Origin of the sequence: Nocardioides agri (assembly GCF_013778305.1) — a bacterium.
Taxonomy (GTDB): Bacteria; Actinomycetota; Actinomycetes; order Propionibacteriales; family Nocardioidaceae; genus Nocardioides; species Nocardioides agri.
On the sequence record NZ_JACEIC010000001.1, the window covers coordinates 160063 to 611453 of the forward strand.

At 72.5% G+C, this 451391-nt stretch carries 432 protein-coding genes, 1 tRNA gene, 3 pseudogenes and 2 riboswitches (1 of these 438 running past the window's edge); of the genes and pseudogenes, 274 read left to right on the forward strand and 162 right to left on the reverse strand.

Annotated features, from left to right (window positions below):
* The 3 genes in view from HZF07_RS00955 to HZF07_RS00965 are tightly spaced (at most 22 nt apart) and all read left to right on the forward strand, a layout consistent with a single transcriptional unit that may run on beyond the window.
* Nucleotides 1-1111: the 3' portion of a M48 family metallopeptidase gene (locus tag HZF07_RS00955; protein ID WP_309504196.1), read on the forward strand. It extends 116 nt beyond the left edge of the window; 1111 of the gene's 1227 nt are visible here — the last part of the coding sequence; its start codon lies beyond the left edge, outside the window; its stop codon occupies nucleotides 1109-1111.
* A gap of 9 nt (nucleotides 1112-1120) precedes the next feature.
* On the forward strand, nucleotides 1121-1678 hold the full coding sequence (locus HZF07_RS00960) for an LOG family protein (protein WP_309504198.1): 558 nt from the start codon (nucleotides 1121-1123) through the stop codon (nucleotides 1676-1678).
* A 22-nt stretch (nucleotides 1679-1700) separates the two neighbouring features.
* Nucleotides 1701-2165 carry a TspO/MBR family protein gene (locus HZF07_RS00965; protein WP_181644600.1) on the forward strand — a complete coding sequence of 155 codons (465 nt, stop codon included), beginning with the start codon at nucleotides 1701-1703 and terminating at the stop codon, nucleotides 2163-2165.
* On the opposite strand, the gene HZF07_RS00970 is transcribed toward HZF07_RS00965, so the two are convergent.
* Entirely contained in the window at nucleotides 2156-3949 is a 1794-nt protein-coding gene (locus HZF07_RS00970) for an AMP-dependent synthetase/ligase (protein WP_181644601.1), read from the reverse strand. The two genes, HZF07_RS00965 and HZF07_RS00970, sit on opposite strands and share 10 nt — an antisense overlap.
* A gap of 123 nt (nucleotides 3950-4072) precedes the next feature.
* Here HZF07_RS00970 and HZF07_RS00975 point away from each other — a divergent pair, with 123 nt between their 5' ends.
* From HZF07_RS00975 to HZF07_RS00995, 5 genes are read left to right on the forward strand one after another with little or no spacing between them, the layout of a single operon-like run.
* Nucleotides 4073-4513: an SRPBCC family protein gene (locus HZF07_RS00975; protein WP_157346300.1), complete on the forward strand. Its 441-nt coding sequence runs from the start codon at nucleotides 4073-4075 to the stop codon at nucleotides 4511-4513.
* A 5-nt stretch (nucleotides 4514-4518) separates the two neighbouring features.
* Nucleotides 4519-5712, forward strand: coding sequence for an ArsA family ATPase (locus tag HZF07_RS00980; RefSeq protein ID WP_181644602.1), 1194 nt, complete (start codon nucleotides 4519-4521; stop codon nucleotides 5710-5712).
* Between the two features lies 1 nt (nucleotide 5713).
* Entirely contained in the window at nucleotides 5714-6157 is a 444-nt protein-coding gene (locus HZF07_RS00985; RefSeq protein WP_157346302.1) for a hypothetical protein, read from the forward strand.
* Complete coding sequence (locus HZF07_RS00990) at nucleotides 6154-7095, forward strand: ROK family glucokinase (RefSeq protein WP_157346304.1); 942 nt, start codon at nucleotides 6154-6156, stop codon at nucleotides 7093-7095. The genes HZF07_RS00985 and HZF07_RS00990 overlap by 4 nt, the downstream gene beginning before the upstream one ends.
* A 13-nt stretch (nucleotides 7096-7108) precedes the next feature.
* Complete coding sequence (locus tag HZF07_RS00995) at nucleotides 7109-8077, forward strand: ROK family protein (protein WP_157346306.1); 969 nt, start codon at nucleotides 7109-7111, stop codon at nucleotides 8075-8077.
* On the opposite strand, the gene HZF07_RS01000 is transcribed toward HZF07_RS00995, so the two are convergent.
* The 3 genes from HZF07_RS01000 to HZF07_RS01010 are packed head-to-tail and all read right to left on the reverse strand — an operon-like array spanning nucleotide 8010 to nucleotide 10604.
* Nucleotides 8010-9254, reverse strand: coding sequence for an ornithine cyclodeaminase, nickel-pincer nucleotide-dependent (locus HZF07_RS01000; RefSeq protein ID WP_181644603.1), 1245 nt, complete (start codon nucleotides 9252-9254; stop codon nucleotides 8010-8012). The two genes, HZF07_RS00995 and HZF07_RS01000, sit on opposite strands and share 68 nt — an antisense overlap.
* A 16-nt stretch (nucleotides 9255-9270) precedes the next feature.
* Nucleotides 9271-9795 (reverse strand): hypothetical protein, encoded by a 525-nt coding sequence (locus tag HZF07_RS24270; RefSeq protein ID WP_157346308.1) that lies wholly within the window; start codon nucleotides 9793-9795, stop codon nucleotides 9271-9273.
* A gap of 35 nt (nucleotides 9796-9830) precedes the next feature.
* A complete protein-coding gene (locus HZF07_RS01010; protein WP_157346310.1) occupies nucleotides 9831-10604 on the reverse strand; it encodes an alpha/beta hydrolase in 774 nt (257 codons plus the stop codon).
* Between the two features lie 107 nt (nucleotides 10605-10711).
* Here HZF07_RS01010 and HZF07_RS01015 point away from each other — a divergent pair, with 107 nt between their 5' ends.
* The 3 genes from HZF07_RS01015 to HZF07_RS01025 are packed head-to-tail and all read left to right on the forward strand — an operon-like array spanning nucleotide 10712 to nucleotide 12818.
* Entirely contained in the window at nucleotides 10712-11437 is a 726-nt protein-coding gene (locus HZF07_RS01015; RefSeq protein ID WP_181644604.1) for a lysophospholipid acyltransferase family protein, read from the forward strand.
* Entirely contained in the window at nucleotides 11434-11937 is a 504-nt protein-coding gene (locus HZF07_RS01020; protein WP_181644605.1) for a flavin reductase family protein, read from the forward strand. Before HZF07_RS01015 ends, HZF07_RS01020 begins: the two co-directional genes overlap by 4 nt.
* Nucleotides 11934-12818, forward strand: coding sequence for a hypothetical protein (locus tag HZF07_RS01025; RefSeq protein ID WP_181644606.1), 885 nt, complete (start codon nucleotides 11934-11936; stop codon nucleotides 12816-12818). Before HZF07_RS01020 ends, HZF07_RS01025 begins: the two co-directional genes overlap by 4 nt.
* Before the next feature lie 66 nt (nucleotides 12819-12884).
* On the opposite strand, the gene HZF07_RS01030 is transcribed toward HZF07_RS01025, so the two are convergent.
* Nucleotides 12885-14360, reverse strand: coding sequence for an FGGY family carbohydrate kinase (locus tag HZF07_RS01030; protein WP_181644607.1), 1476 nt, complete (start codon nucleotides 14358-14360; stop codon nucleotides 12885-12887).
* On the reverse strand, nucleotides 14357-15184 hold the full coding sequence (locus tag HZF07_RS01035) for a DUF1028 domain-containing protein (protein WP_157346312.1): 828 nt from the start codon (nucleotides 15182-15184) through the stop codon (nucleotides 14357-14359). The genes HZF07_RS01030 and HZF07_RS01035 overlap by 4 nt, the downstream gene beginning before the upstream one ends.
* 70 nt (nucleotides 15185-15254) lie before the next feature.
* Between HZF07_RS01035 and HZF07_RS01040 the strand changes: the two genes are divergently transcribed.
* From HZF07_RS01040 to HZF07_RS01060, 5 genes are all read left to right on the forward strand, one after another.
* The gene (locus tag HZF07_RS01040; protein WP_309504202.1) at nucleotides 15255-16508 is read left to right on the forward strand and encodes an MFS transporter; all 1254 of its coding nucleotides are present in this window, start codon (nucleotides 15255-15257) and stop codon (nucleotides 16506-16508) included.
* A gap of 116 nt (nucleotides 16509-16624) precedes the next feature.
* Nucleotides 16625-17851 (forward strand): pyrophosphate--fructose-6-phosphate 1-phosphotransferase, encoded by a 1227-nt coding sequence (locus HZF07_RS01045; RefSeq protein WP_157346316.1) that lies wholly within the window; start codon nucleotides 16625-16627, stop codon nucleotides 17849-17851.
* Between the two features lie 68 nt (nucleotides 17852-17919).
* Nucleotides 17920-18948 (forward strand): 6-phosphofructokinase, encoded by a 1029-nt coding sequence (locus HZF07_RS01050; protein ID WP_157346318.1) that lies wholly within the window; start codon nucleotides 17920-17922, stop codon nucleotides 18946-18948.
* Nucleotides 18949-19011: 63 nt separating this feature from the next.
* Nucleotides 19012-19539, forward strand: coding sequence for a SigE family RNA polymerase sigma factor (locus HZF07_RS01055; RefSeq protein ID WP_181644608.1), 528 nt, complete (start codon nucleotides 19012-19014; stop codon nucleotides 19537-19539).
* Nucleotides 19536-20495: a hypothetical protein gene (locus tag HZF07_RS01060; RefSeq protein WP_157346320.1), complete on the forward strand. Its 960-nt coding sequence runs from the start codon at nucleotides 19536-19538 to the stop codon at nucleotides 20493-20495. The genes HZF07_RS01055 and HZF07_RS01060 overlap by 4 nt, the downstream gene beginning before the upstream one ends.
* 4 nt (nucleotides 20496-20499) lie before the next feature.
* Here HZF07_RS01060 and HZF07_RS01065 read toward each other — a convergent pair whose 3' ends face one another.
* Nucleotides 20500-21270, reverse strand: a complete 771-nt coding sequence (locus tag HZF07_RS01065) for an endonuclease/exonuclease/phosphatase family protein (RefSeq protein WP_157346322.1) — start codon at nucleotides 21268-21270, stop codon at nucleotides 20500-20502.
* Nucleotides 21271-21324: 54 nt separating this feature from the next.
* On the opposite strand from HZF07_RS01065, the gene HZF07_RS01070 reads away from it, so the two are divergent.
* The 4 genes from HZF07_RS01070 (at nucleotide 21325) to HZF07_RS01085 (ending at nucleotide 25910) form a co-directional block, all read left to right on the forward strand.
* Nucleotides 21325-21888, forward strand: a complete 564-nt coding sequence (locus tag HZF07_RS01070) for a nucleotidyltransferase family protein (RefSeq protein WP_309504204.1) — start codon at nucleotides 21325-21327, stop codon at nucleotides 21886-21888.
* A gap of 30 nt (nucleotides 21889-21918) precedes the next feature.
* Entirely contained in the window at nucleotides 21919-23373 is a 1455-nt protein-coding gene (locus tag HZF07_RS01075) for an APC family permease (protein WP_157346327.1), read from the forward strand.
* A 62-nt stretch (nucleotides 23374-23435) separates the two neighbouring features.
* A complete protein-coding gene (locus HZF07_RS01080) occupies nucleotides 23436-24776 on the forward strand; it encodes a class II 3-deoxy-7-phosphoheptulonate synthase (RefSeq protein ID WP_181644609.1) in 1341 nt (446 codons plus the stop codon).
* Between the two features lie 135 nt (nucleotides 24777-24911).
* Nucleotides 24912-25910 (forward strand): threonine aldolase family protein, encoded by a 999-nt coding sequence (locus tag HZF07_RS01085; protein WP_181644610.1) that lies wholly within the window; start codon nucleotides 24912-24914, stop codon nucleotides 25908-25910.
* On the opposite strand, the gene HZF07_RS01090 is transcribed toward HZF07_RS01085, so the two are convergent.
* From HZF07_RS01090 to pknB, 7 genes and pseudogenes are all read right to left on the reverse strand, one after another.
* Nucleotides 25890-26636, reverse strand: coding sequence for an alpha/beta fold hydrolase (locus HZF07_RS01090; protein WP_157346329.1), 747 nt, complete (start codon nucleotides 26634-26636; stop codon nucleotides 25890-25892). The genes HZF07_RS01085 and HZF07_RS01090 overlap by 21 nt on opposite strands.
* Before the next feature lie 5 nt (nucleotides 26637-26641).
* Nucleotides 26642-27571, reverse strand: coding sequence for an NADase-type glycan-binding domain-containing protein (locus HZF07_RS01095; RefSeq protein WP_157346331.1), 930 nt, complete (start codon nucleotides 27569-27571; stop codon nucleotides 26642-26644).
* A gap of 11 nt (nucleotides 27572-27582) precedes the next feature.
* The gene (gene aroF, locus HZF07_RS01100) at nucleotides 27583-28626 is read right to left on the reverse strand and encodes a 3-deoxy-7-phosphoheptulonate synthase (protein ID WP_157346333.1); all 1044 of its coding nucleotides are present in this window, start codon (nucleotides 28624-28626) and stop codon (nucleotides 27583-27585) included.
* 105 nt (nucleotides 28627-28731) lie between these two features.
* Nucleotides 28732-29316: a DMT family transporter gene (locus tag HZF07_RS23595; RefSeq protein WP_232523705.1), complete on the reverse strand. Its 585-nt coding sequence runs from the start codon at nucleotides 29314-29316 to the stop codon at nucleotides 28732-28734.
* A gap of 76 nt (nucleotides 29317-29392) precedes the next feature.
* A pseudogene (locus tag HZF07_RS24670) lies at nucleotides 29393-29632 on the reverse strand (EamA/RhaT family transporter); the annotation flags it as partial.
* Entirely contained in the window at nucleotides 29613-30479 is an 867-nt protein-coding gene (locus HZF07_RS01110; protein ID WP_181644611.1) for a deoxyribonuclease IV, read from the reverse strand. The gene HZF07_RS01110 and the pseudogene HZF07_RS24670, both read right to left, overlap by 20 nt.
* A gap of 26 nt (nucleotides 30480-30505) precedes the next feature.
* Nucleotides 30506-32533, reverse strand: a complete 2028-nt coding sequence (gene pknB, locus HZF07_RS01115; RefSeq protein WP_181644612.1) for a Stk1 family PASTA domain-containing Ser/Thr kinase — start codon at nucleotides 32531-32533, stop codon at nucleotides 30506-30508.
* Between the two features lie 151 nt (nucleotides 32534-32684).
* Here pknB and HZF07_RS01120 point away from each other — a divergent pair, with 151 nt between their 5' ends.
* Entirely contained in the window at nucleotides 32685-33059 is a 375-nt protein-coding gene (locus HZF07_RS01120) for an Rv2175c family DNA-binding protein (RefSeq protein ID WP_157346335.1), read from the forward strand.
* 7 nt (nucleotides 33060-33066) lie between these two features.
* Here HZF07_RS01120 and HZF07_RS01125 read toward each other — a convergent pair whose 3' ends face one another.
* Nucleotides 33067-34143 (reverse strand): polyprenyl synthetase family protein, encoded by a 1077-nt coding sequence (locus HZF07_RS01125; RefSeq protein WP_181644613.1) that lies wholly within the window; start codon nucleotides 34141-34143, stop codon nucleotides 33067-33069.
* Between the two features lie 65 nt (nucleotides 34144-34208).
* Between HZF07_RS01125 and metF the strand changes: the two genes are divergently transcribed.
* The gene (metF, locus tag HZF07_RS01130) at nucleotides 34209-35099 is read left to right on the forward strand and encodes a methylenetetrahydrofolate reductase [NAD(P)H] (RefSeq protein WP_157346337.1); all 891 of its coding nucleotides are present in this window, start codon (nucleotides 34209-34211) and stop codon (nucleotides 35097-35099) included.
* Nucleotide 35100: 1 nt separating this feature from the next.
* Here metF and HZF07_RS01135 read toward each other — a convergent pair whose 3' ends face one another.
* Genes HZF07_RS01135 through HZF07_RS01145 form a run of 3 tightly spaced genes read right to left on the reverse strand, consistent with a single transcriptional unit; the run spans nucleotide 35101 to nucleotide 37236 of the window.
* Nucleotides 35101-36399: a phytoene desaturase family protein gene (locus tag HZF07_RS01135; protein ID WP_181644614.1), complete on the reverse strand. Its 1299-nt coding sequence runs from the start codon at nucleotides 36397-36399 to the stop codon at nucleotides 35101-35103.
* A 7-nt stretch (nucleotides 36400-36406) separates the two neighbouring features.
* On the reverse strand, nucleotides 36407-36763 hold the full coding sequence (locus HZF07_RS01140) for an ArsC/Spx/MgsR family protein (protein WP_157346339.1): 357 nt from the start codon (nucleotides 36761-36763) through the stop codon (nucleotides 36407-36409).
* A complete protein-coding gene (locus HZF07_RS01145) occupies nucleotides 36763-37236 on the reverse strand; it encodes a YbaK/EbsC family protein (protein ID WP_157346341.1) in 474 nt (157 codons plus the stop codon). Before HZF07_RS01145 ends, HZF07_RS01140 begins: the two co-directional genes overlap by 1 nt.
* Nucleotides 37237-37284: 48 nt before the next feature.
* Between HZF07_RS01145 and HZF07_RS01150 the strand changes: the two genes are divergently transcribed.
* From HZF07_RS01150 to HZF07_RS01165, 4 genes are all read left to right on the forward strand, one after another.
* Nucleotides 37285-37740 (forward strand): hypothetical protein, encoded by a 456-nt coding sequence (locus HZF07_RS01150; protein ID WP_157346343.1) that lies wholly within the window; start codon nucleotides 37285-37287, stop codon nucleotides 37738-37740.
* Between the two features lie 175 nt (nucleotides 37741-37915).
* A complete protein-coding gene (locus HZF07_RS01155) occupies nucleotides 37916-38347 on the forward strand; it encodes an SAV_6107 family HEPN domain-containing protein (protein WP_157346345.1) in 432 nt (143 codons plus the stop codon).
* Nucleotides 38348-38371: 24 nt separating this feature from the next.
* On the forward strand, nucleotides 38372-39100 hold the full coding sequence (locus HZF07_RS01160) for a methyltransferase domain-containing protein (RefSeq protein WP_157346347.1): 729 nt from the start codon (nucleotides 38372-38374) through the stop codon (nucleotides 39098-39100).
* Between the two features lie 176 nt (nucleotides 39101-39276).
* Complete coding sequence (locus tag HZF07_RS01165) at nucleotides 39277-39711, forward strand: DUF3040 domain-containing protein (RefSeq protein ID WP_181644615.1); 435 nt, start codon at nucleotides 39277-39279, stop codon at nucleotides 39709-39711.
* 183 nt (nucleotides 39712-39894) lie between these two features.
* Here HZF07_RS01165 and HZF07_RS01170 read toward each other — a convergent pair whose 3' ends face one another.
* From HZF07_RS01170 to HZF07_RS01180, 3 genes are read right to left on the reverse strand one after another with little or no spacing between them, the layout of a single operon-like run.
* The gene (locus tag HZF07_RS01170; RefSeq protein ID WP_157346349.1) at nucleotides 39895-42279 is read right to left on the reverse strand and encodes a transglutaminase family protein; all 2385 of its coding nucleotides are present in this window, start codon (nucleotides 42277-42279) and stop codon (nucleotides 39895-39897) included.
* A complete protein-coding gene (locus tag HZF07_RS01175; RefSeq protein WP_157346351.1) occupies nucleotides 42276-43562 on the reverse strand; it encodes a DUF58 domain-containing protein in 1287 nt (428 codons plus the stop codon). The genes HZF07_RS01170 and HZF07_RS01175 overlap by 4 nt, the downstream gene beginning before the upstream one ends.
* A 19-nt stretch (nucleotides 43563-43581) precedes the next feature.
* Nucleotides 43582-44550, reverse strand: coding sequence for an AAA family ATPase (locus HZF07_RS01180; protein WP_157346353.1), 969 nt, complete (start codon nucleotides 44548-44550; stop codon nucleotides 43582-43584).
* A gap of 452 nt (nucleotides 44551-45002) precedes the next feature.
* Here HZF07_RS01180 and mraZ point away from each other — a divergent pair, with 452 nt between their 5' ends.
* From mraZ to HZF07_RS23450, 27 genes are all read left to right on the forward strand, one after another.
* A complete protein-coding gene (gene mraZ / locus HZF07_RS01185) occupies nucleotides 45003-45431 on the forward strand; it encodes a division/cell wall cluster transcriptional repressor MraZ (protein ID WP_157346356.1) in 429 nt (142 codons plus the stop codon).
* A gap of 232 nt (nucleotides 45432-45663) precedes the next feature.
* Complete coding sequence (locus tag HZF07_RS01190; RefSeq protein WP_157346358.1) at nucleotides 45664-45867, forward strand: hypothetical protein; 204 nt, start codon at nucleotides 45664-45666, stop codon at nucleotides 45865-45867.
* A gap of 1 nt (nucleotide 45868) precedes the next feature.
* Nucleotides 45869-46840 carry a 16S rRNA (cytosine(1402)-N(4))-methyltransferase RsmH gene (rsmH, locus tag HZF07_RS01195; protein ID WP_157346360.1) on the forward strand — a complete coding sequence of 324 codons (972 nt, stop codon included), beginning with the start codon at nucleotides 45869-45871 and terminating at the stop codon, nucleotides 46838-46840.
* A complete protein-coding gene (locus HZF07_RS01200; RefSeq protein ID WP_157346362.1) occupies nucleotides 46837-47418 on the forward strand; it encodes a hypothetical protein in 582 nt (193 codons plus the stop codon). The genes rsmH and HZF07_RS01200 overlap by 4 nt, the downstream gene beginning before the upstream one ends.
* 44 nt (nucleotides 47419-47462) lie before the next feature.
* Entirely contained in the window at nucleotides 47463-49247 is a 1785-nt protein-coding gene (locus HZF07_RS01205) for a peptidoglycan D,D-transpeptidase FtsI family protein (RefSeq protein ID WP_232523706.1), read from the forward strand.
* A gap of 26 nt (nucleotides 49248-49273) precedes the next feature.
* The gene (locus HZF07_RS01210; protein WP_458329474.1) at nucleotides 49274-50764 is read left to right on the forward strand and encodes a UDP-N-acetylmuramoyl-L-alanyl-D-glutamate--2,6-diaminopimelate ligase; all 1491 of its coding nucleotides are present in this window, start codon (nucleotides 49274-49276) and stop codon (nucleotides 50762-50764) included.
* A gap of 5 nt (nucleotides 50765-50769) precedes the next feature.
* Nucleotides 50770-52131, forward strand: coding sequence for a UDP-N-acetylmuramoyl-tripeptide--D-alanyl-D-alanine ligase (locus HZF07_RS01215; RefSeq protein WP_157347348.1), 1362 nt, complete (start codon nucleotides 50770-50772; stop codon nucleotides 52129-52131).
* Nucleotides 52128-53198 carry a phospho-N-acetylmuramoyl-pentapeptide-transferase gene (gene mraY, locus HZF07_RS01220; protein WP_157346364.1) on the forward strand — a complete coding sequence of 357 codons (1071 nt, stop codon included), beginning with the start codon at nucleotides 52128-52130 and terminating at the stop codon, nucleotides 53196-53198. The genes HZF07_RS01215 and mraY overlap by 4 nt, the downstream gene beginning before the upstream one ends.
* Nucleotides 53195-54655: a UDP-N-acetylmuramoyl-L-alanine--D-glutamate ligase gene (gene murD, locus HZF07_RS01225; RefSeq protein WP_181644618.1), complete on the forward strand. Its 1461-nt coding sequence runs from the start codon at nucleotides 53195-53197 to the stop codon at nucleotides 54653-54655. The genes mraY and murD overlap by 4 nt, the downstream gene beginning before the upstream one ends.
* A 32-nt stretch (nucleotides 54656-54687) precedes the next feature.
* Complete coding sequence (gene ftsW, locus HZF07_RS01230) at nucleotides 54688-55941, forward strand: putative lipid II flippase FtsW (RefSeq protein WP_157346366.1); 1254 nt, start codon at nucleotides 54688-54690, stop codon at nucleotides 55939-55941.
* An 11-nt stretch (nucleotides 55942-55952) separates the two neighbouring features.
* The gene (murG, locus tag HZF07_RS01235) at nucleotides 55953-57038 is read left to right on the forward strand and encodes an undecaprenyldiphospho-muramoylpentapeptide beta-N-acetylglucosaminyltransferase (RefSeq protein WP_157346368.1); all 1086 of its coding nucleotides are present in this window, start codon (nucleotides 55953-55955) and stop codon (nucleotides 57036-57038) included.
* Nucleotides 57035-58384 (forward strand): UDP-N-acetylmuramate--L-alanine ligase, encoded by a 1350-nt coding sequence (murC, locus tag HZF07_RS01240; RefSeq protein ID WP_181644619.1) that lies wholly within the window; start codon nucleotides 57035-57037, stop codon nucleotides 58382-58384. The genes murG and murC overlap by 4 nt, the downstream gene beginning before the upstream one ends.
* Nucleotides 58377-59183 (forward strand): cell division protein FtsQ/DivIB, encoded by an 807-nt coding sequence (locus tag HZF07_RS01245; protein ID WP_157346370.1) that lies wholly within the window; start codon nucleotides 58377-58379, stop codon nucleotides 59181-59183. The genes murC and HZF07_RS01245 overlap by 8 nt, the downstream gene beginning before the upstream one ends.
* 172 nt (nucleotides 59184-59355) lie before the next feature.
* A complete protein-coding gene (gene ftsZ, locus HZF07_RS01250; protein ID WP_181644620.1) occupies nucleotides 59356-60519 on the forward strand; it encodes a cell division protein FtsZ in 1164 nt (387 codons plus the stop codon).
* Entirely contained in the window at nucleotides 60516-61193 is a 678-nt protein-coding gene (locus tag HZF07_RS01255; RefSeq protein WP_181644621.1) for a polyphenol oxidase family protein, read from the forward strand. Before ftsZ ends, HZF07_RS01255 begins: the two co-directional genes overlap by 4 nt.
* Nucleotides 61190-61888 carry a YggS family pyridoxal phosphate-dependent enzyme gene (locus tag HZF07_RS01260; RefSeq protein ID WP_181644622.1) on the forward strand — a complete coding sequence of 233 codons (699 nt, stop codon included), beginning with the start codon at nucleotides 61190-61192 and terminating at the stop codon, nucleotides 61886-61888. Before HZF07_RS01255 ends, HZF07_RS01260 begins: the two co-directional genes overlap by 4 nt.
* A gap of 61 nt (nucleotides 61889-61949) precedes the next feature.
* Nucleotides 61950-62453, forward strand: a complete 504-nt coding sequence (locus tag HZF07_RS01265) for a cell division protein SepF (protein ID WP_157346372.1) — start codon at nucleotides 61950-61952, stop codon at nucleotides 62451-62453.
* A gap of 21 nt (nucleotides 62454-62474) precedes the next feature.
* Complete coding sequence (locus tag HZF07_RS01270) at nucleotides 62475-62759, forward strand: YggT family protein (RefSeq protein WP_309504211.1); 285 nt, start codon at nucleotides 62475-62477, stop codon at nucleotides 62757-62759.
* 91 nt (nucleotides 62760-62850) lie between these two features.
* Nucleotides 62851-63603: a DivIVA domain-containing protein gene (locus tag HZF07_RS01275; protein WP_157346374.1), complete on the forward strand. Its 753-nt coding sequence runs from the start codon at nucleotides 62851-62853 to the stop codon at nucleotides 63601-63603.
* 173 nt (nucleotides 63604-63776) lie between these two features.
* A complete protein-coding gene (locus HZF07_RS01280; RefSeq protein WP_181644624.1) occupies nucleotides 63777-64709 on the forward strand; it encodes a TraR/DksA family transcriptional regulator in 933 nt (310 codons plus the stop codon).
* On the forward strand, nucleotides 64682-65248 hold the full coding sequence (lspA, locus tag HZF07_RS01285) for a signal peptidase II (RefSeq protein WP_157346377.1): 567 nt from the start codon (nucleotides 64682-64684) through the stop codon (nucleotides 65246-65248). Before HZF07_RS01280 ends, lspA begins: the two co-directional genes overlap by 28 nt.
* The gene (locus tag HZF07_RS01290; RefSeq protein ID WP_181644625.1) at nucleotides 65245-66180 is read left to right on the forward strand and encodes an RluA family pseudouridine synthase; all 936 of its coding nucleotides are present in this window, start codon (nucleotides 65245-65247) and stop codon (nucleotides 66178-66180) included. Before lspA ends, HZF07_RS01290 begins: the two co-directional genes overlap by 4 nt.
* The gene (locus HZF07_RS01295; RefSeq protein ID WP_157346380.1) at nucleotides 66170-66892 is read left to right on the forward strand and encodes a GNAT family N-acetyltransferase; all 723 of its coding nucleotides are present in this window, start codon (nucleotides 66170-66172) and stop codon (nucleotides 66890-66892) included. Before HZF07_RS01290 ends, HZF07_RS01295 begins: the two co-directional genes overlap by 11 nt.
* Nucleotides 66893-67125: 233 nt before the next feature.
* Nucleotides 67126-70668, forward strand: coding sequence for a DNA polymerase III subunit alpha (gene dnaE, locus HZF07_RS01300; protein WP_157346382.1), 3543 nt, complete (start codon nucleotides 67126-67128; stop codon nucleotides 70666-70668).
* Nucleotides 70665-71204: a hypothetical protein gene (locus tag HZF07_RS01305; protein ID WP_157346384.1), complete on the forward strand. Its 540-nt coding sequence runs from the start codon at nucleotides 70665-70667 to the stop codon at nucleotides 71202-71204. Before dnaE ends, HZF07_RS01305 begins: the two co-directional genes overlap by 4 nt.
* 9 nt (nucleotides 71205-71213) lie before the next feature.
* Nucleotides 71214-72866, forward strand: coding sequence for a DUF3352 domain-containing protein (locus HZF07_RS01310; protein WP_157346386.1), 1653 nt, complete (start codon nucleotides 71214-71216; stop codon nucleotides 72864-72866).
* A gap of 205 nt (nucleotides 72867-73071) precedes the next feature.
* Nucleotides 73072-73956, forward strand: a complete 885-nt coding sequence (locus tag HZF07_RS23450; protein ID WP_198346515.1) for a DUF2510 domain-containing protein — start codon at nucleotides 73072-73074, stop codon at nucleotides 73954-73956.
* Between the two features lie 15 nt (nucleotides 73957-73971).
* Here the strand turns inward: HZF07_RS23450 and ybaK are convergent, their stop codons facing one another.
* Both ybaK and HZF07_RS01325 read right to left on the reverse strand, forming a co-directional pair.
* On the reverse strand, nucleotides 73972-74463 hold the full coding sequence (ybaK, locus tag HZF07_RS01320) for a Cys-tRNA(Pro) deacylase (RefSeq protein WP_157346388.1): 492 nt from the start codon (nucleotides 74461-74463) through the stop codon (nucleotides 73972-73974).
* A 12-nt stretch (nucleotides 74464-74475) separates the two neighbouring features.
* Complete coding sequence (locus HZF07_RS01325) at nucleotides 74476-75141, reverse strand: LON peptidase substrate-binding domain-containing protein (RefSeq protein WP_181644626.1); 666 nt, start codon at nucleotides 75139-75141, stop codon at nucleotides 74476-74478.
* Between the two features lie 68 nt (nucleotides 75142-75209).
* Here HZF07_RS01325 and hisD point away from each other — a divergent pair, with 68 nt between their 5' ends.
* Genes hisD through hisF form a run of 7 tightly spaced genes read left to right on the forward strand, consistent with a single transcriptional unit; the run spans nucleotide 75210 to nucleotide 80675 of the window.
* On the forward strand, nucleotides 75210-76511 hold the full coding sequence (gene hisD, locus HZF07_RS01330) for a histidinol dehydrogenase (protein WP_157346391.1): 1302 nt from the start codon (nucleotides 75210-75212) through the stop codon (nucleotides 76509-76511).
* Complete coding sequence (locus HZF07_RS01335; RefSeq protein ID WP_157346393.1) at nucleotides 76508-77602, forward strand: histidinol-phosphate transaminase; 1095 nt, start codon at nucleotides 76508-76510, stop codon at nucleotides 77600-77602. The genes hisD and HZF07_RS01335 overlap by 4 nt, the downstream gene beginning before the upstream one ends.
* Nucleotides 77599-78207, forward strand: coding sequence for an imidazoleglycerol-phosphate dehydratase HisB (gene hisB / locus HZF07_RS01340; protein WP_157346395.1), 609 nt, complete (start codon nucleotides 77599-77601; stop codon nucleotides 78205-78207). Before HZF07_RS01335 ends, hisB begins: the two co-directional genes overlap by 4 nt.
* Nucleotides 78204-78842 carry an imidazole glycerol phosphate synthase subunit HisH gene (gene hisH, locus HZF07_RS01345; RefSeq protein ID WP_181644627.1) on the forward strand — a complete coding sequence of 213 codons (639 nt, stop codon included), beginning with the start codon at nucleotides 78204-78206 and terminating at the stop codon, nucleotides 78840-78842. The genes hisB and hisH overlap by 4 nt, the downstream gene beginning before the upstream one ends.
* A 7-nt stretch (nucleotides 78843-78849) precedes the next feature.
* Nucleotides 78850-79176: a hypothetical protein gene (locus HZF07_RS01350; RefSeq protein ID WP_157346397.1), complete on the forward strand. Its 327-nt coding sequence runs from the start codon at nucleotides 78850-78852 to the stop codon at nucleotides 79174-79176.
* A gap of 6 nt (nucleotides 79177-79182) precedes the next feature.
* On the forward strand, nucleotides 79183-79917 hold the full coding sequence (gene priA, locus HZF07_RS01355; RefSeq protein WP_157346399.1) for a bifunctional 1-(5-phosphoribosyl)-5-((5-phosphoribosylamino)methylideneamino)imidazole-4-carboxamide isomerase/phosphoribosylanthranilate isomerase PriA: 735 nt from the start codon (nucleotides 79183-79185) through the stop codon (nucleotides 79915-79917).
* Complete coding sequence (gene hisF / locus HZF07_RS01360) at nucleotides 79914-80675, forward strand: imidazole glycerol phosphate synthase subunit HisF (protein WP_157346401.1); 762 nt, start codon at nucleotides 79914-79916, stop codon at nucleotides 80673-80675. Before priA ends, hisF begins: the two co-directional genes overlap by 4 nt.
* Before the next feature lie 6 nt (nucleotides 80676-80681).
* Here the strand turns inward: hisF and HZF07_RS01365 are convergent, their stop codons facing one another.
* The 3 genes from HZF07_RS01365 to HZF07_RS01375 are packed head-to-tail and all read right to left on the reverse strand — an operon-like array spanning nucleotide 80682 to nucleotide 82470.
* The gene (locus tag HZF07_RS01365) at nucleotides 80682-80852 is read right to left on the reverse strand and encodes a hypothetical protein (protein ID WP_157346402.1); all 171 of its coding nucleotides are present in this window, start codon (nucleotides 80850-80852) and stop codon (nucleotides 80682-80684) included.
* 42 nt (nucleotides 80853-80894) lie between these two features.
* Nucleotides 80895-81818 (reverse strand): NHL repeat-containing protein, encoded by a 924-nt coding sequence (locus tag HZF07_RS01370; RefSeq protein WP_157346404.1) that lies wholly within the window; start codon nucleotides 81816-81818, stop codon nucleotides 80895-80897.
* A 19-nt stretch (nucleotides 81819-81837) separates the two neighbouring features.
* Nucleotides 81838-82470: a TIGR03085 family metal-binding protein gene (locus tag HZF07_RS01375; RefSeq protein WP_157346406.1), complete on the reverse strand. Its 633-nt coding sequence runs from the start codon at nucleotides 82468-82470 to the stop codon at nucleotides 81838-81840.
* Nucleotides 82471-82590: 120 nt separating this feature from the next.
* On the opposite strand from HZF07_RS01375, the gene HZF07_RS01380 reads away from it, so the two are divergent.
* The 3 genes from HZF07_RS01380 (at nucleotide 82591) to HZF07_RS01390 (ending at nucleotide 87654) form a co-directional block, all read left to right on the forward strand.
* Nucleotides 82591-84381, forward strand: coding sequence for an ABC transporter ATP-binding protein (locus HZF07_RS01380; RefSeq protein WP_309504217.1), 1791 nt, complete (start codon nucleotides 82591-82593; stop codon nucleotides 84379-84381).
* Complete coding sequence (locus HZF07_RS01385) at nucleotides 84378-86171, forward strand: ABC transporter ATP-binding protein (RefSeq protein WP_157346408.1); 1794 nt, start codon at nucleotides 84378-84380, stop codon at nucleotides 86169-86171. Before HZF07_RS01380 ends, HZF07_RS01385 begins: the two co-directional genes overlap by 4 nt.
* A gap of 253 nt (nucleotides 86172-86424) precedes the next feature.
* Nucleotides 86425-87654, forward strand: coding sequence for an HNH endonuclease signature motif containing protein (locus HZF07_RS01390; protein ID WP_157346410.1), 1230 nt, complete (start codon nucleotides 86425-86427; stop codon nucleotides 87652-87654).
* 175 nt (nucleotides 87655-87829) lie between these two features.
* Here HZF07_RS01390 and HZF07_RS01395 read toward each other — a convergent pair whose 3' ends face one another.
* Entirely contained in the window at nucleotides 87830-88726 is an 897-nt protein-coding gene (locus HZF07_RS01395; protein WP_157346412.1) for an arginase family protein, read from the reverse strand.
* 37 nt (nucleotides 88727-88763) lie between these two features.
* On the opposite strand from HZF07_RS01395, the gene hisI reads away from it, so the two are divergent.
* From hisI to HZF07_RS01415, 4 genes are read left to right on the forward strand one after another with little or no spacing between them, the layout of a single operon-like run.
* Nucleotides 88764-89114 carry a phosphoribosyl-AMP cyclohydrolase gene (hisI, locus tag HZF07_RS01400; RefSeq protein ID WP_309504219.1) on the forward strand — a complete coding sequence of 117 codons (351 nt, stop codon included), beginning with the start codon at nucleotides 88764-88766 and terminating at the stop codon, nucleotides 89112-89114.
* Nucleotides 89107-89694 (forward strand): Trp biosynthesis-associated membrane protein, encoded by a 588-nt coding sequence (locus tag HZF07_RS01405; protein ID WP_157346416.1) that lies wholly within the window; start codon nucleotides 89107-89109, stop codon nucleotides 89692-89694. Before hisI ends, HZF07_RS01405 begins: the two co-directional genes overlap by 8 nt.
* 44 nt (nucleotides 89695-89738) lie before the next feature.
* Nucleotides 89739-89930: an HGxxPAAW family protein gene (locus tag HZF07_RS01410; protein ID WP_157346417.1), complete on the forward strand. Its 192-nt coding sequence runs from the start codon at nucleotides 89739-89741 to the stop codon at nucleotides 89928-89930.
* A 46-nt stretch (nucleotides 89931-89976) separates the two neighbouring features.
* Entirely contained in the window at nucleotides 89977-90360 is a 384-nt protein-coding gene (locus HZF07_RS01415; RefSeq protein ID WP_181644628.1) for a DUF2752 domain-containing protein, read from the forward strand.
* Nucleotides 90361-90364: 4 nt separating this feature from the next.
* Here HZF07_RS01415 and HZF07_RS01420 read toward each other — a convergent pair whose 3' ends face one another.
* Complete coding sequence (locus tag HZF07_RS01420) at nucleotides 90365-90679, reverse strand: DUF4190 domain-containing protein (protein ID WP_309504221.1); 315 nt, start codon at nucleotides 90677-90679, stop codon at nucleotides 90365-90367.
* A gap of 93 nt (nucleotides 90680-90772) precedes the next feature.
* Between HZF07_RS01420 and trpC the strand changes: the two genes are divergently transcribed.
* The 8 genes from trpC to pyk all read left to right on the forward strand — a co-directional run bounded on the left by trpC (nucleotide 90773) and on the right by pyk (nucleotide 102723).
* Nucleotides 90773-91555: an indole-3-glycerol phosphate synthase TrpC gene (gene trpC, locus HZF07_RS01425; RefSeq protein ID WP_157346421.1), complete on the forward strand. Its 783-nt coding sequence runs from the start codon at nucleotides 90773-90775 to the stop codon at nucleotides 91553-91555.
* Nucleotides 91552-92775 (forward strand): tryptophan synthase subunit beta, encoded by a 1224-nt coding sequence (trpB, locus tag HZF07_RS01430; RefSeq protein WP_157346423.1) that lies wholly within the window; start codon nucleotides 91552-91554, stop codon nucleotides 92773-92775. The genes trpC and trpB overlap by 4 nt, the downstream gene beginning before the upstream one ends.
* Nucleotides 92772-93551: a tryptophan synthase subunit alpha gene (gene trpA / locus HZF07_RS01435; protein WP_181644629.1), complete on the forward strand. Its 780-nt coding sequence runs from the start codon at nucleotides 92772-92774 to the stop codon at nucleotides 93549-93551. Before trpB ends, trpA begins: the two co-directional genes overlap by 4 nt.
* Nucleotides 93544-94140 carry an SCO family protein gene (locus HZF07_RS01440; protein WP_309504223.1) on the forward strand — a complete coding sequence of 199 codons (597 nt, stop codon included), beginning with the start codon at nucleotides 93544-93546 and terminating at the stop codon, nucleotides 94138-94140. Before trpA ends, HZF07_RS01440 begins: the two co-directional genes overlap by 8 nt.
* 18 nt (nucleotides 94141-94158) lie before the next feature.
* Complete coding sequence (gene lgt / locus HZF07_RS01445; protein WP_157346425.1) at nucleotides 94159-95046, forward strand: prolipoprotein diacylglyceryl transferase; 888 nt, start codon at nucleotides 94159-94161, stop codon at nucleotides 95044-95046.
* Nucleotides 95047-95166: 120 nt separating this feature from the next.
* A complete protein-coding gene (gltB, locus tag HZF07_RS01450) occupies nucleotides 95167-99726 on the forward strand; it encodes a glutamate synthase large subunit (RefSeq protein WP_181644631.1) in 4560 nt (1519 codons plus the stop codon).
* Entirely contained in the window at nucleotides 99719-101188 is a 1470-nt protein-coding gene (locus HZF07_RS01455; RefSeq protein WP_157346427.1) for a glutamate synthase subunit beta, read from the forward strand. The genes gltB and HZF07_RS01455 overlap by 8 nt, the downstream gene beginning before the upstream one ends.
* A gap of 68 nt (nucleotides 101189-101256) precedes the next feature.
* Nucleotides 101257-102723 (forward strand): pyruvate kinase, encoded by a 1467-nt coding sequence (pyk, locus tag HZF07_RS01460; protein WP_181644632.1) that lies wholly within the window; start codon nucleotides 101257-101259, stop codon nucleotides 102721-102723.
* Nucleotide 102724: 1 nt separating this feature from the next.
* Here pyk and HZF07_RS01465 read toward each other — a convergent pair.
* Nucleotides 102725-102800 (reverse strand) — tRNA-Leu (locus tag HZF07_RS01465).
* A gap of 119 nt (nucleotides 102801-102919) precedes the next feature.
* Here HZF07_RS01465 and HZF07_RS01470 point away from each other — a divergent pair.
* From HZF07_RS01470 to HZF07_RS01495, 6 genes are all read left to right on the forward strand, one after another.
* Nucleotides 102920-103099, forward strand: coding sequence for a hypothetical protein (locus HZF07_RS01470; protein ID WP_157346429.1), 180 nt, complete (start codon nucleotides 102920-102922; stop codon nucleotides 103097-103099).
* A 46-nt stretch (nucleotides 103100-103145) separates the two neighbouring features.
* On the forward strand, nucleotides 103146-103763 hold the full coding sequence (locus HZF07_RS01475; RefSeq protein WP_181644633.1) for an ANTAR domain-containing response regulator: 618 nt from the start codon (nucleotides 103146-103148) through the stop codon (nucleotides 103761-103763).
* 190 nt (nucleotides 103764-103953) lie between these two features.
* Nucleotides 103954-105246 (forward strand): branched-chain amino acid ABC transporter permease, encoded by a 1293-nt coding sequence (locus HZF07_RS01480; protein WP_198346516.1) that lies wholly within the window; start codon nucleotides 103954-103956, stop codon nucleotides 105244-105246.
* 17 nt (nucleotides 105247-105263) lie between these two features.
* Nucleotides 105264-106439 carry a branched-chain amino acid ABC transporter permease gene (locus HZF07_RS01485; RefSeq protein ID WP_157346431.1) on the forward strand — a complete coding sequence of 392 codons (1176 nt, stop codon included), beginning with the start codon at nucleotides 105264-105266 and terminating at the stop codon, nucleotides 106437-106439.
* Entirely contained in the window at nucleotides 106432-107400 is a 969-nt protein-coding gene (locus HZF07_RS01490; protein WP_157346433.1) for an ABC transporter ATP-binding protein, read from the forward strand. Before HZF07_RS01485 ends, HZF07_RS01490 begins: the two co-directional genes overlap by 8 nt.
* On the forward strand, nucleotides 107397-108194 hold the full coding sequence (locus tag HZF07_RS01495) for an ABC transporter ATP-binding protein (RefSeq protein ID WP_309504226.1): 798 nt from the start codon (nucleotides 107397-107399) through the stop codon (nucleotides 108192-108194). The genes HZF07_RS01490 and HZF07_RS01495 overlap by 4 nt, the downstream gene beginning before the upstream one ends.
* A 148-nt stretch (nucleotides 108195-108342) precedes the next feature.
* Here HZF07_RS01495 and HZF07_RS01500 read toward each other — a convergent pair whose 3' ends face one another.
* Nucleotides 108343-109689 (reverse strand): ABC transporter substrate-binding protein, encoded by a 1347-nt coding sequence (locus HZF07_RS01500; RefSeq protein ID WP_198346517.1) that lies wholly within the window; start codon nucleotides 109687-109689, stop codon nucleotides 108343-108345.
* 134 nt (nucleotides 109690-109823) lie between these two features.
* The gene (locus HZF07_RS01505; protein ID WP_309504228.1) at nucleotides 109824-110546 is read right to left on the reverse strand and encodes a DUF554 domain-containing protein; all 723 of its coding nucleotides are present in this window, start codon (nucleotides 110544-110546) and stop codon (nucleotides 109824-109826) included.
* A 160-nt stretch (nucleotides 110547-110706) separates the two neighbouring features.
* Between HZF07_RS01505 and HZF07_RS01510 the strand changes: the two genes are divergently transcribed.
* Complete coding sequence (locus HZF07_RS01510; protein ID WP_157346437.1) at nucleotides 110707-111270, forward strand: GNAT family N-acetyltransferase; 564 nt, start codon at nucleotides 110707-110709, stop codon at nucleotides 111268-111270.
* Here the strand turns inward: HZF07_RS01510 and HZF07_RS01515 are convergent.
* Nucleotides 111267-111713, reverse strand: coding sequence for a PaaI family thioesterase (locus tag HZF07_RS01515; RefSeq protein ID WP_157346439.1), 447 nt, complete (start codon nucleotides 111711-111713; stop codon nucleotides 111267-111269). The genes HZF07_RS01510 and HZF07_RS01515 overlap by 4 nt on opposite strands.
* A 42-nt stretch (nucleotides 111714-111755) precedes the next feature.
* Here HZF07_RS01515 and polA point away from each other — a divergent pair, with 42 nt between their 5' ends.
* Nucleotides 111756-114425: a DNA polymerase I gene (gene polA / locus HZF07_RS01520; RefSeq protein WP_181644634.1), complete on the forward strand. Its 2670-nt coding sequence runs from the start codon at nucleotides 111756-111758 to the stop codon at nucleotides 114423-114425.
* A gap of 11 nt (nucleotides 114426-114436) precedes the next feature.
* Here polA and HZF07_RS01525 read toward each other — a convergent pair whose 3' ends face one another.
* Nucleotides 114437-115687, reverse strand: a complete 1251-nt coding sequence (locus tag HZF07_RS01525) for a lipopolysaccharide biosynthesis protein (protein ID WP_157346440.1) — start codon at nucleotides 115685-115687, stop codon at nucleotides 114437-114439.
* Between the two features lie 113 nt (nucleotides 115688-115800).
* Here HZF07_RS01525 and HZF07_RS01530 point away from each other — a divergent pair, with 113 nt between their 5' ends.
* Nucleotides 115801-117528 (forward strand): hypothetical protein, encoded by a 1728-nt coding sequence (locus HZF07_RS01530; protein ID WP_157346442.1) that lies wholly within the window; start codon nucleotides 115801-115803, stop codon nucleotides 117526-117528.
* Between the two features lie 74 nt (nucleotides 117529-117602).
* Entirely contained in the window at nucleotides 117603-117755 is a 153-nt protein-coding gene (locus HZF07_RS01535) for a hypothetical protein (protein WP_157346444.1), read from the forward strand.
* Nucleotides 117756-117830: 75 nt separating this feature from the next.
* Here the strand turns inward: HZF07_RS01535 and HZF07_RS01540 are convergent, their stop codons facing one another.
* Complete coding sequence (locus HZF07_RS01540) at nucleotides 117831-118994, reverse strand: glycosyltransferase family 4 protein (protein ID WP_157346446.1); 1164 nt, start codon at nucleotides 118992-118994, stop codon at nucleotides 117831-117833.
* 121 nt (nucleotides 118995-119115) lie between these two features.
* Here HZF07_RS01540 and HZF07_RS01545 point away from each other — a divergent pair, with 121 nt between their 5' ends.
* The 3 genes from HZF07_RS01545 (at nucleotide 119116) to HZF07_RS01555 (ending at nucleotide 127747) form a co-directional block, all read left to right on the forward strand.
* Entirely contained in the window at nucleotides 119116-119934 is an 819-nt protein-coding gene (locus tag HZF07_RS01545; protein WP_157346448.1) for a class I SAM-dependent methyltransferase, read from the forward strand.
* Between the two features lie 83 nt (nucleotides 119935-120017).
* On the forward strand, nucleotides 120018-124034 hold the full coding sequence (locus HZF07_RS01550) for an alpha-(1->3)-arabinofuranosyltransferase domain-containing protein (RefSeq protein WP_181644635.1): 4017 nt from the start codon (nucleotides 120018-120020) through the stop codon (nucleotides 124032-124034).
* Nucleotides 124031-127747: an alpha-(1->3)-arabinofuranosyltransferase domain-containing protein gene (locus HZF07_RS01555; RefSeq protein ID WP_157346452.1), complete on the forward strand. Its 3717-nt coding sequence runs from the start codon at nucleotides 124031-124033 to the stop codon at nucleotides 127745-127747. The genes HZF07_RS01550 and HZF07_RS01555 overlap by 4 nt, the downstream gene beginning before the upstream one ends.
* An 80-nt stretch (nucleotides 127748-127827) precedes the next feature.
* On the opposite strand, the pseudogene HZF07_RS23600 reads toward HZF07_RS01555, so the two are convergent.
* Nucleotides 127828-128943: pseudogene (locus HZF07_RS23600) on the reverse strand (acyltransferase family protein); the annotation flags it as partial.
* 22 nt (nucleotides 128944-128965) lie between these two features.
* Between HZF07_RS23600 and HZF07_RS01560 the strand changes: the two are divergent.
* A complete protein-coding gene (locus HZF07_RS01560; RefSeq protein ID WP_309504234.1) occupies nucleotides 128966-129718 on the forward strand; it encodes a class I SAM-dependent methyltransferase in 753 nt (250 codons plus the stop codon).
* A complete protein-coding gene (locus tag HZF07_RS01565) occupies nucleotides 129715-133842 on the forward strand; it encodes an alpha-(1->3)-arabinofuranosyltransferase (protein WP_157346456.1) in 4128 nt (1375 codons plus the stop codon). The genes HZF07_RS01560 and HZF07_RS01565 overlap by 4 nt, the downstream gene beginning before the upstream one ends.
* Here HZF07_RS01565 and HZF07_RS01570 read toward each other — a convergent pair.
* Nucleotides 133734-135023 carry an acyltransferase family protein gene (locus HZF07_RS01570; protein WP_157346458.1) on the reverse strand — a complete coding sequence of 430 codons (1290 nt, stop codon included), beginning with the start codon at nucleotides 135021-135023 and terminating at the stop codon, nucleotides 133734-133736. The genes HZF07_RS01565 and HZF07_RS01570 overlap by 109 nt on opposite strands.
* 205 nt (nucleotides 135024-135228) lie before the next feature.
* On the opposite strand from HZF07_RS01570, the gene HZF07_RS01575 reads away from it, so the two are divergent.
* On the forward strand, nucleotides 135229-136158 hold the full coding sequence (locus tag HZF07_RS01575; RefSeq protein WP_157346460.1) for a DUF3068 domain-containing protein: 930 nt from the start codon (nucleotides 135229-135231) through the stop codon (nucleotides 136156-136158).
* Between the two features lie 37 nt (nucleotides 136159-136195).
* Here HZF07_RS01575 and HZF07_RS01580 read toward each other — a convergent pair whose 3' ends face one another.
* Nucleotides 136196-137005, reverse strand: coding sequence for a class I SAM-dependent methyltransferase (locus HZF07_RS01580; RefSeq protein ID WP_181644636.1), 810 nt, complete (start codon nucleotides 137003-137005; stop codon nucleotides 136196-136198).
* A gap of 193 nt (nucleotides 137006-137198) precedes the next feature.
* On the opposite strand from HZF07_RS01580, the gene rpsA reads away from it, so the two are divergent.
* Entirely contained in the window at nucleotides 137199-138671 is a 1473-nt protein-coding gene (gene rpsA / locus HZF07_RS01585; protein ID WP_157346462.1) for a 30S ribosomal protein S1, read from the forward strand.
* A 72-nt stretch (nucleotides 138672-138743) separates the two neighbouring features.
* On the opposite strand, the gene HZF07_RS01590 is transcribed toward rpsA, so the two are convergent.
* Complete coding sequence (locus HZF07_RS01590; protein ID WP_157346464.1) at nucleotides 138744-138890, reverse strand: hypothetical protein; 147 nt, start codon at nucleotides 138888-138890, stop codon at nucleotides 138744-138746.
* Between the two features lie 94 nt (nucleotides 138891-138984).
* On the opposite strand from HZF07_RS01590, the gene HZF07_RS01595 reads away from it, so the two are divergent.
* Nucleotides 138985-139929: a GlxA family transcriptional regulator gene (locus tag HZF07_RS01595; RefSeq protein WP_181644637.1), complete on the forward strand. Its 945-nt coding sequence runs from the start codon at nucleotides 138985-138987 to the stop codon at nucleotides 139927-139929.
* Between the two features lie 2 nt (nucleotides 139930-139931).
* Here HZF07_RS01595 and HZF07_RS01600 read toward each other — a convergent pair whose 3' ends face one another.
* On the reverse strand, nucleotides 139932-140612 hold the full coding sequence (locus tag HZF07_RS01600) for a TetR/AcrR family transcriptional regulator (RefSeq protein WP_232523710.1): 681 nt from the start codon (nucleotides 140610-140612) through the stop codon (nucleotides 139932-139934).
* A 111-nt stretch (nucleotides 140613-140723) separates the two neighbouring features.
* Between HZF07_RS01600 and HZF07_RS01605 the strand changes: the two genes are divergently transcribed.
* Nucleotides 140724-141674 carry an NAD-dependent epimerase/dehydratase family protein gene (locus tag HZF07_RS01605; RefSeq protein ID WP_157346468.1) on the forward strand — a complete coding sequence of 317 codons (951 nt, stop codon included), beginning with the start codon at nucleotides 140724-140726 and terminating at the stop codon, nucleotides 141672-141674.
* Here the strand turns inward: HZF07_RS01605 and HZF07_RS01610 are convergent.
* Complete coding sequence (locus tag HZF07_RS01610) at nucleotides 141671-141922, reverse strand: hypothetical protein (protein ID WP_157346470.1); 252 nt, start codon at nucleotides 141920-141922, stop codon at nucleotides 141671-141673. The genes HZF07_RS01605 and HZF07_RS01610 overlap by 4 nt on opposite strands.
* A gap of 83 nt (nucleotides 141923-142005) precedes the next feature.
* On the opposite strand from HZF07_RS01610, the gene coaE reads away from it, so the two are divergent.
* A complete protein-coding gene (coaE, locus tag HZF07_RS01615; protein WP_157346472.1) occupies nucleotides 142006-142605 on the forward strand; it encodes a dephospho-CoA kinase in 600 nt (199 codons plus the stop codon).
* A 51-nt stretch (nucleotides 142606-142656) separates the two neighbouring features.
* Here coaE and HZF07_RS01620 read toward each other — a convergent pair whose 3' ends face one another.
* The 3 genes from HZF07_RS01620 to HZF07_RS01630 all read right to left on the reverse strand — a co-directional run bounded on the left by HZF07_RS01620 (nucleotide 142657) and on the right by HZF07_RS01630 (nucleotide 147080).
* Nucleotides 142657-143610 carry a sigma-70 family RNA polymerase sigma factor gene (locus HZF07_RS01620; RefSeq protein WP_157346474.1) on the reverse strand — a complete coding sequence of 318 codons (954 nt, stop codon included), beginning with the start codon at nucleotides 143608-143610 and terminating at the stop codon, nucleotides 142657-142659.
* 187 nt (nucleotides 143611-143797) lie between these two features.
* On the reverse strand, nucleotides 143798-145936 hold the full coding sequence (locus tag HZF07_RS01625) for a S9 family peptidase (protein ID WP_157346476.1): 2139 nt from the start codon (nucleotides 145934-145936) through the stop codon (nucleotides 143798-143800).
* 25 nt (nucleotides 145937-145961) lie between these two features.
* Entirely contained in the window at nucleotides 145962-147080 is a 1119-nt protein-coding gene (locus HZF07_RS01630; RefSeq protein WP_157346478.1) for an FAD-dependent oxidoreductase, read from the reverse strand.
* A 24-nt stretch (nucleotides 147081-147104) separates the two neighbouring features.
* On the opposite strand from HZF07_RS01630, the gene HZF07_RS01635 reads away from it, so the two are divergent.
* The 3 genes from HZF07_RS01635 (at nucleotide 147105) to HZF07_RS01640 (ending at nucleotide 149664) form a co-directional block, all read left to right on the forward strand.
* The gene (locus HZF07_RS01635) at nucleotides 147105-147803 is read left to right on the forward strand and encodes a 5-oxoprolinase subunit PxpA (RefSeq protein WP_157346480.1); all 699 of its coding nucleotides are present in this window, start codon (nucleotides 147105-147107) and stop codon (nucleotides 147801-147803) included.
* 419 nt (nucleotides 147804-148222) lie between these two features.
* Nucleotides 148223-148828 carry a 5-oxoprolinase subunit B family protein gene (locus HZF07_RS23455; RefSeq protein ID WP_309504238.1) on the forward strand — a complete coding sequence of 202 codons (606 nt, stop codon included), beginning with the start codon at nucleotides 148223-148225 and terminating at the stop codon, nucleotides 148826-148828.
* Complete coding sequence (locus tag HZF07_RS01640) at nucleotides 148825-149664, forward strand: 5-oxoprolinase subunit C family protein (protein ID WP_309504239.1); 840 nt, start codon at nucleotides 148825-148827, stop codon at nucleotides 149662-149664. The genes HZF07_RS23455 and HZF07_RS01640 overlap by 4 nt, the downstream gene beginning before the upstream one ends.
* Here HZF07_RS01640 and HZF07_RS01645 read toward each other — a convergent pair.
* Nucleotides 149621-150958: a DNA polymerase IV gene (locus HZF07_RS01645; RefSeq protein WP_181644638.1), complete on the reverse strand. Its 1338-nt coding sequence runs from the start codon at nucleotides 150956-150958 to the stop codon at nucleotides 149621-149623. The genes HZF07_RS01640 and HZF07_RS01645 overlap by 44 nt on opposite strands.
* A gap of 136 nt (nucleotides 150959-151094) precedes the next feature.
* Here HZF07_RS01645 and HZF07_RS01650 point away from each other — a divergent pair, with 136 nt between their 5' ends.
* The 3 genes from HZF07_RS01650 to HZF07_RS01660 are packed head-to-tail and all read left to right on the forward strand — an operon-like array spanning nucleotide 151095 to nucleotide 154697.
* Nucleotides 151095-152078, forward strand: a complete 984-nt coding sequence (locus HZF07_RS01650) for a DUF4192 domain-containing protein (protein WP_157346482.1) — start codon at nucleotides 151095-151097, stop codon at nucleotides 152076-152078.
* Nucleotides 152079-152087: 9 nt separating this feature from the next.
* Nucleotides 152088-153224 (forward strand): carboxylate-amine ligase, encoded by a 1137-nt coding sequence (locus HZF07_RS01655; protein ID WP_157346484.1) that lies wholly within the window; start codon nucleotides 152088-152090, stop codon nucleotides 153222-153224.
* Nucleotides 153225-153233: 9 nt separating this feature from the next.
* Entirely contained in the window at nucleotides 153234-154697 is a 1464-nt protein-coding gene (locus HZF07_RS01660; RefSeq protein WP_157346486.1) for a glutamate-cysteine ligase family protein, read from the forward strand.
* Nucleotides 154698-154707: 10 nt separating this feature from the next.
* Here the strand turns inward: HZF07_RS01660 and HZF07_RS01665 are convergent, their stop codons facing one another.
* The gene (locus HZF07_RS01665; protein WP_157346489.1) at nucleotides 154708-155142 is read right to left on the reverse strand and encodes a hypothetical protein; all 435 of its coding nucleotides are present in this window, start codon (nucleotides 155140-155142) and stop codon (nucleotides 154708-154710) included.
* 158 nt (nucleotides 155143-155300) lie between these two features.
* Between HZF07_RS01665 and HZF07_RS01670 the strand changes: the two genes are divergently transcribed.
* From HZF07_RS01670 to HZF07_RS01685, 4 genes are all read left to right on the forward strand, one after another.
* Nucleotides 155301-155687 (forward strand): universal stress protein, encoded by a 387-nt coding sequence (locus HZF07_RS01670; RefSeq protein WP_157346491.1) that lies wholly within the window; start codon nucleotides 155301-155303, stop codon nucleotides 155685-155687.
* Nucleotides 155688-155790: 103 nt separating this feature from the next.
* Nucleotides 155791-156414, forward strand: coding sequence for a hypothetical protein (locus HZF07_RS01675; RefSeq protein ID WP_157346493.1), 624 nt, complete (start codon nucleotides 155791-155793; stop codon nucleotides 156412-156414).
* Nucleotides 156411-156854, forward strand: a complete 444-nt coding sequence (locus tag HZF07_RS01680; protein ID WP_198346518.1) for a phage holin family protein — start codon at nucleotides 156411-156413, stop codon at nucleotides 156852-156854. Before HZF07_RS01675 ends, HZF07_RS01680 begins: the two co-directional genes overlap by 4 nt.
* Nucleotides 156830-157405 carry a DUF3618 domain-containing protein gene (locus HZF07_RS01685; protein WP_157346495.1) on the forward strand — a complete coding sequence of 192 codons (576 nt, stop codon included), beginning with the start codon at nucleotides 156830-156832 and terminating at the stop codon, nucleotides 157403-157405. Before HZF07_RS01680 ends, HZF07_RS01685 begins: the two co-directional genes overlap by 25 nt.
* 42 nt (nucleotides 157406-157447) lie before the next feature.
* On the opposite strand, the gene HZF07_RS01690 is transcribed toward HZF07_RS01685, so the two are convergent.
* Both HZF07_RS01690 and HZF07_RS01695 read right to left on the reverse strand, forming a co-directional pair.
* Nucleotides 157448-157666: a hypothetical protein gene (locus tag HZF07_RS01690; protein WP_157346498.1), complete on the reverse strand. Its 219-nt coding sequence runs from the start codon at nucleotides 157664-157666 to the stop codon at nucleotides 157448-157450.
* On the reverse strand, nucleotides 157663-157869 hold the full coding sequence (locus tag HZF07_RS01695) for a hypothetical protein (RefSeq protein WP_157346499.1): 207 nt from the start codon (nucleotides 157867-157869) through the stop codon (nucleotides 157663-157665). The genes HZF07_RS01690 and HZF07_RS01695 overlap by 4 nt, the downstream gene beginning before the upstream one ends.
* A 284-nt stretch (nucleotides 157870-158153) precedes the next feature.
* Between HZF07_RS01695 and HZF07_RS01700 the strand changes: the two genes are divergently transcribed.
* The 5 genes from HZF07_RS01700 to HZF07_RS24275 all read left to right on the forward strand — a co-directional run bounded on the left by HZF07_RS01700 (nucleotide 158154) and on the right by HZF07_RS24275 (nucleotide 163135).
* Nucleotides 158154-158372 (forward strand): hypothetical protein, encoded by a 219-nt coding sequence (locus HZF07_RS01700; protein ID WP_181644639.1) that lies wholly within the window; start codon nucleotides 158154-158156, stop codon nucleotides 158370-158372.
* Between the two features lie 34 nt (nucleotides 158373-158406).
* Nucleotides 158407-158976 (forward strand): HhH-GPD-type base excision DNA repair protein, encoded by a 570-nt coding sequence (locus HZF07_RS01705; RefSeq protein WP_157346503.1) that lies wholly within the window; start codon nucleotides 158407-158409, stop codon nucleotides 158974-158976.
* 131 nt (nucleotides 158977-159107) lie between these two features.
* Nucleotides 159108-160598, forward strand: coding sequence for an RNA polymerase sigma factor (locus HZF07_RS01710; protein ID WP_181644640.1), 1491 nt, complete (start codon nucleotides 159108-159110; stop codon nucleotides 160596-160598).
* A gap of 10 nt (nucleotides 160599-160608) precedes the next feature.
* Complete coding sequence (locus HZF07_RS01715; RefSeq protein ID WP_157346505.1) at nucleotides 160609-161859, forward strand: cytochrome P450; 1251 nt, start codon at nucleotides 160609-160611, stop codon at nucleotides 161857-161859.
* 19 nt (nucleotides 161860-161878) lie between these two features.
* Nucleotides 161879-163135 carry a cytochrome P450 gene (locus HZF07_RS24275; RefSeq protein WP_198346519.1) on the forward strand — a complete coding sequence of 419 codons (1257 nt, stop codon included), beginning with the start codon at nucleotides 161879-161881 and terminating at the stop codon, nucleotides 163133-163135.
* 4 nt (nucleotides 163136-163139) lie between these two features.
* Here HZF07_RS24275 and HZF07_RS01725 read toward each other — a convergent pair whose 3' ends face one another.
* The 3 genes from HZF07_RS01725 to HZF07_RS01735 all read right to left on the reverse strand — a co-directional run bounded on the left by HZF07_RS01725 (nucleotide 163140) and on the right by HZF07_RS01735 (nucleotide 164787).
* Nucleotides 163140-163973, reverse strand: coding sequence for a DMT family transporter (locus HZF07_RS01725; protein WP_181644641.1), 834 nt, complete (start codon nucleotides 163971-163973; stop codon nucleotides 163140-163142).
* Nucleotides 163970-164449 (reverse strand): DUF456 domain-containing protein, encoded by a 480-nt coding sequence (locus tag HZF07_RS01730; protein ID WP_157346507.1) that lies wholly within the window; start codon nucleotides 164447-164449, stop codon nucleotides 163970-163972. The genes HZF07_RS01725 and HZF07_RS01730 overlap by 4 nt, the downstream gene beginning before the upstream one ends.
* 104 nt (nucleotides 164450-164553) lie before the next feature.
* Nucleotides 164554-164787: a DUF7455 domain-containing protein gene (locus tag HZF07_RS01735; RefSeq protein ID WP_181644642.1), complete on the reverse strand. Its 234-nt coding sequence runs from the start codon at nucleotides 164785-164787 to the stop codon at nucleotides 164554-164556.
* A gap of 510 nt (nucleotides 164788-165297) precedes the next feature.
* Here HZF07_RS01735 and HZF07_RS01740 point away from each other — a divergent pair.
* Nucleotides 165298-167286, forward strand: coding sequence for a DNA gyrase/topoisomerase IV subunit B (locus HZF07_RS01740; protein ID WP_232523711.1), 1989 nt, complete (start codon nucleotides 165298-165300; stop codon nucleotides 167284-167286).
* A 19-nt stretch (nucleotides 167287-167305) separates the two neighbouring features.
* On the opposite strand, the gene HZF07_RS01745 is transcribed toward HZF07_RS01740, so the two are convergent.
* The 5 genes from HZF07_RS01745 to HZF07_RS01765 all read right to left on the reverse strand — a co-directional run bounded on the left by HZF07_RS01745 (nucleotide 167306) and on the right by HZF07_RS01765 (nucleotide 173059).
* Nucleotides 167306-167551, reverse strand: a complete 246-nt coding sequence (locus HZF07_RS01745; protein ID WP_157346514.1) for a hypothetical protein — start codon at nucleotides 167549-167551, stop codon at nucleotides 167306-167308.
* Nucleotides 167552-167639: 88 nt separating this feature from the next.
* A complete protein-coding gene (locus HZF07_RS01750; RefSeq protein ID WP_309504244.1) occupies nucleotides 167640-168131 on the reverse strand; it encodes a beta-class carbonic anhydrase in 492 nt (163 codons plus the stop codon).
* Nucleotides 168132-168151: 20 nt separating this feature from the next.
* Nucleotides 168152-169882, reverse strand: a complete 1731-nt coding sequence (locus HZF07_RS01755; RefSeq protein WP_157346516.1) for an MFS transporter — start codon at nucleotides 169880-169882, stop codon at nucleotides 168152-168154.
* 7 nt (nucleotides 169883-169889) lie between these two features.
* Nucleotides 169890-170585 carry an LppX_LprAFG lipoprotein gene (locus HZF07_RS01760; protein ID WP_157346518.1) on the reverse strand — a complete coding sequence of 232 codons (696 nt, stop codon included), beginning with the start codon at nucleotides 170583-170585 and terminating at the stop codon, nucleotides 169890-169892.
* A gap of 5 nt (nucleotides 170586-170590) precedes the next feature.
* Nucleotides 170591-173059 carry a DNA gyrase/topoisomerase IV subunit A gene (locus HZF07_RS01765; protein WP_157346520.1) on the reverse strand — a complete coding sequence of 823 codons (2469 nt, stop codon included), beginning with the start codon at nucleotides 173057-173059 and terminating at the stop codon, nucleotides 170591-170593.
* 78 nt (nucleotides 173060-173137) lie between these two features.
* Between HZF07_RS01765 and HZF07_RS01770 the strand changes: the two genes are divergently transcribed.
* The 4 genes from HZF07_RS01770 to arr are packed head-to-tail and all read left to right on the forward strand — an operon-like array spanning nucleotide 173138 to nucleotide 178021.
* Nucleotides 173138-175825 carry a bifunctional acetate--CoA ligase family protein/GNAT family N-acetyltransferase gene (locus HZF07_RS01770; RefSeq protein WP_309504246.1) on the forward strand — a complete coding sequence of 896 codons (2688 nt, stop codon included), beginning with the start codon at nucleotides 173138-173140 and terminating at the stop codon, nucleotides 175823-175825.
* Nucleotides 175826-175851: 26 nt separating this feature from the next.
* Nucleotides 175852-176442: a DUF5998 family protein gene (locus HZF07_RS01775; RefSeq protein WP_157346522.1), complete on the forward strand. Its 591-nt coding sequence runs from the start codon at nucleotides 175852-175854 to the stop codon at nucleotides 176440-176442.
* Nucleotides 176443-176449: 7 nt separating this feature from the next.
* Nucleotides 176450-177583 (forward strand): alkaline phosphatase family protein, encoded by a 1134-nt coding sequence (locus HZF07_RS01780; protein ID WP_181644643.1) that lies wholly within the window; start codon nucleotides 176450-176452, stop codon nucleotides 177581-177583.
* A 27-nt stretch (nucleotides 177584-177610) separates the two neighbouring features.
* Complete coding sequence (arr, locus tag HZF07_RS01785) at nucleotides 177611-178021, forward strand: NAD(+)--rifampin ADP-ribosyltransferase (protein WP_181644644.1); 411 nt, start codon at nucleotides 177611-177613, stop codon at nucleotides 178019-178021.
* Here the strand turns inward: arr and HZF07_RS01790 are convergent.
* Entirely contained in the window at nucleotides 178014-178382 is a 369-nt protein-coding gene (locus HZF07_RS01790) for a YciI family protein (RefSeq protein WP_157346524.1), read from the reverse strand. The genes arr and HZF07_RS01790 overlap by 8 nt on opposite strands.
* Nucleotides 178383-178481: 99 nt before the next feature.
* Here HZF07_RS01790 and HZF07_RS01795 point away from each other — a divergent pair, with 99 nt between their 5' ends.
* Both HZF07_RS01795 and HZF07_RS01800 read left to right on the forward strand, forming a co-directional pair.
* The gene (locus HZF07_RS01795) at nucleotides 178482-178922 is read left to right on the forward strand and encodes a hypothetical protein (RefSeq protein ID WP_181644645.1); all 441 of its coding nucleotides are present in this window, start codon (nucleotides 178482-178484) and stop codon (nucleotides 178920-178922) included.
* Nucleotides 178923-179022: 100 nt separating this feature from the next.
* Nucleotides 179023-179715, forward strand: coding sequence for a DUF3060 domain-containing protein (locus HZF07_RS01800; RefSeq protein WP_157346528.1), 693 nt, complete (start codon nucleotides 179023-179025; stop codon nucleotides 179713-179715).
* Between the two features lie 19 nt (nucleotides 179716-179734).
* On the opposite strand, the gene HZF07_RS01805 is transcribed toward HZF07_RS01800, so the two are convergent.
* Nucleotides 179735-180388, reverse strand: a complete 654-nt coding sequence (locus HZF07_RS01805) for a thymidine kinase (RefSeq protein ID WP_181644646.1) — start codon at nucleotides 180386-180388, stop codon at nucleotides 179735-179737.
* 37 nt (nucleotides 180389-180425) lie between these two features.
* Here HZF07_RS01805 and HZF07_RS01810 point away from each other — a divergent pair, with 37 nt between their 5' ends.
* A complete protein-coding gene (locus tag HZF07_RS01810; RefSeq protein WP_157346532.1) occupies nucleotides 180426-181250 on the forward strand; it encodes a sulfurtransferase in 825 nt (274 codons plus the stop codon).
* Here the strand turns inward: HZF07_RS01810 and sepH are convergent.
* Entirely contained in the window at nucleotides 181247-182245 is a 999-nt protein-coding gene (sepH, locus tag HZF07_RS01815) for a septation protein SepH (protein WP_157346534.1), read from the reverse strand. The two genes, HZF07_RS01810 and sepH, sit on opposite strands and share 4 nt — an antisense overlap.
* 80 nt (nucleotides 182246-182325) lie before the next feature.
* Between sepH and HZF07_RS01820 the strand changes: the two genes are divergently transcribed.
* On the forward strand, nucleotides 182326-182958 hold the full coding sequence (locus tag HZF07_RS01820; protein WP_181644647.1) for a trimeric intracellular cation channel family protein: 633 nt from the start codon (nucleotides 182326-182328) through the stop codon (nucleotides 182956-182958).
* A 148-nt stretch (nucleotides 182959-183106) separates the two neighbouring features.
* Nucleotides 183107-183949 carry a hypothetical protein gene (locus HZF07_RS01825; protein WP_157346536.1) on the forward strand — a complete coding sequence of 281 codons (843 nt, stop codon included), beginning with the start codon at nucleotides 183107-183109 and terminating at the stop codon, nucleotides 183947-183949.
* A 14-nt stretch (nucleotides 183950-183963) separates the two neighbouring features.
* On the opposite strand, the gene HZF07_RS01830 is transcribed toward HZF07_RS01825, so the two are convergent.
* Together HZF07_RS01830 and HZF07_RS23610 are read right to left on the reverse strand one after the other, a co-directional pair.
* The gene (locus HZF07_RS01830) at nucleotides 183964-185280 is read right to left on the reverse strand and encodes a D-arabinono-1,4-lactone oxidase (RefSeq protein ID WP_309504251.1); all 1317 of its coding nucleotides are present in this window, start codon (nucleotides 185278-185280) and stop codon (nucleotides 183964-183966) included.
* On the reverse strand, nucleotides 185277-186494 hold the full coding sequence (locus HZF07_RS23610) for an MFS transporter (RefSeq protein ID WP_157346538.1): 1218 nt from the start codon (nucleotides 186492-186494) through the stop codon (nucleotides 185277-185279). Before HZF07_RS23610 ends, HZF07_RS01830 begins: the two co-directional genes overlap by 4 nt.
* 68 nt (nucleotides 186495-186562) lie before the next feature.
* Here HZF07_RS23610 and HZF07_RS01840 point away from each other — a divergent pair, with 68 nt between their 5' ends.
* The 3 genes from HZF07_RS01840 (at nucleotide 186563) to HZF07_RS01850 (ending at nucleotide 188938) form a co-directional block, all read left to right on the forward strand.
* Nucleotides 186563-187651, forward strand: a complete 1089-nt coding sequence (locus HZF07_RS01840) for a ferrochelatase (RefSeq protein ID WP_157346540.1) — start codon at nucleotides 186563-186565, stop codon at nucleotides 187649-187651.
* Nucleotides 187648-188469, forward strand: a complete 822-nt coding sequence (locus tag HZF07_RS01845) for an inositol monophosphatase family protein (protein ID WP_181644648.1) — start codon at nucleotides 187648-187650, stop codon at nucleotides 188467-188469. The genes HZF07_RS01840 and HZF07_RS01845 overlap by 4 nt, the downstream gene beginning before the upstream one ends.
* Before the next feature lie 178 nt (nucleotides 188470-188647).
* A complete protein-coding gene (locus HZF07_RS01850) occupies nucleotides 188648-188938 on the forward strand; it encodes a DUF4193 domain-containing protein (RefSeq protein WP_157346542.1) in 291 nt (96 codons plus the stop codon).
* A 73-nt stretch (nucleotides 188939-189011) separates the two neighbouring features.
* Here the strand turns inward: HZF07_RS01850 and HZF07_RS01855 are convergent, their stop codons facing one another.
* The gene (locus HZF07_RS01855) at nucleotides 189012-189308 is read right to left on the reverse strand and encodes a DUF4235 domain-containing protein (RefSeq protein ID WP_157346544.1); all 297 of its coding nucleotides are present in this window, start codon (nucleotides 189306-189308) and stop codon (nucleotides 189012-189014) included.
* 34 nt (nucleotides 189309-189342) lie between these two features.
* A complete protein-coding gene (locus tag HZF07_RS01860) occupies nucleotides 189343-189810 on the reverse strand; it encodes a DUF3093 domain-containing protein (protein WP_181644649.1) in 468 nt (155 codons plus the stop codon).
* A gap of 53 nt (nucleotides 189811-189863) precedes the next feature.
* Between HZF07_RS01860 and dut the strand changes: the two genes are divergently transcribed.
* Genes dut through HZF07_RS01885 form a run of 5 tightly spaced genes read left to right on the forward strand, consistent with a single transcriptional unit; the run spans nucleotide 189864 to nucleotide 192929 of the window.
* On the forward strand, nucleotides 189864-190343 hold the full coding sequence (gene dut, locus HZF07_RS01865; RefSeq protein WP_181644650.1) for a dUTP diphosphatase: 480 nt from the start codon (nucleotides 189864-189866) through the stop codon (nucleotides 190341-190343).
* Nucleotides 190344-190350: 7 nt separating this feature from the next.
* Nucleotides 190351-191013, forward strand: coding sequence for a DUF3710 domain-containing protein (locus HZF07_RS01870; RefSeq protein ID WP_181644651.1), 663 nt, complete (start codon nucleotides 190351-190353; stop codon nucleotides 191011-191013).
* Between the two features lie 3 nt (nucleotides 191014-191016).
* Complete coding sequence (locus HZF07_RS01875) at nucleotides 191017-191379, forward strand: OB-fold nucleic acid binding domain-containing protein (protein WP_157346546.1); 363 nt, start codon at nucleotides 191017-191019, stop codon at nucleotides 191377-191379.
* On the forward strand, nucleotides 191376-192113 hold the full coding sequence (locus tag HZF07_RS01880) for a DUF3159 domain-containing protein (protein WP_309504254.1): 738 nt from the start codon (nucleotides 191376-191378) through the stop codon (nucleotides 192111-192113). The genes HZF07_RS01875 and HZF07_RS01880 overlap by 4 nt, the downstream gene beginning before the upstream one ends.
* Nucleotides 192114-192164: 51 nt before the next feature.
* A complete protein-coding gene (locus HZF07_RS01885; RefSeq protein ID WP_220131818.1) occupies nucleotides 192165-192929 on the forward strand; it encodes a collagen-like protein in 765 nt (254 codons plus the stop codon).
* A gap of 1 nt (nucleotide 192930) precedes the next feature.
* Here the strand turns inward: HZF07_RS01885 and HZF07_RS01890 are convergent, their stop codons facing one another.
* Nucleotides 192931-193602: a potassium channel family protein gene (locus HZF07_RS01890; protein WP_157346548.1), complete on the reverse strand. Its 672-nt coding sequence runs from the start codon at nucleotides 193600-193602 to the stop codon at nucleotides 192931-192933.
* 6 nt (nucleotides 193603-193608) lie between these two features.
* Nucleotides 193609-194271 (reverse strand): potassium channel family protein, encoded by a 663-nt coding sequence (locus HZF07_RS01895; protein WP_181644652.1) that lies wholly within the window; start codon nucleotides 194269-194271, stop codon nucleotides 193609-193611.
* A gap of 80 nt (nucleotides 194272-194351) precedes the next feature.
* Between HZF07_RS01895 and HZF07_RS01900 the strand changes: the two genes are divergently transcribed.
* The 5 genes from HZF07_RS01900 to HZF07_RS01920 all read left to right on the forward strand — a co-directional run bounded on the left by HZF07_RS01900 (nucleotide 194352) and on the right by HZF07_RS01920 (nucleotide 201571).
* On the forward strand, nucleotides 194352-196403 hold the full coding sequence (locus HZF07_RS01900; protein WP_181644653.1) for an APC family permease: 2052 nt from the start codon (nucleotides 194352-194354) through the stop codon (nucleotides 196401-196403).
* Complete coding sequence (locus HZF07_RS01905; RefSeq protein ID WP_157346550.1) at nucleotides 196400-197518, forward strand: class I SAM-dependent RNA methyltransferase; 1119 nt, start codon at nucleotides 196400-196402, stop codon at nucleotides 197516-197518. Before HZF07_RS01900 ends, HZF07_RS01905 begins: the two co-directional genes overlap by 4 nt.
* 213 nt (nucleotides 197519-197731) lie before the next feature.
* Nucleotides 197732-200551 (forward strand): aconitate hydratase, encoded by a 2820-nt coding sequence (locus HZF07_RS01910; RefSeq protein WP_157346552.1) that lies wholly within the window; start codon nucleotides 197732-197734, stop codon nucleotides 200549-200551.
* A gap of 82 nt (nucleotides 200552-200633) precedes the next feature.
* Nucleotides 200634-200933 (forward strand): MTH1187 family thiamine-binding protein, encoded by a 300-nt coding sequence (locus tag HZF07_RS01915; RefSeq protein ID WP_157346554.1) that lies wholly within the window; start codon nucleotides 200634-200636, stop codon nucleotides 200931-200933.
* The gene (locus HZF07_RS01920; protein ID WP_157346556.1) at nucleotides 200930-201571 is read left to right on the forward strand and encodes a DUF3105 domain-containing protein; all 642 of its coding nucleotides are present in this window, start codon (nucleotides 200930-200932) and stop codon (nucleotides 201569-201571) included. Before HZF07_RS01915 ends, HZF07_RS01920 begins: the two co-directional genes overlap by 4 nt.
* A gap of 2 nt (nucleotides 201572-201573) precedes the next feature.
* Here the strand turns inward: HZF07_RS01920 and HZF07_RS01925 are convergent, their stop codons facing one another.
* Entirely contained in the window at nucleotides 201574-202353 is a 780-nt protein-coding gene (locus tag HZF07_RS01925) for a GNAT family N-acetyltransferase (RefSeq protein WP_181644654.1), read from the reverse strand.
* A 36-nt stretch (nucleotides 202354-202389) separates the two neighbouring features.
* Here HZF07_RS01925 and HZF07_RS01930 point away from each other — a divergent pair, with 36 nt between their 5' ends.
* From HZF07_RS01930 to HZF07_RS01950, 5 genes are all read left to right on the forward strand, one after another.
* Nucleotides 202390-202794, forward strand: a complete 405-nt coding sequence (locus HZF07_RS01930) for a YjbQ family protein (RefSeq protein WP_181644655.1) — start codon at nucleotides 202390-202392, stop codon at nucleotides 202792-202794.
* A gap of 1 nt (nucleotide 202795) precedes the next feature.
* On the forward strand, nucleotides 202796-203362 hold the full coding sequence (locus HZF07_RS01935; RefSeq protein WP_198346520.1) for a GNAT family N-acetyltransferase: 567 nt from the start codon (nucleotides 202796-202798) through the stop codon (nucleotides 203360-203362).
* 73 nt (nucleotides 203363-203435) lie between these two features.
* Nucleotides 203436-205046 (forward strand): peroxidase family protein, encoded by a 1611-nt coding sequence (locus HZF07_RS01940; protein ID WP_157346558.1) that lies wholly within the window; start codon nucleotides 203436-203438, stop codon nucleotides 205044-205046.
* Nucleotides 205047-205137: 91 nt separating this feature from the next.
* The gene (locus HZF07_RS01945; RefSeq protein ID WP_181644656.1) at nucleotides 205138-207291 is read left to right on the forward strand and encodes an MMPL family transporter; all 2154 of its coding nucleotides are present in this window, start codon (nucleotides 205138-205140) and stop codon (nucleotides 207289-207291) included.
* 2 nt (nucleotides 207292-207293) lie between these two features.
* Nucleotides 207294-208016 carry a hemerythrin domain-containing protein gene (locus HZF07_RS01950; protein ID WP_157346560.1) on the forward strand — a complete coding sequence of 241 codons (723 nt, stop codon included), beginning with the start codon at nucleotides 207294-207296 and terminating at the stop codon, nucleotides 208014-208016.
* Nucleotides 208017-208026: 10 nt separating this feature from the next.
* Here HZF07_RS01950 and HZF07_RS01955 read toward each other — a convergent pair whose 3' ends face one another.
* Nucleotides 208027-211437 carry a BTAD domain-containing putative transcriptional regulator gene (locus tag HZF07_RS01955; RefSeq protein WP_157346562.1) on the reverse strand — a complete coding sequence of 1137 codons (3411 nt, stop codon included), beginning with the start codon at nucleotides 211435-211437 and terminating at the stop codon, nucleotides 208027-208029.
* An 84-nt stretch (nucleotides 211438-211521) separates the two neighbouring features.
* Between HZF07_RS01955 and HZF07_RS01960 the strand changes: the two genes are divergently transcribed.
* The 10 genes from HZF07_RS01960 (at nucleotide 211522) to HZF07_RS02005 (ending at nucleotide 224694) form a co-directional block, all read left to right on the forward strand.
* Nucleotides 211522-212286 carry a hypothetical protein gene (locus HZF07_RS01960; RefSeq protein WP_157346564.1) on the forward strand — a complete coding sequence of 255 codons (765 nt, stop codon included), beginning with the start codon at nucleotides 211522-211524 and terminating at the stop codon, nucleotides 212284-212286.
* Between the two features lie 16 nt (nucleotides 212287-212302).
* Entirely contained in the window at nucleotides 212303-214129 is a 1827-nt protein-coding gene (locus HZF07_RS01965; protein WP_157346566.1) for a sensor histidine kinase, read from the forward strand.
* Nucleotides 214126-214767, forward strand: a complete 642-nt coding sequence (locus HZF07_RS01970) for a response regulator (RefSeq protein ID WP_157346569.1) — start codon at nucleotides 214126-214128, stop codon at nucleotides 214765-214767. Before HZF07_RS01965 ends, HZF07_RS01970 begins: the two co-directional genes overlap by 4 nt.
* 56 nt (nucleotides 214768-214823) lie before the next feature.
* Nucleotides 214824-217895 carry an FtsX-like permease family protein gene (locus HZF07_RS01975; RefSeq protein ID WP_157346571.1) on the forward strand — a complete coding sequence of 1024 codons (3072 nt, stop codon included), beginning with the start codon at nucleotides 214824-214826 and terminating at the stop codon, nucleotides 217893-217895.
* Nucleotides 217896-217900: 5 nt separating this feature from the next.
* Entirely contained in the window at nucleotides 217901-218788 is an 888-nt protein-coding gene (locus HZF07_RS01980) for an ABC transporter ATP-binding protein (protein ID WP_157346573.1), read from the forward strand.
* Nucleotides 218781-219449, forward strand: a complete 669-nt coding sequence (locus HZF07_RS01985) for an ABC transporter ATP-binding protein (protein ID WP_157346575.1) — start codon at nucleotides 218781-218783, stop codon at nucleotides 219447-219449. Before HZF07_RS01980 ends, HZF07_RS01985 begins: the two co-directional genes overlap by 8 nt.
* Nucleotides 219450-219484: 35 nt before the next feature.
* A complete protein-coding gene (locus HZF07_RS01990) occupies nucleotides 219485-219922 on the forward strand; it encodes an NUDIX domain-containing protein (RefSeq protein WP_157346577.1) in 438 nt (145 codons plus the stop codon).
* Nucleotides 219923-220029: 107 nt separating this feature from the next.
* On the forward strand, nucleotides 220030-221952 hold the full coding sequence (dxs, locus tag HZF07_RS01995; RefSeq protein WP_157346579.1) for a 1-deoxy-D-xylulose-5-phosphate synthase: 1923 nt from the start codon (nucleotides 220030-220032) through the stop codon (nucleotides 221950-221952).
* The gene (locus tag HZF07_RS02000) at nucleotides 221933-223198 is read left to right on the forward strand and encodes a hypothetical protein (protein ID WP_157346581.1); all 1266 of its coding nucleotides are present in this window, start codon (nucleotides 221933-221935) and stop codon (nucleotides 223196-223198) included. Before dxs ends, HZF07_RS02000 begins: the two co-directional genes overlap by 20 nt.
* 14 nt (nucleotides 223199-223212) lie before the next feature.
* Entirely contained in the window at nucleotides 223213-224694 is a 1482-nt protein-coding gene (locus HZF07_RS02005; RefSeq protein ID WP_157346583.1) for an amino acid permease, read from the forward strand.
* Nucleotides 224695-224784: 90 nt separating this feature from the next.
* Here the strand turns inward: HZF07_RS02005 and HZF07_RS02010 are convergent, their stop codons facing one another.
* Nucleotides 224785-225411, reverse strand: coding sequence for a hypothetical protein (locus HZF07_RS02010; protein ID WP_157346585.1), 627 nt, complete (start codon nucleotides 225409-225411; stop codon nucleotides 224785-224787).
* A 175-nt stretch (nucleotides 225412-225586) separates the two neighbouring features.
* Between HZF07_RS02010 and HZF07_RS24280 the strand changes: the two genes are divergently transcribed.
* The 3 genes from HZF07_RS24280 to HZF07_RS02025 all read left to right on the forward strand — a co-directional run bounded on the left by HZF07_RS24280 (nucleotide 225587) and on the right by HZF07_RS02025 (nucleotide 229669).
* On the forward strand, nucleotides 225587-227641 hold the full coding sequence (locus tag HZF07_RS24280) for a sensor histidine kinase (RefSeq protein WP_181644657.1): 2055 nt from the start codon (nucleotides 225587-225589) through the stop codon (nucleotides 227639-227641).
* Nucleotides 227638-228288, forward strand: a complete 651-nt coding sequence (locus HZF07_RS02020) for a response regulator (RefSeq protein ID WP_181644658.1) — start codon at nucleotides 227638-227640, stop codon at nucleotides 228286-228288. Before HZF07_RS24280 ends, HZF07_RS02020 begins: the two co-directional genes overlap by 4 nt.
* Before the next feature lie 64 nt (nucleotides 228289-228352).
* Nucleotides 228353-229669, forward strand: coding sequence for a SpoIIE family protein phosphatase (locus tag HZF07_RS02025; protein ID WP_157346587.1), 1317 nt, complete (start codon nucleotides 228353-228355; stop codon nucleotides 229667-229669).
* Nucleotides 229670-229681: 12 nt separating this feature from the next.
* On the opposite strand, the gene HZF07_RS02030 is transcribed toward HZF07_RS02025, so the two are convergent.
* From HZF07_RS02030 to HZF07_RS02050, 5 genes are all read right to left on the reverse strand, one after another.
* On the reverse strand, nucleotides 229682-231862 hold the full coding sequence (locus HZF07_RS02030; RefSeq protein ID WP_157346589.1) for a CocE/NonD family hydrolase: 2181 nt from the start codon (nucleotides 231860-231862) through the stop codon (nucleotides 229682-229684).
* 19 nt (nucleotides 231863-231881) lie between these two features.
* Nucleotides 231882-232433 carry a YdeI/OmpD-associated family protein gene (locus HZF07_RS02035; RefSeq protein ID WP_157346591.1) on the reverse strand — a complete coding sequence of 184 codons (552 nt, stop codon included), beginning with the start codon at nucleotides 232431-232433 and terminating at the stop codon, nucleotides 231882-231884.
* Between the two features lie 78 nt (nucleotides 232434-232511).
* Complete coding sequence (locus tag HZF07_RS02040; protein ID WP_157346593.1) at nucleotides 232512-234620, reverse strand: GAF domain-containing SpoIIE family protein phosphatase; 2109 nt, start codon at nucleotides 234618-234620, stop codon at nucleotides 232512-232514.
* 110 nt (nucleotides 234621-234730) lie between these two features.
* Nucleotides 234731-235426 carry a L,D-transpeptidase family protein gene (locus HZF07_RS02045; RefSeq protein ID WP_157346595.1) on the reverse strand — a complete coding sequence of 232 codons (696 nt, stop codon included), beginning with the start codon at nucleotides 235424-235426 and terminating at the stop codon, nucleotides 234731-234733.
* Nucleotides 235427-235436: 10 nt separating this feature from the next.
* Nucleotides 235437-235877, reverse strand: coding sequence for a MarR family winged helix-turn-helix transcriptional regulator (locus HZF07_RS02050; protein WP_157346598.1), 441 nt, complete (start codon nucleotides 235875-235877; stop codon nucleotides 235437-235439).
* Between the two features lie 90 nt (nucleotides 235878-235967).
* Here HZF07_RS02050 and HZF07_RS02055 point away from each other — a divergent pair, with 90 nt between their 5' ends.
* Nucleotides 235968-236627 (forward strand): FMN-dependent NADH-azoreductase, encoded by a 660-nt coding sequence (locus HZF07_RS02055; protein ID WP_157346600.1) that lies wholly within the window; start codon nucleotides 235968-235970, stop codon nucleotides 236625-236627.
* Nucleotides 236628-236747: 120 nt separating this feature from the next.
* Here HZF07_RS02055 and HZF07_RS02060 read toward each other — a convergent pair whose 3' ends face one another.
* The 6 genes from HZF07_RS02060 to HZF07_RS02085 form a co-directional block, all read right to left on the reverse strand.
* Nucleotides 236748-238001: a hypothetical protein gene (locus HZF07_RS02060; protein WP_181644659.1), complete on the reverse strand. Its 1254-nt coding sequence runs from the start codon at nucleotides 237999-238001 to the stop codon at nucleotides 236748-236750.
* 62 nt (nucleotides 238002-238063) lie between these two features.
* On the reverse strand, nucleotides 238064-239629 hold the full coding sequence (locus tag HZF07_RS02065; protein ID WP_181644660.1) for a peptide chain release factor 3: 1566 nt from the start codon (nucleotides 239627-239629) through the stop codon (nucleotides 238064-238066).
* Nucleotides 239630-239899: 270 nt separating this feature from the next.
* The gene (locus tag HZF07_RS02070) at nucleotides 239900-240379 is read right to left on the reverse strand and encodes a response regulator (RefSeq protein WP_157346602.1); all 480 of its coding nucleotides are present in this window, start codon (nucleotides 240377-240379) and stop codon (nucleotides 239900-239902) included.
* Nucleotides 240380-240540: 161 nt separating this feature from the next.
* Nucleotides 240541-242370 (reverse strand): tetratricopeptide repeat protein, encoded by a 1830-nt coding sequence (locus tag HZF07_RS02075; RefSeq protein ID WP_157346604.1) that lies wholly within the window; start codon nucleotides 242368-242370, stop codon nucleotides 240541-240543.
* Between the two features lie 160 nt (nucleotides 242371-242530).
* Nucleotides 242531-242782, reverse strand: a complete 252-nt coding sequence (locus HZF07_RS02080; RefSeq protein ID WP_157346606.1) for a DUF4242 domain-containing protein — start codon at nucleotides 242780-242782, stop codon at nucleotides 242531-242533.
* Nucleotides 242783-242873: 91 nt separating this feature from the next.
* Entirely contained in the window at nucleotides 242874-245039 is a 2166-nt protein-coding gene (locus HZF07_RS02085) for an amylo-alpha-1,6-glucosidase (RefSeq protein ID WP_181644661.1), read from the reverse strand.
* Between the two features lie 322 nt (nucleotides 245040-245361).
* Here HZF07_RS02085 and HZF07_RS02090 point away from each other — a divergent pair, with 322 nt between their 5' ends.
* Entirely contained in the window at nucleotides 245362-246414 is a 1053-nt protein-coding gene (locus tag HZF07_RS02090; RefSeq protein WP_157346610.1) for a glycosyltransferase family 4 protein, read from the forward strand.
* Nucleotides 246415-246467: 53 nt separating this feature from the next.
* Complete coding sequence (locus HZF07_RS02095; RefSeq protein WP_157346612.1) at nucleotides 246468-247793, forward strand: DUF2252 domain-containing protein; 1326 nt, start codon at nucleotides 246468-246470, stop codon at nucleotides 247791-247793.
* Nucleotides 247794-247806: 13 nt separating this feature from the next.
* On the opposite strand, the gene HZF07_RS02100 is transcribed toward HZF07_RS02095, so the two are convergent.
* Together HZF07_RS02100 and HZF07_RS02105 are read right to left on the reverse strand one after the other, a co-directional pair.
* Nucleotides 247807-250926 (reverse strand): M14 family metallopeptidase, encoded by a 3120-nt coding sequence (locus HZF07_RS02100; RefSeq protein ID WP_157346614.1) that lies wholly within the window; start codon nucleotides 250924-250926, stop codon nucleotides 247807-247809.
* Between the two features lie 115 nt (nucleotides 250927-251041).
* Nucleotides 251042-251992: an endonuclease/exonuclease/phosphatase family protein gene (locus HZF07_RS02105; RefSeq protein WP_181644662.1), complete on the reverse strand. Its 951-nt coding sequence runs from the start codon at nucleotides 251990-251992 to the stop codon at nucleotides 251042-251044.
* A 124-nt stretch (nucleotides 251993-252116) separates the two neighbouring features.
* Here HZF07_RS02105 and ligD point away from each other — a divergent pair, with 124 nt between their 5' ends.
* Together ligD and HZF07_RS02115 are read left to right on the forward strand one after the other, a co-directional pair.
* On the forward strand, nucleotides 252117-253694 hold the full coding sequence (ligD, locus tag HZF07_RS02110; protein ID WP_157346618.1) for a non-homologous end-joining DNA ligase LigD: 1578 nt from the start codon (nucleotides 252117-252119) through the stop codon (nucleotides 253692-253694).
* A 19-nt stretch (nucleotides 253695-253713) separates the two neighbouring features.
* Nucleotides 253714-254637 carry an arginase family protein gene (locus HZF07_RS02115; protein ID WP_157346620.1) on the forward strand — a complete coding sequence of 308 codons (924 nt, stop codon included), beginning with the start codon at nucleotides 253714-253716 and terminating at the stop codon, nucleotides 254635-254637.
* Here HZF07_RS02115 and HZF07_RS02120 read toward each other — a convergent pair.
* Complete coding sequence (locus HZF07_RS02120) at nucleotides 254612-255265, reverse strand: NAD(P)-dependent oxidoreductase (protein ID WP_157346622.1); 654 nt, start codon at nucleotides 255263-255265, stop codon at nucleotides 254612-254614. The genes HZF07_RS02115 and HZF07_RS02120 overlap by 26 nt on opposite strands.
* Before the next feature lie 131 nt (nucleotides 255266-255396).
* Between HZF07_RS02120 and HZF07_RS02125 the strand changes: the two genes are divergently transcribed.
* Nucleotides 255397-256356, forward strand: coding sequence for an AraC family transcriptional regulator (locus HZF07_RS02125; protein WP_181644663.1), 960 nt, complete (start codon nucleotides 255397-255399; stop codon nucleotides 256354-256356).
* A gap of 34 nt (nucleotides 256357-256390) precedes the next feature.
* Here the strand turns inward: HZF07_RS02125 and HZF07_RS02130 are convergent, their stop codons facing one another.
* Nucleotides 256391-258457 carry a 3-hydroxyacyl-CoA dehydrogenase NAD-binding domain-containing protein gene (locus HZF07_RS02130; protein WP_157346625.1) on the reverse strand — a complete coding sequence of 689 codons (2067 nt, stop codon included), beginning with the start codon at nucleotides 258455-258457 and terminating at the stop codon, nucleotides 256391-256393.
* Nucleotides 258457-259662, reverse strand: coding sequence for a thiolase family protein (locus HZF07_RS02135; RefSeq protein ID WP_157346627.1), 1206 nt, complete (start codon nucleotides 259660-259662; stop codon nucleotides 258457-258459). Before HZF07_RS02135 ends, HZF07_RS02130 begins: the two co-directional genes overlap by 1 nt.
* A gap of 174 nt (nucleotides 259663-259836) precedes the next feature.
* On the opposite strand from HZF07_RS02135, the gene HZF07_RS02140 reads away from it, so the two are divergent.
* The 5 genes from HZF07_RS02140 to HZF07_RS02160 all read left to right on the forward strand — a co-directional run bounded on the left by HZF07_RS02140 (nucleotide 259837) and on the right by HZF07_RS02160 (nucleotide 264389).
* A complete protein-coding gene (locus tag HZF07_RS02140) occupies nucleotides 259837-260772 on the forward strand; it encodes a proteasome assembly chaperone family protein (RefSeq protein ID WP_181644664.1) in 936 nt (311 codons plus the stop codon).
* Nucleotides 260772-261626 carry an acyl-CoA thioesterase gene (locus HZF07_RS02145; protein WP_157346629.1) on the forward strand — a complete coding sequence of 285 codons (855 nt, stop codon included), beginning with the start codon at nucleotides 260772-260774 and terminating at the stop codon, nucleotides 261624-261626. The genes HZF07_RS02140 and HZF07_RS02145 overlap by 1 nt, the downstream gene beginning before the upstream one ends.
* Nucleotides 261623-262513 (forward strand): acyl-CoA thioesterase, encoded by an 891-nt coding sequence (locus HZF07_RS02150; protein ID WP_157346631.1) that lies wholly within the window; start codon nucleotides 261623-261625, stop codon nucleotides 262511-262513. Before HZF07_RS02145 ends, HZF07_RS02150 begins: the two co-directional genes overlap by 4 nt.
* Nucleotides 262514-262520: 7 nt before the next feature.
* A complete protein-coding gene (locus HZF07_RS02155; RefSeq protein ID WP_181644665.1) occupies nucleotides 262521-263636 on the forward strand; it encodes a DNA glycosylase AlkZ-like family protein in 1116 nt (371 codons plus the stop codon).
* A gap of 138 nt (nucleotides 263637-263774) precedes the next feature.
* Complete coding sequence (locus HZF07_RS02160; RefSeq protein WP_157346633.1) at nucleotides 263775-264389, forward strand: sigma-70 family RNA polymerase sigma factor; 615 nt, start codon at nucleotides 263775-263777, stop codon at nucleotides 264387-264389.
* A gap of 6 nt (nucleotides 264390-264395) precedes the next feature.
* Here HZF07_RS02160 and HZF07_RS02165 read toward each other — a convergent pair whose 3' ends face one another.
* Entirely contained in the window at nucleotides 264396-265205 is an 810-nt protein-coding gene (locus HZF07_RS02165) for a MaoC family dehydratase (RefSeq protein WP_157346635.1), read from the reverse strand.
* On the reverse strand, nucleotides 265205-266539 hold the full coding sequence (locus HZF07_RS02170) for a 3-oxoacyl-ACP reductase (RefSeq protein ID WP_157346637.1): 1335 nt from the start codon (nucleotides 266537-266539) through the stop codon (nucleotides 265205-265207). Before HZF07_RS02170 ends, HZF07_RS02165 begins: the two co-directional genes overlap by 1 nt.
* Before the next feature lie 97 nt (nucleotides 266540-266636).
* On the opposite strand from HZF07_RS02170, the gene HZF07_RS02175 reads away from it, so the two are divergent.
* Complete coding sequence (locus tag HZF07_RS02175; RefSeq protein ID WP_157346639.1) at nucleotides 266637-267914, forward strand: acetyl-CoA C-acetyltransferase; 1278 nt, start codon at nucleotides 266637-266639, stop codon at nucleotides 267912-267914.
* 73 nt (nucleotides 267915-267987) lie between these two features.
* Here HZF07_RS02175 and HZF07_RS02180 read toward each other — a convergent pair whose 3' ends face one another.
* Together HZF07_RS02180 and HZF07_RS02185 are read right to left on the reverse strand one after the other, a co-directional pair.
* On the reverse strand, nucleotides 267988-268668 hold the full coding sequence (locus tag HZF07_RS02180) for a TetR/AcrR family transcriptional regulator (protein ID WP_157346641.1): 681 nt from the start codon (nucleotides 268666-268668) through the stop codon (nucleotides 267988-267990).
* A 54-nt stretch (nucleotides 268669-268722) separates the two neighbouring features.
* On the reverse strand, nucleotides 268723-270240 hold the full coding sequence (locus HZF07_RS02185) for an ATP-dependent DNA ligase (RefSeq protein ID WP_157346643.1): 1518 nt from the start codon (nucleotides 270238-270240) through the stop codon (nucleotides 268723-268725).
* A 41-nt stretch (nucleotides 270241-270281) separates the two neighbouring features.
* Here HZF07_RS02185 and HZF07_RS24285 point away from each other — a divergent pair, with 41 nt between their 5' ends.
* Entirely contained in the window at nucleotides 270282-271298 is a 1017-nt protein-coding gene (locus HZF07_RS24285; protein WP_157346645.1) for an App1 family protein, read from the forward strand.
* A gap of 1 nt (nucleotide 271299) precedes the next feature.
* On the opposite strand, the gene HZF07_RS02195 is transcribed toward HZF07_RS24285, so the two are convergent.
* Nucleotides 271300-272247, reverse strand: a complete 948-nt coding sequence (locus HZF07_RS02195; protein WP_181644666.1) for a helix-turn-helix transcriptional regulator — start codon at nucleotides 272245-272247, stop codon at nucleotides 271300-271302.
* A 54-nt stretch (nucleotides 272248-272301) separates the two neighbouring features.
* Between HZF07_RS02195 and HZF07_RS02200 the strand changes: the two genes are divergently transcribed.
* A complete protein-coding gene (locus HZF07_RS02200) occupies nucleotides 272302-272853 on the forward strand; it encodes a cysteine hydrolase family protein (protein ID WP_157346647.1) in 552 nt (183 codons plus the stop codon).
* Between the two features lie 8 nt (nucleotides 272854-272861).
* On the opposite strand, the pseudogene HZF07_RS02205 reads toward HZF07_RS02200, so the two are convergent.
* Both HZF07_RS02205 and HZF07_RS02210 read right to left on the reverse strand, forming a co-directional pair.
* Nucleotides 272862-273038 (reverse strand): annotated as a pseudogene (locus HZF07_RS02205) (Rieske (2Fe-2S) protein); the annotation flags it as partial.
* A 308-nt stretch (nucleotides 273039-273346) separates the two neighbouring features.
* Nucleotides 273347-274132 carry an enoyl-CoA hydratase/isomerase family protein gene (locus HZF07_RS02210; protein ID WP_157346651.1) on the reverse strand — a complete coding sequence of 262 codons (786 nt, stop codon included), beginning with the start codon at nucleotides 274130-274132 and terminating at the stop codon, nucleotides 273347-273349.
* Between the two features lie 53 nt (nucleotides 274133-274185).
* Between HZF07_RS02210 and HZF07_RS02215 the strand changes: the two genes are divergently transcribed.
* The 4 genes from HZF07_RS02215 to HZF07_RS02230 are packed head-to-tail and all read left to right on the forward strand — an operon-like array spanning nucleotide 274186 to nucleotide 276032.
* Nucleotides 274186-275124, forward strand: coding sequence for a DNA-3-methyladenine glycosylase family protein (locus HZF07_RS02215; protein ID WP_181644667.1), 939 nt, complete (start codon nucleotides 274186-274188; stop codon nucleotides 275122-275124).
* A 31-nt stretch (nucleotides 275125-275155) separates the two neighbouring features.
* On the forward strand, nucleotides 275156-275635 hold the full coding sequence (locus HZF07_RS02220) for a DUF2975 domain-containing protein (protein WP_157346654.1): 480 nt from the start codon (nucleotides 275156-275158) through the stop codon (nucleotides 275633-275635).
* Entirely contained in the window at nucleotides 275635-275841 is a 207-nt protein-coding gene (locus tag HZF07_RS02225) for a helix-turn-helix domain-containing protein (RefSeq protein ID WP_157346656.1), read from the forward strand. The genes HZF07_RS02220 and HZF07_RS02225 overlap by 1 nt, the downstream gene beginning before the upstream one ends.
* A gap of 5 nt (nucleotides 275842-275846) precedes the next feature.
* Entirely contained in the window at nucleotides 275847-276032 is a 186-nt protein-coding gene (locus HZF07_RS02230; RefSeq protein WP_157346658.1) for a hypothetical protein, read from the forward strand.
* Here HZF07_RS02230 and HZF07_RS02235 read toward each other — a convergent pair.
* Both HZF07_RS02235 and HZF07_RS02240 read right to left on the reverse strand, forming a co-directional pair.
* On the reverse strand, nucleotides 275992-277251 hold the full coding sequence (locus HZF07_RS02235) for a phospholipase D-like domain-containing protein (RefSeq protein ID WP_309504276.1): 1260 nt from the start codon (nucleotides 277249-277251) through the stop codon (nucleotides 275992-275994). The two genes, HZF07_RS02230 and HZF07_RS02235, sit on opposite strands and share 41 nt — an antisense overlap.
* Nucleotides 277252-277267: 16 nt before the next feature.
* Nucleotides 277268-278881: a hypothetical protein gene (locus HZF07_RS02240; protein ID WP_157346660.1), complete on the reverse strand. Its 1614-nt coding sequence runs from the start codon at nucleotides 278879-278881 to the stop codon at nucleotides 277268-277270.
* Between the two features lie 104 nt (nucleotides 278882-278985).
* Between HZF07_RS02240 and uvrB the strand changes: the two genes are divergently transcribed.
* The 6 genes from uvrB to HZF07_RS02270 all read left to right on the forward strand — a co-directional run bounded on the left by uvrB (nucleotide 278986) and on the right by HZF07_RS02270 (nucleotide 284758).
* On the forward strand, nucleotides 278986-281106 hold the full coding sequence (gene uvrB, locus HZF07_RS02245) for an excinuclease ABC subunit UvrB (protein WP_157346662.1): 2121 nt from the start codon (nucleotides 278986-278988) through the stop codon (nucleotides 281104-281106).
* Nucleotides 281103-281540, forward strand: coding sequence for a VOC family protein (locus tag HZF07_RS02250; protein ID WP_181644668.1), 438 nt, complete (start codon nucleotides 281103-281105; stop codon nucleotides 281538-281540). The genes uvrB and HZF07_RS02250 overlap by 4 nt, the downstream gene beginning before the upstream one ends.
* Before the next feature lie 19 nt (nucleotides 281541-281559).
* Nucleotides 281560-282855 carry an MFS transporter gene (locus HZF07_RS02255; RefSeq protein WP_309504279.1) on the forward strand — a complete coding sequence of 432 codons (1296 nt, stop codon included), beginning with the start codon at nucleotides 281560-281562 and terminating at the stop codon, nucleotides 282853-282855.
* 89 nt (nucleotides 282856-282944) lie between these two features.
* Nucleotides 282945-283763, forward strand: a complete 819-nt coding sequence (locus tag HZF07_RS02260) for a hypothetical protein (RefSeq protein ID WP_157346664.1) — start codon at nucleotides 282945-282947, stop codon at nucleotides 283761-283763.
* A gap of 63 nt (nucleotides 283764-283826) precedes the next feature.
* The gene (locus HZF07_RS02265; RefSeq protein WP_157346666.1) at nucleotides 283827-284387 is read left to right on the forward strand and encodes a hemerythrin domain-containing protein; all 561 of its coding nucleotides are present in this window, start codon (nucleotides 283827-283829) and stop codon (nucleotides 284385-284387) included.
* A gap of 5 nt (nucleotides 284388-284392) precedes the next feature.
* Entirely contained in the window at nucleotides 284393-284758 is a 366-nt protein-coding gene (locus HZF07_RS02270; RefSeq protein ID WP_181644669.1) for an MmcQ/YjbR family DNA-binding protein, read from the forward strand.
* Here the strand turns inward: HZF07_RS02270 and HZF07_RS02275 are convergent.
* The 6 genes from HZF07_RS02275 to HZF07_RS02300 are packed head-to-tail and all read right to left on the reverse strand — an operon-like array spanning nucleotide 284698 to nucleotide 290833.
* Nucleotides 284698-286905: a hypothetical protein gene (locus HZF07_RS02275; protein ID WP_157346668.1), complete on the reverse strand. Its 2208-nt coding sequence runs from the start codon at nucleotides 286903-286905 to the stop codon at nucleotides 284698-284700. The two genes, HZF07_RS02270 and HZF07_RS02275, sit on opposite strands and share 61 nt — an antisense overlap.
* The gene (locus HZF07_RS02280) at nucleotides 286905-287825 is read right to left on the reverse strand and encodes an NAD-dependent epimerase/dehydratase family protein (RefSeq protein ID WP_157346670.1); all 921 of its coding nucleotides are present in this window, start codon (nucleotides 287823-287825) and stop codon (nucleotides 286905-286907) included. Before HZF07_RS02280 ends, HZF07_RS02275 begins: the two co-directional genes overlap by 1 nt.
* Entirely contained in the window at nucleotides 287822-288829 is a 1008-nt protein-coding gene (locus HZF07_RS02285; protein ID WP_157346672.1) for a glycosyltransferase, read from the reverse strand. Before HZF07_RS02285 ends, HZF07_RS02280 begins: the two co-directional genes overlap by 4 nt.
* Nucleotides 288829-289551 carry a class I SAM-dependent methyltransferase gene (locus HZF07_RS02290; RefSeq protein WP_157346674.1) on the reverse strand — a complete coding sequence of 241 codons (723 nt, stop codon included), beginning with the start codon at nucleotides 289549-289551 and terminating at the stop codon, nucleotides 288829-288831. The genes HZF07_RS02285 and HZF07_RS02290 overlap by 1 nt, the downstream gene beginning before the upstream one ends.
* A gap of 47 nt (nucleotides 289552-289598) precedes the next feature.
* Nucleotides 289599-290267, reverse strand: coding sequence for a potassium channel family protein (locus HZF07_RS02295; protein ID WP_309504282.1), 669 nt, complete (start codon nucleotides 290265-290267; stop codon nucleotides 289599-289601).
* Nucleotides 290264-290833 carry a DUF1707 SHOCT-like domain-containing protein gene (locus HZF07_RS02300; protein WP_232523774.1) on the reverse strand — a complete coding sequence of 190 codons (570 nt, stop codon included), beginning with the start codon at nucleotides 290831-290833 and terminating at the stop codon, nucleotides 290264-290266. Before HZF07_RS02300 ends, HZF07_RS02295 begins: the two co-directional genes overlap by 4 nt.
* 186 nt (nucleotides 290834-291019) lie before the next feature.
* On the opposite strand from HZF07_RS02300, the gene HZF07_RS02305 reads away from it, so the two are divergent.
* The 16 genes from HZF07_RS02305 to HZF07_RS02380 all read left to right on the forward strand — a co-directional run bounded on the left by HZF07_RS02305 (nucleotide 291020) and on the right by HZF07_RS02380 (nucleotide 305053).
* Nucleotides 291020-291793 carry an MlaE family ABC transporter permease gene (locus HZF07_RS02305; RefSeq protein ID WP_157346678.1) on the forward strand — a complete coding sequence of 258 codons (774 nt, stop codon included), beginning with the start codon at nucleotides 291020-291022 and terminating at the stop codon, nucleotides 291791-291793.
* Nucleotides 291794-291797: 4 nt separating this feature from the next.
* The gene (locus tag HZF07_RS02310; RefSeq protein ID WP_181644670.1) at nucleotides 291798-292637 is read left to right on the forward strand and encodes an MlaE family ABC transporter permease; all 840 of its coding nucleotides are present in this window, start codon (nucleotides 291798-291800) and stop codon (nucleotides 292635-292637) included.
* A 2-nt stretch (nucleotides 292638-292639) separates the two neighbouring features.
* Nucleotides 292640-293947, forward strand: coding sequence for an MCE family protein (locus HZF07_RS02315; RefSeq protein ID WP_232523712.1), 1308 nt, complete (start codon nucleotides 292640-292642; stop codon nucleotides 293945-293947).
* Complete coding sequence (locus tag HZF07_RS02320) at nucleotides 293944-295032, forward strand: MCE family protein (RefSeq protein ID WP_157346680.1); 1089 nt, start codon at nucleotides 293944-293946, stop codon at nucleotides 295030-295032. The genes HZF07_RS02315 and HZF07_RS02320 overlap by 4 nt, the downstream gene beginning before the upstream one ends.
* Nucleotides 295029-296024 carry an MlaD family protein gene (locus HZF07_RS02325; RefSeq protein ID WP_309504284.1) on the forward strand — a complete coding sequence of 332 codons (996 nt, stop codon included), beginning with the start codon at nucleotides 295029-295031 and terminating at the stop codon, nucleotides 296022-296024. Before HZF07_RS02320 ends, HZF07_RS02325 begins: the two co-directional genes overlap by 4 nt.
* A 1-nt stretch (nucleotide 296025) precedes the next feature.
* Nucleotides 296026-297219, forward strand: a complete 1194-nt coding sequence (locus tag HZF07_RS02330) for an MCE family protein (RefSeq protein ID WP_157346682.1) — start codon at nucleotides 296026-296028, stop codon at nucleotides 297217-297219.
* Nucleotides 297216-298649: an MCE family protein gene (locus tag HZF07_RS02335; protein WP_181644671.1), complete on the forward strand. Its 1434-nt coding sequence runs from the start codon at nucleotides 297216-297218 to the stop codon at nucleotides 298647-298649. Before HZF07_RS02330 ends, HZF07_RS02335 begins: the two co-directional genes overlap by 4 nt.
* Complete coding sequence (locus HZF07_RS02340) at nucleotides 298646-299914, forward strand: MlaD family protein (RefSeq protein WP_157346684.1); 1269 nt, start codon at nucleotides 298646-298648, stop codon at nucleotides 299912-299914. Before HZF07_RS02335 ends, HZF07_RS02340 begins: the two co-directional genes overlap by 4 nt.
* A complete protein-coding gene (locus tag HZF07_RS02345; protein WP_157346686.1) occupies nucleotides 299911-300426 on the forward strand; it encodes a nuclear transport factor 2 family protein in 516 nt (171 codons plus the stop codon). Before HZF07_RS02340 ends, HZF07_RS02345 begins: the two co-directional genes overlap by 4 nt.
* Nucleotides 300423-301148: a hypothetical protein gene (locus HZF07_RS02350; protein WP_157346688.1), complete on the forward strand. Its 726-nt coding sequence runs from the start codon at nucleotides 300423-300425 to the stop codon at nucleotides 301146-301148. Before HZF07_RS02345 ends, HZF07_RS02350 begins: the two co-directional genes overlap by 4 nt.
* Before the next feature lie 63 nt (nucleotides 301149-301211).
* Nucleotides 301212-302198, forward strand: coding sequence for an NAD(P)/FAD-dependent oxidoreductase (locus HZF07_RS02355; protein ID WP_181644672.1), 987 nt, complete (start codon nucleotides 301212-301214; stop codon nucleotides 302196-302198).
* Nucleotides 302199-302201: 3 nt separating this feature from the next.
* The gene (locus HZF07_RS02360; RefSeq protein ID WP_157346690.1) at nucleotides 302202-302393 is read left to right on the forward strand and encodes a ferredoxin; all 192 of its coding nucleotides are present in this window, start codon (nucleotides 302202-302204) and stop codon (nucleotides 302391-302393) included.
* Between the two features lies 1 nt (nucleotide 302394).
* Nucleotides 302395-303291, forward strand: coding sequence for a 3-oxoacyl-ACP reductase (locus HZF07_RS02365; protein ID WP_181644673.1), 897 nt, complete (start codon nucleotides 302395-302397; stop codon nucleotides 303289-303291).
* Complete coding sequence (locus HZF07_RS02370; RefSeq protein ID WP_157346692.1) at nucleotides 303291-304046, forward strand: SDR family NAD(P)-dependent oxidoreductase; 756 nt, start codon at nucleotides 303291-303293, stop codon at nucleotides 304044-304046. The genes HZF07_RS02365 and HZF07_RS02370 overlap by 1 nt, the downstream gene beginning before the upstream one ends.
* A gap of 1 nt (nucleotide 304047) precedes the next feature.
* Nucleotides 304048-304545, forward strand: coding sequence for a pyridoxamine 5'-phosphate oxidase family protein (locus tag HZF07_RS02375; RefSeq protein WP_157346694.1), 498 nt, complete (start codon nucleotides 304048-304050; stop codon nucleotides 304543-304545).
* A 49-nt stretch (nucleotides 304546-304594) separates the two neighbouring features.
* Nucleotides 304595-305053, forward strand: a complete 459-nt coding sequence (locus tag HZF07_RS02380) for an SRPBCC family protein (protein ID WP_157346696.1) — start codon at nucleotides 304595-304597, stop codon at nucleotides 305051-305053.
* 14 nt (nucleotides 305054-305067) lie between these two features.
* Here HZF07_RS02380 and HZF07_RS02385 read toward each other — a convergent pair whose 3' ends face one another.
* The 3 genes from HZF07_RS02385 to HZF07_RS02395 are packed head-to-tail and all read right to left on the reverse strand — an operon-like array spanning nucleotide 305068 to nucleotide 306529.
* Complete coding sequence (locus HZF07_RS02385) at nucleotides 305068-305535, reverse strand: SRPBCC domain-containing protein (RefSeq protein ID WP_157346698.1); 468 nt, start codon at nucleotides 305533-305535, stop codon at nucleotides 305068-305070.
* A 9-nt stretch (nucleotides 305536-305544) separates the two neighbouring features.
* Nucleotides 305545-306189: a dihydrofolate reductase family protein gene (locus tag HZF07_RS02390; RefSeq protein ID WP_157346700.1), complete on the reverse strand. Its 645-nt coding sequence runs from the start codon at nucleotides 306187-306189 to the stop codon at nucleotides 305545-305547.
* A 1-nt stretch (nucleotide 306190) separates the two neighbouring features.
* Nucleotides 306191-306529, reverse strand: coding sequence for an ArsR/SmtB family transcription factor (locus tag HZF07_RS02395; RefSeq protein ID WP_157346702.1), 339 nt, complete (start codon nucleotides 306527-306529; stop codon nucleotides 306191-306193).
* A 120-nt stretch (nucleotides 306530-306649) separates the two neighbouring features.
* On the opposite strand from HZF07_RS02395, the gene HZF07_RS02400 reads away from it, so the two are divergent.
* Nucleotides 306650-307099 (forward strand): carboxymuconolactone decarboxylase family protein, encoded by a 450-nt coding sequence (locus tag HZF07_RS02400; RefSeq protein ID WP_198346521.1) that lies wholly within the window; start codon nucleotides 306650-306652, stop codon nucleotides 307097-307099.
* A gap of 24 nt (nucleotides 307100-307123) precedes the next feature.
* Here HZF07_RS02400 and HZF07_RS02405 read toward each other — a convergent pair whose 3' ends face one another.
* Nucleotides 307124-307483, reverse strand: a complete 360-nt coding sequence (locus HZF07_RS02405; RefSeq protein WP_309504289.1) for a winged helix-turn-helix transcriptional regulator — start codon at nucleotides 307481-307483, stop codon at nucleotides 307124-307126.
* A gap of 54 nt (nucleotides 307484-307537) precedes the next feature.
* Here HZF07_RS02405 and HZF07_RS02410 point away from each other — a divergent pair, with 54 nt between their 5' ends.
* Nucleotides 307538-308206, forward strand: coding sequence for an SDR family oxidoreductase (locus tag HZF07_RS02410; RefSeq protein ID WP_157346706.1), 669 nt, complete (start codon nucleotides 307538-307540; stop codon nucleotides 308204-308206).
* Nucleotide 308207: 1 nt separating this feature from the next.
* On the opposite strand, the gene HZF07_RS02415 is transcribed toward HZF07_RS02410, so the two are convergent.
* Complete coding sequence (locus HZF07_RS02415; protein ID WP_181644674.1) at nucleotides 308208-308813, reverse strand: TetR family transcriptional regulator; 606 nt, start codon at nucleotides 308811-308813, stop codon at nucleotides 308208-308210.
* A gap of 206 nt (nucleotides 308814-309019) precedes the next feature.
* On the opposite strand from HZF07_RS02415, the gene HZF07_RS02420 reads away from it, so the two are divergent.
* Genes HZF07_RS02420 through HZF07_RS02430 form a run of 3 tightly spaced genes read left to right on the forward strand, consistent with a single transcriptional unit; the run spans nucleotide 309020 to nucleotide 312133 of the window.
* A complete protein-coding gene (locus HZF07_RS02420; RefSeq protein WP_157346708.1) occupies nucleotides 309020-310273 on the forward strand; it encodes a glycosyltransferase family 4 protein in 1254 nt (417 codons plus the stop codon).
* Nucleotides 310260-311012 (forward strand): class I SAM-dependent methyltransferase, encoded by a 753-nt coding sequence (locus HZF07_RS02425; RefSeq protein WP_157346710.1) that lies wholly within the window; start codon nucleotides 310260-310262, stop codon nucleotides 311010-311012. The genes HZF07_RS02420 and HZF07_RS02425 overlap by 14 nt, the downstream gene beginning before the upstream one ends.
* Nucleotides 311009-312133, forward strand: coding sequence for a prenyltransferase (locus tag HZF07_RS02430; protein ID WP_157346712.1), 1125 nt, complete (start codon nucleotides 311009-311011; stop codon nucleotides 312131-312133). Before HZF07_RS02425 ends, HZF07_RS02430 begins: the two co-directional genes overlap by 4 nt.
* On the opposite strand, the gene HZF07_RS02435 is transcribed toward HZF07_RS02430, so the two are convergent.
* The 3 genes from HZF07_RS02435 to HZF07_RS02445 are packed head-to-tail and all read right to left on the reverse strand — an operon-like array spanning nucleotide 312092 to nucleotide 313789.
* Complete coding sequence (locus HZF07_RS02435; protein ID WP_309504291.1) at nucleotides 312092-312745, reverse strand: class I SAM-dependent methyltransferase; 654 nt, start codon at nucleotides 312743-312745, stop codon at nucleotides 312092-312094. The two genes, HZF07_RS02430 and HZF07_RS02435, sit on opposite strands and share 42 nt — an antisense overlap.
* Before the next feature lie 10 nt (nucleotides 312746-312755).
* Nucleotides 312756-312911, reverse strand: coding sequence for a hypothetical protein (locus HZF07_RS02440; protein WP_157346714.1), 156 nt, complete (start codon nucleotides 312909-312911; stop codon nucleotides 312756-312758).
* Nucleotides 312881-313789, reverse strand: coding sequence for a hypothetical protein (locus tag HZF07_RS02445; RefSeq protein WP_157346716.1), 909 nt, complete (start codon nucleotides 313787-313789; stop codon nucleotides 312881-312883). The genes HZF07_RS02440 and HZF07_RS02445 overlap by 31 nt, the downstream gene beginning before the upstream one ends.
* A 119-nt stretch (nucleotides 313790-313908) precedes the next feature.
* Between HZF07_RS02445 and HZF07_RS02450 the strand changes: the two genes are divergently transcribed.
* Nucleotides 313909-315969 carry an acyl-CoA dehydrogenase family protein gene (locus HZF07_RS02450; protein WP_157346718.1) on the forward strand — a complete coding sequence of 687 codons (2061 nt, stop codon included), beginning with the start codon at nucleotides 313909-313911 and terminating at the stop codon, nucleotides 315967-315969.
* On the opposite strand, the gene HZF07_RS02455 is transcribed toward HZF07_RS02450, so the two are convergent.
* Together HZF07_RS02455 and HZF07_RS02460 are read right to left on the reverse strand one after the other, a co-directional pair.
* The gene (locus HZF07_RS02455; protein ID WP_157346720.1) at nucleotides 315966-316253 is read right to left on the reverse strand and encodes a DUF1905 domain-containing protein; all 288 of its coding nucleotides are present in this window, start codon (nucleotides 316251-316253) and stop codon (nucleotides 315966-315968) included. The genes HZF07_RS02450 and HZF07_RS02455 overlap by 4 nt on opposite strands.
* 9 nt (nucleotides 316254-316262) lie before the next feature.
* On the reverse strand, nucleotides 316263-316598 hold the full coding sequence (locus tag HZF07_RS02460; protein WP_157346722.1) for a VOC family protein: 336 nt from the start codon (nucleotides 316596-316598) through the stop codon (nucleotides 316263-316265).
* Nucleotides 316599-316706: 108 nt separating this feature from the next.
* Here HZF07_RS02460 and HZF07_RS02465 point away from each other — a divergent pair, with 108 nt between their 5' ends.
* The 3 genes from HZF07_RS02465 (at nucleotide 316707) to HZF07_RS02475 (ending at nucleotide 319607) form a co-directional block, all read left to right on the forward strand.
* Nucleotides 316707-318170, forward strand: a complete 1464-nt coding sequence (locus tag HZF07_RS02465) for an MFS transporter (protein WP_157346724.1) — start codon at nucleotides 316707-316709, stop codon at nucleotides 318168-318170.
* 109 nt (nucleotides 318171-318279) lie between these two features.
* A complete protein-coding gene (locus HZF07_RS02470) occupies nucleotides 318280-319113 on the forward strand; it encodes an SCO6745 family protein (RefSeq protein ID WP_157346726.1) in 834 nt (277 codons plus the stop codon).
* 29 nt (nucleotides 319114-319142) lie between these two features.
* Nucleotides 319143-319607 carry an SRPBCC family protein gene (locus HZF07_RS02475; protein WP_181644675.1) on the forward strand — a complete coding sequence of 155 codons (465 nt, stop codon included), beginning with the start codon at nucleotides 319143-319145 and terminating at the stop codon, nucleotides 319605-319607.
* Here HZF07_RS02475 and HZF07_RS02480 read toward each other — a convergent pair.
* Together HZF07_RS02480 and HZF07_RS02485 are read right to left on the reverse strand one after the other, a co-directional pair.
* Nucleotides 319579-320685 carry a threonine aldolase family protein gene (locus tag HZF07_RS02480; RefSeq protein WP_157346728.1) on the reverse strand — a complete coding sequence of 369 codons (1107 nt, stop codon included), beginning with the start codon at nucleotides 320683-320685 and terminating at the stop codon, nucleotides 319579-319581. The genes HZF07_RS02475 and HZF07_RS02480 overlap by 29 nt on opposite strands.
* On the reverse strand, nucleotides 320678-321925 hold the full coding sequence (locus HZF07_RS02485) for an alpha/beta hydrolase (protein WP_157346730.1): 1248 nt from the start codon (nucleotides 321923-321925) through the stop codon (nucleotides 320678-320680). Before HZF07_RS02485 ends, HZF07_RS02480 begins: the two co-directional genes overlap by 8 nt.
* A gap of 144 nt (nucleotides 321926-322069) precedes the next feature.
* Here HZF07_RS02485 and HZF07_RS02490 point away from each other — a divergent pair, with 144 nt between their 5' ends.
* Nucleotides 322070-323524, forward strand: coding sequence for a WS/DGAT/MGAT family O-acyltransferase (locus HZF07_RS02490; protein WP_157346732.1), 1455 nt, complete (start codon nucleotides 322070-322072; stop codon nucleotides 323522-323524).
* Here the strand turns inward: HZF07_RS02490 and HZF07_RS02495 are convergent.
* Complete coding sequence (locus tag HZF07_RS02495) at nucleotides 323466-324398, reverse strand: alpha/beta fold hydrolase (protein WP_309504294.1); 933 nt, start codon at nucleotides 324396-324398, stop codon at nucleotides 323466-323468. The genes HZF07_RS02490 and HZF07_RS02495 overlap by 59 nt on opposite strands.
* A 98-nt stretch (nucleotides 324399-324496) precedes the next feature.
* Between HZF07_RS02495 and HZF07_RS02500 the strand changes: the two genes are divergently transcribed.
* Genes HZF07_RS02500 through HZF07_RS02515 form a run of 5 tightly spaced genes read left to right on the forward strand, consistent with a single transcriptional unit; the run spans nucleotide 324497 to nucleotide 329118 of the window.
* Nucleotides 324497-326659: an acyl-CoA dehydrogenase gene (locus HZF07_RS02500; RefSeq protein WP_309504296.1), complete on the forward strand. Its 2163-nt coding sequence runs from the start codon at nucleotides 324497-324499 to the stop codon at nucleotides 326657-326659.
* On the forward strand, nucleotides 326656-327153 hold the full coding sequence (locus HZF07_RS23460; protein ID WP_198346522.1) for an FAS1-like dehydratase domain-containing protein: 498 nt from the start codon (nucleotides 326656-326658) through the stop codon (nucleotides 327151-327153). The genes HZF07_RS02500 and HZF07_RS23460 overlap by 4 nt, the downstream gene beginning before the upstream one ends.
* On the forward strand, nucleotides 327150-327560 hold the full coding sequence (locus HZF07_RS23465) for a Zn-ribbon domain-containing OB-fold protein (protein WP_309504299.1): 411 nt from the start codon (nucleotides 327150-327152) through the stop codon (nucleotides 327558-327560). The genes HZF07_RS23460 and HZF07_RS23465 overlap by 4 nt, the downstream gene beginning before the upstream one ends.
* Nucleotides 327557-327958 (forward strand): MaoC family dehydratase, encoded by a 402-nt coding sequence (locus HZF07_RS02510; RefSeq protein ID WP_157346736.1) that lies wholly within the window; start codon nucleotides 327557-327559, stop codon nucleotides 327956-327958. The genes HZF07_RS23465 and HZF07_RS02510 overlap by 4 nt, the downstream gene beginning before the upstream one ends.
* Nucleotides 327955-329118: a lipid-transfer protein gene (locus tag HZF07_RS02515; RefSeq protein ID WP_181644676.1), complete on the forward strand. Its 1164-nt coding sequence runs from the start codon at nucleotides 327955-327957 to the stop codon at nucleotides 329116-329118. The genes HZF07_RS02510 and HZF07_RS02515 overlap by 4 nt, the downstream gene beginning before the upstream one ends.
* A 95-nt stretch (nucleotides 329119-329213) precedes the next feature.
* Here the strand turns inward: HZF07_RS02515 and HZF07_RS02520 are convergent, their stop codons facing one another.
* Entirely contained in the window at nucleotides 329214-329951 is a 738-nt protein-coding gene (locus HZF07_RS02520) for a dienelactone hydrolase family protein (protein ID WP_157346738.1), read from the reverse strand.
* Nucleotides 329952-329979: 28 nt separating this feature from the next.
* Between HZF07_RS02520 and HZF07_RS02525 the strand changes: the two genes are divergently transcribed.
* From HZF07_RS02525 to HZF07_RS02540, 4 genes are all read left to right on the forward strand, one after another.
* Nucleotides 329980-330870: an aminoglycoside phosphotransferase family protein gene (locus HZF07_RS02525; RefSeq protein WP_157346740.1), complete on the forward strand. Its 891-nt coding sequence runs from the start codon at nucleotides 329980-329982 to the stop codon at nucleotides 330868-330870.
* A 91-nt stretch (nucleotides 330871-330961) separates the two neighbouring features.
* Nucleotides 330962-332362 (forward strand): MFS transporter, encoded by a 1401-nt coding sequence (locus HZF07_RS02530; protein WP_157346742.1) that lies wholly within the window; start codon nucleotides 330962-330964, stop codon nucleotides 332360-332362.
* The gene (locus HZF07_RS02535) at nucleotides 332359-332655 is read left to right on the forward strand and encodes a hypothetical protein (RefSeq protein WP_181644677.1); all 297 of its coding nucleotides are present in this window, start codon (nucleotides 332359-332361) and stop codon (nucleotides 332653-332655) included. Before HZF07_RS02530 ends, HZF07_RS02535 begins: the two co-directional genes overlap by 4 nt.
* Nucleotides 332652-333638: an RNA polymerase subunit sigma-70 gene (locus tag HZF07_RS02540; protein ID WP_157346744.1), complete on the forward strand. Its 987-nt coding sequence runs from the start codon at nucleotides 332652-332654 to the stop codon at nucleotides 333636-333638. The genes HZF07_RS02535 and HZF07_RS02540 overlap by 4 nt, the downstream gene beginning before the upstream one ends.
* Here the strand turns inward: HZF07_RS02540 and ppk2 are convergent.
* Nucleotides 333635-334441, reverse strand: a complete 807-nt coding sequence (gene ppk2 / locus HZF07_RS02545; RefSeq protein WP_157346746.1) for a polyphosphate kinase 2 — start codon at nucleotides 334439-334441, stop codon at nucleotides 333635-333637. The two genes, HZF07_RS02540 and ppk2, sit on opposite strands and share 4 nt — an antisense overlap.
* A gap of 16 nt (nucleotides 334442-334457) precedes the next feature.
* Here ppk2 and HZF07_RS02550 point away from each other — a divergent pair, with 16 nt between their 5' ends.
* Genes HZF07_RS02550 through HZF07_RS02560 form a run of 3 tightly spaced genes read left to right on the forward strand, consistent with a single transcriptional unit; the run spans nucleotide 334458 to nucleotide 336972 of the window.
* Nucleotides 334458-334967 (forward strand): 2'-5' RNA ligase family protein, encoded by a 510-nt coding sequence (locus tag HZF07_RS02550; RefSeq protein ID WP_157346748.1) that lies wholly within the window; start codon nucleotides 334458-334460, stop codon nucleotides 334965-334967.
* Between the two features lie 51 nt (nucleotides 334968-335018).
* The gene (locus HZF07_RS02555) at nucleotides 335019-336209 is read left to right on the forward strand and encodes a DUF480 domain-containing protein (protein ID WP_157346750.1); all 1191 of its coding nucleotides are present in this window, start codon (nucleotides 335019-335021) and stop codon (nucleotides 336207-336209) included.
* A gap of 13 nt (nucleotides 336210-336222) precedes the next feature.
* A complete protein-coding gene (locus HZF07_RS02560) occupies nucleotides 336223-336972 on the forward strand; it encodes a nucleotidyltransferase domain-containing protein (RefSeq protein ID WP_157346752.1) in 750 nt (249 codons plus the stop codon).
* 1 nt (nucleotide 336973) lies between these two features.
* Here HZF07_RS02560 and HZF07_RS02565 read toward each other — a convergent pair whose 3' ends face one another.
* The 3 genes from HZF07_RS02565 to kstD are packed head-to-tail and all read right to left on the reverse strand — an operon-like array spanning nucleotide 336974 to nucleotide 340622.
* Nucleotides 336974-338029: a PP2C family protein-serine/threonine phosphatase gene (locus HZF07_RS02565; protein WP_157346754.1), complete on the reverse strand. Its 1056-nt coding sequence runs from the start codon at nucleotides 338027-338029 to the stop codon at nucleotides 336974-336976.
* Nucleotides 338030-338085: 56 nt separating this feature from the next.
* Nucleotides 338086-338934, reverse strand: coding sequence for a MaoC/PaaZ C-terminal domain-containing protein (locus HZF07_RS02570; RefSeq protein ID WP_157346756.1), 849 nt, complete (start codon nucleotides 338932-338934; stop codon nucleotides 338086-338088).
* Nucleotides 338934-340622: a 3-oxosteroid 1-dehydrogenase gene (kstD, locus tag HZF07_RS02575; protein ID WP_157346759.1), complete on the reverse strand. Its 1689-nt coding sequence runs from the start codon at nucleotides 340620-340622 to the stop codon at nucleotides 338934-338936. Before kstD ends, HZF07_RS02570 begins: the two co-directional genes overlap by 1 nt.
* Before the next feature lie 35 nt (nucleotides 340623-340657).
* Between kstD and HZF07_RS02580 the strand changes: the two genes are divergently transcribed.
* The 5 genes from HZF07_RS02580 to HZF07_RS02600 all read left to right on the forward strand — a co-directional run bounded on the left by HZF07_RS02580 (nucleotide 340658) and on the right by HZF07_RS02600 (nucleotide 346255).
* Entirely contained in the window at nucleotides 340658-341446 is a 789-nt protein-coding gene (locus HZF07_RS02580; protein ID WP_181644678.1) for a 2-keto-4-pentenoate hydratase, read from the forward strand.
* Nucleotides 341447-341450: 4 nt separating this feature from the next.
* Nucleotides 341451-342368 carry an acetaldehyde dehydrogenase (acetylating) gene (locus HZF07_RS02585; RefSeq protein WP_157346761.1) on the forward strand — a complete coding sequence of 306 codons (918 nt, stop codon included), beginning with the start codon at nucleotides 341451-341453 and terminating at the stop codon, nucleotides 342366-342368.
* Nucleotides 342365-343456 carry a 4-hydroxy-2-oxovalerate aldolase gene (gene dmpG, locus HZF07_RS02590; RefSeq protein WP_157346763.1) on the forward strand — a complete coding sequence of 364 codons (1092 nt, stop codon included), beginning with the start codon at nucleotides 342365-342367 and terminating at the stop codon, nucleotides 343454-343456. Before HZF07_RS02585 ends, dmpG begins: the two co-directional genes overlap by 4 nt.
* Nucleotides 343457-343549: 93 nt before the next feature.
* The gene (locus HZF07_RS02595; protein WP_157346765.1) at nucleotides 343550-345844 is read left to right on the forward strand and encodes a 5'-nucleotidase C-terminal domain-containing protein; all 2295 of its coding nucleotides are present in this window, start codon (nucleotides 343550-343552) and stop codon (nucleotides 345842-345844) included.
* 45 nt (nucleotides 345845-345889) lie between these two features.
* Nucleotides 345890-346255, forward strand: coding sequence for a hypothetical protein (locus HZF07_RS02600; RefSeq protein ID WP_157346767.1), 366 nt, complete (start codon nucleotides 345890-345892; stop codon nucleotides 346253-346255).
* A gap of 4 nt (nucleotides 346256-346259) precedes the next feature.
* On the opposite strand, the gene HZF07_RS02605 is transcribed toward HZF07_RS02600, so the two are convergent.
* From HZF07_RS02605 to HZF07_RS02625, 5 genes are all read right to left on the reverse strand, one after another.
* Nucleotides 346260-347144 (reverse strand): DMT family transporter, encoded by an 885-nt coding sequence (locus tag HZF07_RS02605; protein ID WP_157346769.1) that lies wholly within the window; start codon nucleotides 347142-347144, stop codon nucleotides 346260-346262.
* A gap of 79 nt (nucleotides 347145-347223) precedes the next feature.
* Complete coding sequence (locus tag HZF07_RS02610) at nucleotides 347224-348294, reverse strand: NADH:flavin oxidoreductase/NADH oxidase (protein WP_181644679.1); 1071 nt, start codon at nucleotides 348292-348294, stop codon at nucleotides 347224-347226.
* Nucleotides 348291-348809 carry a mismatch-specific DNA-glycosylase gene (locus HZF07_RS02615; protein ID WP_181644680.1) on the reverse strand — a complete coding sequence of 173 codons (519 nt, stop codon included), beginning with the start codon at nucleotides 348807-348809 and terminating at the stop codon, nucleotides 348291-348293. The genes HZF07_RS02610 and HZF07_RS02615 overlap by 4 nt, the downstream gene beginning before the upstream one ends.
* 84 nt (nucleotides 348810-348893) lie before the next feature.
* Nucleotides 348894-351773 (reverse strand): hypothetical protein, encoded by a 2880-nt coding sequence (locus HZF07_RS02620; RefSeq protein ID WP_157346771.1) that lies wholly within the window; start codon nucleotides 351771-351773, stop codon nucleotides 348894-348896.
* Between the two features lie 81 nt (nucleotides 351774-351854).
* Nucleotides 351855-352883, reverse strand: coding sequence for a lysylphosphatidylglycerol synthase transmembrane domain-containing protein (locus tag HZF07_RS02625; protein ID WP_157346773.1), 1029 nt, complete (start codon nucleotides 352881-352883; stop codon nucleotides 351855-351857).
* 133 nt (nucleotides 352884-353016) lie between these two features.
* On the opposite strand from HZF07_RS02625, the gene hsaA reads away from it, so the two are divergent.
* The 4 genes from hsaA to HZF07_RS02645 are packed head-to-tail and all read left to right on the forward strand — an operon-like array spanning nucleotide 353017 to nucleotide 356631.
* Nucleotides 353017-354183: a 3-hydroxy-9,10-secoandrosta-1,3,5(10)-triene-9,17-dione monooxygenase oxygenase subunit gene (gene hsaA / locus HZF07_RS02630; RefSeq protein WP_157346775.1), complete on the forward strand. Its 1167-nt coding sequence runs from the start codon at nucleotides 353017-353019 to the stop codon at nucleotides 354181-354183.
* A complete protein-coding gene (hsaD, locus tag HZF07_RS02635) occupies nucleotides 354184-355068 on the forward strand; it encodes a 4,5:9,10-diseco-3-hydroxy-5,9,17-trioxoandrosta-1(10),2-diene-4-oate hydrolase (protein ID WP_181644681.1) in 885 nt (294 codons plus the stop codon).
* Nucleotides 355065-355967, forward strand: coding sequence for an iron-dependent extradiol dioxygenase HsaC (hsaC, locus tag HZF07_RS02640; RefSeq protein WP_309504309.1), 903 nt, complete (start codon nucleotides 355065-355067; stop codon nucleotides 355965-355967). Before hsaD ends, hsaC begins: the two co-directional genes overlap by 4 nt.
* A 13-nt stretch (nucleotides 355968-355980) precedes the next feature.
* The gene (locus HZF07_RS02645) at nucleotides 355981-356631 is read left to right on the forward strand and encodes a flavin reductase family protein (RefSeq protein ID WP_232523713.1); all 651 of its coding nucleotides are present in this window, start codon (nucleotides 355981-355983) and stop codon (nucleotides 356629-356631) included.
* Nucleotides 356632-357042: 411 nt separating this feature from the next.
* On the opposite strand, the gene HZF07_RS02650 is transcribed toward HZF07_RS02645, so the two are convergent.
* From HZF07_RS02650 to HZF07_RS02665, 4 genes are all read right to left on the reverse strand, one after another.
* Entirely contained in the window at nucleotides 357043-358239 is a 1197-nt protein-coding gene (locus tag HZF07_RS02650; protein ID WP_309504312.1) for an HNH endonuclease signature motif containing protein, read from the reverse strand.
* A gap of 241 nt (nucleotides 358240-358480) precedes the next feature.
* A complete protein-coding gene (locus HZF07_RS02655; RefSeq protein ID WP_181644682.1) occupies nucleotides 358481-359086 on the reverse strand; it encodes a hypothetical protein in 606 nt (201 codons plus the stop codon).
* Entirely contained in the window at nucleotides 359083-360438 is a 1356-nt protein-coding gene (locus HZF07_RS02660) for an MFS transporter (protein WP_181644683.1), read from the reverse strand. Before HZF07_RS02660 ends, HZF07_RS02655 begins: the two co-directional genes overlap by 4 nt.
* Before the next feature lie 27 nt (nucleotides 360439-360465).
* The gene (locus HZF07_RS02665) at nucleotides 360466-361599 is read right to left on the reverse strand and encodes an NAD(P)/FAD-dependent oxidoreductase (RefSeq protein WP_181644684.1); all 1134 of its coding nucleotides are present in this window, start codon (nucleotides 361597-361599) and stop codon (nucleotides 360466-360468) included.
* A 137-nt stretch (nucleotides 361600-361736) separates the two neighbouring features.
* Between HZF07_RS02665 and HZF07_RS02670 the strand changes: the two genes are divergently transcribed.
* Complete coding sequence (locus tag HZF07_RS02670) at nucleotides 361737-362213, forward strand: hypothetical protein (RefSeq protein WP_157346779.1); 477 nt, start codon at nucleotides 361737-361739, stop codon at nucleotides 362211-362213.
* On the opposite strand, the gene HZF07_RS02675 is transcribed toward HZF07_RS02670, so the two are convergent.
* From HZF07_RS02675 to HZF07_RS02695, 5 genes are read right to left on the reverse strand one after another with little or no spacing between them, the layout of a single operon-like run.
* Complete coding sequence (locus HZF07_RS02675; protein WP_157346781.1) at nucleotides 362210-362590, reverse strand: cupin domain-containing protein; 381 nt, start codon at nucleotides 362588-362590, stop codon at nucleotides 362210-362212. The genes HZF07_RS02670 and HZF07_RS02675 overlap by 4 nt on opposite strands.
* 4 nt (nucleotides 362591-362594) lie before the next feature.
* A complete protein-coding gene (locus HZF07_RS02680) occupies nucleotides 362595-363548 on the reverse strand; it encodes an acyl-CoA dehydrogenase family protein (RefSeq protein WP_157346783.1) in 954 nt (317 codons plus the stop codon).
* On the reverse strand, nucleotides 363548-364420 hold the full coding sequence (locus tag HZF07_RS02685) for an acyl-CoA dehydrogenase family protein (RefSeq protein WP_181644685.1): 873 nt from the start codon (nucleotides 364418-364420) through the stop codon (nucleotides 363548-363550). Before HZF07_RS02685 ends, HZF07_RS02680 begins: the two co-directional genes overlap by 1 nt.
* Nucleotides 364417-365571 carry an acyl-CoA dehydrogenase family protein gene (locus HZF07_RS02690; protein WP_157346785.1) on the reverse strand — a complete coding sequence of 385 codons (1155 nt, stop codon included), beginning with the start codon at nucleotides 365569-365571 and terminating at the stop codon, nucleotides 364417-364419. Before HZF07_RS02690 ends, HZF07_RS02685 begins: the two co-directional genes overlap by 4 nt.
* Nucleotides 365572-367023 carry a FadD3 family acyl-CoA ligase gene (locus tag HZF07_RS02695; protein ID WP_157346787.1) on the reverse strand — a complete coding sequence of 484 codons (1452 nt, stop codon included), beginning with the start codon at nucleotides 367021-367023 and terminating at the stop codon, nucleotides 365572-365574.
* 21 nt (nucleotides 367024-367044) lie between these two features.
* On the opposite strand from HZF07_RS02695, the gene HZF07_RS02700 reads away from it, so the two are divergent.
* From HZF07_RS02700 to HZF07_RS02725, 6 genes are read left to right on the forward strand one after another with little or no spacing between them, the layout of a single operon-like run.
* Nucleotides 367045-368217, forward strand: coding sequence for an acyl-CoA dehydrogenase family protein (locus tag HZF07_RS02700; RefSeq protein ID WP_181644686.1), 1173 nt, complete (start codon nucleotides 367045-367047; stop codon nucleotides 368215-368217).
* Entirely contained in the window at nucleotides 368214-368996 is a 783-nt protein-coding gene (locus HZF07_RS02705) for an SDR family oxidoreductase (protein ID WP_157346791.1), read from the forward strand. Before HZF07_RS02700 ends, HZF07_RS02705 begins: the two co-directional genes overlap by 4 nt.
* Nucleotides 368989-369585 carry a TetR/AcrR family transcriptional regulator gene (locus HZF07_RS02710; RefSeq protein ID WP_157346793.1) on the forward strand — a complete coding sequence of 199 codons (597 nt, stop codon included), beginning with the start codon at nucleotides 368989-368991 and terminating at the stop codon, nucleotides 369583-369585. Before HZF07_RS02705 ends, HZF07_RS02710 begins: the two co-directional genes overlap by 8 nt.
* Nucleotides 369578-370726, forward strand: a complete 1149-nt coding sequence (locus tag HZF07_RS02715) for an acetyl-CoA C-acetyltransferase (RefSeq protein WP_157346795.1) — start codon at nucleotides 369578-369580, stop codon at nucleotides 370724-370726. Before HZF07_RS02710 ends, HZF07_RS02715 begins: the two co-directional genes overlap by 8 nt.
* A gap of 58 nt (nucleotides 370727-370784) precedes the next feature.
* Nucleotides 370785-371447 carry a response regulator transcription factor gene (locus tag HZF07_RS02720; protein ID WP_181644687.1) on the forward strand — a complete coding sequence of 221 codons (663 nt, stop codon included), beginning with the start codon at nucleotides 370785-370787 and terminating at the stop codon, nucleotides 371445-371447.
* 25 nt (nucleotides 371448-371472) lie between these two features.
* Entirely contained in the window at nucleotides 371473-372192 is a 720-nt protein-coding gene (locus HZF07_RS02725) for a DinB family protein (RefSeq protein ID WP_157346797.1), read from the forward strand.
* Here the strand turns inward: HZF07_RS02725 and HZF07_RS02730 are convergent.
* Both HZF07_RS02730 and HZF07_RS02735 read right to left on the reverse strand, forming a co-directional pair.
* Complete coding sequence (locus tag HZF07_RS02730) at nucleotides 372185-372967, reverse strand: isocitrate lyase/PEP mutase family protein (protein ID WP_157346799.1); 783 nt, start codon at nucleotides 372965-372967, stop codon at nucleotides 372185-372187. The two genes, HZF07_RS02725 and HZF07_RS02730, sit on opposite strands and share 8 nt — an antisense overlap.
* A gap of 5 nt (nucleotides 372968-372972) precedes the next feature.
* The gene (locus tag HZF07_RS02735; protein ID WP_309504319.1) at nucleotides 372973-373332 is read right to left on the reverse strand and encodes a hypothetical protein; all 360 of its coding nucleotides are present in this window, start codon (nucleotides 373330-373332) and stop codon (nucleotides 372973-372975) included.
* Nucleotides 373333-373440: 108 nt separating this feature from the next.
* Here HZF07_RS02735 and HZF07_RS02740 point away from each other — a divergent pair, with 108 nt between their 5' ends.
* Nucleotides 373441-374460, forward strand: a complete 1020-nt coding sequence (locus HZF07_RS02740) for a GNAT family N-acetyltransferase (protein ID WP_157346801.1) — start codon at nucleotides 373441-373443, stop codon at nucleotides 374458-374460.
* Here HZF07_RS02740 and HZF07_RS02745 read toward each other — a convergent pair.
* Nucleotides 374385-374792 (reverse strand): VOC family protein, encoded by a 408-nt coding sequence (locus HZF07_RS02745; RefSeq protein ID WP_181644688.1) that lies wholly within the window; start codon nucleotides 374790-374792, stop codon nucleotides 374385-374387. The genes HZF07_RS02740 and HZF07_RS02745 overlap by 76 nt on opposite strands.
* Before the next feature lie 58 nt (nucleotides 374793-374850).
* Between HZF07_RS02745 and HZF07_RS02750 the strand changes: the two genes are divergently transcribed.
* The gene (locus HZF07_RS02750) at nucleotides 374851-376629 is read left to right on the forward strand and encodes a thiamine pyrophosphate-requiring protein (protein WP_157346805.1); all 1779 of its coding nucleotides are present in this window, start codon (nucleotides 374851-374853) and stop codon (nucleotides 376627-376629) included.
* Nucleotides 376630-376667: 38 nt separating this feature from the next.
* Nucleotides 376668-377918 (forward strand): MFS transporter, encoded by a 1251-nt coding sequence (locus HZF07_RS02755; protein ID WP_309504321.1) that lies wholly within the window; start codon nucleotides 376668-376670, stop codon nucleotides 377916-377918.
* On the opposite strand, the gene HZF07_RS02760 is transcribed toward HZF07_RS02755, so the two are convergent.
* Both HZF07_RS02760 and HZF07_RS02765 read right to left on the reverse strand, forming a co-directional pair.
* On the reverse strand, nucleotides 377887-379308 hold the full coding sequence (locus HZF07_RS02760; protein WP_157346807.1) for a sensor histidine kinase: 1422 nt from the start codon (nucleotides 379306-379308) through the stop codon (nucleotides 377887-377889). The two genes, HZF07_RS02755 and HZF07_RS02760, sit on opposite strands and share 32 nt — an antisense overlap.
* The gene (locus HZF07_RS02765; RefSeq protein WP_181644689.1) at nucleotides 379305-379991 is read right to left on the reverse strand and encodes a response regulator transcription factor; all 687 of its coding nucleotides are present in this window, start codon (nucleotides 379989-379991) and stop codon (nucleotides 379305-379307) included. The genes HZF07_RS02760 and HZF07_RS02765 overlap by 4 nt, the downstream gene beginning before the upstream one ends.
* 93 nt (nucleotides 379992-380084) lie before the next feature.
* Here HZF07_RS02765 and HZF07_RS02770 point away from each other — a divergent pair, with 93 nt between their 5' ends.
* From HZF07_RS02770 to HZF07_RS02780, 3 genes are read left to right on the forward strand one after another with little or no spacing between them, the layout of a single operon-like run.
* Entirely contained in the window at nucleotides 380085-381020 is a 936-nt protein-coding gene (locus tag HZF07_RS02770; RefSeq protein ID WP_157346810.1) for an ABC transporter ATP-binding protein, read from the forward strand.
* Complete coding sequence (locus HZF07_RS02775; protein ID WP_157346812.1) at nucleotides 381020-381895, forward strand: ABC transporter permease; 876 nt, start codon at nucleotides 381020-381022, stop codon at nucleotides 381893-381895. Before HZF07_RS02770 ends, HZF07_RS02775 begins: the two co-directional genes overlap by 1 nt.
* Nucleotides 381896-381897: 2 nt before the next feature.
* Complete coding sequence (locus HZF07_RS02780; protein ID WP_157346814.1) at nucleotides 381898-382686, forward strand: hypothetical protein; 789 nt, start codon at nucleotides 381898-381900, stop codon at nucleotides 382684-382686.
* A 3-nt stretch (nucleotides 382687-382689) separates the two neighbouring features.
* Here HZF07_RS02780 and HZF07_RS02785 read toward each other — a convergent pair whose 3' ends face one another.
* From HZF07_RS02785 to HZF07_RS02800, 4 genes are read right to left on the reverse strand one after another with little or no spacing between them, the layout of a single operon-like run.
* Entirely contained in the window at nucleotides 382690-383757 is a 1068-nt protein-coding gene (locus tag HZF07_RS02785) for an NAD(P)H-dependent flavin oxidoreductase (protein ID WP_181644690.1), read from the reverse strand.
* Nucleotides 383754-384503: a CoA-transferase subunit beta gene (locus HZF07_RS02790; RefSeq protein ID WP_157346816.1), complete on the reverse strand. Its 750-nt coding sequence runs from the start codon at nucleotides 384501-384503 to the stop codon at nucleotides 383754-383756. The genes HZF07_RS02785 and HZF07_RS02790 overlap by 4 nt, the downstream gene beginning before the upstream one ends.
* A complete protein-coding gene (locus tag HZF07_RS02795; protein ID WP_309504324.1) occupies nucleotides 384500-385381 on the reverse strand; it encodes a CoA transferase subunit A in 882 nt (293 codons plus the stop codon). Before HZF07_RS02795 ends, HZF07_RS02790 begins: the two co-directional genes overlap by 4 nt.
* Entirely contained in the window at nucleotides 385378-386139 is a 762-nt protein-coding gene (locus HZF07_RS02800; protein WP_181644691.1) for an enoyl-CoA hydratase family protein, read from the reverse strand. The genes HZF07_RS02795 and HZF07_RS02800 overlap by 4 nt, the downstream gene beginning before the upstream one ends.
* A gap of 40 nt (nucleotides 386140-386179) precedes the next feature.
* Between HZF07_RS02800 and HZF07_RS02805 the strand changes: the two genes are divergently transcribed.
* From HZF07_RS02805 to HZF07_RS02815, 3 genes are all read left to right on the forward strand, one after another.
* A complete protein-coding gene (locus HZF07_RS02805) occupies nucleotides 386180-386929 on the forward strand; it encodes an SDR family oxidoreductase (protein WP_157346820.1) in 750 nt (249 codons plus the stop codon).
* Complete coding sequence (locus HZF07_RS02810; protein WP_157346822.1) at nucleotides 386926-387807, forward strand: SDR family oxidoreductase; 882 nt, start codon at nucleotides 386926-386928, stop codon at nucleotides 387805-387807. The genes HZF07_RS02805 and HZF07_RS02810 overlap by 4 nt, the downstream gene beginning before the upstream one ends.
* Nucleotides 387808-388034: 227 nt before the next feature.
* Entirely contained in the window at nucleotides 388035-388976 is a 942-nt protein-coding gene (locus HZF07_RS02815) for a type IV toxin-antitoxin system AbiEi family antitoxin domain-containing protein (protein ID WP_157346825.1), read from the forward strand.
* 154 nt (nucleotides 388977-389130) lie between these two features.
* Here the strand turns inward: HZF07_RS02815 and HZF07_RS02820 are convergent, their stop codons facing one another.
* Complete coding sequence (locus HZF07_RS02820) at nucleotides 389131-390294, reverse strand: steroid 3-ketoacyl-CoA thiolase (RefSeq protein ID WP_157346827.1); 1164 nt, start codon at nucleotides 390292-390294, stop codon at nucleotides 389131-389133.
* 120 nt (nucleotides 390295-390414) lie between these two features.
* Here HZF07_RS02820 and HZF07_RS02825 point away from each other — a divergent pair, with 120 nt between their 5' ends.
* Complete coding sequence (locus HZF07_RS02825; protein WP_309504326.1) at nucleotides 390415-391659, forward strand: cytochrome P450; 1245 nt, start codon at nucleotides 390415-390417, stop codon at nucleotides 391657-391659.
* On the opposite strand, the gene map is transcribed toward HZF07_RS02825, so the two are convergent.
* Nucleotides 391643-392410, reverse strand: a complete 768-nt coding sequence (map, locus tag HZF07_RS02830) for a type I methionyl aminopeptidase (RefSeq protein ID WP_157346831.1) — start codon at nucleotides 392408-392410, stop codon at nucleotides 391643-391645. The genes HZF07_RS02825 and map overlap by 17 nt on opposite strands.
* A gap of 26 nt (nucleotides 392411-392436) precedes the next feature.
* Between map and HZF07_RS02835 the strand changes: the two genes are divergently transcribed.
* From HZF07_RS02835 to HZF07_RS02850, 4 genes are all read left to right on the forward strand, one after another.
* On the forward strand, nucleotides 392437-393318 hold the full coding sequence (locus HZF07_RS02835) for an aldo/keto reductase (protein WP_309504328.1): 882 nt from the start codon (nucleotides 392437-392439) through the stop codon (nucleotides 393316-393318).
* Nucleotides 393319-393380: 62 nt separating this feature from the next.
* The gene (locus HZF07_RS02840) at nucleotides 393381-393986 is read left to right on the forward strand and encodes a ClpP family protease (RefSeq protein ID WP_157346833.1); all 606 of its coding nucleotides are present in this window, start codon (nucleotides 393381-393383) and stop codon (nucleotides 393984-393986) included.
* Nucleotides 393983-394588 carry a ClpP family protease gene (locus HZF07_RS02845; protein ID WP_157346835.1) on the forward strand — a complete coding sequence of 202 codons (606 nt, stop codon included), beginning with the start codon at nucleotides 393983-393985 and terminating at the stop codon, nucleotides 394586-394588. Before HZF07_RS02840 ends, HZF07_RS02845 begins: the two co-directional genes overlap by 4 nt.
* Before the next feature lie 15 nt (nucleotides 394589-394603).
* Nucleotides 394604-395380 (forward strand): maleylpyruvate isomerase family mycothiol-dependent enzyme, encoded by a 777-nt coding sequence (locus tag HZF07_RS02850; protein WP_157346838.1) that lies wholly within the window; start codon nucleotides 394604-394606, stop codon nucleotides 395378-395380.
* A gap of 1 nt (nucleotide 395381) precedes the next feature.
* Here HZF07_RS02850 and HZF07_RS02855 read toward each other — a convergent pair whose 3' ends face one another.
* From HZF07_RS02855 to HZF07_RS02870, 4 genes are read right to left on the reverse strand one after another with little or no spacing between them, the layout of a single operon-like run.
* Nucleotides 395382-395699, reverse strand: a complete 318-nt coding sequence (locus tag HZF07_RS02855) for a helix-turn-helix domain-containing protein (RefSeq protein ID WP_157346840.1) — start codon at nucleotides 395697-395699, stop codon at nucleotides 395382-395384.
* Nucleotides 395700-395723: 24 nt separating this feature from the next.
* The gene (locus tag HZF07_RS02860; protein ID WP_157346842.1) at nucleotides 395724-396887 is read right to left on the reverse strand and encodes a thiolase domain-containing protein; all 1164 of its coding nucleotides are present in this window, start codon (nucleotides 396885-396887) and stop codon (nucleotides 395724-395726) included.
* Complete coding sequence (locus HZF07_RS02865; RefSeq protein ID WP_157346843.1) at nucleotides 396887-397939, reverse strand: thiolase domain-containing protein; 1053 nt, start codon at nucleotides 397937-397939, stop codon at nucleotides 396887-396889. The genes HZF07_RS02860 and HZF07_RS02865 overlap by 1 nt, the downstream gene beginning before the upstream one ends.
* 10 nt (nucleotides 397940-397949) lie before the next feature.
* Nucleotides 397950-398903, reverse strand: a complete 954-nt coding sequence (locus tag HZF07_RS02870; protein WP_157346844.1) for a Zn-ribbon domain-containing OB-fold protein — start codon at nucleotides 398901-398903, stop codon at nucleotides 397950-397952.
* Between the two features lie 60 nt (nucleotides 398904-398963).
* Between HZF07_RS02870 and HZF07_RS02875 the strand changes: the two genes are divergently transcribed.
* The 3 genes from HZF07_RS02875 (at nucleotide 398964) to HZF07_RS02885 (ending at nucleotide 401327) form a co-directional block, all read left to right on the forward strand.
* Nucleotides 398964-400007 carry an LLM class F420-dependent oxidoreductase gene (locus HZF07_RS02875; RefSeq protein ID WP_157346845.1) on the forward strand — a complete coding sequence of 348 codons (1044 nt, stop codon included), beginning with the start codon at nucleotides 398964-398966 and terminating at the stop codon, nucleotides 400005-400007.
* A gap of 116 nt (nucleotides 400008-400123) precedes the next feature.
* A riboswitch (cyclic di-AMP (ydaO/yuaA leader) is annotated at nucleotides 400124-400284 on the forward strand.
* Nucleotides 400284-400622 (forward strand): transglycosylase family protein, encoded by a 339-nt coding sequence (locus HZF07_RS02880; RefSeq protein WP_157346846.1) that lies wholly within the window; start codon nucleotides 400284-400286, stop codon nucleotides 400620-400622. It overlaps the preceding riboswitch by 1 nt.
* 42 nt (nucleotides 400623-400664) lie before the next feature.
* A complete protein-coding gene (locus HZF07_RS02885) occupies nucleotides 400665-401327 on the forward strand; it encodes a sortase domain-containing protein (RefSeq protein WP_157346847.1) in 663 nt (220 codons plus the stop codon).
* 10 nt (nucleotides 401328-401337) lie between these two features.
* Here HZF07_RS02885 and HZF07_RS02890 read toward each other — a convergent pair whose 3' ends face one another.
* On the reverse strand, nucleotides 401338-402708 hold the full coding sequence (locus HZF07_RS02890; RefSeq protein WP_157346848.1) for an FAD-binding oxidoreductase: 1371 nt from the start codon (nucleotides 402706-402708) through the stop codon (nucleotides 401338-401340).
* A 184-nt stretch (nucleotides 402709-402892) separates the two neighbouring features.
* On the opposite strand from HZF07_RS02890, the gene HZF07_RS02895 reads away from it, so the two are divergent.
* Nucleotides 402893-403663: an NAD(P)-binding domain-containing protein gene (locus HZF07_RS02895; RefSeq protein ID WP_157346849.1), complete on the forward strand. Its 771-nt coding sequence runs from the start codon at nucleotides 402893-402895 to the stop codon at nucleotides 403661-403663.
* 22 nt (nucleotides 403664-403685) lie between these two features.
* Entirely contained in the window at nucleotides 403686-405290 is a 1605-nt protein-coding gene (fadD8, locus tag HZF07_RS02900; protein ID WP_157346850.1) for a fatty-acid--CoA ligase FadD8, read from the forward strand.
* A 3-nt stretch (nucleotides 405291-405293) separates the two neighbouring features.
* Here fadD8 and HZF07_RS02905 read toward each other — a convergent pair whose 3' ends face one another.
* Nucleotides 405294-406421, reverse strand: coding sequence for an SGNH/GDSL hydrolase family protein (locus HZF07_RS02905; protein ID WP_157347505.1), 1128 nt, complete (start codon nucleotides 406419-406421; stop codon nucleotides 405294-405296).
* A 21-nt stretch (nucleotides 406422-406442) separates the two neighbouring features.
* On the opposite strand from HZF07_RS02905, the gene HZF07_RS02910 reads away from it, so the two are divergent.
* From HZF07_RS02910 to HZF07_RS02940, 7 genes are all read left to right on the forward strand, one after another.
* Complete coding sequence (locus HZF07_RS02910; RefSeq protein WP_157346851.1) at nucleotides 406443-406979, forward strand: cytochrome b/b6 domain-containing protein; 537 nt, start codon at nucleotides 406443-406445, stop codon at nucleotides 406977-406979.
* 179 nt (nucleotides 406980-407158) lie between these two features.
* On the forward strand, nucleotides 407159-408451 hold the full coding sequence (locus tag HZF07_RS02915; protein WP_157346852.1) for an ABC transporter substrate-binding protein: 1293 nt from the start codon (nucleotides 407159-407161) through the stop codon (nucleotides 408449-408451).
* A 73-nt stretch (nucleotides 408452-408524) separates the two neighbouring features.
* The gene (locus HZF07_RS02920; RefSeq protein WP_157347507.1) at nucleotides 408525-409439 is read left to right on the forward strand and encodes a carbohydrate ABC transporter permease; all 915 of its coding nucleotides are present in this window, start codon (nucleotides 408525-408527) and stop codon (nucleotides 409437-409439) included.
* Nucleotides 409436-410272: a carbohydrate ABC transporter permease gene (locus HZF07_RS02925; RefSeq protein ID WP_157346853.1), complete on the forward strand. Its 837-nt coding sequence runs from the start codon at nucleotides 409436-409438 to the stop codon at nucleotides 410270-410272. Before HZF07_RS02920 ends, HZF07_RS02925 begins: the two co-directional genes overlap by 4 nt.
* A complete protein-coding gene (locus HZF07_RS02930) occupies nucleotides 410269-411306 on the forward strand; it encodes a LacI family DNA-binding transcriptional regulator (protein WP_157346854.1) in 1038 nt (345 codons plus the stop codon). The genes HZF07_RS02925 and HZF07_RS02930 overlap by 4 nt, the downstream gene beginning before the upstream one ends.
* Nucleotides 411303-413588: a glycoside hydrolase family 3 N-terminal domain-containing protein gene (locus HZF07_RS02935; protein ID WP_198346523.1), complete on the forward strand. Its 2286-nt coding sequence runs from the start codon at nucleotides 411303-411305 to the stop codon at nucleotides 413586-413588. Before HZF07_RS02930 ends, HZF07_RS02935 begins: the two co-directional genes overlap by 4 nt.
* On the forward strand, nucleotides 413588-414553 hold the full coding sequence (locus HZF07_RS02940; protein WP_232523715.1) for an acetylxylan esterase: 966 nt from the start codon (nucleotides 413588-413590) through the stop codon (nucleotides 414551-414553). Before HZF07_RS02935 ends, HZF07_RS02940 begins: the two co-directional genes overlap by 1 nt.
* Before the next feature lies 1 nt (nucleotide 414554).
* Here the strand turns inward: HZF07_RS02940 and HZF07_RS02945 are convergent, their stop codons facing one another.
* Nucleotides 414555-414767, reverse strand: coding sequence for a hypothetical protein (locus tag HZF07_RS02945; protein WP_157346855.1), 213 nt, complete (start codon nucleotides 414765-414767; stop codon nucleotides 414555-414557).
* 103 nt (nucleotides 414768-414870) lie between these two features.
* On the reverse strand, nucleotides 414871-415671 hold the full coding sequence (locus tag HZF07_RS02950; RefSeq protein WP_157346856.1) for a crotonase/enoyl-CoA hydratase family protein: 801 nt from the start codon (nucleotides 415669-415671) through the stop codon (nucleotides 414871-414873).
* Nucleotides 415672-415717: 46 nt separating this feature from the next.
* Between HZF07_RS02950 and HZF07_RS02955 the strand changes: the two genes are divergently transcribed.
* The 3 genes from HZF07_RS02955 to HZF07_RS23625 all read left to right on the forward strand — a co-directional run bounded on the left by HZF07_RS02955 (nucleotide 415718) and on the right by HZF07_RS23625 (nucleotide 418749).
* Nucleotides 415718-417379 (forward strand): acyl-CoA synthetase, encoded by a 1662-nt coding sequence (locus HZF07_RS02955; RefSeq protein ID WP_181644692.1) that lies wholly within the window; start codon nucleotides 415718-415720, stop codon nucleotides 417377-417379.
* A gap of 17 nt (nucleotides 417380-417396) precedes the next feature.
* Nucleotides 417397-418500, forward strand: a complete 1104-nt coding sequence (locus HZF07_RS02960; protein WP_157346857.1) for an NAD(P)H-dependent flavin oxidoreductase — start codon at nucleotides 417397-417399, stop codon at nucleotides 418498-418500.
* 114 nt (nucleotides 418501-418614) lie between these two features.
* Nucleotides 418615-418749 (forward strand): hypothetical protein, encoded by a 135-nt coding sequence (locus tag HZF07_RS23625; protein WP_258562473.1) that lies wholly within the window; start codon nucleotides 418615-418617, stop codon nucleotides 418747-418749.
* Between the two features lie 28 nt (nucleotides 418750-418777).
* Here HZF07_RS23625 and HZF07_RS02965 read toward each other — a convergent pair whose 3' ends face one another.
* From HZF07_RS02965 to HZF07_RS02980, 4 genes are all read right to left on the reverse strand, one after another.
* Nucleotides 418778-418999 carry a hypothetical protein gene (locus HZF07_RS02965; protein ID WP_157346858.1) on the reverse strand — a complete coding sequence of 74 codons (222 nt, stop codon included), beginning with the start codon at nucleotides 418997-418999 and terminating at the stop codon, nucleotides 418778-418780.
* A 103-nt stretch (nucleotides 419000-419102) separates the two neighbouring features.
* Nucleotides 419103-420152 (reverse strand): NAD(P)H-dependent amine dehydrogenase family protein, encoded by a 1050-nt coding sequence (locus tag HZF07_RS24290; RefSeq protein WP_220131820.1) that lies wholly within the window; start codon nucleotides 420150-420152, stop codon nucleotides 419103-419105.
* A 40-nt stretch (nucleotides 420153-420192) separates the two neighbouring features.
* The gene (locus tag HZF07_RS02975) at nucleotides 420193-421449 is read right to left on the reverse strand and encodes a DUF1501 domain-containing protein (RefSeq protein ID WP_198346524.1); all 1257 of its coding nucleotides are present in this window, start codon (nucleotides 421447-421449) and stop codon (nucleotides 420193-420195) included.
* Nucleotides 421450-421454: 5 nt separating this feature from the next.
* Nucleotides 421455-422996 (reverse strand): DUF1800 domain-containing protein, encoded by a 1542-nt coding sequence (locus HZF07_RS02980; RefSeq protein ID WP_157346860.1) that lies wholly within the window; start codon nucleotides 422994-422996, stop codon nucleotides 421455-421457.
* A 272-nt stretch (nucleotides 422997-423268) separates the two neighbouring features.
* Between HZF07_RS02980 and HZF07_RS02985 the strand changes: the two genes are divergently transcribed.
* From HZF07_RS02985 to HZF07_RS03045, 13 genes are all read left to right on the forward strand, one after another.
* Nucleotides 423269-424633: a hemolysin family protein gene (locus HZF07_RS02985; protein ID WP_157346861.1), complete on the forward strand. Its 1365-nt coding sequence runs from the start codon at nucleotides 423269-423271 to the stop codon at nucleotides 424631-424633.
* Nucleotides 424630-425715 carry a hemolysin family protein gene (locus HZF07_RS02990; protein ID WP_157346862.1) on the forward strand — a complete coding sequence of 362 codons (1086 nt, stop codon included), beginning with the start codon at nucleotides 424630-424632 and terminating at the stop codon, nucleotides 425713-425715. Before HZF07_RS02985 ends, HZF07_RS02990 begins: the two co-directional genes overlap by 4 nt.
* 43 nt (nucleotides 425716-425758) lie before the next feature.
* Nucleotides 425759-426358, forward strand: a complete 600-nt coding sequence (locus HZF07_RS02995) for a CDP-alcohol phosphatidyltransferase family protein (RefSeq protein ID WP_309504335.1) — start codon at nucleotides 425759-425761, stop codon at nucleotides 426356-426358.
* Nucleotides 426351-427235, forward strand: coding sequence for a DUF881 domain-containing protein (locus HZF07_RS03000; protein ID WP_157346864.1), 885 nt, complete (start codon nucleotides 426351-426353; stop codon nucleotides 427233-427235). Before HZF07_RS02995 ends, HZF07_RS03000 begins: the two co-directional genes overlap by 8 nt.
* Nucleotides 427232-427564 carry a small basic family protein gene (locus HZF07_RS03005; RefSeq protein WP_181644693.1) on the forward strand — a complete coding sequence of 111 codons (333 nt, stop codon included), beginning with the start codon at nucleotides 427232-427234 and terminating at the stop codon, nucleotides 427562-427564. The genes HZF07_RS03000 and HZF07_RS03005 overlap by 4 nt, the downstream gene beginning before the upstream one ends.
* Before the next feature lie 3 nt (nucleotides 427565-427567).
* Nucleotides 427568-428332 (forward strand): DUF881 domain-containing protein, encoded by a 765-nt coding sequence (locus tag HZF07_RS03010; protein WP_157346865.1) that lies wholly within the window; start codon nucleotides 427568-427570, stop codon nucleotides 428330-428332.
* A gap of 54 nt (nucleotides 428333-428386) precedes the next feature.
* The gene (gene gcvH, locus HZF07_RS03015; protein ID WP_181644694.1) at nucleotides 428387-428773 is read left to right on the forward strand and encodes a glycine cleavage system protein GcvH; all 387 of its coding nucleotides are present in this window, start codon (nucleotides 428387-428389) and stop codon (nucleotides 428771-428773) included.
* Between the two features lie 106 nt (nucleotides 428774-428879).
* Nucleotides 428880-429404, forward strand: coding sequence for an FHA domain-containing protein (locus tag HZF07_RS03020; RefSeq protein WP_157346866.1), 525 nt, complete (start codon nucleotides 428880-428882; stop codon nucleotides 429402-429404).
* Nucleotides 429405-429452: 48 nt separating this feature from the next.
* Entirely contained in the window at nucleotides 429453-430148 is a 696-nt protein-coding gene (gene ftsR, locus HZF07_RS03025) for a transcriptional regulator FtsR (protein ID WP_198346525.1), read from the forward strand.
* A gap of 146 nt (nucleotides 430149-430294) precedes the next feature.
* Nucleotides 430295-430762: a bifunctional nuclease family protein gene (locus tag HZF07_RS03030; protein WP_181644695.1), complete on the forward strand. Its 468-nt coding sequence runs from the start codon at nucleotides 430295-430297 to the stop codon at nucleotides 430760-430762.
* Nucleotides 430763-430994: 232 nt separating this feature from the next.
* On the forward strand, nucleotides 430995-431591 hold the full coding sequence (locus tag HZF07_RS03035) for a MerR family transcriptional regulator (RefSeq protein ID WP_181644696.1): 597 nt from the start codon (nucleotides 430995-430997) through the stop codon (nucleotides 431589-431591).
* A gap of 101 nt (nucleotides 431592-431692) precedes the next feature.
* A riboswitch (glycine riboswitch) is annotated at nucleotides 431693-431802 on the forward strand.
* Nucleotides 431803-431884: 82 nt separating this feature from the next.
* A complete protein-coding gene (gcvP, locus tag HZF07_RS03040) occupies nucleotides 431885-434755 on the forward strand; it encodes an aminomethyl-transferring glycine dehydrogenase (protein WP_181644697.1) in 2871 nt (956 codons plus the stop codon).
* Complete coding sequence (locus HZF07_RS03045; protein WP_157346868.1) at nucleotides 434752-436086, forward strand: serine hydrolase domain-containing protein; 1335 nt, start codon at nucleotides 434752-434754, stop codon at nucleotides 436084-436086. The genes gcvP and HZF07_RS03045 overlap by 4 nt, the downstream gene beginning before the upstream one ends.
* Before the next feature lie 4 nt (nucleotides 436087-436090).
* Here the strand turns inward: HZF07_RS03045 and HZF07_RS03050 are convergent, their stop codons facing one another.
* The 3 genes from HZF07_RS03050 to HZF07_RS03060 form a co-directional block, all read right to left on the reverse strand.
* Nucleotides 436091-436633, reverse strand: coding sequence for a hypothetical protein (locus HZF07_RS03050; protein WP_157346869.1), 543 nt, complete (start codon nucleotides 436631-436633; stop codon nucleotides 436091-436093).
* 88 nt (nucleotides 436634-436721) lie between these two features.
* A complete protein-coding gene (locus HZF07_RS03055) occupies nucleotides 436722-438110 on the reverse strand; it encodes a metallopeptidase TldD-related protein (protein ID WP_157346871.1) in 1389 nt (462 codons plus the stop codon).
* Nucleotides 438110-439630: a TldD/PmbA family protein gene (locus HZF07_RS03060; RefSeq protein WP_157346873.1), complete on the reverse strand. Its 1521-nt coding sequence runs from the start codon at nucleotides 439628-439630 to the stop codon at nucleotides 438110-438112. The genes HZF07_RS03055 and HZF07_RS03060 overlap by 1 nt, the downstream gene beginning before the upstream one ends.
* Nucleotides 439631-439692: 62 nt before the next feature.
* On the opposite strand from HZF07_RS03060, the gene HZF07_RS03065 reads away from it, so the two are divergent.
* Nucleotides 439693-440166 carry a pyridoxamine 5'-phosphate oxidase family protein gene (locus HZF07_RS03065; protein WP_157346874.1) on the forward strand — a complete coding sequence of 158 codons (474 nt, stop codon included), beginning with the start codon at nucleotides 439693-439695 and terminating at the stop codon, nucleotides 440164-440166.
* A 6-nt stretch (nucleotides 440167-440172) separates the two neighbouring features.
* Here HZF07_RS03065 and HZF07_RS03070 read toward each other — a convergent pair whose 3' ends face one another.
* From HZF07_RS03070 to HZF07_RS03080, 3 genes are read right to left on the reverse strand one after another with little or no spacing between them, the layout of a single operon-like run.
* Nucleotides 440173-440934, reverse strand: a complete 762-nt coding sequence (locus HZF07_RS03070) for a class I SAM-dependent methyltransferase (protein WP_157346875.1) — start codon at nucleotides 440932-440934, stop codon at nucleotides 440173-440175.
* 32 nt (nucleotides 440935-440966) lie between these two features.
* Nucleotides 440967-443606 (reverse strand): AAA family ATPase, encoded by a 2640-nt coding sequence (locus tag HZF07_RS03075; protein WP_181644698.1) that lies wholly within the window; start codon nucleotides 443604-443606, stop codon nucleotides 440967-440969.
* Complete coding sequence (locus HZF07_RS03080) at nucleotides 443603-444787, reverse strand: exonuclease SbcCD subunit D (RefSeq protein WP_181644699.1); 1185 nt, start codon at nucleotides 444785-444787, stop codon at nucleotides 443603-443605. The genes HZF07_RS03075 and HZF07_RS03080 overlap by 4 nt, the downstream gene beginning before the upstream one ends.
* A 138-nt stretch (nucleotides 444788-444925) precedes the next feature.
* Here HZF07_RS03080 and HZF07_RS03085 point away from each other — a divergent pair, with 138 nt between their 5' ends.
* On the forward strand, nucleotides 444926-445363 hold the full coding sequence (locus HZF07_RS03085; RefSeq protein ID WP_157346876.1) for an SRPBCC family protein: 438 nt from the start codon (nucleotides 444926-444928) through the stop codon (nucleotides 445361-445363).
* Between the two features lie 21 nt (nucleotides 445364-445384).
* On the opposite strand, the gene HZF07_RS03090 is transcribed toward HZF07_RS03085, so the two are convergent.
* From HZF07_RS03090 to pepN, 3 genes are all read right to left on the reverse strand, one after another.
* Nucleotides 445385-446038: a hypothetical protein gene (locus HZF07_RS03090; protein WP_198346526.1), complete on the reverse strand. Its 654-nt coding sequence runs from the start codon at nucleotides 446036-446038 to the stop codon at nucleotides 445385-445387.
* 66 nt (nucleotides 446039-446104) lie between these two features.
* Nucleotides 446105-446938 carry a formate dehydrogenase accessory sulfurtransferase FdhD gene (locus HZF07_RS03095; protein WP_309504341.1) on the reverse strand — a complete coding sequence of 278 codons (834 nt, stop codon included), beginning with the start codon at nucleotides 446936-446938 and terminating at the stop codon, nucleotides 446105-446107.
* Between the two features lie 29 nt (nucleotides 446939-446967).
* Nucleotides 446968-449409, reverse strand: a complete 2442-nt coding sequence (gene pepN / locus HZF07_RS03100; protein WP_181644700.1) for an aminopeptidase N — start codon at nucleotides 449407-449409, stop codon at nucleotides 446968-446970.
* A gap of 33 nt (nucleotides 449410-449442) precedes the next feature.
* Here pepN and HZF07_RS03105 point away from each other — a divergent pair, with 33 nt between their 5' ends.
* Nucleotides 449443-451140: an aminotransferase class V-fold PLP-dependent enzyme gene (locus tag HZF07_RS03105; RefSeq protein ID WP_309504343.1), complete on the forward strand. Its 1698-nt coding sequence runs from the start codon at nucleotides 449443-449445 to the stop codon at nucleotides 451138-451140.
* Nucleotides 451141-451391: the final 251 nt, after the last annotated feature.

A 451391-nucleotide genomic window follows, 5' to 3' on the forward strand; every position in this document is an offset into this window, starting at 1 on the left:
GCCGGCCACCTCGGTCTTCACGGCCGAGCAGGTCCGCGCGGGCGAGCACTTCGCCAACTGGTCGCGGCTGTGGAGCTGGAGCTCGCTGGCGGTCTCGCTGGCGTTCTCCTGCTGGCTGGGCTTCAGCCGGTGGGGTCCGCGGCTGGTCGGCCGGATGCCCGGCTGGTGGTGGGTGCGGGTGGTGCTCGCGGTGGCCGCGGTCGAGCTGGCCGGCCGCGTCGTGACGCTGCCGTTCGGGATCGCGCTGCGCAAGCACGCGCTCGACCACGGGCTGAGCACCCAGGGCTGGGGCGGCTTCGCCGCCGACGTCCTGCGCGGCCAGGCCGTCGCCATCGTCGCCACCTCCCTGCTGGCGCTGGTGCTCGTCGGCTGCGCCCGGCGCTGGCCCCGCGCCTGGCCGGCGGTCGCGGGCGCGCTGCTGGGCGTCCTGGTGCTGGTCGGCTCGTTCGTCTACCCGATCGTCGTCGAGCCGATCTTCAACGACTTCACGCCGCTCCCGGAGGGCTCGCTGCGCGCCGAGATCCTGGACCTCGCCGACCGGGAGGGCGTGCCCGTCGACGACGTGCTCGTGGCGGACGCGTCACGGCGCACGACGACGCTCAACGCCTACGTCTCCGGCTTCGGCAGCACCCGACGGGTGGTGCTCTACGACAACCTCGTCGACGACGTGCCGCGCGCCCAGGTCCTGTCGGTCGTCGCCCACGAGCTCGGGCACGCCAAGCACGACGACGTGCTGGTCGGGTCGCTCCTCGGCGCGGCCGGGGCCGTGTTCGGCGTCGGCCTGCTCGCCCTGGTGCTCGGCGCCCTGGCAGCTCGCGGCCGGCCCCCGCTGCGGGAGCCCGAGGTCGTGCCGCTGCTGCTCGCGCTGCTGGCGGTCGGCACCCTGCTCGCCTCGCCGGTCCAGAACACCATCAGCCGGCAGATCGAGACCCGCGCGGACGTCGACGCCCTGCTCGCGACCCGCGACAGCGACGCGTTCATCGCCGTGCAGCGCCAGCTCGCGCTGCGCTCGCTCGCCGACCCCGAGCCGCCGCGACTGTCCCAGCTCTGGTTCGGCTCCCACCCGACGGCGCTGACCCGGATCGCGATCGCCGAGCAGCTGCGTCCCTAGACTCGGCCCGTGCCTGGAGCCATCCGACGCGTCGCGGTCTTCTGCGGTTCGAGCCCCGGCGTCGACCCCGCGTGGTCGCGCGCGGCGTACGACGTGGGCCGCGGCCTGGCGGAGCGCGGCATCGGGCTGGTCTACGGCGCGGGCGGGTTCGGGCTGATGCGCGAGGTCTCGCAGGGCGCGCTGGACGCCGGCGGCGAGGTCATCGGCGTGATCCCGCGCTCGATGGTCGAGCGGGAGTGGGGCCGCGACGACCTGACCGAGACCCACGTGGTCGAGACCATGCACCAGCGCAAGGCGCTGATGGCCGAGCTCGCCGACGCGTTCCTCTGCCTGCCCGGCGGCCTCGGCACCCTCGAGGAGATCATCGAGGTCTGGAGCTGGCGGCACATCGGCTTCAACGACGACCCGGTCGGCTTCCTCGACCAGGGCGGGTTCTGGACGCCGTTCCTCGACGCCCTCGGCGGTCTCGTCGACGCGGGCTTCATCCGGCGCGAGGTGCTCGACGATGTCGTGGTCGCCGACGACCTGGACGCCGCTCTCACCGGTCTCGCGGCCCGGATCGCTTGACCCGGCCAGGTAGGCAGGAGTGGTGAACACCCGACGTCTCGCCTTCGCGGTCCTGCCCGTGGTCGCCGCAGCCGGCCTCGGCGGCCTGGGCTCCCGCAACGCGCCGAGCACCTACGCCCGCCTGGACAAGCCGGGCTGGGCGCCGCCCGCCGCGGCCTTCGGGCCGGTGTGGACCGCGCTCTACGCCGCCATCGCGGTCGCGGGCTGGCGCGTGCACGCCGCGTCACCGCGGGCCAGACGCCTGCACCTGGCGCAGCTCGCGCTCAACGCGGCCTGGCCCGGGGTGTTCTTCGGCGCCCGGGAGAAGAGGGCGTCGGTCGCCGTGATCGCCACCCTCGACGCCGTGCTGGCCGCCGAGATCGCGACCCTGCGTCGTGAGGATCCGGTCGCGGCCGCGCTGCTCACGCCGTACCTCGCGTGGACGGGCTTCGCGACCGCCCTCAACGCCTCGGTGAGCGAGCCCGCCGACAGCCCTGCTCAGCGGTAGAGCGCCGCGACCTCGTCGCGGAACTCGCGCATCACGACGTTGCGCTTGAGCTTGAGGCTCGGGGTCAGCTGCCCGCCCTCCTCGGTCCACTCGTCCGGGAGCACGGCGAACTTGCGGATCGACTCCGCGCGCGAGACGGCCTTGTTGGCCTCGTCGACCGCCGCCTGGATCTCCGCCTGCAGGTCGGCGTCGTCGACCAGGCGCGCCAGGTCGGTGCTCTTGCCGTGCTGCTCGGCCCACAGCGGGAGCGCCTCGCGGTCGAGGGTGACCAGCGCGCCGATGAACGGCTCGCCGTCGCCGACGACGATGCACTGGTCGACCAGCAGGTGGCTGCGCAGCCGGTCCTCGAGCACGGCCGGGGCGACGTTCTTGCCGCCGGCGGTCACGAGGATCTCCTTCTTGCGCCCGGTGATCCGCACGAAGCCCTCGTCGTCGACCTCGCCGAGGTCGCCGGTGTGGAACCAGCCGTCCGCCTCCAGCACCTCGGCGGTCGCCTGCTCGTTGCGCCAGTAGCCGGCCATGACCTGGCCGCCCTTGAACATCAGCTCGCCGTCGTCGGCGACGCGGACGGCGGTGCCGGGCAGCGGCCGGCCGACCGTGCCGATCTTCGTGGCGTCGGGGAGGTTGGCGGTCAGGGCCGCGGTGGTCTCGGTGAGCCCGTAGCCCTCGAGCACCACGAGCCCGATGCCGCGGTAGAAGTGGCCGAGCCGCTCGCCGAGGGGGGCGCCGCCGGACACGGCGTAGAGGCACTTGCCGCCCAGCGCCGTGCGCAGCTTGCCGTATACGAGCTTGTCGAAGACCGCGTGCTTGGCGCGGATCGCGAGCGGCACCTTGCCCCTCTCGAGGCCGCGGGAGTAGGCGATCGCGGCCTCGGCGGCGGCGTCGAAGATCTTGCCGCGACCGTCGGCCGTGGCGCGCTGCGAGGCGGTGTTGAAGACCTTCTCGAAGACGCGCGGGACCGCGAGGATGAACGTCGGCCGGAACTCCGCGAGGTCGGGCAGCAGCTGCTTGATGTCGGCGGTGTGGCCCATCCGGGTCCGCGACTTCACGCAGCCGACCTGGATGATCCGCGCGAACACGTGGGCCAGCGGCAGGAACAGCAGCGTGGAGCCGCTGTCGTCGTGGAAGAGCCGCTCGAGCTCGTCGACGGCCACGCCGAGCTCGAACATGAAGTTGCCGTGGGTGAGCACGCAGCCCTTGGGTCGGCCGGTCGTGCCCGAGGTGTAGATCAGCGTGGCGGGGTCCGCGGGCCCGGCCGTCGTACGGCGCTTCTCGAGCTCCTCGTCGCTGATGTCGCCGCCGAGCCTGGTGAGCGTGTCGACGGCGTTGTCGGCGATCGACCAGACGTGGTTGAGCTGGTCGAGGTCGGCGCGCGACTCGGCCACCCGGGCGAGGTGCTCCGCGCTCTCGGCGACGACCGCGCGCGCGCCGGAGTCCGACAGGATCCAGTGCACCTGCTCGGACGAGGAGGTCTCGTAGATCGGCACCGTGACCGCGCCGGCGAACCAGATCGCGTAGTCGAACAGCGTCCACTCGTAGCGGGTCTTCGAGATGAGCGCGACCCGGTCGCCGGGCTCGATGCCGGCCGCGATCAGGCCCTTGGCGACGCCGCTCACCTCGGCGAGGAACTGCGCCATCGTGACGTCCTCCCACGCGCCCGTCGCGACGGAGCGTCGGCTGAACTGCACGGACGACGCGCGGTCCCGGGCGTTCGTGACGACGTCGTCGGTGAGGTTCCCCGTGGCGGGGATGTCGGTCGTCATGGGGGTGGAGAACTCACGCACGGGCCGAGGCTATCGCTAGAGCCGGGCGGCAGCCCATCCGGTACGCTCGCTGCCCGACCGCCACCACGAGCCCGACGACGAGCTCGACGACGAGACCACGACGACCGAGTGCAGGGGTGCCAGATGGCTGAGCAGACGACCTCGTCGATCGTGATCGACGCGCCTCCCGCCGACATCATGAACGTCATCGGCGACTTCGCGGCCTACCCCGAGTGGGCCAAGGGCGTGATCCGCGCCGACGTCGTCGCCGCCGACGAGGACGGCTGGGCCGACCAGGTGTTCTTCGCGCTCGACGTCAGCCCGATCAAGGACGAGTACACGCTCGCCTACGAGTGGGACGGCTACGACGAGGTCACCTGGACCCTCGTCGAGGGCAAGATGCTGCGCGCGCTCGACGGTGCCTACACGCTCAAGGACCTCGGCAACGGCTCGACCGAGGTGACCTACCGGCTGGCGCTCGACGTGTCGATCCCGCTGATCGGGATGCTCAAGCGCAAGGGCGAGAAGATCCTCATCGACACCGCGCTCAAGGGCCTCAAGAAGCGCGTCGAGTCGCTCGCGTAGCCCGCGTGCGCATCATCCTCTTCACCGGCAAGGGCGGCGTCGGCAAGTCGACCGTCGCGGCCGGGACCGCCGCCCTGGCGGCTGCCGGCGGGCAGCGCACGCTGGTGCTCTCCACCGATGCCGCCCACTCGCTGGCCGACGCCTACGGCTGCGCGCCCGGCTCCATCGGCGCCGAGCCGACCGAGGTGGCCGACCGGCTCTTCGTCCAGCAGGTCGACGCGCAGCTGCGCTTCGAGCAGTCCTGGCAGGAGATCCAGCGCTACCTGCTCTCGGTCCTCGACGTCGCCGGCCTCGACCCGGTCGCCGCCGAGGAGCTCACGGTCATCCCCGGCGCCGAGGAGGTGCTGGCGCTGCTCGAGCTGCGCATCCAGGCGCTCTCCGGCGGCTGGGACGTGATCGTCGTCGACTGCGCACCCACCGCCGAGACGCTGCGGCTGCTGGCGCTGCCCGAGGCCCTGGGCTGGTACATGCACCGGGTGCTGCCGGTCGAGCGGCGGGTGGTCAAGGCGCTGCGGCCCGTGCTCAGCCGCGCGGCCGGGGTGCCGATGCCCGGCGACACGGTCTTCGACGCACTCGAGCGGCTGCACGCGGAGCTGGAGGAGGTGCGGGCGCTGCTCAGCGGCCCCGAGGCCAGCGTCCGGATCGTGCTGACGCCCGAGAACGTCGTGCTCGCCGAGGCCCGGCGCTCCTACACGATGCTCTCGCTCTTCGGCTACCGCGTCGACGGCGTCGTCGCCAACCGGGTCTTCCCGGCCGACGGCGCCGACGACTGGCGCGCCGGCTGGGTGCTCGCGCAGGACGAGGTGCTCGAGCGGGTCGCGGAGTCCTTCGCCGGGCTGCCGATCTGGCGCTCGCCGTACCAGCCGGGCGAGCCGGTCGGTGTGGACGCGCTCGCCGCCCTGGCCGCAGACCTGTACGACGGCGCCGACCCGCTCGCGAGCACGAAGGCCCGGGGGCCGTTCAGCGTGACGACCGGCGAGCACGGGGCCGTGCTGCGGCTCTCGCTGCCGCTGGTCTCGCGCGCGGAGGTCCACCTGGCGCGCAACGGCGACGACCTGGTCGTGACCGTGGGATCGTATCGTCGGCTGCTCACGCTTCCGTCCGGACTGGCTCGCCATCGCATCGCCGGAGCGCGGGTGGAGCAGGGGGAACTGCAGGTGCGGTTCGTCGAGGACCCCGTTGACGAGTCAGGGAGGTGACGTGAGCGGGGACGAGCACGACGAGCACGACGAGCAGGTCGGGACGGTCGCGGAGGAGGCGGCGAAGCTCCTGGGCGCGCTGTCGGACTGGGCCAAGGACCAGGGCGCGGACCTCGGGCACACGGTGGCCGGGTTCGCCGACCACGCGGCGCGCACCGCCCGCGACGTCGACCAGCACCTGGCGACCGGAGCGGCGGAGTGCCGCTGGTGCCCGGTCTGCCGTACGGTGCATGCGCTGCGGCAGACCAGCCCGGAGGTCCGGGCCCAGCTGACGAGCGCGGCGGCCTCGCTGTTGCAGGCCGCATCCGCCATGCTGGCCACGACGGTGCCCGGTCAGGCCGGGCAGCAGGGCCACCGCAGCGGGGTCGAGCACATCGACCTCGACGACGGGCCGGCGGACTGGCCCGACGACACGAACGAGAACTCCGAGGAGGGAGACCGATGAGCCTGGCGTGTGGGATCGACGTCGGTGGGACGAAGATCGCCGGGGGCGTGGTCGACCTGGACGGGGTGATCATCGAGGAGCTGCGGGTCGAGTCGCCCGCGACCGACGCGGAGGCGATCGAGGAGGCCATCGCCGGCCTGGTGACCCAGCTGCGTGAGCGGCACCCGATCGAGACCGTCGGGGTAGGCGCGGCCGGCTACGTCGACAAGTCGCGCGCCGTCGTGCTCTTCGCGCCCAACGTCGCCTGGCGCAACGAGGACCTCAAGGGCGAGCTCGAGAAGCGCGTGCAGCTGCCGGTCGTCATCGAGAACGACGCCAACGCGGCGGCGTGGGGCGAGTTCGCCTTCGGCGCCGGCCGCGACGCCGAGGACCTGCTGCTCGTCACGGTCGGCACCGGCGTCGGTGGCGGCCTGGTGCTCGACGGCGAGGTCTACCGCGGCGCCAACGGCGTCGGTGCCGAGATCGGCCACATGCGCGTCGTGCCCAACGGCATCCTCTGCGGCTGCGGCAAGCACGGCTGCTTCGAGCAGTACGCCAGCGGCTCGGCCCTGGTCCGCGAGGCCCGCTCGCTCGCGATGAGCGGCGCGCAGATCGCCCAGGGGATGCTGCGCCGGGCCGGCGGCGACCTGCAGAAGATCACCGGGCCGCTCATCACGGAGGCGGCGCGCGACGGCGACGCGGGCGCGCGGCAGCAGCTCGCCGAGCTCGGCCGCTGGCTGGGTGAGGGCGTCGCGTCGCTGACCGAGATCCTGGACCCCGAGGTCGTCGTGGTCGGCGGTGGCGTCAGCGAGGCCGACGACCTGCTGCTCGACCCGATGCGGGAGGCCTTCGCCGGCCAGCTCGTCGGGCGCGGCTTCCGGCCGATCCCCGGGATCCGCAAGGCCGAGCTGGGCAACCGGGCCGGCTTGATCGGCGCGGCCGACCTCTCCCGGCGATAGCAGCGGCACCGCGATGGCTCTCTTCATCGGCGTCGACATCGGCGGCACCAAGGTGCTGGCCGCCGCGGTGTCGTCGACCGGCCGGGTGCTGCGCACGGCGCGCCGGAGCACGCCCGGCCGCCAGGTCGAGGCGCAGCTGATCGAGGACGCGCTGACCGAGGCGGTCGAGGAGATCGCCGGCGTACGCCGCCCCTCGGCGATCGGCATCGCCGCCGCGGGCTTCGTCGACGCCCAGGGGGAGCGGGTCCGCTTCGCCCCGCACCTGCCGTGGCGCGACGAGGGCGTGCGGGCCCGGCTGGCCGAGCGCTGGAGCGCGCCCGTGGTGCTCGACAACGACGCCAACTGCGCGGCGCGGGCCGAGATCGCGTACGGCGCGGTGGGCGACGCACAGCACGCGCTGATCGTCACCCTCGGCACCGGGATCGGTGGCGCGGTCGTGCTCGACGGCGCGGTGCACCGCGGCTACAACGGCATGGCGGGGGAGTTCGGGCACATGCAGGTCGTGCCCAACGGCCAGGCCTGTGAGTGCGGCGGGATCGGATGCTGGGAGCGCTACTGCTCCGGCAACGCGCTGGTGCGCCACGTGCGGGCCAACAACGGCGCCGACGACGTCACCGGTCCGGAGATCACCGAGGCCGCGCGCGCCGGCGACCCGGTCGCGCTGGCGGCCTTCGCGTCCGTGGGTGAGTGGCTCGGCATCGGCGTCTCCAACCTGGTCGAGGCCTTCGACCCCGAGATCGTCGTGGTCGGCGGCGGCCTGTCGGCCGCCGACGACCTGCTGCTCGGGCCGGCCCGGGTGGCGATGCGCGAGTCGCTCGTGGGCGCCGACCACCGGGTGGTGCCGCCGATCGTGCGGGCCGGACTCGGCCCCGAGGCCGGCGCCGTGGGCGCGGCCTACCTGGCCCGGGAGAGGTTCAGGAGCGCCGGTACTCGGGCACGAGCTCGACGGCAAGCTGCTCGAGGAACAGCCCCACGTCGGTGACGATGCCGCGGGCCTGCGAGGAGCCGCGGTCCGCGAGCTTGGTGACCGTCGCCGGGTTGATGTCCACGCACACCAGCGGGATCGACGCCGGCAGGATGTTGCCGGTCGCCACCGAGTGCAGCATGGTCGCGACCATCAGGCAGAAGCCGACCCCCTCGAGCTGGCCGCGCATGGCGCGCTGGCCGTCGATCACGTCGGTGTGCACGTCGGGCAGCGGACCGTCGTCACGGACCGAGCCGACGAGCACGAACTCCTTGCCCTGGGTGACCAGCGCGTGCATGATGCCGCCGGTCAGCACGCCCGCCTCGACGGCCTCGCGGATCGAGCCGGCCTTGCGGATCGTGTTGATCGCGCGGATGTGGTGCTCGTGACCGTGCTCGACGCCGCGGCCCATCGCCAGGTCGACGCCGAGGCTGGTGCCGTAGAGCGCCGACTCGATGTCGTGGGTGGCGAGCGCGTTGCCGGCGAAGAGCACGTCGACGTACCCGGCGTTGACCATCGCGACCATCGCCGGCGCGGCGCCGGTGTGGACGACGCCCGGACCACCGACCCACAGGACCTTCAGGCCCTGGGCCTTCGCCTCGCGCATGCCGTCGGCGACCTGGCGCACGAGGACGGCCTGCGGCTTCTCCGAGGACACCTCGGACTCCATGAAGCCGAACGCGCCCGCGCTCGCGTCGGGGGTCGGCACGGTGACGTGCACGCCGTCGGCGCCGGTGATCACCAGCATGCCCGCGCGTACGTCGGACATCGGCAGCGTGTAGACGCGGGTGGCCTTGCCGTCGGCGTCGCGCTCGAGCACGAGCCCGCAGTCCATCTCGGGGTTGCCGACGCGCAGCCAGGCACCGTCGACGCGGACCCGGGTCTCGAGGTTGGTGGTCGAGTAGAAGTGGTCGGGGAAGACGCCGTCCCGCTCCGCCACGGCGGTGGTCGCCTCACCCGGGTCGACCTGGTTGACCCCGCGGGTCTGGAGCCGCATCAGCAGCCGCTGCAGACTCTCCTCGTCCTCGGCGATCACGTTGATCACCGCGTGCGAGGTGTCGTCGGTCTCGCGGCCGACGTCGAACTTGTCGATCGTGTAGTCACCGCCGTACTCGCGGATGTCGTCGAGGACCCGGGAGAGGATCCCGTGGTCCATCAGGTGCCCGGTGATCTCGACGGTCTCAGAGGCGCTCACAGACGCACAGTAGTGCTCACACTTGGGCGCCGTCGTCCCAGGGGTCGCGCGGCTCGCGGGGCATCTTGACGACGAGGTAGACGAACCCGCCGACGAAGCCGCAGACCAGCAGGTAGCCGAGCCAGGTCGGGATCGAGACCGACAGCAGCAGCGCGAGCAGCAGCACGAGCGGGGACCCGAAGACACCGGCCCAGGCGATGGCGCGGTCGGGGGCCAGGCGGGGGAGCGGCGGCGGCTCCGGAGGGGTGAAGCCCTCGACCTCGTCGTCCACCGCGTCGTCGATCGGGTCGGGCCCGAGCTCCTCCGGACGGTCGCTGGCGGCGAACCCGCTGGCGTCGGGGAACCGGCCCCCGAACGGCCCGGCCGGAGGCTCCTGCGCCGGTCGGTCGGCGGTCGGCTGGTCGGGCGTCGGCTCGTCGAGGGTCGGCTCGTCGAGCTCCGCGCGCGCGCCGTAGTTGTCGACGATCGCCTGCCAGGCGAGCTCGTCGGCTGTCTTGTCGCGGTCGTCGCGCTCGTCGCGCGGGTCGCGGGGGTCCGGCACATGCACGAGCGTATGCCCCGTCCGTGAACTCCTGGCTACGAGCCCGCGGTGATCCGGGCGACGAAGGCCGCGGACTCGTCGAAGATCCGGTCGGCGTCGTTGTCGACCGTGGCGACGTGGTAGCTGTTCTCCAGGCGGACGATGGTCACGTCGGTCGAGGAGACCTTGCCCGTGATGATCGGCTCCGACGCCTCGTCGACCACGTGGTCCTCGGTGGAGCGGAAGTAGAGGATCGGCGCCGTGACCCTGGGCAGGTCGGCGACCAGCGACGGCCAGGCCCGGAAGAGCGTGTGGATGGCCTTGAGCGGCGTGCGGTCGTAGCCGTGCTCCTGGCCGCCCTCCTTCTTGATGTCGTTGGCCAGGCCCGGGAACGACTTCACCACGTGCTTGAGCACCGGCAGGAGCTTCACGTCGAGCCGCTTGGTCGCGACCGCCGGGTTCACCAGCACCAGGCCGGCGACGTCGGCGGGGCGGTCGGCCGCGAGCCGCAGCGCCAGCGCGCCACCCATCGACAGGCCGCCCACCACGACCGCGTCGTTGTCGGCCACGAGCCGGTCGAAGGCGGAGGTGAGCTCGGCGTACCAGTCGGCCCAGGTCAGCGTGTTGAGCTCCTCCCAGGTGGTGCCGTGCCCCGGCAGCCGCGGCACCTCCACGGCGTACCCGCGCTCGGCGAGCGCCTCGCCCCACGGCTTCATCGACGCGGGCTGGCCGGTGAACCCGTGGCTGAGCAGGACGCCGACGCGGCGGCCGCCCGTGAGCTCGGGCCGGGCCGGCGCGGAGAGGGGCGACGCGAGGGGGTGGATCGTCATGCGCGAAGTGTGCACCACGGCGACCGCTGGGCGGAGAGGTCTGGGGAACTCCCGGGGTACGGTCTAGGCTTCGCCCGACGGAGTGTTGGGCTGGCGCGGAGGTTTCGGTGTTCTACTGGTTCCTGAAGTGGATCGCGCTGGGGCCCTGGCTGCGCCTGGTCTTCCGGCCGCGGGTCTCGGGTGCCGAGAACGTCCCGCTCGAGGGTCCCGCGATCCTGGCCAGCAACCACCTCTCGTACGCCGACTGGCTCTTCATGCCGCTCACGCTGCCGCGGCGCGTGACGTTCGTGGCGAAGGCGGAGTACTTCACCGGCAAGGGCCTCAAGGGCTGGCTGCAGAAGACGTTCTTCGCCGGCTCCGGGCAGGTGCCGATCGACCGCGCGGGCGGCAACGCGTCCGAGGGCGCGATCATCTCCGCGAAGCGGCTGCTGGCCGAGGGCGAGCTGTTCGGCATCTACCCCGAGGGCACCCGCTCCCACGACGGCCGCCTCTACCGCGGCAAGGTCGGCGTGGCGCGGCTCGCGCTCGAGTCCAAGGTGCCGGTGATCCCCGTCGCCGTCGTCGGCACCGACGTGGTGGCGCCTCCCGGCAAGACCTTCGGCCGGTTCACGCGCCCGATGGTGCGCTTCGGTGCGCCGCTCGACTTCTCGCGCTACGAGGGCATGGAGAACGACCGCTACATCCTGCGCTCGATCACCGACGAGATCATGTACGAGATCATGCGGCTCTCCGGGCAGGAGTACGTCGACATGTACGCCACCCGCGCCAAGGAGCTCTCGAAGAAGGAGTCGGACGCCGAGCGCGGCGAGGGCGAGTCCAAGCTCGCCTCGTGACCATCCACGACACGCACCCCTTCGCGGATCCCGAGCCGGACCCGGTCCGCCGCTTCCGCGGGCGACTGGGCGGCCCGGTCTCGCTGGTCACGACCGGGGCGGCGGCCGACCGCGCGGGGCTGACGGTCTCGTCGTTGATGGTCGCCAACGGCTCGCCCGCGCGGGTGCTCCTGCTCGTCGATCCCGACAGCGACCTCGCCGACGCCGTGGCGTCGTCGGGGACGGCGGTCGTGCAGCTGCTCTCGTGGGGCGACCGCGACCTGGCCGAGGCGTTCGCCGGCACCGCACCGGCGCCGGGCGGTCCGTGGCGGCTGGGCACCTTCGAGGACACGGAGTGGGGGCCGCGGCTGTCCTCCGCCGCGACGTGGGCCGGGGTGCGCGTCGAGTCGACCTCGACCGCCGGCTGGTCCTCGCTGCTGACCTGCGTCGTCGAGTCGATCGAGGTGGGTGCGGACGACGAGCCGCTGATCTCGCGGCGGGGCCGGTGGGTGCGGCCGTGAGCGAGCTGCTGGAGATCGCCGAGGAGCTCTACGGGCTGCCGCTCGCGGAGTTCACCCCGGCCCGCGACGCGAAGGCCAAGGAGCTCAAGGGCACGCCGCTCGCGGCCCAGGTCAAGGCGCTGAAGAAGCCGTCGGTGGCGGCGTGGGTGGCGAACCTGCTCGTCCGCCACGACACCGAGCAGGTCGACCAGGTGCTCGCCGTCGGTGCCGCGCTGCGCGAGGCGCAAGCGTCGATGTCGGGCGACGAGCTCCGGGCGTTGACCAAGCAGCGCCGCCAGCTCACCTCCGCGGTGACGACCGGCGCCCGGCGGATCGCTCGGGAGGCCGGCACCCGGGTCACCGAGTCGGTCGCCGAGCAGGTCGAGGCGACCCTCACCGCCGCGATGGTCGACGAGCGCTGCGCGCAGGCGCTGCGCAGCGGGCTCCTCGTCTCCGCGCTCGCGGCCACCGGGGTCGACGCGGCCGACGTCGCCGCAGCGGTCGCCGCGCCCGAGGCGCTGGGCTTCGCCGCCAGCCCCGTGGAGACCGCCGCCCCCGCCCGCCCGGAGCTGCACGTCGTACCCGACCCGGAGGCGGACGCGAAGGCCGTCGCGGCCGCGGAGTCGGCGCTCGCGGCCGCCGAGGAGGCGCTCACCGAGGCGTCGGAGGCGCACGAGGGGGCCGCGGACGCCGTGGCCCGGCTCGAGGCCCGCGGCCTCCAGCTGCAGGCCGAGATCGCCGAGCTGCGCGCGAAGATCGACGAGCTCGAGACCGCGGCCGAGGAGACCGACGACGAGCTGTCCGAGGCCGAGGACGCCCGCGCGGAGGCCGAGGCCGAGCTCACCGCCGCCACCCGGGCCCGCGACGCTGCCGCTGCCGACCTGGCCCGTGTGAAGCGATAGCCACAGACGTTGTGGCTGTTCCCGGAGGCCAGGAACGACCAGAACGTCGCTGGCTATCGCAGCGGGTCAGCCCTCCCAGCCCTTGGCGAGCTCGACGGCGCGGGTCCAGCGGGCGTGGGCGGCGTCGGCCGAGTCGCGGTCGGTGGCCGGCTCGAAGCGGCGGTCGAGGGTCCAGGTGGCGCGGAGGTCGTCGGTGGAGGCCCACACGCCGACCGCCAGGCCCGCGAGGAACGCGGCACCGAGGCCGGTCGTCTCGACCGCGGTCGGCCGCTCGACCGGCACGCCGACCAGGTCGGCCTGGAGCTGGCAGAGCAGGTCGTTGGCGGCGGCACCCCCGTCGACCCGCAGCGCGGAGAGCTGCGGCATCACGTCGAGGACGTCGCGCACCTCGTGGGTGATCGCCTCGAGCGTCGCGCGTACGACGTGCGCGCGGGTGGTCCCGCGCGTGATGCCGACGAGCAGGCCCCGGGCGTCGGGGTCCCAGTGCGGGGCGCCGAGGCCGGTCAGGGCGGGCACGAACACCACGCCGCCGCTGTCTTGCACGGTGGCCGCGATCGCCTCGCTCTCGGCAGCGGACCCGACGATCTGGATCCCGTCGCGCAGCCACTGGACCGCGGCGCCGGTCACGAAGATCGAGCCCTCGGAGCAGTAGGTCATCTCGCCGTCGGGGGAGCGCCACGCGGCCGAGGCGAGCAGCGCGTCGGAGCGCTGCACCGTCGAGCCGGTGTTGGTGAGGATGAAGGAGCCCGTGCCGTAGGTGCACTTGGAGTCGCCCTCGTCGAAGCAGGTCTGCCCGAAGAGCGCCGACTGCTGGTCGCCGGCGATGCCGGACACCGGCAGCGACAGCCCGAGGAAGGACTTCGGGTCGGTCGTTGCGATCTCGCCCCAGCTCGGCACCAGCTCGGGGAGCGCGTCGCGCGGCACGCCGAAGAGCTCGCACAGCTCGTCGGACCAGTCGCCCGCCTCGAGGTCGAAGAGCAGCGTGCGGCACGCGTTCGAGACGTCGGTGACGTGGTACGTACCGCGGGTCATCCGCGCGACCAGGTAGGAGTCGACGGTGCCGATCGCGTAGCGGCCCGACTCGACCAGCGCCCACGTGTGCGGCTCGTTCTCGCGCAGCCACATCAGCTTGGTGCCCGAGAAGTAGGGGTCGAGTCGCAGCCCGGTCAGCTCCGCGACCCGATCCTCGTGGCCGTCGTCGCGCAGCCGCGCGCACAGGTCGGCGGTACGGCGGTCCTGCCACACGATGGCCCGCCGGGGCGAGCCGAGGGTCTCGCGGTCCCACAGCAGCACGGTCTCGCGCTGGTTGGTGATGCCGACCGCACGCAGCCGGTCGGCGTCGTACCCCTTGAGCGCGTCGCGGGTCGCCTCCAGCGTCGCCTGCCAGATCTCCTCCGGCGTGTGCTCGACCCAGCCGGGCCGGGGGAAGTGCTGGGCGAACTCCTGGTAGCCGCGTGCCGCGATCCGTCCGTCCTGCTCGACGACGAGCGCGGTGACGCCGGTGGTGCCGGCATCGATCGCCAGCACCGCGTCGGAGCTCACCGGTCGGCCTCGGTGTCGCGGATGATCTCGAGGATGCGCACGTCGATCCAGGAGCCGTCGGGAGCGACCCGCATCTCGTAGTTCTCGGTGCCGACCCAGGCCAGGAAGTCGCGGGCGCCGGCGGCCCGCGCCAGCTCCTCGAGCTCCTCCGCCAGGTCGGGGGTGACCGGCACCTTCTCCTCCTCGGTGGAGGCGGTCAGGTAGAGGTCGTTGAGCGCGAGCAGCCGGGCGAGCTCGGTGATCGGTTCCGGGTGGTCGTCGACCCGGAGGTCGACCGCGATGTCGTCGAGGCCGCCGTACCCCGCCTCCTCGCGCACCACGAGCAGCGCCGCCGACTGCCGCCCGCGCGAGTCGCCGCCGGCGGCGTCCCCGGCGATGAGCGCCTCGAGGAGGCGCGCGCCGAGCGGCGCCTCCGGCGAGGAGTCCAGCCACGCCGCCTCCATCGCCTCGACGACCTCGGAGCCGGCCAGGATGTTGCCCTGGATGGCGTAGCCGTCGCCGGTGACACCGCCGGCCCAGTCGAGGCAGGCGGACCCCGTGTGGCTGGCCGCGCCGCCGTCGACGTCGACGATGCCGACCTGGCGGTGCTCGCGGCCCTCGTCGTCCTCGAGCAGTCGCTGCAGCGCCACCGAGGCGGTAGCGCCGTCGTCCAGATGGGCGAGCGCCTGCCCCTTGTAGGCGACGTTGGCGTCGGCCTGGGTCGCGATGGCGCCGACGCCGGCGACGGCGGCAGGGACCGCCGCGCCGACGGCCAGGAACTTGGAGGCGACGGCGACGCCCCACGACTCGCCGTCAGCGGAACGGGCCACGATCGAGAACGTCATGGCCCGACAGTATCGACTTCGGCCGATAACAATTTGCCTCCGACCACGGTCGTGCCCGGAGGATGTGCCGGTGCTCGATCGCCTCGCCGCCAAGCTCGGCTTCCCGTCCCTCGGCCACCACCGGCGCTTCGTCACGGCGATCGCCATCGACGCGGTCGGCAGCGGGGTCTTCATGCCGGTGTCGATGCTCTACTTCCTCGTCACCACCGACCTGAGCCTGGTGCAGATCGGTGCGGCGATCTCGATCGCCTCGGCAGCCTCGATCCCCGCGGGTCCGCTGCTCGGCGGCCTGGTCGACCGGCTCGGCGCCAAGCAGGTGCTGCTCGCCGGCAACGCCCTGCAGGCCGTGGGCTTCCTCGCCTACCTGGTCACCGAGTCGTTCGTCGGGCTGATCCTGTGGACGGTCGTGGTCTCCGTCGGGCGCACGGCGTTCTGGGGCTCCTACGGCAACATCGTCGCGGTCATCTCGCGGCCGGGGGAGCGCGAGAAGTGGTTCGGCTTCCTGGGCGCGCTGCGCAACGTCGGCTTCGCGATCGGCGGGCTGCTCTCCGGCGTGGCCATCACCGTCGGCACGCACGCGGCGTACCTCTCCGTCGTCCTCGTCAACGCGCTCTCGTACGTCGTCGCGTTCGTGCTGCTGCTCGCGGTGCCGTCGACCCCCGCGACCGGGCACCGGTCGCCGGAGGGCGCCTGGCGCACCGTCCTGAGCGACCGGCCCTACCGCGTGCTCTGGCTGGTCCAGCTCGCCTACTCGACCGCGATGATGGTCCTCAACTTCGCCATGCCGGTGTACGCCGTCGCCGTGCTGGGCCTGCCGGGCTGGGTCACGGGCGCGGTCTTCACGATCAACACCGTCATGGTCGGGTTCGGCCAGGGGCTGGTCGTGCGCGGCATGACGGGGAGCCGGCGTTGGCGGGTGCTGGTGCTGACGAACCTGGTGTTCGCCGCCTCGTTCCTCGTCATGCTCGGGGCGAGCGAGCTGTCGGTGGTCGCCGCGACGGTGGTGGTGCTGGTCGGCTCGGTCGTCTACACCGGCGGTGAGCTGCTCGGGGGGCCGGTGCTCGGCGCGCTCGGGGCCGAGGCCGCGCCCGACCACCTGCGCGGGCGCTACCTCTCGCTCATCCAGCTCGCCTGGACGATCTCTAGTGCGGTCACGCCGGTCGCCTTCGCGTGGCTGCTGGACCGCGGGGAGTCGCCGATCTGGCTCGCGCTCACCGCGGTCAGCCTCACCGGTGCGCTGCTCGCCGTCCACCTGGGCCGGGCGCTCCCGGAGGCCGCGGCGCCGGTGACCAACGAGGCCGCCGAGGAGGAGGTCGCGGTCTGAGGCGGGGCGGGACCTTCGGCCTCTGGCCCAGGGGCGGTCGAGGCTTTAGTCTTGTAGGGACCTAAGACCGATCGTTTCGCGCCCGAAGTGCGGAACCGCCCACCCGAAGAGAACCCATGACCGTCCGTCGCGTTGCCCTCCTCACCGCCGGTGGCCTGGCCCCCTGCCTGTCCTCGGCGGTCGGCGCCCTGATCGAGCGCTACACCGAGCTCGACCCGGGGATCGAGATCATCACCTACCGCGACGGGTACGCCGGCCTCCTCGGCGGCGACCACCTGACGGTCACGCCGGAGGACCGCGAGCGGGCACACCTGCTCCACGGGTTCGGCGGCAGCCCGATCGGCAACAGCCGCGTGAAGCTCACCAACGTCAAGGACTGCGTCAAGCGCGGCCTGGTCGCCGAGGGCCAGGATCCGCTGCACGTCGCCGCCGAGCAGCTCACCAAGGACGGCGTGGACGTGCTGCACACCATCGGTGGCGACGACACGAACACCACGGCTGCCGACCTCGCGGCGTACCTGCACGACAACGGCTACGAGCTGACCGTCGTCGGCCTGCCCAAGACGATCGACAACGACGTGGTGCCGATCCGGCAGTCGCTGGGCGCCGCGACCGCCGCCGAGCAGGGTGCGCTGTTCGCCCGCAACATCGTCGCCGAGCACTCGTCCAACCCGCGGATGCTGATCGTCCACGAGGTCATGGGCCGCCACTGCGGCTGGCTGACCGCCGCCACCGCGGCGAAGTACCGCGAGTGGCTGGCCACCCGGGAGTTCTCGGGATTCGGCGACAACAACGAGCGCTCGTGGGACGTCCACGGCGTCTACGTGCCCGAGCTCAGCTTCGACATCGCGTCCGAGGCCGAGCGGCTCCGGGCGATCATGGACGAGACCGGCTGCGTCAACGTGTTCCTCTCCGAGGGCGCCGGCGTCTCCACGATCGTCGAGGAGATGCTCGCCCGGGGCGAGGAGCCCAAGCGCGACGCCTTCGGCCACGTCAAGCTCGACACCATCAACCCGGGCTCGTGGTTCGCCAAGCAGTTCGCCGGCATGGTGGGCGCCGAGAAGACCATGGTGCAGAAGAGCGGCTACTTCTCGCGCTCCGCGGCCGCGAACGACGAGGACCTGGCGCTGATCCGCGCCTGCGCCGACCTCGCGGCCGAGGCCGCGCTGCGCGGCGAGAGCGGCGTCGTCGGTCACGACGAGGAGGCCGGCGACGTGCTGAGGGTCTGCGAGTTCCCCCGGATCAAGGGCGGCAAGGCGTTCGACCCGACCGTCCCGTGGTTCCGCGAGCTGCTGCAGGACATCGGTCAGCCCGAGGGCGCCCTGGTGCCGTCGGCGCACTGACCTGGCGGGCCGCTCCCCACTAGAGTCTGTCGGGCTGGGACCGACCACGACTCGATCGAGGAGCAGCCATGCGCGTCGGAGTACTCACCGGAGGTGGGGACTGCCCCGGCCTCAACGCCGTCATCCGCGCGGTCGTCCGCAAGGGCGTCAAGACGCACGGGTTCGAGTTCGTCGGCTACCGCGACGGCTGGCGCGGCCCGCTCGAGGGCGTGACGATGGAGCTCGGGATCGAGCAGTGCCGCGGCATCCTGCCGCGCGGCGGCACGATCCTGGGCTCCTCGCGGACCAACCCCTTCAAGCTCGACAACGGCGTGGGGCGGATCAAGGACAACCTCGCCAAGGACGGCGTCGACGCGCTGGTCGCGATCGGTGGTGAGGACACGCTCGGCGTGGCCACCAAGCTCGCCGACCTCGGCGTCGACGTCGTCGGCGTCCCGAAGACCATCGACAACGACCTCTCGGGCACCGACTTCACGTTCGGCTTCGACACCGCCGTCAACATCGCGACCGAGGCGATCGACCGGCTGCACACCACCGCCGAGTCCCACCACCGGGTGCTCGTCGTCGAGGTCATGGGCCGGCACGCGGGCTGGATCGCGCTGCACTCCGGGATCGCGGGCGGCGCCAACATCGTGCTGATCCCCGAGCAGCCCTTCGACATCGGAGAGGTCTGCGCCCTCGTCGAGAGCCGCTTCGAGTCGCACTACGCCCCGATCCTGGTCGTCTCCGAGGGCGCGGTGCCGCGTGAGGGCGGCGACATGACGCTGGTCTCCGGGGACGTCGACGAGTTCGGGCACGTCCGGCTCGGCGGCATCGGCGACCGGCTGGCCAAGGAGATCGAGGCCCGCACCGGCAAGGAGGCGCGCGCCGTCGTGCTCGGCCACATCCAGCGCGGCGGCACGCCCACGGCGTTCGACCGCTGGCTGGCGACCCGCTTCGGCCTGCAGGCCATCGACGCGGTCGCCGAGGGCGACTTCGGCACGATGATGGCGCTGCGCGGCACCCGCATCGACCGGGTGCCGCTCGCCGAGGGCACCGGCGAGCTCAAGCTGGTCAGCCCGGAGGAGTACGCCGAGGCGCAGGTCTTCTTCGGCTGACGGAACCGGCCCGCCGGGGGCTGCGTACTAGACGGTGAGACCACCCTGGTGCGAGGAGGGCCCGTGACGGCCGAGCAGGAGTTCGACGAGTTCGCGATCGCCGCGTGGCCACGGCTACGGCGGTCGGCGTACCTGCTCACCGGTGACCACCACCTGGCCGAGGACCTCGCGCAGACCGCGCTGGCCCGGACCTACGCGAGCTGGCAGCGGGTCCGTCGCGCCGACGCGCTCGCCTATGCCCGCAAGGTCATGGTCAACGCCAACATCGACCGGCTGCGGCGCCGGCGCGCCACCGAGGTCGGGGGTGCCGCGGCCGAGTCACGGCTCGCGCGGGAGCCGGTGGCCGACGTGGGCAGCGAGGAGCTGGCGTCCGACCGCGACGCGATCGTGCGGCTGCTGGGCCGGCTGACCGACCGCGAACGGCGCGTGGTGGTGCTGCGGCACTACTTCGACCTGTCCGAGGCGCAGGTGGCGCGCGAGCTCGGCATCGCGCCCGGCACGGTGAAGAGCGCGCTGTCCCGGGCGCTGGGGAAGCTCCGGGTCACCGCGGCAGAGGACGAGACGACCTTCGTGAGGGAGGGACTTCGATGAGCACACGCACGATCGAGCAGCTCGAGCGGGAGCTGCAGCACGACGAGGGGGAGCCCCTCGACCACGCCGCCCTCGTCGCGATCCGGGCGGCCGGCCTGCGGCGCCGGCACCTCAACGTCGCCGGCATCGCGGTCGGGGTGCTCGCCGCCACCGTCGCCACCGGCCTCGTCCTGAGCGCCGTGCTCGGCGGCGGCCCCGGTCGCGCGTCCGACCCGCAGCCGGCCGGACCGCCCCACGACCGGCTCTCGCCGCTCGCCGAGCGCACCCTGGCCGTCATCCCCGGCGCCCAGCAGGTCTCCGACTGGCAGGTGGTGATCACCCCGCCCGACGACGCCGTCCGTGACTGGGTCGACGAGGCCGAGGTCGTCGGCGCGCCGGTCGACACCGGCGCCCACTACTACGCCGGCGTCACCAGCTTCCGGCCCCGGGGCTTCCCCTCGTGGCTCCACCGGGGCGTCGCGCACGTCGAGCAGACCGAGCTCGCCGATCCCGACGGCAGCTACCCCGTCGGCTCGACGGACATGGGCATCCTCGTCGACAGCGGCGCGGCGTACCTCGGCTGCGTCGGCAGCCAGGACTCGTGCGGCCCGGCGCTGCTGACGCGGACCGACCACGGGTGGGGCTACGAGTGGGGGATGGGCACCGACGACTTCCTCACGCCCGGGTCCGACATGGAGGTCTTCCTGAGCAAGGACTACTCCACCGGGGCGCCGGGGGAGCTCGTGCTGGCGGGGCTGCCCGGCACCGACGTCGCGCGGGTCGACCTGGTCCAGGCCGACGGCACCGTCGTGGCGGGTCATGTCGCACCGGGCACGATCGTCCGGGGTGCGTCGATGATGTGGGGGACCACGGTCGGCGAGCCGGCCGCGGTCGTGGCCTACGACGCGGACGGCCGGGTGATCGAGCACCACCGGCTCCGGGCCTGCTCGGACCCGGTCGACTGCGAGGTGCGCTGAGCGGTCAGCCGAGCTCGAGGTCCACGACCAGCGCCAGGTGGTCGGAGATCGCCAGCCGGCACGCCTCCGCGCGCACCGCGCGCACCCGCCCGTCGGCGAGGACGTGGTCGATCTGGACGGCGGGACGGTGGGCCGGGAACGTCGGCCGCGCGGCCAGCGAGCGCAACCTGCTGACCCGCGTCGCCGGGCCCGACCCCATGTTGAGGTCCCCGGTGAGCAGCAGCGGCCGACGCGCATCGGCCAGCGCCGTGCGCAGCTGCGCCAGCTGGCGCCGGTTCCAGTAGGTCAGGAAGGACAGGTGGGTGGTGGCGACCGTGACGCACCCGCCGGCCGGCAGCTCGACCTGGGCCGCGACCGCGACCCGGGGCTCGTCCCGCACCAGACGGGGGAGCCGTTGACCGTGGAAGACCCACGGCGCCGGCACCGGGGCGCCCGGCAGCCGGACGACCTCCCAGGCCGCGACCGGGTGGCGGCTCAGCAGCGCGACGCCGTACCCGGCGCTCTCGGGGTGCTCGGCACCGGTGGCGGCCGTCCAGGTGGCGCCCGGGCTGCCCGCCAGCGCAGCGACGAAGCGATGGTCGACGGCGCCCATCGCCTCGGCGGCCACGGCGGTCAGGTCGGCGTGCGCCGACCGCGACTGGTTCCGGTCCACCTCCTGGAGCGCGAGGACGTCGGCGTCGAGCTCGCGGACGGCGTCGGCGAGCAGCCGCGGGTCGACGTGCTCGTCGCCGTGGTGGCGGCTTCCGTGCAGGATGTTGAACGTCGCAAGGCGCATCGAGGGGGCGGTACCCCGAGCATGCGGCGGCGTACACGCGGTTACCCATCACGCGTGGAGAACGTGCAGGGCGGCCTGCGGGAGGCGCTCAAGCTCGTCGCCGTCGCGCTCAAGGACGGCGACGCGCCGTTCGCGCTGACCGGCGGCTACGCGCTCTGGGCCCGCGGGGCGCCGGAGCCCGTCCACGACGTCGACTTCATGGTCGCCGAGGAGGACGCGGCGCGGACGGCCGAGCTGCTCGCCGACCAGGGCCTCGAGGTGGTCCAGCCCCCGGAGGACTGGCTGTTCAAGGTGTACGTCGACGGCGCGATGGTCGACATCCTCTTCCGGGCGGGCGGCGACCCCGTCACGCGCGAGCGGCTCCACGACGTCGACCAGATCGAGGTGGAGTCGGTGCGGATGCCGGTGCTGTCGGCCACCGAGCTGCTGGTCGACAAGCTCAACGCGCTCGAGGAGCACGCCTGCGACCTCGGCTCGATCGTGCCCGCGGCCCGGGCGGTGCGCGAGCAGGTCGACTGGGCCGCGGTCGCCGAGGGCACGGCCGGCAACGACTTCGCGGCGGCGGCGCTCTTCCTGCTCGACCGGCTCGGCGTCGCGAGCGGCGCCGCGCCTGATTAGACGCCCCGCCAAGGGGGGAGAGTGGCGACCATGACCACTCAGAGCTCCGACGACGTGGACGTCAACGGACCGACGCCTGACCTCAAGCGCGTCCTCGGTCCCCGGCTGCTGCTGCTGTTCATCGTCGGCGACATCCTCGGCGCCGGCATCTACGCCGTCACCGGCGAGATGGCCCTGGAGGTCGGGGGGCTGGTGTGGCTCCCGTTCATCGTGGCGTTCGTGGTCGCCACGCTCACGGCGTTCTCCTACCTCGAGCTCGTCACGAAGTACCCGCAGGCCGCCGGCGCCGCGCTCTACACGCACAAGGCGTTCGGGATCCACTTCGTCACGTTCCTCGTCGCCTTCGCGGTGATCTGCTCGGGCATCACCAGCGCGTCGACGTCGTCGAACCTGCTCGCCACCAACCTGCTCGCCGGGTTCGACGGGCTGGGCTGGGACGTGCCCCAGGGTGACACCGCGATCACCGTGGTGGCGATGCTCTTCATGGTGTTTCTCGCCGGGGTCAACCTGCGCGGCGTCGGGGAGAGCGTGAAGTTCAACGTCGTGCTGACGCTGATCGAGATGACCGCGCTGGTCATCGTGATCGCGATCGGCTTCTGGGTCATGGTCAAGGGCGACGCCGACATGGGCCGGATCGTGGTCTTCCACACCGAGTCCGACCGCGGGCTCTTCCTCGCGGTCACCGTCGCGACCGCGATCGCGTTCTTCGCGATGGTCGGCTTCGAGGACTCCGTCAACATGGTCGAGGAGACCCACGAGCCCGAGCGGATCTTCCCGCGGGTCATGCTCACCGGGCTCGGCATCGCGGTCATCTTCTACGTGCTGGTCGCGATCTCGGTGATCGCGGTCATCCCCGAGGGCCAGATCGAGGCGGTGGTCTCCGACGAGGGCAAGGTCCTGCTCGCGGTGGTCGAGAAGGGCGCCCCGGGCCTGCCGATCGACAAGATCTTCCCGTTCCTGACGGTCGTCGCGGTCGCCAACACCGCGTTGCTCAACATGCTGATGGCCAGCCGGCTGCTCTACGGCCTCGCCCACCAGGACGTGCTGCCGCGCACGCTTGGCAAGGTGCTGCCCGGCCGGCGCACGCCGTACGCCGGGATCGCGTTCTCGACGGTGCTCGCGCTGGGCCTGATCGTCGTGGTGACGTTCCTCGCGGACACCTCGGTCATCTCGGCGCTGTCCGGCACCACCGCGCTGCTGCTGCTCTGCGTCTTCACGGTCGTCAACATCGCCTGCATCGTGCTGCGCCGCGATCCCGTCGAAGGTCGGTTCCGGGCGCCCGGGTGGGTGCCCTTCGCCGGCGCCGCGGCCTGCGCCTACCTGGCCGGTCCGTGGGCCCGCGACCGGGAGGACTGGGTGCAGTACGAGGTCGCCGGCGGCCTGCTGCTGCTCGGCATCGTGCTCTGGGCGTGCACCTGGTTCACCAACCGGGCGGTGCGCGCGCAGAAGACCGGCTTCCGCGACATCGAGCACCTGGAGGAGTAGGCGACGTCTCGCCGTCGGCCGCCGAATCCGGCGCCCGGCGTCGACCGCCGTACGCTTGACGGGTGAGCAGCACCGTTCCGGACCTCGCGACCCTGCACGCCCTGGGGGCCGCCCAGCAGCCGACCTACCCCGACCAGGCCGCCGTCGACGCCAACGTCGCGCGGCTGCGCACCATGCCGCCGCTGGTCTTCGCGGGTGAGTGCGACGACCTCAAGGCCAAGATGGCCGCGGTCGCGCGGGGCGAGGCGTTCCTGCTGCAAGGTGGGGACTGCGCCGAGACCTTCGCCGAGGTCACGGCCGACAACGTCCGCAACAAGCTGCGGGTGCTGCTCCAGATGGCGGTGATCCTCACGTACGCCGGCTCCGTGCCGGTCGTGAAGCTAGGGCGGCTGGCCGGCCAGTACGCGAAGCCCCGCTCCTCGGACATGGAGACGCGCGGCGGCGTCACGCTCCCGGCCTACCGCGGCGACGCCGTCAACGGCTTCGACTTCACCCCGGAGTCGCGCATCCCCAACCCGACGCGGCTGCTCGACGTCTACAACGCGTCGGCGGCGACGCTCAACCTGGTGCGCGCCTTCGTCACCGGTGGCTACGCCGACCTCCGGCAGGTGCACACCTGGAACACCGACTTCGTGCGCACCTCGGCCGCCGGCCAGCGCTACGAGACGCTCGCGGGCGAGATCGACAAGGCCCTCTCCTTCATGAAGGCGATCGGCGCCGACCCCGAGGAGCTCAAGCGGGTCGACTTCCACTCCAGCCACGAGGCGCTGCTGCTCGAGTACGAGCACGCGATGACCCGCATCGACTCGCGCACCGAGCTGCCCTACAACGTCTCCGGCCACTTCGTCTGGATCGGTGAGCGGACCCGGCAGCTCGACGGCGCGCACGTCGAGTACTTCCGCCACATCCAGAACCCGATCGGCTGCAAGCTCGGCCCCTCCGCGACCGCCGACGACGCGCTCGCGCTCGCCGAGCGGCTCAACCCCGACAACGAGCCGGGCCGGCTGACCTTCATCACCCGCTTCGGCGCCGGCAAGATCCGCGACGGGCTGCCGAACCTGGTCGAGAAGGTCACCGCCGCCGGCGTGCAGGTCGCCTGGGTCTGCGACCCGATGCACGGCAACACCTTCGAGTCGAGCACCGGCTACAAGACCCGCCGCTTCGACGACGTCATCGACGAGGTGCAGGGCTTCTTCGACGTGCACCGCGCGCTGGGCACCTGGCCCGGCGGCGTGCTGGTCGAGATGACCGGCGACGACGTCACCGAGTGCATCGGCGGCGGCGAGGAGATCGACGAGGCCGGGCTCGCGCACCGCTACGAGTCCGTCGTCGACCCGCGCCTCAACCGCGTGCAGTCGCTCGAGCTGGCGTTCCTCGTCGCGGAGATGTTGCGCAACGCGTGAGCTGCGGCCGGTCGCTGTTTCATCAAGGGATGAGGTCGAAGCTGCGCCTCCGTGGGCGAACTCGCCCGGGGAAGCGCCGCTCCGCCTGCATCCCTTGATGAAACGCCGACGCCGCCACCCTGACAGGATGACGCCGTGATCGACCTGCGCTCCGACACCCTCACCACGCCGACCGACAAGATGCGGGCCGCGATGGCGCGGGCCGAGGTCGGGGACGACGTGTACGGCGAGGACCCGACCGTCGCCCGGCTCGAGGAGCGGGTGGCTGGGCTGTTCGGGCACGAGGCTGCCCTGTTCACCCCGACCGGGTCGATGGCCAACGTGCTGGCGGTGCGCAGCCTGGTGCAGGCCGGCCAGGAGGTGCTCTGCGAGGCCAGCGCGCACATCGCCCGCGCCGAGCTCGGCGCGCACGGCGCCTACACCGGCCTCACCATGCGCACCTGGATCCACCGGCGCGGGCAGGTGGACCTGCCGACGATCCAGACGCTGTTCGCGCCCGACATGGGCCCCTTCTTCGTGCCGACCGCGGCGATCTCGGTCGAGAACACCCACAACTTCGCCGGGGGAGCGGTGCTCCCGCTCCAGGACCTGCGCGACCTGCGCGAGTTCGCCACCGGCGCCGGCGCGCGCGTGCACATGGACGGCGCACGGATCTGGAACGCGCACGTCGCCACGGGCACGCCGCTCGCGGAGTACGGCGCGGTCGCGGACGTCTTGGCGGTCTGCCTGTCCAAGGGCCTGGGTGCCCCCGTCGGTTCGCTGATGGTCGGCAGCCGGGACGCGATCGCCGAGGCCCGCATCTGGCGCAAGCGGATGGGCGGCGGGATGCGGCAGGTCGGCATCCTCGCCGCAGCCGGGCTGCACGCGCTGGACCACCACGTCGAGCGGCTGGCCGACGACCACGCGCACGCCCGGCTGCTGGCCGAGGCGTGCGGCGTCGACCCGGCGACCGTCGACACCAACATCGTGGTCGTGCAGCGCTCCGACGCCGCCGACTTCGTCGCGGCCGCCCGCGCGGAGGGTGTGCTGGTCGCCACCGTCGGCCCGACCGCCGTGCGCCTGGTGACCCATCTCGACGTCAGCGACGCCGACGCCGAGCGGGCGGCGGCGGTGCTAGCCCGCGTCGCAGGCTGACGCGTCCGGCACGACGGCCTCCTCGCCGTCGAGCACGGCGGCGACCAGGTCCGGCACCGGGTGACCGAGCAGGTCGAGGTGCCGCAGCTCCAGGTCGCCGCAGACGGCCTGCACGTTCACGTCGAGCGCGCCGTCGAGCCGTGCCGACTCGGCCGGGTCGACCACCCCGTCCGAGTCGCTCCAGATGCTGACCCAGTCCGCGTCCGCCGGGACGCCCGTGGCGTCGAGCTCCTCCAGCAGGTCGCTGCCCGCGAGCAGTTGGGCGCACGCGTCCGTGCAGTCGGCCGGGTCGCTCACCTCGAGGGCCTCCAGCGTGGTGCCGTGGTGGGGCGCGCCGATCGTCACGAGACGGCGTACGGCGTCGGCGCCGTCGCCCGTCGCCCACAGCCGGGCGACGATGCCGCCGGCGGAGAACCCCACGACGTCGACCTCCTCGGCACCGGTGCCCCGGACGGCCTCGTCGACGAGCGCTGCCTGCTCGCGGAGGTCGGCGGTGCCGCCCTGGTTGTCCACGGTCACGGTCGTCCGGCCGTCGTCCTCCAGGGCGTTGGCGATCAGCGCCATGTCGGTCGGTGAGCCGCCGAGGCCCGGCACGAGCACCACCGGCGGCTGCGCCGCGGAGGTGTCCTGCTCGGTGGGCGTGGGTTCGGTGGGTGCCGGGTCGTCGTCGCCGCACGCGGCGAGCACCCCGAGCAGGGTCACGACGACGAGGAGGCGCAGCGGCATGGCGGTCACGCTCCCGCGACGAGCAGCAGGTCGCTGATCGCCGTGAAGTCCCGCGAGTCGGGGCCGGTGCCCGGCGCCGAGACGGTCACCAGGCGGAGCGTGATGGTGGTGGTCGTGGCGTCCACGTCGATCGACTGGACGCCGGTCGTGTCGCCCAGCGCCTGAGGCACGGTCGTGCCGTCGTCGAAGACCCACTCGACCTGCTCGACGCGCCGGTTGCCGTGGTACCAGTCGCGCCCGGCCTCCTGCTTGGCATAACCGTTGATCAGGCCGACCGAGCGCAGCCGGGTCTCCTCGGCGAGCGTGATGGCGATCTCCGACCCGCTGCCGTCCCCGGCCATCCGCCAGGCCGTCTCCGGCACGCCGTCGAGCATGTTCTGGGCCTCGTAGTCGACCGGCGCACCGGTCACGGTGCGGCCGGGCGCGGCGGTCGCCGGCACCGTCACGGCGGCGTCGGCCGTCACGCTGCCCTTCGGGATGTCGGGCGCCTGCGACGAGGACCCTGGGCTGCCCGGGCCGCTCGGCTCGCTGGTCGACTCGGCGTCGGGCCCCTCCGAAGGCCCCGGGTCGTCGCCGCTGGTCAGCAGCGCGATCCCGAGGATCACCACCAGGGCCAGTGCGACGCCGATCGCGGCCCACATCCCCCAGGGCCGCGGCCGGCGGTGGCGGTTGGGCACGACGTTCTCATCGGCTGCCGGCGTGGGGTCCTCGTCCGCGAAGAGCGGGTAGCGGGCCGGCGGGGCGGGCGTCCAGGTCGGCGGCGGCGGGATGTCTGCGGGCGGTGCCACTCGCGGACGCTCCGCGGTGTCGCCGGGCCCGAGGTCGCCGAGGTCACCGAGGTCGCCGAGGTCGGTGGGGGAGCCGACCGCGTGGCCGCAGTTGGTGCAGTAGCGGCCGACGCCGAGCTCGTGGCCGCAGTTGACGCAATAGTTCATCGGGCGTCAGGTTAGACGACCGGCGCGAGGGCCGGCTCCTTGCCGACGAGCGCCGGGAGCCGGCGCACGGCCTGGGCGAGCTCGCGCAGGTCGGCCCCCTCCAGCGCCTGCGGTCCGTCGCAGAGCGCCACCTCGGGCTGCGGGTGCACGTCGACGATGACGCCGTCGGCCCCCACCGCGATCGCGGCCCGGGACAGCGGCAGCACCAGGTCGCGACGGCCCGCCGCGTGCGAGGGGTCGACGATCACCGGCAGGTGGCTGGCGGCCTGCACGACCGGCACTGCCGAGATGTCGAGGGTGTTGCGGGTCGCCGGCTCGAAGGTCCGGATGCCGCGCTCGCAGAGCACGACGTCGAGGTTGCCGCGCTGGGCGATGTACTCGGCCGCCATCAGCCACTCCTCGATGGTCGCGGTCATGCCGCGCTTGAGCAGCACGGGCTTGCCGGACTCGCCGGCCGCCTGCAGCAGCCCGAAGTTCGCCATGTTGCGGGTGCCGATCTGCAGCATGTCGGCGTACTCCGCGACCACCGGCACGTCGCGCGCGTCCACGACCTCGGTCACGATGGGCAGCCCGGTCGCGACCCGCACGTCGGCGAGGATCTCGAGGCCCTTCACGCCCAGGCCCTGGAACGCGTACGGCGAGGTGCGCGGCTTGAACGCACCGCCCCGCAGGATCGCGGCCCCTGCCGAGCGCGCCATCTGCGCCGCCTCCAGCGTCTGCTGGGCGGACTCGACCGCGCACGGACCGGCGATGAACGTCAGCGTCTCCGGCCCGATCGGCACCTGCCGGCCCGGCTCGCCGATCCACACCGTCGACCGGTCCGGGCGGTGCTGGCGGCTCACGAGCTTGTAGGGGTCGGAGATCCGGTGCACGTCGGCGACGCCGCGCAGCGTGCGCAGGTTCAGGTGGTGGAAGGAGTCGATGTCGCCGACCAGGCCGATGATCGTGCGCTCCAGGCCCTTGGAGACGAACGCCTCACCGCCGACGCCCTCCACCTTCTCGACGACGCGCGCGACGTCCTCGTCGGTGGCATCGGGGGACATGACGACGACCATGGCTGCTCCTTCGCGAGGCAGGCCACGTCGTCGGGGCCACTGCTGGGAGCGTAGGGGAGCGCGAGTCGGTGCCCGCCCCGCGCCCGGCATCCGGGACTCGTCGCCTCAGACGGCGATGTGCGGGACCTCGGCCTCGAGCTTGCGCCCGGGCGCGAGCTCGACGAGCAGCATCGCGGTGAGCACGAGCGCGCCACCGACGAGCATCCGCCCGGTCACGGACTCGCCGCCGAGCAGCACCGCGAAGAACGCCGCGAACACCGGCTCCATGCTCATCACGATCGCCGTGCGCGTCGCGGAGAGGTGGGCCTGCGCCCAGGTCTGGCCGAGCAGTGCCAGTGCGGCCGGGAACACCGCCATGTAGACGACGGACAGCCAGTCGCGGCCGTCGTCGGGCAGCACGATGCCGCCGGGGGCGCTGGCGACCAGGCAGATCACCGCGACCATCACGACCTGCAGGATCGACATGCCGAGCGCGTCCCGGGCGTTCGACCAGGCGCTGAGCCCGACGATGTGCAGGGCGTAGATCATCGCGGCGACGAACGTCAGCGCCTCGCCGTACCCGATCGAGAGGCCGTCGAGGGTGAGCACGGCGAGGCCGCCGAAGGCGAGCGCGACGGCGGCCCAGGTCATGCCGGTGATCCGGTTGTGCAGCAGCACGGCGGCGAAGAGCGGGGTGGCCACGACGTACATGCCGGTGATGAAGCCCCACGCTCGCCGGGGTGTGCGCGAGCCCCGCGGTCTGCAGGATCTGCGCGACGCCGTAGAGGCAGCCGAGCACGGCCGCCTGGCGGCGGGTCGCGGGGCAGAGCCGCAGGACCGCGCGGGGTGCGACGACCAGCAGCAGCACCGCGGCGATCGAGAACCGCACGGCCAGGAAGTCGACGGCCGGCACCCGGTCGAGCAGGTCGTGGATCAGGAAGAACGTGCTGCCCCAGCACGCGGTGATGCCGAGCAGGACCGCGGTGGCGAGCAGCGACGTACGACGCTCATCCACGGGCGTCACCATCGCGCAGCCGCTTCAGCAGCGGGATGTCGCGCGTGTCGGCGTCCCGCGAGTCGGGCGTCTCGAGGATGAACGGCACCCCGTCGGTCGCCGGGTGCGCGAAGAGCTCCGCGAACGCCGCCTCGCCGATGTGGCCCTCGCCGATGCGCTGGTGGCGGTCCTTGAACGCGCCGCGCACGTCCATCGAGTCGTTGGCGTGGATCAGCCGGAGCCGGCCGGGCCCGCCGATCTCGACGATCCGGTCGACGGTCGCGGTCGCGCCGCCGGGCTCGTCGAGCGGGGCGCCGGCCGCGAAGACGTGGCAGGTGTCGAGGCAGATGCCCGCCTTCGGGTGGTGGTCGAGCGCCTCGAGGTACGGCGCCAGGTCCTCGACGCCGGCGCACAGGGAGCGCCCCTGACCGGCGGTCGGCTCGAGCAGGAGCCACGGCGCGGCGTCGTCCGCGATCGTGTCGAGCACCGGCAGCAGCGCCTCGCGGACCTGCCTCATCGCCTGGGTGTCGTCGGCGTCCCCGACGTAGGAGCCGGTGTGCACGACGACGCCCTCGGCGCCGATCTGGGCGGCCCGCTTGAGGTTGTGCGCGACCGACGCCACCGAGTTGGCGTACGTCGCGGGCGTGGGGCTGCCGAGGTTGACGAGGTAGGGCGCGTGGATGAACGTGCGGGTGCCGCGCTCGGCCATCAGGTCGCGGAACCGGGCGTCCTCGGCCGGCCTCCCCTCGGTGAGCGCCCACCCGCGTGGGTTGCCGACGAAGACCTGGAAGGTCTCGCAGCCCAGCAGGTCCGCCTGCGCGACCGCGCCGTCGACGAGACCCCTGCCGACCAGGACGTGGGTTCCGATCGGGTTGCGCACCGCGCAACCCTAGACCGCGACCCCGGTCAGATCAGGCTCAGGGTGATCGTCGCGCCGACCGGAGCCATCGAGCCACCTTCGGGGTCCTGGGAGAACACGAAGCCCAGGCCCAGCGACCCGGCGGCCGACTCGGTCACGACGTGGAAGCCGAGGTCCTCGAGCGTCTCGGTGGCGGCGTCGACGCCCTGACCGCGCACCGACGGCACCTCGATCAGCTCCGGGCCCTTGGAGACCACGAAGGACACCTCGTCGCCGCGGTGCACGGTGGTGCCGCCGGGCGGGTTCATCGAGATGATGTCGCCCTCGGCGACGTCGTCGCTGAACTCCTCCTTGGCGACCTTGCCGGTCAGGCCCTTGGAGTCCAGCCACTGCATCGCGTCGTCGACGTCCTTGCCGACCCAGTCCTTGAGCTCGACCGGCCTCGGGCCCTTGCTGACGGCCAGGTCGACCGGGGTGTCCGGCTTGAGCGTCGTGCCGGCCTTGGGCGTGCTGGAGATGACCTGGCCGAACGGCACGGTGTCGGACCACTTCTCGGTGGTGCCGCCGTAGGCGAGGTGGGTCGCCTCCAGTGCGTCGCGGGCCTCCTCCTCGGTCATCGTGGCGAGCTTGGGCACGTCGTAGCGCTCCTTGCCCAGCGACATCGTGATCTCGACGGTGCCGCCGTCGATCACCCGCGAGCCCGGCTCCGGGTCGCTCGCGACGACCCGCCCCGCGGGGACGGTCTCGGAGTACGCCGGGTCGCCGACCTCGGCCTCGAGCCCGGCCGCCGCGAGCGCCTTCACCGCCGCCTGCTCGGTCTTGCCGAGCACGCCGGGCGTCGTGGTGTAGCGCCCGTCGAGGAACCACCACGCCGCGGCTCCGCCGCCGACGACGAGCAGCAGCGTGGCCAGCAGCAGTACGAGTCCCTTGCGGGAGCGGCGCCCCCGCGGTCCGTCGGCCGGAGGCTCGCTCGGCGGAGGTCCGGCCGGCGGGCGGGCCACGGTGCGGAGGAGCGTGGTCGGCTCGGCGGCCGCGGCCGCGGGGACCGCCATCGTGGCCAGCGCGCCCCGGTCGAACGGCTCCGGCGCGGTGTCGTCGGCCGAGGGTGCCTCGGCGGCCTCGCTGCGCAGCCTCGTCGGCAGCAGGTCGGCGGTGAGCTCGGGGTCGTCCACCACGCCCTCGGCCAGCGCGTGGCTGACCCGGTGCACCTGGTGCAGCAGCACCGCGGCGTCGGCCGGCCGGAGCTCGCGGTCGCGAGCGGTCGCGCGGGCGACCAGCGCGTCGACGTACGCCGGGAGCCCCGGCACCAGCGTCGACGGGGCCGGGACGTCGGTGTGGACGTGCTGGTAGGCGACCTGGATCGGGCTCTCGCCCTCGTGCGGCTTGGTGCCGGTCAGCAGCTCGAAGAGCACGACGCCCGCGGCGTAGACGTCGGCGCGCGCGTCGGCGCGGCCGCTCACCACGAGCTCGGGCGCGAGGTAGGAGACCGTGCCGATCAGCACGCCGCCGGTCGCGGTGTGGTGGGTGTCGGCGCTGACGGCCTTGGCCAGCCCGAAGTCGGCGACCTTGACCCGGCCGTCGTCGGCGATCAGGACGTTCTCGGGCTTGACGTCGCGGTGGATCAGGCCGGACCGATGAGCGGCGGCGAGCGCGGACAGCACCGGCTCGAGCAGCGCGAGCGCCCGGGCCGGCTGCATCGGGCTCTCCTTGCGGATCACGTCGCGCAGGGTGTGTCCGGAGATCAGCTCCATGGCGAGGAAGACGGTGCCGTCGTCGTCGCCCTGGTCGTAGACCGCGACGACGTTGGGGTGCGAGAGGCGCGCGGCGGAGCGGGCCTCGCGCACGAACCGCTCGGCGAACTCGTTGTCGTCGCCGAGGCCGGGGTGCATCACCTTGACCGCCACCGTGCGGTCGAGACGGAGGTCGGTGGCCTCGTAGACACCGGCCATCCCGCCGCGCGCGATGCGGACGCCGATCTCGTAGCGACGGTCGAGCACCCGACCGGTCAAGGGGTCGCTGACGCCGTCGGCGCCGCCCTTGCGGGCAGGCCGATCGTCGCGCCGTTCTGGCTGCACAGCGACCCTCCTGTGCCGGACGGGGAAGGATCCGGTGGCTCAATCGTACGGACGGCCCTCGCTCGGGGCCGGTTGGCGGGGGCGGCGGCGTGGCGCGGATCTCCCCAGCGGCCGTTGCGGCGCCCCGGCTCCGCGGTGCCAGACTGGGCGCATGGAACAGCCCCGCCTCGCCGACGCCGACCTCGCCGCCCTCGTCCCGGCCTGGCTCGACTGGGCGGCCGCCGCCGAGCAGCTCGGCGTGACGGTCGCCAAGGTCCGCACGATGATCCGCGAGCACGAGCTCGCCGCCGCCGTGCCCGCGCCGCGCGCCGGCCAGCAGGTGCCGGCCGACTTCATCCAGGACGGGCTGCCGGTCAAGGGGCTGTCCGGGTTGCTCACCATGCTGCACGACAACGGCTTCGACGACCGCGAGTGCATCGCCTGGATCTTCACCGACGACGACCTCCCTGGCCGTCCCATCGACGCGCTCCGCGAGAACCGCGGGACCGAGGTCAAGCGGCGCGCACAGGTGCTCGCCAACTTCTGACGCCGGCTCAGACGACCCGCTGGGTCGCGGCGTCGGCGAGACCGTGCAGCACCCCGCGGGCGTGGTCGTCGATGTCGGCTCCGGCCAGGGCCTCGAGCGCCCGGGACACGAGCGCGTCGATGACCTCCTCGACCTGCGCGTGGGCGCCGGAGCGGTCGATGATCTCGCGCAGGTCGGCGACGTCAGTGGGGGAGAGCGGGGTGCCCAGCGCGGCGTCGAGCCGGGTGGCCTCGGCAGCGTCGGCCGCGTCCAGGGCGAGCGCGACCAGCACCGTGCGCTTGCCCTCGACCAGGTCGTCCCCGGCGGGCTTGCCGGTGGTGGCCGGGTCCCCGAAGACGCCCAGCAGGTCGTCGCGCAGCTGGAAGGCCTCACCGAGGGGGAGGCCGAACCCGGAGAGCTGGTGCAGGGTCTGCGCCGACGCGCCGGCGAGCGCGGCGCCGATGTGCAGGGGCCGCTCGATGGAGTACTTCGCCGACTTGTAGCGCAGCACGGTCATCGCCGCGTCCACGTCCGCGCGGCCGCGGGCCTGCACCGACACGTCGAGGAACTGGCCGGCGATCACCTCCGAGCGGCACCGGTCGAAGACATCCAGTGCGGGCAGCACCCGCTCGATCGGCAGGCCGCAGCGGCGCAGCAGCTCGTCGGCCCAGCTGAGGAGCAGGTCGCCGAGCAGGATGGCCGCGGCGGCGCCGTACTGCTCCGCGTCACCGCGCCAGCCGTCGGCGCGGTGCTCGTCGGCGAACCCGCGGTGGGTCGCCGGCCGGCCCCGCCGGGTGTCGGACGCGTCCATCAGGTCGTCGTGCACGAGGGCGCTGGCGTGCAGCAGCTCGAGCGAGGCGCACGCGCGGACCAGGGCGTCCTCGTCGGCCGGCACCGGCTCGACGGCCCGGTGCCCCCAGTAGCAGAAGGCGGCGCGGAAGCGCTTGCCGCCGGCCACCGAGGCTCGCGCCTCCCGCACGAGCCGCTCGGCGTCCGGGCCCAGCACGGCGAGCCGCGCGGCCTGCTCGTCGATGAAGTCGTCGAGGGCCGCCTGCACCCGGCCGCGGAACGCGGCGCCGTCCCACCCGTTCCCGCTGTCCGCCACGACAGGGAGACTAGCCAGTGGTCAGGAAGCGCGACCCGACGGGCCCGGTCCATACACTGCTCCGCATGGTGGACTCTCAGGCGCGCAGGATCGGCGACCTCGTCCGGTCCGGCGAGCGGTCGTTCTCGTTCGAGTTCTTCCCGCCCCGCGACGCGGCCGGCGAGGAGCAGCTGTGGCAGGCGATCCGCGAGCTCGAGCCCTACCGGCCGACGTTCGTCTCGGTGACGTACGGCGCCGGCGGCTCGACCCGCGACACGACCGTCCGGGTGACCGGCCGGATCTCCCGCGAGACCTCGATGACCGCGATGGCCCACCTGACCTGCGTCGGCCACACCCAGGCCGAGCTCGACGGCGTCCTCGACGCCTACGCCGAGGCCGGCATCGCCAACGTCATGGTGCTGCGCGGTGACCCGAAGGAGGGTCCGCGGGCCGAGTGGACGCCGACCGAGGGCGGCTTCACCTATGCGGAGGAGCTGGTCACGCGGGCCCGCCAGCGGGGCGGGTTCAGCATCGGCGTGGCGGCGTTCCCCGAGGGCCACCCGTCGGCGGAGTCGCTCGACCACGACGCCGACGTGCTGGTGGCCAAGGCTCGCGCCGGCGCCGAGTTCGCGGTCACCCAGATGTTCTTCCGGGCCGAGGACTACTTCGGGCTCGTCGAGCGGGTCCGCGCCCGCGGCTGCGACCTGCCGATCCTCCCGGGCATCATGCCGATCCTGAACCTCGCCAACATCCGCCGCCAGGGCGAGCTGATCGGCACCGACGTGCCCGCCTCCGTGGTCGACCGGATCCTGGCCCACGACGGCGACGCGGTCGCGATGCGCGCCGCCGGCATCGACCTCGCCGCCGAGCTGTGCGAGGAGCTCCTCGAGGGCGGCGCGCCCGGCCTGCACTTCTACACGCTCAACCGCTCCAAGGCGACCCGCGAGATCTTTGCCCGCCTGAACATCGCGGCCTGACTCAGGCCGGGCCGACCTCGGCGGCGACCAGCGCGGCGGACAGCCCGACGTAGGGGAGCCCGGCACCGGGGGTGGCGTGGGCGCCCGCCGCGTACACACCGCTGATCGGCGTGCGGGGTCCGAGTCGCTGACGCGCCGTGGCCCGGCCCTGCCAGAGCACCCCCATCGGCGACCCGCCCCAGCGCGACACCTGGTCGCGCGGGCTGCGGTCCACGCGCGCGACCACCTGGGCCCGCACGTCGATCCGGTGCCGGGCGAGCGCGCGCAGGACGTCCTCGGAGAGCCGGCCGCGCCCGTGCACGGTCAGCGTCCAGTGCCCGTCCGGGGCCGTGCCTCCGGTGCGCAGCACGAGCATCGGGTCGCCGTGCAGCACGAGCTCGTGCGGCAGGTCCAGCGGCTCGCCCGCCAGGCCGACGTGCACCACGACCGGCGGGATGGCGGGCATCGTGCGCGCGACGTACGACGCGAGCGCCGGCAGGCGGCGGGGGTCGACGGCGCAGACGACCACGTCGGCGTCGAGCTCGCCGGTCGAGGTCGCGACGGCGACGGCGCGGCCCTCGCGCACCACGACGTCGGCCACCTCGGTGCCGGTCAGCACCGTCACCCGCCGGGTCGCGAGCCGGGCGACCAGCGCCTCCCCGAGGCGCACCATGCCCCCCTCGACCGTCCACGCCCCGAACCGCTGCTCGACGTAGGCGGTCATGCCCGCCCACGCCGGCACGTTGCGCAGGTCGTGGCCCTCGGCGACGAAGGGGTGCCCGGCCACCAGCCGCAGCCGCTCGTCCTTGAAGGTCTTCCGGAGCCGCTTGAAGAGCATCTCGCGGCTGTCCAGCCGCGCCGCGACGTCACGCGGGAGGTCCGTGGGGTCCCACGGGCTCTCGAGGTAGCCGCGGCGCAGCACCTCCCAGTCCTCGGCGTACGACGCGACGTGGTCGACCCAGCGCCGCCCGAGCCCCGCGCCGAGCTCGTCGAGCGCCGCGAGCTGGGCCGCGCGGCCACTCGGCAGCGCCAGCCGCGAGCCGTCCTCGAAGCGGTGCTCGCGCAGCACCGGCAGCGGCACGAGGTCGAGCTCGCGCTCGACCGGCCGGCCGGACTTGCGGAAGAGGTCGCGGACGACCGCCGGGAGCAGGGTGTACGTCGGCCCGGCGTCCCAGGTGAAGCCGTCCTCGGCCACGCCCTCCAGCGCGCCGCCGAGCGAGTCCGACCGCTCGACCAGGGTCACCTCGTGGCCGAGCTTCGCCAGCCGGGCCGCCGCGGCCATCCCACCGAACCCGCCCCCGACGACGACGATGCGCGCCACCGCTCGCTCAGCCCTCAGCGGCGATGACGCGGCCGAGCGACTCCCCGTCGCGCGCCACGACGGTGGTGCCGTCGGCGGCCGTGATGATCGGGCGCTGGATCGCGCGCGGGTGTGCGGCCAGGGCCGCCAGCCAGTCGGCGCGGTGCGCGGCGTCCTCGGGCAGGTCGATGCCCTCCTCGCGGGCCTCCTTGGCCCGCGCCACGTCCCACGGCTCGAGGCCGAGGCGCTCGACCACGTCGCCCAGCTCGGCGGGCGTCGGCGGGTCGTCGAGGTAGCGGCGCACGGTGTAGTCGACGCCCGCGGCGTCGAGCTCGGCGACCGCGGTGCGGCACGTGGAGCAGGCCGGGTTCAGCCAGATCTCCATCAGGCGACCTCGACCTCGGACGCGCCGGTCATCGCCGCGAGCTCGTCGTAGGTCGTCGAGAAGACGGCCGCGGGGTGGCCGGCCGCGGCCCAGACGACGTCGTACCTGCGCAGCCAGGGGTCCAGGTAGGTCGGGATCGGCGCCGGGTGCCCGATGGGGGACACCCCGCCGATGACCTGGCCGGTGTGCTCGCGGACGAACTCCGGGGTCGCCCGGCGCAGCTTGCCGACGCTGAGGTCCGCGGCGACCTTGGCGGTGTCGACGCGGTGCGCTCCCGACGTCAGAATGAGCACCGGTGCGCCGTCGGCGTCGAAGAGCAGACTGTTCGCGATGGCGCCGACCTCGCACCCGAGCGCCTCGGCCGCGAGTGCGGCGGTGTGCACCGAGTCGGGCAGGATGACCACCTCACCGGTGCCGCCCCGGCTCGCGTGGTCGGCGCGGAACCGGGTGATGGTCGGGTGTTCGGAGTTCATGGTCGAGACCCTAGGGCAGCGGGTGCCCGGGGATGGAGGAGGAGACGGATGAGTCAGGAGCGGCCCGCAGCGGTGGCGGCGGTCTGGTTGACCCGGGCGCAGCTGGTGCTGCTCCTGGTGGCGGCGCTGCTGGCGGTCGTCCTTGACGACGAGCTCGCCGACGCCTGGCAGTCCGGCCGACCCGACGCCGACTCGGTGGAGCCGCCGTCGATCGTCCCCGTGGTGGTCGTGATGCTCGCCGTGATCGGGCTGCTGCTCTTCGTGCTGCTGGAGTTCTTCCGCTCCCGGCACGGGTGGGCGCGGGTCGCGATCACCGTGACGCTGGTGCTGCTCGCGCTGGGCACGCTGGCGACGCTGCGCATCGGTCCGCCCGCGCTCTTCGTGGTCGTCTCGGTCCTCAGCCTGGCGCTCGACGTCGCGATCATCGGCGCGCTCTGGCGCCGGGACACCACCGGCTACCTGCGCGAGGCGGACCGCTCGCACGACGTACGGGCCGGGTCCTGACCCCACCTCGACGCGCCTCGACGCGGCCTTGACGGGCTGTCGGCGGGCAGGTGTACGGTGGGGACCTGATCGAACACCTGTTCGATCAGGTCCGGTGGGGGCGACCTCGACCCCCGTCCCCGCCGGGCGTCCCACGGCAGGGGTCGCCGGTCCGGGGTCGAGGAAGAGGTGTTCGATGAACCCGCACGCGCTGCCTGCCACGACCCACTCCTACCTCGCCCGCGCGGCGGAGTCGCTGAGCGAGGCGGTGGCGGCCACCGAGGTGCCGACGCGCTACGCGTGCGCCCACGTCGCGGCCCTGCGCTCGGCCGCCGCGCTGCTCTCGGCGCGGGCCCGTCCGGCCGCCCGGACGCGCCGGCGGCAGCACAACGCCTGGGTGCTGCTCGCCGAGGTGGCTCCGGAGATGGAGGAGTGGGCCCGCTTCTTCGCCGCCGGCGCCGCCAAGCGCGCGGCCGCCGAGGCCGGGTCGACGCGCGCGGTCGCCGAGCGCGAGGCCGACGACCTGGTCCGGGAGGCCGACCGGTTCCTCGCGGTCGTCGAGCGCAGCCTGGGCCTGGTGCCGCACGTGCCGGTCGACGAGCGGCTGGTGGCGGTCCGCGCCGGCTGAGCCCGCGCACCCTAGGCTGGAGGCATGACCGACAGCCTCAGGACCGGCCGGCCCAGCGAGCGCCGGGCCGCCGCCCGCGACGCTGTGGTGTGGGACGGCCTGCTGCCCGCCGTCGTCCCCGACAGCGACGTGGTCGACGTCGGTGGCGGGACCGGCGGCTTCGCCGTACGGGTCGCCGAGCTCGGTGCCCGGGTGACGGTCGTCGACCCCAGCCCCGACGCGCTGGCCGCGCTCGGCCGCCGGGCACGCGAGCTGGAGGTCGCGGTCTCCGGCTTGCAGGGCGACCTGTCGACGCTCCTCGACGTCGTCGGGCCCGACAGCGCCGACCTGGTGCTCTGCCACGGCGTGCTCGAGGTCGTCGACGACCCGGCTGCCGCGCTCGCGGCGCTGCGGTCGGTGCTGCGTCCCGGGGGCGTGCTGAGCCTGCTCGTCGCCCAGCGGCACGCGGCGGTGGTCGCCCGCGCGATGGCCGGTCACTTCCCCCAGGCGCTGGCGATGCTCGAGTCGGGCTCCGACCGCGACGGTCGCACCGGCCACCGGTTCACCGCGCCGGAGCTGACCGAGCTGGTGGCCGACGCCGGCTTCGGCGTCCGTTCGGTGCACGGCATCCGGGTCTTCGCCGACCTAGTGCCGGGCTCGCTCCTCGACCTGGAGCCGGGGGCGACCGCGGCGCTGCTCGAGCTCGAGCGGGCGGTCGCGGAGCGGGCGGAGTACCTCCCGCTGGCGACCCAGCTGCACGTGCTGGCGCGCTGACCCGGCGGGTCGCGGAGGCGTCCGCGAGGGATTGGGCGACCGGCCACGGGGAACGGTCCAGCCGTAGCGGCACGGTTCGGTCACGAAAATGTCGATCCCGGCTACCGGGATGCCGAGCCGCTGCCTAGACTGGACTCGCCGGGGGACAAGTCCGGCGACGACCTGTGGGAGGTACGGTGCCACTCTCGGAAGAGGAGCTCCGACTGCTTGAGCAGATGGAGCGGGCCCTCGTCGAGGAGGACCCGAAGCTGGCCTCGACGCTGCGCGGCACGGCGTTCCGCCGGTCCGCCCGCCGACGAGCCATCCTCGCCGGGGTCTGCTTCGTCGCCGGCGTCGCGGTCCTGATGACCGGAGCCGTCGCGAGCATCACCGTGCTCGGGATCGTCGGGTTCGTCATCATGCTCGGTTCCGCGACGATTGCGCTCACCGCGATCCGCGGGCACCACGGCCACGTGGCCTCCGACCCCCGTGCCGCCCACCCCAGCCGCGGTGGCTTCACGGTCATCGACGGCGGCCGGGCCAGCAAGCGCTCCCGCCGTACCAGCCACGGCTCCTTCATGGAGCGCATGGAGGAGCGCTGGCGTCGTCGCCGCGAGACCGGCGGGTTCTGACACAGGCTTGATCGACACAGCTTGATCGACACCGGGCGGTGACCGCAGGGTCACCGCCCGTCGTCCTTCCATCGGCCTTGACCCCCACCACCCAGGCAAAGCTGTCACTTCTCAGGCGTTGCAACGCCTGAGAAGTGCCGGAATCACCGGTTCACCGGTGATTCCGACACCGGCCCGACCCCCTCAGGTCACCTGGTCGACGACCCCGCCGTACCGGGTCTCGACGGGACCGCCGCCGGCCCGCCGGGAGCGATCGAGGCGCAGCACCGACCGCGGCCACCAGGCGGCCCGGCGCCGGGCGTTGCGGGCGGCGCCGCCGGCCAGCGCGTCGAGGCAGGCCTCGGCGTCGGCACGGAGCCGGACCGGGTCCACCGGCACGCCGGCGCGGGAGTACCGCTGCAGTTCCAGGGTCCGCACGATCCGGTCGAGCGCGCCGACTGCCTCGGGGGCGACCTGTGGGCCGCGCGGCGGCCGCTCGGGAGTGTGCGGGCCGACCGGGGCGCCGAACAGGTCGACCATCCACTCGCCGGTCGCCCGCGGCGAGCGGCCGTGGGGCCAGGCGCTGCCGAGGTCGACGGCGCTGTCGCGCAGCTCGGTCCACACCAGCTCGGGGGCTCCGGAGGCCAGTCGACGCTCGCGGCGGCGACGCCGCACCAGCCGCGGCAGCAGCAGGCCGGCGAGGAGGACGACGGCGAGGGCGAGGCCGCCGACGATCGGGCCCCACGACCTGCCCGAGCCGGCGGCGGCTGCGGCGTCGGGGTCGAAGCCGGAGTCCTCGATGGGGCGCGGCTGCGCGGTCGCGGAGTTGGAGGCGCTCTCACTCGGCGCCGCCGACTCGCTCGGGTCGTCGCCCGCCCCGGACCCGGGGACCGTGTAGGCCGGCACGTCCTCCGCGCGATCGGCCGGAGTGGGCTCGAAGCGCACCCAGCCGGCACCGTCGAAGTAGAGCTCGGGCCAGGCGTGCATGTCGAGCGAGCTGTAGGACCAGCCGTTCGGGCCGTCGGGGGTGGGGCGCAGGAAGCCGATCGCGACGCGGGCCGGGATGCCGAGCTCGCGCGCCATCACCGCCATCGCTGACGCGAACTGCTCGCAGTAGCCGATGCGACCGCCCGGACCCTCGGACAGGAACTGCACCAGCGCCTCGTTGCCGCTGCCCTCCGCGCCGTCGAGGCTGTAGGTGAAGCCGCCGTCCTCGCGGAACCAGTTCTGGAGCGCGACCGCCTTCTCGTACTCGGTCGTGGCGCCCTGGGTCGCCGCCGCGGCCAGGTCGCCGACGATGGCCGGCATGTTGTCGGGCAGGTCGGTGAACATGTCGTCGACCTTGCCGCCGGGCGGGGCGGCGTCGGCCAGCGTCTCGGAGTCGATCGCGGGCCGGATCGCGGTCAGGGAGTACTCGAGGCCGGCCGCGCTGAGGCCGTCGTCGCCGGCCAGGAAGTCCATGGTCTTGTCGTCGTAGCGCCAGTCGCCGGACGCGGTGACCCGGCTGACCGGCGGCTGGGTGGGCAGCCAGCGCGAGTCGAAGAGCGGCGACACGGTGATGTCGTAGGGGTACTGCTCGCGCTCGATGTCGACCGACAGACCGACCGGCGGCGGCATCGAGCCGTCGGCGAGGTTTCCGACCGGCACGTCCCGGTCGCCGGGGCTCCACTCGGCCTCGTTGTAGCGGGTCAGCGCCAGGATCCGGAGGTACGACGGGTCGGGGTCGGTCGTCGTGAGGTGGACGAGCGGGACGTCCTCGCGGCGCTTGAGGTCGCGGACCAGGTCGGCCGTCGGGTTGTCGACGCGGATCTGCTCCCCGTCGCCGTTGCCCGGTCCGAAGTCGAAGAGGTGCCACCCGGTCGCCGGGACCAGCACGGGGACCAGTACGGCGAGCGCGGTGGCCGCACCGCCGATCAGTCCGGCGGTGCCCCGCACGGTGTGGCTCCCCGCCCCGAAGGCGATCGGGTCACCGGTCTCGCGGTCCTCGGCGATCGGCCGGCCCCAGCGGGCCACCTGCTCGGACTCCTGGAGGTAGAGCATCGTGAGGAAGCCGCCGGCCGTCCCCGCGAACACCCAGGGGGAGATCGTGGTGTCGACCATCCCCAGCGGGACGCTGAACACCGCGAGCAGCGGCAGGCCGGCGAGGGGTACGCGCCGGGCGGTGCAGGCTAGCGCGTCCACGAGCAGCAGGCAGGCGAGGCCGCCGAAGATCAGCAGCGCGTCGACGGGCGGCAGCTCGGGCCGGATCGGCGCGGCGTACCGGTTGGCCGTGTCGAGGGCGTCGGAGATCGTCGTGGTCAGCTCGGTCCAGCCGCCCCGGACGGGGATCGGCGTCCCGACCAGGAGCAGGCAGGCGAGCGCGGTCGAGATCGCGAGCTGGAAGCCGACGACGGCGATGCCCGGCCACCGCCACCACCGGGCGAGGGCACCGGTGACGGCGATCACCGCGCCGATGAGCAGCAGCGGGTTGAGGAAGTCGCCGGGCGACATCGTGAGCTCGCGCCAGGCGTTCATCGCGAACCAGGTCGTGGCCGCGGCCAGTCCGGAGAGCAGCAGGCCCGGGCCGAGTCGGGTGTGGCGGCGGGTCATCCGACGACCTCGGGCTCCGCCTCGGGGTGCGCGGCCCGGGCCACGCCGCGGGCGCTCTGGGCGCTGGTGTGGGCGAGCTCCTGCCAGACGGCGTCGAGCCGGTCGCGCGGCCCCAGCGGCGCCGCGCGCCAGCCCTGCTGGCCGAGCAGCTGGGTGGCCGTGCCGGGCGCGCCGCCGATCCACGCGTCGACGTCGACGGCGACGGCGAGCGCGGACGCCGCGTGGTGCTGCATCCGCCGCAGCACCGGCAGGTCGTGGGACACGATGCCGCCGAAGACCGCGACCGTGAGGCCGCCGTGGGCGCCCTCGCCGAGCCAGCTCGTCTCCAGGCGGGCCTGGGGGACCGGCGTCACGACGGCGAGCGACTCCAGGAGCGGGCCGGCGTTGAGCTCCGCGCCGCGCACGTGCCAGGCGCTGCCAGGCTCCTCGCCGGTGGCGGTCACCAGCCGGACCGCGAAGCCTCGGCGGGTGAGGTGGACGGCGATCGACGCGGCCGCCGAGACCGCCGCCTCCAGCGAGGAGGCGATGCCCTGGCCACGGTGGGCGCTGGCCCGGTTGTCGAGGAAGAGCGTCGCCCGGGACTGCCAGGGCTGCTCCTCACGGCGGACCATGAGCTCGCCCACGCGGGCCGAGCTGCGCCAGTGCACCCGGCGGAGGTCGTCGCCGCGACGGTACTCGCGCACGGTCACGTCCTCGGCGCTGCCGGTGGCGAAGGCGCGCGGCCGGTTGTCGCCGGACCCGGTCCACGCCCCACCGAGTGGGATCTGGGGGAGCGGCACCGTGCGGGGGGTGACGATGAGCGGCACCGTCGTGCGGAACGTGCGGCCGAGCTCGACCAGGCCGAACGGGTCGCTCACCCGGACCGACATCGGCCCGATCTCGAAGCGGCCGCGGACGTCGGAGCGGACCTGGTAGGTCACGGAGTGGCGCCAGCCGTGGCCGATGCCCTCGACGACGAACCGCGGCCGGGTGCCGAGCACGTAGGGCACCTGGTCCTCTAGGCGGAGCGCGCCGTTGGGGGCGAGGCCCTCGTTGGCCAGCGTCAGCGTCACGCGGGCCGGCTGGCCGGCGGCGACCAGCTGCGGGGTGACCGTGCGCACCAGCGTCAGCCGGTAGCGGTTGCGGGCGAGCACGGCGACGGTGAGCAGCGCGACCGCGAGCAGCAGGATGCCGACCCGCGCGAGCGTGGGCTGGTCGAGCAGGATCGCGCACACGATGGCGGTCACGCCGGCGGCGAGGAACGCGCGTCCGCGGACGGTGAGGCCGGCCAGTGCTTCTCTCATCGGCTCAGTGCTTCGCGCGTCAGCCCGCGTCGGGGACGGCGACGGTCGCGACGATCGCGTCGAGGATCGCCGTCGTCGAGCGCCCGCTCATCGCTGCCTCCACGCTCGGCAGCAGCCGGTGGGCGAGGACCGGGCGGGTCAGCCGGTGCACGTCGTCGGGGAGCACGTAGTCGCGGCGGTCCATGGCGGCCACGGCCTTGGCGGCCCGGACCAGGTGGAGGGTCGCCCGCGGCGACGCGCCCAGCGAGAGCTCGTCGGAGCGCCGGGTGGCGGAGGTGATCGCGACGGCGTAGCGCTGCACGGCCGTCGAGACGTGGACCTGGTTGACGATCGCGATCAGCTTGCGGACCTCGGCCGCGTCGGTGACGGGCTCGAGGTCGTCGAGCGGGTTCGCTCCGGTGTGGCTGTTGAGCATCGCGATCTCGGCGGCCTCGACCGGGTAGCCGACGGAGACCCGGGCCATGAAGCGGTCGCGCTGCGCCTCCGGGAGGGCGTAGGTGCCCTCCATCTCGATCGGGTTCTGGGTCGCGATGACCATGAACGGCGCCTCGAGCTGGTACGTCGTGTTGTCGACGGTGACCTGCCGCTCCTCCATGCACTCCAGCAGGGCGGACTGCGTCTTCGGCGAGGCGCGGTTGATCTCGTCGCCGACCACGACGTTGGCGAACACGCCTCCTGGCCGGAACTCGAACTCGCGGGTGTTCTGGTTGAACACCGACACGCCGGTCACGTCCGAGGGGAGCAGGTCGGGGGTGAACTGGATCCGGCGCACCGTGCAGTCGATGCTGCGCGCGAGCGACTTGCTCAGCATCGTCTTGCCGACTCCGGGCACGTCCTCGATGAGGAGGTGGCCCTCGGCGAGCAGCACGACCAGCGCCGAGTGGACGACGTCGGGCTTGCCCTCGATGACGCGCTCGATGTTGGTCCGCACGCGGCTCACCACCCGCGACAGCGTCTCGAGGTCCGCCCCGCCCGCTTCCGCGGTCAACCCAGTCTCCACATCGTTCCTTCCCTCGCCCTGTCCGGTGCGCTGCCGCCCTGCTGTGAGCAACGCCACCCGCTAGACCCAACCGTAAGCGGTGGGGGAAACCTACGTGGCGCGCTCTCGCTACGCATCTGACTCCCTGGATCACGGATTGGTTGCGTCGGCGGTTCACCCCCCGACCCGCCTCGGGCGGCGTCCGTCCTCCACCACGCTCCACCGGCGGTCGCGCTTCCCCACCCGCGCCCCACTTCGACGTCCTGGCGCTCGGCGTACCCGCGCTGACCTGCGCAGATGCGCCCTCCGCAGCCGCCCGGGCCGAGGCCGGATCCGGCCCACCACACGCCGCCGCCGGCCGGAACGACGGCAGAAGACACGCGCAATGTGGTTGACGGTGGGGGATTGTGGAGTAAGGTGGAGCGCAGTGGAGGAAGGGTCCAGGGGAGTGGAGGTGCCCGATGTTCTTCATGGGCACGTACACCCCCAAGCTCGACGAGAAGGGGCGGCTCTTCCTCCCGGCCAAGTTCAGGGATCGGCTCGCGGAGGGGCTCGTGGTGACGCAGGGACAGGAGAACTGCCTGGTCGTGTGGCCCACGGACGTCTTCATGGAGGAGGCGCGGCGGGCACAGGCCACGCCGATGACCGTGCGTGGGGCCCGTGACTACGCGCGCATCCTCTTCGCCGGCGCCGACGAGGCGTCCCTGGACAAGCAGGGCCGGGTCGGCATCTCGGCCCACCTGCGCGAGTACGCCGGCCTCGACCGCGACGTGGTCGTCATCGGCGTGATGGACCGCGTCGAGATCTGGGACCCGGCCCGCTGGCGGGAGTACTCCAGCGGCGCCCAGGCCAAGTTCGCCGAGCTCGACGAGCAGCCCAACCCGAACTAGCTCCACCCCGCACCACCGCAGGACCAGCAAGAACTACAGAGCGATCCGCAGGACGAGGTCTCGAGCCCGCTCCCGCGCCATCTGGGGCACCTTCCCCGGTTCCAGATGGCACCTCCATCTGGGGCACCTTCCCCGGTTCCAGATGGCCCTTCCCGCAACACCGGGAGCGGGCAGGGACCTGGTCCGGCGGATCGCTACTTCCCCAGCAGCACGACATCGAGGGTCGAGACAGATGAGCATCGCGCCAGTGGCACCGCGCCGGACGGCTCCGGCCGCCGCGCCGGACGTCCGCGACGTCCAGGACGCACCGGCGGCCGCGCCGCGGGTGCGCCACCAGGCGCGCGAAGCGGCCACCGTGATGGTGTTCTCGGCGGCCACCTCGGCCGGCATCGCGGTCTTCTTCCTGCTCCTCGCAGTCGCGGCGCGACAGGCCTGACATGGCCGGCCCCGCCCACGTCCCGGTCCTGCTGGACCGGGTCGTCTCCCTCCTCGCGCCCGCGCTCGACCGCGCCGACCGCGACCGCACCGTGCTCGTCGACTGCACGCTCGGCCTCGGCGGTCACACCGAGGCTGTGCTCTCCCGCATCGACCGGGCCCACGTCGTCGGCATCGACCGCGACCCGCAGGCCCTCGAGCTGGCGACCAGCCGCCTCGCGCCGTACGGCGAGCGCTTCACCGGCGTGCACGCCGTCTACGACGAGATCGCCGAGGTGCTCGAGGAGCTCGGCCTGCCGCACGTCGACGGCGTGCTCTTCGACCTCGGCGTCTCCTCGATGCAGCTCGACGTGCGCGAGCGCGGGTTCGCCTACGCCGAGGACGCGCCGCTCGACATGCGCATGGACGGCAGCCAGGGCATCACCGCGGCCGAGGTGCTCAACACCTACGACGCCGGCGACCTGACCCGGATCCTCCGCGAGTACGGCGAGGAGAAGTTCGCCCGCAAGATCGCCGCTGCCGTCGTGCGCGAGCGGGCCAAGGAGCCGTTCACGACCTCGGCCCGCCTCGTCGAGCTTCTGTACGCCGAGATCCCCGCGCCGGCGCGGCGGACCGGCGGCCACCCGGCGAAGCGCACCTTCCAGGCGCTGCGCATGGAGGTCAACGACGAGCTGGCCGTCCTGCGCCGCGCGCTGCCGGCCGCCGTGGACGCGATCGGCGTCGGCGGCCGCGTCGTGGTGGAGAGCTACCACTCGCTGGAGGACCGGATGGTCAAGCAGGCCTTCACGGCCGCGACCCGGTCCGACGTGCCCGAGGACCTGCCGTTCGTGCCGGAGGGGCACGAGCCGGCGCTCCGCCTGGTGACTCGCGGGAGCGAGAAGGCCACGCCGGAGGAGATCGAGGAGAACCCGCGCGCCGCCTCGGTGCGACTGCGGGCCGTGGAGCGTGTGCGCGAAGGGGGAGTGGCGGCATGAGCAGTCCTGCGATGCAGGTCCGGACGAGGATCCCGCGGTTTGCGGAGAGCGCGGTCGAGAGGGCGCGGCTGACCGTCGTCCCGCGCCGCCGCAGGGCGGCCGGCCGCGCGCCGTTCCTCGCCCTGGTGTCGATGGTGCTGCTCGCCGGCGTCATCGGCCTGCTCCTCTTCAACACCTCGATGCAGCAGGCGTCGTTCACCAACACAGCGCTCGAGCAGCAGGCCGACCGCCTCGCGGCGCGCCAGCAGTCGCTGGAGATGGAGCTCGAGCAGCTCCGCGACCCGCAGCGGATCGCCGGCGCGGCGCAGCGGCTCGGCATGGTGCAGGCGTGCAGCCCGGCGTTCCTGCGCCTCGGCTCCGGGCGCGTGATGGGCGAGCCGTGCGCGTCGACCGCCGCCAACTCGCTGCAGATCCGTCCGCGGCCGCCGGTCAAGCCCGCGGCGCTCAACCCGCCCGCCAACGTCGTCACCGTCGAGGCGCCCGCCGCCCAGACCGACGCGGCGAACTCCTCGGCCCAGCCCGAGCGTGGCACCCGGGAGCGGGCCGCGCGGGACGGTAAGAAGAAGAACAACCGGTAGTCGGCACCCGACTGCCCCCGACCCGTCCCCTGCAGGAGCCCACGTTGTCCTCGCCCCCGTCGCACGCGCCGACCCCCGGCGTACGGCGCGGCTCTCCGCAGCTGCGGCTGCGGATCGGGTTCCTCGTGATCGCGATCGCGCTGTCGGTGCTGGGCGCGCGGCTCGTGCAGCTCCAGGGCCTCGACCCCAACTCCTACGCCCAGATGGCGGCCGCCGAAGGGACGACCGAGGTCGAGCTGCCCGCGGAGCGCGGCGACATCCTGGACCGCAACGGCCGGCCGCTCGCCGACTCCGTCGCCGGGATGATGGTGTGGGCGGACCCGGAGCTCACCGACGAGCACGCGGCCGACATCGCGGCCTTCCTCTACAAGAAGCTCGACGTGGACTACGTCTCCACGCTCGCCAAGCTCCGTGAGCACCAGGTCGACGGCTCGGACGTCCGGTTCGAGTACATCGCCCGCCGGGTCCCCGCCACGCTCGCGACCGAGGTGGTCGAGGAGGCGGAGCGCCTGGACTACGAGGGTCTCGGCACCCGCCGCGACCCGCTGCGCTCCTACCCCGCGGGCGACGTCGCCGCGAACCTCGTCGGCTTCATCGGCACCGACGAGCCGCTGGCCGGCATGGAGCGGACGTTCGACACGCTGCTGTCGGGCACCGACGGCTCGGAGCGCTACGAGGTCGGCGGCGGCAACCGCATCCCGCTCGGCGAGAGCACGATCACCGAGCCGGTCAACGGCGCCGACCTGCACACCACGATCGACCAGGACCTCCAGTGGTTCGCCCAGCGCGCCGTGCGCCAGGCGGTCGAGGCGGCCCGCGCCGACTCCGGCTTCGCGGTCGTCATGGACAGCCGCACCGGCGAGCTGCTGGCGGTCGCCGACGACCCGACGTACGACGCCAACGACCCGGCCGGCGCGGACAAGCCCGACCTCGGGTCGCGCGCGCTGCAGGGTGTCTACGAGCCCGGCTCGGTCCAGAAGGTGCTCACCGTCAGCTCGCTCATCGACCAGGGCCTGGTCACGCCGCGCACCCAGATCGTGGTGCCGCCGGCGCTCAACCGCGACGGCCGCGTGATCCACGACTGGTTCGGCCACGGCACGATCCACATGACGCTCACCGGTGCGATCGCGCAGTCGTCCAACATCGGCACCGTGCTCGCGGCGGACCGGTTCAAGCAGGGCCAGCTCTACGACTACCTGCGGGCGTTCGGGCTCGGCCAGCGCACCGACATCGGCGTGCGCGGCGAGACGAAGGGCCTGCTGCCGCCGTTGAACAGCTGGACCTCCCAGCTCGAGGACCGCATCGACTTCGGCCAGTCCCTCTCGGTCAACGGCGTGCAGATGGCCGCCGCGATCAACACGATCGCCAACGGCGGCGTCCGGGTCTCGCCGAGCCTGATCGACGGCACGGCCACCACCGACAGCGGCCAGCAGGTCGGCACCGACCACACCACCCGCAAGCGCGTGGTCAGCGCCAAGGCCGCGCGCGACACGGCCCTGATGATGGAGCGCGTCGTCGACCCCGAGGTCGGCGTCGCGCCCGGCGCGGCGGTGCCCGGCTACCGCGTCGCCGGCAAGACCGGTACGGCGCAGCGCGTCGGCGAGGAGTGCGGCTGCTACGACGGCTCGTTCACGGTCTCGTTCGCGGGCTTCGCGCCCGCCGACGACCCGAGGTTCACGATCTACGTCGTCGTGCAGAACCCGAGGAACGGCGGCGGTGGCGGCTCGGTCGCCGGCCCGGTGTTCTCGAAGATCATGAGCTACACGCTGCGCCGCTACGGCGTACCACCCACCGGCACCAGGCCCTCACGACTCCCTGTGGAGTGGTGAGGGAGGCTCGGCGGTAGGTTCGCGTGGTGAGCGACTCCACCCGCCCCCAGGACCCACCGCGGACGCCGCTCTCGACCCTCGCCGACTGGCTGGGCGTGGGCCGCCCCGATGGCGCCGAGGACGTGCTGGTGACCGGGATCTCGCTGTCCTCCCAGCGCGTCCGGCCGGGGGACCTGTACGCCGCGCTGCCGGGCAGCCGGGCGCACGGCGTCGACTTCGCCGGCCCGGCGATCGGGTCCGGCGCCGTCGCCGTGCTGACCGACCCCGACGGCGCCGCGCGCGCGGACCTCCCGGTCCCCGTGCTGGCCGTCGACCGCCCCCGAGCGGTGCTCGGCCGACTCGCCGCCCACCTGTACGGCGACCCCGCGGCGTCGATGCGGATGGTCGGCGTGACCGGCACGCAGGGCAAGACCACGACCACCCGCCTGCTCGAGAGCGGTCTCACCGAACGGGGCGAGACCGCCGCGGTGATCGGCACGGTCGGCACCCGGGTGGCCGGTGAGGACGTGAAGACGGCGCTCACCACCCCCGAGGCGCCCGACCTGCACGCCCTGTTCGCGATGATGCGCGAGCGCGGCGTGACGACCTGCGCGATGGAGGTCTCCAGCCACGCGCTGGTGATGGGCCGCGTGGACGGCGTCGTCTTCGACGTCGCGGTCTTCTTGAACCTCGGCCGCGACCACTTGGACTTCCACGCCGACGTCGAGGACTACTTCCGCGCGAAGGCCTCGCTGTTCACGCCCGAGCGGGCGCGGCGAGCGCTGGTCAACGTCGACGACGAGCACGGCCGTCGGCTGGCCGCGGAGTGCGCGATCCCGGTGCGGACCTTCTCCGTGGCCGGTGCGGCCGACTGGCGGGCGAGCGACGTCGTGCTGCGCCCGGACGGCTCGTCGTTCGTGGTCACTGGGCCCGACGGCGTACGCGTGGAGGCGGGCTGTCCGCTGCCGGGGGAGTACAACGTCTCCAACACCCTGGCCGCCATCGCCGCGGCCGCCGAGGCGGGGGTCGACGCGGCCGCGGTCGCCTCGGGCATCGCCAGCGGCGCCGGCGTGCCGGGGCGCCTCGAGCGGGTCGAGGCCGGCCAGGACTTCCTGGTCGTCGTCGACTACGCCCACAAGCCCGACGCGGTCGAGGCGGCGATCGGCGCGCTGCGGCCGCTGACCGAGGGTCGCGTGATCGTCGTGCTCGGCGCCGGCGGTGACCGCGACCCCGGCAAGCGCCCGATCATGGCGGCCCTTGCGGCCGAGCTGGCCGACGTGCTCGTCGTCACCGACGACAACCCGCGCACCGAGGACCCGGCCGCGATCCGGGCCGCGATGCTGGCCGGCGCCGCCGGCGGTAGGGCGGAGGTCCTGGAGATCGGCGACCGGCGGGCCGCGATCCGCGCGGCGCTCGACCGTGCGGCACCCGGCGACGTCGTGCTGATCGCCGGGAAGGGACACGAGACCGGACAGGAGATCGACGGCGTGGTGCACCCCTTCGACGACCGCGAGGTGGCCCGGGAGGAGTTCGCGTGATCGCGATGACCCTGGCCGAGATCGCGACCGTGGTCGGCGGCACCGTCCACGGCGACGCCCGCGCCCGTGACGTGGTCGTCGACGGGGCGGCGTACGTCGACAGCCGGCAGGCCGTCCCCGGCGGGCTGTTCGTCGCGGTCGTCGGCGAGCAGGTCGACGGTCACGAGTACGCCGCCGGCGCGCACGCGGTCCTGGGCAGCCGCGCCACGGCGGCCCCGACCGTCGTCGTCGCCGACCCCGTCGTCGCGCTGGGCCGGCTGGCCCGGCACGTCGTGGACCGGGTCGACGCGATCGTCCTCGCGCTCACCGGCTCCCAGGGCAAGACCGGCACCAAGGACTACCTGGCGCAGGTGCTCGCCACGGTCGGGCCGACGGTCGCGACGCTCGGCAACCACAACAACGAGCTCGGCGTCCCCCTGACCGTGCTCACCGCCGACGCCGGCACCCGCTACCTGGTCGTCGAGATGGGCGCCCGGGGGATCGGCCACATCGGCTACCTCTGCGAGCTCGCGCCGCCGCGGGTCGCCGCCGTGCTCAACGTCGGCACCGCCCACCTCGGCGAGTTCGGCTCGCGCGAGGCGATCGCGCAGGCCAAGGGCGAGATCGTCGAGGCACTGCCCGCCGAGGGCACCGCGGTGCTCAACGCCGACGACGCGCTGGTCGCCGCGATGGCGACCCGCACCTCCGCCGCCGTGACGACTTTCGGCGCCGACGGCGACGTCGCCTGGCGCGGCCTCGAGCTCGACGAGCTGGGCCGCGCGTCCTTCGACCTCGGGCACGCGGGGGAGTGGCGGCCGGTCCGGCTGCAGCAGAGCGGCGCCCACCAGGTGCTCAACGCCGCCGCCGCGGCTGCGATGGCGCTCGCGGTCGGCGTCCCGCTGGCGCGGGTGGCCGCCGCGCTCAGCGCCGCCGCCGACGCCTCCCCGATGCGGATGGAGCTGCACGAGCGCGCCGACGGCCTGGTCGTCGTCAACGACGCCTACAACGCCAACCCAGCCTCGATGCAGGCGGCGCTCGAGGCGCTGGTCGCGATCGGCGCCCGGCGCGGGCGTCGTACGGTCGCGGTCCTGGGCGAGATGCGCGAGCTCGGCCCCACGGCGTACGACGAGCACGTCGGCGTCGGCCGGGCGGCGGCTGCGCTCGGCGTCGACGTCGTCGTGGCCGTCGGTCCTGAGGCTGCGGGCATCGCCGCGGGAGCCGGGGATGAGGCGATCGTCACGGCGGGGCGTGCCGAGGCACTGGCCTGGGTGCGCGAGAATGTCGCGGGCGCCGACGTCGTGCTGGTCAAGGCCTCGCGCGGCGCCGCCCTGGAAGTGATCGCCGACGGGCTGCTGGCCCACGACGTGGAGGGAGGGAGCGCACGATGAGAGCCATCCTGTTCGGCGGTGGCCTGGCGCTGCTGTTCTCGCTCCTCGGCACCCGGGTCGCGATCAACCTCTTCACCAAGTGGGGCTACGGCCAGGAGATCCGCGACGACGGCCCCACCAGCCACCACACCAAGCGCGGCACGCCCACGATGGGCGGCGTCGTCATCATCCTGGCGACGGTCGTCGGCTACTTCGGCGCGCTGCTGATCACCCAGACCGTGCCGTCGGCGTCCGCGCTGCTGCTCCTCTTCCTCTTCGTCGGGATGGGCCTGGTCGGGTTCCTCGACGACTACATCAAGATCTCCAAGCAGCGCAGCCTCGGGCTGCGCAGCAAGGCCAAGATGATCGGCCAGACGCTCATCGCGGTGGTCTTCGGCGTGCTGGCGCTCTCGCACTGGCTCGAGGACGGGGACGGCGTGACACCGGCCTCGCAGAAGATCTCGTTCCTGCGCGACATCGGCTGGCTGGCGCTGCCGATGGTCGTCGCCGTGCTGCTGATCTGGTTCATCATCGTTGCGACCAGCAACGGCGTGAACCTCACCGACGGCCTCGACGGCCTGGCCACCGGCGCGTGCACCATGGTCTTCGGCGCCTACATGCTGGTGAACATCTGGCAGAACAACCAGTCCTGCGCGGTCGAGAACACCGCGCTCTGCTACGACGTGCGCGACCCGCTCGACCTGGCGATCGTGGCCGCCGCGCTGACCGGCGCGTGCTTCGGCTTCCTGTGGTGGAACGCCCCGCCGGCCGCGATCTTCATGGGCGACACCGGCTCGCTCTCGCTCGGTGGCGCCCTCGCCGGCCTCGCGATCCTCACCCGCACCGAGCTGCTGCTGATCGTCCTCGGCGGCCTCTTCCTCATCGAGACCCTGTCGGTGATGCTCCAGGTCGGCTACTTCAAGCTCACCCGGGGCAAGCGGATCTTCCGGATGGCCCCGCTGCACCACCACTTCGAGATGCTCGGCTGGGAGCAGGTCACGGTCGTGATCCGCTTCTGGATCATCACCGGGCTCTGCGTCGCCGCGGGTCTGGGCATCTTCTACGCCGAGTGGGTCGCTCGGCTGTGAACGTCGACGGTCTCGGCCGGCACGACTCCTGGGAGGGCGTGCGCGCGGTCGTCGCAGGGTTCGGCGTGTCCGGCTTCGCCGCCGCCGACAACCTCAACCACCTCGGCGCGACCGTCGTCGCGCTCGACGAGTCCGACGCCGGCGACCGGGCCGACAAGGCGCAGCTGCTCGAGGTGCTCGGCGCCGACGTACGCCTCGGCCCCGGCAGCACCGCGGTGCTGCCGGACGACGTCGACCTGCTCGTCACCTCGCCTGGCTGGAGGCCCGACGCGCCGCTGCTCGCGCAGGCCGCCGCGCGCGGCATCCCGGTGTGGGGGGAGGTGGAGCTGGCCTGGCGGCTGCGCGACCCCGACCACCACACGCCCTGGCTGGCCGTCACCGGCACCAACGGCAAGACCACGACCGTGCAGATGCTCGACTCGATCCTGCGCGCCGCCGGCCTGCGCAGCATCGCCGTCGGCAACGTCGGGCTGCCGATCGTCGAGGCGGTGATGGACTCCGAGCCCTACGACGTCCTCGCGGTCGAGCTCTCCAGCTTCCAGCTGCACTACACCCACTCGATGAGCGCCGAGTCGGCCGCCGTGCTCAACCTCGCCGAGGACCACCTCGACTGGTACGCCGGGCCGACCGGCATGGCCGACTACGCCGCCGACAAGGGCCGGATCTACGAGCGCGTCCAGCGCGCCTGCGTCTACAACGTCGCCGACCCCGAGACCGAGCGGCTGGTCCGCGAGGCCGACGTGATGGAGGGCGCGCGGGCGATCGGCTTCACGCTGGGCATGCCGTCGGTCGGCATGGTCGGCGTGGTCGAGGACATCCTGGCCGACCGCGCCTTCATCGAGCAGCGCGACACCAGCGCCGCCGAGCTGTGCACGATCGCCGACCTGGCCTCGCCCGCTCCGCACTTCGTGGCCAACGCGCTCGCAGCGGCCGCGCTGGCCCGCTCGCACGGCGTCTCCCAGGCCGCCGTGCGCGACGGGCTGCGGTCCTTCCGCCCCGACGGCCACCGGATCGCGGTCGTGGCGGAGCGCGACGGCGTCACCTGGGTCGACGACTCCAAGGCCACCAACCCGCACGCCGCGCAGTCCTCGCTGCAGGCCTACGACCCGGTCGTCTGGGTCGCCGGCGGGCTGGCGAAGGGCGCGAGCTTCGACGACCTCGTGGTGGCGGTCCGGGACCGGCTGCGCGGCGTCGTGCTGCTCGGTCACGACCGCGACGTGATCGCCGCCGCGCTTTCGCGACACGCCCCGGATGTTCCGGTGATCGTGGTCGGCGACGGCGAGACTGGCCCCGTAGATGGTGGACATGCCATGGAGCGCGTCGTCACCGCGGCGGCCGAGTTGTCTCGACCCGGCGACACGGTCCTGCTCGCTCCCGGCTGCGCGTCCATGGACATGTTCGCCAACTACGCCGAGCGCGGCGACGCGTTCGCGGACGCCGTACGACGCAGGGCCTAGCACGACAGCTGGCACGGACAGGGAGGGACGCGATGACCACCGTCAGCCCTCCGCTCCCGGCACCGGAGGCCCAGGCGCGCCGCACCTCGTGGGGACACTGGTACGCCGCCGTCCGGCACGCGCTCGACCGCCCGCTGACGGCCTATTACTTGCTGCTCGGTGCCTCGGGGCTGCTGCTCACCATCGGCCTGATCATGGTGCTGAGCGCGTCGAGCGTCTACTCCTACGAGCAGAACGGCAGCTCCTACGCCGTCGTCACCCGCCAGCTCATGTGGGTGGCGATCGGTCTGCCCTGCGCCTGGGTGGCCTCCCGGCTGCCCACGTCGTTCGTACGTCGCTTCGCCTGGCTCGGCCTGATCCTGGCCGTCGTGCTGCTCGCGCTGGTGCGGGTGCCGGGACTCGGTCGCGAGGTCAACGGCAACACCAACTGGCTCGGTCTCGGCCCGTTCGTGGTCCAGCCGGCCGAGGTCGCCAAGCTCGCGATCGTGCTGTGGGCGGCCCACATCTACGCCCGCAAGGACAAGCGGCTCGGCAGCTTCCACGAGGTGCTGATGCCGGTCGTGCCCGGCGTGCTGCTCGTGGTCGGCCTCGTGGTGCTCGGCAAGGACCTCGGCACCGCCCTGGTGCTCGCCGCGATCCTGATGGCGATGCTGTGGGTGGTCGGCGCACCCGGCCGGCTCTTCGCGGCGATGCTCAGCGGCGTCGCGGTGCTGGCGTTCTACCTCGCCTCCACCAGCTCCGAGCGCCTGGCGCGGCTCTCGAACTTCGCCGACCCGTTCAAGGACTACCTCGACACCGGGTGGCAGCCGGCGCACGGCCTCTACGCGCTGTCGTCGGGCGGCATCTTCGGCGAGGGCATCGGCTCGAGCCGCCAGAAGTGGGGCGACCTGCCCGAGGCGCACACCGACTTCATCTTCGCCGTGCTCGGCGAGGAGCTCGGCCTGATCGGCACGCTGCTCGTCGTGGGCCTCTTCCTCACGATCGCCTACGCCGCGGTCCGGATCGCGACCCACACGACCGAGCCGTTCGTCCGCTACATGAGCTTCGGCATCGTCGTCTGGCTGCTCGGGCAGATGATCATCAACGTCGGCATGGTGCTCGCCCTCGTCCCGGTCATCGGCATCCCGCTGCCGCTGGTCTCCTACGGCGGCTCCGCACTCGTCCCGTCCCTGGTCGCCCTCGGCCTCCTCATCGGCTTCGCCCGCCGCGACCCGGAGGCCGCGCAGGCGTTGGCGCAGCGCAAGAAGGCCCGCTCCGCCGGTCTCGCCGCCGGCCGCGTTTCCTAGGATTGCCCGCGATGCGCATCCTGCTCGCCGGCGGTGGAACCGCCGGCCACACCTCCCCCCTGCTCGCCACCGCCGACGCCCTCCGACGGCTCCGTCCCGACGTCGAGATCACCTGCCTCGGCACCCCGCGCGGCCTCGAGACCACGGTGGTCCCCGCCGCCGGCTACCCGCTGGAGCTGACCCCGCCGGTGCCGCTCCCGCGCCGGCCCAGCGCCGACCTCCTCAAGGTCCCGACGCGGCTCCGGGCCGCGGTCAGGGAGACCCGCGCGGTGCTCGACCGGGTGCGGCCCGACGTGGTCGTGGGCTACGGCGGCTACGTCTCGATGCCGCTCTACCTCGCCGTCCGCAAGGGCCAGGTGCCGCTGGTGATCCACGAGCAGAACGCCGTGCCTGGCCTGGCCAACAGGGCCGGCGCGCGGTTCGCGAGCCGGGTGGCCGTGAGCTTCCCGGACACCCCGTTGCGGCGGGCCGAGCTCGTCGGGCTGCCGATCCGCCCGATGATCTCGGGCCTCGACCGGGAGGCGATGCGCGCCGAGGCCCGCGCGTTCTTCGGCCTCGACCTCGACCGGCCCACACTGCTGGTCACCGGCGGCTCCCAGGGCGCCCGGCGGCTCAACCAGCAGGTGTCGGCCGCCGCCGCGGCGATGGCCTCGGCCGGCGTCCAGGTGCTGCACGTCCAGGGCAAGCACGGGGGAGCGGAGCCGGCGCCCACCGACGTCCCCTACGTCGTGGTCGACTTCGTCGAACGGATGGACCTCGCCTACGCCGCCGCCGACCTGGCCCTGTGCCGCGCGGGCGCCAACAGCGTCACCGAGGCCGCCGCGGTCGGGCTGCCGGCCGTCTACGTGCCGCTGCCGATCGGCAACGGCGAGCAGGTGCTCAACGCACGCCCCGTCGTCGCCGCGGGCGGCGGCCTGATCGTCGACGACCTCGAGCTCACCACCGACTGGATCGTCGAGCACGTGCCGGCCCTCGCTGTCGACGCCGAGCGGCTCGCCCAGATGGGCGCGGCGGCCGCCGCGGTGGTCCCGCGCGACGCCGACGAGAAGCTCGCCCGCATCGTCCTCGAGGTCGCCCGAGCAGGGGCGGAGCGGTGAAGGTCCCGGTCCCGGACGAGATCCTGCCCGCCGACCGGCTGGGACACGTCCACTTCGTCGGCATCGGCGGCGCCGGCCTGTCCGGCATCGCCCGCATCATGCTGGCGCGCGGCATCGCGGTCAGCGGCAGCGACGGCACCGACTCGCCGACGCTCCAGGCGCTGCGCGACCTCGGTGCCACGGTGCACCTCGGGCACGCCGCCGACCAGCTCGGCGACGCCGACACCGTGGTCGTCTCGACCGCGGTCCGCGAGGACAACCCCGAGTACGCCGAGGCGGTGCGCCGCGGCCTGCGGGTGCTCCCGCGCTCGGCCGCCCTGGCCGCGGTGATGGCCGGCCGCCGGGTGGTCGCCGTCGCGGGCACCCACGGCAAGACGACCACGACGTCGCTGCTCACGGTCGCGCTGCAGGCGGCCGGCGCGGATCCGGCGTACGCCATCGGTGGCGACCTGTCCGCGACCGGCGTCAACGCGGCCGACGGGACGGGCGAGGTCTTCGTCGCCGAGGCCGACGAGAGCGACGGCGCCTTCCTGCACTACGCGCCGTACGCCGCGGTCGTCACCAACGTCGAGGCCGACCACCTCGACAACTGGGGCACCGAGGAGGCCTACGTCGCGGCGTTCGACGAGTTCGCCGCGACGGTCGCGGCCGACGGCTTCCTGGTGTGCTGCGTCGACGACCCCGGCGCGGCGGCGCTCGCCGAGCGGCAGCGCGCGGCCGGCCGCCGGGTCATCGAGGTCTCCGCGGGTGCGCCCGAGGCGCTCGCCGGTGTGACGCTCTGGTCGCCGGGGGCGCACTACCTCGCCGACGCGCTCGCGGCCCACGCGGCCGGCGTCGCGCTCGGCTACGACCCCGCCGACCTCGCGCGCGGGGTGGCGGCCTACACCGGCACCAAGCGCCGCATGGAGCCCAAGGGCGAGGCCGGCGGCGTCCGGGTCTACGACAGCTATGCCCATCACCCCACCGAGATCGCCGGCGACCTGCAGGCGGCGCGGGCGCTCGCGGGGGAGGGCCGCGTCGTCGTGGCCTTCCAGCCGCACCTGGTCTCGCGCACCCGGATCTTCGGCACCGCGATGGGCGAGGCGCTCGGCGCCGCCGACGAGGTCGTCGTGCTCGACGTCTACCTCGCCCGCGAGGACGCCGACCCGGCCGTGACCGGCGCGCTGGTGGCCGGCGCGGTGCCGCTGCCCGCCGCCCAGGTGGCGTTCGTGCCCGACCTCGCCGACGCGGCCGCGGCGCTGGCCGCCCGGGCCCGGCCCGGCGACCTGGTCCTCACCCTCGGCGCGGGCACGGTCACCGAGGTGGCCCCGCAGGTGCTGGCACTGCTGGGGGCGGCTGATGGCTAGACCCCGCGACCCGGAGGCGACCCAGGGCTTCGACGCCCTCAGCGCCGCGTCGGACGACGGCCCCGAGCCGGCCCCGGATCCGGCGCTCGAGCGCAACCGGCGCCGGTTCGCGCGCCGGCAGCGCGCCCGCCGCTGGCTCGCCTGGCGCCGCGTGCTGGCCGTGCTGCTGGTGCTGCTGCTGGTCGTCGGCGGGCTGTGGCTGGTGTTCGGCTCGTCGTACCTCTCCGTGCACGGCGCCCACGTCACCGGGGTCGAGCACCTGCGCGCCGACCAGGTCGAGCGCGCGGCCGCGGTGCCCGTGGGCGAGCCGCTCGCCACCGTCGACCTCGACCGCATCCGGACCCGGGTCGAGGCGCTGGCGCCCGTGAAGTCCGCCGACGTCAGCCGCGAGTGGCCCGACCGCGTGCGGATCGTCGTCACCGAGCGCGAGCCCGTCGCCGTCGTCACGCTCGGCGGCCGACTCCGAGGTCTGGACGCCGATGGGGTCGTCTTCCGCGACTACCAGCGAGCACCCGCCGACCTGCCGCAGATCGAGACCGACGCCGACACCGGCTCGGAGGCGCTGCGCGAAGGTGCGCTGGTCGTCGCCGCGCTCCCCGGCGACCTCGCCTCCGACGTCGATCACGTCGACGTCGCCACCGTCGACGAGATCACCCTCGAGCTGCGCGACGGCCGCGAGGTGATCTGGGGGAGTGCGGAGCAGACCGAGCAGAAGGCCGCCGTCCTCGGCGAGCTGCTCGATGCCGTCGAGGCCGAGCGCTACGACGTCAGCGTTCCCGGGCAGCCGACCACCCGCTAGGCGGCGTGTCGCCGCCAAATGGCGTGCCGCCCTGCCTAGTGTCGTCGGCACGGCGAGGTTGACATAACTATAACCCTCAGGTTGAGGGTCAGAGTTGAGGAACACGCCGATCGACTTCCCCAGTACCAGCAGACATCCCGAACATCCGCACGCAGAGCGAAGGGCGAAAGCCGTGGCAGCAGCACAGAACTACCTGGCCATCATCAAGGTCGTGGGCATCGGTGGTGGTGGTGTCAACGCCGTCAACCGGATGATCGAGGTCGGCCTCAAGGGCGTCGAGTTCATCGCCATCAACACCGACGCCCAGGCGCTGCTGATGAGCGACGCCGACGTCAAGCTCGACATCGGCCGCGAGCTCACCCGTGGACTCGGCGCCGGCGCCAACCCCGACGTGGGCGCCCGGGCCGCCGACGACCACGCCGACGAGATCGAGGAGGTCATGAAGGGCGCCGACATGGTCTTCGTGACCGCCGGCGAGGGCGGCGGCACGGGCACCGGCGGTGCGCCCGTCGTGGCCCGGATCGCGCGCAGCCTCGGCGCCCTGACGATCGGCGTCGTCACCCGGCCGTTCGCCTTCGAGGGCCGGCGTCGCGCCAACTCCGCCGAGGAGGGCATCGCGCAGCTGCGCGAGGAGGTCGACACCCTCATCGTGATCCCCAACGACCGGCTGCTCTCGATCAGCGACCGCAACGTCTCGGTGCTCGACGCGTTCAAGCAGGCCGACCAGGTGCTGCTGCAGGGTGTCTCCGGCATCACCGACCTGATCACCACGCCCGGCCTGATCAACCTCGACTTCGCCGACGTGAAGTCCGTGATGTCCAACGCCGGGTCGGCGCTCATGGGCATCGGCTCGGCGCGTGGCGACGACCGCTCCGTCGCGGCCGCCGAGATGGCGGTGTCCAGCCCGCTGCTCGAGGCGAGCATCGACGGCGCCCACGGCGTGCTGCTCTCGATCGCCGGTGGCTCCGACCTCGGCCTCTTCGAGATCAACGAGGCGGCGGCGCTGGTCGCCGACGCCGTGCACCCCGAGGCCAACATCATCTTCGGCGCCACCATCGACGACGCCCTCGGCGACGAGGTCCGGGTGACCGTCATCGCCGCCGGCTTCGACGGTGGCCAGCCCAAGCGCCGCGACGAGGGCTCGACGCTGCGCAAGGACCCGCGCCCGGAGGCCAAGCCGGCTCCGCGACCCGAGGCCGAGCGGGCCACGGTCCCGGCGAGCGCCCCGGCGGCGTCGTCGTCCGACAAGCCGGTCCAGCCGACCGCGCCGCGACCGGCGCCGACCCAGGTCCAGTTCGACGACGACGACCTGGACGTGCCCGACTTCCTCAAGTGACCTTCTTCCACGTCGACACCGTGCCGGTCGCCACCGGCACGGTGTCGGTCGCGTTCACGGACCGCCGCCTCGACCTCGGCGACCTCGCGGCCGACGACGTCCGAGCCGCCGGCCTCGCCGAGGTCGCCGCAGCGACCGGCGCCACGCCGTACCTCATGCACCAGGTGCACGGCACCGCGGTGCACGTCGTCACCGGGCCGGACGGCGCGTTCCCGGACGCCGACGCGCTGGTGACGGCCGAGGCGGGCGTCGCCCTGCTGGCGCGGGCCGCCGACTGCGTCCCGGTGCTGCTGGTCGCCGACGACGGCCGGATCGCGGCCGTGCACGCAGGGCGCGAGGGCGTACGCCGCGGCGTCGTCCCGGCCACGCTCGCGGCGCTCGGTCGCGTGCCGGTCCGTGCCTGGGTCGGTCCGCACATCTGCGGCGGCTGCTACGAGGTGCCGGAGGAGATGCGCGCCGAGGTGGCCGCGGCGGTGCCTGCCACCCACGCCAGCACGACCTGGGGCACGCCCGCGCTCGACCTCGGCGCCGGGGTGCTCGCCCAGCTCGCGGAGGCGGGCGTGCCGGCGACGGAGGTCGGCGGCTGCACCCGCGAGGACGACACGCTCCACTCCCACCGGCGCGACGGGGCGGCCGCCGGCCGGCTCGCGGGCGTCGTGTGGAGGCACCCGTGAGCCGCTACGACGAGGTCGCCGCCAATCTGGCGGCCGTGCGTGAGCGGATCGCGACCGCGTGCGCGGAGACCGATCGCGACCCGGCGGAGGTCCGGCTCGTCGTCGTCACCAAGTACTTCCCGGCGTCCGACGTGCGCATCCTCGCCGACCTGGGGGTCACCGACGTGGGGGAGAACCGGCACCAGGAGGCGCAGGCCAAGGCCGCCGAGTGCGCCGACCTCGACCTCACCTGGCACTTCATCGGCGCCCTCCAGAGCAACAAGGCCGCGGCGGTCGCGGCCTACGCCGACGTCGTCGAGTCCGTCGACCGGACCAAGCTGGTCGCTGGACTCGACCGCGGCGCCCACGAGCGCGACCGCCCGGTCGACGTGCTGCTCCAGGTCAGCCTCGACCCGCCGGGCCGCGAGGGTCGGGCCGGCGCGGACGCCGACGACCTGCCCGCCCTCGCGGCGGCCGTCGGCGCCGCCGGGCTGCTCCGGCTGCGCGGGCTGATGGCGGTCGCCCCGCTCGGCGAGGACCCGGAGGCGGCGTTCGAGCGGCTCGCCGGCGTCCGCCGCGGCTTCCTGGTCGACCACCCGCACGCCACCTGGCTCTCGGCCGGCATGAGCGGCGACCTGGAGCACGCCGTACGACACGGCGCGACACACGTGCGCATAGGCTCCGCGGTCCTCGGTCCGAGGCCTCGGGTCCAGTAGGGTCCAAAACACCAACAGTGCAGCCCCACCTGGGGATGCGGAGTTCCGGAGGACGACAGTCATGAGCGGCGCGATGCGCAGGATCGGCGAGTACCTCGGCCTGCTCGAGGACACCGGCCGGTACGACGACGAGTACGCCACCTACGAAGGCGACTACGAGACGCAGGAGACGATGCCGGTCTCGGCGCGGCAGGCCAAGGCCCCGTCGCGCCCGGCGACCGTCGCCGACCTCTCGGAGCGGCGCCGCCCGGCGACCGCGACCGGTCCGACCGGGGTGGTCGCGGAGCTCTCCCGCATCACCACGCTGCACCCGCGCACCTACAACGAGGCGCGCACGGTCGGCGAGAACTTCCGCGAGGGCACGCCGGTCATCATGAACCTCTCGGAGATGGACGACGCCGACGCCAAGCGACTGGTGGACTTCGCGGCTGGGCTCGTCTTTGCCACTCGTGGCACCATCGAGCGCATCACCAACAAGGTCTTCCTGCTCTCCCCTCCCAACGTCTCGGTCGCAGCCGAGGACAAGGCGCGGATCGTCGAGGGCGGGTTCTTCAACCAGAGCTAGGACTCGTCGTACGTGCAAACCGTGGGAATCGTCATCCAGATCGTGCTCTGGGTGTTCATCGCGCTGCTGTGGGTCCGGTTCATCGTGGACTGGGTGCAGATCTTCGCGCGCCAGTGGTCGCCGCGGGGCGCCCTGCTGGTCGGCCTGGAGGGCGTCTACTCCGCGACCGACCCACCGATCAAGGCACTGCGCCGCGTGGTGCCGCCGCTGCGCATCGGGAACATCTCCCTGGACCTGAGCTTCCTGATCGTGATGGTCCTGGCCTACGTGCTGCTCTCGCTCAACGCGAGGCTGCTGCTGACCTGATGGGTCATCGACTACTTGGCTGCGCCTGCCACCGTGGCAGGCGCTATTGTTCGACCGACAGTAACTCTGACGAGAATGAATGGGTGAGGTCATGCCGCTGACGCCTGAGGACGTGAGCAACAAGCGCTTTACTCCTGTCCGGCTCCGTGAGGGCTACGACATGGGCGAGGTGGACCAGTTCCTCGACGAGGTGGAGGCGGAGCTAGCGCGGCTCACGAAGGAGAACGACGACCTCAGGTCGAAGCTTTCCGCCGCGCAGTCCGGCGCGCCGGTCCCGACGTCCGCCCCGACTCCCGAGCCGGTGGTCGAGAAGAAGCCGGAGCCCGAGCCGGCCCCGGTCGCAGCCCCCGCGCCGGTCGTCGCGGCCGTGGCCAGCCCGGTGGAGACGATCCGCGTCGAGACGGTCCCCGAGGCCTCCAACGCCGCGGCCCGCCTGCTGGAGATCGCGACCCGCAACGCCGACGAGCTGGTCGAGGACGCCAAGAACGAGGCCGACAAGATCATCGCCGAGGCGCGCACGAAGTCCGAGCGCCTCGACGTCGAGTCCCGCACCAAGGCCGACCGGCTCGAGGCGGACGCCCGGACCCGGGCCCAGATGCTCGACTCCGAGACCGCCGAGCGCCGCCGCCAGATGTTCGGCGACCTCGAGAAGGAGCGCGACAAGCTCAACAGCGAGGTGGAGAACCTGCGCTCGTTCGAGCGCGAGTACCGCTCCCGCCTCAAGAGCTACTTCACCCAGCAGCTCGAGGCGCTCAACGCCGGCTCCGAGCCGCCCGCCTCCGCCGGCGAGGACTCGCCGGCGCCGAAGCGGCTGCGCTCGATCCTCGGCGAGGACGACGCCTGATCCAGGCCTGGGACCGGCGCTGAGCCGGCTCCGACGACACCGGTCGACCCCTCGTGGGCCGACCGGTGTCGCGCTTTCCCGGTGCGTCGGTTTGAGGGGGCTGGTGTCACCGGCTAGATTCCCTGCACCCGATTCGGGTGGCACGTGCCCCGCCAAGGCCGAGGAGGCCCGTCATGGCTCGCAGCACCAGGAAGTCGATCGCCGGTCAGGCGGCGGCAGCAGCGCGCAAGGTGGTGAGCCGCGGGTCGGCGGCCAAGAAGGCGGCTCCGGCCACGAAGGCCGTTCCGGCGAAGAAGGCGGCCCCGGCGAAGAAGGCGGCTCCGGCGAAGAAGGCGGCTCCGGCCAAGAAGGCGGCCCCGGCCAAGAAGGCGGCCCCGGCCAAGAAGGCGGCCCCGGCCAAGAAGGCGGCTCCGGCCAAGAAGGCGGCCCCGGCCAAGAAGGCGGCCCCGGCCAAGAAGGCGGCCCCGGCGAAGAAGGCCGCTCCGGCCAAGAAGGCCGCTCCGGCCACGAAGGCGGCCCCGGCCAAGAAGGCGGCCGCCACCAAGACGACTCCGGCGGTCAAGAAGTCGGCCCCGGCCACGAAGGCGGCTGCCCCAGCCGCCAAGAAGGCCGCTCCGGCCACGAAGGCAGCAGCTGTGACGAAGGCATCCGCGCCCGCCCCGAAGACCCCCGCCAAGGCCCCCGCCAAGGCTCCCGCGAGGAAGGCGCCGGCCAAGGCGCTCGCCGTCCAGGCCGGCGAGACCGCCTGGACCAAGGCCGAGCTCAAGGAGCTGCTCGACGAGCTGCACGAGCAGCGCACCCACAGCCTCGAGATCGTGGCCGGCCTCGACAACGAGCTCAACGGCCTGATGCGCGACTCCGGCGACGGCGCCGGCCAGGACCAGGCCGACGTCGGCGCCAGCAGCTTCGAGCGCGACCACGAGCTCACCGTGCTCAACAGCGAGCGCGACAAGCTGGCCCAGATCGAGCGCGCCCTGGCCCGCATCGACGACGGCACCTACGGCATCTGCGAGTCCTGCGGCAACCCGATCGGCAAGATGCGACTGATGGCGTTCCCGCGTGCCACACTGTGCATGACATGCAAGCAGCGCGAGGAGCGTCGCTGACCAGCGACCAGGACGAGATCCCACCCGTTCGACCCCGCGGCCCGCGGCCCCGCCTGCTGGCGGTCTTCGGACTCGTCGCCCTCGCGGCGTACGCCGTCGACGTCATCGCGAAGGTGGTGGCGGTCGACCGGCTGACCGGGCGGCCCGACGTCGAGCTGATCGGCGACTTCTTCGTGCTGCACCTGGTGCGCAACCCGGGCGCCGCGTTCAGCACCGGGACGGCGTACACCGAGCTGTTCACGCTCCTGGCGATCGTGGCGGTGGGCGTGATCCTGTGGCTCGTGCGCCGGGTCGGGAGCGTCGTCTGGGCGGTGGCCCTCGGCCTGCTGCTCGCCGGCGTCGCCGGCAACCTGACCGACCGGCTGCTGCGCGAGCCGGGGCCCCTGCGCGGTCACGTCATCGACTTCTTCATGCTGCCGCACTGGCCGGTCTTCAACGTCGCCGACATCTGCATCAACGTCGCCGCCGGGCTGATCCTCGTCCAGGTCGTCCGCGGCGTGCACCTCGACGGCTCGCGCACGAGCGAGAAGACGCCGTGAGCCTCGCCGACCACCGGGTCCTGCCCGTGCCCGAGGGGCTCGCCGGCGAGCGCGTCGACGCCGCGATGGCCCGGCTCTTCGGGCTGTCGCGCAGCCGCTCGGCCGACCTGATCGCCGCCGGCCACGTGGAGCTCGACGGCAAGCCCGTCGCCAAGAGCGACCGGGTGCTGCCCGGCGCGATCCTCGACGTCACGATCCCGGTCGAGGCGGACCCGCTCGAGGTCGTGCCCGAGGTGGTCGAGGGGATCAAGATCATCCACGACGACGACGCCATCGTCGTGATCGACAAACCCGTCGGCGTCGCCGTCCACCCCTCGCCCGGCTGGTCCGGCCCGACCGTCGTCGGCCACCTCGCCGGCGCCGGGTTCCGGATCTCCACCAGCGGCGCCTCCGAGCGTCAGGGCATCGTGCAGCGCCTCGACGTCGGCACCTCCGGCGTGATGGTGATCTGCAAGTCCGAGCACGCCTACTCGGTGCTCAAGAACGCCTTTCGCAACCGGACCGTCGACAAGACCTACCACGCGCTCGTCCAGGGCCACCCGGACCCGCTCGAGGGCACGATCGACGCGCCCATCGGGCGGCACCCGAAGGCCGACTACAAGTTCGCGGTGATGGCCGACGGGCGGCACAGCGTCACGCACTACGAGACGCTCGAGGCGCACCGGTTCGCCAGCCTGCTGCAGATCCACCTCGAGACCGGCCGCACGCACCAGATCCGGGTCCACATGGCCGCGCTCAAGCACCCCTGCGTCGGCGACCTGACGTACGGCGCCGACCCCTCGCTCTCGCGCCGGGTCGGGCTGGAGCGGCAGTGGCTGCACGCCGTACGCCTGGGCTTCGAGCACCCGGACACGGGGGACTACGTCGAGTACGAGTCGGAGTACCCGGAGGACCTCGCGCACGCGCTCGAGGTGATCCGCGATGCCCACTGACGACCTGCTGCTCCGCCCGGCCGGACCGGACGACGCCGTCGCGGTCGCCGGCCTCTACACCGCCGCCCGGGTGGCGGCCGTGCCGCAGATGCCTCCGGCCGTGCACACGGGCGAGGAGGACCGGGCCTGGATAGCCGGCCAGCTCGCGAGCGACGACGTCGAGGTCTGGGTCGCCGAGCGCGACGGCGCGATCGTCGCCTACGCGATGGTCACCCCGACCTGGCTCAACCACCTCTTCGTGCACCCCGATCACCTCGACACCGGCATCGGCACGACGCTGCTGGACCTGGTCAAGTCGCTGCGTCCGGCCGGCTTCGCGCTGTGGGTCTTCGAGAGCAACGAGGGCGCCCGCCGCTTCTACCGCCGCCACGGCCTGGTCGAGCTCGAGCGCACCGACGGGTCCGGCAACGAGGAGAAGGCTCCGGACATCCGGATGGCGTGGCCGGGCGCCGACCCGCTCGCGTTCTACCGGGGGCTGATCGACGAGGTCGACGAGCAGCTGGCCGACCTGCTGGCCCGCCGGGTGGCCCTCACCCGCGCCGTCCAGGACCACAAGCGCGACACCACCCGCGACCCGGAGCGCGAGCGCTCGATCGCCACGGCGATGGCCGCCCGGGCGCCGGAGCTGGGCGAGGAGCGGCTGGCCCGCATCGTGCACACGATCATCACCGAGAGCCTCGAAGCCACCGAGTCGGCGCCACCTGCCCGCTGAGCGGGCTCGAGTCGGCGCGAAGTGCCCGCCGGGCGGGCACTTCGCGCCGACTCGGGGCCCGCGGGCGGGCAAGACGGGCCGAGTCGGCGATGTCGGTGTGCCGCTCTAATCTGAGGAACGAGTCGCGTAGGCTGGCGTCCTTCCCCCACCGGTCGCCAGGACTTCTTCGTGGCGCTGGTGAAGCACGCCCGCAACCCTGACCGACGCAGCATCCGAGGAGGAGCCCGGAGACGATGGCGACAGGCTCCCAGGACTCCTTCGTCCACCTCCACGTCCACACCGAGTACTCCATGCTCGACGGGGCATCGCTGCTCGACGGACTCTTCACCCGCGTGGCCGCGCAGGGGATGCCGGCCATCGCGATGACCGACCACGGCAACCTGCACGGCGCGTTCGACTTCTACTCCAAGGCCCGCAAGCACGGCGTCAAGCCGATCATCGGGATCGAGGCCTACCTCACCCCCGGCACGCCCCGCGGCGAGCGCAAGCGGGTCCGCTGGGGCAAGGGCGACGTGGCCGAGGAGGGTGGCAAGGACGTCGCCGGCGGTGGCGCCTACACGCACATGACCATGTGGGCGGAGAACACCGCCGGCATGCACAACCTCTTCCGGCTCGCCAGCCGGGCCAGCCTCGAGGGCTACTACTACAAGCCCCGCATGGACCGCGAGCTGCTCCAGCAGTACGCCAAGGGCATCATCGCGAGCACCGGCTGCCTCTCCGGCGAGATCCAGACCCGGCTGACGCTCGGCCAGTACGACGAGGCGCTGCGGGCGGCCGGCGAGTTCCAGGACATCTTCGGCAAGGACAACTTCTACCTCGAGCTGATGGACCACGGCATCGCCGCCGAGCGGGCCACCCGCGAGGACCTGCTCCGGATCGCCAAGACGCTCGACCTGCCGGCGATCGTCACCAACGACACGCACTACACCAACCCCGAGGACGCCGCCGGCCAGGACGCCCTCATCTGCGTGGCGTCCGGCAAGCGCCTCGCGGACACCAACCGGCTCAAGTTCGACGGCGGCGGCTACTACATCAAGTCGGCCGCCGAGATGCGCGAGCTGTGGGCCGACTTCCCCGACGCCTGCGACAACACGCTCGCGATCGCCGAGCGGTGCGAGGTCGAGTTCGTCGAGTCCACGGGCGGCTACATGGCGCGCGCCGACGTGCCCGCCGGCGAGACCGAGGACAGCTGGTTCCGCAAGGAGGTCTGGCGGGGCATCGAGGCCCGCTACCCCGGCGAGCGGCTGACCCAGGACGTCAAGGACCGCGTCGAGATGGAGCTCGCGGTCATCTCCCAGAAGGGCTACTGCGGCTACTACCTCGTGGTCGCCGACTTCATCCAGTGGTCCAAGCGCAACGGCATCCGCGTCGGTCCCGGCCGTGGATCGGGTGCGGGCTCCATCGCGGCGTACGCCCTGAGCATCACCGACCTGTGCCCCCTCGAGCACGGACTGTTCTTCGAGCGCTTCCTCAACCCCGAGCGCCCGTCCATGCCCGACTTCGACATCGACTTCGACGACCACCGCCGCGGCGAGGTCATCAAGTACGTCACCGAGAAGTACGGCGCCGACCGCGTCGCCCAGATCGCCACCTTCGGCCGGCTCAAGGCCAAGGCCGCGATCAAGGACGCCGCCCGCGTGCTCGACCACGGCTTCGCGATCTCCGACCGGATCACCAAGGCGCTCCCGCCCGACGTCATGGGCAAGGGCGTGCCGCTCAAGGAGATCTTCAACCCCGAGCACAAGCGCTACGGCGAGGGCGGCGAGTTCCGCACGCTGCACGACCAGGACCCCGACGTCCGCACGATCTACAACACCGCGGTCAGCCTCGAGGGCCAGATCCGCAACTGGGGCGTGCACGCCGCCGGCGTGATCATGTCCAGCGAGCCGCTGCTCGACATCGTGCCCATCATGGCGCGCCCGCAGGACGGCGCCATCATCACCCAGTTCGACTACCCGATGTGCGAGGCGCTCGGGCTGGTCAAGATGGACTTCCTCGGGCTCAGCAACCTGCACATCCTCGACGACGCGATCGTCAACATCGAGGCCAACCGCGGCGAGCGCGTCGTGCTCGAGGAGCTGCCGTTCGACGACCGGCCCACCTACGAGCTGATGGGCCGCGGCGACACCCTCGGCGTCTTCCAGCTCGATGGTGGCGGCATGCGGGCGCTGCTGCGCTCGATGCAGCCCGACCAGTTCGCCGACATCACCGCGGTCAGCGCGCTCTACCGCCCCGGCCCGATGGGCGCGGACTCGCACAACAAGTACGCACGCCGCAAGAACGGCCGCGAGCCGATCGAGCCGATCCACCCTGCCCTCGCCGAGGCGCTCGAGCCGGTTCTGGGGGAGACCTACGGCCTGATCGTCTACCAGGAGCAGGTCATGGCGATCGCGCAGGTGCTCGCCGGCTTCACGCTCGGCGCCGCAGACAACCTGCGCCGCGCGATGGGCAAGAAGAAGAAGGAGGAGCTCGACAAGCAGTACGCCGGCTTCCAGGCGGGCATGCTGGAGCGCGGGTTCCCCCAGGCGGCGATCGACAAGCTGTGGGAGATCCTGCTCCCGTTCTCCGACTACGCGTTCAACAAGTCGCACTCCGCGGCGTACGGCGTCATCACCTACTGGACCGCCTACCTCAAGGCCAACTACCCGGCCGAGTACATGGCCGCCTTGCTCACGTCCGCGCGGGACGACAAGGACAAGATGGCGATCTACCTCAACGAGTGCCGCCGGATGAAGATCCAGGTGCTCCCGCCCGACGTCAACGAGTCGGCCCACGACTTCACCCCGGTCGGCCGCGACATCCGCTTCGGCCTCACCGCTATCCGCAACGTCGGCGCCAACGTCGTCGACGGCATCGTCGCCGGCCGCACCGAGCAGGGTCGCTACGAGGACTTCAACGACTTCCTCAAGAAGGTCCCGGCGCAGGTCTGCAACAAGCGGGTCATCGAGTCGCTGATCAAGGCCGGCGCGTTCGACGACATGAAGCACAAGCGGCGTGCCCTCGTGGCGATCCACGAGTCGGCGGTCGACCAGTTCGTCGACATCAAGCGCAACGAGGCGATCGGCCAGGACTCCCTCTTCGGCGGCCTCGACGACGACTCGGGCTTCGGGGTCTCGGTGACGATCCCCGACATCGACGACTGGGACAAGATGACGCTGCTCGGCCACGAGCGGGAGATGCTCGGGCTCTACGTCTCCGACCACCCGCTGCTCGGCCTCGAGCACGTGCTCTCGACGGGCACCGACTGCACGATCGGCCAGCTGATGATGGACGAGGACCGCGCCGACGGCACCCCGATCACCGTCTCCGGCCTGGTCACCTCGGTCCAGCGCAAGATCACCAAGCGGGGCGACCCGTGGGCGCTGGTCACCGTCGAGGACCTCGACGGCGCCATCGACGTGCTGCTGTTCCCGAGCTCCTGGCAGCTGTGCGGGCACGTGGTCTCCGAGGATGCGATCGTCACGGTCAAGGGCCGGCTCTCGCGGAGCAAGGACCAGCCGGAGATCATGGGCCAGGAGGTCACCCTCCCCGACCTCTCCGACGGGCCGTCGGGCCCGGTGGTCATCAGCCTCCCGTCGACCCGGTGCACGCCGCCGGTCGTCGACCAGCTCAAGGAGGTGCTGCGCACTCACCCCGGCATGACCGAGGTGCGCCTGCGCCTGCTCACCCGCGAGTCGACGCTGGTGATGAGCCTGGACAAGCACCGGGTCTCGCCGAGCCCCGCGCTCTTCGCCGACCTCAAGCAGCTCCTCGGACCCGGGTGCCTCACCGGATGACCGCCTCGCGGCGGCGCGCGGCCGTGGAGGTCGGCGGCGTCCTGGCGGCGTTCGCGCTCGCCGGGGCGGTGGCGGGCTTCGTCTGGGAGCGGGTGTGGACGCCCGAGACCGGCGTCGTCGTCGACCACCAGTGGCGGCCCGCGGACGCCCTCGCGCTCCAGCAGCAGTTCTCCGGCACCGGCTGGTACGTCGTGGTCGGCACCGTCGCCGGCCTCCTCGTCGGCCTGGTGGCCACGCTCTTTGTCGACCGCGTGCCGATGCTGACCCTGGTCGCGGTCGTCGCCGGCTCGGCGCTGGCGGCCTGGGTGATGCTCCGCGTCGGAGTCGCCCTCGGCCCCGCCGACCCGAGCGACCTCGCCGCGAGCGCCGACGACGGCACCCGGCTCCCCGCGCAGCTCGCGGTCTCCGGCCGCAGCCCGTTCATCGCGGTCCCGCTCGGTGCGCTGGTCGGCCTGGTCATCGTGCTCATCGGCCTCGGCCCGCGCCACCCGCGTCTTCCTGTGGAGGAGCATCCGGACGTCGCTCCGACGCCCTAGGCTGCGCGCATGTCCTTCGACGCGCCGGCCGGTCCGCCTCCCTCGGGACCGCCCGAGACCCTCGACTTCGGCGGCGGCAAGCCGCTGCCGCCGGACCGGGGCGGCCGCCGTGGGCTGCTGGCCGTCGTGGGGGCGGTCGCCGCCGTGGGCGTCGCCGGCGCCTCGTGGGCAGCCTGGTCGTTCTTCTCGACCGGCGCGCAGCCGGCCGAGGCCCTGCCCGGCTCCACGATCGCCTACGTCAGCGTCGACCTCGACCCCAGCGGTGGCCAGAAGATCGAGGCATTGCGCACCCTGCGCAAGTTCCCCGCCTTCGAGGAGCACGTCGGGCTCGACGCCGACGACGACATCCGCGAGTGGATCTACGACGAGATCCAGGGCGAGTGCGACGACCTCGACTACGCCGACGACATCGAGCCGTGGCTCGGCGACCGCTTCGGCCTGGCCGCCGTCGACGTCGGCGCCGACGACCCGGCCGCGGTCTTCGTGCTCCAGGTGAGCGACGAGGACGGGGCCGACCAGGGGCTCACCGCCCTGCGGGACTGCAACGGCGCCACGCCCGACGAGGGCGCGTGGGTGATCGAGGACGGCTGGGTGCTGCTGGCCGAGACCGAGGACATCGCCCAGCAGGTCGCCGACGACGCGGCGAAGGGCACGCTCGCCGACGACGACGACTACCGGCGCTGGACCGGCGAGGTCGGCGACAGCGGCGTGATCTCGATGTACGCCGCCCCCGAGGCCGGCGCGCTCATGGCCGACCAGCTCACCGGCGTGACCTCCGGCGAGGACTTCGCGACGGACTGCACCACGGACGACGACGGTGCGGTCGTCTGCTCCGGCTCCTCCATCGGGCCCGACGACACGATGCCGGTGCCGGACGAGGCGACGAAGGCGCTCGAGGACTTCCGGGGCGCCGCTGCGACGATCCGCTTCGACGACGGTGGGGTCGAGCTCGAGGTCGCCGCCGACTCGACCACGGTCGGCCGCGGGCTCACCGGCGGCGACGACGCGGGTGAGGTGGCGTCCTCGCTGCCGGCCGACACGGTTGCCGCGCTCGCCCTGAGCTTCGGGGAGGGCTGGGTCGACGACCTCCTCGAGCAGATCGCCCAGACCGAGGGAGGCTCGGTCGGTGACCTGGTCGACGAGGTCACCAACACGCTCGGCATCGACCTGCCCGAGGACGCCGAGGCCGTCGTCGGTGACGCGCTGGCGCTCGCCATCGGACCCGACTTCGACCCGACCGCCCTCGACAGCGGCTCGACGGAGCTGCCCGGCATCGGCGTGAAGATCATCGGCGACCCGGCCGAGATCGACGGCGTGCTCGACAAGCTGCGCACGGCAGCGGCCGGCGCCGACGACGGCGTCCTCGACAGCGACCCGGGCGATGCCGCCGTCGCGGTGGGCCCGGACGCCGGCTACCGCGCCCAGCTGGTCGAGGACGGCGACCTCGGTGGCACGGACACGTTCGGTCGGGTGATCGAGCACGCCGACGGCGCGGCCGCGATCCTCTTCATCGACCTCGACGGCGGCGACGACTGGATCGCCGACCTCGCCGGCGACGACCAGGAGCTGCGCGACAACCTCGAGCCGCTCGACGCGCTCGGGCTCAGTGCCTGGCGGGACGAGGAGACCGCGCACGCGGTCCTGAAGATCACGTCCGACTGATCGGGGCCAGGATCGCGCCGGGCGGCGATCTCTCAGGAATTTCTGCTTCGTGCCGAACTCCCAGTGACGGCCAAAGCCGGCCCGTGACCGGGCTGCGCCGTGCGACGGGCCCTGTCCCGTCCGCAGGCCGGCGCTTGCGCCGGCGTGTGCGACACCCACCCCCGGCGCCCATCGTGCGCGCGCCGGTCGCACGAGGAGTACGACCATGGATCAAGCACAGACCCCCGCGGGGTGGTACCCAGACGCCTCGCGTCCCGACCTTCTGCGCTACTGGGACGGCACGGCGTGGACCGAGCACTCCGCTCCCGCACATGGAGTCGGCGCCGCCACGACTGCGGTTCCGGCCGTCGGTGGCGCGACCACGACGCCGAACTGGTTCGCCCGTCACAAGGTTCTGACCGGCGTGCTCGCGGCGTTCGCCGCGCTGATGCTGATCGGGACGATCGGCTCCGCGATGGAGTCGGATCCGTCGGACGACATCGCCACGCCGGCAGCGAGCGACACCGTCGACAAGTCTGACGACGATGCCGCGGAGCCGGCCGCGGAGCCGGCCGCCGAGCCGGCCGCCGAGCCGGCCGAGGAGGAGGCCGAGGAGCCGGCCGGGGAGCCGGCCGAGGAGCCGCAGGAGTCGGTCCAGGACCAGTTCCTCGCCATCGTCGAGACCGGACAGGACGCCGCAGACTCCGGGAACGAGATCGCGGTCGTCCAGGCCCGCAAGGAGCGCGGCACGTCGATCTGCTCGCTGCTCGGTCCTTCGCTCGCTGTCGAGGGATGGCATGGCACCGTCGAGTCCGTCGAGACCGAGCTCGGCGGCGACGCCGCAGTCCTCGCCATCTCGATCGCCGACGACGTCTCCGTGCAGACCTGGAACAACTCGCTGTCGGACATCGGCTCCGACACGCTGATCGCTCCGAGCAGCAAGATGTACGCCGACCTCGCGGACCTTGAAGAGGGCGACGAGGTCGTGTTCAGCGGCCGGTTCGTCCGCAAGGCGGGCGGTGACTGCGTTGAGGAGCAGAGCCTTATGGACGTCAACGGGATGTCGACCCCTGACTTCTCCTTCAAGTTCGCGACCGTCAACGCTGGCTGAACTCAATGATCGAGATCACGTCCGACTGATCGGGGCCAGGATCGCGCCGGTGGCCGTGACCAGGTCGTCCGGCGCGATCCCGAGGTCGAGCCCGCGCCGGCCGCCGGAGACGTAGATCGTGTCGAAGCCGGCGGCGGACTCGTCGAGCACGGTCGGGTGCGCGCGCTTCTGGCCGACGGGGGAGATCCCGCCGGCGACGTACCCGGTCGCCCGCTCGGCGGCGGCCACGTCGGCCATCGCGGCCTTGCTGCCGCCCAGCGCGCGGGCCAGGGCCTTGAGGTCGAGCTGGCCGGAGACCGGCACGATGCCGACCGCCAGCCGGCCGTCGACGTTCGCCATCAGCGTCTTGAACACCCGCTCCGGCTCCAGGCCCAGTGCCTCGGCGGCCTCCAGCCCGTACGACGTGGCGCGGGGGTCGTGGTCGTACTCGTGCAGGCTGAACGGCAGCTCCGCGCGGGTCAGTGCGACCGTGGCGGGGGTGCCGCCCGCGGACTTCTTCTTGGCCATCGGGTCTCTCGGCTAGTTCGGCGACCACCGGGTGCGCGCGACCTCGGTGGCGGGCAGGGACGGGATCACGTTCATCGCCCGCAGCTCGGCCCGCAGGAGGTCGGTGAGCAGCACCAGCCGCTCGCCGGCGTCGTCGGCCTCGAGCAGGGTCTGCCGCTCCGACATCGGCAGCGGTGCGAGCGCGGCCAGCGTCCAGGAGAGGTAGGTCGGGTCGCGGGGGAGCGAGCCCTCGTAGGGGTCGCTGCGCAGCGCGGTGAGCGCGGCGCGGTAGGCGGTGAACGCGGCCCGGGCTCGCTCGAGGACAGACTCCGGCACCGCCGACTCGGGGTCGGGGTGCGGCTCGACGTGCCCGACCGGGAACGTGCCGCTCGGGTCGAGCCGTTGCAGCTCGATGCGCTCCATCCCGACGGCGACCACGTCGAAGGTGCCGTCCTCGTGGGCCTCCACGTCGGTCAGCTGCAGCCGGACGCCGACCCGGTAGAGCGACTGGGCGCCGTGGTCGCCGATCTCGTAGCCCTCCCGGATCGCCACGCTCGCGAACACCCGCTTCGTGGGGTCCGGCTCGCGCAGCAGGTGGTGCACCAGCGCCCGGTAGCGGTCCTCGAAGACGTGCAGCGGCACGCTGATCCCCGGGAAGAGCACCGCGTTCAGCGGGAACATCGGGAGTGTGTCGGCCACGGCATCAACGTAGTCCAGCCACTGTCGCCGATCAGGCAGGACAGGCGACCGCTCGTAGAATCGGACGCATGATCCAGCGCATCGACCTGCGGGGCGTGGACCGGGCGACGGTCGACTACCGCGCAGCCGTGCCCCGAGCCGACTTCGACGTCGAAGCGGCGGTGCCGGCGGTGCATGCGATCTGCGAGGCGGTGCGCACGCGCGGCCTGGATGCGATCCGGGAGTACGGCGAGCGCTTCGACGGCGTCACGGTCGACGACATCCGGGTCGCCCCGGAGGCGCTGGCCGAGGCGCTCGACGGGCTCGACCCGGCCATCCGCGCGGGGCTCGACGAGTCGATCCGGCGGCTGCGGGCGACCTGCGCCAACGAGCTCGAGCACGACGCGGTCACCGACCTCGGCCCGGGCGCCCGGGTCACGCACCGCAAGGTGCCGATCGACCGGGTCGGCCTCTACGTCCCCGGGGGCCTGGCACCGCTGGTCTCCAGCGTGCTGATGAACGTCGTGCCCGCGCAGACCGCCGGCGTCGGCTCGATCGCGCTGGCCAGCCCGCCGCAGAAGGCGTTCGGCGGCGCCGTGCACCCCACGATCCTGGCGGCCTGTGCGCTGCTCGGCGTCGAGGAGGTCTACGCCGTGGGCGGCGCCCAGGCGATCGCGATGTTCGCCTACGGCGTCGGCCCGTGCGCCAAGGTCGACCTGGTCACCGGCCCGGGCAACATCTACACGGTCACCGCGAAGCGGCTGCTCAAGGGCCAGGTCGGCATCGACTCCGAGGCCGGGCCCACCGAGATCGCCATCCTCGCCGACGACACCGGCGACGCGGCGTACGTCGCCGCCGACCTGATCAGCCAGGCCGAGCACGACCCGCTCGCGGCGTCCGTGCTCGTGACGCCGAGCGAGCGCCTGGCCACCGAGGTCGAGGCCGAGCTCGACAAGCAGGTCTCGGTGACCAAGCACGTCGAGCGGATCCGCACCAGCCTGTCGGGCCCGCAGTCGGGCATCGTGCTCGTCGACGATCTCGAGCAGGGCCTCGACGTGGTCAACGCCTACGCCGCCGAGCACCTCGAGATCCACACCGAGGACGCCGCCGGCTGGGCCGCGCGGGTGCGCAACGCCGGTGCGATCTTCGTCGGGCCGCACGCGCCGGTCAGCCTCGGCGACTACTGCGCCGGCTCCAACCACGTGCTGCCGACCGCCGGCTGCGCCTGCCACAGCAGCGGCCTCTCGGTGCGCGCGTTCACCAGGTCGGTGCACGTCGTCGACTACTCCCGCGAGGCGCTCGCCGAGGTCGCCGACCACGTCGTCACGCTCGCGAACGCCGAGGACCTGCCGGGTCACGGCGCCGCGGTGTCGGTGCGGTTCCAGTCATGACCTGGCCTCCGATCCGGGAGGAGCTGCGGGGCCTCCAGCCGTACGGCGCGCCGCAGCTCGACGTGCCGGTGCAGCTCAACACCAACGAGAACCCCTACGGCCCCTCCGACGCCTGCGCCGACGACATCGCCACGGCCGTGCGCGCTGCGGCGACCACTCTCAACCGCTACCCCGACCGCGAGCACGTCGAGCTGCGCACCGCGCTGGCGGCGTACCTCTCCAAGGACACCCCGCACGGCGTCACCGCCGAGCAGGTGTGGGCGGCCAACGGCTCCAACGAGGTCATGCTCCAGCTCCTGCAGGCCTTCGGCGGCCCCGGGCGCACAGCCATGAGCTTCGCACCGACCTACTCGATGTATCCCGAGTACGCCCGCGACGCCTCGACCGCCTGGGTGCAGGGCCGGCGCGCCGAGGACTTCAGCCTCGACCTCGACGCCGCCCGCGAGGCCGTCGAGCGCGAGCGGCCGAGCGTGGTGCTGCTGCCCAGCCCGAACAACCCGACCGGCACCGCGCTCCCGCCCGACGCCGTCGGGCTGCTGTGCAAGGCCGCGGGCGACGACGGCATCGTCGTCGTCGACGAGGCGTACGGCGAGTTCCGCCGCACGGGCGTGCCCAGCGCGCTCGAGCTCCTGCCCGAGCACCGCAACCTGGTCGTCACCCGCACCATGAGCAAGGCGTTCGCGGCCGCTGGGCTGCGGCTGGGCTACCTCGCCGCCGACCCGGCGATCTGCGACGCGATCCGCGTGGTCCGGCTGCCCTACCACCTCTCGGCGGTCACCCAGGCGACCGCGCTGGCGGCGCTGCGGCACGCCCCCGAGCTGCTCGGCAGGGTCGACGAGCTCCGCGCCGAGCGCGACCGCACGGTCGGGTGGCTGCGGGCGCAGGGGCTGACGGTGGCCGACAGCGACGCCAATTTCGCGTTGTTCGGCACCTTCGGCGACCGTCATGCTGTGTGGCAGGGGCTGCTCGAGCGGGGTGTGCTGATCCGCGAGGTCGGCCCCGACGGGTGGCTGCGCGTGTCGATCGGCACGGCGCACGAGATGGACGCTTTCAAGGACGCACTGTCCCAGGTGATGGAGGAGCAGGCATGAGTCGCACCGCGCGCATCGAGCGGCAGACCAGCGAGTCGAAGGTCCTGGTCGAGGTCGACCTCGACGGCACCGGCCGCCACGACATCTCGACCGGCGTCGGCTTCTACGACCACATGCTCACCGCCTTCGCCCGGCACTCCCTGGTCGACCTGACCGTCCAGACCGCCGGTGACACCCACATCGACGCGCACCACACCGTCGAGGACACCGCGATCGTGCTCGGCCAGGCGCTGCGCGAGGCGCTCGGCGACAAGGCCGGCGTACGCCGGTTCGGCGACGCGACCGTGCCGCTCGACGAGGCGCTCGTGCAGGCGGTCGTCGACGTGTCCGGCCGCCCCTACTGCGTGCACACCGGCGAGCCCGAGGGCCAGCAGTACGTCCAGCTCGGCGGCACCACGCCGGCGTTCCTGGGGTCCCTCACCCAGCACGTCTTCGAGTCGATCGCCTTCCACGGGCACTTCGCGCTGCACGTGCGGGTGCTGGCCGGTCGCGAGCCGCACCACATCGTCGAGACGCAGTTCAAGGCGTTCGCGCGCGCCCTCCGCGACGCGATCGCGCTCGACCCGCGCGAGACGGGGATCCCCAGCACCAAGGGCGCTCTGTGAGCCAACCGCACGTCGTGGTCCTCGACTACGGGTCGGGGAACCTCCGCTCCGCCGTGCGCGCAGTCGAGCGCGCCGGCGCGGCGGTGACGCTCACCAGCGACTTCGACGCGGCCCTGAACGCCGACGGGCTCGTGGTCCCCGGCGTCGGCGCCTACGCCGCCTGCATGGCAGGCCTGCGCGCGATCAAGGGCGAGCGGGTCATCGGGCGACGCCTCTCCGGCGGTCGCCCGGTGCTCGGCATCTGCGTCGGCATGCAGATCCTCTTCGCACGCGGGGTGGAGCACGGCGTCGAGACCGACGGCTGCGACGAGTGGCCCGGCGTCGTCGAGCGGCTGCAGGCGCCGGTCGTCCCGCACATGGGCTGGAACACCGTCGACGTCCCCGACGGCACCGGCCTCTTCGCGGGCATCGAGGACCAGCGCTTCTACTTCGTGCACTCCTACGGCGTCCGCGACTGGACCCTCGTCACCAACGACCGCACCCGGGCGCCACTGGTCACTTGGGCGGAGCACGGCGGCGACCGGTTCGTGGCCGCCGTCGAGAACGGGCCGCTGTCGGCCACGCAGTTCCACCCGGAGAAGTCCGGCGACGCCGGTGCCGCGCTGCTGCGCAACTGGGTCGGGTCCCTGTCGTGAGCGCGCGATGAGCAAGGAGCGTGCCCAGCGCCGGGCCGAGCGCGAGCGGGAGGCGGCCGTCCTCGCCGCCGCGAAGGCCGCCGAGGCCGAGCGCCACGAGCGCCGCGAGGCCCGTCGCCGGGCGGTCGCGTCGCGGCTGCCCAAGAAGCGTCGCGGCCCGTCCGGCGTGCTCGCCGACCGGCGGCGTACCCAGACCCGGCTGCTGGTCCTCGCGTTCCTCGTGCTCAACGTGCTCGTCTGGCTCGCCTCCGGCGACTGGGCGGTCCGGATCCTCGCGCTCGTCCTGACCGCGCTGGTCGGCCCGCTCGTCCACATCCTGATGACCAAGAACTGAGGGAACATGTCCGACTACCTCGAGCTGCTGCCCGCCGTCGACGTCACGGAGGGCCGCGCCGTCCAGCTCGCCCAAGGTGTCGCCGGCTCCGAGCGGGTGTACGGCGACCCGCTCGCCGCCGCGCAGCGCTGGCAGGACGCCGGCGCGGAGTGGCTGCACCTCGTCGACCTCGACGCGGCGTTCGGTCGCGGAGAGAACCGCGGGATCCTGGCCGAGATCGTCGGGGCGCTCGACATCAAGGTCGAGATGAGCGGCGGCATCCGCGACGACGCCTCGCTCGAGGCGGCGCTGGCCACCGGCTGCCGGCGCGTCAACATCGGCACCGCCGCGCTCGAGCAGCCCGAGTGGTGCGCCCGGGTGATCGCGGAGCACGGCGACCGGATCGCGATCGGCCTCGACGTCCGGGGCCGCACCCTCGCCGCCCGCGGCTGGACCCAGGAGGGCGGCGACCTCTACGAGACCCTCGCCCGCCTCGACTCCGAGGGGTGCGCACGCTACGTCGTCACCGACGTCAACAAGGACGGGATGCTCCAGGGCCCCAACCTGCAGCTTCTGCGCGACGTCTGCGCCGCCACGTCGGCGCCGGTCGTCGCCTCCGGCGGCGTGACCACGCTCGACGACATCCGCGCGCTCATGGAGCTCGTCCCCGAGGGCGTCGAGGGCGCGATCGCCGGCACCGCGCTCTACGAGGGCCGCTTCAGCCTCGAGGACGCGCTCGCGCTGACGCAGGGCCGGGCATGAGCCTCGCCGTCCGCGTGATCCCGTGCCTGGACGTCGACGCCGGACGCGTCGTCAAGGGCATCAACTTCAAGGAGCTCCGCGACGCCGGTGACCCGGTCGAGCTGGCCCGCGCCTACGACGCCGAGGGCGCCGACGAGCTGACGTTCCTCGACATCTCCGCCTCCCACGAGGGTCGGGCCACGACGATGGAGATCGTCTCGCGGTGCGCCGAGGAGGTCTTCATCCCGCTCACGGTCGGCGGCGGCGTCGGCAGCGTCGACGACGTCGACCGGCTGCTGCGCGCCGGCGCCGACAAGGTCGCGGTCAACACCGCGGCGATCCACCGGCCCGAGCTGGTCGCGGAGATCGCGGACCGCTTCGGCAACCAGGTGCTGGTGCTGTCGGTCGACGCCCGCCGCGCGGCCGGCACGCCCTCCGGCTTCGAGGTGACCACCCACGGTGGCCGGAAGTCGGCGGGGCTGGACGCCATCGAGTGGGCCGTGCGGGCGGCCGAGCTCGGCGCGGGGGAGATCCTGCTCAATGCGATGGACGCCGACGGCACCCAGGACGGGTTCGACCTGGAGCTGATCCGCGCCGTACGCCGTGAGGTCACCGTCCCGATCATCGCCTCCGGCGGCGCCGGCGCCACCGAGCACTTCCCGCCCGCGGTCGAGGCCGGTGCGGACGCGGTGCTGGCCGCGACCGTGTTCCACTTCGGCACGCTGCGGATCGCCGACGTCAAGCAGGCGCTGGCGGCCGCGGGTCACCCGGTGCGCTGAGCGTCGTCACCAGGGCGGGAACTGGTTCCGGTTGGTGTTGTGGTCCTTCTCGATGCTGCCGATGGTGGACTGCCGGGCGCTGAAGGCACGCGCGTCGTCGATGCCGCCCTTGCGCGGCCACAGCGCGTAGACGACTGCGGCGAGGACGACGAGGCCGACGATGATCCAGACCCACATGGGGAGCCTCCGCGGTTGGGGTAGCGGCAGTGTAGGGGGAGGTCAGCCCAGCGGGAGCGTGAACAGCCCGACGTCCGGGTGGGTCACGACCAGGTCGGTCCCGACGACCGCGGCGCCGACGTTCTCCTGCGTGGCCGCGGTGTCACCGAGCCGGGTGGTGGAGACGAGCTCCTCGCTCTCCGCGTCGATGGCGTAGACGGTCGGCCCGCTCTGCCCGACGACGTAGACGGTCGTGCCGTCGGCGACCACGGCGTCGGCATCGGTGAGGTCGGTGACCTCGCCCAGCTGCTCCAGGGTCGCCGGGTCGAGGACCACGACCTTGTGGCTGACCGTGCACGACACCCACACCTTGCCGGCCGCCTCGACCACGCCCTGAGCCCCGACGCAGCCGACGACGGGCACGGTCGTCGCCTCGCCGTCGGCCACCCGCGAGACCGAGGTCCCGCCGTAGTTGGTGACGAAGACACCGGAGTCGCCCGCCCCCACCAGCCACGGCGCCTGCCCGACGTCGTACGACGCCTGCAGCCGGCCGTCGCCGTCGAGCTCCAGCACACGCTCGCCGGCCTGGTCGACGACCCACAGGCTGCTGCCGTCCCAGGCCAGGCCCTCCGGCTCGCTGCCCGCGGGCCGGACCTTCACCCGACGGTCCACCTCGCCGGTCGCCGGGTCGATGCGCACCACGGTGCCGTCGTGGATGACGCTCACCCACACGCCCGCCGGGGTGTCGACGATCCGCAGCGGCGCGTCTCCGACCTTCACCCGGGTCGCGTCGCCGGTCAGCACGGCGCCGTCGCCGACCAGCACGACCCACGGCCGGCCGTCCACGTCGGCGATGCCCACGGGCTCGCCGTCGAGCGGCGTCGGGACTGCCGACGCGCTCGGCTCCGCCTCCGGCTTCTCGGGGTCCGACCCCGAGCAGGCGGTCAGGACGGCACCGGCGGCGAGCACGGCGAGCGCGGCCCTCATGAGCCGACGGTAGCGGCTCTCAAGCCCCCAGGTCGGCTTCGCGCACCGCTGCGACGGCCGCCTCCGGCCCGTCGAACTCCAGTCCGACCGTCGCGGAGCGACCGAAGAGGAAGAGGACCAGCTCGAGGACCTCGCCGCTGATCGTCACCGGATCGGCGCCCTTGCGGACGACCGCGGTGGCGCCGGTGTCGCGGCGGCGCAGCACCGTCGGCCCGGGGAGCTTGCGGCCGAAGAACGACGCGCCGCGGCTCAGCTGGGACCACAGCGCGTCGACGTCGGCCGGGTCGAGGCTGCGCGGCTGCCAGCCGTCGACGCCGCGGCGCAGGTCCTCGTGGTGCACGAGGTACTCGAACCCGTTCATGATCCGGTCCACGAACGGCAGGATCCGCAGCGGGGCGGGCGGGGTGCGCAACGTCGCCACCATGGCGTCGTACCCCTCCGCCTGCTGCTTCGCCATCGCCGACTCGGCCCGCGGCGCCATCGACTCGAGGACGTTGCCGAGCGAGGCGACCGGGTTGCGCTCGCGGACCAGGAGGTGCGCGACCAGGTCGCTGGCCGTCCAACCCTCGCAGAGGGTCGGCGCGTCGGCCCCGACCTCGAGCGCCAGGTCGCAGAGCGCGGCGCGTTCGCGGCGCGCGAGTGACTCCGTCATGCTGGCGAGCATAGGGCGATGTCGACGCCGCTCGTCCCGATGTCGGTGAATGGTCGGTGGGTGGGAATAGCCTGGGCGGGCCGCGGGTTCCCCGCAGGCGCACGGGTGAGGCGGGGTGTGGTGAGCGAGCGACGCAGCAGGCGGGGGACGACCTCCGACGGCTTCCGCGTGCTCTGGGTCGCCATCAAGCGCGAGCCGTGGATCTTCGCGGTCTCGACGCTGGGCAGCGTCCTCTTCGGTGCCCTCACCGTGGCGGATGCGTGGGTGCTGGGCTGGGCCACCGACCACGTGGTGCTGCCGGCGTTCGACACCGGCGAGATCGCGCCGGAGCTGCTGCTCGCGGTGGTCGCGCTCTTCCTCGGCGTCGCGATCCTGCGTGCCGTCGGCATCGTCGCGCGCCGGCTCGGCGCAGGCGTCATGCAGTACCGCATGCAGGCCCACACCCGTCGCGCCGTCACCCGCCAGTACCTCTCCCTCCCGATGGAGTGGCACCAGCGGCACCCGACGGGCCAGCTGCTCTCCAACGCCAACTCCGACGTCGAGGCGGCCTGGGGCCCGATCGCGCCGCTGCCGATGGCGGTGGGCACCGTCGCGATGATGGTGATCGCCATCGCCCAGATGTTCGCGGCCGACCTCGTGCTGGCGATGGTCGGCCTGCTGGTCTTCCCGGCGGTCGTGGTCGCCAACCTGGGCTACCAGCACTACGCCTCGCCCTTGATGACCAAGGCCCAGCAGCTGCGTGCCGAGCTCAGCGAGGTCGCGCACGAGTCCTTCGACGGCGCGATGGTGGTCAAGACCCTCGGCCGCGAGGCGGAGGAGACCGACCGCTTCGCGGAGATCGCGCTGCGGCTGCGCGACGTCAACATCCGCGCCGGCCGGATCCGCGCGGCGTTCGACCCGATCCTCGCCGCGCTGCCCAGTCTCGGCGTGCTGGTCGTGCTGGCGGTCGGGGTCGCCCGCGTGGTCAGCGGTGCGACGGACCCCGGTGCCGTCGTCACCGTCTCCTACCTGCTGACGATCGTGTCCTTCCCGATCCGCTCGATCGGGTGGCTGCTCGGTGAGTTCCCGCGCAGCGTGGTCGGCTACGAGCGCGTGCAGCACGTGCTCGAGGCGACCGGCGAGATGACCTACGGCGCCGAGCCCGCCACCCGCTCGGCCGGGGGCGCGCGGCTGGAGGTGCGCCACCTCGGCTACCGCTACGACCCCGAGCAGTCGCTGCTCGACGACGTCAGCTTCACCGCCGAGCCGGGTCGCACGGTCGCGCTCGTCGGGGCCACCGCCTCCGGCAAGAGCACCCTCACCGGCCTGATGACGCGCCTGGTCGACCCCGACGAGGGGGCGGTGCTGCTCGACGGCACCGACCTGCGCGAGCTCGCGCAGGGCGAGCTGGCGAGCGTCGTCTCGCTGGTGCCGCAGACCGCGTTCCTCTTCGACGACACCGTCCGCGGCAACGTCACGCTCGGGGCGGACGTCCCCGACGGGGCGGTGTGGGAGGCGCTGCGCGCCGCGCAGGCAGACGGGTTCGTGGCGGCGCTGCCCCACGGGCTCGACACCCGCCTCGGCGAGCGCGGCACCTCGCTCTCGGGCGGCCAGCGGCAGCGGATCTCGCTGGCCCGCGCGCTGGTCCGCCGGCCGCGCCTCCTGGTCCTCGACGACGCCACCTCGGCCGTCGACCCCGAGGTCGAGGCCCGCATCCTCGAAGCGCTGCGCTCCGGCGCGCAGGAGTCGACCCTGGTGGTCGTCGCCTACCGCAAGGCGACGATCGCGCTCGCCGACGAGGTCGTGCACCTCGAGGACGGGCGGGTGGCCGACCGCGGCACGCACGACGAGCTGCTCGCGCGCAGCCCGGCGTACGCCCACCTGGTCAACGCCTACGAGGTCGCCGCCGAGCTCGTGGGGGAGGCCGAATGAGCACCACCGGCACGGCCCTCGACACCGGCGAGCAGATCGGCGCGATCGCGACGCTGCGCCGCGGCATCCACTACTCCCCGGAGCTCACCGAGGGTTTCCGGGTCACGCTCCTGCTCGCGCTCATCGCGTCGATCGGCCAGGTCATCGTGCCGGTCACCGTGCAGCGCACCGTCGACCACGGGCTCAACGCGCCCGGCGGCCCGGACGTCTCCTACGTGGTCGAGATGGGGATCGCGGCAGCGTTGGCGATCTCGCTGACGAGCTGGGCGTCGTACGCGATGACGCGGCGGCTCTTCGCGACCTCCGAGCGCGGACTCGCGACCCTGCGGATCAAGGCGTTCCGGCACGTCCACGACCTCCCGCTGCTCACCCAGAACACCGAGCGCCGCGGCGCGCTCGTCTCGCGCGTCACCAGCGACGTCGACCAGGTCAGCCAGTTCCTCGTGTTCGGTGGCCTGCTCCTCATCGTCAGCGTCGGGCAGGTGCTGGTCGCGACGGTCGTGATGGTCATCTACAGCTGGCAGCTCGCCCTGGTCGTCTGGGTCTGCTTCGCCCCGCTGTTCCTGTCGCTGCGTTACTTCCAGCAGAAGCTGTCCGCGGCCTACGGCGTCGTGCGCGGCCAGGTCGGCGTGATGCTCTCCGCGATCGCCGAGCCCGTGGTCGGCGCGGCCGTCGTCCGCTCCTACGCCGTCGAGGACCGCACGCAGGCTCGCATCGACGAGGCGATCGACGAGTACAAGGCCGCCAGCACCCGGGCGCAGGGCTTCACCGCGTTCTCGTTCTCCCTCGGCGGCGTCTCCGCCGGCCTCGCCAACGCCGGTGTGATCGTGGTCGGCGTCTGGCTCGGGTTCGCCGGCGACATCACCGCCGGCACCGTGCTCGCCTTCGCCTACCTCGTCACCCTGTTCGTGGGGCCCGTGCAGATGGGCACCCAGATCCTCACCGACGCCCAGAACGCGATCGTCAGCTGGCGGCGCGTGATCGGCATCCTCGACACCCCGGCCGACCTGGTCGACCCCGGGCCGGACGGCGCGACCCTGCCGCACCGCGCGGCCGACGTGTGCTTCCGGCACGTGCTGTTCGCCTACCCCGGAGGCCCGCCGGTGCTGCGCGACATCGACCTCGAGATCCCGGCCGGGCGCCGGGTCGCGGTCGTGGGGGAGACCGGCTCCGGCAAGTCCACCATCGCCAAGCTGCTCACCCGGCTGATGGACCCGACGGAGGGCGCCGTGCTGCTCGACGGCGTCGACGTCCGGTCGATCTCGCAGCAGTCGCTGCGGCGCAGCGTCGTGCTGGTGCCGCAGGAGGGCTTCCTCTTCGACGACACCGTCGCCGCCAACGTCCGCTACGGCCGCCTCGACGCCACCGACGAGGAGATCGTCGCCGCCGCCGACGCGATCGGTCTCGGCGACTGGCTCGCCGGGCTGCCGCGCGGCATCGCGACCCAGGTGGGCCAGCGCGGCGAGTCGCTCTCCGCCGGCGAGCGCCAGCTCGTCGCCCTGTGGCGCGCCCAGCTCGCCGACCCCGACCTGCTCGTCCTCGACGAGGCCACCAGCGCCGTCGACCCGGCTCTCGAGATGCGCATCGGGCAGGCCCTCGAGCGCCTGATGACCGGCCGTACGTCGGTCACGATCGCCCACCGCCTCACCACCGCCGAACGCGCCGACGAGGTCGTCGTCGTCGACCGCGGCCGGATCGTCCAACGCGGCCCGCACGCCGAGCTGGCCCAGCAGGACGGCTCCGTCTACGCGTCGTTGTACGCCTCGTGGGTGGCGCAGCAGGGGCGCTGAGCTTCGGCTTGCGGGTTAGCGCCGGTGTGGACCGATAGGCAGCGAGGCGGGTGGGGCGGGCGCGGGCTGGCGTTGCTTGCCGGCCTCCGGTCGGCTCGCCCGAACTTCAACGTCACCTTTCCTGTCGGCGGGTTGCGGGTTCGCTGTGGCGCCGACCGACAGGCAGCGAGGCGGGGGTGCGGCGGCAGCAACCGGTTAAAGAAGGGCCGTACTCAGATCTAGAACATATGATCGAATAGATGTAGACTGGGGTATGGCCCGACGCCCCACCACTGCACTCGCTGATCCGGTGCTGGCGGCTGCCCGCGACGCCGCTCACGCGGAGGTGCTGGCGGCGGCGCGGAAGTTCGAGCTGGCCGCCACCTGGGCGGCGATGCACCCCGCGTCGGTCACCGACCCGGTGGTGACCGACACAGGCGTGGTGGAGATGTACGGCGACCAGCCCGTCACCCTGGCCGGGGAGGGCGCGCCGGGCATGTCGGAGTTCGCGGTCGCCGAGTTCGCGGCCGCGATCGGCATCTCCACGGCCGCGGGACGGAACCTGATCGGTGCGGCGCTGGAGTGCCGGCACCGGCTGCCTCGGGTCTGGGCGCGGGTGATGGCTGGTGAGGTGCCGGTGTGGAAGGTCCGCCGGCTGACCGAGCAGACCCACCGCCTCCCGATGACCGGCGCCGCCTACGTGGATCGGCACCTGGCGCCGGTGCTGGAGAGGTGCTCGTTCGCGCAGATCGAGCGGGCCGTGGAGACCGCGTGCGCCCAGACCGAGGACGAGAAGGCCGAGCTCGACCGCCTGGACGCCGCCGCGACCGAGTTCTTCCAGGTCCGGTTGGGCGATGCGCACCTCAACAACGGCCGGGTGCCGGTCGACGGGCTGCTGGACTACCCGGTCGCCCTGGCCCTGGAGCAGGCGCTCCAGGCCGGCTCCCATCACCTGCTGGCCGAGCACCCCGAGCTCACGCTGGATCAGCGCCGTGCCCTGGCGCTCGGCCACCTCGCCGCCGGGAGTGCTGGTGTCGCGGAGGTCGTGGTCTATGCCCACCACACCCCGGCCGAGGGCCACGGCATCGTCGACGTCGAGAAGCTCGGCCACACCACCACCGAGCAGCTCACCGACTGGTGCCGCCACCTCGCCACCCGCGTCACCATCCGCCCGGTGCTCGACCTGGACGCCGAGCTGACCACCGACGCCTACACGCCGACCGTGCTGCAGCGGGAGCAGGCGGTCCTGACCAACCCGACCTGCGTGTTCGCGCACTGCGCCCGGTCCGCCCGCGGCTGCGACCTCGACCACATCGAACCCTTCGACGCGGGCGGCCAAACGACCTCCTGGAACTTGGCGCCGCTGTGCCGGCTGCACCACCGGATGAAGACCCACGGCCACTGGACCTACCGACGCCTCACCCGCACCAGCTTCGAGTGGACCAGCCCGTCGGGCGACGTCTACGACGTCGACCGCACCCTCACCAGACGACGAACCCGCTGACCAGCACCCCACCCGCACCGCGGGTGGGGCCACAGTCATGTCCGTCGTGTTCTTTCTGGCGGCGACCACAGCGCCCGGGCCCCAGCGGCGCACGAGCCAAGCGACCGCAACCACGTATCCCGTCCCCGCGTCACCAACGGCGACCCCAGACCACGGCACCGCCATAGGTCAGAGGTCAGCGGTCGACGGGCGGGACCAGGGCTTCGATCAGGCGCCCCAGCGACCTGGGATCGGACGCGGCGTGCGCCGGGACCAGCTGCCCGACCGACAGCCCGAGGCAGTGCGGGTCGCGCCAGAGCTCGGCCAGTGCCCGGCCGAGCTGGGAGACGGTCGGCCCGCTGTTGCGGCCGTTCACGTTCTCCGCGAGCGGTGCGTCCAGGAAGTCCAGCACGTCCACGTCGACGTGCACGAGGAACGGTTCGGCGGCCAGACCCGCGCGGGCGGTGGCCGCGGCGGCCGGCGGGTCGGCCACCAGCGCCGCCTGTGTCACGACGGTGAGGTCGAGCTCGCGCGCACGGTCGCGCTCCCACGCGGTGGTCGCCGCCAGGTCCACGCCCAGGTAGCTGAGACGGCCGGGGCGCAGCAGGGGGCGCGGGCCAACGGCCCCGACCAGCTCGGGAGCCGCCCCGTCGAGGTCCAGGGCGTGCGCCATCCCCATCCAGCTGAGCGAGCCCTCGGTGGTCGAGATGGGCGTGTTGAGGTCGAGGTGCCGGTCGACGTAGACGAGCTGGGCGTCGGTGCCGGCCCGGGCGGCCGCGGCGCAGGTCCCGAGGGCGACCGTGCAGCTGCCGCCGAGGACGAGGAGCAGCTCGTCCGGCGCCATCAGGGCGTGTGCCGCGTCAGCGAGCTCCCGGAGGCCAGCGATCTCGTCGTCGAGGTTCTGAGCGTACGGACGTTCGCGGTCGGGCCGCCAGCGGCGTACGGCGAGGTCGCCGGCGTCCTTCACCTCGTGTCCCGCGGCGTGGAGCGCGCCGACCAGGCCGGCCTCGCGCAGCGCCGTCGGTGCCTGCTCGACACCCACGCAGTAGGCGGCAGCGCTGCTGGGGTAGCCCAGGACGTTGATCGTCGCCATGGCACCCAGTGTGCAGGGGCCCTGGGATACTAGACCCGTGACCACGCTCGACCCCGCCATCGCCGAGAAGCTGAAGCGCACCGCCGAGGGGCTGGTGCCTGCGGTGGTCCAGCAGCACGACACCGGTGAGGTGCTGATGCTCGGCTGGATGGACGACGAGGCGCTGGCCCGCACGCTGGCCACGGGCCGGGCGACGTACTGGAGCCGCTCGCGCGGGGAGTACTGGGTCAAGGGCGAGACGTCGGGCCACCACCAGCACGTCAAGGAGGTGCGCCTCGACTGCGACGGCGACACCCTGCTCGTCAAGGTCGACCAGGTCGGCGTCGCGTGCCACACCGGCGACCGCACCTGCTTCGACGCGGCCCTGCTGAGCGGCGACGATGGCTGAACAGCAGAAGAGCAGGCGACGGACGTTCGGCCCGGTCGTCCTGCTCGGCCTCGCGGCCGGCGGCCTGACGGCGATCGCCGGCAGCCAGCAGGTCGTCGACGGCGAGGGCAGCGCGCGCACGGCCAACAGCGGGCTCGCGCTGACGTTCAAGGGCGACCTGCCGCTCGTGACCGCTCTGGGGCTGGTGGCGCTCGCCTGCTGGGGCGTGCTGCTCGTGACCCGCGGCAAGGTACGGCGGGGCGTCGCCGCACTCGGCACCGTGGCGGCCGCCGGCGCGCTCGTGGCGACACTGGCGGCCTACCCCCAAGTGACCGACGACCTGCGCGCCGAGCTCGCCCAGATCGGCATCACCGACCCCGACCTCCACCACACCGCGTGGTACTGGCTGGCGGTGGCCGGCGCCGCGCTCGCCGTCGTCGCTGGCGTGCTCGCCGTGCGCTGGGCGCCGCAGTGGCCGGAGATGGGCAGCCGCTACGACGCACCGACGGCGCCGACCGCACCGGCGGCCGCGCCGACCGAGGAGCAGAGCAGCCTCGACCTCTGGAAGGCGCTGGACGAGGGCCGCGACCCCACCGCATAGAATGCCGCCAGCGTCATCCGATCGAGTGCTCGAGGAGCCCCCGCATGTCTGCAAACCACGGCAACACCCCCGCTGCCTGGACGGCCGTCTCGGTCGCCATGCTCGGCTTCGTCGTGGGAGCGGTCGGCCTGATGCTGGAGCCGGTCAACTGGGTCGTCTTCTGGGTCGGCGTCGCGCTTGGCGTGGGCTCGTTCGTGCTGTTCCTGGTGATGGCGAAGCTTGGTTTCCACGAGTAGTCCAGCCACTGCCAGTGCGGCTCCCACCGCCTCGCGGTGGGAGCGGGTGCGTACGCCGGCGCTCGTGATCGGCGGCCTGGCCGCCCTCACCCTCGCCCTGCACCTGCGCGACCCGCACCAGCACGCGTCGTGGGGGCTGTGCCCGAGCGCGGCCCTCGGCGTCTACTGCCCCGGGTGCGGCGGCCTGCGGGCGGTCAACGACCTCACCCACGGCGACGTCGGCGCGGCCGCATCGAGCAACCTGCTGCTCGTCGTCCTGATGCCCGCGCTCGTGGCGCTGCTCGCGCTCTGGGCGGCCGACCGCTGGCGCGGGCGGACCCGAAGCATCGACGGACCCCGAGCCCGAGCAGTGCTCATCGGGCTCGGCGTCGTCGCTGCGGCCTTCACCGTGCTGCGCAACCTGCCGGCAGGGGCCTGGCTCGCCCCCTGACCGGTCAGGTGGCGTAGACCAGGATGTTGATCAGGATGCCGACCACCGACAGCGCGGTGCCGATGATGCCGCAGATGTAGCCGGCGTTGACCTGGCCGCGGCCACCGAACTGGGTGGGGTTCGCGTCGATCTCGCTGAGCGCCGACCGGCCCATGATGATGGCCGGGATGCCGGTGAAGAGTCCGCAGCACACGATGCTCAGGATGCCGAGCACCAGGATCAGGGTCGCGCGCGGGTGGTTGGCGGGGGGCATTCCGCCGTACGGCGGCTGCGGCGCGCCGTACTGCGGCGGCGGGGGAGGCGGGTCGGAGTAGCTCACGGTGTCTCCTTCGTCGGCCGGTCCGTCTGCCGGCTCTGTCCAGCGGACACTACCCAGCGACGGCCGCCTCACTCCGCGTGAAACACTGGGGACATGTCCGTGCTCGACGAGATCGTGGCCGGCGTACGTGCCGACCTCGCCGAGCGGGAGGCCGTGACGAGCCTGGCCGACCTGCGTGCTGCCCTCGCCGACGTCGACCCGCCGCGCGACCCGATGCCGCACTTCCGCGCGCCCGGCTCGAGCGTGATCGCCGAGGTGAAGCGGCGCAGCCCCAGCAAGGGCGACCTCGCCGACATCCCCGACCCCGCGCAGCTGGCGCAGCGGTACGCCGCCGGCGGGGCCGCCGCGATCAGCGTGCTCACCGAGCAGCGCCGCTTCGGCGGCAGCCTCGACGACCTGCGCGCCGTCCGCGCCGCGGTCGACACCCCGGTCCTGCGCAAGGACTTCATCGTCACCAGCTACCAGCTGGTCGAGGCCCGGGCCGCTGGCGCCGACCTCGCGCTGCTGATCGTCGCCGCGCTCGACGACGACGCGCTGCGCCGCCTGCACGACGAGGCCCGCGAGCTGGGCCTGACCGTGCTGGTCGAGGTGCACGACGAGGCCGAGACCGAGCGCGCGGTGGCGCTCGGAGCCGAGCTCGTCGGCGTCAACGCGCGCAACCTCAAGACACTGGAGATCCACGCCGACACGTTCGGCCGGCTGGCGCCGCTGGTCCCAGACGACCGGGTGCTGGTCGCCGAGAGCGGGATCTTCGGGCCCGCCGACGTGAAGCGGTTCGTCTCCGAGGGGGCCCGCGCGGTGCTCGTCGGTGAGGCACTGGTCAAGGACGGCGACCCCGAGGCCGCCGTCGCAGCGATGACAGGAGTTGAGGCATGACCACGGCATCGTCCAGCTTTGGGGCCGACGAGCGGGGGTGGTTCGGTGACTTCGGCGGGCGGTTCATGCCCGAGGCCCTGGTCGCCGCGCTGGACGAGCTCACGGTCGCCTGGCAGGAGGCGATGGCCGACCCGAGGTTCGTCGCCGACTTCGAGCAGATCCTGCGCGAGTACGCCGGCGTGCCCAGCCCGCTCTACCACGCCGAGCGGCTCAGCCAGCGGGCCGGCGCCCGCATCCTGCTCAAGCGCGAGGACCTGAACCACACCGGCGCGCACAAGATCCGCAACGTGCTCGGCCAGGCGCTGCTCACCAAGCGGATGGGCAAGTCGCGGGTGATCGCGGAGACCGGCGCCGGTCAGCACGGTGTCGCGAGCGCCACCGCCGCGGCGTACTTCGGGCTCGACTGCACGGTCTACATGGGCTCGGTCGACACCAAGCGCCAAGCGCTCAACGTCGCCCGGATGAACCTCCTCGGCGCCAAGGTCGTCGCGGTCGACTCCGGCAGCGCGACGCTCAAGGACGCCATCAACGAGGCGCTCCGCGACTGGGTCGCGAGCGTCGACCACACGGCGTACCTCTTCGGCACGGCCGCCGGGCCGCACCCCTTCCCGAGCATGGTCCGCGAGTTCTGCCGCGGCATCGGCGACGAGGCGCGCGCCCAGTGCCTCGAGCAGTACGGCGTCGTGCCCGACGCCATCGCGGCCTGCGTCGGCGGTGGCTCCAACGCGATCGGGCTGTTCACCGCGTTCCTCGACGACGAGGCCGTGGACATCTACGGCTTCGAGGCCGGGGGAGAGGGCTACGACACCGGCCGGCACGCCGCCACCATCCACGCCGGCGAGCGCGGGGTGCTGCACGGCGCCCGCACGTTCGTGCTCCAGGACGAGGACGGCCAGACCACGGAGTCCCACTCGATCTCGGCCGGCCTCGACTATCCCGGCGTCGGGCCGCAGCACGCGCACCTCGCGGACGTGCAGCGCGCGACGTACCTCCCGGTCACCGACGCGGAGGCGATGGACGCGATGGCGCTGCTGGCCCGCACCGAGGGGATCATCCCGGCGATCGAGTCCGCGCACGCCCTCGCCGGAGCGCTGCGGCTCGCGGAGGAGCGCCCGGGGCAGACCATCCTGGTCAACCTCTCCGGTCGCGGCGACAAGGACATGGGCACGGCGCTCGAGTACTTCAAGCTCGGCAGCCCCGACGAGGAGACCGGTTCGTGAGCACCACCAGCACCGCCTTCGCGACGGCGAAGGCGGAGGGCCGCGCCGCGCTGGTCGGCTACCTGCCGGCCGGCTTCCCCGACGTCGAGGGATCGATCCAGGCCCTCACGGCGATGGTCGCGGCCGGGTGCGACGTGATCGAGGTCGGCCTGCCCTACAGCGATCCGATCATGGACGGCCCGATCATCCAGTCGGCGGTCCAGCAGGCCCTCGACGCCGGCTTCCGCCTCGACGACGTCTTCCGGGTGGTGGAGGCCGTCGCCGCGACCGGCACCCCCACGCTGGTGATGACGAGCTGGAACCCCGTGGAGAGGCGTGGTGTCGAGCGCTTCGCGCAGCAGCTGCACGACGCCGGCGGGGCGGGGCTGATCACTCCCGACATCACGCCCGACGTCGCCCAGGACTGGATCGCCGCCGCCGACGCCCACGACCTCGACAAGGTGTTCCTGGTCGCCCCGTCGAGCACCGACGAGCGGATCGCGATGACGACCAGCAGCTGCCGGGGCTTCGTCTACGCCACCGGCATCATGGGCGTGACCGGCACCACGCAGGCGACCGCGGAGGGGGTGGCTCCCCTGATCGCCCGGACGAAGGCCACCACCCAGCTCCCCGTCGGCGTCGGCGTCGGCGTGAGCACCGGTGCCCAGGCGGCCGCCCTGTCGGCGTACGCCGACGGCGTGATCGTCGGCTCGGCGTTCGTCCGGGCGCTGCCCGACGGATTGCCCGCGCTGGCGGCGCTGACCGAGGAGCTCGCCCAGGGTGTCCGGCGTGCGTAGGGCGGCCGCCACCGTCGCCGCCCTGCTCCTGACGCTCACCGCCTGCGGCGGTGACGACAGCGCCGGCGGCGAGCTGTCCGGCACCGAGCTCGACCCGCCGTTCGAGGTGTCCTCGACGCCGCTGGTCGACACCGACGGCGCGCCGTACTCGCTCACCGAGGACACCGACAAGGACCTCACGTTGGTCTTCTTCGGCTACATCCACTGCCCGGACATCTGCCAGACCGTGATGGCGAGCCTGGCCACCGCGATGACCCGGCTCGACGAGCGTGACCGCGAGCGTGTCGACGTCGTCTACGTGACGACCGACCCGGCCCGGGACACCGGCCCGGCGATCAAGGAGTACCTCGACCACCTCGACCCGGAGTTCGTCGGCCTGACCGGCGACCTGGACACCATCGTCGACGTCGCGAAGCCGCTCGGCGTCGGCATCACCCAGGGCGAGAAGCTCCCGTCGGGCGGCTACGACGTCACCCACGGCACGACGATCACCGGGATCGACGCCGACGACCAGGGCACGATCTACTGGGGCGAGGACACCTCGTCCGCCGACTTCGCCGCCGACATCCACACGCTGCTCAACGACTGACCCGATGACAGAGGGCCCATGCTGCTGACCGCACTCTCGATCCCCAGCCCCTCGGCCGGGACCTGGTCCCTCGGGCCGCTGCCGATCCGGGGCTACGCGCTCGCGATCATCCTCGGCATCGTCGCGGCCATCTGGATCGGCGAGCGTCGCTGGGTGGCCCGCGGCGGCACGCCCGGGGACGTCCAGGACATCGCGATCTGGGCGGTGCCCTTCGGCCTCGTCGGCGGCCGGCTCTACCACGTGCTCACCGACAGCCAGCTCTACTTCGGAGCGGGGGAGCACCCGATCGAGGCGCTCTACGTGTGGCGCGGCGGCCTCGGCGTCTGGGGAGCGATCGGTCTCGGCGCCGTGGGTGCGGTCATCGGCGCCAAGCGCAAGGGCATCAGGCTCCTCCCGGTGCTCGACGCGCTCGCTCCCGGCGTGCTGGTCGCGCAGGCGATCGGGCGCTGGGGCAACTGGTTCAACCAGGAGCTCTTCGGCAAGCCGACCGACCTGCCCTGGGGGCTCGAGATCGACCCCGAGCACCGCCCGCTCGGGTACGCCGACCAGGCGACGTTCCACCCGACGTTCCTCTACGAGAGCCTGTGGTGCCTGGCCGGGTTCGCGGTGCTCGTGTGGGCCGACCGCCGGTTCCGGCTCGGCCACGGCCGCGTGGTCGCCCTCTACATCATGATCTACACGCTGGGTCGGGGCTGGATCGAGATGCTGCGCATCGACAGCGTGGAGCTCTCCGACGTCGGCGGGCTCCGCTTCAACGTCTGGACCTCGATCGTCCTGTTCGTCGGTGCGCTCGTCTGGTTCGTGGTCAGCGCGAGGATGCAGCCCGGCCGGGAGGAGCGCGTGTACAACACCACACCCGAGGACGTGTCCGCCGCCGAAACAGACGCGACGGAGACCGGCGCGTAGGTGTTAGCCTGTTCCCTCCGCTAGGGCCAATGTCGTCCCCTGCCTGCACAGCTGATCCGCCTGCGCCGGCCCGACAATGTCGTGGGGCCGAGCGGCGCTGAGACGACGGGAGAATGCCCGGTGCCGTTCTCGCACGCATTCCCGCCGCCCCAAGGGCTCTACGACCCTCGCCACGAGCACGACGCGTGTGGCGTGGCCTTCGTCGCGACCCTGACTGGTGTGGCCAGTCACGACATCGTGAAGAAGGGCATCACCGCCCTCCGCAACCTCGACCACCGCGGAGCCGCGGGCGCCGAGCAGAACACCGGCGACGGCGCCGGCATCCTGCTCCAGGTCCCCGACGCCTTCCTGCGCGCGGTCACCCGGGAGGCCGGCTTCGAGCTGCCCCCGCAGCACGGGTACGCCGTCGGCACGGCGTTCCTGCCGGCGGACGCCGAGCAGGCCGGCAAGGCCAAGGCCCGGATCGAGGAGATCGCCGCCGAGGAGGGCCTGACGGTCCTCGGCTGGCGCGACGTGCCGACCGACCCGGCCGAGCTGGGTGGCATGGCGCTCGGCGTGATGCCGTCGTTCGCCCAGCTCTTCGTCGCCGGCGCCGGGTCCCGGGTCACCGGGATGGCGCTGGAGCGGCTCGCGTTCTGCCTGCGCAAGCGCGCCGAGCACGAGGCCGACGTCTACTTCCCGTCGCTGTCGTCGCGCACCCTGATCTACAAGGGCATGCTCACGACCGACCAGCTCGACAAGTTCTTCCCCGACCTGCTCGACGAGCGGGTCACCTCCGCGCTGGCGGTCGTGCACTCGCGGTTCTCGACGAACACGTTCCCGAGCTGGCCGCTGGCCCACCCCTTCCGGTTCATCGCCCACAACGGCGAGATCAACACCGTGATGGGCAACCGCAACTGGATGCGTGCCCGCGAGGCGCTGCTCGCCTCCGACGTCATCCCCGGCGACCTGGAGCGGCTCTACCCGATCTGCACCCCCGGTGCCTCCGACTCCGCGTCGTTCGACGAGGTGCTCGAGCTGCTGCACATGGGCGGCCGCTCGCTGCCGCACTCCGTGCTGATGATGATCCCGGAGGCGTGGGAGAACCACGGCGAGATGGACGCCAAGCGGCGTGCCTTCTACAAGTTCCACTCCGCGCTGATGGAGCCGTGGGACGGCCCGGCCTGCGTCGTGTTCACCGACGGCTCGCAGATCGGCGCGGTGCTCGACCGCAACGGCCTGCGCCCCTCGCGCTACTGGGTCACCGACGACGGCCTCGTCGTGCTGGCCTCCGAGGTCGGCGTGCTCGACATCGACCCGGCGACCGTGGTCCGCAAGGGCCGGCTGCAGCCGGGCCGGATGTTCCTCGTCGACACCGACGAGCACCGGATCATCGAGGACGAGGAGGTCAAGTCCGAGCTCGCGGCGGAGCACCCCTACGACGAGTGGCTGCACGCCGGCCTGATCCACCTCGACGACGTGCCCGACCGTGAGCACATCGTGCACACGCACGCGTCGGTCACCCGCCGCCAGCAGGTCTTCGGCTACACCGAGGAGGAGCTGCGGATCATCCTCACGCCGATGGCCAACGGCGGCGCCGAGCCGCTCGGCTCGATGGGCACCGACACGCCGATCGCGGCGCTCAGCGAGAAGCCCCGGCTGCTCTTCGACTACTTCAGCCAGCTGTTCGCCCAGGTCACCAACCCGCCGCTCGACGCGATCCGCGAGGAGCTCGTGACCTCGCTGGCCGGCACCATCGGCCCCGAGGCCAACCTCCTCGAGCCGGCGCCGGCGTCCTGCCGCATGGTCCAGCTGCCGTTCCCGGTCATCTCCAACGACGACCTGGCCAAGATCCGGCACATCAACCGCGACGGCGACATGCCGGGGTTCATCACCCACGTCTCCCGGGGCCTCTACCCCGTCGACGGCGGGGGAGCGGCGATGGCCGAGCGGATCGACGAGATCTGCCAGGAGGTGTCCGCGGCGATCGCCGACGGCGCCCGGATCATCGTGCTGTCCGACCGCCACTCGACGGCCGACCAGGCCCCGATCCCGTCGCTGCTCCTGACCGGCGCCGTGCACCACCACCTCGTGCGCGAGAAGACCCGCACCCAGGTCGGGCTGCTGGTCGAGGCCGGCGACGTCCGCGAGGTGCACCACGTCGCCCTGCTCGTCGGTTACGGCGCGGCCGCGGTCAACCCCTACCTGGCGATGGAGTCCGTCGAGGACCTCGCCCGCGAGGGCTACTACGTCGCGGTCGACGGCGAGACGGCGGTCAAGAACCTCGTCAAGGCGCTCGGCAAGGGCGTCCTCAAGGTGATGTCCAAGATGGGCGTCTCCACCGTCGCGTCCTACACGGGTGCCCAGATCTTCGAGGCGGTCGGGCTCTCCCAGGCGGTCGTCGACAAGTACTTCACCGGCACCACGTCCAAGCTCGGCGGCGTCGAGCTCGACGCGATCGCCGAGGAGGTCGCGCGCCGGCACGCCTCGGCGTACCCGCGCGGTGGCATCGCGCCCGCGCACCGCGAGCTCGAGATCGGCGGGGAGTACCAGTGGCGCCGCGAGGGCGAGCCGCACCTGTTCGACCCCGAGACGGTGTTCCGGCTGCAGCACTCCACCCGCACCGGTCGCTACGACATCTTCAAGCAGTACACCTCGCGGGTCGACGAGCAGTCCGAGCGGCTGATGACGCTGCGCGGCCTCTTCCGGTTCAAGGACGCGGAGGGGACCGGCCGCCAGCCGGTCCCGATCGACGAGGTCGAGCCGGTGTCCGAGATCGTCAAGCGGTTCTCGACCGGCGCGATGTCCTACGGCTCCATCTCCAAGGAGGCGCACGAGACCCTCGCGATCGCGATGAACCGGCTGGGCGCGAAGTCCAACACCGGTGAGGGCGGCGAGGACCCCGACCGTCTCTACGACCCCGAGCGGCGCAGCTCGATCAAGCAGGTCGCCTCGGGCCGCTTCGGGGTCACCTCGGAGTACCTCACCAACGCCGACGACATCCAGATCAAGATGGCGCAGGGCGCGAAGCCCGGCGAGGGCGGCCAGCTGCCCGGCAACAAGGTCTACCCGTGGGTGGCCAAGACCCGGCACTCGACGCCGGGTGTCGGCCTGATCAGCCCGCCGCCGCACCACGACATCTACTCGATCGAGGACCTGGCGCAGCTGATCCACGACCTCAAGAACGCCAACCCGCAGGCCCGCGTCCACGTGAAGCTGGTCTCCGAGGTCGGCGTCGGCACGGTCGCGGCGGGGGTCTCGAAGGCGCACGCCGACGTGGTCCTGATCTCCGGCCACGACGGCGGCACCGGCGCGGCGCCGCTGACCTCGCTCAAGCACGCCGGCGGCCCGTGGGAGCTCGGCCTGGCCGAGACCCAGCAGACGCTGCTGCTCAACGGCCTGCGCGACCGGATCGTGGTGCAGACCGACGGGCAGCTCAAGACCGGCCGCGACGTCGTCGTCGCGGCGCTGCTCGGCGCCGAGGAGTTCGGCTTCGCGTCGGCGCCGCTGGTGGTCTCCGGCTGCATCATGATGCGGGTCTGCCACCTCGACACCTGCCCCGTCGGCGTCGCGACCCAGAACCCCGTGCTCCGGGAGCGCTACTCCGGCAAGGCCGAGTACGTCGTGAACTTCTTCGAGTTCATCGCGGAGGAGGTGCGCGAGCTGCTCGCCGAGCTGGGCTTCCGCAGCCTCGACGAGGCGATCGGCCAGGTCGGCAGCCTCGACGTGGCCGAGGCGGTCGACCACTGGAAGGCGGCGGGTCTCGACCTCACGCCGATCCTGCACCAGCCGGACCTGACGGCGTTCCCGGACCAGACGCTCTACCGCACCAAGTCGCAGGACCACGCGCTGGAGAAGTCGCTCGACCTCACCGAGCTCGTCCCGCTGGCCCGGCCGGCGATCGAGAGCCGCGAGCCGGTGCGCGCCCAGGTCAAGATCCGCAACGTCAACCGCACCGTCGGCACGATCCTCGGGCACGAGGTCACCAAGAAGTACGGCGGTGAGGGGCTCCCCGAGGGCACGATCGACCTGACCTTCACCGGGTCGGCCGGCCAGTCGTTCGGCGCGTTCGTGCCGCGGGGCATCACGCTCCGCCTCGAGGGCGACGCCAACGACTACGTCGGCAAGGGGCTCTCCGGCGGGCGGATCGTGGTCCGGCCGGACCGCGCCGCGACGTTCCGGGCCAACGAGCAGATCATCGCCGGCAACGTGATCGCCTACGGCGCCACCTCGGGTGAGATCTTCATCCGCGGCGGCGTGGGCGAGCGGTTCTGCGTCCGCAACTCCGGCGTCCGCGCCGTGACCGAGGGCGTGGGCGACCACGGCTGCGAGTACATGACCGGCGGCCGTGTGGTCGTGCTCGGCAAGACCGGCCGCAACTTCGCCGCCGGCATGTCGGGCGGCGTCGCCTGGGTCCTCGACCTGAAGGAGCAGCGGGTCAACACCGAGCTCGTCGAGCTCGGGCCGGTCGCCGGCGAGGCGGCCGAGGAGCTCCAGGAGCTGGTCCGCACGCACCTCGAGGAGACCGGCTCGACGGTCGCCGAGGAGCTGCTCGCCGACTGGGGGGCCGCACTGGCGCGGTTCACCCAGGTCATGCCCACCGACTACCGCAAGTCGCTCGAGGCGAAGGCCAAGGCGGAAGCCGACGGCCTCGACGAGAACGAGACTGCCCACGCCATGATGGAGGCCCTCCATGGCTGACCCCCGCGGATTCCTCAAGGACGGTCGCGAGGTCGCGACCCGGCGTCCTGTCGAGGAGCGAGTCAACGACTGGAACGAGGTCTACCCCGGCAGCGCCGGGCGGGCCCTGCTCCCGATCATCACCACCCAGGCCGGGCGCTGCATGGACTGCGGCATCCCGTTCTGCCACCAGGGCTGCCCGCTGGGCAACATCATCCCCGAGTGGAACGACCTGGTCTGGCGCGACGACTGGGAGGGCGCTATCGAGCGCCTGCACGCGACCAACAACTTCCCGGAGTTCACCGGTCGCCTCTGCCCGGCCCCGTGCGAGACCGCCTGCGTCCTGGGCATCAACCAGGACCCGGTGACGATCAAGAACGTCGAGGTCTCGATCATCGACAAGGCGTGGGAGTCCGGCCTGGTCCGGCCCCAGCCGCCGGAGTGGCTCTCGGGCCGCACGGTCGCCGTGGTCGGCTCCGGGCCGGCGGGTCTCGCCGCCGCCCAGCAGCTCACCCGCGCCGGCCACACGGTCGCGGTCTACGAGCGCGCCGACAAGATCGGCGGGCTGCTGCGCTACGGCATCCCCGAGTTCAAGATGGAGAAGAAGCACCTCGACAAGCGTCTGGAGCAGATGCGCCGCGAGGGCACCGTCTTCCGCGCCGGCGTCGACGTGGGCGGCGAGCAGCTGACCGCCGACCGGCTCCGGGAGCGGTACGACGCCGTCGTGCTCGCGATGGGCGCGACCGAGGCCCGCGACCTGCCGGTGCCGGGTCGCGAGCTCGCGGGCATCCACCAGGCGATGGAGTTCCTGCCGCAGGCCAACCGGGTCGCGCTGGGCGAGGAGGTGGCCGATCAGATCGTGGCCACCGGCAAGCACGTCGTCATCATCGGCGGCGGCGACACCGGTGCCGACTGCCTCGGCACCTCGACCCGCCAGGGCGCCGCCTCGATCACGCAGCTCGAGATCCTGCCGGAGCCGCCGGAGTCGCGTCCGGCCGGGCAGCCGTGGCCGACGTACCCGATGATCTTCCGGGTCTCCTCGGCCCACGAGGAGGCCGGCGACCGCATCTACGGCGTCTCGACCCAGGAGTTCCTCGGCGACGAGCACGGCAACGTGCGGGCGCTGCGGCTGGTCGACGTCGTCTTCGAGGGCGGCAAGCTCACCGAGGTCGAGGGCACCGAGCGGGAGATCCCGGCCGACCTGGTGCTCTTCGCGATGGGCTTCCTCGGTCCCGAGAAGCCGGGCCTCGTCGAGCAGCTCGGCGTGGACCTCGACGAGCGCGGCAACGTCAAGCGCGACGCGTCGTACGAGTCCTCGGTGCCGGGCGTGTTCGTCGCCGGCGACGCCGGCCGCGGCCAGTCGCTGATCGTGTGGGCGATCGCGGAGGGACGGGCCGCCGCCTCGGCGGTCGACCGCTTCCTGACCGGCTCGACGACGCTGCCCGCGCCCATCAAGCCGACCGAGCGTCCTCTCGTCGTCTGAGCGATTTCACAGCAGATGCACGGGGAGTTTGGTCTTTCCGAGTTAAAAGTCGGGGTAGGGTGAGGTACGTGCGTAGAGCCAAGATCGTCTGCACCCTGGGTCCCGCGGTGGACTCGCCCCGACGCGTCCGAGAGCTGGTGTATGCCGGCATGGACGTCGCCCGGCTGAACATGAGCCACGGAGACCACGAGGACCACGCCGAGCGCTACCGGATGGTCCGTGAGGCCTCCGACGCGAGCGGTCACGGGGTCGCCATCCTCGCCGACCTGCAGGGCCCCAAGATCCGTCTCGAGACCTTCGCCGACGGCCCGGTCACGCTGCGTCGTGGCCAGGAGTGGGTGATCACCACCCGCGACGTCGAGGGCGACGACACGATCTGCGGCACGACGTACAAGGGCCTGCCCGGCGACGTGAACATCGGCGACCCGCTGCTCATCGACGACGGCAAGATCCGGCTGCGGGTCACCAAGGTCGAGGGCACCGACGTGCACACCGAGGTGCTGGTCGGCGGTCCGGTCAGCAACCACAAGGGCATCAACCTGCCCGGGGTCGCGGTGTCCGTGCCGGCGCTGTCGGAGAAGGACATCGAGGACCTGCGCTTCGCGCTGCACCTCACCGTCGACTACATCGCGCTGAGCTTCGTGCGTGACGGCAAGGACGCGGACGACGTCCGCCGGATCATGGACGAGGAGGGTGTCCACCTCCCGATCATCGCCAAGATCGAGAAGCCGCAGGCCATCGACAACCTCGACGACATCATCGCGGCCTTCGACGGCTTCATGGTCGCCCGCGGCGACCTCGGCGTGGAGTGCCCGCTCGAGGACGTGCCGTTCCTGCAGAAGCGGATCGTCGAGAAGGCCCGCCTCAACGCCAAGCCCGTCATCGTCGCGACCCAGATGCTCGAGTCGATGATCCACAACCCCGCGCCCACCCGCGCCGAGGCCTCCGACGTCGCCAACGCCGTGCTCGACGGCGCCGACGCGGTCATGCTCTCCGGCGAGACCAGCGTGGGGGAGTACCCCGTGCACACGGTCGAGACCATGGCCCGCATCGTCGAGGCCACCGAGGAGCACGCGCTCCAGGCCGTCGACCGCGTCCGGGTCGCCGAGATCGACTGGGACCCGCACACCAAGAGCGGCGTGATCGCCAAGGCCGCCGAGGAGGTGGCCGAGCGGGTCGGCGCCAAGTACGTCGTCGCGTTCACCCAGTCCGGCGACTCCGCGAAGCGGATGTCGCGGCTGCGCGGCCCGATCCCCATCCTCGCGTTCACGCCCGTCGCGGCCGTGCGCTCCCAGCTCGCCCTGAGCTGGGGCGTCGAGACCTTCCTGACCGCGACGGTGGAGCACACCGACGAGATGGTCCGCCAGGTCGACGAGCAGCTGCTCCAGATCGGCCGCGTCAAGGAGGGCGACCTCGTCGTCATCATCGCCGGCGCGCCCCCGGGCATCCCCGGCTCCACCAACGCGCTGCGCATCCACCGGATGGGCGACGCCATCAACGAGGTGGCTCCGGCGTACAAGCGCGCCGCCCGCTGAGTGGTGCCCCGGGTGGGATTCGAACCCACACTGGACGGTGTTTGAGACCGCTTCCTCTGCCGTTGGGATACCGGGGCCGACAGCGCCAGAACCTTAGCCGACCCCGCGCCGCCGACCCCTCTTGGCTAAAGTCGATCGAGATACTACAGTTTGGCCGAGACGGAGTAGCGCGGGCTCGGACAGCAGGGAGATCGTCATGGGGATCGGTGCGCAGATCGACGGCTGGGCCCGCCGCAGCCAGGAGCGGGCGGTGGTCAACGCCCGCGAGGCGTCGACGGCGCTGAGCCGCCGCCGGGTGGAGCGCGAAGAGGTCGACCTCTTCCTCCGGGCCCACGCCCCGGCGCCGGCCCCGCTCGGCGTACGACGTCCGGCCTGACGGCCGGTTCCCGTCCGCAGGGGGCGGGCCGGTTAGCCTTCTCCCCGTGACCGAGCCGACCGCCACCCCGACCTCGACGAGCGCCGCGCGCCGCGTCGTGATCGCCGAGGACGAGGTCCTCATCCGGATGGACCTCGCCGAGATGTTGGCCGAGGAGGGCTACGAGGTCGTCGGCCAGGCCGGCGACGGGCAGACCGCGATCGACCTCACCGAGCAGCTGCGGCCGGACCTGGTCATCCTCGACGTCAAGATGCCGGTCCTCGACGGCATCGCCGCGGCCGAGCGCATCGCCCGCGACCGGATCGCCCCGGTCGTCATCCTGACGGCCTTCTCCCAGCGTGACCTGGTCGAGCGCGCCCGCGACGCCGGCGCGATGGCCTACCTCGTCAAGCCGTTCAGCCAGACCGACCTGGTGCCTGCGATCGAGATGGCGGTGAGCCGCTTCGCGGAGCTCTCGATGCTCGAGGCCGAGGTCGCCGACCTCACCGAGCGGCTCGAGACGCGCAAGGCCGTCGAGCGCGCCAAGAGCGTGCTGCAGGAGCAGCTGGGGCTGAGCGAGCCCGACGCGTTCCGCTGGATCCAGAAGACCGCGATGGACCTCCGGCTCTCGATGCGCCAGGTCGCCGACGGCGTCATCGCCCACGGCCCCGGCATCGCCGGCTGAGCGCGGAGGTCCCCTCCGGAACGTCACGCGCACGTCACGCTTCGGTAAAGGCTCCGCGCGACCCGCGTGGCGTCGCGGGGTGAGTGGCGCGGACCACATCCTTTGACCCTAGACTGCCCTGCGAACCCGGCCGGGTTCTGGAATTGGGAGGACCGAGTTGAAGTCTCGACACGCTGTCCGCGAACGGGCGGTGGTCAGGGGGGTAGCGGGACTCGTCCTCGCGCTGCTGCTCACACCGCTGATCGCGCTGATTTCCTCGGGAGCGGCCAACGCCGTGGACACGCTGTGCCTGGCGGAGGCCGACAAGACGGCCTGCATCGCCGGCACGCTGCGCACCGAGGCCGACGTCGTCCCCGACGTGACGCTGACGATCACCGGACCCGGTGGCTTCTCCGAGGAGGTCACCACCGGCGAGACCGGCAAGTGGAACGTCCAGGTCACCGAGCCGGGCGCCTACGTCGTCAAGATCGACGAGGACAGCCTCCCGGACGACGTCGTGACCGACCACCCCGAGGTCACGATCAACGTCGGACGCCTCGGAGCGACCCAGGCGGCCACGCTCGACGTCCGCACCGGCTCGTACAGCGCTGAGTCGAGCAAGTTCGACGAGCTGGTCCAGAGCACCGTCAACGGCCTGCGGCTCGGCCTCCTGCTGGCGCTGGCGTCCGTCGGTCTCTCGCTGATCTACGGCACGACCGGCCTCTCGAACTTCGCCCACGCCGAGCAGGTCACGCTGGGCGGCATCCTCGGCTACTACCTGATCAACCGGGGCGGCCTGAGCCTGATCGTCGGCGGCATCCTCGTGGTCGTGATCTGCGCGTTCACCGGCTGGTTCCAGGACCGGGTGCTGTGGCAGCCGCTGCGTCGGCGCGGACTCGGCCTCACCCAGCTCATGATCGTGACGATCGGCCTGTCGCTGGCCCTGCAGTACTGCTACCAGTACTTCGTGGGTGCGCGCACGGTCCGCGTCGTCCAGGATAACCCCGAGGTCTCCACCTTCGGCCCGATCACCATCACCAACCAGTCGATCGTCGCGATGGCGATCTCGGTGGTCGTGCTCGCCGCGGTCGGCTACGCGCTGCTGCGGACCCGGATCGGTCGGGCCACCCGCGCCGTCTCGGACAACCCGGCACTCGCGGCGGCCTCCGGCATCGACACCGACAAGGTGATCCGGCTCGTGTGGACGGTCGCGATGGCCCTGGCGGGCCTCTCCGGTCTGCTCTACGCCCTGGTCACCAACGGCATCAAGTGGGACACCGGCCTCCAGATCCTGCTGCTGCTCTTCGCAGCGGTGACGCTCGGCGGCCTCGGCACCGCGTTCGGTGCGTTGCTCGGCGCGCTGATCATCGGCCTCGTCGTCGAGATCTCGCCGGTGCTGGGGATGCCCGGTGACTTCAAGTACGCCACGGCGCTGCTCATCCTGATCCTGCTCCTGCTCGTGCGGCCCCAGGGTCTGCTCGGCAAGCCGCAGCGGGTCGGGTAAGGGAGGGACTGACGACCATGGACACCATCCAGCTCATCCTCAACGGCATGATGCGCGAGGCGCTGTCTCCCCAGACCGCAGCCGTCGCGATCGCCGTCATCGGTCTCAACATCCACTTCGGCTTCACCGGCCTGCTCAACATGGGCCAGTCGGGCTTCATGCTGCTCGGCGCCTACGGGTTCGCGATCTCCATCTGGCACGACCTGCCGATGGTGGTGGGCCTGCTCTTCGGCTTCGGCGCCGCGCTGATCTTCGCGCTGATCCTGGGCGCACCGACCCTGAAGCTGCGCGGTGACTACCTCGCGATCGTGACGATCTCGGCCGCCGAGATCATCAGGTACGTCGGACGCTCAGCGCTCCTGACGGACTTCACCGGCTCCGCGCAGGGCATCCCCGGCAGCCAGTACCGCTCGTCGTTCACCGGCCTCTCGTTCTTCGGCAGCGGCTCCTTCACGCTGATCCCCTTCAACTACACCGATGTCGCCGACGGCGCGGCGTGGGTGCGGGTGCTCGGCTGGGCCATCGCGATCGCGATCGTGGTCGTGCTCGTCTTGCGGCTGCGCCGGGGTGGCGCCTTCAACGGCATCGCCCAGGCAGCGCTGATGGGCCTGCTGCTGGTGGCCGGCGTGTTCCTGCTGTTCTTCCTCTTCCCGGTGCCCAACCAGCGCACCGGCGTCAACGGCTGGTGGGTCCGCTTCGTGGCCTGGGGCCTGGTGCTGCTGTGCACCTTCGTCGTCTACCTCCTGGTCCGCAGCCCGTGGGGCCGCCTCCTGCGCGGCATCCGCGAGGACGAGGACGCGATCCGCTCGCTCGGCAAGAACGTCTTCTCGATCAAGATGCAGGCGCTCATCATCGGTGGTCTGTTCGGCGCGCTGGGCGGCATCGTCTACGTGCTGCCGGCCAGCGTGCAGCCGGACTCCATGGGTCGTTCGCTGACGTTCTTCTGCTACACGGCGCTGCTCATCGGTGGCGCGGCGACGATCTTCGGCCCGGTCCTGGGTGCGGTGATCTTCTTCGCGGCCCGCATCGGCATCAAGTACACCGCCGCGGCGTACGTGCCTGACAGCATCATGAACAACCAGCAGACCGAGCAGTTCTCCTACATCGTGGTGGGCGTGGCGCTGATGCTGATCGTGATCTTCCGACCGCAAGGCATCCTGGGCAACAAGAGGGAGCTCCGATTCAATGTCTGACCAGACCGTTGCCTCGCGCAACCTCGCCGACCCGGTGGCCCGGCGCGAGCTCGTCTCGGGCTTCGATGCCTCCCCGGGGGGCAGCAAGCCGGACTCGATCCTGCTCGTCGACAAGATCACCCGCCAGTTCGGCGGCATGACCGCCGTCGACGTCGAGCACCTCGAGGTCCAGCGCGGTCTGATCACCGCGCTGATCGGCCCCAACGGTGCCGGCAAGACCACGTTCTTCAACCTGATCACCGGGTTCGACCGGCCGACATCCGCCGGCAAGGGTGCGCACTGGGCCTTCGACGGGCGCACGCTCGACAAGACCTCGGCGTCCAGCGTCGCGCAGGCCGGCATGGTTCGCACGTTCCAGCTCACCAAGGCGCTGAGCGCCATGACGGTGATCGAGAACATGATGCTCGGCGCGCAGAACCAGGCCGGCGAGAACCTCTTCAAGTCGATGTTCCGCGGCTCGTGGCGCAAGCAGGAGCAGGAGATCGAGGCGAAGGCCGACGAGCTGCTCGCCCGCTTCAAGCTCTACGAGAAGAAGGACGACTACGCCGGCAGCCTGTCCGGCGGCCAGCGCAAGCTGCTCGAGATGGCACGCGCGCTGATGAGCGACCCGAAGATGATCATGCTCGACGAGCCGATGGCGGGAGTGAACCCGGCGCTGACGCAGTCGCTGCTGGGTCACATCCAGGGCCTCCGCGACGAGGGCATGACCGTGCTCTTCGTCGAGCACGACATGCACGTCGTCCGCCACATCTCCGACTGGGTCGCGGTGATGGCCGAGGGCCGTCTCGTGGCCGAAGGCCCCGCGGACACCGTGATGTCGAACCCGGCCGTGATCGACGCCTACCTGGGCGCCCACCACGACACCGACCTCGGCGACGACGCCCTCCTCAGTGACGAGGCGTTCGAGCAGATCGAGGGAGAGGTCGAGGCGGAGCGCGAGGCCGAGGAGGAGCAGCAGTGAGCGAGCAGCAGATGAGTGGCACCGGCGTCGCGACCGGCCAGCGGGCGGTCGTCGAGGCCAAGGACGTCGTCGCCGGCTACCTCCCCGGGGTCAACATCCTCAACGGGTGCAGCCTGGTGGCCTACCCGGGCGAGATGATCGGCATCATCGGCCCCAACGGCGCCGGCAAGTCGACCCTCCTCAAGGCGATGTTCGGCCTGGTGAAGGTGCACTCCGGGTCGGTGACGCTGGGCGACCGCGACATCACCAACCTGCGCACCAACCAGCTCGTGGAGATGGGCGTCGGCTTCGTGCCGCAGACCAACAACGTGTTCCCCTCGCTCACCATCGAGGAGAACCTCCGGATGGGGCTCTTCCTGCGCCCCAAGCGGATCCGCGAGCGCCTCGACGCGATGTGGGACCTCTTCCCCAACCTGCACGAGCGTCGCGACCGCAGCGCCGGCGCCCTCTCGGGCGGCGAGCGGCAGTCCCTGGCGATGGCCCGGGCGCTGATGATGGAGCCGTCGGTGCTCCTGCTCGACGAGCCGTCGGCCGGGCTGTCGCCCGTGCGCCAGGACGAGACCTTCCTCCGCACCCGCCGGATCAACAAGACCGGCGTCTGCGTGGTCATGGTGGAGCAGAACGCCCGGCGCTGCCTGCAGATCTGCGACCGCGGCTACGTGCTCGACCAGGGCCGCGACGCGCACTCCGGCACCGGCCGCGAGCTCGCCAACGACCCGAAGGTCATCGAGCTCTACCTCGGCACGCTCGCCAAGGACGTCGACGAGTCCAAGAGCGGCGACGCCCCGGCCTGACACCCGCAGCGACGACGTACGTCGGACGGCCCGCTCCCCGGTCGGGGAGCGGGCCGTTCTGCGTGTGCAGGGAACATGTACTGGGAACGACAAGGGGCCCCGGACCGAAGTCCGGGGCCCCTCGCAGAACTCAGAGGTGATCGTCAGATCACTTCTTGCCCTCCACGGTGCTGGTGAGCTCGTTCTTGTTGCTGGCGTTGAAGGTGTAGATGCCGACGAACGCCGACGACGGGTCGTTCTCGTCGTCGATCGGGCCGATACCCGACGGGCCGGTGTACTTGATCTCCTTGCCGTCGGTGATCATCGCCGCGCAGTCGGCGAAGGAGGTGCACTCCTCGCCGCCCGTGGCGCCCGAGACGGCCGCGTAGTTCTTCTGGATCGTCTCGGAGTCGGTCGCCCCGCCCTTCACCGCGGCGAGCGCGGCGAGGATCGTGGCGTCGTAGGACTCGGCGCCGTAGGCGTAGTCCTTCAGCGGCTTGCCAGTGGCCTGCTCGGACCAACCGCTCAGGCGGTCCTTGAAGCCCTGCTCCGGGTCGGCACCGGGGATGGTGCCCTGGGCGCCCTCGAGGGTGCCCTTGGCGAAGTCGGCGCTGTAGTCGGCCGTGTTGCCGTCGGAGAAGTAGGTCTTGGCCATGTCCCAGCCCTGAGCCTTGAGCTCGGGGACGATCGACTTGGTCTCGTCGAAGGCGAGCACGACGATCGCGTCGGGCTTCGCGGCGAGGACGCCGCTGACCTCGGCGGAGAAGGTCGTCTGGCCGGCCGGGAACTCGTCGCCGTCGCCCTTGCAGCCGTAGACGCAGGAGCCGCCGGCACCCTCGACGGTCTGCTGGACCGCGTTGCGCAGACCGGTGCCGTAGGTGTCGTTGAACACCAGGAAGCCGACCTTCGAGTACCCGTCCGTGGAGATCAGGGTGCCGAGCGCGTTGCCCTGGACGCCGTCCGGCGGGGCGGTGCGGAAGTACCACGGCGAGTAGCCGGAGAGGTCGACCGCGGTGTTGGCGGGGGAGACCTCGACGATCTTGTTGTCGGCGAAGGTGTCGACGACGTTCAGCGAGACGCTGGACGACGCGGCGCCGATGACGACCGACGGCTTGCTGGCGACCAGCGTTCCGGCGGACGCGGTGGAGACCGACATGTCGGTCGAGTCACCGGAGTCCTGGATGTCGTGGCACGCCGCGACGCCCTCGACGCCCGCGGCGTTGATGTCCGAGACCGCCAGCCCCACGCCCGCGACCTCCGGGGGACCGAGGAAGGCGAGGTTGCCCGTGAGCGGCAGGATGCCGCCGACGCGCAGGGTGTCGGCGCTGGTCTGGTTCGCGGCGCACTCGTCGTTGGTGAACGAGTCCGCGGCCGGAGCCGACTCCGAGGAAGAGGGGGTGTCCTCGGCCTGCGGCTCGGAGTCGTTGGAGTCGTCGCCGCATGCGGTGAGGGCGAAGCTGAGGACGGCGGTGCCCGCCATCAGCCGCACCCAGGTGGCGGTTGTGGATCGATTCACGGGGTGAACCTTTCTGTCTGTCGCGTTGATGCACTGCGCCCGCCTCCCGAAAGGCTGGGCAAGGGCCCTGCCACCGTAGGACTGGCCACCAGGTGCGGGGTCGTACGGCACCCTGTCGTTAGCGAACCGTTACGTCAATGGAACGCGCCTACGAGCGCGGTCAGAATCGGTGCGACCAGCAGCGCGGGCAGCAGGTCGGCGACGGGGATCTCGCGGATCCGGAGCAGGCGGAGCGCGACGCCGACCAGGAGCAGGCCGCCGGTGGCGGTGATCGCGGCGAGGTGGGCGTCCGGCAGGACGTCGCCGAGGGCGAGGCCGAGCAGCGTGAGGCCGCCCTGGATGACGACGATCGTCACGGCGCTGGCGGCGACGCCCCAGCCGAACGACGCGGCGAACGCGATCGCGGCGAACCCGTCGAGCGCCGCCTTGAGGAACAGCTGCTCGGCGCCGTTCCCCAGCCCGTCGTTGAGCGAGCCGAGGATCGTCAGCGGCCCGGTGCAGAAGACGAGCGAGGAGACGACGAAGCCCTCGATGAACCGGTGCCGCTCGACGGAGTCCGCGTCGCTCTCGAGCTTGGTCTGCAGCCAGCCGCCCACGCCCTCGACCCGCTCCTCGAGCCGCAGCGCCGAGCCGGTGATGCCGCCGATCAGCAGGGAGCCCAGCACGATCAGCATCGGCGCCGCGTCGCCGACCTGGTCGGCGAGCTCGTCGTCGAGCACGGCCATGGCCGAGGTCCCGGCGATGAGCAGGGTCACGAGGCCGAGGGCGTCGGTGACCAGGTCGCGGGTGCGCACCGGGAGCCGATTGCCGAGGAGGACGCCGATCGTGCAGCCCAGCAGCACGGTGGCGACGTTCACGATGGTGCCGATTCCGGGTATCAACGCGCTCCTCGGGTACTCCCTCTGTCCGGACGGGGTGCCTGAGCGTAGTCTCTTCCGGTGGAGCCGCGTTCGGGGGACAGGGAGACGCGGAGGACGGCGAAAGGCCGGTTGAGGTAATGGCGCGATGAGTCGTTCGATGGTGACCCTTCGCAGCGCGACCCTCGAGGACGCGCCCCTGCTCGCAGAGCTGTGGCAGGACATCGCCCGCAGGACCGGCCCGGAGGACGTCGTCGCCGACATGGCCGCCGTCGTCGCGGCTGCCCAGGAGTGCGAGCGGCAGCGGATCGTCGTCGCCGAGTACGACGGGCAGTTCGCCGGTGCGGTGCACCTGGAGCGCACCACGATGTCGGCGATCAACCTCGAGCCCGTCGTGCGCGCGCTCTCGCCGCACGTGCTCACGCCGTTCCGCCGGCACGGCATCGGCACGGCGCTCATGGACGCCGCCGTGACCTGGGCCGAGGAGCACGGCATCGGCCACGTCGCGACCGCGGCGGTCGCCGGGTCCCGCGACGCCAACCGATTCATGGCGCGGATCGCCCTCGGCCCCTACGCCACGCTGCGCGTCGCCGCGACGCACGCCGTCCGCGCCCGGCTGTCGCTCCACCGGCGGCCCGCCACCACCGGCAACCCGCGCCAGGTGACCCAGGTGCTCGCCGCCCGCCGCTCGCTGCGGCGCTCGCGGGCGGGCGTCCAGGGCTAGCTCGGGGCGTAGCGCTCGCGCGGCATCAGCGCACAGGTGATGCGCGAGGTGCACACCCGCTTGCCGCGCTCGTCGGTGATGACGACCTCGTAGGTCGCCGTCGTACGGCCGAGGTGGATGGCCGTGGCCGTGCCGGTGACGGTGCCCGAGGTGGCCGAGCGGTGATGGGTGGCGTTGATCTCGATGCCCACCGACAGCCTGTCGGGCTGGGCGTGGATCGCCGACCCGACCGAGCCGAGCGTCTCGGCGAGCACGACCGAGGCGCCCCCGTGGAGCAGGCCGTAGGGCTGGGTGTTGCCCTCGACCGGCATCGTGGCGACCACGCGCTCGGCCGAGATCTCGACCAGCTCGATGCCCATCTTGTCGTTGAGCCCACCCATCCCGAAGGGCATCTGGGCGAGGAAGTCGTCGATGTCCAGCGCGTCGTCAGCGGAGGAGGTCATGCACCCATCCTGCCTGTCGGTGGCCGCCGATAGAGTCGCAGGGTGCCACGCCTGCTGCTGCTCGACGGACACTCGCTCGCCTACCGCGCCTTCTTCGCGCTCCCGGTCGAGAACTTCTCGACCACGACGGGCCAGCACACCAACGCCGTCTACGGGTTCACCTCGATGCTCATCAACGTGCTGCGCGACGAGCAGCCCACCCACGTGGGCGTTGCGTTCGACGTCTCCCGCCAGACCTTCCGGCTCGAGCAGTACTCCGAGTACAAGGCCAAGCGCAACAAGACCCCGTCGGAGTTCAGCAGCCAGCTGCCGCTGATCGAGGAGGTGCTCGACGCCCTCAACATCCCGTTCCTGAAGAAGGAGGGCTACGAGGCCGACGACATCATCGCCACCCTCGTCACCCAGGCCCTCGAGGACGAGGAGATGGAGGTCCTGATCCTCACCGGCGACCGCGACTCGCTCCAGCTGGTGACCGACCGGTCCACGGTGCTCTACCCGATGCGCGGCGTCTCCGACCTGGCGCGCATGACGCCGGCCGCCGTCGAGGAGAAGTACGGCGTGCCGCCCTACCGCTACCCCGAGCTCGCGGCGATCGTGGGGGAGACGTCCGACAACCTGCCCGGCGTCCCCGGCGTCGGCCAGGGCTTCGCCGCACGGTGGATCAACCAGTACGACGGCCTCGACAACGTCATCACCCACGCCGACGAGATCACCGGCAAGAAGGGCGAGGCGCTGCGCGAGCACCTCGGCGACGTGATCCGCAACCGGCAGCTCAACGCCCTCGTCCGCGACCTGCCGCTCGACAAGGCGCCGGCCGATCTCGCCGTGCAGCCCTGGGACCGGCACGAGGTGCACACGCTGTTCGACGGTCTGGAGTTCCGGGTGCTGCGCGACCGGCTCTTCGAGACGCTGACCTCCGAGGAGGAGATCGACGACTCCGGGTTCGCGCTCGCCGGCTCGGTGCTGGGCGCCGGTCAGGTGGCCGGCTGGCTGGCCGAGCACGCCGCGAGCGGTGATCGGGTCGGTCTGCACGTCGCCGGCCGCTGGGGAGCCGGCAGCGGCGAGGTCACCTCGGTCGCCCTGGCCACCGCCGACGGCACCGCCGCCTGGCTCGACGCCGACGACCTCGCGCCCGACGACCAGGCCGCGCTCGCCGGCTGGCTCGCCGATCCCGCGCGGCCCAAGGTGCTGCACGACGCCAAGGGCCCGATGCTCGCCCTGGCGGCCTGGGGCACCCCGCTGCACGGCCTCGCGCGCGACACCGCCCTCTCGGCGTACCTCGCCCGGCCCGACCAGCGCTCCTACGACCTCGCCGACCTCACGGTCCGCTACCTCAAGCGCGAGCTCAAGCAGGGTGGCGCCACCGACGACGGCCAGCTCAGCCTCGGCCTCGAGGACGAGCCCACGGGTGAGGTCGAGATGCTGCACGCCCGCGCCGTCCTCGACCTCGCGGCCGCGCTCGACGACGAGCTCGAGGAGCGCGGCGGCACCCGCCTGCTCGCCGAGGTCGAGCTGCCGCTCGTGGACCTGCTGGCGACGATGGAGCAGACCGGCATCGCCGTCGACGTCGAGCACCTCGAGGGCCTCGAGAGCCACTTCGGGACCGAGGTCCGCACGGCCGCCGACGACGCCTACGCCGTCATCGGCAAGGAGATCAACCTCGGCTCGCCGAAGCAGCTCCAGGTGGTGCTCTTCGACGAGCTCGACATGCCGAAGACCAAGCGCACCAAGACCGGCTACACCACGGACGCCGACGCCCTCCAGGCGCTCTACGTCAAGACCGAGCACCCGTTCCTGCTGCACCTGCTGCGGCACCGCGACGTCTCCCGGCTGCGGCAGACCATCGAGGGGCTGCTCAAGACCGTCGCGTCCGACGGCCGCATCCACACGACGTTCAACCAGACGATCGCGGCCACCGGCCGGCTGTCGAGCACCGACCCCAACCTGCAGAACATCCCGATCCGCACCGAGGAGGGACGCCGGATCCGGGAGGCGTTCGTCGTGGGGCCGGGCTTCGAGTCCCTGATGACCGCCGACTACAGCCAGATCGAGATGCGGATCATGGCGCACCTGTCCGAGGACGCGCTGCTGATCGAGGCGTTCAGGTCGGGCCGCGACTTCCACTCGATCACCGCAGCCCGCGTCTTCGACGTCGCCGCCGACGACGTGACCGTCGAGATGCGGGCCAAGATCAAGGCGATGAACTACGGCCTCGCCTACGGGCTGTCCGCCTTCGGCCTCGGGCAGCAGCTCGGCATCGACCCGGGCGAGGCGCGCGGGCTGATGGACGAGTACTTCCAGACCTTCGGCGGTATCCGCGACTACCTCGGCGGCGTGGTCGAGGAGGCCCGCAAGACCGGGTTCACCGAGACGATCATGGGCCGCCGGCGCTACCTGCCCGACCTCACCAGCGACAACCGGCAGCGCCGCGAGATGGCCGAGCGGATGGCGCTCAACGCGCCGATCCAGGGCTCGGCGGCCGACCTCATCAAGGTCGCGATGCTCAACGTGCAGCGCGAGCTGGTGGCCGCCGGCCTGCGGTCCCGGATGCTGCTCCAGGTCCACGACGAGCTCGTGTTCGAGGTGGCGACGGGGGAGCAGGAGGCGCTGGAGACGCTGGTGCGCCAGCAGATGGGCGGCGCCGCCGACCTCGCGGTCCCGCTCGACGTCTCAGTCGGCTTCGGTCGCAGCTGGCACGACGCCGCGCACTAGCCGCGCTGCCTTCAACCGGCCAGCTGCACCGGGGACTCCGCGTCCGCCGCGGGCTCGCGCAGCCGCCAGAAGCTGACCGCGGTCAGCACGACCAGCAGGAACGTGTCGACCGCCAGCACGGTCAGCAGGAGGCCGTCGAGCGTGCTGGTCTGGAGCGACGTGACGAGCAGCACGACCACGGCGGCCCAGATGAAGTACGTCGAGCGCGTGCCGCGCCGGGCCAGGACCGAGTAGACGAGCAGCTGCAGCATCGCCAGCACCGTGCCGAGCACGGCGAACAGCCACAGCCGAGACTGCACGTCGGCGTACTCGCTGCCGCCGATGAACACCAGCGCGAGACCGGACATCAGCCACGCGCCGAGCGTGCAGACGGCGCCGAGCGCGGCCACCAGCGAGAGGCTGCGCACGAGTGCCAGCCGCCGCTCGCCGGCGGTCGACATCGACGGGAAGGCGAGGACCACCACGAACTGCGGCAGGAAGAGCACTGCCTTGGTGAGGATCAGGCCGCCGGCGTAGAGGCCGGCGTCGTGCTCGTCGAGCACGTTGCGCGCCACGACGATGTCGATGTTGGAGAGCAGGTAGAAGGCCAGCAGGGCGACCGAGGCGGCGAAGGTCTCGCGCGCAAGGGCATGGGGGCGGTGCTCGTCGCTGGTCTCCCCGGGGACGCGATGCACGCGCAGCACCCACCACCCCATGGCGACGGGCACCCAGAAGGCGATCGTGACGCCGAGCATCGCGCTGGTCTCGGTGGGGCTGATGAGCACGCAGATCGTGCCGATGACGACGCGGGAGACGCCGACGCCGAGGTAGATGATGCCCAGCGGCCGCCAGCGGCGCTCGCCCTGGAGGATCCCGGCCTGGCCGCCCATGATCGTGGTCGGGATCGCGGCCAGCGCGAGCAGCAGGGCCGGCGCGAGACCGTCGAGCTTGAGCATCCGCCAGACCAGCGGCGAGAGGAGCAGCATCAGCGCGCCGAGTGCGAGGGCGGCGCGGTAGCTGACCCGCAGGATCCCGCGCTCGATCTGGGCGACGTGCCCGGGCTCACCAGCGATGCGGCGAGCCGCGGTGGCCTGCAGGCCCAGTTGGAGCACGGCGATCACGATCAGCACAGCCATCAGGCTGGCGACCGCGCCGTACTCGCTGGGCCCGAGCGCGCGCGCTGCGATGATCTGGAAGCCGTACGTCCCGATGTTCATGACGCCCATCGCGACCGCAACGAAGGCAGCGCTGTGCCAGAGGCTCGTCGTTCGCTGGTTCGTCACGGCGCAGAGCCTATGAGACGGGCATGCCGGCCGCAGGGTCGGTCCGCCCGAGCGCGGGGCGCATCGATACTCTGACCGCCACCGTCGTCGGGACCGAGAGGCAGAGGGAGCTCGTGAGCCGTCCACAGCTGGTGCTCGTGAGGCTGTGGCCGTGGCTCCTGACGCTGGTGATCATGGGGCCGCTGCTCAGCCGTGGGTTCGTCCTCACCTACGACATGGTCTTCGTGCCTGACCTCGCGCTGCGCTCCGACTTCCTCGGCCTGGGCTCCGGGCTGCCGCGGGCGGTGCCGTCCGACGCCCTCGTGGCCGTCCTCGACAACGTCCTGCCGGGTGACGTGCTGCAGAAGGTCGTGCTGGTGGCGGCCCTCGGGCTCGCCGGGACCGGCGCCCGCAGGCTGGTGCCCGGCGGAAGCACGAGCGCCCAGATCGGCGCGACGTCGCTCTACCTGTGGAGTCCGTTCGTCGCCGAGCGGCTCGGGATCGGGCACTGGCCGCTGCTGCTCACCTACGCCGCGCTGCCGTGGATCTTCGACGCCGCGCGTCGGGCGCGGGCCGGTGAGCGGACCGTGCCGCAGCTCGTCCTGTGGGTCGCGTTCGGGAGTCTCAGCGCCGCCGGCGGTGTGATCGCCGCCTTGTTCGCCGTGGCCTGCGTTGCCGGCCGACGACCCGCCGCCGTGCGTCGTACGGTCCTAGTCGCCGGCGCGGCACTCGCCGTCAACGCGCCGTGGTTGGTCGCCGGCGCGCTCCACGGCAGTGCGGCGCTCAGCGACCCGCGGGGCGTCGAGGCGTTCGCGGCGCGCGCCGAGGGCTTCCTGCCGCTGCCGCTGACGCTCATCGGCCTGGGCGGGATCTGGAACGCCGAGGTCGTGCCGCCGTCCCGCGAGAGCTGGGCCGCCATCGTCCAGCTGCTGCTCGTGCTCGCGATCAGCGCAGCCGGGTTCCGGGCCTGGCGGTCGGGCCTGCTGCTGCGTGACCGGTTGGGACTCGGCCTGGCCGCCGCCGTCGGACTCGTCGTGGCCCTCGTCGGCAGCGTGGCACCGGACGCGCTCGGCTGGGTGGTCGCCCACGTGCCCGGCGGCGGTCTCTTCCGCGACGGGTCCCGGTTCGTCGCGCTGGTCGCCCCGCTCGCGGCCAGCCTGTTCGGGACCGGCGTCGCGGCCGTCGTCGGCCGGCTCGGCGAGCGCGCCGCGCGGATCGGGGTGGGCACGGTGCTGGTGCTGGTGCCGCTGGCGCTCATGCCCGACCTCGGGCTCGGTCTCGGCGGGCGGCTCTCGCCGGTCAGCTACCCCGGCGAGTACGCCGCGGCGCGGTCCGCGGTCGCGCAGCGCCAGGACGCCGGCGTGCGGGGCGACGTGCTCCTCGTCCCCTTCAGCTCCTACCGGCTGCCGGCGTGGAACGAGGGACGCCGCACCCTCGACCCCACCGGGCGCTACCTGACCCCGAACTTCCTCGCCAGTGATGTGCTGTACGTCGACGGCGTCGCGATCGCGGGGGAGGACCAGCGCGCCGCGCGGGTGAGCGACCTGCTCGCCGCCGACCTGCCCCCGGCCGAGCTCGCCGAGGCCCTCGGCCGGGAGGGCATCGGCTGGGTGGCGCTCGACCGGGAGGCACAGGCGATGGTCGGCGACGCCGCCCCGTCAGCGGACCTCGCGGGCCTCCCCACGGTGCACGACGGGCCCGGCCTCGTCGTCTGGGAGCTCCCGCGGCCCGACCTCGAGCAGGCGGGCAGGGCACGCGAGGCAGCCATCGCAGTCGCCTGGCTCGGCGCTCTCGGCCTGGTGGTGACGAGTGCCGCTCTGGTGGTCGTCCGCGGCCTCCGGCGGCGCGGGAACGTGTTCTAGAGCTCCCGCTGAGAAATGCGAACAACGGTGTGACTCAGTGGTAGGTTGTGCGCACCTAGAGGGAGAGGACTGACGTGCAGACTTTGATCATCGGTGGAGTGGCCCTGCTGGTCGGTGGCGGCTTGGCCGCCGGTACGGCCATCGGCGTCGTCAACAACGCCACCTCCGGCACGTTCCAGCCGACGGGCCAGAACGTCCTCCAGTACGGGACGACGTCGACCAAGTAGTCGGTCGACTCGACGAGAGCTCTCCAGGACCCGCCGCGCCGAGCGCGGCGGGTTCTGCTCATTGCTGGCCGCTTCCTAGGGACCGTCGGGGTCCTCGACGCTCACCCGCTGGCCGTCGAGCACGTCGGAGAGGATGTGCGTGAACGAGTCCTGGGAGTGGGCCCAGGAGAACGTGTGCGACATCTCGCGGGCGCCGGCGCCCAGCCGCTCTCGCAGCTCCACGTCCTCCAGGAGCTGCCGGGTCGCGGACACGAACTCGGCCTGGTCGTTGACGAGCAGCCCTGAGCGCAGGTGGGCGATCGACTCGCGGGTCCCGCCGGCCGACGCGTACGCGATCGTCGGGACGCCGTGCGAGCCGGCCTCTCCGATGACCAGGCCCCACCCCTCCTTGATCGAGGGGAGCAGCATGACCCACGAGCGGGCCAGGATCTCGTGCTTGCGGGCCTCGCTCACGAAGCCCTCGAACGAGACGAGGTCGCCGACGCCGGCGTTCGCGGCGTACTTGTGCAGGTCTTCGTCCCACCAGCCGCTCCCGACGATGGTCAGCCGGACCTCCGGGTGGTCGAAGCGGAGGGCGGCGACCGCGTCGATCGCGTGCTCGATCTGCTTGTGCGGCACCAGCCGACTCAGCACGACGAGGCTCGGGTGGTCCGACCTGGTCTCGGTGACGGCGGGCGGGGGAGCGGTCCCGTTGTGCACCACGGCGATCCGGCCGCGGTCGACGCCGAGGTCCATCAGCTCGGTCCGGGTCGCGCGGGACACCGCGATGTACTGGCTGCGCCGGTAGAGCAGCGGGGCGAGGCGGCGCTCGATCCACCACCCGACCTTGCCCACCACCCCGGGGTAGACGATCGGCCACTGCTCGCGGTGCACGTGGTGCACGAGCACGACGACGGGCCGGCGGGTGCCGAGGCGGGTGAAGAACGGCAGGCCGTTCTGGACGTCGACGACGACGTCGACCCGCCCGAACCGACGTCGGGCGAGGTTCCACAGGCCGCGGAGGTAGATGTCGATGTGGTTGCCCTCGCGCACGTAGCGGACGCCGTCGCTCATCTCTTCAGCGGGCGCCTCACGGTGAGCGGCGCAGAAGATCGTCGCTCGGCCGCCGTGCCGCACGATCCCGCGAGCCATCGACTCGACGTAGCGCTCCGAACCGCCGCCCTCCGGGTTGGCGGTGTCCCGCCAGTTGAAGAAGACGACGTGCCGGCCCCGCACGCGCTCCGGGTTCCCTCCCTGCATGCCTCGATGTTACCCGCCGGTCATGTGACGGACCCAACTTTCGGCACAGAGCTGAGGGCCGGTTGCGGTCCCGTCGTGCCAAGGCCGTCCGCGGCGGGGACGGATGCCATACTCTCCGCTCGTGTCGGTCAACTCGCAGTGGCGGCTGTTCCTGAACAGGCGGATCCACGTCCCCGTGCGCGATGAGGACCTCGTCCTCGACGTCGGCAGCGGCGACAAGCCGTCCTGGCGCGCGGACGTGCTGCTCGACCGGTACGCGGGCGCCGAGCACTCCGCCCAGCGCTCCGGTCGCTCCAGCGCTCGGGTCACCCGCCCGTTGTTCGACGCCGACGCGGCGCACATGCCGTTCGCAGACGGTGCGTTCGACTACGCCATCTGCTCCAACCTCCTCGAGCACGTCACCGACCCGTTGGGCGTCGCGAACGAGCTGACCAGGGTCGCCCGCGCAGGATTCATCGAGGTTCCGGAGGCGGCGAGCGCCAAGATCGTCGACTTCCCGAGCCACCTGTGGTGGTGCCGGTTCGACGAGACCGACCCGGACGCGCCCACGCTGGTGATGACGGCCAAGACGACGCCGTACTTCGACGCCGAGATCGACGCCTACATCGAGCGAGCCGGCGTCCGACAGGCACTGGACGACGTGCTCTACCGGAGGATGGAGCACCGCGCGATCCTCTACCACTGGTCCGGTGCGGTCCGGCTGCGCACCGAGGGTCAGCTCGATCCCGACTTCGCGGCCGCCGCGATGATGGCCCCCGGCCACAAGCGCACGTGGGAGGCGATCGCCGTCCGATGGGTGACGAGCGTGCTGACCGCGCGGACCCGGATGCGTCGCCGTTGGGTGCGGGTGCGCTACAACCAGGTCGTCAAACCGGAGTTCCGCCGAGCCGACGACCCCATCCTCGAGCGCCGCATCTACCGGGTCGGGGATCCGAGCTGAGGCATCTGGGTATGCGCGGAGCGCCGCAGGCCCTCCGCGCAGACCGTGCGGGGCTGGTCTCGTGGGTCGTCATCCTCTCGGTCGTGACCCTGAACCTGGTGCAGCAGCCCGGCCTCATCACCTTCGACACCAAGCTGGACCTCCAGTTCAACCCCGCCGACTTCCTCTATCGGAGCCTCGACGTCTGGAACGGCGACTCGACGCTGGGCGGCCTGCAGAACCAGGCGTCCGGCTACCTGGTGCCGATGGGCCCGGCGTTCTGGCTGGGTGACGTGCTGCCGGTGCCGATGTGGATCTGGGAGCGGCTGTGGACGGCGGCCGTGATGCTGCTCGCCTACTTCGGCACCGTGCGGTTGGCGCGCAGCTGGCCCGGCATCAGCGAGGCCGGCGCGATCCTCGCCGGCCTCACCTACATGCTCGCGCCGCGCGTCCTGGTCACGGTGGGCGGCATCAGCGGTGAGACGCTGCCGTCCGCGATCCTGCCGTGGACCGTCCTGCCGCTCGTGCTCTACCTGCGTGGTCGGCTGCCGGCGTGGGTCGCGTTCCTGTGGTCGGCGGCCACGATCCCGTGGATGGGCGGTCAGAACGCGACGCTCGTGGTCGCGTGCCTGGTCCTCCCTGGTCTGCTGCTCCTCCTGGCCGCCGGCCGAAGCTGGTCGCGCCGGGTCCGCGACGCGGCGGCGTGGACGGGTCTGGCGATCGTCGCGTCGGCGTGGTGGCTCGTGCCGCTGTTCGTCTTGGGGGGCTACGCGCCGCCGTGGCTGAACTTCATCGAGTCCTCGACGGACACCGCGAGCGACGTCGGCTGGCTCGCAGCGTTCCGCGGCGTCAGTCACTGGGTTGCGTTCTTCCCCGACGGCGGCACCGCGGGGTGGGTCGGGGCGTACGAGCTCGCGTCGTCGTCCCTCCTGCTGGTCACGACGGTCCTGGTCGCGGGAGCGGGGCTCGTCGGGCTCGCGCAGCCGACTCTCTGGCTCCGCCGACCGCTGGTGGTCTCCATGCTCGTCGGCCTCGCCGTGCTGACGCTCGGCAGTGCGGATCCGGCCGGGTCGGTGTTCGGCAGGGAGTGGCTGGACGCACTCGACGACGCCCTCACGCCGCTGCGAAACATCCACAAGTTCGACCCGATCGTGCGGCTCCCGCTCGCACTGGGTCTGGGCGGCTTCGCCACCGCCGTGGTGCCGCAGCTGGTGGCCGCCGCCCGCGGCTTGTCCGTACGCCGGCGGGCGCTGGCCGGCACCGGCCTCACCGCGGCACTCGCCGTGCTGATCTGCGCAGCCGCGCAGCCCGCCGTCTCGGGCCACCTGCGCGTCTCCGACGGCGTCCGGGACATCTCCGCTCCATGGCAGGCCGCGGTCGGCTTCCTCCAGCAGCAGGAGGGGCCGACGGAAGTGCTGGTGCTTCCCGGCAACGGGTTCGCCGTCCAGACCTGGGGTCGGACGACCGACGAGCCGATCCAGGTCATCGGCAGTCCGCCGTGGTCTGTCCGCACCCAGAACACGATCGCGCCAGCGGCGACCGTGCGGATGCTCGACGAGATCGAGGCCCAGGTCAACCTCGGACGCCCGATCACCGGTCTCGCATCCACCCTGCGACGGCTGGGCATCACCCACGTGATCCTGCGCAACGACCTGGATCCCGTCCAGACGACCGCCCCGCCTCCGGCCGTCGTGATGGCCTCGGTCGCCGGCTCCACGGGGTTGACGCCCCTGGCCGACTTCGGGCGGACCGCCGAGGGCTTTCCCGCGGTCGCCGTGCTCGCGGTCGACGCGGAGCGACCCGACCCCAAGGTCGCGATCTCCGACTGGGACTCCCGCGAGGTGGTCCAGGGCGGACCGGAGGCGCTGAACGACCTCACCCAGCTCGGCCTGGTCTCCGAGGACGAGCCCGTCGTGCTGGCGGACGGAGGCGACGACGCCGCTGCCGCGGACATCGTGACCGACAGCAACCAGCGCGTCGAGCGCTCCTTCAGCCGGATCACCGACAGCGCCTCCGGGGTGATGACGGCGGACGACGGGTTCCGGCAGCAGCGGCTCGTGCACGACTACGTCGGCGGGACGGTGCCGAGCGCCACGACCGACGCCGAGTACGACGGCGCGAGCGCCATCGTGGCGTCGTCGTCCGGTGGGTACGCCGACGTCCTCGGCCCGGTGTTCCAGGACGAGCACCCGTACGCCGCGTTCGACGCTTCCCCCTTCACGGCCTGGGCCTCTGCCCCGTTCGTCCCGCCGGTCGGGCAGTGGATCGAGGCTCGTTTCCCGGAGCCCGTCGAGCCCGCGACCGTCAGCCTGCTCTTCGATGCCGCGACCGGCGCCGACGTCTCCCGGGTTCGCATCGAGACCGACGCGGGCTCCGTGGACGCAGCGGTCGGTCCGGACGGGTCGGCGGAGTCCGTCGCCCTGCCCCCCGGCGCGACGACGAGGCTCCGCATCGCCGTCGAGGAGGTCGGAAGCCGCGCGTGGCAGGTGCGGCTGGCCAACGTCGCCGTCGAGGGCATCGAGATCCGACGCAGCCTCCGGGTGCCGGGCGAGGTCTCCGCCGGCACCTCCATGGTCTTCCGCAGCGAGCCCAGCCGCCGCGCCTGCGTGGTGGCCGGCACGCGCGTCGAGTGCGAGGAGGCGTGGCAGCGGGAGACTCCCGAGACGCCCGGTTTCGACCGGACCGTCGACGTCACCGAGAGCGGCACCTGGCGGGTGGTCGGCCGGGCGGTCGCGACCGACGGGCCGGCCCTCCAGCGCCTCTTCGCGCCCCTCGGCAAGGAGCAGGTCGACGTCGAGGCGACGTCGTCGTTCGCCGGAGATCCGGCCGTGCTCGGCTCGAACGCCTACGACGGCCGCGAGGACACGAGCTGGTACGCGTCGCCGCTCGACCCCGCGCCGAGCCTGCAGCTGTCCTGGAAGCAGCCGCGCACCATCAGGTCGGTGCGCGCGGTGCTGGCTGCCGGTCAGCCCGGTGAGCTCCCCGCCGAGCTCGTCGTCGACCCGTTGACGCCGGGCATCGAGCCGCAGGTCGTCGAGACCTCCGGCGAGCGCGCCGGTTCCATGACGCCCGTCCGCACGAACCGGTTGCGGATCACGCCCCTCGCCGATCCCGACCGCACGGAGCCCGCCGGCATCGGAGAGCTGAGCATCAGCGGGCTCGACGACCTGCGCCAGACCGTCGACCCGACGGCGCAGACCGGCCTGCTCTGCGGCTTCGGCCCGACCATCGAGGTCGACGGTCGAACCGTGCAGACCAAGGTCCTCGGCGACCTCTCGCAGGTCGTGCGGGGCGGCGAGCTCGCGGTCGTGCCCTGCGACGACGGTCTCCTCGACATGGACGCCGGCACCCAGCGGATCCGCGTCACGAACCCCGCCGGCTTCGCCGTCTCCCGGCTGTGGCTCGTCCCGGCGGAGCCGGTCGCGGAGCCGGTGCGCGGCGCCTCCGACGCGCGGGTCGTGCGGTGGACGCCGACCGAGCGGACGATCGAGGTGAGCACGGAGGACGACGCGGTGCTCAGCGTCGCCGAGAGTGAGAACTCGGGCTGGGAGGCCCGCCTGCACGGCGCGCGGTTGGACCCCGTGGTCGTCGACGGATGGATGCAGGGGTGGCGGCTGCCGGCAGGCTCGGACGGCGAGGTCTCGCTCGTGTACGCGCCGCAGCAGCCTTACCGGATCGGCATCGTCGCGGGTCTCACCCTCGCCGCCCTGCTGAACGTGGCCGCGCTCGTCACCCTGGTGGTCTGGCGCCGCCGCGGGTCGGGCCGGACGGGTGCCCGGGTGGCCCCGTTCTCCTACCGGGGCCCGGGTGCCGTGGGTGCTCGCGCGTCCGGGCCGGGCCGGCTCGTCGCGGTGCTGGGCGTGGGGGTGCTGGCGCTGGTCTCGTTCCCGCTCGCGTGCGGAGCCCTCGCCGCCTTCGTGACCCGCGGCCTGCGCCTCGCCGTGGTCTGCGGCGCCAGTGTGGCGGCGCTGCTCGTGGCGGCGGCCGCGGCGCTCGTCGGCGTCGACAGCATCGTGCTGCCGCCGGCCGCAGCCAACGTGGTGACGGCCGCGGCGGTCGGCCTGGTTGCCGGCCGGGTGCTCTTCGGGGACGACGACCTCAGGGACGGGGACCAGGCATGATCGCGCGCATCCGTACGGCGATCGTCGTGCTGTTCGTCGGCGTCCTCACGCTCCGCTGGTCCCTGTCGCAACCGGTCTCGGCCGTGACGGCGCGGATCGCTGCCGAGCCATGGGACGCCGTGCGGTCGGCCGGTGACGTCTGGACGTTCGCCGGCACGCTGGGAGGCGGGACCGTAGGAGGGATCCGCGAGCTGCCCTACGCGTTCCTCGTCGCGCTCGGGACGGACGCCGGGCTCTCCGCGCACACGGTCGAGGCGACGTGGCGGGTCGTGGTCGCCGTGGTCGCCGTCCTCGGGGCGGTGTACCTGGCGCGTGGTCTCTCTCCGGACCCGGGGACCAAGGGGACGACGCGCGAGTCCTGGGCGCCCTGGGCCGGTGCGCTGTTCTTCGCCGTCGGCACGGTGCTCGTCCCGACGGTGGTGCGCTCACCGGGCGACGGACTCGCCGCAGCCTGCCTGCCATGGGTGGTCGCGCCACTGCTCGTGCGCGGCCGTGGCTGGCGGCCGTCGGTGCTCTCCGCGGCGTGGGTGGGCCTCGCCGGTGTGGGGAGCATCGGCTGGGCGCTCGCGGTGCTCGTGGCCGGCCTGGTCGCCGCCCTCCCGCGACGTCGGGCCGACGTCGTCGGCGCCCTGCGCTGGATGGTGCTGGCCGCGGCGGCGTCCGCCTGGTGGCTCGTGCTGGCCGCGTGGGAGCTCCGCCACTCCGCCGATGTGTCCGCGTTCACCTCGGGGACGGTGCGCGGTGAGGTGGCCGCGGCGCTCGGTCGGCCGGACCTGGCGGTGCTCGCGCTCGTGACCGTCGTCGGAGGACCGATCGTCGTCGCGCTCGGGGCGCTCCTTCTCCGCAGCCCCCGGCTGGATCGGGTCTTCGTCGCGGCGTTGCTGTCGGTGGTCGCCGCCGCCGCCCTGCTGGCCTGGTTCGGTGCCCGACCGCTGCCGGTGCCGGCGCCGGCGGTCGGGGAGCTGCCCACCGGGGCGGCCGCGCCGCTGTTGGGACTGCTCGGCCTCGCGGGTCTGGTCGCGTGGTGTCCCCTGGCGGCCGACCTCGGGCATCGGCTCACGTGGGTCCGTGATCGTCGGGCACCCCGGCGTGCCGCCGAGGTCGCCGGTGGGGTCGTGGCGGTGTTGGTCGGGATCACCGCGTTCGCAGGCGTCGCTGCCACGGTCGCCGAACCGGCACCTGTGGCGGCCGAGGAGTCCCAGCTGCTCGACCTGCTCGCCGACTGGTCGTCGACCGCCGCACCCGGTCGGGCACTGGTCCTGCCGGCCGAGGTCGGCAGCAGCGACCTACCGGCGATCGGGACCGCGCTGGGCGCGCGTCCGTGGATCGGTCGCGACGCCGAACCCACCTCGGGCGCCGGCGGCACCACGGCGATCGACGACCTGATCTCGCGGCTCGTCCGCGGCGATGCGGGACCGGGGACGTCCAGCGCCCTGCGACGGCTCGGCATCTCCTACGTGCTCGTCCGGCTCGGTGGCTCGGTCGACGAGGACCGGGAGCGACCGACGGCTCTGGTGCGCTCGGCCCTCGACTCGATCGGCGCCGACCGGGTCACCGTGCTCCGCGGCCCCGACCCGGACGAGGGTTCTGACAACCGGCTGATGGACTTCGGCGTCCGGTCGCTCACGCCCCAGATCGAGGTCTGGGCCCCTCCGGCGGTCGCCGGCGGGTGGGTCTACGAGGGCGAACCGGTGGCGGTCGTCGGCGACGCCGGCACGGTGAGCGACCTGGCCGGAGCGGGCGTGGTGCGCGACCGGGCGATCCGCCTGCGGCCCGGCTCGGAGGAGGGCGCGCTGGTCGTCTCGGACAGCGCCCGCCGTCGCGACGTCGACCAGCGCGTCCCGCTCGATCCGTACGGTCCGGACCTCGGCGTCGACGACCCACGGTCGGTGCTGCCCACGGACGGCGCGCCCGTGACCAGCGCGGTCGCGCGCCTCGAGGGCGCGCTGCGGGTCACCGCGTCGTCCTCGGCCGCGGACCTCGACGCCGCGCACCGCGAGCTGGGCACGGCGCCGGCGGCGGCCATCGACGACAACGCGTTCACCGCGTGGCAGTCGCGCCGCGGGTCAGGTGTCGGCGCGTGGTGGCAGGTGGAGTTCAGGGAGCCGACCCGGGTCTCGGGGACCGAGGTCCAGATGGTGCGGAACGCGCTCAGCGAGATCGCCGTCGACGAGATCCAGGTCTCGGCCGACGATCGCGAGGTGAGCTATGCCGTCGACGACGAGGGACGCGTCGACCTCGGCGACCTCGGGGAGGTCAAGCGCCTGCGCATCACCGTCACGTCGGTGGCCGGAGCCGTCGGGGATGACGACAGCATCGGCATCGTGGACGTCACCGTCCCCGGTGTCGAGGTGCGCAGCCCGGTAGTGCTCGATGACACGCCGGCCGCCGGGTGGTTGATGACCGTGCGACCGGCCAGCACCACTCAGTGCGTGCCGGTCGTGCCCCGCAGCGACGACGAGGCCGCCATGGCCACCACCTGCAGCGCAGGCCTGTGGGTCAACGGCGCGGACATCAGCTCGCTCGACCGGGTCGTGCGCACGTCGCGCTCGACCTCGGTCGTCGGCCGGGCGTGGATGGTCGCGGGCAACACGCAGGACGCAGCGGCGTTGGCCGACCGTATCGCCGCACCGAGCGTGATGGCCTCGAGCACCGGCTCGGCTGCCGCCGACCTGCGCGCGCGTCCCCAGGCCGCCGCCGACGCCGACCTCACGACGGCGTGGCGCCCCGCGGCGAGCGACCGGCAGCCCACACTCACGCTGGCCTGGACGGACCTGGCCGAGGTGCGCGGCCTACGGCTCCTCCCGCCGACCGCGGACGTCGGGTCGCGGCCGACCCGGGTCCGGGTCACGGCCGAGGTGACCGGCCGGCGGACCGGCATCCGCGGCGCCGACGTGGTCAGGGAGGTCGACGTCGACACGGACGGCGCGATCGACCTGCCCGGCATCTACACCCGCACGGTCACGATCACCGTCCTCGACGACACCGGTGTTCCCTCGGTCAACTCGGCGACCGGCGCGGTGCAGTCGATGCCCGTCGCCGTCGGCGAGGTCGAGATCCTCGGCGGTCCCGCCGTCACCTACGACGGCAGCCGCAGCCAACGGGTCGCGTGCGACGAGGGTCCGGTCGTCACGATCGACGGCGTCGAGCACGGCATCGAGATGGACGTGAGTCCGGACCAGATCGTGCAGGGTGCGCAGGTGCTGGGGACCGTGTGCGGTCGTGGGCGGCTCGTGGCCGGCGAGAACCGCGTCCTCCTGCCCTCGACCTTCCTCTGGCAACCGCGTGGGCTGATCCTGGTGGACGCAGCGGTCGACCTCGGCGCCGAGGGCGCGACGGCGTACTCGGCCGCCGGGCCGGCACCGGTCAGCACCGACCTGCTCGCCGCGGGGGACCACGCGGACTCCTCCCCCCTCGATCTCGGAGCCGGGGACGGCACGCGGACCCTGGTGCTGCCGCTGCCCGCTGGCGCGGGGTGGCAGGCGAGCGTGGACGGCGAGCGCCTCGATCCGGTCACCGTCGACGGGTGGGCACAGGGATGGGTGGTGCCGGCCGGTTCCGGAGAGGTGGACGTGCGCTACTCGTCGGGCGACGAGCTGGTCCGGACCGCGCTCGTCGCCTCGGCGGGCTGGGCCGCCGTCCTGCTGCTGCTCGTCGGGCTCGGGATCGGCTCGACGGTTTCGGCGATCCGCCGCCCGCCCGCGTCGCGGTGACGTGAGTCGGTCGCGAGGCCGACCGTCCGCCGCGCGGACCACTCCATGGCCGGCTTCTCGATCCAGGCGTACGTCGCTGCCGAGAGCGGCAGGGTGAGGGCCAGCACCCAGACGAGGCGGAAGACGAGGTCGGCGACCGGAGCATCGGGGTAGTCCAGCTTGTCGTCGAGGATCACGATGATCGGCAGGTGCCAGAGGTAGATGCTGTAGGACCACAGGCCGGCGGTCGTGAGCGCGCGCGTGCTCATCAGCCAGCTGGTCGGCGAGCCGGACGAGCCGAACACGACCGCGACCAGCAGCGCGAGCGAGACCAAGGTGACCGCGACGAACCGCACCTGGTCCTCGGAGAAGCTGTGCGACACGTAGCCGTCCGCACCACCGAGGGCCGAGGTGCCCATCAGCGCGGCTGCCACCGCGAACAGCGGCAGCGCCCACGAGTCCGACGCGATCCGCCGCAGGCGCGAGAGCGAGACGAGGCCGGCCGCGTGTGCCTCCGCGTACAGGGTCACGAGCGCACCGCCGGCGAAGCACACGAGGTAGGCCGGCAGCCAGAACGCGTAGGTGCCGTAGACGCCCAGGTCGTCCGCGTAGAGCCATGCCTGCCACAGGACGGTGATCGGCACCGAGAGAGCGATCAACCCGGTGACGATCCAGAGCGCGGTCCGCGGAGGGTAGCGACGCGCGACGAGCCCGCTCGCGATCGCCATCACCGGCAGGGCGACGTACCAGGAGAGCTCCGTGCAGAGGCTCCAGGAGTGCTGGAAGACCAGCGGCAGCTCGCCCTTCACGTAGATCCAGGTCAGCGTGAGGTTGTAGAACCAGCTGTCCGCACCGTCCGGTCGTGCCCGCGGGTAGACCAGGGCGATGACGAGGAACACGAAGAGGTACGCCGGGAAGATCCGCGCCAGGCGTCGTCGCGAGTAGCGCCTGAGGTCCGGGCTGGTGCCGAGCCTCAACGTCCACCGGGCCCAGGGCCGGTACAGGAGGAAGCCGGAGAGCACGAAGAGGCAGACCGGCCCGAACGAGGGGAGACCCACCAACCAGGGGTACTCGGTGCGTACGGAGACGTGCACGACGAGGACCATGAGCGCCGCGAAGCCGCGCAGACCGGTCAGTGCGGCGACCTCTCGTTCGCGTTCCCGGGGCGGCGCGCCGGGGGAGATGTCCTCCAACGACACGTGTGTGCTGGCGGACATGGGCGCAGTATAGGGTCGGCGCGTGTTTCGCGACCGTCCGACCAGCACGACGCCGTGGGCCGCTGACCTGCGACGGTCGATCGGGCTCTTCCGCGCGTTCCGCAAGGAGCAGAGCGAGCCGGCGGTCTTCTACGGCGCCCTCGCGACAGACTCGGCCCGGCAGCTCGAGGGCTATCTGCACCTCGACGGCGTCGACATGCTCGACGTCGGTGGCGGGCCGGGCTACTTCCGGCAGGTCTTCGAGGAGCGCGGCACGTCGTACTTCGCGCTCGACGCCGACGTGGGAGAGCTGTCCCACCTCGGGGACATCTCGCCCCGCACCGTCATCGGCAGCGGCCTCGAGCTGCCGTTCGCCGACCACACATTCGACCTGTGCTACTCGTCGAACGTCCTCGAGCACGTGTCGGACCCGTGGCGGATGGCCGGCGAGATGGTCCGGGTGACGAAGCCCGGCGGCATCACCTTCATCTCCTACACCGTCTGGTACAGCCCGTGGGGCGGCCACGAGACCTCTCCCTGGCACTTCCTCGGCGGCCAGCGGGCGCGGGAGCGCTACCGCAAGCGGCACGGCCACGAGCCCAAGAACAAGTTCGGCGAGTCGCTGTTCCCGATGACCGTCGCCTCCGGGCTCCGGTGGGCGGCCGGCCAGGACCAGGCCGACGTGCTCGACCTGATCCCGCGCTACAACCCCCGCTCCTTCTACTGGCTCACCCGGGTGCCGTTGCTGCGTGAGCTGTTCACCTGGAACCTCGTGATCGTCCTCCGGCGGCGATGAGCAGGACGCCCTCTGCGGAGGAGCGATTCGCGTGGAGGTTCCGCCTCGTCGCTTCGTGTCTCGTCCTCGCTGCCCTCGCGTTCTCGCAGCGACCGGGTCGGATCGTCGCGGACACCAAGCTTGACCTGGTCGCCAACCCAACCGGGTTCCTCACCCGCGCCCTCCACCTGTGGGACCCCGCCGGCGTCTTCGGCCAGGTGCAGAACCAGGCCTACGGCTACCTCTTCCCGATGGGTCCGTTCTTCTGGCTGGGCCACGTCGCCTCCGTTCCCGCGTGGGCGATCCAGCGGGCCTGGTGGTCGGTCCTGCTGGTCGTCGCGTTCCTCGGCGCGGTCAAGCTGTGCGCCGTGCTCGGCCTCGGCACGCCCACCGCCCGGCTGGTCGCCGGCTTCGCGTTCGCCCTGTCGCCGCGGATCCTCACGACGATCGGGCCGATCTCCGCGGAGGCGTGGCCGAGCGCCGTCGCGCCGTGGGTGCTGGTGCCGTTGGTGATCGGCGCGGGTCGCGGCTCGCCACGCCGCGCTGCGCTGCTCTCGGCCCTGGCCGTGGCCGCCGTCGGTGGCGTCAACGCCGCCGCGACGTTCGCGGTGATCCCTCTCGGTGCGGTGTGGCTGCTGACCCGGGAACCCGGTCCCCGCCGTCGGTCGATGATGCTGTGGTGGCCGACGTTCGTCCTGGCGGGCACGCTGTGGTGGCTGGCGCCGCTGTTCATCCTCGGCCGCTACAGCCCGCCCTTCCTGGACTTCATCGAGGTGGCCCAGGTCACCACGCTGCCGACGACCGTCTTCGACGCGCTGCGCGGCACGTCCCACTGGGTTCCGTACCTGGACCCGACCTGGCAGACCGGCAACGACATCATCACGATCGGCTACATCGCCCTCAACACCGGCGTGCTGCTGGCACTGGGAGCCGCCGGACTGACGCTGCGCCGCAACCCCCACCGCCAGTTCCTGGTCCTCTCGCTGCTGCTCGGACTGGTGATGGTCACGGCCGGGCACGGCGGCGCGATCGCCGGGTGGTTCGCGGACCCGGAGCGGAGCGCCCTGGACGGCGTGCTCGCACCGCTGCGCAACGTGCACAAGTTCGACCCGATCATCCGGATCCCGCTCGTCCTGGGGCTGGCGCACCTCCTCGGCGTGCTGGCCGAGCGGGCTGCCGCCGCGCGCCGGCAACGCCACCGGGACGTGGGTCGCGACGCCACCGGGGACCGGCTCGCGTACGCCGGCGTGCTGCTGGTCACCATCGCGTCGGTCGCCGGCATCGTCAGCCCGGCCTTCGCGGGGCGGCTCGGCCAGGCGAACGACTTCCGTGAGATCCCGGGCTACTGGCTCCAGACCGCCGACTGGCTCGACGAGCACGGCAGCGACTCGACGGCGCTCCTCGTCCCCGGATCGAGCTTCGGCTACTACCTCTGGGGCGACCCCGACGACGAACCGATCCAGGCGTTGACGTCCGCGCGGTGGGCGATCCGCAACGCGGTCCCGCTGGCTCCGCCTGGCAGCATCAGGATGCTGGACGAGATCGAGGAGCAGCTCGCGTCGGGCCGGCCCTCCGAGGCGCTGACCCGCTACCTGGCCCGCGCCGGGATCGGGCACCTCGTCGTCCGCAACGACCTGCGCACGGCGGACCAGACCCCGGCGGTCGTCGTCCACCAAGTGCTCGACGGATCGCCCGGCATCGAGAAGGTCGCCGCCTTCGGTCCGGTCGTCGGCAACCGTCCCCTGGTCAACGAGAGGAAGAACCCGCTCGCGATCGACGGTGGGTGGACCGACCGCTACCAGGCGATCGAGATCTACGCGGTCGACGGGGCACAGCAAGCCGTCGCCTCGACCGGAAGTCCGCTCGTGGTCGGCGGGCCCGAGAACCTGGTGGAGCTGCTGGACACCGGCTTGATCAGCGACGCCCCGTCGGTGCTCGCCGTCGATGCGCCGACGGACGTCGACAGCAGCGACCTGGTGGTCACCGACGGGCTGCGGCGCCGGGAGCGGAACTTCGGCCGCCTGGGCGACGCGGCGTCCGCGACCCTGACGGCCGACGACCCGGGCCGTCGGGGTGCGGCCGCGCGCGACTACACGCTCGGTGAGGAGCGGTGGGAGACGCACGCGCGCCTCATCGGCGCGAAGGACATCACCGCGTCGTCGTCCCAGGCCTTCGCCGACGGCGCTGGCCCGACGGTGCCGGAGCACCAGCCCTACTCGGCGTTCGACGGACTGACCTCCACGCAGTGGCAGTCGGACGCGACCGACGACGACCCGTGGGTGTCGGTCGAGCTCTCGGAGCCGGTGGACCTGCGTACCGTCGTCGTCGTCGCCGGCGACACCGGTCGTCGGCGGGCCGAGAAGCTGCGGGTCGTGACCGACGAGGGCTCGAGCCGGCCGTTCACGGCCGAGCCGGGGGAGCCGAGGACGGTCCGCGTCCCACCCGGCCCGACCACGTCGGTGACCGTGACGCGCGACCAGGCGTCTTCAGGCTCGCTTGCCGTTGCGGAGGTGTACATCGCCGGCGTCGACGTCGAGCGCACCCTGGTCCTCCCCGAGGTTCCCGCCCGCTGGGGGGCGCCGGCGTCGATCCTGCTGTCGTCGACGCCGGGGTGGCGCGACGCGTGCGTGACCGTCGACGACGACGTCCGCTGCTCGCCGACCCGCGGGCGCGCGGGCGAGGAGCCCGGGGCGCTCGACCGCACGCTCCGGCTGGGCGCCGGGGGCAGGTATCGCGTCGCCGCGGAGGTGACGCCTGCGTACGGGCCGCCGCTGCAGAGCCTGATCATGCGCGACCAGCTGATCGACGTCCGGTCCTCCTCCGACGCGGTGCAGGACGCCCGCGGGTCGGCGATCGCCGCGATCGACGGGGATCCGGGCACCACCTGGGTGGCCGACGCCCAGGACCGGCACCCTTCGCTCTCGCTGGACTGGTTCGGCAGGCGGACGATCCGCGGCATCGACGTCCGTCTCGACCACGATGCGCCCGCCTCCCGGCCGACCGAGGTCACGCTGTCCTACGCCGGCGGTAGCCAGTCGGTGGAGCTCGACCCCAGCGGGCACGCCGACGTCAAGCCGTTCCGGAGCGACCACGTCGACATCCGACTCACCGCCGAGAAGGAGACCGAGGACCTTGCCGCCGACGGCAGCCGGTCGGAGCTCGGAGTCGGCGTCAGCGAGGTCCGACTGCACGGGGTGGACCTCCTCCCGATCACGCTCTCCGACGTGCCAACCGACCTCGGCTGCGACTTCGGGCCGGCCGTTCGGGTCGGCGACACCTTCCACGCGACCTCGGTCACGGCGTCCCCGCGCGAGCTCTTCGACGGCGGCCTGCTCTCGGCCCGCGTCTGCGGCCCCCCGGAGCTCGACGTCTCGTCCGGCGAGACCCGGGTCGTGCTGTCGCCGGCGCCGGCCTTCCGTGGGCTCCGGCTGGTGATGAAGCGGAGCCCGGTGCCGGCGACCACAGTGGCGCCCGCGGAGCTCACAGAGGTGTCGGCTGCCTCGCGCGTCCTGCACGTCCCGGTTCCCGACGCGTCGATCGCGGCGATCCGCGAGAACCAGAACGCCGGATGGGTCGGCTCGACGCCCGACGACGGCACGGTCGGCTCCGTGACGGTCGACGGGTGGCAGCAGGGGTGGCGGCTCGAGGGGGTCGTCGAGCAGGTCGACCTCCGCTACGCGCCCGACCGGGTCTACCGGGTCGCCCTCGCCGGCGGCGGCGTGCTGCTCGTGCTGCTGCTCCTCCTGGCCGTGGTCCGCCGCAAGGAGACGTCGAGCCTCCCGCCGGTGCGCACGCGTGCGTTGCCGGCCGCCGTCGTGGGCGCGACCGGACTGGTCGCGTTCGGCGTCATCGGCGGATGGTGGGCCCTGCTCGTCGCGGGTGGGGCACTCGCGCTGGCATCGCTCGCCGTGGACCGCTGGGTCCCGCGTGACCTCGCCGCGTGGCTGAGCGGCCTCCTGATCGGGTCCGCGGCGATCGCCTACTGGTGGCGACCGCTCGGATCAGCCGAGGGCTGGGCCGGGTCGCTGCTGGCGCCTCAGCTGCCGGTGCTGGCCGGGCTCGGGGTCGTGGTGGCTCTGGTGCTCGACGCCGGCCGGTCGAAGAGGTTCTTCCAGCGCAGGACGGGACGCTCGACGAGGCGGTAGAGCACCTCGGACACCAGGACGCTGCCGATGAGGGCGAGCGTGAAGAGCTCGACGGTTCGGCCGGCGAAGAGCTCCATGTCGCGCCAGCGGAAGACCAGCTCGAGCACCACCAGGTGGATGCAGAAGATGCCGTACGAGATGTGGCCGAGGTGGCGCAGCGCCGGCAACGACAGGACCCGGACGTAGCGACCATCGGGGTCGGCGAACACCCCCGGGAGGATCAGCAGCCCCGCGATGGCGGCGTACAGCAGGTTCTTGACGACCGACTCGGCCGCCGCGGGAGCGACCAGCGACGAGGGGCCGGCGAGCGGGGTCGCGGCGATGGCGAACAGCGCGAGTGCCGCGACCCAGCAGGCGCCGGGGGAGCGACCGACCTCACGCAGCAGCACGGAGATCCGGGCCGACTCGGCCGCGTCGCCTCCGGCCTCGAGGTGGGCGGCTGCCCCGGCGACGAGCAGGCCCACGCCGAACCACGTGAGGTAGCCGGGCAGCCACACGCTCACCATCGCGCTGGTGCCGGCGAGCGCCGTGGGCGCCAGCGCGAGCCAGCCGATGTTGACGACGAGCATGGCGACGAGCACGACACCCAAGCGGCTCCGGCCGTGGCCGCCGTGGGTACGGCGGGAGAGGACCAGCCACATCAGCACGGGCAGCGTCACGTAGAACGCGACCTCGGTGGCCAGGCTCCACATCTGGGTGAGTCCGGCGGGCAGCTCGGGGTCGAGGTAGATGTTGGTGAGCGTGAGCGTGTGCACCCACGTTGTCAGGGACGCGTCGTCGTTGCCCGGCAGCAGCACCAGGGCGGCGACTGCGGAGATCAGGTAGACCGGGAAGATCCGCAGCAACCGGTGCCAGAGGTACGCCCTCGCGCGGGGCGCTCGCGTGTGGTGCGCGTGCCGCGCGAACCACGCCCGGGAGAGCAGGAAGCCCGAGAGCACGAAGAAGATCGCCACGCCGACGTCGAGACGGGCGAGCGCGTTGCCGTACCCTCGGTGGCCGTAGGCGCCACCCCAGAAGGCGGCGTGGGTGCCAAGCACGGCGATCGACGCGACGGCGCGCATCGAGTCCAGAGCCGGCAGGGTCCCGCGCACGCGTACGACGTTCACGGCAGTGCCGACGTCGACGGCGGTGCCGCCGGTCCCACCCGGGTCGTCGGTGGCGTGGCGGAGCTCGGTGGGCACCTGCGAACTATCGCACGGGCGGGCCCCTCGGGTCGCCGCGAGGACGCCCGGCCGGACCTGCTCCGGGGCCGAGACACGGCAACGAGAACGTGTTTCAATAAATCAGGTCACAGTTCGCTACCGGCAAGTCACATTCGGGTGTGGCATGCGTTACTCTGCGGCGCGGATGACTGCCGATGAAGGCCGTCGTAACTGGGAGGTAACGGTGCGTAAAGTCTTCGGCCCGATCTTGATTGGCCTCGGGGCGTTCCTGATCGTGGTCGCGATCATGGCGATCGCGTGGATGCCGGGCGTGGTCAAGAAGACCCCGCTCGACGTCGACAACACCACGCGCCTCAGCGGCGAGGCGCAGCGCTTCGACGGCACCGCCCTCGGCAGCCCGGTGCCGATCAGCATCATGAGCCTGACCCAGGCCGACGCGGACGCCTCCGACGACAACGTCGTCGTGTTCGTCAACGGCTCGTGCGTCGTCGAGAACACCGACGGCAACGCGCCGGACTGCGTCGACGGCGAGGACCCGCGCCTGGTCTCGGCGAGCGAGGACACCTTCGCCACCGACCGGGTGACCGCCGAGGCCGTCCCGAACGGCGACTACGTGCCCGAGGGCACGGTCCAGCACGAGGGCCTGGTCAACAAGTGGCCCTTCGACGCGGAGAAGAAGACCTACCCCTACTGGGACGGCACCCTGGGCCGGGCCGTCGACGCCGAGTACGTCGACACCAAGGACTTCGACGGTGTCGAGACCTACCACTACAAGGTCGTGATCGAGGACGAGGCGATCGAGATCGCCGAGGACACCCCCGGCACGTACTCGAACGAGATCAACATCTGGGTCGAGCCGCGGACCGGCGACATCCTGAACCAGTCGCAGGACCAGCAGCGCTACCTCGAGGACGGCACGCAGGTGCTCAACCTGCAGGCCGAGTTCACCGAGGACCAGATCAAGAAGTCGACCGACGGCGCCAAGGACAACCTGCGCATGCTCGACGTCATGCTCGACTGGGTGCCGATCGCCGGCTTCGTCGGCGGCGCGCTCGCGATCGTCGCAGGCATCCTGCTCCTGCTCTCGTCCCGCCGGCGGGAGGCCGGTGCGAGCTCGACCAAGCCGGAGCACCGCGTGGACGCGTCCGTCTAGGACGCACCCAGCACCATCACTCTCTTCGGGGTCCGGCTCAGTCGAGCCGGGCCCCGAAGATCGCTGTACCGGGGGTCAGCCGGCCGCGGACGCCCGACCACCCGCCCCAGACGCGGTCGTGACCGGCGGGCCACTCCGGCTCGAGCAGGTCGGTGAGCACGAAGCGGTGGCCTGCGAGCAGGGACACCCAGTCGCCGAGCGTGCGGTGGTGCTCGACGTAGGACACGACGCCGGTGGCGTCGTCGACCTCGACGTACGGCGTGCGGTCCCAGTAGGACTGGCTCGCCGTCAGGCCCTCCTCGCCGGGGTCGTCGGGGAACATCCAGCGGGTCGGGTGGGTGATCGAGAAGGCGTACCGGCCGCCGCTGCGCAGCACGCGCGCGGTCTCCGCGACCGCCTCGTCGATCTCGCTGATGAACTGCAGCGCGCCGAACGACGAGAAGACCACGTCGAAGGAGTCGTCGGCGAAGGGGAGCGCGGTCGCGGTGCCCCGCACGGAGGGGACCACGATGCCGGTCGCGGCGTCGATGCGCCGCGAGTGCTGGAGCTGGCGGTGGGACAGATCGAGCCCGTACGCGCGCCCGCCCTGGCTGCGCACCCACCGGGAGCACTGCCCGGCTCCGGAGCCGACCTCGAGCACGTCGCGGCCGGCGACGTCGCCGAGCACGCCCGCCTCCGCCTCGGTCAGGCCCTCCGGGCCCCAGACGAAGCCGGCGTCGCCGAGGAACTCGCCGTGCGTGGCCTGGTACTCGTCGGCGTACCGGTCCCAGTCGGGCCCGTTGGCGCGCCGCGACTCCGTCTCCGACACCGGCCGCCGCTCGACCCGGACCGGGGGATGGTTCTCCACGCTGCGGAGCGTAGCCTGGGCGGGCACCCGAGTTGGACGTGCGTGCGGCGCCCCGCGTATTCTTTAGGTTGCGCCGGAGGTCTGCCTGGGTCCCATACGGAGTGGACGCTCGCTCGGCGACTCACCTCGAGTCGACGAAACAGCCTTTCGACGTGCCCGCACGACTCCATCCATCCAAGGAACTACCTCCCCTATGACGAGCACCATCTCCACTCTTCCCGACTACGACGCGCCCCAGGTCGCCGTCAACGACATCGGTTCCGAAGAGGACTTCCTCGCCGCGATCGACGCGACCATCAAGTACTTCAACGACGGCGACATCGTCGAGGGCACCATCGTCAAGGTGGACCGCGACGAGGTCCTCCTCGACATCGGCTACAAGACCGAGGGCGTCATCCCCTCGCGCGAGCTGTCGATCAAGCACGACGTCGACCCCAACGAGGTCGTTTCCGTGGGCGACAAGGTCGAGGCCCTGGTCCTCCAGAAGGAGGACAAGGAAGGCCGGCTGATCCTCTCCAAGAAGCGCGCCCAGTACGAGCGCGCCTGGGGCACGATCGAGCAGGTCAAGGAGGAGGACGGCGTCGTCGAGGGCACCGTCATCGAGGTCGTCAAGGGTGGTCTCATCCTCGACATCGGCCTGCGCGGCTTCCTGCCCGCCTCGCTCGTCGAGATGCGTCGCGTCCGCGACCTGCAGCCCTACGTCGGCCAGACGCTCGAGGCGAAGATCATCGAGCTCGACAAGAACCGCAACAACGTGGTCCTGTCGCGTCGTGCGTGGCTCGAGCAGACCCAGTCCGAGGTCCGCCACGGCTTCCTGACCCAGCTCCAGAAGGGCCAGATCCGCAAGGGCGTCGTCTCCTCGATCGTCAACTTCGGTGCGTTCGTGGACCTCGGCGGCGTCGACGGTCTCGTCCACGTCTCGGAGCTGTCCTGGAAGCACATCGACCACCCGTCCGAGGTCGTCGCCGTGGGCGACGAGGTCACCGTCGAGGTCCTCGACGTCGACATGGACCGCGAGCGTGTCTCCCTGTCGCTGAAGGCGACCCAGGAGGACCCGTGGCAGCACTTCGCCCGGACCCACCAGATCGGTCAGATCGTCCCGGGCAAGGTCACCAAGCTGGTGCCGTTCGGTGCGTTCGTCCGCGTCGAGGAGGGCATCGAGGGCCTGGTGCACATCTCCGAGCTCGCCGAGCGTCACGTCGAGATCCCCGAGCAGGTCGTCCAGGTCAACGACGACGTCATGGTCAAGATCATCGACATCGACCTCGAGCGTCGCCGGATCTCGCTGTCGCTCAAGCAGGCCAACGAGACCGCGACCGCGGCGGACGTCGAGGACTTCGACCCGACGCTGTACGGCATGACGGCCACCTACGACGAGCAGGGCAACTACGTCTACCCCGAGGGCTTCGACCCGGAGACCGGCGAGTGGCTCGAGGGCTTCGACGAGCAGCGCGCGGTCTGGGAGGACCAGTACGCCAAGGCGCACGCCCGCTGGGAGGCGCACGTCAAGCAGCAGGCCGAGGCCAAGCAGGCCGAGGTCGAGGCCGGCGAGGCCACGTCGTACTCCAGCGGCGGCACCGACGACGCCGAGGAGGCGACCGGCGGCTCGCTGGCTTCCGACGAGGCGCTGCAGGCGCTCCGCGAGAAGCTGACCGGCGGCAACTGACGCCCTGAGCTGAACACACGAAAGGCCCGCCCCGGGCGACCGGGGCGGGCCTTTCGTCGTACCTGCGGGAAGTCAGCGGGCGAGCGGGGCGAGGAATCGGTTGTCCTCGAAGTGCGAGGCGGGCGGGCGCAGCGGGCCGCGGCCGTCGTGGACGATCAGGCGGACGGTCGCGACGACCAGGGCCGTGGCGACCAGCAGGAGCAGGATCAGGAAGGTCATGGCAGTAATCATGCGCCAGTAGAGATCCTGCCACGAGTGGCAGAAAAGCCATGGTGCGTTGATTTTCTGCCACATCTGGTGCAGGCTGGGTCCCGTGCAGACCGTGGCCGTCATCGTGCAGGACGGGGCGGAGCCCTTCGGGCTCGGCTCCCTGGTCGAGGTGTGGGGCGAGCCCTACCATCCGGACGACGACAACCCGGTCTTCGACTTCCGCGTGTGCACGCCGCGCCCGGGGCGGGTCGGCGGCCGGTCCGGCTTCGACCTGTACGTCGACCTGGGCCTCGAGGCGACGGCCGACGCCGACCTCGTCTGCCTGAGCCCGAAGTCGGACTTCCTCGACCACGACCCCGCGGTCCTCGACGCGCTCCGTGCCGCCGACGCCCGTGGCGCCACGATCTACGCGCACTGCTCGGGGGTCTTCGAGCTCGGCGCCGCGGGGCTGCTCGACGGGCGGGAGTGCACCACCCATTGGCGCTACACCGACAAGCTGTCCGAGCTCTACCCCGAGGCCAAGGTCTGCCCCGACGTCCTCTACTGCCACGACGGCAACATCCTCACCGGCGCCGGCTCCGCCGCCGGCATCGACGCCTCGCTGCACCTGATGCGCGACCACTTCGGCGCCAAGGTCGCGGCGACGACCGCCCGGCGGATCGTCGTACCCCCGCACCGCGACGGTGGGCAGGCGCAGTTCATCGCCAACGCGGTGCCCGACTGCGACGCCGAGACGCTCGGGCCGCTGCTGGAGTGGATCGTGGGCAACCTCGGCGCGGACCTGAGCGTCGAGACGCTCGCGCGCCACAACCACATGTCCGAGCGCACGTTCGCGCGGCGCTTCCGCGCCGAGACCGGCACCACGCCGCACGCGTGGGTGACCCGCCAGCGGGTGCAGGCGGCCGAGGAGCTGCTCGAGCGGACCGACCACTCGGTCGACTGGATCGCCTCCGAGGTCGGGTTCGGCAACGCGGCGACCCTGCGGCACCACTTCGCGCGGGTGCGCGGGCTGAGCCCGCAGCAGTACCGCCGTCGCTTCGCCGGCTGAGCTCAGTCCAGCCCGAGGTCGGCGGCGAGCTGGTCGACGACCTGGCTGAAGTGCGCGTCGTAGTCGAGGACGCCGCGGTGCATGTGGCCGAACAGCTCCAGGGAGACGTGCCCGAACACCGTGTGCCAGGCCATCAGCCAGCGGAGCAGGCGCACGTCGGAGAGCGGCACGGCGACCGCCGCGCGCACCGGCTCCAGGGCCGCCCGCTCGGCCTCGGTGAGCGGGCGGGTCGCGGCGACCGTCGCCCCCGCGGTCTCCGACGCGGCCGCCAGGCGAAGGAACGCGCCGGTCACCCGGCCGGCCGAGGTCACGGTCGTGTCGGGGGCGGCGTAGCCGGGCACGGGGGAGCCGTAGACGAGGGCGTACTCGTGCGGGTTGGTGCGCGCCCAGTCGTGGATCGCGTGGCACAGGGCGCGGAACCGACCGGCGAGGTCCGCCGGGTCGGTCGCCGCGTCGGCCGCCTCGACAGCGTCGCCGAGCTCGTCGTAGGACTCGACGATGAGAGCGGTCAGCAGGTCGTCGCGGCTCGGGAAGTAGCGGTAGACGGCCGAGGACACCACGCCGACGTCCCGGGCGATCGCGCGGAGCGAGAGCGCGGCCGGCCCGACCTCGGCGAGGTGCCGACGGCCGGTGGCCTGGATGGTGCGCGTCTGCTCGATGCGGTTCTCGGCGCGGGAGGTCATGGACACATCCTCGCACATTGCGAGAGCAGTGCTCTTGTTTTACCGGCCGGCGCGTGCCAACCTGGACCTATCGAGAGCGGTGCTCTCGGAATCTCGACTCCAGGAGGAACCATGTCCGACCGCCACGTCATCGTCGGAGCCGGCCCCGTCGGCCGCGCCACCGCCATCCAGCTCGCAGGTGAGGGTCACGACGTGCTGCTCGTCAGCCGCTCGGGCGCCGGCCCCGAGATCCCGGGCGTACGCCGCGTCGCCGCGGACGCCGCCGACGTGGACCGGCTGAGCGAGCTCGCCGCCGGCGCGGTCGCGCTCTACAACTGCGTCAACCCGCCGTCGTACACGGTGTGGCCGGAGTTCTGGCCGCCGGTCGCCGCGGCGTTCCTGGCTGCGGCGGAGCGCACCGGCGCGACGCTGGTGACGGCCTCCTGCCTCTACGGCTACGGGCCGGTCGACGAGCCGATGGTGGAGGGCATGCCCGACGCCGCGACCACGAAGAAGGCCCGGATCCGCGCCCTGATGTGGGCCGACGCGCTGGCCGCCCACGAGGCGGGCCGGATCGCGGCCGCCGAGGTGCGCGGCGCCGACTACGTGGGTCCGTGGGTGGGCCCGGCGACCTCCCACGTGGTCCGGGTGAGGGAGGCCGCGCTGGCCGGGAAGACCGTCCGGGTGATGGGCCGGCCCGACCAGCCGCACTCGTTCACCGACGTCCGCGACATGGGCAGGGCGCTCGCGGCCGTCGCCCAGGCGCCGCGCACCTGGGGCCGGGTCTGGCACGCGCCGACCAACGCCCCGCGGACCCAGGCCGAGGTCGTCGCCGACGTGTGCCGCGCCGCCGGCCGCGAGCCGGTCACGGTCAAGGGCTTCCCGAGGTGGGTGCTCGGCGTCGGCGGCGCCGTCGTACCCGTGCTGCGCGAGCTGCGGGAGACCGAGTACCAGTTCACCCGCCCCTACGTGCTCGACTCGAGCGCGATCGCGCGCGAGCTCGGCCTGGAGCCGACCCCGTGGCCGGAGGTCTGCCGGGCGACCGCGCTCGGTGTCGAGCAGGCGGTCGCCCATACCGGCTAGGAGTAGCGGTGGCTCTTGGCCGCGTGGCCGGACTCGCGGGTGCAGGTGCGCCCGTTCATCGACCGGTGGCCGCACCGGCCGTCGGGCGCGGCGGCCGGCTCGGGCGCCGGCGCAGCGGCCTCCGGCGGCGCGACCGGTGGCCGGCTCCTCGGCGCGGTCTGGGGGGTGGTCTTCGCTCGGGCCGCCCGCTCGGTGGCTTCGGCGTAGCGGGCCTCCCGCATCGCGCGGAGGGCGTCCATCTTGCTCATCGGCTGCTCACCCGGTGAGCCTACGTGCCGCCACCCCCACCGGGCGTGCGCGCCCCGCTGGCGGGGTCCGGCAGGATGGCGCCATGCGAGTGGGACTGACCGGGGGCATCGCCTCGGGCAAGAGCACGGTGTCGGAGATCTTCGCCGAGCTGGGGGCCGTCATCATCGACGGCGACAAGCTCGCCCGCGAGGTCGTCGAGCGGGGGACGCCGGGGCTCGCGCAGGTCGTCGAGGCGTTCGGGCCGGAGATCCTCACCCCGGACGGCGACCTGGACCGGCCGAAGCTCGGGCAGGTCGTCTTCAACGACGAGGCCCGGCGCAAGGTGCTCGAGGGGATCGTGCACCCGCTGGTCTTCGAGCGGTACGCCGCCCTCGAGGCCTCCGCCCCGACCGACGGCGTCGTCGTCCACGACATCCCGCTGCTGGCGGAGACCGGCCGCGCCGACACCTTCGACGCGGTGGTCGTCGTCGAGACGCCCGTCGAGGTGCAGGTCGAGCGGATGCTCCGCGACCGCGGCTGGACCCGCGAGGACGCCGAGTCCCGGATCTCCGCCCAGGCCACCGCGGAGCAGCGCCGCGCGATCGCGACCCACCTGATCGTCAACGACGGCTCCCTCGCCGACCTGCGAGCGCGGGTCGAGGAGGTCTGGGCGGAGCTGACGGCCACGGAGCCGGCCCCGTAAATGGTCTCGACCCGCCTGAGCACCCCAGGCGGGTCGAGCGGCTGACTGCGATCAGGCAGCCAGGTCTGGATCACCCAAGCGGCGCAGCTTCTGCAGCGCCTCGCGCTCGAGCTGGCGCACCCGCTCGGCGGAGATGCCGTGCTTGGCGCCGATGTCGGCCAGCTTGTGCTGACGGCCGTCGACGAGCCCGTAGCGGGAGCGGATGATGTCCGCGGCGCGCTCGTCGAGCTGGCCGACGAGCGTGTTGAGGCGCTCGCGGGACTCGACGTCGAGGACGGTGAGGTCCGGGCCCGGCGAGGTCTCCTGGGCCATCAGGTCGCCCAGCGAGGTGTCGCCGTCCTCGTCGACGGGGGAGTCGAGCGAGACGTGCTCGCGACCCCACGACATCAGGTCGAGGACCCGGTCGAGCTCCATGCCGAGCTCGGTGGCGATCTCCTGCGGGTCGGGCTCCCGGCCCAGCTGGCGCTCGAGGGTACGGCGGGCGCCGCCGACCTGGTTGAGCTCCTCGACGACGTGCACGGGGAGCCGGACGACGCGGGCCTGCTGCGCGATGCCGCGGGTGATCGCCTGCCGCACCCACCAGGTCGCGTAGGTCGAGAACTTGTAGCCCTTGGTGTAGTCGAACTTCTCGACCGCCCGGATCAGGCCGGTGTTGCCCTCCTGGATCAGGTCGAGCATCGGCATCTGGGCGCGGCCGTACTTGCGCGCGATCGAGACGACGAGGCGCAGGTTGGCGGTGATGAACGTGTCGACCGCCTTGCGGCCCTCCTCGGCGAGCCACTCGAGCTCCTCCTGGGTCGCCGACATCGGCGCGCCGCCCTTCTTGCGGCCCACGCGGCCCTCGGCGAGGAGGTGCTCGGCCATCAGGCCGGCTTCGATCGTCTTGGAGAGCTCGACCTCGGCTGCGGCGTCCAGCAGCGGGTTGCGCGCGATCTCGTCGAGGTACAGGCCGACGCTGTCGCGGCCTTCGATCTCGCGCGTGGCAGACGCGGTACGTGTTGCCATGACGCCCTCCTTCCGTCGGTGGACGGCGCCAGTGCGCCCCCCACACGTCGTCATCAACGTCCACGGTGACCGCGGGATTCCCGGGCCAAACGTCGACTCGTTTGTGGTGCTTACCCGTGACGACGTGCGAGAACCCCGTGGAGTTGCGTCTGAGACGGACTCTCAGGGACTTCTCAGGGGCGAACCCTTAAACCAGCCCCATCCGGTCGAGGATCCAGGCGAGGGTGAAGGCGCGGTCGTGCCACGACTTGTAGCGCCCCGAGACGCCGCCGTGGCCGGCCGCCATCTCGGTGCGGAGCAGGAAGTCGCGCCGGCCGACGGCGGTCGCGCGCAGCCGCGCGACCCACTTGGCCGGCTCCACGTAGAGCACCCGGGTGTCGTTGAGGGACGTCTCGGCGAGGATCGGCGGGTAGTCGAGCGCCGCGACGTTGTCGTAGGGCGCGTACGACGCGAGGTAGTCGTACACCTCGGCGTCGGCCTCGGGGTTGCCCCACTCGTCGTACTCGGTGACCGTCAGCGGCAGCGTGGCGTCCAGCATCGTGGTGAGCGAGTCCACGAACGGGACCCCCGCGACGATGCCGCCGAAGAGGTCCGGAGCCTGGTTGGCGACCGCCCCGACCAGCAGCCCGCCGGCGCTGGCGCCCTCCGCGACCAGCGTCTCCGGGGTGGTCCAGCCCGTGTCCACGAGGTGCCGGCCGCAGGCGATGAAGTCGGAGAACGTGTGCTGCTTCTTGAAGAGCTTGCCGTCGTCGTACCACCGCCGGCCCATCTCGCCGCCCCCGCGCACGTGGGCGATCGCGAACGCCGCGCCGCGGTCGAGCAGCGCGAGCCGGGCGATCGAGAAGTAGGGGTCGATCGAGGTCTCGTAGGCGCCGTAGCCGTAGAGCAGCGTCGGGACCGGCCCCGTGCCCCCGCCGACGTCCTCGCGGGCGCCGCGCTTGGCGACGATCGAGACCGGGACCCGCTCGCCGTCCTCGGCGGTCGCCCACAGGCGGTGCTCCTCGTAGTCGGCGGGGTCGTAGCCGCCGAGCACCGGCGTCCGGCGGAGCAGGGTGAGCTCACGGCTGCGCACGTCGTAGTCGTAGACCGACGCCGGCACCGCCATCGTGGTGTAGCCGAGCCGGACGACGGGCTGGGCGAAGCCCGGGTTGCCGGCCGTGCCGACCGTGTAGATCTCGTGGTCGAACTCGACGAGGTAGTCGTCGCCGACGCCCCCGGCGCCGAGCTCGAGGATGCGGAGCTGGGTGAGGCCCTCGCTGCGCTGGTGGACGACGAGGTGGCCCGCGAAGGCGTCGACGTCCTCGAGGCGGACGGTGGGATCGTGCGCGATGAGCGGCCGCCAGTCCTCCGCCGGGGTCGGCGCGATCGGCGCGGTCGACAGCTCGAAGTCGGGCCCGCTGTGGTTGTGCATCACCAGGAAGACGTCCTCGCCGGCGATGACGGCGTGGTCGAGGGAGTACTCGAGCCCCTCACGACGCTCGGCGAACACCTGCCACCCGGCGTCCGGGTCGTCGGCGTCGAGGAAGCGGTACTCCGAGGTGATCTTGGAGCCGGCGGCGACCACGATGAAGCGGTCGGTGCGGGTGCGGCCGACGCCGACCCAGAAGCGGCCGTCGGCCTCGTGGTGCACGAGCTCGTCGTCGGCCTGGACGGTGCCGAGCCGGTGCCGCCAGATCTTGTCGGCGCGCCAGGTCTCGTCGACGGTGGTGTAGTAGAAGCTCTCGCCGGCGCGGTCCCAGGTCGCGCCGCCGAGCACGCCGACGATCTCGTCCTCGAGCAGGTCGCCGGTGGCGAGGTCCTTGACCCGCACGGTGTAGCGCTCGTCGCCGACGACGTCGGTGGAGTAGGCGAGCAGGGTGCCGTCGGGGCTCACCGAGGAGCCGCCGAGCGAGAAGAACTCGTGCCCCTGCGCGAGCTGGTCGAGGTCGAGCAGCACCTGCTCGCCGGGCAGCGCCGGCTGGTCCGGGGCGGTGTCCTCGGCGGGACGCGGCGGGGTCCAGTCGTCGGGGTCGGCGACCGGGACGCGGCAGCTCGCGCCGTACTCCTTGCCCTCGAAGGAGCGCCCGTAGTACCAGTAGCCGCGGTTGCGGGTCGGGACCGACAGGTCGGTCTCGCGGGTGCGGGCCTTGATGCCGTCGAAGATCGCCTGCCGCAGGTCCGCGAGGTGGGCGGTGCGCTCCTGGGTGTAGGCGTTCTCGGCCTCGAGGTACGCCGTGACGTCCGGCGACTCCTTCTCCCGCAGCCACTCGTAGTCGTCGGTGCGGGCGCGGCCGTGGATCTCGCGGCTGGTGGGTCGTCGGTCGGCGACGGGTGGCTCCAGGGACATAGCGCCGAACCTATCCCCGCGGCGGTCAGGCCCAGCTCGCGGTCCCCGCCGGGGCGGAGCGGAACGCGAAGCGCGGGTCCGGCGTGCCGCCCTCGACCAGGTCGGCGACGAGCACGCCGGTCAAGGGCGCGAACTTCGCGGCGTGCCCCGAGCAGGGCGAGGCGACGACGACCGGCCCGACGCGGTCGAGCACGAAGTCGCCGTCCGGCGTCATCGTGAACAGGCAGCTCGCCTCCGCCACCGGCTCGGGCTCGAGCCCGGGCAGGTACTCCTCGACGAAGGCCCGCACGGTGCGGCGGGCAAGGTCGTCGATGACGCCGTCGCGGGCGGTCGCGCTGGTGTCGGACTCGCTGTCGAACTGCCCGACCTTGTACGCCGGCGCCGGGCCGCCGTCGCGACCGGAGGGGAGCGCGTAGATCTCGGTGTCGTCCGTCAGGTGCACGAGGGTCGGCCAGGCGGCCGCCGGGTCGCGGTGCCGGTGGTGGAACACCTCCTGCTGCTTGACCTGGAGGTCCGGCAGCTGCGGGCTCACGCCCAGGCCACCGAGGAGCTCGGGCAGCCAGGCGCCGGCCGCGACGACCACGCGTCGCGCCCGGTCGCTGCCACCCTCGGTGTGCACGACGACCCCGTCGCCGGCCGGCTCGAGCCGGGTCATCGCGGTGTGCTCGCGCAGCTCGGCGCCGTGGCGCGCGGCGAGCTCGACGCAGGTGGAGACGGTGCGGTCGGCGTCGAGGTGGCCCGCACCCGGGTGGAAGGTCGCCGGCCCGACCGCGATCCCGGGCCACCGGTCCGCGACCTCGGCGGTGGAGAGGTGGACCACCGGCACGCCGGCGGACGTGAGCGCGGCGTGGACCGCCTCGGGGCGCCCGGCGCCGACGTCGAGCCCGCCGGTGGGCGTGCGCAGCGCGACGCCCGACTCGTCCTCGAGCCGGTCCCACTCGTCGGCGGCACGGCCGGTGAGGGCGACGTAGAACGGGTCGGCGTACGCGCGCCGGTAGATCCGCGAGGAGCCGTGGGAGCTGCCGTGCCGGTGGCCGACGGCGTGCTGCTCCAGCAGCAGCACGGAGTGCCCGCGGGCCGCGAGCTCGCGGGCGGATGCCGCACCGGCGAGCCCGGCGCCGACCACGCAGACGTCGTACTGCATGCCAGCAGCCTAGATTGGTCGCCGATGCCCGAGAGTCGCACGACCGTCGACCTGAACGCCGACCTCGGCGAGGAGGTCACCGACGACGCCGCCCTGCTCGCGGTCGTCACGAGTGCCAACGTCGCGTGCGGCTACCACGCCGGGAGCGCCGCGATCATGCGCGCGGTCTGCGCCGAGGCGGCCCGGCTCGGGGTGGCGGTCGGCGCGCAGGTCTCCTACGCCGACCGGGAGCACTTCGGTCGCGTCGCCCGCGACGTCGCCCCCGGCGTGCTGCGCGACCAGGTGGCGGACCAGGTCGGGACGCTCGCCGAGATCGCCGCCGTCGCCGGCACCGCCGTGCGCTACGTCAAGCCCCACGGCGCGCTCTACCACCGGGTGCTCGACGACGACGAGCAGGCCGACGCGGTGCTGGCCGGCTCGGCAGACCTGCCGGTGCTCACGATGCCGGGGGTGCTGCTCGACCACGCCGCCCGCGCCGGTCGGCGCACCTTCCGCGAGGGCTTCCCCGACCGGGGGTACGGCGCCGGCGGCCGGCTGCTGCTGCGCGCGCAGCCGGGGGCGCTGCTGACGAGCGAGGAGGCGATCGTGGGGCAGGCGCTGTCGCTCGCGGGGTCGGTCGACTCGCTGTGCCTGCACGGCGACAGCCCGGGTGCGGTGGCGCACGCCCGGGCCGTGCGCGCCGCACTGGAGGCGGCCGGGCGCGGGCTCCGCCCGTTCTGCTGAGGGATCCCACAGGCGTGTCCACAGGTCTGGACCAGTTCCTGTGGAGTGTGGCCTCCTGTTGTGGACGAAGGCGGTCCCGCTGTGGATCGGGCTGTGGGTTCGCGGCGACCCCTTGCGGGGTGTGACCCGGGCCACGTAGAACTCTCCTCACCAGATCGACCGGGAGACCGGGAGAGCTGGGGATCGGACAGGAACGACGACCCGCACCGCGAGGCGACTCGCGGCGGACGCCCGGTGACGGGGCGGCCGGGGTCGGAGTGAGGGTCCGGTGGGTCGGACGTCACCGAGCCGGCCGAACCGAGGGGCCCCTGGTGCTCATACCACCGGGGGCCCCTCGCCTATTTCATGCTGGACCTCTCCGGCGCGACCCGCAACGTCCGGTGCGTGACGGGCGCGTGAACGCCCCCGAGACTGGGTCCGTGACCGGGATCGTGCAGCTGCGCCCCGTCGGCCCGTCCGCGGTGCTCGCCGAGGTCGGCGACGCCGCCTCCGCGCTCGCGCTCGCGGGCTGGGCACGCGCGCACGACGTCCCGGCGGTCGAGGTCGTGCCCGCGGCCGAGAGCGTGCTCTTCGACGGCGTCGCCGACCCCGCCGCGCTCGCGGCCCAGCTGCGCGGCTGGGAGCCCGGCGAGCCGCCACCGCCCGGTCCCGCGGTCGAGGTGCCGGTCGTCTACGACGGACCCGACCTCGACGACGTGGCGTCGCGGTGGGGGACCGACGTGGCCGGAGTGGTCGCCCGGCACAGCGAGGTCGAGTACGTCGCGGCGTTCTGCGGGTTCGCGCCGGGCTTCGCCTACCTGGCGGGACTGCCGGACGCGCTCGCCGTACCGCGCCTGTCGTCGCCGCGCCCGCGGGTGCCCGCCGGCGCGGTCGGACTGGCCGGGGCGTGGTGCGGGGTCTACCCGACCGCGTCGCCCGGCGGCTGGCGGCTGCTGGGGCGGACGGACGCGACCCTCTGGGACCAATCGCGCGCCGAGCCCGCGCTGCTCCCACCGGGCACCCGGGTGAGGTTCGTGCCGCAGTGATCGAGGTGGTGGAGGTCGGGCCGCTGGTGACGGTCCAGGACCGGGGCCGGTTCGGCCTGGCGCACCTCGGCGTCCCGCGCGCGGGCGCGCTCGACGCCCCGGCCGCCGCACTGGCGAACCGGGTGGTCGGCAACGACCCGGACGACGCCGTGCTGGAGGTGCTGCTCGGCGGGCTGGTGCTGCGCAGCGACGCCGGCTGCTGGGTCGCCGTGACCGGCGCCGGCGGGCCCGGTCGTGCGGCGTGGCTGGCTCCGGGTGCCGAGCTGCGTGTCGAGCGGCCACCGACCGGGCTCCGCTCGTACGTCGCGGTCGCCGGCGGCATCGCCGTCGAGCCCGTGCTCGGCTCCCGGTCGACCGACACGCTCGCCTGGGTCGGCCCCGCCCCGGTCGAGGCCGGAGCCCGCCTGCCGGTGGGCGAGCCGAGGCGGGAGCCGCCCCCCTTCGACGCGCCGCGCCCACCCCGGCCGGGCCCGCTGCGGGTGCACCCCGGACCGCGCGCCGACTGGTTCGCCGACGACGTGCTCGACCGCTTGTGCGCCGCGGCGTACGTCGTGGGCGCCGACTCCAACCGGGTCGGGCTGCGCCTCGAGGGGGAGCGGCTGCCACCGCGGCGCGACGACGAGCTGGCCAGCGAGGGGATGGTGCTCGGAGCGGTGCAGGTGCCCCCGAGCGGGCAGCCGGTCGTGTTCCTGGCCGACCACCCGCCGACCGGTGGCTACCCGGTCGTCGCGGTCGTCGACCCGGCCGACCTGTGGCAGTGCGCCCAGCTGCGGCCCGGCGAGGAGGTGCGGTTCACCCCGGCTCCTCCTCCGGCGTCGGGGGGCGCCAGACCGTGAGGTCCGGGTCGTCCTCGGCGTAGGAGCGCACCGGCCCGGCGGGGGTCTCGGCGGTCTCGAAGCGCACGGTCACCACACCGCGGCCCGAGCCCCACACCCACCCCCGGCCCATCTCGGCGTGCTCGACGTCCATGCCCGGCGCCCAGGCGCGCCGCGAGTGGTGGGGCACCTCGACGTCCGGCAGCTCCTCCTCGTCCTCGGTCGTCTCGCCGAAGAGGTCCTCCTGGACCCAGTCGGCGAGCCCGGAGACGCCGACACCGAGCAGCCGGACGCCGCCGGAGGTGTCCAGGTCGGCGAGCAGGGTGCGGGCCAGCCGGGCGATGGTCGCCGGCGCGTCGGTCGGCGAGGCGAGGGTCGTGGAGCGGTTGAGCGTCGTGAAGTCGTGCAGCCGCACCTTGATCGTCACCGTGCGGCCGGAGAGCCCGGCCTTGCGCAGCCGGCGCGCGACGTCGACGGCCTGCCGGGTGAGCAGCTGCTCCATCAGCACGCGGTCGGTGAGGTCGTGGTCGTAGGTGCCCTCGACGCTCACCGACTTCGCCTCGCGCTCGGCGACCACGGGACGGTCGTCCTGCGCCTGCGCGAGCTGGTGGAGCCAGTGGCCGTTGGCGTTGCCGAGCAGCCGCACCAGCTCGTCCTCGCTCAGCGTCTCCAGGTCCGCGACCGTGTGCACGCCGACCCGGCGGAGCCGCTCGGTCGTCGCCGGCCCGACGCCGGGGATGACGGTGACGCTCATCGGTCGCAGCAGGTCGCGCTCGGTGCCGCGCGGGACGACCACCAGGCCGTCCGGCTTGTCGAGGTCGCTGGCGACCTTCGCGAGGAACTTCGAGCTCGCGACGCCGACCGACGCCGTCAGCCCGCCGGTGACCTCCTCGACCCGCGCACGGAGGTGCTCCGCGAACGCGGTCACCGACGGCACCGAGAGGTCGGCAAGTTGGGGGTACGTCGCCCGGTCGGCGGCCGCGAGGTCGACGAACGCCTCGTCGAGCGACAGGGGCTCGACGAGCGGCGACACGGACCGCAGCAGCGCCATCACGCGCTCGCTGGTGTCGCGGTAGGCGTGGAACCGGCCGGTCAGGAACGCCGCGTGCGGGCACCGAGCCCGGGCCTCCCGGGTCGACATCGCCGAGCGCACGCCGTACCTGCGGGCCTCGTAGGACGCCGTCGACACGACGCCCCGGCCGCCGACGCCACCGACCACCACGGGCTTGCCGCGCAGGGACGGCTTGTCCCGCTGCTCGACGGCGGCGAAGAAGGCGTCCAGGTCCAGGTGGAGCACCGACGCGACCGCACGCACGCGCGCACGCTACCGCGCGGCGCCGACAGACCGGCCGACCGCCACTTCCCGTCCACAGACGCCGCCCGGACGCGTCTCTCCACAGCCTCGCTCCCGCCGGGCCGAGGATGTCGGCCGGCGCGGGGACCGTCGAGGCATGACCCCAGAACCCGCCACCGTCCTCACCATCCGGGCGCCCGAGGACATCCTCGCCCTGGTGCCCGTCCTGCTCGGCTTCGAGCCCGCCGAGTCGCTGGTGATGCTCACCCTCGGCTGCGATCCGCCCTTCCACGCCCGTGCCGACCTGCCCGCCGCGAGTGCCGACCTGCCCGAGCTGGTCGACTCGCTGCTGGCGCCGGCCTGCCAGCACGGGGTCCGGCGGGTGATCCTGGTCGCCTACAGCGAGCGCGGCCGGCCCGCCGACCGGGCGCTCCACGCGGTCGCCCGCGCGCTGCGACGCTCCGGTGTCGAGGTCCTCGCCGGCCTGCGCACCGACGGCCGCCGCTGGCATCCGGTGCCGAAGCAGGCGGGGGTGCCAGCACACGGCGTGGCCTACGACGTGTCCGGCCACCCGTTCGCCGCGCAGGCGGTCTACGACGGGCGTGTCGTCCACGGCTCCCGCGAGGCGCTCGCGGCGACCCTGCGGGCCGACCCGGACGCGGTGGCGCGGGTGGTCGGCGAGCTGGCCGGGCTCCCGGGCCGCCCGGCGCCGGCGCTCGAGGAGGGCTGCTGGGCACGCGACCTCGTCGCTCTGCACACCCGCGACGGCACGTCGCCGAGCGACGCGGACCTGGCGCGGCTGCTCCGCGGGGTGCTGGACGTCAGTGTGCGCGACGCCGCGTGGTCGGTGCTGCGGCGCGAGGTCGCGGCCGCCCACGTCGCCTTCTGGAGCGACGTCGTGCGCCGCACCCCGGACCCGCTGGTGCCCGCCCCCGCCGCGCTGCTCGCGTTCGCGGCCTGGCAGGCCGGTCACGGCGCGCTCGCCTGGTGCGCCGTCGACCGGTGCGACGAGGTCGACCCGGGCTACTCGCTCGCCGGCCTCGTCGCCCGGATCCTGGAGGGCGCGGTGCCACCGACGGCGTGGGACTGCACCGGTGACTGGAGCGTCGGCGCGAGCATGCAGCCTCCGGAGGCCGGGTAGTGCTCGGGCATGGTGCGCACGGTCGGTGTCGAGGAGGAGCTGCTGCTCCTCGATCCGACGACCCGCGAGGTCGTCGCTGCGGCACCGGCACTGCTCAAGGAGTTCCGCGAGCACGGCGCCGGCCGGCGGCCGCCGCGGACCTCGACCGACGAGCTCGACCACGAGCTCTTCCGCCACCAGCTCGAGACCCGGACCGATCCGGCGACCGACCTCGACGACGTGCTCGACCAGGTGCTCGCCGCCCGACGTACTGCAGTGGAGGCCGCGCGGGCCGTGGGCCTCCGGATCGGCGCCTGCGGGATCGTCCCGCTCGGCGGCGCACGATCGGTCGTGACCTCCAACGACCGCTACCGCGACATGCTCCAGACCTACGGCGAGATCGCGCGGACGGGCGGCACGTGCGGGATGCACGTGCACACGTCGATCGAGTCCGAGGAGGAGGGCGTCGCGGTCATCGACCGGATCACGCCCTGGCTGCCGGTGCTGCTGGCGTTGAGCGCGAACTCGCCCTACGTCGCGGGCCACGACTCGGGGTACGCCTCCTGGCGGGCCCAGGTGTGGACGCGGTGGCCGAGCGCCGGCCCGACCGAGCAGTTCGGGTCCGTCGCGGGCTACCGGGAGGCCAGTCGCGCGCTGCTGGACTCCGGCGCCGCCCGCGACGTCGGGATGCTCTACTTCGACGCCCGGCTGTCGGTCGCACACCCGACGGTCGAGATCCGCATCTGCGACGTCTGCACCGAGCCCCGGCTCGCCGCGGCGATCGTCGCGCTCGCTCGGGGGATGGTCGAGTGCGCCGCCCGCGACTGGCGCGCCGGCGAGCCGCTGCCGCGGTGGCGGGCGGAGGCCCTCCGGGCAGCACACTGGCGCGCGTCCCGCTACGGGATGGCCGACACGCTCGTGCATCCGGCGACCGCACGCCTCGCCCCCGCGCGCGAGGTGCTCGACGCGCTCGTCGACCGGGTCCGTCCGGCGCTCGAGGAGACCGGGGACCTGGAGCGGGTCGAGGCGGCCGTGCAGCGCAGCGTCAGCGACAACGGGGCGACCCGGCAGCGGGCCGCCTTCGAGCGCACCGGCGAGCTGACCGCGGTCGTCGACGACCTGGTCGCGCGCACGGAGGCCTCGTGGCAGACCCCGGAACCAGCCTAGGCTCTGGTCATGGGCGAAGAGGTAGAGGCGCAGGAGTTCTCTCGCGCGGACCGCACGCACCACCGCGAGCGGGTGCGCCGCAACCTCGACGTGTTCGCACGCATGCTGCGCGAGGCGAGGTTCGACACCGACGACCCCATGACCGGGCTGGAGATGGAGCTCAACCTGGTCGACGAGGCCGAGGACCCGGCGCTCAAGAACGCCGAGGCCCTGGAGGCCATCGCCGACCCGGCCTTCCAGACCGAGCTCGGGCAGTTCAACATCGAGATCAACGTGCCGCCGGCGAAGCTGCGCGAGGGCGGTCTGACGACCTTCGAGGCGACCCTGCGGCGCAGTCTCAACGACGCCGAGGAGAAGTCGGCGGCGGTCGGTGCGCACATGGTGATGATCGGGATCCTGCCGACGCTGGCCGAGGGGCACATGACGCTCGACAGCCTGAGCGCCAACCCGCGCTACAAGCTCCTGAGCGAGCAGATCCTCGACGCCCGCGGCGAGGACATCACGATCTCGATCGACGGTGTCGAGCGGCTGCGCACCACGGCGGACTCGATCGTGCCGGAGGCGGCCTGCACCAGCACCCAGTTCCACGTGCAGACATCGCCCGAGATGTTCGCCGAGTACTGGAACGCCTCGCAGGCGATCGCCGCCGTGCAGCTCGCGGTCGCCGCGAACTCGCCGTACCTGCTGGGCAAGGAGCTGTGGCGCGAGACCCGCATCCCGCTCTTCGAGCAGGCCACCGACACCCGCAGCGAGGAGCTGCAGGCCCAGGGGGTGCGCCCGCGGGTCTGGTTCGGCGAGCGCTGGATCAACTCCGTCTTCGACCTGTTCGAGGAGAACGTCCGCTACTTCCCGGCGCTGCTGCCCGTCTCCGACGACGAGGATCCGCTCGCGGTGCTCGAGAGCGGTGGCACGCCGAAGCTCGCGGAGCTGCGGCTGCACAACGGCACGGTCTACCGCTGGAACCGTCCGGTCTACGACATCGCCGACGGAGTGCCGCACCTGCGCGTCGAGAACCGGCTGCTCGCGGCCGGTCCGACGGTGGCGGACACGATGGCGAACGCCGCGTTCTACTTCGGGCTGGTCCGCGCCCTCGCCGAGCGCGAGCGGCCGCTGTGGTCGCAGATGTCGTTCAGCGCGGCGGAGGAGAACTTCCACGTCGCCGCCCGGCACGGCATTGATGCCCAGGTCTACTGGCCCGGCGTCGGCCAGGTTCGCGCCACCGAGCTCGTGCTGCGGCGGCTGCTGCCGCTGGCCCGGGAGGGCCTGCAGAGCTGGGGAGCCGCCGAGGACGAGATCGACCGGCTGCTCGGCATCATCGAGCAGCGCTGCCTGCTCGGCGTCAACGGCGCCGAGTGGTTCGTCGGGCGGGTCCGGGCGGAGGGCGGGCGGGAGCGGTTCGCAGCGCTGCGGGCGGCCCTGCGCGACTACCGCGAGCGCATGCACACCAACGAGCCGGTGCACACCTGGGAGTGACGCGCAGCCGTCAGGGGGCCCGGACCCGGCGCCACTCGCGGAGGCAGCCGGAGCGCGGATCGCACCAGCCGTGCCTGGTCACGACCACGAAGGTCAGGCCCAGCCCGGCCTCCGCGCTGGCGCGGAGGCCGGCGTTCAGCCAGGCCCGGTCCAGGTCGCCCACCTCCAGCGTGCCGGACCTCGTCAGCCAGACCATCGGCACCGCGCCGCCGGTCGGCGGCCGCAGCCGGGCCGAGCGGAGCAGGGCGGCGACGACGTCGCTGCGCAGTGCCCGGTCGAAGCGGTCACCGGGCTCGGAGGCGAAGACCTCCGCGCGCACTCCCGGCCAGCCGACGTGCAGCAACGGGGGATAGACCCGACGCCGCTCGGCGGCCGCGTGCTCGACCACGGCCCGCCGGAGCACCGTCAGCAGTGGGCGGGCCAGCGGCTCGCACAACCCGTCCATGTCCCGCCTCTCGTCCGGTGGGCGACCTCCAGGCGCGACCAGCGTCTCCCAGGAGCCGGCAGTCCCGCGGCGGTCGTCCACAGGTGTCGCCCGCGCGGGGATCGGTTACGGTGCCGGTGGCGCGTGTGCCGCCCGCCGGAGCCGACCGAGGAGGAACGATGGGGACCGTCGTCGTGGGCTACGTGCCCAAGCCCGAGGGCCACGCCGCCGTACGGGCCGCGGTCGCCGAGGCGCAGCTGCGTGACGCCAGCCTGGTGGTGGTGAGCTCGCACCGCGGCAACGACGAGGGGGCCGAGGTGGAGCGGGAGCTCGCGTCGGTCCAGGCGGTGCTCGCGGAGTCGGGCGTCGCCTACGAGGTCCGGCAGGTCGGCGGCGGTTTCGAGCCTGCCGAGGACCTGCTCTCGATCGCCGAGGCCAGCAGCGCCGAGCTCATCGTGATCGGCCTGCGCCGGCGCTCGCCGGTCGGCAAGCTCATCCTCGGCAGCAACGCCCAGCGCATCCTGCTCGACGCCCACTGCCCGGTGCTGGCGGTCAAGGCGGTCTGACCCCGGCGTCGTCGGCCGAGCTCTCACTCTCACCCTTTCAGGTCGGTGTGTGCCGACTGTCCGGGGCTACCGGGAGGTCCTCACCGAGAGCTCTGGAGGAGAGATGACGACGACAGACCAAGGCGCCACAACACGCAGCGGAGGCACTGCCTCCACGGCCGTCGACGAGGGCAAGCACGTCGGAGCGGTCGCGAAGGACGAGATCCGGGCCGTGGCGGGAACGGCGGCCGAGCAGGCCCGCAGCGTGGCCGGGGACACGGTGAACCAGCTGCGCGATCAGCTCGCGGAGCAGACCGGCGGGCAACGCGACCGGCTCGTGAGCACGCTGCAGTCCTTCGGTGACGACCTCGAGCGGATGGCCACCCAGGCGGGCGAGGGCGGCCTGGCGGCCGACCTCGCCCGGGAGACGGCCGCCCGCGCCCGCGCACTGCGCGAGCACCTCGACGGCCGCGAGCCGGGGCAGCTGCTCGACGACGTACGCGACTTCGCCCGCCGCCGCCCCGGCACGTTCCTGGTCGGCGCCCTGGTGGCAGGTGTGGCGGCAGGCCGGCTGTTCCGCGGTGCGGCCGACGGCGCCGCCGCCGCCGAGCTCGCCGAGCCGACGCCTCCGGTGCGGACCGAGCTGCCGCCGACCGGGCCGGCAGCGGCCGGGTCCGCCCGGCCGCTGTCCTCCGGGCCGGGGCCCGCGCCCAGCAGCCACGGACAGACGACGATCGAGCCGCGATGAGCACCGAGCAGTCCGACCCGATGCTGCGGACGTCGGAGCCGCTGTCCCCGCCGTCGGCTGAGGACCAGCGCAGCCTCGGCGAGATCGTCGGCGACGTGACGCAGGACCTGACCACGTTGGTCAAGCAGGAGCTGGAGCTCGCTCGGACCGAGCTCAAGCAGGAGGCGGCGAGGGCGGGGAAGGGAGCGGGCATGCTCGGCGGCGCCGGCGTGGCCGCCGTCCTGTTCCTGGTCTTCCTGTCGCTGACGATCACCTTCCTGCTCGACAACTGGATGCCGCTCGAGGTGGCGGCACTCATCGTGGCTGCGGTGTGGGCCGTGGTCGCGGCAGTACTCGCCGCTCGCGGTCGCCGCGAGCTCAAGCGGAGCAACCCGCAGCTGCCGAAGACGCAGCAGACACTCAAGGAGGATGCGGCATGGGCCAGGGCACAGAAGAGCTGAGCACCGAGATCGCACAGACCCGTAACTCGCTGGCGTCCGACCTGGACGCGTTGCACGACCGGATCAGCCCGTCGGCGATCGTCGAGCGACGCAAGTCGGCCGCCAAGGGAAGGATGCGGCAGGTCCGGCAGCGGGTGATGGGCACCGTCCACGACGCCCGCAACACGACCGCCAGCGGGGTGTCCTCAATGGGCGAGTCCGCCCACGGGGCGGTCGGGACGGCTCAGGAGAAGTACGAGGGCGCGCCGCTCGCGGCGGGACTGGTCGCGTTCGGCGCCGGCATGGTGCTGGCGTCGTTGATCCCCGCGTCGGAGCGCGAGGCGGTGGCGGGCGCGAAGGTGGTCGACGCCGTCAAGGAGCAGGGCCAGCCGCTGCTCGAGGAGGCCAAGGGCCAGGCGCAGCAGGTGGCCCAGCAGGTCGGCGACGCCGCGACAAATGCGGCACAGCAGGTCAAGGACGCGGCCGCCTCCGGCGCGGAGCACGTCCGCTCCGAGGGCCGGTCCGCGGCGGAGTCGGTGCGCGACGAGGCGCGTGGCGAGCAGGCACCGTGACCAGGAGGTAGGGCAGGACGGGGGCGCGGTCACCCGGAGCGGCTACGCCGGCAGCAGGTCGGCGTACGCCGCCCTGCGCTGGAGGAGCATCGCGGCGTTGCGCAGCGTCGCGACGTCGCCGACGAGGCGGCGCATCTCGGCGCAGCACTCGGCCATGGAGTCGTCTCCGGCGTCCTGCGCGTCGCGCATCCGCCGCTGCAGCTCGGCCGCTCGGAGGAGGGCGACCTCGGCCGACTGCTCGACGAGCTCGACGACGCTCACGCGACCGCGCCGCTCTCGCGCTTGAGCAGCTCGGCCGCGTTGCGCAGCGACACGATGTCACCGACGAGGCGGTGCATCTCGTCGCGGCACTCGCGGATGGCCGGGTCGCTCGAGCGGTCAGCGGAGCGCAGGTGGTCCTGCAGGACCGACGCGTGCTCGAGCGCGGAGGCAGCCGATCGGTCGACCAGCTCGACGACGTCCATGCGACCCCCCACAGGTGCTCGACCGGCGGTCGCCCGCCGAATTCGTCCCGGACCTGGACTGCCGAGTCAGCTGCCGGTACCTACATTCAGGCACTCGCAGGTGACGGTGCGGGGCAAATCACGCGGACGTCTGCGGTATATACCGCATATGGGGGATGGGCGTGTCTCTGGACGAGAAGCCCTTTATGGTCGACTCTTGTCTGAATCACGATCGGGTCCCGCTTCGACCCCGTCGCCCCACGGTATGGGTGTGGGTTCAGCAGACATGCCAGAAAGGGCGCCCGGTGCACGAATTCCAGATCCTCACTCTCTCCTCGAGCCTCCCCATGGGGCTGATGGACGAGATCCTCACCCGGACCGAGACGGTCCTCCAGGACCACGGCGCCTCGCGGATCTGGATCGACCGGTCCCAGCCGGGGCTGACCGTCCTCGCCGAGTTCCCCACGGCGGGCGGGACGACGGTCGGCACCGCCCCCGTCGCCGAACTCAGCCCGCTGGTCTGAGCCGCGTCACGCCGGCTGCGGCAGGATGGGCTCCATGGCCATCCACATCACCGGCGACCCCGCCGCCGACCAGGTGCTGACCGACGACCCGTTCGCGCTGCTCGTCGGGATGATGCTCGACCAGCAGTACCCGATGGAGCACGCCTTCCGCGGGCCGGCGAAGGTGTTGGACCGGTTCGGGTCGCTGGAGCCGGCGCGGATCGCCGCCGCCGACCCGGAGGAGTTCGCGGCGCTGTGCTCGACGCCGCCGGCGGTCCACCGGTTCCCGGGCTCGATGGCCGCCCGGCTCCAGGAGCTGGCCGCGATCGTCGAGGGGCAGTACGGCGGCCGCGCCGAGCGGCTGTGGACCGAGGCGAGTGACGGCAAGGACCTGCTGAAGCGGGTGATGGCGCTTCCGGGCTTCGGCAAGCAGAAGGCACAGATCTTCGTCGCCCTGCTCGCCAAGCAGCTCGACGTGCGGCCCGACGGGTGGGAGGCCGCCGTGGGTGCCTACGCCGAGGAGGGGTACCGCTCGGTCGCCGACGTGGTCGACGAGACCAGCCTGCAGAAGGTGCGCGACTTCAAGAAGCAGAAGAAGGCCGCGGCGAGGTCGGCGACCGGCTGACCGGGCATCGAGCCGAAAACGGGCCCGATTGCCAGAACCCCTAGGGGCCCGTGGCAGAATGGCTGTCGCGGCTCTTGACGTCTCCGGGACGGGCCGCGCCCTAGACCTGGTTCGATCGTCGTTGACGAGAGGTGTTCGTGTCCTCGACCGCGCGCAAGCTGCTCCCCGCTGAGGTGCTCACCCACCCGGCCGTCGTACGCCTCATCGAGCGGGGGACCCCGACGGGGACCCTCGCACCCGAAGAGGTCCGTCAGGCAAGTGAGGATGCCGCCGTCGAGCCGCGTCACCTCAAGGCCTTGCTGGGCCACCTGAGCTCCCTCGGCATCTCCGTCGTCGTGCCCGTCACGACGACGCGGGCCGTCGCGGCGACCTCCACCCGCAAGACCACCACGGCGAAGACCGCGAAGACGGCCGCCAAGAAGGCCGCTCCCGCCGAGAAGCCGGCCGCCAAGGCCGCGCCGGCGAAGAAGGCCGCGGCCAAGAAGGCCGCCGAGACGGCCGACGAGGGCGTGGTGCTCGAGGAGGCCGTGGTCGACGCCGAGGTCGTGATCGGACCCGACGGCAAGAAGGTGCTCCCGGACATCTCCGACGAGCAGTTCGAGAAGGACGTCAAGACCGACCCCTCCATCGAGGAGGACGAGAAGGAGGCGTCGTTCGTCGTCTCCGCGGCTGACGACACCGACGAGCCCGAGCAGCAGGTCATGGTCGCCGGCGCGACCGCCGACCCGGTCAAGGACTACCTCAAGCAGATCGGCAAGGTGCCCCTCCTCAACGCCGAGATGGAGGTCGAGCTCGCCAAGCGGATCGAGGCCGGCCTCTTCGCGGAGGAGAAGCTCGCCAAGGGCGGCAAGATCTCGCCGAAGGTGCTCGAGGAGCTCGAGTGGATCGCCGAGGACGGGCGCCGCGCCAAGAACCACCTGCTCGAGGCCAACCTGCGTCTCGTCGTCAGCCTCGCGAAGCGCTACACCGGTCGCGGCATGCTCTTCCTGGACCTCATCCAGGAGGGCAACCTGGGTCTGATCCGCGCGGTCGAGAAGTTCGACTACACCAAGGGCTACAAGTTCTCGACGTACGCCACCTGGTGGATCCGGCAGGCGATCACCCGCGCGATGGCCGACCAGGCCCGCACGATCCGCATCCCGGTGCACATGGTCGAGGTCATCAACAAGCTCGCCCGCGTGCAGCGCCAGATGCTCCAGGACCTGGGCCGCGAGCCCACCCCGGAGGAGCTCGCCAAGGAGCTCGACATGACCCCCGAGAAGGTCATCGAGGTCCAGAAGTACGGCCGCGAGCCGATCTCGCTGCACACCCCGCTCGGTGAGGACGGCGACTCGGAGTTCGGCGACCTGATCGAGGACTCCGAGGCGATCGTCCCGGCCGACGCCGTGTCGTTCACGCTGCTCCAGGAGCAGCTGCACGCCGTCCTCGACACGCTCTCCGAGCGCGAGGCGGGCGTCGTGAGCATGCGCTTCGGCCTCACCGACGGTCAGCCGAAGACGCTCGACGAGATCGGCAAGGTCTACGGCGTGACCCGCGAGCGGATCCGCCAGATCGAGTCGAAGACGATGTCGAAGCTGCGGCACCCGTCGCGCTCGCAGGTGCTGCGCGACTACCTCGACTGACCGGACGGCGATGGCAGGCCGCACCGACCAGGTGCGTCGGGCGGCCCGCTTCGCGGGGTCGCTGTACGCCGGGCAGGTCCGCGGGCTGGTCGACACGCACCTCCGACGCAACGAGTACGCCCGGCTCCGCAACGCCGGCGCCGACCCCTACCCCGTCTACGAGCGCATCCGGGCGGCCGGCACGTTCGTGCCGACCCCGGGCGGTCAGCTGGCGACCGTCGACCACGCGGTGTGCGACGCGGTGCTGCGCAGCCGCCGGTTCGGGACCGAGCCGGAGGGCGCCGCAAGCGTCGACCCCGCCTTCGACCGCTCGTTCCTGACCCGCAACGACCCCGACCACGCCCGGCTGCGGGCGTTGGTGGCGCCGGTCCTCAGCGCGCAGCGCGTCGTGGACCTCCGGTGCCTGGTCGAGACCACGGTCGACGGCCTGCTCGACGACATCGGCGAGGCGGGCGAGGTCGACCTGGTGTCCAGGCTCGCGGCGCCGGTGCCGATCGCGGTGGTCAACGCCGTGCTCGGCGTCCCTGAGGACGACGGCCGGCTGCTGGAGGGGCACGCCGTGACGGTCGCTGACGCGGCTCCGGGGATCCGGTCGCTGCGCCAGGCGCGGAACGTCATGCTCGCCGCCGCGTCCCTCACCCGGATCTTCGAGCGGCTCCTCGACGAGCGCCGCGGCGACCCACGCGACGACCTGCTGAGCTCGCTGGTCGCCGCCGAGCGGGCGGGGGAGATCCGGAGCGATGAGCTGGTGCCGCTGTGCCGGATGCTGCTGCTCGCCGGCTTCGAGACCTCGGTCAACCTGATCGGCAGCGCGGTCGACCGGCTCCTCGACCATCCCGAGCAGTGGGAGCTGCTGGTGGCCGACCCCGCCCTGGCGGGTGCCGTCGTGCAGGAGACGCTGCGCTTCGAGCCACCGGTGCAGCGGGCCGGACGGGTCTCCTTCGACGACACCGAGATCGCCGGGCACCCGATCGGCGCGGGTCAGCGGGTCACCCTGCTCATCGCCGGGGCCAACCGCGATCCTGCGGTCTTCCGCGACCCGGGCCGGTTCGACATCACGCGCACCGACGGCGCCGAGCACCTCGCGTTCTCGAGCGGCATCCACCACTGCGTGGGCCGCCCCCTGGCCGAGCTCGAGGCGACCATCACGATCGCCCGGCTCGCCGAGCGGGTGCCCGGGCTGCGCCGCGCGGGCGCCGTACGGCACCGGCGGTCGACCCTGGTCCGGGGGCCGCTCGTGCTTCCCGTCGCCACGGGGTGAGAGCGCCTACGCTGGCGCCGTGACGAGCAGGCGGACGGCGCAGTTGCGGCGGGCGGCCGGCTTCGCGCTCGGTCTGTACGCCGAGCAGGGGCGCGGCGCCTACCACGCCTACGTGCGACGGCACCCGTTCACGCGGCTGCGGTTCGCGCCCGGCCGGGAGGACCCCTACCCGATCTACGAGCAGATCCGGTCGCGGGGTCCCTTCATCGAGACCCCGATGGGCAACCTCGCGACCGTCGACCACGCCGTCTGCAAGGACGTCCTGCGCAGCCGCCGGTGGGGCGTCCAGCCCGAGGGGCAGGGGCCGCCCGAGGACTTCGACCTCTCCTTCCTCGACCGCAACCCGCCCGATCACACCCGGCTCCGCCGCCTGGTCGCGCCGGCCTTCAGCCCCCGGCGCACCGGGGGGCTGCGCGCCGGCGTCGACAAGACCGTCGACGCGCTGCTCGACGACGTGGCGGCGTCGGGCGAGTTCGACCTCGTGGCCGGGCTCGCCGCCCCGCTGCCGATCGCGGTGATCAGCGACCTGCTCGGCGTGCCCGACGCCGACACCGCTGCGTTCAGCCGCTACGGCGCCGCGATCGGCAGCGCGCTCGCCGGGATCCGCTCGCTGCGGCACGCGCGCGAGGTGATGGCGGCCAACCGGGCCCTGGAGCAGTTGTTCCTCGACCTGTTCGAGCGTCGTCGCGCCGAGCCGGCCGACGACCTGCTCACCGAGATCGTCGCCGCCGAGGCGGCCGGCGAGGTCGCCTCCGCGGAGATGGTGCCGCTGTGCGGTCTGCTCCTCATCGCGGGGTTCGAGACCACCGTCAACCTCGTCGGCAACGCGGTCAACGCGCTGCTCGACCACCCGGACCAGTGGGCGGCGCTGGTGGCCGACCCGGGGCGGGCGGGCGCGGCGGTGCAGGAGACGCTGCGCTTCGACCCACCGGTCCAGCGCACCGCGCGGGTCTCGTTCGACGACACGGAGGTCGCGGGGACCGAGATCACCCGCAACCGGTGGGTCAACGTGCTGCTCGGGGGCGCCAACCGCGACCCCGCGGTGTTCGCGGACCCCGACGTCTTCGACATCGGACGCACCGACGGCGTCGAGCACCTCGCGTTCTCCAGCGGCATCCACCACTGCGTGGGGCGTCCGCTCGCCGAGTTGGAGGCGACGGTCGCCCTGGTCCGGCTCGCCGAGCGGTTCCCGCGACTGCGCCGCGCCGGCGCCGTACGCCGTCGCAACGCGACGCTGATCCGCGGCCCGCTGGTGCTGCCGGTGGCCGCCGGCTGACGGGTCAGCCGGTCGCCACGAGCACCACGGCGCCGGCGCACAGCGCCAACCCGTAGGCCTGGGTGCGGTGCACGTGCTCGCGCAGCACCAGCGCCGCCAGCAACACGGTGAAGGCCGGGTAGAGCGAGGTGATGACGGCCGCGACGGTCAGGTAGCCCTGCTGGGTGGCGACCTGGAAGAGGCCGGTGGCGAGCGCACCCAGCGCGCCGCTGATGATGCCCCCGAGGGCATAGCGGTTGCGCGGCACCCAGTCCTGGCGCAGCGTCATCGCGACGGCGACGATGGCGAATCCCGCCACCAGCTGGTTGAGCGCCAGGGGCATGAACCCGGCCTCCTCGGGGATCTGCGCGAGCGCGGCGAAGAGCGTGCCGAACCCGAGGCCGGCGAGCACGCCGTCGGTGAGCCCGGAGCCGGAGCCGACGGCCGGGTCGTCGACGGGCTCGCGCGACACCAGCCAGATCGCCGGCAGCGCGATGAGCACCCCGACCCAGACGAGCGGAGCCGGCCGCTCGCCGGTCGCCAGGCCGACGACCACGGGCACCAGCACCGCGCCGACCCCCGAGACCGGGGCGACCACGCCCATCCGGCCGGAGGCGAGGCCGCGGTAGAGGAACGCCGTGCCGAAGCCGTTCGCCACGCCGGCCACGAACGCCCAGCCGAGGTCGGTGGCGGTGGGGGAGCCGCCCAGGACCAGGGCCACGAGCACCACGAGGACGCTGCCCCCGACCTGCGCCATCAGCGAGACCGCCCACGGCCCGCCGCGCTTGGAGAAGACGCCGCCGTTGAAGTCGCCCAGGCCGTACGACGCTGCGGCGAGCAGCGACAGCAGGACGCTCACCGTGTCACCAGGAGGCCGGCGACCCAGATCACGGTGGCGCCGAGCGCGGCCAGCAGCTCGATGACGATGCTGAGGCCCACCGCGCGCAGGGAGTGGAGGGTCGAGGGCCACGCCTCGCGGGAGCCGAGTCGGCGCAGCTCGGCGAGGTAGACCCCGAGCACGAAGCCGAGGAAGAGGCCGACGACCGGGACGACGAAGAAGCCGACGACGCCGAGGCCGACGCCGGTCCACTGGGTCGACGCGGGGACCCCGGCCATCTCGAGCCGCCGGCCCGGCACGACGTACTTGACGACGGTGCCGACCGCGATGAGGACGGTCGCGGCCGCGAACACCGCCCAGGCGGTCGCGCCGCCCTCGGCGATGGTCCAGACGAGGATGCCCGCGACCACCAGCACCGAGCCCGGCAGGATCGGCACCACGATGCCGACCAGGCCGACCGCCACCAGCAGGGCAGCGAGGAGGGTGGCGAGGGTCATGGGCAGCAATCTGTCACAGCCGGTCGGCGGCCGGCGGGAGGGTCAGGCGGAGATGCAGCGAGGCCCCGGACCAGGTCCGGGGCCTCGCTGGGTGCTTCGGGCGATCAGCGCTCGTCGTCGGCGGCCTTCGTCGGCGTGGCTGCGAGCTTGTGGGTCTCGTCCTGCACGGAGGCGGCGATCTCCTTGAGCTTGTCGCCGTGCTCGCGGGCGTGGTGGGCGCAGAACAGCAGCTCGCCGCCCGACTGGAGCTCGACACGCAGGTAGGCCTGGGCGCCGCAACGGTCGCAACGGTCCGCTGCGCTCAGCGCTGCGGAGTTGGGGGCAACTGCAGTGGTCACATCGGCCTCATTTCTTCTCTGCCTCGGTGTCTGCTTCAACGTAGCGGCCGGGACCAAGATTCCCGGAGCCACGTGGCGCCGACCACGTCATCCAATCACGTTCTGTCTTCCCTCATCGGCAGGTTTCCATGCCGCGGTAGGAGGACTGGTCAGAGAGGGATAGATCACTTTTCTCCCCCCTTCCCACCAGTGTTGCTCGGACGAGCGGCGCCCCGGTGCGGAACGGCGGTCCCGAGGGCCGATCGTGTCCACATCGTGACGTCACCCGCTGGTGCGTCGTCTGGTCGTGCGGTGCTGCGGTCCTGCTCGGGGAAGTGCTGTCCACGGTAGACCGGCCCCGACAGGCGTGCCGCGATGGGTGCGCGGCGTGTCGCAGGTAGATTCGGACCTGACGCACGACCGGATTTCCCGTCACTGGCAGAGCGCAGGAGCCCCACGATCGACAACACGTACAACGCTGCACACCTCCTCGTCCTCGAGGGGCTCGAGGCAGTGCGCAAGCGTCCCGGGATGTACATCGGGTCCACCGACACGCGGGGCCTCATGCACTGCCTGTGGGAGATCATCGACAACGGTGTCGACGAGGCGCTCGCCGGCGCCGCGCACCGGGTGGAGGTGACGCTGCACGCCGACGGATCGGCCGAGATCCACGACGACGGCCGCGGCATCCCGACCGACAAGGAGCCCAAGACCGGGCTGCCCGGCGTCGAGGTGGTCGCGACCAAGCTGCACGCGGGCGGCAAGTTCGGCGGCGGCTCGTACGTCGCGACCGGCGGCCTGCACGGCGTCGGCCTGTCGGTGGTCAACGCGCTCTCCGCGCGGATGGACATCGACGTCCAGCGCTCGCCCGCCGAGCAGGGCCTGTCCTTCCGGCACGGCACGCCGGGCGTCTTCACCGGCGACGGCCCCGACGCGGCGTTCGAGCCGCGGTCCGGCCTGACCCGCAAGGGCGGCCGGGTGGCCAAGGGCAGGAGCGGCACCCGAATCCGCTTCTGGCCGGACCGCCGGATCTTCACCAAGGACGCCGACTTCGTCTACGACGACCTGATCGGCCGAGCCCGGCAGACGTCGTTCATCGTGCCGGGCCTCGAGATCGTGATCCGGGACCTGCGCGGTGAGACTCCGCGCGAGGAGAAGTTCCGCCACGACGGCGGCATCGCCGAGTTCGCCGACTTCCTGGCGCCCGACGAGGCCGTCACCGAGATCGTCCGGCTCCAGGGCTCCGACACGTTCACCGAGACCGTGCCGCTGCTCGACGACAAGGGACACATGACCCCGCAGGACGTCGAGCGCACGCTCGACGTCGACGTCGCCGTCCGCTGGGGCACCGGCTACGAGACCGTGCTGCGCTCCTTCGTCAACGTGATCGCCACGCCCAAGGGCGGCACCCACGTCAGCGGCTTCGAGAACGCGATCACCAAGACCTTCAACGAGTCGATGAAGGCCGCGAAGGTGCTCAAGGTCAACGACGACGACGTCATCAAGGACGACGTGCTCGAGGGCATCACGGCGGTCGTGACCGTGCGCCTGGCCGAGCCGCAGTTCGAGGGGCAGACCAAGGAGATCCTCGGCACCCCCGCCGCGCGCACCGTCGTACGCCGCGTGGTGTCGGCCGAGCTGAAGAAGTTCCTGACCTCCACCAAGCGGGTCGAGAAGGCCCAGGCCAGGCTGGTCATGGAGAAGGTCGCCGCGGCGGCCAAGACCCGGCTCGCCGCCCGCCAGCACAAGGAGACCCAGCGGCGCAAGAACGCCCTGGAGTCCTCCGCGCTGCCGTCCAAGCTCAACGACTGCCGGGCCGCCGACAATGAGCGCACCGAGCTCTTCATCGTCGAGGGTGACTCGGCGATGGGCACGGCGAAGGCGGCGCGCAACTCCGAGTTCCAGGCGCTGCTGCCGATCCGGGGCAAGATCCTCAACGTCCAGAAGGCCTCGGTCGGCGACATGCTGAAGAACACCGAGTGTGCCTCGATCATCCAGGTCGTCGGCGCCGGCTCCGGCCGCACCTTCGACCTCGAGGCGCGGCGCTACGGACGGATCATCTTCATGGCCGACGCCGACTCCGACGGCGCCCACATCCGCTGCCTGCTGGCGACGCTGTTCTTCAAGTACATGCCCGATCTGGTCCGCGACGGCCGGGTCTACACCGCCGTGCCGCCGCTGCACCGCATCGAGATCTCCAACCCCAAGAAGGGGCAGGACAAGTACGTCTACACCTACTCCGACGACGAGCTGCAGCGGAAGCTCGCCGACCTGAAGAAGAAGAACGTGCGCTGGAAGGAGCCCGTGCAGCGCTACAAGGGCCTCGGCGAGATGGACGCCGACCAGCTGGCGGAGACCACGATGGACCCGAGGCACCGCACGCTGCGGCGGCTCACCGTCGACGACGCCGAGTCGGCGGCCGGGGTCTTCGAGCTGCTGATGGGCTCGGACGTCGCGCCGCGCAAGGAGTTCATCGTCCAGGGCGCCTACGAGGTCGACCTCGAGGCGCTGGACGCCTGACCCGGGCTCCTGACCGGGCTCAGGCGCTGGCGCGGTGCTTGTCCTTGAGGTCGCGCAGGACCAGCGTCGAGCTGAAGATGTAGAGCGGCTCACGGTCGCCCCAGGCGGGCACCACGGAGACGAACTCGTAGCTCTGGTTGGTGGTCAGCTCGATCATCGTCGCCTCGACCAGGTGGTGCTCCGGGGGACGGGTGGACGTGCCCCGGTAGGAGCTGTAGCCCGCCGCGACCATGTCCGAGTGCGTCAGGACGTTGTAGTCCGCCATCGCTCCTGATCTCCGCCTTCGTCGTTCGACCGATGTGTCCAGTGACACCATCGGCCGGGTGGGGCGGGACCTGAGGCGCGCGGTCCGACTAGACGTGCTGGGTGAGCAGCCCGGTGTCGACGTCGTAGACGAACCCGCCGACCTCGACGGTGTCGGGGATCAGCGGGTGTGAGGTGACCCGGTGGACGTCGAGGCCGAGCGTCGCGACCTGGTCCTCGATCACATGGAAGCGCTGCCAGGTCGCGTCGACCCCGGCCGAGGCGGCGACCCGCTCGCGCAGGGTCTCCTCGGAGTTGGAGGCGACGGCGCAGCGGGTGTGCGGCACGACCAGCACGCGTCGGACGTTGAGCAGGTGCACGCCGAGGACGATCGCCTCCAGTGCCGCCTCCGTGACGCGGCCGCCGGGGTTGCGGAAGATCTTGGCGTCGCCCGGCTCGAGGCCGATGATCCCGAGCGGGTCGATGCGGGAGTCCATGCAGGTCACGATCGCGACGCCCGCCCTGGCGACTCCGTCGAACCCCCCGTAGGAGAAGTCGGCGGCGAACTCACGGTTGGCGGCGAGAAGGTCGTCGAAGCTCACGATCGGACAGTAGCGCGGCCTCAGCCGGCGGCACGGAGCAGGTCGCCGGTCGAGATCGCCCGGGTCTGCGCGCTGCGGAAGAGCCAGAGCGCCAGCACCCCGGCGACCACCGCACAGACGGCGGCGCCGATGAAGACCGTCTGCTCCTGCGCGATGCCGGCCTCGCGCAACAGCCGGGTGAACGCGGCGCAGCGGCTCTCGCCGTCGCAGACCTCGCGCGCGGTGGGCACGTCGGCCTGCTCGGCGTAGTAGCGACGCAGACCGAGCGTGGTGAGCACCGAGATGCCCACCAGCATGCCGACCATCCGGGAGACCACGACGAACGCCGTCGAGACGCCGTGCACGTCGTCGTCGGTGCTCGCGAGCACCGCGGCGTTGACCGGCGCGAGCGCCAGCCCGAACCCGAAGCCGCCGATGACGAGCGGCAGGGTCGCGACCGGGCTCTCGAGCGACTCCAGCCCCCACGTCGACATCCACCCGAAGCCGACGGCGGCGAGCGCCATGCCGGCAGCGGTGACGACCCCCGCCGGCACCCGGCGGGTGAGGTAGCCGCCGAGCACGGCGCCGGCCGGGAGCGCGACCAGGAAGCGCACCAGCACCAGCGCCGCCGCCAGCTGGTCGCCGGGGTAGACGGTGGTGCGCGCGAAGAGCGGGATGTCGATGAGCGCAGCGATCAGCGCCGCACCGACGAAGAAGCTGACCAGCATCGAGCCCCAGGCCGGCGTCCGCCGCATGGCCCCGGCGGGCAGCAGCGGACGGTCGGTGCGCCGCAGGTGCAGGGCGAAGCCCACGGCGGCCAGCGCGCTGCCGAGGAGGTACCAGACGCCCTGGTCGGAGAAGACCTGCACCTCGGGATCCGCGGTCGCGAACGCCAGGATCACCCCGGCGAGCGCGAGCGCGAGCAGCAGCGCGCCGACGACGTCGGCCTCGCGGACCGTGCGGCCCCAGCCGCGCAGGTCGACGAGCGGGTGGCGGGCGGTCAGGCAGCGCGCGACCAGCAGCACCAGCGCAGCGATGGCGACCAGGCCGAGCGGCGTGAGCCAGCGGCTGTCCCCGAAGACCGGGATGAAGAGCCGGCCCCAGGTCAGGTCCCGCATCAGGCCGCTGGGCTCGATGCAGACGAGGGCGCCGGCGAGCAGCACGACCAGCGCCAGGCCGAGGCCGATCCAGTCGACCCGGAGTGCCCCGCGCTCGGGAGCGAGCCGGCGGATGGCGGCGGCGAGGACGAGGCCGACGACGAGGTTGATGACGAAGATCGCCCGCCAGTCGGTGATCGCCAGCACCAGCGCGCCGAACAGCGGTCCGAGGACGCTGCCGATCTCCTGGACGGCGGACACGACCCCGAGCGGTACGCCGCGCCGCTGCGCGGGGTAGAGGTCCGCGACCAGCGCGAGGGTCGCCGGCACCAGGCCGCCCCCGCCGACCCCCTGGAGGAACCGGCCGCCGACCATCGTCGGCAGGTCGTAGGCGAGCGCGGTCACCAGCGAGCCGAGCGCGAAGACGACGAGCGCGGCGACGAGCACCGGCACCCGGCCGCGCAGGTCCGCGATCCGGCCGATTAGGGGCAGCATCGCGACGTACCCGAGCAGGAAGCCGGACACGATCGGCGCCGCCCGCTGCAGCTGCTCGATCGGGATGCCCGCGCCGGCCATCATGTCGGGCAGCGCCAGCACGACGACGTAGGTGTCCGCGGCGGCGAAGGCCACGGCGATCGACGCCAGGCCGAGGAGCCACCGGGACGACCCGGTCATGTCGCGCTCACGGCGCGGTGATGTCCTTCTCGGTGCCGTAGTCGTCGAAGGTCACCGTGTAGGTCATCGACTCGGAGTCGGGGTAGAAGACCCCGGTGAAGGAGGCGCTGCGCAGCTCGTCGTCGTCGGTGATCGTGTAGGCGACGTCGAAGTCGCCGGACGCGGTCGGGATGACGTTGGTCATCGCCTCACCGCTGACCGTGCCGGTGTACTCGGTGAGGACCTCCTTGTTGTCCTCGCCGCCGCGCACCGAGTCGCCCTCCTCCAGGTCCTCGGTGGCGCTCAGCACCGCGGAGAAGCCCTGGTCGGGGGTGATAAGCTCGGCGGGGTCGGGGGCGCCGTACTCGTTGGGGTCGACGTCCTGGTAGCCCGTTGTGAACGGCAGCTGGGCGTAGACCTTGTCGTCGACGGCGATCACCGGGACCTCGACTGCCTGACCGAGCAGGTTGACCGTGATCGTGCCCTCGAACGCCGGCGCGTGCGTGCCGACGCCCTCCGCCGCCTCGACGCCGGTGACCCCGTCGGGCAGGCCGTCGGTCTTCAGCGAGAGCTGCACGCCGCTCGTCTCGTCCAGCGTGGTCTTGGCCGCCGCGAGGACGTCCTCGGGCGGGGTGTCCGACCCGCCCGAGTCATCGCTGCAGGAGGTCAGCGCGAGGAGCAGGACGGCGCCGGCGAGCGCCGACGGCACGCGGGATCGGGGCACGGAGGTCAGCCTTCCACACCGAGGCGGTGGGCGACCGGCCCCGCGCACGCGGTGATCGGCTGGCTCGCGGGGACGCCGGAGCCGTCGCGGCGACCCTCGGCCGGCGGCAGCTCGACCGGGCTCCCGCTGGCCGCGGCGGCACGGGCGGGGGCGGTGCCGACCCAGGCGAAGAGCAGTGCGTCCTCGCCCTTGAGGAACCGGTGGCAGCGGACCCCGCCGGTGGCCCGGCCCTTGCCGGGGTACTCCGCGAAGGGCGCGACCTTGACGGCGCCCGCCTCGGTGCCCGGGAGCGCGGTCGAGGAGCCCGAGACGGTGACGACGACCGAGGTGTCGGGGGAGTCGACCGCCCCGAACCACACGACCCGCTCGCCGGGGGTCACCCGGACGCCGGCGATGCCACCGCCCGAGCGGCCCTGCGGACGGACGGCATCGGCCCCGAAGTGCAGGAGCTGGGCGTCCGAGGTGACGAAGCAGAGCAGCTCGCGCCCGGTCGTCAGCTCGACCGCGCCGACGACCTCGTCGCCGTCGGCGAGGCGGATGACCTCCCAGTCGTCCTTGCCGAGCACCTCGGGGTTGACCCGCTTCACCACACCGTCGCGGGTGCCGAGCGCCAGGCCCGGGCCCTCGGTGGTCAGCGTGCAGAGCGCGAGCGCGCGCTCGTCGGGGTCGAGGTCGACCACGAGCGAGAGCGGCAGGCCGCCCTGGAGGTTCGGGTCGTTGGCCGACGGCGGGATCGCGGGCAGCTCCAGCACGCTGAGGCGCACGACGCGGCCGCGCGAGGTCAGCACCCCGACCTCGCCGCGGGCGGTGGTGCGGACCGCCGAGACGATCACGTCGTGGTTGGCGCGCCCCTCGCCGGAGCCGGGCAGCTCGTCGGTGGTGGACCGGGCCAGCAGGCCGCTGCCGGAGAGGAACGCGAAGCACGGGTCGTCGGCGACCTCGAGCGGCGCGGCGGCCGCGCTGACCGTCGTACCGGCCGACTCGAGCAGGATCGTGCGGCGGGGGGTGCCGAAGGTCTTGGCGACCTCGCCGAGCTCGTCGGAGACGACCTTGCGGAGCAGTTTGTCGTCGCCGAGGATCGCGTCGAGCTCCTCGATCGTCTGCTGCAGCTCGGACTGCTCCTTCTCCAGCTCCAGCCGGGAGAACTTCGTCAGCCGGCGCAGCGCCATGTCGAGGATGTACTCGGCCTGGGCCTCGGAGAGGTCGAAGATGTCGATCAGGCGCTCCTTGGCGGCCGCGGAGTTGTCGCTCGAGCGGATCACCTGGATCACCTCGTCGATGTCGAGGATCGCGATCAGCAGGCCCTCGACGAGGTGGAGCCGGTCGGCTGCCTTGCCGCGGCGGAAGGTGGAGCGGCGGCGTACGACGTCGAAGCGGTGGTCGAGGAAGACCGTGAGCATCTCCTTGAGCGAGAGCGCGCGCGGCTGGCCGTCGACGAGGGCGACCGCGTTGATGCCGAAGGAGTCCTCCATCGGCGTGAGCTTGTAGAGCTGCTCGAGCAGGGCTTCGGGCACGAACCCGTTCTTGACCTCGATGACCAGGCGCAGCCCGTGGTCGCGGTCGGTGAGGTCCTTGATGTCGGAGATGCCCTGGAGCTTCTTGCTCAGCACGAGGGCCTTGATCCGCTCGGTGACCTTCTCGGTGCCGACGCCGTAGGGGAGCTCGGTGACGACGATGCCCTTGCGGCGGGCGTTGATGCTCTCCACCCGCGCGGTCGCGCGCATCCGGAACGTGCCGCGGCCGGTCTCGTAGGCGTCCCGGATGCCGTCGAGGCCGATGATCTGGCCGCCGGTCGGGAGGTCCGGGCCGGGGACGAACCGCATCAGGTCGTCGGTGGTGGCGTGGGGAGAGCCGATGAGGTGCTTGAGCGCCTGCACGACCTCGACGAGGTTGTGCGGGGCGCAGTTGGTGGCCATGCCGACCGCGATGCCCGTGGTGCCGTTGACGACCAGGTTGGGGATCGCGGCGGGCAGCACCGCTGGCTCGGTCTCGCGGCTGTCGTAGTTGGGCTTGAAGTCGACGGTGTCCTCGTCGATGGACGCCGTCATCGCGACGGCCGGCGGCGCCATCCGGCACTCGGTGTAGCGCATGGCGGCGGGGGAGTCGTCGGGCGAGCCGAAGTTGCCGTGGCCGTCGACCATCGGCAGCCGCATCGACCACGGCTGCGCGAGCCGGACCAGCGCGTCGTAGATCGCGCCGTCGCCGTGCGGGTGCAGCCGACCCATGACCTCGCCGACGACGCGGGCGCTCTTGACGTGGCCGCGGTCGGGGCGCAGGCCCATGTCGTTCATCGTGTAGAGGATCCGGCGCTGCACCGGCTTGAGGCCGTCGCGCGCGTCAGGCAGCGCCCGGGAGTAGATGACCGAGTAGGCGTACTCGAGGAACGACGACTCCATCTCCTGCTTGATGTCGGTGTCGAGGATGTGCTCCTCGAAGTCGTCGGGGAGGTCCTGCTTCGTTGCACGCCGTGCCATGCCGCTGATTCTCGCAATGTCGTCCAGGCGTTGCCGCAGGGGCACGCCGGAGATGCCCCCGCCCGGTAGATTTCACGCGTGACCGCATCGACCGCTCCCGCCCACTGGGAGGCCGACGTCCTGCTCCGGGACGGCCGCGCGGCCCACATCCGGCCGATCCGCGCGGAGGACCGCGACGTCTTCCTCGAGTTCTACGACCGGGTCTCCGACCAGTCGAAGTACTACCGCTTCTTCTCGCCCATGCCGCGGCTGTCCGAGCGCGACATCGAGCGGTTCATCAACGTCGACAACGTCGACCGGGTGGCGTTCGTGCTCACCCTCCAGGGACAGATCATCGCGGTCGGCCGCTACGACGTGATCAAGCCGGGCGAGGCCGAGGTCGCGTTCCTGGTCGAGGACCAGCACCAGGGTCGCGGCATCGGGCAGCTGCTGCTCGAGCACCTGGCGCAGGCCGGCCGGGAGCGCGGCGTCGAGCGGTTCGTGGCCGAGGTGCTGCCCGACAACGCCCGGATGATCCAGACCTTTCGCGACGCGGGCTACCGCGTCGCGAGCGAGTACGACGAGGGCGTGCTGCAGCTCGAGTTCTCGATCGAGCCGACGGAGACCGCGATCGGGCTGATGTCCAAGCGCGAGCACCGGGCCGAGGCGGCCTCGATCGAGCGGTTCTTCAACCCCCGGTCGGTCGCGGTCATCGGCGCCAGCCGCCGCCAGGAGACGATCGGCCAGGCGCTGGTGCGCAACCTGATCACCGGCGACTTCGCCGGCCGGGTCTACGCCGTCAACCCGACGTCGAGCGCCGTGTCGGGGCTCCCGACGTACAAGTCGGTCACCGACATCCCCGACGACGTCGACGTCGCGATCGTCGCGGTGCCGGCGGAGTCCGTGCAGGAGGTCGTGCTCGACTGCGCCGCCAAGGGCGTGCACGGACTCGTCGTCGTCTCGGCCGGCTTCGCCGAGACCGGCGAGGAGGGCCGGGTGCGGCAGCGCAAGCTGGTCGGGCTCTCCCGCTCCTACGGGCTGCGGCTGATCGGCCCCAACTGCCTGGGCATCATCAACACCGACGCGAAGGTCTCGCTCAACGCCTCGCTGTCGCCGCTGATGCCGCCGCGCGGCCGGGCCGGGTTCTTCTGCCAGTCCGGTGCCCTCGGCACCGCGATCCTGGAGAAGGTCTACAACCGCGGCCTGGGCCTGTCGACGTTCGTGAGCGCCGGCAACCGCGCCGACGTCTCCGGCAACGACCTGCTGCAGTACTGGGAGGAGGACGACTCGACCGAGGTCGTGCTGCTCTACCTCGAGTCGATCGGCAACCCGCGCAAGTTCTCCCGGATCGCCCGGCGGGTCTCGCTGCGCAAGCCGATCATCGCGGTCCGCTCGGGCCGGACCACGCAGGGCGTGCCGATGGGCCACGCCGTCCGCAAGATCGCCGCGCCCCCGGCGGCCGTCGACGCGATGTTCCGCCAGGCCGGCGTGATCCAGGTCGACACGCTCGAGGAGATGTTCGACGTCGCCCAGCTGGTCGCCCACCAGCCGCTGCCGCGCGGCCGCCGGGTCGCGATCGTCGGCAACTCCGACGCCGTCGGCCTGCTCGCGGCCGACGCCGCCGCTGCCGTGGGCCTGGTGGTCAACAAGTCGACATCCCTCGGCGCCGACGCGAGCGCCGAGGACTTCGAGGACGCGCTCGACGCGGCCATCGACGACCCCGAGGTCGACTCGGTCGTCGCGGTCTACGTGCCCCCGATCAACGTGTCCGGCGAGGACGTCGCCAACGTGCTCGCGGCCGTCGGCGAGCAGTCGGACAAGCCGCTCGTCTCCTCGTTCCTGGGCGTCGAGGGCGTGCCGGAGCTGCTGCGGGTCCCCGACGTCGCGGGCGCGACCGCCGGCCGCGGCTCGGTGCCGTCCTACCCCGGCGTCGAGGCGGCGGTCCGCGCGCTCGCGCGCGTCGTCGAGTACGCCGTGTGGCTGCGCAGCCCGGAGGGCAACGACGTCGACCCGGCCGACGTCGACGAGCTCGGGGCCAAGGCGCTGGTCGCCGAGGTGCTGGCCGCCAACCCGCAGGGGACCGAGCTCGACCCCGACGCGCTGGCCAAGCTGCTGGCGGCGTACCAGATCGAGCTCTGGCCGGTGCGTGAGGTCGCGACGCGCGACGAGGCGGTGGCCGCCGGCGAGGAGCTCGGCTGGGACGTCGTGCTCAAGGCCACGGCCGAGCACCTGCGCGAGCGGCCGGACCAGGCGCACGTGTGGCGCAACATCGACTCCGCGGAGGAGATGGTCGACGCGTGGGACACGCTCGGCAGCGTCATCACCGACTCGGACCGGGCGGGGTTCGTGGTGCAGAAGAACTCCTCGCCCGGCGTACCGGTCGCGATCCGCAGCATCGAGGACCCGCTCTTCGGCCCGGTCGTGTCCTTCGGGATCGCCGGGCCGATGACCGAGCTGCTCGCCGACCGCGCCTACCGGATCCCGCCGCTGAGCGGGCGCGACGCCGCCGCGATGGTGCGCGAGATCAAGTCCTCGCCGATGCTCTTCGGCTACCGGGGCAGCGAGGTCGTCGACGTGGCCGAGGTCGAGCGCCTGATCCAGCGGGTCGCCCAGCTCCAGAACGACCTGCCGCAGCTGAGCGCGCTGGAGCTCTCGCTGGTGCTCGCCGGCGCCGACGGCGCCACGGTGCTGACCGCCGCCGGACGGGTGGACCCGGTCGTGGACCCGCGCTCCGACTGGTTCGTGCGCCGGCTGAGCCGGCCCCTGGGGGACACGCTCCCCTCCTGACCGTGGCTGCGTGACAGACTGCATCCATGCGCAGCACCAGGGCCACCGAAGGCCGCGACCGGGCCGTCGAGCTCCGCGACGCCATCGACCGCACGGGCTACTACCCGGACGTGGTCGCCGACGGTGTCGACGGCGCGGTGGCGGGGGAGGAGATCGTCTCCTTCTTCGTGCACCACGAGCCGACCTTCGACCGCGACGAGGTGCGCCGACACCTGTCCGTCGTGGTGCTGACCCCGAGCCGCCTGATCATCGCGCACACCGACGAGCACGAGGGCGACGACCTGCTGCCCGAGCCGTACACGTCCACCTCGACCGAGGCGATCCGGCTGTCGTCGGTGAAGTCCGTCGTCGTGACCCGGATGATCGCCAACCCGACCTCGGGGCCGCAGCCCGCTGCCGAGGCCCTGGTCACGATCGGGTGGGGTGGCGTCAGCCGCGTCGACCTGGAGCCGGCCGGCTGCTCGGACCCGCAGTGCGACGCCGACCACGGCTACACCGGCGTGCTCGCCTCCGACGACTTCTCCCTGCGCGTCTCGGCCGCTGCCGACGGCACCGACGCCGTCACCCGGCTGCTGGCCTTCGCCGAGTCGCTCTCGGCCCGCACCCACTCCGCGTGAGGTCGCGGTGACCGCGACCGAAGCACCCGGCTTCCACGCGCCCGCGTACGGCGAGCGATCCCTCGGAGACCTGGTCCCGGCGGTCGCGACCGCGCTCGGGCTCACGGTGCCGGACGCGCCGACCAGGCTGCCGCTGCCCGACGCCCCGGCGTACGTCGTCTTCCTCGTCGACGGCCTGGGTGCGCGGCTGCTCGAGCGCTACGCGCACGCCGCGCCGTTCCTGGCCGGGCTGCTCGCCGAGAGCGCGCCGGGCACGGCCGGGGTGCCGTCGACGACCGCGACCAGCCTGACCTCGCTCGGCACCGGACTCGTGCCCGGCGCACACGGGCTGGTCGGGTTCACCTCGCGGGTGCCCGGCACCGACCGGCTGCTCAACGCGCTCCTCTGGGACAAGGACGTCGACCCGCTCGAGTGGCAGCCGCACGACACGGCGTTCTCGCGGCTGCGCGCGCTCGGCGCCAGCGTGACCGTCGTGAACAAGCGCGAGTTCCGCAGCAGCGGGCTCACCGTCGCCGCGCACCGCGGCGCGGAGTACGTCGGCGCCGACCGCGTGGGCGAACGGCTCGCGGCCGTCGTCGCGGCGTCCCGCGAGAACTGCTCGCTGACCTACCTCTACGACGGCGACCTCGACTGGACCGGGCACCGGTACGGCGTCGCCTCGAGCCCCTGGCTCCAGCAGCTGTCGATGGTCGACGCCGAGGCCGAGCAGCTGCGCGAGACGCTGCCTCCGCACGTGCGCCTGGTCGTCGTCGCCGACCACGGCATGATCGACTCCCCGTCCATTGCCCGCGTCGACGTCGACGAGACCCCCGGGCTCCGCGACGGTGTCGCCCTCCTCGGCGGCGAGGCGCGCTTCCGGCACCTCTACTGCCACCGCGGCGCCGTCCCCGACGTGGTGGCCACCTGGCAGTCGGTGCTCGGCGACCGCGCCCTGGTGCTCTCCCGCGACGACGCGATCGGGCGGGGCTGGTTCGGCCCGGTGCTGCCCGCCGTGCTCCCGCGCCTCGGCGACGTGCTCGTCGCCTGCCACGGCGACACGGCGATCCTCTCGACCGTCGACTTCCCCTACGAGGCCACCCTCGTCGGCCTCCACGGCTCCCTCACGCCCGACGAGATGCTGATCCCGGTGCTGGTGAGCTGAGGTCGGCCGGCCGCCTAGGCTGGCGCCGTGAGCGACGTGCTGGACGAGGGGCCGTTCTTCCACGGGACGAAGGCCGACCTCCAGGTGGGGGACCTGCTGACCGCGGGCTTCAACTCGAACTACCGGCCCGAGGTCGTGATGAACCACATCTACTTCACCGCGCTCCAGGACGGTGCGGGCCTCGCCGCCGAGCTCGCGGCCGGCGACGGCGCGCCGCGGGTCTACCTCGTGGAGCCGACGGGGGAGTTCGAGAACGACCCCAACGTGACCGACAAGAAGTTCCCCGGCAACCCCACCCGGTCCTACCGCAGCACGGAGCCGCTCCGGGTGGTCGGCGAGGTGGACGACTGGCCGCGGCTCACCCCCGAGGCGCTCCAGGCGTGGCGCGACCGGCTGGCGGTGCTGCTCCACGAGGAGCGCGGCGAGATCATCAACTGACGCGTTGGTACACGTCGTCCATCGACCTGGGAAACGTCGTTCTCGAGAACGAGAGCGCGCCCGACGGGAACATCCAGGGGAGGGCGACCAGCTCGAAGACCCCTGCCTGGACGGCCGGGTCCTCACCCTTCAGCCGCAAGGCCTCGTCGGGGGAGCAGCGCATCAGGGACACGCCGCGGTAGTGGCGGCGCGGCTCGTCCAGCGAGCCGGCCGGGCCGGCGGCGAGCAGGACACCACGCTCGTGGAGGTCGGCGAGGTGCGCGAGGTGGGCGTTCTGGTAGCGCGTGGCCTCCTCCTCGGTCAGCTCCGGCGGCGCGGCCGGGGTGACCAGGAGGACGACGGTGAGCTGGTCGAACTCCATGGGCCGATCGTACGGAACCCGGAGGTCGCCGGCGGTGTACTACGGAGTGTGAGGCTGAGACCGGTCCTGGTGACCGCCGTGGTGTGCAGCGTCGCCGCCGTGAGCGCGTGCACCGCCGACCGCGACACGCCGGCGGCGAAGCTGGTCGCGCCGGCCGCCACGTCGGCAGCGCCGACCGCCACGTCGGCCGCCTGCGTGCCGGCGCCGATCGAGGGCGGCGTGCTGGAGGGCCGGTCCGACGACGGCACCTCGGTCGCGGCCCTGACGTTCCGCCAGGAGGCCGGTCCCGTGCGCGTCGGGGAGGAGGTCAAGATCGTCGTCCGGATCACGGGGGAGGGCGACCTGGCCGTGACAGCCGTCCGGCCGGACGGAGCGGAGGCGCCGCTCGACTGGGGTCCGGAGCCGCACTCCTCGAGCACGTTCCGGCAGCCCGGCGACGAATGGGGCTTCGGGGTCACCTTCGACGCCCCGGGCTGCTGGACGATCGAGCTGGACCGCTCGGAGGCGGGCGCGGGCCGGCTCGAGCTCGAGGTCGTCTGAGGGGCCCGTCAGCCGAGCGACATCCGGGGCTCGCCGGTCGCCGAAGGCGTACCCTCACCACAGGGCCACCGGGGGCCCACACCAGCGCAAGGGGATGCCGATGACGCGTCCATGCCGGTCGGCCAACCAGGTGCCGGCCCGAGCTGTCCAGTTGACCCTGGCTGCGGTGCTCGTCGTCGGCCTCCTCGGATCTGCTGCCTCGGGCTCCGCCCCGTCCCCCCTCGGGGCGTCCGCCCGCGCCGTCGTGACCTGCTACGAGGGCGAGGTCCTCTACCTGACCGGCTCCGCGGACGTGAGCGTGGGCGTCGCCAACACACGGTGCGGTCGGGTCGTGCTCGCGGGGGACAACGCGACCGTCACGCTGCCGGAGACGACCCAACTCGACGTCACCGGATCCGGGAACACCGTGATCGGCACCGGAGCGGGCCTCGGGGTCATCCATCTCGAGGGTGACGACTCGACCGTGCGCGCGACCAGGATCTCCGGGGTCTACATCACCGGCGACGGCAATCGCGCGACCGCACAGCGCGGGGGGTTCGCCGGGGCACACGGACGGCAGAACGTCTTGCGGTACGGCCGGCTCGAGACGATGGCCCTGCGAGGAGACCGCAACGACGGTCGGGCGGCCACCTGCGGTGCCACCCGGGTGCAGGGCGACAGGAACAAGGTCGTGCACGGACGCCTCAAGGTCCTCCTGCTGTCCGGCAACCGGAACCTCGTGACCGTCGCCGACGGACGGGTGAGGGTCGCGGCCAGCGGCACCGGCAACGTCCTGCGCCTGCGCCGACGGTGACGCGGCGCCATCCCTCGGGTCACCCGAAGGGCAGGGGCTCCGGCGCCAGCGAGACCGCCTTGGCCCGGGCGGCGGTCAGCCGGCGCCGGTGGTGCTGGCGGCAGAGCACCTCGTAGGCCACGTCTGCCGGGGGCTGGTCGGCCTTGTCGACGTCGCCGACGACGATGACCTCGCCCTCGACCACCATGACGCCGTTCTCCGTGCGCGCGTTGTGGGTGGCGCGCTTGCCGCACCAGCACAGCGCCTCGACCTGGAGCACGTTGACCCGGTCGGCGAGCTCGATCAGTCGCGAGCTGCCTTCGAAGAGCTGGGTGCGGAAGTCGGTGAGGATGCCGAACGCGAACACGTCGATCTGGAGCTCGTCGACGACCTTGGCGAGCTGGTCGATCTGGTCGCGCGTGTAGAACTGGGCCTCGTCGCAGATCAGGTAGTCCACGCGGCCGCCCTGCGTGAGGGTCGTGACCACGAACCGCCAGAAGTCGAAGTCCGTGGTGACCTCCAGCGCGTCGTGGGTGAGTCCGAGGCGGCTGGACAGCGTGGCCTCGCCCGCGCGGTCGTGGGTGGTGAACAGCCTGCCGACCCGGCCACGCGCCGCGTGGTTGTGGTTCGTCTGGAGCGCGAGCGTGCTCTTGCCGGAGTCCATCGTGCCGGTGAAGAAGTGCAGTTCAGCCACGGGTCGGAATCCTTTCACGACCCGGCAGGATGGGCGCATGCACACCCCGACCACGTCACCACTGATCTCGGTGGCCGAGCTGCGCAGCGTCCTCGGCGACACCGCCGTCCTCGACGTGCGCTACCGCATGGGCGGTCCGCCCGGACGGCCGGAGTACGACGCCGGGCACGTCCCCGGCGCGGCGTACGTCGACCTCCCCAGTGACCTGGCGGCGCCCCCGGGCGCGGGCGGCCGGCACCCACTCCCGGAGACGGAGCGCTTCGAGGCCGCGATGCGCCGGGCCGGGGTCAGCAACGACCGGCCGGTGGTCGTGTACGACGACTGGACCGGCCTCGCGGCCGGCCGGGCCTGGTGGCTGCTGCGCTACCACGGCCACCCGGACGTCCGGGTGCTCGACGGGGCGTGGCCGGCGTGGCGGGACGGCGGTGGTGAGGTCGAGACCGAGGAGGTCGTGCCGCCGGTGGGCGACTTCACCGCCCGGCCCGGACACATGCCGGTCGTCGAGGCCGACGACGTGCTCGACGTCCCGGTGCTGGTCGACGCGCGGGCGCCGGAGCGCTACCGCGGCGAGACCGAGCCGATCGACCCGGTCGCCGGCCACATCCCCGGCGCGATCAACGTGCCGACCACCACCAACCTCCGCGTCGACGGCCGGTGGCGCGACCCCGGCGCCCTGAAGGCGCTGTACGCCGCGGCGGGCGTCGACGGGACCGAGGAGGTCGTCGTCTACTGCGGGTCGGGGGTCACGGCCGTCCACGACGTGATCGCCCTGGAGCTGGCCGGCATCCGCGCCGCCCTCTACCCGGGCAGCTGGTCGGGGTGGATCACCGACCCGGCGCGGCCGGTCGTGACGAGGAGCTAGCGGTCCGAGCCACCGCTCGGGCCACCGAACATGATCTCGTCCCAGGACGGGACGGAGGCCCGGCCACGCTTCTTGGGCTTGGCGGCCGGCTCGGGCTCGGGCTCGGCGGCCGCCGCGTCGGCGGCCTCCTCGCGGAGCTCCGCCTCCTCGGCGACGACCTGCTCGTCGGTCGGCGGCTCGGGGTCGAGGAACGCCTCGAGCGGCTGCTCGGCCACCACGTCGGAGACCAGGTCGATCGCGTCGTCGCCCAGCGGCAGCTGGTCGGGCTCGACGACCGCGGTGAGCCGGCGCTCCCGGGCGGCCCGCAGGTCGTCGGCGACCGGCGCGGCGGCCGCCTCCGCGATCTCCTCGCCGACCAGCCAGCGGGCGTCGTCGTTGTCGAGCGTGACGTAGTTGCCGGGGGCGTCGAAGGTGAGCCGGGCGGTGCCGGTGCGCGGGCCGGCGGCGTAGTCGGCGGTCAGCGTCCAGCGACCGTCCTCGCGGCGCCACGCGTCCCAGGTGACGGTGTCGGGGTCGACGTTCTCGGCACGCAGTCGCGCTGCGACCGCGTCGCCGAGGGTGCGCACGCCGCCGGAGCCGGCGGCGTCGCTGCGCCGGAGCGAGGAGCGCTGGGCGCGCTCGGCGACGTGCTCGCGCTCGGCCAGCACGGGCGCCGCGAACGGCATGATCTTCTCGACCGACGTCTGCGCCGCCTGGGCCACCGACTCCGCCGTCTCTCCGGCGCGGATCCGGGCCTGGATGTCTCGGGGTCGGAGCATGCTCTCCATCGTCTTCTCCATTCCGCGGCTCTCCCGCGGGGTGGCCGCGGGGCTGGGCCGGACGGCCGCCCGCAGCCGGTCGTCGATCGCCAGCAGGTGCTCGGCGCCCTCCTCGTCGACCAGCCGGAGGTGGGTGCCCTCGTCGTTGACGTCGGTGAGTCGGAGGTGCGCCAGGGCAGGCCGGGACGCCGGCCCGGGGTCGGGCTCGAGCGTCGGGTGCTGGATCGGTGCGGTCATCGGTGCGCCGAGCCTACGACAGCGAGGCACGCGAGGCGGGGACCGTCCCGGCGTGCCTCGCGACGGACTACCGTCCGGACGTGACCACCGACGTCTCCACCACGCAGGTCGTGCTCGACCTGGTGGGCATCTTCGTGTTCTCGATCTCCGGCGCCCTGGTCGCGGTCCGCAAGGGGTACGACGTGTTCGGCGTGCTCGTGCTGGCCGGTATGACGGGCCTCGGCGGCGGGTTCATCCGCGACGTGCTCATCGACGCGACCCCGCCGGCCGCGCTCGAGGACTGGCGCTACCTGATGGCGCCCTTGGCGGCCGGGGTGCTCGCGTTCGTCTTCCACCCGGCGATCGGCCGGATGGAGCGGTCGATCAACGTGCTCGACGCCTTCGGGCTCGGCCTCTTCTGCGTCACGGGGGCGCTCAAGGCGCTCGACTACGGGCTCGGCCTCGTGCCGGCCGCGCTGATGGGGATGGTCACCGGCATCGGCGGCGGGATGCTGCGCGACATCCTGGCCTCGCGGGTCCCGGCCGTCTTCCGCGGCGAGCTCTACGCCATCCCGGCGCTGGCCGGCGCGGGGGTCGTGGTCGCGCTCGCGCACACCGACCTCAGCTACTGGACGGTCGCGCTGCTCGGCGGCGGCCTGTGCACCGGGTGGCGGCTCCTCGCGATCTGGCGGCACTGGCGGGCGCCGGTGCCGACGGGTCCGGCCAGCGTCTAGCCGGTCCGGAACGTGTGGCCGACTTGTTGACGTCATTGGGACGTTCTGTGGCCGAAATGTGGATCTCGTCCTCCTAGCGTGGCGCTCACGCCGCACGGACGCGGCGGGGGCCACAGGCGTGGTCACGAGCTTCAACGGGGGTCCACGGATGGGCATCAAGTCGGGAATCGTCGTGCTGTCGGCCGCGGCGCTGATCGCCGCGGGCGGGATCGGGAGCGCGACCGCCGCCAAGCTGATCTCCGGGCAGCAGATCAAGGACGGCTCGATCACCTCCCGCGACCTCAGCCAGGGCCTCAACCGCAAGCTGCAGCGGGCCAACCACTCGACCGGCGTCAGCCCACAGACGGGTCCCCGAGGCCCCCAGGGCGAGCAGGGCCCCGCGGGCACCGCCGCGTACGTCGGCCCGCACTGGTCGGTGGTCGACCGCAACGTCATCGGCAACGGCGACTCCGGGCTGCGCGCGGGCCCCGTGGTCCCGCCGTACGGCGTCGGCTCGCTCGGCCTGCGCACCGGCTCGGCCACGGACAAGGCGGCCTTCGGCAACGAGCTGGACTTCCGGGGCAGGCCGCTGCCGACCACGGTGGGCTACAGCCTCTACACGACCGGCGAGAACGCCGCGCTCGCCGCGGACAACCTGCCGAACATCAGCCTCGAGATCGACCCCACCGGGCCGAGCACGGCGGGCCTCGACTACGCCTCGCTCGTCTACGACCCGACCGCCGTCACGCCGAACGCGTGGACCGCTCAGGACGCGTCGTCGGCGGCCCGCTGGTGGCTGACCGGCGCTGCCGGCTCCTCCACGGGCTGCACGCTGGCCCACTACTGCACGCTCGGCGAGGTGCGGTCGGCGCTGCCGCAGGCCACCCTGCTGACCGTCACCATCAGCAAGGGCAGGGACCGCGCGTTCTCCGGCGCGGTCGACGGCCTGCGCGTCGACGACCAGCTCTTCGACTTCGAGCCGCTCGGAGTCCTGGCCCGAGCGGCCGACTGACCGACCCGCGAGGGTCAGTCGCCCAGCACCCGCCGCAGGTAGCGGTTGGCGAACACCCGGTCGGGGTCCAGACGGTCTCGCAACGTCAGGAACTCGGCGAACCGGGGGTACGCCGGCGCTAGGTCCGCCGCGGACCGGGTGTGCACCTTGCCCCAGTGCGGGCGCCCGTCGTGGGCACGCATGATCGGCTCGAGGAGCTTGAAGTACTCGAGGTGGTCGGCGTCCACGTGGGTGTGGAAGGCGAGGTACAGGGAGTCACGCCCGGTCGAGGTCGACAGGGGGATGTCGTCGGACGGCGTCACCCGGATCTCGACCGGGAACGTGATGTTGAGGTCGGACGCGTCGATCGCCGCCCGGGCCTCGCGCAGCGCGGCGAGGCCGGCCTCGCGCGGGACGGCGTACTCCATCTCGCGGAAGCGGACCGTGCGCGGCGCGGTGAAGACCTTGTGCGCGGCGTCGCTGTAGGAGCGGGCCGACAGCATCCGGCTGGAGACCTGGTTGAACCGGCGGATCGTGCCGGGGAAGCGGTTGGTGACCCGGTTGAGGCCGCCGAACAGCTTGTTGGACAGGAACTCGTCGTCCCACCAGTAGCGCAGCCGCGACAGCGGCTCGGCCTCGGAGACCGGGATGTCGAGCCGGTCGTTGGTCTTGGTGAGCATGCGGTCGGTGTGCGGGAACCAGTAGGTGTCGACGTGGTGGTGGTCGGCCACCCGCTGGTCGAAGCCGTCGAGCGCCTCGTCCCAGCTCATCGGCGTCTCGTTGGCCTCCAGGACGAAGAGCGGCTCGACCCGGAACGTCAGTGTCGTGAGCACGCCCAGCGCGCCGAGGCCGACCCGGCCGAACTCGAGGACGTCGGCGTTCTCGGCCTCCGTCGCGGTGACGACCTCACCGGTGCCGGTGACCAGCTGCAGCCCGCAGATCTGCGCGGAGAGCGACGCGGCGATCCCGCCGGTGCCGTGCGTGCCGGTCGAGGTGGCGCCGGCGAGCGTCTGCTCGGCGATGTCACCCATGTTGTGCAGGCTCAGCCCCATCCGCTCCAGCTCGGCGTTGAGCACCTTGAGCTGGGTGCCGGCCAGCGCCGTGACCGTCATCGCGTCGCGGTCGACGGACAGGATGCCGCCGAGCCGCGACGGCCTCAGCATGGTGTGCTCGGGCGCGGAGATCGCGGTGAAGCTGTGGCCGGTGCCGACCATCTTCACCGTGCTGCCCTCGGCGCGGGCCCGCTCGACGGCGGCCACGATCGCGGCCGTGTCCGCCGGCTCCTCGACCCGCTCGGGGCGCGCCGACTCCAGCTTGGACCAGTTCACCCACGCGGCGTTGCTCACAGTCACGGCGCGATAGTAGACCCGTGAGTAACTTGGCTCACACCGGCCCCTGACCGGGGGAGCGCCTGGGCGGCGAGCGCCGCCACGAGGCCGGCGCCGACCGAGACCAGGTAGGCCGCCGAGGCCCCCTGGTGGTCGACGACCACGCCGCTCAGCGTGGCTCCGGGCGCGACCCCGGCGACCAGGCCGGTCTGCATGATGGCCATGCCCTCCGTCAGCCGGCCACCGGGCACCACGGCCTCGGTCAGCGACATCGACGCGATCATCGTGGGCGCGATCGCGAAGCCGGCGACGAACAGCGCGACGCCCATCACCGGAAGCGATCCGACGAAGTAGAGGGGCGTCATGGCGCAGGCCATCGCGAAGGCTCCCCAGCGCACCCGGTGAGCAGGTCCGCGGCGCCAGTGCACGGCGCCGGTGATGACTCCGGAGGCCAGGCTGCCGAACGCCCACAGCGCGAGCAGCCCGCCGGACACCGCCTTGTGCCCCTGCTCGTCGGCGAAGGCGACCGTCGTGACCTCCGCCGCGCCGAAGAGGACGCCGAGTGCCGCGCAGACGACCGCCAGCGGGACCACCGCCCGCCACGGCATCTGCGGGCGGGGGCCGTCGGTGCTGTGCTGCGGGTGCGCGGGCGGCTCGGTCGCGCGCTGGGCGCAGAACGCGAGGGTGCCGACCACGCAGGCGACGACGGCGACCGCGATGCCGGCGACCGGGTGCCAGGCGGTCGCGAGCAGGGCGACGAGGATCGGCCCGAGGATGAAGACCGCCTCGTCGAGCACCGCCTCGAGCGCGAACGCCGTCTGCACGTCGGCGGGCTGGGCGAGCGCGTGGGACCAGCGGGCGCGCACCGCCGAGCCGACCTGGGGGAGCAGCGCGCCGCCGGCGGCGGCGAAGGCGTAGGTCGTCAGCGTCGGCCAGTCGGCCTGCACGGAGACGACGAGCAGCGAGATCGCGAGGCCGAAACCGATGCTGGCGGCCGCGAGCACCCGCCCCTGGCCGAGCCGGTCGAGCAGGCGACCCTGCAGGATCGCGAAGCTCGCGTTGGCGATCATGTACGCCGCCGAGATCGCGCCGGCGACGCCGTACGAGCCGGTGGCCGCCGAGACCAGCAGCACGATGCCGAGACCGACCATCGAGATCGGCAGCCGGGCCACCAGGCCGGTCATCGAGAACCTCAGCGCACCGGGCTCAGCAAGGATCCTGCGGTACGACGTGAGCACCTCTCGACGCTATCGGTGGCGCACGACCCCGGACGAATCGTTATCGGCGCCTTCCTAGGATGGCGGGCATGACCCCCGACGCCAGCCCGTACGACGCCGTCCTGCTGGTCTCGTTCGGGGGACCGGAGAAGCCCGAGGACGTCGTCCCGTTCCTGGAGAACGTCACCCGCGGACGCGGCATCCCGCGCGAGCGGCTCGAGGAGGTCGGGCAGCACTACTACGGCTTCGGGGGCCGCTCGCCGATCAACGACCAGAACCGGGCGTTCCTGGCGGCCCTGCGCGAGGACCTCGCGAGCGCCGGCGTCGACCTGCCGGTCTACTGGGGCAACCGCAACTGGGACCCCTACCTGACCGACACGGTCCGGCAGATGGCGGCCGACGGGATCACCCGGGCCGCGTGCTTCGTGACCAGCGCCTACTCGTCGTACTCGTCGTGCCGCCAGTACCGCGAGAACCTCTTCGACGCGGCCGCGGCGGTCGAGGGCGCACCCGTGCTGGACAAGCTGCGCCTCTACTTCAACCACCCCGGCTTCGTGGAGCCCGCCGTCGACGCGACGCTCGCGGCGCTCGCCGAGCTGCCCGAGCACGCCCGCGAGGGCGCCCACCTGACGTTCGTCACGCACTCGATCCCGGAGACGATGAACGCGGGGAGCGGTCCCGAGGGCGGCGCGTACGCCGACCAGCACCTCTCGGTCGTCGCGGAGGTCGTCGAGCGGGTGCGCCAGGAGACCGGCGCCCGGCACCCGCACGCGCTCGTCTACTGCTCCCGCTCCGGCGCGCCGCACATCCCGTGGCTCGAGCCCGACGTCAACGACCACCTCGAGCAGCTGCACGACGACGGCGCCACCGGCGTCGTGATGGTGCCGATCGGCTTCGTCTCCGACCACATGGAGGTCGTCTACGACCTCGACACGGAGGCACTGGCGACGGCCGAGCGCCTCGGGCTGCCTGCCGCCCGCGCCGCGACCGCAGGCCTCGACCCGCGCTTCGTCGCCACCGTCCGCGACCTGCTGCTCGAGCGGGCGGCCGTCGAGCGCGGTGAGGACGTCGCACGGGCGAGCGTCGGCCGCTGGCCGGCGTGCTGGGACCGGTGCGCCGCCCACTGCTGCCCCAACCCGCGCGAGGACCGGCCGGCGCTCTCGCAGGTCGGCTCGTGACCGCCGCGTCGCCGCGCGAGCTGGCCGACCTCGCCCTGGTGACCGCCCGGGCGGCCGCCGAGCTGGTCCGTGAGCGCGCCCGCGGCCACGTCACCGTGGCGGCCACGAAGTCCAGCGACGTCGACGTCGTGACCGAGGCCGACCGAGCCAGCGAGGCGCTGATCCGCGCGCACCTGTCCGCGGCCCGCCCGGGCGACGGGTTCCTGGGCGAGGAGGGCGACGACGTGCCCAGCAGCACCGGCGTGCGCTGGATCGTCGACCCGATCGACGGCACCGTGAACTTCCTCTACGGCATCCCGCAGTACGCCGTCTCGATCGCCGCCGAGGTCGACGGGGTCGTGGTCGCCGGCGTGGTGCTCGACGTCGCGCGCGACGCGGCCTACGTCGGCCACCTCGCGGGTGAGGACCACCCGGCGAGCGTCACTCGCGACGGCGAGGCGATCGCCGTCCGCGGGCCGGTGCCGATGGCGCTGAGGCTCGTCGCGACCGGCTTCTCCTACGACCGGCGGATCCGGGGGCTCCAGGCCGAGGCCGTCACCCGGCTGCTGCCGCAGGTGCGCGACGTCCGCCGGCTCGGCTCCTGCGCCCTCGACCTCTGCCTGGTCGCCGACGGCCGGATGGACGCCTACGTCGAGGAGGGCGTCAACCTCTGGGACCACGCAGCGGCCGGTCTGATCGCCCGGCTTGCCGGCGCGCGTACCGTCGTGGCGACGGGGATCGGGGGGCTGGACCTGATGATCTGTGCCCCCGCTCACGGCTTCGACGAGGTGTTTCGGGTGGTCCGGGCGGTCGGGTTCTCACCCGATTCGGGGGAATAGCGGCCCGTCACCAGATGTTCACGCTCGGCAGCGCCTTTCGGGTGTGCCTTTTGGATCGTTCATGGTGCACAATCTGGCGCCGACCCAGTGGGTGTCCGGCTGGGTCGAAACGAGACGTGTTGAGCGAATGAGGATGAGGTGCCTTGCCCAGAAGGCGCCTCGTGGAGTGGAGAGACAGATGGCGACCGACTACGACGCACCGCGCAAGACCGAGGAAGACCAGTCCGAGGAGAGCATCGAGGAGCTGAAGGCTCGTCGGCACGACAAGAACTCCGGCAAGGTCGACGAGGACGAGGCGGAGGCGGCTGAGTCGTTCGAGCTCCCGGGTGCGGACCTGTCGCACGAGGAGCTCGCCGTCGAGGTGAAGCCCAAGCAGGACGACGAGTTCACCTGCATGAGCTGCTTCCTCGTGCACCACCGCAGCCAGCTGGCCGACGCGAAGAAGATGATCTGCAAGGACTGCGTCTGACCGCAGTCGACACAGAAGGGCCGTGATCCGAGGGATCACGGCCCTTCTGCATGCCCAGCTGGTGTCGGCGGGCTCAGGGGCGCTGACCGTCCCGGGCCAGCTCGGCCGGCAGGTGGCCGGTCGAGCGGAAGTAGTAGGACGCCGCCCGACGCTGCGCGAGCATCCGGGCCAGGCCGACGGCCATGCCGGTGACGAGGGCGAAGGCCACGGCCTCGGGCAGGTCGACGTCGGGGTCGGCCGGGTTCTCCGGTGGCTTCCTGCCGGTCGCGACGGTCCAGCTGGTGTCGACCGCCTTCTTCGCCAACGCGACGGCGGTCAGGCCTGCCGCGACCGAGAACGCCGACCAGATCTTCGAGGAACCTTCAGCCATGGCCGCACAGTACCCAGCCCGGCCCGGCGGCCGTTCAGTGGCGCACGGACTCCCGGAGCGCGGTCAGCGCGGCGGCCAGCTCCTCGGGCTGCCGCGTGGCGACCAGCCAGTACGGCGCGGGGTCGGCGGGATCGGTGATCTCCACCTTGACCGCGCGCTTCAGGTAGGGGCGCAGCACGAGGTAGGCCCGCGCGTCGGCGCCGGGGCCGGCGGTCCAGCGGGCCTCGTCGGCGTCGAGGGCGGTCGCCACACCGAGGAACTGGCCGTGGATGTGCGCCCGGCCGGCCCGGAACGTGGCGCCGTCGACCCGGAGCCGGGCGTTGCCGTAGCTCCACAGCCCGACGCCGAGCAGCGCCAGCGCGATCGCGGTCACGACCCACGCGACCGCGCCGGGCACGGCGACGACCACGGCGAGCCAGAGGGTCGCCACCAGCATCGTCCCCTGCACCCACCAGCGGAAGGGGACGCCCAGGCGCTCGTCGTAGGTCGGGGTCGTGCTCACGGGACAGATCCTGTCACTGGCCCCTCCCGGCGGTGCCGATAGGGTCCGGCGACGTGACCGACGACGCGCGCCCGACCGACCTGCAGGTGCTGGTGCAGCGCCTCGACCCCGCCCTGCCGCTGCCGGCGTACGCGCACCCCGGCGACGCGGGCGCCGACCTGCTCACCACGGTCGACGTCGACCTCGCGCCCGGTGAGCGCGTGCTGGTGCCGACCGGGATCGCGCTCGCGCTGCCCGACGGGTACGTCGCCCTCGTGCACCCGCGGTCCGGGCTCGCCGCCCGCCACGGGCTGTCGATCGTGAACACCCCGGGCACCATCGACGCCGGCTACCGGGGCGAGGTCAAGGTGCTCCTCATCAACCACGACCCGCGCGAGTCGATCCGGCTCCGCCGCGGCGACCGGGTCGCCCAGCTGGTGATCCAGCGGTTCGAGCGGGCCGGGTTCGTCGAGGTCGGCGAACTCCCCGAGTCGGTGCGTGGGGCCGGGGGCTACGGTTCTACCGGAGGATTCCACCGAGAAGTCAGTGAGTAGGTCGCACGTGAAGTTCCGCCGCAAGTCCGAGCCTGCCGGTACCCCGGCCGACGAGCTCACCGCCGAGGACTCCGACACCGTCGAGCCGATCGCGCCCGAGGCGCTGGCCAGCGGCCCGTGGGACGTCGACGACTTCCCGGGCAGCCTCGACGACGGCAGGGAGCGCGTCGACCTCGGTGCGCTCGTGCTCACCGTGACCGCGGGCCTCGACGTGCGGCTCCAGGTCGACGAGGCGACCGAGCGGGTCCAGTCGGTGCTGGTCGCCGGCCCCGAGGGCGCCGTCGAGCTGCGGGTCTTCGCGGCGCCCCGCCACGGCGACCTGTGGGGCGACGTGCGTCCGCGGATCGCCTCGGAGTACGCCCAGCGCGGCGGCACCGCGACCGAGCACGACGGCCGCTACGGCCGAGAGCTGCTCTGTCAGCTGACCGTCCGCACCGAGGACGGGCGCACCGCCACCCAGCCCTCGCGCGTGGTCGGCATCAACGGTCCGCGCTGGATGCTGCGGGCCACGCTGCTCGGCCGTCCGGCCGTCGAGCCGCACACCGCCGGCCCGTGGGACGACGTGATCGCGTCGACCGTCGTACGCCGGGGCGCCCAGGCCATGCCGGTCGGCTCCGAGCTCCCGCTGACGCTGCCGCCGCGGGACAAGCTCGAGCGGCGGGAGTCCTGACCCATGCCTGGCAAGAGCCGGCTGCGGCGCACGATCAGCCGGTGGGCCAACGCCACCGAGCAGCATGACCGCGACCTGCGGCGTACCCACCGCGACAAGGGCTACCAGCAGATCGGCGCGGCCCCGGACCGGGAGCAGGTGCGGCTGCGCGGCACCCTCAAGACCGTCACGCTGCGCCCGCGCGGCGGCGTGCCCGCGCTCGAGGCCGAGCTCACCGACGGCACGGGCAAGCTGATCGTGGTGTGGCTGGGCCGGCGGCAGATCACCGGGATCGTCCCCGGCCGCTCGATCGCCGTGCAGGGCCGCATCGGCGTGCACGACGGCGACCGGATCCTCTACAACCCGCGCTACGAGCTGCTGTCGTGACGCCGCACCCCGAGGCCGGTCACGAGGCGGACGTCGAGACGGTCGAGGCCCTCGTCCGCACCCAGCTCGCCAAGGCCCTCGGCGGCCGGCGCGGCATGGTCGAGGCCGCGGTCCCGACCATCGTCTTCACCGTCCTGTGGCTGACCACCCGTGAGCTACAGCTCGCGCTGGCCGTCAGCATCGGCGCGGCCGTGCTGCTGCTGGTCGCGCGGATCGTGCAGCGCTCGACCGTGCAGTACTGCGTCAACGCGATCTTCGGCATCGGCATCGGATGGGTGTTCGTCACGATCTCCGCGCGCCAGGGTGGCAGCGCCGACGACCAGGCGCTGGCGTACTTCCTGCCCGGCATCATCTACAACGCCGGCTACTCCCTGGTCCTCGCGCTCACCTGCCTGGTCGGCTGGCCGCTGGTCGGCTTCATGGTCGGCAGCGTCACCGGCGACGTCACGGCCTGGCACCACGACAAGCAGGTCGTCCGCCTCTGCGCCATCCTCACCTGGCTGCTGGCGATCCCGTGCGTGATCCGGGTGCTGGTGCAGGCGCCGATCTGGTTCGGCGGCAGGTCCGGCGCGATCGACGCGGACTCCGCGGTCGCCGCGCTCGGCATCCTGAAGATCGGCCTCGGCTGGCCGCTCCAGCTGCTCGCCCTGCTGGCGATGGCGTGGGTGCTGTCGCGCAACCACACGCCGATGACGGCCTCGACGCTGCCCGCACGGCCCGAGTCGTCCGACTGAGGCGGTGCATTCACCCGCGAGAGGCGGACGGCTCGGTCTAGCCTCACCCGCGTGCTGATCAACTACATCCGCCGCCACCACGTCGGGTTCCTGGCGCTGGTCGTCGCGATGGGCGGGACGTCGTACGCCGCCGTGCAGCTGCCCAGGAACAGCGTGGGCAGCCACCAGATCCGGGCCAACGCCGTCACCGAGAAGAAGCTCGCCAAGAAGGTCCGCCAGCGGCTCGAGGCGGCCGGCGTACCGGGTCCCGCCGGTCCCGCAGGTGCTGCCGGTGCCCAGGGAGCCCCGGGAGCCCCGGGCGCGCAGGGCCTGCAGGGCCCGCAGGGCCCGCAGGGGGACAAGGGCGCGCAGGGGGACAAGGGCATCCCGGGCGTCCAGGGCATCCAGGGCGCCCAGGGCGTCCAGGGCATCCAGGGCGTTCCCGGGCCGACGTCGGGAGGTGTCGGGGGCATCAACACCGACATCGCCCTCCCCGCGGGCGTGCCGGTCGCGAGCGCGACCACGGTCACCCTCGCCCAGACGGGGAAGGTGCTCGTGCTGATCACCGGCACCTTCAGCGTCACCTGCAGCTCCGCGGGCGCGTGCACGCGGCAGATCACCGCTCAGGTCGGTGGGACCACTGTGCCCGGAGCGTTCGGCTTGATCGTCGGATCGGCGGGCCAGGCGGCCACCGGCACCCTCAGCATCGCCGGGATCCTCACCAACGTCCCGGCCGGCACCCATTCCGTGACGATCGCGAGCCGGATCGGGACCGGCGCGTCGACCGGCTCGAGCAATCAGGGCGACGTGAGGATCGTCGCGGTGGCACTCGGGTAGGTCAGCCCCCGTGGGCTGAGGGCGCGAGCAGGCGCTCGAGGTTCTCCTCGACGTCGGCCGGGGCGACGAACAGCAGCTCGTCGCCCGCCTCCACGGGCTGCTCCGCGCTGGGCACGTAGACCTGGCCGTCGCGCAGGATCGTCACGAGGGCGCAGTTCTCGGGGAAGGGGATCAGCCCCGACGGGGTGCCGACGTACGGCGAGTCCGCGGGCAGGGTCATCTCGACCAGGTTGGCGTTGCCCTGACGGAACGTGAACAGCCGCACCAGGTCGCCGACCGAGACGGCCTCCTCGACCAGCGCCGACATGATCCGCGGGGTGGAGACGTTGACGTCGACGCCCCAGGCCTCGGTGAACAGCCACTCGTTGTTGGGGTGGTTGACCCGGCCGACGGTGCGCGGCACGCCGAACTCGGTCTTGGCGAGCAGCGACGTCACCAGGTTGACCTTGTCGTCACCGGTGGCCGCGATGACCACGTCGCACCGGTCGAGCCGTGCCTCCTCGAGCGAGGACAGCTCGCAGGAGTCGGCGAGCAGCCACTCGGCGTCGGGCACCCGCTCGGGGCGGATCGACTCGGGGTTCTTGTCGATCAGCAGCACCTGGTGGCCGTTGTGGATGAGCTCGCGGGCGATGGAGCGCCCGACGGCGCCCGCTCCGGCGATGGCGACTCGCATCTGTCCTCAGCTCTCGTCCGGGCCGGATTCGAAGACGTCGTACGCGCGGGCGGCGTTGTCCTCGCGCAGGGCGACGTGCAGCACGTCGCCCTCCTGGATGACGCTCTCGCGGGTGGGCAGCATGCCCTCGCCGAGGCGGTCGATCCAGGCGATCCGGCAGCGGGTCTGCGTCTGGAAGTCGACGGTGCGGTGCCCGATCCACTTCTGCGGGGCGGGCAGCTGATCGACGCGGATCGTGCCGGACGGGTCGCGGAAGTCCGGCTCGGCGCCGGCCGGCAGCAGCCGGCGCAGCACCTGGTCGGAGGTCCACTTCACGGTGGCGACGGTCGTGATGCCGAGCCGCTGGTAGACCTCGGCGCGGCCGGGGTCGTAGATGCGGGCGACGACCTGCTGGATGCCGAAGGACTCCCGCGCGACCCGCGCCGCGATGATGTTGGAGTTGTCGCCGCTGGACACGGCCGCGAACGCGTCGGCGCGCCGGATCCCGGCCTTCTCGAGGACCTCCTGGTCGAAGCCCTGACCGGTGACCTTGTCGCCGTTGAAGCTCGGACCGAGGCGGCGGAACGCGTCGGGGTCGGCGTCGATGATCGACACCGTGTGGTTGCGGTCCTCGAGGCTGCGGGCCAGCGTCGAGCCGACTCGCCCGCAACCCATGATCACGACGTGCACGCCGCAGACGCTACCGCAGGCGCGCCGTACTTCCGCGGGTGCTGCGCCGGACACCGTCCGGTGGGTCTAGCCTTCCGGACGTGGGTATCGGCGACGTCTCGAAGCGCGTCCTCCTGGGCCGCAAGCTGCGCAGCTCGCAACTGGGCGAGACGCTGCTGCCCAAGCGGATCGCGCTGCCGGTGTTCGCCAGTGACGCGCTGTCGTCCGTCGCCTACGCACCCGACGAGATCTTCATCATGCTCTCGCTGGCCGGCGCGTCGGCGTACGTCTGGTCGTGGAAGATCGGCATCGCCGTCGCGCTGGTGATGATCGCGGTCGTCGCGTCCTACCGCCAGACCGTGCACGCCTACCCCAGTGGCGGCGGCGACTACGAGGTCGCGACCGTCAACCTCGGGCGCACGGCGGGCACGACCGTCGCGAGCGCGCTCCTCGTCGACTACGTGCTGACGGTGGCGGTCTCGATCTCGTCGGGCGCGCAGTACGCCGCGTCCGCGATCCCGAGCCTGTCGGGGCACGAGGTCATCGTCGCGACGGTCGCCGTGGTGCTGCTGATGTCGATGAACCTGCGCGGCATCAGGGAGTCCGGCTCGTTCTTCGCGATCCCCACCTACGCCTTCATGGTCGCCATCCTCGGCATGGCGCTGTTCGGCCTCTACCGGCTGGCGATGGGCGACCTGCCCGAGGTCGAGAGCGCGGCGTTCACGATGGAGGTCGAGCCGGGCTACGGCGACTCGATGACGACGTTCGCGCTGCTCTTCCTGCTGGCCCGCGCGTTCTCGTCCGGCTGTGCGGCCCTGACCGGCGTCGAGGCGATCTCCAACGGCGTGCCGGCGTTCCGGCGGCCGAAGAGCCGCAACGCGGCCACCACGCTGCTGCTGCTCGCCCTGATCGCGGTCACGATGATGCTGAGCATCATCGTCCTGGCCAACCAGATGGGCCTGCAGATGGTCGACCCCGACGACCTCGAGCGGCTCACGGTCAACGGCGCGCCGCTGCCCGCCGGCTACGACCAGCACACCGCGATCTCGCAGATCGCCGACGCGCTCTTCCAGGACTTCCGGCTCGGCTTCTACTTCGTCGTCACGGTCACCGGCATCATCCTGGTGCTCGCCGCCAACACGGCCTTCAACGGATTCCCGGTGCTCGGCTCGATCCTCGCCAAGGACGGCTACGCGCCGCGGGCGCTCGGCTCGCGCGGTGACCGGCTCGCCTACAGCAACGGCATCCTCTTCCTGGCGGTGATGGCCATCGTGCTGATCGTCGCGTTCGACGCCGAGCCGACGCGCCTGATCCAGCTCTACATCGTCGGCGTCTTCGTGTCGTTCAACCTCAGCCAGCTCGGCATGATCCGCCACTGGACCCGGCACCTGAGGTCCGAGCGCGACCCCGCCGTACGCCGGAAGATGTACCAGTCGCGGATCATCAACGCGATCGGCCTGAGCATGACGGCGGTCGTGCTGGTGATCGTGCTCATCACCAAGTTCTTCGCCGGCGCCTGGATCACGATCCTCGCGATGATCGTCTTCTTCCTGATCATGCGCGGCATCCACAAGCACTACGAGAGCGTCAACGAGGAGCTCGCCGCCGACGAGGAGGACAAGGTGATGCCCACGCGGGTGCACGCCATCGTCCTGGTCTCCAAGCTGCACAAGCCCACGCTCCGGGCGCTCGCCTTCGCGAAGGCCACGCGGCCCAACGTGCTCGAGGGCGTCTACGTGTCCACCGACGCCGCCGCCACCGCCCGGCTCCTCGAGGAGTGGGACGACCGCAACATAGACGTGCCCCTCAAGGTGCTGCACTCGCCCTACCGCGAGCTGGTGCGACCGATCGTCGAGTACGCCACCGAGATCCGGCAGGCCAACCCGCGTGGGGTGGTGTCGGTCTACATCCCCGAGTACGTCGTGGGCCGGTGGTGGGAGCAGCTGCTCCACAACCAGACGGCGCTGCGCCTGAAGGGCCGGCTGCTCTTCACGCCGGGCGTGATGGTCACGTCGGTGCCCTACCAGCTGCGCTCCTCCGAGCTCGTGCTCGACCGCGAGGACCAGAGCGGCTTCTGGGTGCGGCCGACCGACCTGCGTGAGGGCGGCGGGCGCAACCCGAGCAACCGCTCCAACCGCCAGATCCAGCGATGACCGCGCCTCGTCGGCCGGCGCGCCGCCCGCGGGCGCGGACGCCGAAGGGGCGGTCCCGGGTCGGCGAGCGGTTCGAGGCCGTGGTCGGGCCGGTCGCGCACGGCGGCCACTGCGTCGTCCGGCTGCCCGAGCCCGAGAGCCGGGTCGTCTTCGTCCGGCACGCGCTGCCGGGGGAGCGGGTGCTCCTCGAGATCACCGAGGGCACCGAGGGCGACCGCTTCTGGCGCGGCGACGCCGTCGAGGTGCTCGAGGCGTCCCCTGACCGCGTCGCCGCGCCCTGCCCCTACGCCGGGCCGGGGCGCTGCGGCGGCTGCGACTTCCAGCACGTGACGCTGCCCCGGCAGCGCGGCCTCAAGACCGAGGTGGTGCGCGAGCAGCTCTCCCGGCTCGCCGGCATCGCGTGGGACGGCGAGGTCGAGGCCGTGCCGGGCGACGACCACGGTCTGCGCTGGCGGACCCGGCAGCGCTACGTGCCGCTCCGCGACGGCGGCCGCGGGATGCGCAAGCACCGCTCCAACGACGTGGTGCCGATCGAGGACTGCCTGATCGAGGCGACCGAGCCGTCCGGCCACACGGCGCTCGGCCGCCACTTCGAGGTCGCCGACGACGGCTTCTGGCAGGTGCACCCCGGTGCCCCCGACGTGCTGGTGACCACCGTGCTCGAGATGCTGCGACCGCAGCCGGGGGAGTCGGCGCTCGACCTCTACGCCGGGGTCGGGCTGTTCGCGGCGTTCCTGGTGGAGGCGGTGGGGCGGTCGGGCCGGGTGGTCGCGATCGAGGGCGACGACGTCGCCTCCGCCCTGTCCGCGACGAACTGCCCCGGCGCGGAGGTGCAGGCGGGCGACGTCGCCGGTGTGCTCGACTCCGCGTTCGACGAGCCGTTCGACCTCGTGGTGCTCGACCCGCCTCGCGAGGGCGCCCGGCGGCCGGTCGTGGAGCACGTCGTCCGGCGTACGCCGCGCGCCGTCGCCTATGTCGCCTGCGACCCGGCCGCGCTCGCCCGCGACCTGGCGATCTTCGCCGAGCACGGCTACGCCCTCAGCGCGCTGCGGGCCTTCGACCTCTTCCCGATGACGCACCACGTCGAGTGCGTCGCGCTGCTGACCCGGGGCTGACCCGGGGCCGGCCCGGGCTCAGGGCAGTCCGGCCGGCAGGACGCTCGACGTGTCGGGTTTCCCAACGTCGCCCTCATCAGGTATCTTGATGTCAAGAGATATCGCCTCGCCCGGCGGGGAACCGGTTAGGGCAACCTTCCTTTTGCGGCGCTCGCGCGCGACGGCAGGATGGGGTGGCGAATTCGAGCCGATGGATCGACGACGAACCAGGAGATGACGGCTGTGGCCAGTCAGAACAGCTTCGGTGCCAAGAGCACCCTGGACGTGGACGGCAAGTCCTACGAGATCTTCCGCCTCGACGCGGTGCAGGGTGAGGGCCTCGACGTCGCGTCGCTGCCGTTCAGCCTCAAGGTCCTCCTCGAGAACCTGCTCCGCACCGAGGACGGTGCGGACATCACCGCCGACGACATCAAGGCGCTGGCCGGCTGGGACGAGTCCGCCGACCCCGACAAGGAGATCCAGTTCACGCCGGCGCGCGTGATCATGCAGGACTTCACCGGCGTCCCGTGCGTCGTCGACCTCGCCACCATGCGCGAGGCGATGGCCGACCTCGGCGGCGACCCGTCGAAGATCAACCCGCTCGCGCCCGCCGAGATGGTCATCGACCACTCCGTGATCGCCGACGTCTTCGGCACGCCCGAGGCGTTCGGGCGCAACGTCGAGATCGAGTACGAGCGCAACCGCGAGCGCTACCAGTTCCTCCGCTGGGGCCAGGGCGCCTTCGACGACTTCAAGGTCGTCCCGCCGGGCACCGGCATCGTGCACCAGGTCAACATCGAGCACCTGGCCCGCACGGTCTTCACCCGCGAGGTCGACGGCGAGCTGCTGGCCTACCCCGACACCTGCGTCGGCACCGACTCGCACACCACGATGGTCAACGGCATCGGCGTGGTGGGCTGGGGCGTCGGCGGCATCGAGGCCGAGGCCGCGATGCTCGGCCAGCCGGTGTCGATGCTGATCCCGCGCGTGGTCGGCTTCAAGCTGTCCGGCGACCTGCCGGAGGGCTCGACCGCCACCGACCTGGTGCTCACGATCACCGAGATGCTGCGCAAGCACGGCGTCGTCGGCAAGTTCGTCGAGTTCTACGGCCCGGGCGTCTCCGCGCTGCCCCTGGCCAACCGCGCCACGATCGGCAACATGAGCCCCGAGTTCGGCTCGACGATCGCGGTCTTCCCGATCGACGAGGAGACCACCAAGTACCTCGAGCTCACCGGCCGCCCCGCCGAGCAGCTCGCGCTGGTCGAGGCCTACGCCAAGGCCCAGGGCCTGTGGCACGACCCGGCCGCCGAGCCGCGCTTCTCCGAGAGGCTCGAGCTCGACCTCGCGACCGTCGTCCCGTCGATCGCCGGCCCGAAGCGTCCGCAGGACCGGATCCAGGTCACCGACGCCAAGGAGTCCTTCCGCAACTCGCTCAAGGACTACGTCGAGGGCGAGGAGGAGGACGGCTACGACGAGTCGGTCGCCGAGACCTTCCCGGCCTCGGACCCGGCCACCACCAACGGGCACGGGGAGGCCGCGCCGCCGAGCGACCACCTGTCGGCGGCACCGCGCGACGGCGGCCGCCCGAGCAGCCCGGTCGAGGTCACGCTCGAGGACGGCACGACGTTCACGCTCGACCACGGTGCGGTCGCGATCGCTGCGATCACCTCCTGCACCAACACCTCGAACCCGTCGGTGATGATCGGCGCCGCGCTCCTCGCGAAGAAGGCCGTCGAGAAGGGCCTGACCCGCAAGCCGTGGGTGAAGACGACCCTGGCGCCGGGCTCGAAGGTGGTCTCGGACTACTACGAGCGGTCCGGGCTGACGCCGTACCTCGACAAGCTCGGCTTCAACCTCGTCGGCTACGGCTGCACCACCTGCATCGGCAACTCCGGCCCGCTGATCCCCGAGGTCTCGGCCGCGGTCAACGAGAAGGACCTGTCGGTGGTCTCGGTGCTCTCGGGCAACCGCAACTTCGAGGGCCGGATCAACCCGGACGTGAAGATGAACTACCTGGCGTCCCCGCCGCTGGTCGTCGCCTACGCGCTCGCCGGCTCCATGGACGTCGACCTCTTCACCGACCCGCTGGGCCAGGACCAGGACGGCAACGACGTCTTCCTCAAGGACGTCTGGCCGTCGCCGACCGAGGTCGAGGAGACCATCGCGCAGGCGATCAACTCCGAGATGTTCGGCGACAGCTACCAGGACGTGTTCGCCGGCGACGAGACCTGGCAGTCGCTGCCGACCCCGGAGGGCAAGACCTTCGAGTGGGACCCCGAGTCGACCTACGTGCGGAAGCCCCCGTACTTCGACGGCATGCCCGACGAGCCGACCCCGGTCACCGACATCGAGGGCGCGCGCGTGCTGCTCAAGCTGGGTGACTCGGTCACGACCGACCACATCAGCCCGGCCGGTGCGATCAAGAAGGACTCGCCCGCCGGCACGTACCTCGCCGAGCACGGCGTCGAGCAGCGGGACTTCAACTCCTACGGCTCGCGGCGCGGCAACCACGAGGTGATGATCCGCGGCACGTTCGCGAACATCCGCCTGCGCAACCAGATCGCCCCGGGCACCGAGGGTGGCTTCACGCGTGACTTCACCGCCGGCGGCGAGGTCACCTCGGTCTACGACGCGTCCGTCAACTACCAGGAGGCCGGCATCCCGCTGGTCGTCCTGGCCGGCAAGGAGTACGGCTCCGGGTCGTCGCGCGACTGGGCGGCCAAGGGCACCTCGCTGCTGGGCGTGAAGGCCGTCATCGCCGAGTCCTACGAGCGCATCCACCGCTCGAACCTGATCGGCATGGGCGTCATCCCGCTGCAGTTCCCCGAGGGCCAGAACGCCGAGTCGCTGGGCCTGACCGGCGAGGAGGAGTTCTCGATCTCCGGCATCACCGAGCTCAACGAGGGCCGCACGCCCAGGACGGTGAAGGTGAAGGCCGGCGACGTGGAGTTCGACGCGGTCGTCCGCATCGACACCCCCGGCGAGGCCAACTACTACCGCAACGGCGGCATCATGCAGTACGTGCTGCGCAACCTCCGGGCCCAGTCGGCCTGACCCAGCAACGCCGACTCGGCGCATCTTGCCCGGGCAAGATGCGCCGACTCGGCATTTTCGGGGGCTCGATAGCGTTCAGCCCATGATCGTCGCGTTCAGCATCTCCCCGACCACCGGTGACGAGACCGGGAGCGTGTCCGAGGCGGTGGCCGCCGCGGTCCGGGTCGTGAAGGAGTCCGGGCTGCCCTACGAGCTGAACTCGATGTTCACCAACGTCGAGGGCGAGTGGGACGAGGTGATGGCGGTGGTGAAGCGGGCGGTCGACGCCGTCGCCGAGGTGTCCCCGCGGGTCGGGCTGGTGCTCAAGGCCGACATCCGACCCGGGTGGGACGGCCAGCTCACGGCCAAGGTCGAGCGCGTCGAGCGCCTGCTGGCCCCATGAGCGAGCTGCCTCCGCCGCCGCCGTACCCGCCGCCGGCGGTCCTCGTCTCCTCCGCCCCGACGCCGCCGCGACCCTCGCGCGGGCCGGTGATCGCGCTGGCGGTGATCGGGGTCGCGATCATCGCCTGCCTCGCCGTCGCGGTGCCGATGTTCCTCGCCGACGACCCCGTGCCGACGGACCTGCGCGCCGTGCGGTCCTACGACGACCTGGCCGTCGACCACACCGGCGAGGACGTCGACTACCCGCAGGCTCCGGCCGTCGGCGGCCCGCACGCGCCGGTCTGGCTCGACTGCGGGGTCTACGACGAGCCGGTGCGCGAGGAGAACGCGGTGCACGACCTCGAGCACGGCACGGTCTGGATCGCCTACGCCCCGGATCTGGCTGGCGACGAGGTCGAGGAGCTGGTCGACGCGCTCCCGCAGAACGGCATCCTGGCGCCGTACCCCGGCCTGGGGGCGCCCGTCGTCGTGACGGTCTGGGGCCGACAGCTCGAGCTGACCGGCGCCGACGACCCGCGGCTGCCGCTCTTCCTGCACCGGTACGGCGGCGGGGAGACCGCGCCCGAGCCCTTCGCGTCGTGCGCCGGCGGGGTCCGCGACCCCGAGGGTGGCGGCGAGGAGCCGGGCACCTCGGTCTGAGGTCAGGCCGGCGTGCGCTGCGCTTGGAGCTGCGTCTCGGTGCCCTCGAAGCCGACCGACCGGTAGATGCGGATCGCGAGGTAGCCGGGGTCCGCGACCATCACCAGCGTCGTGGCGCCGAGCTCGTCGAACCCGTAGCGGCTGACCCGGTGCACCAGGGTCCCGGCGAGGCCGCGACCGCGGGCCTCGGGATGCGTCTGCACCTGCTGGAAGCGGGCCAGACCCGGACCGGCCGCGAAGAGGCCCATCGACGACAGCATCCGGTCGCCGACGAAGGCGCCCCACCAGGCGCCGGCACCGGTCTCGGTCATCCTCCGCTCCGCGGCGACCTTCGCGACGACGAACTCCCGACCGTGCTCCTCGCCGTCGCCGGACCAGAGGTCGACCTGCTGCGCCCAGTCCGCGTCGGTCATCAGCGGCCGGTACGTCGCCTCGCGGTTCGGACGCTGCGGCTCGTGGACGGCGGTCGCGGTCATCACGGTCGACGCGTCGGTCTCGAACCCGGCTGCGGCGAACCCGGCGAGGTCGTCGATGCTCCCGTCGCTCGCGGCGACGCCGTACGCCCGGTGCCGGCACCGCGGGAACGTGCGCTCGAACCTCGCCTCCCAGTCGGCCAGCTCCCCGGCAGCCGGCGCCCGGGGGAGCAGCAGGAAGTTGCCCCAGTAGTAGTCCGGGTTGGCGGGGGTGCGGACGAGGACGTGGTCGCCGTGGTCCTCCACCTCGCTCCCGGCGAGGGCGGCGAGCGCGAGGTCGGTACGGAAGCCCAGGGAGTCGACGTCCACCGGGCGACGGTAGCGGGCCGTGGCACGATCGGGCTCGTGGATTCCGAGACGCGCTCCTACCGCACCGGCAGCAGCGAGGTCGTCCTCGACCTCACCGACGACTGCCAGGGATTCGTCGCCGGACGAGGCGACGGCCTGCTCAACGTGTTCGTCCCGCACGCCACCGCCGGCATCGCGGTGATCGAGACCGGCGCAGGGAGCGACGACGACCTGCTCGCCGCGCTCGCGGACCTGCTGCCGGCCGACGACCGCTGGCGGCACCGGCACGGGAGCCGCGGCCACGGCCGCTCGCACGTGATGCCGGCGATCGTGCCGCCGCACGCCACGCTGCCGGTGGTCGGCGGGCGGCTGGCGCTCGGCACCTGGCAGAGCGTGTGCCTCGTCGACCTCAACATCGACAACGCCGACCGCGAGGTCCGGCTGTCGTTCCTGGCAGGCTGAGGTGGACGCGGTCATCCGGCCGGCGGCGGCCGGCGACGACGCGGCGGTCGCGGGCGTGGTGGAGGCGGCGTTCGGCGCCGAGGAGGGACCGGTCGTCGCCCGCCTCGTCGGCGCGCTCGACGCGTCCGGCAGCACCCGGGCCAGCCTGGTCGCCGAGGTGGACGGCACGGTCGTCGGTCACGTGCAGCTGAGCCGGTCCTGGCTCGACGCCCGGCGGGCGCTGGTCGACGTGCTGGTGCTCAGCCCGCTGTCGGTCGCGCCGGAGCACCAGGGCCGGGGCATCGGTGCCGCCCTGCTCGCGGCTGCGGTGGCCGAGGCGGAGGCGCTCGGCGCGCCCGCGGTCTTCCTCGAGGGCGACCCGGGCTACTACAGCGGCCACGGCTGGCTCGCCGCCGGTGCCCTGGGCTTCGCGAAGCCGTCGGCGCGGATCCCCGACGCGGCGTTCCAGGTCGTGCCGCTGCCGGCGCACGAGCCCTGGATGACCGGTGCGCTCGTGTACTGCGAGCCGTTCTGGGCGCTCGACTGCGTCGGGCTGCGCGACCCGCTGCTCGCCCAGCTGGGTGGCTGAGCCGGGTCAACTGCCCGACGACATGACCTGTTCGGGTCAGGCGCCACGCCTGGGGTGGGCCTAGCGTCGCAGCATGACCGCACGCCACGGATCCGAGAGCTTCTTCATCGAGGGTGAGGGCCTGGTCAACACCCAGGTCGGCGGCCGGTCGGGCGACGAGCCCGACCCCGTCACGGACCCCGGCGCCGCCGGCCCCGTCGCCAAGCGGGCCGATGCCGCGCCGCCGTTCCGCTTCTCCCGCGTCGGCCCGCGGGGCCGCACCGTGCCCGAGCCGCTGACGCTCGCCATCGCCGACGCGATGACCAAGGGCGGGGGCGGAGTGGGCGACATCCCGGCGGGCTACACCTACCTGGGTCAGTTCATCGACCACGACCTGACGATGGACGCGACCTCGGTGGCCCTGGGCACCGACATCTCCCCGGCCGAGCTGCTGCAGGGTCGCTCGCCCACCCTCGACCTGGACTCGCTGTACGGCGCCGGCCCGGCCGACGCCGAGTCCGCGAAGTTCTACGAGCCGGACGGCGTGCACCTGCGCACCGGCGACACGATCAGGTTCGGCCCCGACCGGGCCAAGGTCGCCCACGACCTGCCGCGCGTGGGGACCGGCAACCGGAGGGCCCGCCGGAAGGCGCTCATCCCGGATCCGCGCAACGACGAGAACCTGATCGTCGCGCAGACGCACCTCGCGATGATCCGGTTCCACAACCGGGTCGCCGACAAGCTCCCGGCGGCGCTCCCGCCGGCGCAGCGCTTCCGGAGGGCCCGCCGCTCGGTGACCCTGCACTACCACTGGCTGCTGCGCCACGACTACCTGGCGCGGGTCGTCGACCCGGCGCTCGTCGACGACGTGTTCGCCAACGGGCGCAAGGTCGTGCAGCCCAACGCCGACCCCACGTCGCTGCCGACGATGCCCGTGGAGTTCTCGGTCGCGGCGTTCCGGCTCGGCCACAGCATGATCCGGCCCGTCTACGACTGGAACCGGCGGTTCCCGAAGGGCATCGGCTTCCTGGACTACATGTTCCAGTTCTCGGCCCTCGGCGGCGACCTCGGCGGCGAGGACCGGCTGATCAGCAACTGGCTCGCCGACTGGCGCCGGATGTACGACTTCCCGACGGGCGGGCACCCCGGGCTGGCCGGCCCCGACGGGTTCAACCGGGCGCAGCGGATCGACAGCCTGCTCACCGATCCGTTGAAGAACCTGCCGCCGAGCACGTTCGGCGGCGGCGCGGGCATCCCGTTCGACGACCGGCGGCGCAACCTGGCCTTCCGCAACCTCACCCGTGCCTCGATGCTCCGGCTGGCCAGCGGGCAGCAGATGGTCGCGAAGTTGCGGGCCGAAGGCGTCACGGTCCGGCCCCTCACCCGGGCGCAGATCCTCCGCGGGTCCGGCGGGGCCGACCTGTCCGGGCTCACCGCCGCGCAGAAGGACGCCGTGGTGGCGCGCACGCCACTGTGGCTGTACGTCCTCCGTGAGGCCGAGACCGGCGACGGCAGGCTGCGCGGGGTGGGTGGCCGGATCGTGGCCGAGACGTTCCACCGGGCGATGGAGGGCAGCAGGTTCTCGCTGCTGCGCAACCCCGGCTTCACCCCGGTCCACGGGCGGGGCACGACGTTCGAGATGACCGACCTGCTCTTCTTCGCGCTGGGCGGCAAGACCGGGGTCAACCCCCTCGGCGGCGCCTGAGCGCCCCTCCCAGTCAGCTCCAAGTCGGCCCCAAGTGCCGACGGTCAGAGTCAGTACACCGACCACCCTCTGACCACCCCTGGAGCACACCGTGTCCCGCATCCTGCACCGCCTCGGGTACGCCACCGCCGCCCACCCCTGGCGCACGATCTGCGCCTGGATCGCGCTCGTCGTCATCGCGTTCGGCCTCGCCGGCGCGTTCGGCGGCACCACGCGCGACGACTACGACGTCCCCGACGCCCGCGCCCAGGTCGGTGTCGACCAGCTGCGCGCCCACGTCCCCGACGGGGGCGGCGCCACCGCCCAGGTCGTCGTCCACGACCGCGAGGGCGACCCGCTGGCCGGTGCCGACCTGGACGCGCTGGTCGAGCGGCTCGCCGCCCTCGACCACGTCTCCGTCGTCAGCCCGCCGCGGCTCTCCGCGGACGGCGACACCGCCCTGGTGAGCCTGGCCTACGACGCTCCGGTCACCGAGCCCGACCTCGTCGGCGCCAAGGGCTACGACCCGCTCGAGCAGGCCATCGAGCCGCTCCGCGAGGCCGGCATCCAGGCCGAGCTCGGGGGCGAGCTCCCCGGCGGCGCCGAGTCGCAGATGACGGGGACCGGCGAGCTGGCCGGCATCATCGCCGCGCTCGTCCTGCTCGTGGTCGCGTTCGGCTCGGTCGTCGCGGCGGGCCTGCCGCTCGCGATCGCGCTGACCGGGCTCGGCGTGGGCACCGCCGGCGTCACGCTGCTCGCCGCGACCATGGACGTCTCGACCGCCGCCCCGACCGTGGCGACGATGGTGGGCCTCGGCGTCGGCATCGACTACGCGCTGCTGCTCGTCAACCGGCACGTGGAGTTCCTCCGCCAGGGCCTGGACAAGCGGGAGGCCGCTGCCCGGGCGATGGCCACGGCCGGCCGCTCGGTCGTCTTCGCCTCGCTCACCGTGCTCATCTCCCTCATGGGCCTCAAGCTCGGCGGCCTGGCCGTCTACGCGACGTTCGGCTACGCCACCGCGATCGCCGTCGTCTCCGTCCTCGCGGCGGCCCTGACGCTGGTGCCCGCCCTGTGCGGCCTCGCCGGTGGGCGGCTGCTGCCGCGCAAGGTGCGCAAGGGCGCGGCGGCACGCGTGGCCAAGACGCCGCTCACCGCCCGCTGGGCCCGCCGGGTGACCAGGCGCCCGGTCGCGTTCGGCCTGGCCGCGCTGGTGTTCCTGCTGTTCCTCGCCGCCCCGGTGCTCGGCATGCGCACCTGGCCGCAGGACGGCAGCAGCGCCAGCCCGGACACCTCCCAGCGCAAGGCCTACGACCTCATCGCGGACGAGTACGGCGCGGGTGCCAACGGCCCGTTCACGTTCGTCGTCGAGACCGGGACGGCCGACGCCGCCGCGGTGGCCGCCCAGGTCGCGGCGACCGACGGGGTCGAGGTCGTCGGCACCCCGTTCACGAGTCCCGACGGTGAGCTCGCGATCTTCGACATGGAGCCGACCTACGGCCCCTCCGACGAGCGCACCTCGGAGCTGCTGTCGGACCTGCGGGCCGAGATGCCCGAGGGTGTCGAGATCACGGGGACCACGCCGATCTTCGCCGACATCTCGGGCATGCTCTCCGAGCGGCTCTGGCTGGTGGTCGGGTTCGTGGTGTCCGTGTCGGTGCTCCTGCTCGCGATGATGTTCCGCTCGGTCGTGGTGCCGATCAAGGCCGCCGCGATGAACCTGCTGTCGATCGCGGCGTCGTACGGCGTGCTGGTGGCGATCTTCCAGTGGGGCTGGGGCGGGAGCGTGCTCGGGATCGACCACGCGGTCGCCGTCTCGAGCTGGATCCCGATCCTGAACTTCGCGATCCTCTTCGGCCTGTCGATGGACTACGAGGTGTTCCTGCTCTCCCGGATCCGTGAGGACTGGCTGCGCACCGGCGACGCCACCGGCAGCGTGGAGCGCGGCCTGGCCGCCACCGGCCGCGTGATCTCCTCGGCCGCGGCGATCATGGTCGTGGTGTTCCTCGGCTTCTCGACCGAGGCCGACACGGTGGTCAAGCAGCTGGGCCTCGGCATGGCGATCGCGATCGTCCTCGACGCCACCGTGGTCCGGATGGTCCTGGTGCCGTCGACGATGACCCTGCTCGGCCGGTGGAACTGGTGGATCCCGGCCTGGCTCGACCGGCTGCTGCCGGCGATCAGGGCCGAGGTCGACGAGACCGACGCGATCTGGGCCGAGCTCGACACCACCGACGCCCGGGCCGACGACGACAAGGTAGGTGTCTGACGATGTCCACGACGAGCAGCACCTGGCCGCGGCAGCTCCGGCTGCCCGGCCAGGTCGCGGCCCCCGACGGGCCGATCGACATGAAGATGATGTACCTGATGCACCACGCCTTCCGGCGCGACCTGGACCTCTTCGTCGCCGCGGTGCGCGCCACCCCGGCCGACGAGCGGGAGACCTGGGCGCTGCTGGCGGACCGGTGGGACACCTTCGCCGAGGCGCTCCACGAGCACCACACGGTCGAGGACGCCGGCGTCTGGCCGGCGCTCGTCTCGCTCGGCACCGCGCAGGACGTCGCCACCCTGGAGGCGATGGAGTCCGAGCACGGCGAGATCGACCCCCTCCTCGAGGGTTGCGCCGCCGGCCTCCGCCGGCTCGCCGAGCACACCGACGAGGACGCCCGGGCCGCGCTCGCCGTCCGGGTGACGGCCGCCCGGGAGTCGCTGCGGCGCCACCTCGCCCACGAGGAGACCGACGCGATCGCGATCATCCAGCGGCTGCTGAGCGCTGAGGACTGGGCGGCCATCGAGGAGGAGCACGCCAACCCCAAGGGGACGCCGCTCGCCAAGGTGGCCCGGCTGGTCCCGTGGGTCGCGTACGGCGTGCCCCGCAGCGCCCTCGACCGCGTCTTCGACGAGCCGGGCGGGCGCGGCTTCAAGGTGATCTGGTGGTGCACCCGCGGCCGGTTCGCCCGCCAGCACGCCCGGACGTTCCGCTACGCCGCCTGAGAGCGGGCAGTCAGACGCCGAGCCGCTCCCGCTCGCGGACGCACCAGTCCCGGGCGAGCGGGACGGCCCAGGCCTCGCACTGGCTGACGGCCTGGTCGGCGTGCCGGGCGGTGAGGTCGTCCTGGCCGGCCGTGTGCGCGGCCATCGCGAGGAACATGTCGACCGGCCCGATGGCGCTGCCGGTGCCCGCGCAGGCGAACTGCCCGGTCAGGCCGACGAGGCGCTCGTACGCCGCCGCCGCGAGGTCAGGGTCGCTGAGGTGGCTGGCGGCCTCGGCGATCATGCTCCAGGCCATGGGGGAGTACCACGTGTCGACGCCCAGCGCCCGGTCGAGGTGCTCGCGGTGGCTCGACAGGTAGGCACGCGCGTCGTCCAGGCGACCGAGCCGGCACAGGATCACCAGCACGGGTGGCGCGGTGTTGACCAGACCGTCGACCGGCATCGTCTCGAGCGCGGCCAGCACGTCGGCCTCGCCGCCCTGCCACAGCGCCTGCATCATCAGCGCACCGGCGATCGACTCCTGGGCTCCCGGGATCGTGACGACCTGGCCGATCTCGCCCATCTCGCCGATCCGCTTGGCGACGCCGTCGAAGTCACCGCGCAGCGCCAGCCACGACACCTCGATCGAGTCGAGCACGAGCTGGGCGTAGACGTGCCGGATGCGGTCGGCCTCCGCCCGGCCCTCGACCAGGCACTCGTCGAGGATGGCCACCTCGCCGAGCTCGCCTGCCGCCTCGGCGCGCAGCGCGAGGGCCGAGACCAGGCCGACGGCGTCGCCGCGCTCGCGGGCGATCTGCGCGGCCTCGGTCATCATGTCGAGGCGCTCGCGTGCGTTGGCCCCGCGCCAGATCGCGATCACGGCGCGGATGAGGATGTTGACGAGCAGGCCAGGGTCGCCCAGGCGGCGTGCCATCGCGACCGCCTCCTCGGCGAGCGCCTCGCGCTCCTGGGGGCTGGCACCGTAGTAGATCTCGCCCGCCAGCGACACCATCACCCGGCAGCGCCGGGCCTCGTCGTCGGCCGGCAGCCGGTCGAGCGCACTGCGCAGCGCGGCGACGATCACGTCGTCGACGCCACCGCCTCCGGGGGTCCAGAGGGCGCCGGTGCTCGTCATCGCGCCGGCCCGGATCAGCAGGTCGATGTCATCCGCGTCCTCGGCCACCTCGATCGCCTCGTGGGCGACCTCGCGCAGCTCCATCCAGCGGCCGGCGCGACGGAGCACGTCGGCGAGGTCGTTGAGCACCCCGAACCGGTCCGCGGGGGTGGAGGCGGCGTCCTCGTCCTGGGCGTTGAGCGCGTGCTCGAGCATCTCGAGCGCCTCCACGTAGGCGAACACCGCGGTCGCCGAGCGCGCCGCCGCCTGCGCGGCCGGCCACGCCTGCGCGACGTAGCGCGGTCCGGCGGAGAGCCAGTGCCGCGCGACCTCGGTCTCGCGGTGCGCGCGACCGGTCAGCGCCTCGGCGGCGCGGGCGTGCACACGCGCGCGCCGGGACTGCGGCAGCCCGCTCAGCACGGTGTCGCGGACCAGCGCGTGGTTGAAGCGGAACCGGTCGATGCCGTCCTCGGCCACCAGCCCGGCCTCGATGGCGGGGTCGAGCAGGTCGAGCGCGGCGTCGTCGTCGACCCGCGCCACCTCCGCGAGCGTCCCGAGGTCGAAGATCCGGCCCAGCACGCTGGCCGTCTGCAGCAGGTCCTGGGTGCCCTCGTCGAGGTGGGCGAGCCGGCGGGTCAGCACCTCGTGGACCGCTGCCGGCGGGCGACCCTCCGCGACCAGTGCCGCGAGGTCGCCGTCCTTGGCCAGACGCGCGTACTCGACGAGGAAGAACGGGTTGCCCTCGGTCCGCTGCCGCAGCGTGTCGGCGTCGGTGTCGCCGGGATCGGTCTCCGCCACCTGGGCGAAGACCTGGGCCGCGGCCTCGGCGGAGATGCCCCGCAGCTGGAGCCGCAGCGCGTGCTTGCGGGCGAGCGCCTCCGCGACCTCGGCGAGCGCGCCCGTCGGCACCGGGTGCTCCCGCCAGGTCGCCACGACCAGCAGCCGGACCGGGCTCTCCTGGGCGACCGCCTCCGTGAGCAGCCGGAGCACCCGCAGGCTCGAGGTGTCCGCCCAGTGCAGGTCGTCGAGCACGAGCAGCAGCGGACGCTTCTCGGCGGCGGCCAGCACGGTCTGGACGACGCTCTCCCACGCCCGGAACGCCGCGCCCTCGTCGTCGCCGTCGGCGGCGGAGGGGAGGGCGGACCCGAGCCGCTCGAGCACGGTGGCCCACGGCCACAGCGCCGGCGCGCCGTCGTCCTGCGAGCAGCGGCCCCACGCGATCGAGACACCCAGGCTGTCGGCGTACTGCGCGAGCTCGATCGAGAGCCGGCTCTTGCCGATGCCGGGCTCGCCGGTGAGCGCGACGAACGCCGGGGACGACCCGGCGCCCGCGACCACCCGGTCGACGAGCGCGGTCAGCGCCGCCAGCTCCTCGTCCCGACCGGCGAGCGACCACGGCCACAGGGAGGGAAAGGGCAACGGCGCCTGGGCCTCTGCCTCGACCGTCGCCGCGGCGGGCGCCGGGACGGGCGCCGGGACGGGCGCCGGCGTCGCCGGGGCAGGCGCGGGCACGGCGGCGCTCGTCTCCTGGCGCAGCACGGCCGTCTGCACGGCGCGCAGCTCGGGGCCCGGCTCGAGCCCGAGCTCCTCGTCGAGGACGTCGCGGACCTCGCGGAGCACCGCGAGCGCGTCGGCCTGGCGCCCGGAGGCGGCCAGCGCGAGCGCGCGCAGGGCCCAGGCGCGTTCGCGCAGCGGATGGGCGCGGGTGAGCGCGTCGAGCTCGGCCGCGACCGTGGCGTGCAGCCCGAGCAGGATGCCCACCGCCGCGCGGTCCTCGCTGGCCAGCACGCGCAGCTCCTCGAGCCGCGCCCGCTCGCCGGCGGCCGCGGCGACCTCGCCGAGCTCGGCGAAGGGCACCCCGCGCCACAGCGCGAGCGCCTGCTCCAGCGACGCGTAGAGCTCGTTCAGGCCGCCGGCGTCGGGGGAGCCGGACGGCAGGGGCCGTCCGTGGCACAGGGCATCGGCCACGGGCGCGACCAGGGCGTGCGCGGACGCGACCGCGGTCTCGAACGCGACCGTGTCGAGGTCGGAGTCCGAGACGCGGAGCGCGTAGCCCGGCTGCTCGGTGACCAGCAGCGTCCCGCCGCCGCGCGTCGTACGGCCCGGCTCGAGCGCCCGGCGCAGGCCGGCGACGTAGCCCTGCAGGGTCCCGGACACCCCGGGTGGTGGCGCGCCGTCCCAGACCAGGTCGGCGAGGGTGTCGACCGAGACCGCGCGGCCGCGGTGCAGCGCGAGCGCGGCCAGCAGGGCGCGCTGCTTGGGGCCGCCGAGGGTGACCGGGCCGGAGTCGTCGGCGGCCACCGTGGTGCCGAGGACGCCGATCCGCATGGCCGCAGGCTATCGGGGTGCCGGGACACGGTCAGGACATTCCGGCGATGTCACCAGGACAGGGGGCGCGGCACCGTCGTCGCCATGATGATCGACACCGAGACCACCGTCCCTCCGACCACCACCCCGCCCAGGCCGCTGCGGCGGATCGCCATCGGCGTCGCCGGCTCCCTGGCCGCGGCGCTGCCGACGGTCTGGACCGTCAGCATGATCCGGTTCCTGGCGACCGGGGAGCTCTCCGGGCACCGCTACCACCAGCTCACCGGGCAGGGCCTGCTCCTCACCACCCTCTGGCTGCTCGCCGTCGTGCCGCTGATCGGGGCCGCCTGGCGGGGCCGCCGCCCGTCGTCCGCCGCCGGGATCCTGCACCTCGCGTTCGTCGGCACGGGTGCCGGCTGCGCGGCCGCGGCCACCGGCGGCGGCGCCCCCGCCCTGATGGTCGTGGTCGCGGTCACCGGCGGTCTGCTCTGGCTCGCCCTGCCGCGCCGGCCGCTCCTCCGGCTGCCCGTGCGGGTGGACCCGGTGCTGATGCCGCTCGCCCTCGTCACCGGCGCGCTGTGCACGCCGTACGTCCTCGACCAGATCGACCTGCAGAACGCCGCGAGCGGCCACCACGCGCAGAACCCGCACTACTTCGACATGGCCTGGCTCGTCTGCACCCTCGTCGTGATCGCCGTCGCGGCAGCGGCCGTGCCCGCCGTACGCCGCCTCGGTGTGCTCGCCGGCGCCGGGTTCGCCTGGACCGGCGCGATGGGCCTCCTGCTCGACGTGGACCGGACCTGGTCCGGGCTCGTCCTGGTCGCCGGAGCGGTCATCGCGCTCGTCTCCGCCCGGCCCGGCCGCGGCTGATCTAGGATCACGCGCCATGTCGAGCACCCGCGTGGCGGTCGCCGTCGCGTCGCTCGCGGGGGCCATGTCCGTCGCCGCCGCCGTCCTCGTCGCCGACTGGTCGGACCATCCGGACCTGCCGGTCGACGTGGCCATCGGCCTCGCCTACTCGGCCGCCGCCGTCCTGGTGCTCTCGGGCACCGGCGGCCGGCGGATCGGGTGGCTGCTGCTCGGCATCGGCGGCTGCGGCGCCACGGCGGCGCTGGGCTCCGCGCTCGGTGCCGAGTCCGTCAACGAGTGGATCTGGGTGGGCGGGTTCGTCCCGCTGATGACGCTCGTCCCGCTGCTCTACCCCGACGGGTCGCTGCCCAGCCCGCGCTGGCGCCCGTGGGTCGCGACCTCGATCGTCGGCATGGCCCTGCTCGCGATCGGGTCGGGGACCTACCCGAGCGACGGCGCGCAGGTGGCGTTCCTCGCCGGGGCCGCGCTGCTCGTGCCGTCCGTCGTCGCCGGCGTCGCCGCGCTCGCGGTGCGGTGGCGCCGGGCCGACGGGCTCGTGCGCCGTCAGGTCCAGGTGCTGCTCGTCCCGGCCCTGCTGCTGGTGCTCGACACGGCGCTGCAGGGCTGGCTGCCCTGGCCCGTCAACGCCCTCACCCAGGCAGCCGCCACCGCGCTCGTGCCGATCGCGATCGGCGTGGCGGTGACCCGGCACCGTCTCTACGACCTCGACCTCGCCGTGTGCCGGGCGATCGGCGGGGTGAGCCTGGCGGTCTGCCTCGCCGCGATCTACGTCAGCCTCTTCCTGCTGCTCGCAGCGGTGCTGCCCGGCGGCCCGACCCTTGCCGCCGCCACGGCCGCGGCGGTCTGCGGGCTGCTGCTGCACCCGCTGGGCGTGCGGCTCAACCGGGGCGTGGACCGCATGTTCTACGGCGACCGCGCCGACCCGGCCAAGGTGCTGGAGGCGACCGCCGCCGCGCTCCGCGACGACCTCGGCGAGGTGCCCGAGCGGGTCTGCGCGGTGCTGGTGGACTCGCTGCGGCTCGGCTCGGCGACCATCGTGCTCGACGACCTCGGAGGCAGCGGCTTCCCCCTGCGGCACCGCGGCGACGTCGTCGGCACGCTGCTGGTCGAGCCGCGGGCGGGCGAGCCGGCCGTCACCGGTCGCGACGCGGACCTGCTCGTGGTCGTCTGCGACCAGGTGGCACCGGCGATCGCGGCGCTGCGGCTCTCCGAGCGGCTCCAGCACAGCCGGTCCGCGCTCGTCACCGCGCGGGAGGAGGAGCGGCGCCGGCTGCGGCGCGACCTGCACGACGGCGTGGGGGCCGCGCTGGCCGGCGTACGCCTCCAGGTGGAGACGGCGCGGGACCTGGTCGCGGACCCGGTGCCCGAGGGCCTGCTGCGGTCGGCGGCGGCCGGGGTGGCGGCCGCCGTGGACGACGTGCGCGCGATCACCGACGACCTGCGGCCGGCGGCGCTCGACGACCTCGGGCTGGCCGCCGGCCTGCGCGGCCTCGCGGACCGGATGTCCACGCCGGGCACGGCGATCGAGGTCTCGGCCGACCTGCCGGCCGCGCTCCCGGCCGCGGTCGAGGTCGCCTGCTACCGGATCGCGGCGGAGGCGCTGGCCAACGCGGTCAAGCACGCGCGGGCCGGCCGCGTCCTGCTCCGGGTGTCCGCGACGCCGCGGCTGGTGACCCTGTGCGTCGAGGACGACGGCACCGGCCTCCCCGATCGGGTCCGCGCCGGCGGGCTCGGTCTGGAGTCGATGCGCCAGCGCGCCGAGGAGATCGACGGGCGGCTCGAGGTCGTGCGCACCGCCACCGGCACCCGCGTCCACGCCGAGCTGCCCACGGAGGCACGATGACCCGGATCCTGCTGGTCGACGACCACCCGCTCTTCCTCGACGGCGTCCGGGCCGCGCTCACGGGTGCGACCGACCTCGAGGTGGTCGGGGAGGCGCACGACGGTGCGGGCGCGATCGCGATGGCGGCCGAGCTCACGCCGGACGTGGTGCTGATGGACCTCAACCTGCCCGACCTGTCCGGCGTCGAGGCGACCTCTCGGATCCTCTCCACCTCGGCCGACGTGCGGGTGCTGATGATGACGATGAGCGCCGACGACGACGCGGTCGTGGCGGCGATGCGGGCCGGGGCGCGCGGGTACGTCGTCAAGGGCGCTGGCCGCGACGACCTCCTGCACGCGATCCGCACGATCGCGGCCGGGGGAGCGGTCTTCAGCCCGACCGTCGCGGACCGGCTCGGCCGGTTCTTCAGCGGCCTGGCGACCGGCGGCGGCCGGGAGGCGTTCCCCCAGCTCACCGAGCGCGAGCGCGAGGTGCTCGACCTCGTGGCGCGCGGCCTCGAGAACCGCCGGATCGCGCGCGAGCTCTTCCTCTCCGACAAGACCGTGCGCAACCACGTCTCCAACATCCTCGCCAAGCTCGGCGTCGCCGACCGCTCCGAGGCGATCGCCCGCGCCCGGGCTGCGGGGCTCGGCGACTGACCGGTCAGGTCGTGAGAAGGTAGGCGGCGGTCTGAGCGAGGAAGACGGGTGAGTGCGTGAAGCGGTGGCGGTACCGGCCGTTCCAGGCGGTCGCGGTCGTGGCGCTCGCTGCGCTGATGACGGCGTGTGCGGCGTTCGCGCCGCTCTACTACCGCGCCATGCAGCAGACGCTCACCCACAGCGTGCTCGCGGGGGCGCCGGCCATCACCAGCAGCCTCCAGCTCACCGCCACCCGCCCGTCGGACTTCGACCCGTCGCGCAGCGTCGTCCCGCCTGAGATCGTCGCCGACCAGCTCGACGACACGTACCGCGACAGCTTCCTGCCGCCGGTGCTCGGCTACAACGGGGGCGCGACGGTGCTCGGCGTCACGCCCGGTGTGTTCGGTGCCGTGATCTGGCGGTCCGGTCAGTGCGACCACGTCGAGATCGTCAAGGGCTCCTGTCCCGAGGCGGCCGGGCAGGTCGCCGTCAGCGTCGCCGACGCGAAGAACTTCGGCTTCGAGCCGGGGACGACCCTCGACGTGAGCGGCATCCCCGGCGTCGACGGCCAGTCGGGCTCGGTCGAGCTGGAGGTGGTCGGCACCTACCGGCCGTCGCCGGACGACGACTTCTGGCTCGGCCAGACGCCGACCGGGCGCTCCGGCGCGCCCGGTCCCGGACTCTCCGGCGCCGTGCAGCACGACTGGTGGCTCACTCCGCGGGAGACGTTCGAGGACCCCGGCCTGGGTGTCGACACCCAGCAGTCGACAGCGGCGTACGGCGTGGACCTCGACGCCGTCGGCGTAGCCGAGATGCTGCAGTTCAACGACATGACCGACGCGCTGGCCCGGGTCGACCTGGGTGAGGGCATGGGTGACTTCGCGGCGGACACGGGCCTCGACGCCCTCGCCGACAACGTGCAGAAGCAGATCGACCAGTCGCGCGTGACGGTGCCGCTGCTGCTGGCCCAGCTCTTCCTGCTCTCGGTGGTGGTGCTGTGGCTGGTGCTGATGGCGATCACCGAGCAGCGTCGCCCCGAGGTCGCGCTGGCCCGGCTGCGCGGTCACAGCCGCCGGGGCGCTCGCCGGCTGCTGCTCGCCGAGCTGGTGCCGATCACGCTGCTGGCGGTGCTGCCCGGCGCGGTGCTCGCGTACGCCGCGACCTGGGTCGTGGGCGGCGCGCTGCTCCCGGACCCGTTGGTCGTCGAGCTGCGGTGGCCGTTCGTCGCGGCGGTCGTGCTGGCCGCGGTCGTGCTCGCGGGCGTCACCCTGCTCGCCTCGCGGCGGGTCGCGAACGAGCCGGTGGAGCGGCTGCTGCGCCGAGTGCCGCCGCGGCGCGCGCGCTGGGCGCTCGGCACCGGTGAGGCGGTGCTGGTCGCCGGGGCGGGCGCGATCACCGTGGTCTTCGCCGTCGGTGGCCTCGACGGGCCGGTCGCCCTCGCCGCTCCCGGCCTGATCGGCGTGGTGGTCGGCGTGGTGCTCGCGCATCTGACGACCCCCACGGCGGCAGCGACGGGTCGCCGGATGCTCGCCCGCGGTCGGGTGCGGGGCGGCACGAGCATGCTCGACGCCGCGCGCAGCCCGGCGACCCGCCGGATCATCGCGATCGTGACGATCGCCTCCGCGCTCGTGGTGTTCTCGGCCGACGCCTTGGTCATCGGCCAGCGCAACCGGGCCAGCGCCGCGAAGCAGGAGGCGGGCGCCCCCATGGTCGCGGAGCTCGCGGGCACCGACCTGGCGTCGGTCCGGACCGCGCTGGAGGAGGTCGACCCGACCGGGAAGCGGGCCACTCCGGTCCTGCGCATCCAGCCTCCCGGTGACGGCGCGTCGGGCACGCTTGCCGTCGTGCCCGAGGCGTTCACCGACATCGCGCTCTTCCCGGGCGGTGCACCCGACGCGTCGGTGTGGTCGCGGCTGGCCGCGCCCGACGTGGAGCCGATCGTGCTGACGGGCGACGCGCTCAGTGTCGACCTGACCGACTCGACGCTCCGGTCGGTGCGCGCGGACGGCACCCCGACGCCGGTGACGGTCGGCTTCGACCTCGTGCACGCCAGCGGCCAGACCCTGCACATGGAGCTCGGGGAGCTGCCGGTCGGGGCTCGCAGCGCCACCCTCGGTCGCACCGTGAGCTGCACCGCGGGCTGCATCCTCACGGGCATCTGGTTCAAGACCTTCCCCGCTGCCGGGATGAAGGGCCGAGTGACGTTCTCCCACCTGGTGGCCGAGCCCTCCGGCGCGGCCGTCCCGCTCGGCCCGGCCGACCAGTGGGCGCCGTACTCGGCGACCGCCTCCGGCTCGATGGAGCCCTCGTCGACGACGCCGGACGACCTCACCATCGAGCTCCGCAATGGCGGGGTCGCCGAGATCACGCTCAACCACGCCTGGGTGCCGACCCTGGTGCCGGCGCTGGCCTCGGGCGCTCTTCCGCCCGGCTCGTCCGGCAACGAGTTCGGCATGACCGGCATCGACGGCGAGGTGCAGGACGCCGCTGCCGTGGGCACCCTGGACGCCGTGCCCGGCTCCCCGCCGAACACGATCGTCGCCGACCTCGAGACCCTTCAGCGAGGTCGCCAGGTGAGCTCGATCGGCCAGCTCTCCGTGTGGTTCGCCGAGGCCGACCAGCAGCTGCTCGACGACACGACCGAAGCGCTCGCGGACCACGGCGTCGCGGTCGTGGATGCCCGCACCGTGGCCGACGTCCGGCGGTCGTACGACGAGTCGGCGGCGGCGTGGAGTCTCCAGCTGGCTGCGTTGGTGGGGGTGTTGGCGGTGTTGATCGAGCTGTTGGCGTTGGTGGTCAGCGCGGCGAGCGGGTGGCGGGGGCGGACCCGGGACCTGGCGGCGTTGCGGATGAGTGGAGTGGGGCGTCGGTCGATCCGGTCGATGGCGGTGGCGGCGCAGATGCCGGCAGTGCTGGTCGGTGTAGTGGCCGGGACGGTGTCGGGTCTGCTGGGTGCGCGCTTGGCGATGCCGTTGGTGCCGTTGTTCGCGACCGCGCCGGAGGTCTCGACGTTGGACCTGGACACCGCGTTCGGGGCGGTGCTCGTCGCGGTGGGTGTCTCGCTGGTGGTGCTGGGCCTGGGCAGCGTGGTGATCGGTCGGGCGCTGGCGGGACGGGCCCGGTTGCAGCGGCTGCGGGAGACGATGTGAGCGCGATGACGACGGCGACGACCGTGCCGGCCGAGCCCGCGGGGCTGCGGGTGACCACGCACGGGTTGGTGCACATCTACCGCTCCGAGGGCCACGAGGTCGCGGCCCTGTCGGGGGTCGACCTCGAGGTCGGTGCGGGGGAGATGGTCGGGCTGCTGGGGCCCTCGGGTGCGGGGAAGTCGACCCTGCTGAGCCTGCTGGCCGGGGTGTTCCGGCCCAGCGCCGGGAAGGTGTTCGTGGGCGCGACCGAGCTGTCCGCGGCGACGCCGCGCGAGCTGGACGCGCTGCGCGCGCGGCGGGTCTCGCTGATGCTGCAGGGCGCGGGCCGCAACCTGCTGCCCTACCTGACCCCCATGGAGAACGTCCGGTTCGCCCAGCGCACCGCCCGCCGCTCGGGCCGGGGGGTGGAGCTGCCGGAGCCGGTGGACGTGCTGGCCGGTGTCGGGCTGGAGCGTGAGGTCGACCGGCCGTTGGCCGAGCTCAGCCCCGGGCACCTGCAGCTCGCGGCGCTGGCGGTGGCGATGGCGGCGCGGCCCGGGCTGCTGCTGGCCGATGAGCCCACCAGCCAGCTCGAGCACGCCGCCCGGGACCTGGTGCTGGAGCGGATGGCGACGCTGAACCGGGACCTGGGCACCACGGTGGTGCTGGTCACCCACGACCCGGACGTGGCCTCGTTCCTGCCGCGCACCATCACGATCCGCGACGGTCGGGTCGGCGGGGAGGGGCGCAGCGGGGAGGAGTTCGCGGTCGTCACCCCAGACGGGTTCTTGCCGTTGCCGCCGCACGTGCGGGAGGACCTGCTACCCGGCACGCTGGTGCGCTTCCACCTCGTCGACGGCCAGTACCTGCTGCTCCCCGAGACCGGGGGCGCGGAAGGGGTCTCCGATGTCTGAGCTGGTCGCGCGAGACCTGAAGGTGCGCTACGGCGAGCACGTCGCGCTCGACCTCGCGTCGCTCGGCGACCTGGTCGTCCGGCCCGGGCAGCTGCTCGCGGTCACCGGGCCGTCCGGCGCCGGGAAGTCCACGCTCCTGTGGGCGCTCGCAGGCGCGCTGCGGCCCACCCGCGGCGAGGTTGGCCTGGACGGCACGTTCATCACCGCCCGGGAGCAGGCGGCCCGCCTGGACGTCTCGATCGTCCCGCAGGGCAACGGGCTGGCCTCCTCGCTCACCGCGACCGAGAACGTGCTGGTGCCGCTGCTCTCCGCCGGCGTCGAGCCTGCCGAGGCCGCCGCCCGCAGCGACCAGGCGCTGGCGCTGGTCGGTCTGGAGGAGAGCGGCAACCACCTCATCGAGGAGCTCTCCGGTGGCCAGCAGCAACGCGTCGCGCTCGCCCGCGCCTTCGCCGCCCAGGCCAGGGTGCTGCTCGCCGACGAGCCGACCAGCGACCTCGACGCCGCCAACCGCGAGCGCATCGTCACCGCCCTGCGCGCCGAGGCCTGGCGCGGAGCCATCGTCGTCATGGCCACCCACGACCCCCAGGCCGCCGAGCAGACCGACGGCGAGCTCCACCTCGACGAAGGCACCGGCACCTGGACGCGGCCGCTCCCGGCCTAGCTCCGCAGCCGGGGCGTGCCGCTAGCGTGGCACGCATGCACCGGTTCGCGTCCGTCCTGCTCGTGGACCACCGTGGCTGGCTGCTGCTGCAGGAGCGCGACGAGCACCCGGTGATCGACCCCGAGCGCTGGGGCCTGGTCGGCGGCCACGTGGAGGACGGCGAGGAGTACGAGGCGGCCGCCTACCGCGAGCTGGCCGAGGAGACCGGCGTCCGGCTGCCGCCCGGCGCGCTGCGCCTCTGGCGCGAGGTCGAGGTCTTCCACGACGCCTACGGCACCCTCGACGCCACCCAGGTCTGGGTCGCGGCCGTCGACCTGACCGACGCCGACATCGTCGTCGGCGAGGGCCGCCAGATCGTCTTCGTCGAGCCCGAGGTCGCGCGGCAGCTGGAGCGCACCGCGGCCGCCACCACGATCGTGCCGGACTTCCTCGACTCCGAGGACTACCGCCGCCTCACCGACGAGCACGCATGACCTGGCTCACCGGCCCGGCGAGCGGGAGCACGAAGGGCGCTGAGGCCGGCGCCCGGGCGAGCCGGCAATCGCGGCTGTCGACCTCTGAACCCTTAGACTCGACGGCTATGGGCATTCTCGACTCGATCGCGTCCCCACGGGACCTGCGCGACCTCAGCGACGCTCAGCTCGAGGCCCTCGCGACGGAGATCCGCGACGTCCTGATCCGCACCGTGGCGACCAACACCGGCCACCTGGGGCCCAACCTGGGCGTCGTGGAGCTGACGTTGGCGATCCACCGGGTCTTCGACTCCCCGACCGACCGCATCGTCTTCGACACCGGCCACCAGTCCTACGTGCACAAGCTCGTCACCGGTCGTGCCGCGACGTTCGGCACCCTGCGCCGCGAGGGTGGCGTCAGCGGCTACCCGAGCCAGGCGGAGTCCCCGCACGACATCGTCGAGAACTCCCACGCCTCGACCGCGCTCAGCTACGCCGACGGTCTCGCGAAGGCCTACACCGTGCGTGGCGAGGACCGGCACGTGGTGGCGGTCATCGGTGACGGCGCCCTCACCGGCGGCATGGCCTGGGAGGCGCTCAACAACATCGCGATCGCTAAGGACAGCCGGCTCGTCATCGTCGTCAACGACAACGGCCGCTCCTACACGCCCACCATCGGCGGCCTCGCGACCGCGCTGACCACGCTGCGCACCAACCCGCGCTACGAGCACGTGCTCGACATGGTCAAGCGCCGCCTCAACGCCGTGCCGGGCGTCGGCCCCGCGGCGTACGACGCCCTCCACGCGATGAAGAAGGGTGTCAAGGACGCCCTCGCGCCGCAGGGCCTCTTCGAGGACCTCGGCCTCAAGTACGTCGGCCCCGTCGACGGGCACGACCGCGCCGCGATGGAGCACGTGCTCGCCCAGGCCAAGCGCTTCAACGGCCCGGTGATCGTGCACGCGCTCACCCGCAAGGGCTACGGCTACGACCCGGCCGAGCGGCACGAGGCCGACCAGTTCCACGCCCCGGGGCCGTTCGACGTCCAGACGGGCGCGGAGAAGCCGAAGGGCCGGATCTGGACCGACCACTTCGCCGACACGATGGTCGAGCTCGGTCAGCGGCGGCAGGACGTCGTCGCGATCACCGCGGCGATGACGCACCCGGTGGGCCTCGACAAGTTCCAGGCGCGCTTCCCCGACCGCTTCTTCGACGTCGGCATCGCCGAGCAGCACGCCGCGACCTCGGCCGCGGGGCTCGCGATGGGCGGGCTGCACCCGGTCTTCGCCGTCTACGCGACCTTCCTCAACCGCGCCTTCGACCAGGTGCTGATGGACGTCGCGCTGCACAAGTGCGGCGTGACCTTCGTGCTCGACCGCTCCGGCGTCACCGGTGACGACGGCGCCAGCCACAACGGCATGTGGGACATGTCGATCCTGCAGGTGGTTCCCGGCCTGCGGCTCGCCGCGCCGCGCGACGCCACCCGGATGCACGAGCTCGTCAACGAGGCGGTCGAGGTCGACGACGCCCCGACCGTCGTGCGCTTCCCGAAGGGCCCGCCGCCCGCCGACATCGAGGCGGTCGGCACCGCCGGTGGCGCCGACGTGCTCGTGCGCAACGGCACCAAGGACGTCCTGGTCGTCGCGGTCGGCTCGATGGCGACCGTCGCGGTCGGTGTCGCCGAGCGGCTGGTGGCGCAGGGGATCGGCGTGACCGTCGTCGACCCGCGCTGGGTCAAGCCCGTCGACCCCGCGATCATCGACCTCGCCCGCGAGCACCGGCTCGTGGTCAGCATCGAGGACAACGGCGAGACCGGCGGCTGCGGCGCCGTCCTCCTGCAGACGCTCAACGCCGCGGGCGTGCACACCCCGTTCCGCCTGCACGGCATCCCGCAGGAGTTCCTCGACCACGCCAAGCGGGACGCCATCCTCGAGCGCATCGGGCTCACCCCGCAGGCCATCGCGCTGTCCATCGTCGAGGAGATGGGCATCGTGGGGGACATGACCTCGCTCCCCGCCGGTCACTCCTCCCTCGATGTCGAGAGCACGACCTGACCGACGCCCGATAGCGGCCCTGCTCGCCCTCGGCGTGCTGGTGGCCGCCCTGGTCGGCTGCAGTGACGACGCCCCGGCGCCGGGTCCCGACGCGGACGCGACCGCCCCGGCCGACGTCGCGGCTGCGGTCCGGGCCGCGCTGGAGACCCGCGCGGCCGCCGTCCGCGACGGCGACGCGGAGGCGTTCCGGCGTACCGTCGGCGGCAGCCGCGCCTTCCGGGCCGAGCAGCAGACGTGGTACGCCAACCTCACCCAGCTTCCCGTCGGCCGCCTCCGCTACCGCCTCGATCCGGCCAGCCTGGTGCGGGACGGCGACGGCTACTGGGTGACCGTCACCCAGGTGCTCCAGCTCGACGGGTACGACGCCGCGCCGGTGACCAGCCCGGACCGCTTCCGCTTCGGGCCGGTGAGCGCCGCCGGCCGGGCGCGGCTGACCTCGGTGACCGATCCGGAGTGGGAGGCCGCCCACGACGTGCAGGCGCAGCCGTGGGACCTCGGCCGCATCGACGTGCGCGAGGGCTTCGGCGTGCTCGGGGTGTTCGACGCCGGCTCGGTGGGTGCGGCCGACGCCATCGTCGCGTCCGTGGAGACCGGGATCAGCGACGTGTCGGCCTGGGTGCCCTACGACTGGTCGCGGCACGTGGTCGTCTACGCGCTGTCGGACCCGACGTTCCTGCAGGGCCTCGAGGACGTGCCCGGCGACGACCCCGGCGACCTGGACGCGGTGTCCTTCCCGGCGGGCGAGGGCACCCGCTTCGTCCTCAACCCCCGCGTGCTGGGCCGCTCCGAGCCGGAGGTGGACCGGCTCGTGCGGCACGAGCTCACCCACGTCGCGGTCGGGACCCACGACGACGCCGCGCCGGTCTGGCTCTCCGAGGGCCTTGCCGAGTGGGTGTCGGTGCGGCCGATCCCGCCGGAGGAGCGTCGGCTCCCCGACAGCGCGCTGAAGGCCGCCGAGCGGGGCACCGTGCGCGACCTGCCGGACGACCGGACGTTCAACGACGACGACTCCCAGGCGCACTACGGGCTGGCCTGGTGGGCCGTGGAGAGCATCGCGAACAGCTACGGCGAGCAGGCGCCCTGGACGCTGCTGGACGCCGTGTCCGTCCCGGGCGCTGACGTGGGCTCGGTCGTGCGCGACCAGCTCGGCCTGACCACCCGCGAGCTCGCCCAGCAGGCCGTGCTGCTGATCCTGGCGACGTACGCCGCTCCCGGAGCCGGGCTGGTTTCGCCGAGCCCTACGTAGGACAGTGTGGGGTCATGGACGTGCTGAGGACCAAGTCGATCGAGCAGAGCCTGGCCGACACCGACGAACCGGACTACCAGCTCAAGAAGCGGCTGGGGGCCCTGGACCTCACGGTCTTCGGCATCGGCGTCGTGATCGGCGCCGGCATCTTCACGCTCACCGGGCGGGTGGCCAGGGACTACGCCGGGCCGGGCGTGGTCTTCTCGTTCATCCTGGCGGCGATCTGCTGCGCGCTGGCGGCCCTGTGCTACGCCGAGTTCGCCTCCACGGTGCCGGTCGCAGGCTCGGCGTACACCTTCTCCTACGCGACGCTCGGCGAGCTGATCGCCTGGATCATCGGCTGGGACCTGATCCTCGAGCTGATGCTCGGCGCCTCGGTGGTGGCGCAGGGCTGGAGTGCCTACTTCGTGATCTTCCTCGATGAGCTCGGCATCACCTGGCCGGCCGGCATCGGGCCGTCGGAGGGCTTCCAGTGGGACCACGTCAACGTGCCGGCGCTGCTGCTGGTCGCGATCCTGACGACGCTCGTCGCGTTCGGCATCAAGGAGTCGATGCGGGTCAACCTCGTCCTCGTCGCGGTCAAGCTCTTCATCGTGCTGTTCGTGATCGTGGCGGGCCTGTTCTACGTCTCCGGCGCCAACTACGACCCGTTCATCCCGCCGGCCGCCGACCCGATCTCCGCCAGCGGCATCCACCAGCCGCTGATCCAGTGGGCCTTCGGCATCGAGCCGCAGACGTTCGGCGTGCTCGGCATCATCTCCGCGGCGTCGGTGGTGTTCTTCGCCTACATCGGCTTCGACGTCGTCGCCACCACCGCCGAGGAGGCCCGCAACCCGCAGCGCGACCTGCCGATCGGCATCCTCGGCTCGCTGGCGATCTGCACGCTGCTCTACGTCGCGGTCGCCCTGGTGATCACCGGCATGGTGCCCTACGACCAGATCGACCCCGCCGCCGCGCTGGCGACCGCGTTCCGCGACGTCGGCCAGAGCGGCTACGCCACGCTGATCGCGGCCGGCGCGGTCGCCGGTCTCACGACGGTCGTGATGACGCTGCTCATCGGCGCGATCCGGGTGATGTTCGCGATGAGCCGCGACGGTCTCATCCCGCACGGCTTCGGCCGCACCAACCCCGCGACCGGCACGCCGGTGCGGATCACGATCACGATCGGCGCGATCGTGGCCGTCGTGGCGTCGTACACCCCGATCGGCAAGCTCGAGGAGATGGTCAACATCGGCACGCTCACGGCGTTCGCGCTCGTGTCGCTCGCGGTGCCGGTGCTCCGCAAGAGCCGGCCGGACCTGAACCGGCCGTTCCGGGTGCCGCTGAGCCCGTGGCTGCCCTTCCTGTCCGCGCTGGTCTGCCTCTACCTGATGGTGAACCTGTCCATCGAGACCTGGCTGCGGTTCGTGGTCTGGATGCTGCTCGGCTTCGTCATCTACTTCGCCTACGGCCACGGCCACAGCCGGGTGCGCCGGGAGGAGAAGGCGAGCGTCTGAGCCGGCTGTCTGTCGTCGAGTGACGCCAAACGGCCCCCGGGAGCAGCTCCCAGGGGCCGTTTCACGTCGCTCGACGGCAGATCGGGCGGCTCAGCCCTCCTTGCGGGCCACGATCTGGCCGAGCACGGCGTACCCGATGCAGAGGTGCGCGGCGCCGACGAAGCCGGCGACGGTGCCGCCGAAGATGCCGTACGCCGGCACGGAGACGACCGCCCAGCTCTCGGCCACCAGCGGCCAGAAGCGGGACACGCCGCGCCAGCGGCCGGCGATGGCGATCCGGATGCCGATGAAGAACATGCCCATCATCGAGAGCGGCCAGGTGAGGTCGAGCAGCAGCCACCCGGTCTGGTCGAGGTCGGAGACGCTGATGCCGTCGACGAAGGTCGAGCAGATCGCGAGCGAGAGCAGGACCCCCTCGAGCCGCAGGAAGAAGCGCGCCACGCGGCCCTCGCCGAGGGCCTGGGTCTGCCACAGCACGGTGAGCAGCCCCATCACGCCGATCTGGAAGAGCCCGGAGGCGAGCGAGAAGACCGCCTCCTCGGTGGCGCCGTGCGGGTCGGAGCCCATCACGACCATGGCGAGCGCCCACGACAGGGCGCCGGCCGTCAGCAGCATGCCGCGCTTGCGGAAGGGGCGGGTCGGGCGGGTGGTGCCGGAGACCGCCGCGGGACGGCGGACGTCGGTGCGGGCAGCTGCGGGAGTCTGCTCGATGGTCATCGTTCCTCCTGGTCTGGGGGACGGCACCCTTGCCGTCCGATGACCCGAACACTCCCGGGGCAGGCGCCCCGGGCAGCAGGGAGCGGCGTCCCTCGTCCGGTCCCTCGCCGGTGTCCCGTGCGCGCGGGACACCGATCCCGAGACGACGGGACGGAGCGAGGCCGATACTTCTCGGGTGACTCCCGCTCCCGCGCCCGGCCGCGTCCCCGCGACCGTCGTCTCGGTGCTCGCGGTGGGCATGCTCGTGGTCTGCCTGTGCCTCGACCTGGTCAACGAGCCGGCCGACCGGGCCCGCTCGTCGATGGGGTGGGGCACGTTCTCGGCGCTGGCCGGCGTGATCGCGGTCGGTACGGCGGCGCCGGTGCTGTGGCGCCACCCGCGGCACCCGGTCGCCTGGGTGCTGGCCGGCACCGGCCTGCTCTGGTCGCTCGACGGGCTGTGCGAGTCCTACTCGGCGTACGCCATGGCGCAGACGCCGGTGCTCCCGCTCGCGGGGTTCGCCGTGTGGGTGGTCGCGCAGCTCGGGGCCTTCCTGCTGGTCGGCCTGCCGACCGTGCTGGTGCTCTACCCGAACGGCCGGCTGATGAAGGGCGCTTGGGGCACGGTGAGCGTCCTGGTGATCGCGATGGCGTGCGCGCTGCCGTCACTGCTGCTCTTCGCGCCGATGTCGATCGTCGGCAACGAGGAGCCGCTGCCGATGGACACCGGCATGCCGGAGCTCCCGCTGCCCGAGGACGTCTTCTTCACGCTGCTCCGGGTCGCGCGGGTCGTCACCCTGCTCGCGATGCCGCTCGCCGTCGCGGTGCTGTTCGCCCGGCACCGGCGGGCGGACGACCGGGAGCGCAAGCAGATCCGCTGGCTGGTCTGGGCGGCAGTGGTCTGCCTGGTGATGGCCGGGCTGGGCGCCGTGCTCCAGAACGGCTGGGTCGTCTCGATCGCCCTCGTCGTCGCGCTGTCGGTCACCGGCGTCTCGATCGCGATCGGCATCCTCGACCCCGACCTCGGCGACGTCGACGCCCTCATGGGCGGCACGATCGTGTGGGCGACGGTCGCCGGCCTCGTCATCGCGCTCGACCTGGTGCTGGTCGCGACGCTCGACGCGCTGCTCGGCGATCGGCTCGACCAGCGCGACGCGACGCTGATCCTGCTGCTCGTCGCGGTCACGATCTACGCACCGGTGCGGGGCTGGATCTCGGGCGTCGTGCACCGCGCGCTGGTCGGGCGGCGTGGTGACCGCTACGAGGTCGTCGCGGCGCTCGCCGCCCGGCTGGAGGAGGCCGGCGACGTCCGCGACCAGCTGCCGGCGCTGGCGACCGAGGTGGCGTCGGCGTTCAAGCTCGACTTCGTGCAGGTGGAGGTCTTCGGCCACGGCGGCGGCGCGATCGCCGCGACGTACGGCGAGCGCCCGCGCGACACCCGCGAGGTCCCGATCCGCTACGGCGAGGAGGAGGTCGGCCGGCTGGAGCTGCCCGCGCGGGGCGTCCGGTCGATGCTCTCCAAGCGGGACCAGGCGCTGCTCTTCGACATCGTCCGGCAGGCCGCGATGGCGGTGCGCAGCGCCCGCCTCGCCGCCGACCTCCAGGTCTCGCGCGAGCAGCTCGTGCTGGCCCGCGAGGAGGACCGCCGCCGGATCCGCCGGGACCTGCACGACGGTCTCGGCCCGGTCCTCGGTGGCGTCGCCATGCGGCTCGACGCCGCCGGCAACGCGCTCGACCGCGACCCGGAGACCACCCGTCGCCTCGTCGCCCAGTCCCGGCAGGACGTCACCGACGCCCTGGCCGACGTACGCCGCCTGGTGCAGGGGCTGCGGCCGCCGGCACTGGACGACCTCGGCCTGCTGGCCGCGCTCGACCAGCAGGCCGAGCGGCTCAGCTCGGCCGACCTCGCGGTCGACGTCGCGGCCGAGGACCTCGGGCCACTGTCGGCGGCCGTCGAGGTGGCGGCGTACCGGATCGCCTCCGAGGCGCTGACCAACGCCGTCCGCCACGCCGGGGCGCGGCGTGCGAGCGTCCGGCTGGTCGGCAACTCGCACGCGCTGCTCGTCGAGGTCTCCGACGACGGCGCCGGCATCGCTGCCGACGTGGTGGCCGGCGTCGGGCTACGGTCGATCCGCGAGCGCGCGGCCGAGCTCGGCGGCCGCACGGAGATCACCTGCCCGGACGGCGGGGGCACCCGCGTGCGGGCCTGGCTCCCCACCGCCCCCACCCCCGATCTCGAGGAGACGACGTGACCGAGCCCGTGCGGGTGCTGATCGCCGACGACCACCCGGTGTTCCGCGACGGTCTGGCGTCGCTGCTCGGCACGCAGCCGGACGTGACCGTGGTCGGCACCGCCGCCGACGGCGCCGAGGCGGTCGCGCTCGCCACCGAGCTCACCCCCGACGTGGTCGTCATGGACCTCCAGATGCCCGAGCTCAACGGCATCGACGCCACCCGGAGGCTGGCTGAGACCCGGCCGGACGTGCGGGTGCTGGTGTTCACCATGGGGGAGGAGGACGGCACGGTGCTGGCGGCGATGCGCGCCGGCGCCCGCGGCTACCTCGTCAAGGGCGCCAGCCAGGACGAGGTCGCCCGCGCGATCTCGACCGTGCACGCGGGCGGCCTGGTCTTCGGCGCCTCGCTCGCGCTCCGGATCGCCGACCTGCTGTCCGGCTCGGCGGCTCCGGACCGCTCGGCGTTCCCGCAGCTGACCGAGCGGGAGGTGGAGATCCTCGACCTGATCGCGGCCGGCAAGAACAACGCGCAGATCGCGGCCGCGCTCTACCTGGCTCCCAAGACCGTGCGCAACAACGTCTCCAACATCCTGGCCAAGCTCCAGGCGACCGACCGGGCCGACGCCATCATCCGGGCCCGCGACGCCGGCCTGGGCGGCGGCTAGACCCACGGGGACCGACTCGGCGATTCCGCGTCGCCGGGTGCTGCTGGGGTGAATACTGCGGGCCGTGCAGAGCTATACCGACGAGCTGCGTCTCCGACTGGCGCACGAGGCCGCTGAGCTCGGCACCTGGCACTGGAACGCGGCAGACGACTCGAACGTCTGGGACGCCCAGATGCTGCGCATCTACGGCCTGACCGCCGGGACGTTCGACGGCAGCTGGGACTTCTGGGTCGAGAGCATCTACCCCGACGACCGCGCACAGGCGATCGCGGTCGTGCAGGTCGCGATGGCCGGGTGCTCGACGTACGTGCTGCGCAACCGGATCGTCCGGCCCGACGGGACGATCCGGTGGATCGAGGCCCACGGCAAGGTGCTCGCCGACGAGGACGGCGCGCCCGCCGGCACGATCGGCTGCGTCCGTGACGTCACCGACCGGGTCGAGCTGGAGCGACGCAAGGACGCCGCCGCGGCGCGGGCGCTGCTGCTCCAGCAGGTGACCGCCGACTTCGCCCGCGCGCTGACGCCCGCGCAGGTCGCCTCGGTCCACGCCGAGAGCCTGGAGCGGGTGCGCACGCTGGTCGGGGACTCGCTCTCGGTCGAGGACGAGCAGCTGCTCGACACGCTGACCTCGCAGCACGCGATCGCCGCGGAGCGTGCCGAGCTGGTCCGCCGGACGACGGCGATCTCGGACGAGCTGCAGTACAGCCTGGCCCCGAGTCCGCTGCCGGAGCTCGAGGGCTTCGAGGCGGCCGCGATCTACCAGCCCGGTGGCGACGTGCTCGAGCACGTGGGCGGCGACTGGTACGACGCCGTCGCCGCCGGTCCCGGCGACCTGCTGCTGGTCGTCGGTGACGTCATGGGCAGGGGGGTGCGGGCCGCGACGACGATGATCCCGGTCCGCGCCGGCATCCGTGGGCTCATGACCGTCGAGTCGGCGCCGCACGCGCTGCTCGCCGCCGCCGACGAGATGGTCTCGCGCGACGCACCCGACGACTTCGTGACCGTCGTCGTCGCCCGGCTGTCCGCATCCGCCGGCACCCTGGAGCTGTGCAGCGCCGGGCACGTGCCGGTCGTGGTGGTCTCACCGGACGGGTCGACGTCCCTGGTGGGGAGCGGCACCGGCACGCCGCTCGGCATCACGTCCCCCTCGGCCCGCGAGATCGAGCGGATCCCGCTGCCGCCCGGCAGCGTCGTCGTCCTGGTGACCGACGGAGTGGTCGAGTCGCGTGAGCGCGACATCGAGGAGGGCATCGACCGGTTGCGGGCACGGGTGGCCGAGCTCGCCAGCGGCCCGCTCGACACGCTCGTCCACGAGGTCGCCGCGCTGGCCGACGCCCGGCTCGGCGACGACGTCACCGTCGTCGCCGCCCGGGTCCGCTGACCGTCGGCCCGGTCAGCCCCGGTAGGTCCGGCAGGGCTGGCTGCGCAGCGACGAGCACTTCGGCGCCTTGCGGGGTGCGTCGACGCCGGGCACGACGGGCAGCACGAGCCGCGACGGGTGGTCGGCGTCGGCGGCGACCAGGACCCGCTCGCCGTGCGAGATCGTGTCGAAGTCCCACTGGGGACGGGCGTTGCCGGGCGCGTCGACGGTGATCCGGATCCGCGAGCCCGGCCGGAAGACGTGGGCGAACGGGAAGAGCTCGACCCGCACCTCGGCGAACCCGCGCTTCGGCAGCGGCCGCGCGTCGGAGCGCAGGTGGGTGTGGGTGGGTGAGACCACCGTCGAGCCCGGGCCGAGCTTGCGGTGGCTGGCGCGCAGCCAACCGGACTGCACGTAGACCTCGGTGCCGTTGGGCCGCACCTCGGTGAGGGTGACCTCCAGGTCGGTGTCACGCTGCGGTGAACGCACCCACAGGTCGACCGAGCCGGTGCCGATCGGCACCACCTGCTCGGTCAGCGGCTCGGTGATCCAGCCGAGGCCCTTGCCCTTCGGGATCTGCTTCCACTGGTACGTCGGGTGCGCCTCCCACAGCCCGTCGCCGGTCTGGAAGTGCGTGGTGGGCGGGAGCGCGTCCGGGTCGGCGCGGTAGCTGCGCGGCGTGGCCTGGCGCGGCGTGAGCGTCGACGGGGCGTCGGCGAGGCCGCCGCGCGGGGTGAGGTACCACGACGTGGCCTCGGCCTCCGGGATCGGCCACGACGCGAACGTGCGCTCGAAGCGTGGCAACGGCGACCCCGAAGGCTGGCCGGCGGCGGCGCCCTCCTCGAAGAGGATGTGGATCGGGTCGCCGGACTCGTAGTCGCGCTTGGCCTGCCGGAAGGTCATGCCCGAGTAGTCGGGCTGCTCGGGGAGCGCGAGCCCGGTGACGCCGGTGATCGTGCCGGCGAGCACGGGCGCGACGACGTGCTTGGCCTCACCGGGCACGCGGCGCCCGACGTACAGGTCGAGGAAGTCGGCGAACCGCCCGAAGACGCCGAGGCTCAGCGACTCGGGGTGCGAGCCGTTGAGCATCGTCGCGTAGAGGTGCGGCGCGGAGGTGAAGTCGTCGAGGAAGCCGGGGAAGTGGCCCCCGGTCTGCTCGTCCTGCCAGGCGCCCGCGAGGAACACCGGCACGTTGATCTTCGGGGCGAAGAGGCTCGGGTTCATCGGGTCGCCGATGCTCTTCTTGTAGTAGGGGTTGGCCCTGATCATCGCCAGCACGTCCGGGTTCTGGAGACGCAGCGCCTGGTTGGCCTGGCAGGTCGTGTCGCCGGCGTCGACGCGGCCCTTCTCCCAGCCCTGGCCGTAGGGCCCTGCCTGCTTCTCGCGCTCGGTCGCCCACGGCACCGCGAAGCCGGTGTTGAGGATGCCACCCGGGTAGAGCGTGCTGCGGTAGGTGTCGTCGATGACCGACAGCGGCGTGATCGCGGCCAGGCTCGGCGGCTGCGTCTGGGCGACGTAGAGCTGCGAGATGCCGGGGTAGGAGATGCCGACCATGCCGACCTTGTGGAACTTGGCCCACGGCTGGGCGGCGATCGCCTCGATCGCGTCGTACCCGTCCACGCTCTGCACGGGCTCGAAGGGGCGGAACGAGCCCCCGGAGCAGCCGGTGCCGCGGATGTTCACGCCCACGTAGGCGAAGCCCAGGGTCGTGAAGAGCTGCGCCATCGTCGTGTTCTTCGGGTTGCTCGGGTCGTAGCCGGAGTACTCGACGACCGTCGGGAAGGGTCCGGTCCCGGACGGGAAGGTGACGTTGGCCGACAGCGTCGTGCCGTCGCGGGTGGTGATGTAGTTGAAGCCCTTGCCCAGCGTCTGGCCGGCGTAGAACGCGTGCGCCGGCGGCTTCCCGGCGACGTCCCTCACCTTCACGGGCCCGACGGTGGCTGCGGGGGTGGCGCTGCGAACCGAGTAGCTGCCGGCGTCCAGGCCGCGCCACGCGAGGCTGCCGGCGCTGTCGACGACGCCCTCCTCGACGACCTTGGTGCCGCGGACCAGCTCGAGCTGCTGGCCGGGTGCGGCGCCGAGCACGTAGAGCTGGTTGACGCTCCCACGCACGGTGAAGTCGGTGGGGCCGGCGGAGGCACCGCCGGCCACGACGAGCAGGCCGGCGACGAGGGCGAGGGTGGCGGCAACAGCGGAGTGCCGGGCGCGAGTCATGCGGGCGATCGTGCCACGCTCAGTGGCCACCGCGCAGGCGCTCGACGGCGCGTCGTACGGCGGCCTCCCGGCGCGCGGGCGCCGTCGCCTTGAGCACCGGCAGCATGACGTCGTAGCGATCGGCCTTGCCCAGCAGCCGGAACGCCGCGTCGGCGACCGGGTCGGTGGCGATCGCCGCCGCGAGGTCGTCGGGCACGCTCGCCGTGCGCATCGGCTCGTAGGCCGCGTCCCAGCGACCGTCCGCCTGGGCCGCCTCGACCTGGGCCCACCCCGACGGGCGCATCCTGCCCGCCGCCTCGAGGACCGCGATCTTGTCGACGTTGACCTTCGACCAGGTGCTGCGCGCCCGGCGCGGGCAGTAGCGCTGCAGGAAGGAGACCTCGTCGAGACCGCGTCGCTGCCCGTCGATCCAGCCGAAGCACAGCGCGACGTCGAGCGCCTCGGGCATCGTCACGGTCGTCAGCCCCGAGCCCTTCTTGCCCACGCGCAGCCATGCCTCGGGTGCGGTGTCGTGGTGGGCCTCCAGCCACCTCTCCCATGCGTCGCTGTCGGGCAGCTCCAGGACCTCCATCCCGTCATCGTCGCGCAGTCGTCGCGCAACCGTCGACAGTCGTCGACAGCCGTCGACACTGCGACAACGGCTCGAGGGTCAGTCCGGGTCGTAGCAGGCCAGCAGCAACGCCAGGTCGTCCTCGAGGGAGTGCCCGGCCGCCCGCTGCAGCGCGTCGAGCAGGCCGTCGAGGGCGGTCTCCACCGGCGCGGTGGCGACCGCATCCAGGAACGCGGTCGGGTCCACGAACGAGCCGTCGGGCGCACGGGCCTCGATGAGGCCGTCGGTGAAGAGCAGGAGTCGGTCCCCGGCCCGCAGCACGCCCTCGGTGGGTCGCGGATCGGCGCCGAGGCCCAGGGGGACGGCGTGCTCGAGATCCAGCGCCCTCGCCCCGTCCCCGGCCGTCATCAGCACCGGAGACGGGTGTCCGCACGAGACGATCGTGAAGCGACCGTCGTGGTGGATGTCGACCAGGACGGCGGTGACGAAGTCCTCGACGTCGGGCAGGTACGGCAGGAGGCGCCGGTCGATCTCGCGGGCGACCTCCGCGACGTCACCGGTGTCGGCGGCCGCGGCCCGGAACGCGCCGAGCACGACGGTGGCGGTGCGCACGGCGGTCAGCCCCTTGCCGCGGACGTCGCCGACCAGCAGCCGGACTGCTGACGGGCCGTCGACGACCTCGTAGAGGTCGCCCCCGATCTTCGCCTCGACCGCGGCCGAGATGTAGCGAGCGGTGAGAGCGACCGGACCCACCCGCGGCGGAGGCGGGGCGAGGATCGCTCGCTGGGCGGCCTCGGCGACCAGCGTGACGCCGGCCAGCCGCTCGGACTGCTGCTCGAAGGTCGCGGCGGTGTCGAGCGCCAGCGCCGCCCGGTCGGCGATCTCCTCGAGGAACGCGAGGTCGGCGTCGGTGTAGCGGCGTCCGGACTCGGCGTGGATGAGCGTCACGACCCCGAGCACGGCGTGGCGACCGGTCAGCGGCGCGACGATCGCGCTGGTGAAGCCCAACCGCCGGAGGATGGTGCGGTGCTCGTCGTCGTGGGCGGCGGCGTCGACCAGGTCGGCCGGCAGGTACGGGTAGATCTCGCTCCGGCCGGTGCGGATGACGTTCGGCCCACCGGTGGGGGCGTCCATCCGCGTCGGGAACGCGTCCACCATGCCGCGCGCCCATGCGGTGGTCTCGGGGTCGCGGTGCTGGACCGCGACGGTCCGCAGCTCGTCACCGTCCAGCAGCTGCACCGAGCACCAGTCGGCGAACCGCGGCACCAGGAGGCGCACGATCTCGGCCAGGGTGCTGTCCAGGTCGAGGCTGCGCGAGAGCGTCATCGACGCCTCCGCGAGCAGGGCAGTGCGCTGCGTGGCCGCGTCGGCGCTCTGCAGCTCCTCCGCGCGCAGGAGGGCGCTCGCGAGCGCGCCGGCCATCGAGTGCAGGAAGCCGTCCTCGGCGGGCGTGAACGAGCCCACCGGGAACGTCAGGGCGAGCAGGCCCAGCGTCCGCTCGCCACGACGCAGCGGGAGGACGTGCAGGCTCAGGTCCGTCGGGTAGTAGCCGGCCAGCGCGGGGAACGCCGCCTCGATCTCCCGGACGGAGCGGTAGTGGAGGTCGGTGCCCTCGCGCGCGGCCACTGCGCCGGGGACGTCGCTCGTCAGCGGCACCTCCTGGAACTGGTCGGCTGCCGCCCCACCGCGCCCGGCCCACGTGACGGTGCGCAGGACGTCGTCCGGGTCCAGGACCAGCACCATCGCGGACTTGGCGCCCAGGGTGTCGCGGGCGTGGCCGATGAACCCGTCTGCCACGTCGGTGACGGTGCGGGCGCCGGTCAGCTCGACAGCGAGGGCGTCCAGGACGTGCTGCGCCAGCGTCGTGGTGCGCTCGAGGTCCCGGCGGCGACGTCGGCTGACGACGGCGGTGAGGACGGCCACGGAGCACAGCAGCGCGCACGCCACGAAGCGGACCGCCCAGGCGCTGTCACCGAGGTTGTCGTTCCAGACCCCCGAGGCGATCGAGGCCACCAGCGCGGTCACCGCGACGGCGGCGGTGCGCCCCGGCCCGCAGAAGACGGCGGTGAGCACGGCGCCACCGGCGTACACGCCGTTGATCTGGTGCCCCGTCAGGATGTCGATCACGACCAGCACCCCGACCACCGCCATCCCCAGCAGCCACCAGACGCGCTCGCCGGCGTACTTCTCGTGACGCATCAGTGCCATCGCCGTGCCATCGCCTCGCCTCGCCGGGACCGAGCTCGGGGTGAGCCCGGCCCCATGATCACGCGCCCGACGTGCCGAGAACAGGATTTGCCGAAGGTGCGTGCCGACGATCAGACCACGCGCACCTGCGTCCGGCGGGTCGTGAAGGCCCAGACCTGGTGCGCCAGACCTCGGCTGAGGCGGATGCAGCCGTGCGAGGTCGCCAGGTCGGTGCCGAGGATCCAGTCGGCGTGCATCTGCCGGCCGTTGGACTTCCAGCGGGGGATGCGGTGGAACCCGATGCCGCACGGCGCGAAGCGCACGAAGTCGTCGAGCCAGAGCGTGCCGCTGACGGCCTGGTTGAGCCTGATCCGGCCGCCGCGGCCGCAGTAGGACCCGGTCGCGTGCGTGCCGCGGTGCAGCACTCGTGGGTTGTCGACCATCCCGCCCTCGGCGAGCACGCGGCCGGAGGCGCCGACGAGCCACACCCAGTTCTGGTGCTGCGAGATCACGATCCGCCGTCCCTGGCCCGAGTGGCGGGGGACCGGCCGCCGGTCGCAGCGCGGCGCGTCCTCGGCGTAGAGGTGCCGCCGGGTCCGATCGTCGAGGTGCCCGGTCTGCCGCAGCCCCACCCGCGACTGGAAGCGCACCACCGCGCTCCGCGTGTGCGCGTCGATCCGCCCGTCACCGCGCCCCGCGTCGCAGCGCAGCGCGTTGAGCCGCTTCTCCGCCTTCACTGCCCACGGGCCCGGCGCGGCGTCTGCCGGACCCGGTGCCAGCGCGAGCGTCGCCACCAGGAGGACCAGGCAGGCGACGAGGCGGGTCATTGGCCCATCCTCACATGGACGTCCCCGCGACGAGCACCTTGCGGAGAGCGCCGGCGAGGACCTCGGCCTCGCGCGCTGTCAGGTGGTCGGTGAACTCGCGGTGCACGGCGGCCACATAGGTCGGCGCTGCCTTGCGCAGCGCCGCCCGGCCGGCAGGAGTCAGGGCTGCGAACGCCGAGCGACCGTCGTCGGGGTTCGGCTCACGCGTCACGAGTCCGGCCCGGATCAGTTCGTCGACGACTCGGCTGACGCGGGTGCGGCTGACGGCGGCGACCGACCCGAGCTGGCCCATCGTCAGCCGTCGGTCCGGCGCGCCGTTGAGCTCGAGCAGCACGTCGTACCACGTCAAAGGCAGCCCATGGGTGTCCTGGAGCTCGCGGTCCAGTCGCGGCACCAGTGCGGCGTGCACCTTCAGCAGTGCGCCCCATGTCTCGGCGAGGTCAGCTGGCATGGGAGGAGTCTAGCAACACTTGTGCGTGCGCACACACTCTGATACAACTATGTGCGTACGCACATAATCTCTCCGAGAAGGAAGACCACGATGACCACCCTGCTGCACATCTCCGCCTCCCCGCGCGGCCAGCGCTCCGAGTCTCTCGCCATCGCGACGACGTTCCTCGACGAGCTCCGCTCGGGCCACCCCGACGTCACGATCGAGCACTGGGACCTGTGGGACGGCACGCTGCCTGAGTTCGGGCCGTCCGCCGCGGCCGCCAAGATGGCGATCTTCGCCGGCGCCGACCCGGAGGGGGAGGAGGCCACCGCGTGGCGCGCCGCGCGCGAGACCTTCGAGCGGTTCGACTCGGCCGACTACTACCTGTTCACCGTGCCGATGTGGAACCACTCGGTGCCCTACATCCTCAAGCAGTTCATCGACGTCGTCAGCCAACCGGGCATGGTCTTCGGCTTCGACCCCGAAGCCGGCTACACCGGCCTGCTCGAGAACAAGCGCGCCGCCGTGATCTACACCGGCGCCGTGTACGGACCCGACCGAGGGCCAGGATTCGGCAACGACTTCCAGCAGCCGTACTTCGAGGACTGGTTGCGCTGGGCCGGCGTCCACGACATCCGCAGCATCGCCTTCCGCCCCAATCTGGCCACGGCCGATCCCGAGCCCGGACGCCGCGACGCACACACCCAGGCCACCGCCGCAGCTCGAGGGTTCCTCGACCCGGCCGAGCCTGCCCTGTTGGCGGGGTGACCAGGGGACCCGCGCACTGTCGGCGCGGATGACGGCGCGCCCCACCGCGGTGGTCAGCCCACTGGTGGTGGCGAGCCGGGTAGGAGAATCGCGAGAGGCTGGTGGAGCCGGGAGGCTCCCTCAGGGTTTGCGTGTGATCCGGTAGTGCAGGGTCAGGAAGGGGAAGCCGAAGACCCAGAACGCGTGCTCGGCGCGGAGCACGTCCTGGTCGACGTAGACATCGAGCTGCTCCTCGAAGCCAGGCACGGCCAGGGCCGTCAGCTCGTCGGCCTCCGTGTCGACGTAGGTGAGGTAGTGGCCGGCCTGCCCGTCGTGCACCCGGCTCGTCAGCCTCAGGCCCCCGGCCGGGCGCGACTGCGGCCGGAGCGTGGCGGTGAAGCTGCCGTCGGGGATGGGGAACCCGACGCTGACGTAGCCGCGGTCGCCGTGGCTGTAGGTGGTGTAGATCCCCAGCATGATCGGCTCGTCGTCGTCCGCGAAGGAGCGGACCCAGCCGCGCACCGAGACCACACCGTCGACTCCGGTGATCGTGTCGATCCGGCTGCGGATGCCCCGTTGGGCCTCGCGCTGGTTCATGGGCATGCTGGCTTGTCCCAGCGGTCGCGCAACGAGCGTGCGGTAGACCAGGTAGCCGGGCCGCACCCACAGCCGCCACTGGGGCACGATGTCGAGCGCGAAGCGGGTGGTGTGCTCGTAGAACTCCCGCACCAGCGGGTCGACCTGATCTGGGTCGAGGTCCGGCCCGGCGAGAGCGTCGAGGGATGCGACGATCCCGGTGTCCGGGGCATCGGCGGTGTAGTGAGCACCCAGCTCCTCGGCCAGGCCCCGGACGTATCCGGTGCCGACGTGCCTCGACCGCGCCGGCCGGGGCACCACGAACGGCAGGTCGGCGGCGCGGACCCGTTCGGCGAGCAACCTGACCTGGGGGTCGCGGAAGAGTACGGCGGACAGGGTGCGGTAGGCGAGGACGACGCTGCTGGCGACCACCGCTCCCGGTGCCTGTCGGCGAGCGAGCACGTGCCCGACGGCGAGTCCGACGACCGGGCCGATCGCCACCTTCTGTGGTCGTAGCCCCATCGCTCCGACGACGGCACCGGTCGAGAGCCCGACCGTGCGGGGACCGGCGCCCACCACCGTGTCCGCAGCCAAGCCCAGCGGTGCCGCCAACGCGGCGCTCACCGCGATCCGCTGCCACAACGCCGGGATCTCGCCTTCCTGTTGGCGAGCCCGGGCCACGGCCTCGGAGACACCGAGGCAGACGGCCCCGACGAGACCGGTCCGGGCTGCGGCCCTGATGCCGCGGTGCGCGGCCAGGGATGCGCCGGCGATCCCCCCGACGGAGGCTGCGAAGCCGACGGACGAGGAGGTGGCCACCCTCGTGACCCTAGCCGCCGTCGTCGACCGGTGAGTCTGGCGCGCTGGTCGTCTGGTGCCGGTCAGCTCCCGCCGGCCGGCAGTGCCTCGAGCATGACGTCGGGGTGGTCGCGCGCGGTCGTCTTGGCCCGCCACTGGTCGACGAAGAGCGCGAGGTGGGTGCCGTCGCTGCGCTGCAGGACCTCGACACCCCGGATCCCGGCCAGCGCAGCAGCGCCGCCGGCATCGGTGCGCCGGGCGACCTGGTAGTCGAGCCGCGAGAAGCGGATCGGGGCGTTGAACTCGTTGGTCATCCGGTCCTCGACCACCTCGAACTGCATCGGCCCGACCGCCGCGAGCACGGGGTTCTGGTCACCGCGGAGGTCCGAGCGCAGCACCTGGACGACGCCCTCCTGGTCGAGCTGCTCGATTCCGCGGCGGAACTGCTTGTAGCGGCCGATGTCGCCGGCGCTGGCGGTCATGAAGTGCTCGGGGGCGAAGGTCGGCACGGGCGGGTACTCGATCGACGGGCCGACGTACACGGTGTCGCCCACCCGGAGCGCATTCGCGTTCACGAGGCCGATGATGTCGCCGGCCTCGGCGGTCTCGACCGACGTCGTCTCGCGACCGAAGACCGCCTGGGCGAACTTCGTCGCGAACGGCCGACCGGTGGCGGCGTGGGTGACGACCATCCCGCGCTCGAAGGAGCCGGACACCACCCGCGCGTAGGCGAGGCGGTCGCGGTGGGCGGCGTTCATCCCGGACTGCACCTTGAAGACGAAGGCACTGAAGTCGTCGGTGACCTGACGGACCGCGCCGTCGACGCCGGTGGTCGCGCCCGGCGCGGGGGCGAGATCGAGCAGCAGGTCGAGGAGCTGGGCGACGCCGAAGTTCTGCAGCGCCGAGGCGAACATGACCGGCGTGGTCGCCCCGGCCAGGAAGCGTCGCTGGTCGTGGTCGGCCCCGTCGAGCTCGAGCAGCTCGTGCTCCTCGACCGCGGCGGCCCAGGCCTGGGCGTCAGGCTCCTCGACCTCGCCGGGGCCGATCCGTCGTTCGGGGGCGCGGGTGGCTCCGCCGGCGGTGCGGGTGTACTTCACGAACTCGCCCGTGCGACGGTCCAGCACCCCGCGGAAGTCTCCCGCCTCGCCGACCGGCCAGGTCAGCGGTGTCGGGCGGAGCCCGATCTTCTCGTGGATCAGGTCCATGAGCTCCAGCGCGGAGAGACCCGGCCGGTCCCACTTGTTGATCACGGTGATCACCGGGATGCCGCGCAGCGCGCAGACCTGGAACAGCTTGAGCGTCTGCGGCTCGAGGCCCTTGCCCGCGTCGACCAGCATCACCGCCGAGTCGACAGCGGAGAGCACCCGGTAGGTGTCCTCGGAGAAGTCGCTGTGGCCGGGGGTGTCGACCAGGTTGACCACGTGGTCGCGGTAGGCGAACTGGAGCGCGGCCGAGGTGATCGAGATGCCGCGGGCCTTCTCCATCGCCATCCAGTCGGACACCGTGCCGCGACGATCCCCCTTGCCGTGCACGGCACCGGCCTCGTTGATCGCCCGGGCATGCAGCGCGAGCGCCTCGGTCAGGGTCGACTTGCCCGCGTCGGGGTGGCTGATGACGGCGAACGTACGGCGGGGGCGGGAGTCGGGCACCGGAAGAACTTAACGGCCGACCGGTCACTTCCTCGACTCGTGCATAGCCCTCTGGCTCCAAACAGTGGTCCTTCAGCCGACGATCGGACGCGCGGATCTGCCGAGATGCGGATGCAAGCCGCGGGACGTCATACGGATGGTGCGTCCGCTTCCACCGTCCGTATGACATCTCGTCGAACTCCGTGCACGTCCCACGGACGGGCCGGCGAGACAACCAGCCGCCGCGAGTGCGTCCCAAAAGGCGCGTCCTACCGCCGCGATCGGGCTGCGCTACACGACCCCGGCGGCCGGCGCGGGTCCGGCGAGCGCCCACGGCATGCCGAGCCCACGGATGATGTCGAGCAGGACGTGACTGGCCACCAGCTTCGAGAGGTACGCCGCCGCGCCGAGGTCCATCGCCTCCCGCACCTCGTCCGCGTCGACGCCTTGACCGACGACGACGACCGGGATGAGGCGCAGGGTCGGGCTCTGCCCGATGCTCCGCAGGAGGTGTTGCCCTCTGCGGTCCTCGAAGTCGAAGCTCACGACCGCGGCGATGGGTCGGCTGCGTGCCCTGGCACCGCCCTGCGCACCTGCGGTGAGGTCCCCGAGAGCGGTGCGCGGGTCCGGGCAGGCCAGCACCGGATTGACCAGGTGGCCGGCAGTGACCGCGGTGCGGACGGCCTCCGCGAACGCTACGTCGCGGTCGACGACGAGGATGGGCGGATGGTGATGTTCCGGATCGTTGCGGGTCCGGTCGAATCGATGCATGTCGCCTGCCTTGGGGAAGGGGCCACGGGGGCCCGAAGGCTCACGTCAGAGAGCATGACCCAATGGTCACGTCCTCGGATCGACTTTCGGCGACTCGTCTATACAGCCCGTCTAGACCGATGACCGACCGGCGACGGCCCACGACGAGGTCGCTGGCTGGCTCAGCAGGGCTGGGTGCGTCCCTCGCGCGTGGCGCGGATGAGGGCGTGCAGATCCGGGTTGTCGATCTCGGCCGCAAGCAGGTCAGCGGCGTCGGCGTCTCCCGTGCTGCCTCGGGCAGCGGAGTGGAGAAGGGCGCGCACGGTCAGCTCCCGCATCCCGGCCCTGGAGGCGAGCTCGCGCAGCGTGTCGATCCATGTGCGGGTCTCGGGATGCCCGTGCGTGCGGCCGAGATCGCACATCGCGTCGAGGATGTGGGCGTCGAGCCACACGTAGGGATCCGCGAGCCGGGTGCCCCGCGAGCGGGCGTCTCGCAGGGTCTCGAAGGCTCGCTCGGAATCGCCCTCGGCGTCGGCGACCAGGGCCAGCCCCCGAGCGGTGATGCCCTCCCAACAGGGATCGCCGAGCTGGCAGGCCCGGGCGAAGGCCTGCTGGAAGATCTCGGCCGCGCGCGACGGCTCGTGGCGGGCGAGACAGACCTCCCCCTGGAACGCCTGCGGCCACGGGAGGAAGGAGAGCCAGTGCACGCGCTCGGCCAGCGCGACGGCTGTGGTGAGGTGGTGGTCCGCCTCGTCCAGGTCGCCGCGAAGGAGCTCCACCCGTCCCTTCATGCACAGTGCGTAGGCCTCCCGACGCGGGTCACCTGCCTCCCGCGACAGACGTCCGGCCTCGTCGAGCAGGGCGATGGCCCGCGGGTAGTCCGCAGTGTCGCTGTGGACCGAGCCCAGGTACGTCGCGGCCTTGGCCATCACGACCGGTGATCCGTCCGCCAGGTCCATCGCTTCGCTGAGCCACCGTTCGGCTCGGTCGTAGCGGGCGCGCAGGAAGTCCACGTACCCGAGCTCTGCGCGGGCCAGCGCGGAGCCGATCGGGTCGTCGTCCTCGACGGCCAGGCGGTCGGCCTCGTGCAAGTGCGCCAGGCCTTCCTCGTCGAGGCCGCGGAGCGAATGGATCAGCGCCTCGGCCAGCACCTGTCGGGACCGCGAGCGCAGCGAGGTCGCGGCGCCGGCGTCGGCGAGTCGGACGGCGCTGCGCAGGGCAGCGACCCCCGGCTCGATCGCTCCGGCCGCGATCGTCGCCGACCCCGACTCGATGGCGGCCTCGACCGTGGCGCTGGTCGGGACGCCGACACGTCGACGTGGACGCTCCCGCATCGCGGCCTCGATCGTCACTCCGGGCGCCACGCCGAGCTCCGTGTCCAGCAGCCCGGTCCACGCGGCGTACTGTCGCTCGGCCGCCGCGTCATCGCCCATCAGCCGATAGAGGCGGATCAGCAGCGCTTGGTGGTTCTCGTCGAGAGGGCTCATCGCGGCGGCACGTACGGCGAAGCCGCAGGCTCGATCGAGCGCACCACGCGCCAACAGACCCAGGGCAGCCTCGTGCAGGATCGCCTCGGAGGCCGCAGCGATCCGTCGCCGCTCGTAGAGCAGCCACGACTCGAACGCAGGTGCCCCCCGGACGACCAACCCGTCGAGCAGCTCGGCACCGAGCCCGACGGCCTCGACGGCGGCGGTCCAGTCCCGGCCGAGCAGGTCGACGTCCACAGCAACGCCCTCCGAAAGCAGCAGCACCACGGGATCCCCGTCGATCGAGACGCTGTCGCCGAGGCAGCGACGGATCTCGGCCAGGCTCCACCGCAGGGCACGCAGCGGGTCGTCGGCCTCCGAGAACAGCATCCCGGCCAGCTGGCTCCTGGTCGGGCGGGCCTCGCAGAGCAGGAGGTAGGCCAGCAGCGCCCAGCTCTTCCGGCTGCGGAGACGGTCGGCCGTCTGACCGGGCCGCTCGATGGCCGGGCGACCCAAGAGGCGGATCGTGAGGGGCTCGTCCGCCATACGATCAGCGTCGCACAGCCATGACCTCCCGGTACCCCTCGCTGGAGACCCGTTCCCACCCGCAGCCCGCAGGCCCCGAGCGCCGCTGGCGCCCGGGGCCTCCGTGCAGGTGCCCGAACGACTCCGGACGGCAGTCGGCGGGTCGGGCGAGGGCACAGCCTCAGGAGTGCTCGCTGACGCTGTAGATCTCGTCAGCCACGAGCCCGTGCGCCTCACGATGGACGGCGTTGGCTGCCTCCGCGCTCGGTGCCTCGACGAGGCAGAAGATCTTCCCCGCCTGCTCGTCGACCCAGTAGCGGAGGTAGTCCACTCCGTGCGACCTCTGCGTGGCCAGGTCGGCCTCGTGGGCGGCAGCGACATCTGCCGCCGAGACCCCACCGTCGATGTTGTGCGTGTCCATGAACAGAGCCATGAGTCCTTCCCATCTGGTTGTCGGCCAGTCGCTGGTCGACGGCCGGATGAGACGACCAAACCTCAGCAGCGTTTGACGCCACGTTTGACGGTCACGGACCGCTCGACCACGGCTGGGCCGACGGACCGAGCGTGACCCGCCCGCTGCCGGCCTGGACGTCGACCGACATCGGCCGACCGGCGAACTCGAGGGCCGAGAGCGCGAGGTCAGGCACGCCGGAGAGGTCGCCGCGGACCAGCTCGACCCCCGAGCCGTCGGCGGTGGGCTCCAGACCCAGCATCGTGCGGACCAGCAGCAGCACCGACGCCGACGCCCAGGCCTGGGGCGAGCATGACGACGGGTATGCCACCGGCATCGCGACGTCGTCGCGCGACAGACCGGCGAAGAGCTCCGGAGGCCGACCGCCGAAGTGGCGGGTCGCCTCGAGAGCGCCGTCCACGAGCAGGTCGACCGCGTCCCAGTGGCCGTAGCGGGCGGCGCCCGCGACGCAGAGGGCGGTGTCGTGCGGCCACACCGAGCCGTTGTGGTAGCTCAGCGGGTCGTACGCCGCCATCGAGCTCGCCAGGGTGCGCAGGCCCCACCCCGTCCACAGGTCCCGGTCGACCAGCCTCTCGACGTACTGGCGCGCCTTGTCGTCGTCCGCGATCCCTGACCACAAAGCGTGCCCGGGGTTGGTCGTGAGCGAGTCGATGGGACGGCCGTCGCCGTCCAGGCCCAGGACGAACCAGCCTCGACGGTCCCAGAACGTTTCGTTGAAGCGGTCCTTCAGCACCTGGGCGCGGCGGAGCAGATCGTCGGCGTCGTGCCCGATGTCGACCGTGGTGGCCAACGCGGCGGCGCCGGTGAGAGCGGCGTAGGCGTACCCCTGGACCTCCACGAGCGCGAGAGGTGCCTGCGGCAGCGTGCCGTCGGCTCGCGTGATGCCGTCCCAGGAGTCCTTCCAGCCCTGGTTGGCGAGTCCGTGCGCGTCCCGGCGCCGGTAGTCGACGAACCCGTCGCCGTTGGAGTCACCGGCTCCGATGGTCCAGTCGATGGCGCGACCGACGGCGGGCGCGAGATCGCGGAGGGTGCCCTCGTCGATGGCGCGCCAGCGCCACGCCTCTGCCGCGAGAGCGACGAAGAGGGGAGTGGCGTCCACGGTCCCGTAGTAGCGGTTGCGAGAGGAGAACGGCCCGCTGCCCCCGTGGCGCCGCAGCTCGTGCACGATGCGTCCCGGCTGCTCCTCGGACGCCGGATCGTCCACGCGTCCCTGGAGCTCGGCGAGGCCGGCCAGCACGCCTGCGGCGAGCGAGCCGTCGAACGGCAGGGTCATCCATGCCGTCAACAGGGAGTCACGACCGAACAGCGTCATGAACCACGGCGCCCCCGCGGCCACCACCGTCCGCTCGGGGTGCGCCTCGTCCACGATCCGCAGGGCGGCCAGATCGATGAGCGCCTGGTCGATGGCGGTGGGCAGCCGTGGGTCGAGCGACACGGCCGAGGGCAGGCCGGCACGCCACGCCGAGAGCTCGCGGACCGCCGTCCCGCGCGCCAGCGCCGCGGGGCGCTCGAGGTCGGCGGGGACGCCTGCGGACACCGGCTGCACGGTGACCGCGACGGTCACCTCGCCCTGCCCGGGCACCTGCAGGCGCCAGGTGGCGGCGCCGCCGTCGGGGTCGACCTCGTCGGGCCGGGGCTCCATCAGCACCCGGGTGCTGTCCTGAGGATCGCGCGGGGAGCCCAATGTCCAGGTGCCGCTCGGGTCGACCGCCACGCTCGCGCGCTCCCGATCGGCGGTGCCGCTCTTGACGTCGAACACGTGGGCGAAGTCGGCCGCCACCTCCAGCTGGACGTGCACGCTGACCGGCATCGGGTGCGGGTTCCGCAGGGTCAGCTCCTCCAGCAGGCAGCCGGCGAGCGAGCGACGGCGGATCAGCAGGACTCCGGCGTGGTCGCCGCGGTGCTCCGTGCCGATCGTGCCCTGGCCAGGGTCCGCGCCGTCGCCGTCGCCGTCGCCGTCGACCCGAGCCACCACCCGCGAGACGACGACCGCGGACAACGGCGTGGGGGTGCTCGCACCCAGGAGCTCGACCCGGTCGCCGTTGACGGTCAGCTGCAGCCGGCTCAGGTGCCGCAGGTCGTCGTACACGAGGCCGTGGGTTCCGGCCACCATGTCGCCGGCTTCTGCGCTGATCGCGAAGCAGCGTCCGTCGACGGTGACCAGGTCGTGGCGCCCTCCGGCGGGGACGCCGTCTGCCGCGGAGTTGAACTCAGACATTCGTCCACGGTGCCCAACGCATCCCGACGATATACGTCCGGGCGCGTGGCGGCCGCACCAGGTTTGTCGAGTGCGGGTGTTGGGGCACTGCGGAGGGGAGGGACGACAGCGATGTCGCGGAGGGAAGTGTGATGAGCACCGTATTCGATGTGCCGTGCCCGGACTGCGGGCGGCAGATGCCGGTCGCGTCCGACGGCGACCTGCAGTGTCCGACCTGCCAGAAGGCCTACCGCCTTCGGATGGGCCACCTGTTCCCGATCGCCGAGCGTACGCCGTCGCGACGGCCTGCCGGAGCCGCTGACCCGGCGACCGCGGCGCCGTCATGAGGATCGCGCAGGTCGCCCCGCTCTACGAGGCCGTGCCGCCCGAGGCGTACGGCGGGACCGAGCGGGTGATCGCCGTGCTCTGCGACGGCTTGGCGGCCGCCGGCCACGAGGTCACGCTGTTCGGGCCGGAGAACTCCCTCACGGACGCGACGCTCCAGGCGTCCGAGCAACCGCTGCGCGAGCGGTTCAGCAGCGACGAGCTGGTGAACCTCGCCCCCCACCTGCACCTGCAGATGCTGGCCGAGATCTACCGGCGGGCCGACGAGTTCGACGTCATCCACTCCCACCTGGACATCTGGACGCTGCCGTTCACCCGTCTGCGCGACACGCCCACCGTGCTGACGATGCACGGCCGCCTGGACCTCGACTTCCTGAGGGACCTGCTGCCGAGGTACCCGTCGGTGCCCCTGGTCTCCATCAGCGACGACCAGCGGCTGGCCGTCGCAGACTTCGACCTCACCTGGGCGGCGACGGTCTACAACGGCCTCGACCTCACCGCCTACCAGGACGTCCCGCACGATTCCGACGGCTACCTGGGATTCGTGGGCCGGATCACCGAGGAGAAGGGCCCCCTCGCCGCGATCGAGATCTCCCGGCGCACCGGGGTGCCGCTCCGGATGGCCGCGAAGGTGGACCCGCTCGACGTCGACTACTACGAGGACGAGGTCAAGCCGGAGATGGGCCCGGACGTCGACTTCATCGGGGAGATCGACGAGCAGGAGAAGCCGGCGTTCTACGCCGGCGCGCGCGCCACCCTGTTCCCGAGCGACTGGCCGGAGCCGTTCGGCCTGGTCATGATCGAGTCCCTCGCCTCGGGCACCCCGGTGATCGCGCTCCGCCGGGGATCGGTGCCGGAGGTGATCGATGACGGCGTCACCGGGTTCATCTGTGACGACGTGGACGAGATGGTGAAGGCCGCGGAGCGGATCGGTGAGATCGACCCCGACGCGTGCAGACGCCACGCCCAGCGGTTCTCGGCCGAGGAGATGTGCCGCGGGTACGTCGAGGTCTACGAGTCCTTGGTCGCCGGCGCGCATCAGTCGGGATGACCCGCGGTTCGCACGCACCGGCCGCGCCTCCGCGGCCTGCCTAGGCTGCCTGGATGGGAAGCCGAGAAGGCGCGCGCAGCCGGTACATCGTCGACGTCCTCGTCGAGGCCTTCGACGACCTGCTCCGAGCCGACCCGCACGGGTTCCGGACGAAGTTCCGCAAGATGGCCGCCGACCCCTTCGCGTTCTACCGCGGCTCGGCCTGCCTCTTCTCCGCCGACGTGGCCGGGGTGGACGATCGGTGGGCCGACGACCGGACGTCGCGGGTGTGGATCCACGGCGACCTGCACGTCGAGAACTTCGGTACCTACATGAACGGCGAGGGACTCCTGGTCTTCGACGTCAACGACTTCGACGAGGCGTACCTGGGTCACTTCTCGTGGGACCTGCGCCGCTTCTGCGCCAGCCTGGCTCTGATGTGCTGGCAGAAGGCGCTTCCGGAGGACGACGTCCGCGCGCTGGCCGAGGTCTACCTCCGTTCCTACCTCGATCAGGTCCGGCGCTACCGCGAGACCGACGACGACCTCGGCGACTTCTCGCTGCGCCTGGACAACACCGAGGGCCCCGTGCACGCGGTGCTGCTCGCCGCGCGCGCCCAGACCCGCATCGCGATGCTCGAGTCGATGACGGTCGTGACCGACCACGAGCGCCGCTTCGTCGACGACGCCAAGGCCCGGCACCTCAACGCGGCGGAGCGCTCGATGGTGCTGGCCGCGTTCGCCCGGTACGTCGAGACCATCCCGGCGTCCAAGCGCTTCAGCCAACCGGTCTTCTACGACGTCAAGGACGTCGTCGCCACCACCGGGTTCGGCATCGGCAGCGCCGGCCTCCCGGCCTACAACGTGCTCATCGAGGGGTTCAACCAGGCTCTCGAGAACGACATCGTGCTCAGCATGAAGCAGGGCAACCGGCCCGCCCTGAGCCGCGTGGTCGACGACGAGCGCCTCGGGAGCTTCTTCGAGCACGACGGCCACCGCACGGTGGTCAGCCAGCGTGCCCTGCAGGCCCACGCCGACCCGCTGCTCGGCTGGACCACCATCGACGGCACCGGCTTCGTCGTGTCCGAGCTGTCCCCCTACGAGCTCGACCTGGACTGGAGCGACGTCACCGAGCCCGACGAGATGGCCCCGCTGCTCGGGGATCTCGGGCGCGCGACCGCCAAGGTCCACTGCGCCTCGGACGAGGACAGCGACCAGCGGTTGGTCGACTTCCAGACCGAGGAGGCCATCCTCGGCGCTGTCGGCGACCGCGAGGACGAGTTCGTCGAGGACGTCGTGGACTTCGCGGAGACGTACGCCGCCACCGCTCAGCGCGATCACGCGCTCTTCGTCGAAGCGTTCCGCGCCGGCAGGATCGCCGGCCTGTCGGCTACGAGGTGATCCCGAGAACGCGTCAGCCCAGCAGGTGGTCGAGGGCGCGATCCATCACCGCGTTGCGCTCGGCGGTCGTGGACACCCCTTCCAACCCGAAGCCGACCAGCAGCGACCGTGGCGTGGCGATCGTGTTGCCGACCGGGAAGCCGGACGTGTCGGTCTGGATGAAGTTGTTGGCGTTGGCCCCGCTGCCGGCGGGTGGTCCGGTGACCTGCCAGCCGCCGAGATCGGTCTCGAACGACGTGCTGGTGCCGTCGGGGAGGACGATGTCGTCGAGGAAGACGCCGATGCCCTGGGTGGACCAGTCGCTCGCGTAGGCGATCGACACCTCGACGGACTTCCCGGCGTACGCCGAGAGGTCGACGCTCCACTGCTGCCAGCCGCTCGAGCTCCCGCTCGCTGCGTGCCACGCGCCGGTGGTGCCGGTCGGATCGCACGTCGAGTCGCCCGTCTGGGTCTGGTAGTGGTCGAGCTGCGGGTGGAGGGTCCGCCAGCCGCCGGAGTTCTCCGCCTTGCAGCTCTCGCCCGTGGCCTGCGTGGTGTTGCCGTTGGCGTCCGGCAACGTCGTCCAGTCGTCACCACCGGGGGTGCGCGCCTCGACGAACAGGTGGTCCCAGGCGGCCTCGGTGTCGTACGACGTCCAGAACGTCATCGACCCACCGCCGGCCGGGACGGCGACCTCCCGGGTGACCCGCTTGTAGGAGGCGTCGGCGATCTGCGAGTAGAGGTACTTGTCGCCGGTGTGGGGCTGGAAGGGCCCGCCGGGCTTGTCGTAGCGCGCCGCCGGCCAGCTCTCGAACTGCTTGAACTCGTCGACCGGCAGGATGCCGCTGGTCGCGATGAACGAGGACCGCCGCAGCGTGTTGCCGGCGAAGACGGGATCGTCGAGGCCCCACGACAGACCGGTGAAGGGGTCGTCGACCCCGACCGAGTCGAACGCCGTCCCGTCGCTGTGGCCGTCGTTGCCCACGGCCAGGTAGCCGCCGAGGTAGTACTGCAGCACGTCGTTGGTCGTGTCGCCGCCGAAGAACGAGCCGTAGGTCGGCAGGCAGCGGCGCGGGTCGACGTCGGCGGGCGCCGGGTTGCAGGCGATCTCGCCCTGGGGGTCGTAGAGCTGGGCGCCCACGTTGGTGGTGTACTGCTGGCCGGCGGAGTCGCCCGCGAGCATGGCCTTGCCGCCCTCGTTCAGGAACGAGCGGAGCTCGAGCAGCTCGTCGATCGCCAGTCGGTCGGCGTTGCCGCCGCCGCGACCGGCCGTCCGGGTGACGAGGTCGTCACCGGTCTCCCAGACGACGGCGTCGTAGTGACTCAGGACGCCGAGCGCGTCCGGCGCGACGCGACCCGCCGCGTCGATGTCGTAGAGATCCGCCTCCTCGCCGTTGGCGGCCAGCGCGTCGACGTACGCGTCGGCGTGGTGCGGGCCGGTCGTCGCCTGCACCGGAGAGGCCCCCGTGTAGTCCTCCGCGGCGACCACCAGCACGTCGTTGCCGGAGTCGGAGACCGCGTCGTAGGTGAACGAGTCGCTCCGCTTGCCGTGCGCCTCGAACCAGACCTTGACCGAGTCGCCCGGGTCCGTGCCGCGGACGACACCGCGCACCTGGTGGTAGTAGACCGCGGCGGGGTCGTAGGTCGACCCGCCAGCCCACTCGCGCGTGGATGCCGAGCGGACGCGCCCGTCGTTGATGCGGTACTTGAGCGTCACCTCGCCGAGGCTGCGCTTGGCGAGCACCGCGACCGGCTGCGGGTCGCCGTACGACTCCGTGAAGCTCAGCTGGACCCCGGGGTTGCCGCTCTTGTAGGGGTCGTCGCTGTCCAGGTAGAACGGCTTGGTCTCGATGCCGGTGACCGTCTCCGGGTCGTCGGGGTCGCCCGCCGAGCGCGCGACCGAGTCGGCGAACGGCAGGTTGCGCTCGAACTCGGCCTGCACCAGTGCGTCGTCGTCAGGGAAGACGAAACCGCACCCGTCGCAGCCCTCGGACAGCTCCGGCGTCCAGGCCAGCGTCCCCCTGCTCGCGTGCGCGTAGTCAGTGGTCTCGCCGTTGGTGACGTAGAGGACGTCCGAGCTCAGGCCCGGGTGGAAGTCCGCGATCGCCGGTGCGTCCAGGTTGCCGGACATCGCGTAGTAGATCGGGTCGTCCGCGGTCGGGGTGCCGGTCTGCCAGCCCTCGGCGTAGAGCAGCCACTGGCCGGCCGAGTGGTAGTTGACCTGGAACGCGAAGCCGACCCGGTCGAGCAGGCCGACCATCGCCCGGGTCTCCGGCTCGGACATCGGGGCCGGGCCACGGTAGGTCTCGCTCGACTGGATGGACGACGAGCCCTCCTCGTCGTACCCCCAGTGGTTGGGGAAGTTGCGGTTGGGGTCGACGCCGTCGCCGACCTGGGTCTCGCCGTCCCCGTTGTTGTCGCGGAGGTTCTTGCGCCACAACCGCTCGTGGTCGAACGTGTACTGGTACCCGTCGGGGTTGGCCACCAGCACGAACCACAGCTCGGTGGACGTCAGCAGCTTCTTGACCTGTTTGTCGTGGGCCCGCCACCCGTCGATGTAGTGGTTCATGAGGCGGCGGTTGACCTCGGTCGAGATCCACTCGCGAGCGTGCTGGGTCGAGCTGTAGAGCACGGCCGGCCGGCTGCCGTCCCGCTTCTTGCGGGCGTCCTTGGTCAGCTTGACGGCCAGGATCTCGCGACCCTGACCGGTGTGGCCGATGACCTCGAGCTTCACGAGATCGGGGTTGTTGCGGGCCGCCGCGTAGAGCTGGTCCCGGATGCCGCCGGCCTGGTCGTACGAGCGCCAGACGTTGAACCCGCCGACCGCCTGCTTGGCGGCGAACTGGCGGACGGTCAGGCCACCGGTCACCCGGGTGAGCTCGACATCGACGCCCTGCGCCTCGAGCTTGTTGGCCTGCGCTCCGTCGAGCACGACGTCGAGCTCGAGCTCGCGCCCGACGGACCGCTGGTCGCTCACCTCGACGCCCAGGTCGGAGACGGCCGACAGCTCGGAAGGCGCGAGGGTCACCGTGTAGGCGTCCAGCCGGTCGGGATCGCGTCCCACGGCCGTGGGTGCCGCCGTCGCGGACGTCAGGCCCGCGCACAGCGCGGTGACAACCACGAGAACCAGTGATCCGACGAGCCACTTGCGCATGTGCCGCACCTCCGAGACCTGGCCCCCCGGTTGTTTCGGAGTCTGGCATCGGTGCGCCCCGCCCGCGACCCCCAATTTGTGGGGACCACAGGGCGGTCCCGGTCGAGGAGCGTCGTCAGCCGAGCTCCGCGTGGACGGGGCGATGGTCCGAGCCCGGCTCGTTGCGGCGGGCGTCGGGGTCGTCGGCGATGGACGGGGCCGCACCCGGACCGGCGCCGACGGTCGGCTTGGGTGAGGTGAGCGGCGCTGAGACCAGGATGTGGTCGATGAGCTCGCGACGGCCTCGGTAGATCCGGGAGTACCGGTCGTGCTCCGGGATCAGGGGGGCGAGGTTCCACAGCCGCTGGGCATCCCCGGCATCGGGACGGTCGAACCCCGGCGTCTCGAACTCCGACCCGGGCGGGCCGTGCAGGAGCTGGGTGGTCGCCGCCTGCACGTCGTCGTTGAGGTCTCCGGCCACGACCACGGCCGGGACCGCACCGCCGCCGTCCTCGAGGAGCCGGGTGACGTAGGCCCGGACCCCGGCGGCCTCGGCCGCCCGGCGGGCGAGGGCGTAGAACCCGTACCTGACCCGCACGTCCTCGTCGCTGGTGGAGAAGTGCCCATCCGGGAAGGTCAGCAGCTTCGACTTCAGGTGCACGGAGAGGACGTGCACGTCATGTCCGTCCAGGGTGACGGTCGCCTTCAACGCCGGCCGGCCGAGGCCGGTCAGGATCTCGCCGTCGTCGCTGATCTGCACCGGACCGATGCCGGCGGGCAGGTCCCTGACCTGCTCGACGTCGCGCAGCTCCCCATGCGACAGCAGCGCGACCCTGATGCCGCGGCCGTCGGGGTCGGCTGCCGCGGTGTGCCAGGTGTGGTCGGTCTGGGCGGCGACCGCCGCGGCCAGGTCGTCGAGCGCAGGTTGCGGCCCGACCTCTTGGACCGCCAGCACCTGAGGGCCGATCGAGGCGATCGTGGTGGCGAGCGCCTCCAGCTTCGCCTGGTACGCCGTCTCGCTGGTCGGTGCCGCGTCCCCCGTGCCGGGCGCGAACAGGTTCTCCAGGTTCCACGTCGCGATCCGCACCCGCTCGACCTCCCGCCTCCCGCACCCTCCACGCAGCATCACACGCATCGACAGCAGTCGTCATGACCCGCTCGACTCAACGGCCATGAACATGCCAGCAGGAGGCTCGGGGCACCCTGGGACCATGGCCGGCAAGCTGGACACCTACCGCCGGATGCGCGACTTCGGCCGAACGCCGGAGCCGGCCGGCGACATGGCGTCCCCCGACGGCACGCGGCGCTTCGTCGTCCAGCGGCACCGGGCGAGCCGGTTGCACTACGACCTGCGCTTCGAGATCGACGGCGTGCTGGTGAGCTGGGCGGTGCCGAAGGGGCCGACGCTGGACCCGAAGGCCCGCCGCCTGGCCGTGCACGTCGAGGACCACCCGGTGGAGTACCTCCACTTCGAGGGCGTCATCCCGTCGAGCGAGTACGGCGGCGGCGACGTCATCGTCTGGGACACCGGCACGTGGGAGCCCGTGCACACCGAGGATCCTGGCGCGGCCGTCCGCACGGGCGAGCTGCACGCCGAGGTCCACGGCGAGAAGCTGCGCGGGCGCCTGGTCCTCGTGCGCCGCGACGACGCGGACGAGGACCGCGCCTGGATGCTGCTCCACAAGCGCGACGACCACGCCGTCGAGGGCTGGGATCCCGAGGACCACCCGCGCTCGGTGCTCAGCGGGCGCACCAACGACGAGGTCCTGGCCGATCCGCACCGGCTCTGGCGGTCGGACGCGCCCCCGGCCGAGGCCGAGGTCGACCTCCTCCCGCAGCCGCTGCCCGACGCGGCCATCGACGACCTCGAGTCCATGGGCAAGGAGGGCGCGTGGGAGGTCTTCGGCCGACGGCTCAAGGTGACCAACCTCGACAAGGTCCTGTTCCCGGCCGCCGACAAGAAGAGCCCGCCGATCACCAAGCGCGAGCTGCTCGCGTACGCCGCCCGCATCGCGCCGGTGGCGCTGCCCTACCTCGAGGGCCGCCCGCTCAACATGCACCGCTACCCGGACGGCGTGCAGGGCAAGGGCTTCTGGCACAAGCAGCGCCCCGACCACGCCCCCGAGTGGCTGCGCTGCTGGGAGAACCCGGACGCCGACGAGGGCGAGACCACGGCGTACGTCGTGCCCGACGAGCCGGCCGCCCTCGTCTGGGCCGCGAACTTCGGCGCCCTGGAGTGGCACCCCTGGACGTCCCGGGCCGAGGCGCCGCACGAGCCGACCTACGCGCTGGTCGACCTGGACCCGGGGGAGCGGACCGCCTGGGACGACCTGCTCGCCCTGGCCCGCCTGCACCGCACCGCGCTGGAGCACCTCGGCGTGACCGCCCGGGCGAAGGTCACCGGCCGGCGCGGCATCCAGGTCTGGATCCCGGTCGTGCCGGGCTACACGTTCGACGACACCCGCGCCTGGGTGGAGCGGCTCTCGCGCACGGTCGGCAAGGTGCTGCCCGAGCTCGTCAGCTGGAAGTGGGAGGTCAAGGCCCGCAGGGGTCTCGCCCGCCTCGACTACACCCAGAACGCGATCAACAAGACGCTCGTCGCGCCCTACTCGCCCCGACCGGCGGCCGGTGCGCCGGTCTCGGTGCCGATCGCGTGGGAGGAGCTCGACGACCCCGACCTGCGGCCCGACCGGTGGACGATCCGCACCGTGCTCGACCGGCTCGCCGAGCGCGGCGACCCGTTCCGCGCGCTGCTCGGCGCGGCGCAGGAGCTGCCGGAGATCAGCTGACTCGTGCTTGGGTGTGACGATGGCCGACGTCGAGCTGATCGGGGTGCCCTTCGACGGCTACGGCCGCCCGGGCAACCAGGCCGCGGCGTCGCAGGCCCTGCGGTCAGCCGGGCTGGCTGGCGCCTTCCCCGGCCACCGGGTCACCGACGGCGGGGACCTGGCGCTCCCGGCACCGGACCCGAGCCGCGGCGAGCACACGTCCTTGGTCAACGAGACGGCGCTGCTCGCGATGGTCGACCGCCTCGGCGAGCGGGTCGCGCGGGTGGTGGAGGGCGGGCGGTTCCCCGTCGTGCACGGCGGCGACTGCACCACGCTGCTCGCCACGATCCCGGCGCTGAGTGACACCGGGCCGGTCGGCCTGCTCTTCCTCGACGGTCACGAGGACACGATGCCGCTCGACGTGTCGGAGGACGGAGAGGCCGCGAACACCGAGATCGGCTTGCTCCTCGGCCTCACGGGCGGCCTCCTGCGCGGTCCACTGAGCGCCCGGCGGGGCGTCCTGGGCAGGCAGCACCTCGCGGTCCTGGGCCCGCGCGACGAGGACTGGCGCCGGCGCTTCAACGTGGGCTCGCTGCGCGACCTCGGGGTGTGGTTCCGCGACTCGCGCGAGACCGCGGCCCGACCCGAGGAGTGCGGGCGGGAGGCGGTCCGGCACCTGGGGGCCGCCGCCCGGCGCTGGTGGCTGCACGTCGACCTCGACGTGCTGGACCCGCGCGTGCTCCCGGCGCAAGGAGTCCCGGGGGACCCGGGCACCCCCGGCGGTCTCGGCTGGGAGGCGCTGACCGCGGTGCTCCGTGCCGCGTTGGGGGAGGGCGGCTGCCTCGGCTGGAGCCTGGCGATCTACGACCCCGAGCAGGATCCGGACCGCCGCGACGCGGACCGGATCGTCGAGCTGGTGGCCGACGTGGCGCCGCTCATCAGCCAGCAGCCTCCGACACGGTGAGCACCCGCCCGACGAGCGCATCCTGCTCGAGCGCGTCCGCGAGGACCCGGGCCACCTGGCGGCGCGAGACGCGCATGCTGGGCGGCCGCTCGCCGGAGCCGACGTACGGCGCCGCCTCGGTCGGCTCGTCGTGCAGGACCGTCGGCTGGACGATCGTCCACTCGAGACCGCTCGCGCGCACCAAGCGCTCCTGGCGCTCGTGGTCGTCGACCTGCGGCCGGATCGCGAGGCTGAAGAACGCCTTGAGCGCCAGCGGGAGCTCCGCGTAGGACTCCCCGATCCCGTAGACCGAGAGGATCGCGATGCGCGGGACGCCGTGCTCGCGCATCGCCGCGACCACGCCCGCCGTGCCCCGCGAGCGGACGTCGAGCGGCGAGCTCGCGCGCCGGGTCAGCCGGACCCGGAACGGGTTGTCCGGGATGCCCAGCGTCACCGCCACGGCGTCCTGCCCGATCATCGCCTTGGCCAGCGCCTCGCGGTCGAGGACGTCACCCGCGACGTGGTGCACCCGCTCGTCCCCGCCGCCCGGCTGACGCGCGTACGCCGTCACGAGGTGCCCGCGCTCGGCCAGCTCGCTCACCAGTGCGGCACCCGTGCCGCGGCTCGCACCCACCACCAGAACCTTCATTGTCGTCTCCTGCTCTCTCCGGCCCGGACCGGTTCCGGGGTGCTTCCAGCCTCGGACGGCCGCGCTGGACTTTCAATGCCACAAATGCCGGAGAACTTGATCCTGCGTCCAGCCCGGCGCACACTGGCCGGGTGGACCGGGACGTGCTCTCCGAGACCCTCGCCGACTTCGGGATGACCGGGGTGTTCTACGCCGCCTCGGACCTCTCGGCCCCGTGGGGCATCGCGATCCCGCCGCTGCCGGGCACGGTGGTGTTCCACCTGGTGACGGCCGGCGAGCTCGTGCTGCAGGTCGACGGGGAGACCACGCGGATGGGCGCCGGCGACATCGTCCTCGTGCCGCACGGCACCGGCCACGACATCGTGGACGCCCCGGGCAGCCGGACCGTCCCCCTGTTCGACCTGCCACGCGCCGAGGTCGGCGACCGCTACGAACGGCTCCGCATCGACGGCGGCGGAGCGCGCACCGAGCTCGTCTGCGGCGCGGTGAGCTTCACCGGGCTCGGCGTCGCCCGGCTGCTGCGCAGCCTCCCGCCGGTCCTCCCGGCCGTGCGCGCGGACGACCTGACCTGGATGCGCGCCGCCTTCGAGGTGATCGGCGCGGAGTCGCAGCACCCGCGCCCCGGCAGCGACGTCGTCACCGCGCGGCTCGCCGACATCCTGGTCGTCCAGGCCGTCCGCAGCTGGCTGGAGACCGCAACGCCCGGCGACGGCTGGGTCGCCGGCCTGCGCGACCCGCAGCTGGGCCGGGCGCTGGCGGCGTTCCACGCCGAGCCGGGCGCACCGTGGACGCTGGAGTCCCTGGCCGCGCAGGCCGGGATGTCCCGGTCCGCGTTCGCCGCCCGCTTCCGCGACCTCCTCGGTGAGCCGCCCATGTCCTACGCGACCGCGTGGCGGATGGACCTCGCCGCTCGGCTGGTGCGCGAGCGCGAGCTGCCCCTGGCGCGGGTCGCCGAGCGCGTCGGCTACCAGTCCGAGGCCGCGTTCAACCGCGCGTTCCGGCGAGCCCACGGGATGGCGCCGGGAGCGTTCGCGCGGCACGACCACAGCCTCCTCGAGCACGTCACCACGCACGAGGCGGGCCACCGGTGACCGGCGACCCGCCTCGTCAGGAGCTGAGCGCAGCTCAGTGGAAGGAGCCGAGGCCCTCCCGCTCGAGCAGCATCGTCAGGCCGCCGTTCCAGAACGAGAACCCGGCCCCGGTGATCATCGCGAGGTCGAGGTCCTCGGCCGCGACGACGACACCCTCGTCGAGCATCCGCCGGGCCTCGTCGGCCAGGCCGGTGAGCACCCGGGTGCGCACCTCCTCGGGCGAGAGGACGACCGGCGACGCCGGCTTCTCGAGCAGCGCCTCGACCTCGGGGTCGAGGTTGCCGTCCGGGCCGTAGTACGACGACTTCCTCGCGGCCACCACGCGCTCGAGCGCCGGCGAGACGTAGAAGCGGTCGGGGAACGCACCGTGCAGGGTCTCGTTGTTGTGCAGGGCGATCGCGGGACCGACCAGCGAGAGCAGCACGAACGGCGGCATCGGCGCGACGCCGGCGAACGCACCGTCGGCGACGGGCACCGGGGTGCCCTCGTCGACGATCCGGCCGACCTCGCCCATGAAGCGGCCGAGCAGGCGGTTGACGATGAACGACGGGCTGTCGTTGACCAGGATCGTGGTCTTCTTCAGCGCCTTGCCGGTGGCGAACGCCGTGGCGAGCGCCTCGTCGGAGCTCCGCTCGCCCTTGACGATCTCCAGCAGCGGCATCACCGCGACGGGGTTGAAGAAGTGGAAGCCCACGACCCGCTCGGGGTGCTCGAGGTCGGCGGCCATCTCGGTGATCGACAGCGACGAGGTGTTGGTCGCGAGGATGCACTCCGGCGAGACGGCCTTCTCGACGTCGGCGAAGACCGACTTCTTGACCGACATCTCCTCGAACACGGCCTCGATCACGAAGTCGGCGCCGGCGAAGCCCTCGCCCTTGTCGACCGAGCCGGTGACCAGCGCCTTGTGGCGGTTGGCCTTGTCGTTGTTGATCCGGCCCTTGGCGAGCAGCTTGTCGATCTCGGCGTGCACGTAGGCGACACCCTTGTCGACGCGCTCCTGGTCGAGGTCGGTCAGCACGACCGGCACCTCGAGGCGACGCACGAAGAGCAGCGCCATCTGCGAGGCCATCAGGCCCGCACCGACGATGCCGACCTTGGTGACCGGGCGCGCGAGCGACCGGTCGGGAGCGCCGGCGGGCCGCTTGGCCCGCTTCTGCACGAGGTCGAAGGCGTAGAGGGAGGCCAGCAGCTCCGGGGTGCGCGACATCGCCTCGAGCGCGTCGTCCTCGGCCGCGAAGCCCTCGTCGCGCGACGCCGTCCTGGCCAGCGCGATCAGCTCGACGGCCTTCTTCGCCGCCGGGCTGGCGCCACCCGTGCGCGACTGGACGATCGCCTCGCCCCGTGCGACCGCGGCATCCCAGGCCTCGCCACGGTCGACGGCCGGGCGTTCGACGACGAGCTCGCCGCGCAGGACCGCGTCGGCCCAGAGCAGCGACTGCTCGAGGAAGTCGGCACCGGAGAACACGGCGTCGGCCAGCCCGAGCTCGTACGCCGCGGCGCCGCCGACCGTCTTGCCGTTGTTGAGCGGGTTCTCGAGGATGAGCGTCACCGCCTTGTCGGCGCCGACGAGGTTGGGCACCAGGTAGGCGCCACCCCAGCCGGGGACCAGGCCGAGCATGACCTCGGGCAGGCCCAGCGCCGGGGCGCTGTCCATCACCGTGCGGTAGGTGCAGTGCAGCGCGACCTCGAGGCCACCGCCGAGCGCGAGGCCGTTGACGAAGCCGAACGACGGCTTGCCGCCGTCCTGCAGCTTGCGGAACACCGCGTGGCCGAGCTCGGCGACGACCCGGACCGCGTCGGGGCCACCGCCGGCGATCGAGGTGAGGTCCGCGCCGGCCGCGAGGATGAACGGCTTGCCGGTGACCCCGAGGGCGGTGATCTCGTCGTCGGCGAGCGCCGCGTCGATCGCGGCGTCGAGCGCGATCAGCGAGCGCGGGCCGAACGTGTTGGGCTTGGTGTGGTCCTCGCCGTTGTCGAGCGTGATCAGGCCGAGCACCGCGCCGCTGGTCAGTGTGACCTTGCGCAGGTGGGCCTGGGTGACGCGCTCGGCGTCGGAGGAGATCTCCTGGGCGCGGGCCAGCAGGTTCGTCAGGTCGCTCATCAGGCAGCCTCTCCAGTCCAGTTCGGGTTCTCCCAGATGACGGTGCCGCCCATGCCGATGCCGATGCACATCGTGGTCAGGCCGTAGCGCACCTCGGGGCGCTCCTCGAACGCCCGCGCGAGCTGGGTCATCAGGCGCACGCCGGACGACGCCAGCGGGTGGCCCATGGCGATCGCGCCGCCGTAGGGGTTCACGCGCGCGTCGTCGTCGGCGATGCCGAAGTGCTCGAGGAACGCCAGCACCTGCACGGCGAACGCCTCGTTGACCTCGAAGGCGTCGATGTCGTCGATCGTCAGGCCGGCCTGCTTGAGCGCCTTCTCGGTCGCCGGGATCGGACCGGCGCCCATCACCTCGGGCTCGACGCCCACGAAGGAGTAGGACACCAGGCGCATCCTCACGGGGAGGCCCAGCTCGCGGGCGGTCTCCTCGTCGGCCAGCAGCGCGGCGGTCGCGCCGTCGTTGATGCCCGCGGCGTTGCCCGCCGTCACGTTGCCGTGCGGGCGGAACGGCGTCTTCAGCGCGGCCAGCGTCTCCATGGTCGTGCCCGGTCGCATCGGCTCGTCGCTGGTGGCCAGGCCCCAGCCGAGCTCGGCGGAGCGGGTGGCGACCGGCACCAGGTCCGGCTGGATCTTGCCGGCGTCGTACGCCGCGGCGGTCTTGTCCTGCGAGCGGACGGCGTAGGCGTCGACGCGCTCCTTGGTGATCGACGGGTAGCGGTCGTGCAGGTTCTCGGCGGTCTTGCCCATCACCAGCGCGTCGGGGTTGACGATGCGCTCGGAGAGGATCCGCGGGTTCGGGTCGACGCCCTCGCCCATGGGGTGGCGGCCCATGTGCTCGACGCCGCCGGCGATCGCCACGTCGTACGCGCCGAAGGCGATGCCGGACGCGGTCGTGGTGACCGCGGTCATCGCGCCCGCGCACATGCGGTCGATCGCGTAGCCCGGGACGCTCTGGGGGAGCCCGGACAGCAGGGCGGCGGTGCGGCCGATGGTCAGGCCCTGGTCGCCGATCTGGGTGGTGGCGGCGACCGCGACCTCGTCGACGCGGTCGGGCGGCAGCTCGGGGTTGCGGCGCAGGAGCTCACGGATGCACTTGATGACGAGGTCGTCGGCGCGGGTCTCGGCGTACTGGCCGTTGGCCTTGCCGACGCCGAACGGGGTGCGCACGCCGTCGACGAAGACGACCTCTCGCAGCTGGCGGGACAACAGGGTCTCCTCTGGGTGGGGCAGGCTCGATCGAGCAAAGGTTACCCCACGGTAACAAGCGCTCCGGACCCGCCCCGACGACGGCCCGGTGACCCGCGGAACACCGGCGCGCCCACTACGGTTGGACCGACCGACCGGCCGGAGTGGCCGGTCGTCGAGTCGAGGAGGCGCGTGGTGGAGCGGGACCGGTTGGTGCACATCGTGGACGAGGTGCCCGGGCTCGACGACCGGACCGCCCTGACGATGGTGCTGGTGCTCGACGGCTTCCTCGACGCCGGCAACGCGGCCGCCCGGGCGGCCCAGCACCTCATCGACCTCTCCGACGGCCCGGTCGTGGCGACGTTCGACGTCGACCAGCTCCACGACTACCGCGCCCGCCGGCCACCGATGACGTTCGCGCGCGACCACTACACGGGGTACGACGCGCCGCGGCTGGTGGTCCGGCTGCTGCGCGACACGGGCGGCACGCCGTACCTCCTGCTCCACGGTCCGGAGCCCGACAACCGGTGGGAGGCCTTCTGCCGGGCGGTCCGCGAGGTCGTGGAGCGGCTCGGCGTGACCCGGGTGGTCGGCATCGGGTCGGTGCCGATGGCGGTGCCGCACACCCGGCCGATCGCGCTCACCCCGCACGCCAACGACCCGTCGCTGCTCACCTCCGACAGCCCGTGGCGGGGCGAGCTGCGGATCCCGAGCAGCGCCCAGGCGCTGCTGGAGCTGCGCCTCGGGGAGTGGGGCCACCCGGCGCTCGGGTTCGTCGCCCACGTCCCGCACTACCTCGCGCAGATGGACTATCCGCTCGCGGCCGCGGCGCTCCTCGAGCAGGTCGAGATCGCCGGCCGGCTCACGATCGACCTGTCCGGGCTGCGGGCCGAGGCCGACGACCGGGACGCCGAGATCGCGGCGTACCTCGCCGACAACAGCGAGGTCGCCGAGGTCGTGGCCGCGCTGGAGCGGCAGTACGACGCGTTCGAGCGCGCCGAGGAGAGCGGGCAGAGCCTGCTGGCCGCCGACCAGCCGCTCCCGACCGGCGAGGAGATCGGCCGCCAGTTCGAGCAGTTCCTCGCCGGCCTCGACGGCCCGGAGGAGACCGACCAGGAGGGCCGGGGCTGATGCCACGCGACGCCGCCGAGCTGCTCGAGCTGCTCGACCTCGAGCGCATCGACGACGACCTCTACCGGGGCGCCCAGATGCCCACGACCCGGCCGATGGTGTTCGGCGGCCAGGTCGCCGCGCAGGCGCTGGTCGCCGCGTCGCGCACGGTCGAGGAGCCGTTCACCGCCCACTCCCTGCACTCGTACTTCCTGCAGCCCGGCGACCCGCGCACCCCGACGATCTACGACGTCGAGAACCTGCGCGACGGCCGGTCGTTCGTCACCCGCCGGGTGATCGCCCAGCAGCACGGGCGGCCGATCTACGCGCAGACGGTCAACTTCCACAAGACCGAGCCGGGCCTCGAGCACGAGGAGCAGATGCCGGACGTGCCGGGCCCCGACGACGCCTCGGTGCACCGCATCAGCACCCGCGCCCAGGAGGAGCTGCACGCCGACCAGTGGAACGTCGCCGACATCCGGATCGTCGGCAACTCCGCCAGCGGGCTCGAGCCGGACCCGCTGCACCCGGCCCGGCAACGGGTCTGGCTGCGGGTCTCCTCGCCGCTGCCCGACGACGCGGCCGCGCACCGCGCGGCCTTCACCTACCTCTCCGACATGACGCTGGTCGGCGCCGCGATGGCGCCGCACGGCATCAGCTTCGGCAAGGGCGACGTCTTCGTCGCCTCGCTCGACCACGCGGTGTGGTTCCACCGCCCGTTCCGCGCGGACGAGTGGTGGCTCTACGACCAGTTGTCGCCGTCCGCATCGTCGGGGCGCACGCTGGTGCTGGCCCGGGTCTTCACCCAGGACGGTCGGCTCGTCGCATCGGTCGCGCAGGAGGCCGTGATGCGGCCGCGGAAGGACCGCTCATGACCAGCGACCTCACGCCGACCCGGGAGCTCGTCGACCTGCTCGACCTCGAGCCGCTCGACGTCGACCTCTTCCGCGGCAAGCAGCCGGAGTCCCAGCGCGCCCGGGTCTACGGCGGCCAGGTCGCCGCGCAGTCGCTGATGGCCGCCGTCCGCACGGTGCCGGAGGAGTTCTCGCTGCACTCCCTGCACTCCTACTTCCTGCGCGGCGGCGACTACGCGGTGCCGATCGTGTACGACGTGGAGCGGCCGCGCGACGGACGGTCCTTCGTCACCCGCCGGGTCGTGGCTCGCCAGCACGGCCGGCCGATCTACTACCAGACCCTCAACTTCCAGCGCGCCGAGGAGGGCTACGACCACCAGGACGTGATGCCGGAGGTCGGCGCCCCCGAGACCGGCTTCGACCTGGTCGAGGTGATGCGCAAGGGCGGCAACGCCGAGGCCGACGCGCTCGGCAAGGAGTGGGGCGCCCTCGACGTCCGCTGGCTCGGCAACACCCGCTACGGCCTCCCGCCCGACGACGGGCACGTCTCCCAGGCGCGGATGTGGGTCCGGCTGCGCGAGGGGCTGCCGGACGACCCTGCGGTGCACCTCGCGGCGTTCACCTACGCCAGCGACGTGAGCCTGCTCGGCTCGACGCTGTCGGTGCACGGGATGAACCCGTCGAAGATCCAGATGGCCTCCCTCGACCACACACTGTGGTTCCACCGGCCCTTCCGCGCCGACGAGTGGTGGCTCTACGACCAGTGGTCGCCGACCGCCGTCGGGGCCCGCGGGCTCGCCTTCGGCCGGATCTTCACGGCCGACGGCACGCTGGTGGCGACCGCGGCCCAGGAGGGCCTGATCCGCCCGCGCGGGGACGACTTCGAGGGCCCCGGCACCCAGGCGTGAGCCGCCCGTGACCGAGCCGCACCGCCTCACCCGCGCCGACGCGCGCCGGCTGGCGGTGCGCGCGCAGCTGCTCGCCGAGCCGCGGCCCACCGACCTGCTCGACGTCGTGCGGCACCTGACGGTGGTCCAGGCCGAGCCGACCAGCGCGATCGCGCCCAGCGCCGACCTGTTGCTCGGCAGCCGCCTCGGCCCGGCGTACGACGTCGACGATCTGCGCGCCGCGCTCGACGAGCAGCGGCTGATCGAGCACCAGGGCTTCATCCGCCCGATCGAGGACATGGCGCTGCTGCGCGCCGAGATGGCGGTCTGGCCCGGCACCGGCGACCTCAAGGACTGGGAGCGCGGGCGCGCCGCGTGGGTCGAGGCCAACGATCTCTGCCGACGCGACCTGCTCGACCGGCTCCGGCGCGACGGTCCGCTGCCGACCAGCGAGCTGCCCGACAGCTGCGAGGTGCCGTGGCGCTCGTCGGGGTGGAACAACGACCGCAACGTCGTGATGCTGCTGGCGCTCATGGTCGCCCGTGGGGAGGTCGCCGCAGCCGGAAGGGACGGCCGCGCGCAGCTCTGGGACCTCGCCGAGCGGATCTACCCCGAGGACCCGGTGCCTCCCCTCGAGCAGGCGCGCCAGGTCCTGGCCGAGCGGCGGCTCCGGTCGCTGGGGATCGCCAGGGCGAGGATGGCGGCCGTGCCGGGGGAGCCGTTCGCGGTCGGCGAGGTGGGGGAGCCTGCGGTCGTCGAGGGCGTGCGCGGCGCCTGGCGCGTGGACCCCGCCCTGCTCGACGCAGGCTTCGCCGGGCGGACGGCGCTGCTCTCGCCGTTCGACCGGCTGGTGCAGGACCGCAAGCGGATGGTCGAGATCTTCGAGTTCGACTACCTGCTGGAGATGTACAAGCCGGCCGCCAAGCGGCGGTGGGGCTACTACGCGCTGCCGATCCTGCACGGCGACCGGCTGGTCGGGAAGCTCGATGCGTCGGCCGACCGGGCCGAGGGGGCGCTCGTGGTGCGGGCCGTGCACGAGGACGAGCCGTTCGACGAGGCGACGACCGCGGGTGTCGATGCGGAGATCGAGGTGCTCGCGGGGTGGCTCGGCCTCGACGTCGTCCGCCTGGACCGGGCGGAGTGACCTGACGGGATCATCGGCAGGTTCGCGACGGGCCGAGGAAATAGTCTCCACAACTCCTCAGGTCCCCGCGGCCGGCGGCGATGTGAGGGGGTGACCTCGGCGCACGCCGATCCGCTGTCTCGGGGACAGGGAGCTCACATGAAGAACTCGTACGTCGACGACTGGCCCGCGCACCCGGAGGCGGTCACGCCCGACGAGCTCGTGCTCGCGGCACTCCCGCTCATCGACGAGATCGTCGCCGACACGGTGCACCGGATCGGCCACCCGATCGACCGCGACCACCTCACCTCGGTCGCACTGGTCTCCGCGCTCGACGCGGCGACGGCGTACGAGTCCGAGCAGGACGGGCCGTTCCCGCGCTTCGTCTCCGCCCGCGTGCGCAGCTCGCTCCTCGACGAGATCCGCGGGGGCACCGAGCGGCGGGGGCCGGAGGGCCGCATGCCGGCCGACCCGGCCGAGGACGACGAGCCGCTCGTAGCCCTCTGCCAGGACCTCCGCGACCTCTCGGCGCGCGAGGTGGAGCTCGTGGACGGGCTCGTCGAGACCGACGACCCGAACGCCCTCGTGAAGCTCATCCAGGTGCGTACCGAGGCGCTCATGCTCGTCCACCGCGCGATGCTGGCCCGCGACACCGTGCCCGCTGGGACGCCGGAGGTGGCCGCTGCTCGTGGCTCGGCGTTCGCCGCGGTGCTCGGCCGCCGCCCGATGGTGCGCCGCCCGGCGCCGTCGCGGTGGCTGCGCCGCCAGGCCTGACCCGGCTCAGGCGGGTCCGGCTCGCCCCGCCAAGTGCGGCGCACCGCTCGAGGGCTTGCTGAGCGAGAACGCCCATCCCTCGGCGACCTGGCGGGCACCGAAGGCGACCGTGCCGGGCAGCAGCACCGGCTTCTTGAAGGCCACCTCGACGCTGGCCCGCTCGGGGATGCGGTTCTCCAGCGCACCGACGCACCGCGCCAGCGTCCACATCCCGTGTGCGATCTGCCGCGGGAACCCGAACGCCTTCGCGGTCAGCGGGTAGAGGTGGATCGGGTTCCGGTCACCGGACACGGCGGCGTAGCGCCGTCCCAGGTCGGCGGGCAGCCGCCAGGTGATGCCGTGCGTCGGGGCGACGGGGAACGACGGTCCCGGAGCGGCGTCGTCCGAGCCCGGCCCGCGCCGCAGGAAGGTCGACGTCTCCTCCCAGACCAGCTCGCCGCCGGCGTACGCCGTGGTCAGCAGGTCGAAGACCTGCCCCTTCGGGTGCGGGCGGAGGTCGGCGGGTCGCGCGGTCACCGACAGCCGTTCGGCGAGCCCGATCGGGCGATGCTGGGTGATGGCGTTGCCCAGGTGCACGGTGCCGATCGCGGGGAATGGGAAAGACGAGTCGGCCATGATCCGCAGGTGCAGGCCGAAGGCGAGCAGGTGCGGGTAGGTCAGCGGCACCGTGTCCTTGCGCGGGAAGCCGCACAGGTCGGCGTACGCCGCGACGTGGCGCTCGTCGATCGCGACGTCCTCACGGTCGAGGGCGAGGTCGGGGAGGCCGTCGGCCGGGCGGAGCTTGGGCAGCGCCGCCTTGATCAGCACCGGGATCATCAGGCACCCAGCATCATCTGGCCGCACACCCGGACCACGTTGCCGTTGACTGCGGTGGAGCCCGGGCTGGCGAGCCAGGCGATCGTCTCGGCGACGTCCACGGGCAGGCCGCCCTGCGCCATCGCGTTGAGGCGCTGGCCGACCTCGCGGGTGGCGAACGGCACCGCCGCCGTCATCTGGGTGATGATGAAGCCCGGCGCGACCGCGTTGATCGTGGTGCCGCGGTCAAGATCGTCGGCGAGCGAGTCGACGAGGCCGATCACGCCCGCCTTGGAAGCGGCGTAGTTGGTCTGCCCGACGTTGCCGGCGATGCCCGCGATCGAGGCGACGCCGACGATCGCACCGTTGTCGTTGACCACCTTCTCCTCGAGCAGGTGCCGGGTGATCCGCTCGGGCGCCGCCAGGTTGACCGCGATCACCGACTCCCACCGGTCCTCGGCCATGTTGGCGAGCTTCTTGTCGCGCGTGATGCCGGCGTTGTGCACCACCACGTCGACGCCACCGTGCTGCTCCGTCAGGTGCCGGGCGATGCGGTGCGGCGCGTCCTTGGCGGTGATGTCGAGGACGAGGTGGTCCCCGTCGAGCTCCCGCATCAGCGCCTGGAGCTCGCTGGCCGCCTGGGGGACGTCGACGCCGACCACGGTCGCGCCGTCGCGGTGCAGCACGCGGGCGATCTGCTCGCCGATGCCGCGGCTCGCACCGGTCACCAGTGCGACCCGGCCCTGCAGCGGCCGGATCCAGTCGGCGACGTCGGCGGCCTCCCGGCTCCCGTGGGCGCCGATGCGGACGACCTGGCCGGAGACGTAGGCGGACTTGGGGGAGAGCAGGAAGGCCAGCGTGCTGTGCACGGCGCCCTCGGCGCCGTCGGCGACGTAGACCAGCTGGACGGTGCCGCCGCGACCGATCTCCTTGCCGAGGCTGCGGGTGAAGCCTTCGAGGGCCCGCTGGGCGACCCGCTCCGCGCCCGTCGTCTGCTCCGGCGGCGTGCCCAGCACGACCACGCGCGGGCAGCGGTCGAGGCGGCGCAGCAGCGGGGTGAAGAAGTCGCGCAGCTCCACGAGCTCCGTCGCCGTGGTGAGGCCGGTGGCGTCGAGCACCAGGGCCTTGAACCTGTCGTCACCGGTGGTGTCGGTCGTCGACGCGATGCCCAGGGCGTCGAGGATCCCGGGGAGCTCGGCGGCCAGTCGACCCCGGCCGCCGACCGCGACCGTGCCCTCGACGAGCGGCCCGCCCTCGGCGTACCGGTCCAGCCGGGCGGGCTGCGGCAGGCCGAGGAGCTTGGTGACCTGCTTGCCGAGAGCGGACTGGGTGAAGCCCTGGTAGAGATCGGTCATGACGGAATTGCAACTCCTCGTGTAACTCGGTGTCCACATTTCGTGATCTGCCCCTCACAGCCTTCTCTTTCTCGGGCCCGCGAACAAGGATTCGGTCATGGTCACCACTCGCCGCGTCGCCGTGCTCGGCGGCAACCGCACGCCGTTCGCCCGCTCCAACACCGCCTACGCCGACGTCTCCAACCAGGAGCTGCTCACCGCCGCGCTCGACGGGCTCGTCGCCCGCTTCGGGCTGGAGGGCGAGCAGCTGGGCGAGGTCGTGGCCGGCGCCGTGCTCAAGCACGCGCGGGACTTCAACCTGACCCGCGAGTCCGTGCTGGGCTCGCGGCTGGCGCCCGAGACGCCGGCCACGGACATCCAGCAGGCCTGCGGCACCGGGCTCCAGGCGGCCATCCAGGTCGCGAACAAGATCGCGCTGGGCACCTACGACGTGGGCGTGGCCGGCGGCACCGACACCACCTCGGACGCTCCGGTCGCGATCAGCGACCGGCTGCGCAGGAAGCTGATGAAGGTCAACGCCGCCCGTGACACGGCCGGCAAGGTCAAGGCGCTGGGCGCGATCAGGCCGGGTGACATCGGGCTGGAGATCCCGCAGAACGGCGAGCCGCGCACGAAGCTGTCGATGGGGGAGCACGCGGCCCTGACCGCGCTGGAGTGGCAGATCACCCGCGAGTCCCAGGACGAGCTGGCCGCCGCGTCGCACCAGCACCTCGCCGCGGCGTACGAGCGCGGCTTCCTCGACGACCAGGTCACGCCCTTCCGCGGGCTGGAGCGGGACAACAACCTCCGACCCGACTCGTCGGTGGAGAAGCTCGGGAAGCTCAAGCCCGTCTTCGGCCGGGGCGAGGCGGCGACGATGACGGCCGGCAACTCGACGCCGCTCACCGACGGTGCGTCCGCGGTGCTGCTGTCGTCCGAGGAGTGGGCCGCCGCTCGCGGCCTGGAGCCGCTGGCCTACTTCGTGGACGCCGAGACCGCCGCGGTCGACCACGTGCACGGCAACGAGGGCCTGCTGATGGCGCCGGCCTACGCCGTGCCGCGGCTGCTCGCCCGGCAGGGGCTGACCCTGCAGGACTTCGACTTCTACGAGATCCACGAGGCGTTCGCCTCGCAGGTGCTCTCGACGCTGGCCGCCTGGGAGGACCCGATCTTCTGCAAGGAGCGGCTCGGTCTCGACGCGCCGCTCGGCGCGATCGACCGGGCGAAGCTGAACGTCAACGGCTCCTCGCTCGCCGCCGGCCACCCGTTCGCCGCCACCGGCGGCCGGATCGTCAACGTCGCCGCCAAGCTGCTGGCCGAGCGGGGCTCGGGCCGCGCGCTGATCTCGATCTGCGCCGCGGGCGGCCAGGGCGTCGTGGCGATCCTCGAGCGCTAACGGCTCGCCCGCGCGCACGGGACGTCATACGGACGGTGTGTCCCCTCCCACCATCCGTATGACGTCCGCGGGGTCAGCGGGTGGCCAGCGCGAGGGCGGAGGCGACCAGGTAGTCGCGGACCTGCTCGGGGGAGATCGTGCCGACGGTCGGGATGCCCGGGGCGGCCTCCTTCACCAGGATGCCGACGCGCGCGAGCTGGAGCGCGCCCAGGCCGCTGGCGTAGAGGGTGTTGGCGAGCAGCACCGGGTCCTCGACGGTGAACACGCCCCGCTCGACGCCGTCCTCGAGCACCTGGGTGAGCAGGGCGAGGCAGCCGGAGATGCCGCGGCCGAGGCGGAAGAGCGCGCCCTCGGAGATCTCGTCGAGGAGATCCGGACCGGTGCGCCGCATGATCGTCTGCGCGCAGTCGACGAACGCCGGATGCGCCACGCCGTACTCCACGAATGCGCCGACCAGTGCCCGCAGCTGCTGCTCGGGCCCGTCCGCCGCGCCGATCGCGTCGGCCATCGCGGCGCGCAGCTCGTCGAGGTACTCCACCAGCGTGAGGGCGAAGAGCTCCTCCTTGCCGGTGAAGTGCCGGTAGACGATCGCGCGGTTGATCCCGACCGCCTTCGCGATGTCCTCGATCTGCGCGTCGCGCACCCCGCGCTGGTCGAAGAGGCCGCGGGTGGCGCTGATGATCTCCCGCTCGCGCGCGCGGCGCCGGGCGGCCGCGGCGGTACGCCGGCCGTCGGTCTCGGGAGCGGTCGTCATGTCGACATCGTACGAGCGTGCAACTCGCGGTTGCACGGATGTGACCGAGACGGATCAGCCGGCCAGGAATCCGCGCACGGTCTCGACGGTGTCGATCTCGGTGACCGGCTTGTCGTCGCGGTAGCGCACGACGCGGGCGAAGCGGAGCGCGACCCCGCCGGGGTAGCGGGTGGAGCGCTGCACGCCGTCGATGGCGATCTCGACGACCTGCTCGGGGCGGACGTGGACGACGTGCCCCGCGCGGTGCGTCTCCAGCCCGAGGAACCGCTCGGTCTGCCAGGCGAGCATCTCGTCGGTCATCCCCTTGAACGTCTTGCCGAGCATCACGAGGTCGCCGGTGGCGGCGTCGCGGGCGCCGAGGTGGATGTTGGAGAGCCAGCCCTGGCGCCGTCCGGAGCCCCACTCCACCGCGAGCACGACGAGGTCGAGGGTGTGCACCGGCTTGACCTTGACCCAGGAGGCGCCGCGGCGGCCGGCGTCGTAGGGCGCGGTCAGCGACTTCACGACGACGCCCTCGTGGCCGGACCCCAGGGTGTCGGTGAGGAACTCCTCGGCCTCCTCCGGTGACGCCGTCACCAGCCGCGGCACCCGGTGCTCGGCCGGCACCAGCCGGTCGAGCGCCGCCGCGCGCGACGAGGCGGGGGAGTCCAGCAGGTCGTGGCCGTCGACGTGCAGCACGTCGAAGAAGTACGGCGTGACGCGCACGCCCGCCGCCATCGCGGTGCGGGAGGCGGTCTCCTGGAAGGGCCTCGGACGACCGTCGTCGCCCAGCGCCAGCGCCTCGCCGTCGAGCACGAACGACTCCGACGGCAGCGACAGCGCCACCTCGACGACCTCGGGCAGCCGGGCCGTGATGTCCTCGAGCGAGCGGGTGGCCACCACGACCGACGACCCGGAGCGGTGCACCTGGATGCGGATGCCGTCGAGCTTCACGTCGACCGCGACCGGTGCACCGCCACCCGCCTTGGCCAGCGCGTCGGCCACGGTCGGCGCCGAGGACGCGAGCATCGGCAGCACCGGCCGGCCGACCTCGAGCCCCACGGCGGCGAGCGCGTCGACGCCGACGAACGCGGCCCGGGCGACGGCGACCGTGGAACCGCCGAGCATCGCCGCCCGGCGGACGGCGGTCAGCGGCACCGACGCCGCCACGGCCAGGGCCTCCTGAACGAGCGAGTCGAGCGCGCCCTGACGGACCTCGCCGGTGACGACGCCGCGCAGCCACGCCTGCTCCTCGGCGGTCGCCCGACCGAAGAGGTCGGCGACCGCCGCCGAGCGCGCCGCCTGCGACCCGGCGCCCGCCAGCGACGCGAGCGCGTCGAACGCGTCATGGACCTCCGCGACCGTCAACGACGACGTCTCGGCCGGGGCGGGCAGCGCGGTCAGCCCGCGCCAGCCGAGCCCGGTGCGCCGCTGCCGCAGCGAGCCGCCGACGTAGGACGTGGCCGTCTCGAGCTGCTCGGGCGACTCCTCCGCGGCGCGCGCCAGCAGCGCCGCGATCGCGGCCACCTTCGCCTTGCGCGACCGGGTCGCGGCGACCGTCGAGGAGGTGGCGACGACGTCCGCGAGCAGCATGCGGCCATTCAACCCGAGCGCGCCGACAGTAGGTTGACGCTGTGAGTCGCAAGCAGTGGCTGCTCGTCGAGGCGGAGCGGTGGTGGGACGCCGCCCGCCTGCGCCGTCGCGCCGGCCGGACGCCCGAGCACTTCCGGATCGAGGCGTACGGCGGCCACGGTGGTCCGGCCGGCGTCGTCGTCCGCGGCCGCGTGCTCGACAACCCCCCGCCGTCCGAGGCCGTGGAGGGCGAGGGGCTGGGCGCGGCGATCCGGCGCAGCCTCGGGCAGTTCGTGACCGAGGAGCTGCCCGGCGTCCCCCTGAGGGTGACGGTCGGCGACGCCGGCGTCGACACCGTCACCGACCGGGAGGGCTACTTCCGCGTCGAGCTCCTCCCGGCCCACGTCGGCAGCCCGTGGGAGCGGGGCACGGTCGAGCTCGCGGGGGACTACCGCGGGCTCACCGAGAGGTACCCGACCCCGGTCGACGTCCTCGTCCCCGAGCCCGACGCCCGCTTCGGCGTCATCAGCGACGTCGACGACACGATCATCGAGACCGGGGTGCAGCGGGTCGGCGAGATGCTGCTGCAGACGTTCGCCGGCTCGGCACTGACCCGGACGCCGTTCGAGGGCGCGCCCGAGCTCTACCGCGACCTCGAGGACGGCCGGAACCCGTTCTTCTACGTCTCGTCCAGCCCGTGGAACCTGCACTCGTTCCTCACCGGCTTCCTCCGCCACCGCGGCTTCCCGATCGGCCCGCTGCTGCTGCGCGACCTCATCGGCACCAGGGAGGGCCGGGCCCGCAAGCACGAGCGGATCGAGGAGGTGCTCGCGCTGCACCCGGACCTGCCGTTCGTGCTGATCGGCGACTCCGGCGAGCACGACCCGCAGATCTACGCCGACATCGTGCGGTCCCACCCCGGCCGAGTCCTGGCCGTCTACATCCGGGAGGTGCGCCTCGACCCCGGCGACGGCCGGGTCGAGCAGGTCACCGACGCCTGGGACGCCGACGTGCCCTTCGTGCTGGCCGCCGACAGCGACGCCGTACGACGGCACGCGCAGTCGATCGGGCTGCTCTGACTCAGCGGCTCGCCACCGTGAGGCGGGCCGCGAGGCTCGCGAGTGCCGCGCGCACCTCGTCGCCCTGGACCACCCGGAACGACCCGGGCAGCGCAGCGAGCTGCTGGGCGTACGACGTCACGTTGCGGGTCGACCCGACCAGGCGGGTGCGCCGGTCGTCGACGGCCTCCAGGCGGCCCATGGTCCTGGGGATCGCCATCCGCACCTCCGCGAGCGGTGCGTCGACGAGCACCTCGACGGGGTGCTGCCAGCCGGTGCCGAGGTGCTCCTCGAGGGTCGTCACCGCATCCAGGCCGGCGGGCGGCTGGAAGGTCTCGGCCAGCACCTCGACCGACGCCACCCGGTCGATCCGGTAGGTGCGCACGTCGTCGGCGGTCACCGAGTGGCAGAGCAGGTACCAGCGGCCGTAGCGCACGACCACGGCCCACGGCTCCGCGACCAGCTCGCGGTCGTTGCCGCTGTCGGTCCGGTAGGCCAGCCGCACGCGGCGTCGCTCGGCGCAGGCCTCCACCAGGCTCACCGTGGTCGCCGGGTCGGGCCGGGCGGGGTCGCGCTGCGGCACCGGCGTGGCCGTCCGCCGGACCGCCTCCGCCTGGGCGGCGACCGCCCGGGGCAGCGCCGCGAGCAGCTTGCCGAGCGCCCGGCCCACGGGTCCGTCGTGGTCGGCGGCGTCGTGCTGGCCGTCGAGCGCCGCCATCACCAGGCCGAGCGCCTCGTCGGCGCGGAACCGCAGCGGCGCCGGCCGCACGCCGCGCCCGAGCCGGTAGCCGCCGGCCGGGCCGCGCACCGACTCCACCGGGATCTCGGCCTCCCGCAGGATCTCGACGTACCGGCGCGCCGCGCGCGAGGTGACGCCGAGCCGTCGGCCCAGCGCCTCGGCGGTGATGCCGGGCGTCTCCTGGAGCGCCTCGAGGGCGACCAGGGCGCGGGCCGTGGGGCTGGTCGACACGGATTTCTCCTGATGAGGAAGCAGATCGTCCGCTTTGGATCCTACGGTGCTCGCATGACGACTCTCCAGGACCGCCCCCACACCGCCCTCACCGTCATCGACGTGCAGAACGGCATCGTCGCCGGCGCCCACGAGCGCGACCGCGTGGTCGCCAACATCGCCGACCTCGTCGAGCGCGCCCGGACCCACGGCACGCCGGTGGTCTGGGTGCTGCACTCGCACCCCGAGCACCTCCCGCGCGACAGCGACGCCTGGCAGCTGGTGCCGGAGCTCGCGATCGCGGACGGGGAGCGGGTCGTGCACAAGACCTACGCCGACTCGTTCGAGGAGACCGACCTCGAGGACGTGCTCGCCGCGCTCGGCGCCGGGCGGCTGGTCGTCGCCGGGGCGCAGACCGACGAGTGCATCCGCTCGACGCTGCACGGCGCGCTGGTCCGCGGCTACGACGCCACGCTCGTCGCCGACGCCCACACCACCGAGGACCAGAGCGCCTACGGCGCCCCGACGCCCGACCTGGTGATCGCGCACACCAACCTCTACTGGACCTACCACCGCGCGCCGGGCCGCGAGGCCGGCACCGTCACCACGGCCGACGCGCAGGTCTGACACGGCGGCTACGCGAGCGCGATCTTCCCGTCCTCCACCGTGATCGGCACGGGCGTGAGCGGGCCGGGCGCCGGGCCGCCGACGTTGACCCCCGTCGTCATCGAGCAGAGGCTCCCGTGGCACGGGCACCGGATCTTGCCGTCCACCACCTCTCCGACCGGGCACCGCTGGTGGGTGCAGGTGCGGTCGAAGGCGTGCTCGAGGCGTCAGGGGTACTGGTCGGCGTGCCGGCCTCGGCCGGCTCGCCGGCTCGGCTGACCAGGCGGTCGGCGCCCGCCCCGGCGGCTGCGGCGCCGAGGATCGCGGTGCCGGTCAGGACATTTCGTCGGTTCAGGGATCCGGTCACGGTCTGCTCCTGGTCGGTCGACACCCGGTGTCCGCCGTCACGTGCGGAGGGATGGGACCACAGTGTGCAGGCGCGGTCGGACCCCGGTGACCGTTTCCCGAACTTGCCCGTCCGGAACCGGTCGCCCGAGGGAGGGGCCTGCGCAGCTCACCAGCCGGGCGGCAGGGTCGTGAAGTCCGGCTCGCGGCCCTCGGCGAAGGCCGTCAGCGCCTCGATGTTCGCGGGGCCGCCCATCAGCTCGGCGAAGGCGGCGTTCTCGCGCTGGCGCGCCTCCGCGATCCCGGCGCGCAGCGGCTCGGTCATCGTGCGCTTCACCGCCATCAGCGACGAGATCGGACGGGCGGCGAGCGCCTCGGCGTGCCGTCGTGCCTCGGCGAGCAGGTCGTCCGGCGCGCAGACCCGCCAGACCAGGCCCATCGCGAGCGCCTCGTCCGCGGAGATCCACTCGGCGGAGAGCAGCACCCACGCGGCGTCCTGGCGGCCGACCAGCCGGGGGAGCAGGTAGGACGAGGCGGCCTCGGGCGCGACGCCGAGGCTGGTGAAGGGGCACTTCAGCCGCGCCGTCGACGACATGAAGGCCAGGTCGGCGAACCCGAGGATCGTGGCGCCGATGCCGAGACCGACGCCGTTGACCGCGCAGACGAGCGGCTTCTGGAAGTCCACCAGCGCGTCGACGAGGCCGAGGAACCCGTGCTCGCCGGGCACGAAGTCCGGGTCGGTCGCCCGTGCGTGCATCTCCAGCAGGTCGGTGCCCGCGCTGAACCCGCGGCCGCTGCCGGTCAGCAGCACGACCGCCACGGCGGGGTCGTCGGCCGCCGCCCGGAGCGCTTCGGTCGTGGCGTCGTAGAGCGCCTCGTTGAACGCGTTGAGCGCCTCGGGCCGGTCGAGCGTGAGGGTCCGGACCCGGTCGCGGTCCTCGATCTGCAGCACCATGGGATCAGACTAGAACACGTTCTACCGTCGGTCGTGCGGGCTAGGCTCGGCGGGTGGGCGAGGGACAGGTGCGGGAGTGGCGGCCCGACTGGCCGGTCCCGGTCGGCTCCGTGCTCGGCGTCCACAAGCGCGGCGGCGGCGACCCGACGTACAAGATCGTCCGCGAGCGCCACTGGCGCGGCATCCGTACGCCGGACGGCCCGGTCACCCTCGCCGTCGAGCCGCGCAGTGGCGACGGCGTCGTGCGTGCCGAGGCCTGGGGGCCCGGCGCCGAGTGGGCGCTCGACGGCCTGCCCGCGCTGCTCGGCGCAGCGGACGACCCGACCGGGTTCGAGCCCGGGCACCCGCTGGTGGCCGAGGGCTGGCGCCGCTACCGGCACTGGCGGCTCGGCCGGACCGGGCTGGTCTGGGAGTCGCTGGCGCCGGCGATCATCGAGCAGAAGGTGACCGGGCAGGAGGCGTTCGCGGGCTTCCGGATGCTCGTGCACCGGTACGGCGAGCGCGCCCCCGGCCCGGGCGCCGACCTGCGGCTGTGGGTGCAGCCCCCACCCGAGACCGTGCGCCAGGTCCCGTCGTGGGAGTGGCTGCGGATGCACGTCGACCCGGCCCGGTCCCGCGCTCTCGTGACCGCCGCCCGGGTCGCCGACGCGCTGGAGCGCACGGTCGGCCTCCCCGGCGACGAGGTCGAGCGGCGGCTGACCAGCCTGCCCGGCATCGGCGTCTGGACCGCGGCCGAGGTGCGCCAGCGCGCGCACGGCGACGCCGACGCGGTCTCGTTCGGCGACTACCACGTCGCGAAGGACGTCGGGTGGGCCGTCGCCGGCCGGCCCTTCGACGACGCCGAGCTCGCGGAGTTCCTCGACCCCTGGCGGCCGCACCGGGGGCGGGTGGTCGTGCTGTGCCTGCTGACCGGCGGCCGGCCGGAGCGCCACGGCCCACGGATGGCGCCGCGGACGCACCTGCCGGCGACCGTCACGCGGCGTATCTATTGACTATCGATAGGTAGATGTCGATACTCGATCCATGAATGTCGACCGGTCCGCCGTCCTCGTCCTCCGGGTCTTCCTGGTCCTGCTCTTCGGCGTCCTGGTGGTGTTCCAGACGCTGTCGCTGCCGGGCCAGTTCCGGCACATGGCGGAGGAGAACCCCCACGACGCGTCCCTGCGGTGGCCGGCCACGATCGTCGCGGCCTTCCTCGTGCTGTGCGTCCAGGTGGTGGTCGTCGCGATCTGGAAGCTGCTCTCGATGGTCCAGGAGGACCGGATCTTCAGCGAGGCGTCGTTCACGTGGGTCAACGCGATCCTCGGTGCGATCGGCGCGGCCTGGGTGGTGCTGGGCTGCATCTTCGTGCTGGTCGGGTTCAACGCCGACGACCCCGGCCCGATCATGCTGCTGCTCCTGGTGCTCGTCGGCGTGACGGTGGTCGGCCTGCTGATGATCGTGATGCGCGCCCTGCTCCGGCAGGCGACGACCCTGCGCACCGACCTGGACGGGGTCATCTGATGGCCATCGTCGTGCGCATCGACGTCGAGCTCGCCAAGCGGAAGATGAGCGTCGGCGACTTCGCCGAGCAGGTCGGGCTGACGCCCGCCAACGTCGCCGTCCTCAAGAACGGCCGGGCCAAGGCGGTGCGCTTCAGCACCCTCGAGGCGATGTGCCGGGTGCTCGAGTGCCAGCCCGGTGACCTGCTCGAGTGGGTGGACGAGTGAGCGGCGTGGCGATCGTGATCCTGGAGGTCGTCGGCGTCCTCGTCGGCGTCGCCGCCGTGGTGGCGGGCGGGTACGACGACTCGCCCGGCCTGCAGGGACTGGGCCTGCTCCTCGCGCTCGGCGGCCTGGTGCTGCTCGTCCGAGCAGCGCTCAGAGCAAGGGGCGCAGGGGCGCGAGGATCATCTCGGTGAACTTCCGGTGGAGGTCGCGCGCCTCCCACTCGCTCTTGGTCAGCTCCAGCGAGTTCGACTCGTCGGTCAGGTGGATCTCCTCCATGACCGCGGCGAACGCCTCGTCGATCACCTCGAGGTTGATCTCGTAGTTGCCCTGCAGGCTGAGCCGGTCGACGTTCGCGGTGCCGATCGTCGACCAGGTGCCGTCGATCGTCGACGTCTTGGCGTGCACCATCGCGTCCTTGAAGCGGAAGATCCGCACCCCGGCGTCGAGGAGCTGGGAGAAGTAGCCCCGGGAGATCCAGTCGGCCACGATGTGGTTGGACTTGTGCGGCAGCAGCAGGCGGACGTCGACGCCCCGGTGCGAGGCGTCCTTCATCGCGTCGACGAAGTCCTGGTCGGGGCAGAAGTAGGCGTGCGTCATCCAGACGTTGGTCGACGCGCGGTTGATCGCCTCGATGTACATCGAGCGGATCGGGAACATCCACAGCCGCGGCACGTTGCGGTGCAGCCGGATCCGGGACTCCCAGGTCGAGGAGGTCTCGAGCAGCAGCGGGCGCTCCGACGTCCCGATCCGGCGGCGCCGGTTGAGGTTCCAGAAGTCCGCGAAGGCACGCTTGAGGTCCCACACGCCGGGGCCGGTGAGGCGCAGGTGCGTGTCGCGCCACTCGGTGGCGTACGGCGTGCCGATGTTGTAGCCCCCGACGAACCCGACCGCGTCGTCGACGACCAGGATCTTGCGGTGGTCGCGGCCGTAGCGGGTGACGTCGTAGAACTTCCAGCCGGCCGGGTAGATCGGGTAGCGCAGCACCTTCATCGTGGCCGGGAACCGCTTGAAGCGGGGGGAGACGACGAGGTTCGCGAAGCCGTCGTAGATGACGTAGACCTCCACCCCGCGGTCGGCCGCGGCGGCCAGCGCGGCCTTGAACCGCTCGCCGACCTCGTCGCCCTTCCAGATGTAGGTCTCGAAGAGGATCTGGCGCTCCGCCCTGCCGATCGCGTCGAGCATCGCGTCGTACAGGTCCTGGCCGTAGGTGTACGTCGTGAGCGTGCCGTCGCCGACCTCGACGTCGGTCGGCTTGGTGACCGGGAACGGCTTCGGCTTCTTGCCCCGGCGGCGGTAGGAGTCGACGAGCGACATGCCGATCGCCAGCGCCAGCTGGATGCCGACGACCGTCAGCAGCGTGCGCCGCAGCACTCGCAGGCCACGCTCGGCGATGGTCGTCGGGCTGCTCACGTGGCCAATCTAGCGATCACCCCGCGGGCACGTAGTAGGTGTACTCCAGGGTGTAGGTCGCGACGTCGTACCGGTTCGGCCTCGAGGTGCCGGCGGACCACCGGGTCCGGGGGCTGGTCGAGAAGAGCTCGACGTCGGGCCGGACCAGCATCCAGGGGGTCGCGGCGGATCCGTCGGCGGCGAGGGTCGCTCCGTCGCTGTCGCTCACGCCGCCGCGCGCCGTCACCCACGCGGTGTCGTCGTCGCCGGGCGTGGTCGGACCGCCGACGGCGACGACCCGGAATCGGTCGAAGGGCGTCGTGCCGAACGTCAGGGGCGGCGTGAACCCGTAGTCCCGGACGGCCGACTGGAACTCGGTGCCCGGGCATGCCGCCTGGTCGGAGCGGAAGGAGACACCGCCGGCGAAGCGCTCGGACGGGTGGGACGCGCACGGCGCGTAGTCGCCGCAGCCGTTGGCGAAGCAGGGGTCCGTCGCGGGCGGTGCGGAGAGTCCGGTCCACGTGACGGAGCCGGTCTGCTCGACCAGCTGGCCCGCGGAGACGGAGACGGGTCGTCGGACGACACGGGAGTTGCCGACGTCGTCGGTGACCACGAGCCGGAGGAGGTAGTCGCCGGGAGCGACGGGACCGGACGGCGTCCGGGCGTCCCAGGTCAGCAAGGTGCAGGCGACGTAGTAGGGCGAGCCGCGATCGCCCCAGGAGCACTCGTGCTCGACGGGGGCGAGACGGGCCGTGAGGCGGCCCTCGTCGACGGCCCTGACCTGCGCCGACGTCACCTCGCCCGGAGGCAGGTCGAGGCCGACGCGCAGGCTGTCCTCGATGACGGTGGCCGCCGGGTAGACGGTCGAGCGGTTGACGTTGAGGGTCGGATCGGGTGCGGTCAGGTCGACCACCGTGCGGACGGTCACGGCCCCGGCGCGCGAGCGGGGCGCCACCGGCCGCGCGCGCAGGGTGACCCGGTGCTCTCCCTCGGCGGCGGCGCGCCCGCCGATCCGGCCGTTCCACCACCAGGCGTGGTGTCCCGCGGGCTGGGCGCCGAGGGGGATCCGGTGACCGGCGACGACGGCGGTCACGCGCGACCGACGCTCCAGGACGTACCCGATCCTGGCCCTGCTCCGGACGCCGCTGCCGGGTGCGAAGCGGAGGCCCTCCGCCGCCGCGGACGTGCTGGTGCGGACGTCCAGCGACACCGGCCCGGAGTGGAGCGTGAACGTCGCCCGTGCCGTCCGGGGGTGCTGCTCGTCGCCGTACGGACGGGCGATGACGCTCAGCCGGTAGCGGCCCGCGGGCAGGGGCCGGGCGACGCCCGTGAAGAGGCTGCCGAGCGTGAGGACCCGCCGGCCGGGGGCGTCCCACTGCGTGCCGCCGAGCGGCCCGTTGCGGACCGTCCGGCCCCGCTCGACGTCGCGGACCCGGATCGTCACGAAGGCGCGTCGCGCGAGGTCGATCGGCACCCGGAGGGAGTCGTGGTAGCCGTCCCCGTCGGGCGACACGGTCGGCCGGAAATGGCCGATCGAGATCACCGGACGCACTGGTGCGGCGGTGCCCGCCGGCGCGACCGCCAGGCCGCTGACCACCAGGCCGCTGACCAACGCAGCGCGCACCAGGACGACCTTGATCGAGGACCGCACGGCACCTCTCCTCTCCGAGACTCGGCACACCCTAGACGCGGGCCGGGCGGGATCCGTTACACGGGACCGGGGGACTGTCGGTGCCGCCGTCTAGGCTCGAAGCCATGCGACCAGTGACCGATCTCGAGCGCCGCGTGGCGCCGTTCAAGGTCATCTCCGACTACCAGCCCTCCGGCGACCAGCCGGCCGCCATCGCGGAGATCACCAAGCGGATCAAGGGCGGGGTGGAGGACGTCGTGCTGCTCGGGGCGACCGGCACCGGCAAGACCGCCACGGTGGCCTGGGTGGCCGAGCAGCTGCAACGGCCGATGCTCGTCATGCAGCCCAACAAGACGCTCGCCGCCCAGTTCGCCAACGAGCTGCGCCAGCTCTTCCCCGACAACGCGATCGAGTACTTCGTCTCCTACTACGACTACTACCAGCCCGAGGCCTACGTCCCGCAGACCGACACCTACATCGAGAAGGACTCCTCGATCAACGAGGAGGTCGAGCGGCTGCGCCACTCGGCGACCAACTCGCTGCTGACCCGCCGCGACGTGATCGTCGTCAGCACCGTCTCCTGCATCTACGGCCTCGGCACCCCGCAGGAGTACGTCGACCGGATGCTCCGGCTCAAGGTCGGCGAGGAGCACGACCGGGACTCGATCCTGCGCCGGCTCGTCGAGATCCAGTACACCCGCAACGACATGACGTTCACCCGCGGCACGTTCCGGGTGCGCGGCGACACCCTCGAGATCTTCCCGGTCTACGAGGAGCACGCGGTGCGGGTGGAGTTCTTCGGCGACGAGATCGAGCGGCTGATGACGCTGCACCCGATCACCGGCGAGGTGGTCACCGACGACCAGGAGCTCTACGTCTTCCCGGCGACCCACTACGTCGCCGGCCCCGAGCGCATGGAGCGCGCGATCACCGGCATCGAGCTCGAGCTGGAGGACCAGCTCGCGAAGTTCGAGCGGGAGGGCAAGCTGCTCGAGGCCCAGCGGCTCCGGATGCGCACGACCTACGACGTGGAGATGATGCGCCAGGTCGGGTCGTGCTCGGGCATCGAGAACTACTCGATGCACATCGACGGCCGCACCCGCGGCTCCGCGCCCAACTGCCTCCTCGACTACTTCCCCGAGGACTTCGTGCTCGTCGTCGACGAGTCCCACGTCGCGGTGCCGCAGATCGGCGGCATGTACGAGGGCGACATGTCCCGCAAGCGCAACCTGGTCGACCACGGCTTCCGGCTGCCCAGCGCGATGGACAACCGCCCGCTGCGCTGGGAGGAGTTCCTCGACCGGATCGGCCAGACGATCTACCTCTCCGCGACCCCGGGCGACTACGAGCTCGACAAGGTCGGCGGCGACACGGTCGAGCAGATCATCCGCCCGACCGGCCTCGTCGACCCGGAGGTCGTCGTCAAGCCGACCAAGGGCCAGATCGACGACCTCATCCACGAGATCAACGTCCGGGTCGAGAAGCACGAGCGGGTCCTGGTCACGACGCTGACCAAGAAGATGTCCGAGGACCTCACCGACTACCTCCTCGACGCCGGCATCCGCACCCGCTACCTCCACTCCGAGGTCGACACGCTCAAGCGCATCGAGCTGCTCCGCGACCTACGACTGGGGCAGTACGACGTCCTCGTCGGCATCAACCTGCTCCGCGAGGGCCTCGACCTGCCCGAGGTGTCGCTGGTGGCGATCCTCGACGCCGACAAGGAGGGCTTCCTCCGCTCCGACAAGTCGCTCATCCAGACCATCGGGCGCGCGGCCCGCAACGTGTCCGGCCAGGTGCACATGTACGCCGACCGGATCACGCCCTCGATGGAGTCCGCGATCGACGAGACCAACCGGCGGCGCGCCAAGCAGGTCGCCTACAACACCGCGCACGGCATCGACCCGCAGCCGCTGCGCAAGAAGATCGCCGACATCACCGACATGCTCGCCCGCGAGGACGAGTCCACCCAGGAGCTGCTCGAGACGTGGCAGCACATGGACCCGAAGCACCGGAAGGCACCGGTCCCCGCCCTGTCCCGGTTGGCCGGCGGAGAGGCCGGGCAGCACAGCAAGGACCTGGCCGGGCTGCCGAGCGCCGAGCTCGCCCAGCTCATCCAGGAGCTCACCGACCAGATGAAGGGCGCCGCCGCCGAGCTGCACTTCGAGGTGGCCGCGCGGCTGCGCGACGAGATCGGCGACCTGAAGAAGGAGCTCAGGCAGATGATGGAAGCAGGTGCGAAGTGAGCACGGTCCGAGAGGTCCAGGTGACGTTCGACTGCGCCGACCCACGCGCGCTGTCGGTCTTCTGGAACGAGGTGCTCGGCTACGAGTTCCCACCACCCCCGCCGGGCTTCGAGTCGTGGGACGCCTTCTCCGCGACCCTGCCGGAGGAGCAGCGCAACATGGCGTCCGCCTCGGTCGACCCAGCCGGGGCCGGCCCGCGGCTGTTCTTCCAGCAGGTGCCGGAGGGCAAGACGGTCAAGAACCGCGTCCACCTCGACGTCCGGGCCGCACCCGGCCTGGCCGGCGACGAGCGGATGGCCGCGCTGGAGGCCGAGTGCGAGCGGCTGGTCGCGCTGGGCGCCACCCGGGTCGAGCGCCACGAGCCCGCCCCGCCGATGTCCGGGGGCCACATCGTCATGCAGGACCCGGAGGGCAACGAGTTCTGCCTCGACTGACCCGCCTAGACTCGCGGGAGTGACTCCCCAGCCGACCCGCATCACGGCGCGTGCCTGGGTGGTCTGGGGAGTCGGGCTCCTCGTCTACTTCGTGGCGGTCTTCCACCGCTCGTCGCTTGCGGTCGCCGGCCTCGCCGCGTCCGAGCGCTTCGACATCTCCGCGTCCCAGCTCGCCACCTTCACGATGCTCCAGCTGGTCGTGTACGCCGGCATGCAGATCCCCGTGGGCCTCCTGGTCGACCGGTTCGGCTCCCGGAGCGTGCTGTTGACGGGCACCGTGCTGCTGACCTGCGCCCAGGTCGGGTTCGCGCTCGCCGAGAGCTACAGCGCCGCCCTGGTCGCCCGGGTGTTCGTGGGCATGGGCGACGCGATGACCTTCATCTGCGTGCTGCGACTGGTGAGCAGCTGGTTCCCCACCCGGCGGATCCCGCTGATGACCCAGCTGACCGGCACGCTGGGCCAGCTCGGGGCGATCGCCGCCGCGGTGCCGATGACCTGGGCCCTCGGGCACCTCGGGTGGACGACGGCCTACCTGGTCGCCGCCTCGCTCGGTCTCGCGCTCGCCCTGGCGATGGTGTTCGTGCTCCACGACACCCCCACCCAGCGCAACCTGCGCGGCCCGGCGCTGTCCCTGGCGGCCGTGCGGGCCAGCCTGTCGGCGTCCTGGGCGCACCCCGGCACCCGGCTCGGCTTCTGGATGCACTTCTCGACCCAGTTCAGCGCCACGGCCCTCAGCCTGCTCTGGGGCTACCCCTTCTTCGTCAAGGGCGAGCACCAGTCGGAGGCGACGGCCGGGCTGCTGCTCACGCTCATGGTGCTCGCGATCATGGGCGCGGGGCCGACGCTCGGCTGGCTGGTGGGCAACCATCCCTGGCACCGCTCGACCATGGTGCTGACGATCGTGAGCAGCATCGTCGTCGCGTGGACCATCGTGCTCGCCTGGCCGGGCCACGCCCCGACCTGGGTGCTCGTCGTGCTGGTGGTCGTCGTGGGCGTCGGCGGCCCGGCCTCGATGATCGGGTTCGACGTGGGCCGCACCTCCAACCCGCACGAGCGGTTCGCGAGCGCCACCGGGATCATCAACCAGGGCGGCTTCGTGGCCAGCCTGGTGCTCGTGATCTCCATCGGCATCGTGCTCGACTGGCGGACGCCCGGAGGCGGCTCGGACTACACGTCGTCGGCCTTCAAGTGGGCGATGTCGACGCAGTACCTGCTCTGGGGCCTCGGGCTGATCCAGGTCTACCGCTACCGGGTCAAGACCCGGCGGGTCGTCGACCGCGACGAGCTGGAGGGCATCGCCCGGGCCGTCGCGTGACGGCGTGTAACGCGGGGTGGCCGCGCGGACGTTCTCTGTGTGAGAGGCGCCGACCCCCGAGGCGCCGGACGTCTCAGGAAGGCCCAGCCATGATGCTCCACGCCAGGATCGCCGCCGTCGGCCTCGTCGCCGTGCTGGCAGCGGGGCTCGCCGCGCCCACGGCGACGGCCGAGCCGCGGACCGCGGATCGTCGTGCCCCGTTCGCGGCCACGCTCGCGGCCTCCTCGGAGCAGGCGGTGGCCGGGCGGTGGCTCGTGCTGAGGGGCACCGTGGCGCCGGCCACGAAGGGTACGACCGTGGTCCTCCAGAAGCGGGTCCGCAACAAGAAGTGGGTCGACGAGGCCCGCCTGCGGACCACGAGCAAGGGCACCTTCCGCTACCGGGACCGGCCGCACGTGGCGGGAGTGCGCACCTACCGGGTGGTCGTGCCGGCGGCCGGTGGGGTCAGCCGCGGGACGAGCGTCCCGGTCACGATCACCGTCTACAAGTGGCAGAGCCTGACGAAGGTACAACCGCGCAAGAACCTCAACACCTGGTCGGAGTCCGGGGGCAGCATCAACGGGGTGCCGTACGAGCCCGTGATCCAGGGGAACCCGACGAATCCCACCGTGACCGAGGGCTTCAGCGACTGGAACCTGAACCGGCAGTGCCTGTCCCTCCGCGCGACGGTCGGCAACGGCGACGCCAGCGAGACGAACGCCGTCGCCACCATCACGCTCTCGGGCGACGCGACGAACCTCTACACGAGGTCGTTCGGGCTCACCGAGTCCGAGGCGCGGACCTTCGACCTCACCGACGTGTTCCGGCTGACCTTCAGCTGGACCGCGTCCAACCCGGCCGGTGGTCCCACGGCCCCGGGCGGGGCCCAGGCGATGCTCGCCGAGCCCGAGGTCCTCTGCGCGTTCTGACGGCCCGGGTCCGGTGGGGCCGGTCGGGTTTGGCCGGCACACCGGGCGGGCAACTGTGCGGCCATGACGAACATCGATCTGGGCCGCCCCCTCCAGGGGGACGTGGTCGACCTGATTCTCGACGACCACCGCCGCTTCGAGGCGCTGCTCCGTGACCTGCGCGACAGCAGCCAGGACCGCGACGCCGTCCGTCAGGCGTTCGCCGCCCTGCACGTCGCTCACGCCGAGGCCGAGGAGAAGCACGTCTACCCGAAGCTGAAGCGCAGGAACGCCGTCGACGACGAGGAGGCCGACCACGGGGTCGAGGAGCACGCCGAGGGCAACGAGGCGCTGCTCAAGGTGCTCGAGCTCAAGGGCACCGACACCCAGGCGTTCGAGGACGCGGTGGAGAAGCTCGCCGAGCTGGTCAACCACCACCTCACCGAGGAAGAGCTGACGATCCTCAACCCCGCTCGCGAGGAGGTCGGGCCCCAGGTGCGGGCCGACCTCGGCGCGCTGTTCGTCGAGGAGCGCAACGCCCAGATCGACGCCGACTGCGGCCGGATCGAGAACGTCCGGCGGATCGTCGCCGAGGCCCGCCGCGAGGGCCTGCTGGACGACGACGAGGAGGACGGCGAAGACTGACGTCCGTGGACGTCGAGACGATGCTGGCGCACTGCCTGGGCAAGCCGGGCGCGTGGCCGGACAACCCGTGGGGCCACGAGCACCCGGTCGTCAAGGTGGGGCCGGGGGAGCAGGGCAAGATCTTCGCCTTCCTCGGCGCTGCCGGCGTCGGCGTCAAGGGCGGGCCGACGCGCGAGGTCGCCGACGAGTGGATCGACCGCTTCCCGGAGGACGCCTCCGTGATGCGCTACATCGGCCGGTCCGGCTGGAACGACCTGACCTTCGGCGGCGCGATCCCGGACGAGGAGCTGCTCGAGGCGGTCGACGAGTCCTACCGTCTCGTCGTCTCCAAGCTGCCCAAGAAGTCGCGGCCCGCCGGCTGGGACGGCTGAGGTCCGGACGCGGCACGCCGACGGCGCCACGTCAGGGCGGACCAGGCGACGGCGAGCGCGATCGCGGCGAGCAGGGCGGTGACCTCCCAGCGCCAACCGGGCGGCCGGAACCGGACGGTGACGGTGGAGCCCGCGGCGTCGGACGGCAGCCGCAGCCGGAGCAGGTGGCCGCCCAGTGGATCCATCACCGCGGCGCCCTCGACTTCGTAGCCGGGCCAGGCGATCCGGCTGAGCACGACGGACGGGTCGGGGCCGACCTCCTCGACGCGGAACGTCGTGATGGTCTCGCTCTGCGACACCACGTCGACTCGCGTGCCCGGCGAGGCCCAGGTGACGCCGCCGGCCGTGGGCAGCGGCGTGTCGCGCACCCACGTGACGACCGGCGGCTCGTCGCGCGCCACGTGCCACCCGCGGGGAGGGTCGTGGGCCTGGGACACCGGGAGGTCGACCAGCACCAGGGTGCTGATCGAGTGCAGGTCGACCCACGGCAGGCCTGTCGTCGGCTCGGTAGCCAGCAACCGCTGCAGGGCCTGTGGGCACACGTCGCCGTTGAACCGGATGCAGAAGGGGCCGTTGTAGGCGCGGAAGCCCAGCGGGGTGTAGCCGTTGTGCACCGGCTTCCCGGTCAGGTCCCAGAGGCTCCCGGGCAGGATCTCCCGCCCGAGGTCGGGATGGGCCGCCAGCACCTCCGGGCTCAGACCGATCACGAGCACGTCTCCTCGGGAGCCCGGCAGCAGGCGGTCGTACGCCGCGAGCTCGCCGGGCGAGCCGCGCTCGCCGCCCACGCCCGACTGCTGCGTCGTCAGCTGCAGCACCGCGATCCCGACCGAGGTCGCCAGCAGCACGAGGGGCAGCGCCCGGCGCCGGGGCGCGGCCACGAACGCCGCCACCACACCGGCGGTGACAGCCAGGGCGGCCGCCACCTGGAGCGCGGCGCTGCTCGGCCGGAGCAACGTCGCGCCGGCGGCGCCGGCAGCGACCCAGCTCAGGCTGAGCGCGAGCCGAGCGCGACCGGGCCGTCCGTCGGCGCGACTGTCGAGGGCGCGTTCGAGCAGCACGACCACGAGCAGCACCGCCGTCAGGGTCACCGCCGCCATCACCCGGCCCGGCATCCGGATCGGGCCCATCCGGTAGGGCAGCAGCGTCCAGGTGAGCGTGAGTGCGAACGGCACGACCAGCGACACCAGGCCCCGCCATTCGTGCCGGAGCCGCGCGTAGACCACCCAGCAGGCGAGGGGCAGGAACCACGCGACGTAGGTGAACGTCACCTGGTCGATGCCCAGCGCGGGTTCGTCGAGCTCGCTCACGGTCGGGGAGATCGTCGTCGGGTGCCCGGCGAGCAGCGCCGTCCACGGCTCCATCTCCAGGTAGCCGGGGCCGTCGACGTCCCACTCGTCGCGCCAGGTGACCGGCCCGGTCAGGATGCCGGGCAGGTAGACCACGACGCAGAGCAGCGCGACGTAGACCCCGAGGAGCAGCAGCCTGCGCACGCCTGGCCAGTCACGGACCAGCAGGGCCTCCAGCAGCAGGCCGACGAGCACGAGTCCCAGGTACATGGTGCCGAAGACGTAGCCGGTGGTGACGAGCAGGAAGGTCGACAGCAGCATCGGCCACGGGTGGGCGCCCGAGATCGTCCGGCGGGCGCCCCACCACGCCCACGGCAGCAGCGCCGCGACGATCTGGCCCGGGATCCAGCGCGGGCCGTCCGCCGACAGGGTGAATCCGCCGAGCTGGACGGCGGTGGCGGCGACCGCGGCCAGGCCGGGGCGGACGCCGTACTCGCGGGCGAGCAGGTAGCAGCCGGTGACCGCGATGCCGACGATCAGGAGCTTGACCAGGGTCGCATAGACGACCAGCTGCGGCGCGACAGCGGCGCCGACCCCGATCGACCAGGCCAGCGGGCTGTAGAGACCCTCCTGTCCCTCGGCGAGCGGGTTGCCCGCGCTCGCGGTCTGCACGTCGAGCATCGGCCAGTGACCGTGCAGCAGGGCGTCGCCGAGATGGTGCAGCCAGCCGTAGTAGGCGTTCTGGGTGTCACCTTGGAAGTAGTGGCGGCGATCGAGCAGCAGCGGGTAGAGCCAGACGAGCCAGGCGCACCCCAGCGCGGTTGCGAGCCAGGCGAGGTCCGCGCGGTGCCGGCGGACCATCAGGCACGGCCCCGTGGCGAGACCGCTCGGTGAGAGCGCGCGGCCACGTCGGCGGCGGTGGCCCGGAGCCCGACGGCCAGGGGCGTCCGCGCGAGCACGTCCAGGTGCGGCCACACCGTCGACCGCAGCCGCAGGTCGCGGACCTGCCGACCGGGCGCCTGGCGGGTCGACACCCGCGGATGGCGGCGCAGCACGCGGGTCGCCTCGCCCACCACCGTCCCGACGGACACCGCGCGGCCGGACGCGAAGACCTTGGTCACCGCAGATCCGGGCGGCTCGGCGCCGACCAGGTCCAGCGCGGCCGTGACCATCGCCGCTGCGTCGTCGACGTAGAGGTAGTCGCGCAGGGTGTCGAGGGAGACATGCAGGTTGAGCGTGCCCCGCGTCTCGTGGGCCAGGCAGAGCTGGGAGATCAGCCCTTGCGGCTTGGTGAGGTCCTGACCGGGTCCGTAGAGGTTGGCGATCCGGCCGACGAGCAGGCGGGTGCCATCGCGCGCCAACCCTTGGGCGATCGCCTCCATCGCGCTCTTCGCCTCGCCGTACGGCGCGAGCGCGACCACCTCGGACCGCTCGTCGAAGGGGGGCGGGCCGGGCGACCCGGCATACAGGCCGCCGGCCGACGAGGCCAGGAACATGCTGGCCGGAGGATGCGCGACAGCGTCGACGAAGTCCTGGAAGAGCTGTACCTCGGCGTCCAGGTCGGCGGCGGGCGTCGCCACCACGCCGGCGCCCGCGCACCACGCCAGCCGCCAGTCGGGGCTCGCCGCGGCGGCCCCGTCGGCGGCCGCGAGCAGGGCGCGCAGCGCTCCGTCGTGGTCGCCCCACGGCACCGCGACGGTGCGCACGGCGTCACCAGACGCGAGCAGGCGCTCCTCGAGGTGCCCGCCGAGGAGCCCGAGACCCACCACCAGCGTCGTCACGACGGCTCCCGGTGCTCCACGAGGTCGTCGTCCGCGCCCAGCGCCCCGTCGTGCGGGTCGCCGACGATCAGGTAGAGCGGCCGGCCCATGGCCATGTGCACCGCGACGCCGAGGTACTCCGCGATCACGCCGAGCGCCAGCAGGATCGCGCCGGAGCTGATCAGGGCCACGACGGCCAGCGAGGTCCAGCCGGCGATGTCGATGGAGTCCTCGAGGCGCATCCACACCAGGACCAGCGCGAGCACGAACCCCAGCACCGCCAGCACCGCGCCGAGCAGGCTCACCGCCCGGAGCAGCCGCGTCCCGCCCGTGAGCACGGAGTGCCAGTAGTGGGAGAGCAGGGTGCGGGGGCGGTAGCCGGAGCCCTGCCGGCCCTCCGCCCGGAGGAGGACAGGGCAGGTGGTGATCCGGCGGGCGACCCAGCCCAGGGCCACGTCGAGGTACGCCCCCGGCCCGGCGTACGCCGCCACGCTGCGGGCGACCTCGCCGAGCACAAGCCGGAAGCTGTGGAAGCTCGCGGCGTCGCGGTTGCCGGTCAGCCAGCGCAGCGACCGCTTCGCCCACCGGGACGACTGGTTGCGCAGGACCCCGTGCGGAGCCCGGTTGGTCGGAGCCGCATAGACCACGTCGGCCTGCTCGGTCATCGCCCGGTCGAGCATCGGACCGATGAACGCCGGGTCGTGCTGACCGTCCTCGTCCATCGTCACGACCCAGTCACCGCCCGAGGACGCCATGCCGGCGAGGGTCGCCGCGTGCTGGCCGAAGTTCCGGCTCAGCCAGACCGGGCGCGCCCACGCGTTGTCTGCCGCGAGCCGTCGGATCACCTCGTCGGAGTCGTCCGGCCCGCAGTCGTGGACGAGGATGACCTCGTCGACCCGGGCCGTCCGCCCCGCCGGCGTGCGGAACGGGTTCGTGAGCGAGGCCAGCTCGTTGACGAGGGCTTCGAGGGTGTCTGCCCCGCGGTAGACCGGCACCACCACCGACACCGTGTGCTCGCGGCCCATCACGCGACCTGTGCCTTCCGGGCGACCACGACGACCGAGGAGCCGAAGGGCAGGTTGCAACGGGGGAGCAGCCGCCGGTCCAACCCGGTCGCGGCCATCAGCAGCCGTTCGGCGCCGGGTCCGATGTCCGGCAGCCGCGGCACGCCGTCCTCCGCTGGGGGTGGGTCGCTCCGCATCCGAGAGCGAAGGCGGTCTGCGGTGAAGAACGGGAGGGTGCCCGCGAAGATGTACGTCGCCCGCACCACCTCCAGGTCCTGGCGCTCGACCGCGGCGACGAGCCGGCGCCTGGTGTAGCGGCGGTGGTGGCCGTTCTGCACGTCGAAGTCCGACCAGGCCCACTGGTACGCCGGCACGCTCACCAGGAGCCTGCCGCCCGGGGCCAGCACCCGAGCGAGCTCGGCGAACACGGCCGCCTCGGGCTCGCAGTGCTCGACGACGTCGAACGCTGCGACCACGTCGAACGTGGCGTCGGCGAACGGCAGCTGCATCGCGCTGGCGCGGACGTCGCCCGGCGCGAGCACGCGGGGGTCGATGTCGAGGGCGACCCGGTGCGCGGCCGCGGCGGCGAGCCATCCGACGCTGGGCCCGTCGGCGCTGCCCACGTCGAGCACCGTTGCCGGCGTCCCGACGTGGGCTCCCACCGCAGCGGCGAGCAGTTCGGCCCGAGCGCGGTACCACCAGTGGTCCGGACGGGTGATCGAGGGCGATCCGACGCTCCCCATGGGCGCACGGTGCCCCGCGTCGGGGGATCCGATGCTCCCGGAGAGCGTCAGTTCTTGGTGCGGACGACCGCGAGGCTGACCAGTCGGGCGACGACGAGCGCGACGTAGAACACGCCGGCGACCATCTCGACCATGACGAAGGAGCGGGCGTGCCCGGCCACGGGCACCACGTCGGACAGCCCGACGCTCGTCATCGTGCTGAAGGACAGGTAGAGGAGCTCGAACCAGCTGCGGCTCGCCTCGGAGGTCGCCCCGATGAACGAGCCCGGCCAGAGCGCCTGGCACGCGGCGTACACGTAGGCGAAGCCCCAGGCCACGACGGTGAACGCCGCGCCGGTCGCATAGAGCTCGTCGCGGGTGACGCGGTCGTCGTGGAAGACGTAGCGGATCATCGCGTAGGAGACGTAGAAGTAGAACGGCGCGTGGAAGAGGGACGAGAGCAGCACGATCGTGTCGGAGTCCGGCTGCGCCGCCTCGGCGAAGGTCAGCAGCACCGCGGGCACGCCGAAGAAGACGGCGACCCGGGTGAGCGCGGACGTGCGCCGGACCGCCATCAGCGCGGCGGCCACCACCAGCAGCTGGAAGACCCCGATCATCGCCCGTCCCCACGCCGCGTCGTCGACGAACGGGTAGAGCAGCACCACCGCGAGCTGGGCGGCGAGCAGGACGGCGGAGGGGTGGGACCGAGCGGCATGGAGCCGGTGCCCGAGGGTCACCACTTCCAGTCCAGGGGGCCCCAGCCCGGCCCGCGCCCGGGCCGGCCACGCTCCTTGGCCTGCCGCTTCTCGAGCCGCTTGACCTCGTCGTCGACGATGTCCTGCCGGGATGCGGCCGTGCGGATCAGGTGCAGCAGGCTGAAGACGATCACGAACGCCGGCCAGAAGAAGTACGGGTCGAAGCCGCCCTTGCCCCACGAGGTGAGGAACCAGATCGCGGTGGTCACGGTGCTCGCCCCGAGGAACGAGAAGACCGCCTCCCGGCGCTTGGCCTGCCAGTGCCGGTGGGCGAGCCGCTCGAGGTCGGCGCGGGAGGCGTGCACGAGGCTGCCGGTCGTCGACGGCCGCGGTGCGACCAGGTCCTTGAGCAGCGGGTCGATGTCCCCGAGGGTGCGCACCGAGCGGGCGGCCTCGTTGCGCTCGTCGAACTCCTCGCGGTCCAGCCGCCCGTCGGCGTACGCATCGGCCAGCACCTGCTGCACCAGCAGTCGGTCCTGGTCCGAGGCGCGCAGCGCCTGGTGCTGCCGGTCCCGCGGGTCGCGCGTGAACGACGACCACACCTCCATCTCCACCCGCCCATCGTAGGAGGAGAGACCCAGGTCCGGTCTGGGCCACGTTTTGTGACCGTCACCTCAGGGGAAGACCGTCGTTGTCGCAGAGAACAGGTTCTACCTGGGAGCGGTAGACCGGTTGTGGAAAACGAGAACACGTTCTAGTCTGCGTGCGGTCTAGACCAGCCCGGGGAGGTGTCGATGGCGTTCACGGCTGCGTCCGTCATCCGTGGTCCCGGCGAGCTCGCCGTCATGGTCGTCGAGGTGACCAAGCGGATCTTCACCACGCCGTTCCAGTTCCGCGAGTTCATCGAGCAGGCCTGGTTCATCACCAGCGTCACGCTGATGCCGACGATCCTGGTGTCGATCCCGTTCGGCGCGGTGATCTCGCTCCAGGTCGGCAACCTCACGGGCCAGCTCGGCGCGCAGTCGTTCGCCGGCGCCACCGCGGTGCTCGCGGTGGTGCGCGAGGCGGCCCCGATCGCGGCCGCGCTGATCATCGCCGGCGCGGCCGGCTCCGCGATCTGCTCCGACATGGGCGCCCGCAAGATCCGCGAGGAGATCGACGCCATGGAGGTGCTCGGCGTCGACCCGCTCGCGCGGCTGATCGCCCCCCGCGTGGTCGCGACGATGTTCGTCGCCGTGATGATCAACGGCATCGTGATCGGCGCCGGCATCGGCGGCGGCTACTTCTTCACCGTGATCGTCCAGGGCGGCTCGGCGGGCGCCTTCCTCTCGTCGTTCACGGCGCTGGCCAGCATCAACGACCTCTACATCTCGATGGTCAAGGCGTTCGTCTTCGGCTGGCTCGCCGCGATCGTGGGCGCCTACAAGGGCCTCAACGCCGGGGGCGGCCCCAGCGGCGTCGGCCGGGCGGTCAACGAGTCGGTGATCGTCGCGTTCATGCTGCTGTTCTTCCTCAACGCCGTGATCACCGCAATCTACTTCCAGGTCGTCCCACCCCCGGGGCTCTGATCGCATGGCTTCCATCACCGCGATGGGCGGCTCCTTCGCCAAGGGCCGCCGGGACTCGCTCGAGGCGTACGGCGACCAGCTGCTGTTCTACGCCAAGGCCCTGGCCTGGACCCCCCGCGCGATCAAGCGGTACCCCCGCGAGATCGTCAACACGCTCGCCGAGGTCACGTTCGGCGCCGGTGGCCTGACGGTCATCGCGGGCACGGTCGGCGTGATCGCGTTCCTCGCGTTCTTCGCCGGGACCGAGGTCGGCATCCAGGGCTACGCCTCGCTGAGCCAGATCGGCGTCGCCAAGTTCAGCGCGTTCATCTCGGCGTACTTCAACACCCGCGAGGTGGCGCCGCTGGTCTCCGCCATCGCGCTGGCCGCCACCGTCGGCTGCGGCTACACCGCCCGGCTCGGGGCGATGCGGATCTCGGAGGAGATCGACGCCCTCGAGGTCATGGGCATCCCGTCGCTGCCGTTCCTCGTCACGACGCGGATGATCGCGGCGTTCGTCGCGGTGATCCCGCTCTACATCGTGGCCCTGAGCGCGTCGTACCTCTCGCCGCGGCTGATCACCACGCTCATCTACGGTCAGTCGCCGGGCACCTACGACCACTACTTCCTGCAGTTCCTGCCGCCGGTCGACATGCTCTGGTCGTTCTTCAAGCTGCTGTTCCTGGCGACCGCGGTGATCCTCATCCACTGCTACTACGGCTACACCGCGTCCGGCGGGCCGGCCGGCGTCGGCATGGCGGTGGGCCGCGCGATCCGCACGAGCATCGTGACGATCGTGGTCGCGGACTTCTTCCTCAGCTTCGCGATCTGGGGCTCCACCACGACCGTGCGGATCACCGGGTAGGCATGCCGATGCTGGTCAACGTCTACCACGACAGCCCGCGGGAGCACCGCCGGCTGCTGGTCGCCGGTGTCGCGTTCCTCACGGTGATCGCGCTGCTGCTCTGGCTGTCGATCGCCATCTACAACAAGACGTTCCAGGACAGCACCACGGTCACGATCAAGGCCGACCGGGCCGGACTCCAGCTCGCGAAGTTCGGCGACGTGCGGATCCACGGCGCGCTCGTCGGCCAGGTGCGCGGCATCGACCAGGACGGCAAGCAGGCGGTCATCACGGTCGCGCTCGACCCCGCCGAGGCCGAGCAGATCCCGGAGAACGTCTCGGTCGAGATCCTGCCCACCACGCTCTTCGGCCAGAAGTTCATCTCGCTCGTGACCCCCGACGACCCGTCGCCGACCCCGATCGCCGACGGCGCCGTGATCCCCGCGAGCCGCGTGGACACCAACGTCGAGCTGAGCCGGATCCTCGCCGAGCTCTTCCCGCTGCTCCGGGCGGTCCGGCCGGCCGACCTCAACGCGACGCTCAACGCGCTCGCCCGCGCGCTCGGCGGCCGCGGGGAGCAGCTCGGCGAGACGATGGACGAGCTCGACGCCTACCTGGGCGAGATCAGCGGCCACCTCCCCACGCTGCGCGAGGACCTCGTCAAGCTCGCCGACGTCGCCCACACCTACGACCTCGCCGCGCCCGACCTGCTGGCGGCGCTGAAGAACGTCACGACGACCGCCCAGACGGTGGTCGACAACAAGAAGCAGCTCGGCACGTTCTTCGCCGACCTCGGTGGGCTCGCCGACACGTCGACCGAGGTGCTCTCCGACAACGAGACCCACCTGATCAAGGTCGGCCAGGTGACCGAGCCGATGCTGCGGCTGCTCGCGGTCTACTCGCCCGAGTTCCCGTGCCTGCTGCAGGGCGCCGCCACGTACGCACCCCGCCTGGCGCGCACGTTCGAGGGCAACCAGGTCAAGCAGTACCTCGAGTTCGGCACCCCGCAGTACCGCGCGTACGACGAGCGCGACCGGCCGACGTACGGCGAGGTCGGCCACGGCCCGTGGTGCCTCGGCCTGCCCAACCCGGAGGTGCCGGCCCCGCCGCACCCGCTCGACCAGGGCAGCGACATCGACGAGCACCCGCCGACCGCGGTGGTCCCCGACTACCTCGGGCTCAGCCGGGTGGGCGCCGACTACTCCGGCAGCCCCGCCGAGCAGCAGATCGTCAACGCGCTCCTCGCGGAGCGCACCGGCGGGCAGGCCGACCGGTACGGCGCGTTCGGATCGCTCATGTACGGCCCGCTGGTGCGCGGGGGTGCGCGATGAGCCGCAACTCCACCACGATCGCGGCCGGCATCAAGCTCGCGATCTTCACGGTCGTCTCGCTGCTGGTCACCGGTCTGCTCGCGGCCATCATGGGCAACGTCGGCTTCGGCGCGGGCACGACCTACCGGGCGGTCTTCTCGACCGCGTCCATGCTGCAGAAGGGCGACGACGTGCGGGTCGCCGGCGTGAGCGTCGGTGAGGTCAAGGACGTCGAGCACCACGACCGCACCCAGGCGCTGGTGACGTTCCGGGTGCAGGCCGACCTGCCGCTGACCACCGCGTCGACGGCCGAGATCCGCTTCCTCAACCTGGTCGGCGACCGCTACCTCGCCCTCGAGCAGGGCAGCGACAAGGACGCGGCGCCCCTGAGGTCGGGCGACACGATCCCGATCGAGCAGACCCGGCCGGCGCTGGACCTGACGACGCTCTTCAACGGCTTCCAGCCGCTCTTCCAGGCGCTGAACCCCAAGCAGATCAACGACCTGAGTCTCAACCTCGTCCAGGTGCTCCAGGGCGAGGGCGGCACCGTCCAGGGCCTGCTGCAGAAGACGGCGTCGCTCACCAATACGCTCGCCGACCGCGACGAGCTGATCGGCGAGGTCGTCGACAACCTGTCGACGACGCTGGCCACCGTCGACAGCCGGCACCAGGAGCTCAGCGACCTCGTCGTCGGGCTCAAGGACTGGATGACCGACCTCGCCCGCGACCGCAGCACCATCGGCGCCTCGCTCGAGCACATCTCCGACCTGACGGTCGTCGTCGCCGACCTGGTCCGCCAGGGGCGTCCGCTGCTCAAGTCCGACATCGCGAAGCTGAAGGAGCTGGCCGCGCTGCTCACCACGAAGGAGTCCAAGGCGCAGGTCATCGAGATGCTCGACCGGCTGCCCGAGTCGATGACCGACCAGACCCGGACCGGCACCTACGGCAGCTGGTACAGCTACTACGTGTGCGGCTTCAGCGGCCGGATCACGCTGCCGCTCAGCCTCGGCCAGCTCCCCGGCGTCAAGCTGTTGATGGACGAGCTCAACCACCTCGACTTCCACTCCAGCGCGCCGCGCTGCAACGGTGCGGAGGCGACGGAGTGAGCAGCTCGCGCGCGTACAGCGACGCCCGGGTCATGCGGCTCGGCGCGATCACGCTCGTGGTGATGGCGCTGGTCCTGGTCGCGGCCTTCAACCTCGGCAAGCTCCCCGGCCTCCGGGGCAGCACCTACCGCGCGGAGTTCACCGATGCCAGCGGGCTCCGGGTCGGCAACATGGTCCAGGTCGGCGGCATCCGGGTCGGCCGCGTGCAGGACATCGCGCTGGTCGACAGCAGCACCGTCCTCGTCACCTTCGACGTCGACAACGGGGTCGAGCTCGGCGACGAGAGCCGGGCCTCCGTCGAGGTGCTCAGCCTGCTCGGCGAGAAGTACCTCGAGATCGAGCCCGCCGGCTCGGGCGAGCTCTCGGCCGACGACGTCATCCCGACCGAGCGCACCGAGTCGGCGTACGACATCGTCGGCGTGTTCAGCGACCTGACGACGACGACCGAGCGCATCGACACCGACCAGCTCTCCCAGGCCCTCGACGTCGTCGCCGACACCACCAACCAGGCGGCCCCCGAGATCGAGCAGAGCTTCCGCGGCATCGCCCGCCTCTCGCGCGCCGTCGCCTCCCGCGACGAGCAGGTGCAGGCGCTGCTGAAGAGCGCGCAGAGCGTGAGCAAGGTGCTCGCCGAGCGCGGCGACGACCTCGTCGACCTGATGAAGAACAGCGACCTGGTCTTCCAGGAGGTCCAGCAGCGCAAGGAGGCCGTGCACCTGCTGCTGGTCAACGCCCGCGACCTCGCCGAGCAGCTCCGCGGCGTGGCCGCCGACAACAAGGCGCAGATCCGCCCGGCACTCGCCGAGGTCGACGAGCTCCTGACGCTGCTCAACAGCAAGGAGAAGGAGCTCAAGGCGACGCTCAGCGCGCTCGGTCCCTACGTCGACATCCTCAGCAACATCATCGGCACCGGGCCGTGGTTCGACGCCTACGCCGTCAACCTGCTCGCGATCCCGACCGGCGAGTTCCTGCCCACGAAGCTGGAGGACTGACGTGGCCCTCCCTGCCCGCCTGGACACCACCGTCGGCCGCATCCTGGGCGTCGTGCTCGCGCTGCTGCTCGGCACCGCGGTCTACGTCTTCGCGGTCCGCGACGACACCCAGACCAAGAGGGTGACCGCGCACTTCCCGCGAGCGGTCAGCATCTACGAGGGCTCCGACGTCCGGATCCTGGGCGTCAACGTCGGCCGGGTCACCGCCGTCGTGCCCGAGGGCAACTCCGTCCGGGTCGAGATGACCTACGACGCGGCCTACGACGTGCCGGCCGACGCCAAGGCCGTCATCGTCACCCCCACGCTGGTCGCGGACCGGTTCGTCCAGCTCACCCCGGCCTACGACAAGGGGGACCGGGTGATGGCCGACGGCGCGGACATCCCGCTGCCGGACACCGGCGTCCCGGTCGAGCTGGACCGCATCTACGCCAGCCTCCGCGACCTCTCGGTCGCGCTCGGGCCCAACGGCGTCAACAAGGACGGCACGCTCGACCACGTGCTCGAGGCCGGAGCGCGCGCGCTGGACGGCAAGGGCCAGCTCGGCAACGACATGCTCACCGAGCTCGCGGCCGCCGCCCAGACCTTCGGCGAGGGCAGCGGGCCGCTGTTCGACACCGTGACCCAGCTCGCCGAGCTGACGACGACCCTCGCGCAGAACGACCGCTACGTCCGCGCGTTCGTCCGGGACCTCGCCGGCGTCTCCGACCAGCTCGCCGGCGAGCGCACGGAGATCCAGGAGGCGCTCGCGGCGGTCGCAGCCGCGGTCGGCACGGTGCGCGGCTTCGTCAAGGACAACCGCAAGGCTCTGGTCACCGACGTCGAGAAGCTCACGCGCGTGATGCAGACGATCAACTCGGAGAAGTCGAGCATCGACACCGCGCTCCGGGTGGCGCCGACGGCGATCGGCAACCTCGGGCTGGCCTACAACACCCAGACCGGGACCATCGGGTCGCGCATCGGCATCAGCGGCAACGTGTGGGACGCCGACGGCTTCCTGTGCTCGATCGTGCAGCAGGCCCGGCTGCCTGCCGGCAGCGCCGACCTCGCCTGCCGGCTCTTCAAGCAGCTGCTCGAGCCGGTCGAGGGACAGCTGCCGACCGTCCCGCCGGCGACCCCGAAGGGTCCCTCCTTGCCGGGAGCCAACCGTCCGGCGACGGGCGACTCGCTGCAGACGCTGATGGGAGGCGCGTCGTGAAGCGCCTGCTGACCTGGGCATCCGTGCTGACCGCGCTGAGCGTCGGCGCGAGCGGCTGCCAGTTCGACGGGGCCTACGACCTGCCGCTCCCGGGTTCACCCGTCGACGCGGGCAGCTCCTACGACGTGACGGCCGACTTCGCGGACATCCTCAACGTCGTCCCGAAGTCGCCGGTGATGGTCGACGACGTCACGGTCGGCGAGGTGACCGACGTGACGCGGGTCGGCTGGCACGCGCGGCTCACCCTGCGGATCAAGGACGAGGTGGTGCTGCCGGACAACGCGGTCGCGGACATCCGTCAGGCGAGCCTGCTGGGGGAGAAGTACGTCGCGCTCGAGGCGCCCAGCGGCGTCGAGCCCACCGGGCGGCTGTCCGACGGCGACCGGATCGACCTGTCCGACACCGGCCGCAACCCGGAGGTCGAGGAGGTGCTCGGCGCGCTGTCCTACCTGCTGAGCGGGGGAGGCGTCGCCCAGCTGGGCACGATCACCCACGAGCTCAACGCGGTGATGGACGGTCGCACCGACCGGCTGCGCCACCTGCTCGGCTCCCTCGAGGACGTCGTGGGCACGATCGACGACCAGAAGGCCGACATCATCCGGGCGATGCAGTCGATCGCGCACCTGACCGCGACGCTCAACCAGGAGAAGAAGACCATCACCGACGCGCTCGACGTCACCGGCCCCGCGATCGAGGTGCTCGCCGCGCAGCACGACGAGCTGATCGCGATGCTCGGCTCCCTCGACAAGCTGGGCCGGGTCGGCACCCGCGTCATCGGGGCCAGCAAGGACGACATCCTGCAGTCGCTCGACCACCTCCAGCCGATCCTGTCCCGGCTGAACGAGGCCGGCGACTCGCTCGCTCCCGGCCTCAACCTGCTGGTGAGCTTCCCCTTCCCCAAGGAGGCCGGCGAGATCGTCAAGGGCGACTACGCCAACACCTCGATCCGGGCCGACATCAACCTCGAGAACATCCTCCCCAACGGCCGGGACGGCGGCGGCCTCCCGCCGATCCTGCCGGACCCCTCCACCCTGCTGCCGCAGGTGCAGCAGTGCCTCGAGAGCGGCGACCTGCGCAGCGCCGCGTGCCTGGCGGTGCTCGACAGCCTGCGTCTCTTCCGCAACCTCGAGCAGGAGTGCCGCAAGCCGGCGTACCGGGACAACCCCGTCTGCGCGATCGTCAACGCCCTGCCCGGCGAGGGCGACGGCGTGGACCTGCAGGGCGCCCTCGACTACCTCCAGGGGCTCCTCGGTCTCCCCGGTGGAGGAGGAGGCGGTGGCACCCCACCGCCGAGCCTGCCCTCGCTCCCACCGATCCCCGGACTTCCCCTCGACGGCGGCCTCGGCGGCCTGATCGGCGGCCTGATCGGCGGCTCCGCCCCCCAGGGGGCCGCGCCCAGCGCGGCGGCGCTCTACGGAGGTGGCGCATGAGCTCCGGCATCCGCATCCGCATCGGCGCCTTCCTCGTGCTCAGCGCCGTGGGCATCGTCTACATCGCCGGGTCCTACCTCGGCCTCGTCGACCGCGTGCTCGGTCGCGGACTCACCGTGCACGCGACGCTGCCGAGCTCCGGCGGCCTGTTCGAGGGCAGCGAGGTCACCTACCGCGGGGTCAAGGTCGGCCGGGTCAGCAGGATGCAGGCCACCCAGGAGGGCGTGACGCTCGACCTCGCGCTGCAGGACGGCACGCAGCTGCCCGTGGACGCTCCGATGTACGTCCACAACCTCTCGGCCGTCGGCGAGCAGTACCTCGACTTCGAGCCCGACGACGACGCCGGGCCGTACGCCGAGTCGGGCGACGTGCTGCACGGCTCGATGAAGTCCCTCCCGGTCGACGAGGCCGACCTGCTGGTCGAGCTGGACCAGTTCGTTCGGTCCGTCGACAAGGAGAGCCTGCAGACCGTCGTGCGCGAGCTGGGCACGATGTTCGACGACACCGGCGTGCCGCTGCAGCGGCTGCTCGACGAGGGCAGCAGGTTCGTCCGGGAGGCGTCCGCGCACACCGAGGAGACCATCCAGCTGCTCGACCAGGGCCAGCAGGTGCTCGCCACCCAGCAGGCCGAGGGCGACAACATCCGCGCGCTCGCCGAGGACCTGCACACGCTCACCGGCGCACTGGCCGAGAGCGACGGCGACCTCGAGCAGGTGCTCGACGGCACGCCGGGCACCGCCCGCGAGCTGGACCGGCTGCTGAAGGACCTGGCGCCGACCCTGCCGGTGCTGCTGGGCAGCGCCGTGAGCGTCAACCAGGTGGTGGTCTCCCACCTCGACGGTGTCGAGCAGCTCCTGGTCACCTACCCGACCACGATCGCGACCGGCTTCACCGGCACGCCCGGCGACGGCTACGGACACGTCAACCTGCAGCTTGACTACCGGCAGCCCCCGTGCACCCAGGGCTACAAGCCGCGCGGCGAGTGGCGCCGGCCCGACGACCTCAGCGACGCCCCGATCTACCCGGCGAGGTGCGCAGCCGGCGCGCCGTTCGCGATGCGTGGCTCCGACCACGTTCCCGGCGCGTCGGGCAGCCCGTCACCCGGCCGGGTCTACCGTTCGGCGTACGACCCGAGCACCGGCGTCGTCGGCGGAGCGGTGGACCGCCGCGGCAAGCCCGTGCGATTCGTCGATCCGGGCAACCTGTCGATCCTGGGAGGGGACGCGTGGAAGTGGCTGCTGGTGGGACCGGTGACCAGCCGGTGAGCGGCCCGAAGGGCCGCCGGGGGCTGCACATCGCCCTCGGCGTGCTGGTGCTGCTCCTGGCCGCGGGCGTCGTCGTCGGCGGGGTCTACGTCGCCCGGGAGCACCAGGACCGCGAGCAGGCCGCCGCCGACCAGGACCGCTACGGCGACGTGCTCGCCGCCGCGCGCGAGGAGATCGAGGCCTTCGTCAACATCGACTACCGCGACGCCCAGAAGAGCATCGACGCGGTGGCCGCCGGCGCGACCGGCGACTTCGCCAAGCAGTACGACTCCAGCACCAAGGACGTCGTCGAGATCCTCACCCGGGCGAAGTCGGTGATGGACGGCGAGGTCCTCTGGGCCGGTGTCGTCGACGCCGACAACGACAGCGCCACGGTGATCGTCGCGACGACCGGCACCGTGTCCAACACGCAGACCGGCAACAAGCCGGTCGCCCGGCAGTTCCGGATCAAGGTCGACCTGGTGCGTGAGGACGACGAGTGGAAGACCAGCAACGTGGAGTTCGTCGGATGAGCCGCCCACGCAAGCCCAGCTCGCGACCGGCCGGCGGCCGCCCGCGCAAGATCGCCGGCCAGCGGCCGATCGACCCGGCGGTGGAGGAGCCCGAGCGGAGCGTCGTCGGTCCGGAGACAGGACCTCGTCCTTCCTCGACCACCGACGAGGTCGACCCGGTGGTCGAGGAGCGCGCGCCAGGGCCCGTCTCGACACCACCCGAGGAGCGGCCGGGCCGTCGACTGACCTGGATCCTGGTCGCGGCGGTCATCGTCCTGGCGCTGGTCGGGATCGCCGAGGTCGTCTACCTCGCCCGAGACCCCCAGCCGGCGGTCTCCGCGGAGCGACCGGTGGTGACCGGCGAGCTCAGCCACCGCGCGGCGGTGGAGGCGGCCGCCCGGGCGACCGAGGAGATCCTCTCCACGACGTACACCGACTACGACAAGCAGGTCGACCAGGCGAGCTCGAAGATGACCGACGCGTTCGCGAAGGAGTACCGCGAGACCGCCGAGGGCATCCGCGACGAGTTCATCGAGAAGCGCAGCAAGCTCCAGGTCAAGGCGGTCGCCCAGGGCGTCGCCCAGGCCTCGCCCGACCAGGTGCAGGCACTGCTCTTCCTCAACCAGTACGTCGAGAAGGTCGAGGGCGGCAAGCCGCAGACGGCGTTCGCTCAGTACCGCGCGCTCGTGACCGTGGTCCGCACCGACCACGGGTGGCTGGTCTCCGACATCGAGACCAAGTAGCCTGCCGCGAAACTAGAACAGGTTATAGTTGAGTCGTCCCCCTGAGAGGAGAAGGATCGCCGCGTGGCTCCCACTGCAGAGAACCCCGTCGAGACCGATCTCCTCGTCATCGGCGCCGGCCCCACCGGCCTGTTCGCCACCTACTACGCCGGCTTCCGCGGGATGAGCGTCGCGGTCGTCGACTCGCTCCCCGAGCTCGGTGGCCAGATCACCGCGATGTACCCCGAGAAGCAGATCCTCGACGTCGCGGGGTTCCCGACCGTCAAGGGCCGCGAGCTCGTCGAGGGGCTGGTCGAGCAGGCCGGCACCGCCGAGCCGACGTACCTGCTCTCGCGCACCGCGTCGACGCTGGTCGAGGACGCCGACGGCGTCACCGTCGGCCTCGACGACGGCACCGAGGTGCGCGCCAAGGCGGTGCTGATCACCGCCGGCATCGGCAAGTTCAGCCCGCGTCCGCTGCCCGTCGGCGACGACTGGCTGGGCCGCGGCCTGGAGTTCTTCGTGCCGAGCTTCCAGCCGTACGCCGGCAAGGACGTCGTGATCGTCGGCGGCGGTGACAGCGCGTTCGACTGGGCGCTCCACCTCGAGCCGGTGGCGCAGTCGGTGACGCTCGTGCACCGGCGCGACGCCTTCCGTGCCCACGCGCGCACCGTCGAGGCCGTGCGGGCGTCGCGGGTCGAGATCGTCACCAAGGCCGAGGTGTCCGCGATCCGGGGCAACGGCACCGTGGAGTCTGTCGAGATCACCGTCGACGGCGAGGTGACCACTCGGCCCGCGCAGGCGATCGTCGCCGCCCTGGGCTTCATCGCCGACCTCGGTCCGATCCAGCAGTGGGGGATCGAGGTGCAGAAGCGGCACGTCGTCGTCGACTCCTCGATGCGCACCAACCTCGCTCGCGTCTTCGCGGCCGGCGACATCACCGAGTACCCCGGCAAGGTCCGGCTGATCGCCGTCGGGTTCGGCGAGGCCGCGACCGCGATCAACAACGCCGCGGTCGTCATCGACCCGAGCGCCCACGTGTTCCCCGGTCACTCCTCGGAAGGGAGCTAGTCCATGAAGATCAAGGTCGACTTCGACCTCTGCGAGTCCAACGGCCTGTGCGAGGGCTTCGCGCCCGAGGTCTTCGAGCTGGACGACGACGACTTCCTGCAGCTCCGCACCGAGGAGACGACGCCCGACAACATCGACGCCGTCCAGCGCGCCGTGGCTGCCTGCCCGCGCGCCGCCATCTCCCTGGAGGACTGACGTGACCACGTCTCTCGACGGCCGGGTCGCGATCGTGACCGGTGCCGGCGCCGGTCTCGGCCGCGCCGAGGCGCTCGCGCTGGCCGACGCCGGTGCCCGCGTCGTGCTCAACGACCTGCCGGGTGGGGCCGACGGCACGGCCGAGGAGATCCGCTCGCGCGGCGGCGAGGCCAGCGTGGTGCCCGGTGACGTGGGGGAGCGGGCCACCGCCGACGCCATGCTCGCCGCCGCCGTCGAGGGCTTCGGCCGGCTCGACGTCGTCGTCAACAACGCCGGCGTCACCCGTGACCGGATGCTCTTCAACATGAGCGACGAGGAGTGGGACCTGGTCGTCCACATCCACCTACGGGGCCACTTCCTGCTCTCCCGCAACGCTGCGGCGTACTGGCGCGCGCAGGCCAAGCAGACCGGCGCCCCGGTCAACGCGAGCGTGGTCAACACGGCCTCGGAGGCGTTCCTGTCCGGCCCTCCGGGCCAGGCCAACTACGGCGCCGCCAAGGCCGGCATCGCCGCGCTGACCGTGTCGACGGCACGGGCGATGGGCAGCTCCGGCGTCCGAGCCAACGCGATCTGCCCGCGGGCCCGCACGGCGATGACCGCGCAGGTCTTCGGCGAGGACACGTCCGGCGACGAGGTGGACCCCTACTCGCCCGAGCACGTCGCACCGGTGGTCGCCTACCTCGCCTCCGACGCCGCGGCGCGGATCACCGGCCAGGTCTTCGTCGTCTACGGCGGCATGGTCGCGCTGGTCGCGCCCCCGACCGTCGAGGAGCGCTTCGACAAGTCCGGCACCCTGTGGACCGCCGAGGACCTCGACAAGCAGCTCGGCGGCTACTTCACCGACCGCGACCCGGCGGCGGGCTTCGCCGCGGACTCGATCATGAAGCTGACCGTCTGATGGCGCGGCTCGCGGGCAAGGTCGCCATCGTCACCGGCGGCGCGCAGGGCCAGGGCGCCGCGATCGTGCGGGCGTTCGTCGGCGAGGGTGCGAAGGTGGTCATCGCCGACGTCGCCAAGGAGGCGGGGCAGGCGCTGGCCGACGAGCTGGGCGCGAGCGCCCACTTCGCCGCGCACGACGTCTCCGACGCCGCGTCGTGGGAGACGGTCGTCGAGGACACCAACGAGCGGTTCGGTCCGGTCAGCGTGCTCGCCAACAACGCCGGCATCCTGCGCTTCGGCGACATCGAGCGGATGGGTGCCGACGAGGTCGAGCTGCTCTGGCGCGTCAACCAGCTCGGGTGCTTCCTCGGCATGCAGGCGGTCACGCGGACGATGCGCAAGAACGGCGGTGGCTCGATCATCAACGCCTCGTCGGTCGAGGGCCTGGCGGGGATGCCGGGCTGCACGGCGTACGCCGCCACGAAGTGGGCGATCCGCGGCATGACCAAGTGCGCCGCGATGGAGCTCGGACCCAAGGGCATCCGGGTGAACTCGATCCACCCCGGCATGATCGACACCCCGATGACGCGGGTGCACGGGGGAGACGCGGCGATGGAGTTCGGCGCCTCCAAGGTGCCGCTGCGCCGGGTCGGCCAGCCCGAGGACATCGCGCCGCTCTACGTCTACCTCGCCAGCGACGAGTCGGCCTACGTCAACGGTGCGGAGATCTCGATCGACGGTGGCGTCACCGCGACCCACGCCTTCGGAGGCTGACATGGCCAACCAGCGCGGCCAGGTCGTGATGAGCGACGCCGAGGTCGCCGAGTTCCTCGACCAGCAGCGATCCTCGACGCTGGCCACCTACGGACCGCAGGGGCAGATCCACCTCGTCGGCATGTGGTACGCCGTGATCGACGGCGAGATCTGGTTCGAGACCAAGAAGAAGGCCCAGAAGACCGTCAACGTGCGGCGCGACCCGCGCTGCTCGTTCCTCGTCGAGGCCGGCCACACCTACGACCAGCTGCGCGGCGTCGCGATCGAGGGTCGCGCGGAGGTGATCGAGGACGAGGCCGTCGTCTGGGACGTCTGCGTCAACATCTTCGAGCGCTACAACGGCGCGTACTCCGAGGAGATGAAGCCGTTCGTGGAGTTCATGGCGCACAACCGCGCCGCGCTCCGGCTCGTCCCCGACCGGGTGCGCTCCTGGGACCACCGCAAGCTCGGGCTGCCGGTGATGGAGCTGGGCGGCTCGACCGCGCCGTACGTCGGGTAGCGGCCGACGATCCCGGCGCCCCGCCTGGGCTCCGTGCTTTGATGCCGACATGGCCGACATCGACGAACCCGCACGGGTCACCAGCGCCGCCCGCGACATCGCCGCGGATGCGGCCACGATCTTCGAGCTGATCGCCGACCCCGCGCAGCAGCCGCGCTGGGACGGCAACGACAACCTCTCGACCGCCGAGCCGGGCCAGCGCGTCCGGGCCGTGGGCGACGTCTTCACGATGACGACGACCAAGGGCAACGTCCGGGAGAACCACGTCGTCGAGTTCGACGAGGGACGCCGGATCGCCTGGCGCCCGGCGGAGCCCGGGCAGCAGCCGCCGGGCCACCTGTGGCGCTGGGAGCTCGAGGCGACCGAGCCGGGACGCACGCGCGTCACCCACACCTACGACTGGACCGACCTGGAGGACGAGCGGCGCATCCCGCGGGCTCGGGCGACCACCTCAGAGCGGCTCCGGGCCTCGATCGACCGGCTCGCGGAGCTGGTCGAGGGCGCCTGAGCGCGGCGGCTTCGTCACGTCCCGTCCAGATGGTCGCCGAGAGCGGCGAGCAGGCCTCGGCTGCCCTGCTCGCGGTTGGGCCCGTCGGCCCAGAACTGGTCGAAGAACGCGCCGTGCTCGACGTGGGTGAACCTGGTTCCCCGGTCGATCGGCTCGAACTCGAGAGAGGCGACCGACGTCGACATGTGCACACCGTCGAGCCACATGTCGTAGGTGGTGACGATGCGGTTGTGCTCGACGATGTCGGTGTAGGTCGCCTCGTAGCGGGAGACCGGGCCGTCGTGGAAGCGGCCCTCGGCCACGTCGACTCCGCCGACGCGGAAGTCGAAGGCCCACTCGCCGCGTTCGAAGGTGTCGCCGGACCCCCACCAGGCCAGCTTCTGGCTCTCGTCGGCGAACGCGTCCCAGACACGAGCGACGGGGGCGGAGTAGTCGCGGGTCAGGGTGAATCCCGCGCGAGCGATGCGGCGCTCGATGGTCATGCCTGGGTCCTATCGGGTGAAGGTGAGGTGGATGGTGCCGCTCTCGGCCACCTCGGTGGTCAGCTTGTGGGTGGTCTCGAGGCCGCGCAGGTCGTCCCAGACCCGCAGGCCGCGACCGAGGACGATCGGCGCGGTCATGACGTGCAGGTCGTCGACGAGGCCGGCGAGCAGGAAGGCGCGCGCGGTGCCGATGCCGCCTCCGATGCGCACGTCCTGGCCGGCGGCCGCCTCGGCCGCCTCGGCGAGCACGTCCTCGATCGCGGCGTCGCGGAAGTGGAACGTCGTGCCGCCCGCCATCGGGATCGGGGGACGTGGCGCGGTGTGGGTCAGCACGTAGACCGGGGTGCCGTACGGCGGCTCGTCGCCCCACCAGCCCTTCCAGTCCGGATCGTCGGGGAAGGTGTGCAGCCCGAACATCGCCGCGCCCATGATCTCCGCGCCGACGCCCTCGCTGAAGGCGGCTGCGTAGGTCTCGTCGACGCCCGTGGTGCCGCCGCCGGTGGTGTCGCCGAGGACGTGCTCGCGGAAGGTCCGGGTCGCGGCGTAGGCCGCGGTGAGAGGACCCCAGTCCTCACCCATCGGGCTGTCCGGGGTCGAGCCCGCGGAGGTGTAGCCGTCCAGCGAGGCGAACAGGTCGAGTCGAACTCGGGTCATGTCAGTGTCCTTCCGGGTTGGTGCGGGTCAGGTGGATGCCCAGCTGGTCGGCCTGGTGCTCGGCGGGGGTGCGCTGCTCGCCCAGCCACACGTGCAGGACGTCGAGCGCGCCCGGTCGGAGGCTCACCGTCCGCACGCGGCCGTGCTTCTCGGAGGTGACGACGCCGGCGTCCTCGAGCACCCGCAGGTGCTGCATGAGCGACGGCAACGCCATCGAGAACGGCGCGGCCAGCTCGGAGACGACGGCGGGGGACTTCGCCAGCCGCTCGACGACGGCCCGGCGCGTGGGGTCCGCGAGGGCGCGGAGCACGGCGTCGAGCTCGTCGTGATACTTAGGCATATGCCTAAGTATGTGGCCACACCGGGTCCTCGTCAAGGGGAGGGTCTGGTCGGCGTCTCTGTCACACGCGAGCGCCGGCCGGTGTCTTCATGCGTCTACTGGCACAACCAGAGGGTGCTGATGGACATGGCGGCCCTCGGCGGCAAGGTCAAGAAGTGGGACGCCTGCGACGAGCAGCTCAAGTCGTTCGCCCACATGGCGGTCGCGTCCCGGGTCGGCTGCACCTGGTGCCTCGACTTCAACTACTTCGAGGCGCACAACCTGGACCTGGACATGACCAAGGCCCGCGAGATCCCGCGCTGGCGCGAGTCGGCGACGTTCACGTCGTTGGAGCGCGAGGTGCTCGCCTACGCCGAGGCGATGACGGAGACCGAGCCGACCGTGACCGACGAGATGGTCCCGTCGCTCCGTGCGCACCTCGGCGACGCCGCTGTGGTCGAGCTGACCGCTGTGATCGCGTTCGCCAACTTCACCACCCGAGCCAACGTCGCGCTCGGCATCGAGTCCGACGGCTTCGCCACCGCGTGCGGGCTGGAGCCCCTGGCGCAGCGGGCCGCCGTCGGGTCGTGAGCGCGGTCGCCGACCCGTTGGCGCTCATCGGCCACGCGCGACCGCGGCCGCGTTGGCGGCCTGGATCTCGGGGACGTGCGCCTCGGCCCACAGCCGCACGGCGCGCAGCGGCTCGAGGAGCGAGCGGCCGAGCGCGGTGAGCTCGTACTCCACGCGGGGCGGGCTCTCCTCGTGGTCCGTGCGGAGGACGAGGCCGTCGCGCTCGAGCGTGCGCAGCGTCTCGGTGAGGACCTTCGGAGTGATGCCCTGGATGTGTGTCTTGAGCTCGACGAAGCGCTTCGGTCCGGGCTCGAGCGCGTTCACGACGAAGACGGTCCACCGGGCGCCGATCCGGTGGAGCACGACCCGGGACGGACAGGTGCGCGCCATCACGTTGTAGTCCACGGTCGCTCCGGTTCCCTTGAAGTAACGCGGTATCGAAAGCATACCGTGACGGCCATGAACGAACTCAACGGACAACGGCTCCTGGTGATCGGCGGCGGACGCGGCATCGGCGCCGGCATCGCGGCGCGGGCGCGCGAGCTCGGCATGGACGTGGTGGTCGGAGCGCGCGAGCCGTCGACGATCGAGGGCGGCGTACGCCTCGACCTCACGGACGAGGCGACGATCGCGACGGCCGCGGCGCGGGTCGGCGCCGTCGACCACGTGGTGACCCTCGGCTCGCTCCCGCACGACGTCCCGATCGCCGAGCTCGACCGCGACCGGGTCGTCGCCGCGTTCGAGGCGAAGGTCATCGGACCCCTGCTGGTCGCGAAGCATGTCGAGATCCGCCGGTCGATGACGCTCTTCTCCGGTGTCGTCGGCTGGCGGCCGGGGCCCGGGTCGGTCGTCAAGGGGGTGACGAACGGCGCGGTCGACTTCGCCGTCCGTCACCTCGCCGCGAACCTGGCCCCGGTCCGGGTCAACGCCGTCGCGCCGGGTGTCATCGACAGCGGCGCCTGGGACGGCAAGGGAGACGCGAAGTCGGCGTTCCTCACCGGGGCGGCCGGCCAGACCCTGGTCGGTCGGCACGGCGAGCTCGACGACGTCGTCGAGGCGGCGATCTGGATCATGCGCTCGGACTACGTCGACGGCCAGACGATCCATGTCGACGGCGGCCGACGCTGAGTCAGTCGCGCAGGATGAGCCGGACCGCGACCTCGATGTGCTGACCGGTCTCGGCGGCCGTCGAGCGCCCGGTGACCCAGCCGACGAGGGCGGAGAGCCAGACGTCGCCGATCACGCGGGCGATCTGGACGTCGTCCTCGGTGAGCTCCTCGTGCCCCTCGGGGTACATGGCCTTGGTGACCATCGTGGTCAGCAGCATGCCGACCTGGTGGATCTCGGCGGCCACCGAGGCGTCGGCGAACATGAAGGCGCGGGTGAGCGCCTCGGTCAGCTGCGGGTCGCTCTGCATGCCGCGGGTGGTGCGCTTGAGCGCGTTGATCACGCGGTCGGCGGCCGTGTCGCCGTCCACGGGCTTGTCGCGCAGGGTGTGCTCGGTGCGCTCGAACTCCCGCTGGAGAGCGGAGACGAGCAGGTGGATCTTGGAGGGGAAGTAGCGGTAGAGCGTGCCCAGAGCGACGTCGGCGCGCTCGGCGACGGCCCGCATCTGCACGGCGTCGAAGCCGCCCTGGGAGGCGAGCTGGATCGTGGCGTCGAGGATCCGCTTGCGTCGGTCGCGCTGCGCGGCCGAGCCGAGATCGTCGACTGCCAACGAGTTGGCGCTGGTCACACGGACTCCCTGGGTGCTGGTTCAGGCGGTGGATGCGAGATCGTCGGTCGTCCGCTGAGTCTAGGAGGACTCACGACCGTCCCGCTGGAACCGACTGTGTGATGTCCGACTAGGCTAACAATCCATGGTCTAAAATAGGAACACGTTCCACTTCGGCTGGTCCCGCGTGTCATCGCACCCCGGCCCCACAGAGAGAAAGGGTGCGGATGCGCGTTGCACTTCTGTCGTACCGGAGCAAGCCGCACTGCGGCGGTCAGGGCATCTACATCCGGCACCTGAGCCGCGAGCTGACCAACCTGGGCCACACCGTCGAGGTGTTCTCCGGGCAGCCCTACCCCGAGCTCGACGAGGGCGTGGCGCTGACCAAGCTGCCGAGCCTCGACCTCTACCGCGAGCCCGACCCGTTCCGGGTGCCGAAGCTCAAGGAGTTCCGCGACCGCATCGACGTCGAGGAGTTCGCCACCATGTGCGCGGCGGGCTTCCCCGAGCCCAAGACCTTCAGCCTCCGCGCCGTGCGCGAGCTGCGCGGCCGCGTCGACGAGTTCGACATCGTGCACGACAACCAGGTGCTCGGCTACGGGATGCTCGAGATCGAGAAGCTCGGCCTGCCGATGATCACCACGCTCCACCACCCGATCAGCTACGACCGCCGCATCGACATCAAGTCCACCCGCAACCCGTGGCGCAAGCTCACGCTCACCCGCTGGTACGGCTTCGTGAGGATGCAGGCGCGGGTCGCCCGCCAGGTGCGCAAGATCCTCACGCCGTCGGAGACCTCGAAGCGCGACATCGCCGCCGACTTCGGTGTCGACCCCGCCCGGATGCAGGTGATCCTGCTCGGCGTCGACGACATCTTCGTGCCTCCGACCCAGCCGCGCGTCCCCGGGCGGATCATGGCGATGGCCAGCGCGGACGCCCCGATGAAGGGCATCGCGACCCTGCTCGAGGCCTTCGCCAAGCTGCGCACCGAGCGCGACGTCGAGCTCTTCCTGGTCACCAAGCCCAAGCCCGGCGGCCGCACCGAGAAGCTCATCGACAAGCTCTCGATCCAGGACTCCGTGCGCTTCGTGCACGGCATCAGCGACGCCGAGCTCGTCGAGCTCATGGGCTCCGCCGAGCTGGCCTGCGTGCCGTCGCTCTACGAGGGCTTCTCGCTGCCGACCGCGGAGCTGATGGCGTGCGGGACGCCCCTGGTCGCCAGCGACGCCGGCGCGATCCCCGAGGTCGTCGGGCCCGACGGCCTGTGCGCCGACCTGGTGACGCCCGGCGACGTCGGCGAGCTCGAGCAGGCCATCGCCGCGCTGCTCGACGACCCCGACCGGCGGGAGCGGTACGGCGTGGCCGGGCGGCAGCGCGTCCAGGAGCTGTTCAGCTGGCGGGCCGTGGCTCAGAAGGTCGCCGCGGCGTACGAAGAAGTGATCGAGGACTACCGGAAGGACCACCCTCTTGCTGACCGTTGACTTCGACCGGCTCGGGCTGCTGCCCGGCGACCGGGTGCTCGACATGGGTTGCGGCGGCGGACGGCACGCCTTCGAGATGTACCGGCGCGGCGCCGACGTGATGGCCTTCGACATGGACGCCGACGAGCTCGCCGGTGTGCTCGAGATCTTCGGCGCGATGAAGGAGCAGGGCGAGGTCCCGGCCGGCGCCAACGCCGACATCAAGCAGGGTGACGCCCTCGAGCTGCCCTTCGCCGACGGTGAGTTCGACCGGATCGTCGCGGCCGAGGTGCTGGAGCACATCCACGCCGACGTCGACGCGATCAAGGAGCTGGTGCGGGTGCTGCGCCCCGGCGGCACGATGGCGATCACCGTGCCCCGCTGGCTGCCCGAGGTCATCAACTGGAAGCTCTCGGACGACTACCACAACGCCGAGGGCGGCCACATCCGGATCTACACCGACCACGAGCTGGTCGACAAGGTCACCAAGGCCGGCCGGTTCAACGACGGCACGCCCGGCGACGCGATGGTCTTCGAGGGCAAGGCCTACGTCCACGGCCTGCACGCGCCCTACTGGTGGATCAAGTGCGCCGTCGGCGTCAACAACGACAACCACCCGGCCGCGAAGGCCTACCACAAGCTGCTGGTCTGGGAGATCATGAAGCAGCCCAAGGCGCTCCAGTACGCCGGCAAGGTCCTCGACCCGCTCATCGGCAAGAGCATGGTCCTCTACTTCCGCAAGCCGGACGAGGCTCGATGAGCCTGCCGTACGTCGAGGGCATCCTCAGCGCCGAGCAGGTCGCCGACAGTGCGGCGGCGATCGCCGCGATGCAGGAGCCGTGCGGCGCGGTGCCGTGGACCACCGGCGAGCACGTCGACGTCTGGAACCACGTCGAGGCCGCGATGGCGATGCTGGTCGGCGGGCAGGTCGAGGCGGCCGAACGGGCCTACGCCTGGGTGCCGACGATGCAGCACGCGGACGGGTCGTTCCCGATGAAGATCGTCGGTGGCGTGGCCGACGACGACCGCGGTGACGTGAACATGACGGCCTACCTCGCCGTCGGCATCTGGCACCACTGGCTGGTGCGCCGCGACATCGGGTTCGTCCGCCACTACTGGCCGACGGTCCGTGCGGCGCTGGACTGGGTGGTCGCCCAGCAGGTGCCGTGGGGTGGCATCAACTACACCCCGACCGAGGACTACTGCCTGCTCACCGGCAACTCGAGCATCTACCAGTCGCTGCGGGCCGGCGTCGCGCTCGCCGACCTGCTCGACGACCCCCAGCCCGAGTGGGAGCTCGCGGGGGGCCGGCTCGGCCACGCCGTACGCGAGCACCGTGACCTCTTCGCCGACAAGTCCATCCACTCGATGGACTGGTACTACCCCGTGCTCGGCGGCGCGGTGCGGGGGCGGGCGGCGTTCGAGCTGCTCGACAGCCGGTGGGACGACTTCGTCCGGCCGGGCCTCGGCATCCTCTGCGTCTCCACCAACCCCTGGGTGACCGGGGCGGAGACCTGCGAGCTCGCGATGGCGCTCGACATCCTCGGCGACCACCGGCGCGCGCTGACGCTGCTCAGGGACATGCAGCACCTGCGCGAGGACGACGGGCGCTACTGGACCGGCTGGGTGTACGGCGACGCGGACGTCGACGCGACCACCGGCGAGCCCCGCAACGTCCACTGGCCCGACGAGCACACGACCTACACCGCCGCAGCCGTGATCCTGGCCGTCGACGCCCTCGGCGAGGTCGCCGGGCACAGCACCGCGGGCTCCGGCATCATGCGCGGCACCTCGCTGGCCCCGCACTTCGCCGAGCTGGGCCTGGAGTGCGGCTGCCCCTCAGCCGACGGCGTCTCCAGCGTCCCCGGCCGTACGTCGTAGGACCCGCATCGAGCCCAGCGCCTCCACCTCGGTGAAGGAGCCGCCCTCGAGGGCGCGCAGGAAGACGTGGTACGGCGGCTGACCGCCGTCCGCCGGGTCCGGGAACACGTCGTGGATGACGAGCAGGCCGCCGCTCATCACCCACGGCGCCCAGCCGGAGAAGTCCGCCTGCGCGTGGACCTCGGCGTGCCCGCCGTCGATGAACAGCAGCGACAGGGGAGTGCGCCAGTGCGCGCTGACCGTGGTGCTCTGGCCGACCACGGCCACGACCTGGTCCTCCAGGCCGGCGCGGGCGATCGTCCGGCGGAACACCGGGAGCGTGTCCATGAGGCCGAGCTCGTCGTCGACCAGGGAGGCGTCGTGGTGCTCCCAGCCGGCCTGGTTCTCCTCGGAGCCGCGGTGGTGGTCGACGGTGAAGACCGTGCCGCCGTGCTCGCGGGCCGCAGCGCCGAGGTAGATCGCGGACTTGCCGCAGTAGGTGCCGACCTCGAGCACGGGGCCGTGCGGGAGCCGCTCGCGGGCGTAGCGGTGCAGGAGCAGCCCCTCGTCCTCGGGCATGAAGCCCTTCGCGTCCAGGGCGTGCGGCAGCCAGGCGTCGGTCGTCTCGGTCACGCGGGTGACCCTAGGGCACGTCCGGCTCGCCCTCGGACCCGAGGCTGCCGGCGAGCTCGTCGGCAGCGGCGACGAGGTCCTCGACGTCGGCCCACCGCCCGTAGGGCCGCTTCTCGGTGACCCCGGCCAGCACGTTCAGGTAGGGCTCGTAGGGGCCGACGACCACCTGGATCGCCCGGCTCCGCCACGCGTGGTCGGCGTGCCGCCGACGTCGACGACGTACGCCGCGCCCGCGTCGGTCGTCACATTCCGGATGCGGGTGCCCGGCGGGTAGCGGTTGTCGAGGTGCTTGGCCTGGGCCTCGTCGGCCTGCACGGGCGTGCCGGCGACCCGGACCTCGAGGACGGCCATCGTGCTGACGCCGCCCGCGGTCCCGCGCCGCTCGCAGCTGGCGACCGGCACATCCGTGTAGGGGTCGCGGGACACGTAGGAGGAGTCGACGTCGACCGGTCCGGGCGGTGGGGTGCCGGCGGCCTCGAGCACGGCGTCGGTGAGCAGGTTGCAGGGCGCGAGGTAGGGCGGCGAGCCGGGCTGGGGCACGACGCCCGTCGTCACGGTCGCAGGCCCCGCGACCGCGCTGCCGTCGGCGACATGTGCTGCCACGACCTCCCGGACCTGACGCATGCGGACCTGCTGCCACGAGCGTTCGCGGGCAGACATCGGCCGCTGCCGCTGCAGGTCTCCGAAGGTCGCGTACCGGAGCTGGAGGATCGCGGCGTCCGCGCGGAGGGCGAAGGTGCGGGTCGCGGGCAGGCTGAGCACCTGTCCCTCGGTCCGCGCGACCGGCGGGCCGGACGACCGCAGTGCCTTCCAGCGCCGCGCCAAGGAGCCGGCCGAGGGGTACTGGCTGACCTCGACGTCGAGCGTGTGGCCCGCGGAGTCCCCGAACGTGTAGAAGCAGGACGTCGTCAGCCCGGCGCCGCTGCGGGTCGCGGGGGCGACGGGCTCGTCGGCCGTCGCGATGCGCCGGAGGTAGGTCTGGCGGGCACGGCCGTCGGCGCCGAACTCGCCGAAGATTCCCCGGACGTCCTCGCGCGGCAGCACGCGACACGGGTCGGGGGCGCTTACGGGGGAGGCTTGCCCTGATGGACGCGTGGGCAAACGACGCGGGCTGCGGCTACGATCTAGAACACGTTCTTGTTTTCCAGCGAGCCGGGAGCAGCATGTCGATCGGGATCTCCGAGGAGCACGTCGAGCTGGCGTCCAGCCTCCGGAAGTGGGCGGCCGACCTCCGTGGTCGCGACGTCGCCCGCGCCGCCGAGGGGGACGCGGGGGCGAGGTTCGAGCAGGTGTGGACGGCCGTCCGGGACATGGGGGTGCCCGAGATCGGGCTGCCCGAGGCCGCAGGTGGGGGCGGCGGGACGACGCTCGACGTGGCCGTCGCGCTCGAGGCGTGCGCCCACGAGCTGGTGCCGGGGCCGCTGCTCGGACCGGCGGTGGCCGCGGCGGTGCTCGGGGAGCTGCCTGCCGCTGACGCGATCGTCGGGGTGGCGCTCGGTGGCGTGCTCTGGGACGCTCCCTCCGTCACCCACGTGCTGCTGGAGGACCCCGGCACCGGATGGCGAGTGCTCCCGGTCGGGGCCGTGGAGGTCGCGGCCTCGACCGGGCTCGACCTGACCCGCCGCTTCGGCCGGGTCGAGGCTGCCGAGGGGCCGGCCGGGGTCGCCGTCCCCGGCCTGACGACCGAGCGCGTCCGTCGTACGACCGTCACGCTCGCCGCCGCCGAGGCCGCGGGCGTCGCCCGCTGGTGCCTGGCGACGGCGGTGGAGCACGCGAAGGTGCGCGAGCAGTTCGGGCAGCCGATCGGCGCCTTCCAGGCGGTCAAGCACCTGTGCGCCGAGATGCTCGAGACGGCCGAGGCCGTGACCGCCGCGGCATGGGACGTGGCCGGGGCGGCGGACGAGGCCGAGGAGCAGTGGGCGTTCGCTGCCGACGTCGCGGCCGCGGTCGCGTTCGACGGAGCGGTCGAGGTCGCGAAGTCGTGCATCCAGGTGCTCGGCGGGATCGGGTTCACGTTCGAGCACGACGCGCACCTCTACCTGCGCCGGGCGCTGGCGCTGCGGTCGCTCGTGGGCGGGCGCGACGCAGCCGCCGAGCGCCTGACCGCGGCGGCCGTGGGCGGGACGCGGCGGCAGGTGTCGCTCGACCTCGGTGGCCGGGACGAGGACGTGCGTGACGAGGTCCGGGCCACCGTCGACCGGATCGCGGCGCTGCCGGCGGGGGAGCAGCGGGCGGCGTTCGTCGAGACCGGCTACCTGACGCCGCACTGGCCGGCGCCGTACGGGCTGGGGGCGGACGCCGTCACGCAGATCGTCATCGACCAGGAGCTCGCGCGCGCCGGCGTCAAGCGGCCGGACATCGTGATCGCGGGCTGGGCGCTGCCGACGATCCTGGAGCACGGCACCGAGGCGCAGCGCGAGCGGTTCGTCACACCGTCGTTGCTGGGCGACCTGGTGTGGTGCCAGCTCTTCTCCGAGCCCGGCGCCGGCTCCGACCTGGCCTCGCTGCGCACCCGTGCGGACAGGGTCGACGGCGGCTGGCGGCTCAGCGGGCAGAAGGTCTGGAACTCGGTGGCCGAGCGCGCCGACTGGGGCATCTGCCTCGCGCGCACCAATCCCGACGCGCCCAAGCACAAGGGCATCACCTACTTCCTCGTGGACATGAGGAACAGCCCCGGCATCGAGGTGCGGCCGCTGCGCGAGATCACCGGGAAGGCGCTCTTCAACGAGGTGTTCCTCGACGACGTGTTCGTGCCGGACTCGATGGTGGTCGGCGAGGTCGACGACGGGTGGCGGCTCGCGCGCACCACGCTCGCCAACGAGCGGGTCGCGATGGCGAGCGCCCGGCTCTCGCAGAGCACCGAGCGAGCGATCACGCTGGCGGCGCGCGGGGTGACGGCGGCGCACGAGGTCGCGGTCGGGCACTCGATCGCGCTGGCGACCGTGTGCGGCCTGCTGGGGGTGCGGGCCACGCTGCGCTCGCTCGCCGGCCGTGGTCCCGGTGCCGAGTCGAGCGTCGCCAAGCTCCTCGGCGTCCGCAACCGCCAGGACGGCGCCGAGCTCGTGGTGTCGCTGCACGGCGACGCGATCCTCCTCGACGACTCCGAGGAGGTGCGCGCCGACGTCTGGGAGATGCTCAACACCCGCTGCCTGTCCATCGCCGGCGGCACCACGCAGGTGCTCCGCAACGTCGCGGGGGAGCGGATCCTCGGCCTGCCCCGCTAGAGCGCGATGCCGAGCCGCAGGGTGACGGTGTCGCCGACGTCGACCCCCTCCTGGCGGCGTACGGCGAGCTTCAGCGGCACGATGTAGCCGCCGTCCTTCGGCCACAGCGAGGTGGCCCACGTCGAGCCGCCGAGGTGCACGGTGACCGGCACCATGCCCCAGCCGTAGGTGACCGCGCCGGCGACGTCGTCGATCCGCTCGGCCTCGTCCTCGGGCACCCACACGAAGTGGTGGGGTGCCGGGCCGCGCCAGTGCCAGACCTCACCGGAGAACTCCAGCTCCATGCGGTGACGCTAGACCATCCCGCCGAGCCCGATCTCGTTGCCGTCGGGGTCGAGGAAGACCGCCTTGCGGACCGCGCCGTAGACCTCGATCCGGTCCGGCTCCAGGCCCCGCCCGGCCGCCTCGGCCAGGTGGCCCTCGAGGTCGCTCAGGAAGAGCATCAGCATCGTGTGCCCGGCGTGCTCGGGGTACTGCACGACGTACACCGACCGGTGCTCGGCCACGTCCCACACGCACTCGGTCTCGTGGGCCACGAAGTCGGCCGGACGGCCCAGCAGCCGCTCCATCCACGCGACGCTACGGGCGTAGTCGGTCACGGGGACACCGGCGAAGAGGTCGATCTCCATGTGGTCTCCGACCGTCCTGCCGCCCCGGACTCATCGGCCGAAACCGGGTGAAGCCGGGTGAAGCCGGCGTGAAACCGCCCTGAAAGCGGCCGTCCCTACGGTCGACCCATGAGCACCACGACCGCCGCCGCGGCCCCCGCCCCCTCCCGCGCCTACCCGTCGCTGCGCGCGGCGTGGATCCCCATGGCAGCCCTCTGCCTGGCGTTCTTCGTCGAGATGGTCGACAACACGCTGCTCTCGATCGCGCTGCCGACGATCGCCCGCGACCTCGGCAGCGGGACGACCGGCCTCCAGTGGGTCACCGGCGCGTACGCCCTGACCTTCGGCGGCCTGCTGCTGACGGCGGGCTCGATCGCCGACCGCTTCGGACGGCGCCGCGTGCTGCTCGTCGGCCTCGCCGTCTTCGGCCTGCTGAGCCTGACGGTCGTCCTGGTCTCGAGCGCCGGCGAGCTGATCGCGCTGCGCGCCGGCCTCGGCATCGCCGCTGCGGCGATGGCGCCGATCACGAACTCGCTGGTGTTCAGGCTCTTCGACGACAAGGACCTGCGGATGCGCGCGATGACCGTGATGATCGTCGTCGGCATGTCCGGGTTCGTCCTCGGCCCGCTGCTCGGCGGCACCGCGCTCGCCCACGTGAGCTGGGAGTGGCTGCTGCTCGTCAACGCCCCGATCGCGCTCCTCGCCTGCATCGGCGTCCGCCTCGGCGTCCCGGCCGACCGGCCCGAGGACCTCACCGACGACCGGCTCGACCTGCCGGGCGCCGTGCTGAGCATCGCCACCATCGGCCTCGCCTGCTGGTCGCTCACCAGCGGCGTCGAGCACGGCTGGCTGTCCGCGATCACCGTGGCCTCCGTGCTCGGCGCCGTGGTCGCCGGGGTGGCGTTCGTCTGGCACGAGCGCCGCAGCGCCGCCCCGATGCTGGACCTGGGCCTCTTCGCCAACGGCACCGTCCGCGGCGCCTCGATCGCCCAGGTCGGCACGGCCATCGCGATGGCGGCCGTGATGTTCGGGCTGATCCTGCACTTCCAGTTCGCCTACGGCTGGAGCCCGGTCAAGGCGGGCCTGGCGAACCTGCCCATCATCACCACGATGGTCGCCGCCACGCCGCTGTCCGAGGGCCTGGCGAAGCGCTTCGGCCACCGGATCGCCTGCCTGGTCGGCGCGCTCTGCCTGGCCGCCTCCCTGGCCGGCCTCGCCTGGGGGGTGGACCGCGGGTACGCCGCCATCGCGGTCTGCATGGTCGTGATGACGATCGGCCTCCGCACCGTGATGACGATCTGCGCCGTCGCGCTGGTCGACGCGATGCCGAGCAACCGGACCTCGATCGGCACGGCGCTCAACGACACCGCGCAGGAGATCGGCACCAGCGTCGGCACCGCCGTCGTCGGCACCATGATCGCCGCGCTGGTCACGACGCGGCTCCCGGCCGGGGCGTGGAGCAGCGACCTGGTCACGTCGTTCTTCCACGGCGAGCGGGTGACCTACGCGCTGCTGGCCGTCGTCGTCGGCCTGGTCGCCGGATGGGGTGCGCTGACGCTCACCGACTCGCGGTCGACCGAGGAGGTCCACTGACGCAGGCAGGATGGGTCGTCCACCGGGTGTCGGATCGCGGGTGTCCCATTCGTGGCACGGGTGGACGGGCGCCCGCGTGGGCGCCGCCACGATCACGGGAGATGACACGATGACGCACCCGACGCCGGTCGCCCGGCGGATGTACGACCTCACCGAGCCGATCGCGCTGGTCAACTTCTTCGCCGACGAGCCCAACGAGTCCATGGCCGAGCTGGGTTTCCGCAGCTACTGGGACGGCTACTTCGCGGGCCGGTCCGCGCCGCTCGGACGGGTCCCGGCGGAGGTCGTCGACGCGGCCTTCTACAGCTTCGCCGAGGGCGAGGTGGCCCGCCACGTCCCCCGGGTCTGGGAGGTCGCCACGCCCGAGGCGGCGCACGCCGCGCGGCGACAGGGCTGCGTCGCCGCGTTGCGGCGGATCCTCGGCGACCTCGTGGCGACTCCGGGGCTGGCCCGGGCCGCCGCGCTTCTCGCCCGGGCCTCGGTCAGCGCACCGGTCGAGGGCCGGGTGATGTACGCCGGTCTCCGGTCGCTGCCGATGCCGGAGGAGCCGGTCGCCCGGCTGTGGCACGCGGCCAACATGCTGCGCGAGCACCGCGGGGACGGCCATGTCGTCGCGCTGATGGCCGAGGGGATCGACCGGACCGAGGCCCACGTGCTCAGCGCCCTCGACATGGGCATCTACCCGGCGGAGTCGTTCGGGCGGATCCACCACCTCCCCGAGGCGCGGTTGGCGGCGGTCATGGACGGCCTGCGCGAGCGCGACGTCCTCGACGCGGCCGGGCGCCTCACCGACGCCGGGCGGGCGACGAAGGCCCGCATCGAGTCACTGACCGACGCGCTCGCCGAGGCGCCGTACGACGGTCTGGAGCCGGCGGAGCTCGCCGACCTGGTCACCGCGCTCGAACCGATCGCCGCGCGACTCCAGGCCGCGGGATCCCAGTAGAGGAAGCACCGACCCCCTAGGTTGTCGCCGTGAGCTGGTGGATCTCCCACGTCGAGCGCACGGTGGCAGCGGAGGTGCCCGCGCCCCCGGACGCCGTCCGCGACCTCTACGTGGACCTCGACAGCCTGCAGGTGGTGCACCCGCTGATCGTGTCGGTCACGGAGCTCTCGCGCACGGACGTCCCCGGCGGCTACCGGCAGAGCTACCGCGTCGTGGACCGGATGAGGTGGGGGCCGATCACCTTCCGCATCACCTACCGGGCGCAGTGGGACGTGCACGACCACGGTGACGTCGAGTTCGAGGCGGTCCAGTCACCGGGCGTCCGGCTCCGCGGCACGGTGACGTTCGCGCCGACGGCGACCGGCACGCAGGTCTCCGAACGGCTCCACATCGCGGCGCCGCGCCTGCTGGCCGGCTACACCGCGCGGGAGGCGGTCAAGGCGCACGCGGGGATGCTGGCCGCGATCAGCTCCCACTTCGCGTCTCGACGATGAGGCCGGCGACCAGGTCGGCCATCGCGGCCGGGTCGAGCGCGAGGGCGGTGGGGGAGACCACGACCTCGGTGCGGATCCGGCCGGGCTGGTCCGTGGACGACCACACCGGCAGACCGATCCGATGCTCCTCGATCGCAGCGGCGGTGCGCTCGTTGGCCGCGTCGGCGTCGCCGTTGGCGAAGAGCAGGAACTGGTTCGTCTGCGGCACCCCCGGCTGCACGGCGAGCTCGGCCGGCAGGCCGGCCGCGAACGACCGGGCCCAGGCGACCGTGTCGGGGAGGAGCGGCAGCTGCTCCCGCAGGCCCGCAAGGGCCGACACGGCCTCCGCGGTGGCGCGGAAGGTGGTGCCGCCGAGCCGGCGCCGCCACAGGCGCGCCTCGGCGACGAAGTCAGCCGGACCGAGCAGCGCCGCGCCGGTCAGCCCGCCGAGTCCCTTGTAGAACGAGACGTACGTCGAGTCCGCCCGGCGTGCGATCTCGGACAACGGCTGGTCGAACCAGGCCTGCGACTCCCAGATCCGGGCGCCGTCGACGTGCAGCGCCACGCCCCGCTCCCGGCAGGCGGCGGACAGCTCGTCGAGCTCCTCCCACGTCGGCAGCAGGCAGCCGGCCTCGCGCAGGGGCAGCTCGACCAGCACCGCGCCGACCCGTCCGGGCAGCGCGTCGAGGTGCGCCGCCGTCGGGGCTTCGAACCCGGTCGTCAGGAACACGACCTCCAGGTCGTGGAGGATCCGCGGGCCGTCCTCCTCGTGCACGAGCAGGTGGCTGAGGTCCGGCAGCGCGACGCGACGACTGCCCGCGCGGTCGCAGTGGATCCGCAGCGCCGCCTGCTGCGCCATGACCCCGCTGGGGAAGTACGCCGCGGCCTCGACGCCGAACCGCTCGACGAGGTCGTCCTCGAGCATCGTCACCGCGCCGCCGCTCCCGTAGGTGTCCCAGGAGTCGATGCCGAGCTCCTCGCACACGCGGGCGAGCGCCTCGAACGCCTCGGCGGGCGATCCGGGGTGGTGGCCGGAGACGGCGGTGGCGCACGCACGCGCCGCGGCCCGGACCCGGGTCGCGAGCTCGTCGTCAGCCATGCTCGCGCCGCCAGCCGTTCCAGTGCCAGTGCAGGTAGCGGTCGATCGCGCGCACCACGTGCGCGCTGCGGATCGACGGGAAGACGTCGAAGGCGTGCTGGGCGCCGGGGAGCTCGGCGTACACGACCGTCGCGCCGGAGACCTCCCGCAGCCGGGCGACGAAGAGCCGCGCCTGCTCGACCGAGACCAGCGAGTCGTGGGCACCGTGCAGCACGAAGAAGTCCGGGGCGTCCTTGCCGACGCGCAGCAGCGGCGTGCCCGCCTCGAAGACCTCCGGGGCCTCCGACCAGCGCTGCCGGACGACGCGCGGGGCGAGGAACCTGTCACGCATCTGCTCGGCGCTGCGCAGCCCGGTCGAGCCCGCGAAGTCGTAGACGCCGTAGTGCGGCACCGCGACGGCGACGCTGGTGTCGGCGTCCTCGAAGCCGGGCTGGTACGCCGGGTCGTTGGCGGTCACCGCCGCGAGCGCGACGAGGTGGCCGCCGGCCGAGCCGCCGGTGATCGCGATGTAGTCGGGGTCGCCCCCGTGCTCGGCGATGTGCTCCCGGATCCACGCGATCGCCCGCTTCACGTCGATGATCTGGGCGGGGAACGGGTCGCGCGGCGCGAGCCGGTAGTTGATCGCCACGCAGACCCAGCCCTTGGCGGCGAGGTGGTGCATGAGCGGGATGCCCTGCTGGTCCTTGTTGCCGATGGTCCACCCGCCGCCGTGCACCTGCAGCAGCACGGGGGCGCGGCCGTCGATCCCGCCGGCCGGGCGGTAGATGTCGAGCAGGCCGCGCTTGCCGTGCTCGGGCGCGTAGGGGATGTCCTTCTCGACGACCACCTCCCGGTTGCGCATCCGGAACGGGTTGGCGAGCGAGCGCCACGGCGTGGCCAGCTCCGCGGGGGTCGGCTTGGCGTCGAGCTGCTCGATGTAGTCGTACCCGAGGCCCTCGACGAGAGCGTCCTCGGCGTCCTTCTGCACCCGGCGCGCCTGGTCGGCCAGGTAGGCCTGCCCGGCGAGGTTCGCGACCGCCAGGGCGAGCCCGCGCTTCGAGCGTCGCCGGCCGCGACGTGACCCGGGGCCGAGCAGGTGCGCGGTGGTGTCGGCGGCGGTCAGGGCCATCAGGTGCGGGACGAGCTCCGAGGTCAGCCAGCCCGCGAAGAAGGCCGGGATCCCGGCCCGGAACCCGGGGACCGGGCGGATCGCGTTGGCGGTGAGCGCGGCGGTGACGACCTGGCGACGGAGGAACCCCATGCCTACCAATGTAGAAGACGGGACGATGTGCCCTGGTTGTCCGACGCGCCGCGGGGCAGGCTGGCCTGAGAGGCGGGTCACGCGTGTCCTCCGCCGCGACGACTCGTTCAGAACGAGAACGTGTTCCACCGGAGGGAGAGCACCATGGACCGGCTGTCGGGGCTCGACGCGAGCTTCCTGTACCTCGAGACGCCCGCGCAGCTGATGCACGTGTGCGGCGTCATCGTGCTCGACCCGAGCACGATCCCGGACGGCTACAGCTACGCCGCGTTCCGGGCCGAGCTCGACCGCCGGGTGCGCGACGTCCCCGAGTTCACCCGCAAGCTGCGCAAGGTGCCGCTGGGCCTGGACCACCCGATCTGGGTGCAGGACCGGCACTTCGACATCGACCACCACGTGCACCGGCTCGCGCTCCCGTCACCGGGCGGGTACGCCGAGCTCGTCGAGCTCACCAGCCACCTGGCGGGCCTCCCGCTCGACCGGTCGCGCCCGCTGTGGGAGATGTGGGTGATCGAGGGCTACCACGGCACGGACGGCCAGGAGCGCGTCGTGGTGTTCTCCAAGATGCACCACGCGACCGTCGACGGCGTCTCCGGCTCGAACCTGATCTCGCACCTCTGCAGCCTCGAGCCGGACGCCGACCCGGTGACCGAGGTGGAGCCGCTCGTGGCCGGCCGCGAGCCCGGCCACCGGGAGCTGTTCGGCCGGTCCCTGGTGAGCATGCTGGCGCGGCCGCTCAACGCCGTACGCCTCGTGACGCCGTCGGCGCAGCTCGTGACCGAGACCATCGGACGCGCCCGCGCGGGCACCGCGATGGCGGCGCCCCTGATGGCGCCGCGCACGTCGTTCAACGGCACGATCACGGGCCACCGCACGCTCGCGCTCGCGGACATGAGCCTCGAGGACGTCCGGCAGGTCAAGAACGTCACTGGCACCACCGTCAACGACGTGGTGCTCGCGGTCGCCGGCGGCGCGCTCCGCGGCTATCTCGAGGCGCGCGACGAGCTGCCGTCGAGCTCGCTGCTCGCGACCGTGCCCGTCTCGGTGCGCGCGGAGTCCCAGCGCTCGGGCGGCGCCAACAAGGTCTCGGCCCTCTTCGCCCGGCTCGGCACCGACACCGAGGACCCGCTCGAGCGGCTGCGCGACCTCGCCGAGCGCAACCAGCACGCCAAGGAGCACCACCAGGCGATCAGCGCCGACTCCCTCCAGGACTGGGCCGAGTTCGCGGCGCCGCGCACCTTCGGCCTCGCGGTCCGCGCGTACGCCGGCCTGCGGCTGCCCGAGCGGCACCCGGTCGTGCACAACCTGGTCATCTCCAACGTGCCCGGCCCGCCGATCCCGCTCTACTTCATGGGCGCGCTCATCGAGGGCCTCTACCCGCTCGGGCCGGTCTTCCACGGCGCCGGACTCAACATCACCGTGATGTCCAACAACGGCAAGGTGCACGTCGGCGTGATCGCGTGCAGCGAGTCGGTGCCGGACGTCGAGGACCTGGTGCGCCGGTTCCCGGCAGAGCTGGCCGCGCTCAAGGCCGCCGTCGTCAGCGCCCAGACGCCGAAGCGGCAGCGGAAGAGCGGGAGCCGCGCCGCCGCGCGCTGACGGTCGTCACGGCCTCCAGGAACGCCGGCACGAAGCGCTCCGACTGCAGCACGCACGCGGCGTGGCCGGCGGCGACCTCGTGGGTGGTGGCGCCGGGGATGCGGCGAGCCAGCGCGACCTGGTTGCGCGCCGGGAGCACGTGGTCCTGGGTCGTCACCACGACCGCGGTGGGCACGTCGATGCGGCCCAGCCACGGCCGCGAGTGGTGCCGGCCCAGCGCAGCGACCGCCTGGCCGACGGCCCACGGCGAGGTGCTGCGGAACTCGCGGAAGGCCCAGTCGTGGATGTCGTCGGGCTGCAGGTCGAGCGCGGCGGCCGCCGTCCGGGCCGCGCGGACCGCCGTGCGGGACCGGGAGAAGCCACGGGTCGCCGCCATCGCCAGTCCCGTCGCCGCGTGGAAGCTCCGCTCGGCGACCGTCGAGCGGAACCGGTCGGTGGTCGCACAGAGCACGAGCCCGGCGACGATCTCGGGGTGCCGGCGCCAGACCCGCTGGGCGACGATCGAGCCCATCGAGTAGCCGGCGACGATCGCCGGGCCGAGGTCGAGCTCCTCGACCAGCGCCGCGACGTCGTCGGCGCAGTCGTGCACCGAGAACTCCTCGGACTGGATGCCGCGCCCGTGCCACCGCAGGTCCATCGTCACCACCCGGAAGCGGCGGGAGAGCGGGCCGATCGACGGGAACCACGTCAGCAGTCCCGTGCAGCCCACGGCGTGCAGCAGCACGACGACGGGTGCGTCCGGGGTGGGGCCCGGCGTGTCGGTCACGTAGGTCGTCCCGCGACCGGGCAGGTCGACCATCCGGCCCTCGGGGATCGCGACGTACGGGACGTAGACCAGGTGGGAGACCAGCGTGCGTGGGGTCGGCAGGCGCACGAGGAGGAACCTCACTCTCGACGGCGTCGTCGGGCTAGAGTAGAACAGGTTACAGTTTTCGCATCCGGACGTACCCGAGACGGTGGCAGGAGATGCACGTGACGCAGGACCTGGAAGCGATCGAGGCGGTGCGCTCGGTCGTCCGCGAGGCGCTGGACCGGGCGGGCGAGGACGCGGACGCGACCTGGTCGGCCCTGGCGGCCGCCGGGCTGCTGGCGCTGCCGGTGCCCGAGGCGCAGGGCGGCGAGGGGCTCGGGCTGCCGGAGGTCGCCGTGCTGCTCCGCGAGACCGGGCACCGGGCGGTCCAGCTGCCGGTGTGGGAGACGCTCTGCTGCGGGGTCCTGACGCTCGCCGCCGCCGGATCCGCCGAGCAGCGGGCGCTGCTCGCCGGCGTCGCCACCGGCGAGACGCTCCTGACGCCCGCACTGCGCGAGCACGGCTCGCCGTCGACGTACGCCGACGGAGCGGTGACCGGCCGCAAGGTCGGGGTCACCTATGCCGACCGGGCGGCCCGGCTGCTCGTCACGGCGACCGACGGCGACCGGCCCGTCGTCGCGCTCGTCGACCCCCGGGGACCGGGCGTGAGGCTGCTCGGGTCGCACTCCTCGTTCGGCACCCCGCAGCACACGGTCGTGCTCGACAACGCCCCGGCCGAGCTGCTGCCGGGCGATGACGCCGCGCGGCTGCTGCGCGAGCTCGCGACGGCCGGGCTCTGCGTCACGGCCGCGGGCGTGGTGGCGGGCGCGCGCGACCTGACGGCGGCGTACATCAAGGGGCGCACGCAGTTCGGCCGCTCGCTGGCGGAGTTCCAGGCGGTCGCGATGCAGATCGCCGACGTCTACATCGCCTCGCGCACGCTCGACCTCGCCGCCGACAACGCCGCCTGGCGGATCGCCGAGGGTCTCGACGTGACCGACGACCTCGCCGTGGCGGCGTACTGGACCTGCCACGAGGCGCCGCCGGCGATGCGCACCTGCCACCACCTGCACGGCGGCATGGGCGTCGACATCACCTACCCGATGCACCGCTACTTCTCGTGGGTCACCGACATCGTGCACGCGCTCGGCGCGCAGGCCGAGGACGTGACGATCGAGGACCCGACGACCAAGAACCTCGAGCTCACCGAGTCGCAGCGGACGCTCAAGGCCGAGCTCCGCGCCTACTTCACCGGCCTGGCCGACGAGAACGAGCACCGCGACATGGCGCTGGACCGGCACGGCGAGACCTACCAGCGCGTGGTCAAGCAGATGGGCACCGACGGCTGGATGGGCGTCGGGTGGCCGAAGGAGTACGGCGGGCACGGGCTCGGCGAGATCGAGCAGACGATCTTCGCCAACGAGGCGCAGCGCGCCGACGTCCACTTGCCGGCGGTGACGCTGCAGACCGTGGGGCCGACGCTGATCCGCTACGGCACCGAGAAGCAGAAGGACATGTTCCTGTCGCGGATCCTGGCGGGCGACGTGCACTTCGCGATCGGCTACAGCGAGCCCGACGCCGGCACCGACCTGGCGTCCCTGCGCACGACCGCCAAGCGGGACGGCGACCACTACGTCGTCAACGGCCAGAAGCTCTGGACCACCGGCGGCCACCAGGCCGACTACGTCTGGCTCGCGGTGCGCACCGACCCGGACGCCCCGAAGCACAAGGGCATCTCGATCCTCATCGTGGACACCAAGGACCCGGGCTACTCGTTCACGCCGATCATCACCGCCGACCGGTCGCACCACGTCAACGCGACGTACTACAACGACGTCCGGGTGCCGGTCGACATGCTGGTCGGCGAGGAGAACCAGGGCTGGAAGCTGATCACCACGCAGCTCAACCACGAGCGGGTGATGCTCGGACCGGCCGGCCGGCTGGAGGGCCTGCGCGACAGGGTCGCCGAGTGGGCGACGAAGGCAGGCGTCATCGACCGGCCCGACGTGCGCCGGGTGATGGGCGAGGTGACGACGGTCTTCCGCGTCAACGAGCTGCTCAACTGGGAGGTCGCCCGCGCCGCCGCGGTGGGAGAGATCTCCGTCGGCGACGCGTCGTCGTCGAAGGTCTTCGCCGCCGACCAGGTGCAGCACCTCGCCGCCGACCTGGGCGGCATCGTGCACCGCTACGGCGACCCATCGGACCAGGAGACCGACGAGCTGATGACCTATCTGGACGGACAGGCCAAGCGCAACCTGGTCCTCACCTTCGGTGGGGGCGTGCAGGAGGTGCAGCGCGAGCTGATCGCGATGTTCGGGCTCGGGCTGCCGCGGGTGCCGCGATGAGTGACGCCAGCCACGAGAAGATCATGGCCGAGGCCGAGCGGATCAAGGCGCTCGGCGAGGCGTCGGAGTCGATGGCGCCGTACGAGGTCAACCAGCCGACGATCGGGACCTGGTTGGACGCGATGGGCTACGACAACGACCGCTTCCGGCAGGGCGAGGCGCCGCCGTCGATGGCGCAGGTCTGGACGATGCCCGGGCTCGGCCGGCGCCGCCCCGACGACGACCCGCTGAGCACGATGATGGAGGTGCTCACCGCCGAGGGCTACACGGCCGTGCTCGGCACCAACTGCGAGCAGACCTACGAGCGCTACCTGCGCGTCGGCGAGCGGGTGCGGGTGACCACCGCGCTCGACTCGGTGGCCGGGCCGAAGCAGACCGCGATGGGCGAGGGCTACTTCGTGACGTCGCGCAACACCTGGTACGTCGGTGACGAGGTCGTCGCGACGATGCTCTTCCGGGTGCTGAAGTTCATCCCGAAGGAGAGGAACGCGTGACCGCCGGCGTGATCCGGCCGATGATCGGCCGGGACTCCCGCTTCTTCTGGGAGGGCACCCAGGTCGGCGAGCTCCGGATCCAGAAGTGCAACGCGTGCGGGGCGAAGCGGTTCCCGCCCGGCCCCGCCTGCCAGGAGTGCCCGGCGTACGACCGCGGCTGGGAGGTGGCCGCCGGCACCGGCACGGTCTTCTCCTACGTCGTGCACCGCTACCCGCCCGTGCCGGGCAAGGAGCTGCCGATCGTCATCGCGCTGGTCGACCTCGACGAGGGCGTGCGGATGGTCGGCGAGGTCGTGGACGTGGCCGACGGTGACGACGGACCGGAGATCGAGATCGGGATGCGGCTGCGCGTGGACTTCCGCACCATCGACGACGACCTGACCCTGCCGATCTGGAGGAAGGCATGAGGACGCTGAGCGCCGGCGAGCAGATCCCCGAGTGGAGCCTGCCGATGACGCCGACGACGATCGTGAGCACCGCGATCGCGACCCGGGACTGGCAGGACGTCCACCACGACCGCGACATCGCGCAGGCGGCGGGGTCGAAGGACATCTTCATGAACATCCTGACCAGCAACGGCCTGGTCGAGAAGTACGTCGTCGACTGGGCCGGCCACGACGCGGAGCTCAAGGGCATCGCGATCCGGCTCGGCGCGCCCGCCCACCCCTACGACACGCTGACGTTCAGCGGCACCGTGGAGTCCGTCGAGGACGGCGTCGCCACGATCTCCGTCGTCGGCCGGGTCTCGCTCGGCGACCACGTGACCGGGACCGTGAAGGTGGCGCTCCAGGAGACGGCGGAGTGAGCCTCTACCGCAAGGCCGCGATCGCCGGCATCGGGGCGACGGAGTTCTCGAAGGAGTCGGGCCGCTCCGAGCTGCAGCTCTCGGTCGAGGCCGTGCGCGCCGCGCTCGCCGACTGCGGGCTGACCGCCGCCGACGTCGACGGCTTCACGACGTTCACGATGGACACCTCCTCGGAGATCGCGCTCGCCCGCGAGCTCGGCTGCGGGGAGCTGCGCTTCTTCAGCCGGATCAACTACGGCGGCGGCGGTGCCTGCGGCACCGTGCAGCAGGCGGCGATGGCGGTCGCCACCGGCGTCGCGGACTGCGTGGTCGCCTATCGCGGCTTCAACGAGCGCTCGGAGTCGCGGTTCGGGCAGGTGTCGCTCGCCGCCGCGACGCAGGTCAACACCAACGGTCTCGACAACGCCTGGACCTACCCGATGGGGCTGGGCACCCCGGCCGCCACGGTGGCGATGCAGGCGACGCGCTACATGCACGAGTACGGCGCGACCTCGGCGGACTTCGGCCGGGTCGCCGTCGCCGACCGCCGGCACGCCGCCACCAACCCGGCCGCGTTCTTCTACGGCAAGCCGATCACGCTCGAGGACCACCAGGCCTCCCGGATGATCGTCGACCCGCTGCACCTGCTCGACTGCTGCCAGGAGAGCGACGGCGCGGTCGCGCTCGTCATCGTCTCGGCGGAGCGGGCCCGCGACCTGGCGCAGCGGCCGGCGTACATCTCCGCGGCAGCGCAGGGGAGCGGCGTCGACCAGTACGTGATGACGTCGTACTACCGCGACGACATCGGCATCCCCGAGATGGGCGTGGTCGGGCGCGAGCTGTGGCGGCAGTCGGGGCTCGGTCCCGACGACATGGACATGGCGATCCTCTACGACCACTTCACGCCGTACGTGCTCATGCAGCTGGAGGAGCTGGGCTTCTGCGGCCGAGGCGAGGCGCCCGGCTTCATCGCCGACGGGGCGATCGAGCTCGGGGGCAGGCTGCCGATCAACACCCACGGCGGGCAGCTCGGCGAGGCCTACATCCACGGCATGAACGGCATCGCCGAGGGCGTCCGCCAGGTGCGCGGGACCTCGGTCAACCCGGTCCCGGCCGTCGAGCACGTCCTCGTCACCGCCGGCACCGGCGTCCCCACCTCCGGCCTCGTCCTCTCCACCTGACGTTGAATCGAGACTTCTTACCGTTGAGTCGAGACTTGTGACGATCGAGTGGAGAGTTTTGGCTTCTCGACGGTCAGAGAGTCTCGACTCAAGCGTCACAAGTCTCGATTCAACCTCTGTGCGAAGAACGCCAGCACCCGGTCGACCGCCTCCTGCTGCCGGTGCTCGGTGAGGGTCGAGTGCTTCTTGCCCGGGAACTCGACCCGGACGAACGCCTCGCCGATCTCGGCGGTGAGGGTCTCGAAGCGGGTGCCCACCGCCAGGTCGTCGCGGTAGCGCAGGCCGAGCACCTGGCAGCCGCCGGCGGCGCGGGCGCGTACGTCGGCGAGGTCGGCGGGGGAGAGGTTGAGGTCGGCTGCCCGCTTCCTGCCGACCGGGAACGGCAGCGACGGCTGCGCGATCACCGGCGCCGCGACCGAGTCGTCGACCATCATCGCCAGCGCGAAGCCGCCGGTGAAGCACATGCCCAGCGCGCCGACGCCGGGCCCGCCGAGCTCGGCGTGCAGCGACCGGGCCAGGCTCCGCAGCCAGCCCGCGACCGGCGACGTCCGTCCGGTCGCCATCGTGGTGAACTCGCGGCTCACGCACACCCGCGGGAAGACCGTGGCGATGGTCCCGGCGGACATCGGCGCCTCCGGCGTGCCGAACAGGTGCGGCAGGACCACGGTGAACCCGGCGGCGACGACCTCCTCGGCGAACCCGATCACCTCCGGCGTCAGCCCCGGGATCTCGTGGATCACGATCACGCCCGGGCCGCTGCCCTTGCGGTACGTCGGGTGGGTGACCCCGTCGGCCGAGTGCTGCCCTGTCGTCCAGGAATCCAGGAGCGCCATGGGGGGAGTATTCCGTAGGGTCGCGGCGATGCAGATGCACGACGACCAGGTCGCGGTCACCCAGGAGCTCGTCCGGGGGCTGCTCGACCGCCAGCTCCCGCAGTACACCGGCCTCCCGCTGCGCCCGGTGGCCGAGCACGGCACCGACCACTCCCTCTTCCGGCTCGGCGAGGACCTCGTCGTGCGGATGCCCGTGTACGCCGGCTCCGCGGACCAGGCCGCCAGCGACGCGCGATGGCTGCCGGTGCTGGCGCCGCACCTGCCGGTCGCCGTGCCGGTGCCGGTCGCCCTCGGCGAGCCGGACGAGACCTACCCGTTCCCGTGGTCGGTCGTGCCCTGGCTCCCCGGCACGCCGCCGGCTCCCGGCAACGCCGACCCGCACGCGCTCGCCGCTGACCTGGCCGGGTTCGTGCGAGACCTGCACGCCGTCGACACCAGCGGAGGCCCGGCGAAGACCGGCACCTCGCGCGGGACCCCGATCCGTGGCTGGGATCCCCACGTGCGCGCCGCCATCGACGAGGCGGGCGACCGCGTGGACCGCCCCCGGGTGCTGGCCGCGTGGGAGGACTGCCTGGCCGCGCCCGACTGGCCCGGCGACCCGGTGTGGATCCACGGCGACCTCCTCGCCGGCAACCTGCTCGTGCACGAGGGTCGCCTCAGCGCGGTCATCGACTTCGGCGCCCTGGGCCTGGGCGACCCGGCCCCGGACCTGCAGCCCGCCTGGGCGACGCTGCCGTCCGAGGCGCGGGCGGCGTACCTCGACGCGCTCGGCTACGACGACGACACCGTCCGCCGCGGTCGCGGCTGGGCGCTCGGTCCGGCACTCACCGGGATCCCGTACTACTGGGACACCGTCCCGGCCTTCGCGCAGCGTGGACTGCGCACCGTCGCGGCGGTGCTGGCGGACCTGGAGCGGTAGCCGGGCTCGCGCCTGCGCGATGAGTTCCGGGCAGCGCCCGGATCACACGAGTGCAGGCAGCAGCAGACGCTGCCCCTTCCAGGAGGACGACATGCTCGACGCTCGACACCGCCGATGGGTCATCGTGCTGACCGCGATCGGCTCCGTCATGGCCGCCATCGACACGCTGGTGGTCACCACCGCGATCCCCACGATCCGGACCGACCTGCACGCGTCGCTCCCGGAGCTCGAGTGGACCGTCAACGCCTACAACCTCAGCCTGGCCGTGCTGCTGGTGCCCGCCGCCGTGCTGGGCGACCGCCTCGGGCGGGCCCGGTGCTACGCGGCCGGCCTCGTCCTGTTCGCGCTCGCATCGGTCGGCGCCGCGCTCTCGACGGGTGCGGGCACGCTGATCGCGATGCGCACCGTCCAGGGTGCGGGTGCCGCGCTGCTGCTGACCCTCGGGCTGGCGCTGCTCACCGGCGCCTTCCCGCCCGAGCGACGCGGCGAGGCGGTCGGCGCCTACAGCGCCGTCACCGGCATCGCCGTGGCGTGCGGGCCGTTCATCGGTGGTGTCGTCCTCAGCGGCCTGGACTGGCAGTGGATCTTCTGGGTCAACGTCCCGATCGGCCTGGTCGCCGTGCCGCTGGTGCTGCGGCTCGTGCCCGAGGTGAAGGTCGCCGACAGCACCCTCGACCTCCCGGGGGTGCTCCTGCTCGCCGGCGGCTGCTTCGCGCTGGTGTGGGCGATGGTGCGCAGCGCGACCGAGGGCTGGGGCGCTCCCGAGGTGGTCGCGATGATCGCCGCCGGCGTCGTGGTCCTCGGCTGCTTCGTCGTCTGGGAGCGCCACACGGAGCGGCCGCTGATCCCCGGCGCCCTGCTCGCCAAGCGGGGGTTCGCGGCCGGCAACGTGGCGGCGTTCATGACGCTCGCCGCACTGTTCTCCGCGGTCTTCTTCTACGGCCAGCTGCTCCAGGTCGCGTTCGGGGACAGCCCCCTCGAGGCCGGCGTACGCCTGATGGCGTGGACCGCCACCCTCGTGGTGGTCGCACCGTTCGCCGGCAAGCTGGCCGACCGCGTCGGGGAGCGACCGCTGCTGACCGCCGGGCTCGCGATCCAGGCCGGCTCCTTCCTCTGGCTCGCGGCGACCGTGGACTCCGCGCAGGGCTACGCCGACGTCGTGGCGCCCTTCGTGCTCGGCGGCATCGGCGTCTCGATGGCCATCCCGTGCGGCCAGAGCGCCGTCATCGGGGCGGTCGAGGACCGCGACGTGGGCACCGCCTCCGGCGTCAACGCGACCATGCGCGAGCTGGGCGGCGTGTTCGGCGTGGCCCTGAGCGTCGCGCTCTTCGGCGCGTACGGCGGGTACGGGTCGGTCCCGGAGTTCGTCGACGGCTTCGCCGCGGCCATGGCCGCAGCCGCCGTCCTCTCGATCGTGGGAGCCGTCGCCGGTCTCGCGCTGCCCGCGCGTCGACGGACCGTCGTCCCGGCGAACGTGGCGGTGGCGTCATGAGCCGGGTAGTGGTGCGCTACCGGGTCCGGCCCGACGCCGCTGCGGAGAACGAGCGGCTGATCCGCGAGGTGTTCGAGGAGCTCGCGGAGCGGCGTCCCGGGGGCTTCTCGTACGAGTCGTCGGTGCTGTCCGACGGCGTGACGTTCGTGCACGTCGTCGAGGGCGACGAGACCGCGCTGCGGGAGCTCCCGGCGTTCCAGCGGTTCTCGTCGACCGTCGGCGGCCGGTGCCAGGATGCTCCCGTGCAGTCCACCGCGCGGATCGTCGGCAGCTTCGAGGGGAGGGCATCGTGACCACGGCCGACCCCGCGGTGTTCGACGAGCTGGTCGCGCCGCTGCGCCCGGGACTGCTGCTGCACTGCTACCGGATGCTCGCGTCCTCCCACGACGCCGAGGACGCGGTGCAGGAGACGCTGGTCCGCGCCTGGCGGAGCCTGGACAGGTTCGAGGGTCGCAGCGCGCTGAGCACGTGGCTCTACACGATCGCCACCAACGTCTGCCTGCGCGAGATCGAGCGTCGCGGCCGGCGGCTGCGCCCGGTCGATCTGTCGCCGTCCGCGGACCCGGCGATCGAGCTCGGCGCACCGCTCACGGAGACGGTCTGGCTCGGCCCGCTGCCGGCCGCCGGCCTGATGTGGGCGTCGACCCCGGCCGAGGCGGTCTACGAGCAGAAGGAGGCCGTCGAGCTCGCGTTCGTCGCCGCGCTGCAGCACCTGCTCCCGCTGCAGCGGGCGGTGCTCGTGATGCGCGACGTGCTGGCGATGCCCGCCGCGGAGGTGGCCGAGGCCCTCGACACCACGGTGGCCGCGGTCAACAGCGCCCTCCAGCGCGCCCGCGCCGCGCTGCACGAGCGGCTGCCCGACCGCAGCCAGCAGCGGGTGCTCCGCGACGTCGGCGACGACAGGGTGCGCGAGACCGTGACCGCGTTCGTCGCGGCGTGGGAGCGGTCCGACATCGACGCCGTGGTGGCTCTCCTCGCCGAGGACGTCGTGCTGACGATGCCGCCCTACCTGGAGTGGTACGCCGGCCGCGGCCCGGTCGAGACGTTCCTGGCCAGCGCGCCCCTCGCACCCGGCAAGCGGTGGTCGTGCACGCCGACGACCGCCAACGGCCAGCCCGCGATCGCCAAGCACCGCTGGGACGCGGAGGTCGGCGCGTGGCTCGCCCACAGCCTCAGCGTGCTGAGCCTCGACGACCGGGGCGCCGTGCTCCGTATCGACGCGTTCCTCGACCCGTCCGCGTGCGTCGACGCGCCGCCGCGGCTCGGAGGGCGCTAGCCGAGGAGCGTCGCCACGTGGTCCGGCACGTACGACGCCTCGTCGCGCGGCGGGCGCTGGTAGCCGGTCGACGGTGGGCGGTCCGGCACCTCGATCGGCGGGTACTCGACCTCGGCGTACGGGATCGTCGAGAGCAGGTGCGCCATCATGTTGAGCCGCGCCTCCTTCTTGACGTCTCCCTCGACGACGTACCACGGCGCCTCGGGGATGTCGGTGTGCACCATCATCTCGTCCTTGGCGCGCGAGTAGTCCTCCCAGTGCGTGATCGACTCCAGGTCGGTCGTGGAGAGCTTCCACCGGCGCATCGGGTCGTCGATCCGGCCCCTGAACCGGCGCTGCTGCTCGGCGTCGCTGACCGAGAACCAGTACTTCCTCAGCAGGATCCCGTCCTCGACCAGCAGCCGCTCGAAGATCGGACACTGGTGCAGGAAGCGCGCGTGCTCCTCGGCCGTGCAGAACCCGAGCACCCGCTCGACGCCGGCGCGGTTGTACCAGGACCGGTCGAGCAGCACGATCTCGCCACGCGCCGGCAGCTGCTCGACGTACCGCTGGAAGTACCACTGCCCGCGCTGTCGCTCGCTGGGCGCGGGCAGCGCGGCGATCCGGGCGACGCGGGGGTTGAGGTACTGCGTGATCCGCTTGATCGCCCCGCCCTTGCCCGCGGCGTCGCGGCCCTCGAAGACGACCACGATCCGCGCCCCCTCGGCGCGCACCCACTCCTGGACCTTGACCAGCTCGGCCTGGAGCCGGAACAGCTCGTCCTCGTAGGCACCCTTGCCCAGGCGCTTCTTCGGCTTGCCCATGGGGCAGCCTAGGCACATGCCGAGGCTGCACGCGCTGGAACTGGTCCCCGACGACGCGGGTCAGGACGCCGTACGCCGCGACTGGCAGCGTCTCCGCGACGCCGGGCTGCCCAGCCAGCTCGACCACGGGAGCGCGACCAACACCCCCCACCTGAGCGTGGTCTCCGCTCCCGCGCTGCCCGACGCGGCGATCGACGTGGCGCACGCCCGACTCGGGTCGCTGCTGCCGGTCCGGGCGCGGGCCGCGGGGCTGCTGGTGCTCGGCGGCGCCCGGGTCACGGTCGCCCGGGCCGTCGACATCGACGACGACGTGACCCGCCGGGTCCTCGCCGTCCGCGTGCAGGTCCCGGACCGGCAGCACCTCGGCTGGCTGCCGCACGTCACGCTCGCCCGGCGCGTCGACCGCGCGCTGATCCAGCAGATGGTCGACGTGCTCGGTCACGAGGACGTCGTCCTCACCCTGGCCGAGCTGCGGCGCTGGGACCCCGAGCGTGGTCAGGTCACGACGATCGCCCAGGCGCGGTAGGCGGGTCGGCGGAGGCGACCGGCCCTGGAGTGACGTCGGTAGGGTCCTGTCATGGCCGACCTCCCCGTGCTCGATCCGGAGGAGCAGCGGGTCCTGGGCAGCCTGCTGGAGAAGCAGCGCACCGTGCCCGACAGCTATCCGTTGTCCCTCAACGCGCTCCGCACCGCCTGCAACCAGAGCAGCAGCCGCGACCCGGTCGTCTCCTACGACGAGCAGACCGTCGAGCAGGTGGGCCGCCGGCTCAAGGACCGTGGTCTGCTGCGGATCGTCTGGGCCGCGACCGGCCGACGGACGCTGAAGTACCACCAGGCGCTCGACGAGGTCGTCGACCTGGCGGACGACGAGCGCGCGCTGCTCACCGTGCTGCTGCTGCGCGGGCCGCAGGCGCCGGGCGAGCTCCGCACGCGCACCGAGCGGATGCACACCTTCGCGGACCGGGAGGAGACGGAGCAGGCACTCGTCCGGATGGCCGAGCGCGGACTGGTCCGCGAGCTGCCCCGGCGCGGAGGCGAGCGCGACAACCGGTGGATCCACCTGCTGGGTGCCGAGGCGGCCCCGGAGCCGCCGGCGCCGGCGGTGGACATCCTCGCCGAGGGCGGTGCCGCTCGTGACGAGCGGGTGCGCGCGGCGTACGACGCGGTGGCCGCGACCTACTCCGAGACGCTCTTCAACGAGCTCACGGGACTGCCGTTCGAGAGCTGGCTGCTGGACCGGGTCGCGGCGTACGCCGACGGCGGTCCGGTCGTCGAGGTCGGCTGCGGCCCGGGCCACGTCACGGCGTACCTCGCCGAGGCGGGTGCGGACGCCACCGGCATCGACCTGTCCCCGGCGATGGTCGACGAGGCGCGGCGGCGCTACCCGGACGGCTCCTACGAGGTCGGCGACCTGCGCCGCCTGATGCGGCCGACGAGCGCGCCGGGGTGGTCCGCCGTGCTGGCGTGGTACTCGCTCATCCACCTCGCCGCATCGGAGCTGGCGCCGGCCGTCGAGGCGCTCTCGCGGCCCCTGGACCGCGGCGGCTGGCTGGTGCTGGCGCTGCACGCCGGCTCGGAGGTGCGGCACGTCGACGCGTGGTTCGACCACGAGGTCGACCTCGACTTCATGCTGCACGAGCCCGCCGACGTCGTCGCCCTCGTGAGGGCGGCCGGGCTCGTCGACGTCGAGTGGTACCGGCGCGGTCCGGTCGAGCATCGGGACGAGACCACCGATCGGCTCTACGTCGTCGCGCGCAAGCCGTCCTGAGCGCGGCCGCCCGATGCACGACGATCGCCTGAGGGCCACGCCCGCCGTCGCCGACCTGGACGCGTCCCTGCCCGCGACGGTGGTCGGCCTGTACGTCGGCGGCTCCGTCGCCACCGGCGACTACCGGCCGGCGATCAGCGACATCGACGCAGTGGCGCTGCTCGACGCGCCCGTGCGTCGCCCGGCGCGCGCGCAGCTCGTCGCGCTCCACCAGCGACTCGGGCGTGAGCACCCGGAGGGCGGAGCCCTGCACTGCGTCTACGTCCCGCGCGAGCAGTCGGCCGACCCGGATCGCCGGCACTGGACCTGGGCGGAAGGCGAGCTCTTCCGTCGTCCGCTCAGCCGGATCGGACGCGCCGAGCTGCTGGCCGACCCGGTGGTGGTGCGCGGTCCCGCGCCGGCGACGTGGTTGCCGCCGGCGACCGGCCACGACGTCCGGGACGCGGCACTGGCCGAGCTGAGCGGCTACTGGACCCGCGCGCTCCGCAAGCGCGCGATCTGGCGCCAGGACCTCTACGTCGACCTGGGCCTCACCGTCTGGGCCCGCGCGGAGGCCGCGATCGAGGACGGTGTCCTGATCACGAAGACCGAGGCGATCGCCCGGATGTCGGGGCGCGGCCTGCCGGCGGACATCGTCGACGGCGTACGGCGCCGGCGGGCCGGCGACCGGGTCGAGCTGAGCAAGGCGCAGCGCGAGGAGCGCGCCGTGGTGGTCCGGAGCTTCCTGAGGGCCGAGGTGGCCCGGCTGCTGGCGACCCGGTGAGCTACGCGGGCTGGTGCTCCAGCAGCACCACGGCGAGGTCGTCGCCGAGCCGGCCGCCGTGGACGTGCTGGTGCACGGCGTCGAGGACCCCGTCGAGCGGGTCCGGGTCGCTGAGCGCCGCGCCCAGCGTGGTCAGGTCGAGGAACTCGCCGCGCGCGTCGCGCGCCTCGCTCAGCCCGTCGGTGTAGAGCAGCACCCGGTCGCCCGGGCCCCAGGTCAGCTCGGTCGTCGTGAACGTCGCCGGGAGACCGGTCCCCAGGGGCAGGCCCTGCGCGACCTCGGCCGACTCGAGCTCGCCCGACCGGTGCCACACGAGGGCCGGGGGGTGCCCGGCGCTGACCAGGGCCAGGCGGTCGGGTCCGATCGGCTCGACGAGCAGGGCGGTCACGAACTCCTCGTCGTCGAAGAACGGGGTGAGGTAGGCGTCCATGTCCTCGACGACCTCCAGCAGCGTCGGCTTGCTGGCCGCGGCCTGACGGAACGCGCGGATGACCCGGGCGGCCTGCTCGACACCCTCGATGCCCTTGCCGCGCACGTCGCCGATCAGCAGGCGGGTGACGTCGCCCTCGTGGTAGCAGTCGTAGAGGTCGCCGCCGACGAGGGCGCCCTGGACGGCGGACGCGTACCGGGCGCTGATCTCCATGCCGCCGGACGAGGCCGGCAGCACCGGGAGGATCGCGCGCTGGGCGACCTCCGCGATCCGGGCCAGCTCGGCGTACTGCTGCTCGCGGCGCACGCGCACGCCCGCGATGAGCGTGGCGGCGCCGCCGACGAGCGCGACGTCGAGGACGCGGATGAGGTGCTGCGAGCTGCCGAATCCTCCGTTCCAGGCGCCGGAGGCGACGGCCGCCGCCAGCGCGAGCAGCGCGATGACGGCGGTGCCGCGGGCGGGGACGAACGCGCAGGCGATGAGGGGAGCGAGGGCGAACAGGACGGTCAGCACCGCGACGGACGCGTCGATCGACGCGTCGAGGATCACCAGGCCCGCGAGGGTCGCCAGCGAGGCGATCCACCCGATCCTTCGGGCACGCTGATCCTGGGTCACGTCCTTGTCCATCGGCTGATCGTGCCCGATCGGGAGCAGTCGGGCGGCATCAATGCCGCAGGAACCGCTCAGAAGGTGTCGAGGAGCACGTCGCCGAGCACCGGTGCGCCGTCGCGCTCGCCACCGGCCACGGTGGCCGACGCGACGATCCGGTCGCCCTCACGCCACCCCCGCACGCGGATCGTCTCGCCGGGGAAGACGACGCCGGCGAACTTCACCGCGAACCCGGCCACCCGCGTCGCGTCGCCGCCGAGCAGCTCCTCGGTGAGGGTCCGCAGGACGATGCCGTAGGAGCACAGCCCGTGCAGGATCGGTGCCGGGAAGCCCGCCGCCTTCGCGAACTCCGGGTCCGCGTGCAGCGGGTTGCGGTCGCCGCAGAGCCGGTAGAGCAGCGCCTGCTGCGGCCACACGTCGTACGTCGTGTCCGTGTCGGGCGCGCGCTCAGGGACCTCGACCGGCTCCGATGAGCCGCGCTCGCCGCCCCAGCCGCCCTCGCCGCGCACGAAGATCGACGACCTGGTGGTCCACAGCCGCTGGCCCTCGGGCGAGCAGGCGGTGCCCTCCTGCCAGATGACCGCGGCCTTGCCCTTGTCCCAGATGTCGCTGATCCGGGTGGTGACCGTGGCCGAGCCGCACGGGGGTATCGGCCCGGCCACGGAGATCGACTGAGACCCGTGCACGACCTGGGCGAGGTTGATGTCGCACCCCGGCAGGTCGAGCGGCGGCGGGTCGCTGGCGTGGAACGTCGGCGCGACGACACCGAACGACGGCAGCACCTGGAGGCCAGCGGTCTCCAGGGTGTAGGAGAGGTCGGTCGCGCCGAGCGCGAGCTGGTAGAGCAGCACGTCGCTCTCGGTCCACGAGAAGTCGACCGTGCCGAGCTCGGCGCCGATGGCGACGTCGGGGTCGATGGGCATCAGGACTCCTGCGCGATGGTCTCGGCGGCGAGGTAGCCGAAGGTCAGGGCGGGGCCGATGGTGGCGCCCGGGCCGGCGTACGTGTGGCCCATGACCGCCGACGAGCAGTTGCCGGCGGCGTAGAGGCCGGGGATCACGGACCCGTCGGCGCGCAGCACCCGCGACCGCTCGTCGGTGACCAGGCCGCCCTTCGTGCCGAGGTCGCCCGGCACGATCTTGACGGCGTAGAACGGGCCCTCGTCGATGGCGTGCAGCGACGGGTTCGGCTTCACCGTCGGGTCGGAGTAGTACTTGTCGTAGGCCGACTCGCCGCGGTGGAAGTCCTCGTCGACGCCGGCCTGCGCGAAGCCGTTGAAGCGGTCGACGGTCGCGCGCAGCGCCTCGGCCGGGACCTCGATCTCGGCGGCGAGCGCCTCGATGGAGGACGCCTTCCTGATCGTGCCGATCTTGTACCAGCGGCCGGGGAAGGGCTGGCGCGGGAAGAGCCCGGCGAAGACGTAGCGGTTGCGGTAGCGCTGGTCGATGATCATCCAGCTCGGGACGTGCCCGACGCCGGTGGCCTCGCCGTCGTACATGGCGTGCACGGCCTCGACGTACGGCAGCGCCTCGTTCATGTAGCGATGCCCGGCCTGGTTGACGATGATCGAGCCGGGCAGGTTGCGCTCGGCCAGCGCGAACCACGGGCCGGACGGCAGCGGGATCGTCGGACCCCACCAGGAGTCGTCCATCAGGTCGACCTGCGCGCCGGCGGCGATGCCGGCGAGGATGCCCCCGCCGGTGTTGAACTCCGAGCCGGTCGTCCAGTCGACCGACGTCGGCTGCGGCTGGTACTTCTCGCGCATCTCGAGGTTGCGCTCGAAGCCGCCGCTGCCGAGGATCACGCCGCGTCGCGCGCGGAGGACCCGCTCGTCGTCCCCCTGGCGCACCCGGACGCCGACGACGCGGCCCTCCTCGAGGACCAGGTCGGTGAGCTCGGTGTCGTAGTGGACCGGCACGTCCGCGTCGACGAGGCCTTGGCGCAGCCCGATCGCGATCGCGTTGCCCATCGCGAACATCTTGCGCCCGAGCACCATCGCGACCAGCCGGCGCAGGAAGATCTTGGCCATGGTCGCCGGGCCACGCAGCGTGCGCAGGCCGAGGCTGATCTTCCGGAAGTCGGCCTGCGTCACGATCAGGTTCGCCGGAGCCTTGGTGTACTGCGGGTGCAGCCGCTTCAGCTCGTCGCCGAGGAAGCGCGCGTCCATCGGCACCGGCTCGCAGGAGCGGCCCGCGGCGCGGCCACCCGGCGCCTCGGGGTGGTAGTCGGAGTACTGCGGCACCCAGGTGAAGCGCACCGGCGTGTGCTCGTGGATGAAGTCCAGCGCCTCGGGGCCGCGTGCGAGGTAGGTGTCGCGGCGCTCCTTCGGCACCACGTCGCCGACGATCGAGTCGAGGTAGGTGCGCGAGAGCTCGGGATCGTCGGACTGGCCCGCCCTCTTCAGCGCCGAGTTGTTGGGGATCCAGACGCCGCCGCCGCTGCGCGCCGTCGACCCGCCGAAGTAGGAGCTCTTCTCGATCAGCACCGTCTCCAGCCCGCGCTTCTTGGCGGCGAGCGCGGCGGTCATGCCGGCGCCACCCGCGCCGACCACCACGACGTCGACGCTCTCCGGAAGCGCGGCCGGGTGCGCGGCCGAGAGGGGGGGCGTCATGGCGAGAAACTGTAACAGGTTCTACTATCGACCCCGTGACCTCCCAGGACTCGATCTCGGCTGCCGTGGCGCGGCTCGCACAGGCGCAGGAGACCCGGGTGCCGTGCGCCCCGGTGCGCGACCTGATCGGCACCGACGACCTCGCGGCGGCCTACGCCGTCCAGCAGGGCCTCGTGCAGGGCCGGCTCGAACGCGGCGCGGTCGTCGTGGGCCGCAAGATCGGTGCGACCTCGAAGGCCGTGCAGGACCAGCTCGGCGTCGACCAGCCGGACTTCGGCTACCTCCTCGACGTCATGGACGTCAGCAGCGACGACCCGATCTCCATGCGCACGCTGTTGCAGCCGCGGGTCGAGGGAGAGGTGGCGTTCCGCCTGGCCCGCGACATCGACGACGACGAGATCACGCTGGAGGCGGTCCGCGACGCCGTCGACGTCGCCCTGCCGGCGTTGGAGATCGTCGACTCCCGCATCGCCGACTGGGCGATCGGCTTCACCGACACGGTCGCCGACAACGCCTCCAGCGGGCTCTTCGTCGTCGGCACGGACGGTCGCACGCTCGAGGAGCTCGAGCCGCGCGACGTGACGATGTCGCTGGAGATCAACGGCGAGGAGCGCTCGGCCGGCACCGGCGCCGCCTGCCTCGGCGACCCCCTGGAGGCGCTGCGCTGGCTGGCCGTCCAGGCGCAGCGCTTCGGCGACCCGCTGCGCGCCGGCGCCCTGATCCTGTCCGGGGCCCTGGGCCCGTTCGTGCCGTTCGCCCCGGGGGACCGGGTCGTCGCGACCATCAGCGGCTTCGCGCCGCTCAGCGTCACCTTCGAGGAGTGATCAGATGTCCAAGCTGACAGCAGCCATCGTGGGGCCGGGCAACATCGGCACCGACCTGATGTACAAGCTGTTGAGTTCGGAGGTGATCGAACCTCGCTGGATGATCGGGGTCGACCCGTCATCGGAGGGGCTGCGGCTCGCCTCGGAGAAGGGACTGGAGGCGTCGCACGAGGGCGTGGACTGGTTGCTGAAGCACGACGTGCTGCCGGACCTGATCTTCGAGGCGACCTCGGCGTACGTGCACCGCGAGTACGCACCGCGCTACGAGGAGGCCGGCATCCGCGCCGTCGACCTGACTCCGGCAGCGGTCGGTCCGGCCGTGATCCCGCCGGTCAACGGCCAGGAGCACGTCGGCGCGATGAACGTCAACATGATCACCTGCGGTGGGCAGGCCACGATCCCGATGGTGGCCGCGGTGTCGCGGGCGGCCCAGCCGTTCGGGGGAGTGTCGTACGCCGAGATCGTCGCGTCGGTCTCGTCGGTCTCGGCGGGGCCGGGGACGCGCGCCAACATCGACGAGTTCACCCGCACGACCGCTGCCGGGGTGACCGAGATCGGAGGAGCGGCGGAGGGCAAGGCGATCATCATCCTCAACCCGGCCGAGCCGCCGATGATCATGCGCGACACGATCTTCTGCGCGGTCGCGCCGGACGCCGACCGCGACGCGATCGTAGCTAGTGTCTTCGCGATGGAGAAGGCGGTCCAGGAGTACGTGCCGGGCTACCGGCTGCTCCAGGAGCCGCAGATCGACGACCCGTCGCCGGCCACCCGCGGCCAGACGAAGGTCTCGATCTTCGTCGAGGTCGAGGGCGCGGGCGACTACCTGCCGCCCTACTCCGGCAACCTCGACATCATGACCGCCGCCGCCACGCAGGTGGGCGAGAACATCGCCCGATCGATCCAGGGGAGCGTGCTCGCATGAGCGACATCAACGCCCTCACTCGCACCTGGTCCGGCACCCACGGCGACGACCCGTGGGGCACGCTGGACCTGCGCCTGACCGACACCTGCCTGCGGGACGGGTCGCACCACAAGCGGCACCAGTTCACCGCGCAGGAGTGCCACGACATCGTCGAGGCGCTGGACGCCTCCGGCGTACCGGTCATCGAGGTGACGCACGGCGACGGCCTCGGCGGCTCGTCCTTCAACTACGGGTTCTCGAAGACCTGGGAGCAGGAGCTGATCAGGATCGCGGCCGAGACCGCGAAGCGCGCGAAGATCGCGTTCCTGATGCTGCCGGGCGTCGGGACCAAGGACGACATCCGGGCGGCACAGGACAACGGTGGGCAGATCTGCCGGATCGCGACCCACTGCACCGAGGCCGACGTGTCGATCCAGCACTTCGGGCTCGCGCGCGAGCTGGGCCTGGAGACCGTCGGGTTCCTGATGATGTCCCACACCCAGCCGCCCGAGGTGCTGGCCAAGCAGGCGCGGATCATGGTCGACGCGGGCTGCCAGTGCGTCTACGTCGTCGACTCGGCCGGTGCGCTGATCATGGAGCAGACCGCCGACCGGGTCTCCGCGGTGGTCGCCGAGATCGGCTCGCAGGCCGACGTCGGCTTCCACGGCCACGAGAACCTCGGTCTCGGCGTCGCCAACACGATCATCGCCGCGCGAGCCGGCGCGACGCAGATCGACGGGTCGGTGCGCCGCTTCGGCGCCGGCGCCGGCAACACGCCGCTGGAGGCGTTCGTGGGGGTCTGCGACAAGCTCGGCTGGACCACGGGGATCGACTTCCTGCAGATCGTCGACGCGTCCGAGGACGTCATCAGGCCAGCGATGCCCGAGGAGTGCCAGCTGGACCGGATGACGCTGATGATGGGGTACGCCGGCGTCTACTCGTCGTTCCTCAAGCACGCCGGCAACGCGGCCGACCGCTACGGCGTCTCCGGCGCGAAGATCCTGCTCGAGGCCGGGCGCCGCAAGCTGATCGGCGGCCAGGAGGACCAGCTCATCGACATCGCGCTGATGCTCAAGGCGGAGCAGGAGAAGCTCGAGGCGAACTCCTGAGGGATTCGGATATGTGAACCATCATGGTGAGGGATTCACGAATCTGGACACAGTTCTTGACTCTGTGTGACCGCCGCCCTACGTTCTGGCCCCATGACCGTGCTCTCGAGGCCCGCTCGCGCCTGCCTCTCCGCCCTGACCCTGCTCCTCACCGCGGTCGGTGCCGTGGTCGTGCAGCCCGCGACGGCAGCGGTCGGCGGCGACGTGATCGCGTGGGTCGAGGTCGAGAACGGTCTGCTCAGCGGCGGCCCCGCCTTCAACTCCGGCGACCACGGCAACTTCTCGGGCACCGGGTCCTACACGTTCCGTGAGACCGGGATGACGTCGACGATGAGCGTGACCGCACCGGCGGCCGGCGTCTACCCCGTCTACGTGCGCTACGCCGCTGGTCCGCTCGGTCCGGACGAGAACGTCACCCGCTCGATGGGGCTCCTGACCAACGGTGGGGCCCGCCAGCTGATGACCCTGCCGATGACGAGCTACACCGACTGGGAGACCTGGCGCTTCGTCAGGTACGACGTGGTGCTCGACAAGGGCGCCAACACCATCGCGATCCAGTGCGACCGGGCCACGGACTTCTGCCGCCTCAACTTCGACGCCATCCAGGTCGGCGGCACCGCGCCCGACCCGTGCGCCGCGGCTCCGACCGATCCCGGCTACACGCCGATGTTCGACGGCACCTTCGACTCCCTCGACCGCTGGCGCAAGGCCGGCGCCGGTGGCTTCGGCCGGCAGACCGGCTGCTTCATCCGCGGGCTCGGCGGCCGCGGCGCGACCTGGTACCTCCAGCAGCAGACCGGCGACTACACGCTGCAGCTCGACTGGCGGCTCCCCGCGAGCGATCGGCAGTCGAGCGTCTACCTCGCCTCGAGCAGCCGCAGCGGTGCCGACCCCGTCGGCGGGTTCCGCATCCCGATCGGCACCGGCACCGGGGCGATCGTGCCTACCGGCGGCACGGCGCGACCGGCCGACGCCGCGGCCGTCGCCAGGGCGCTGAAGCCGGTCGGTGAGTGGAACACCTACACGGTCCAGGTCACGGCCGCGCGGATCCGCGTCCTGCTCAACGGCACGTTGGTGAGCTCCTTCGACCCGCCGGGCGCCATCTCCACGACCGGCCACGTCGGCCTCGAGAACAACTCGGTCGGGAACGGCGTCGACTTCAAGGACATCGAGGTCCAACCCGGCGTCGAGCTCGGCAGGATCGCGGCGCCGGCGCGCCGGGCCGTCAGCCCGGCCGGCGAGTCGTCCCTGGGCAACCTGGTGGCGGAGGCGGAGCGGTGGGCGAGCGGCGCGCGGATCGCGTTCGTGCACCCGGAGGACCTCGGCGCCGACCTGGTCGGCCGCGCCGGCGGCTACCCCGCCACGGTCACCCAGCAGGAGGCGGCGTCCGTGCTGCCCTCCGACGACACGTTGGTCACGACCACGCTGACCGGGCAGCAGGTGCGCGGCGTCCTGGAGCAGCAGTGGCAGGGCCTGTCGGCGCGGCTCGGCACGTCGGCCGGGCTCTCCTACACCTTCGACCCGACCGCGGCCGCGGGCTCACGGGTGACGGGCCTCTGGCTCGACGGCACGGCGGTCGACCCGGTGGCCAGCTACGAGGTCGTGGCGACGGGGTCGCTGGCCCTGGGCGGGGGAGCGCCGCACGACACGGGGCTGACCGGCCAGGACGCGCTCGCGGCGTACCTCGAGGCGGTCGCCGGCATCACAGCAGGCAGCAGCCCGCTCCGGCCCGACGTCACCCACCACGCGGTCGGGGTCGCGTTCCCGGGTGGGGCGCGCGCGTCGTACGCCGCCGGCGAGGCGGTCGCCGTCGACCTGAGCGCGCTGGCCTTCTCGGCACCCTCGGACCCGAGGGACACCTCAGTGCAGGTGAGCCTGGGTGGCCGGGCACTGGGCGCGTTCCCGGTCGACGACCAGGGGGCGGCCGCGGTGCGCACCGCCATCCCCGTCGACGCGCCGCCCGGCCCGGCGATCCTCGCCATCGCCGGCACCACGACCGGCACCACCGTCCGGCTGCCGATCAGCGTCCTGGCGGCGCCGGCCGCAGGTGGCGGCGGCTCCGCCCTCCCCAGCCCGCCCGTCGTGGAGAAGGCGCCCGCGAAGATCGTGGCCAAGGTCCGGCCGAAGCGGGTCGTCGCCCGGACGACGAGGGCCAGGCTCGCGGTGGTCGTCAGCGCGACCGGCCCCACCCCCACCGGCGCCGTCAAGGTCAAGGTCGGCACCAGGACCTACCTCGGCCACCTGCGGAACGGCACGGCCACCGTCCGGATCGCGCGGTTCGCGAAGGCCGGCACCGTCCGGGCGACGGTGAGCTACCTGGGAGACAGCGCCACCGCGCCGGCGTCCGAGACCATCAGGATCAGGGTGCTGCGCGCCGTGCGGCGGTAGCCACCGAGCCTTCCCAACCCCCAGCGGAACTGTCACGCTGCTGGGGTGTCCGGCTCGTACCCGACAACCCGCCCGCGGATCACCGACGCCCAGCTGACCGTCGGTGTCGTGGTCGCGACCGACGTCGCACTCGTGCTGTTCGTGCTGCTGCCGGAGCGGAACCCCGACCTCCCACTGCCAGCAGGGCTCGACGCGCTGTGGATGCTGGGCGCCGTCGCGACCGTGTTCCTCGGCCCCGTCGCAGCCGGGCTGGCGGCGTACGCCGGCGCGAGCGCCCTGGTGCTGCACGGCAGGACGTTGGGCGCCTCGGAGCGGCGCTCCTCCCTGCTGACCCTGGCGCTGGCGGCGGTCTTCCTCATCGGGTTGGCCCTCGCCTGGGGAGCCGACGGGCTCGTCTGGTTCGGCGACTGACGCCTCACGCCCGTCGTTCCCGCGCCGGCTCCACACCGATCGCGCTCCTCTGCGGGCCGTCGTCCGCGGTGCGACCGAGCACGAAGACCCCGGTCAGCACCACGGCGAGTCCGCCGCACTCCAGCGCGAGGGAGAGCGCCGTCCCGCTCGGGCGCTCGGCGAACACGACGACCCCGAACGTCAGCGCGACGAGTGGGTTCACCAGGTTCAGCATCGGCAGCGACTCGGGCAGCCGGGTCCGGTTGTAGATGTGCTGGTTGAGCAGGAAGCCGGTGACACCGACGGCGACCATCGCGTAGAGCGGCCAGCTCATCAGGAGCTCGCCCCCGGCGCTCCAGACGCTGGTCGTGGACTTGATCGCCCCGGCCATCAGGCCGAAGACGATCCCTCCGGCCGTCCCCAGCAGCAGACCGCCGTGCACCGGGAAGCGCGCGGCGGCACGGAGCGCCACCGCGGCGCCCGCGGCGCCGAGTCCGAGCAGCAGGGCGGCCGCCCGCCCGTCCGGCTGGTCGTCGCCGCCGGTCGGGCCCGCCCCGACCAGGAACAGTCCCAGCCCGACCGCGGTGATCGCACCCCACACGACGGTGCGGCGTGGCGGTGCCCGGTGGTCGAGCAGGTCGCGGAAGACCATGGCGAAGAAGAGCGCGGTCACGGCGAGCGGCTGGACCAGCGTGAGCGAGCCCAGGTGCAGCGCGACGGCGTGGAGGGCGAGACCGAGGAGGGACGCCGCGACGCCGAGCCGCCACCGCCACTCGGCCAGCACGTGACGGGCCAGGGCGGCGGCGCGGGCGCCCCGCTCCGCGCCCGAGGCGCCGTAGTGCATGAGGGCGGTCGACCAGCCCGCGGCCACGGCCGAGGCGAGTGCGACGGCCGCCGCCCACCAGCTCACGCGGCCACCTGCCTCGTCACGGCACCTCCTGCGACCGGCGTCGGAGCACTCTCAGGGCCAGTCTGCACTCCGGAGGCGGTCAGCGGGCAGCCCGGCGGTACTGCACCGGCCACAGGTCGGTGTCGGTCTCGCCGAGCTCGTACGCCGCGCGCAGCGGCCAGTGCGGGTCGCGCAGCAGCTCGCGCCCGAGGAGCACCACGTCGGCCGAGCCGTCGGCGAGGATGTCCTCGGCCTGCTTGGGCTCGGTGATCAGACCGACCGCCCCCGCGGGGATGCCCGCCTCGGTGCGGATGCGCCGGGCGAACGGCACCTGGTAGCCCGGGTCGGTCGGGATGTCGGCGAGCACGTTGCCGCCGCTGGAGGTGTCGACGAGGTCGACGCCCTCCGCGCGCAGCTGCGCGGCGAGCCGGACCGTCTGGTCGGCGTCCCAGCCGCCCTCGCTCCAGTCGGTCGCGGAGAGGCGGACGACCAGGGGGAGGCCGGCCCCGACCCGCGAGCGGACCTCGCGCACGACCTCGAGGACGAGGCGCACCCGGTTGTCGAAGCTGCCGCCGTACTCGTCGTCGCGGTGGTTCGAGAGCGGGGAGAGGAACTCGTGGAGCAGGTAGCCGTGCGCCGCGTGCACCTCGATGACGTCGAAGCCGGCCGCGACCGCCCGCTCGGCCGCGTCGCCGAAGGCGGTCACGACCCGCCCGATGCCGTCGGCATCGAGCGGCTCGGGGTCCTCCCTCAGGCCCGGGAAGGGCACGGGCGAGGGGCCGACCGGGCGCCAGCCGCCGTCGGCGTCCGCGACGCCGCCGCGCCGGCCGGCGAAGCCGGAGTACGTCGAGGCCTTCCGGCCGGCGTGCGCCAGCTGGATGCCCGCTGTCGCGCCCTGGCCGTGCACGAAGTCGACGATCCGGCCCCACGCCGCCTGCTGCTCGGCGTTCCAGAGGCCGGTGTCCTCCGGCGAGATCCGGCCCTCGGGCTCCACCGCCGTCGCCTCGGTGATGACGAGGCCCGCTCCGCCGCGGGCGAAGGAGCCCAGGTGGACCAGGTGCCAGTCGTTCGGGACGCCCTCGACCGCGGAGTACTGGCACATCGGCGCCACCCAGATGCGGTTGCGGATCGTGACGCTGCGAAGGGTGATCGGGGTGAAGAGATGGCTCACGTAGGCCGCAACCGGGGGTCGCCGTCGACCATTCCCGCGAGGTCGCGCCACCAGGAGAGGCGGTTCGGACGGCCGTCGTAGTCCCTGCGCTGGTTGGCCCCGCTGACGCCGGGCAGCACGAACACCTGGGCGGGACCGAGGTGCCAGTCGACGGGACCGAGCCCGGGGCGTCGTACGCCGAGCGCGCGCGCCGCCTCGTGTGCGACCCCCTTGCTGGTGAACGCGATCCACTCGGGCTGCCAGCGCCCGAGCTTCTCGACCAGTGCGTCGATCTCGACCCAGCGCGGGTCCCAGTGACCGACGAGGTCGGTGAGCCCCAGGCCGAGGTCGGCGACGATCCGATCCTCGTCGGGTCGCAGCTGGCGCGACGACAGGCCACTGAGGTGCAGCGACTGCCAGAAGCTGTTCCCCGGCGTCTCGTAGTAGTGGTCGCGCAGCTTGGTGCTGGCGGCGCCCGCCAGACCGCAGAAGACGATCACCGGCTCCGGGGCGACGATGTCGGGCAGGACCTCCACCCGACCAGCCTCTCAACCGACCGAAGCGAGGCGTCGCGACTCAGGGCGAGAACGGCGCGGTGGCCAGGGGCCACCGCGCTCGCCTCAGCAGTCCCCGCCCAGCTCCACGTCGAGTCCGATCCGTCGCACCCGGACGTCCGTGACCTTTCCGCCGGGCAGGTCGAGGCACCGCAGCAGCTCCCGTGCCGCGTGCCGGCAGCGGTCCCCGCCGCCGCAGCCGCAGTCGGCGTGCGCGTCCTCCTGGGGCAGCGGCTCGTTCCGGTCGGGGTCGAGGCGGTAGCTCATGCCGCCCAGCAGGATCCCGTCGCCGTGCACGCTGACCACGACATCGCGCCGGTCGCTGCTCGCCACCTCGGCCGCGGTGACCTCGCCTCCCGGGACGACGGACAGCGTGACCCGCCGGCTGGCACCTGCGGCGAGGCTGAACGCCTGGCCGCCCTTGCCGACGACCTGCACCGACCAGCCCTTCTTCACCAGGACGGGCGGAAGCGTCACGTCGAGGGTGACGCGGGCCCGGTGGTCGAAGGGGTTGTGCACGGTGAACGACCGTCCGTCGAGCACGGCGACGATCCCGGCGGCGCCGCCCGCGGCGGGCACCGGGTGCACGTTGCGCTGGCCGATGTTGTTGTCGTGCGGCACGAGGCGCCACTCGGGGATCGACTCGCCGGGCGCGAACGCGTCCACGTTGCTCGGGTCGCCCGACGACGAGGCGATCATCAGCAGGCACTCGTGGTCGGCCGTCGTCGGCGTCCACTCGAACGGACCGACCATGACCTCGCCGCCGGGCGGGATGTCCGGGACGGCGATCTGCGCCGTGGTCATCGACTGGAAGTCGTCGGGCCAGGTCAGCCCGGCGCCCGGGTCGGTGTGGAACGCGCGGACGACGACGTTCGTCGCCGTCTGCGTGCCCCGGTTGCGCACCCGCGTGTAGGCGAAGTTGGTGCGGTTCAGCCACGGGTCCTCGTGGGCGGTCCCGTCGTCGGCGAACCGGCGGTTCCAGATGTTCTGGCAGTCCCAGTGGACCGGCTGGTGCTGGTACTCACCGTGCCGCCCGTCGTCGATGTAGACGTCCTGAGCGGGCGGTCGTCCCTCGCGCGTGACCGGCGTCGGCGCGCCGGGGGCCTGGTAGAGGCCCTGCTTCTCGAACGCCCACCGGATGACCTTGCCGTAGGCACCCCCGGCCAGCCCCTCACTGGTCCAGTCGCCGGCGTCGGCGGCCAGCAGCGCGTTCACCCAGGCGCTGACGTTCGTCGGGTTGGTGGCGGGCGTCAGCGTCGAGACACCGCGCAGGATCAGGTACGCCGTCACGCGCGCCGCGAAGCGCCGGAGGTCCGGGCTGGCGGAGTCGCCGCCGAGGCTCCGGTAGATGCGGAAGTGCGAGGTGCACAGGATCTGCTCGGAGCTGTAGCCGCCGGTGTCCTGGGTGCCGCCCCAGGCCCAGCCGCCCCCGACCGGGCGGTCGTGCCGCCGGTTGATCACGCCGGAGACCCAGGGGAAGGTGAAGAACCGGTCCGCCGCCTGGCTGTCGGGGTCGGAGAGGATCGCGGCGAAGCTGTCGCCGGCCGAGTGCGCGAAGCCGAAGTTGGCCGAGTTCACGTGGTCGTAGAGGATGCCGTGCCCGCCGAGCTCGTGGAGGACGACCCGCTTGGAGGTCGCCAGGCCGATCGGGTGGGTCGTGTCGCCGAGGTGGGCGAGCTCGTAGTCGACGTTGGCGATGCCACCGGTGCCGGTCCCGGAGCACGAGGCGTTGATCTCGATCCCGTCGGTCGAGCCGAAGCGGCCGCGGTGGTCGACCGGCACCGGGAACGACGTGCCACCGAAGTAGCCGGTGAACCCCATGCCGTCGACGAGCCGGAAGAACCAGTCGTTGTGCACGTAGGCGTTGACGGCCGCGAAGTCGTTGCTGCGGGCGTCGTAGTCGAAGTTCGTCCCGACCGCCTCGGTCGGCGGGTCGGCGTCGGCGAGCTCGAAGTCCGAGACGTTCACGAACGAGCCCGAGAGCGCCTGCTCGGCGCCGCCGGACGGAGCGGTGAGTCCCTGCAGGGGCACCGAGCTGCGCAGGACGTTGAGCTGGGCGGAGGTGCCGTTGGGGCCGACCGCCGGGCTCAGGTCCCCGGGGTCGGCCGCGAAGACCAGACCGTTGACGTCGGCGACGAACGGGCGCAGCCACAGCAGCGCGCCGGTCGCGACGTCGAGCAGCGCCATCCACGTCACGACCCCGCGAGGAGGCGAGACGATGCGGAACACGATCTCGCGGGCGAGCCGGAAGCTGCCGTCCGCCACGTCGGTCACCGGCGGGACCGGGAACGGGAACGGCAGCGCCGTCGACGCCAGCCCGATCTCGGTGGCCGGCTCGACCTCGTCGCTGAGCCGGCGAGCGGCGTCGTACCGCGCGATCACGAGGGTGTTGCTGACGACCTCCACCTGCCTGCGGTCGTCGCGGGTGTTCGCCGAGCGCAGCGTGAACGCGACGTCGAACGCCGTGCGCATCAGGCCGCTGGTGCCGGTGACGCCGCGCTTGAGGTCGGTGCGGCTCGGCAGCTCGACGTCGATCTGGGGGTACGTCGTGTTGTGGACGTTGCCGATCCTGGCCGGCGAGGTCCGGAGCGTGACGGTGAGTCCGGAGCGCCAGACCGGGATCCCGCGCCAGGTCTGCTGGTAGGCGACGGTCGTCGTGTCGAACTGCCGCTTCTCGCCTGCGAACCGCAGCTCGATCTCGGACCCGTCGCGGCTGTCGTCCTCGACGTCGGTCGGCGCCACGGCGCCACCGAGCGCGGCGCCGGAGAACCACTCGGGCTGCACCCCGACCACGTCGGCGTTCTCGGTGAGGAACTCGGTCGCCGCGAGCTGGGGGAGCTGCGCGCCGGTGAACCGGTTGCGGTCTGCGGGCCGCACCACGCGGGCGAACCTGTCGGGGTCGTCGTCGACATAGAGGCGGCGTGCTTCGTCGTACTGCTGAGCCATGGTGGTCTCCTAGGTCGCCGCAGCCGAGGTGCGGATGCCAGGAGGAGCCGCCCGTCGGTGGAGGAGATACGCTTCGGCGCGTCAGGAGCGTCGCGAGAACCGCCAGCCCGCCCAGGCGAAGGCGCCGATCGGGATGGGCAGCCAGAACGAGAACAGCCGGTAGAGCAGCACCGCGATCACCGCTGTCTCGGTGGGGACGCCGACCAGGGCCAGCATGCCGGTGAGGCCGACGTCCACGACGCCGACGCCGCCCGGGGTGATGGGCACGATCGCCAGCGCCTGCGCGACCACGAAGGCGAGGAGCACCTCCGCGGGCCGGACCTCCGCCCCGAAGGCGACGAGCGCGGCGACCAGGGACGCGTAGTCGAACATCCGGCTGGCGGCCATCGCGAACACCGACCGCCACCAACGGCCGCGGAACGCGTCGGCGATCCGCTGCCGCTGGGCCAGCAGGCCGACGGCGACACCGTCCGGGGTCACCGAGCGGCGCACCAGGTGCAGGACCCGGCCGATCCCGCGGCCGGTGGCCTCGACCAGCCGGGGCCAGGCGAGGGCGGTCACCCCGATCGCGATGATCGCGGCGGCGAGTACGACCGACACGACCAGGCCGAGTTGGAGCTGCTCGGCCGGCGGTGGGCCGATGAGCAGAGCGGGGATCGTGAGGACCGGCAGCAGGAAGAGGACGGCGTTGTTGAGCAGCCCGATCGCGGTCAGGCCGGAGGCGACCGCCGTCGGAGGCTGCCCGGCGTCGATGAGCACCTTGGCCTGGACCATCCCACCGGCGGCTCCGCCTCCGGGCAGCACCTTGGCGGCCGCGCTGCCGGCGAGCTGGGCGGTCGCGGTCGTGCCCCAGCCGACCCGAGGCACCTCCGGCTGGGCGTCGGCCGGCGCGAGCGCGAGCTTGGTCAGCCACCACAGCGACACCAGCCGGCCCGTCTGGAGCACGGCCAGGACGAAGAACCACGGGACGTCGACATCCGCGAGCTGTGGCCACGCGGAGAACATCGTGATGAGCGCCGGCGTCACGAGGTAGAGGCCGACCCCGGTGATCGTCAGGCCGACGGCGCGCCCTCCCCAGCGTCTGACGAGGGTGTTGCGGGACGTCGCCACGCCGAGGATCCTGCTCCCCGGCGTCGAGGCACGGCAAGCGTGGTCAGCGCGGGGGAGCGGCGCGTCGGCATCTCGACCAAAACGAGAACGTGTTCTAGTATCGGTCCTGTCCATTGACGTGACAGGAGTTGCGATGTCCCAGGCTGTTCTCGACGGCGTCCGTGACCTGCTCCCCGGCATCCGGGAGCGGGCCGACGAGGCCGAGCGACTTCGCGTGGTCCCCGAGGCCTCGATCAAGGAGCTGGAGGAGGTCGGATTCTTCCGGTTGCTCCAGCCGAAGCGGTTCGACGGCCTCGAGGCCGACCCTGTCGACTTCTACACGGCCGTCCGCGACATCGCGGGCGCGTGCGGCTCGACCGGCTGGGTCTCCAGCGTCGTCGGCGTGCACCCGTGGCAGGTCGCGCTGTTCGCCGACGAGGCGCAGCAGGCCGTGTGGGGCGCCGACACCAACACCCGGTTGAGCTCCTCCTACGCGCCGACCGGCAAGGCGACCGTCACCGACGGTGGCTACACGCTCTCGGGCAAGTGGAGCTTCTCCTCGGGCTGCGACCACTGCTCGTGGGTGCTGCTGGGCGGCCTCGTCTTCAACGCTGAGGGCAACGTCGTCGACTTCAAGACCTTCATGGTGCCGCGCGAGAACTACACGATCGTCGACGTGTGGCACATGGTCGGCCTCTCCGGGACCGGCTCCAACGACATCGTGGTCGACGACGTGTTCGTGCCCGAGGCGTTCACGCTCAGCATGGGCGACACCGGGCGCTGCTTCGGCCCCGGCCAGGAGCAGAACGGCTCCGACCTCTACAAGCTGCCCTTCCACTCGATCTTCACCGGCACCATCACGACGCCGATCATCGGCATGGCGCTGGGCGCCTACGAGGAGCACGTCGAGATGCAGCAGAAGCGCACCCGCGCGGCGTACCTCGGCGAGAAGGCGTCGCTCGACCCGTTCGCGGCGGTGCGGATCGCTAGGGCGTCCTCGGAGATCGACGCGGCGTGGGCGCTGCTGGTCAACAACATCCGCGAGGAGCAGGCCTACGTCGCCAAGGGCGAGAAGATCCCGCTCAAGACGCGGCTCAAGGTCCGTCGCGACCAGGTGCTGGGCTCGCAGCGGGCGATCGACGCGATCGACTCGCTCTTCGAGGCGTCCGGCGGCCGCGCCCTGGCCCAGGGCACCTACCTGCAGCGTGCCTGGCGCGACGCCCACGCCGGCCGCGTCCACGCCGCCAACGACCCCGAGCGGGCGCTCCAGATGTACGGCGCGCACGAGTTCGGGCACAAGGTCGACCCGGGGATGTACTGAGTGACGATCACCAAGGAATCGGCCCAGCGGTCGGCGAAGGCCGGCGGGATCACGCTGAACTACTACGAGGCCGGGCAGGCCACCGAGGTGGGCGGCGGGCTGCCGCTGGTCATGCTCCACGGCGGCGGTCCGGGTGCGTCGGCGTGGTCGAACTTCGGCCGCGCGCTGCCGCACTTCGCCGCGTCGTTCCGCACCCTGCTCGTCGACCAGCCCGGCTTCGGCGGCTCCGACAAACCTGAGGTGGTCGGCAACTACTACCGGCACGCGGCCGACCACGTCGTCGCGCTGCTCGACGAGCTGGGCATCGACCGGATCCACCTGCTGGGCAACAGCCTCGGCGGCGGTACGGCGATGCGCCTGGCGCTCACCCACCCCGACCGCGTCGGCCGGCTGATCCTCATGGGGCCCGGCGGGCTGTCGCTCAACCTCTTCCACGCCGACCCGACCGAGGGCGTCCAGCGGCTGATGGACTTCGGCGCGAACCCGACGCGCGAGGCGCTGCGGGCGTTCATCTCCACGATGGTCGTCAACCAGGAGCTCGTCACCGACGAGCTCGTCGAGGAGCGGTTCGCGGACGCGACCGCGCCCGGCGCCCGCGAGGCGATGCGCTCGATGGGGATGTCCTTCTGGAACCCCGAGACCGCCGAGGACGGCATGCTCTGGCGCGAGGCGCACCGCCTGCGCAAGCACACGCTGCTGACGTGGGGCCGCGAGGACCGGGTGAACCCGCTGGACGGCGCGTTCACCGCGCTCAAGCTGATCCCGAGGGCGCAGCTGCACGTCTTCCCGAACTGTGGGCACTGGGCGCAGATCGAGGCGGCGGAGGAGTTCGCGGAGATCTCGACCGCGTTCCTCGCGCGTCACGTCGAAAGGAGTCGCTCGTGACGATCGACATCAAGAGCATGGGCTACGTGCGCGTCGCCAGCACCGACCTGTCGCAGTGGGAGACGTTCGCCGGCAAGGTGCTCGGCCTCGCTGCCGGCCGCGGCCCGAACCCCGACCACCAGTACTGGCGGATCGACGAGGTCTCGGCCCGGTTGGTCGTCTTCCCCTCCGACGTCGACCAGCTGTCGTGCGTGGGCTGGGAGCTCGCCGACCACCGGGCGCTCCAGGAGGCGCGCGAGCACCTGCAGAAGGCCGGCGTGGACTTCGAGGAGGGCACCCGGGACGAGCTCGACGAGCGCCGGGTGCAGGAGCTGATCCGGTTCACCGACCCGTTCGACAACGTCTTCGAGCTCTTCCACGGCATCACCTACGAGTCGCGGCCGGTCGTCACGCCGTACGCCGCCACGTTCGTCACAGGCGACCAGGGCATGGGCCACATCGTGCTGCCGGTCACCGACGACGTCGAGGCGCTGCGGTTCTACGCCGACGTGCTCGGCTTCCGGCTGCGCGACTCGATGAGCATGCCGGGGGAGTTCGTCGGCAAGGAGCCCGGCTCGAAGGTGTGGCTGCGCTTCCTCGGCGTGAACCCGAGGCACCACTCGCTCGCGTTCCTGCCGATGCCGAACCCGTCGAAGTGCGTGCACATCATGCTGGAGGTCGACGAGCTCGACCACGTGGGCCGCGCGCTGGAGCGGGTGCGGAAGCACAAGGCGCCGCTGTCGGCGACGCTCGGCCGGCACATGAACGACGAGATGATCTCGTTCTACGTGAAGTCGCCCGGCGGCTTCGACGTCGAGTTCGGCACCGACGGGCTCACCGTGGACGACGGTCGGTGGGTGGCGCGCGAGTCGACCGCCGTCTCCTACTGGGGTCACGACTTCGGTGCTGGCGCACAGTGAGAGCATCGAAGGCATGACCCCGGAACCCAGCCGCGACGTCCCCGACGGGATGCGCCCGGACGCCCGCGCCACCTGGCCGAGCCCCGAGCTGATCAACTCGTGGCTGGGTGACCAGGACATCGACTTCGAGTTCCGGCCCGGCGAGGACGTCGCCGTCCACGACGACCCGGAGGCGGTCGCCCAGGCGCGGCTCTTCCGCGACGTGCTGGGCCGCTTCGCCTCCGGCGTGACCGTCGTCGCCGGGGTCAGCAACGGGGAGCCGGTCGGCATGACCTGCCAGTCGTTCTCCAGCGTCTCCCTCGACCCGCCGCTGGTGCTCTTCATCCCCGCCAAGAGCTCCCGCGCCTGGCCGCTGATCCAGCGCTCGGGCCGCTTCTGCGTCAACTTCCTCGCCGCCGACCAGGCCGACCTGTCCAACATCATGGCCAGCCGGGGCACCGACAAGTTCGCCGACGTGAAGTGGACGCCCGCCCCCGAGACGGGCTCGCCGATGCTCGAGGGCGCCCTGGCCCACCTCGACTGCGCCATCCACGCGGTCCACGAGGCCGGCGACCACTACGTCGTCATCGGCCGCGTCCTCGACCTGGTCGCCGATGCCGATTCCGATGCCGACCCGCTGCTGTTCTACCGGGGCCAGTACCGCACCACCGACGCGCGTTCCTGAGGCACACGGCGCTCGTCGTGGGTGTCGTCGTCCTCCCCCGGGGGCGCCATTGTTCGTCCTCCGTCGACCGCGTCAAGGGTTCCCTACGGCGGCTTCGCCGCCCTTGACCCGGCCGCCTCCGGACGAGTTGGCGCCTATCGGGAGGACGCCGACCTGCGGTCGGGGCCGGTGGTTGAGGAAGGCGCGCTAGCGCCTGTCTCGAAACTCAACGTGTGGGTGTCGTCGTCCTCCCGGGGCGCCAAGGATGGGCGTGCGTCCTCCGCCGTCAAGGGTTCGCTTCGCCGCTTCGCGCCCTTGACGGCTCCTCCCGCACGCCCAGTTGGCGCCTATCGGGAGGACGCCGACCTGCGGTCGGGCGCGCGAGCGTTCCAGCGGAGTTTCTGATTCACCTGGTGGATCAAGATCTCCGTTCTACGTCCGCCGGTGGAAGCTGACCTTGCCGGTGGGCTGCATCCGGGTCTCGTAGGTGGTGTCGTGGATGCGGGTGTGGTGCCACGGGCACAGGCTGATGCCCTGATCGACGGTGGTGGTCCCTCCGTCGGCCCACCGGGTCTCGTGGTGGGTGTGGAGGCCGAGCTTGCGGTCGCAGCCCTCGGCGCGGCAGCCCTGGTCGCGGATCGTGATCGCGATGCGGTGGTACGTCGGGTGGAAGCGCCGCTCCCGCCCGACGTCGATCGGCGTCGAGTCACCGCCCAGGACGACGGGGATGACGCCGGCTTCGCACAGCAGCCGCCGCGCGGCGCCGGGGGAGATGCGGTCGCCGGTGTCCAGGAGTCCGGCCTGCTCGACGCGACCCAGGAGTGAGTCCTCGGTGATGGTAACGACCAGGGTGGCGTTGAGGCCGCCCAGCTTGGGCAGCTGCGTGACCGGGTAGCGCTCGATCAGCGTGCAGAGCGCCTGCCCCATGGCGTCGGGGCCGCGGAGCTGCTCCGCGCCGGCGCTCCTGGTGGCACGTTGGTGCTTGGGGGCGGTGATCGCGGCGAGCATCTTGCGGAGTGCGGCGCCGTGGAACGTGGGGATCTGGCCGCGCAGGTGGGTGGTGCCGTGGCCGTCGTCGTGGAGCGCGAGCCGGCACGCCGTCATCGCCGCAGCCTCCTCACGTTCCAGCAGGGCGGCCTCGTGGGCGTCGGCGGCGTCGGGGTCGATGACCTCGTGGAGCCGCTTGCCCAGGATGCGCAGGGTCTTGGCGTCGTGGTGGGCCGCTTCGGCGAGCAGGTGCCGCTCGGCCCGGGACCGCGCCTCGGCGGGGAGCCGGTCGACGGCCTGGACGATGACGCGGGCCTGGTCGACACAGACCCGGCCGGCGGCGAGCGCGTCCCTAGTGAGCGGGTGCTGCTCGAGGTCGTGCCCGAGCCGCACCGTCCGGTTGGTCTCGGCGCGGGTCTGCTTGGTCTGGTGCGCCAGCCAGTTCGCGGCACTCGAGGCGGCCACGTCCTGGCCCACGTGGAGGTCGTCGGCGTGCGCCGCGACTCTGGCTTCGAGCTCGGCGAGCCTCGCCCTCGCCCGCGCGAGGCCGACGAGGGTCGCGGCGGTCTCGGACGCGTCCATCGACCACACCGACGCGTGATTGACGGCGTCGAGCTCCTGGTGGACGTGGGCGGTCGCCACCGACACTCGGTGTCTGGGAGTGGCGATCGCCGTCATAGAGAAATCCAAGCACCGACCACCGACAGTGAGGTCCCCAGAACCCAGCGTTTGCCCGGTATGTGGACAATCCACAGGCACAACTTCCGGGACCAAGATGCGGCCGGCGACCCGGGAAGCGACCGCAACCCGGAGCCCACCTCACCCGCTTCGCTGCCTGGCGGCGGCCAGCCCAAAGCGACCCGCAACCCGCTGCCAGTGGCGCTCAGACCAACGACCGCAGCCGATCGAGCAACGCGTCCTTGACGGCCTGGGTCACGGCCGGCTGGATCTGCTCGTTCAGAGCCTGCTGGTCGTCGACGTTCGCGAGCAGCGCGCGCATGTCGAGGTCCTCGATCGCGCGGACCAGGACGTCGTCGGTGTCGAGTGCCCCGTCGATGACCGAGTCCGGGATGGCTCGGATCAGGGTCTCGAGGAGGCTGTTGAGCTCGGCCTGGTCGAGCGCGTCGTCGACGAGCGCGGAGGCAGGGGGCAGGGTCCCGTCGTCCTGCATCCGGCCGACGGCCGCGACCAGCCCGTCCTGCAGCGCCGCGACCTCGGCGTCGGTCGGCTCGGCGGCGCGTGCGAGCGAGAGGGTGAGCGCCTCGCGGCTGGTGCCGAGGGTGCATGCGGCCTCGTCGAGGCCGATCAGCACGAGCTGCTCGGTAAGCGCGTCGATGCCGTCCGAGTACGACGTGACCTCGCGCGCGGCACAGGGGTCCGCGGGCTCGAGCGGCTCGAACGTGCCGCCGCCGTACGCGACCTGGATGCCGAGCACGGCGGCGACCAGGACCACCGCGAGCGCCGGCAGGGCGAGGACCCGCGGGCTCACGGCGTCCTCCGCCAGGGCGGCGCCGCCACGGTGAGGAGCGCGAGCAGCGCCAGGAGGGCGCCGGCCAGGAAGGAGTCGCGGAAGGCGTGGGTGGCCGCGCGCTCGAGCTGGGCGTCCAGGTCCTGCTCGAGCTGGGCCGCAGCGGGGCGGAACTCCGCGGAGATGTCGGCGGCGGCGAACGCGTCGTGGAGGTCCGGGACCTGGCCCTGCTGCTCGGTCAGCTCCTCACCCAGCGCGCGGGCCAGCGCTACCTTGTCCTGCGCCGGCAGCGGTGCGTCGAGCACCAGCGCGGTGATCGCCTGCTCGGCGGGCACCTGCGCGTCCATCAGGTCGGCGGTGAAGATCGGCGTGAGGATCGCCAGGCCGACCACCACGCCCAGGTGCCGGGCGCTGATCGTCCAGCTTGCGTGCTCGACGCGGGGGAGGCGCAGGTGCATGGCCCGGACGGTCAGCTGGTCGACGGTCAGCCCGAGCCCGAGGCCGATGAGCGCCTGCGGCGCGACGGTCCAGGCGAGCTCGGCCGAGGGCAGCACCGCGAGTCCGGCCAGCCCGCCGGCGACCAGGAAGCAGCCCACGCCGACCTCGACCACGGAGGACGGGCGCAGCAGCCGCACCAGCGGCCGCGCGGCCAGCGCGGCGACGGGGACGACCGACACGGTGAGCGCGGCGGCCGCCGGTGACTGGCCCCAGCCGTTGACCAGGAGGAGCACCAGCAGGAAGAGCGCGGCGGTGAGGGCGGCCGACAACAGTGCCAGCGTCAGGTTGGCGCGTACGGCGGGCCGGTGCCGGACGAACTCGGCGGGCGGAGCCGCGAGCGGACCGGAGCGCACGGCCAGGGCCGCGGGCACCGCGAGCACGGCGAAGGGCACCTGGACGACGAAGATCGCCTGCCACGAGAACGCCTGCGTGAGCAGGCCACCGGCCACCGGTCCGGTGGCCGTGCCGATCACCCCGGCGCTGATCCAGGTCGCGATGCCGCGCCGCTCGCCGTACAGCGCGACCAGGATCTCCAGGCACCCGACCAGGGCGAGCGCGCCACCGAGCGCCTGCACGCACCGGGCCGCGATCAGGAGCTCGATGGACCGGGCGACCGCACACCACGCGGAGGCGGCCGCGAAGACCGCGATGCCGCCCGCGCCGAGCAGCCGCGGCTGCGCCCGGCGGAAGCCGACCGCCGTCGGCACGGCGACCAGACCCAGCACCAGGTTGAAGGAGATCAGCACCCACGCGACCTCGGCGACGGTCGTGTCGAGGTTGAGCAGGATGTCGGGCAGCGCGAGCGTGACGATCGCGGAGTCCGCGAGCACCAGGGCCACGGTCACCGCGATGAGAGGGGCCACGGCGCGACGCACCCGACCATCCTTGCAGCAGACCGTCCTCTACGGCGTCCACTCGCGGCCGAACCAGCGCCGCACCCGGTCGATGCCGAACACCGCCTTGTCGGCGGCCAGCTCGATGCTCGGCCCCTGCAGCGCGCCGGTGGGCGCGAGGCCGCGGAGGAACGTCACGTCGACCTTCCCGACCAGCCCCGCGCCGAACTCGAGGTAGCAGGTGCCGGTGCCGTCGTACGCCGCACCGCTCTCCTCGCCGCGGGAGCGGGCGATGAGCTGGGCCGCCACGACGGCGGCCTGTCCCTCGGCGAAGACACCGGCCTTGGGGGTGCCGACGCTGGTCACGTCACCGACGGCGTACACGTCGTCGAACCGGGTCTGCAGCGTCGCGGGGTCGACCGCGATCCACCCGTCCTCGGTGAGCCCGGCCTCGACGACGACCTCCGGCGCCCGGTGGACGGGGACGGCCAGCAACAGGTCGAAGGGCAGCGAGCTGCCGTCGGCCAGCACCGCGCGGCCGGGTTCGACGGACCGGACCAGCGCGCCGGGGTGCCAGGCGATGCCACGCCGCTCGAACTGGGCGAGCAGCGCCTTCGACGCCGCCGGCGACGGCGGGATCGGCACCGGCAGCGGCATGGCGAGCGAGACGGAGGAGGTGTCCAGCAGGCCGCGCTCGCGGAGGTGGTCGTGGACGAGCAGCGCGGTCTCACTCGGCGCCGGCGGGCACTTGAACGGCGTGGACGTCACGGCGACCACGACGTCCCCGCCGGGGAAGTCGGCGAGCACCTCGCGCAGCCGGAAGGCGCCGTCCTCGGTGTAGAACTCGTGGCCGTGCTCGACCAGCCCCGGCGTCGCAGCGGGGTCGAGGTCGGCACCGAGGGCAACCACGAGGACGTCGGCCTCGAAGGTCCCGGCCGTCGTCTCGACGCTCCGCGCACGCGGGTCGATCGACTCGACGGTCGCCGGGACGAACCGAACGCCGGGGTGCGCCAGGTCGGCGTACGGGTGCGTGACGTGGTCGGCGGTGGCCCGCCCGAACATCACGTCCAGCTTGGAGAACCCGAAGACGAACCCGTCGGTCCGGTCGACGAGCGTGACCTCGACGGCCCCGTCGGTCTCGGCCGCGAGCGTGGAGGCCAGCTCGAGGCCGCCGAACCCGGCACCCAGGATGAGGACGCGCACCAGCTCAACCTAGCGACGGTTCGGTCGTGGCCCCGCGGATCGGCAGCCGGTCTGATCAGATGTGGGTACGACCGACAGCCGCTCCTCCTCGTCGGCAGCGACGCAACCGAAAGGGCATCGCGCGCGTCAGACAGGTCATGAAGACGTTGATCCTCGGGATCGCCGCGACCGCGCTCGGCGCCGTCGGTGCTGTCGCCTCAGCCGCCGACCCGCCGCGGGCCGATCTGCTCCACCAGCTCGAGGGGCGTGCCGACGTCCGGCAGGAGATGATCGGAGGCGCGCCGACCGGCCTCTTCCAGTGCGCCATCAGGGTGCTCGACCGCGACGGCCGCACGCTCTACGCCTGGATGCGCTGCGGCGACTTCCGCACCGGCCCGCATGCCGAGGAGCTCAGCGGCTCGTCCCTCGCGGCGGTCGTGAGGCTGGACCGCCAGGGCGACGTCGCCCGGGTGCGCTTCCCGCGGCAGCAGTCGTTGCGCGCGGACATCGAGCGGATGTTCCCGCCGGACCTGCAGCAGCGCGTGCTCCGCGGCGACATCCGGACGATCCCGGGCGAGGCGACGCTCCTCCATCGTGCCGAGGACACCGCGCCCCGGCCGCCCGGAGCCCGCTAGGCCGGACCGTCGACGTTGACGGTCGGCACGCCGCCGCCGACCCGGGCGATGACGGCCAGCGAAGGCTCCCCGGTCGGGTTGGACTCCCGGTGCACGGTCCACGCCGGCACGTGCACGAAGTCGCCCGGCCCGGCGTCGAGCCAGCCCTCGTGGCCCTCGAACTCGAGGCGCAGGATGCCGCGGACGACGTACAGGCTCGACTCGTTGCGGTCGTGGTGGTGCCAGCCCGAGACGGCGCCGGGTGCGGTCTCCACCTGCCCCGCCCACAGCAGCGGCAGCTCGAAGGCGCGCTCGCGGTCCATCCCCGGCGTCGGGTCGGCGGCGACCAGGTCGGCCGGCGTGAACACCCGGACCGGACGGGGGAGCTCGGCGCTCATGCCGTCAGAGTGCCACAGCCGCGCGATGCTCCGCCGCCGAGCCGAAGAGCTGTCCCAGAGCGTGCGCGCGCTTGAAGACCAGGTGCGCGTCGTGCTCCCAGGTGATCGCGATGCCGCCGTGCAGCTGGACGGTCTCGGCGGCGATCCGCGCCAGCGCGTCGGTGCAGTAGGACTTCGCGGCGTGCGTGAGCTGCTCGGCGTCGTCGGCGTGGATCGCGACGGCGTACGACGCGGCCCAGGACGCCGAGCGCGACATCTCGGCCAGCACCAGCATGTCGGCCATCCGGTGCTTGAGCGCCTGGAAGGACCCGATCGGCCTGCCGAACTGCACGCGCTGCTTGCTGTAGGCGACCGTCATCTCGAGCGCCCGGCTCGCCAGTCCCGCGGCCAGCGCCGCGCACCCGACCGCGCCGACCTGGCGCGCCCGCTCGCGGGCGCGCGGGCCGTCGCCGATCCGGGTGGTCGTGCCGCCGGTGACGGCGGCGAGGCGGACCGTCTGGTCCATCGTGGGCGTCCACGACGTCTGGGCGCCGGAGACCTCGAAGAGGCCGTCGTCGGTGGCGAGCAGGAGGATCGTGGCCAGGTCCCCGTCCAGCACTGGCGCGTCGCCGTCGACGAGGGCGGCCACCTCGCCGGCCGCGATCCGGGGGAGCAGCCGGGCCTTGGCGTCGTCGTCCGCGCCGGCGAGCAGCGCCTCGGAGGTGACCAGCGTGGACAGCAGCGGCGACGGCACCAGCGCCCGGCCGACCTCCTCCAGCACCGCGAGCGACTCGAACAGCGACGCGCCGAAGCCGTCGTGCTCCTCGGGCACGTTGAGCGCTGCGACGCCGATCTGCTCGCACAGTGTCGACCACAGCGCCTCGTCGTACCGCTCGACGCGGGACGTGCCGCGCTTGTCCAGCAGCGAGCGGACCGTCGCGGCGAGCTCCTGCTGCTCCTCGGTGAGCGCGAACTCCATCAGCCCGCCCCCAGGTTCTGCAGGATGCGCGCCCGGTGGAAGTCCGGGGTGCCCCAGGCGGTGACGAGCGCGCGGATCTTGGTCAACCACAGGCTGAGGTCGAGCTCCCGCGTGTACCCGACCGCGCCGTGGACCTGGAGGCCGGTGCGGGAGGCGCGGTAGGCCGCGTCGCCCGCGGCGACCTTGGCGGCGGACACGTCGACCTCGCCGAGGGCGGCACCGAGGACGAGCGGGCGGGCGAAGTCCAGCCCGATGCGCACGTCGGCGAGCGCATGCTTGATCGCCTGGTAGGAGCCGATCTCGCGCCCGAACTGCTTGCGCTGCTTCACGTACGCGACCGAGTCGGCGAGCACCCGCTCGCCGGCGCCGAGCAGCTGCGCGGCCGTGGCGAGCACGGCGAGGTCGAAGGCCTCGCGGCTCGGCTCGCCCGCCCCGGTGACGGGGAAGAGGTGGCGGGTCGGGTCGACGGACGCGATCCGCTCGCCGACCGAGTCGGCGGGCGCGTCGCCGACGTAGACGTGGTCCGCGACGTCCGCGTCCAGCGCGTAGGGGACGTGCGGCGGGAGGGCGACGGTCGCGACACCCGCCACGTCGTGGCCGAGCGCGATCGGGAGGTACGCCGCGGACTCGACCCACGGGCCGGGCACGGCGTGCCGTCCGAGCGCCTCGAACGCGACCGCGACCTCGACCGGCGTCGCGTCGGTCGCCAGCGAGGTGACGCCGAGGTCGGCGAGCCGGGACCACAACGCGAGGCCGGGGCCGTGGTCGCCGTCGGCCCACGCCCGCGCGGCGGCGACGGTGCCGGCGCCCGAGAGCAGCGAGTCGAGCGCGGCGGCGAAGTCGCGCTGGTCGGCGTCGAGAACGAACCTCACCTCTGGGCCCCCTTCGGCTCGCGCGGCAGTCCGAGGATCCGCTCGGCGACGATGTTGCGCTGGATCTCGTTGGTGCCCGCGTAGATCGGCCCCGACAGCGAGAACGTGTAGCCGTCCAGCCAGGGCGACTCCACCTCGGCCTCCGCACCGAGCAGGTCGAGGGCGGTCTCGTGCAGGGCCACGTCGAGCTCCGACCAGAAGACCTTGTTGACCGAGCCCGCGGCACCGATGTCGCCGCCGTCGCGCAGCCGGGTGACCGTGCCCCACGTGTAGAGCCGGTAGGCCTGTGCCTGGATCCAGGCGTCGACGACCGCGTCGGCGCTGGCTGCGGGCGGCCGCGGCGTACGACGGTAGAGGTCGACGAGCCGGTCGGCCGCGGCGCAGAAGCGGCCGGGGGAGCGCAGCGACAGGCCGCGCTCGTTGCCGGCGGTCGACATCGCGACCCGCCACCCGTCGCCCGGCGCGCCGAGGACGTCGGAGTCGGGGACGAAGACGTCCTCGAAGAAGATCTCCGCGAACCCCGCCTCCCCGTCGAGCTGCGCGATCGGCCGCACGGTGATGCCGTCGGCGTCGAGCGGGAAGAGGAAGTAGGTCAGGCCGTGGTGCCGCTCGGCCCCGGGGTCGGAGCGGAAGAGGCCGAAGCCCCAGTGCGCGAACGACGCCCGCGACGACCACGTCTTCTGGCCGTTGAGCACCCAGCCGCCGCGCTGGTCGTCGCGCGTCGCGGTCGAGCGGAGCGAGGCGAGGTCGGAGCCGGCCTCGGGCTCGCTCCAGCACTGCGCCCAGACCTGCTCGCCGGTCGCCATCGAGGGCAGGAACCGGTCCTGCTGCTCCTGCGCGCCGTGGTCGAAGAGGATGGGGGAGAGCAGGAAGATGCCGTTCTGGGAGACCCGTCCCGGGGCGCCGGCGCGGTAGTACTCCTCCTCGAAGACCACCCACTCGACCAGCGAGGCGCCGCGGCCGTGGTAGGCCTCCGGCCACGAGACGACCGACCAGCGCGCCTCGGCGAGCCGGGCCTCCCACTCCTGGTGGGCGACGAAGCCCTCGGCGGTGTCCATCGACGGCAGCGGCTCGGCGGGGACGTTGGCCGCCAGCCACGCCCTCGCCTCGGCCTGGAACGCCTTCTCGGCATCCGAGAGTGTCAGGTCCATCTACTTCCTCAGCTGAGTCTTGAGCACCTTGCCGGACAGGTTGCGGGGGAGCGCGTCGACGAGCTCGACGTGCCGCGGCACCTTGAAGTTGGCGAGTCGCTCCCTGGCGAAGGCGATCACGTCGTCGGGGGCCACCGAGCCCACGACGTACGCCTTGCCGACCTCGCCCATCCGCTCGTCGGGCACGCCGACGACCGCGACGTCGGCGACGCCGTCCATCCGGGCCAGTGCCTGCTCGACCTCGGCGGGGTAGACGTTGAAGCCACCGGAGATGTACATGTCCTTGAGCCGGTCGGTGATCGACAGGTTGCCGTGCTCGTCGAGCACGCCGACGTCGCCGGTGTGCAGCCAGCCGTCGGCGTCGATCGCCTCCGCGGTCGCCTCCGGGTCGTCGAGGTAGCCGAGCATCACGTAGTCGCCGCGCACCAGGAGCTCGCCCTCCGCCCCGATGCGGGTCTCCATCCCCGGGATGGCGCGGCCACACGTCGTCGCGACGGTCTCGGCGGAGTCGCCGTCGCGGCACATCGTGACCACCACCGCCTCGGTCATGCCGAACGCGGTCACCACCTGGTCGATCTGCAGGTCCTCCCGCATCCGCTCGATCAGCACGACCGGTACGACGGCCGCCCCGGTCACCGCGAGCCGCAGCGACGACAGGTCGCGCTCGGCGCGGCCGGGCGCGTTGAGCAGCGAGGTGAAGATCGTGGGTGCGCCGGGCAGCACGGTGATGCGCTCGGACTCGATGAGCCCCATCACCGCGTCGAGGTCGAACGTCGCGACCGGGTAGAGCGTCGCACCGGTGAGCAGTCCGACGACGATGCCGATCTTGTAGCCGAAGGAGTGGAAGAACGGGTTGACCACGAGGTAGCGGTCGTCCGGGCGGACGCCGCCGAGCTCGGCCCAGGCGCGGGCGACGCCGATCGTCTGGCGGTGGGCGCTCATCGCGCCCTTGGAGCGACCGGTGGTGCCGGACGTGAAGAGGATGTCCGCGACGTCGTCGGGCGAGCGGTCGGCGGGTGCGGCCGCGCCGGCGCCCCGGGCCATGAGGTCGGGCAGGGTGACGACCTGCTCGGACACCCCCGCGTCGGCCAGCTCGCGCACCTGGTCGCGGCCGAGGAAGCCGTCGTGCACGACCACCACGCGCGCCGACGTGCGCGCGACCACGTCGGCGACCTCGTGGCCGACGTAGCGTGAGTTCACCGGCACGAGGACGCCGCCGGCGTAGGACACCGCGAGGGCCGCGACCGCCCAGTCCGTGCTGTTGGGCCCCCAGAGCACGACCCGATCACCCGGCGCGACGCCCAGGTCGGCGTACGCCGCGGCCGCCGCCTCCACGCGGGAGAGCAGGCCGGCGTACGACAGCGTCGAGCCGCCCTCGACGTAGGCCGGGTGGTCGCCGAAGCGCTCCGCGGCAGCGCGGAGCAGGGCGGGCAGTGTCTCCTGACCAAGCATTTGCTTGGTAGAGTAGCACCCGTGGACCTGACCTACTCCGATGCGGACCAGGCCTTCCGCGCCGAGGTGCGGGGCTGGCTCGAGGAGCACCTGACCGGCGAGTGGGCGGCGCTGCGCGGGCTCGGCGGCGCGGGCCGCGACCACGAGGCGCACGACGAGCGGGTCGCCTGGAACCGGCTGCTCGCCGAGCACGGCTGGACCTGCGTCGGCTGGCCGACCGAGCACGGCGGCCGCGGGCTGAGCCTGACCCAGCAGGTGATCTTCCACGAGGAGTACGCCAAGGCCGACGCGCCCGTGCGGGTCAACCACCTGGGCGAGGAGCTGCTCGGCCCGACCCTGATGGCGTTCGGCACCGAGGAGCAGCAGGCGCGGTTCCTGCCGCGGATCGTCGCGGTCGAGGAGCTCTGGGCGCAGGGTTACTCCGAGCCGGACGCCGGCTCCGACCTCGCCAACGTGCAGACCAGGGCCCGCCTCGAGGGCGACGAGTGGGTCATCGACGGGCAGAAGGTGTGGACGTCCAACGCGCACTTCAGCCAGTGGGCGTTCGTCCTGTGCCGCACCGAGCCGGGCTCGCAGCGCCACCACGGGCTGTCCTTCCTGCTGGTGCCGCTCGACCAGGACGGCGTCGAGGTCCGCCCGATCGAGCAGCTGACCGGCGGCTCGGAGTTCAACGAGGTCTTCTTCACCGGCGCGCGCACGGCGGCCGACCTGGTCGTCGGCGAGCCGGGCCAGGGCTGGCGGGTCGCCATGGCGCTGCTCGGCTTCGAGCGCGGCGTCTCGGTGCTCGCGCAGGTCGTCGGGTTCGCGCGCGAGCTCGACGGCGTGGTCGACCTCGCCCGGGCCAACGGGACGATCGACGACCCGGTGCTGCGCGACCGGCTCGCCGGCCTCAAGGTCGAGCTCGAGGTGCTGCGGCGCCAGGCGATGCGCGGCCTCTCCTCCGACGACGCGGCCGGACCGTCGGTCTTCAAGCTGGTCTGGGCGAGCTGGCACAAGAGGCTCGGCGAGGTCGCGATGGACGTCCTCGGCGCCGACGGACTCACCACCGCGACGGCCGACGGCTACGAGCTCGACCGCTGGCAACGACTCTTCCTCTTCGCGCGCGCCGACACGATCTACGGCGGCAGCGACGAGGTGCAGCGCAACATCCTCGCCGAGCGCGTGCTCGGCCTTCCCCGAGAGGCACGCGGATGACCGTTCCCGAGTACGTCGCAGGGCACGACCTGCTCGCCGGCAAGGTGGTGGCGGTGACCGCCGGTGCCGGCGCGGGCATCGGCGCGTCCGTCGTACGTCGGGCGCTCGAGGAGGGCGCGAGGGCGGTGGTCTTCAGCGACACCCACGAGCGTCGGCTGGCGGAGGCGGAGGCGACGCTGGCCGAGGAGTTCGGCGCAGACCGGGTGCGCCAGCTCGTCTGCGACGTGACGGACGACGCGCAGGTGGCGGCGTTCCTCGACGCCGCCGACGACTTCGGCGGCGTCGACGTGATGATCAACAACGCCGGCCTGGGCGGCACGGCGAGCATCCTCGAGATGACCGACGACCAGTGGTCGACGGTCCTCGACATCACCCTCACCGGCACCTTCCGCTGCATCCGGGCGGCCGGGCAGCGGATGGTGGCGGCCGGGAGGAGGGGCGTGATCGTCAACAACGCCTCGGTGATCGGGTGGCGGGCGCAGGAGGGCCAAGCCCACTACGCTGCGGCGAAGGCCGGCGTGATGGCACTGACCAGGTGTGCTGCCATGGACCTGGCGCCGCACGGCATCCGGGTCAACGCGGTGTCGCCGAGCCTGGCCATGCACCCGTTCCTCGCGAAGGTCACCTCCGACGAGCTGCTCGACGAGCTGACGAGCCGCGAGGCGTTCAAGCGGGCCGCCGAGCCGTGGGAGGTCGCGAACGTGATGGTGTTCCTGGCGAGCGACTACTCGTCGTACCTCACCGGTGAGGTCGTGTCCGTGAGCAGCCAGCATGCCTAGGGAGACGCAAGCCTCTGCGACGCGGCGCGACGAGCTGCTCGCGATCGCCGCCCGGCTCTTCGCCGAGAAGGGCTTCAAGAACACCACGGTCCGCGACATCGCCGACGCGGCCGGGATCCTGTCGGGCAGTCTCTACCACCACTTCGACTCCAAGGAGTCGATGGTCGACGAGATCCTGCAGACCTTCCAGGCCGAGCTCTTCGCGTCGTACGACGAGGTGCTGGCGAGCGCCGACGACCCGCGCACGAAGATCGAGCGGGCGGTGCGGCTCTCCTTCGCCGCGATCGACCAGCACCGGCACGAGGTGGCGATCTTCCAGAACGACGCCGACCACCTGGGCAGCTTCCCGCGGTTCGCCTACCTGGCGGAGCGCAACGCGCAGTCGCGCAACGTCTGGATGACGCTGCTGACCGAGGGCGTCGAGAGCGGCGCGCTGCGCCAGGACCTCGACGTCACGCTGACCTACCGCTTCATCCGCGACACCGTCTGGGTCGCGGTGCGGTGGTACCGGCCCGGCGGCGGGCTCTCGCACGAGGCCATCGCCGACCAGTACCTGACGATTCTCCTGGATGGGATTGCTGATGCCTGAGGCCTACATCGTCGACGCCGTCCGTACGCCGGTCGGCAAGCGCGGGGGAGCCCTCGCGGGCGTGCACTCCGCCGACCTCGCCGCGCACACCCTCGCCGCGCTAGTACGCCGTACCGGTGTCGACCCGGGGGCGGTCGACGACGTGATCCTCGGCTGCTGCGACACGATCGGCTCGCAGGCCGGCGACGTGGCTCGCACCGCGTGGCTGGTCGCGGGGCTGCCCGACCACGTGCCGGGCGTGACGATCGACCGGCAGTGCGGCTCCTCCCAGCAGGCCGTGCACTTCGCGGCCCAGGGCGTCATGTCCGGCACCCAGGACCTCGTCGTCGCCGGCGGTGTGCAGAACATGAGCGCGATCCCGATCGCCGCCGCGATGCTCATCGGCCAGCAGTACGGCTTCTCCACGCCGTTCGCGGAGTCGCCGGGCTGGCAGGCGCGCTACGGCGACCAGGAGGTCAGCCAGTTCCGCTCCGCCGAGATGATCGCCGAGAAGTGGGGGATCTCGCGGCAGGAGATGGAGGAGTTCGCGCTCGCCTCGCACGAGCGGGCGCGGGCAGCGATCGCCGAGGGCCGGTTCGCGGGCGAGATCGAGCCGCTCGACGGCTTCGACACCGACCAGTGCCCGCGGGAGACGTCGCTGGAGAAGATGGCCGGCCTCGAGCCGCTGGCACCCGGCGGCCGGATCACCGCCGCGGTCTCGTCGCAGATCTGCGACGGCTCGGCGGCGATCCTGGTGGCGTCGGAGCGGGCGGTGCAGGACCACGGCCTGACGCCGCGAGCGCGGGTGCACCACCTGTCGGTCCGTGGCGACGACCCGGTCTGGATGCTCACCGGGCCGATCGGCGCCACCAAGCAAGCGCTGGAGAGGACGGGGCTGTCGGTCGACGACATCGACCTCTTCGAGTGCAACGAGGCGTTCGCCTCCGTGGTGCTCGCCTGGATGAAGGAGACCGGTGCGCCGCACCAGAAGGTCAACGTCAACGGCGGCGGCATCGCGCTCGGCCACCCGATCGGCGCCACCGGCGCCCGGCTCATGACGACCATGCTGGCCGAGCTCGAGCGCACGGGCGGCCGCTACGGCCTGCAGACGATGTGCGAGGGCGGCGGCCAGGCCAACGTGACGATCATCGAGCGCCTCTGACCTCGCGTCGGGCACGTCTGCACGCCGAACCTCAATCGGGCCGCACTAGTGTGGAGAGGTGATTCAAAGTCGGCTGCGCCTGGCCATCGTCGATGACTACGCCGTCGTGGTGGCGGGAGTCGCCGCCTTCCTCGCCGACGAGAACATCGACGTCGTCGAGACGGGCGCGTCACAGCAGGTGCTGAGCGATGTCGACATTGTCCTCTACGACACCTTCGGCCAGGTCCAGGGCAGCGGTCTCGACCTCGAGGACTTCGTCCGGAACAGTGGGGCGAAGGTCGTCGTCTACTCCTGGAACATCCAGCCGGACATGATCGTGCAGGCGATCGCGGGCGGTGCCCGTGGCTACCTCTCGAAAGTGCTCTCCGGTCCCCAGGTCGTCGAGGCGCTCAAGCGCGTTGTCGCGGGCGAGGTCGTGATCCTGCCGGGCAGCAACGAGTCGAGCGTGGAGGGGTCCGGTGACTGGCCGGGGCGAGCCGCCGGTCTGTCCCCGCGTGAAGCCGAGATCATCGCGCTGATCACCCAGGGGCTGAGCAACCAGGAGATCGCCGACCGCGCCTTCCTCAGCATCAACTCCGTGAAGACCTACATCCGCTCGGCCTACCGCAAGATCGGGGCGCAGCGTCGCTCGCAGGCTGTGCTCTGGGGCGCGACGAACGGCTTCGAGCCTGACACGCTGCGCACCATCGACCCCGCCTTGGTGCTGCGGCGGCCGCGCTAGTCGAGTCAGCGTCTAGGGTCGCGACATGGCGCAGGAGTTCACCGACGTCGATCTCAGCGGCTCCCGGTTCCGCGACGTGCTGCTGCACGACGTGGTGATGATCGGCGTCGAGCTGGCCCACGTCCGCATCGACGGCGCGATCAAGGACGTCGTGATCAACGGCGTCGACGTCGTGCCCTACGTCGAGGCGGAGCTCGATCGCCGCGACCCCGAGCGCCCGAAGATGCGCCCCACCGACCCGGCCGGGTTCCGCGAGGCGTGGGACATCGTCGAGCGGCGGTGGGCGGAGACCGTCGCTCGCGCCCGCGTGCTGCCGGCCGCGCTGCTCGACGAGTCGGTCGAGGGGGAGTGGTCCTTCATCCAGACCCTGCGGCACCTCACGTTCGCCACCGACTCGTGGGTGACCCGCGCGATCCTCGGCCAGCCGACGCCGTGGCACCGGCTCGGGCTGCCCTGGGAGGGTGCGCCCGACATCCCCGGCTGGCACGGCGAGCGTGAGGCGCGGCCCTCGCTCGACGAGGTGCTGGAGGTCCGGCGAGACCGGATGGCGACCGTGCGCGCCTACCTCGACGACCTGACCGAGCAGGTCCTCGAGTCCCGGACGGAGCCGGTCGACGCGCCGGGCTGGCCGCCGCCGGAGAGCTTCCCGGTGCGCCGGTGCCTCTTGATCGTGCTCAACGAGGAGTACCTGCACCGGCTCTTCGCCGAGCGCGACCTCGCCGTGCTCGAGCAGCGGGTCAGTTGAGCATCCGCATCGTCGACGGCACCCCGCCGCCGCGGTGCACGTCCTCGGCGAGCTCCTGGAGCGCGGTGAGGGCGACGTTCTGCGACATCGGGCCGTAGGAGACCCGGGCGACCCCGAGCTCCTCCAGGCGCGCCAGCGGCGGCACTCCCGGGATGCCGATCATGGTCAGGCGCTGCGGGCCGAAGGCGTCGACGAGGGTGACGACCTGCTCCTCGGAGAGCCGCCCGGGGACGAAGACCACCGGGGCGCCGGCGTCGAGGAACGCCTTGCCGCGCTCGACGGCATCGGCGAGCACCTCGCCCTGGTCGCGGTCGCGACCGCGGACGAAGGCGTCGGTGCGGGCGTTGAGGACGAAGTCGACGCCCTCCTCCTCGGCGATCTTCATGATCTTCTCGACGTTGGCGGCCGCCTCGGCGAGCGGGCGCATCTGGTCCTCGATGTTCGCGCCCACGACGCCCAGGCCGATCGCGCGACGGACGGTCTCGGCAGGGTCGCCGTACCCGCCCTCGAGGTCCGCGGAGACCGGGAGGTCGGTTGCGGCGACGATCCGTCCGACCATGTCGAGCATGAGGTCGACCGGGATGTGCTCGCCGTCCTCGTAGCCGAGGGTGGCGGCGATCGAGTGGCTCGCGGTCGCGAGGGCCGCCGTGCCGTCGACCGCGGCCACGACCCGGGCGCTGATGACGTCCCAGACGTTGACGACGGTCAACAGCTCGGGCGCCTGGTGCAGGCGGAGCAGGGTGGACGCCTTCTGCTGCGTGGTCTCGTCGCTCATGCGTTTCAGCCTAGGCAGAGCCACAAGCCGACGATGCCGGGCACCAGGCCGAGGGCGAGCCAGGGCGTGAGGATCGGCTTCTGGTGGATGGCCCGGAACACGGCGACCGCGATGAGCCCGAACGCCGCCGAGATGATGTTGAGGCCCACGACCGCGTCGGTCCGGCTCTGGTCGACGTACAGCGCGGCGATGACCAGGCCGACGGCGAGGTGGGCGATCGTGACGGCAGCGAGCACCGACAGCACCCACTTCTGCACGGGCTCGAGGTGCATCGGTCCGGACCCGCTGTCCCGGATGGTCTCCCGACGCAGGTTGTCGGGATCCATCAGGTGGCGAGGGCGCTTCTTGGGGGTGGGCTCGCTCACCCGTCCATTGTCGCCGGGTGCGACTCGGCACCCGACCGCGGGGTGTCGTGAGCACGGCGCGCGGAAACCCGGATGCGCCGGGGCGCGTCCCGGGTCATCCTCGATGTCGTGGAGATCAGGCAGATCGCGCCGGACGACGCCGACGGCGTACGCCGACTCGTGGCCGTGACCAACGCGGTCCGCGAGGCGGACTCGCCGTGGCTCCACCCGCTCACCGAGCACGAGTGCGTCGGGGAGCTGGCGCACGGCTGGGACGGAGAGCCGGCCCTGGGCTTCCTGGCCACCGCGGGTGGCGTGGACGTCGGCGCCGGACGCTACGAGGTCTCGAGCTACGACAACCTCCACCTCGCCTGGCTCGAGGTCGAGATCGCCCCGCCGCACCGTCGGCAGGGCCACGGCAGCGCGCTGCTGGACGCCCTGGTCGCCCGGGCGCGCACCGAGGGCAGGACGTCGGTGGGCATGACCGGGTGGGACGCGGCCGCGCCGGCGGACTTCGCGGCCCGGCACGGGTTCGCGCAAGGCTCCGTCGAGGTGCAGCGGCGCCTCGACGTCGACGGGGTGCCCGGCCTCATGGTCGACCCGACGGAGGACTACGAGCTGGTCCGCTGGCCGCGGACGACACCGGACGCCGACCTGGCCGCGCTCGCCGAGCTCACCGGCGCCATCAACGACGCGCCGACCGACGACCTCGACGTCGAGGACGAGGTCTTCACGCCGGAGCGGATCGCCGCCTACGAGCAGGCCTGGGCCGCCCGTGGCGGACTGATGTACCGGGTCGTCGCCCGGCACCGACGCAGCGGCGCGCTCGCCGGCCAGAGCGTCGTCGTCGTCGACGGCGAGCGCCCGCACCTCGTCGAGCAGCACGACACCTCCGTGCTCGCCGAGCACCGGGGCCACCGCCTCGGCCTGCTCCTCAAGCTCGAGGTGCTGCGCTGGCTCGCCGCGGCCGAGCCGCAGGTGCGCGAGATCGACACCTGGAACGCCGAGACCAACGACCACATGATCGCGGTCAACGAGCTGCTCGGCTACCGGGTGCTGGGCCGCGCCGTCGACTACCAGCGGCCGATCGCGGTGCCGCCCCACTCCTCGGGCGCGACGTCGCGCACGGTCTGGGTCAGCTCCCAGTAGTGACCGGTGGGGTCGGCGACCGTGCCGGACCGCTCGCCGTACTCCCAGGTGGTGAGGTTCTCGACGACCTCGGCGCCGGCGTCGCGGGCCCGCTGGAACGCCGCGTCGACGTCGGGGACCCGGACCTTCGTGAGGCAGCCGGTCGCTCCGTGGTCGGCCACGACGACGCAGCCGTCGTCTCCGACCCGCAGCTGGGCGCGGTGTGTGTCGCCGATGCGCACCCGCTCCTCGAAGCCGAAGGCCTCGTGCAGCCACGCGACAGCGCTGCGGACGTCGGGATAGGCGAGCACCGGGGTCACCGTCGCCGGTGGCGCCGAACGGTTGGTCAGCACCCGGGCAGCGTAACTCGACCGAGCATGCCGGCGCCCGGGCCCGGATACCGCCCTCGACATGACGACCACCGTGGCCGACCAGCTGCTCGCCCGGCTCCGCGAGTGGGGTGTCGAGCACGTCTTCGGCTACCCCGGCGACGGGATCAACGGCATCCTCGGTGCGTTCTCGCGTGCTGACGACCAGCCGCGCTTCCTCCAGTCGCGGCACGAGGAGATGAGCGCGCTGCAGGCGGTCGGCTACGCCAAGCTCAGCGGCCGGCCCGGCGTGTGCCTGGCGACGTCCGGTCCCGGCGCGATCCACCTGCTCAACGGCCTCTACGACGCCAAGCTCGACCACGTGCCCGTGGTGGCGATCGTCGGGCAGACCAACCGCTCCGCGCTGGGTGGCAGCTACCAGCAGGAGGTCGACCTCCTCAGTCTCTTCAAGGACGTCGCCAGCGACTACGTGCAGATGGTCACCGTCCCCCAGCAGCTGCCGAACCTCGTCGACCGCGCGTTCCGGATCGCGATGAGCCGTCGGGCGCCCACCGCGCTCATCGTCCCGAACGACGTGCAGGAGCTGGAGTACGCCGCACCCGGGCACGAGTTCAAGATGGTGCCCTCGAGCCTCGGCATCAGCTGGCCGGAGGTGGCGGCCGACGACGACGGCGTACGCCGCGCGGCCGAGATCCTCAACGCCGGCAGCAGGGTCGCGATGCTCGTCGGGCAGGGCGCCCGCGGGGCCGGCGCCGAGGTCGCCGAGGTCGCGGAGCTCCTCGGTGCCGGCGTCGCCAAGGCGCTGCTGGGCAAGGACGTGCTCAGCGACGAGCTGCCGTGGGTCACCGGGTCGATCGGGCTGCTCGGGACCCGGCCCAGCTACGAGATGATGCGCGACTGCGACACCCTGCTCACGATCGGTTCGAGCTTCCCGTACTCGCAGTTCCTGCCCGAGCTCGACCAGGCGCGCGCGGTGCAGATCGACCTCGACGGCGCGATGATCGGGATGCGCTATCCCTACGAGGTCAACCTCGTCGGCGACGCGGCGACCACGCTGCGCGCGCTGGTGCCGCTGCTGGAGCGCAAGGAGGACCGCTCGTGGCACGAGGAGGTCTGCGGCAAGGTCGCGGACTGGTGGGAGGTCATGGCGGCCGAGGCGCAGGTCGAGGCCGACCCGGTCAACCCGATGCGGATCTTCCACGAGTTCTCGGAGGTGGCGCCGGAGGACGCGATCGTCACCGCCGACAGCGGATCGTCGGCCGACTGGTATGCCCGGCACGTCCGGATGCGCGGGCGGATGCGCGGCACGCTCTCCGGCACGCTCGCCACGATGGGGGCCGCCGTGCCGTACGCGATCGGCGCGAAGTTCGCGTGCCCCGACCGCCCGGTGGTCGCCTTCGAGGGCGACGGCGCCATGCAGATGAACGGCATGGCCGAGATGCTCACGATCGCGCGCTACTGGCGGGAGTGGGAGGACCCCCGGCTGGTCGTCGCGGTGCTGCACAACAACGACCTCAACCAGGTCACGTGGGAGCTGCGCGCGATGGGCGGGACGCCGACGTTCATCGAGTCGCAGGCGCTGCCGGACATCTCGTACGCCGACGCCGCGCGCCTCGCCGGGATCGACGCGCTCACGGTGACCGCGCCCGACGAGCTCGCGGACGCGTGGCGCACCGCCCTCACCGCTGACCGGCCGTACCTGATCGACGTGCGCTGCGACCCCGACGTCCCACCGATCCCGCCGCACGCCACGCTCGAGCAGATGACCGACATGGCCAAGGCGCTGATCAAGGGCGACGCCAGCCGCTGGGGCGTGATCAAGGAGGGCCTGAGGACCAAGGCGCAGGAGCTGCTCTCGTGACGGAGCGGGTCGCGCTCCCGGCCGCGTAGCGTGACCGGGTGCCGGCAGCACTGGAGGATCGATCGCAGTGGTCGCCGTGGCGTGCCGTGGTCGCGTTCGGCCTGGTCAGCCTGGCGGCCGACATGGTCTACGAAGGCATGCGCTCGGTCGCCGGTCCGTTCCTCGGCTCGCTCGGGGCCTCCGCGCTGACGGTCGGCGTCGTGACGGGCGCCGGCGAGGCGACCGCCCTGGTGCTCCGGCTGGTCACCGGCGCGTGGGCCGACCGCAGCCAGCAGCACTGGCGGCTCACGGTGACCGGCTACGCGATGACGGCGGTGTGCGTCCCGCTGCTCGCGATCGCGCCGTTCGTCGGCGCCGCCGGGGTCGCGGTGGCGTCCGTGCTGATCCTGCTCGAGCGCACCGGCAAGGCGATCCGGAGCCCGTCGAAGTCCGCGCTGCTGGCCCGGATGGCCACCCACACCGGCCGTGGCCGCGGCTTCGCGGTCCACCAGGCGCTCGACCAGGTCGGCGCGTTCGTCGGACCGCTGGTCGTCGCCGGTGCGGCGGCCGCCACCGGCGAGCTGTGGACCGGCTTCCTGGTGCTCGCTGTGCCGGGGGCGGTGTCGTTGCTCCTGCTGGCGCAGCTGCGCCGGCGCGTCCCCTCGGTGGCCGCACCGGAGCCCGACGACGGCGGCGTGTCGCACCCCCACCCGCAGCGCGGGCTCGCGGCGCTCGGCACCGACCTCCCCAGGTCGTTCCACCTCTTCTCGCTGGCGGTCGCCCTGACCACCGCGGGCCTGATGACCTTCGGCGTCATCTCCTTCCGGTTCGTCGACAGGGGGCTGGTGCCGATCGCCGCCGCCCCGGTCGTCTACGCCGTCGCGATGGCATGCGGCGCGCTGGCGGCGCTGGCGTCCGGTGACCTCTTCGACCGCGTCGGCGCGCGGGTCCTGCTCGCCGTCCCGGCGCTGGTGGCGGTCGTGCCGCTCCTGGTCTACGCCGATGAGCTCGCGGTCGTGCTGGTCGGCATCGCGCTCTGGGGCGCTGCTGCGGGCGTGCAGGACTCGACGGTCAAGGCCTACGTCGCCGACCTCGTGCCCGGGCGGCGGCGCGCCACGGCGTACGGCGTCCTCGCGGCGGTGCAAGGGGTCGGGGCGCTGCTCGGCGGCGCGCTCGCGGGTGCGCTGGTCGTGCACCACGTGGCCGCGCTGGCGGCCGGCATCGCGGCGCTGCAGGTGGCGGCGTTCGTGCTGCTGGCGGTCGTGCTGCGGACCTCGGCTAGAGGCCCGCTGCCGGCAGGATCACGGTGACGGTCATCCTCGCGTCGTGTGAGCAGGGGACGTGCGTGGCGGTGCCGATCGAGCGGTGGTGGTCGCCGTAACACAGGCGCAGCTCCCCGCCAGCCGCGACGACGAGCCTCTCGACGATCGCGAGCCCCAGCCCCGCCCCCGGCCGGGAGCGGGCCTCGACCGCCCGGCTGAAGCGCCGGGTCGCCTGGTCGAGCAGCTCCGGCGGCATGCCGGCCCCGGAGTCGGCGACCGTGACCACGGCGTGCCCGCTGCTCGACAGCACCCTGACCTCGACCGGCGCAGCGCCGTGGGTGAGCGCGTTGCCGACCAGGTTCACGACGACGCGGTCCAGCGCGGGCGCCCCGATCCGCGCGGGGACGGACCCGGTCGGCAGCTCCAGGGTCAGCTCGTGCGACCGCGAGGGCGCGGCGGCGCGCCACCGCGCGGCGGCGGCCCGCACGACGTCGCCGGCGTCGCACGCGCCGTCCGAGCCCGGCTCCTGCCGGTCCACGGCGAGCAGCTGCTCGCTGAGGTCGACGAGGCGGGCGACGTCGAGCGCCAGCTCGTCGAGGATCCGCTCGTGCTCCGCGACGGTGCGGTGCCGCCGCCGGGCCAACTGGATGCGGGACTTCAGCAGTGTCAGGGGAGTGCGCAGCTCGTGGCTCGCGTCGTCGACGAACCGGCGTTCCCGGTCCAGCGCCTCCTCGAGCGCGGCCAGCATGTCGTTGAGCGTGTGCCCGAGGCGGGTGACCTCGTCGTCGCGCCCGGCCGGGACGTCGAGGCGCAGGTCGGCGGCGCCGGCCGCGATCTCGGCCGCGCGCCGCCGGTAGCGCTCCACCGGCCTGAGCGCCGCCCGCGCGAGCAGGTCGCCGACCACCGACGCCGCGACCAGCGCGCCCAAACCGGCCAGGCTGAGCTGGAGCAGCAGCTCGCGCAGCGCCTCGTCGCGGTGGTCCCGGCGCACCCCGACGAGCAGGTAGCCCGCCGGGGTGCTCAGCGGCGTGATCCGCACCCGGTAGGGCTGGTCGGCGGCGGGCAGGAGCGTGCCGACGTCGACGGTGTGCGCGTCGTCGCCCACCTGCGCCAGCTGCGCCGTCGACACCAGCGGGTGCTGGGGCGCCGGCCCCCCGGCGTCGAGCACCTCGCCCTGCTCGGAGAGCACCTGCCAGCCCGTGCCGGTGGCGTCGGCGGACTCCGGCGTCGACACCGTGCCGTCGGGCCCGACCAGCGGCGTGATGACGGAGGTCGCCTGCTCGAGCTCGGTGTCGAGCCCGCGGTCGAGGGCGTACTCGACCCGCCAGTAGACGAAGGCCCCGGCTGCGACGAGCAGGACGAGCATCGCGGCGGAGAACCCGGCAACCAGTCGCACGCGCAACGGCAGGTGGCTGACGCGGCGGCGGACGCCGGTCATCGGCCAGGTCCGGGCTCGAGGCGGTAGCCGGCCCCGCGCACGGTAGTGATCGTGGTGGTCCCGAAGGGCTTGTCGATCTTGCCGCGGATCGAGGCCAGGTAGACGTCGATGACGTTGCTGCGCAGGTCGGTCTCGCCGTCCCAGACCTCGTCGAGGATCGTGTAGCGAGAGACGACCCGGCCGGCGTTGGCGGCGAGCAGGTGGAGGATGTCGAACTCCCGCGCGGACAGCTCGATCTCGGTCTCGCCGCGCCGGACCCGCCGCGCGCCCGCGTCCACCACCAGGTCACCGACCTCGACGACGTCGAGATCCGCGTACGTCGAGCGGCGGTGCAGGGCGCGCAGCCGGGCGAGCAGCTCGTCGAGGTCGAAGGGCTTCGCCAGGTAGTCGTCCGCGCCGGCGTCGAGACCGCTGACCCGGTCGCGAACGTCGCCGCGTGCCGTCAGCATCAGCACGGGCGTGGTGACGCCCAGCTCGCGGAGCCGTCGGCAGACCGTGGCACCGTCCAGTCCCGGCAGCATCCAGTCCAGCAGCAGGACGTCGTAGGGCATCCCGTCCGGGAGCGAGCGCCGGTAGGCCGAGCGACCGTCGTGGACGACCTCGACGTCCCAGCCGGCCTCGGTCAGCGACTGGTCGAGGAGGTCGGCGAGACGCACATCGTCCTCGGCCACCAGCACCCGCACGTCCACCCCTCCTCACGCGGCCCGGGTCCCTACGATGCACCAGGGACGACGACTTCATCGTCCCTTCATGGTCGCCCCCCTACCGTCCGTCCCATGGACAGCGAACTCGCAGTCGACGCGGTCGGCGTGACGAAGACCTTCGGGTCCCTGTGCGCGGTGGATGACGTCACCGTCAAGGTCGAGGCCGGCGAGGTCTACGGAGTGCTCGGCCCGAACGGCGCCGGGAAGACGACCTTCCTCCGCATGCTCTTCGGCCTGGTCCGGCCGGACTCGGGCACGATCCGGATCTTCGACCGCAGCTGGGCGGCGGACGGCGTCGCCACCCTGGACGGGGTCGCGGGCTTCATCGAGAGCCCGGCGTTCTACCCCTACCTCACGGGACGGCAAAACCTCGAGGGCCTCGGACTCCTCGACGGCGGCGTGCGGCGCGACCGGGTCGACGAGATCCTTGAGCTCGTCGACCTCACCGACCGGGCCGGTGACGCGGTGGGCGGCTACTCCTACGGCATGCGACAGCGCCTCGGGGTCGCGGCCAGCCTGATCCGGGAGCCCAGGCTGCTCGTGCTCGACGAGCCGGCCAACGGTCTCGACCCGGCCGGGATCCGGGACATGCGCGCCCTGGTGAGGAGGCTCGCCGCGCGCGGCCTCACCGTGCTGCTGAGCTCCCACCACATGGACGAGGTGGAGGAGATCTGCGACAACGTGACGATCATGCGCCAGGGAGGTGTCGCCTTCCACGGCGCGATCGCGGAGCTGCGTGCGATGGCCCCGGACCCGGGCTACGCCCTGAGCACGACCGCCGACGACCGCGCCCTGGAGATCGCCGCCGCGACCCCGGGCATCGCCGCGGTCCACGGACCCGGCACCGGTCTGGTCGTGACCGGTCCCGCGCACGAGGTCTCGTCGTACGTCTCCGCGCTCGTGCGCGCCGAGGTCCGGCTGCTCGCCTTCACCCCGACCCGCACCCCGTTGGAGCAGCTCTTCTTCATGCTCACCGACACCGATCCGCAGGAAGCGGAGGCAGCCTGATGAGCGCCACCGACGTCCTCACCGGCCGACCCACGGCGGCGGGACCGACCACTCGGCGGCGGCCGGGGCTGGGGTCCGCCCTGCGGTGGGAGTCCCGCAAGCTGCGCGCCCAGCTGCGCGTGAAGGCGCTGCTGGGCGGAGCGGTGCTCGTCCCGATCGCCGTCGTCGTGGTGATGCACAGCCAGCCGCGTCCGCCCAAGGACACGCTCTTCGGGCGGTTCGCCCTCGACAACGGGTTCGCCATGGCGCTCCTGGTGCTGGGCTTCGCGGTGCAGTGGGTGCTGCCGCTGCTGACCTCGATCGTGGCCGGCAACATCTTCGCCAGCGAGGACCAGCACGGCACGTGGAAGACCGTGCTCACCCGGTCGACCAGCCGCGCAACGCTCTTCTGGGCCAAGACGGTCGTCTCGGTCGCCTTCGCGCTGGTCGCGCTGGCACTCCTGGCGGCCTCCACGGTCACCGCGAGCCTGCTGATCGTGGGGCGCCAGCCGCTGACCGGGCTCTCGGGGCAGACGATCCACGCGCAGCGCGCACTCGAGCTCGTCGTCGCGAGCTGGGCGACGATGGCGCTGCCGATGGTCGGTTTCACCTGCCTCGCGCTGCTCTTCTCGGTGTGGTCGCGCAACGTCGCCGTCGGGATCGCAGCCCCGGTCGTGATCGGGCTGGTCATGCAGCTCGTCGGGGCGCTGGGCGGGATCGAGTCGCTGCGGCCCTTCCTGCTCACCACGCCGTTCGAGGCCTGGCACGGTCTGCTCGCCGAACCGCGCTTCACCGGCCCCCTGCTCGACAGCGTCGTCACCAGCGCGGGCTGGAGCGTCGTCTGCCTCGCGGCGGCCTTCCTCATCCTGCGCCGTCGCGACATCACCGGAGGTTGATCATGCGTCGTTTCATCATCAGCGCGGTCGCGGCCCTCGCGGTCGTCCTCGCCATCAGCGGGACCGTGCTCGCCGGGTCCGGCGGTGGCAGCTCGGTCACCGAGGCCCGGCTCGAGCGCGCGCTCCCGATCGAGTTCGCCAACCTCTACGCCCAGCAGGCGGCACAGCTCGGCCACCGGGGCATCACTCCCGAGTCGTTGCACGCGCGGGCGATGTGCGACAAGGGCGGCGCCGTGGAGGCGAACGTCGGCCCCGGCAGCAACTGGAACTGCCTGATGAGCTGGACCGATCCCAACAACCCGATGCCGCCGGAGGGCTACGGCAAGTTCGAGCTCGACGTGCACAGCAACGGATGCTTCACCGCGGGTGGTCCGAGCAAGCTCGTCGGGTTCCAGACGATCACCGACGTGCGGGGCCGTGAGGTCACCAACCCGGTCTACGAGTTCGACGGGTGCTTCGACCCGAAGGGGGACGACGCGCCGACGGGTGTGGAGTTCCCGTCCCTGCTGAACGTCACCACCACGGTGCTCCGGCCGGACGCCGACGGCCGGGTGTCGCTGCAGCTGAGCTGCGGCACCGGCTCGACCGGCTGCGCCGGCACGGTCACGGCCGTCGCCGGAGGGACGAACCTCGGGACCGTGCCGTTCGACCTCCAGGAGGAGCTGACCGGCAAGGTGTCGTTCCCGAAGGCGGTCCCCGAGGGCGCCGCGGACGTGACGTTCACGGTCGAGGCCACGACCGGCGTCGGGCCGACCTCGTCGACGACGCTGCCGATGCCCGGTCAGCAGTGAGCCTCAGACGACGTACGACGCGGCGCGGCGCAGCTCGTCGGCGGCGCGGGTGACGACGCGGTCGATCAGCTCCTCGCAGGTCGGCAGGTCGTCGATCACCCCGACGACCTGCCCGCTGGCGAGCACGCCCGCGGAGGTGTCGCCGTCGACCAGGCCGGCCTTGAGCATCATCGGCGTGTTGGCGGCCAGCGCCATCTGACCGAGCGTGCGCCCCTGCGCCCTCTTCATGGCCCGGCCGTCCTTGGCGAGCCCGAGCCAGGACATGCCACTGGTCCGCTTGAACTCCAGGGTCCGGCTCACCGTGGGTCGGAGCCGTCGGAGCGCGCTGGATCCCTCGAGCTCGTCGACCAGGTCGGTGCGCAGCATCCGGTGCGGCATGCCGTCGACCTTCGCGGTGACGACCGTGTCGGTCAGGCCGCGCTCCAGGTAGAGCTGCTTGACGGCGTCCGGGACCGCCGAGTCCCTCGTCAGCAGGAAGCGGGTGCCCATCCCGACCCCGGCGGCGCCGTACGAGAGCGCGGCGGCGAGGCCGCGGCCGTCGAAGAACCCGCCCGCGGCGACGACCGGGATGTCCACGGCATCCAGGACGGTGGGCAGCAGCAGCGTCGTCGGCACCGGGCCGGTGTGGCCGCCGCCCTCACCGCCCTGCACCATGACGGCGTCCGCGCCCCAGGACGCGACCTTGACCGCGTGCTTGGCCGCGCCGATCGACGGCATCACCACGATGCCGTGCTCCTTGAGCGTGGCGATCAGCTCGGGCTTGGGAGCCAGCGCGAACGACGCGACCTTGACGCCGTGGTCGATGAGCAGCCGGCAGCGGTCCGGTGCGTCGGCGGCGTCGGCGCGCAGGTTGACCCCGAACGGCTGGTCGGTGCGGCTCTTCACCTCGACGATCGCCTGCTCGAGCTCGGCGAGGGTCATCGTGGCGCTGGCCAGGATGCCGAGCCCGCCGGCGTTCGCGGTGCCGCTGACCAGGCGCGGCCCGGAGACCCACCCCATGCCGGTCTGCACGACCGGGTGCCGGACGCCGGTCAGGTCGGTGAACCGGGTCCTGATGAGCTGCTCGATCACTGGTCGGGCACCTCCTTGAATCGCAGGCCCTTCGGGTCGAGCACCTCCGCGATCAGGACCTGCTCCTCCGTCGTCGGCTCCCGCGTGACGGGCACGTCGGCGGGCGCCGCCAGCTCGAAGCCGGTCGCCTCCCGCACCTCGTCGACGGTGATGCCCGGGTGGACGCTCAGCAGCTCCAGCCGGTCGTCCGGGCCGAGGCCGAGGACCGCCAGGTTGCTGATGATCCGGTGGATGTCGTTGTAGCGGGCTGCCGCCGGCCCCGCCTCCTTCGCCCGCCTCGGGCCGACGCCGGACACGATGTCGACGCGCTCGACGAAGACGCGAGGGGAGTGCTTGGGCACCCAGTAGGACGTGCGGTTGTTGACGGTGTTGCCGGGGGCGCCGCGGCTCCCGAGGAGCTGGCGCCTCGGTCGCGCCCAGTCGCCGATCGCGGAGATGTTCTGGTTGCCGTACCGGTCGACCTGGGTGGCACCCATCATCACGTGCCGCTTGCCGTGGGCCACGATGTCGAAGACCCTGCGGAACGGGATCCACCCCTCCACGACGTCCGCCTTCGCGAAGAGCGGCGGCACGCCCGCGAGGAAGAGCGACTCCCCGTCGGAGATGACGAGGTCGGGGTTGCTGGTCAGCTTCGCGAGCCGGACGCCGAGCATCGGCAGCATCCCCATCGGGCTGGCGAAGATCTCGCCGTCGTCCTTGAACGCGTCGGCGATCGCGACGGCACACACATCGGCACGGGTGCTCATGCCTGCTCCTCCCCGAACGCCTGCACGGCCGACTGGTACGCCGCCTCGTCGCCCTCGAGGAACCGGCCCCTGAACGCCGCCCAGTCCTCGTCGCTGCCGGACGCCGCGGCGGCGTACGCCCGCTGGAACTTCTCGTCGCGCTCGTAGTCGGGGGTGCAGGTCGTGAAGTGCGCGCCGTTCGGGGTCTCGACGACGCCGCTGACCATCATCCGGCTGATCAGCAGCCGCTGGACCGGCACGTCGACCGTCAGGCCGGCGGTGTCGACGACCTGCTCGCAGCTGACGTAGGCGCGGTCGGCGGCCATGCAGAAGAGGTCGTCGAAGTAGGGGTCGGGCCCGAGGTAGGTCGCGTTGCCGTGCTGGTCCGCGCGGTTGAGGTGCACGAGCGCGACGTCGAGGGGGAGCGCCGGGACGGCGACGAGCTCCTCGCCGTCGTCGTACGGGCTGGTGACGGTCCTGATCCACGGCTGGTTGACCAGCACGTCGGAGCCGAGCCCGGCGCGCATCGGCAGGAACGGCAGGCGCTGGGCCGCCGCCCGGAGCCCGGTCTGGAACATGCCCTCGTCGAGCTCGACCAGCTCGGGGATCGTGCCGTCCTGGCGGGCCCTCTGGAAGTTGGGCTCCAGCGGCACCGAGTCGAGGGAGACGAACGCGAAGACCAGCTTGCGGATCTTGCCGGCGCGGGCGAGCAGCCCGACGTCTGCGCCGCCCCAGCTGACGATCGTGAGGTCCGTCAGGTCGGAGCGGAGGATCGCGCGGACCAGGGCCATCGGCTTGCGGCGCGGGCCCCAGCCGCCGATGCCGATCGTCATCCCGTCCTTCAGCTCGCCGACGACCTCGTCGATCGTCATCCGCTTGTCGCGTGGTGACTTGCTCACTGCTTCCCCTTCGCCTTGTCGGTGCCGGCGAAGTCGTCGCGCAGCTCGTCGCTGACCCCCTCCAGGTTGAGCTCGAAGGTGAAGCCCTGCTCGAACCGGTAGCTCTTGTTGACGTCGATCGGGTCGATCCCGTTGAGCGCCTCCTTGGCGGCCCGGATCACCCGGGTGTCCTTGGCGGCGATCTCGCCCGCGACCTGGAGCGCGGCGTCGTCGAGCCGGTCACGCGGCACCACCTCCAGCACGCTGCCGAACTGCACGAGCTCGGTGGCCGTGATGGTCCGGGCGGTGAAGTAGAGCGTGCGCATCATGTGCTGCGGCACCAGCCGGGCCATGTGGGTCGCCGCCCCCAGCGCGCCCTGGTTGACCTCCGGGACGCCGAAGTAGGCGTCGTCGCTGGCGACCACGCAGTCGGCGTTGCCCACCAGGCCGACCCCGCCGCCGAGGCAGAAGCCGTTGACGGCCGCAACCACGGGCACAGCGCACTCGTAGACGGCCTTGAACGCCGCGAAGCAGCCCTTGTTGGCCCCGATCAGCGCGGTGAACCCGGTGGTGTGCTGCATCTCCTTGATGTCGACGCCGGCGTTGAAGCCACGCCCCTCGGCGCGCAGCACGACGACCTTGGTGTCCAGGTCGCCTCCTGCCTCGTCGAGCGCGGCGGCCACGTCGTACCAGCCTTGCACGGTGAGGGCGTTCACCGGCGGGGCGTCCATGGTCACCACCCGGATGCCGTCGGGGCGGAGCTGGGATGTGATCGGCACGCTCTCTCCTAACCAAGCAAGTGCTTGGTAGGCTACCAGCATGACGCTGACCGTGGACCTCGCCGGGCGCGTCGCCCTCGTCACGGGCGGCACGCGCGGCATCGGGCTCGGCATCACCCACGCCCTGCTTGCGGCGGGCGCGACCGTGGTGACCTGCTCGCGCTCCGAGGTCGACCCGGTCCCGGGCACGACCCACCGGGTGTGCGACGTCCGCGAGCCCGAGGCCGTGCAGGCGCTCGTCGCGTCGCTGGACCGGCTCGACATCCTCGTCAACAACGCCGGCGGAGCGCCCGCGGCCGCCGCCGCGACCGCGTCGCCGCGCTTCCACGACAAGATCGTCGGCCTCAACCTGCTCGCGCCGCTGCTGTGCGCCCAGGCGGCCAACGCCGTCATGCAGGGGCAGGAGACCGGCGGCGTGATCGTCAACATCTCCTCGGTCTCGGCGCACCGGCCGGCGCCGACGATCGCGGCGTACGGCGCGGCAAAGGCCGGGCTGGACTCGCTCACGACGTCGCTCGCGATGGAGTGGGCGCCGAAGGTGCGCGTCAACGCGGTCGACGTCGGCCTCTGCCGCACCGAGCAGACCGACGACCACTACGGGGACGACGCGTCGGTCGCGGCGATCGAGCAGACGATCCCGCTCGGCCGGATGGCGCGCCCCGACGAGGTCGGCAACGTCGTCGCGTTCCTGGCCAGCGACCTGGCGTCGTACGTCTCGGGCGCGACCGTCGCCTGCCACGGGGGCGGGGAGCCGCCCGCCTTCCTCATCGTCTCGAAGGGACTCTCATGACGTTGTTGCTGGACGGTCGCGTCGCGATCGTCACCGGCGCCGGCCGCGGGATCGGCCGCGCGCACGCGCTCGAGCTCGCCCGGCACGGCGCCGCCGTCGTCGTCAACGACTACGGCGTCTCGCTCGCGGGCGAGGGGACGGGGGAGACCCCCGCCGAGTCCGTGGTCGCCGAGATCACCGCATCCGGCGGCCGAGCGGTGGTCAACACCGCCGACGTCGCCGACTTCGCGCAGGCCGAGGCGATGGTGCGGCAGGCGATCGACACCTTCGGCGGGCTCGACATCCTGGTCAACAACGCCGGGTTCGTGCGCGACCGGATGCTGGTCAACACCTCCGAGGAGGAGTGGGACGCGGTCATCCGCGTGCACCTCAAGGGCCACTTCGCGCCGTTGCGGCACGCCGGCGCCTACTGGCGCGCGGAGGCGAAGGAGGGCCGCCAGCGCGCCGCCCGGGTCATCAACACCTCGTCCGGCGCGGGCCTCCAGGGCTCGGTCGGGCAGGCGACGTACTCCGCGGCGAAGGCCGGCATCGCCGGGCTGACGCTGGTCGCGGCCCAGGAGATGGGGCGCTACGGCGTCACCGTCAACGCGATCGCCCCGGTCGCCCGGACGCGCATGACGGAGGGCGCCTTCGACACCTCGGAGATGGCCCTGCCCGAGGACAACTCGCCGATCGTCGCGTGGCTCGCCTCCGAGGAGGCCGGCGACGTCACCGGACGGGTGATCGAGATCGACGGGTCGCAGCTGACCGTCGAGCTCGGCTGGCGCCACGGACCCGCGCACGACCTCGGCCGCAGGTGGGAGGCGGCCGAGGTCGGCCCGGCCCTGCGTGGCCTCCTCGCGCAGGGCCCCGCCCCGGAGCCGGTGTACGGCGCCTGAGGCGGCTTGGGGCGTGCCGGGTGCAGGCGCCGCAGTTTCATCAAGGGATGAAGGCGAAGTCGCGCCTCCCTGGGCGAATCCGGCAGGGGAAGCGCGGCTTCATCAAGGGATGAGGGCGAACCTGCGGGCCGCCACGAACTGTCCACAGGCACGGCCCCCGACACCCTTCTGCACAGCGCAGAGCCGATGGCTGCCCGCGCCCGGCGTACCGGCTGGAGGCTGCCGTCATGGACCCTCTGCATCAGCTCGTCCTCCGTCAGAGCTTCTTCACCCGCGCCGAGGCTCGGGCGGCGGGCTACGGCGACCGTGACGTCGCGCAGGCGATGCGAGCGCGTCTGTGGCACCGGATCCGGCGCGGCTACTACACGTTCCACGGCGTGTGGGCGAGCCTCGATGCGGTCGATCGCCACTTGGTCACCGCGCGTGCGGTCGCGCACTCGCTGGGCGACGCGGTCGCCCTGAGCCACGTCTCCGGACTGGTTGTCCACCGCGTGGACGTCTGGGGTTGCGACCTGCGACGGATCCACGTCACCCGGCTCGATGGCGGTCCCGGTCGCATCGAGGGCGACGTGGTGCACCACGAGGGCCGCTGCGCCGTTGACGACGCCGTCGTCGTCGGCGGCCTGGCAGTGCTCGCCGCGGATCGCTGCGCGATCGAGACGGCATCGAGAACGACGAACGAGGTGGCTCTCACCCTGTTCGACGGCGTGCTGCGTGCGGGACACGGCGACGCGGAGGGACTGTTCCGCCGTTTCGAGTCCATGGAGCACTGGCCGTACACGCAGCACCTCCACGTCCCGGTGCGGATGGCCGACGGCGGTGCCGGATCGGTCGGTGAGTCTCGCGGCCGGTGGCTGTTCCGGTGCGCGGGCCTGCCGGCTCCGATCGTCCAGTACGAGGTCCGATCTGCCGCTGGAGAGCTGATCGGCACCACGGACTGGGCTTGGCCGGGCCACGGCCTGATGGGTGAGTTCGACGGCATCGTGAAGTACGGACGGCTCCTGAAGCCGGGGCAGTCGCCGGGGGACGTCGTGTTCAGCGAGAAGGTTCGCGAGGACCAGCTGCGCGAGATCACGGGTATGTCGATGGTCCGGCTGGTCTGGAGCGACTACGACGCTCCGCAGGCGACCGCCGAGCGGGTCCGCGCACGGCTCAACCGGCTGGCCTGAGTGCGGCGGCGCGCCTCATTCGGGGCTCCGTCGCCTCACCCTCATCCCTTGATGAAACCGCGCTTCCCTCGGCGAGCTCGGCCGGGAAAGCGCGGTTTCGACAGCATCCCTTGATGAAACTGCGCTGGGCCGAGGCCGAGGCGGCCGCGAGCCCTCAGATCCGCTCGAGGACGGTGCCGGTCGCCATCGCGCCGCCGGCGCACATCGAGAGCAGCGCGGACGACCCGTCGCGGCGCTCGAGCTCGTGCAGGGCGGTGGTGATCAGGCGGGTGCCGGTGGAGCCGACGGGGTGGCCGAGGGCGATGGCGCCGCCGTTGACGTTGACCTTGTCGAGGTCGACCCGGTGCTGGCCCGCCCAGGACAGCACGACGGAGGCGAAGGCCTCGTTGACCTCGAAGAGGTCGAAGTCGTCGATGGTGCGGCCGGTGCGGGCGAGCACCTTCGCGGTCGCCTCGATGGGGCCGTCGAGGTGGTAGTAGGGGTCGGAGCCGACCAAGCAGTGGGATGCGATCCGGGCGCGCGGGGTGAGGCCGAGGGCGCGCGCCTTGTCCTCATCCATGATGAGTACGGCGGACGCCCCGTCGCTGATCTGCGAGGAGGTGCCGGCGGTGTGCAGCCCGTCGGGCAGCACGGTCTTGAGCGCCGCGAGTCCCTCGAGGGTGGTCTCGCGCAGACCCTGGTCGGTGTCGACCAGACGGGTCTCGCCGGTGGGCGACCCGTCCTCGCCGAGCGCCGGTGCCTCGACGGCGGTGATCTCGCGCTTGAACCGGCCCTCGTCGACCGCGACCCGGGCCTTCTGCTGCGACGCGAGGCCGAACGCCTCGAGGTCGGCGCGCGTGAAGCCGCGGTTGCGGGCGATCCGGTCGGCGGCCTCGAACTGGTTGGGCATGTCGATCGACCAGTCAGCGGGGCGCGGATCGCCCGTGCCGGCCGGCACGTTGGCGCCGAGCGGGATCCGGGACATCGCCTCGACGCCCGCGGCGATCCCGACGTCGATCGTGCCGGCGGCGACCATGTCGTTGATCAGGTGCGCGGCCTGCTGGCCCGAGCCGCACTGCGCGTCCACCATCGTGCCGCCGGTGTGCTGGGCCAGCCCGGCATGCAGCCACGCCCGCCGGACCATCCCGTTGGACTGCTCGCCCGCCTGGGTGACGCAGCCGGCCACCACCTGGTCGACGAGGTCGGAGTCCACGCCGTTGCGCTCGAGCACCTCGCTCATCGCGTGACCCAGCAGGACGGCGGGGTGGACCCCGGCCAGCCAGCCCCTTCGCTTGCCGAGGGGGGTGCGGACGGCGTCGATGATCACGGGGTTGCCCATGCCGCCAAAATAGAACACGTTCTTGTTCTGGACAATCTTTCTTTCCGTACTGGCGGTATGTATCTTCTGGCACTAGAACGTGTTACAACCGGCCTGTCCGTTCCAGCAGAGGGAGCTCCCGTGACCGCTACCGACGTCCTGCCCGAGGGATTCGACTTCACCGATCCGGACGTGAACCAGCAGGCGATCCCGCACGCTGAGTTCCGCGCCGCGCGCCAGAACAGCCCGATCGTGTGGGTCGCGCAGGACCCGACGTGGACGTCGGGCTTCGGGGCCGAGGGCCAGGCGGGCTACTACGCGATCACCCGGCACGAGGACGTCGCCGCGATCTCCAAGGACAGCAAGAACTGGTCGACGTACGAGAACGGCGCGATCGTCCGCTTCCCCAACGAGATGCTGCGGGAGCAGATCGAGCTGCAGCGGGTCATCCTGATCAACCAGGACCCGCCCGAGCACACGGCGACCCGCGCGATCATCTCCCGGGGCTTCACCCCGCGCTCGATCGCCGAGCTCGAGGAGACGATGGTCAAGCGCGGCAACCAGATCGTCCAGGACGCGGTCGGCCGGGGCACCGGCAACTTCGTCGAGGAGATCGCCGCCGAGCTGCCGCTCCAGGCGATCGCCGACCTGATCGGCGTCCCGCAGGAGGACCGGCACAAGCTCTTCGACTGGTCCAACCAGATGCTCGCGGGGGAGGACCCCGACTACGCCGGCAACAACGACGTCGCCGCGGCCGAGATCCTCGGCTACGCGATGATGCTCGCCGCCGAGCGCAAGGCCAACCCGCGCGACGACCTGATCACCAAGCTGATCAACGCGCACAAGGGCGAGCGCGGCCTCTCCGACGACGAGTTCGGCTACTTCGTGATCCTGCTGGCGGTCGCCGGCAACGAGACCACGCGCAACGCGATCTCCCACGGCATGAACGCCTTCCTCGACAACCCCGAGCAGTGGGAGATCTGGAAGCGGGACCGGCCGGCCACCATGGTCGACGAGGTGGTCCGCTGGGCCACGCCGGTCACCGTCTTCCAGCGCACCGCGCTCAACGACGTGGAGGTCGGGGGCCAGCAGTTCAAGAAGGGCGAGCGGGCGGCGCTGTTCTACGCCAGCGCCAACTTCGACGAGGACGTCTTCGAGGACCCCTTCACGTTCAACATCCTGCGCGACCCCAACCCGCAGCTCGGGTTCGGCGGGCACGGCGCCCACTACTGCCTGGGCGCCAACCTGGCCCGGCAGGAGATCCGGGTGATCTTCAACGCGCTCGCCGACCACGCGCCCGACATCAGCAAGCTGGGTGAGCCGGCGCGGCTGCGGCACTCGTGGGTCAACGGCCTCAAGGACCTGCCGGTCAAGTACGCGCCGTGAGGACCAGCGGGCCGTCGGCGGTGATCGCGACGGTGTGCTCCATGTGGGCGCCGCGGGAGCCGTCCTTGCTGCGCAGCGTCCAGCCGTCGGCGTCGGTGTAGATCTCGTCGGTGGTGTGGAGGAACCACGGCTCGATCGCGATGACGAGGCCGGGGCGCAGCTTGAGGCCCCGGCCCGGTCGTCCGTCGTTGGGGACGTGCGGCTCGCCGTGCATGGTGCGGCCGACGCCGTGGCCGCCGAACTGCAGGTTGACGCCCAGCCCGGCCGCTCGGGCGACGTCGCCGATGGCGGCCGAGATGTCGCCGAGCCGGTGGCCGGGCCGGGCCTGCTCGATGCCGGCAGTCAGCGCCCGACCGGTGACCTCGATCAGGTCGAGGTCCTCCTGGCGGGGCGTGCCGACGACGACGCTGAGCGCCGAGTCGGCCACCCAGCCGTCGACGCTGGCGGCGAAGTCCACCGACAGCAGGTCGCCGTCCTGCAGCGTGTAGTCGAACGGCAGGCCGTGCAGCACCGCGTCGTTGACCGAGGTGCAGAGCACCTTGCCGAACGGCGAGGCGCCGAACGACGGGTGGTAGTCGATGTAGCAGGACTCGGCGCCGCGGTCGCGGATCATCCGGTGCGCGAGCGCGTCGAGCTCGAGCAGGTTCACGCCGACGTCGGCCTTCTCGGCGAGCGCGGTGATGACGTCGGCGACGAAGCGGCCGGCGGGGCGCATCTGCTCGATCTGGGCGGGCGTGCGGAGCTCGATCATGTGGTGACCCTATCTAGGGTGGCGGGGTGGACCTCGTGCTCGGCACCATGTACTTCGGCACCCGCACCGACGAGGCGACGTCGTACGCGCTCCTCGACCGGTACGTCGAATCCGGCGGTCGGATCCTCGACACGGCCAACTGCTACTCGTTCTGGTCCTCGCCGACCGGGCACGGCGGGCAGAGCGAGGCGCTGCTCGGGCGCTGGCTGCGGGCCAACCCCGGCCTGCGCGACGAGCTGACGATCGCCACCAAGGTGGGGGTCGAGCCGGTCGACGGCGGCGGGGTCGAGGGACTCTCGGCGCCCGTCATCGAGCGCGAGTCGGCGAAGAGCCTGGAGCGCCTCGGCGTCGACACGATCGACGTCTACTGGGCGCACGGCGAGGACCGGTTGACCGACCTCGAGGAGACCGTCGGCGCGTTCGGCGCTCTGGTCGCCCGCGGCGCCGTACGCCGCCTGGGGGTCTCCAACCACCCCACCTGGCGGGTGGAGCGTGCCCGCGCCATCGCCGCCCGGCTCGGCGTCGAGCCGTGGACCGCCCTCCAGCTCACCACGTCGTACGTCGACCCGCGCCCCGGCGCGCAGGTGCCGGGCAAGGACCACCGGTTCGGGTTCGTCACCGACGAGACGCTCGACTACCTCGCCGAGCACCCCGAGATCGAGCTCTGGGTCTACAGCCCCCTGGTGCAGGGCAGCTTCGACCGCGCGGACCGGCCGTTCCCGGAGGCCTACGACCACCCCGGCACGACGCAGCGGCTCGCGGAGCTGTCGGCGCGTGCGGCGGAGCTGGGCGTGCCGCGGTCGCAGCTGGTGCTGGCGTGGATGCTGGAGCGCGGCTGGAAGCCGATCGTGGGGGTGAGCACCCTCGAGCAGCTCGACTCGGCGCTCGCCGCCGCGTCCCTCCGCTGACGGCGGATCTGCCCAGGGCGGATCCGCTGGATCCCGGCCGCCGTACGCCGAACGCTGGGGGCATGACCCAGACACCGAACCTCGCCGGGCTCTCGGCCGCCGACCGGCTGCTGCACCAGCGGATCATCGTCCTCGGCCAGGAGGTCGACGACGTGATCGCCAACAAGATCTGCGCGGAGCTGCTGCTGCTCTCCGCCGAGGATCCCCACCGCGACATCGCGCTCTACATCAACTCGCCCGGCGGCAGCGTGACCGCGGGCCTGGCCATCTACGACACCATGCGGTTGATCCCCAACGACGTCAGCACGCTCGCGATGGGGCTCGCCGCGAGCATGGGGCAGTTCCTGCTCTCGGCCGGGACGCCCGGCAAGCGCTACGCGCTGCCGCACTCCAGGATCCTCATGCACCAGGGATCGGCCGGCATCGGTGGCACCGCCATCGACATCGAGATCCAGGCCGAGAACCTCGAGCACGTGAAGAACGTGCTGCTCGACCTGATCGCCGAGCACACCGGCCAGTCGCGCGAGGTGGTCGAGCAGGACTCGCAGCGGGACCGGTGGTTCACCGCGGAGCAGGCGAGGGACTACGGCTTCGTCGACGCGGTGCTGACCGACGCGAGGGCCGTGACGCCGGCACGGCCGGCAGCGGCGTTCGGGGTCGTCCGATGAGCGGGCAGTACACGATCCCGAGCGTGGTGGAGAAGACCCACCGCGGCGAGCGGGCCGTCGACATCTACAGCCGGCTGCTCACCGACCGCATCGTCTACCTCGGCACCGAGATCGACGACGGCGTCGCCAACGTCGTGATCGCCCAGCTGCTGCACCTGGAGTCGGAGAGCCCGGAGTCTCCGATCGACCTCTACCTCAACTCACCGGGTGGCTCGGTGACGGCGATGCTGGCGATCTACGACGCCATGCAGTTCATCCGCTCCGAGGTGGGGACGACATGCGTGGGCCAGGCCGCGTCGTCGGCGGCGGTGCTGCTGGCCGCGGGCGCGCCGGGACGCCGGACGGTGCTGCCGCACGCCCGGGTGGTGCTGCACCAGCCGTCCGGCGGGGGACAGGGCACGCTGCCCGACCTCGCCGTCCAGGCGAAGGAGATCGCGCGCGTGCGCGTCGAGATGGAGCGGATCCTGTCGCTGCACACCGGTCGCTCCGTGGAGCAGGTGCGGGCGGACACCGATCGCGACCTGGTGCTCTCGGCGAGCGACGCGGTCGACTACGGGATCGTCGACGCGATCCTGGACAGCCGGAAGAAAGTCGCGGTCTGACCGGTTGCGCCCGTCATGAGCGCCTCCCTCGTCGACCGGACCATCGCCGCCCTCCGCCACGAGCACGACGTGCTCGTGGCCCTGCTCCCGAACCTCCCCGACGAGGCGCTCGACGCGCCTAGCGGCGCATCCGAGTGGACGGTCGCGCAGGCGCTGTCGCACCTCGGGAGCGGCGCCGAGATCACGCGGAAGCCGATCGCACGAGCGGCCGGCGAGAGCGTCGACGAGGAGGACGACCAGTCCGTGTGGGCGCGCTGGGACTCCTCGTCGCCGGTCGACCAGGCGGCCGGTTTCGTGCGGCACGACACGGCGTACCTCGAGACCGTCGAGGCCCTCTCGCCCGAGCAGCGGCAGTCGCTGACGGTCGATCTCGGCTTCCTGCCGGAGCCGGCGCCGCTCGAGGTCGCGCTCGGCATGCGGCTCAACGAGGTCGCCAACCACGCCTGGGACGTGCGCGCCGGCCTCGACCCCGCGGCGGAGGTCACCGAGCAGTCCGCGGAGGTGCTGGCTGAGCTCTTCCGGGGCCCGCTGGCCTTCCTCCTCGGGTTCTCGGCCAAGCCGGGCGAGGTGTCCGAGCCGGTGCGGCTCGCGGTCCCCGGAGGGGGCGTGGTCATCGACGACGGCGTCGCCGTCGTCGACGAGGCCGCCGATCCCACGGCGACGCTCGAGGGCGCGCCCGGTGCGACGGTCCGGCTGCTGACCGGCCGGCTGCGGGCGCCGTACGACGCCGCGGTGTCGGTCAGCGGCAACGTGTCGCTGGACGACCTGCGGCGGGTCTTCCCCGGCTACTGAGTCAGGCCGCCAGGCACACGGGCCCGGAGATCGTGCCGGCGGACAACCGCCGGGAGACCCGGGTGGTGAGGTCGACGAGCCGCAGCCCGAGTGCGCCTGCGACCGCACCGAGGATCTCGGACGAGGGCTCCTTGAGGCCACGCTCGACCTCGGAGAGGTACTGCGTGGACACCCCGGCGTTGCCCGCCACGTCGGACAGCGTGCGCTCGGCCGTACGCCGTGCGTCACGGAGCTCCTGGCCCACGGCCTCGCGCCACAGCGGCTCCGGCTCGACGTGGTCGGGCTGCGGACGGGACGGGAAGGCCAGGACGTCACCCATGTCCCGACTCTAGCCCGCGCCGGGTCAGTTGCTCGGCTTCTCCGCGCCGACGACCCACATGGCGAAGAATTGCGAGCCGCCGCCGTAGGCATGACCGAGGGCCCGTCGTACGCCGTCGACCTGGTGCTCACCGGCCGCGCCGCGCACCTGCAGGGCGGCCTCGCCGAAGCGGAGCATGCCGGAGGCGCCGATCGGGTTCGACGAGAGCACGCCGCCCGAGCAGTTGACCGGGATCTTGCCGTCCATCGCCGTCGCCCCGGACTCCGAGAGCTTCCATCCGCCACCCAGCTCCGCGAAGCCGAGCGACTCCAGCCACATGGGCTCGAACCACGAGAACGGCACGTAGATCTCGGCTGCGTCGATCTCCTCGAGCGGGTTGGTGATGCCGGCCTGCTTCCACAGCGCTGCGGCGGCGTCCCGCGACGCCTGCGGGTTCACCTGGTCGCGCTCGGCGGCGGTGGTGGCCTCGGACCGCATCACGGTGCCGTGGATCCAAGCCGGGTTGGGGGATGCGGCCGCGACGTCCTCGGACACGATGACGAGCGCGCAGGCGCCGTCGGAGGACGGACAGGTCTCGTCGTAGCGGATCGGGTCCCAGAGCATCTGCGAGGCCAGCACCGACTCGACGGTCGTGTCCGGGTTCTTCAGGTGCGCGTAGGGGTTCTTGAGCGCGTTCTGGCGGTCCTTGGCCGCCACGATCGCGCCGACGTGCGTGGGTGCCTCGGAGCGCCGGATGTAGGAGCGCACGTGCGGCGCGAAGTAGCCGCCCGCACCGGCGTGCACGGGCATGTTGAACGGGAGCGGCACCGACAGCGCCCACATCGCGTTGGACTCCGACTGCTTCTCGTAGGCGACCGTCAGCACCCGCTTGTGCACGCCCGCCTGCACGAGCGAGGACGCGACGATCGCGGTCGAGCCGCCGACGGAGCCGGCCGTGTGCACGCGCAGCAGCGGCTTGCCGGCCGCGCCGAGCGACTCGGCGAGGAAGAGCTCGGGCATCATCACGCCCTCGAACAGGTCGGGCGCCTTGCCGACGACGACGGCGTCGATGTCGTCGAAGGTCATGTTCGCGTCGGCCAGCGCGCGGTCGATGGCCTCGCGGCACAGGCCGGCCATCGAGACGTCCTCGCGCTTGGCCCGGTGGTGGGTCTGACCCACGCCGACCACGGCGGCAGGCTGCTTGGCCATCAGTTCCGTCCTTCCAGGGTGCAGAGCAGGTTCTGCTGCAGGGCCGGCCCGGAGGTCGCATGCGCGACCGCCTTGCCGATCTCGCCGGACCAGATCCGCGCCGCCGCCTCGCCGATCCGGATGCCGCCGCCGGAGAACATCGGGTTGCTGGTGAGCGCGCCACCGGACGGGTTGACGCGTACGTCGTCGGCCAGGTCGAGCTCGCGGCGCAGGATCAGCTCCTGGTGGCTGAACGGCGCGTGCAGCTCGGCCAGCTCGACGCCGGACAGGTCGAGCTGGGCAGCGGCACGGGCGGCCGACGGTGCGCGGGTCAGGTCGCGGGTCCCCATGCTCATCGGGTCGACGAAGTGCGCCAGCCCGCTGATCCAGGCGGGCTTCTCGCGCACCTCGCGGGCCTTGTCGCCCGCGGCGAGCACGATGGCGGCCGCCCCGTCGGTGACGGGGGAGCAGTCGTGCTTGCGCAGCGGGTCGGCGTACATCGGTCGGGCGAGCAGCTCCTCGACCGACGACCCGCCCTTGCGGATCGAGTACTCGTTCTTCTCGGCGTCGGTGAGCGACCTGTTGGCGACTTCGGCCATCGCGGCCTCGTCCCAGACGCCCGCGTCGATGCCGACCCGCGCCTGCAGGGCGGCCAGCGACACGGTGTCGGGCCACAGGGGCGTCATGGTGTAGGGCTCCAGCTGCAGCGAGAGCGACCGGCGCAGGACGCCGGCCGACGACTTGCCGAAGGCGTAGACCAGGGCGGTGTCGACCTCGCCGGTCTGGATCTTGAGCCACGCCTCGTAGAGCGCCCAGGCCAGGTCCATCTCGACATGGGACTCGTTGACCGGCGGGATCACGCCGATCGCGTCGACCGCCTGCACGAAGGAGAACGACCGGCCGGCGAGGTAGTCGGAGGACCCCGAGCACCAGAACCCGACGTCCCGCCTGGTCCAGCCGGTCTGCTCGTAGCACTCGGCCAGGAGCGGCACCAGCAGCTCCACGCAGGTCGGCGACCCGTCGAACTCCGGCATCTGTCGCTGGGCGAACCCGACGACCGCAACGTCTCTCATCTTCCGCCCCTCAGAGGTGGTGCTTGTAGGTGTCGTAGTCGGCGTCAGGCTCGCCGGTGGGCTCGAAGTGGTCGATGTTCTCCAGGGAGTAGGTCCACTCCTCGCGCGGCTTCCACACCGCCTCGACCCGCATGCCCATCCGCACCTCCGCGGCCGGGACGCCGAGGATCAGGTGCAGGACCGCGATGTCCGCGCCGTCGAGCAGCACGTACGCCGAGACGTACGGCGGGGTGATCTTCTGCCCCAGGAACGGCACGTTGACGATGCAGAACGTCGTGATCGTGCCGGTCTGCGAGACCTCGACCTCCTCCGAGGTCGGTGTGCCGTCGGTCGGGCAGGCGCTGCGCGGCGGCACGTAGACCTTCTCGCAGGTGGGGCAGCGCTGACCGAGGATGCGGCCCTCGTTGAGGCCGCGGTAGAAGGCGCTCTCCTCGGGGCTCGCTGCGTAGAGGTAGTCCAGTGACACGGGGACGATCACGCCGGTGACCGGGTTGTCGCCGATCGCCTCGACGCCCGTGGGTCCGCTCTCGGTCGCGACCTCGAAGCACTCGATGTCGGTGATCGAGCCGACCCGCTCCTCGCGCCAGCGCACCTGGACCCTCATCCCGGTCGACACCTCGTCGGGGGACGACACGTCGAGGGCGTGCAGCAGGGGCGCGTCGGCGCCGTCGAGGCGCACCAGCACGAACGCGAACGGCCGGTCGAACGGCTGGCCCTTCACCGGCTCGGGCACCCACGTCCACGACGTGACGGTCCCCACCGGCGCGACCTCGACGAAGTCGGTGATCGGCTCGTGGGTCACCGGGTCGAACTCCGGGGGCGGGACGACGACCGCGCCCTCCGAGGTGCGCCCGCCGACGACCTGCCCGTCGCGGAGCCCGGTGAGGAAGCGCCCGATGACCGGCCCGGTGGAGCGGGTGTAGTCGAACGCTACGGTGACCGGTGCTGACAGTGTTCGTGTCATGGTCCGAAACTAGAACACGTTCTAAGATCGGGCAAGCATCGACGACGACAGGAGAGATGGATGAAGCTCGGACTGCAGCTCGGCTACTGGGGCGCACAGCCGCCGCAGGGCGTGGGAGAGCTGGTCGCCGCCGCCGAGGACGCCGGCTTCGACGCGATCTTCACCGCCGAGGCGTGGGGGAGCGACGCGTTCACCCCGCTCGCCTGGTGGGGCCGCGAGACCTCTCGGATCAAGCTCGGGACGTCGATCGTGCAGATGTCCGGCCGCGCACCCACCTCGATCGCGATGCACCTGATGACGCTCGACCACCTGTCGAACGGCCGGGTCATCCTCGGGATGGGCGTCAGCGGCCCGCAGGTCGTGGAGGGCTGGTACGGCCAGCCCTTCGGCAAGCCGCTGGCCCGCACCCGCGAGGTCGTCGAGATCATCCGCAAGGTCCTGGCCCGCCAGGACAAGGTGACCAACGACGGCCCGCACTACCCGCTGCCCTACCGCGGGGAGAACTCCGTCGGCCTCGGCAAGCCCCTCAAGCCGATCGTGCACCCGCTCCGCGCGGACGTGCCGATCTGGCTGGGTGCCGAGGGTCCGAAGAACGTCGCGCAGACGGCCGAGATCGCCGACGGCTGGATCCCGATCTTCTACACCCCGAAGTCGGCCGGCATGTACCAGCCGTGGCTCGACGAGGGCTTCGCGCGGCCGGGCGCGCGGCGTACCCGTGCCGACTTCGAGATCGCCGCCACCTGCCACCTCCAGGTCGTGGACAGCGCGGAGGAGAAGGCGGCGGTCATCGACGCGATGCGGCCGTTCGTCGCGCTCTACATGGGTGGCATGGGCGCCAAGGAGGCGAACTTCCACAACCAGGTCTTCGTGCGGATGGGCTACGAAGACCTCGCGAGCGAGGTGCAGGACCTCTACCTGAACGGGGAGAAGGACAGGGCGACCGCGCTGATCCCCGACGAGCTCGTCGACGACATGCACATCATCGGCACCGCCGGGGAGGTGAAGGAGCGGGTCGCGCAGTGGGAGGAGACCGGCGTCACCACCCTGCTGCTCAGCTGCCGCTCCGCCGACGAGATCCGCTCGGTGGCCGCACTGCTGGCGTGAGGCGGGCCACCCCCGCGCCGACTTGTGTCGGGGCGGGGCACCTGCCTAGCCTCGACAGGTCCTGCGCAACCGCGGGGCGCGCTCCCCGTACGCCGAGTCCTGCCCGGCGGGAGCGGACACGAGACACACTCCGGGCAGGAGCGGGGGACCCACAGGTTCCACGGACCACCCGATGTCCGGGTGTGGTCCTCGGGGTGAAGCCGGCGCCGTAGGGCGCGGCCGGGCAGCTCCTGCCCGAACCCGACAGCTCACCTCGCAGGCGTTCGAGGAGATCTCATGCGCATGCGCACCCTGCTGTCCGCTGCTGCCCTGACGGCGACGACCCTCGTCCCCGTCGTTGCGCTCGACGCACCCTCCCAGGCCGCCTCCGTCCGGACCTGGGAGCGGCTCGCCCACTGCGAGTCCGGCGGCCGCTGGCACATCAACACCGGCAACGGCTACTACGGCGGCCTCCAGATCAGCCCCAGCACCTGGGCCGGTCACGGCGGGCGGCAGTTCGCGAGCCTGCCGAGCCGCGCGAGCAAGGGCGAGCAGATCAAGATCGCCGAGCGGATCAAGCGGAGCCAGGGCTGGGGCGCCTGGCCGGCCTGCTCGGCCCGCATCGGCGTCCGCTGACCCGTTGCGCTTGCGGGTCCGGCGGCTGGGTACGTCCGCTCCATGCATCGAACCCGGTCGGCCGGACCCGCGTACGCCGCCGTCGTGCTCGCCGTCGTGCTTGCCGTCGGGTCGAGCGCTCCGGCCGCCGCTGACGAGCCACCGCGGTTCTCGCACGCCTTCAGCAGCGGCACGGCGCACGACGCCCGGCTGACGATCCCGACGCTCCCGCGGGTCCACCACCTCCAGGTGGTCGCCTACTACGGCAGGACCGACGACGCCCGGGGGACCCGGATCCAGAACCGCGGGATCGCGGCGAGCTCGCACGGCAAGCACGGCGGCACGGGTCCTGGCGGCCTCGGCAACTACCAGGTCACCGGCCACCGCACCTCGCACGGCGGCATCTTCGGGCGGACGCCGTCGCTCGACCACGGCGACAAGGTCTTCGTCGACGCCGGGCGCTGGCGCTACGTCTACCGGATCATCAAGACCCGCTGGACGTCGTTCCGCTCGGCGACGTCGCTGCGCGCCCAGCGCGCGGCGGTGCCCGGCAGGCCGGGTGTCGCGCCCCGGCACGGCTACATCACCATCTCGACGTGCGCGACCCCCGAGGACCACGCCCGCGGCAACTACTGGACCGACCGGTTCGGCAACCCCGAGCACCGCATCGACAAGATCGGCGTCCTCGAGCGGCGGGTGCACCGCCCGGGGACGAAGCACCGGTGAGTGCCGCGGATCAGGCGGGCGCGATGTTCTGGTTGTGCCGGAAGACGTTGTCCGGGTCGTAACGCCCCTTGATCTCGGCCAGGCGGTCGTAGTTGCCCTTGTAGTTGGCGCGGATCCGGCTCTGGTCGTCCTCCGCCATGAAGTTGATGTAGCCGCCCTCCTCCGAGTGGGGAGCGATGGCGTCGTAGTAGCCGCGCACCCAGGCCGTGTTGGCCTCGTCGTCCTCGGCATCCGGCCACATCCCGGCGATGACGGTGGCGAAGCTCGCGTCCCGGTAGGCGAACGCGGTCGCGTCCGGCGCGACGCGGTGGCAGGCGCCGTTGATCGGGTAGATGTGCATCGTCGAGGTCAGTGCGGGCACCTTGGCGCCGTGCTCGACGTGCGCGTCGATCGCATCGTCGGTGAGCTCCTTGACGAAGCTGGCCTTCCAGTAGTGGCGCAGACCCGCCGGGTAGAGGTCGTCGAACGCGCTGTTGAGCGCGGGGTAGGGCATCGGCCCGACCATCTCGGCAACCGATGGGGCGAGGGCCCGGAACGGCGCCAGCACCTTCTCGCCCTGGTCGAGGTCACCGGTCCAGCAGGTCACCAGCAGGGCCAGCGTCTGGCCGTGGCGGTGCTCCGGGATGAACGGGAGCGGCGGCGCGATCTGGTAGGCGGGGAAGCCGCCGAACTCCTCCGGTGCGTCGGCGATGAAGTCGCGGTAGAGGCGGAACAGGTCCCCGGCCTGCTCGAGCTCGAAGAAGATGGGACCGCCGTAGATGTCCTTGACCGGGCTCAGCCTGAACTCGAACGACGTGACCACGCCGAAGTTGCCACCACCGCCGCGGATCGCCCAGAAGAGGTCGGCGTCGTCCTTCTCGCTGGCGAGGTGGAACGTGCCGTCGGCCGTGATGACGTCGGCGGAGAGCAGGTTGTCGAGAGCCAGGCCCAAGCCACGTGAGAGGTAGCCGATGCCGCCGCCGAGCGTCAGCCCGCCGACGCCGGTGGTCGAGATGATGCCGCCGGTCGTGGCCAGCCCGAAGGGGTACGTCGCGGCGTTCATGTCGCCCCAGGTGGCGCCGCCGCCGACCCGGGCCGTCTGGGTCATCGGGTCGACGCGGACACCGCGCATGGCCGAGAGGTCGATGACCACGCCGTCGTCGCACGTGCCGAAACCGGGCACGCTGTGGGCGCCTCCGCGGACGGCGACCGTCAGCCCGTTGTCGGTGGCGAAGCGGACCGCGGTCATCACGTCGCCGGCGTTCGCGGGCTGCACGACCACGCGTGGACGCCGGTCGATCATGCCGTTGCGTACGGTGCGGGCCTCGTCGTAGCCGGCGTCGTCCGGTCCGGTGACGGCGCCACGGACCGTGGCGCGCAAGGTGTCCAGGTCGATGCTCATGTGTCCTCCTCGGTGCGCGGGTTGTCGCGACCGGGGAGGCAGGGGCGTCGGCGAGGCGTCACGAGCCGCGGCGGTCCGCGGCAAGGCTGGATGGAGGTGAGGCTAGCCCTCGGGCGCGGTCGCGTCATACCGCATCTGGAGGGGCCCGTCGGGAGCAGACGGGTCGCGGTGGGAAGGTTGTCCGGTGACCACCTACGGCGTCCTGGGAGTCGGCTCCATCGCGGCCGCGATCGTCACCGGCCTGTGCGAGGGGGTGGGTGACCCGCCCGACGTCGTGCTCTCGCCGCGCAACGCCGAGCGGTCGGCCGGCCTCGCCGCCCGCTTCCCGTCCGTGCGGGTCGCGGACGACAACCAGGCCGTCGTGGACGCCGCCGACGTCGTGGTCGTCTGCCTGCTGCCGACCGACGCGGCCGACGTCCTGGCCGGCCTGACCTTCCGCGCCGACCACGCCGTCCTGAGCGCGGTCGCCGAGCTGCACCTCGCCGGCCTCGCGGCGGTCGTCGCGCCCGCGACCGACGTCGCCCTGGTCACCCCGCTGCCGGCGGTCGCGACCCGCAGCGGCGCCACCCCGGTGCACCCCGGCACGCCCGCCGCCACCGGCCTCTTCGACCGCCTCGGCGGCAGCCTGGTGCTCGACAGCGAGCTCGCCTACGAGTCGATCGGCGCGGCGTCGGCCACGGTCGCGGCGTACTTCCGCTACCTGGGCACGATCGCGGGCTGGCTGGAGGACCGTGGCATCCCCGGCGACGAGGCACGCCGCTACGTCGCCGACACGTTCGCCGCCCTGGCCGGCGAGCTGAGCACCCCGCACGCCGACTTCGACGCGCTCGCCGCGGCGCACGCGACCCCCGGTGGCCTCAACGAGCAGCTGGCGCGCGACCTCACCGAGGCCGGGGCGTACGACGCTGTCCGGGCCGGCCTCGACCGCGTGCTCGCGAGGATTGCCCCGAACTGAAACACGTTCTAGTCTCGGGCGCATGACGGCAGACATGCGAGTCGGGACGCACAACGGTCACCTGATGGTCTCCGCGCTGAAGCGGCACCGGGACAAGCCGGTGATGTACCTCGGCGACACCACGATCACCGGCGGGCAGGCCGCGGAGCGGATGAGCCAGTACGTCCAGGCGTTCGAGGCCCTCGGCGCCGGCCGGGGCACCGCGGGTGCGCTGCTGGCGCTGAACCGCCCCGAGGTCCTCTTCATCCTCGGCGCCGGCCAGACCCAGGGCTACCGACGCAGCTCGCTGCACCCGCTCGGCTCGCTCGACGACCACGCCTACGTCATCAACGACGCCGAGATCACCTCGCTGACCATCGACCCGGTGCCGATGTTCGTCGAGCGCGCCCTGGGGCTGCTCGAGCGCTGCCCGAAGCTCGAGAAGGTCCTGACGATCGGCCCGGTGCCCGACGAGCTGGCCCACGTCGGCCACGACCTGGTCGCGGCCGCCGCCTCGTTCGCCCCGCAGCCGCTCGAGGCGGTCACCCTCGACCCGGACCACGTCGTGTCGATCACCTACACCGGCGGCACGACCGGCAAGCCCAAGGGGGTCATCGGCCTCTCCCGGCAGATGAACACGATGACGCAGATCCAGATGGCCGAGTGGGAGTGGCCGGAGTCGCCGAAGTTCCTGATGTGCACGCCGCTCTCGCACGCCGGCGCGGCGTTCTTCGTGCCGACGGTGCTCAAGGGCGGCTGCCTCTACGTGCTGGCGAAGTTCGACCCGGCCGAGGTGCTGCGGACCATCGAGGAGCAGCGGATCACCGCGACCATGCTGGTGCCGTCGATGCTCTACGCGCTGATGGACCACCCGGACTCGCGGACCCGCGACCTCTCGTCGCTCGAGACCGTCTACTACGGCGCCTCCGCGATCAACCCGGTGCGCCTCAAGGAGGCGATCGACCGCTTCGGCCCGATCTTCGCGCAGTACTACGGCCAGTCCGAGGCGCCGATGGCGATCACCTACTTCGCCAAGGAGGACCACGTCGGCGGCGGCGACGGCCGGCTCGCGTCCTGCGGGCGCCCCTCGGCGTTCATCCGTACGGCGCTGCTCGGCGAGGACGGCAAGCCGGTGCCCACCGGGGAGCCGGGGGAGATCTGCGTCGCCGGCCCCCTCCTGGCCGGCGGCTACTGGAACCTGCCGGACGAGACCGCTGAGACCTTCCGCGACGGCTGGATGCACACCGGCGACGTGGCCCGCGAGGACGAGGACGGCTTCTGGTACATCGTCGACCGCACCAAGGACATGATCGTCACCGGCGGCTTCAACGTGTTCCCGCGCGAGGTCGAGGACGTGGTCGCCGAGCACCCCGCGGTCGCCCAGGTCGGCGTGATCGGCACCCCGCACGAGAAGTTCGGCGAGGCGGTCACGGCGATCGTGGTGCTGCGCTCCGACGCCCCGCGCGACGAGGAGTCGATCGCGACGATGACCGTCGAGATCCAGGAGATGGTCAAGGAGCGCAAGGGCTCCGTGCAGTCGCCCAAGCAGGTCATCGTCGCCGACGCGCTGCCGCTCACCGGCCTCGGCAAGCCGGACAAGAAGGCGCTGCGCGCGGAGTTCTGGACCGGCGACCGCGCCGTCGGCTGAGGCCTACAGCACCGCCTTCGCGAACCGCTCGCCGATGAGGCGGTGGGTCGCGGAGTCCGGGTGGAGGCCGTCGGGGAGCGGCAGGTCGACCGCGTCCTCGGCGCCGTAGAGCGACAGCCCGTCGACGTAGGTCAGGTGCGGGTCGGCGCGCTGGTCGACGATCCGGGCGAGCTCGGCGCGGATGGTCTGGAGCGTGAGCCTGCCTGCGGCCACCTCTGCCGGGTCGCCGAGGGCGACGAAGCGCACCTCGCCCTCAGCCAACGCGCTCATGTCTGGGGCGGCCGGCCCGGGCGTCTCCTCGTGGATGCCGCACCAGACGGGGGACACCACGACCAGGGGCGTGTCGGGGTGCCCGTCGCGGATCGTGTCGAGGAAGCCGTGCACCGCGGACGTGAACCCGCGCATCCGCATCAGGTCGTGGTTGGTGACGTTGATGCCGAGCTTGAGGCTCACCAGGTCGGCCGGGGTGTCGCGGATCGTGCGCGCGACGCACTGGTCGACGAGCGCACTGCCGGCGAAGCCGAGGTTGACCAGGTCGACGCCGGCCAGCCGCGCGGCGTACGCCGGCCACGTGCCGGTGGGGCGCTCTGCGGCCGAGCCGTGGCTGATCGAGCTGCCGTGGTGCACCCACACGCGGCTGGCGCCGGGCGCAGCGGGCTCCACCGGCGCGTCGGTGTGGAGCGCGACGAGCCGGCTGGACTCGTCGTGCGGCAGCCAGATCTCGACGGCCTTCGGGCCGGCCGCGAGCCCGTCCCACCGCACCCGGCCAGGCTCGCCCTCGACGCTCTCGGCGCGCCCGGTCATCATGTCGACCGTCAGCACGTCGCCGCCGGGGATCGACCCACCACCCACGACCTGCCCGTCGACCACGAGCTCGTAGGTGCCGTCCGGGCGCGGCGGGGCGCCGGCGTACGCGCGCTTGCTGGGCAGCGCCTCGAGCTCGATCACCGTGGCCGCGGTCCGGAACGCCACGCGCACCCCGGACGGCATGCTCTCCGCCATCAGCAGCTGCGGATCGGGCAGCTGGGCGCGTGCCCAGGCCGGCAGCCGGTGGGGGAGCAGCCCCCGGGGGGTCTGCTCGACCTCGAGGGCGCCCCGGACGAGGGCGGGGGTGACGGGTGTCGTGAGCATCTCCACGGGTACGACGGTGCCATGCCGCTCCGCAACGGTGAGCACGGGTACGGCCTCGTCACCAAGACGCTGCACTGGGCGACCGTGCTCGCCGTCGTCGCCCAGTTCGTCGTCGGCTACACGGTGGAGGCCGACCACAGCGGCCACGGGCACGGGCGGGGCCGGGGGAGAGGCGGCGCGAGCGGCCACGGGCGAGGGCGCGGCGGCGAGGACGACGGCCTGGGGGTGTTCGACGGCCCGCTCGACCTGCTCGACCTGCACGTCCTGCTGGGGCTGAGCATCTTCGCGCTGGTGCTCCTCCGGGTGCTGTGGCGGTCCACGACGCCGCTGCCGCCCTGGGACGAGCGGCTGACGCCGCGTGACCAGCGGATCGTGCACGCCGCCGAGGTCGCCCTCCTCGCCACGCTCGTCGTCGTCCCGCTCACCGGGCTGGCGCTGGTGCTCGGGGACGACGACCTGCTGCCGGTGCACGTCGCCGCGCACATCGCCTTCTTCGTGGCGCTGGCCGCCCACCTGGGCATGGTGCTCGGCCGCCGCCTCGTGCGGCGGATGCTCTAGCCCCACCCCGGGGTGTGAGCGCACCCATCGAAGCGACCCGGCGGGGTATCGAAATTTCGAAAGTGCTTGCCTTTGGAAATCGTTATCGACAACGATTGACACCCCGGATCTGCGAGTGGCACCTTTCCCGCCATGTGACGTGCGTCGCACCCGGCGTACGACGAACGGAAGGGTGACGAATGAGGTCGAAGACGCGCAGTGCGGCACTCGCCGCGATCTGCGCCGGGGTGTTGACGCTCGCCGCCTGCGGTGGCGACGACGACTCCTCGGACGAGAGCGGTGGCGAGACCACGATCACGTGGTGGCACAACTCCAACAACGAGCCCGGCAAGGGCTACTACGAGCAGGTCGCCAAGGACTTCGAGGCCGACCACGAGGGCGTGAAGATCGAGATCCAGGCCATGGCCCACGAGGACATGGTCGACAAGCTCGCCGCGGCGTTCCAGAGCGGCGACATCCCGGACGTCTACATGGAGCGCGGCGGCGGTGAGCTCGCGGACCACGTCGAGGCCGGCATGGTGAAGGACATCTCGGACTCGGCCTCGGAGGAGATCGACAAGATCGGCGGCTCGGTCGCCGGCTGGCAGGTCGACGGCCAGACCTACGCCCTGCCGTTCTCCCTCGGCGTCGTCGGGTTCTGGTACAACACCGACCTCTTCGAGCAGGCCGGGATCACCGAGCCCCCGACCACCCTCGCCGAGTTCAACGACGCCGTCGACAAGCTCAAGGACGCCGGCATCGAGCCGGTCTCGGTCGGCGCCGGCGACGGCTGGCCTGCCGCCCACTACTGGTACTACACCGCCCTCCGGCAGTGCTCCCAGGACACGCTGACCACCGCCCTCACCGACATGGACTTCTCGGACCCGTGCTTCGTCAAGGCCGGCGAGACCGTCGAGGAGATCCTCGACATGGACCCCTTCAACAAGGGCTTCCTCGCCACCAAGGCGCAGGAGGGCGCGACGTCCGCGTCCGGCCTGCTCGCCACCGGCAAGGTCGCGATGGAGATGCAGGGCCACTGGGAGCCGGGCGTCATGCAGGGCCTGACCGACGACGGCAAGGGCCTGGGCGACAAGACCGGCTGGTTCCCCTTCCCGGCCGTCGACGGCGGTGCCGGTGACCCGGCCGCCGCGCTCGGCGGCGGCGACGCCTGGGCCGTCTCGGAGGAGGCACCCGACGAGGCCGTCGAGTTCGTGAAGTACCTGCTGTCCGACGACGTGCAGACCGGCTTCGCGGAGAACGACATGGGTCTGCCGACCAACGCGGCGGCCAGCGGCTCCGTCAAGGACCCGGCGCTCGCCGGCCTGCTGGAGTTCCGCGACCAGGCGCCGTTCGTCCAGCTCTACTTCGACACCGCGCTCGGTGAGTCGGTCGGAGGCGCGCTGAACTCCGAGATCGCGCTGCTGTTCGCAGGTGAGGCCTCGCCGCAGGACGTCGTGGACGCCGTGCAAGAGGCCGCGGACGAGGAGAAGTGACCTGTCCGTGACAGACGAGGGCATCGCCGTCCCGGCGGTACCCGTCCACGCAGATCTGGCCACCCGGCGCACCATGCGCCGGGTGGCCCCCCGCCCTGTCGGGCCGCGGTGGCGGCTGCGGCTCGAGGTCGCGCTGTTCGTGACCCCGGCGCTCGCGCTGATGGCCGTCTTCGTGGCCTGGCCGGTCGTGTCGGCGGTGCGGATGTCCTTCTACCGCTGGAAGGGCTTCGGCCCGATGGACGACTTCGTCGGCTGGCGCAACTACCAGCGGGTGCTGAGCGACGAGGTGTTCACCGACGCGGTGATGCACAACTTCATGATCGTGATCGCCTCGGTGATCGTGCAGCTCCCTCTGGGTCTCCTGCTCGCGATGCTGCTCAACCGCCGGATCGTGGGGCAGGGCCTGCTCCGCACGATCGTCTTCGTCCCGTACGTCGTGGCCGAGGTGATCGCCGGCGTCGTCTGGTTCCAGCTGCTCCAGCCGCAGTACGGCGTGATCGACCACCTGATCGAGATGGTCGGTCTCACGCCTCCGGAGCAGGGCTTCCTCGGCACGCCGGACCTGGCGCTGCCGACGGTCTTCGTGGTGCTCACCTGGAAGTACCTCGGCCTCGCGGTCCTGCTCTTCCTCGCCGGGCTCCAGAGCGTGCCCGACGAGCTCTTCGAGGCCGCCCAGCTGGACGGGGCCGGCTGGTGGCAGGCACAGCGGCGCATCGCGCTGCCGCTGCTGGGCCCGACGATCCGGACCTGGCTCTTCCTGTCGATGATCGGCTCGATCCAGTGCTTCGACATGGTCTGGGTGCTGACCCAGGGTGGTCCCGCCAACGCCACGACGACGATGGCGACCTACCTCATCAGCGAGGGCACGCAGCGCCACAACTACGGCATCGCGGGAGCGGCCTCCGTGCTGCTCTTCGTGATCGGCTTCGTGCTCGCGCTCGTCTACCAAGTGTTCGTCCTTCGACGTGACCGGGAGGTGCTCCGATGACGGCTCGCGCCAAGAGCTTCGGCGGCGGTGGCCCGCTGGTCTACGGGATCGCGCTGGTCACCGTCGCAATCACGCTCGGGCCCGTGATCTACGGCGCGCTCGGCGGCTTCCGCAGCAACGAGCAGATCGCGCGCGACCCGGCGTCCCTCCCGGACCCGTGGGTCTTCAGCAACTACACGGCCGTGCTCACCAACGAGGCGTTCTGGCGCTACGCCGTGAACTCGACGGTGATCGCCGTCGTCACCACGGTGGTCGCCGTCCTCCTCGGCGTGATGGCGGCGTACCCGCTCGCGCGCTACGACTTCCGCGGCCGCGAGGCGCTCTTCACGGTCTTCGTGCTCGGCCTCCTCTTCCCGGCGGCGGTCGCGATCATCCCGCTCTTCATCCTGGTGACCCGCGACCTGTCGCTGGGCAACACCTGGTGGGGCGTCGCGCTGCCCCAGGCGGCGTTCGCGCTGCCGCTGACCGTGGTCATCCTGCGGCCGTTCCTGATGGCGATCCCGCGCGAGCTCGAGGAGGCGGCGCTGATCGACGGCGCGTCCCGCGTCGGGATCTTCTGGTGGCTCGCGCTGCCCTTGTCGATCCCCGGACTGGTGACGGTCGGCGTGCTGGCGTTCGTCGCCTCGTGGAACGCCTACCTGCTGCCGCTGCTGCTGCTCCAGGACGACATGCGCACGCTGCCGCTCGGGGTGGCGGACTACTCGACCGAGCACTCGGCGGACACCGCCGGCGTGCTGGCGTTCACGACGATCGCGATGATCCCGGCGCTGGTGATGTTCCTGGCGATGCAGCGCCGGATCGTCAGCGGTCTCCAGGGAGCGGTGAAGGGATGACGGGCGTGGACGGCAACGGGCAGACGACCGGCCGGGTGACGATGCAGCAGGTCGCGGCGGAGGCGGGCGTGTCGGTCTCGACGGTCTCGAAGGTGATCAACGCCCGCTACGGCGTGGCACCGGAGACCTTCGAGCACGTCACGGGCGTCATCAACCGCCTCGGCTACGAGGCCAGCCTGGTCGCGCGGAGCCTGCGCAACACGCGGACCAACGTCATCGGCGTGCTGGTCGCCGACTTCGAGCCGTTCAGCACCGAGGTGCTCAAGGGCGTCGCCGACGCGATCCGCGGCACCGGCTACGAGCTGGTCGCCTACTCCGCCGGCGGCCGCGTCGACGAGCACGTCGGCTGGGAGCGGCGCTACCTCTCCCGGGTGATGGGGACCCTCGTCGACGGCGCGGTGATCGTCACCCCGACCGTCACCGACGTCCAGTACGACGGTCCGGTCGTCGCCGTCGACCCGCACACCGGCCGGTCGAGCCTGCCGACCGTCGCCGCGGACAACCTCCAGGGCGCCCGGATCGCCGTCGACCACCTCATCGAGCTCGGACACCGGCGGATCGGCATGGTCACCGGACGTCCCGACCTGGTGTCGGCGCAGCTGCGCGAGCAGGGCTACCGCGACGCCATCCACGCCGCCGGGCTGCGGGTCGACGAGGACCTCCTCGCGCTCGGCGCCTTCGACCCGGAGCAGGCGCGCGAGGCGGCCCGGGCGCTGCTGACCCTGCCGGACCCGCCGACGGCCATCTTCGCGGCCAACGACATCTCGGCCCTAGCCACCCTCGACGTCGCCGTCGAGCTCGGCATCGACGTCCCGGGCGCGGTCTCGGTGGTGGGCTTCGACAACATCCCGGAGTCCGCCCTCGCGCACCCGCCGCTCACGACGGTGCACCAGCCGATGCGCCAGCTCGGCCGCGACGCGACCGCCATGTTGGTGGCGCTCATCGCGGGCGAGGAGATCGACGACACCCACATCACCCTGGACACGACGCTCGTACGTCGCCGGTCCACAGCATCGTTGGAGGTTCCTTCGTGACCGAGCTCTGGCGCGACCCGTCGGCGCCCGTCGACGCCCGCGTCGCCGACCTGATCGAGCGGATGACCTTGGAGGAGAAGGTCGCCCAGCTCGGCAGCGTCTGGTGGATCGACCCGGCCGCCGGCGGGATGGCGCCGATGCTCAGCGAGAGCATCGGGCCGCTCCCGCCCTGGGCGGAGGTGGTCGACGGTGGTCTCGGCCAGCTCACCCGGACCTTCGGCACGGCCCCGCTCGAGCCACGCGAGGGGATGCGCATCCTCGCCGAGCGGCAGCGCGACGTGGTCGCCGGCAACCGCTTCGGCATCCCTGCGCAGGTGCACGAGGAGTGCCTCACCGGGCTCGCGGCCTGGCGATCGACGATCTACCCGGCGCCGCTGTCCTGGGCGGCGACCTTCGACCCGGACCTCATCGCAGAGATGGGAGCCCAGATCGGCTCCACGATGAGCCGGCTCGGCATCCACCAGGGCCTCGCCCCGGTGCTCGACGTCGTCCGCGACCACCGCTGGGGACGGGTCGAGGAGACGCTGGGGGAGGATCCCCTGCTCGTCGGGCTGGTCGGCTCGGCGTACGTCCGCGGCCTCGAGGGCGCGGGGATCGTGGCGACGCTCAAGCACTTCGTCGGCTACTCCGCGTCGCGCGCCGCCCGCAACCTCGCGCCCGTGTCGATGGGCCCGCGCGAGCTCGCCGACGTGATGCTGCCGCCGTTCGAGATGGCCCTGCGCGCCGGGGCCCGGTCGGTGATGAACTCCTACACCGACCGCGACGGCGTGCCGGCCGCGGCCGACCGCACGCTGCTCACGGACCTGCTGCGCGACCAGCTCGGGTTCGACGGCACCCTCACGGCCGACTACTTCTCCGTCGCCTTCCTGCAGACCCTGCACGGGGTCGCGGAGGACCTCGGCGAGGCGGCTGCCCTCGCGCTCCAGGCCGGCATCGACATCGAGCTGCCGTCGACCAACGCCTTCGGGCAGCCGCTGCTCGACGCGCTCGCCGCCGGGCTGGTCGAGGAGAAGACGATCGACACGGCGCTGATCCGGGTGCTCCGCCAGAAGTGCGAGCTGGGCCTGCTCGACCCCGACTGGGCGCCGACCGAGCCGGACGACGTGGACCTCGACGCCCCCGAGGCTCGGGCGCTCGCGCTGCGCGTCGCGCAGCGCTCGATGGTGCTGCTCGCGAACGACGGCACCCTGCCTCTCCAGCCAGGCGCGCGGCTCGTGGTGGTCGGGCCGCGCGCCGACACCTACCAGGCGATGCTCGGCTGCTACTCCTTCCCGATGCACGTGCTCGTGCACCACCCCGGCGTGGAGCCGGGTCTGGAGATCCGCAGCGTGCGGGAGGCGCTGGCCGCCGACCACGAGGTCACCTACGCGCTCGGCGTCCCGGTGGTCGGCGGATCCGACGAGGAGATCGCTGCCGCGGTGGCCGCCGCCCGCGACGCCGACGTGTGCGTCGTCGCCCTGGGGGACGAGGCCGGGCTGTTCGGCAACGGCACCTCCGGCGAGGGCAACGACGTCGCCACGCTCGACCTGCCCGGCCGCCAGGAGGAGCTCCTCGAGGCGCTGCTCGGCACGGGCACCCCGGTGGTGGCGGTGCTGCTGGTCGGCCGGCCCTACGACCTGAGCCGGCAGGTCGACCGGCTGGCGGCCGTCGTCTGCGCCTTCTTCCCCGGCGAGGAGGGCGCCCAGGCGATCGCCGACGTCCTCACCGGCCGGGTGAACCCCTCGGGCCGGCTGCCGGTCAGCTTCCCGGCCGCCGGCGCCACGCACCCCTCGACGTACCTCGCCCCGACGCTGGGGCAGCTCACCGACGTCAGCGTCGTCGACCCGACGGCGCTCTTCCCCTTCGGGCACGGCCTGTCGTACGCCGCCGCCACCTGGGGATCGGTCGCCGCGTCGACCGAGGAGTGGGCCACTGACGGCTCGGTCGAGCTGGCGGTGGAGCTCGGCAACGACACGGACCGCGAGGTCTCCGAGGTCGTGCAGGTCTACCTCCACGACCCGGTGGCGTCCGTCGTCCGCCCGGTGCAGCAGCTGGTCGGGGCTGCGCGGGTGGACCTCGCGGTCGGCGAGCAGGCGCGCGTCCGCTTCACGCTCTCCGCCGACCTGGCGTCCTTCACCGGCCGCGACCTGGTGCGGATCGTGGAGCCGGGCGCGGTCGAGCTGCGGGTCGGGGCGTCGAGCGCCGACATCCGCGCGACGGTGGCGCTGCGGCTGGTCGGGCCGACGCGCCAGGTCCGGGTCGAGCGGTCGCTGGCGCCGGACGTGGTCGTCGAGACCGCCTGATGCACTACGACCTGCCCCTCGAGGAGCTGCGGGACTACCGGCCGGTGCTTCCGACGCCGGAGGACCTGGAGGAGTTCTGGCAGGAGACGCTCGACGCGCTGCCCGACCCGGCGCCGTCGTACGCCGTGGTCGCATCAGGCCTGGTGACCGTCGAGACGTGGGAGGTGACCTTCGCGGGGCACGACGGCGCGCCGGTGCGCGCGTGGCTGCACCTCCCCGCGGGCCCGCTGCGGTCGGACTCGCTGCCCGGCGTGGTGCAGTTCCAGGGCTACAACGGCGGTCGCGGACTGCCCCACGAGCACGTCTTCTGGGCGTCGGCGGGCTACGCCCATCTCGTCGTCGACACCCGGGGGCAGGGGAGCGGCTGGACGACCGGCGCGACCGCTGACCCCGCCGGCTCGGGGCCGGCGCAGCCGGGCTTCCTCACCCGCGGGATCGACTCGCGGGACACCTACTACTACCGCAGGGTCTACGCCGACGCCGTCGCCGCGGTCGAGGTGCTGCGCGGGCACCCGCTCGTGGACCCGTCTCGGGTGGCCGTGGCGGGAGGGAGCCAGGGCGGCGGGATCTCGACCTCCGTCGCCGCCCTGGCTCCCTCCTCCGTGGCCGCAGTGCTGCCGGACGTGCCGTTCCTCTGCGACTTCAGACGCGCGACGTCAGTCGCGCAGGCCGAGCCCTACCTGGAGCTGGTGCGCTACCTGGCCGCCCACCGCCCGTCGGTGCCCGCGGTCTTCGCGACGCTGTCCTACTTCGACGCCGCGGTGCTCGCGCCCCGCGCCAGCGCGCCCGCGCTCTTCTCGGTCGCGCTGATGGACCGCACCTGCCCACCGTCGACGGTCTTCGCCGCGTTCAACGCCTACGGCGGGCCGAAGTCGATCGAGGTCTACGAGTTCAACGACCACGAGGGTGGCGAGGCGCACCACCGCGTGCGCCAGCTGGCCTGGCTGGACGGGGTGCTCGGCTGAGTCAGTGACGCTTGCGGCGATCGTGCTGCGACTGGGCGCGGCGCCGCTTGCGCTCCTTGCGCTCCGGGCTGCCGTGCTCCGTGTGCGACGCGTTCTCGGCTCCCGTGTGGTGGTGCGGGGCGGGATCGACGGTCGTGCGCGGCCGGTCGCTGCGCCGCAGCACGATCGCCACGAGCGCGATGCCGACGACCGCGAACACGATGACGTAGAACATCGCCGTTTCCTCCCGGTTGACCGATGGTCCGCTGGTCAGTCTGCCGAACACACGACGATCCCGGCTAGCGAGCGCCGAACCGCGGACGCGCGGAGCGGCGGCGTCAGCGGCCCTGGAAGACCGGCGTCCGCTTCTCGGCGAAGGCGCGGGGTCCCTCCTTGGCGTCGTCGGAGGCGAAGACGGCCATGCCGACCGTGGCGTCGTCGGCCCAGCAGTCCTCCTCGTGCCTGCCCTCGGAGTCGCGGACGGTCCTGAGGATCGCCTGGACGGCGAGCGGGCCGTTGGCGCAGATCAGGTCGGCGATCTCGTGGGCCTTCGCGAGCGCCTCGCCGTCGGGGACGACGTGGCCGATCAGGCCGATCTCCTTCGCCTCGGGCGCCTTGATCGCCCGGCCGGTGAGCAGCAGGTCGAGCGCGACGGTGTACGGGATCTGCCGGGGGAGCCGGACGGCGGAGCCGCCCATCGGGTAGAGGCTCCACCTGGCCTCCGCGACGCCGAAGCGGGCGGACTCACCCGCGATCCGGATGTCGGTGCCCTGCAGGATCTCCGTGCCACCGGCGATCGCCGGCCCCTCGACCGCGGCGATGAGCGGCTTGGTGAGCCGGAAGCCCTTGAGCAGGCCCTTGATGACCGACGGGTCGAAGCCGGACTTGAAGCTCTCGTCGGGCGACCGCTTCGTGGCCGCCTTGAGGTCCATGCCCGCGCAGAAGTAGCCACCGGCGCCGGTGAGGATGCAGACCCGGATCGAGTCGTCGGTGTTGACCCGGTCCCAGGCCTCCTCCATGATCGCCAGCATCTCGCCCGAGAGCGCGTTGCGCGTCTCGGGGCGGTTCATCGTGACGATCAGCTTGTGGCCTTCCTGCTCGACGAGGCAGTGCGGGGCTTCCGAGTTCGCGTCGGTCATGCGGCGGAGCCTAGCCAAGAACAAGAACGTGTTCTAGTCTCGCGGCGTGGCTCACAACATCGCTGATCTCTTCGAACACGCCGTCGACGCCGCGCCGGACAACCTGGCCGTCAAGGTCGGCGACCGGACCGTGACCTACGCCGAGCTGGAGGCCGATGCCAACCGGCTCGCTCACTACCTGCAGTCGCAGGGGGTGGGACCGGGCGACCACGTCGCCATCTACGCCAAGAACAGCATCGAGCACGTGGTGGCGACCCTGGCGATCGTGAAGATCCGGGCCACCACGATCAACGTCAACTACCGCTACGTCGAGGCCGAGCTCGACTACCTCTTCGACAACGCCGACGTCGTCGCGCTCATCCACGAGCGCTCCTACGCGCCCCTGGTCGCGGCCTGCTGGCCCAAGCACGAGAAGCTCACGGTCGCCGTCGTCGTGGACGACGCGCTCGACCCGGACGACCAGTCCGACTTCTCGTCGTACGGCGGGGTGCACTACGACGAGGCGATCGCCGGCCAGAGCGCGGAGCGCGACTTCGGCGAGCGCAGCCCCGACGACATCCACATCATCTACACCGGCGGCACGACCGGCTTCCCCAAGGGCGTCATGTGGCGCCACGAGGACTTCTGGCGGGTGCTCGGCGGCGGCATCGACTTCTACACCGGCGAGCCGCTGGAGGAGTACACCCAGTCGAGCCAGGCCAACGACCCGCGGATGGTCACCTTCCCGCTCAGCCCGCTCATGCACGGCGGCGCGCAGGCCGGACTGCTGATGCACCTCTTCGCGGGACACCTGACGATCCTCGAGCCGAAGTTCGACCCGGTCCGCACCTGGGAGCTGATCGAGCGGGAGAAGATCCAGCTCATCTTCATGACCGGCGACGCGATGGCCCGGCCGCTGATCGAGGCCTACGAGGCGAAGGCCGCGACCGGCACGCCGTACGACGGCTCCAGCCTGTTCGCGATCTCGAGCAGCGCGGCGATCTTCAGCCCGCCGGTCAAGGAGCGCTGGATGGCGGCGTTCCCGAACGCCGTCTTCACCGACTCGGTCGGCTCGACCGAGACCGGCTTCTCCGGCATGGGCATGGGCGACCCCAACAACATCTCCAAGGACGGTCCGATCGTCGGCCTCGGCCCGGGCAGCGTCGTCCTCGACGAGGACAACCGGATCCTCGACCCGGAGACGAACGTCGGCAGGACCGGTCGGCTCGCCCGCGGCGGCTCGGTGCCGGTCGGCTACTACAAGGACCCGATCAAGTCGGCGGCGACCTTCATCGAGATCGACGGCGCCCGCTACTCCGTGCCCGGCGACTTCGCCCGGATCGAGGAGGGCAAGCGGATCACGCTGCTCGGCCGCGGCTCCAACTGCGTCAACACCGGCGGTGAGAAGGTCTACCCCGAGGAGGTCGAGATGGCCATCAAGGGACACCCGGCCGTGTACGACGTGCTCGTGGTCGGCATCCCCGACGAGAAGTACGGCCAGGCGGTGGCCGCGGTCGCGGAGCTGCGCGAGGGCCAGACCCTCGAGCTGGAGGACCTGCGCACCTACCTGCGCGCGCACCTGTCCGGCTACAAGCTGCCGCGGTCGCTGACGATCGTCGACCGGGTGCCGCGCAACGCCACCGGCAAGGCGCAGTACCCCGCCGCCAAGGAGATGGCGCTGGCCGGCTTCGCGGCCAAGGCCGCCGTCGTCGACCCGACGTCCGTCTGACTCTCGGAGAGGCACCCATGCGCACCCCCATCTGCGACACCTTCGGCATCGACTACCCGATCTTCGCCTTCACCCCGTCGGAGCACGTGGCCGCGGCCGTGTCGCGGGCCGGCGGCCTCGGCGTGCTCGGCTGCGTGCGGTTCAACGACACCGAGGAGCTCGAGCAGACGCTGAGCTGGCTGGACGACAACACTGACGGCAAGCCCTACGGCGTCGACATCGTGATGCCGATGAAGATCCCCACGGAGGGCAAGTCGGTCGACCTGAAGGCGATGATCCCGCAGGACCACATCGACTTCGTGGACCGGACGCTGCAGAAGCTCGGCGTGCCCCCGCTGCCCGAGGGCGAGGGCCGGGAGGGCGTGCTCGGCTGGCTGCACTCCGTGGCCCGGTCGCACCTCGACGTGGCCCTCCAGCACCGACCGGTGCTGATCGCCAACGCGCTCGGCTCGCCGCCGGTGGACGTGATCGAGAAGTGCCACGACCACGGGATCAAGGTGGCGGCGCTGGCCGGGGCCGCGAAGCATGCGCTGTCCCACGTGCGCAACGGCGTCGACATCATCGTGGCGCAGGGCTACGAGGCGGGCGGGCACACCGGCGAGATCGCCAGCATGGTGCTGCAGCCCGACATCGTGGACGCGGTCGGCCCCGACGTGCCCGTGCTCGGTGCGGGCGGCATCGGCTCGGGCCGCCAGGTCGCGGCGTCGCTCGCGCTCGGCGCGCAGGGCGTGTGGACCGGGTCGATCTGGCTCGGCACGGAGGAGTACCAGAGCCTCCAGTCGAACGCGGGCTGGACCGAGGCGTTCACCCGCGCGACGTCGTCCGACACCGTGCGCACGCGCATCTACACCGGCAAGCCGGCGCGGCTGCTCAAGACGAAGTGGACCGAGGCCTGGGCCGAGGAGGACGCGCCCGAGCCGCTGCCGATGCCGCTGCAGAACCTGCTCGTCTCCGACGCCCACAACCGGATCAACGCCTCCGGCGACCCCGACGTCATCTCGATGCCGATCGGGCAGATCGTCGGCCGGATGAACGAGGTGCGCCCGGTCGCCGACGTGATGGCGTCGCTGGTGGCGGAGTTCGAGGAGGCCGTCGGCCGCCTGGAGTCGATCCGCACGTAGCGCACGTAGCGCAAGGAGTCCGCAAGGTTCTCCCCAGAACTGCCCTGACGCTACCGATCGGGCCGGCGCGCGACGCACCATGGGATGTCGTCGTGGTGCTGGGGGGTGCTCGAGATGAGGTCGTTGCTGCACGTGGTGGCACAGGTCGTGGTCGTGCTGGTGAGCGCGTGGTGCCTGCTGGTGCAGGTCGCCCACGTCGACCAGGCGTGGAGCGGGGTCCGCGACCGCACGGAGGCGACCGCCCGCTAGCCGGGTCTCGCCGCCCTCTGATCGGCTCCTACCCGGCGACCGCACCGGAGCGGAAGCCCGGCCACGCCCACCAGTGCCGGTTGCGCCGTCGGACGCGGACGCGCGCGGGCGGCGTCGGACCGGGTGCCGGCGTGGTCGTGGTGCGGACGGCGTGGGCGCGCCGGATGTCCTCGGCGCGCCGAGCGGCCTCGCCGGCCTGGGCGCGGGCGTGGTCGACGGCGAAGGTGGGGTGGATCCCGGTGGTGTTCATGGCTGCTCCTCGGCGTGGAAGGGTCGTGTCGATGTCATCGACCCTCGCGCTAAGACAGCACGGTGGAATCAGGCGGAATCCGTATCTTCCGACGCTTCCCGCCTCAGCGCAGGTCGGGGTGCGCCCGGCCGGCGATGAGCGGCAGGTCGAGGTAGGTCCTGATGCCCGGGTCGGCGGCGACCACGTAGGGGATCGAGTTCACGCAGTGCACGGCCGTGGCGACGATGCCCGGGTTGCGGACCAGGCCCTCCTCGACCGTCTCCGGCTGCCAGCCCTTGATGGTGACGAAGGCGCTGGGGTCGCCCTGGACCTCGACCTCGAACCGCTCGCCCTCGGGCCCGAAGGTCCAGGCGGGGGAGAGGTGCTCCTCGCCCATCAGCCAGTTGACGGCGATGCGGACGACGCACGCCTCGCCGACGTACGCCTCCCAGACGAACCGCTGCCCGGCCACCAGGCCCGGCTCGATGACGCCGATCGGCGTCGAGATCGGGGCGGTCGCGACCGCGACCTCCTGCGACGTGCGGATCTCGGCGTCGGGGGAGAAGCCGAGCGTGTCGAGGCACATCCGCACCGACTGGATGAACCCGCCGGACAGCAGACCGAGCATCGGTCCGCCCATCGCCTCCTCCGGCGGGCCGCCGAACATCATGATGTGGCGGACGACGTCCGGCGCGTCGTAGGTGCGGATGTCGGAGAACTCCTCGCCGCGCACGAAGGTCACCTTGGCCGACAGCGCCGAGAACATCAGCGGGTGCAGCTCGGTGATGCCGCCGGGGTTGATCCCGGTGCCGTGCAGCGTGGTGCCGCCCTCGGCGCACGCGGCGGCGAGCGGGGCGCCGTCCTTCTCGGAGGGGTAGAACCAGCCGACCGGCGTGACCACGTCGAACCCCGCGCGCAGCAGCGCGGCGACCTCGTCGCGGTCGGGGATGAGCGGGGCGTAGACGACCGCGTCGGCGTCCAGCGCCAGCACCTCGTCGACCGACGTGGTGGCCAGCACCCCGATCGGCTCGCGGCCGATGATCGTGCCGACGTCGACGCCGTGCTTGGCCTCCGAGTGGACCCAGCAGCCGACGAGCTCGAGCTCGGGGTGGTCGAGGACGGCTTCGATCGCGGCCCGGCCGACGCCGCCGGTGGCCCACTGGATGACGCGCACGGCGCCACCCTCTCAACTAGAACGTGTTCTCGTCCAGCGTCTACAGCGACGTCATCACACCGACGGGTTCCGGGGAGAACCGCGGGAACACGGTCGCCGTCGACGCGCCGAAGCGGGTCGCGACCACCTCCGCCAGCACGCTGCGGTAGTCGGTCGTGACGAGCAGGTCGGCGTCGCCGTCGGCCCGCAGCCCCGGCCAGGAGCCGTAGTAGCGGCCGCCGCGGACCCCCGCGCCGGCGAGCAGCATGACGTTGCCGTAGCCGTGGTCGAGGCCCTGGCTGGCGTTCTCGACCACCCGGCGCCCGAACTCGCTGATCGTCAGCAACGTGACCTTGCCCGCCTGGTCGCCGAGGTCGCCGAGGAAGGCCGCGATCGCGCCGGCGAGCTCGCCCACGTTGTCGACCATCCACCCGCCGTCGGCGCTGCCGATCCCCGCGTGCATGTCCCAGTCGCCCTGGTCGACGGTGAAGACCTCGACGCCGACGTTGCCGCGGATCGCGCGGGCGACCTGCGCGAGCGCCTTGCCCAGGTCGGTGTCGGGGTAGCTGCTCGTCGTGTCGGCGGCCGCCTGCGCCGGGCCGAACGTGTCGACCGCCTCGTACGTCGAGCGCATGGCGCGCCCGAGTGGCGAGCGGTCGTGGTCCCACAGCGTGCGCAGCGAGCGCCGGCGCTCTCCGTGGTCCCACTCGTCCTCGCCGGGCAGCCCGACGTCGTCGACCGCGGACGCCGACATCGTGGGCTCGGGGCCGAAGAGCGAGGTCGGGGTGACCCCGCCGCTCATGTTGAACCCCTGGAGCGGCGAGCGCCCCGGCGCGGTCCCGATGAGGCGGTTGAGCCACCCGCTGCGGCTCTCCGAGCCGGGGTCGGCGTCCTCGACCTCCTCCATCGCCGCGAAGTGCGACCGGTTGGGCGACGGCAGCCCCGTCGCGTGCACCGCGGCGACCTGGCCGGCGGCCCACATCGGCAGCAGCGGTGCGAGCGCCGGGTGCAGGCCGAACATCCCGTCCTTCGCGAGCAGCCGGTCGGCGGGCACGGCGATCCGCGGCCGGGCCGCGTAGTAGACCGGGTCGGCGTGCGGCACGACCATCGACAGCCCGTCGGCGGCACCGCGGAGCGACAGCACGACGAGCACCGCGGGTGCGGGCGTCGCCGAGGCGGCGGACGCGGTGACGGCGGCCGAGCCGACGAGGGTGGTCGCGCCGGCCAGCGCGACCGCGCCGGTGAAGAGGCCGCGCCGGGACACGGCGGCGAACTCGGGGCAGCACGGCTGCGGAGCGGCGGAGGTCAGGGGGTCCATGGCGGTCACCGGGTCATGAAGTCGGGGGAGTCGAGCAGGGTGGTGAGCAGGCGCGGCATGCCCCAGCGCACGAGGTCGTGCTCGCGGGTGATCCGCGCGCGAGGCTTGCAGCCGGTCGCCTGGCAGCACGCCGCGAGCAGCCGCTTGGATGCCGGCTCGTGCAGCACCAGTCGCGCCATGTGGTCGACGAGCGCGTCGAAGCGCACCGTGCGGGCCGGCAGCCAGGACGCCGGCGCCGGGTAGCGGATGCCCCGGCTGGGCCACCACCCGCCGGCCAGGGAGCGGTGGACCGCGAGCGACGCGACCAGGCGGGACGGCGACGACCAGGACTCGCTGTCGATCGGCTGGCCGTCGGGCCGGGGCCAGTCGAAGGGCTTGATGCCCATCCCGGCCACCTGCCACAGCAGCGCGTTGGCGGCGTGCTCGTCGCCGGCGTCACCGGCCGGCGGGCGACTCACGCGGATGCCCAGGGCGCGGTACGCCGCGACCAGGTCCTCGCCGGGGTCGCGCACCTTCACCCCCGCCGCGCGGGCGAACTCGGGGGACCGCACCAGCGCCCTGAGCACGGGCACGATCGCGGTGTCGTTGGCGAGGTAGACCCGCGCGAGCCGGGCGACCAGCGCGTCCGACGGGTCGTCGCGGACGAACTTCACGGCCAGCCGACGTGCCACGCGGCGGGCGGTCGCCGGGTGGTGCGCGAGGTAGCGGAGGTAGTCCCGCGTCACCGCGCGCCCGTCGGCGGACGCGTTGCGGCTCTCGAAGCCGAGCACCTTCACGCGTCCTCGGGCGTGGCCCTCCTCGTCGTACTTCGCGCGGAACGTGGTCCACATCTCGACCGTCCAGCCCGTGAGGATCCGGGCGGACGCCTTGACGTCGTCCTCGCTGTAGACGCGGCCGACGGTGTAGAGCTCGAGCAGCTCACGGCCGAGGTTCTCGTTGGGGTGCTGGCGCGTCGACGAGACGTTGTCGAGGTTGATGAGCATCGCGGGGTGCGTGACCACGGCGGTGAGCAGGTCGTCGAACCGGCCGAGCGCGTGCCGGCGGATCTCGTCGCCGTAGTCGGCGCGCCAGGTGAACTGGGCGTCCCCGTTGACCGGCACGTTGAAGTGGTGCTCCCACAGCTCGGTCATCACCTCGTGGACCTGCCGACGGGTGCGCATCCGGCGCACCAGCAGCCACCGCTGGTAGTCGGCCATGACCTGCCAGCCGTACTCCACCCCGGTGCGCTGCCGCTGCCACAGGTCGGTGCAGCCGCGGTCGAGGCTGGGCCACCAGGCGCGGACGGCATCGGCGTCCCGGTCCGGCACCGAGCCCGGTCGCAGCTGCTGCTCGAACCACGCGGCCGCCCCGCCGGCCCGGCGTACGTCGCGGGCCAGCGCCGGCGTGAGCCCGTAGGAGAAGCGGCGGACGAGGTGCCGGTCTCGCGGGCTCAGCAGGCGCACGCGGGAGCGGCGCCGGGGGCGGTACGCCGCGGCGTCCTCGCGCGGGACCGCGACCGCGGCGGCACCGGCGGGCGCGGCCGCGAGGAGCGATCGACGGGTGGGCATGCGGCGACTCCGGGTGCGGTGCGCGGTGCCGGTCGCTCTCCCCGAGTGGGAGCCCGTCCGCGGACTGCGTCGATCCTAGGACGGGCGCCGCGGAACTGCCGAGGTCTCGCGAAAGCCAGACCCCTCGGGTGGGCCGCTACGATGCCTGCACCAGACCCCGCACTGTGAGGACGCAACGCCCAGCCCATGGACGGCTCTCAAAGTCCGCAGCTCTCCCCGCCGCCCGGCGCCGCACGCAACGGCTCGACCGGCACTGACGTGGGAGGGCGCGCATGACGACCTGGTTACTGCTCCTCACCGCCGCGGTGATGATCGCCGCCTGCGGCGCCTTCGTGGCGGCGGAGTTCTCCTTCGTGACGGTCGACCGCAACCAGGTCGAGCAGGCCGCGGCCGGCGGGGACCCGCGCGCCCAGCGGCTCCAGCGCGCGCTGCGCTCGCTGTCGACCCAGCTGTCCGGCGCGCAGGTCGGCATCACGATCACCAACCTCGCGATCGGCTACCTCGCCGAGCCGGCGATCGCCGACCTGATCGACCAGCCGCTCGCGGAGCTCGGCGTACCCGAGAGTGCGGTGACGCCGATCGCCGTCGGCCTCGGGCTGGCCGTCGGCACCGTGCTCACGATGATCTTCGGCGAGCTGGTGCCCAAGAACCTCGCGATCGCGCGGCCGCTGCGGGTCGCGCTGGCCACGGAGCGGTTCCAGAGCGGCTTCACCGCGGTGATGCGGGGGCCGATCCGGGTGCTCAACGGCTCCGCGAACGCGATCGTCCGCCGGCTCGGCGTCGAGCCTCAGGAGGAGCTCCGGTCCGCGCGCAGCTCCACCGAGCTGGCATCGCTGATCGAGCGCTCGGCGACCCTGGGGACCCTGGACCACGAGACGGCCGAGCTGATGGGCCGGTCCGTGGAGTTCGGCGCCCGTACGGCGGGCGAGATCATGACGCCCCGGGTGCGATGCACCAGCCTCGGCGTCAACGACCGCGCCACCACCCTGATCGAGCGCACCCGTGAGACCGGGCACTCCCGGTTCCCGGTCGTGGACGCCGACGAGACCGTCGTCGGCACCGTGCACGTCAAGGCGGCCGTCGCCCTGCCGGTCGGCGAGCGAGCCACGACCAAGGTCAAGCACCTGATGTCGAAGCCGATCATCGTGCCCGACTCGCTGCGTCTCGACCCGCTGCTCGCGCTGCTGCGCCGCGACGGCTTCCAGCTCGCGGTCGTCCTCGACGAGTACGGCGGGTTCGACGGCATCGTCACCCTCGAGGACGTGGTGGAGGAGATCGTCGGGGAGATCGCCGACGAGCACGACCCGGCCAGCGCGAACGCCCGGCACCTCACCGACGGTCGCTGGTCGCTCTCCGGCCTGCTGCGCCCCGACGAGGTCGAGGACCTCACCGGCGTGGTGCTGCCCGACCACGAGGACTACGACACGATCGCCGGCCTCGTGCTGCGCGAGCTCGGCCGGGTCCCGGAGGTCGGTGACCTCGCGGAGATCGTCGTGCCCGGCGTCGCGGACCCCGGCACGGAGGACCCGGTCAACCGGTTGGCGGTGCTCACCGTCGAGCGGATGGACGGCCTGCGCATCGACCGGCTGTCGCTGCGGCTGCTCGACCAGCCCGACCCGGGGGAGGGCGGGTCATGAGCCCCACCGCCGCGATCACGCTCGCCGTCGTGCTGCTCGGCCTCAACGCCTTCTTCGTGGGCGCGGAGTTCGCACTCGTCTCCGCGCGCCGCAGCCAGATCGAGCCGCGCGCCCAGGCCGGGTCGCGGCTGGCACGCACCACGCTGCGCGCGATGGAGAGCGTCTCGCTGATGATGGCCGGCGCCCAGCTCGGCATCACGATCTGCTCGCTCGGCCTCGGCGCCGTCGGCGAGCCGGCCGTCGCCCACCTCATCGAGCCGGGCCTGCAGGCGCTGCACGTGCCGCACGAGCTGGTGCACCCGATCGCCTTCCTCGTCGCCCTCGCGATCGTGGTCTTCCTGCACGTCGTGCTCGGCGAGATGGTGCCCAAGAACATCGCCCTGGCCGGCCCGGACCGGGCGGCGATCGTGCTCGGACCGCCGATGCTGATGATCGTCAGCGTCCTGCGGCCGCTGATCGTGGGGCTCAACGCCATCGCCAACGGCACGCTCCGGCTGATCCGGGTCGAGCCCAAGGACGAGCTGAGCTCGACCTACACCCGCGAGGAGGTCGCCGCGCTCGTCGAGGAGTCGCACGGCGAGGGCCTGCTGGAGTCCGACGAGTACGACCGGCTGGCGGGCGCACTCGGCTTCACCGAGAAGTCGGTCGCCGCCGTGCTGATGCCGCCGGAGTCGCTCACGACGGTCGAGCGGGGGGCGTCGGTCGAGGAGGTCGAGGCGGTGTGCGCGGCGACCGGCTTCAGCCGGTTCCCGGTGGCGGGCGCCGACGGGGACCTCGTCGGCTACCTGCACATCAAGGACGTGCTGGAGACCGACCCGGCCCGGCGTACCCGAGCGGTGGCGGACAAGTGGATCCGCCCGTTCGCGCCGGTGCCCGCCGACGCGGCCCTGCACGACGCCCTCGAGACCCTGCAGCGCCGCGGCGCGCACATGGCGCGCGTCGTCGACGCCGGCGGCAGCACGCTCGGCCTGGCGACCCTGGAGGACGTGATCGAGGAGCTGGTCGGCGAGATCCGCGATGCCGCCCATCTCGACGACCCGGCTGCGGCCCGGGAGTCGGGTCCGGTGCACGGCGACGGCTAGGGTGTGCGCTGGCAGACACAGCGGCGACACGGGCAGGACTTCGGTGGGAGACGACACGACGGTCAACCGTGTCTGGACGCTGCCCAATGTGCTGAGCATGGTCCGGCTCGCGGGCGTGCCGCTCTTCCTGTGGTTGGTGCTCGGCCCCGAGGCCGACCTGCTCGCACTCGGCGTCCTGATGCTGTCGGGCGTCACCGACTTCCTGGACGGCTACCTCGCCCGGCGGCTCGGCCAGACCTCGGTGCTCGGCCAGGTGCTGGACCCGGTGGCCGACCGGCTCTACATCCTCGCGGTCGTCGTCGGGCTCGCGCTGCGCGACATCGTGCCGTGGTGGGTGGCGCTGTCGCTGCCACTGCGCGACCTGCTGCTGTGGGGGCTCGTCCCGTTGCTCCGCACCCGTGGCTACAGCGCGCTGCCGGTGCACTTCCTCGGCAAGGCCGCGACGTTCAACCTGCTCTACGCCTTCCCGCTGCTGCTGCTCGGTGACGGCAGCGGCACCGTCGCCACGCTCGCCCAGGTGTTCGGCTGGGCCTTCGCCATCTGGGGCATCGCGCTCTACTGGTGGGCCGGGATCCTCTACGCGTGGGAGGTGCGCAACCTGCTGCGCACCACCGAGCGCCCGGCCAGGACGAGCGATGCCTGAGTCGCCGGCGGAGCGCGACGCCGCCCGCGCGGCGATCGCCGACCGCGCGCGGACCCCGCTGCTGAACCTGATCACCCAGGAGTCGCTCGACCAGGACTACCAGCACGTCGCCGAGAAGAAGCGCCTGGCGCCTCCGGGCGAGGACGCGTCGAGCGGCCGGCCCCGGTGGGTGGCCGCCGCCGTCGTGGCGGCGTTCGGCATGCTCGTCGCGGTCGCGGCCGTGCAGACGTCGAACGCCTCGGACATCACCAGCGCGAGCCGGCAGGAGCTGCTGGGCCAGATCAAGGCCCGCGGCGACGACGCCGCCGCGGTGCAGGGCGAGCTGGTCCGGCAGCGCGCCCGCAACATCCGCCTGCAGGACGCACGCGACGCCGTCGCAGCGGACGAGCGGACCACCGACAACCGCCGTGACCGGCTGGCCGCCCAGACCGGCTTCGGCCCGGTGAGCGGCCCGGGGGTCGAGATCACCGTCGACGACGCGCCCGGCGGCGCGGCGGTGCACGACGAGGACCTCACGCTGCTCGTCAACGGGCTCTGGCAGGCCGGCGCCGAGGCGATCGCGATCAACGGCAAGCGGCTGACGGCCCGGTCGGCGATCCGCAACGCGGGAGCCGCGATCAACGTCAACGGCGCACCGCTCTCCCCGCCGTACGTCGTGTCGGCGATCGGAGACGACCGGACCCTCCAGGCCGACCTGCTCGAGACCACCACCGGGCTGCGGTTCGCGAATCTCGCGGACGCGCTCGGGTTCCGCGTCGTGCAGAATGTCGGCGACCTCGACCTGCCCGGGGCTCCGCAGCGCCTGCTCGAGCTGCTGTCAGCACGGAGCGGGGACGACCGGGAACCGCCCGCCAGGAAGAAGGAGCCGCCGTCGTGATCGCCGCACTCGGGATGCTGGCGGGCATCGTGCTCGGGATCGTCTTCCAGCCGAACATCCCCCACGGGCTCGAGCCCTACCTGCCGATCGCGGTGGTCGCCGCCCTGGACGCCGTCTTCGGCGGCCTGCGTGCCTACCTCGACGGGATCTTCGACGACAAGGTCTTCGTGGTCTCGTTCGTCAGCAACGTCGTGATCGCGGCAGGCATCGTCTACCTCGGCGACCAGCTCGGCGTGGGGGAGCAGCTGTCCACCGGCGTCGTCGTGGTCCTCGGGATCCGGATCTTCTCCAACGTCGCCGCCATCCGCCGCCACCTCTTCCACGCCTGAGCCATGGCCGACGACACCGAGACCACTCCGCCGCCCCCGGACGACCTGCCGTCCGGCCGGGACCGGTTGCGGCGCGCGCTGCTGCGGCCCTCGCGTGGCCAGCTCGTCGTGGCCGTGCTGCTCGCGCTCGTCGGGTACGCCGCGGTCACGCAGGTGCGCTTCACCAACGTCGACGACACCTACGCGAGCCTGCGCGAGCAGGACCTGATCGCCCTCCTCAAGGGGCTCGACACGCAGTCGCAGCGCGCGGAGTCGGAGCTCGCGCGCCTGCGACGGACCCGCGACGACCTGCGCTCGGACACCGGCGCGCGCGAGGTCGCGCTCGCCCAGGCGGAGAAGCAGGTCGACGCGCTGGCGATCATGGCCGGCCTGGTGCCGGTCACCGGTCCCGGGGTTCGGATCACCATCACCGAGACCGACGGCTCGATCGACGTCGACTCGGTGGTCGACATGGTCCAGGAGCTGCGCACGGCCGGCGCCGAGGCGATCCAGTTCAACGAGGAGGTGCGTGTCGTCGCGCAGACCTCGTTCGAGGACGCCGTGGGCGGCATCGCCGTCGACGGGCAGGTGGTCACCTCGCCGTACGTCGTCGACGTGATCGGCGAGCCCGACGGCCTCGAGGGCGCGGTCGTCTTCCCCAAGGGGCCGCGCGACCAGTTCGAGGACCAGGGCGCCACCGTCACGGTGGACAAGCGCGCCCGCGTCGACATCGAGGCGGTCGTCGAGCCACGACAGCTGGAGTACGCCGATCCCGGGTCGGCGGAGTAGCCCGCGGCGCAGTAACCTCACCGCAGTCAGTGGACCCGAACCCGAGGAGACACCGTGTACCCCGACGACCTGAAGTACACCAGCGAGCACGAGTGGGTCCGCGAGCCGGGGGAGCACGAGGGCGCGGTCCGGATCGGCATCACCCACTACGCGCAGGACGCGCTGGGCGACATCGTCTACGTGTCGCTGCCCGAGGTCGGCGCGACCGTCACCGGCGGCGAGACCTGCGGCGAGCTGGAGTCCACCAAGTCGGTCAGCGACGTCTACGCGCCGATCTCCGGTGACGTCGTCGCCCGCAACGACGCCCTCGACACGACGCCCGAGCTCGTCAACAACGACGCGTACGGCGCCGGCTGGCTCTTCGAGGTCGTGCCGTCGGACCGGAGCCAGCTCGACGACCTCATGGACGCGTCGACGTACGAGGGCTCGCTCGAGGGCTGAGCCCGCCACTTTGCCTTGATCGGGCTCCCCGGGCTGATAGGTTCGGGGAAACCGTCAACCTCAGCCCTGCGTTGAGGGTTCAGTCGCCCGGACGAAGGACAGACCGATGCCGTTCTGCACAGTGTGTGGCACGCAGAACCCCGACGACGCGCGCTTCTGCGCGCAGTGCGGCAACCGCCTGCTCGAGGCGCCGGCCACCCCGGCCGGAGGCGTCGCTGACGTCGCCGGGGAGTCCACGGCGACGATCTCCATCTCCGCCGACAAGGCCGAGACCTCCGACCGTCAGCTCAACCCGGTCGACGCCGCGGCGGTCGACGCGCTGCCCGGCGGCCACGCGCTGCTCGTGGTGCAGCGCGGCCCGGGCTCCGGCAGCCGCTTCCTGCTCGACCAGGACGTCGTCACGGCCGGTCGGCACCCCGACAGCGAGATCTTCCTCGACGACGTGACCGTCTCGCGCCGCCACGCGGAGTTCCACCGCCAGGGCGAGACCTTCACGGTGAGCGACGTCGGCAGCCTCAACGGCACCTACGTCAACCGCGACCGCATCGACCGGGTGCAGCTCAGCGACGGCGACGAGGTGCAGATCGGCAAGTTCCGGCTGGTCTTCTTCGCGGGTCACGCGGGCGGGTAGGTCATGGTCGCTGCTTCGTCAGGCGTCCCCGCCTCGGCGCGGACGCGGATGAACATCGGGGAGGTGCTCGACCGCCTCCGCCCGGACTTCCCCGGGATCACCATCCCCAAGATCCGGTTCCTCGAGGACAAGGGCCTCATCAAGCCCGAGCGGACCCCGGCCGGCTACCGCAAGTTCTCGGTGCAGGACGTCGAGCGCCTGCGCTACGTGCTGCGCATGCAGCGCGACCACTACCTGCCGCTCAAGGTCATCGGCGAGCACCTCGACGCGATCGACCGAGGCCTCGAGCCGCCGCCGATCGAGTCCGTCGTACCCACCGTCCCCCAGGTGGCGCTCGCCGCCGACGGGCTACCGAGCCCCGAGTCCTTCCGCCGCCGCGACGACGTGCGGCTCTCGCGCCGCGAGCTCGTGAAGATCGCGGAGATCTCCGACGAGCTGCTGACCGAGCTCGAGCAGTACGGCCTGGTCGCCGGCTCGCGCACCGGCCACTACGACACCGACGCGCTGGTCATCGCGAAGACCGCGCGCGAGCTCGCCGACTTCGGCTTCGAGCCGCGTCACCTGCGCGCGTTCAAGACCGCCGCCGACCGCGAGGTCGGCCTGGTCGAGCAGGTCGTCGCCCCCCACAAGCGCGGCCGCGACGCCGCCGCTGCTGCCCGCGCGGAGGACACCGTCAGCGAGATCGCCGCCCTCTCCGTGCGGCTGCACGCCACGCTGGTGAAGTCGGGGCTGCGGCGCGGCTGAGCGGGGACGTGTCGGCCGGTGTCGGATTCACCGGTGCACCGGTGAAACCGTCACTTCTCGGCCGTTGCAACGCCTGAGAAGTGACAGCAAAGCCTGAGGAGTCAGGTGCGTCGGCGCGGTTCGGGTACGGGAGTAGGGTGAACGACGTGCGCGAAGTCGATGTCTTGGGAGTCAGGGTCGAGATGCCCTCCAACCAGCCGATCGTGCTGCTCCGGGAGGTGGCCGGCGACCGCTACCTGCCGATCTGGATCGGCGCGGTCGAGGCGACCGCGATCGCGTTCGCGCAGCAGGGGGTCGTCCCCCCGCGCCCGCTGACCCACGACCTGCTCAAGGACGTCCTCGAGGCCACCGGCAACGAGCTCGCCGAGGTGCAGATCACCGAGGTCAAGGACGGCGTCTTCTTCGCCAACCTGGTCTTCGGCTCCGGCGCCGAGGTGAGCGCCCGCCCCTCCGACTCGATCGCCCTGGCGCTGCGCACCGGCACGCGGATCGTGTGCGCCGAGGAGGTCCTCGACGAGGCAGGCCTGGCCGTGCCCGCCGAGCAGGAGGACGAGGTCGAGAAGTTCCGCGAGTTCCTCGACCAGGTCACGCCCGAGGACTTCGACGCGCACTGAGCGCAGTCGGGCCCATCTGGCTGCGGTGCCGTTGCTCGCACGGCCGCGGCACCCTCACCCTCAACCTGAGGTTGAGGGCTGCGACACGCCGCCGACCTCTTTGACGGGCCGGAGGTGGAGGCCTACCTTGAACTGTCTCTGTTGTAACTCCACCGCTGTAAACCCATCCGTGGGCGGACCGGCACCTTCCCCGAGTGAGTTACGGTCAACGGAGTAGCCCACGGAGGACCGTGTGAACGAGAACGAGGAGCAGCACGACGCCGAGGCGTCGCTCGCTGCCCAGCAGGCCGAAGAGCAAGGACTGCTCTTCGACGACGAGCTCACCCCGCTGCCCAGTGACACCGGCTACCGCGGGCCGACCGCGTGCAACGCCGCCGGCATCACCTACCGCCAGCTCGACTACTGGGCCCGCACCGGCCTGATCGAGCCGACGGTCCGCGGCGCGAAGGGCTCCGGCTCCCAGCGCCTCTACTCGTTCCAGGACATCCTGCTCCTCAAGGTCGTCAAGCGGCTGCTCGACGCGGGCATCTCGCTGCAGCAGATCCGTACGGCGGTCCAGCACCTGCGTCAGCGCGGCACCGAGGACCTCACCCGCGTCACGCTGATGAGCGACGGCGTCTCGGTCTACGAGTGCACGAGCAACGACGAGATCATCGACCTCCTCCAGGGCGGCCAGGGTGTCTTCGGCATCGCGATCGGCGGTGTCTGGCAGGAGATCGAGGGCACGCTCGCCGAGCTGCCCTCGGAGCGGACCGCCGAGGCCGAGGGCGACGAGTCCGTCGCCGGCGACGAGCTCGCCGCCCGGCGCGCGGCCCGCAAGATCGGCTGACGCCAGCTCACCTCACACGGCTCTGACTCCGGCCCGTCGCCACCTGGCGGCGGGCCGGAGTCGTCTCCGACGCCGGTCGCGGGTAGATTGGGTGGCGCCGTCAATCCCGCACGGGAGAGACTCCGCCGGTCGGCCTCGGCCAGTCGAGCGGAGCGCCGAAGGGGCAATTCCTCCCCGGAACCTCTCAGGCGCCAAGGACCGTGTGGATCAGGCAACTCTGGAGCCGCAGTGCCGCGACGACAGAGGGGGAGGCACCCGAACGACCACCAGAGTCGATCCTCGAGGAGCCCCCCGTGACGGACCGTCCCACCCTGACCGAGCTGGACGGCGCGCTGCCGTTCGTCGAGCGCCACATCGGCCTGCGCGAGGCGGACGTCGCCGCGATGCTCGGCCGCCTCGGCTTCGACTCCCTCGAGGCGCTCATGGACGCCGCGGTCCCCGGCGCGATCCGGCCGGCCGAGGCCCTCGACCTCCCGGCGCCGCTCAGCGAGGCGGCCGCCGCCCGGGAGCTGCGCGCGCTCGCGCAGACCAACCGCCCCGGCGAGGCGATGATCGGCCTGGGCTACCACGCCACGATCACCCCGCCCGTCGTGCGTCGCAACGTGCTCGAGGACCCGAGCTGGTACACCGCCTACACGCCGTACCAGCCCGAGATCTCCCAGGGCCGCCTCGAGGCGCTCATCAACTTCCAGACCGTGATCGGCGACCTCACCGGCCTGCCGACCGCCAACTCCTCGCTGCTCGACGAGGGCACCGCGGCCGCCGAGGCGATGACGCTGGTACGCCGCGCGAAGAAGTCGGCGTCCGGACCGTTCGTCGTCGACGCCGACGCGCTGCCGCAGACCATCGACGTGGTCCGCACCCGCGCCGAGGCGATGGGCATCGAGGTGCTCGTCGCCGACCTCGCCGACGGCCTGCCCGACGGCGAGCTCTCCGGCGTGCTCGTGCAGTACCCCGGCGCGTCCGGTCGCGTGCTCGACCCGCGTCGGGTCATCGAGCAGGCCCACGAGCGCGGCGCGCTGGCCGTGGTCGCCGCCGACCTGCTCGCGCTCACGCTGCTGGAGGCGCCCGGCGCGCTCGGCGCCGACGTGGTCGTCGGCTCCAGCCAGCGCTTCGGCGTCCCGCTCTTCTACGGCGGCCCGCACGCGGGCTACATGGCGGTCGGCGCCGGACTCGAGCGGCACCTGCCCGGCCGCCTGGTCGGCGTCTCCGTCGATGCCGAGGGCCGCCCGGCCTACCGCCTCGCCCTCCAGACCCGCGAGCAGCACATCCGCCGCGACAAGGCGACCTCCAACATCTGCACCGCGCAGGTGCTGCTGGCCGTGGTCGCGTCGATGTACGCCGTCTACCACGGCCCCGAGGGGCTCCGCTCGATCGCGACCCGCACGCACCGGTACGCCGCCGTGCTCGCCGCCGCGCTGACGGAGGGCGGCATCGAGGTCGTGCACCAGCAGTTCTTCGACACCCTGACCGTCCGGGTGCCCGGCCGCGCCTCCGACGTCGTGACGACGGCGCGGTCGCTGGGTCTGCAGCTGCGCCTGGTCGACGCCGACCTGGTCGGCATCAGCACGTCCGAGGTCACCACCCACTCGACGCTCACCAGCGTCCTCAAGGCGTTCGGCGTCGCGGCCGTCGACGACGCCGCCCTCGACATCGCGACCGCCGACGCGCTTCCGACGCAGCTGCGCCGCGAGACGCCGTACCTCACCCACGAGGTGTTCTCGTCCCACCACAGCGAGACCGCGATGCTGCGCTACCTGCGCAGGCTCTCCGCGCGCGACTACGCGCTCGACCGCGGCATGATCCCGCTGGGCTCCTGCACGATGAAGCTCAACGCGACCACCGAGATGGAGCCGGTGTCGCTGCCGGGCTTCGCCGACCTGCACCCGTTCGCGCCGGCCGAGGACGCCGCGGGCTACCGCCAGCTCGTCAACGAGCTCGAGGGCTGGCTGGCCGAGGTCACCGGCTACGACCACGTGTCGATCCAGCCCAACGCCGGGTCGCAGGGCGAGCTCGCGGGCCTGCTGGCGATCCGCGGCTACCACCTCGCCAACGGCGACACCCACCGCGACGTCTGCCTCATCCCGAGCTCGGCGCACGGCACCAACGCCGCGTCCGCGGTGATGGCCGGCATGAAGGTCGTCGTCGTGAAGTCCGGCGCCGGCGGCGAGGTCGACCTCGACGACCTGCGCGCCCAGTGCGAGAAGCACGCCGACGACCTCGCCGCGATCATGGTGACCTACCCGTCCACGCACGGCGCCTACGAGGACACGATCACCGAGCTGTGCCGGATCGTGCACGAGCACGGTGGCCAGGTCTACGTCGACGGCGCCAACCTCAACGCCCTCCTCGGCTTCGCCAAGCCGGGCGAGTTCGGCGGCGACGTCTCGCACCTCAACCTGCACAAGACCTTCTGCATCCCGCACGGCGGCGGCGGCCCGGGCGTCGGCCCGGTCGCGGTGCGCGCCCACCTGGCGCCGTACCTGCCCTCGCACGCGCTGCACCCGGAGGAGTCCAAGCGGTCCGGCATCGGCCCGATCAGCGCGGCGCCGTACGGCTCGGCCGGCATCCTGCCGATCTCGTGGGCCTACATCCGGCTCATGGGCGCCGAGGGGCTCACGCGCGCGACCGCCGCCGCGGTGCTGTCGGCCAACTACATCGCCGCGCGGCTCGGCGAGCACTACCCGGTGCTCTACCGCGGCCACGGCGGCCTGGTCGCGCACGAGTGCATCCTCGACCTGCGCGGCATCACCAAGGACACCGGCGTCTCCGTCGACGACGTCGCGAAGCGGCTCATCGACTACGGCTTCCACGCCCCGACGATGTCGTTCCCGGTCGCGGGCACGCTGATGGTCGAGCCCACGGAGTCCGAGGACCTCGGCGAGATCGACCGCTTCGTCGACGCGATGATCGCGATCAAGGGCGAGATCGACCGGGTCGGGGCAGGGGAGTGGACCCCGGAGAACTCCCCGTTGCGCGGCGCCCCGCACACCTCGCGGGCGCTCGTGGGCGAGTGGGACCGCGCCTACTCCCGCGAGCTCGCGGTCTTCCCGACCGGCATCGACCCGGACAAGTACTGGCCTCCGGTCGCCCGCATCGACCAGGCCTACGGCGATCGCAACCTGGTCTGCGCCTGCCCGCCCCTGGAAGCCTTCGCGGAGTGACCGTCACCGACGCGACTGCCCGCCGGCTCCAGGCGCGGCTCGCCCACGCCCAGACCACCGGGCGGTTGCCGTCGGTCGTGGCCGGCCTGGTCCGCGACGGGGAGCCGATCTGGTTCGGCGTCCACGGTGGCCCGGCGGTCGAGGGCCACGACCCCTACGACGTGCAGTACCGCGTCGGGTCGATCACGAAGACCATGACGGCCGTGCTCGTGCTCCAGCTCGTGCGCGACGGGCGGATCGGACTCGACGACCCGGCCTCGACCGTGCTCGGCGACGTCGGGTACGCCGACCGCTCGGTGCGCACGCTGCTCGCCCACAGCTCCGGCATGCAGTCCGAGCCGGTCGGCTCGTGGTGGGAGCGGTCCGCCGGGCTGTCGTGGGACGAGCTCATGACCGCCAACGACGGGTCGCGCGCGGTCTTCCCGACGCACCAGGAGTTCCACTACTCCAACCTGGGCTACGCGCTGCTCGGTGAGCTGGCCGCGCGGATGCACGGCACCACCTGGTGGGAGGCCGTGCAGCAGCGCATCCTCGACCCGCTCGTCCTGACCCGCACGTCGTACCTGCCCGAGGGCGCGGCGGCGCCAGGCTGGTCGGTGCAGCCCTACGAGTCGACGCTTGTGGCCGAGCCGGCCACCGACACCGGCGCGATGGCGCCGGCCGGACAGGTCTGGGCGACGATCACCGACCTCGCGCGCTACGCGACGTTCCTGCTCGAGGGGCACCCCGACGTGCTGTCGGCCGACGATCTCGCCCAGGCGTACGGCCCGCAGTCGGGCAACCCCAAGGACGGGGTGCGCTATGCGCACGGGCTGGGCTTCCAGCTCTTCCCGGGAGGATCGGGCACGCTGGCCGGTCACACCGGCTCGATGCCCGGCTTCCTCGCGACCGTCCTCGTCGACCGCGGACGCCGCGTGGGCGGCGTGGTGCTCGCCAACGCCACTGTCGGCTACTCGCCGGCCGCGATCGTCACCGAGCTGCTCGACGAGCTGGAGACGTGCGAGCCGACGGTCGCGCCCGCCTGGACGCCGTCGCCGCCGCTCCCGGCCGAGCTCGCCGGCGTCCCCGGGGTGTGGCACTGGGGCAACACCCCGGTCGTGTTCGCGATGGAGGGTGCCGAGCTGGTCGGCCGACGCGGCGGCGTGGAGAACTACCGGTTCGCGGTCCGCGACGGTCGGGTCGTCGGCACCTCCGGCTACCACGCCGGCGAGGAGCTGCACGCCGTACGCCGCCCGGACGGCAGCGTCGGGCACCTGGACATCGCGACGTTCGTCTACACCCGCGAGCCCTACGACCCCGACGCGCCGATTCCGGGCGGCCACCCGGTCTGAGGCGTCAGTCGACGATCGACGTCTTCGTCACCTTCAGCCGGAAGCGGAACGCGTTGTCGCACGTGAGCGCGCCGGTCTCGCCGTCGTACGTGGCGGTCAGGACGGGCGCGAGCAACAGGTGCGTGCCGGTGGTGACGATGCGCAGGCCGCCGTCGTTGGGGATGACCTCGCGGATGTGCTCGGTCTCGCCGGTGGGCTTCGCCGTGCCGGTGATCGTCAGGCGGTGGCCTCCGACCTTGGCGGCGGCACGCACCTTCGTGCCTGTGACGAACGGCTTCTTCTTCTCCAGCGACGCGCCGGCCTCATCAGGCGTGCCGTCGGCGACGAGCAGCTCGAGGAAGTTGCCGAAGGTCCGGTTCTGGTAGATGTTCGCGCGGACCGGCGTGTCGCCGACCGTGCCGGTGCACTCGATGAGGGTGCCGCGCTCGTGGCTGGTGCCCTCGGTCATGGGGTCGGGGCTCTGGGCCGAGGCCGTGCCCGCGCCCAGCCCGACGAGGGCTGAGGTCGCGGCGACGGCCAGGGCGCCCGTGAGGAGCTGGGATCGCATCTCGGTATCGCTTTCTGGTGGGTGTGGATCGAACACCCTGGATACGCCCGGCCGGTCCGGCCGGTTGCATGCGAGACCGAAGAATCTCCTACTGGGCCTGGGAGACGCTGGACATGTTGAAGTCCGGGACCCGCAGTGCCGGGGTCGCGGTGCGCGAGAAGTAGTCGTCGCCCCACTCCCGGCTGAAGCTCGGCACCGTCGCCGACGCGTGGGTGAAGCGGCGCAGCAGGTCGACCGGGCTGTCGTTGAAGCGGAAGTTGTTGACCACCCCGGTGATCTCGCCGCCCTCGACCAGGTAGACGCCGTCGCGGGTCAGCCCGGTCAGCAGCAGCGACTGCGGGTCGACCTCGCGGATGTACCACAGGCAGGTGAGCAGCAGCCCGCGCTCCGTGCCGGCGACGAGGTCGTCGATCGAGCCGGCGGCATCTTCGACCTCGAGCACCAGGTTGTCGATCGCGGGGGTGACGGGCAGGCCGGTCATCGTCGCCGAGTGCCGGGTCTGGACGAGCGCGGTGAGCTCGCCGTCGCGGATCCAGTCCGTGCGCTCCAGGGGCAGGCCGTTGTCGAAGACCGAGGACTCGTTGCTCGACTGGGCCGCGGTGACGAACGGCGCGCTCTGGATCGGCGCGTACGCCGGGTCGGAGAACAGGTTGACCCCTGCCGCCGCGATGCGCTCGCCGACCCGGGTGCCTCCGGCGCGGTCGCTGTAGACGGACTGTCCCTCGTGGGCGACCCGCGCGCCGGCGTACCAGTAGGCGTCGATCATCAGGTCGGCGACCGCACTCGGCGGCAGGATCGTGTCGTAGCGGCCGGCCGGCAGGTCGACGGAGCGCGCCGCCCACCCGAGCCGCCGGGTGAGCTCGGCATCGAAGGCCAGCGGGTCGACGTCGGTGAAGTCGCGGGTGGCGCCGCCGACCCAGGCGCTGGTCGAGAGGTCGGCCGGCTTGCCGGTGCAGCCGTAGTGCCCGGTCGGCTGGACGTGGCGCAGCCGCAGTCCGGTGGTGGAGCCGAGGTACGTCGTGGTCATCTCGTGGTTGACGAACCCGTAGAGCACGCGCCGCTCGGCCGAGGCGCGTCCGAACGCCTCGCCGAGTGCCGGCGCGAGCGCATCGTAGACGTGGATGTCGGTCGGCAGGGGCGGGTCGTCCCAGTCGGGGGAGACGCGGTCCTGGGTCAGGTCGGCGGCGTCCTCGGCGGGGCTGGACGCGCGGGCGGCGCGGTCGGCGGCGTCCACGAGCGTGGTCACGCCGGCCTGGTCGGTCGCCGTGCCGGTGACCGAGCCGGTGGCGACGCCGTCCGCGCTGCGCACGAAGGAGATCACCGTGACGTCGACGCCGTGCATGACGCCGTTGGTGGTGAGCGTGTTGTTGGCCCAGCGCAGGTTGGCGCTCGTCTGGTCGCGCACGATGACGACGCAGTCGTCGGCGACGGACGTGGCGAGGGCGTGCTCGACGAAGGACTGCGGAGAGATCGTCATCAGCTGCCCGCCTCGCTCAGGGTGTTGAGGATCCGAACGCCCCGGAAGAGCGAGGTCGGGCAGCCGTGGCTGACGGCCGCGACCTGCCCGGGTTGCGCCTTGCCGCAGTTGAAGGCCCCACCGAGCACCCAGGTGTCCGGGCCGCCGACGGCCTCCATCGAGCCCCAGAACTCCGTCGTCGTCGCCTGGTACGCCGCGTCGCGCACCTGGCCGACCAGCTCCCCGTCGCGGATCGCGTAGAAGCGCTGCCCGGTGAACTGGAAATTGAAGCGCTGCATGTCGATCGACCAGGACTTGTCGCCGACGATGTAGAGGCCGCGCTCGACCCGGCCGATCAGCTCGTCGGTGGACGGGCCGTCCGGTGCCGGCTGCAGCGAGACGTTGGCCATCCGCTGGATGGGGATGTGGCCGGGGGAGTCGGCATACGCACAGCCGTTCGAGCGGCCACCGTTGAGCTCGGGGTGCAGGTGCCCCATCGAGCGGTCGAGCTGGTAGCCGGTGAAGCGGCCGTCCGTGACGATGTCCCAGCTCTGGGTCGCGACGCCCTCGTCGTCGTACCCGATCGTCGCGAGGCCGTGCTCGACGGTGCGGTCGCCGGTGACGTTCATAACCGGGGAGCCGTACTGGAGCGAGCCCAGCTTGTCGATGGTCGCGAACGACGTGCCGGCGTAGTTGGCCTCGTAGCCGAGCGCCCGGTCGAGCTCGGTGGCGTGGCCGATCGACTCGTGGATCGTCAGCCAGAGGTTGGAGGGGTGGATGACCAGGTCGTAGGTCCCGGCCTCCACGCTGGGCGCCTTGAGCTTCTCGGCGAGCAGCTCGGGCACCTCCTCGAGCTCGGCGTCCCAGTCCCAGCCGTGCTCGCCGCCGGTGAGGTACTCCCAGCCGCGGCCGACCGGCGGCGCGATGCTCGCCATCGAGTCGAACGTGTCGGCACCGGCGCCCATGGCCTCGAAGCCGGGGTGCAGACGGATCCGCTGCTGGGTGGTGCGGGTGCCGGCGAGGTCGGCGTAGTACTTGCACTCGTGCACCTGGAGCAGGTGGGCCGAGGCGTGGTCGACGGCGGCGCCCGTGCGGAGCCGGTCGGTCCAGCCGACGAGCAGCGCGGACTTCTCCGCGGTCGGCACGAGGAAGGGGTCGACCTCGTAGGCCGAGACCCAGGTGACGTCGTCGTACGTCGGCTCCGGGGCGAGCTCGACGGGAGTGCTGGTCATCTCGGCCGCGACCTTCGCGACGGCGACCGCCGACTCGGCGACCCGGACGGCCTCGTCGGCGGTGAGCACGACGCCGGAGGCGAAACCCCACGCGCCACCGTGCACGACCCGGACGGCGAAGCCGAGGTCCTCGACGTCACTGGCGCCCTGGAGCGTGCCGTCGCGGGCAACCAGCTCCTGGTAGCGCACCCGCTCGAACCGGAAGTCGGCGTGGCTGGCGCCGAGCTCGGCCGCCCGGGCGAGCGCAGCGTCACCGAGCCTGCGGTGGGGGAGTGCGGTGAACGTCGGATCCAGCTCGCGAGCGCCCATGCGGCGAACCTATCGGACGGTGTCCAGCGATTAGCGCGAGAGCGGGCGGGTACCCGCGAGAAGTGACTGACGACGACCGCGCCAAGCTGCTCGAGGTGATCGGCGGCATCCCGATCGCGATGCTCACGACCTTCGGCCCCGACGGACCGCGCAGCGTCCCGATGGCCCGGCAGGAGGTGGACCCCGGTGCCGAGCTGTGGTTCATCACGGCCCGCGACACCGCACACGTGCGGGCCATCCAGGCAGATCCCCGGGTGTCGGTGACCTTCTCGGCAGCCGACTCGTGGGCGGCGACCTACGGCCGCGCGACCGTGGTGGACGACCAGGAGAAGCTGCGCAAGCTCTGGACCACGTTCGCCGAGGCCTGGATGCCCGGAGGCCCGGAGGACCCCAACGCCACGCTGCTGCGCGTCGACGTGGAGCACGGGGAGTACTGGGACACGCCCGGCAGCCGGATCGCGTCACTGATCAGCCTGGCCAAGACCAAGCTCACCGGCGAGACCTACGACGCCGACCACGGCTCGGTCGACGTCTGAGTCGCCTCAGGCGCGCCCGATCGCGCACCACGCGCTGCCGGTGATGGTGATGGGTCCGTCCCCGAGCTGCTCGCGCGCGCGGACGCGCAGGCGCCCCTTCCCTGCCTCGTCGAGCCGGGCCACGTGGTCGCCGGCGGGCCCGACGCCCCCGGTGTAGGGCTCCCACCACTCCGAGAACGAGGCATGGGTGACCCGGATCGTCAGCGTCAGCTGGCGGACCTCCTGAAGGCCGGCGCCCTCGAAGAGGGCGACGAGGTCGCCGTCGCGCTGGCCGACCAGCCCGGCCTCGTCGTAGGCGCCGGGTTCGACCGCCTCGACCGCGCGCCAGAAGGGCGAGAGCGGGCCGGTCCCGCCGGCGGCGTTGTTCCACGCGGTCGCGGCGACCGTGCCGCCGGCCCTGGTGACCCGGCGCATCTCTCGAAGGCCGGCAGCGGGGTCGGCCATGAACGGCACGACCAGCTGCGCGAGCGCGTGGTCGAACGTGTCGTCCTCGAAGGGCAGGTCCTCGGCGCGGGCCTGCTCGACCCGGACGCCCGGCAGACGCTGACGCGCGGCCTCGACGAAGGGTGGCGCGGGGTCCACGGCCGCGACGTGGTCGGACCCGAGGACGTCGACGAGCCGCCGCGTCAGGACACCCGGCCCGCAGCCGACGTCCAGCACCCGCTCGCCGGCCGTGGGGCCGACGGCGGCCAGCAGCTCGGTGGCGAGCGGATCCGAGTAGCGACCCATGAACCGGTCGTAGGCCTCAGCGGCCACGTCGAAGGCCATGCTCCGACCGTACGCCGTGCGCGGCCCGCGCGTCAGCGGTTGATCGCCACCGTCGATCCGGCGCGCGACTTGGAGACGAGCAGCTGGGTCGGGATCCGGTCACGCATCTCGGCGACGTGGCTGACGACGCCGACGACCCGGCCGCCGTCGCGGAGCGAGTCGAGGGTGTCCATGACGTCGTCGAGGGTGTCGGCGTCGAGCGCACCGAAGCCCTCGTCGACGAAGAGCGTGTCGAGGTCGGCGCCGCCGGCCTCCTGCGTCACCACGTCGGCCAGGCCGAGGGCCAGCGCGAGCGAGACGACGAACGTCTCGCCGCCCGACAGCGTCGCGGGGTCGCGGGCCTCGCCGGACCAGTCGTCGCGCACGGCGAGGCTGAGCCCGCCGCGCGTCTCGCCGGCGCCTCGCCGTCCGGTGTGCTCGAGCGTGTAGCGGCGGTCGCTCATCCGGTCGAGCCGCTCGTTGGCCGCGGCCACGACCTGGGAGAGCCGGTAGGCCAGGACGTAGGCCGACAGCCGCATCTGCAGCCGGTTGTCGGCCGACTTGCCCTCGACGAAGCCCGAGAGCCCCGTGAGCACGTCGAGCTCGGCGTGGAGCGGCCGCCAGGCCGCGACAGCGGCGTCCAGGTCGGTGGTGAGCAGCCGGAGGCGCTCGGCGCGCCGACCGGTCTCGGCGGCGTGGGCGTGTGCCTCCCGGTGCCGGCGCAGCGCCAGGTCGTGGGCCTCGGCCAGCGCACGCAGGTCGGGGAGTGCCGCGGCGGCGATCTCGTCGGCGCCGGCCTCGTCGAGCACCGCTGCGACCGCCGCGAGCCGGCGCTCGTGCTCGGCGACCCGGCGGGCGAGATCGTCGTAGGCGCGCTCGGCGAGCGCGGCCGCGACCGCCTCGTCGGCGTCCGCGAAGCCGGCGTGCACGACCGCGGCGGTGAGCGCCTGCTCGGCCTCGGCGAGCGCGGCGCGCGCGCTGGCGAGGCGGTCCAGCGCGGCGAGCGCCGTGCGGGCATCGTGCTCGGCCTGCCGGAGCACGGCCAGCCGCTCCTCGTCGTAGTCGGCCAGCTCGTCGCGCAGGGCCGCGGCCTCGGTCGCGAGGGCGGCCAGCGAGGCCGCGGTCGCGCTGATCGCGGTCGCGATCTCGGCCGGGACCGTGTCGACCCGCTCGGTCGCGGCGGCGAGCGACGCGGAGAGGTCCTGGACCTTGCCGGCGAGCGCGAACTCGGTCACCGCGGCGTCGTCGGCGGCTCGCTGGGCCTCCTTCTCGGCGACCTCGTCAGGGGCGTCGTGGTGCGCGACAGCCTTGTGCGGGTGGTCGCACGACCCGCAGACCGGGCACGAGCCGCCGACGACGAGGCCGGCCGCGATCTCCGCCGCCATCCCGTTGACCCGCTGCTCGCGCAGGCTGACGGCGCGCTCGCGCTGGTCGAGGGTGTGCTGCCGGGCGGCGACGTGGGCGTCCTCGGCCTCGCGCAGCTGCTGGGTCAGCCGGACGACCAGCTCGCGGCTGTCGATGCGGGCGCGCTCACCGGACGCGGCCAGCTCCTCGGCCCGGTGCTCGAGCCGGGAGAACTCCGCGCCGACGACCCCGAGTCGACGGGCCAGCGGCTCGAGTGCGCGGATCCGCGCGGCGCCCTCGACCGCGCCGGCGAGCTCGTGCTCCAGCTCGGGTCGGTCCTCCCGCACGACGGCGGTGCGCGCGGCGCTGTGCGTACGACGGGCCGCGACAGCGACCCGGTGCAGCGGGACGATGCCGGCCGCGCGGCGAGCGGCCTCGAGCCGGCGCTGGGCCGCGGCATGCTCCTCGCCGGACGCGTCGAGCCGTCGGCGCTCGGCGAGGGCCGCGTCGACGCGGGCCCGCTGCTGGTGGAGGTCGCGGGCCGCGTCGAGGGTGGTGCGGGCCGTGAGCTCGGCGGCCGCCGCGTGCTCGGCGGTGGCACCGGCCGCGGTGCACGCCGCGATCGCGGCGGCGTGCAGGTCACGCGCCCACGCGTCCGGCGCCAGGTCCTCCGGCAGATCGGTGCCGGTGGTCTCGCTGACCCGGCTGACCAGGTCGGAGACGGTCTCGCGGGCCTGCTCGGTGCGCCGCCGCAGGTCGAGGCGCCGGTCGCGCAGCCACTTCTCGACGTCCTCGAAGCGGCCGGTGCGGAAGAGCTGCTGCAGCAGCCGGTGCCGCTCCTCGGACTTCGCGCGGAGGAAGGCCTGGAACCGGCCCTGGGGGAGCATCGCGACCTGGGTGAACTGGGCGACGTTCATGCCCAGGAGCCCGGAGACCAGGTGACCGGTCTCGTCGAGCCGGGTGGACTGGGTGACCCAGGCGCCGTGGACGCGCTCGGCGATCACGACCGAGGCCTGCTCGGTCGTGGTGCCCTCGCCGCGCTTCTTGGGTCGCTCCCACGCCGGGGACCTGGTGATCCGGAACCGGCGCCCCGACAGCGTCGCCTCGAGCTCCACCTCGGGGCGGGTGGCGGCGACGGCGAGGTCGGAGCGGAGCCGCTTCGCGGCGTTGCGGTCGCCGGGGACGTCGCCGTAGAGCGCGAAGCAGACGGCGTCGAGGACGCTCGTCTTGCCGGCGCCGGTGGGACCGGAGAGCAGGAAGAGTCCGGCGGTCGACAGCGCGTCGAAGTCGACGACGATGGTGCCGGCGAACGGGCCGAACGCGGTCGCGCGGAGTCGGTGGAGCCTCACCAGAGGCCCTCCGTGGTGCCGGCGGACACGAGGACGTCGAGGTCGGGGTCGTCGGCGCAGCAGGCCTCGGTGGCCGCCTGGAGGAGGGCGGACTCGGCCTCGCTGGCGGGTGCGCCGCGCAGCTCGGCGACGAAGTCGAGCGCGATCGCGTGGTCGGACCGGCCCTGGGTGCGGGCCACCGGGACGGCGCTGGCGCCCTGGCCGGCCGGCTCGAAGGCGATGACCAGCGTGTGCGGGAAGCGCGCACGGAGCCGCTCCATCGCCTGCAGCGGGCGCACGGCGTCGGTCAACGTCGCGTGGACCCAGGAGTGCTCGTGCCGCTTCAGCGACCGGTCGGTGAGCAGCTCGTCGACGGTGCCACGCAGCCGGGCGAGCGCGCGCGGCACCGGGGCCGCCACGAACTCCGCATCGCTGAGCCCCTCCGGGCCGAGCTCGACGAGCCAGGAGCCCTTGACCTGGTCGGCCTCCGAGAAGGAGTAGGCGAGCGGCGAGCCGGAGTAGCGCACCGCGTCGGTGAGCTGGTGCCGCCCGTGGAGGTGACCGAGGGCGACGTAGTCGACGCCGGTGAAGGTGCTGGTCGGCACGATCGACACGCCCCCGACGCTGATGTCGCGCTCGGACTCGCTGGGCTGCGCGCCCGCGACGAAGGCGTGCGCCAGCACGACCGATCGGGTGCCCTTCGTGCGGGTGGCGCGGTCGGCGCGCACCCGGCGCATGGCCTCGTCGAGGGCCGCCTCGTGGGACCGGGCGGGCAGCTGCCAGGGCTCGCGGACCGAGTCGGGGTCGAGGTAGGGGATGCCGTAGACCGCGACGTCGCCGTGCTCGTCGGAGAGGACGACCGGCGTCCCGACGGTGGCGGCGTCGGTGCGGATGAAGACGCCGGCCGCGTCGATGAGCCGCGAGCTGAACCCGAGCCGCTGGGCGGAGTCGTGGTTGCCGCTGGTCAGCACGACCTGGGCCCGGCTCGCGGCGAGCCGGGCGAGCGTCTCGTCGGCGAGCCGGACCGCGTCGACGTGGGGGAGGGCCCGGTCGTAGACGTCGCCGGCGACGGCGACCAGGTCGACCCGCTCCCGCTCGACGACCTCGAGCAGGTGGTCGACGTACGCAGCCTGGTGCCCGAGCATGCCCTCGCGGTGGAAGGACCGCCCGAGGTGCCAGTCGGAGGTGTGGAGGATGCGCACACCGCAACGCTAGGAGGCGGCACCGACACCGCCTCGCACCCACGCCGAGCGGTCGGGTGTGATCTGCGGACCGCGACCAATCCGGAGGCCGCTGGGCACCGAACCACGACCAGCACTCCCACACCAGGACGGCACGCCATGACCACCGTACGTCGCACCTTCACCGTCAGCCCGACCCCGGACGTCGTCATCGACTACCTCAAGGAGTTCTCCCACGCGGAGGAGTGGGACCCGGGCACGCAGCGGTGCACCCGCCTCGACCAGGGACCGGTCCGCCGCGGCAGCACGTGGCGCAACGAGTCCAAGATCGCCGGCATCTCCACCGAGCTGACCTACGAGCTGACCGAGCTCGGCACCGACCGCCTGGTGTTCGTGGGCCGCAACGAGACCGCGACGTCGACCGACACGATCACGGTCGTGCCCCGGGGCGGCGGCAGTGAGGTCACCTACGAGGCGGTCATCACGATGAACGGCGCCGCGAAGCTCACCGCACCCGCGGTCAAGCTCGTGTTCGAGAAGGTCGCCAACGACACCGAGAAGCAGATGACCGAGGTCCTCGACCGGCTGGCCGTCTAGGCGTCTGGCCAGGAGTCTGGCCTAGGAGGCACGCGACCGGCGGGCGCGGCGGTACGCCGGCTCGCGCAGCCGCAGCACCGCGGGGTACTGCGCCAGGCCCGGGAGCCGGTGCACGATTGGGTCGAACGAGACCGTCGGGTCGCCGAGGCGCTCGTCGACGTGCAGCGTGGCGAACGGGTGCCAGCGGCTCGACGGCCGCGCCCACGAGAGCTCGTAGGACCCGGGACCGGCGCTGTCGACCCGCAGCAGCACCGGGCCCGACGGCGCCCGGTAGGGCAGCAGCGTGGTCATCGGCCGCGCCCGGGGGTGCCGGCTGGCGGTGAGGGCGAAGCGCGTCAGCCGCCGGGTGCCGGTGTTGGCGAACAGCACGTCCGCCGGGCCGTCCGGGCCGAGCACGCGCAGCGCGAGCCCGTGGATGTCGGGCACCCCGTCGGGCAGCCCGACCGCGCGGGAGAGCCGGACGACGACGTCGTCCGCACCCGGCTCGTCGATCCACGGCACTCCGGTGTGCGGGCCGAAGGCGGTGCCGCGTCGCGCGAGCCCGCCGGCGTACACCTCGCCGTCGGGGTGCAGCGGCTTCGCGGCGGTGCGCAGCGCGCCGATCGCCTGCGTGGCGCCGGCGAGCAGGCCACCGCCGAGGGTGGCGGCACCGCGGGTGAGCTGCTGGGCGATCAAGCCCGTCCTCCTGATCAGCACGTGCCCTGCCCGTACCCAGCAGTGAGCTCGGCACTACTCCCGGCGTCAGGCGTAGCGGACGCACCGGTCGGCGTGGGCGAAGCCGTAGAGCGCCAGCCCCGACTGCTCGGCCAGCCGCACCGACAGCGACGTGGGGGCGCCCACGGCGACCAGGGACCCGACGCCGGCGGCGACCGCCTTCTGGACGAGCTCGAACCCGGCCCTGCCGCTGACCACGACGCACGCCTCGGCGGGCGGGTCGCCGGCCAGCACCCGAGCGCCGGTCACCTTGTCGAGGGCGTTGTGGCGCCCGACGTCCTCGCGTACGACGAGCAGGTCGCCGTGGGCGGTGGCGAGGGCCGCGGCGTGCACGCCACCGGTGCGCCCGAACACCTGCTGGCCCTCGCGGAGCCGCGCCGGCAGCGAGCGCACAACGTCGGGCGCCGGCAGCGCCCCGGTCCAGCGCGGGCCGGCGGGTGCCGCCACCGCCTCCGCGACCGAGTCCTTGCCGCAGACGCCGCACGCCGAGGAGCCGGACGACTGCCCGACGTGCCGGTGGCCGGGGTCGCGCTGCGGGGGAGCGGAGAGCGTGACCGTGACGACGTTGAACTCCTCCTCGTCGCTCAGCGCGTCGTCCGTGCAGTAGGCCACGCCGCGGATCGCACCCGGTGCGCAGACGCCCTCGTGCACCAGCCATCCCGCCGCGAGCTCGAAGTCGTGGCCCGGCGTCCGCATCGTCACCCACACCCGACGGGCGGGGGCGCCCGGCCACGCGAGCCGGATCTCCAGCGGCTCCTCGGTCGCGAGCCGGTCCTCGTGCCGGCGCTCGCCGCCGGTGGTGAGCTCGTGCACGCGGGTCCGGACCGTCGGTCCGGGACGGCGGGCGCGGTGGGTGCTCACGCCGGGTTCACTCCGGGCTCACTCTGGGCTCACGCCGGGAACGCGTGCCGGCTCTGGAGCTTGCGGGCCATGTCGTCGGCGCAGTCGCCCAGCCGGCGGCGCACCGACAGCGGGAGGGACGCGTCGGCGGCCAGCGCGCGGGCCCGCTCCAGCGTCGACTCCGACAGCGAGGTGGCCGGGAAGAAGAACTCGGTCGCGTCCGCGAGCACCCACCCGCTGCGCACCCCCACGGTGGCGGGGAGCTCGTCGAAGTAGCGGTCGACGTACGGCGCCACCAGCTCCTCCTGCCCACCTCGCCACATGCCGAGACCGGCGGCCTCGAGCTCGTAGTTGGCCACGTCGTGCGCTCCGGTGAAGACCGACCAGGCGAGCTCCTTCGCCTCCGGGGTGGGCAGCGAGACCCGGGCGCGCATGTGCTCGACGCGCGACACCCCGTTGGGATCGGCCGCGAGGGCGTCGTCGAGCTCGGCGGCGTCGGTCGCGCCGAGCGCGGCGAGCCGGACGAGCACGCGCCAGCGCAGGTCGACGTCGAGGTCGATCCCGGCGGGCGTCGAGGCCAGCCAGCCGCGCAGCTCCGCGGGATCGGTCGAGGTCGAGATCGCCATCCGCAGGGCGGCGAGCTGGTGCTCCGAGCCGGCCGGGGTGGTCCCGACCTTGTCGAGCGCGGCCGCGTGGACCCGCTCGATCGACCCGGCCGGCGCCAGCGGCAGGACGTCGCTGAGCAGCCAGGACCCGAGACGGCGCTTGCTGTCCTCGGTCGACTCGACCGGGGGGCTCGCGACGACCAGGTCGACGACGTCCGCCGCCGATACCTCGCCGACGTGGAAGGCGCTGCGCAGGTTGTTCCAGATCCCTGCCCGCAGGCCCTCGTCCTCGACGGCGGGCAGCAGCGTCTTGAGCTGGGCGACGGTGTCGGCGTCGGGCACCAGCACCGCCCACGAGTCCTCGTAGGGGTCGAGCACGACCGCCTCGCCGTCGACCACGAACGGCGTCTCCGGCCCCTCGATGGTCAGCGTCCGGGTGCTCCACTTGCCGTCGGTGGCGACCGCGACCCGGAACGTGTGCGAGCGGTCGGCGGGGTGCTCGGCCGGCGGGGTACGACGGACGACGTTGGCGCCGCGGTCGAGCACGATCGTGTCCGGGCCGGCCGTGCGCAGCCAGCTCGACGTGAACGACGACAGGTCGCCCGCGCCGGCCCGCTCCCACGACTCGAGGAGGTCGTGCATGGTGGCGTTGCCGAACCGGTGCCGGGTGAAGTGGTCGATGGCGCCGGCGAAGAACACCTCGTCGCCCAGCGAGGCCGCGAGCTGCTTGAGGATGCTCGAGCCCTTGGCGTAGGAGATGCCGTCGAAGTCCTGCAGCGCCGCGGTCGCGTCGACCGCGCCGTTGCCGGCCACCGGGTGCGAGCTCGGCCGCTGGTCGGCGTACAGGCCCCACTGGCGGCGCGCGTAGGCGACGTCGACCCAGGCGTCGTCGTACTCGGTCACGTCGGCGGTGACCCGGTTGCCGATGTACTCGGCGAAGGACTCGTTGAGCCACAGGTCGTCCCACCACTTCGGCGTGACGATGTTGCCGAACCACTGGTGCGCCATCTCGTGCGCCAGGGTCGACGCGCGCTGGATCCGCATGCCGCGGGTGACCCGGCTCGTGAAGACCAGCGGGTCGCGGAAGGTCACGCAGCCAGGGTTTTCCATCGCGCCGGCGTTGAACTCCGGCACGAACGCCTGGTGGTAGTTGCCGAAGGGGTAGCGGATCCCGAAGAGGCGGTGGAGCTCGTCGAAGGACTGCTTGGTCATCGTGAAGAGCTCGTCGGCGTCGGCCTCCAGCGCACCGGCGATGCTCTTGCGCGCGGACAGACCGAGCGGGATGCCGTCGTGCTGGTCGTGGATCACGTGGTAGGGCCCGGCCACCACGGTGACGAAGTAGGTCGACAGCGGCTGGCTGCGCGCGAACTCCCACACGCCCGGCTCCGGGTTGGTGCCCGGCGCGTTGGCGATCACGGTCCAGTCCCGCGGCGCCCGCACGTGCACGGTGTAGGGCGCCTTCAGGTCCGGCTGGTCGAAGCAGGCGAACACCGACGGCGCGGCGTCCATGAACATCATCCCGTAGACGTACGACTCGCCGTCCGCCGGATCGGTGCTGCGGTGCAGCCCCTCGCCGTCGTTGCGGAAGGGCATCACCGCGTCGACGACGAGCTCGTTGTGCCCCTCGACGGTCTCCAGCGGCAGCCGGCCACGGTCCAGCAGGTCGGCGTCCAGCGTCGAGCCGTTGAACCGGATCTCGTTGACCCGCACCGGCTTGAGGTCCACGAAGGTCGGGCCCCCGCGGCTCGTGAAGCGGATCGTGGTCACCGACCCGAAGGTCGAGTCGTCGGCGGCGAGGTCGAGGCGGACGTCGTACTCCTCCACGTCGAGGAGCTCGTGCCGGGCGACGGCCTCCGTGCGCTGGAGGCTCTGGTAGGGGCTGCTCACGCGGTGAGCCTACGTCGGCCTATGGTGGCACTTGTGGCAGAGGGCACCGACGACCTGCTGGCCCTCATCCGGGACTCCGTGATCGGTGAGGACCACGTGATGGAGACGCCGTACGGCGCCCGGCGGGTGACCTATGCCGACTACACGGCCTCCGGTCGGGCGCTGACGTTCATCGAGGACTTCATCCGCGACCAGGTGCTGCCGAGCTACGCCAACACCCACACCGAGTCGAGCGGGACGGGCCTGCAGACGACCCGGCTCCGCGAGGAGGCTCGCGAGATCATCCGGGACGCCGTCGGCGGCGACGAGGACACGGTCGTGCTCTTCGCCGGCTCGGGCTGCACCGGTGCGATCGCGAAGCTGATCGGAGTCCTCGGCCTGCGGATCCCCTCGGTGCTCGACGACGAGCACGCGCTGACCGAGCACATCCCGCCCGACCAGCGCCCGGTCGTCTTCATCGGGCCCTACGAGCACCACTCCAACGAGATCCCGTGGCGGGAGTCGATCGCCGACGTCGTCACGATCCGGCAGGACGCCGACGGCGGGGTCGACTGCGACGACCTGCGCACGCAGCTCGAGAAGCACGCCGCCCGGCCGCTGAGGATCGGCTCGTTCTCGGCCGCCTCCAACGTCACCGGCATCGTCTCCGACACCGCCGCGATCGCGACGCTCCTGCACGAGCACGGCGCGCTGTCCTTCTGGGACTTCGCCGCGGCTGCGCCGTACGTCACCATCGACATGGCGGCCGTCGACGGGCAGCCGCTGTCCTACAAGGACGCGGTGTTCCTCTCGCCCCACAAGTTCATCGGCGGGCCGTCGACCCCGGGCGTGCTCGCCGCCCGTCGGGAGCTCTTCCACAACCGGGTGCCCGACGTGCCCGGCGGCGGCACCGTCGCCTACGTCAACGACGACGACCACCGCTACCTCGACGACGTCACCCACCGCGAGGAGGGCGGGACGCCCGCGATCATCGAGTCGATCCGCGCGGGACTGGTCTTCCAGCTCAAGGAAGCCGTCGGCGTCGAGACGATCCGCGCCCAGGAGGAGCGGCACCTGCGCCGTGCGGTGGCCGCGTGGGCCGACGAGCCGGGGATCGAGCTGCTCGGCAACCTCGACGCCGAGCGTCTCTCGATCGTCTCCTTCATCGTGCGCTCGCCGTCCGGCCGCTACCTGCACCACAACTACGTGGTCGCGCTGCTCAACGACCTCTTCGGCATCCAGTCGCGCGGCGGCTGCTCGTGCGCCGGCCCCTACGGCCACCGACTCCTCGGCATCGACCTCGAGCGCTCCCACGAGTTCGAGCGGGAGATCACCGGCGGCTGCGAGGGCATCAAGCCCGGCTGGGTGCGCATCAACTTCAACTACTTCGTCTCCGACGCGGTCGTCGACTACCTCATCGAGGCGGTCCGGATGGTCGCCCACGACGGCTGGCGGCTGCTCGGCGACTACCTCTTCGACCCGGTCTCCGGGCGCTGGCGGCACCGCGACGGCGTGGTCAAGCCGCCGCTCTCGCTGCGCGACGTCTCGTACGCCGGCGGCCGGGTCTCGATGCCCAGCAACCTCGTCACCGGGGGAGAGGAGCTGCTCGCCGACCACCTGCGCGACGGCGCCGCGATCCTCGCCGCCGCCGACGGTCCCGACCTGTCGGAGCACCCCGGCAGCGTCAGCGCCGACTTCGAGCACCTGCGGTGGTTCGACCTGCCCGCCGGCAGCTTGATCGACGCGGACTAGCCGGGCTGGCTGCGGTCGCAGTTTCATCAAGGGATGTGGGCGAAGCTCGCGGGTCGGTTCGCCTTCATCCCTTGATGGAACCGCGCCTCCCACGGCGAACTCGGCCAGGGGAGCGCGGCGTCACCCTCATCCCTTGATGAAACGCCGCCCGCCCGGCCCCGCCCGGCCCCGCGGCCAGCGGCACCGACGAGCCCGCGAGGATCGCCCACGCTCAGCCGAGGTGCGGGCGGACCTGCTGGCAGACCTGCCCA

What these genes read in the sequence shown, in the direction of transcription:
- HZF07_RS01635 (WP_157346480.1), top strand. Translation starts at nt 147,105, where the DNA reads ATGCCCGAGAGTCGCACGACCGTCGACCTGAACGCCGACCTCGGCGAG.
- HZF07_RS02120 (WP_157346622.1), bottom strand. Translation starts at nt 255,265, where the DNA reads ATGAAGGTTCTGGTGGTGGGTGCGAGCCGCGGCACGGGTGCCGCACTG.
- HZF07_RS01175 (WP_157346351.1), bottom strand. Translation starts at nt 43,562, where the DNA reads ATGAGAGAAGCACTGGCCGGCCTCACCGTCCGCGGACGCGCGTTCCTC.
- HZF07_RS03070 (WP_157346875.1), bottom strand. Translation starts at nt 440,934, where the DNA reads ATGGCCTTCGACGTGGCCGCTGAGGCCTACGACCGGTTCATGGGTCGC.
- HZF07_RS02510 (WP_157346736.1), top strand. Translation starts at nt 327,557, where the DNA reads ATGAGGACGCTGAGCGCCGGCGAGCAGATCCCCGAGTGGAGCCTGCCG.
- HZF07_RS02790 (WP_157346816.1), bottom strand. Translation starts at nt 384,503, where the DNA reads ATGAGCACCCGTGCCGATGTGTGTGCCGTCGCGATCGCCGACGCGTTC.
- HZF07_RS02805 (WP_157346820.1), top strand. Translation starts at nt 386,180, where the DNA reads ATGACGCTGACCGTGGACCTCGCCGGGCGCGTCGCCCTCGTCACGGGC.
- HZF07_RS00990 (WP_157346304.1), top strand. Translation starts at nt 6,154, where the DNA reads ATGAGCCTGGCGTGTGGGATCGACGTCGGTGGGACGAAGATCGCCGGG.
- HZF07_RS02000 (WP_157346581.1), top strand. Translation starts at nt 221,933, where the DNA reads ATGTCGAGAGCACGACCTGACCGACGCCCGATAGCGGCCCTGCTCGCC.
- HZF07_RS02220 (WP_157346654.1), top strand. Translation starts at nt 275,156, where the DNA reads ATGAATGTCGACCGGTCCGCCGTCCTCGTCCTCCGGGTCTTCCTGGTC.
- HZF07_RS01555 (WP_157346452.1), top strand. Translation starts at nt 124,031, where the DNA reads ATGATCGCGCGCATCCGTACGGCGATCGTCGTGCTGTTCGTCGGCGTC.
- HZF07_RS02075 (WP_157346604.1), bottom strand. Translation starts at nt 242,370, where the DNA reads ATGGCGGACGAGCCCCTCACGATCCGCCTCTTGGGTCGCCCGGCCATC.
- HZF07_RS01090 (WP_157346329.1), bottom strand. Translation starts at nt 26,636, where the DNA reads ATGCCGCTGCGCCTCCTCGTCGTCGTGACCCTGCTCGGGGTGCTCGCC.
- HZF07_RS02310 (WP_181644670.1), top strand. Translation starts at nt 291,798, where the DNA reads ATGGCTTCCATCACCGCGATGGGCGGCTCCTTCGCCAAGGGCCGCCGG.
- HZF07_RS01630 (WP_157346478.1), bottom strand. Translation starts at nt 147,080, where the DNA reads ATGCAGTACGACGTCTGCGTGGTCGGCGCCGGGCTCGCCGGTGCGGCA.
- HZF07_RS01310 (WP_157346386.1), top strand. Translation starts at nt 71,214, where the DNA reads ATGTCCTTCGACGCGCCGGCCGGTCCGCCTCCCTCGGGACCGCCCGAG.
- HZF07_RS01940 (WP_157346558.1), top strand. Translation starts at nt 203,436, where the DNA reads ATGACCGCACGCCACGGATCCGAGAGCTTCTTCATCGAGGGTGAGGGC.
- HZF07_RS02175 (WP_157346639.1), top strand. Translation starts at nt 266,637, where the DNA reads ATGGTCACCACTCGCCGCGTCGCCGTGCTCGGCGGCAACCGCACGCCG.
- HZF07_RS01715 (WP_157346505.1), top strand. Translation starts at nt 160,609, where the DNA reads ATGGCAGGCCGCACCGACCAGGTGCGTCGGGCGGCCCGCTTCGCGGGG.
- HZF07_RS02100 (WP_157346614.1), bottom strand. Translation starts at nt 250,926, where the DNA reads ATGCGCAAGTGGCTCGTCGGATCACTGGTTCTCGTGGTTGTCACCGCG.
- HZF07_RS02860 (WP_157346842.1), bottom strand. Translation starts at nt 396,887, where the DNA reads ATGGCCAAGCAGCCTGCCGCCGTGGTCGGCGTGGGTCAGACCCACCAC.
- HZF07_RS01695 (WP_157346499.1), bottom strand. Translation starts at nt 157,869, where the DNA reads ATGGACGTCGTCGAGCTGGTCGACCGATCGGCTGCCTCCGCGCTCGAG.
- HZF07_RS02775 (WP_157346812.1), top strand. Translation starts at nt 381,020, where the DNA reads ATGAGCGCCACCGACGTCCTCACCGGCCGACCCACGGCGGCGGGACCG.
- ybaK (WP_157346388.1), bottom strand. Translation starts at nt 74,463, where the DNA reads ATGGCCAAGAAGAAGTCCGCGGGCGGCACCCCCGCCACGGTCGCACTG.
- HZF07_RS02770 (WP_157346810.1), top strand. Translation starts at nt 380,085, where the DNA reads ATGGACAGCGAACTCGCAGTCGACGCGGTCGGCGTGACGAAGACCTTC.
- HZF07_RS02965 (WP_157346858.1), bottom strand. Translation starts at nt 418,999, where the DNA reads ATGAACACCACCGGGATCCACCCCACCTTCGCCGTCGACCACGCCCGC.
- HZF07_RS01160 (WP_157346347.1), top strand. Translation starts at nt 38,372, where the DNA reads ATGACCGACAGCCTCAGGACCGGCCGGCCCAGCGAGCGCCGGGCCGCC.
- HZF07_RS02225 (WP_157346656.1), top strand. Translation starts at nt 275,635, where the DNA reads ATGGCCATCGTCGTGCGCATCGACGTCGAGCTCGCCAAGCGGAAGATG.
- HZF07_RS01685 (WP_157346495.1), top strand. Translation starts at nt 156,830, where the DNA reads ATGGGCCAGGGCACAGAAGAGCTGAGCACCGAGATCGCACAGACCCGT.
- HZF07_RS02875 (WP_157346845.1), top strand. Translation starts at nt 398,964, where the DNA reads ATGAAGCTCGGACTGCAGCTCGGCTACTGGGGCGCACAGCCGCCGCAG.
- HZF07_RS01375 (WP_157346406.1), bottom strand. Translation starts at nt 82,470, where the DNA reads ATGACGGAGTCACTCGCGCGCCGCGAACGCGCCGCGCTCTGCGACCTG.
- HZF07_RS02530 (WP_157346742.1), top strand. Translation starts at nt 330,962, where the DNA reads ATGCTCGACGCTCGACACCGCCGATGGGTCATCGTGCTGACCGCGATC.
- HZF07_RS01910 (WP_157346552.1), top strand. Translation starts at nt 197,732, where the DNA reads ATGACGGCTGTGGCCAGTCAGAACAGCTTCGGTGCCAAGAGCACCCTG.
- HZF07_RS01335 (WP_157346393.1), top strand. Translation starts at nt 76,508, where the DNA reads ATGACCTGGCCTCCGATCCGGGAGGAGCTGCGGGGCCTCCAGCCGTAC.
- HZF07_RS01740 (WP_232523711.1), top strand. Translation starts at nt 165,298, where the DNA reads ATGTACATCGGGTCCACCGACACGCGGGGCCTCATGCACTGCCTGTGG.
- HZF07_RS01840 (WP_157346540.1), top strand. Translation starts at nt 186,563, where the DNA reads ATGACCCCCGACGCCAGCCCGTACGACGCCGTCCTGCTGGTCTCGTTC.
- HZF07_RS01515 (WP_157346439.1), bottom strand. Translation starts at nt 111,713, where the DNA reads ATGACCTCCTCCGCTGACGACGCGCTGGACATCGACGACTTCCTCGCC.
- HZF07_RS01810 (WP_157346532.1), top strand. Translation starts at nt 180,426, where the DNA reads ATGCACACCCCGACCACGTCACCACTGATCTCGGTGGCCGAGCTGCGC.
- HZF07_RS01565 (WP_157346456.1), top strand. Translation starts at nt 129,715, where the DNA reads ATGAGCAGGACGCCCTCTGCGGAGGAGCGATTCGCGTGGAGGTTCCGC.
- HZF07_RS02050 (WP_157346598.1), bottom strand. Translation starts at nt 235,877, where the DNA reads ATGCCAGCTGACCTCGCCGAGACATGGGGCGCACTGCTGAAGGTGCAC.
- dmpG (WP_157346763.1), top strand. Translation starts at nt 342,365, where the DNA reads ATGAGCGACATCAACGCCCTCACTCGCACCTGGTCCGGCACCCACGGC.
- HZF07_RS01050 (WP_157346318.1), top strand. Translation starts at nt 17,920, where the DNA reads ATGCGCGTCGGAGTACTCACCGGAGGTGGGGACTGCCCCGGCCTCAAC.
- hisF (WP_157346401.1), top strand. Translation starts at nt 79,914, where the DNA reads ATGAGCCTCGCCGTCCGCGTGATCCCGTGCCTGGACGTCGACGCCGGA.
- HZF07_RS02695 (WP_157346787.1), bottom strand. Translation starts at nt 367,023, where the DNA reads ATGCTTGGTCAGGAGACACTGCCCGCCCTGCTCCGCGCTGCCGCGGAG.
- HZF07_RS01800 (WP_157346528.1), top strand. Translation starts at nt 179,023, where the DNA reads ATGACGCGTCCATGCCGGTCGGCCAACCAGGTGCCGGCCCGAGCTGTC.
- HZF07_RS02395 (WP_157346702.1), bottom strand. Translation starts at nt 306,529, where the DNA reads ATGCCTAAGTATCACGACGAGCTCGACGCCGTGCTCCGCGCCCTCGCG.
- HZF07_RS02080 (WP_157346606.1), bottom strand. Translation starts at nt 242,782, where the DNA reads ATGGCTCTGTTCATGGACACGCACAACATCGACGGTGGGGTCTCGGCG.
- sepH (WP_157346534.1), bottom strand. Translation starts at nt 182,245, where the DNA reads ATGACCGCACCGATCCAGCACCCGACGCTCGAGCCCGACCCCGGGCCG.
- HZF07_RS01745 (WP_157346514.1), bottom strand. Translation starts at nt 167,551, where the DNA reads ATGGCGGACTACAACGTCCTGACGCACTCGGACATGGTCGCGGCGGGC.
- HZF07_RS01405 (WP_157346416.1), top strand. Translation starts at nt 89,107, where the DNA reads ATGGCTGAACAGCAGAAGAGCAGGCGACGGACGTTCGGCCCGGTCGTC.
- HZF07_RS23450 (WP_198346515.1), top strand. Translation starts at nt 73,072, where the DNA reads ATGGATCAAGCACAGACCCCCGCGGGGTGGTACCCAGACGCCTCGCGT.
- HZF07_RS02380 (WP_157346696.1), top strand. Translation starts at nt 304,595, where the DNA reads ATGGCCGACATCGACGAACCCGCACGGGTCACCAGCGCCGCCCGCGAC.
- HZF07_RS01395 (WP_157346412.1), bottom strand. Translation starts at nt 88,726, where the DNA reads ATGGCGACGATCAACGTCCTGGGCTACCCCAGCAGCGCTGCCGCCTAC.
- HZF07_RS01985 (WP_157346575.1), top strand. Translation starts at nt 218,781, where the DNA reads ATGTCTGAGCTGGTCGCGCGAGACCTGAAGGTGCGCTACGGCGAGCAC.
- murG (WP_157346368.1), top strand. Translation starts at nt 55,953, where the DNA reads ATGCGCATCCTGCTCGCCGGCGGTGGAACCGCCGGCCACACCTCCCCC.
- HZF07_RS02450 (WP_157346718.1), top strand. Translation starts at nt 313,909, where the DNA reads ATGTCGATCGGGATCTCCGAGGAGCACGTCGAGCTGGCGTCCAGCCTC.
- HZF07_RS02470 (WP_157346726.1), top strand. Translation starts at nt 318,280, where the DNA reads ATGACGCACCCGACGCCGGTCGCCCGGCGGATGTACGACCTCACCGAG.
- HZF07_RS02850 (WP_157346838.1), top strand. Translation starts at nt 394,604, where the DNA reads ATGAGCGCCTCCCTCGTCGACCGGACCATCGCCGCCCTCCGCCACGAG.
- HZF07_RS01990 (WP_157346577.1), top strand. Translation starts at nt 219,485, where the DNA reads ATGCACCGGTTCGCGTCCGTCCTGCTCGTGGACCACCGTGGCTGGCTG.
- HZF07_RS02945 (WP_157346855.1), bottom strand. Translation starts at nt 414,767, where the DNA reads ATGTTCTACGTCATCGTGTTCGCGGTCGTCGGCATCGCGCTCGTGGCG.
- HZF07_RS01140 (WP_157346339.1), bottom strand. Translation starts at nt 36,763, where the DNA reads ATGGAGATCTGGCTGAACCCGGCCTGCTCCACGTGCCGCACCGCGGTC.
- HZF07_RS02780 (WP_157346814.1), top strand. Translation starts at nt 381,898, where the DNA reads ATGCGTCGTTTCATCATCAGCGCGGTCGCGGCCCTCGCGGTCGTCCTC.
- HZF07_RS01765 (WP_157346520.1), bottom strand. Translation starts at nt 173,059, where the DNA reads ATGGCACGGCGTGCAACGAAGCAGGACCTCCCCGACGACTTCGAGGAG.
- HZF07_RS01045 (WP_157346316.1), top strand. Translation starts at nt 16,625, where the DNA reads ATGACCGTCCGTCGCGTTGCCCTCCTCACCGCCGGTGGCCTGGCCCCC.
- HZF07_RS02760 (WP_157346807.1), bottom strand. Translation starts at nt 379,308, where the DNA reads ATGACCGGCGTCCGCCGCCGCGTCAGCCACCTGCCGTTGCGCGTGCGA.
- HZF07_RS02865 (WP_157346843.1), bottom strand. Translation starts at nt 397,939, where the DNA reads ATGAGAGACGTTGCGGTCGTCGGGTTCGCCCAGCGACAGATGCCGGAG.
- HZF07_RS02985 (WP_157346861.1), top strand. Translation starts at nt 423,269, where the DNA reads ATGACGACCTGGTTACTGCTCCTCACCGCCGCGGTGATGATCGCCGCC.
- HZF07_RS01790 (WP_157346524.1), bottom strand. Translation starts at nt 178,382, where the DNA reads ATGGAGTTCGACCAGCTCACCGTCGTCCTCCTGGTCACCCCGGCCGCG.
- HZF07_RS01610 (WP_157346470.1), bottom strand. Translation starts at nt 141,922, where the DNA reads ATGAGCAAGATGGACGCCCTCCGCGCGATGCGGGAGGCCCGCTACGCC.
- HZF07_RS02070 (WP_157346602.1), bottom strand. Translation starts at nt 240,379, where the DNA reads ATGCATCGATTCGACCGGACCCGCAACGATCCGGAACATCACCATCCG.
- HZF07_RS01060 (WP_157346320.1), top strand. Translation starts at nt 19,536, where the DNA reads ATGAGCACACGCACGATCGAGCAGCTCGAGCGGGAGCTGCAGCACGAC.
- HZF07_RS02855 (WP_157346840.1), bottom strand. Translation starts at nt 395,699, where the DNA reads ATGGGTGACGTCCTGGCCTTCCCGTCCCGTCCGCAGCCCGACCACGTC.
- HZF07_RS02455 (WP_157346720.1), bottom strand. Translation starts at nt 316,253, where the DNA reads ATGGAGCTGGAGTTCTCCGGTGAGGTCTGGCACTGGCGCGGCCCGGCA.
- HZF07_RS01540 (WP_157346446.1), bottom strand. Translation starts at nt 118,994, where the DNA reads ATGCAGGGAGGGAACCCGGAGCGCGTGCGGGGCCGGCACGTCGTCTTC.
- HZF07_RS01730 (WP_157346507.1), bottom strand. Translation starts at nt 164,449, where the DNA reads ATGACCCTCGCCACCCTCCTCGCTGCCCTGCTGGTGGCGGTCGGCCTG.
- kstD (WP_157346759.1), bottom strand. Translation starts at nt 340,622, where the DNA reads ATGACGCCCCCCCTCTCGGCCGCGCACCCGGCCGCGCTTCCGGAGAGC.
- HZF07_RS01200 (WP_157346362.1), top strand. Translation starts at nt 46,837, where the DNA reads ATGAGCAGTCCTGCGATGCAGGTCCGGACGAGGATCCCGCGGTTTGCG.
- HZF07_RS02555 (WP_157346750.1), top strand. Translation starts at nt 335,019, where the DNA reads ATGGCCGACCTCCCCGTGCTCGATCCGGAGGAGCAGCGGGTCCTGGGC.
- HZF07_RS01120 (WP_157346335.1), top strand. Translation starts at nt 32,685, where the DNA reads ATGGAACAGCCCCGCCTCGCCGACGCCGACCTCGCCGCCCTCGTCCCG.
- HZF07_RS02920 (WP_157347507.1), top strand. Translation starts at nt 408,525, where the DNA reads ATGCGCCGGGTGGCCCCCCGCCCTGTCGGGCCGCGGTGGCGGCTGCGG.
- HZF07_RS03020 (WP_157346866.1), top strand. Translation starts at nt 428,880, where the DNA reads ATGCCGTTCTGCACAGTGTGTGGCACGCAGAACCCCGACGACGCGCGC.
- HZF07_RS01890 (WP_157346548.1), bottom strand. Translation starts at nt 193,602, where the DNA reads ATGCGAGTCGCCATCGCCGGAGCGGGCGCCGTCGGGCGCTCCATCGCC.
- HZF07_RS01390 (WP_157346410.1), top strand. Translation starts at nt 86,425, where the DNA reads ATGGCCCGACGCCCCACCACTGCACTCGCTGATCCGGTGCTGGCGGCT.
- HZF07_RS02845 (WP_157346835.1), top strand. Translation starts at nt 393,983, where the DNA reads ATGAGCGGGCAGTACACGATCCCGAGCGTGGTGGAGAAGACCCACCGC.
- uvrB (WP_157346662.1), top strand. Translation starts at nt 278,986, where the DNA reads ATGCGACCAGTGACCGATCTCGAGCGCCGCGTGGCGCCGTTCAAGGTC.
- HZF07_RS01150 (WP_157346343.1), top strand. Translation starts at nt 37,285, where the DNA reads ATGAGTCAGGAGCGGCCCGCAGCGGTGGCGGCGGTCTGGTTGACCCGG.
- HZF07_RS02170 (WP_157346637.1), bottom strand. Translation starts at nt 266,539, where the DNA reads ATGACCGATCTCTACCAGGGCTTCACCCAGTCCGCTCTCGGCAAGCAG.
- lgt (WP_157346425.1), top strand. Translation starts at nt 94,159, where the DNA reads ATGCTGCTGACCGCACTCTCGATCCCCAGCCCCTCGGCCGGGACCTGG.
- HZF07_RS02870 (WP_157346844.1), bottom strand. Translation starts at nt 398,903, where the DNA reads ATGACACGAACACTGTCAGCACCGGTCACCGTAGCGTTCGACTACACC.
- HZF07_RS00975 (WP_157346300.1), top strand. Translation starts at nt 4,073, where the DNA reads ATGGCTGAGCAGACGACCTCGTCGATCGTGATCGACGCGCCTCCCGCC.
- HZF07_RS01850 (WP_157346542.1), top strand. Translation starts at nt 188,648, where the DNA reads ATGGCGACCGACTACGACGCACCGCGCAAGACCGAGGAAGACCAGTCC.
- HZF07_RS01590 (WP_157346464.1), bottom strand. Translation starts at nt 138,890, where the DNA reads ATGACCTTCCTGATCCTGCTCCTGCTGGTCGCCACGGCCCTGGTCGTC.
- HZF07_RS02005 (WP_157346583.1), top strand. Translation starts at nt 223,213, where the DNA reads ATGGACGTGCTGAGGACCAAGTCGATCGAGCAGAGCCTGGCCGACACC.
- HZF07_RS02915 (WP_157346852.1), top strand. Translation starts at nt 407,159, where the DNA reads ATGAGGTCGAAGACGCGCAGTGCGGCACTCGCCGCGATCTGCGCCGGG.
- HZF07_RS02055 (WP_157346600.1), top strand. Translation starts at nt 235,968, where the DNA reads ATGACCACCCTGCTGCACATCTCCGCCTCCCCGCGCGGCCAGCGCTCC.
- HZF07_RS02095 (WP_157346612.1), top strand. Translation starts at nt 246,468, where the DNA reads ATGGGAAGCCGAGAAGGCGCGCGCAGCCGGTACATCGTCGACGTCCTC.
- HZF07_RS01755 (WP_157346516.1), bottom strand. Translation starts at nt 169,882, where the DNA reads ATGACCGGGTCGTCCCGGTGGCTCCTCGGCCTGGCGTCGATCGCCGTG.
- HZF07_RS02525 (WP_157346740.1), top strand. Translation starts at nt 329,980, where the DNA reads ATGCAGATGCACGACGACCAGGTCGCGGTCACCCAGGAGCTCGTCCGG.
- ftsR (WP_198346525.1), top strand. Translation starts at nt 429,453, where the DNA reads ATGAACATCGGGGAGGTGCTCGACCGCCTCCGCCCGGACTTCCCCGGG.
- HZF07_RS02890 (WP_157346848.1), bottom strand. Translation starts at nt 402,708, where the DNA reads ATGAGCATCGACCTGGACACCTTGCGCGCCACGGTCCGTGGCGCCGTC.
- HZF07_RS02010 (WP_157346585.1), bottom strand. Translation starts at nt 225,411, where the DNA reads ATGACCATCGAGCAGACTCCCGCAGCTGCCCGCACCGACGTCCGCCGT.
- HZF07_RS02820 (WP_157346827.1), bottom strand. Translation starts at nt 390,294, where the DNA reads ATGGGCAACCCCGTGATCATCGACGCCGTCCGCACCCCCCTCGGCAAG.
- HZF07_RS01950 (WP_157346560.1), top strand. Translation starts at nt 207,294, where the DNA reads ATGTCCACGACGAGCAGCACCTGGCCGCGGCAGCTCCGGCTGCCCGGC.
- HZF07_RS02910 (WP_157346851.1), top strand. Translation starts at nt 406,443, where the DNA reads ATGCCGCTCCGCAACGGTGAGCACGGGTACGGCCTCGTCACCAAGACG.
- HZF07_RS02595 (WP_157346765.1), top strand. Translation starts at nt 343,550, where the DNA reads ATGACCGTGCTCTCGAGGCCCGCTCGCGCCTGCCTCTCCGCCCTGACC.
- map (WP_157346831.1), bottom strand. Translation starts at nt 392,410, where the DNA reads ATGATCGAGCTCCGCACGCCCGCCCAGATCGAGCAGATGCGCCCCGCC.
- HZF07_RS01510 (WP_157346437.1), top strand. Translation starts at nt 110,707, where the DNA reads ATGGTGACCCTTCGCAGCGCGACCCTCGAGGACGCGCCCCTGCTCGCA.
- HZF07_RS01970 (WP_157346569.1), top strand. Translation starts at nt 214,126, where the DNA reads ATGACCCGGATCCTGCTGGTCGACGACCACCCGCTCTTCCTCGACGGC.
- HZF07_RS01305 (WP_157346384.1), top strand. Translation starts at nt 70,665, where the DNA reads ATGACCGCCTCGCGGCGGCGCGCGGCCGTGGAGGTCGGCGGCGTCCTG.
- HZF07_RS01485 (WP_157346431.1), top strand. Translation starts at nt 105,264, where the DNA reads ATGGACACCATCCAGCTCATCCTCAACGGCATGATGCGCGAGGCGCTG.
- rsmH (WP_157346360.1), top strand. Translation starts at nt 45,869, where the DNA reads ATGGCCGGCCCCGCCCACGTCCCGGTCCTGCTGGACCGGGTCGTCTCC.
- HZF07_RS00995 (WP_157346306.1), top strand. Translation starts at nt 7,109, where the DNA reads ATGGCTCTCTTCATCGGCGTCGACATCGGCGGCACCAAGGTGCTGGCC.
- HZF07_RS01245 (WP_157346370.1), top strand. Translation starts at nt 58,377, where the DNA reads ATGGCTAGACCCCGCGACCCGGAGGCGACCCAGGGCTTCGACGCCCTC.
- HZF07_RS02925 (WP_157346853.1), top strand. Translation starts at nt 409,436, where the DNA reads ATGACGGCTCGCGCCAAGAGCTTCGGCGGCGGTGGCCCGCTGGTCTAC.
- HZF07_RS01095 (WP_157346331.1), bottom strand. Translation starts at nt 27,571, where the DNA reads ATGAACTATTGCGTCAACTGCGGCCACGAGCTCGGCGTCGGCCGCTAC.
- HZF07_RS02585 (WP_157346761.1), top strand. Translation starts at nt 341,451, where the DNA reads ATGTCCAAGCTGACAGCAGCCATCGTGGGGCCGGGCAACATCGGCACC.
- HZF07_RS01280 (WP_181644624.1), top strand. Translation starts at nt 63,777, where the DNA reads ATGGCTCGCAGCACCAGGAAGTCGATCGCCGGTCAGGCGGCGGCAGCA.
- ftsW (WP_157346366.1), top strand. Translation starts at nt 54,688, where the DNA reads ATGACCACCGTCAGCCCTCCGCTCCCGGCACCGGAGGCCCAGGCGCGC.
- hsaA (WP_157346775.1), top strand. Translation starts at nt 353,017, where the DNA reads ATGTCCCAGGCTGTTCTCGACGGCGTCCGTGACCTGCTCCCCGGCATC.
- HZF07_RS02115 (WP_157346620.1), top strand. Translation starts at nt 253,714, where the DNA reads ATGGCCGACGTCGAGCTGATCGGGGTGCCCTTCGACGGCTACGGCCGC.
- HZF07_RS01385 (WP_157346408.1), top strand. Translation starts at nt 84,378, where the DNA reads ATGAGCACCACCGGCACGGCCCTCGACACCGGCGAGCAGATCGGCGCG.
- HZF07_RS02810 (WP_157346822.1), top strand. Translation starts at nt 386,926, where the DNA reads ATGACGTTGTTGCTGGACGGTCGCGTCGCGATCGTCACCGGCGCCGGC.
- HZF07_RS01215 (WP_157347348.1), top strand. Translation starts at nt 50,770, where the DNA reads ATGACCCTGGCCGAGATCGCGACCGTGGTCGGCGGCACCGTCCACGGC.
- HZF07_RS02705 (WP_157346791.1), top strand. Translation starts at nt 368,214, where the DNA reads ATGACCGTTCCCGAGTACGTCGCAGGGCACGACCTGCTCGCCGGCAAG.
- HZF07_RS02145 (WP_157346629.1), top strand. Translation starts at nt 260,772, where the DNA reads ATGCCACGCGACGCCGCCGAGCTGCTCGAGCTGCTCGACCTCGAGCGC.
- HZF07_RS01920 (WP_157346556.1), top strand. Translation starts at nt 200,930, where the DNA reads ATGAGCGAGCTGCCTCCGCCGCCGCCGTACCCGCCGCCGGCGGTCCTC.
- HZF07_RS01455 (WP_157346427.1), top strand. Translation starts at nt 99,719, where the DNA reads ATGGCTGACCCCCGCGGATTCCTCAAGGACGGTCGCGAGGTCGCGACC.
- HZF07_RS02315 (WP_232523712.1), top strand. Translation starts at nt 292,640, where the DNA reads ATGCCGATGCTGGTCAACGTCTACCACGACAGCCCGCGGGAGCACCGC.
- HZF07_RS02535 (WP_181644677.1), top strand. Translation starts at nt 332,359, where the DNA reads ATGAGCCGGGTAGTGGTGCGCTACCGGGTCCGGCCCGACGCCGCTGCG.
- trpB (WP_157346423.1), top strand. Translation starts at nt 91,552, where the DNA reads ATGACCACGGCATCGTCCAGCTTTGGGGCCGACGAGCGGGGGTGGTTC.
- HZF07_RS02410 (WP_157346706.1), top strand. Translation starts at nt 307,538, where the DNA reads ATGAACGAACTCAACGGACAACGGCTCCTGGTGATCGGCGGCGGACGC.
- HZF07_RS02420 (WP_157346708.1), top strand. Translation starts at nt 309,020, where the DNA reads ATGCGCGTTGCACTTCTGTCGTACCGGAGCAAGCCGCACTGCGGCGGT.
- HZF07_RS03055 (WP_157346871.1), bottom strand. Translation starts at nt 438,110, where the DNA reads ATGACGATCTCTCCGCAGTCCTTCGTCGAGCACGCCCTCGCCACGTCC.
- HZF07_RS01190 (WP_157346358.1), top strand. Translation starts at nt 45,664, where the DNA reads ATGAGCATCGCGCCAGTGGCACCGCGCCGGACGGCTCCGGCCGCCGCG.
- dxs (WP_157346579.1), top strand. Translation starts at nt 220,030, where the DNA reads ATGGGCATTCTCGACTCGATCGCGTCCCCACGGGACCTGCGCGACCTC.
- HZF07_RS01960 (WP_157346564.1), top strand. Translation starts at nt 211,522, where the DNA reads ATGATGATCGACACCGAGACCACCGTCCCTCCGACCACCACCCCGCCC.
- HZF07_RS02130 (WP_157346625.1), bottom strand. Translation starts at nt 258,457, where the DNA reads ATGAGCGACCTGACGAACCTGCTGGCCCGCGCCCAGGAGATCTCCTCC.
- HZF07_RS03050 (WP_157346869.1), bottom strand. Translation starts at nt 436,633, where the DNA reads ATGCGATCCCAGCTCCTCACGGGCGCCCTGGCCGTCGCCGCGACCTCA.
- HZF07_RS01665 (WP_157346489.1), bottom strand. Translation starts at nt 155,142, where the DNA reads ATGGACGGGTTGTGCGAGCCGCTGGCCCGCCCACTGCTGACGGTGCTC.
- HZF07_RS01350 (WP_157346397.1), top strand. Translation starts at nt 78,850, where the DNA reads ATGAGCAAGGAGCGTGCCCAGCGCCGGGCCGAGCGCGAGCGGGAGGCG.
- HZF07_RS02940 (WP_232523715.1), top strand. Translation starts at nt 413,588, where the DNA reads ATGCACTACGACCTGCCCCTCGAGGAGCTGCGGGACTACCGGCCGGTG.
- HZF07_RS02360 (WP_157346690.1), top strand. Translation starts at nt 302,202, where the DNA reads ATGAAGATCAAGGTCGACTTCGACCTCTGCGAGTCCAACGGCCTGTGC.
- HZF07_RS02990 (WP_157346862.1), top strand. Translation starts at nt 424,630, where the DNA reads ATGAGCCCCACCGCCGCGATCACGCTCGCCGTCGTGCTGCTCGGCCTC.
- hisB (WP_157346395.1), top strand. Translation starts at nt 77,599, where the DNA reads ATGAGTCGCACCGCGCGCATCGAGCGGCAGACCAGCGAGTCGAAGGTC.
- HZF07_RS02290 (WP_157346674.1), bottom strand. Translation starts at nt 289,551, where the DNA reads ATGGGGAGCGTCGGATCGCCCTCGATCACCCGTCCGGACCACTGGTGG.
- HZF07_RS23625 (WP_258562473.1), top strand. Translation starts at nt 418,615, where the DNA reads ATGAGGTCGTTGCTGCACGTGGTGGCACAGGTCGTGGTCGTGCTGGTG.
- HZF07_RS01605 (WP_157346468.1), top strand. Translation starts at nt 140,724, where the DNA reads ATGTCCGACCGCCACGTCATCGTCGGAGCCGGCCCCGTCGGCCGCGCC.
- HZF07_RS01145 (WP_157346341.1), bottom strand. Translation starts at nt 37,236, where the DNA reads ATGAACTCCGAACACCCGACCATCACCCGGTTCCGCGCCGACCACGCG.
- HZF07_RS02210 (WP_157346651.1), bottom strand. Translation starts at nt 274,132, where the DNA reads ATGGTGCTGCAGATCGAGGACCGCGACCGGGTCCGGACCCTCACGCTC.
- HZF07_RS03000 (WP_157346864.1), top strand. Translation starts at nt 426,351, where the DNA reads ATGCCTGAGTCGCCGGCGGAGCGCGACGCCGCCCGCGCGGCGATCGCC.
- HZF07_RS01365 (WP_157346402.1), bottom strand. Translation starts at nt 80,852, where the DNA reads ATGTGGGTCTGGATCATCGTCGGCCTCGTCGTCCTCGCCGCAGTCGTC.
- HZF07_RS02430 (WP_157346712.1), top strand. Translation starts at nt 311,009, where the DNA reads ATGAGCCTGCCGTACGTCGAGGGCATCCTCAGCGCCGAGCAGGTCGCC.
- HZF07_RS02730 (WP_157346799.1), bottom strand. Translation starts at nt 372,967, where the DNA reads ATGAGCGACGAGACCACGCAGCAGAAGGCGTCCACCCTGCTCCGCCTG.
- HZF07_RS01170 (WP_157346349.1), bottom strand. Translation starts at nt 42,279, where the DNA reads ATGACCCGCCGCCACACCCGACTCGGCCCGGGCCTGCTGCTCTCCGGA.
- HZF07_RS01775 (WP_157346522.1), top strand. Translation starts at nt 175,852, where the DNA reads ATGCGCAGCACCAGGGCCACCGAAGGCCGCGACCGGGCCGTCGAGCTC.
- HZF07_RS02030 (WP_157346589.1), bottom strand. Translation starts at nt 231,862, where the DNA reads ATGACTCGCGCCCGGCACTCCGCTGTTGCCGCCACCCTCGCCCTCGTC.
- HZF07_RS02815 (WP_157346825.1), top strand. Translation starts at nt 388,035, where the DNA reads ATGGACCCTCTGCATCAGCTCGTCCTCCGTCAGAGCTTCTTCACCCGC.
- HZF07_RS02905 (WP_157347505.1), bottom strand. Translation starts at nt 406,421, where the DNA reads ATGCTCACGACACCCGTCACCCCCGCCCTCGTCCGGGGCGCCCTCGAG.
- HZF07_RS02090 (WP_157346610.1), top strand. Translation starts at nt 245,362, where the DNA reads ATGAGGATCGCGCAGGTCGCCCCGCTCTACGAGGCCGTGCCGCCCGAG.
- HZF07_RS03085 (WP_157346876.1), top strand. Translation starts at nt 444,926, where the DNA reads ATGACCACCGTACGTCGCACCTTCACCGTCAGCCCGACCCCGGACGTC.
- HZF07_RS02480 (WP_157346728.1), bottom strand. Translation starts at nt 320,685, where the DNA reads ATGGCTGACGACGAGCTCGCGACCCGGGTCCGGGCCGCGGCGCGTGCG.
- HZF07_RS02880 (WP_157346846.1), top strand. Translation starts at nt 400,284, where the DNA reads ATGCGCATGCGCACCCTGCTGTCCGCTGCTGCCCTGACGGCGACGACC.
- HZF07_RS02725 (WP_157346797.1), top strand. Translation starts at nt 371,473, where the DNA reads ATGGCGCAGGAGTTCACCGACGTCGATCTCAGCGGCTCCCGGTTCCGC.
- HZF07_RS01955 (WP_157346562.1), bottom strand. Translation starts at nt 211,437, where the DNA reads ATGCGGATCGGCGTCCTCGGCACCACGGTGGCCGCCGACGACTCCGGC.
- HZF07_RS01655 (WP_157346484.1), top strand. Translation starts at nt 152,088, where the DNA reads ATGGTGCGCACGGTCGGTGTCGAGGAGGAGCTGCTGCTCCTCGATCCG.
- HZF07_RS02375 (WP_157346694.1), top strand. Translation starts at nt 304,048, where the DNA reads ATGGCCAACCAGCGCGGCCAGGTCGTGATGAGCGACGCCGAGGTCGCC.
- HZF07_RS01825 (WP_157346536.1), top strand. Translation starts at nt 183,107, where the DNA reads ATGGGCATCAAGTCGGGAATCGTCGTGCTGTCGGCCGCGGCGCTGATC.
- HZF07_RS02670 (WP_157346779.1), top strand. Translation starts at nt 361,737, where the DNA reads ATGAAGACGTTGATCCTCGGGATCGCCGCGACCGCGCTCGGCGCCGTC.
- HZF07_RS02620 (WP_157346771.1), bottom strand. Translation starts at nt 351,773, where the DNA reads ATGGCTCAGCAGTACGACGAAGCACGCCGCCTCTATGTCGACGACGAC.
- ppk2 (WP_157346746.1), bottom strand. Translation starts at nt 334,441, where the DNA reads ATGGGCAAGCCGAAGAAGCGCCTGGGCAAGGGTGCCTACGAGGACGAG.
- HZF07_RS01965 (WP_157346566.1), top strand. Translation starts at nt 212,303, where the DNA reads ATGTCGAGCACCCGCGTGGCGGTCGCCGTCGCGTCGCTCGCGGGGGCC.
- HZF07_RS01875 (WP_157346546.1), top strand. Translation starts at nt 191,017, where the DNA reads ATGCCTGGCAAGAGCCGGCTGCGGCGCACGATCAGCCGGTGGGCCAAC.
- HZF07_RS02390 (WP_157346700.1), bottom strand. Translation starts at nt 306,189, where the DNA reads ATGACCCGAGTTCGACTCGACCTGTTCGCCTCGCTGGACGGCTACACC.
- HZF07_RS02710 (WP_157346793.1), top strand. Translation starts at nt 368,989, where the DNA reads ATGCCTAGGGAGACGCAAGCCTCTGCGACGCGGCGCGACGAGCTGCTC.
- HZF07_RS02950 (WP_157346856.1), bottom strand. Translation starts at nt 415,671, where the DNA reads ATGACCGACGCGAACTCGGAAGCCCCGCACTGCCTCGTCGAGCAGGAA.
- HZF07_RS02485 (WP_157346730.1), bottom strand. Translation starts at nt 321,925, where the DNA reads ATGGGGTTCCTCCGTCGCCAGGTCGTCACCGCCGCGCTCACCGCCAAC.
- HZF07_RS01470 (WP_157346429.1), top strand. Translation starts at nt 102,920, where the DNA reads ATGGGGATCGGTGCGCAGATCGACGGCTGGGCCCGCCGCAGCCAGGAG.
- HZF07_RS02385 (WP_157346698.1), bottom strand. Translation starts at nt 305,535, where the DNA reads ATGACCATCGAGCGCCGCATCGCTCGCGCGGGATTCACCCTGACCCGC.
- HZF07_RS01265 (WP_157346372.1), top strand. Translation starts at nt 61,950, where the DNA reads ATGAGCGGCGCGATGCGCAGGATCGGCGAGTACCTCGGCCTGCTCGAG.
- HZF07_RS01650 (WP_157346482.1), top strand. Translation starts at nt 151,095, where the DNA reads ATGACCCCAGAACCCGCCACCGTCCTCACCATCCGGGCGCCCGAGGAC.
- HZF07_RS23595 (WP_232523705.1), bottom strand. Translation starts at nt 29,316, where the DNA reads ATGTACGTCGTGGCCACCCCGCTCTTCGCCGCCGTGCTGCTGCACAAC.
- HZF07_RS01275 (WP_157346374.1), top strand. Translation starts at nt 62,851, where the DNA reads ATGCCGCTGACGCCTGAGGACGTGAGCAACAAGCGCTTTACTCCTGTC.
- fadD8 (WP_157346850.1), top strand. Translation starts at nt 403,686, where the DNA reads ATGACGGCAGACATGCGAGTCGGGACGCACAACGGTCACCTGATGGTC.
- aroF (WP_157346333.1), bottom strand. Translation starts at nt 28,626, where the DNA reads ATGGTCGTCGTCATGTCCCCCGATGCCACCGACGAGGACGTCGCGCGC.
- HZF07_RS02085 (WP_181644661.1), bottom strand. Translation starts at nt 245,039, where the DNA reads ATGTCTGAGTTCAACTCCGCGGCAGACGGCGTCCCCGCCGGAGGGCGC.
- HZF07_RS01625 (WP_157346476.1), bottom strand. Translation starts at nt 145,936, where the DNA reads ATGTCCCTGGAGCCACCCGTCGCCGACCGACGACCCACCAGCCGCGAG.
- HZF07_RS02645 (WP_232523713.1), top strand. Translation starts at nt 355,981, where the DNA reads ATGACCCCGGAACCCAGCCGCGACGTCCCCGACGGGATGCGCCCGGAC.
- HZF07_RS01155 (WP_157346345.1), top strand. Translation starts at nt 37,916, where the DNA reads ATGAACCCGCACGCGCTGCCTGCCACGACCCACTCCTACCTCGCCCGC.
- HZF07_RS01075 (WP_157346327.1), top strand. Translation starts at nt 21,919, where the DNA reads ATGACCACTCAGAGCTCCGACGACGTGGACGTCAACGGACCGACGCCT.
- HZF07_RS02570 (WP_157346756.1), bottom strand. Translation starts at nt 338,934, where the DNA reads ATGCCCATCGACCCCGACGTCGCCATCGGCGCCGAGCTCGGCACGGTC.
- HZF07_RS02715 (WP_157346795.1), top strand. Translation starts at nt 369,578, where the DNA reads ATGCCTGAGGCCTACATCGTCGACGCCGTCCGTACGCCGGTCGGCAAG.
- HZF07_RS02300 (WP_232523774.1), bottom strand. Translation starts at nt 290,833, where the DNA reads ATGGAGGTGTGGTCGTCGTTCACGCGCGACCCGCGGGACCGGCAGCAC.
- dnaE (WP_157346382.1), top strand. Translation starts at nt 67,126, where the DNA reads ATGGCGACAGGCTCCCAGGACTCCTTCGTCCACCTCCACGTCCACACC.
- HZF07_RS02160 (WP_157346633.1), top strand. Translation starts at nt 263,775, where the DNA reads ATGAAGAACTCGTACGTCGACGACTGGCCCGCGCACCCGGAGGCGGTC.
- HZF07_RS01490 (WP_157346433.1), top strand. Translation starts at nt 106,432, where the DNA reads ATGTCTGACCAGACCGTTGCCTCGCGCAACCTCGCCGACCCGGTGGCC.
- HZF07_RS02275 (WP_157346668.1), bottom strand. Translation starts at nt 286,905, where the DNA reads ATGGTCCGCCGGCACCGCGCGGACCTCGCCTGGCTCGCAACCGCGCTG.
- HZF07_RS01370 (WP_157346404.1), bottom strand. Translation starts at nt 81,818, where the DNA reads ATGAGGGCCGCGCTCGCCGTGCTCGCCGCCGGTGCCGTCCTGACCGCC.
- HZF07_RS01675 (WP_157346493.1), top strand. Translation starts at nt 155,791, where the DNA reads ATGACGACGACAGACCAAGGCGCCACAACACGCAGCGGAGGCACTGCC.
- priA (WP_157346399.1), top strand. Translation starts at nt 79,183, where the DNA reads ATGTCCGACTACCTCGAGCTGCTGCCCGCCGTCGACGTCACGGAGGGC.
- HZF07_RS02350 (WP_157346688.1), top strand. Translation starts at nt 300,423, where the DNA reads ATGAGCCGCCCACGCAAGCCCAGCTCGCGACCGGCCGGCGGCCGCCCG.
- HZF07_RS01915 (WP_157346554.1), top strand. Translation starts at nt 200,634, where the DNA reads ATGATCGTCGCGTTCAGCATCTCCCCGACCACCGGTGACGAGACCGGG.
- HZF07_RS01670 (WP_157346491.1), top strand. Translation starts at nt 155,301, where the DNA reads ATGGGGACCGTCGTCGTGGGCTACGTGCCCAAGCCCGAGGGCCACGCC.
- hisD (WP_157346391.1), top strand. Translation starts at nt 75,210, where the DNA reads ATGATCCAGCGCATCGACCTGCGGGGCGTGGACCGGGCGACGGTCGAC.
- mraY (WP_157346364.1), top strand. Translation starts at nt 52,128, where the DNA reads ATGAGAGCCATCCTGTTCGGCGGTGGCCTGGCGCTGCTGTTCTCGCTC.
- HZF07_RS02565 (WP_157346754.1), bottom strand. Translation starts at nt 338,029, where the DNA reads ATGGACAAGGACGTGACCCAGGATCAGCGTGCCCGAAGGATCGGGTGG.
- HZF07_RS02680 (WP_157346783.1), bottom strand. Translation starts at nt 363,548, where the DNA reads ATGGAGTTCGCGCTCACCGAGGAGCAGCAGGAGCTCGCCGCGACGGTC.
- HZF07_RS02285 (WP_157346672.1), bottom strand. Translation starts at nt 288,829, where the DNA reads ATGGGCCGCGAGCACACGGTGTCGGTGGTGGTGCCGGTCTACCGCGGG.
- HZF07_RS01410 (WP_157346417.1), top strand. Translation starts at nt 89,739, where the DNA reads ATGTCTGCAAACCACGGCAACACCCCCGCTGCCTGGACGGCCGTCTCG.
- HZF07_RS02960 (WP_157346857.1), top strand. Translation starts at nt 417,397, where the DNA reads ATGCGCACCCCCATCTGCGACACCTTCGGCATCGACTACCCGATCTTC.
- HZF07_RS01660 (WP_157346486.1), top strand. Translation starts at nt 153,234, where the DNA reads ATGGGCGAAGAGGTAGAGGCGCAGGAGTTCTCTCGCGCGGACCGCACG.
- HZF07_RS02035 (WP_157346591.1), bottom strand. Translation starts at nt 232,433, where the DNA reads ATGGAGGTCCTGGAGCTGCCCGACAGCGACGCATGGGAGAGGTGGCTG.
- HZF07_RS02150 (WP_157346631.1), top strand. Translation starts at nt 261,623, where the DNA reads ATGACCAGCGACCTCACGCCGACCCGGGAGCTCGTCGACCTGCTCGAC.
- metF (WP_157346337.1), top strand. Translation starts at nt 34,209, where the DNA reads ATGGTGGACTCTCAGGCGCGCAGGATCGGCGACCTCGTCCGGTCCGGC.
- HZF07_RS03010 (WP_157346865.1), top strand. Translation starts at nt 427,568, where the DNA reads ATGGCCGACGACACCGAGACCACTCCGCCGCCCCCGGACGACCTGCCG.
- HZF07_RS02180 (WP_157346641.1), bottom strand. Translation starts at nt 268,668, where the DNA reads ATGACGACCGCTCCCGAGACCGACGGCCGGCGTACCGCCGCGGCCGCC.
- HZF07_RS02750 (WP_157346805.1), top strand. Translation starts at nt 374,851, where the DNA reads ATGACGACCACCGTGGCCGACCAGCTGCTCGCCCGGCTCCGCGAGTGG.
- HZF07_RS02885 (WP_157346847.1), top strand. Translation starts at nt 400,665, where the DNA reads ATGCATCGAACCCGGTCGGCCGGACCCGCGTACGCCGCCGTCGTGCTC.
- HZF07_RS02320 (WP_157346680.1), top strand. Translation starts at nt 293,944, where the DNA reads ATGAGCCGCAACTCCACCACGATCGCGGCCGGCATCAAGCTCGCGATC.
- HZF07_RS02490 (WP_157346732.1), top strand. Translation starts at nt 322,070, where the DNA reads ATGGACCGGCTGTCGGGGCTCGACGCGAGCTTCCTGTACCTCGAGACG.
- HZF07_RS01295 (WP_157346380.1), top strand. Translation starts at nt 66,170, where the DNA reads ATGCCCACTGACGACCTGCTGCTCCGCCCGGCCGGACCGGACGACGCC.
- HZF07_RS01620 (WP_157346474.1), bottom strand. Translation starts at nt 143,610, where the DNA reads ATGGCAACACGTACCGCGTCTGCCACGCGCGAGATCGAAGGCCGCGAC.
- trpC (WP_157346421.1), top strand. Translation starts at nt 90,773, where the DNA reads ATGTCCGTGCTCGACGAGATCGTGGCCGGCGTACGTGCCGACCTCGCC.
- HZF07_RS02340 (WP_157346684.1), top strand. Translation starts at nt 298,646, where the DNA reads ATGAGCTCCGGCATCCGCATCCGCATCGGCGCCTTCCTCGTGCTCAGC.
- HZF07_RS01065 (WP_157346322.1), bottom strand. Translation starts at nt 21,270, where the DNA reads ATGCGCCTTGCGACGTTCAACATCCTGCACGGAAGCCGCCACCACGGC.
- HZF07_RS02370 (WP_157346692.1), top strand. Translation starts at nt 303,291, where the DNA reads ATGGCGCGGCTCGCGGGCAAGGTCGCCATCGTCACCGGCGGCGCGCAG.
- ligD (WP_157346618.1), top strand. Translation starts at nt 252,117, where the DNA reads ATGGCCGGCAAGCTGGACACCTACCGCCGGATGCGCGACTTCGGCCGA.
- HZF07_RS02460 (WP_157346722.1), bottom strand. Translation starts at nt 316,598, where the DNA reads ATGGAGATCGACCTCTTCGCCGGTGTCCCCGTGACCGACTACGCCCGT.
- HZF07_RS01855 (WP_157346544.1), bottom strand. Translation starts at nt 189,308, where the DNA reads ATGGCTGAAGGTTCCTCGAAGATCTGGTCGGCGTTCTCGGTCGCGGCA.
- lspA (WP_157346377.1), top strand. Translation starts at nt 64,682, where the DNA reads ATGCAAGCAGCGCGAGGAGCGTCGCTGACCAGCGACCAGGACGAGATC.
- HZF07_RS23460 (WP_198346522.1), top strand. Translation starts at nt 326,656, where the DNA reads ATGAGTGACGCCAGCCACGAGAAGATCATGGCCGAGGCCGAGCGGATC.
- HZF07_RS01980 (WP_157346573.1), top strand. Translation starts at nt 217,901, where the DNA reads ATGACGACGGCGACGACCGTGCCGGCCGAGCCCGCGGGGCTGCGGGTG.
- HZF07_RS02520 (WP_157346738.1), bottom strand. Translation starts at nt 329,951, where the DNA reads ATGGCGCTCCTGGATTCCTGGACGACAGGGCAGCACTCGGCCGACGGG.
- HZF07_RS02560 (WP_157346752.1), top strand. Translation starts at nt 336,223, where the DNA reads ATGCACGACGATCGCCTGAGGGCCACGCCCGCCGTCGCCGACCTGGAC.
- HZF07_RS02040 (WP_157346593.1), bottom strand. Translation starts at nt 234,620, where the DNA reads ATGGCACTGATGCGTCACGAGAAGTACGCCGGCGAGCGCGTCTGGTGG.
- rpsA (WP_157346462.1), top strand. Translation starts at nt 137,199, where the DNA reads ATGACGAGCACCATCTCCACTCTTCCCGACTACGACGCGCCCCAGGTC.
- HZF07_RS02305 (WP_157346678.1), top strand. Translation starts at nt 291,020, where the DNA reads ATGGCGTTCACGGCTGCGTCCGTCATCCGTGGTCCCGGCGAGCTCGCC.
- HZF07_RS02400 (WP_198346521.1), top strand. Translation starts at nt 306,650, where the DNA reads ATGGACATGGCGGCCCTCGGCGGCAAGGTCAAGAAGTGGGACGCCTGC.
- HZF07_RS02675 (WP_157346781.1), bottom strand. Translation starts at nt 362,590, where the DNA reads ATGAGCGCCGAGCTCCCCCGTCCGGTCCGGGTGTTCACGCCGGCCGAC.
- HZF07_RS02200 (WP_157346647.1), top strand. Translation starts at nt 272,302, where the DNA reads ATGACGACTCTCCAGGACCGCCCCCACACCGCCCTCACCGTCATCGAC.
- HZF07_RS02980 (WP_157346860.1), bottom strand. Translation starts at nt 422,996, where the DNA reads ATGCCCACCCGTCGATCGCTCCTCGCGGCCGCGCCCGCCGGTGCCGCC.
- HZF07_RS02265 (WP_157346666.1), top strand. Translation starts at nt 283,827, where the DNA reads ATGACGAACATCGATCTGGGCCGCCCCCTCCAGGGGGACGTGGTCGAC.
- HZF07_RS01010 (WP_157346310.1), bottom strand. Translation starts at nt 10,604, where the DNA reads ATGACGATCCACCCCCTCGCGTCGCCCCTCTCCGCGCCGGCCCGGCCC.
- coaE (WP_157346472.1), top strand. Translation starts at nt 142,006, where the DNA reads ATGCGAGTGGGACTGACCGGGGGCATCGCCTCGGGCAAGAGCACGGTG.
- HZF07_RS01680 (WP_198346518.1), top strand. Translation starts at nt 156,411, where the DNA reads ATGAGCACCGAGCAGTCCGACCCGATGCTGCGGACGTCGGAGCCGCTG.
- HZF07_RS02165 (WP_157346635.1), bottom strand. Translation starts at nt 265,205, where the DNA reads ATGATCCCGGTGCTGATCAAGGCGGCGCTGCCCAAGCTCCGCCCGGCC.
- mraZ (WP_157346356.1), top strand. Translation starts at nt 45,003, where the DNA reads ATGTTCTTCATGGGCACGTACACCCCCAAGCTCGACGAGAAGGGGCGG.
- HZF07_RS02975 (WP_198346524.1), bottom strand. Translation starts at nt 421,449, where the DNA reads ATGGACCCCCTGACCTCCGCCGCTCCGCAGCCGTGCTGCCCCGAGTTC.
- HZF07_RS01905 (WP_157346550.1), top strand. Translation starts at nt 196,400, where the DNA reads ATGACCGCGCCTCGTCGGCCGGCGCGCCGCCCGCGGGCGCGGACGCCG.
- HZF07_RS02840 (WP_157346833.1), top strand. Translation starts at nt 393,381, where the DNA reads ATGACCCAGACACCGAACCTCGCCGGGCTCTCGGCCGCCGACCGGCTG.
- HZF07_RS03060 (WP_157346873.1), bottom strand. Translation starts at nt 439,630, where the DNA reads ATGGGCGCTCGCGAGCTGGATCCGACGTTCACCGCACTCCCCCACCGC.
- HZF07_RS01705 (WP_157346503.1), top strand. Translation starts at nt 158,407, where the DNA reads ATGGCCATCCACATCACCGGCGACCCCGCCGCCGACCAGGTGCTGACC.
- HZF07_RS01600 (WP_232523710.1), bottom strand. Translation starts at nt 140,612, where the DNA reads ATGACCTCCCGCGCCGAGAACCGCATCGAGCAGACGCGCACCATCCAG.
- HZF07_RS02930 (WP_157346854.1), top strand. Translation starts at nt 410,269, where the DNA reads ATGACGGGCGTGGACGGCAACGGGCAGACGACCGGCCGGGTGACGATG.
- HZF07_RS02260 (WP_157346664.1), top strand. Translation starts at nt 282,945, where the DNA reads ATGATGCTCCACGCCAGGATCGCCGCCGTCGGCCTCGTCGCCGTGCTG.
- HZF07_RS02465 (WP_157346724.1), top strand. Translation starts at nt 316,707, where the DNA reads ATGAGCACCACGACCGCCGCCGCGGCCCCCGCCCCCTCCCGCGCCTAC.
- HZF07_RS02045 (WP_157346595.1), bottom strand. Translation starts at nt 235,426, where the DNA reads ATGACCCGCCTCGTCGCCTGCCTGGTCCTCCTGGTGGCGACGCTCGCG.
- HZF07_RS01035 (WP_157346312.1), bottom strand. Translation starts at nt 15,184, where the DNA reads ATGACGTTCTCGATCGTGGCCCGTTCCGCTGACGGCGAGTCGTGGGGC.
- HZF07_RS02550 (WP_157346748.1), top strand. Translation starts at nt 334,458, where the DNA reads ATGCCGAGGCTGCACGCGCTGGAACTGGTCCCCGACGACGCGGGTCAG.
- HZF07_RS02690 (WP_157346785.1), bottom strand. Translation starts at nt 365,571, where the DNA reads ATGGACCTGACACTCTCGGATGCCGAGAAGGCGTTCCAGGCCGAGGCG.
- HZF07_RS02185 (WP_157346643.1), bottom strand. Translation starts at nt 270,240, where the DNA reads ATGCTGCTCGCGGACGTCGTCGCCACCTCCTCGACGGTCGCCGCGACC.